The 446114-nt window shown below is 61.9% G+C and carries 463 protein-coding genes, 3 tRNA genes and 10 pseudogenes (2 of these 476 only partly in view); 240 read left to right on the plus strand and 236 right to left on the minus strand.

Going from position 1 to position 446114, the window contains the following annotated elements:
• Positions 1-1227 carry the 3' end of a DNA-directed RNA polymerase subunit beta' gene (gene rpoC, locus ACVWWD_RS20310; protein ID WP_457103293.1) on the plus strand. Its footprint begins 2970 nt before the window's first position, so the window shows 1227 of its 4197 coding nt (coding positions 2971-4197); the start codon falls outside the window, past its left edge; the stop codon is at positions 1225-1227.
• Positions 1228-1309: 82 nt separating this feature from the next.
• The gene (locus tag ACVWWD_RS20315; protein ID WP_352553800.1) at positions 1310-1975 is read left to right on the plus strand and encodes an O-methyltransferase; all 666 of its coding nucleotides are present in this window, start codon (positions 1310-1312) and stop codon (positions 1973-1975) included.
• A 19-nt stretch (positions 1976-1994) separates the two neighbouring features.
• On the opposite strand, the gene ACVWWD_RS20320 is transcribed toward ACVWWD_RS20315, so the two are convergent.
• Together ACVWWD_RS20320 and ACVWWD_RS20325 are read right to left on the minus strand one after the other, a co-directional pair.
• Complete coding sequence (locus tag ACVWWD_RS20320; protein ID WP_352553808.1) at positions 1995-2918, minus strand: Gfo/Idh/MocA family protein; 924 nt, start codon at positions 2916-2918, stop codon at positions 1995-1997.
• A gap of 155 nt (positions 2919-3073) precedes the next feature.
• Positions 3074-3355 (minus strand): transcriptional regulator, encoded by a 282-nt coding sequence (locus ACVWWD_RS20325; protein WP_352553802.1) that lies wholly within the window; start codon positions 3353-3355, stop codon positions 3074-3076.
• Between the two features lie 472 nt (positions 3356-3827).
• Here ACVWWD_RS20325 and rpsL point away from each other — a divergent pair, with 472 nt between their 5' ends.
• The 41 genes from rpsL (at position 3828) to ACVWWD_RS20530 (ending at position 36343) form a co-directional block, all read left to right on the plus strand.
• Positions 3828-4199, plus strand: a complete 372-nt coding sequence (rpsL, locus tag ACVWWD_RS20330) for a 30S ribosomal protein S12 (protein ID WP_006333356.1) — start codon at positions 3828-3830, stop codon at positions 4197-4199.
• Between the two features lie 74 nt (positions 4200-4273).
• Complete coding sequence (gene rpsG, locus ACVWWD_RS20335) at positions 4274-4744, plus strand: 30S ribosomal protein S7 (RefSeq protein WP_008875664.1); 471 nt, start codon at positions 4274-4276, stop codon at positions 4742-4744.
• 29 nt (positions 4745-4773) lie between these two features.
• Positions 4774-6864 carry an elongation factor G gene (gene fusA, locus ACVWWD_RS20340; RefSeq protein ID WP_023775351.1) on the plus strand — a complete coding sequence of 697 codons (2091 nt, stop codon included), beginning with the start codon at positions 4774-4776 and terminating at the stop codon, positions 6862-6864.
• A 66-nt stretch (positions 6865-6930) separates the two neighbouring features.
• The gene (tuf, locus tag ACVWWD_RS20345) at positions 6931-8106 is read left to right on the plus strand and encodes an elongation factor Tu (RefSeq protein ID WP_015317986.1); all 1176 of its coding nucleotides are present in this window, start codon (positions 6931-6933) and stop codon (positions 8104-8106) included.
• A gap of 69 nt (positions 8107-8175) precedes the next feature.
• Positions 8176-8484, plus strand: a complete 309-nt coding sequence (gene rpsJ / locus ACVWWD_RS20350; RefSeq protein WP_010909272.1) for a 30S ribosomal protein S10 — start codon at positions 8176-8178, stop codon at positions 8482-8484.
• A 61-nt stretch (positions 8485-8545) separates the two neighbouring features.
• Positions 8546-9268 carry a 50S ribosomal protein L3 gene (gene rplC, locus ACVWWD_RS20355; RefSeq protein ID WP_023773629.1) on the plus strand — a complete coding sequence of 241 codons (723 nt, stop codon included), beginning with the start codon at positions 8546-8548 and terminating at the stop codon, positions 9266-9268.
• Entirely contained in the window at positions 9268-9888 is a 621-nt protein-coding gene (gene rplD / locus ACVWWD_RS20360; RefSeq protein WP_015317984.1) for a 50S ribosomal protein L4, read from the plus strand. The genes rplC and rplD overlap by 1 nt, the downstream gene beginning before the upstream one ends.
• On the plus strand, positions 9885-10178 hold the full coding sequence (locus tag ACVWWD_RS20365) for a 50S ribosomal protein L23 (RefSeq protein ID WP_010909275.1): 294 nt from the start codon (positions 9885-9887) through the stop codon (positions 10176-10178). Before rplD ends, ACVWWD_RS20365 begins: the two co-directional genes overlap by 4 nt.
• A gap of 23 nt (positions 10179-10201) precedes the next feature.
• On the plus strand, positions 10202-11035 hold the full coding sequence (gene rplB, locus ACVWWD_RS20370) for a 50S ribosomal protein L2 (protein ID WP_015317983.1): 834 nt from the start codon (positions 10202-10204) through the stop codon (positions 11033-11035).
• Between the two features lie 16 nt (positions 11036-11051).
• Positions 11052-11330, plus strand: coding sequence for a 30S ribosomal protein S19 (gene rpsS, locus ACVWWD_RS20375; RefSeq protein WP_015317982.1), 279 nt, complete (start codon positions 11052-11054; stop codon positions 11328-11330).
• Between the two features lie 2 nt (positions 11331-11332).
• The gene (gene rplV / locus ACVWWD_RS20380; RefSeq protein ID WP_010909277.1) at positions 11333-11722 is read left to right on the plus strand and encodes a 50S ribosomal protein L22; all 390 of its coding nucleotides are present in this window, start codon (positions 11333-11335) and stop codon (positions 11720-11722) included.
• Entirely contained in the window at positions 11722-12447 is a 726-nt protein-coding gene (gene rpsC / locus ACVWWD_RS20385; protein WP_013895697.1) for a 30S ribosomal protein S3, read from the plus strand. The genes rplV and rpsC overlap by 1 nt, the downstream gene beginning before the upstream one ends.
• 27 nt (positions 12448-12474) lie before the next feature.
• Complete coding sequence (gene rplP / locus ACVWWD_RS20390; RefSeq protein WP_006205460.1) at positions 12475-12888, plus strand: 50S ribosomal protein L16; 414 nt, start codon at positions 12475-12477, stop codon at positions 12886-12888.
• Positions 12889-12901: 13 nt separating this feature from the next.
• Positions 12902-13102 carry a 50S ribosomal protein L29 gene (gene rpmC, locus ACVWWD_RS20395; protein WP_006205459.1) on the plus strand — a complete coding sequence of 67 codons (201 nt, stop codon included), beginning with the start codon at positions 12902-12904 and terminating at the stop codon, positions 13100-13102.
• Positions 13103-13113: 11 nt separating this feature from the next.
• Positions 13114-13353, plus strand: a complete 240-nt coding sequence (rpsQ, locus tag ACVWWD_RS20400) for a 30S ribosomal protein S17 (RefSeq protein WP_010909280.1) — start codon at positions 13114-13116, stop codon at positions 13351-13353.
• A gap of 72 nt (positions 13354-13425) precedes the next feature.
• Complete coding sequence (gene rplN / locus ACVWWD_RS20405) at positions 13426-13794, plus strand: 50S ribosomal protein L14 (RefSeq protein ID WP_006205457.1); 369 nt, start codon at positions 13426-13428, stop codon at positions 13792-13794.
• 12 nt (positions 13795-13806) lie between these two features.
• Entirely contained in the window at positions 13807-14121 is a 315-nt protein-coding gene (gene rplX, locus ACVWWD_RS20410) for a 50S ribosomal protein L24 (protein WP_006205456.1), read from the plus strand.
• On the plus strand, positions 14114-14692 hold the full coding sequence (gene rplE / locus ACVWWD_RS20415) for a 50S ribosomal protein L5 (protein WP_023773630.1): 579 nt from the start codon (positions 14114-14116) through the stop codon (positions 14690-14692). The genes rplX and rplE overlap by 8 nt, the downstream gene beginning before the upstream one ends.
• 27 nt (positions 14693-14719) lie before the next feature.
• Positions 14720-15025, plus strand: coding sequence for a 30S ribosomal protein S14 (gene rpsN, locus ACVWWD_RS20420; protein ID WP_013895695.1), 306 nt, complete (start codon positions 14720-14722; stop codon positions 15023-15025).
• A gap of 12 nt (positions 15026-15037) precedes the next feature.
• Positions 15038-15436 carry a 30S ribosomal protein S8 gene (gene rpsH, locus ACVWWD_RS20425; RefSeq protein WP_006205453.1) on the plus strand — a complete coding sequence of 133 codons (399 nt, stop codon included), beginning with the start codon at positions 15038-15040 and terminating at the stop codon, positions 15434-15436.
• An 88-nt stretch (positions 15437-15524) separates the two neighbouring features.
• Entirely contained in the window at positions 15525-16058 is a 534-nt protein-coding gene (gene rplF, locus ACVWWD_RS20430) for a 50S ribosomal protein L6 (protein WP_013895694.1), read from the plus strand.
• Between the two features lie 137 nt (positions 16059-16195).
• Positions 16196-16555, plus strand: a complete 360-nt coding sequence (rplR, locus tag ACVWWD_RS20435) for a 50S ribosomal protein L18 (protein ID WP_015317978.1) — start codon at positions 16196-16198, stop codon at positions 16553-16555.
• Positions 16556-16687: 132 nt separating this feature from the next.
• Positions 16688-17251 carry a 30S ribosomal protein S5 gene (gene rpsE / locus ACVWWD_RS20440; RefSeq protein ID WP_006333394.1) on the plus strand — a complete coding sequence of 188 codons (564 nt, stop codon included), beginning with the start codon at positions 16688-16690 and terminating at the stop codon, positions 17249-17251.
• 24 nt (positions 17252-17275) lie between these two features.
• Positions 17276-17473 (plus strand): 50S ribosomal protein L30, encoded by a 198-nt coding sequence (rpmD, locus tag ACVWWD_RS20445; protein ID WP_006205449.1) that lies wholly within the window; start codon positions 17276-17278, stop codon positions 17471-17473.
• A 22-nt stretch (positions 17474-17495) separates the two neighbouring features.
• Positions 17496-17969: a 50S ribosomal protein L15 gene (gene rplO / locus ACVWWD_RS20450; RefSeq protein ID WP_015317977.1), complete on the plus strand. Its 474-nt coding sequence runs from the start codon at positions 17496-17498 to the stop codon at positions 17967-17969.
• A 193-nt stretch (positions 17970-18162) separates the two neighbouring features.
• Positions 18163-19503 (plus strand): preprotein translocase subunit SecY, encoded by a 1341-nt coding sequence (gene secY / locus ACVWWD_RS20455; protein ID WP_015317976.1) that lies wholly within the window; start codon positions 18163-18165, stop codon positions 19501-19503.
• Positions 19500-20096, plus strand: a complete 597-nt coding sequence (locus tag ACVWWD_RS20460; protein WP_023773631.1) for an adenylate kinase — start codon at positions 19500-19502, stop codon at positions 20094-20096. Before secY ends, ACVWWD_RS20460 begins: the two co-directional genes overlap by 4 nt.
• Before the next feature lie 200 nt (positions 20097-20296).
• A complete protein-coding gene (gene rpsM / locus ACVWWD_RS20465; RefSeq protein WP_006205445.1) occupies positions 20297-20665 on the plus strand; it encodes a 30S ribosomal protein S13 in 369 nt (122 codons plus the stop codon).
• Positions 20666-20802: 137 nt separating this feature from the next.
• Positions 20803-21192 carry a 30S ribosomal protein S11 gene (gene rpsK / locus ACVWWD_RS20470; RefSeq protein WP_006205444.1) on the plus strand — a complete coding sequence of 130 codons (390 nt, stop codon included), beginning with the start codon at positions 20803-20805 and terminating at the stop codon, positions 21190-21192.
• A 103-nt stretch (positions 21193-21295) separates the two neighbouring features.
• Complete coding sequence (locus ACVWWD_RS20475; protein WP_006205443.1) at positions 21296-22306, plus strand: DNA-directed RNA polymerase subunit alpha; 1011 nt, start codon at positions 21296-21298, stop codon at positions 22304-22306.
• Between the two features lie 104 nt (positions 22307-22410).
• The gene (rplQ, locus tag ACVWWD_RS20480; RefSeq protein WP_023773632.1) at positions 22411-22839 is read left to right on the plus strand and encodes a 50S ribosomal protein L17; all 429 of its coding nucleotides are present in this window, start codon (positions 22411-22413) and stop codon (positions 22837-22839) included.
• A gap of 178 nt (positions 22840-23017) precedes the next feature.
• Positions 23018-24511, plus strand: a complete 1494-nt coding sequence (locus ACVWWD_RS20485) for a DegQ family serine endoprotease (protein ID WP_457103294.1) — start codon at positions 23018-23020, stop codon at positions 24509-24511.
• Between the two features lie 168 nt (positions 24512-24679).
• Positions 24680-25987, plus strand: a complete 1308-nt coding sequence (locus ACVWWD_RS20490; RefSeq protein ID WP_352550619.1) for a replication-associated recombination protein A — start codon at positions 24680-24682, stop codon at positions 25985-25987.
• A gap of 334 nt (positions 25988-26321) precedes the next feature.
• Complete coding sequence (locus ACVWWD_RS20495; RefSeq protein WP_023773634.1) at positions 26322-27152, plus strand: aspartyl/asparaginyl beta-hydroxylase domain-containing protein; 831 nt, start codon at positions 26322-26324, stop codon at positions 27150-27152.
• Positions 27153-27274: 122 nt separating this feature from the next.
• Positions 27275-29089 carry a hypothetical protein gene (locus ACVWWD_RS20500; protein WP_457103295.1) on the plus strand — a complete coding sequence of 605 codons (1815 nt, stop codon included), beginning with the start codon at positions 27275-27277 and terminating at the stop codon, positions 29087-29089.
• A gap of 189 nt (positions 29090-29278) precedes the next feature.
• The gene (locus tag ACVWWD_RS20505; RefSeq protein WP_352550624.1) at positions 29279-31006 is read left to right on the plus strand and encodes a hypothetical protein; all 1728 of its coding nucleotides are present in this window, start codon (positions 29279-29281) and stop codon (positions 31004-31006) included.
• A gap of 126 nt (positions 31007-31132) precedes the next feature.
• Positions 31133-31507, plus strand: a complete 375-nt coding sequence (crcB, locus tag ACVWWD_RS20510) for a fluoride efflux transporter CrcB (RefSeq protein ID WP_023773637.1) — start codon at positions 31133-31135, stop codon at positions 31505-31507.
• Positions 31508-31570: 63 nt separating this feature from the next.
• Positions 31571-32551: an RluA family pseudouridine synthase gene (locus tag ACVWWD_RS20515; protein ID WP_015317967.1), complete on the plus strand. Its 981-nt coding sequence runs from the start codon at positions 31571-31573 to the stop codon at positions 32549-32551.
• A 47-nt stretch (positions 32552-32598) separates the two neighbouring features.
• Positions 32599-33471 (plus strand): DMT family transporter, encoded by an 873-nt coding sequence (locus tag ACVWWD_RS20520; RefSeq protein ID WP_051410234.1) that lies wholly within the window; start codon positions 32599-32601, stop codon positions 33469-33471.
• 12 nt (positions 33472-33483) lie between these two features.
• Positions 33484-34275 (plus strand): ATP12 family chaperone protein, encoded by a 792-nt coding sequence (locus tag ACVWWD_RS20525; RefSeq protein ID WP_352550626.1) that lies wholly within the window; start codon positions 33484-33486, stop codon positions 34273-34275.
• A gap of 178 nt (positions 34276-34453) precedes the next feature.
• A complete protein-coding gene (locus ACVWWD_RS20530) occupies positions 34454-36343 on the plus strand; it encodes an MFS transporter (protein ID WP_023783952.1) in 1890 nt (629 codons plus the stop codon).
• A gap of 74 nt (positions 36344-36417) precedes the next feature.
• Here ACVWWD_RS20530 and ACVWWD_RS20535 read toward each other — a convergent pair whose 3' ends face one another.
• Positions 36418-36612: a DUF2735 domain-containing protein gene (locus ACVWWD_RS20535; RefSeq protein ID WP_023773639.1), complete on the minus strand. Its 195-nt coding sequence runs from the start codon at positions 36610-36612 to the stop codon at positions 36418-36420.
• A 313-nt stretch (positions 36613-36925) separates the two neighbouring features.
• On the opposite strand from ACVWWD_RS20535, the gene ACVWWD_RS20540 reads away from it, so the two are divergent.
• On the plus strand, positions 36926-37966 hold the full coding sequence (locus ACVWWD_RS20540) for a glutamine synthetase beta-grasp domain-containing protein (protein ID WP_023773640.1): 1041 nt from the start codon (positions 36926-36928) through the stop codon (positions 37964-37966).
• Positions 37967-38629: 663 nt separating this feature from the next.
• Here the strand turns inward: ACVWWD_RS20540 and glnA are convergent.
• Positions 38630-40039, minus strand: a complete 1410-nt coding sequence (gene glnA / locus ACVWWD_RS20545; protein WP_023773642.1) for a type I glutamate--ammonia ligase — start codon at positions 40037-40039, stop codon at positions 38630-38632.
• 66 nt (positions 40040-40105) lie between these two features.
• Complete coding sequence (locus ACVWWD_RS20550; protein WP_006205430.1) at positions 40106-40444, minus strand: P-II family nitrogen regulator; 339 nt, start codon at positions 40442-40444, stop codon at positions 40106-40108.
• A 357-nt stretch (positions 40445-40801) separates the two neighbouring features.
• On the opposite strand from ACVWWD_RS20550, the gene ACVWWD_RS20555 reads away from it, so the two are divergent.
• Positions 40802-42331, plus strand: a complete 1530-nt coding sequence (locus ACVWWD_RS20555) for a bifunctional ADP-dependent NAD(P)H-hydrate dehydratase/NAD(P)H-hydrate epimerase (RefSeq protein ID WP_023773643.1) — start codon at positions 40802-40804, stop codon at positions 42329-42331.
• Between the two features lie 34 nt (positions 42332-42365).
• Here the strand turns inward: ACVWWD_RS20555 and ACVWWD_RS20560 are convergent, their stop codons facing one another.
• Complete coding sequence (locus tag ACVWWD_RS20560) at positions 42366-43898, minus strand: acyl-CoA carboxylase subunit beta (protein ID WP_023773644.1); 1533 nt, start codon at positions 43896-43898, stop codon at positions 42366-42368.
• A 404-nt stretch (positions 43899-44302) separates the two neighbouring features.
• On the opposite strand from ACVWWD_RS20560, the gene ACVWWD_RS20565 reads away from it, so the two are divergent.
• A complete protein-coding gene (locus ACVWWD_RS20565) occupies positions 44303-45724 on the plus strand; it encodes a DEAD/DEAH box helicase (protein ID WP_352550630.1) in 1422 nt (473 codons plus the stop codon).
• A gap of 104 nt (positions 45725-45828) precedes the next feature.
• On the opposite strand, the gene ACVWWD_RS20570 is transcribed toward ACVWWD_RS20565, so the two are convergent.
• Complete coding sequence (locus ACVWWD_RS20570) at positions 45829-46803, minus strand: alpha/beta hydrolase (protein ID WP_352550632.1); 975 nt, start codon at positions 46801-46803, stop codon at positions 45829-45831.
• A 92-nt stretch (positions 46804-46895) separates the two neighbouring features.
• Positions 46896-47717, minus strand: coding sequence for an SDR family oxidoreductase (locus ACVWWD_RS20575; RefSeq protein ID WP_352550634.1), 822 nt, complete (start codon positions 47715-47717; stop codon positions 46896-46898).
• Between the two features lie 224 nt (positions 47718-47941).
• Between ACVWWD_RS20575 and ACVWWD_RS20580 the strand changes: the two genes are divergently transcribed.
• From ACVWWD_RS20580 to ACVWWD_RS20600, 5 genes are all read left to right on the plus strand, one after another.
• The gene (locus ACVWWD_RS20580; RefSeq protein ID WP_457103296.1) at positions 47942-48979 is read left to right on the plus strand and encodes a cysteine synthase A; all 1038 of its coding nucleotides are present in this window, start codon (positions 47942-47944) and stop codon (positions 48977-48979) included.
• Positions 48979-49722 carry an alanyl-tRNA editing protein gene (locus ACVWWD_RS20585; RefSeq protein WP_352550638.1) on the plus strand — a complete coding sequence of 248 codons (744 nt, stop codon included), beginning with the start codon at positions 48979-48981 and terminating at the stop codon, positions 49720-49722. The genes ACVWWD_RS20580 and ACVWWD_RS20585 overlap by 1 nt, the downstream gene beginning before the upstream one ends.
• A gap of 29 nt (positions 49723-49751) precedes the next feature.
• The gene (gene sseA / locus ACVWWD_RS20590; protein ID WP_352550639.1) at positions 49752-50633 is read left to right on the plus strand and encodes a 3-mercaptopyruvate sulfurtransferase; all 882 of its coding nucleotides are present in this window, start codon (positions 49752-49754) and stop codon (positions 50631-50633) included.
• 4 nt (positions 50634-50637) lie between these two features.
• Entirely contained in the window at positions 50638-51201 is a 564-nt protein-coding gene (locus ACVWWD_RS20595) for a GNAT family N-acetyltransferase (protein WP_023773652.1), read from the plus strand.
• A gap of 178 nt (positions 51202-51379) precedes the next feature.
• Complete coding sequence (locus ACVWWD_RS20600; protein ID WP_352550642.1) at positions 51380-51847, plus strand: DUF1203 domain-containing protein; 468 nt, start codon at positions 51380-51382, stop codon at positions 51845-51847.
• 212 nt (positions 51848-52059) lie between these two features.
• Here the strand turns inward: ACVWWD_RS20600 and ald are convergent, their stop codons facing one another.
• Entirely contained in the window at positions 52060-53175 is a 1116-nt protein-coding gene (gene ald / locus ACVWWD_RS20605) for an alanine dehydrogenase (RefSeq protein ID WP_023773655.1), read from the minus strand.
• A 156-nt stretch (positions 53176-53331) separates the two neighbouring features.
• Between ald and ACVWWD_RS20610 the strand changes: the two genes are divergently transcribed.
• The gene (locus ACVWWD_RS20610) at positions 53332-53805 is read left to right on the plus strand and encodes an Lrp/AsnC family transcriptional regulator (protein WP_015317948.1); all 474 of its coding nucleotides are present in this window, start codon (positions 53332-53334) and stop codon (positions 53803-53805) included.
• 4 nt (positions 53806-53809) lie between these two features.
• On the opposite strand, the gene ACVWWD_RS20615 is transcribed toward ACVWWD_RS20610, so the two are convergent.
• Positions 53810-54469: a 5-formyltetrahydrofolate cyclo-ligase gene (locus ACVWWD_RS20615; protein WP_352550645.1), complete on the minus strand. Its 660-nt coding sequence runs from the start codon at positions 54467-54469 to the stop codon at positions 53810-53812.
• A 163-nt stretch (positions 54470-54632) separates the two neighbouring features.
• Between ACVWWD_RS20615 and ACVWWD_RS20620 the strand changes: the two genes are divergently transcribed.
• Positions 54633-55898 carry an NAD(P)/FAD-dependent oxidoreductase gene (locus ACVWWD_RS20620; protein ID WP_352550647.1) on the plus strand — a complete coding sequence of 422 codons (1266 nt, stop codon included), beginning with the start codon at positions 54633-54635 and terminating at the stop codon, positions 55896-55898.
• A 150-nt stretch (positions 55899-56048) separates the two neighbouring features.
• On the plus strand, positions 56049-58028 hold the full coding sequence (locus tag ACVWWD_RS20625) for a bifunctional 2',3'-cyclic-nucleotide 2'-phosphodiesterase/3'-nucleotidase (protein ID WP_023783961.1): 1980 nt from the start codon (positions 56049-56051) through the stop codon (positions 58026-58028).
• 133 nt (positions 58029-58161) lie between these two features.
• Here the strand turns inward: ACVWWD_RS20625 and ACVWWD_RS20630 are convergent, their stop codons facing one another.
• Positions 58162-59418: an SAM-dependent methyltransferase gene (locus ACVWWD_RS20630; protein WP_023773659.1), complete on the minus strand. Its 1257-nt coding sequence runs from the start codon at positions 59416-59418 to the stop codon at positions 58162-58164.
• Positions 59419-59637: 219 nt separating this feature from the next.
• On the opposite strand from ACVWWD_RS20630, the gene ACVWWD_RS20635 reads away from it, so the two are divergent.
• From ACVWWD_RS20635 to ACVWWD_RS20715, 17 genes are all read left to right on the plus strand, one after another.
• The gene (locus ACVWWD_RS20635) at positions 59638-59889 is read left to right on the plus strand and encodes a hypothetical protein (RefSeq protein WP_032924904.1); all 252 of its coding nucleotides are present in this window, start codon (positions 59638-59640) and stop codon (positions 59887-59889) included.
• 168 nt (positions 59890-60057) lie between these two features.
• Positions 60058-60348, plus strand: a complete 291-nt coding sequence (locus ACVWWD_RS20640; RefSeq protein WP_023773661.1) for a Dabb family protein — start codon at positions 60058-60060, stop codon at positions 60346-60348.
• A gap of 147 nt (positions 60349-60495) precedes the next feature.
• Entirely contained in the window at positions 60496-61377 is an 882-nt protein-coding gene (locus tag ACVWWD_RS20645) for a VOC family protein (RefSeq protein ID WP_023773662.1), read from the plus strand.
• The gene (kdsA, locus tag ACVWWD_RS20650; protein ID WP_031241255.1) at positions 61374-62216 is read left to right on the plus strand and encodes a 3-deoxy-8-phosphooctulonate synthase; all 843 of its coding nucleotides are present in this window, start codon (positions 61374-61376) and stop codon (positions 62214-62216) included. Before ACVWWD_RS20645 ends, kdsA begins: the two co-directional genes overlap by 4 nt.
• Positions 62217-62293: 77 nt before the next feature.
• Entirely contained in the window at positions 62294-62497 is a 204-nt protein-coding gene (locus tag ACVWWD_RS20655; protein ID WP_015317939.1) for a dodecin family protein, read from the plus strand.
• An 85-nt stretch (positions 62498-62582) separates the two neighbouring features.
• Positions 62583-62948: a PRC-barrel domain-containing protein gene (locus ACVWWD_RS20660; RefSeq protein WP_015317938.1), complete on the plus strand. Its 366-nt coding sequence runs from the start codon at positions 62583-62585 to the stop codon at positions 62946-62948.
• A 382-nt stretch (positions 62949-63330) separates the two neighbouring features.
• Entirely contained in the window at positions 63331-64605 is a 1275-nt protein-coding gene (gene eno, locus ACVWWD_RS20665) for a phosphopyruvate hydratase (protein ID WP_457103297.1), read from the plus strand.
• 150 nt (positions 64606-64755) lie between these two features.
• A complete protein-coding gene (locus tag ACVWWD_RS20670) occupies positions 64756-65079 on the plus strand; it encodes an FtsB family cell division protein (protein WP_023783964.1) in 324 nt (107 codons plus the stop codon).
• A gap of 191 nt (positions 65080-65270) precedes the next feature.
• Entirely contained in the window at positions 65271-66308 is a 1038-nt protein-coding gene (gene pdhA, locus ACVWWD_RS20675; protein WP_352550652.1) for a pyruvate dehydrogenase (acetyl-transferring) E1 component subunit alpha, read from the plus strand.
• Positions 66309-66322: 14 nt separating this feature from the next.
• Complete coding sequence (locus ACVWWD_RS20680; protein ID WP_352550654.1) at positions 66323-67753, plus strand: pyruvate dehydrogenase complex E1 component subunit beta; 1431 nt, start codon at positions 66323-66325, stop codon at positions 67751-67753.
• 18 nt (positions 67754-67771) lie between these two features.
• Entirely contained in the window at positions 67772-69133 is a 1362-nt protein-coding gene (locus tag ACVWWD_RS20685; RefSeq protein WP_352595447.1) for a pyruvate dehydrogenase complex dihydrolipoamide acetyltransferase, read from the plus strand.
• 14 nt (positions 69134-69147) lie between these two features.
• The gene (locus ACVWWD_RS20690) at positions 69148-69561 is read left to right on the plus strand and encodes a hypothetical protein (RefSeq protein ID WP_352553876.1); all 414 of its coding nucleotides are present in this window, start codon (positions 69148-69150) and stop codon (positions 69559-69561) included.
• A gap of 4 nt (positions 69562-69565) precedes the next feature.
• Positions 69566-70201, plus strand: coding sequence for an SGNH/GDSL hydrolase family protein (locus ACVWWD_RS20695; RefSeq protein WP_023773670.1), 636 nt, complete (start codon positions 69566-69568; stop codon positions 70199-70201).
• A gap of 16 nt (positions 70202-70217) precedes the next feature.
• On the plus strand, positions 70218-71666 hold the full coding sequence (gene lpdA / locus ACVWWD_RS20700) for a dihydrolipoyl dehydrogenase (protein ID WP_023796048.1): 1449 nt from the start codon (positions 70218-70220) through the stop codon (positions 71664-71666).
• Positions 71667-71765: 99 nt separating this feature from the next.
• Complete coding sequence (locus ACVWWD_RS20705) at positions 71766-72023, plus strand: GlsB/YeaQ/YmgE family stress response membrane protein (protein ID WP_023773672.1); 258 nt, start codon at positions 71766-71768, stop codon at positions 72021-72023.
• A gap of 137 nt (positions 72024-72160) precedes the next feature.
• Positions 72161-73126 carry a lipoyl synthase gene (gene lipA, locus ACVWWD_RS20710; protein WP_023773673.1) on the plus strand — a complete coding sequence of 322 codons (966 nt, stop codon included), beginning with the start codon at positions 72161-72163 and terminating at the stop codon, positions 73124-73126.
• Between the two features lie 10 nt (positions 73127-73136).
• Entirely contained in the window at positions 73137-73595 is a 459-nt protein-coding gene (locus tag ACVWWD_RS20715; protein ID WP_457103298.1) for a type II toxin-antitoxin system RatA family toxin, read from the plus strand.
• On the opposite strand, the gene ACVWWD_RS20720 is transcribed toward ACVWWD_RS20715, so the two are convergent.
• Positions 73592-74080, minus strand: a complete 489-nt coding sequence (locus ACVWWD_RS20720) for a CinA family protein (RefSeq protein ID WP_352553149.1) — start codon at positions 74078-74080, stop codon at positions 73592-73594. The two genes, ACVWWD_RS20715 and ACVWWD_RS20720, sit on opposite strands and share 4 nt — an antisense overlap.
• Positions 74077-75306 carry a bifunctional 2-C-methyl-D-erythritol 4-phosphate cytidylyltransferase/2-C-methyl-D-erythritol 2,4-cyclodiphosphate synthase gene (locus ACVWWD_RS20725; RefSeq protein WP_023783970.1) on the minus strand — a complete coding sequence of 410 codons (1230 nt, stop codon included), beginning with the start codon at positions 75304-75306 and terminating at the stop codon, positions 74077-74079. The genes ACVWWD_RS20720 and ACVWWD_RS20725 overlap by 4 nt, the downstream gene beginning before the upstream one ends.
• Positions 75307-75446: 140 nt before the next feature.
• Here ACVWWD_RS20725 and dusB point away from each other — a divergent pair, with 140 nt between their 5' ends.
• From dusB to hflX, 8 genes are all read left to right on the plus strand, one after another.
• The gene (dusB, locus tag ACVWWD_RS20730; RefSeq protein ID WP_352553152.1) at positions 75447-76475 is read left to right on the plus strand and encodes a tRNA dihydrouridine synthase DusB; all 1029 of its coding nucleotides are present in this window, start codon (positions 75447-75449) and stop codon (positions 76473-76475) included.
• Complete coding sequence (locus ACVWWD_RS20735) at positions 76472-77614, plus strand: two-component system sensor histidine kinase NtrB (RefSeq protein WP_457103299.1); 1143 nt, start codon at positions 76472-76474, stop codon at positions 77612-77614. The genes dusB and ACVWWD_RS20735 overlap by 4 nt, the downstream gene beginning before the upstream one ends.
• Positions 77611-79068 (plus strand): nitrogen regulation protein NR(I), encoded by a 1458-nt coding sequence (gene ntrC / locus ACVWWD_RS20740; protein WP_352553156.1) that lies wholly within the window; start codon positions 77611-77613, stop codon positions 79066-79068. The genes ACVWWD_RS20735 and ntrC overlap by 4 nt, the downstream gene beginning before the upstream one ends.
• Positions 79069-79152: 84 nt before the next feature.
• Positions 79153-81483 (plus strand): ATP-binding protein, encoded by a 2331-nt coding sequence (locus tag ACVWWD_RS20745; protein WP_435053080.1) that lies wholly within the window; start codon positions 79153-79155, stop codon positions 81481-81483.
• Positions 81473-82834, plus strand: coding sequence for a nitrogen assimilation response regulator NtrX (gene ntrX, locus ACVWWD_RS20750; protein WP_015317919.1), 1362 nt, complete (start codon positions 81473-81475; stop codon positions 82832-82834). Before ACVWWD_RS20745 ends, ntrX begins: the two co-directional genes overlap by 11 nt.
• A gap of 86 nt (positions 82835-82920) precedes the next feature.
• A complete protein-coding gene (locus tag ACVWWD_RS20755) occupies positions 82921-83784 on the plus strand; it encodes a D-amino-acid transaminase (RefSeq protein ID WP_023783975.1) in 864 nt (287 codons plus the stop codon).
• Positions 83785-83928: 144 nt separating this feature from the next.
• Positions 83929-84174, plus strand: a complete 246-nt coding sequence (gene hfq, locus ACVWWD_RS20760) for an RNA chaperone Hfq (protein WP_006202172.1) — start codon at positions 83929-83931, stop codon at positions 84172-84174.
• Positions 84175-85566 carry a GTPase HflX gene (gene hflX / locus ACVWWD_RS20765; protein ID WP_023773682.1) on the plus strand — a complete coding sequence of 464 codons (1392 nt, stop codon included), beginning with the start codon at positions 84175-84177 and terminating at the stop codon, positions 85564-85566.
• 63 nt (positions 85567-85629) lie between these two features.
• On the opposite strand, the gene mazG is transcribed toward hflX, so the two are convergent.
• Both mazG and ACVWWD_RS20775 read right to left on the minus strand, forming a co-directional pair.
• A complete protein-coding gene (gene mazG, locus ACVWWD_RS20770; RefSeq protein WP_023796050.1) occupies positions 85630-86454 on the minus strand; it encodes a nucleoside triphosphate pyrophosphohydrolase in 825 nt (274 codons plus the stop codon).
• Positions 86455-86543: 89 nt separating this feature from the next.
• On the minus strand, positions 86544-87728 hold the full coding sequence (locus tag ACVWWD_RS20775) for an amino acid aminotransferase (RefSeq protein ID WP_352553169.1): 1185 nt from the start codon (positions 87726-87728) through the stop codon (positions 86544-86546).
• Between the two features lie 130 nt (positions 87729-87858).
• On the opposite strand from ACVWWD_RS20775, the gene ACVWWD_RS20780 reads away from it, so the two are divergent.
• The 5 genes from ACVWWD_RS20780 to ACVWWD_RS20800 all read left to right on the plus strand — a co-directional run bounded on the left by ACVWWD_RS20780 (position 87859) and on the right by ACVWWD_RS20800 (position 91672).
• Positions 87859-88470, plus strand: a complete 612-nt coding sequence (locus ACVWWD_RS20780) for a histidine phosphatase family protein (RefSeq protein ID WP_352553162.1) — start codon at positions 87859-87861, stop codon at positions 88468-88470.
• 89 nt (positions 88471-88559) lie between these two features.
• A complete protein-coding gene (locus tag ACVWWD_RS20785; RefSeq protein WP_023783979.1) occupies positions 88560-89090 on the plus strand; it encodes a sigma-70 family RNA polymerase sigma factor in 531 nt (176 codons plus the stop codon).
• The gene (locus ACVWWD_RS20790) at positions 89087-89860 is read left to right on the plus strand and encodes an anti-sigma factor family protein (protein WP_352567185.1); all 774 of its coding nucleotides are present in this window, start codon (positions 89087-89089) and stop codon (positions 89858-89860) included. The genes ACVWWD_RS20785 and ACVWWD_RS20790 overlap by 4 nt, the downstream gene beginning before the upstream one ends.
• Positions 89861-89883: 23 nt before the next feature.
• On the plus strand, positions 89884-90600 hold the full coding sequence (locus ACVWWD_RS20795; protein ID WP_352553167.1) for a Bax inhibitor-1/YccA family protein: 717 nt from the start codon (positions 89884-89886) through the stop codon (positions 90598-90600).
• 187 nt (positions 90601-90787) lie between these two features.
• The gene (locus tag ACVWWD_RS20800) at positions 90788-91672 is read left to right on the plus strand and encodes an aldose 1-epimerase family protein (RefSeq protein WP_023795148.1); all 885 of its coding nucleotides are present in this window, start codon (positions 90788-90790) and stop codon (positions 91670-91672) included.
• A gap of 218 nt (positions 91673-91890) precedes the next feature.
• On the opposite strand, the gene ACVWWD_RS20805 is transcribed toward ACVWWD_RS20800, so the two are convergent.
• The 7 genes from ACVWWD_RS20805 to ACVWWD_RS20835 form a co-directional block, all read right to left on the minus strand.
• Positions 91891-92712 (minus strand): MBL fold metallo-hydrolase, encoded by an 822-nt coding sequence (locus tag ACVWWD_RS20805; protein WP_023773690.1) that lies wholly within the window; start codon positions 92710-92712, stop codon positions 91891-91893.
• Complete coding sequence (locus ACVWWD_RS20810; RefSeq protein WP_023773691.1) at positions 92709-93503, minus strand: TatD family hydrolase; 795 nt, start codon at positions 93501-93503, stop codon at positions 92709-92711. The genes ACVWWD_RS20805 and ACVWWD_RS20810 overlap by 4 nt, the downstream gene beginning before the upstream one ends.
• Positions 93503-95056 (minus strand): methionine--tRNA ligase, encoded by a 1554-nt coding sequence (gene metG, locus ACVWWD_RS20815; protein WP_457103300.1) that lies wholly within the window; start codon positions 95054-95056, stop codon positions 93503-93505. The genes ACVWWD_RS20810 and metG overlap by 1 nt, the downstream gene beginning before the upstream one ends.
• Before the next feature lie 139 nt (positions 95057-95195).
• Positions 95196-96251: a DNA polymerase III subunit delta' gene (locus ACVWWD_RS20820; RefSeq protein ID WP_457103301.1), complete on the minus strand. Its 1056-nt coding sequence runs from the start codon at positions 96249-96251 to the stop codon at positions 95196-95198.
• Positions 96248-96922 (minus strand): dTMP kinase, encoded by a 675-nt coding sequence (gene tmk, locus ACVWWD_RS20825; RefSeq protein WP_352553591.1) that lies wholly within the window; start codon positions 96920-96922, stop codon positions 96248-96250. The genes ACVWWD_RS20820 and tmk overlap by 4 nt, the downstream gene beginning before the upstream one ends.
• Before the next feature lie 80 nt (positions 96923-97002).
• The gene (locus ACVWWD_RS20830; protein WP_352553593.1) at positions 97003-98166 is read right to left on the minus strand and encodes a D-alanyl-D-alanine carboxypeptidase family protein; all 1164 of its coding nucleotides are present in this window, start codon (positions 98164-98166) and stop codon (positions 97003-97005) included.
• 94 nt (positions 98167-98260) lie between these two features.
• Complete coding sequence (locus ACVWWD_RS20835) at positions 98261-99481, minus strand: septal ring lytic transglycosylase RlpA family protein (protein ID WP_352553595.1); 1221 nt, start codon at positions 99479-99481, stop codon at positions 98261-98263.
• 264 nt (positions 99482-99745) lie between these two features.
• Between ACVWWD_RS20835 and ACVWWD_RS20840 the strand changes: the two genes are divergently transcribed.
• A tRNA-Ser gene (locus ACVWWD_RS20840) sits at positions 99746-99835 on the plus strand.
• A gap of 2364 nt (positions 99836-102199) precedes the next feature.
• Here ACVWWD_RS20840 and ACVWWD_RS20845 read toward each other — a convergent pair.
• Complete coding sequence (locus tag ACVWWD_RS20845; RefSeq protein WP_023784107.1) at positions 102200-102433, minus strand: hypothetical protein; 234 nt, start codon at positions 102431-102433, stop codon at positions 102200-102202.
• A 330-nt stretch (positions 102434-102763) separates the two neighbouring features.
• On the opposite strand from ACVWWD_RS20845, the gene ACVWWD_RS20850 reads away from it, so the two are divergent.
• From ACVWWD_RS20850 to rimO, 5 genes and pseudogenes are all read left to right on the plus strand, one after another.
• A complete protein-coding gene (locus ACVWWD_RS20850) occupies positions 102764-103570 on the plus strand; it encodes an alpha/beta fold hydrolase (protein ID WP_352547180.1) in 807 nt (268 codons plus the stop codon).
• Positions 103571-103665: 95 nt separating this feature from the next.
• Positions 103666-104363, plus strand: a pseudogene (locus tag ACVWWD_RS20855) (DUF2161 domain-containing phosphodiesterase).
• A 55-nt stretch (positions 104364-104418) separates the two neighbouring features.
• Positions 104419-104826: a DUF930 domain-containing protein gene (locus tag ACVWWD_RS20860; protein WP_032922542.1), complete on the plus strand. Its 408-nt coding sequence runs from the start codon at positions 104419-104421 to the stop codon at positions 104824-104826.
• A 184-nt stretch (positions 104827-105010) separates the two neighbouring features.
• Entirely contained in the window at positions 105011-105697 is a 687-nt protein-coding gene (locus ACVWWD_RS20865; protein ID WP_023773709.1) for a TerC family protein, read from the plus strand.
• A 158-nt stretch (positions 105698-105855) separates the two neighbouring features.
• The gene (rimO, locus tag ACVWWD_RS20870; RefSeq protein ID WP_352547177.1) at positions 105856-107169 is read left to right on the plus strand and encodes a 30S ribosomal protein S12 methylthiotransferase RimO; all 1314 of its coding nucleotides are present in this window, start codon (positions 105856-105858) and stop codon (positions 107167-107169) included.
• 78 nt (positions 107170-107247) lie between these two features.
• On the opposite strand, the gene ACVWWD_RS20875 is transcribed toward rimO, so the two are convergent.
• The 8 genes from ACVWWD_RS20875 to ACVWWD_RS20910 form a co-directional block, all read right to left on the minus strand.
• Entirely contained in the window at positions 107248-108315 is a 1068-nt protein-coding gene (locus tag ACVWWD_RS20875; RefSeq protein WP_023795154.1) for a BMP family ABC transporter substrate-binding protein, read from the minus strand.
• A 51-nt stretch (positions 108316-108366) separates the two neighbouring features.
• Positions 108367-109287: an ABC transporter permease gene (locus tag ACVWWD_RS20880; protein ID WP_352547176.1), complete on the minus strand. Its 921-nt coding sequence runs from the start codon at positions 109285-109287 to the stop codon at positions 108367-108369.
• The gene (locus tag ACVWWD_RS20885) at positions 109287-110417 is read right to left on the minus strand and encodes an ABC transporter permease (RefSeq protein WP_031241290.1); all 1131 of its coding nucleotides are present in this window, start codon (positions 110415-110417) and stop codon (positions 109287-109289) included. The genes ACVWWD_RS20880 and ACVWWD_RS20885 overlap by 1 nt, the downstream gene beginning before the upstream one ends.
• On the minus strand, positions 110414-111991 hold the full coding sequence (locus ACVWWD_RS20890; protein ID WP_352547174.1) for an ABC transporter ATP-binding protein: 1578 nt from the start codon (positions 111989-111991) through the stop codon (positions 110414-110416). Before ACVWWD_RS20890 ends, ACVWWD_RS20885 begins: the two co-directional genes overlap by 4 nt.
• A gap of 217 nt (positions 111992-112208) precedes the next feature.
• Positions 112209-113186 carry a quinone oxidoreductase family protein gene (locus ACVWWD_RS20895; RefSeq protein ID WP_352547172.1) on the minus strand — a complete coding sequence of 326 codons (978 nt, stop codon included), beginning with the start codon at positions 113184-113186 and terminating at the stop codon, positions 112209-112211.
• 27 nt (positions 113187-113213) lie between these two features.
• Positions 113214-113981, minus strand: a complete 768-nt coding sequence (gene pcsA, locus ACVWWD_RS20900) for a phosphatidylcholine synthase (RefSeq protein WP_224587278.1) — start codon at positions 113979-113981, stop codon at positions 113214-113216.
• A gap of 47 nt (positions 113982-114028) precedes the next feature.
• Complete coding sequence (locus ACVWWD_RS20905; protein ID WP_023795157.1) at positions 114029-114643, minus strand: DUF1326 domain-containing protein; 615 nt, start codon at positions 114641-114643, stop codon at positions 114029-114031.
• Positions 114644-114658: 15 nt separating this feature from the next.
• Entirely contained in the window at positions 114659-115588 is a 930-nt protein-coding gene (locus ACVWWD_RS20910) for a DUF2182 domain-containing protein (protein ID WP_023795158.1), read from the minus strand.
• 72 nt (positions 115589-115660) lie between these two features.
• Here ACVWWD_RS20910 and ACVWWD_RS20915 point away from each other — a divergent pair, with 72 nt between their 5' ends.
• Positions 115661-116875, plus strand: a complete 1215-nt coding sequence (locus ACVWWD_RS20915) for a UbiH/UbiF family hydroxylase (protein WP_352547170.1) — start codon at positions 115661-115663, stop codon at positions 116873-116875.
• A 147-nt stretch (positions 116876-117022) separates the two neighbouring features.
• Positions 117023-117346, plus strand: coding sequence for a heat shock protein HspQ (hspQ, locus tag ACVWWD_RS20920; RefSeq protein ID WP_352547203.1), 324 nt, complete (start codon positions 117023-117025; stop codon positions 117344-117346).
• An 84-nt stretch (positions 117347-117430) separates the two neighbouring features.
• Here hspQ and ACVWWD_RS20925 read toward each other — a convergent pair whose 3' ends face one another.
• A complete protein-coding gene (locus tag ACVWWD_RS20925; protein ID WP_023784100.1) occupies positions 117431-118060 on the minus strand; it encodes an invasion associated locus B family protein in 630 nt (209 codons plus the stop codon).
• A gap of 233 nt (positions 118061-118293) precedes the next feature.
• Between ACVWWD_RS20925 and ACVWWD_RS20930 the strand changes: the two genes are divergently transcribed.
• From ACVWWD_RS20930 to mgtE, 4 genes are all read left to right on the plus strand, one after another.
• Positions 118294-120114: an extracellular solute-binding protein gene (locus ACVWWD_RS20930; RefSeq protein ID WP_457103302.1), complete on the plus strand. Its 1821-nt coding sequence runs from the start codon at positions 118294-118296 to the stop codon at positions 120112-120114.
• A 15-nt stretch (positions 120115-120129) separates the two neighbouring features.
• A complete protein-coding gene (locus tag ACVWWD_RS20935) occupies positions 120130-120810 on the plus strand; it encodes a DsbA family oxidoreductase (protein ID WP_457103303.1) in 681 nt (226 codons plus the stop codon).
• A gap of 541 nt (positions 120811-121351) precedes the next feature.
• Entirely contained in the window at positions 121352-123244 is a 1893-nt protein-coding gene (locus ACVWWD_RS20940) for an ABC transporter ATP-binding protein/permease (RefSeq protein WP_352547167.1), read from the plus strand.
• A 270-nt stretch (positions 123245-123514) separates the two neighbouring features.
• Positions 123515-124879 carry a magnesium transporter gene (mgtE, locus tag ACVWWD_RS20945; protein WP_352547165.1) on the plus strand — a complete coding sequence of 455 codons (1365 nt, stop codon included), beginning with the start codon at positions 123515-123517 and terminating at the stop codon, positions 124877-124879.
• 56 nt (positions 124880-124935) lie between these two features.
• Here mgtE and gor read toward each other — a convergent pair whose 3' ends face one another.
• The 3 genes from gor to rpiA form a co-directional block, all read right to left on the minus strand.
• On the minus strand, positions 124936-126327 hold the full coding sequence (gene gor / locus ACVWWD_RS20950) for a glutathione-disulfide reductase (RefSeq protein WP_352547164.1): 1392 nt from the start codon (positions 126325-126327) through the stop codon (positions 124936-124938).
• 116 nt (positions 126328-126443) lie between these two features.
• Positions 126444-127058 (minus strand): DUF2059 domain-containing protein, encoded by a 615-nt coding sequence (locus tag ACVWWD_RS20955; protein ID WP_023773725.1) that lies wholly within the window; start codon positions 127056-127058, stop codon positions 126444-126446.
• A complete protein-coding gene (rpiA, locus tag ACVWWD_RS20960; protein WP_352574028.1) occupies positions 127045-127776 on the minus strand; it encodes a ribose-5-phosphate isomerase RpiA in 732 nt (243 codons plus the stop codon). Before rpiA ends, ACVWWD_RS20955 begins: the two co-directional genes overlap by 14 nt.
• A 253-nt stretch (positions 127777-128029) precedes the next feature.
• Here rpiA and ACVWWD_RS20965 point away from each other — a divergent pair, with 253 nt between their 5' ends.
• From ACVWWD_RS20965 to ACVWWD_RS20990, 6 genes are all read left to right on the plus strand, one after another.
• The gene (locus ACVWWD_RS20965; protein WP_352547161.1) at positions 128030-128713 is read left to right on the plus strand and encodes a phosphoglycolate phosphatase; all 684 of its coding nucleotides are present in this window, start codon (positions 128030-128032) and stop codon (positions 128711-128713) included.
• Between the two features lie 138 nt (positions 128714-128851).
• Positions 128852-128926, plus strand: a tRNA-Val gene (locus tag ACVWWD_RS20970).
• Between the two features lie 117 nt (positions 128927-129043).
• The gene (locus ACVWWD_RS20975) at positions 129044-129421 is read left to right on the plus strand and encodes a hypothetical protein (RefSeq protein WP_457103304.1); all 378 of its coding nucleotides are present in this window, start codon (positions 129044-129046) and stop codon (positions 129419-129421) included.
• A gap of 1 nt (position 129422) precedes the next feature.
• Complete coding sequence (locus ACVWWD_RS20980; RefSeq protein ID WP_457103305.1) at positions 129423-129704, plus strand: hypothetical protein; 282 nt, start codon at positions 129423-129425, stop codon at positions 129702-129704.
• Between the two features lie 204 nt (positions 129705-129908).
• Positions 129909-130112: a hypothetical protein gene (locus tag ACVWWD_RS20985; RefSeq protein ID WP_457103306.1), complete on the plus strand. Its 204-nt coding sequence runs from the start codon at positions 129909-129911 to the stop codon at positions 130110-130112.
• A gap of 218 nt (positions 130113-130330) precedes the next feature.
• Complete coding sequence (locus ACVWWD_RS20990; RefSeq protein WP_457103307.1) at positions 130331-130534, plus strand: hypothetical protein; 204 nt, start codon at positions 130331-130333, stop codon at positions 130532-130534.
• A 160-nt stretch (positions 130535-130694) separates the two neighbouring features.
• Here the strand turns inward: ACVWWD_RS20990 and ACVWWD_RS20995 are convergent, their stop codons facing one another.
• From ACVWWD_RS20995 to ACVWWD_RS21145, 31 genes are all read right to left on the minus strand, one after another.
• Positions 130695-131900 (minus strand): helix-turn-helix domain-containing protein, encoded by a 1206-nt coding sequence (locus ACVWWD_RS20995; RefSeq protein WP_457103308.1) that lies wholly within the window; start codon positions 131898-131900, stop codon positions 130695-130697.
• A 47-nt stretch (positions 131901-131947) separates the two neighbouring features.
• Positions 131948-132385: a hypothetical protein gene (locus tag ACVWWD_RS21000; protein WP_457103309.1), complete on the minus strand. Its 438-nt coding sequence runs from the start codon at positions 132383-132385 to the stop codon at positions 131948-131950.
• A 190-nt stretch (positions 132386-132575) separates the two neighbouring features.
• Positions 132576-133130 (minus strand): hypothetical protein, encoded by a 555-nt coding sequence (locus ACVWWD_RS21005; protein ID WP_457103310.1) that lies wholly within the window; start codon positions 133128-133130, stop codon positions 132576-132578.
• Positions 133131-133649, minus strand: coding sequence for a hypothetical protein (locus ACVWWD_RS21010; RefSeq protein ID WP_457103311.1), 519 nt, complete (start codon positions 133647-133649; stop codon positions 133131-133133).
• Positions 133646-134149: a hypothetical protein gene (locus ACVWWD_RS21015; RefSeq protein WP_457103312.1), complete on the minus strand. Its 504-nt coding sequence runs from the start codon at positions 134147-134149 to the stop codon at positions 133646-133648. Before ACVWWD_RS21015 ends, ACVWWD_RS21010 begins: the two co-directional genes overlap by 4 nt.
• A 250-nt stretch (positions 134150-134399) precedes the next feature.
• Positions 134400-134645, minus strand: coding sequence for a hypothetical protein (locus tag ACVWWD_RS21020; RefSeq protein WP_457103313.1), 246 nt, complete (start codon positions 134643-134645; stop codon positions 134400-134402).
• Complete coding sequence (locus tag ACVWWD_RS21025) at positions 134642-135022, minus strand: hypothetical protein (protein ID WP_457103314.1); 381 nt, start codon at positions 135020-135022, stop codon at positions 134642-134644. The genes ACVWWD_RS21020 and ACVWWD_RS21025 overlap by 4 nt, the downstream gene beginning before the upstream one ends.
• Positions 135022-135225, minus strand: a complete 204-nt coding sequence (locus tag ACVWWD_RS21030; protein ID WP_457103315.1) for a hypothetical protein — start codon at positions 135223-135225, stop codon at positions 135022-135024. The genes ACVWWD_RS21025 and ACVWWD_RS21030 overlap by 1 nt, the downstream gene beginning before the upstream one ends.
• Entirely contained in the window at positions 135225-135911 is a 687-nt protein-coding gene (locus ACVWWD_RS21035) for a glycoside hydrolase family 108 protein (protein WP_457103316.1), read from the minus strand. The genes ACVWWD_RS21030 and ACVWWD_RS21035 overlap by 1 nt, the downstream gene beginning before the upstream one ends.
• 24 nt (positions 135912-135935) lie before the next feature.
• Complete coding sequence (locus ACVWWD_RS21040) at positions 135936-138395, minus strand: hypothetical protein (protein ID WP_457103317.1); 2460 nt, start codon at positions 138393-138395, stop codon at positions 135936-135938.
• Entirely contained in the window at positions 138396-138647 is a 252-nt protein-coding gene (locus tag ACVWWD_RS21045) for a hypothetical protein (protein WP_457103318.1), read from the minus strand.
• 214 nt (positions 138648-138861) lie between these two features.
• A complete protein-coding gene (locus ACVWWD_RS21050; RefSeq protein WP_457103319.1) occupies positions 138862-139983 on the minus strand; it encodes a hypothetical protein in 1122 nt (373 codons plus the stop codon).
• A complete protein-coding gene (locus ACVWWD_RS21055) occupies positions 139980-140714 on the minus strand; it encodes a cell wall hydrolase (protein ID WP_457103320.1) in 735 nt (244 codons plus the stop codon). Before ACVWWD_RS21055 ends, ACVWWD_RS21050 begins: the two co-directional genes overlap by 4 nt.
• Before the next feature lie 283 nt (positions 140715-140997).
• Entirely contained in the window at positions 140998-143010 is a 2013-nt protein-coding gene (locus ACVWWD_RS21060; RefSeq protein ID WP_457103321.1) for a hypothetical protein, read from the minus strand.
• Entirely contained in the window at positions 143001-144311 is a 1311-nt protein-coding gene (locus ACVWWD_RS21065; protein ID WP_457103322.1) for a hypothetical protein, read from the minus strand. The genes ACVWWD_RS21060 and ACVWWD_RS21065 overlap by 10 nt, the downstream gene beginning before the upstream one ends.
• Before the next feature lie 326 nt (positions 144312-144637).
• Positions 144638-145489 carry a tail fiber domain-containing protein gene (locus ACVWWD_RS21070; RefSeq protein ID WP_457103323.1) on the minus strand — a complete coding sequence of 284 codons (852 nt, stop codon included), beginning with the start codon at positions 145487-145489 and terminating at the stop codon, positions 144638-144640.
• A complete protein-coding gene (locus tag ACVWWD_RS21075) occupies positions 145489-145851 on the minus strand; it encodes a hypothetical protein (RefSeq protein WP_457103324.1) in 363 nt (120 codons plus the stop codon). Before ACVWWD_RS21075 ends, ACVWWD_RS21070 begins: the two co-directional genes overlap by 1 nt.
• 77 nt (positions 145852-145928) lie before the next feature.
• Entirely contained in the window at positions 145929-147350 is a 1422-nt protein-coding gene (locus ACVWWD_RS21080; RefSeq protein ID WP_457103325.1) for a hypothetical protein, read from the minus strand.
• Positions 147351-147382: 32 nt separating this feature from the next.
• Entirely contained in the window at positions 147383-148027 is a 645-nt protein-coding gene (locus tag ACVWWD_RS21085) for a phage adaptor protein (protein ID WP_457103326.1), read from the minus strand.
• A complete protein-coding gene (locus ACVWWD_RS21090; RefSeq protein ID WP_457103327.1) occupies positions 148027-148608 on the minus strand; it encodes a hypothetical protein in 582 nt (193 codons plus the stop codon). Before ACVWWD_RS21090 ends, ACVWWD_RS21085 begins: the two co-directional genes overlap by 1 nt.
• Positions 148598-148777: a hypothetical protein gene (locus ACVWWD_RS21095; protein ID WP_457103328.1), complete on the minus strand. Its 180-nt coding sequence runs from the start codon at positions 148775-148777 to the stop codon at positions 148598-148600. Before ACVWWD_RS21095 ends, ACVWWD_RS21090 begins: the two co-directional genes overlap by 11 nt.
• Positions 148774-148926, minus strand: coding sequence for a hypothetical protein (locus ACVWWD_RS21100; protein WP_457103329.1), 153 nt, complete (start codon positions 148924-148926; stop codon positions 148774-148776). Before ACVWWD_RS21100 ends, ACVWWD_RS21095 begins: the two co-directional genes overlap by 4 nt.
• Positions 148923-149357, minus strand: a complete 435-nt coding sequence (locus ACVWWD_RS21105; RefSeq protein WP_457103330.1) for a hypothetical protein — start codon at positions 149355-149357, stop codon at positions 148923-148925. Before ACVWWD_RS21105 ends, ACVWWD_RS21100 begins: the two co-directional genes overlap by 4 nt.
• 52 nt (positions 149358-149409) lie before the next feature.
• On the minus strand, positions 149410-149805 hold the full coding sequence (locus ACVWWD_RS21110) for a hypothetical protein (RefSeq protein WP_457103331.1): 396 nt from the start codon (positions 149803-149805) through the stop codon (positions 149410-149412).
• A 14-nt stretch (positions 149806-149819) separates the two neighbouring features.
• Positions 149820-150914, minus strand: coding sequence for a N4-gp56 family major capsid protein (locus ACVWWD_RS21115; RefSeq protein WP_457103332.1), 1095 nt, complete (start codon positions 150912-150914; stop codon positions 149820-149822).
• 157 nt (positions 150915-151071) lie between these two features.
• A complete protein-coding gene (locus ACVWWD_RS21120; protein ID WP_457103333.1) occupies positions 151072-152016 on the minus strand; it encodes a hypothetical protein in 945 nt (314 codons plus the stop codon).
• An 83-nt stretch (positions 152017-152099) separates the two neighbouring features.
• Positions 152100-154142, minus strand: coding sequence for a portal protein (locus ACVWWD_RS21125; RefSeq protein ID WP_457103334.1), 2043 nt, complete (start codon positions 154140-154142; stop codon positions 152100-152102).
• The gene (locus ACVWWD_RS21130; RefSeq protein ID WP_457103335.1) at positions 154127-155440 is read right to left on the minus strand and encodes a PBSX family phage terminase large subunit; all 1314 of its coding nucleotides are present in this window, start codon (positions 155438-155440) and stop codon (positions 154127-154129) included. The genes ACVWWD_RS21125 and ACVWWD_RS21130 overlap by 16 nt, the downstream gene beginning before the upstream one ends.
• A complete protein-coding gene (locus tag ACVWWD_RS21135; protein WP_457103336.1) occupies positions 155421-155702 on the minus strand; it encodes a hypothetical protein in 282 nt (93 codons plus the stop codon). Before ACVWWD_RS21135 ends, ACVWWD_RS21130 begins: the two co-directional genes overlap by 20 nt.
• A gap of 3 nt (positions 155703-155705) precedes the next feature.
• Entirely contained in the window at positions 155706-155975 is a 270-nt protein-coding gene (locus ACVWWD_RS21140; RefSeq protein WP_457103337.1) for a hypothetical protein, read from the minus strand.
• Positions 155976-155987: 12 nt separating this feature from the next.
• Positions 155988-156266 carry a hypothetical protein gene (locus ACVWWD_RS21145; protein WP_457103338.1) on the minus strand — a complete coding sequence of 93 codons (279 nt, stop codon included), beginning with the start codon at positions 156264-156266 and terminating at the stop codon, positions 155988-155990.
• 134 nt (positions 156267-156400) lie between these two features.
• On the opposite strand from ACVWWD_RS21145, the gene ACVWWD_RS21150 reads away from it, so the two are divergent.
• Positions 156401-156655, plus strand: a complete 255-nt coding sequence (locus ACVWWD_RS21150) for a hypothetical protein (RefSeq protein WP_457103339.1) — start codon at positions 156401-156403, stop codon at positions 156653-156655.
• Between the two features lie 81 nt (positions 156656-156736).
• On the opposite strand, the gene ACVWWD_RS21155 is transcribed toward ACVWWD_RS21150, so the two are convergent.
• The 13 genes from ACVWWD_RS21155 to ACVWWD_RS21215 all read right to left on the minus strand — a co-directional run bounded on the left by ACVWWD_RS21155 (position 156737) and on the right by ACVWWD_RS21215 (position 162136).
• Positions 156737-157252: a transcription termination/antitermination NusG family protein gene (locus ACVWWD_RS21155; protein ID WP_457103340.1), complete on the minus strand. Its 516-nt coding sequence runs from the start codon at positions 157250-157252 to the stop codon at positions 156737-156739.
• A 134-nt stretch (positions 157253-157386) separates the two neighbouring features.
• Complete coding sequence (locus ACVWWD_RS21160) at positions 157387-157635, minus strand: hypothetical protein (RefSeq protein WP_457103341.1); 249 nt, start codon at positions 157633-157635, stop codon at positions 157387-157389.
• A 60-nt stretch (positions 157636-157695) separates the two neighbouring features.
• Positions 157696-158190 (minus strand): helix-turn-helix domain-containing protein, encoded by a 495-nt coding sequence (locus tag ACVWWD_RS21165; RefSeq protein WP_457103342.1) that lies wholly within the window; start codon positions 158188-158190, stop codon positions 157696-157698.
• A 2-nt stretch (positions 158191-158192) separates the two neighbouring features.
• Complete coding sequence (locus ACVWWD_RS21170) at positions 158193-158522, minus strand: hypothetical protein (protein WP_457103343.1); 330 nt, start codon at positions 158520-158522, stop codon at positions 158193-158195.
• 74 nt (positions 158523-158596) lie between these two features.
• Positions 158597-158962, minus strand: coding sequence for a RusA family crossover junction endodeoxyribonuclease (locus ACVWWD_RS21175; RefSeq protein ID WP_457103344.1), 366 nt, complete (start codon positions 158960-158962; stop codon positions 158597-158599).
• Positions 158959-159591, minus strand: coding sequence for a hypothetical protein (locus ACVWWD_RS21180; RefSeq protein WP_457103345.1), 633 nt, complete (start codon positions 159589-159591; stop codon positions 158959-158961). Before ACVWWD_RS21180 ends, ACVWWD_RS21175 begins: the two co-directional genes overlap by 4 nt.
• Positions 159591-159785, minus strand: coding sequence for a hypothetical protein (locus tag ACVWWD_RS21185; RefSeq protein WP_457103346.1), 195 nt, complete (start codon positions 159783-159785; stop codon positions 159591-159593). The genes ACVWWD_RS21180 and ACVWWD_RS21185 overlap by 1 nt, the downstream gene beginning before the upstream one ends.
• The gene (locus ACVWWD_RS21190; RefSeq protein ID WP_457103347.1) at positions 159785-159988 is read right to left on the minus strand and encodes a hypothetical protein; all 204 of its coding nucleotides are present in this window, start codon (positions 159986-159988) and stop codon (positions 159785-159787) included. Before ACVWWD_RS21190 ends, ACVWWD_RS21185 begins: the two co-directional genes overlap by 1 nt.
• Before the next feature lie 96 nt (positions 159989-160084).
• Positions 160085-160387 carry a hypothetical protein gene (locus ACVWWD_RS21195; RefSeq protein ID WP_457103348.1) on the minus strand — a complete coding sequence of 101 codons (303 nt, stop codon included), beginning with the start codon at positions 160385-160387 and terminating at the stop codon, positions 160085-160087.
• 3 nt (positions 160388-160390) lie between these two features.
• Complete coding sequence (locus ACVWWD_RS21200) at positions 160391-160771, minus strand: hypothetical protein (protein WP_457103349.1); 381 nt, start codon at positions 160769-160771, stop codon at positions 160391-160393.
• Between the two features lie 495 nt (positions 160772-161266).
• Positions 161267-161491, minus strand: a complete 225-nt coding sequence (locus ACVWWD_RS21205; RefSeq protein WP_457103350.1) for a hypothetical protein — start codon at positions 161489-161491, stop codon at positions 161267-161269.
• Positions 161488-161853 (minus strand): hypothetical protein, encoded by a 366-nt coding sequence (locus ACVWWD_RS21210; protein WP_457103351.1) that lies wholly within the window; start codon positions 161851-161853, stop codon positions 161488-161490. The genes ACVWWD_RS21205 and ACVWWD_RS21210 overlap by 4 nt, the downstream gene beginning before the upstream one ends.
• A gap of 31 nt (positions 161854-161884) precedes the next feature.
• Positions 161885-162136 (minus strand): carph-isopro domain-containing protein, encoded by a 252-nt coding sequence (locus ACVWWD_RS21215; RefSeq protein WP_457103352.1) that lies wholly within the window; start codon positions 162134-162136, stop codon positions 161885-161887.
• Positions 162137-162210: 74 nt separating this feature from the next.
• Here ACVWWD_RS21215 and ACVWWD_RS21220 point away from each other — a divergent pair, with 74 nt between their 5' ends.
• The 24 genes from ACVWWD_RS21220 to ACVWWD_RS21335 all read left to right on the plus strand — a co-directional run bounded on the left by ACVWWD_RS21220 (position 162211) and on the right by ACVWWD_RS21335 (position 174341).
• Positions 162211-162945 carry a S24 family peptidase gene (locus ACVWWD_RS21220; RefSeq protein ID WP_457103353.1) on the plus strand — a complete coding sequence of 245 codons (735 nt, stop codon included), beginning with the start codon at positions 162211-162213 and terminating at the stop codon, positions 162943-162945.
• 465 nt (positions 162946-163410) lie between these two features.
• The gene (locus ACVWWD_RS21225) at positions 163411-163587 is read left to right on the plus strand and encodes a hypothetical protein (RefSeq protein WP_457103354.1); all 177 of its coding nucleotides are present in this window, start codon (positions 163411-163413) and stop codon (positions 163585-163587) included.
• A 1-nt stretch (position 163588) separates the two neighbouring features.
• Entirely contained in the window at positions 163589-163783 is a 195-nt protein-coding gene (locus ACVWWD_RS21230; protein ID WP_457103355.1) for a hypothetical protein, read from the plus strand.
• Positions 163784-163889: 106 nt separating this feature from the next.
• Complete coding sequence (locus ACVWWD_RS21235) at positions 163890-164105, plus strand: hypothetical protein (RefSeq protein WP_457103356.1); 216 nt, start codon at positions 163890-163892, stop codon at positions 164103-164105.
• Between the two features lie 30 nt (positions 164106-164135).
• Entirely contained in the window at positions 164136-164504 is a 369-nt protein-coding gene (locus ACVWWD_RS21240) for a hypothetical protein (protein ID WP_457103357.1), read from the plus strand.
• Positions 164504-164716: a hypothetical protein gene (locus ACVWWD_RS21245; RefSeq protein ID WP_457103358.1), complete on the plus strand. Its 213-nt coding sequence runs from the start codon at positions 164504-164506 to the stop codon at positions 164714-164716. Before ACVWWD_RS21240 ends, ACVWWD_RS21245 begins: the two co-directional genes overlap by 1 nt.
• 112 nt (positions 164717-164828) lie before the next feature.
• Positions 164829-165083: a hypothetical protein gene (locus ACVWWD_RS21250; RefSeq protein ID WP_457103359.1), complete on the plus strand. Its 255-nt coding sequence runs from the start codon at positions 164829-164831 to the stop codon at positions 165081-165083.
• Between the two features lie 588 nt (positions 165084-165671).
• Positions 165672-166181, plus strand: coding sequence for a siphovirus Gp157 family protein (locus tag ACVWWD_RS21255; RefSeq protein ID WP_457103360.1), 510 nt, complete (start codon positions 165672-165674; stop codon positions 166179-166181).
• 50 nt (positions 166182-166231) lie between these two features.
• Positions 166232-166654 (plus strand): hypothetical protein, encoded by a 423-nt coding sequence (locus ACVWWD_RS21260; protein WP_457103361.1) that lies wholly within the window; start codon positions 166232-166234, stop codon positions 166652-166654.
• 53 nt (positions 166655-166707) lie between these two features.
• Positions 166708-167112, plus strand: a complete 405-nt coding sequence (locus ACVWWD_RS21265; RefSeq protein WP_457103362.1) for a recombination protein NinB — start codon at positions 166708-166710, stop codon at positions 167110-167112.
• Positions 167109-167282 (plus strand): hypothetical protein, encoded by a 174-nt coding sequence (locus ACVWWD_RS21270; RefSeq protein WP_457103363.1) that lies wholly within the window; start codon positions 167109-167111, stop codon positions 167280-167282. Before ACVWWD_RS21265 ends, ACVWWD_RS21270 begins: the two co-directional genes overlap by 4 nt.
• Positions 167282-167644 carry an HNH endonuclease gene (locus tag ACVWWD_RS21275; protein WP_457103364.1) on the plus strand — a complete coding sequence of 121 codons (363 nt, stop codon included), beginning with the start codon at positions 167282-167284 and terminating at the stop codon, positions 167642-167644. The genes ACVWWD_RS21270 and ACVWWD_RS21275 overlap by 1 nt, the downstream gene beginning before the upstream one ends.
• A 14-nt stretch (positions 167645-167658) precedes the next feature.
• On the plus strand, positions 167659-168237 hold the full coding sequence (locus ACVWWD_RS21280) for a hypothetical protein (protein ID WP_457103365.1): 579 nt from the start codon (positions 167659-167661) through the stop codon (positions 168235-168237).
• On the plus strand, positions 168234-168725 hold the full coding sequence (locus tag ACVWWD_RS21285) for a hypothetical protein (RefSeq protein ID WP_457103366.1): 492 nt from the start codon (positions 168234-168236) through the stop codon (positions 168723-168725). The genes ACVWWD_RS21280 and ACVWWD_RS21285 overlap by 4 nt, the downstream gene beginning before the upstream one ends.
• The gene (locus ACVWWD_RS21290) at positions 168722-169495 is read left to right on the plus strand and encodes a hypothetical protein (RefSeq protein ID WP_457103367.1); all 774 of its coding nucleotides are present in this window, start codon (positions 168722-168724) and stop codon (positions 169493-169495) included. The genes ACVWWD_RS21285 and ACVWWD_RS21290 overlap by 4 nt, the downstream gene beginning before the upstream one ends.
• 43 nt (positions 169496-169538) lie before the next feature.
• A complete protein-coding gene (locus tag ACVWWD_RS21295; RefSeq protein ID WP_457103368.1) occupies positions 169539-169814 on the plus strand; it encodes a hypothetical protein in 276 nt (91 codons plus the stop codon).
• Positions 169811-170296, plus strand: a complete 486-nt coding sequence (locus tag ACVWWD_RS21300) for a hypothetical protein (protein WP_457103369.1) — start codon at positions 169811-169813, stop codon at positions 170294-170296. Before ACVWWD_RS21295 ends, ACVWWD_RS21300 begins: the two co-directional genes overlap by 4 nt.
• A complete protein-coding gene (locus ACVWWD_RS21305) occupies positions 170293-170757 on the plus strand; it encodes a hypothetical protein (protein WP_457103370.1) in 465 nt (154 codons plus the stop codon). The genes ACVWWD_RS21300 and ACVWWD_RS21305 overlap by 4 nt, the downstream gene beginning before the upstream one ends.
• A gap of 193 nt (positions 170758-170950) precedes the next feature.
• Positions 170951-171205 (plus strand): helix-turn-helix domain-containing protein, encoded by a 255-nt coding sequence (locus ACVWWD_RS21310; protein ID WP_457103371.1) that lies wholly within the window; start codon positions 170951-170953, stop codon positions 171203-171205.
• A complete protein-coding gene (locus tag ACVWWD_RS21315) occupies positions 171100-172107 on the plus strand; it encodes a tyrosine-type recombinase/integrase (RefSeq protein ID WP_457103372.1) in 1008 nt (335 codons plus the stop codon). The genes ACVWWD_RS21310 and ACVWWD_RS21315 overlap by 106 nt, the downstream gene beginning before the upstream one ends.
• Positions 172104-172346: a hypothetical protein gene (locus ACVWWD_RS21320; RefSeq protein WP_457103373.1), complete on the plus strand. Its 243-nt coding sequence runs from the start codon at positions 172104-172106 to the stop codon at positions 172344-172346. Before ACVWWD_RS21315 ends, ACVWWD_RS21320 begins: the two co-directional genes overlap by 4 nt.
• A 269-nt stretch (positions 172347-172615) precedes the next feature.
• Positions 172616-172873 carry a PepSY domain-containing protein gene (locus ACVWWD_RS21325; RefSeq protein ID WP_023773728.1) on the plus strand — a complete coding sequence of 86 codons (258 nt, stop codon included), beginning with the start codon at positions 172616-172618 and terminating at the stop codon, positions 172871-172873.
• 142 nt (positions 172874-173015) lie between these two features.
• Positions 173016-173759 (plus strand): lysozyme inhibitor LprI family protein, encoded by a 744-nt coding sequence (locus ACVWWD_RS21330; RefSeq protein ID WP_352547160.1) that lies wholly within the window; start codon positions 173016-173018, stop codon positions 173757-173759.
• 105 nt (positions 173760-173864) lie between these two features.
• The gene (locus ACVWWD_RS21335) at positions 173865-174341 is read left to right on the plus strand and encodes a hypothetical protein (RefSeq protein ID WP_023773730.1); all 477 of its coding nucleotides are present in this window, start codon (positions 173865-173867) and stop codon (positions 174339-174341) included.
• 3 nt (positions 174342-174344) lie between these two features.
• Here the strand turns inward: ACVWWD_RS21335 and ACVWWD_RS21340 are convergent, their stop codons facing one another.
• Both ACVWWD_RS21340 and ACVWWD_RS21345 read right to left on the minus strand, forming a co-directional pair.
• Positions 174345-176228 (minus strand): L,D-transpeptidase family protein, encoded by a 1884-nt coding sequence (locus tag ACVWWD_RS21340; protein WP_352547159.1) that lies wholly within the window; start codon positions 176226-176228, stop codon positions 174345-174347.
• A 210-nt stretch (positions 176229-176438) separates the two neighbouring features.
• Positions 176439-176727, minus strand: a pseudogene (locus ACVWWD_RS21345) (SDR family oxidoreductase); the annotation flags it as partial.
• 548 nt (positions 176728-177275) lie between these two features.
• Here ACVWWD_RS21345 and ACVWWD_RS21350 point away from each other — a divergent pair.
• Complete coding sequence (locus ACVWWD_RS21350) at positions 177276-177671, plus strand: rhodanese-like domain-containing protein (RefSeq protein WP_023773735.1); 396 nt, start codon at positions 177276-177278, stop codon at positions 177669-177671.
• A 12-nt stretch (positions 177672-177683) separates the two neighbouring features.
• Here ACVWWD_RS21350 and ACVWWD_RS21355 read toward each other — a convergent pair whose 3' ends face one another.
• On the minus strand, positions 177684-178595 hold the full coding sequence (locus ACVWWD_RS21355) for an alpha/beta hydrolase (RefSeq protein WP_352547158.1): 912 nt from the start codon (positions 178593-178595) through the stop codon (positions 177684-177686).
• A 47-nt stretch (positions 178596-178642) separates the two neighbouring features.
• On the opposite strand from ACVWWD_RS21355, the gene ACVWWD_RS21360 reads away from it, so the two are divergent.
• Complete coding sequence (locus ACVWWD_RS21360) at positions 178643-179095, plus strand: MarR family winged helix-turn-helix transcriptional regulator (RefSeq protein ID WP_023773737.1); 453 nt, start codon at positions 178643-178645, stop codon at positions 179093-179095.
• A gap of 16 nt (positions 179096-179111) precedes the next feature.
• Here ACVWWD_RS21360 and ACVWWD_RS21365 read toward each other — a convergent pair whose 3' ends face one another.
• Together ACVWWD_RS21365 and ACVWWD_RS21370 are read right to left on the minus strand one after the other, a co-directional pair.
• Positions 179112-179723: a pyridoxamine 5'-phosphate oxidase family protein gene (locus tag ACVWWD_RS21365; protein ID WP_352547157.1), complete on the minus strand. Its 612-nt coding sequence runs from the start codon at positions 179721-179723 to the stop codon at positions 179112-179114.
• A gap of 62 nt (positions 179724-179785) precedes the next feature.
• A complete protein-coding gene (locus tag ACVWWD_RS21370) occupies positions 179786-180139 on the minus strand; it encodes a DUF971 domain-containing protein (protein WP_352547156.1) in 354 nt (117 codons plus the stop codon).
• 193 nt (positions 180140-180332) lie between these two features.
• Between ACVWWD_RS21370 and moaA the strand changes: the two genes are divergently transcribed.
• The 12 genes and pseudogenes from moaA (at position 180333) to ACVWWD_RS21430 (ending at position 189556) form a co-directional block, all read left to right on the plus strand.
• Positions 180333-181328, plus strand: a complete 996-nt coding sequence (moaA, locus tag ACVWWD_RS21375) for a GTP 3',8-cyclase MoaA (protein WP_023773740.1) — start codon at positions 180333-180335, stop codon at positions 181326-181328.
• A gap of 55 nt (positions 181329-181383) precedes the next feature.
• Positions 181384-181857 carry a hypothetical protein gene (locus tag ACVWWD_RS21380; RefSeq protein ID WP_352547153.1) on the plus strand — a complete coding sequence of 158 codons (474 nt, stop codon included), beginning with the start codon at positions 181384-181386 and terminating at the stop codon, positions 181855-181857.
• Between the two features lie 136 nt (positions 181858-181993).
• The gene (locus tag ACVWWD_RS21385) at positions 181994-182353 is read left to right on the plus strand and encodes a hypothetical protein (RefSeq protein WP_023773741.1); all 360 of its coding nucleotides are present in this window, start codon (positions 181994-181996) and stop codon (positions 182351-182353) included.
• Positions 182354-182528: 175 nt separating this feature from the next.
• Positions 182529-183449, plus strand: a complete 921-nt coding sequence (locus tag ACVWWD_RS21390; protein ID WP_023795170.1) for a DMT family transporter — start codon at positions 182529-182531, stop codon at positions 183447-183449.
• 56 nt (positions 183450-183505) lie between these two features.
• Positions 183506-184132, plus strand: coding sequence for a molybdenum cofactor guanylyltransferase MobA (mobA, locus tag ACVWWD_RS21395; protein WP_352547150.1), 627 nt, complete (start codon positions 183506-183508; stop codon positions 184130-184132).
• Positions 184129-184638 carry a molybdopterin-guanine dinucleotide biosynthesis protein B gene (mobB, locus tag ACVWWD_RS21400; protein ID WP_352547149.1) on the plus strand — a complete coding sequence of 170 codons (510 nt, stop codon included), beginning with the start codon at positions 184129-184131 and terminating at the stop codon, positions 184636-184638. The genes mobA and mobB overlap by 4 nt, the downstream gene beginning before the upstream one ends.
• Positions 184639-184797: 159 nt before the next feature.
• Positions 184798-185583, plus strand: coding sequence for an ABC transporter substrate-binding protein (locus ACVWWD_RS21405; protein ID WP_023773744.1), 786 nt, complete (start codon positions 184798-184800; stop codon positions 185581-185583).
• Between the two features lie 74 nt (positions 185584-185657).
• Positions 185658-186374, plus strand: coding sequence for an ABC transporter permease (locus ACVWWD_RS21410; RefSeq protein WP_015317854.1), 717 nt, complete (start codon positions 185658-185660; stop codon positions 186372-186374).
• Positions 186371-187195, plus strand: coding sequence for an ABC transporter permease (locus tag ACVWWD_RS21415; protein WP_352547148.1), 825 nt, complete (start codon positions 186371-186373; stop codon positions 187193-187195). Before ACVWWD_RS21410 ends, ACVWWD_RS21415 begins: the two co-directional genes overlap by 4 nt.
• Before the next feature lie 113 nt (positions 187196-187308).
• Positions 187309-188178: an NAD(P)-dependent oxidoreductase gene (locus tag ACVWWD_RS21420; protein WP_023773747.1), complete on the plus strand. Its 870-nt coding sequence runs from the start codon at positions 187309-187311 to the stop codon at positions 188176-188178.
• 5 nt (positions 188179-188183) lie between these two features.
• Positions 188184-188889: pseudogene (locus tag ACVWWD_RS21425) on the plus strand (DNA alkylation repair protein).
• Between the two features lie 103 nt (positions 188890-188992).
• Positions 188993-189556 carry a DUF3299 domain-containing protein gene (locus ACVWWD_RS21430; protein WP_352547146.1) on the plus strand — a complete coding sequence of 188 codons (564 nt, stop codon included), beginning with the start codon at positions 188993-188995 and terminating at the stop codon, positions 189554-189556.
• Positions 189557-189565: 9 nt separating this feature from the next.
• On the opposite strand, the gene ACVWWD_RS21435 is transcribed toward ACVWWD_RS21430, so the two are convergent.
• The 4 genes from ACVWWD_RS21435 to ACVWWD_RS21450 form a co-directional block, all read right to left on the minus strand.
• Positions 189566-190057, minus strand: coding sequence for an Lrp/AsnC family transcriptional regulator (locus ACVWWD_RS21435; protein WP_006205209.1), 492 nt, complete (start codon positions 190055-190057; stop codon positions 189566-189568).
• Between the two features lie 108 nt (positions 190058-190165).
• The gene (locus ACVWWD_RS21440; protein ID WP_032924315.1) at positions 190166-190840 is read right to left on the minus strand and encodes a uracil-DNA glycosylase family protein; all 675 of its coding nucleotides are present in this window, start codon (positions 190838-190840) and stop codon (positions 190166-190168) included.
• Positions 190780-191391, minus strand: coding sequence for a glutathione S-transferase (locus ACVWWD_RS21445; protein ID WP_023795172.1), 612 nt, complete (start codon positions 191389-191391; stop codon positions 190780-190782). The genes ACVWWD_RS21440 and ACVWWD_RS21445 overlap by 61 nt, the downstream gene beginning before the upstream one ends.
• Positions 191392-191424: 33 nt before the next feature.
• Entirely contained in the window at positions 191425-192048 is a 624-nt protein-coding gene (locus tag ACVWWD_RS21450) for a thermonuclease family protein (RefSeq protein ID WP_352547142.1), read from the minus strand.
• A gap of 76 nt (positions 192049-192124) precedes the next feature.
• Here ACVWWD_RS21450 and ACVWWD_RS21455 point away from each other — a divergent pair, with 76 nt between their 5' ends.
• Positions 192125-193645, plus strand: a complete 1521-nt coding sequence (locus ACVWWD_RS21455) for a sensor histidine kinase (RefSeq protein WP_023795173.1) — start codon at positions 192125-192127, stop codon at positions 193643-193645.
• Positions 193646-193673: 28 nt separating this feature from the next.
• Here ACVWWD_RS21455 and ACVWWD_RS21460 read toward each other — a convergent pair whose 3' ends face one another.
• Positions 193674-194672: a nicotinate-nucleotide--dimethylbenzimidazole phosphoribosyltransferase gene (locus ACVWWD_RS21460; RefSeq protein WP_352547140.1), complete on the minus strand. Its 999-nt coding sequence runs from the start codon at positions 194670-194672 to the stop codon at positions 193674-193676.
• Positions 194673-194870: 198 nt separating this feature from the next.
• Between ACVWWD_RS21460 and ACVWWD_RS21465 the strand changes: the two genes are divergently transcribed.
• Positions 194871-195101, plus strand: coding sequence for a DUF1289 domain-containing protein (locus ACVWWD_RS21465; RefSeq protein ID WP_457103640.1), 231 nt, complete (start codon positions 194871-194873; stop codon positions 195099-195101).
• A 10-nt stretch (positions 195102-195111) separates the two neighbouring features.
• Complete coding sequence (locus tag ACVWWD_RS21470; RefSeq protein ID WP_352547137.1) at positions 195112-195816, plus strand: TIGR02281 family clan AA aspartic protease; 705 nt, start codon at positions 195112-195114, stop codon at positions 195814-195816.
• A 2-nt stretch (positions 195817-195818) separates the two neighbouring features.
• Here the strand turns inward: ACVWWD_RS21470 and dusA are convergent, their stop codons facing one another.
• Positions 195819-196817 (minus strand): tRNA dihydrouridine(20/20a) synthase DusA, encoded by a 999-nt coding sequence (dusA, locus tag ACVWWD_RS21475; protein ID WP_457103374.1) that lies wholly within the window; start codon positions 196815-196817, stop codon positions 195819-195821.
• Here dusA and ACVWWD_RS21480 point away from each other — a divergent pair.
• The 7 genes from ACVWWD_RS21480 (at position 196797) to ACVWWD_RS21510 (ending at position 204814) form a co-directional block, all read left to right on the plus strand.
• Complete coding sequence (locus ACVWWD_RS21480) at positions 196797-197246, plus strand: hypothetical protein (RefSeq protein ID WP_457103658.1); 450 nt, start codon at positions 196797-196799, stop codon at positions 197244-197246. The two genes, dusA and ACVWWD_RS21480, sit on opposite strands and share 21 nt — an antisense overlap.
• Before the next feature lie 286 nt (positions 197247-197532).
• The gene (locus ACVWWD_RS21485; protein WP_023784072.1) at positions 197533-198528 is read left to right on the plus strand and encodes a glycosyltransferase family 2 protein; all 996 of its coding nucleotides are present in this window, start codon (positions 197533-197535) and stop codon (positions 198526-198528) included.
• Positions 198525-200315, plus strand: a complete 1791-nt coding sequence (locus ACVWWD_RS21490) for an ABC transporter ATP-binding protein (protein WP_457103375.1) — start codon at positions 198525-198527, stop codon at positions 200313-200315. Before ACVWWD_RS21485 ends, ACVWWD_RS21490 begins: the two co-directional genes overlap by 4 nt.
• Before the next feature lie 4 nt (positions 200316-200319).
• Entirely contained in the window at positions 200320-201543 is a 1224-nt protein-coding gene (locus tag ACVWWD_RS21495) for a glycosyltransferase family 2 protein (RefSeq protein WP_457103376.1), read from the plus strand.
• Positions 201540-202919, plus strand: coding sequence for a glycosyltransferase family 2 protein (locus ACVWWD_RS21500; RefSeq protein ID WP_352546998.1), 1380 nt, complete (start codon positions 201540-201542; stop codon positions 202917-202919). Before ACVWWD_RS21495 ends, ACVWWD_RS21500 begins: the two co-directional genes overlap by 4 nt.
• Positions 202837-203577 carry a class I SAM-dependent methyltransferase gene (locus ACVWWD_RS21505; protein ID WP_031248193.1) on the plus strand — a complete coding sequence of 247 codons (741 nt, stop codon included), beginning with the start codon at positions 202837-202839 and terminating at the stop codon, positions 203575-203577. The genes ACVWWD_RS21500 and ACVWWD_RS21505 overlap by 83 nt, the downstream gene beginning before the upstream one ends.
• A gap of 16 nt (positions 203578-203593) precedes the next feature.
• Positions 203594-204814 (plus strand): glycosyltransferase family 4 protein, encoded by a 1221-nt coding sequence (locus ACVWWD_RS21510; RefSeq protein ID WP_352547000.1) that lies wholly within the window; start codon positions 203594-203596, stop codon positions 204812-204814.
• A 10-nt stretch (positions 204815-204824) separates the two neighbouring features.
• On the opposite strand, the gene galE is transcribed toward ACVWWD_RS21510, so the two are convergent.
• Positions 204825-205808 (minus strand): UDP-glucose 4-epimerase GalE, encoded by a 984-nt coding sequence (gene galE, locus ACVWWD_RS21515; protein ID WP_457103377.1) that lies wholly within the window; start codon positions 205806-205808, stop codon positions 204825-204827.
• Positions 205805-206779, minus strand: coding sequence for a UDP-glucuronic acid decarboxylase family protein (locus tag ACVWWD_RS21520; RefSeq protein ID WP_352547048.1), 975 nt, complete (start codon positions 206777-206779; stop codon positions 205805-205807). Before ACVWWD_RS21520 ends, galE begins: the two co-directional genes overlap by 4 nt.
• Before the next feature lie 349 nt (positions 206780-207128).
• Between ACVWWD_RS21520 and ACVWWD_RS21525 the strand changes: the two genes are divergently transcribed.
• From ACVWWD_RS21525 to ACVWWD_RS21575, 11 genes are all read left to right on the plus strand, one after another.
• Complete coding sequence (locus ACVWWD_RS21525) at positions 207129-207248, plus strand: efflux RND transporter permease subunit (RefSeq protein ID WP_280940063.1); 120 nt, start codon at positions 207129-207131, stop codon at positions 207246-207248.
• Positions 207249-207629: 381 nt separating this feature from the next.
• Positions 207630-208364: a heme-binding protein gene (locus tag ACVWWD_RS21530; protein WP_245275591.1), complete on the plus strand. Its 735-nt coding sequence runs from the start codon at positions 207630-207632 to the stop codon at positions 208362-208364.
• Positions 208361-210238, plus strand: coding sequence for a methanol/ethanol family PQQ-dependent dehydrogenase (locus tag ACVWWD_RS21535; RefSeq protein WP_352547004.1), 1878 nt, complete (start codon positions 208361-208363; stop codon positions 210236-210238). The genes ACVWWD_RS21530 and ACVWWD_RS21535 overlap by 4 nt, the downstream gene beginning before the upstream one ends.
• Entirely contained in the window at positions 210219-211088 is an 870-nt protein-coding gene (locus ACVWWD_RS21540) for a substrate-binding domain-containing protein (protein WP_352547005.1), read from the plus strand. Before ACVWWD_RS21535 ends, ACVWWD_RS21540 begins: the two co-directional genes overlap by 20 nt.
• The gene (locus tag ACVWWD_RS21545) at positions 211085-211618 is read left to right on the plus strand and encodes a c-type cytochrome (RefSeq protein ID WP_023773772.1); all 534 of its coding nucleotides are present in this window, start codon (positions 211085-211087) and stop codon (positions 211616-211618) included. Before ACVWWD_RS21540 ends, ACVWWD_RS21545 begins: the two co-directional genes overlap by 4 nt.
• A complete protein-coding gene (coxB, locus tag ACVWWD_RS21550) occupies positions 211615-212628 on the plus strand; it encodes a cytochrome c oxidase subunit II (protein ID WP_435053981.1) in 1014 nt (337 codons plus the stop codon). Before ACVWWD_RS21545 ends, coxB begins: the two co-directional genes overlap by 4 nt.
• Complete coding sequence (ctaD, locus tag ACVWWD_RS21555) at positions 212625-214601, plus strand: cytochrome c oxidase subunit I (RefSeq protein WP_023773774.1); 1977 nt, start codon at positions 212625-212627, stop codon at positions 214599-214601. The genes coxB and ctaD overlap by 4 nt, the downstream gene beginning before the upstream one ends.
• The gene (locus ACVWWD_RS21560; RefSeq protein WP_023773775.1) at positions 214598-215203 is read left to right on the plus strand and encodes a cytochrome c oxidase subunit 3; all 606 of its coding nucleotides are present in this window, start codon (positions 214598-214600) and stop codon (positions 215201-215203) included. The genes ctaD and ACVWWD_RS21560 overlap by 4 nt, the downstream gene beginning before the upstream one ends.
• Complete coding sequence (locus tag ACVWWD_RS21565; protein ID WP_023773776.1) at positions 215203-215544, plus strand: hypothetical protein; 342 nt, start codon at positions 215203-215205, stop codon at positions 215542-215544. Before ACVWWD_RS21560 ends, ACVWWD_RS21565 begins: the two co-directional genes overlap by 1 nt.
• Positions 215541-216419 carry a cytochrome c oxidase assembly protein gene (locus ACVWWD_RS21570; protein ID WP_352547007.1) on the plus strand — a complete coding sequence of 293 codons (879 nt, stop codon included), beginning with the start codon at positions 215541-215543 and terminating at the stop codon, positions 216417-216419. The genes ACVWWD_RS21565 and ACVWWD_RS21570 overlap by 4 nt, the downstream gene beginning before the upstream one ends.
• Positions 216400-216816: a c-type cytochrome gene (locus ACVWWD_RS21575; RefSeq protein WP_352547008.1), complete on the plus strand. Its 417-nt coding sequence runs from the start codon at positions 216400-216402 to the stop codon at positions 216814-216816. Before ACVWWD_RS21570 ends, ACVWWD_RS21575 begins: the two co-directional genes overlap by 20 nt.
• Here the strand turns inward: ACVWWD_RS21575 and ACVWWD_RS21580 are convergent, their stop codons facing one another.
• The 7 genes from ACVWWD_RS21580 to ACVWWD_RS21610 form a co-directional block, all read right to left on the minus strand.
• Positions 216817-217623: an ABC transporter permease gene (locus ACVWWD_RS21580; protein ID WP_352547010.1), complete on the minus strand. Its 807-nt coding sequence runs from the start codon at positions 217621-217623 to the stop codon at positions 216817-216819.
• Positions 217620-218345: an ABC transporter ATP-binding protein gene (locus ACVWWD_RS21585; RefSeq protein WP_352547011.1), complete on the minus strand. Its 726-nt coding sequence runs from the start codon at positions 218343-218345 to the stop codon at positions 217620-217622. The genes ACVWWD_RS21580 and ACVWWD_RS21585 overlap by 4 nt, the downstream gene beginning before the upstream one ends.
• The gene (locus ACVWWD_RS21590) at positions 218342-219304 is read right to left on the minus strand and encodes a PQQ-dependent catabolism-associated beta-propeller protein (RefSeq protein ID WP_352547012.1); all 963 of its coding nucleotides are present in this window, start codon (positions 219302-219304) and stop codon (positions 218342-218344) included. The genes ACVWWD_RS21585 and ACVWWD_RS21590 overlap by 4 nt, the downstream gene beginning before the upstream one ends.
• Complete coding sequence (locus ACVWWD_RS21595; RefSeq protein ID WP_352547013.1) at positions 219292-220467, minus strand: ABC transporter substrate-binding protein; 1176 nt, start codon at positions 220465-220467, stop codon at positions 219292-219294. The genes ACVWWD_RS21590 and ACVWWD_RS21595 overlap by 13 nt, the downstream gene beginning before the upstream one ends.
• The gene (locus tag ACVWWD_RS21600) at positions 220464-220946 is read right to left on the minus strand and encodes a Clp protease/crotonase-like domain-containing protein (protein WP_352547015.1); all 483 of its coding nucleotides are present in this window, start codon (positions 220944-220946) and stop codon (positions 220464-220466) included. Before ACVWWD_RS21600 ends, ACVWWD_RS21595 begins: the two co-directional genes overlap by 4 nt.
• Positions 220947-221222: 276 nt before the next feature.
• On the minus strand, positions 221223-221525 hold the full coding sequence (locus ACVWWD_RS21605) for a DUF982 domain-containing protein (protein ID WP_015317826.1): 303 nt from the start codon (positions 221523-221525) through the stop codon (positions 221223-221225).
• Between the two features lie 151 nt (positions 221526-221676).
• Positions 221677-222030 carry an ABC transporter ATP-binding protein gene (locus ACVWWD_RS21610; protein WP_435053982.1) on the minus strand — a complete coding sequence of 118 codons (354 nt, stop codon included), beginning with the start codon at positions 222028-222030 and terminating at the stop codon, positions 221677-221679.
• Positions 222031-222114: 84 nt separating this feature from the next.
• Between ACVWWD_RS21610 and ACVWWD_RS21615 the strand changes: the two genes are divergently transcribed.
• A complete protein-coding gene (locus tag ACVWWD_RS21615) occupies positions 222115-222297 on the plus strand; it encodes a hypothetical protein (RefSeq protein WP_352547017.1) in 183 nt (60 codons plus the stop codon).
• Positions 222298-222398: 101 nt separating this feature from the next.
• Positions 222399-223856 carry an NCS1 family nucleobase:cation symporter-1 gene (locus ACVWWD_RS21620; RefSeq protein ID WP_352547019.1) on the plus strand — a complete coding sequence of 486 codons (1458 nt, stop codon included), beginning with the start codon at positions 222399-222401 and terminating at the stop codon, positions 223854-223856.
• 36 nt (positions 223857-223892) lie between these two features.
• On the opposite strand, the gene ACVWWD_RS21625 is transcribed toward ACVWWD_RS21620, so the two are convergent.
• The 5 genes from ACVWWD_RS21625 to tpiA all read right to left on the minus strand — a co-directional run bounded on the left by ACVWWD_RS21625 (position 223893) and on the right by tpiA (position 229130).
• Positions 223893-224432, minus strand: coding sequence for a DUF1697 domain-containing protein (locus ACVWWD_RS21625; protein ID WP_352547020.1), 540 nt, complete (start codon positions 224430-224432; stop codon positions 223893-223895).
• Between the two features lie 8 nt (positions 224433-224440).
• On the minus strand, positions 224441-226078 hold the full coding sequence (locus tag ACVWWD_RS21630; RefSeq protein ID WP_318012995.1) for a CTP synthase: 1638 nt from the start codon (positions 226076-226078) through the stop codon (positions 224441-224443).
• 297 nt (positions 226079-226375) lie between these two features.
• Entirely contained in the window at positions 226376-227506 is a 1131-nt protein-coding gene (locus ACVWWD_RS21635; protein ID WP_457103378.1) for a L,D-transpeptidase, read from the minus strand.
• 209 nt (positions 227507-227715) lie between these two features.
• A complete protein-coding gene (secG, locus tag ACVWWD_RS21640; RefSeq protein WP_023773789.1) occupies positions 227716-228192 on the minus strand; it encodes a preprotein translocase subunit SecG in 477 nt (158 codons plus the stop codon).
• 167 nt (positions 228193-228359) lie between these two features.
• Positions 228360-229130: a triose-phosphate isomerase gene (gene tpiA, locus ACVWWD_RS21645; RefSeq protein WP_352547024.1), complete on the minus strand. Its 771-nt coding sequence runs from the start codon at positions 229128-229130 to the stop codon at positions 228360-228362.
• A 143-nt stretch (positions 229131-229273) separates the two neighbouring features.
• Between tpiA and ACVWWD_RS21650 the strand changes: the two genes are divergently transcribed.
• From ACVWWD_RS21650 to ACVWWD_RS21670, 5 genes are all read left to right on the plus strand, one after another.
• Positions 229274-231166, plus strand: coding sequence for a SurA N-terminal domain-containing protein (locus tag ACVWWD_RS21650; protein ID WP_023773791.1), 1893 nt, complete (start codon positions 229274-229276; stop codon positions 231164-231166).
• Positions 231163-232173 (plus strand): anthranilate phosphoribosyltransferase, encoded by a 1011-nt coding sequence (trpD, locus tag ACVWWD_RS21655; RefSeq protein WP_352547027.1) that lies wholly within the window; start codon positions 231163-231165, stop codon positions 232171-232173. The genes ACVWWD_RS21650 and trpD overlap by 4 nt, the downstream gene beginning before the upstream one ends.
• A gap of 3 nt (positions 232174-232176) precedes the next feature.
• Positions 232177-233025 (plus strand): indole-3-glycerol phosphate synthase TrpC, encoded by an 849-nt coding sequence (gene trpC / locus ACVWWD_RS21660; protein ID WP_352547028.1) that lies wholly within the window; start codon positions 232177-232179, stop codon positions 233023-233025.
• A gap of 66 nt (positions 233026-233091) precedes the next feature.
• A complete protein-coding gene (moaC, locus tag ACVWWD_RS21665) occupies positions 233092-233574 on the plus strand; it encodes a cyclic pyranopterin monophosphate synthase MoaC (protein WP_023773794.1) in 483 nt (160 codons plus the stop codon).
• Positions 233574-234779, plus strand: coding sequence for a molybdopterin molybdotransferase MoeA (locus ACVWWD_RS21670; RefSeq protein WP_352547030.1), 1206 nt, complete (start codon positions 233574-233576; stop codon positions 234777-234779). Before moaC ends, ACVWWD_RS21670 begins: the two co-directional genes overlap by 1 nt.
• Positions 234780-234811: 32 nt before the next feature.
• On the opposite strand, the gene ACVWWD_RS21675 is transcribed toward ACVWWD_RS21670, so the two are convergent.
• Positions 234812-235642, minus strand: a complete 831-nt coding sequence (locus tag ACVWWD_RS21675; RefSeq protein ID WP_352547031.1) for an alpha/beta hydrolase — start codon at positions 235640-235642, stop codon at positions 234812-234814.
• Between the two features lie 312 nt (positions 235643-235954).
• Here ACVWWD_RS21675 and ACVWWD_RS21680 point away from each other — a divergent pair, with 312 nt between their 5' ends.
• Both ACVWWD_RS21680 and kynA read left to right on the plus strand, forming a co-directional pair.
• The gene (locus ACVWWD_RS21680; RefSeq protein WP_352547032.1) at positions 235955-237580 is read left to right on the plus strand and encodes an AMP-binding protein; all 1626 of its coding nucleotides are present in this window, start codon (positions 235955-235957) and stop codon (positions 237578-237580) included.
• Positions 237577-238413: a tryptophan 2,3-dioxygenase gene (gene kynA / locus ACVWWD_RS21685; protein WP_352547034.1), complete on the plus strand. Its 837-nt coding sequence runs from the start codon at positions 237577-237579 to the stop codon at positions 238411-238413. The genes ACVWWD_RS21680 and kynA overlap by 4 nt, the downstream gene beginning before the upstream one ends.
• Before the next feature lie 69 nt (positions 238414-238482).
• On the opposite strand, the gene kynU is transcribed toward kynA, so the two are convergent.
• The 4 genes from kynU to ACVWWD_RS21705 form a co-directional block, all read right to left on the minus strand.
• Complete coding sequence (kynU, locus tag ACVWWD_RS21690) at positions 238483-239730, minus strand: kynureninase (RefSeq protein WP_023773799.1); 1248 nt, start codon at positions 239728-239730, stop codon at positions 238483-238485.
• A 62-nt stretch (positions 239731-239792) separates the two neighbouring features.
• A complete protein-coding gene (locus ACVWWD_RS21695; RefSeq protein WP_140726989.1) occupies positions 239793-240716 on the minus strand; it encodes an ABC transporter permease in 924 nt (307 codons plus the stop codon).
• 5 nt (positions 240717-240721) lie between these two features.
• Positions 240722-241501 carry an ABC transporter ATP-binding protein gene (locus ACVWWD_RS21700; RefSeq protein ID WP_023773801.1) on the minus strand — a complete coding sequence of 260 codons (780 nt, stop codon included), beginning with the start codon at positions 241499-241501 and terminating at the stop codon, positions 240722-240724.
• 58 nt (positions 241502-241559) lie between these two features.
• Positions 241560-242546 carry an ABC transporter substrate-binding protein gene (locus ACVWWD_RS21705; protein ID WP_352547051.1) on the minus strand — a complete coding sequence of 329 codons (987 nt, stop codon included), beginning with the start codon at positions 242544-242546 and terminating at the stop codon, positions 241560-241562.
• Between the two features lie 149 nt (positions 242547-242695).
• Here ACVWWD_RS21705 and ACVWWD_RS21710 point away from each other — a divergent pair, with 149 nt between their 5' ends.
• Positions 242696-243466 carry a GntR family transcriptional regulator gene (locus tag ACVWWD_RS21710; protein ID WP_023784043.1) on the plus strand — a complete coding sequence of 257 codons (771 nt, stop codon included), beginning with the start codon at positions 242696-242698 and terminating at the stop codon, positions 243464-243466.
• 400 nt (positions 243467-243866) lie between these two features.
• Positions 243867-244610, plus strand: coding sequence for a transcriptional repressor LexA (gene lexA, locus ACVWWD_RS21715; RefSeq protein WP_015317797.1), 744 nt, complete (start codon positions 243867-243869; stop codon positions 244608-244610).
• On the opposite strand, the pseudogene ACVWWD_RS21720 reads toward lexA, so the two are convergent.
• A pseudogene (locus tag ACVWWD_RS21720) lies at positions 244604-247056 on the minus strand (ComEC/Rec2 family competence protein). The gene lexA and the pseudogene ACVWWD_RS21720 sit on opposite strands and share 7 nt — an antisense overlap.
• Positions 247057-247159: 103 nt before the next feature.
• Here ACVWWD_RS21720 and gltX (ACVWWD_RS21725) point away from each other — a divergent pair.
• Both gltX (ACVWWD_RS21725) and gltA read left to right on the plus strand, forming a co-directional pair.
• The gene (gltX, locus tag ACVWWD_RS21725) at positions 247160-248584 is read left to right on the plus strand and encodes a glutamate--tRNA ligase (RefSeq protein ID WP_352547036.1); all 1425 of its coding nucleotides are present in this window, start codon (positions 247160-247162) and stop codon (positions 248582-248584) included.
• Positions 248585-248767: 183 nt separating this feature from the next.
• The gene (gene gltA / locus ACVWWD_RS21730) at positions 248768-250093 is read left to right on the plus strand and encodes a citrate synthase (protein WP_352547037.1); all 1326 of its coding nucleotides are present in this window, start codon (positions 248768-248770) and stop codon (positions 250091-250093) included.
• A 92-nt stretch (positions 250094-250185) separates the two neighbouring features.
• Here the strand turns inward: gltA and lpxB are convergent, their stop codons facing one another.
• The 13 genes from lpxB to ACVWWD_RS21795 all read right to left on the minus strand — a co-directional run bounded on the left by lpxB (position 250186) and on the right by ACVWWD_RS21795 (position 263319).
• Positions 250186-251364, minus strand: a complete 1179-nt coding sequence (gene lpxB, locus ACVWWD_RS21735) for a lipid-A-disaccharide synthase (protein ID WP_352547039.1) — start codon at positions 251362-251364, stop codon at positions 250186-250188.
• A gap of 1 nt (position 251365) precedes the next feature.
• Positions 251366-252271: an LpxI family protein gene (locus ACVWWD_RS21740; protein WP_352547040.1), complete on the minus strand. Its 906-nt coding sequence runs from the start codon at positions 252269-252271 to the stop codon at positions 251366-251368.
• A complete protein-coding gene (gene lpxA, locus ACVWWD_RS21745) occupies positions 252243-253076 on the minus strand; it encodes an acyl-ACP--UDP-N-acetylglucosamine O-acyltransferase (RefSeq protein WP_023784039.1) in 834 nt (277 codons plus the stop codon). Before lpxA ends, ACVWWD_RS21740 begins: the two co-directional genes overlap by 29 nt.
• Positions 253077-253089: 13 nt before the next feature.
• Positions 253090-253557, minus strand: coding sequence for a 3-hydroxyacyl-ACP dehydratase FabZ (gene fabZ, locus ACVWWD_RS21750; RefSeq protein WP_015317790.1), 468 nt, complete (start codon positions 253555-253557; stop codon positions 253090-253092).
• Entirely contained in the window at positions 253550-254605 is a 1056-nt protein-coding gene (gene lpxD, locus ACVWWD_RS21755) for a UDP-3-O-(3-hydroxymyristoyl)glucosamine N-acyltransferase (protein ID WP_023773810.1), read from the minus strand. Before lpxD ends, fabZ begins: the two co-directional genes overlap by 8 nt.
• 74 nt (positions 254606-254679) lie before the next feature.
• Positions 254680-257079, minus strand: coding sequence for an outer membrane protein assembly factor BamA (gene bamA / locus ACVWWD_RS21760; RefSeq protein ID WP_023773811.1), 2400 nt, complete (start codon positions 257077-257079; stop codon positions 254680-254682).
• A 217-nt stretch (positions 257080-257296) separates the two neighbouring features.
• On the minus strand, positions 257297-258439 hold the full coding sequence (rseP, locus tag ACVWWD_RS21765) for an RIP metalloprotease RseP (RefSeq protein WP_023784034.1): 1143 nt from the start codon (positions 258437-258439) through the stop codon (positions 257297-257299).
• Between the two features lie 94 nt (positions 258440-258533).
• Positions 258534-259349 carry a phosphatidate cytidylyltransferase gene (locus ACVWWD_RS21770; protein ID WP_457103379.1) on the minus strand — a complete coding sequence of 272 codons (816 nt, stop codon included), beginning with the start codon at positions 259347-259349 and terminating at the stop codon, positions 258534-258536.
• Positions 259346-260080 (minus strand): isoprenyl transferase, encoded by a 735-nt coding sequence (locus ACVWWD_RS21775; protein ID WP_023773815.1) that lies wholly within the window; start codon positions 260078-260080, stop codon positions 259346-259348. The genes ACVWWD_RS21770 and ACVWWD_RS21775 overlap by 4 nt, the downstream gene beginning before the upstream one ends.
• A gap of 32 nt (positions 260081-260112) precedes the next feature.
• Entirely contained in the window at positions 260113-260667 is a 555-nt protein-coding gene (gene frr / locus ACVWWD_RS21780; protein WP_015317784.1) for a ribosome recycling factor, read from the minus strand.
• Positions 260668-260774: 107 nt separating this feature from the next.
• Positions 260775-261497 carry a UMP kinase gene (gene pyrH / locus ACVWWD_RS21785; RefSeq protein WP_023784032.1) on the minus strand — a complete coding sequence of 241 codons (723 nt, stop codon included), beginning with the start codon at positions 261495-261497 and terminating at the stop codon, positions 260775-260777.
• Positions 261498-261647: 150 nt separating this feature from the next.
• Positions 261648-262757 carry an aldo/keto reductase gene (locus ACVWWD_RS21790; RefSeq protein WP_023784031.1) on the minus strand — a complete coding sequence of 370 codons (1110 nt, stop codon included), beginning with the start codon at positions 262755-262757 and terminating at the stop codon, positions 261648-261650.
• 34 nt (positions 262758-262791) lie between these two features.
• Positions 262792-263319: a nuclear transport factor 2 family protein gene (locus ACVWWD_RS21795; RefSeq protein WP_352549421.1), complete on the minus strand. Its 528-nt coding sequence runs from the start codon at positions 263317-263319 to the stop codon at positions 262792-262794.
• 116 nt (positions 263320-263435) lie between these two features.
• Here ACVWWD_RS21795 and ACVWWD_RS21800 point away from each other — a divergent pair, with 116 nt between their 5' ends.
• The gene (locus ACVWWD_RS21800; protein ID WP_023773819.1) at positions 263436-264380 is read left to right on the plus strand and encodes a LysR family transcriptional regulator; all 945 of its coding nucleotides are present in this window, start codon (positions 263436-263438) and stop codon (positions 264378-264380) included.
• Between the two features lie 4 nt (positions 264381-264384).
• On the opposite strand, the gene tsf is transcribed toward ACVWWD_RS21800, so the two are convergent.
• From tsf to ACVWWD_RS21825, 5 genes are all read right to left on the minus strand, one after another.
• Positions 264385-265305 carry a translation elongation factor Ts gene (gene tsf, locus ACVWWD_RS21805; RefSeq protein WP_023784029.1) on the minus strand — a complete coding sequence of 307 codons (921 nt, stop codon included), beginning with the start codon at positions 265303-265305 and terminating at the stop codon, positions 264385-264387.
• Between the two features lie 108 nt (positions 265306-265413).
• Positions 265414-266196 (minus strand): 30S ribosomal protein S2, encoded by a 783-nt coding sequence (gene rpsB / locus ACVWWD_RS21810; protein ID WP_015317778.1) that lies wholly within the window; start codon positions 266194-266196, stop codon positions 265414-265416.
• Positions 266197-266373: 177 nt separating this feature from the next.
• On the minus strand, positions 266374-266985 hold the full coding sequence (locus tag ACVWWD_RS21815) for a LysE family translocator (RefSeq protein ID WP_457103380.1): 612 nt from the start codon (positions 266983-266985) through the stop codon (positions 266374-266376).
• Entirely contained in the window at positions 266982-267260 is a 279-nt protein-coding gene (locus ACVWWD_RS21820) for a DUF4031 domain-containing protein (protein WP_023773822.1), read from the minus strand. The genes ACVWWD_RS21815 and ACVWWD_RS21820 overlap by 4 nt, the downstream gene beginning before the upstream one ends.
• 50 nt (positions 267261-267310) lie before the next feature.
• Positions 267311-268141 (minus strand): cell envelope integrity EipB family protein, encoded by an 831-nt coding sequence (locus tag ACVWWD_RS21825; RefSeq protein ID WP_023773823.1) that lies wholly within the window; start codon positions 268139-268141, stop codon positions 267311-267313.
• A 138-nt stretch (positions 268142-268279) separates the two neighbouring features.
• On the opposite strand from ACVWWD_RS21825, the gene ACVWWD_RS21830 reads away from it, so the two are divergent.
• The 4 genes from ACVWWD_RS21830 to ACVWWD_RS21845 all read left to right on the plus strand — a co-directional run bounded on the left by ACVWWD_RS21830 (position 268280) and on the right by ACVWWD_RS21845 (position 271273).
• On the plus strand, positions 268280-268744 hold the full coding sequence (locus ACVWWD_RS21830; protein ID WP_352549419.1) for a RidA family protein: 465 nt from the start codon (positions 268280-268282) through the stop codon (positions 268742-268744).
• 14 nt (positions 268745-268758) lie between these two features.
• Entirely contained in the window at positions 268759-269487 is a 729-nt protein-coding gene (locus ACVWWD_RS21835) for a glycerophosphodiester phosphodiesterase (RefSeq protein WP_457103381.1), read from the plus strand.
• 55 nt (positions 269488-269542) lie between these two features.
• A complete protein-coding gene (locus tag ACVWWD_RS21840) occupies positions 269543-270763 on the plus strand; it encodes a GNAT family N-acetyltransferase (protein WP_352549416.1) in 1221 nt (406 codons plus the stop codon).
• Positions 270764-270841: 78 nt separating this feature from the next.
• Positions 270842-271273: an HIT family protein gene (locus ACVWWD_RS21845; protein ID WP_352549415.1), complete on the plus strand. Its 432-nt coding sequence runs from the start codon at positions 270842-270844 to the stop codon at positions 271271-271273.
• Between the two features lie 32 nt (positions 271274-271305).
• On the opposite strand, the pseudogene ACVWWD_RS21850 reads toward ACVWWD_RS21845, so the two are convergent.
• The 4 genes and pseudogenes from ACVWWD_RS21850 to ACVWWD_RS21865 form a co-directional block, all read right to left on the minus strand.
• Positions 271306-271937, minus strand: a pseudogene (locus ACVWWD_RS21850) (chloramphenicol phosphotransferase CPT family protein).
• A 56-nt stretch (positions 271938-271993) separates the two neighbouring features.
• On the minus strand, positions 271994-274462 hold the full coding sequence (gene clpA / locus ACVWWD_RS21855) for an ATP-dependent Clp protease ATP-binding subunit ClpA (RefSeq protein ID WP_023773829.1): 2469 nt from the start codon (positions 274460-274462) through the stop codon (positions 271994-271996).
• A 6-nt stretch (positions 274463-274468) separates the two neighbouring features.
• Entirely contained in the window at positions 274469-274798 is a 330-nt protein-coding gene (gene clpS / locus ACVWWD_RS21860) for an ATP-dependent Clp protease adapter ClpS (RefSeq protein WP_010909565.1), read from the minus strand.
• Positions 274799-275052: 254 nt separating this feature from the next.
• The gene (locus ACVWWD_RS21865) at positions 275053-275382 is read right to left on the minus strand and encodes a phasin family protein (RefSeq protein ID WP_015317766.1); all 330 of its coding nucleotides are present in this window, start codon (positions 275380-275382) and stop codon (positions 275053-275055) included.
• A 283-nt stretch (positions 275383-275665) separates the two neighbouring features.
• Here ACVWWD_RS21865 and ACVWWD_RS21870 point away from each other — a divergent pair, with 283 nt between their 5' ends.
• Positions 275666-277087: an SPOR domain-containing protein gene (locus ACVWWD_RS21870; RefSeq protein ID WP_457103382.1), complete on the plus strand. Its 1422-nt coding sequence runs from the start codon at positions 275666-275668 to the stop codon at positions 277085-277087.
• Positions 277088-277133: 46 nt separating this feature from the next.
• On the opposite strand, the gene ACVWWD_RS21875 is transcribed toward ACVWWD_RS21870, so the two are convergent.
• From ACVWWD_RS21875 to ACVWWD_RS21885, 3 genes are all read right to left on the minus strand, one after another.
• Entirely contained in the window at positions 277134-277835 is a 702-nt protein-coding gene (locus ACVWWD_RS21875; protein ID WP_352549411.1) for a DnaJ domain-containing protein, read from the minus strand.
• A gap of 236 nt (positions 277836-278071) precedes the next feature.
• Positions 278072-278509, minus strand: a complete 438-nt coding sequence (locus ACVWWD_RS21880; RefSeq protein WP_023773832.1) for a DUF1489 family protein — start codon at positions 278507-278509, stop codon at positions 278072-278074.
• A 75-nt stretch (positions 278510-278584) separates the two neighbouring features.
• Positions 278585-279988 carry an L-serine ammonia-lyase gene (locus ACVWWD_RS21885; protein WP_023784026.1) on the minus strand — a complete coding sequence of 468 codons (1404 nt, stop codon included), beginning with the start codon at positions 279986-279988 and terminating at the stop codon, positions 278585-278587.
• Between the two features lie 175 nt (positions 279989-280163).
• Between ACVWWD_RS21885 and ACVWWD_RS21890 the strand changes: the two genes are divergently transcribed.
• Positions 280164-280880: a DUF599 domain-containing protein gene (locus tag ACVWWD_RS21890; RefSeq protein WP_015317761.1), complete on the plus strand. Its 717-nt coding sequence runs from the start codon at positions 280164-280166 to the stop codon at positions 280878-280880.
• Here the strand turns inward: ACVWWD_RS21890 and ACVWWD_RS21895 are convergent.
• The 6 genes from ACVWWD_RS21895 to ACVWWD_RS21920 all read right to left on the minus strand — a co-directional run bounded on the left by ACVWWD_RS21895 (position 280853) and on the right by ACVWWD_RS21920 (position 285281).
• The gene (locus ACVWWD_RS21895) at positions 280853-281650 is read right to left on the minus strand and encodes a YdcF family protein (RefSeq protein WP_352549409.1); all 798 of its coding nucleotides are present in this window, start codon (positions 281648-281650) and stop codon (positions 280853-280855) included. The genes ACVWWD_RS21890 and ACVWWD_RS21895 overlap by 28 nt on opposite strands.
• A 79-nt stretch (positions 281651-281729) precedes the next feature.
• Positions 281730-283295, minus strand: a complete 1566-nt coding sequence (locus tag ACVWWD_RS21900; protein WP_352549407.1) for an amidase — start codon at positions 283293-283295, stop codon at positions 281730-281732.
• Positions 283295-283750 (minus strand): GNAT family N-acetyltransferase, encoded by a 456-nt coding sequence (locus ACVWWD_RS21905; RefSeq protein WP_352549406.1) that lies wholly within the window; start codon positions 283748-283750, stop codon positions 283295-283297. The genes ACVWWD_RS21900 and ACVWWD_RS21905 overlap by 1 nt, the downstream gene beginning before the upstream one ends.
• Positions 283751-283757: 7 nt before the next feature.
• On the minus strand, positions 283758-284045 hold the full coding sequence (gene gatC / locus ACVWWD_RS21910) for an Asp-tRNA(Asn)/Glu-tRNA(Gln) amidotransferase subunit GatC (protein WP_015317757.1): 288 nt from the start codon (positions 284043-284045) through the stop codon (positions 283758-283760).
• An 87-nt stretch (positions 284046-284132) separates the two neighbouring features.
• Complete coding sequence (locus tag ACVWWD_RS21915) at positions 284133-284519, minus strand: hypothetical protein (RefSeq protein WP_032924318.1); 387 nt, start codon at positions 284517-284519, stop codon at positions 284133-284135.
• 54 nt (positions 284520-284573) lie between these two features.
• On the minus strand, positions 284574-285281 hold the full coding sequence (locus ACVWWD_RS21920; RefSeq protein WP_023773838.1) for a metal-dependent hydrolase: 708 nt from the start codon (positions 285279-285281) through the stop codon (positions 284574-284576).
• A gap of 124 nt (positions 285282-285405) precedes the next feature.
• Between ACVWWD_RS21920 and ruvX the strand changes: the two genes are divergently transcribed.
• Positions 285406-285912: a Holliday junction resolvase RuvX gene (gene ruvX, locus ACVWWD_RS21925; RefSeq protein WP_023773839.1), complete on the plus strand. Its 507-nt coding sequence runs from the start codon at positions 285406-285408 to the stop codon at positions 285910-285912.
• Here the strand turns inward: ruvX and ACVWWD_RS21930 are convergent.
• From ACVWWD_RS21930 to ACVWWD_RS21940, 3 genes are all read right to left on the minus strand, one after another.
• Positions 285830-286171, minus strand: a complete 342-nt coding sequence (locus ACVWWD_RS21930) for a DUF6105 family protein (RefSeq protein WP_352549401.1) — start codon at positions 286169-286171, stop codon at positions 285830-285832. The genes ruvX and ACVWWD_RS21930 overlap by 83 nt on opposite strands.
• Positions 286171-286719 carry a hypothetical protein gene (locus tag ACVWWD_RS21935; RefSeq protein ID WP_023773840.1) on the minus strand — a complete coding sequence of 183 codons (549 nt, stop codon included), beginning with the start codon at positions 286717-286719 and terminating at the stop codon, positions 286171-286173. Before ACVWWD_RS21935 ends, ACVWWD_RS21930 begins: the two co-directional genes overlap by 1 nt.
• A gap of 138 nt (positions 286720-286857) precedes the next feature.
• Positions 286858-288486: a DNA alkylation response protein gene (locus tag ACVWWD_RS21940; protein WP_352549399.1), complete on the minus strand. Its 1629-nt coding sequence runs from the start codon at positions 288484-288486 to the stop codon at positions 286858-286860.
• A 218-nt stretch (positions 288487-288704) separates the two neighbouring features.
• On the opposite strand from ACVWWD_RS21940, the gene ACVWWD_RS21945 reads away from it, so the two are divergent.
• The 4 genes and pseudogenes from ACVWWD_RS21945 to dprA all read left to right on the plus strand — a co-directional run bounded on the left by ACVWWD_RS21945 (position 288705) and on the right by dprA (position 292722).
• Positions 288705-289670 (plus strand): aspartate carbamoyltransferase catalytic subunit, encoded by a 966-nt coding sequence (locus tag ACVWWD_RS21945; RefSeq protein ID WP_023773842.1) that lies wholly within the window; start codon positions 288705-288707, stop codon positions 289668-289670.
• A complete protein-coding gene (locus ACVWWD_RS21950; protein ID WP_352549398.1) occupies positions 289667-290953 on the plus strand; it encodes a dihydroorotase in 1287 nt (428 codons plus the stop codon). The genes ACVWWD_RS21945 and ACVWWD_RS21950 overlap by 4 nt, the downstream gene beginning before the upstream one ends.
• Positions 290954-291006: 53 nt before the next feature.
• Positions 291007-291594, plus strand: a complete 588-nt coding sequence (plsY, locus tag ACVWWD_RS21955) for a glycerol-3-phosphate 1-O-acyltransferase PlsY (RefSeq protein ID WP_023784018.1) — start codon at positions 291007-291009, stop codon at positions 291592-291594.
• A pseudogene (gene dprA / locus ACVWWD_RS21960) lies at positions 291591-292722 on the plus strand (DNA-processing protein DprA). The gene plsY and the pseudogene dprA overlap by 4 nt, the downstream one beginning before the upstream one ends.
• Positions 292723-292728: 6 nt before the next feature.
• On the opposite strand, the gene ACVWWD_RS21965 reads toward dprA, so the two are convergent.
• From ACVWWD_RS21965 to ACVWWD_RS21985, 5 genes are all read right to left on the minus strand, one after another.
• A complete protein-coding gene (locus tag ACVWWD_RS21965; RefSeq protein ID WP_352549397.1) occupies positions 292729-292941 on the minus strand; it encodes a hypothetical protein in 213 nt (70 codons plus the stop codon).
• A complete protein-coding gene (otsB, locus tag ACVWWD_RS21970; RefSeq protein ID WP_023784016.1) occupies positions 292941-293741 on the minus strand; it encodes a trehalose-phosphatase in 801 nt (266 codons plus the stop codon). Before otsB ends, ACVWWD_RS21965 begins: the two co-directional genes overlap by 1 nt.
• The gene (locus tag ACVWWD_RS21975; protein ID WP_352549396.1) at positions 293741-295516 is read right to left on the minus strand and encodes an alpha,alpha-trehalose-phosphate synthase (UDP-forming); all 1776 of its coding nucleotides are present in this window, start codon (positions 295514-295516) and stop codon (positions 293741-293743) included. The genes otsB and ACVWWD_RS21975 overlap by 1 nt, the downstream gene beginning before the upstream one ends.
• 106 nt (positions 295517-295622) lie before the next feature.
• Positions 295623-297785, minus strand: coding sequence for an amylo-alpha-1,6-glucosidase (locus ACVWWD_RS21980; RefSeq protein ID WP_023773849.1), 2163 nt, complete (start codon positions 297783-297785; stop codon positions 295623-295625).
• Positions 297786-297830: 45 nt separating this feature from the next.
• Positions 297831-298892 carry a glycosyltransferase family 4 protein gene (locus ACVWWD_RS21985; RefSeq protein ID WP_352549394.1) on the minus strand — a complete coding sequence of 354 codons (1062 nt, stop codon included), beginning with the start codon at positions 298890-298892 and terminating at the stop codon, positions 297831-297833.
• A gap of 177 nt (positions 298893-299069) precedes the next feature.
• On the opposite strand from ACVWWD_RS21985, the gene ACVWWD_RS21990 reads away from it, so the two are divergent.
• Positions 299070-299555, plus strand: a complete 486-nt coding sequence (locus tag ACVWWD_RS21990; RefSeq protein ID WP_023773851.1) for a hypothetical protein — start codon at positions 299070-299072, stop codon at positions 299553-299555.
• 195 nt (positions 299556-299750) lie between these two features.
• Here ACVWWD_RS21990 and ACVWWD_RS21995 read toward each other — a convergent pair whose 3' ends face one another.
• The 3 genes from ACVWWD_RS21995 to ACVWWD_RS22005 all read right to left on the minus strand — a co-directional run bounded on the left by ACVWWD_RS21995 (position 299751) and on the right by ACVWWD_RS22005 (position 300658).
• Positions 299751-299924 carry a hypothetical protein gene (locus ACVWWD_RS21995; RefSeq protein ID WP_156942032.1) on the minus strand — a complete coding sequence of 58 codons (174 nt, stop codon included), beginning with the start codon at positions 299922-299924 and terminating at the stop codon, positions 299751-299753.
• 75 nt (positions 299925-299999) lie between these two features.
• Entirely contained in the window at positions 300000-300176 is a 177-nt protein-coding gene (locus ACVWWD_RS22000) for a hypothetical protein (protein ID WP_352549392.1), read from the minus strand.
• On the minus strand, positions 300173-300658 hold the full coding sequence (locus ACVWWD_RS22005) for a hypothetical protein (RefSeq protein WP_352549390.1): 486 nt from the start codon (positions 300656-300658) through the stop codon (positions 300173-300175). Before ACVWWD_RS22005 ends, ACVWWD_RS22000 begins: the two co-directional genes overlap by 4 nt.
• 251 nt (positions 300659-300909) lie before the next feature.
• On the opposite strand from ACVWWD_RS22005, the gene ACVWWD_RS22010 reads away from it, so the two are divergent.
• The gene (locus tag ACVWWD_RS22010; RefSeq protein WP_084567537.1) at positions 300910-301977 is read left to right on the plus strand and encodes an acyltransferase family protein; all 1068 of its coding nucleotides are present in this window, start codon (positions 300910-300912) and stop codon (positions 301975-301977) included.
• 221 nt (positions 301978-302198) lie between these two features.
• Here ACVWWD_RS22010 and ACVWWD_RS22015 read toward each other — a convergent pair.
• Positions 302199-302274, minus strand: a tRNA-Lys gene (locus ACVWWD_RS22015).
• Between the two features lie 252 nt (positions 302275-302526).
• On the opposite strand from ACVWWD_RS22015, the gene ACVWWD_RS22020 reads away from it, so the two are divergent.
• Positions 302527-302997, plus strand: coding sequence for a BA14K family protein (locus tag ACVWWD_RS22020; RefSeq protein ID WP_023773852.1), 471 nt, complete (start codon positions 302527-302529; stop codon positions 302995-302997).
• Positions 302998-303102: 105 nt separating this feature from the next.
• Here ACVWWD_RS22020 and ACVWWD_RS22025 read toward each other — a convergent pair whose 3' ends face one another.
• The 16 genes from ACVWWD_RS22025 to ACVWWD_RS22100 all read right to left on the minus strand — a co-directional run bounded on the left by ACVWWD_RS22025 (position 303103) and on the right by ACVWWD_RS22100 (position 319882).
• Positions 303103-303579, minus strand: coding sequence for a DUF6882 domain-containing protein (locus tag ACVWWD_RS22025; RefSeq protein ID WP_352685967.1), 477 nt, complete (start codon positions 303577-303579; stop codon positions 303103-303105).
• 31 nt (positions 303580-303610) lie between these two features.
• Positions 303611-305104 carry a glycerol kinase GlpK gene (gene glpK / locus ACVWWD_RS22030; RefSeq protein ID WP_352549385.1) on the minus strand — a complete coding sequence of 498 codons (1494 nt, stop codon included), beginning with the start codon at positions 305102-305104 and terminating at the stop codon, positions 303611-303613.
• Positions 305105-305200: 96 nt separating this feature from the next.
• Entirely contained in the window at positions 305201-306925 is a 1725-nt protein-coding gene (locus ACVWWD_RS22035) for an ABC transporter substrate-binding protein (RefSeq protein WP_023795213.1), read from the minus strand.
• Between the two features lie 79 nt (positions 306926-307004).
• Positions 307005-307292: a DUF2160 domain-containing protein gene (locus ACVWWD_RS22040; protein ID WP_023773856.1), complete on the minus strand. Its 288-nt coding sequence runs from the start codon at positions 307290-307292 to the stop codon at positions 307005-307007.
• Between the two features lies 1 nt (position 307293).
• Positions 307294-308112 (minus strand): ABC transporter permease subunit, encoded by an 819-nt coding sequence (locus tag ACVWWD_RS22045; RefSeq protein WP_435054003.1) that lies wholly within the window; start codon positions 308110-308112, stop codon positions 307294-307296.
• A 100-nt stretch (positions 308113-308212) separates the two neighbouring features.
• Complete coding sequence (locus ACVWWD_RS22050; RefSeq protein ID WP_015317735.1) at positions 308213-309079, minus strand: carbohydrate ABC transporter permease; 867 nt, start codon at positions 309077-309079, stop codon at positions 308213-308215.
• Positions 309080-310147, minus strand: coding sequence for an ABC transporter ATP-binding protein (locus ACVWWD_RS22055; RefSeq protein ID WP_023795215.1), 1068 nt, complete (start codon positions 310145-310147; stop codon positions 309080-309082). It abuts the gene before it with no gap.
• A 9-nt stretch (positions 310148-310156) separates the two neighbouring features.
• The gene (locus tag ACVWWD_RS22060; protein WP_352549379.1) at positions 310157-311236 is read right to left on the minus strand and encodes an ABC transporter ATP-binding protein; all 1080 of its coding nucleotides are present in this window, start codon (positions 311234-311236) and stop codon (positions 310157-310159) included.
• Positions 311237-311278: 42 nt separating this feature from the next.
• Entirely contained in the window at positions 311279-312805 is a 1527-nt protein-coding gene (gene glpD, locus ACVWWD_RS22065; protein WP_352685968.1) for a glycerol-3-phosphate dehydrogenase, read from the minus strand.
• Between the two features lie 126 nt (positions 312806-312931).
• Positions 312932-313699 carry a DeoR/GlpR family DNA-binding transcription regulator gene (locus ACVWWD_RS22070; protein ID WP_023773861.1) on the minus strand — a complete coding sequence of 256 codons (768 nt, stop codon included), beginning with the start codon at positions 313697-313699 and terminating at the stop codon, positions 312932-312934.
• 128 nt (positions 313700-313827) lie between these two features.
• Positions 313828-315240 carry a pyridoxal phosphate-dependent decarboxylase family protein gene (locus ACVWWD_RS22075; protein WP_352549375.1) on the minus strand — a complete coding sequence of 471 codons (1413 nt, stop codon included), beginning with the start codon at positions 315238-315240 and terminating at the stop codon, positions 313828-313830.
• 116 nt (positions 315241-315356) lie between these two features.
• Entirely contained in the window at positions 315357-316088 is a 732-nt protein-coding gene (locus ACVWWD_RS22080) for a peptidase (protein ID WP_023773863.1), read from the minus strand.
• Positions 316089-316119: 31 nt separating this feature from the next.
• Positions 316120-316911 carry a transglutaminase family protein gene (locus ACVWWD_RS22085; protein WP_023773864.1) on the minus strand — a complete coding sequence of 264 codons (792 nt, stop codon included), beginning with the start codon at positions 316909-316911 and terminating at the stop codon, positions 316120-316122.
• 64 nt (positions 316912-316975) lie between these two features.
• Complete coding sequence (locus ACVWWD_RS22090; RefSeq protein ID WP_352549372.1) at positions 316976-317917, minus strand: alpha-E domain-containing protein; 942 nt, start codon at positions 317915-317917, stop codon at positions 316976-316978.
• 144 nt (positions 317918-318061) lie between these two features.
• Positions 318062-319474: a circularly permuted type 2 ATP-grasp protein gene (locus ACVWWD_RS22095; protein ID WP_023773866.1), complete on the minus strand. Its 1413-nt coding sequence runs from the start codon at positions 319472-319474 to the stop codon at positions 318062-318064.
• Positions 319475-319645: 171 nt separating this feature from the next.
• On the minus strand, positions 319646-319882 hold the full coding sequence (locus ACVWWD_RS22100) for an Lrp/AsnC family transcriptional regulator (protein ID WP_010909609.1): 237 nt from the start codon (positions 319880-319882) through the stop codon (positions 319646-319648).
• Positions 319883-320203: 321 nt separating this feature from the next.
• Between ACVWWD_RS22100 and ACVWWD_RS22105 the strand changes: the two genes are divergently transcribed.
• A complete protein-coding gene (locus ACVWWD_RS22105; protein WP_023773867.1) occupies positions 320204-320623 on the plus strand; it encodes a DUF4864 domain-containing protein in 420 nt (139 codons plus the stop codon).
• Positions 320624-320630: 7 nt separating this feature from the next.
• On the opposite strand, the gene tgt is transcribed toward ACVWWD_RS22105, so the two are convergent.
• From tgt to coaD, 7 genes are read right to left on the minus strand one after another with little or no spacing between them, the layout of a single operon-like run.
• On the minus strand, positions 320631-321761 hold the full coding sequence (tgt, locus tag ACVWWD_RS22110) for a tRNA guanosine(34) transglycosylase Tgt (RefSeq protein ID WP_023795219.1): 1131 nt from the start codon (positions 321759-321761) through the stop codon (positions 320631-320633).
• Positions 321754-322023, minus strand: coding sequence for a hypothetical protein (locus ACVWWD_RS22115; RefSeq protein ID WP_023773869.1), 270 nt, complete (start codon positions 322021-322023; stop codon positions 321754-321756). Before ACVWWD_RS22115 ends, tgt begins: the two co-directional genes overlap by 8 nt.
• Complete coding sequence (queA, locus tag ACVWWD_RS22120) at positions 322013-323098, minus strand: tRNA preQ1(34) S-adenosylmethionine ribosyltransferase-isomerase QueA (protein ID WP_352549368.1); 1086 nt, start codon at positions 323096-323098, stop codon at positions 322013-322015. Before queA ends, ACVWWD_RS22115 begins: the two co-directional genes overlap by 11 nt.
• A 6-nt stretch (positions 323099-323104) precedes the next feature.
• Positions 323105-323554 carry a DMT family transporter gene (locus tag ACVWWD_RS22125; RefSeq protein ID WP_023773870.1) on the minus strand — a complete coding sequence of 150 codons (450 nt, stop codon included), beginning with the start codon at positions 323552-323554 and terminating at the stop codon, positions 323105-323107.
• 12 nt (positions 323555-323566) lie between these two features.
• On the minus strand, positions 323567-324079 hold the full coding sequence (locus tag ACVWWD_RS22130; RefSeq protein ID WP_015317720.1) for a peptidylprolyl isomerase: 513 nt from the start codon (positions 324077-324079) through the stop codon (positions 323567-323569).
• 27 nt (positions 324080-324106) lie between these two features.
• On the minus strand, positions 324107-324694 hold the full coding sequence (locus tag ACVWWD_RS22135; RefSeq protein ID WP_352549365.1) for a peptidylprolyl isomerase: 588 nt from the start codon (positions 324692-324694) through the stop codon (positions 324107-324109).
• Between the two features lie 15 nt (positions 324695-324709).
• A complete protein-coding gene (coaD, locus tag ACVWWD_RS22140; protein ID WP_023795221.1) occupies positions 324710-325210 on the minus strand; it encodes a pantetheine-phosphate adenylyltransferase in 501 nt (166 codons plus the stop codon).
• A gap of 194 nt (positions 325211-325404) precedes the next feature.
• Here coaD and ACVWWD_RS22145 point away from each other — a divergent pair, with 194 nt between their 5' ends.
• Entirely contained in the window at positions 325405-325557 is a 153-nt protein-coding gene (locus tag ACVWWD_RS22145) for a hypothetical protein (protein ID WP_023783997.1), read from the plus strand.
• Between the two features lie 66 nt (positions 325558-325623).
• Here ACVWWD_RS22145 and gyrA read toward each other — a convergent pair whose 3' ends face one another.
• Together gyrA and ACVWWD_RS22155 are read right to left on the minus strand one after the other, a co-directional pair.
• The gene (gene gyrA / locus ACVWWD_RS22150; protein WP_023783996.1) at positions 325624-328422 is read right to left on the minus strand and encodes a DNA gyrase subunit A; all 2799 of its coding nucleotides are present in this window, start codon (positions 328420-328422) and stop codon (positions 325624-325626) included.
• Positions 328423-328657: 235 nt separating this feature from the next.
• Positions 328658-329489, minus strand: a pseudogene (locus ACVWWD_RS22155) (helix-turn-helix transcriptional regulator).
• 85 nt (positions 329490-329574) lie between these two features.
• Between ACVWWD_RS22155 and ACVWWD_RS22160 the strand changes: the two are divergent.
• The 3 genes from ACVWWD_RS22160 (at position 329575) to ACVWWD_RS22170 (ending at position 331245) form a co-directional block, all read left to right on the plus strand.
• A complete protein-coding gene (locus tag ACVWWD_RS22160) occupies positions 329575-330108 on the plus strand; it encodes a hypothetical protein (protein ID WP_352549359.1) in 534 nt (177 codons plus the stop codon).
• A 32-nt stretch (positions 330109-330140) separates the two neighbouring features.
• Positions 330141-330533 (plus strand): VOC family protein, encoded by a 393-nt coding sequence (locus ACVWWD_RS22165; protein ID WP_352549357.1) that lies wholly within the window; start codon positions 330141-330143, stop codon positions 330531-330533.
• 82 nt (positions 330534-330615) lie between these two features.
• Positions 330616-331245: a MarC family protein gene (locus ACVWWD_RS22170; RefSeq protein WP_023795226.1), complete on the plus strand. Its 630-nt coding sequence runs from the start codon at positions 330616-330618 to the stop codon at positions 331243-331245.
• A gap of 17 nt (positions 331246-331262) precedes the next feature.
• On the opposite strand, the gene ACVWWD_RS22175 is transcribed toward ACVWWD_RS22170, so the two are convergent.
• Together ACVWWD_RS22175 and ACVWWD_RS22180 are read right to left on the minus strand one after the other, a co-directional pair.
• Positions 331263-331688, minus strand: a complete 426-nt coding sequence (locus tag ACVWWD_RS22175; RefSeq protein WP_023783993.1) for an OsmC family protein — start codon at positions 331686-331688, stop codon at positions 331263-331265.
• 128 nt (positions 331689-331816) lie between these two features.
• The gene (locus ACVWWD_RS22180; RefSeq protein ID WP_023773877.1) at positions 331817-332341 is read right to left on the minus strand and encodes a single-stranded DNA-binding protein; all 525 of its coding nucleotides are present in this window, start codon (positions 332339-332341) and stop codon (positions 331817-331819) included.
• A gap of 225 nt (positions 332342-332566) precedes the next feature.
• Between ACVWWD_RS22180 and ACVWWD_RS22185 the strand changes: the two genes are divergently transcribed.
• From ACVWWD_RS22185 to ACVWWD_RS22210, 6 genes are all read left to right on the plus strand, one after another.
• Positions 332567-332881, plus strand: coding sequence for an ArsR/SmtB family transcription factor (locus ACVWWD_RS22185; RefSeq protein WP_023773878.1), 315 nt, complete (start codon positions 332567-332569; stop codon positions 332879-332881).
• Complete coding sequence (locus tag ACVWWD_RS22190; RefSeq protein WP_352549353.1) at positions 332878-333339, plus strand: SRPBCC family protein; 462 nt, start codon at positions 332878-332880, stop codon at positions 333337-333339. The genes ACVWWD_RS22185 and ACVWWD_RS22190 overlap by 4 nt, the downstream gene beginning before the upstream one ends.
• 24 nt (positions 333340-333363) lie before the next feature.
• Positions 333364-333969, plus strand: a complete 606-nt coding sequence (locus ACVWWD_RS22195) for an ATP-dependent Clp protease proteolytic subunit (protein ID WP_023773880.1) — start codon at positions 333364-333366, stop codon at positions 333967-333969.
• 65 nt (positions 333970-334034) lie between these two features.
• Positions 334035-334334, plus strand: coding sequence for a hypothetical protein (locus ACVWWD_RS22200; RefSeq protein WP_352551642.1), 300 nt, complete (start codon positions 334035-334037; stop codon positions 334332-334334).
• 698 nt (positions 334335-335032) lie between these two features.
• The gene (gene uvrA / locus ACVWWD_RS22205) at positions 335033-337954 is read left to right on the plus strand and encodes an excinuclease ABC subunit UvrA (RefSeq protein ID WP_352551640.1); all 2922 of its coding nucleotides are present in this window, start codon (positions 335033-335035) and stop codon (positions 337952-337954) included.
• Complete coding sequence (locus ACVWWD_RS22210) at positions 337954-338460, plus strand: GNAT family N-acetyltransferase (RefSeq protein ID WP_457103383.1); 507 nt, start codon at positions 337954-337956, stop codon at positions 338458-338460. The genes uvrA and ACVWWD_RS22210 overlap by 1 nt, the downstream gene beginning before the upstream one ends.
• Here ACVWWD_RS22210 and ACVWWD_RS22215 read toward each other — a convergent pair.
• Positions 338397-338948, minus strand: a complete 552-nt coding sequence (locus tag ACVWWD_RS22215) for a hypothetical protein (protein WP_352551638.1) — start codon at positions 338946-338948, stop codon at positions 338397-338399. The genes ACVWWD_RS22210 and ACVWWD_RS22215 overlap by 64 nt on opposite strands.
• Positions 338949-339052: 104 nt before the next feature.
• Between ACVWWD_RS22215 and ACVWWD_RS22220 the strand changes: the two genes are divergently transcribed.
• The 3 genes from ACVWWD_RS22220 to ACVWWD_RS22230 all read left to right on the plus strand — a co-directional run bounded on the left by ACVWWD_RS22220 (position 339053) and on the right by ACVWWD_RS22230 (position 342156).
• Entirely contained in the window at positions 339053-340021 is a 969-nt protein-coding gene (locus tag ACVWWD_RS22220; RefSeq protein WP_352551636.1) for a hypothetical protein, read from the plus strand.
• Positions 340018-340824, plus strand: coding sequence for a DUF72 domain-containing protein (locus ACVWWD_RS22225; RefSeq protein ID WP_352551634.1), 807 nt, complete (start codon positions 340018-340020; stop codon positions 340822-340824). Before ACVWWD_RS22220 ends, ACVWWD_RS22225 begins: the two co-directional genes overlap by 4 nt.
• Positions 340825-341007: 183 nt before the next feature.
• Positions 341008-342156 (plus strand): GGDEF domain-containing protein, encoded by a 1149-nt coding sequence (locus tag ACVWWD_RS22230; RefSeq protein ID WP_352551632.1) that lies wholly within the window; start codon positions 341008-341010, stop codon positions 342154-342156.
• A 37-nt stretch (positions 342157-342193) separates the two neighbouring features.
• Here the strand turns inward: ACVWWD_RS22230 and ACVWWD_RS22235 are convergent, their stop codons facing one another.
• The 6 genes and pseudogenes from ACVWWD_RS22235 to urtA all read right to left on the minus strand — a co-directional run.
• The gene (locus tag ACVWWD_RS22235) at positions 342194-342370 is read right to left on the minus strand and encodes a hypothetical protein (protein WP_013531844.1); all 177 of its coding nucleotides are present in this window, start codon (positions 342368-342370) and stop codon (positions 342194-342196) included.
• A gap of 262 nt (positions 342371-342632) precedes the next feature.
• A complete protein-coding gene (urtE, locus tag ACVWWD_RS22240) occupies positions 342633-343328 on the minus strand; it encodes an urea ABC transporter ATP-binding subunit UrtE (protein ID WP_023773887.1) in 696 nt (231 codons plus the stop codon).
• Between the two features lie 69 nt (positions 343329-343397).
• Positions 343398-344144 (minus strand): urea ABC transporter ATP-binding protein UrtD, encoded by a 747-nt coding sequence (gene urtD, locus ACVWWD_RS22245; RefSeq protein WP_023783987.1) that lies wholly within the window; start codon positions 344142-344144, stop codon positions 343398-343400.
• A 6-nt stretch (positions 344145-344150) separates the two neighbouring features.
• Positions 344151-345386 carry an urea ABC transporter permease subunit UrtC gene (gene urtC, locus ACVWWD_RS22250; protein ID WP_352551629.1) on the minus strand — a complete coding sequence of 412 codons (1236 nt, stop codon included), beginning with the start codon at positions 345384-345386 and terminating at the stop codon, positions 344151-344153.
• A complete protein-coding gene (gene urtB / locus ACVWWD_RS22255) occupies positions 345383-346999 on the minus strand; it encodes an urea ABC transporter permease subunit UrtB (protein ID WP_023795234.1) in 1617 nt (538 codons plus the stop codon). The genes urtC and urtB overlap by 4 nt, the downstream gene beginning before the upstream one ends.
• 103 nt (positions 347000-347102) lie before the next feature.
• Positions 347103-348335 (minus strand): annotated as a pseudogene (urtA, locus tag ACVWWD_RS22260) (urea ABC transporter substrate-binding protein); the annotation flags it as partial.
• Positions 348336-348726: 391 nt separating this feature from the next.
• Here urtA and ACVWWD_RS22265 point away from each other — a divergent pair.
• Positions 348727-349134, plus strand: coding sequence for a hypothetical protein (locus tag ACVWWD_RS22265; RefSeq protein WP_023783984.1), 408 nt, complete (start codon positions 348727-348729; stop codon positions 349132-349134).
• Between the two features lie 64 nt (positions 349135-349198).
• Here ACVWWD_RS22265 and ACVWWD_RS22270 read toward each other — a convergent pair.
• The 3 genes and pseudogenes from ACVWWD_RS22270 to cckA form a co-directional block, all read right to left on the minus strand.
• Positions 349199-349575, minus strand: a pseudogene (locus ACVWWD_RS22270) (GMC oxidoreductase); the annotation flags it as partial.
• 29 nt (positions 349576-349604) lie between these two features.
• Positions 349605-350318, minus strand: a complete 714-nt coding sequence (locus ACVWWD_RS22275) for a purine-nucleoside phosphorylase (RefSeq protein ID WP_352551627.1) — start codon at positions 350316-350318, stop codon at positions 349605-349607.
• Between the two features lie 85 nt (positions 350319-350403).
• Positions 350404-352980 (minus strand): cell cycle histidine kinase CckA, encoded by a 2577-nt coding sequence (gene cckA / locus ACVWWD_RS22280; protein WP_023783981.1) that lies wholly within the window; start codon positions 352978-352980, stop codon positions 350404-350406.
• Between the two features lie 325 nt (positions 352981-353305).
• Between cckA and ACVWWD_RS22285 the strand changes: the two genes are divergently transcribed.
• Positions 353306-354058, plus strand: coding sequence for a hypothetical protein (locus ACVWWD_RS22285; RefSeq protein WP_352551625.1), 753 nt, complete (start codon positions 353306-353308; stop codon positions 354056-354058).
• 133 nt (positions 354059-354191) lie between these two features.
• Here ACVWWD_RS22285 and dksA read toward each other — a convergent pair whose 3' ends face one another.
• Complete coding sequence (gene dksA / locus ACVWWD_RS22290; RefSeq protein WP_015317688.1) at positions 354192-354608, minus strand: RNA polymerase-binding protein DksA; 417 nt, start codon at positions 354606-354608, stop codon at positions 354192-354194.
• A 274-nt stretch (positions 354609-354882) separates the two neighbouring features.
• On the opposite strand from dksA, the gene ACVWWD_RS22295 reads away from it, so the two are divergent.
• The 4 genes from ACVWWD_RS22295 to ACVWWD_RS22310 all read left to right on the plus strand — a co-directional run bounded on the left by ACVWWD_RS22295 (position 354883) and on the right by ACVWWD_RS22310 (position 358698).
• Positions 354883-355386, plus strand: coding sequence for a SixA phosphatase family protein (locus ACVWWD_RS22295; RefSeq protein ID WP_023773895.1), 504 nt, complete (start codon positions 354883-354885; stop codon positions 355384-355386).
• 76 nt (positions 355387-355462) lie between these two features.
• A complete protein-coding gene (locus tag ACVWWD_RS22300) occupies positions 355463-356941 on the plus strand; it encodes a YcjX family GTP-binding protein (protein ID WP_352551621.1) in 1479 nt (492 codons plus the stop codon).
• On the plus strand, positions 356938-358023 hold the full coding sequence (locus ACVWWD_RS22305; protein ID WP_352551619.1) for a YcjF family protein: 1086 nt from the start codon (positions 356938-356940) through the stop codon (positions 358021-358023). The genes ACVWWD_RS22300 and ACVWWD_RS22305 overlap by 4 nt, the downstream gene beginning before the upstream one ends.
• Before the next feature lie 123 nt (positions 358024-358146).
• On the plus strand, positions 358147-358698 hold the full coding sequence (locus tag ACVWWD_RS22310; protein WP_015317684.1) for a hypothetical protein: 552 nt from the start codon (positions 358147-358149) through the stop codon (positions 358696-358698).
• 136 nt (positions 358699-358834) lie between these two features.
• Here the strand turns inward: ACVWWD_RS22310 and ACVWWD_RS22315 are convergent, their stop codons facing one another.
• From ACVWWD_RS22315 to ACVWWD_RS22325, 3 genes are all read right to left on the minus strand, one after another.
• Positions 358835-359101 carry a hypothetical protein gene (locus ACVWWD_RS22315; RefSeq protein ID WP_023773897.1) on the minus strand — a complete coding sequence of 89 codons (267 nt, stop codon included), beginning with the start codon at positions 359099-359101 and terminating at the stop codon, positions 358835-358837.
• A gap of 183 nt (positions 359102-359284) precedes the next feature.
• On the minus strand, positions 359285-360493 hold the full coding sequence (locus ACVWWD_RS22320) for an MFS transporter (RefSeq protein WP_457103384.1): 1209 nt from the start codon (positions 360491-360493) through the stop codon (positions 359285-359287).
• 59 nt (positions 360494-360552) lie between these two features.
• Complete coding sequence (locus tag ACVWWD_RS22325) at positions 360553-361542, minus strand: AraC family transcriptional regulator (RefSeq protein ID WP_352551646.1); 990 nt, start codon at positions 361540-361542, stop codon at positions 360553-360555.
• A gap of 160 nt (positions 361543-361702) precedes the next feature.
• Between ACVWWD_RS22325 and ACVWWD_RS22330 the strand changes: the two genes are divergently transcribed.
• Both ACVWWD_RS22330 and ACVWWD_RS22335 read left to right on the plus strand, forming a co-directional pair.
• A complete protein-coding gene (locus tag ACVWWD_RS22330) occupies positions 361703-363538 on the plus strand; it encodes a monovalent cation:proton antiporter-2 (CPA2) family protein (RefSeq protein WP_352551614.1) in 1836 nt (611 codons plus the stop codon).
• Positions 363539-363549: 11 nt separating this feature from the next.
• Positions 363550-364095, plus strand: a complete 546-nt coding sequence (locus ACVWWD_RS22335) for a DUF924 family protein (protein ID WP_352551612.1) — start codon at positions 363550-363552, stop codon at positions 364093-364095.
• Between the two features lie 8 nt (positions 364096-364103).
• On the opposite strand, the gene folK is transcribed toward ACVWWD_RS22335, so the two are convergent.
• Genes folK through folP form a run of 3 tightly spaced genes read right to left on the minus strand, consistent with a single transcriptional unit; the run spans position 364104 to position 365811 of the window.
• Positions 364104-364616 (minus strand): 2-amino-4-hydroxy-6-hydroxymethyldihydropteridine diphosphokinase, encoded by a 513-nt coding sequence (gene folK / locus ACVWWD_RS22340; protein WP_352551610.1) that lies wholly within the window; start codon positions 364614-364616, stop codon positions 364104-364106.
• Positions 364600-364959 carry a dihydroneopterin aldolase gene (gene folB / locus ACVWWD_RS22345; protein ID WP_023773903.1) on the minus strand — a complete coding sequence of 120 codons (360 nt, stop codon included), beginning with the start codon at positions 364957-364959 and terminating at the stop codon, positions 364600-364602. The genes folK and folB overlap by 17 nt, the downstream gene beginning before the upstream one ends.
• Positions 364960-364962: 3 nt before the next feature.
• Positions 364963-365811: a dihydropteroate synthase gene (folP, locus tag ACVWWD_RS22350; RefSeq protein WP_023773904.1), complete on the minus strand. Its 849-nt coding sequence runs from the start codon at positions 365809-365811 to the stop codon at positions 364963-364965.
• Positions 365812-365925: 114 nt separating this feature from the next.
• Here folP and ACVWWD_RS22355 point away from each other — a divergent pair, with 114 nt between their 5' ends.
• Together ACVWWD_RS22355 and ACVWWD_RS22360 are read left to right on the plus strand one after the other, a co-directional pair.
• Complete coding sequence (locus ACVWWD_RS22355; protein ID WP_352551607.1) at positions 365926-366546, plus strand: DUF922 domain-containing Zn-dependent protease; 621 nt, start codon at positions 365926-365928, stop codon at positions 366544-366546.
• Between the two features lie 229 nt (positions 366547-366775).
• The gene (locus tag ACVWWD_RS22360; protein ID WP_352551606.1) at positions 366776-368257 is read left to right on the plus strand and encodes an MDR family MFS transporter; all 1482 of its coding nucleotides are present in this window, start codon (positions 366776-366778) and stop codon (positions 368255-368257) included.
• Here the strand turns inward: ACVWWD_RS22360 and ACVWWD_RS22365 are convergent, their stop codons facing one another.
• The 3 genes from ACVWWD_RS22365 to ACVWWD_RS22375 form a co-directional block, all read right to left on the minus strand.
• Complete coding sequence (locus ACVWWD_RS22365; protein WP_023773907.1) at positions 368258-369289, minus strand: NAD(P)/FAD-dependent oxidoreductase; 1032 nt, start codon at positions 369287-369289, stop codon at positions 368258-368260.
• 89 nt (positions 369290-369378) lie between these two features.
• A complete protein-coding gene (locus tag ACVWWD_RS22370; RefSeq protein ID WP_352551603.1) occupies positions 369379-369699 on the minus strand; it encodes a 2Fe-2S iron-sulfur cluster-binding protein in 321 nt (106 codons plus the stop codon).
• Positions 369700-369840: 141 nt separating this feature from the next.
• Positions 369841-370209: an Hpt domain-containing protein gene (locus ACVWWD_RS22375; protein WP_352551644.1), complete on the minus strand. Its 369-nt coding sequence runs from the start codon at positions 370207-370209 to the stop codon at positions 369841-369843.
• A 274-nt stretch (positions 370210-370483) separates the two neighbouring features.
• On the opposite strand from ACVWWD_RS22375, the gene ACVWWD_RS22380 reads away from it, so the two are divergent.
• On the plus strand, positions 370484-376750 hold the full coding sequence (locus ACVWWD_RS22380; protein WP_457103385.1) for a kinesin: 6267 nt from the start codon (positions 370484-370486) through the stop codon (positions 376748-376750).
• A gap of 125 nt (positions 376751-376875) precedes the next feature.
• Positions 376876-377494 (plus strand): annotated as a pseudogene (locus ACVWWD_RS22385) (exonuclease).
• Positions 377495-377531: 37 nt separating this feature from the next.
• On the opposite strand, the gene ACVWWD_RS22390 reads toward ACVWWD_RS22385, so the two are convergent.
• From ACVWWD_RS22390 to ACVWWD_RS22405, 4 genes are all read right to left on the minus strand, one after another.
• Entirely contained in the window at positions 377532-378110 is a 579-nt protein-coding gene (locus tag ACVWWD_RS22390) for an ABC-type transport auxiliary lipoprotein family protein (RefSeq protein ID WP_023770099.1), read from the minus strand.
• Between the two features lie 109 nt (positions 378111-378219).
• The gene (locus ACVWWD_RS22395) at positions 378220-379593 is read right to left on the minus strand and encodes an MlaD family protein (protein ID WP_023770098.1); all 1374 of its coding nucleotides are present in this window, start codon (positions 379591-379593) and stop codon (positions 378220-378222) included.
• Positions 379594-379607: 14 nt separating this feature from the next.
• A complete protein-coding gene (locus ACVWWD_RS22400) occupies positions 379608-380417 on the minus strand; it encodes an ABC transporter ATP-binding protein (RefSeq protein ID WP_023783273.1) in 810 nt (269 codons plus the stop codon).
• A 4-nt stretch (positions 380418-380421) separates the two neighbouring features.
• Positions 380422-381609: an ABC transporter permease gene (locus tag ACVWWD_RS22405; RefSeq protein WP_023770096.1), complete on the minus strand. Its 1188-nt coding sequence runs from the start codon at positions 381607-381609 to the stop codon at positions 380422-380424.
• Positions 381610-381686: 77 nt separating this feature from the next.
• Here ACVWWD_RS22405 and dgcA point away from each other — a divergent pair, with 77 nt between their 5' ends.
• Positions 381687-382670 carry an N-acetyl-D-Glu racemase DgcA gene (dgcA, locus tag ACVWWD_RS22410; RefSeq protein WP_023770095.1) on the plus strand — a complete coding sequence of 328 codons (984 nt, stop codon included), beginning with the start codon at positions 381687-381689 and terminating at the stop codon, positions 382668-382670.
• Here the strand turns inward: dgcA and ACVWWD_RS22415 are convergent.
• Both ACVWWD_RS22415 and ACVWWD_RS22420 read right to left on the minus strand, forming a co-directional pair.
• Entirely contained in the window at positions 382641-383855 is a 1215-nt protein-coding gene (locus ACVWWD_RS22415; protein ID WP_023783272.1) for an MFS transporter, read from the minus strand. The genes dgcA and ACVWWD_RS22415 overlap by 30 nt on opposite strands.
• A 130-nt stretch (positions 383856-383985) precedes the next feature.
• A complete protein-coding gene (locus tag ACVWWD_RS22420) occupies positions 383986-384768 on the minus strand; it encodes a UDP-2,3-diacylglucosamine diphosphatase (protein ID WP_032922358.1) in 783 nt (260 codons plus the stop codon).
• Positions 384769-384921: 153 nt separating this feature from the next.
• On the opposite strand from ACVWWD_RS22420, the gene ACVWWD_RS22425 reads away from it, so the two are divergent.
• The 5 genes from ACVWWD_RS22425 to ACVWWD_RS22445 all read left to right on the plus strand — a co-directional run bounded on the left by ACVWWD_RS22425 (position 384922) and on the right by ACVWWD_RS22445 (position 390412).
• Positions 384922-385701, plus strand: coding sequence for an SDR family oxidoreductase (locus ACVWWD_RS22425; RefSeq protein ID WP_023770092.1), 780 nt, complete (start codon positions 384922-384924; stop codon positions 385699-385701).
• Positions 385702-385876: 175 nt separating this feature from the next.
• A complete protein-coding gene (locus ACVWWD_RS22430; RefSeq protein ID WP_352565267.1) occupies positions 385877-388201 on the plus strand; it encodes an NADP-dependent malic enzyme in 2325 nt (774 codons plus the stop codon).
• A gap of 189 nt (positions 388202-388390) precedes the next feature.
• The gene (locus ACVWWD_RS22435) at positions 388391-388522 is read left to right on the plus strand and encodes a hypothetical protein (RefSeq protein WP_352549865.1); all 132 of its coding nucleotides are present in this window, start codon (positions 388391-388393) and stop codon (positions 388520-388522) included.
• Positions 388523-388594: 72 nt separating this feature from the next.
• Positions 388595-389068 carry an outer membrane protein gene (locus ACVWWD_RS22440; protein WP_457103641.1) on the plus strand — a complete coding sequence of 158 codons (474 nt, stop codon included), beginning with the start codon at positions 388595-388597 and terminating at the stop codon, positions 389066-389068.
• 141 nt (positions 389069-389209) lie between these two features.
• Positions 389210-390412: a DUF2865 domain-containing protein gene (locus ACVWWD_RS22445; protein ID WP_457103386.1), complete on the plus strand. Its 1203-nt coding sequence runs from the start codon at positions 389210-389212 to the stop codon at positions 390410-390412.
• Here the strand turns inward: ACVWWD_RS22445 and gltX (ACVWWD_RS22450) are convergent.
• Together gltX (ACVWWD_RS22450) and ACVWWD_RS22455 are read right to left on the minus strand one after the other, a co-directional pair.
• Positions 390330-391703 carry a glutamate--tRNA ligase gene (gene gltX / locus ACVWWD_RS22450; protein ID WP_352549861.1) on the minus strand — a complete coding sequence of 458 codons (1374 nt, stop codon included), beginning with the start codon at positions 391701-391703 and terminating at the stop codon, positions 390330-390332. The two genes, ACVWWD_RS22445 and gltX (ACVWWD_RS22450), sit on opposite strands and share 83 nt — an antisense overlap.
• A 169-nt stretch (positions 391704-391872) precedes the next feature.
• Positions 391873-392166 carry a hypothetical protein gene (locus tag ACVWWD_RS22455; RefSeq protein ID WP_352549859.1) on the minus strand — a complete coding sequence of 98 codons (294 nt, stop codon included), beginning with the start codon at positions 392164-392166 and terminating at the stop codon, positions 391873-391875.
• Positions 392167-392495: 329 nt separating this feature from the next.
• On the opposite strand from ACVWWD_RS22455, the gene ACVWWD_RS22460 reads away from it, so the two are divergent.
• Complete coding sequence (locus tag ACVWWD_RS22460) at positions 392496-393125, plus strand: hypothetical protein (RefSeq protein ID WP_352549857.1); 630 nt, start codon at positions 392496-392498, stop codon at positions 393123-393125.
• 123 nt (positions 393126-393248) lie between these two features.
• Here the strand turns inward: ACVWWD_RS22460 and ACVWWD_RS22465 are convergent, their stop codons facing one another.
• The gene (locus ACVWWD_RS22465) at positions 393249-395054 is read right to left on the minus strand and encodes an ABC transporter ATP-binding protein (protein WP_352549855.1); all 1806 of its coding nucleotides are present in this window, start codon (positions 395052-395054) and stop codon (positions 393249-393251) included.
• A gap of 465 nt (positions 395055-395519) precedes the next feature.
• Between ACVWWD_RS22465 and ACVWWD_RS22470 the strand changes: the two genes are divergently transcribed.
• Positions 395520-396050, plus strand: coding sequence for a dihydrofolate reductase family protein (locus ACVWWD_RS22470; RefSeq protein ID WP_023770086.1), 531 nt, complete (start codon positions 395520-395522; stop codon positions 396048-396050).
• Between the two features lie 29 nt (positions 396051-396079).
• Here the strand turns inward: ACVWWD_RS22470 and ACVWWD_RS22475 are convergent, their stop codons facing one another.
• Both ACVWWD_RS22475 and ACVWWD_RS22480 read right to left on the minus strand, forming a co-directional pair.
• Positions 396080-397756, minus strand: a complete 1677-nt coding sequence (locus tag ACVWWD_RS22475; RefSeq protein ID WP_352549853.1) for an NAD+ synthase — start codon at positions 397754-397756, stop codon at positions 396080-396082.
• A 62-nt stretch (positions 397757-397818) separates the two neighbouring features.
• Positions 397819-398535, minus strand: coding sequence for a DNA-3-methyladenine glycosylase I (locus ACVWWD_RS22480; RefSeq protein ID WP_352549851.1), 717 nt, complete (start codon positions 398533-398535; stop codon positions 397819-397821).
• A gap of 88 nt (positions 398536-398623) precedes the next feature.
• Between ACVWWD_RS22480 and ACVWWD_RS22485 the strand changes: the two genes are divergently transcribed.
• Positions 398624-399184, plus strand: a complete 561-nt coding sequence (locus tag ACVWWD_RS22485; protein ID WP_023791379.1) for a DUF1003 domain-containing protein — start codon at positions 398624-398626, stop codon at positions 399182-399184.
• Positions 399181-399768, plus strand: coding sequence for a DedA family protein (locus ACVWWD_RS22490; protein WP_352549849.1), 588 nt, complete (start codon positions 399181-399183; stop codon positions 399766-399768). Before ACVWWD_RS22485 ends, ACVWWD_RS22490 begins: the two co-directional genes overlap by 4 nt.
• 3 nt (positions 399769-399771) lie before the next feature.
• On the opposite strand, the gene ACVWWD_RS22495 is transcribed toward ACVWWD_RS22490, so the two are convergent.
• The 3 genes from ACVWWD_RS22495 to ACVWWD_RS22505 form a co-directional block, all read right to left on the minus strand.
• Positions 399772-400359 carry a hemerythrin domain-containing protein gene (locus ACVWWD_RS22495; RefSeq protein ID WP_352549847.1) on the minus strand — a complete coding sequence of 196 codons (588 nt, stop codon included), beginning with the start codon at positions 400357-400359 and terminating at the stop codon, positions 399772-399774.
• 40 nt (positions 400360-400399) lie between these two features.
• On the minus strand, positions 400400-400759 hold the full coding sequence (locus ACVWWD_RS22500; RefSeq protein ID WP_015317648.1) for a diacylglycerol kinase: 360 nt from the start codon (positions 400757-400759) through the stop codon (positions 400400-400402).
• A 78-nt stretch (positions 400760-400837) separates the two neighbouring features.
• A complete protein-coding gene (locus tag ACVWWD_RS22505; RefSeq protein ID WP_352549845.1) occupies positions 400838-401254 on the minus strand; it encodes a GFA family protein in 417 nt (138 codons plus the stop codon).
• Between the two features lie 412 nt (positions 401255-401666).
• On the opposite strand from ACVWWD_RS22505, the gene ACVWWD_RS22510 reads away from it, so the two are divergent.
• Positions 401667-402737 (plus strand): GGDEF domain-containing protein, encoded by a 1071-nt coding sequence (locus tag ACVWWD_RS22510; protein WP_352549843.1) that lies wholly within the window; start codon positions 401667-401669, stop codon positions 402735-402737.
• 114 nt (positions 402738-402851) lie between these two features.
• On the opposite strand, the gene ACVWWD_RS22515 is transcribed toward ACVWWD_RS22510, so the two are convergent.
• The 3 genes from ACVWWD_RS22515 to ACVWWD_RS22525 form a co-directional block, all read right to left on the minus strand.
• A complete protein-coding gene (locus ACVWWD_RS22515; RefSeq protein ID WP_015317645.1) occupies positions 402852-404225 on the minus strand; it encodes a class II 3-deoxy-7-phosphoheptulonate synthase in 1374 nt (457 codons plus the stop codon).
• 157 nt (positions 404226-404382) lie between these two features.
• Positions 404383-407880, minus strand: a complete 3498-nt coding sequence (gene mfd, locus ACVWWD_RS22520) for a transcription-repair coupling factor (protein ID WP_457103387.1) — start codon at positions 407878-407880, stop codon at positions 404383-404385.
• 73 nt (positions 407881-407953) lie between these two features.
• Positions 407954-408241: a succinate dehydrogenase assembly factor 2 gene (locus ACVWWD_RS22525; RefSeq protein ID WP_023783257.1), complete on the minus strand. Its 288-nt coding sequence runs from the start codon at positions 408239-408241 to the stop codon at positions 407954-407956.
• A gap of 92 nt (positions 408242-408333) precedes the next feature.
• Here ACVWWD_RS22525 and recG point away from each other — a divergent pair, with 92 nt between their 5' ends.
• Complete coding sequence (gene recG / locus ACVWWD_RS22530; RefSeq protein WP_457103388.1) at positions 408334-410442, plus strand: ATP-dependent DNA helicase RecG; 2109 nt, start codon at positions 408334-408336, stop codon at positions 410440-410442.
• Here recG and ACVWWD_RS22535 read toward each other — a convergent pair.
• The 4 genes from ACVWWD_RS22535 to ACVWWD_RS22550 form a co-directional block, all read right to left on the minus strand.
• Positions 410394-411146, minus strand: a complete 753-nt coding sequence (locus ACVWWD_RS22535) for a DUF502 domain-containing protein (RefSeq protein WP_352549836.1) — start codon at positions 411144-411146, stop codon at positions 410394-410396. The genes recG and ACVWWD_RS22535 overlap by 49 nt on opposite strands.
• Before the next feature lie 92 nt (positions 411147-411238).
• Positions 411239-413062, minus strand: coding sequence for a glutamine--fructose-6-phosphate transaminase (isomerizing) (gene glmS, locus ACVWWD_RS22540; RefSeq protein WP_352549834.1), 1824 nt, complete (start codon positions 413060-413062; stop codon positions 411239-411241).
• Between the two features lie 201 nt (positions 413063-413263).
• A complete protein-coding gene (glmU, locus tag ACVWWD_RS22545) occupies positions 413264-414640 on the minus strand; it encodes a bifunctional UDP-N-acetylglucosamine diphosphorylase/glucosamine-1-phosphate N-acetyltransferase GlmU (protein ID WP_352549832.1) in 1377 nt (458 codons plus the stop codon).
• 159 nt (positions 414641-414799) lie between these two features.
• Positions 414800-415546 carry a cytochrome c biogenesis CcdA family protein gene (locus ACVWWD_RS22550; protein WP_023770071.1) on the minus strand — a complete coding sequence of 249 codons (747 nt, stop codon included), beginning with the start codon at positions 415544-415546 and terminating at the stop codon, positions 414800-414802.
• A gap of 168 nt (positions 415547-415714) precedes the next feature.
• Here ACVWWD_RS22550 and ACVWWD_RS22555 point away from each other — a divergent pair, with 168 nt between their 5' ends.
• From ACVWWD_RS22555 to rpmG, 8 genes are all read left to right on the plus strand, one after another.
• Entirely contained in the window at positions 415715-416092 is a 378-nt protein-coding gene (locus ACVWWD_RS22555; protein ID WP_352549830.1) for a COG4315 family predicted lipoprotein, read from the plus strand.
• A 345-nt stretch (positions 416093-416437) separates the two neighbouring features.
• Positions 416438-419056 carry a type I DNA topoisomerase gene (gene topA / locus ACVWWD_RS22560; protein WP_023770068.1) on the plus strand — a complete coding sequence of 873 codons (2619 nt, stop codon included), beginning with the start codon at positions 416438-416440 and terminating at the stop codon, positions 419054-419056.
• Positions 419057-419062: 6 nt separating this feature from the next.
• Positions 419063-421369: a ribonuclease R gene (gene rnr / locus ACVWWD_RS22565; protein WP_457103389.1), complete on the plus strand. Its 2307-nt coding sequence runs from the start codon at positions 419063-419065 to the stop codon at positions 421367-421369.
• Positions 421369-421803: a DUF983 domain-containing protein gene (locus ACVWWD_RS22570; RefSeq protein ID WP_023783250.1), complete on the plus strand. Its 435-nt coding sequence runs from the start codon at positions 421369-421371 to the stop codon at positions 421801-421803. Before rnr ends, ACVWWD_RS22570 begins: the two co-directional genes overlap by 1 nt.
• A 73-nt stretch (positions 421804-421876) precedes the next feature.
• Complete coding sequence (locus ACVWWD_RS22575) at positions 421877-422617, plus strand: NUDIX hydrolase (protein WP_352549869.1); 741 nt, start codon at positions 421877-421879, stop codon at positions 422615-422617.
• Positions 422618-422695: 78 nt separating this feature from the next.
• On the plus strand, positions 422696-423874 hold the full coding sequence (locus tag ACVWWD_RS22580) for an MFS transporter (RefSeq protein ID WP_457103390.1): 1179 nt from the start codon (positions 422696-422698) through the stop codon (positions 423872-423874).
• A 114-nt stretch (positions 423875-423988) separates the two neighbouring features.
• Positions 423989-424447, plus strand: a complete 459-nt coding sequence (locus ACVWWD_RS22585) for a hypothetical protein (RefSeq protein ID WP_023770063.1) — start codon at positions 423989-423991, stop codon at positions 424445-424447.
• Between the two features lie 154 nt (positions 424448-424601).
• Positions 424602-424769, plus strand: coding sequence for a 50S ribosomal protein L33 (gene rpmG / locus ACVWWD_RS22590; RefSeq protein ID WP_006201775.1), 168 nt, complete (start codon positions 424602-424604; stop codon positions 424767-424769).
• Positions 424770-424860: 91 nt separating this feature from the next.
• Here the strand turns inward: rpmG and ACVWWD_RS22595 are convergent, their stop codons facing one another.
• From ACVWWD_RS22595 to ACVWWD_RS22635, 9 genes are all read right to left on the minus strand, one after another.
• On the minus strand, positions 424861-425928 hold the full coding sequence (locus ACVWWD_RS22595; RefSeq protein ID WP_352549824.1) for an ABC transporter ATP-binding protein: 1068 nt from the start codon (positions 425926-425928) through the stop codon (positions 424861-424863).
• 4 nt (positions 425929-425932) lie between these two features.
• Positions 425933-426781, minus strand: coding sequence for a carbohydrate ABC transporter permease (locus ACVWWD_RS22600; protein ID WP_023783247.1), 849 nt, complete (start codon positions 426779-426781; stop codon positions 425933-425935).
• Positions 426781-427704, minus strand: a complete 924-nt coding sequence (locus ACVWWD_RS22605; RefSeq protein WP_023783246.1) for a carbohydrate ABC transporter permease — start codon at positions 427702-427704, stop codon at positions 426781-426783. Before ACVWWD_RS22605 ends, ACVWWD_RS22600 begins: the two co-directional genes overlap by 1 nt.
• A gap of 185 nt (positions 427705-427889) precedes the next feature.
• Positions 427890-429167: an ABC transporter substrate-binding protein gene (locus tag ACVWWD_RS22610; RefSeq protein ID WP_352549822.1), complete on the minus strand. Its 1278-nt coding sequence runs from the start codon at positions 429165-429167 to the stop codon at positions 427890-427892.
• 25 nt (positions 429168-429192) lie between these two features.
• Positions 429193-430380, minus strand: a complete 1188-nt coding sequence (locus ACVWWD_RS22615; protein WP_352549820.1) for a PLP-dependent transferase — start codon at positions 430378-430380, stop codon at positions 429193-429195.
• Positions 430377-431111 carry a FadR/GntR family transcriptional regulator gene (locus ACVWWD_RS22620; protein ID WP_023783243.1) on the minus strand — a complete coding sequence of 245 codons (735 nt, stop codon included), beginning with the start codon at positions 431109-431111 and terminating at the stop codon, positions 430377-430379. Before ACVWWD_RS22620 ends, ACVWWD_RS22615 begins: the two co-directional genes overlap by 4 nt.
• Positions 431112-431196: 85 nt before the next feature.
• Positions 431197-432732 (minus strand): FAD-dependent monooxygenase, encoded by a 1536-nt coding sequence (locus tag ACVWWD_RS22625; protein WP_457103391.1) that lies wholly within the window; start codon positions 432730-432732, stop codon positions 431197-431199.
• Positions 432733-433273: 541 nt separating this feature from the next.
• Complete coding sequence (locus tag ACVWWD_RS22630; RefSeq protein WP_023783240.1) at positions 433274-434647, minus strand: PleD family two-component system response regulator; 1374 nt, start codon at positions 434645-434647, stop codon at positions 433274-433276.
• 33 nt (positions 434648-434680) lie between these two features.
• Positions 434681-435052 carry a response regulator gene (locus tag ACVWWD_RS22635; protein ID WP_006334976.1) on the minus strand — a complete coding sequence of 124 codons (372 nt, stop codon included), beginning with the start codon at positions 435050-435052 and terminating at the stop codon, positions 434681-434683.
• Positions 435053-435298: 246 nt separating this feature from the next.
• Here ACVWWD_RS22635 and ACVWWD_RS22640 point away from each other — a divergent pair, with 246 nt between their 5' ends.
• Both ACVWWD_RS22640 and ACVWWD_RS22645 read left to right on the plus strand, forming a co-directional pair.
• The gene (locus tag ACVWWD_RS22640; protein ID WP_023770054.1) at positions 435299-435598 is read left to right on the plus strand and encodes a DUF3572 domain-containing protein; all 300 of its coding nucleotides are present in this window, start codon (positions 435299-435301) and stop codon (positions 435596-435598) included.
• Positions 435595-436248 (plus strand): hypothetical protein, encoded by a 654-nt coding sequence (locus ACVWWD_RS22645; protein ID WP_015317619.1) that lies wholly within the window; start codon positions 435595-435597, stop codon positions 436246-436248. Before ACVWWD_RS22640 ends, ACVWWD_RS22645 begins: the two co-directional genes overlap by 4 nt.
• Before the next feature lie 73 nt (positions 436249-436321).
• Here the strand turns inward: ACVWWD_RS22645 and ACVWWD_RS22650 are convergent, their stop codons facing one another.
• Positions 436322-437896: a hypothetical protein gene (locus tag ACVWWD_RS22650; RefSeq protein WP_352549868.1), complete on the minus strand. Its 1575-nt coding sequence runs from the start codon at positions 437894-437896 to the stop codon at positions 436322-436324.
• Between the two features lie 93 nt (positions 437897-437989).
• Entirely contained in the window at positions 437990-438577 is a 588-nt protein-coding gene (locus tag ACVWWD_RS22655; RefSeq protein ID WP_457103392.1) for an N-acetyltransferase family protein, read from the minus strand.
• Between the two features lie 65 nt (positions 438578-438642).
• On the opposite strand from ACVWWD_RS22655, the gene ACVWWD_RS22660 reads away from it, so the two are divergent.
• Positions 438643-439971, plus strand: a complete 1329-nt coding sequence (locus ACVWWD_RS22660) for a DNA polymerase IV (RefSeq protein WP_457103393.1) — start codon at positions 438643-438645, stop codon at positions 439969-439971.
• Between the two features lie 6 nt (positions 439972-439977).
• Here the strand turns inward: ACVWWD_RS22660 and ACVWWD_RS22665 are convergent, their stop codons facing one another.
• Positions 439978-440484: a hypothetical protein gene (locus ACVWWD_RS22665; RefSeq protein WP_023770049.1), complete on the minus strand. Its 507-nt coding sequence runs from the start codon at positions 440482-440484 to the stop codon at positions 439978-439980.
• Between the two features lie 191 nt (positions 440485-440675).
• Between ACVWWD_RS22665 and ACVWWD_RS22670 the strand changes: the two genes are divergently transcribed.
• Positions 440676-441557: a DMT family transporter gene (locus ACVWWD_RS22670; RefSeq protein WP_023783237.1), complete on the plus strand. Its 882-nt coding sequence runs from the start codon at positions 440676-440678 to the stop codon at positions 441555-441557.
• Between the two features lie 9 nt (positions 441558-441566).
• Here ACVWWD_RS22670 and ACVWWD_RS22675 read toward each other — a convergent pair whose 3' ends face one another.
• The 3 genes from ACVWWD_RS22675 to ACVWWD_RS22685 form a co-directional block, all read right to left on the minus strand.
• Positions 441567-442370 (minus strand): ion channel, encoded by an 804-nt coding sequence (locus tag ACVWWD_RS22675; protein WP_352549810.1) that lies wholly within the window; start codon positions 442368-442370, stop codon positions 441567-441569.
• 55 nt (positions 442371-442425) lie between these two features.
• Positions 442426-445953 (minus strand): DNA polymerase III subunit alpha, encoded by a 3528-nt coding sequence (dnaE, locus tag ACVWWD_RS22680; RefSeq protein WP_457103394.1) that lies wholly within the window; start codon positions 445951-445953, stop codon positions 442426-442428.
• Between the two features lie 107 nt (positions 445954-446060).
• Positions 446061-446114, minus strand: the 3' portion of a protein-coding gene (locus ACVWWD_RS22685; RefSeq protein ID WP_352549796.1) for an acetyl/propionyl/methylcrotonyl-CoA carboxylase subunit alpha. It continues 1959 nt past the right edge of the window; only the last 54 of its 2013 coding nucleotides appear in the window; the start codon falls outside the window, past its right edge; the stop codon is at positions 446061-446063.

Raw genomic sequence — 446114 nt, forward strand, 5'->3', positions numbered from 1 at the left:
CGTGTCACCTATGGTTCGCGCATCTTCGTGGACGATGGCGACAAGGTGAAGCGCGGTCAGCGTATCGCCGAGTGGGATCCCTATACCCGTCCTGTCCTCACTGAAATCGAGGGCAAGGTGTCGTATGAGGATCTGGTCGACGGCATTTCCGTTCAGGAAACGGCCGACGAGTCGACCGGCATCACCAAGCGTGAGGTCATCGACTGGCGTTCGACGCCGCGCGGCAACGACCTCAAGCCGGCGATTGCCATCCTGGACACCAAGGGCAAGGTCGGCAAGCTGTCGAAGGGTGGCGACGCCCGCTTCCTGCTTTCGGTCGAGGCCATTCTCTCGGTCGAGCCGGGTGCTCAGGTTCGCCCCGGCGACGTGCTGGCGCGTATCCCGATGGAAAGCGCCAAGACCAAGGACATCACCGGCGGTCTGCCCCGTGTTGCCGAACTGTTCGAGGCACGTCGTCCGAAGGATCACGCCATCATCGCCGAGATCGATGGCACGATCCGCTTCGGCCGCGACTACAAGAACAAGCGCCGCATCATCATCGAGCCGCACGACTCGACGCTCGAGCCGGTCGAGTACCTGATCCCGAAGGGCAAGCCGTTCCATCTCCAGGACGGCGACGTCATCGAGAAGGGCGACTACATCCTCGACGGCAACCCGGCGCCGCACGACATCCTGGCGATCAAGGGCGTGGAGGCACTTGCTTCCTACCTCGTCAACGAGATCCAGGAAGTCTACCGCCTGCAGGGCGTGTCGATCAACGACAAGCACATCGAGGTGATCGTTCGCCAGATGCTGCAGAAGGTCGAGATCACGGTGCAGGGCGACTCGACCTATATCCCGGGCGACCACGTCGACGTGATCGAACTGGAAGAGGTCAACGAGCGCCTGGTCGAGGACGGCAAGAAGCCGGCCGAAGGCCAGCCGGTGCTCTTGGGCATCACCAAGGCATCGCTGCAGACGCCGTCCTTCATCTCGGCCGCCTCCTTCCAGGAGACGACCAGGGTGCTGACGGAAGCCGCGGTTGCCGGCAAGACCGACATGCTGCAGGGCTTGAAGGAAAACGTCATCGTCGGCCGGCTCATCCCGGCCGGCACCGGCGGCACGATGAGCCAGATCCGGCGCATCGCCACCTCGCGCGACGAACTGATCATCGACGAGCGCCGCAAGGCCTCCGGTGTGGAAGTCGCCGAGCCGATGCTGGCGGACATGACAACCGCCGCGCAGTAAGCGCGGCGGCAGAAATCTCAGGCAACAGAAGCCGTCGGGGCAACCCGGCGGCTTTTTCATTTTTGCGGTCGGAGGATAGCGGATGAACACGAAGACCTGGACGGCAGTCGATAACTACATCGTATCTTCTCTCTTCGAGGCGGATCCCGTTCTCGAGGCGGTTCTGGCGGCCAACCGCGACCAGGGCCTGCCGGCAATCGATGTCTCGGCGGCGCAAGGAAAGCTGCTCTCGCTGCTGGTGCGCATCAGCAGCGCGAAAAAGGTGCTCGAGATCGGCACGCTGGGTGGCTATTCGACCATCTGGATGGCGCGGGGATTGCCTGCCGACGGCAAGGTCGTGACACTCGAACTCGATCCGCACCATGCCAAGGTCGCGCGTTCGAATTTCGAACACGCAGGGGTTGCGGGCCTTGTGGAACTGCGTGTCGGTTCGGCGCTCCAGTCGCTCGCACAACTGGACGGAGAGAATGCCGGCCCATTCGATCTCATCTTCATCGACGCGGACAAGCCGAACAACCCGAACTATCTGGCCTGGGCCCTGCGGCTGTCGCGGTCAGGAACGGTCATCGTCTGTGACAACGTCATCCGCGACGGCGCCGTGCTGGATGAGGATGGTCGCGATGCCAATGTCGAGGGCGCCCGCGCTGCGTTCTCCTTCATCGGTGGCGACAAACGGCTGGACGGCACCGCCATCCAGACCGTCGGCTCCAAGGGCTATGACGGGTTTGCCATTGCCATTGTCGACTGAGGCAAGGCGCGGCCGATCGTCAGTCGAAAAACGCCTCGACCACGTTGCGCTTGCCGAGCATGAAGGCGTCGGCAACGTGCTGGAGCGGCGCAAGGTCCACATCCGACCTCCCGGCGTGCACGATTTCGGCAAAGCGCCGGTAGAGCATCGGATATTCCGCTTCCGGCTCCTCGTGTACAACCCGCCCGTCGACTGCGAGTTTCGAGCCGCCACCCGAGAGCACCATCTGTCCGGCATCCGTATCGGCCAGGATGTCCCAGCTCTGCGGTCCGGTCTGCAACCAGTCGAGCTCCATCGTCACATCCGATCCGTTCGCGGCCCGGAACGCGACCTGGGCCGCGATCGGTGCGTCGCGGTTCGCCGGAAAGTCGAGCACGGCCGAAGTGATGTACATGGCCGGCAGGATGTAGGTTGCAATCGACAGCGCGTTGATGCCGGGATCGAATACGCCGAAGCCGCCAGGCTGCCAGATCCAGTCCTGGTTCGGGTGCCAGCGGCGAACATCTTCCTTCCAAACGATCGCCGCCGATTTGATTTTGGTCGAAGCGAGGAACGTTCGCGCCGCTTCGACCGCCGGCGCGTAGCGCGAATGCCAGCTAGCGAACAGTGAGACGCCTTGTTTCGCCGCCAGCGCCTTCAGGTCCTCGACCTCGCTGACCGTGGCACCGGGCGGCTTTTCCAGGAAAACGTGCTTCCCAGCCTCGAGTGCCTTGCGCGCGGCGTCATAGCGGAACTGCGGCGGCATGCACAGCGACACTGCATCGAGTTCGGGAACCGCGCCAAGCATCGTCTCGATGTCGGGGAAATTCACAATGCCGTCGACCTTGCCGTGCCGGCTGGCCGCCGCGATCAGCTGGTAATCCCGATCCTTGGCCAAGGCGGGAAGGTGTTGGTCGCGGACGATCTTGCCGACCCCGACAATGCCGATTCTTATGGGCGAGATGGATGAGGACATGAGGCTCCGCCGGGTTTGGACGACTGCGCGTCTCTTAGCAGATCGGCCATGACGGGCAAGCGTCGGCCGTGCCGGCTATCCGAACGAATCGCGTCATACCAAGCAGGGCAAGGAAGGACACCGCGCCCATGACACGCCCATGATCAGTTCGGCGCGTCGAAGGTGACGATCGACACTTCGCCTTCGAGCGCGCCCTGGTAGGCCGACAGATGCGGCTCGTCGTCGGGCACCCCGTCCATATCGCCGATCTGGTCCAGTTCGGCCTCGGCGTAACCTTCCGCCGCCAGCGATTCGAGTGCGCGTCGCACCGCCGAATCGTCGTCAGGAGCGACCAGCATCACATGCACGCCTTCCACCTTGCCGCCTTTGCGCTTCCACACCCGGCCGGTGATGATGGTGACCGGGCGTTCTTCATTATCGTTCACGGCTGATTCCTCCTGGCAAGCGCGGCGAGGGGATGTTGAGTGCTCAGGCCGCCTTTTCGCATAGAGCAAGGGCGCGCAAAAGCGAAAAGCCGGTCACTTTCTTCCTCCGCATTGCAAAATGGCGAAAGAAAATTACATGCGGTTTTCGCATGGCTGCCAAGTCCCGGCTTCGGTGCGATATTTGCCACTGCGGGCTTGACGGTTCGCGGGCTTACGAGTAGAAGCCGCCCAGTCAGAACCGATGTGAGGCTCTCCCTTCCGAAGCGACACGCTTTGGAGTTTGCCTCAAACAGGGTTCATTTTACGAGCGAAAAGACATTTCCGGCGTGCACGAAGCGGTTTCCGCTTCCTCTGCGATTTGTTCGGGCAAGACCGCGAGGCGCGGTTTGTGGCCCGAATTTGCGTATGGAAATGACGCTTTGAGCGAGCCTTGACCGGCACGAGACACGGAATTGAGAGACAAGAGGGTTTAATGCCTACCGTCAACCAGCTGATCCGCAAGCCGCGCATTGCGCCGGTGAAGCGCAACAAGGTCCCGGCCATGCAGCAGAACCCGCAGAAGCGGGGCGTCTGCACGCGCGTCTATACAACGACGCCGAAGAAGCCGAACTCGGCGCTGCGCAAGGTGGCCAAGATCCGCCTGACCAATGGTTTTGAAGTGATCGGCTACATCCCCGGCGAAGGTCACAACCTTCAGGAGCACTCCGTGGTCATGATCCGCGGCGGCCGCGTCAAGGATCTTCCGGGCGTGCGCTACCACATCATTCGCGGCGTGCTCGACACGCAGGGCGTGAAGAACCGCAAGCAGCGCCGTTCGAAGTACGGCGCCAAGCGTCCGAAGTAAGGCGTCCGAAGTAAGATTTTTCGGCCTTGGTGCTGCTTGAATGCGCCGGGCTACGAGATTGAGAGACAAAAGCCATGTCGCGTCGTCACAGTGCAGAAAAGCGTGAGATCAACCCGGATCCCAAGTTCGGCGATCTGATCGTCACCAAGTTCATGAATGCCGTCATGTATGACGGCAAGAAGTCGGTCGCCGAGACCATCGTCTACGGCGCGCTGGACCAGGTCCAGTCGAAGACCAAGCAGGAGCCGGTCACCGTCTTCCACCAGGCGCTCGACAATGTCGCGCCGCATGTGGAAGTGCGTTCGCGTCGCGTCGGCGGCGCCACCTACCAGGTTCCGGTCGACGTGCGCCCCGAGCGCCGCCAGGCGCTGGCAATCCGTTGGCTGATCGCCGCGGCCCGCAACCGCAACGAGACCACCATGGTCGACCGCCTCTCCGGCGAGCTGATGGACGCGGCCAACAACCGCGGCACCGCCGTGAAGAAGCGTGAAGACACCCACAAGATGGCAGAAGCCAACCGCGCTTTCGCGCACTACCGCTGGTAAAGCGCGAACGAGACTGAGAGGCAGCTACGATGGCCCGCGAATACAAAATCGAAGACTACCGCAATTTCGGTATCATGGCGCATATCGACGCCGGCAAGACGACGACCACCGAGCGCGTCCTCTATTACACGGGCAAGTCGCACAAGATCGGCGAAGTGCACGACGGTGCTGCCACCATGGATTGGATGGAGCAGGAGCAGGAGCGCGGCATCACCATCACGTCCGCCGCCACCACGACCTTCTGGAAGGCTCGTGACGGCAAGATGCACCGCTTCAACATCATCGACACCCCCGGACACGTCGACTTCACCATCGAAGTCGAGCGTTCGCTGCGCGTGCTCGACGGCGCCATTGCGCTGCTCGATGCCAATGCCGGTGTCGAGCCGCAGACGGAAACCGTCTGGCGCCAGGCGGACAAGTACCGCGTTCCGCGCATGATCTTCTGCAACAAGATGGACAAGATCGGCGCCGACTTCTACCGCTCGGTGGAAATGATCGGTTCGCGCCTCGGCGCGCATGCCGTCGTCATGCAGCTGCCGATCGGCGCCGAGACCGAATTCAAGGGCGTCGTCGACCTGGTCGAGATGAACGCACTGGTCTGGCGCGACGAGACGCTGGGCGCTGCCTGGGACGTCGTCGAGATCCCGGCCGACCTTCAGGCTCGTGCCGAAGAATATCGCGAGAAGATGATCGAAGCCGCCGTCGAAATGGACGAGACGGCGCTTGAGAATTACCTCGAAGGCAAGATGCCGTCGAATGACGAGATCCGCGCGCTGATCCGTAAGGGCACCATCGCGGTGAAGTTCTACCCGATGTTCTGCGGCTCGGCCTTCAAGAACAAGGGCGTGCAGCCGCTGCTCGACGCCGTCGTCGAATACCTGCCGTCGCCGGCCGATGTTCCGGCCATCAAGGGTGTCGATGCCAAGACCGATGCCGAGATCGAGCGTCACGCCGACGACAGCGAGCCGCTTTCGATGCTCGCCTTCAAGATCATGAACGACCCGTTCGTCGGTTCGTTGACCTTTGCCCGCATCTACTCGGGCAAGCTCACCAAGGGCATCTCGGTCGACAACACCGTGAAGGGCAAGAAGGAGCGCATCGGCCGCATGCTTCAGATGCATGCGAACTCGCGCGCCGACGTCGAAGAGGCTTTTGCCGGCGACATCGTCGCCCTGGCCGGCCTCAAGGACACCACCACCGGCGATACGCTGAGCGATCCGCTGCACCCGGTCATCCTCGAGCGCATGGAATTCCCCGATCCGGTCATTCAGATCGCCATCGAGCCGAAGACCAAGAACGACCAGGAAAAGATGGGCCTCGCCCTTCATCGCCTGGCCGCCGAGGATCCCTCCTTCCGCGTCAAGACCGACGAGGAATCTGGCCAGACCATCATTTCCGGCATGGGCGAGCTGCATCTCGACATCATCGTCGACCGCATGCGCCGCGAGTTCAAGGTCGAAGCCAACGTCGGTGCGCCGCAGGTGGCTTACCGTGAAACGATCACCCGCAAGCACGAGCAGGACTACACGCACAAGAAGCAGACCGGCGGTACCGGTCAGTTCGCCCGCGTCAAGATCCTGTTCGAGCCGAACCCGGAAAGCCCCGAGTTCGAGTTCGACACCAAGATCGTCGGCGGTGCGGTGCCGAAGGAATACATCCCGGGTGTCGAAAAGGGCATCAACAGCGTCATGTCGTCGGGTCCGTTCGCCGGCTTCCCAATGATCGGTGTCAAGGCGACGCTCATCGACGGCGCATACCACGACGTCGACTCCTCGGTGCTCGCCTTCGAAATCGCCGGCCGTGCCTGCTTCCGTGAGGCCGCGCCCAAGCTCGGCGTGCAACTGCTCGAGCCGATCATGAAGGTCGAGGTCGTCACGCCGGAAGATTACGTCGGCAGCGTCATCGGTGACCTGAACGGCCGCCGCGGCCAGATCCAGGGCCAGGAAGCACGTGGCGTCGCGGTGGTTATCAACGCGATGGTGCCGCTCGCCAACATGTTCAAGTATGTCGACAACCTGCGCTCGATGAGCCAGGGCCGCGCGGCCTACACGATGCAGTTCGATCACTACGAGCCTGTGCCGACCGCGGTCGCCCAGGAAGTCCAGAAGAAATACGCGTAACCCCGACGGGTTGCAGCAGTAACTTAAATCAAGGCCCGCACGGGCGAGCAGGATTGGAGACATCACATGGCAAAAGGTAAATTCGAGCGCACCAAGCCTCATGTGAACATCGGCACGATTGGTCATGTCGACCATGGCAAGACGTCGCTGACGGCGGCGATCACCAAGTATTTTGGCGAATACAAGCGCTATGACCAGATTGATGCGGCGCCTGAAGAGAAGGCGCGCGGCATCACGATCTCGACGGCTCACGTCGAATACGAGACCGCCAACCGCCACTATGCCCACGTCGATTGCCCCGGCCACGCCGACTATGTGAAGAACATGATCACCGGTGCCGCGCAGATGGACGGCGCGATCCTGGTCGTGTCGGCCGCCGACGGCCCGATGCCGCAGACCCGCGAGCATATCCTGCTGGCCCGTCAGGTCGGCGTGCCGTCGATCGTGGTGTTCCTGAACAAGGTCGACCAGGTCGACGACGCCGAGCTGCTCGAACTGGTCGAGCTCGAGGTTCGCGAATTGCTGTCGAAGAACGAATTCCCCGGCGACGACATTCCGATCGTCAAGGGTTCGGCGCTTGCCGCTCTGGAAGATTCGGACAAGAAGATCGGCGAGGACGCGATCCGCGAACTGATGGCTGCGGTCGACGCTTACATCCCGACGCCGGTTCGTCCGCTGGACAAGCCGTTCCTGATGCCGATCGAGGACGTGTTCTCGATTTCGGGCCGCGGCACGGTCGTCACCGGCCGCGTCGAGCGCGGCGTGGTCAAGGTCGGCGAGGAACTGGAGATCATCGGCATCCGTCCGACGACCAAGACGACCTGCACGGGCGTGGAAATGTTCCGCAAACTGCTCGACCAGGGTCAGGCTGGCGACAACATCGGCGCGCTGCTGCGCGGCGTTGATCGTGAAGGTGTCGAGCGCGGCCAGGTTTTGGCCAAGCCGGGCACGGTGAAGCCGCACAAGAAGTTCGTGGCCGAAGCCTACATCCTGACCAAGGACGAAGGCGGCCGTCACACGCCATTCTTCACCAACTACCGTCCGCAGTTCTACTTCCGCACGACCGACGTGACCGGCATCGTGTCGCTGCCGGAAGGCACCGAGATGGTGATGCCCGGCGACAACATCACGGTCGATGTCGAGCTGATCGTGCCGATCGCCATGGAAGAGAAGCTGCGCTTCGCCATCCGTGAAGGCGGCCGCACCGTCGGTGCCGGCATCGTCGTCACCATCAAAGAGTAATTTGGACTTAAACCGATCTGTCGCGGGCGCCGGAGTTGCCCGCGCCGCGCCAGAACAAGGAAGTGACGCATGAACGGACAGAATATCCGCATCCGCCTGAAGGCGTTTGATCACCGCGTGCTCGACGCCTCGACGAAGGAAATCGTGTCGACGGCCAAGCGCACCGGGGCAAACGTCCGCGGCCCCATTCCGCTGCCGACGCGGATCGAAAAGTTCACGGTCAACCGGTCGCCCCACGTCGACAAGAAGAGCCGCGAACAGTTCGAGATGCGCACGCACAAGCGTCTGCTCGACATCGTCGATCCGACCCCGCAGACGGTCGATGCTTTGATGAAGCTCGATCTGGCCGCCGGCGTCGACGTCGAGATCAAGCTCTAAGGGAATGAGAGCGCGGTAAGGGGCGGTGCCCCTGGCCCGGAACTCTAAAGGAATTGAACCGATGCGTTCAGGTGTGATTGCAAAGAAGGTGGGAATGACCCGCATCTATAATGATGCCGGGGAACATGTTCCCGTCACCGTTCTCCAGATGGAGAACTGCCAGGTCGTGGCACAGCGCACGCAGGAGAAGAATGGCTACACCGCCGTTCAGCTCGGCGTTGGCCTCGCCAAGGTGAAGAACACGTCGAAGGCGATGCGCGGCCATTTCGCGACCGCCTCCGTCGAGCCGAAGGCGAAGGTCGCTGAGTTCCGCGTCTCCGCCGACAACATGATCGACGTCGGCGCCGAGATCACCGTCGACCATTTTGTCGCCGGCCAGAAGGTCGATGTGACGGGCACGACGATCGGCAAGGGTTTCCAGGGCGTCATCAAGCGCCACCACATGGGTGGTGGCCGCGCGACCCACGGTAACTCGGTCTCGCACCGTACACACGGTTCGACCGGTCAGCGCCAGGACCCGGGCAAGGTGTTCAAGGGCAAGCATATGGCTGGTCACATGGGCGACGTCAGGGTCACCACGCAGAATGTCGAGGTCGTTTCGACGGATGCCGACCGCGGCCTGATCCTGATCCGCGGCGCGGTTCCCGGATCGAAGGGCGCCTGGATCCTGGTCCGCGACGCGGCCAAGGTGGCTCTGCCGGCCAATGCGCCGAAGCCCGCCGCGATCCGCGCCGTTGAGGCAGCTGCTAAGAACGAGGCTCCGGCCACAGAGGGAGCGGAATAATGGATCTCAAGATCACAACGCTCGGCGGCAAAGACGCCGGCAAGGTGGAACTTTCCGACGGAATTTTCGGCCTTGATCCGCGCGAGGACATTCTGCAGCGCGTCGTGCGCTGGCAGCTTGCCAAGAAGCAGCAGGGCACGCACAAGGCCAAGGGCCGCGCCGAAATCGCGCGCACCGGTGCCAAGATGTACAAGCAGAAGGGTACGGGCCGCGCCCGTCACCACTCGGCACGCGCTCCGCAGTTCCGCGGCGGCGGCAAGGCCCACGGCCCGGTCGTTCGCAGCCATGAGCATGAACTCCCCAAGAAGGTTCGTGCGCTTGGCCTCAAGCATGCGCTTTCGGCCAAGGCCAAGAGCGCGTCGATCATCATCATCGACGAGCTGAAGCTGACCGAGGCCAAGACCAAGGCGCTGATAGCGAATTTCGCGACACTGGGCCTGACCAACGCCCTGGTGATTGGTGGCGCCGAGCTTGACAAGAACTTCAAGCTGGCAGCCACCAACATCCCCAACATCGACGTGCTGCCCATCCAGGGCATCAACGTCTACGACATTCTGCGCCGCGGCACGCTGGTCCTTTCGAAGGCCGCCGTCGAGGCTCTCGAGGAGCGCTTTAAATGACCGACCTTCGTCACTACGACGTGATCGTCTCGCCGGCGATCACTGAAAAGTCGACCATGGCCTCCGAGCAGAACCAGGTCGTCTTCAACGTCGCCAAGAAGGCGTCGAAGCCCGAAATCAAGGCCGCCGTCGAAGCGCTGTTCGGCGTCAAGGTGATGGCCGTGAACACGCTTGTCCGCAAGGGCAAGATCAAGCGCTTCCGCGGCACGATCGGCCGCCAGAGCGACGTCAAGAAGGCGATCGTGACGCTGGCCGACGGCCAGTCGATCGACGTCGCGACGGGTCTCTGAGCAAGGCCGCGAGGACAACAACAATGGCACTGAAAAAATTCAACCCGGTAACGCCGAGCACCCGCCAGCTGGTCATCGTCGACCGCTCGGGCCTCTATAAGGGCAAGCCCGTCAAGGGCCTGACCGAGGGTCTGACCAAGTCGGGCGGCCGCAACAACCACGGCCGTATCACCGCCCGCTTCATCGGTGGTGGCCACAAGCGTTCGTACCGCATCATCGACTTCAAGCGTCGCAAGTTCGACGTTGTCGGCACGGTCGAGCGCATTGAATACGATCCGAACCGCACCGCCTTCATCGCACTGATCAAGTATGATGATGGTGAGCTGTCCTACATCATCGCTCCGCAGCGTCTGGCTCCTGGCGACAAGATCGTGGCTGGCGAAGCGGTCGACGTGAAGCCGGGCAATGCGATGCCGCTGGCCTCGATGCCGGTCGGCACCATCGTCCACAACATCGAGCTGAAGCCGGGCAAGGGCGCCCAGGTCGCCCGGTCGGCAGGTGGTTACGGCCAGTTGGTCGGCCGTGACCAGGGTATGGCGATCCTGCGCCTCAACTCGGGCGAGCAGCGTGTCGTTCACGGCTCCTGCATGGCCACCGTCGGTGCCGTGTCCAATCCGGACCACGGCAACATCAACGACGGCAAGGCCGGCCGCACGGTTTGGCGTGGCAAGCGCCCGCACAATCGCGGCGTGACCATGAACCCGGTGGACCACCCGCATGGTGGTGGTGAAGGCCGCACCTCCGGTGGCCGTCATCCGGTCAGCCCGTGGGGCAAGCCGACCAAGGGCAAGAAGACGCGGTCCAACAAGGCGACCGACAAGTTCATCCTGCGCTCGCGCCATCAGCGCAAGAGCTAAGAAGAGGTAACGCCAAGTGACTCGTTCTATTTGGAAAGGCCCCTTCATCGACGGCTACCTTCTCAAGAAGGTGGACAAGGTTCGTGAAGGCGGTCGCAATGAGGTGATCAAGATGTGGAGCCGTCGCTCCACCATCCTGCCGCAGTTCGTCGGCCTCACCTTCGGTGTCTACAACGGCCAGAAGCATGTTCCCGTTTCGGTGAACGAGGACATGGTCGGTCACAAGTTCGGTGAATTCGCTCCGACCCGGACCTATTACGGTCACGGCGCGGATAAGAAGGCGAAGAGGAAATAATCATGGGCAAGGCCAAAGCTCCGCGCAGGCTTGCTGACAACGAAGCGCGCGCCGTGTTGCGCACGATCCGTATCAGCCCGCAGAAGCTGAACCTGGTTGCCGCGCTGATCCGCGGCAAGAAGGTCGCGACAGCGCTTTCCGATCTCGAATTCTCGGCCAAGCGGATTTCCGGCACGGTCAAGAAGACGCTGGAATCGGCAATCGCCAACGCGGAAAACAACCACGACCTTGATGTCGATGCGCTGGTAGTGGCGGAAGCCTATGTCGGCAAGTCGATCGTCATGAAGCGGTTCCACGCTCGTGGCCGTGGTCGCGCCAGCCGTATCGAGAAGCCGTTCTCGCACCTCACGATCGTCGTTCGTGAAGTCGAAGAAAAAGGGGAGGCCGCATAATGGGCCAGAAAGTCAATCCGATCGGTCTTCGCCTCGGCATCAACCGCACCTGGGATTCGCGCTGGTTCGCGAACACCGGCGAGTACGGCAAGCTGCTGCATGAGGACATCAAGATCCGCAAGTATCTTGAGAAGGAACTCAAGCAGGCCGCGATCTCGAAGGTCGTGATCGAGCGTCCGCACAAGAAGTGCCGCGTCACCATCCATGCCGCGCGTCCGGGTCTGATCATAGGCAAGAAGGGCGCCGACATCGAGAAGCTTCGCAAGAAGCTGATGGAGATGACGAAGTCCGAGACGCACCTCAACATCGTTGAAGTGCGCAAGCCGGAGATCGACGCGACCCTGGTCGCCCAGTCGATCGCCCAGCAGCTCGAGCGCCGTATCGCGTTCCGCCGCGCCATGAAGCGTGCCGTTCAGTCGGCCATGCGCCTCGGTGCCGAAGGCATCCGCATCAACTGCGCCGGCCGTCTTGGCGGCGCCGAGATCGCGCGCATGGAATGGTACCGTGAAGGTCGCGTGCCGCTGCACACGCTGCGCGCCGATGTCGACTACGGCACGGCCGAGGCGAACACGGCGTATGGCATCTGCGGCGTCAAGGTCTGGGTATTCAAGGGCGAGATCCTCGAGCACGATCCGATGGCTTCGGAACGTCGCGCGACCGAGGGTGATGCCGCGCATGGCGGTGGTGGTGATCGCGAACGCGGTCGTCGTCGCGAAAACGCCTGAGACATTTAGGAATTTGGAGTTAGAACGATGCTGCAGCCAAAGCGCACAAAGTTCCGCAAGCAGTTCAAGGGCCGTATCCATGGTACCGCAAAGGGCGGCACCAACCTGGATTTCGGTGGTTTCGGGCTGAAGGCGCTTGAGCCGAACCGCGTCACCGCGCGTGAGATCGAGGCGGCCCGCCGCGCGATCACTCGCGAAATGAAGCGTGCCGGCCGCGTCTGGATCCGCATTTTCCCGGACGTGCCGGTCACGTCGAAGCCGACCGAAGTCCGCATGGGCAAGGGCAAGGGCGCGGTCGATTACTGGGCGGCGCGCGTCAAGCCGGGCCGCATCATGTTCGAGATCGACGGCGTCAATGAAGAAACCGCCCGTGAGGCGCTGCGTCTCGGCGCGGCCAAGCTCTCGGTCAGGACGCGCTTCGTACAGCGCATCGCAGAATAAGGACGGGCTGATCATGAAAGCCGAAGACATCCGGACCAAGACCCAGGACCAACTGACCGACGACTTGGCCAGCCTGAAGAAGGAGCAGTTCAACCTGCGCTTCCAGAAGGCCACCGGCCAGCTCGAGAAGACCGCGCGCGTGAGGCAGGTCCGCAAGGACATTGCGCGTATCAAGACCATCGCTGCGGAAAAGTCCGCGGCCAAGAAGGCTTAAGGACGAAAACCATGCCAAAGCGCATTCTGCAGGGCACCGTCGTCAGCGACAAGAACGAGAAGACGGTTGTCGTCAAGGTCGAACGGCGCTTCACGCATCCCGTGATGAAGAAGACCGTGCGCATGACCAAGAAGTACAAGGCGCACGACGAGAACAACGCCCACAAGGTTGGCGATCAGGTGTTCATCCAGGAATCGAAGCCGATTTCCAAGGACAAGCGCTGGATCGTCGTATCCTCGGATCAGGCGTAAACAAACGAATTTTGGACAGACCGGGGAGGGGCTTCGAGCCCATCCCGTTAGAAAAGAAGAAGGCGGCCAGTCATGATTCAGATGCAAACAAACCTCGACGTGGCGGATAATTCCGGCGCGCGTCGTGTCATGTGCATCAAGGTGCTGGGCGGCTCGAAGCGGAAATACGCTTCCGTGGGCGACATCATCGTGGTGTCGATCAAGGAAGCCATTCCGCGGGGCCGCGTTAAGAAGGGCGATGTGATGAAGGCGGTCGTGGTTCGCACGGCCAAGGACATCCGCCGCCCGGACGGCAGCGTGATCCGTTTCGACAAGAACGCGGCCGTTCTCGTCGACAACAAAAAAGAGCCGATCGGCACGCGTATCTTCGGACCGGTTCCGCGCGAACTTCGCGCCAAAAACCACATGAAGATCATCTCGCTCGCGCCTGAAGTGCTGTAAGGAGCCGGACCAATGCAAAAGATTAGAAAAGGCGACAAGGTCGTCGTGCTGGCCGGCAAGGACAAGGGCCGTTCGGGCGAAGTCCTCTCGGTTCAGCCGAAGGATGACACCGCGCTGGTGCGCGGCGTCAACATGATCCGTCGTCACCAGAAGCAGTCCCAGTCCCAAGAGGGCGGGATCATCACCAAGGAAGCGCCGATCCAGCTGTCGAACATCGCGCTGGCCGACCCGAAGGATGGCAAGCCGACCCGCGTCGGTTTCATCTTCCAGAAGGACGGCAAGAAGGTGCGCGTCGCCAAGCGCTCGGGAGAAGTCATCAATGGCTAAGGCTCAAACCAAGCAGGCGACTGCCAACAACACGCCGCGCCTCAAGCAGGTCTACAACGAGACCATCCGCAAGGCGCTGCAGGAGCAGTTCGGCTACGACAACGAGATGCAGGTTCCGCGCCTCGACAAGATCGTGCTGAACATGGGTGTGGGCGAAGCGACCGCCGATTCGAAGAAACCTTCGGTCGCGGCCGAGGACCTGGCGATGATTGCCGGCCAGAAGGCCGTCGTCACCCGCGCCCGCAATTCGATCGCGGGCTTCAAGGTTCGCGAGAAGATGCCAATCGGTGCCAAGGTCACGCTGCGCAAGGAACGCATGTACGAGTTCCTCGACCGCCTCGTGAACATCGCGCTGCCGCGCGTCCGCGACTTCCGCGGACTGAACCCCAAGAGCTTCGATGGCCGTGGCAACTACGCCATGGGCATCAAGGAGCACATCGTGTTCCCGGAGATCAATTACGACAAGGTTGATCAGATCTGGGGCATGGACGTCATCGTTTGTACGACTGCGAAGACGGACGACGAAGCCAGGGCTTTGCTCAAGGCCTTCAACTTCCCCTTCCGCCAGTAACGGCAGCGAGAAAAGGAAAAATCTGAAATGGCAAAGACCAGCTCAGTCGAGAAGAACAACAGGCGCCGCAAGCTTGCAGACCAGTACGGTCCCAAGCGCGCTGCGCTCAAAGCGATCATCATGGATCAATCCAAGCCGATGGAAGAGCGCTTCCGCGCTCAGCTCAAGCTTGCCGCCATGCCGCGCAACTCGGCCAAAATTCGCATCCGCAACCGCTGCGAAGTCACCGGCCGCCCGCGCGCCTACTATCGCAAGCTCAAAGTATCGCGCATCGCGCTTCGGGATCTCGGCAATAACGGCCAGATCCCGGGCCTGGTCAAGTCGAGCTGGTAAGGAGGACATAATATGTCATTGAGCGATCCTCTCGGCGATATGCTGACCCGCATCCGCAACGCCTATGGCCGCAAGAAGTCGAGTGTCTCGACGCCGGCCTCGCGTCTGCGCACCCGCGTCCTCGACGTGCTAAAGGCTGAAGGGTATATCCGCGACTACAGCCAGACCGACTTCGATAACGGCAAGTCCGAGATCGAAATCGAGCTGAAGTATTTCGACGGTGCCCCGGTGGTGCGCGAAATCGCCCGCGTATCGAAGCCCGGCCGCCGCGTTTACGTCTCGGCCAAGTCGATCCCGCACGTGGCCAACGGCCTCGGCATTGCCATCCTTTCGACACCGAAGGGCGTGATGGCCGACCATGAAGCACGCGAACAGAACGTCGGCGGCGAGATCCTCTGCCAGATCTTCTGATCCGGCAGCTTACCGCACGTGGAATTCGGTCTTCGGATCGTTCCCGAAGACAGAGACCTGAAACAAGAGAAGTGACGAGGACAACCTGATGTCTCGTATTGGAAAGAAACCCGTTTCGCTGCCGCAGGGCGTGACCGCGACCGTCAATGGCCAGACCGTGACGGCGAAGGGCCCCAAGGGCGAGCTGAAGTTCGTGGTGAACGACGAAGTCCTGGTCAAGATGGAAGGCAGCGAAATCGCTGTCCAGCCGCGCGACCAGACCAAGACCGCCCGCTCCAAGTGGGGCATGTCGCGCACGCAGATCGTCAACATCCTGCAGGGCGTGAAGGACGGTTTCGAGAAGAAGCTCGAGATCACCGGCGTCGGCTATCGCGCCGCCTTGCAGGGCAAGAACCTGCAACTAGCCCTTGGCTTCAGCCATGATGTCGTCTACGAGACGCCGGCCGGCATCACGATCACCGTGCCGAAGCCGACTGAAATCACCGTGGCCGGCATCGACAAGCAGCAGGTCGGCCAGGTCGCGGCGGAGATCCGCGAATACCGCGGTCCCGAGCCCTACAAGGGCAAGGGCGTCCGCTACGCTGGCGAGAAGATCGTCCGCAAGGAAGGCAAGAAGAAGTAATCGGCTTGGCCCTGAAAAGTTGCAGACTTTTCGGACAGGGACCAAGCCACGGAAGTTAACGCCGCGGGGAGCGGTCGCGGGAGGCGCTTCGCCTACCGCATATGGCGGCCCCCGTTTTTTGAAGGCAAGGAACTATCATGGCTATCAAGGAATCCATCCAGCGCCGAGCGCAGCGCGTGCGCCGTCAGATCAAGAAAGTCGCCGGCGAGCGTCCGCGTCTGTCGGTTCATCGCACGTCGAAGAACATCTACGTCCAGGTCATCGACGACGCCAAGGGCCACACCATCGCCGCCGCGTCGACGCTCGAGAAGGACCTCAAGGGTTCGCTCAAGACCGGCGCTGACACTGCTGCCGCCGCTGCGATCGGCAAGCTGATTGCCGAGCGCGCCACCAAGGCCGGCGTCAAGGAAGTCGTCTTCGATCGCGGCGCCTACATCTATCACGGCCGCGTCAAGGCACTGGCTGAAGCGGCCCGCGAAGGCGGTCTCAGCTTCTAAGCATGACCTCCGAAAGTTACAGACTTTTCGGATAAGATCATGCAAAGGAAGAAATAACTTTCACCGTCGGCGACCCAAAGCGGCGCCGGCAATCAGCAACCCGTGCTTCCGGAAAAGAACAAGGAACAGGATATGGCACAGGAACGTAGGGATGGCGGCCGCGGCCGCGATCGTGAAGAACGCGATGACGGGATGGTGGACAAGCTTGTCCACATCAACCGCGTCGCCAAGGTCGTCAAGGGCGGCCGTCGCTTTGGTTTTGCCGCACTCGTCGTCGTCGGCGACCAGAAGGGCCGCGTTGGCTTTGGTCACGGCAAGGCGCGCGAAGTGCCGGAAGCTATCCGCAAGGCAACTGAATCCGCAAAGCGCGACATGATCTTCGTGCCGTTGCGCTCGGGCCGGACGCTGCACCACGACGTCGAGGGACGTTGGGGCGCTGGCCGCGTTCTGCTGCGCGCTGCCAAGCAGGGTACCGGCATCATCGCCGGCGGCCCGATGCGCGCCGTCTTCGAGACGCTGGGCATGCACGATGTGGTTGCCAAGTCGATGGGTTCGTCGAACCCGTACAACATGGTTCGCGCCACCTTCGACGCGCTGAAGAGCCAGATGCATCCCAAGGATGTGGCTGCCGCGCGTGGCATCAAGTATTCGACCCTTCAGGCCCGCCGCGGCACCGCCGTTGCGGCTGAAGAATAGTCGATCTGACCAGGGATTTTGACCATGGCCAAGAAAGCAACCAAGACCATCACCGTTGAGCAGATCGGTTCGCCGATCCGCCGCCCGAAAGAACAGCGCGCAACGCTGGTCGGCCTCGGCCTCAACAAGATGCACAAGCAGCGCACACTGGAAGATACGCCTTCCGTGCGCGGCATGATCGCTGCCGTCCAGCATCTCGTCCGCGTCGTGGACGAGGGCTGAGCAAGAGCGCAGGAGAACCCAGATGAAACTCAATGATCTCCGTGACAAGGACGGCGCGACGCACTCCAAGAAGCGTCTCGGCCGCGGCATCGGCTCCGGCTCCGGCAAGACCGCCGGTCGCGGCGTCAAGGGCCAGAAGGCGCGCTCCGGCGTCGCCGTCAACGGCTTCGAGGGTGGCCAGATGCCTCTCTACAGGCGCCTGCCGAAGCGTGGCTTCAACAACATCTTCGCCAAGAGCTTCACCGTTGTCTCGCTGGCCCGTATCCAGGAAGCCGTCGATGCCAAGAAGCTTGACGTCAAGGCGACCGTGACGGCCGAGGCGCTTGTCGCCGCCGGTGTCATCCGTCGCGTCAAGGATGGCGTGCGCGTGCTGTCCGATGGCGAACTCAAGGCCAAACTCGCCTTCGACGTCGCCGGCGCCTCCAAGGCCGCGATCGAGAAGATCGAAAAGGCCGGCGGTTCGGTCAAGCTGCCGGAAAAGGCAGCCGCCGAGTAACGGCAATTTGAAGAGCGGGCGGCAAGAGTGGTATCCGTTTTTGCTTCCGATCGCGCTTTGACCTGCTCAATTTAGCGGCCGCGTCGACGCGGCCGCTTGCATGTTTACAGCCCGGAGCTTATCTCGTGAGCTTCGGTGAAACGCACCGCCTGACCTCACGGGCCATCAAGCGTTACCAAGCGGAGAATCAGGCATGGCTTCGGCTGCTGAACAACTAGCCTCGAATCTGAATTTCTCGGCCTTCGCCAAGGCGGAGGACCTTAAGAAACGCATCTGGTTCACCATCGGCGCGTTGCTCGTATATCGCCTCGGCACCTACATCCCGCTTCCCGGCATCAATCCCGACGCTTTCGCCCAGGCCTTCTCCTCGCAGAGCAAGGGCGTGCTCGGCATGTTCAACATGTTCGCCGGCGGTGCCGTGCAGCGCATGGCGATCTTTGCACTCGGCATCATGCCCTACATCTCCGCTTCCATCATCATGCAGCTGATGACCTCGGTCATTCCCTCGCTGGAAGCGCTGAAGAAGGAAGGCGAGCAGGGCCGCAAGGTCATCAACCAGTACACGCGCTACGGCACCGTGCTCCTGGCGCTGGTGCAGGCCTATGGCATTTCGGTGGGACTGGAGAACGGCAACGGCATCGTCAGCGATCCCGGCATGTTCTTCCGCATCTCCACCGTCGTCACGCTGGTCGGCGGCACCATGTTCCTGATGTGGCTGGGCGAGCAGATCACCGCGCGCGGCATCGGCAACGGCATTTCGCTGATTATCTTCTCCGGCATCGTCGCCGGCTTGCCGCATGCCATTTCCGGCACACTGGAGCTCGGCCGTACCGGCGCCCTGTCGACCGGTCTGATCCTGGCGATCATCGTGCTGGCCATCGTCGTCATCGCGCTTATCGTGTTCTTCGAGCGCGCCCAGCGCCGCCTGCTGATCCAGTATCCGAAGCGCCAGGTCGGCAATCGCATGTTCCAGGGCGACACCTCGCATCTGCCGCTTAAGCTCAACACCTCGGGCGTTATCCCGCCGATCTTCGCGTCGTCGCTGCTTCTGCTGCCGGCCACCGTCGCCGGCTTCTCGCAGACGACCAACATGCCGGCCTGGGCCAGCACCATCCTGGCCTCGCTTGGCCACGGCCAGCCGCTCTACATGGCATTCTATGCGGCCATGATCGTGTTCTTCGCCTTCTTCTACACAGCGATCGTGTTCAACCCGAAGGACACCGCCGACCAGCTCAAGAAGCATTCGGGCTTCATCCCGGGCTACCGTCCGGGCGAGCGCACCGCCGATTACATCGACTACGTTCTCACCCGCATCACTGTCGTCGGCGCCATCTATCTGGTGCTGGTGTGCCTGTTGCCGGAGTTCCTGATCTCGGCGACTGGCGTACCATTCTACCTCGGTGGCACATCGCTTCTGATCGTGGTCAGTGTCACGCTCGATACGGTTGCGCAGATTCAGGGTCACCTGATCGCGCACCAGTATGAAGGCCTGATCAAGAAGTCGAAGCTGCGCGGGGGGAAGAAAGCCAGATGAGGTTGATTTTGCTTGGGCCGCCAGGAGCGGGCAAGGGGACACAAGCACAAAGACTGGTAGGAAAACACGGCATACCGCAGCTCTCGACGGGTGATATGCTGCGTGCCGCCGTTCAGGCCGGTACCGAGGTCGGCAAGCGTGCCAAGGCGGTGATGGATGCCGGCGAGCTGGTGTCCGACGCCATCGTCAACGCCATCGTCGCCGAGCGTATCGATCAGGCTGACTGCGCCAAGGGTTTTATCCTCGACGGCTATCCGCGCACGCTGGTGCAGGCCGATGCGGTTGAATCGATGCTTTCAGAGCGTGGCATTGGTCTCGACACCGTCATTGAACTGGTTGTCGACGACAAGGCCCTGGTTGGTCGAATCGTCAAGCGCGCCGATGATGCAAAGGCCGCCGGCCAGCCGGTTCGCAAGGACGACAATCCCGCCGTGTTCGAGGAGCGCCTGCGGGAGTACTACAAGAAGACCGCTCCGCTGACCGGCTACTATTACGCCAAAGGCAAGCTCAAGACTGTCGACGGTATGGCCAGTATCGACGCGGTAACCGCCGAGATTGAAGCCGTGCTCGCCGCGGCCGAGAAGGCGCGGTAAGGGAATCTAAAGATTAAGCTTGACGGACATGGCTTGCTGCGGTATGGCGGCCCGTCTTCCTATCAGATGCGCGCTTTGCCTGTCCGCAAGGGCAGGGCAGTCGCTTTGAACTGGAAACTCCCGCAAGGGCCGGCCTCCACCGGACGCGGGGCAATCTGAATAATGCCGGCTTGTCCGGCCCACATGGAGAAGAGAAGAACATGGCTCGTATAGCCGGCGTCAACATTCCGACCAACAAGCGCGTCGTCATCGCGCTTCAGTACATTCACGGCATTGGCAAGAAGTTCGCCCAGGAGATCGTCGACAAGGTCGGCATCCCGGCCGAGCGTCGCGTCAACCAGCTGACCGATGCGGAAGTGCTGCAGATCCGCGAGACCATCGACCGCGACTATCAGGTCGAAGGCGACCTGCGTCGCGAAGTGTCGATGAACATCAAGCGGCTCATGGACCTTGGCTGCTACCGCGGCCTGCGTCACCGCCGCTCGCTGCCGGTTCGCGGCCAGCGCACGCACACCAACGCACGTACCCGCAAGGGCCCGGCCAAGTCGATCGCCGGCAAGAAGAAGTAAGAGACTGAGTAGCTGGTGGCGGGTAGTGAATTGCGGCGTTGACGCCTGCACTGTCACTACTCACTAATTCACTACTCACTTTTCCAGGTGGAGCCGCTGGCATTACGGCGGTGTAGAGATCAACTGAAAGGACTATCATGGCCAAGGAAGCCGCTCGTGTTCGCCGTCGCGAACGCAAGAACATTTCGTCGGGCGTTGCCCACGTCAATTCGACCTTCAACAACACGATGATCACCATCACCGACGCGCAGGGCAATTCGATTGCCTGGTCGTCGGCCGGTGCCCAGGGCTTCAAGGGCTCGCGCAAGTCGACCCCGTTCGCCGCCCAGATGGCTGCCGAGGACGTTGCCAAGAAGGCCCAGGAACACGGCATGCGCATGCTCGAAGTCGAGGTCTGCGGACCGGGCTCCGGTCGTGAGTCGGCGTTGCGCGCCCTGCAGGCGGCCGGCTTCACCATCACCTCGATCCGTGATGTGACGCCGATCCCGCACAATGGCTGCCGTCCGCGCAAGAAGCGCCGCGTCTAAGCAATTTATCGAACGCCGCGTGAGCGCCCAAGGGCGTTCCTCCACGGTATTCCAGGTCGCCCGCCACGATTGGATGGTGGCGGGTCAACGGAAGGAAAGCATCATGATCCAGAAAAATTGGCAGGAACTGATCAAGCCGAACAAGATCGAGTTCTCGTCGAAGAAGAAGACGCTGACCACGCTGGTCGCTGAGCCGCTCGAGCGTGGCTTTGGCCTGACGCTTGGCAACGCGCTGCGCCGCGTGCTTCTGTCTTCGCTTCGCGGGGCGGCCGTCACCGCCGTGCAGATCGACGGTGTTCTGCACGAATTCTCGTCCATCGCCGGCGTGCGCGAGGACGTGACCGACATCGTCCTGAACATCAAGGAAATCGCCATCCGCATGGAGGGCGATGGCCCCAAGCGCATGGTCGTTCGCAAGCAGGGCCCGGGTGCGGTTCTTGCCGGCGACATCCAGACGGTTGGCGACGTGGAGATCCTCAACCCCGACCACGTCATCTGCACGCTGGACGAAGGCGCTGAAATCCGCATGGAATTCACCGTCGACACCGGCAAGGGCTACGTGCCTGCCGAGCGCAACCGCGCCGAGGACGCGCCGATTGGCCTGATCCCGGTCGACAGCCTCTATTCGCCGGTGAAGAAGGTCTCCTACAAGGTCGAGAACACCCGCGAGGGCCAGGTTCTCGACTATGACAAGCTGACCATGACCATCGAGACCGACGGTTCGATCTCGGGCGAGGACGCGGTGGCTTTCGCCGCCCGCATCCTGCAGGACCAGCTTGGCCTGTTCGTCAACTTCGACGAGCCGCAGAAGGAAGTCGCCGCCGAAGCCGTCACCGAGCTCGCCTTCAACCCGGCGCTGCTCAAGAAGGTCGACGAACTCGAGCTTTCGGTGCGTTCGGCCAACTGCCTGAAGAACGACAACATCGTCTATATCGGCGATCTCATCCAGAAGACCGAAGCCGAGATGCTGCGCACCCCGAACTTCGGCCGCAAGTCGCTGAACGAGATCAAGGAAGTGCTGGCAGCGATGGGTCTGCACCTCGGCATGGAAGTGCCTGACTGGCCGCCGGAAAACATCGAAGACCTCGCCAAGCGTTACGAAGACCAATATTGAGCATGAATTCCAAGGATGGGCGGCGTGAGCCGCTCGATCCGACGGTCATGCGGAAAACCCTCGGAGGCCGTGGCCTCTTGAACAACTGAAGAAGGAAAAGAGCCATGCGCCACGGTTTTAAAGGCCGCCGCTTCGCCCGCAGCATTAGCCACCGCAAGTCGATGTTCGCCAACCTGGCGGTGTCGCTGCTCGAGCACGAGCAGATCGTCACCACCTTGCCGAAGGCGAAAGACCTGCGTCCGATCGTTGAGAAGCTGGTGACCCTCGGCAAGCGCGGCGACCTGCACGCGCGCCGCCAGGTGATCGCGCAGATCGGCAATGAAGGCGTCGTCAAGCGCCTGTTCGACACCATCGCCCCGCGCTATGCCACCCGCAACGGCGGCTATCTGCGCATCATGAAGGCCGGCTTCCGTCACGGCGACAATGCCGCGATGGCGGTCATCGAGTTCGTCGATCGCGACACCTCGGCCAAGGGCGCCGGCGATCGCGCCCGCATCGAAGCCGAAGGCACGGACGAAGTCGCAGCCGCATAAGGCTTCGCCTTTTCGGAGTGAATTAGAGGGGCCTGCGGGCCCCTTTTTCATAACGGCGTGCGCCAAGGCGTGCCCAAAACGATTGACTGCCGCGAAAATAATCGGATTTCAGCGGCTTAGCCTTTCATTTTGCACATTCGTCGGGACAATGCGCCCGAACTCGCTTGGAGGATTCGTAATGCGCGCCAAAAGACTGTCCTTTGTTCTGCTCTGCGCCTTCATGGTGTTCGCAGCCACACCGGCAGTTCGGCATGCGCTGGCCGAAGACGCTGCCAAGCCCGCCGATCCAGGCCTCTCCGACGTGTTGACGGACTTGCTGCATGGCGTCGAAGGCGAGAATGCCACTTCAGGTCCGGACAAGCGCGTGCCTTTCGGCCGGGAGGAGGTCCAGCTTTCATTCGCGCCGCTGGTCAAGCAGACGGCACCCGCGGTGGTCAACGTCTATGCCTCGCAGACCGCCAAGGTGACATCGCCTTTCGAAGGCGATCCATTCTTCGAGGAATTCTTCGGCCGTGCCCAGCCGCGTGCGCAGTCTTCGCTCGGCTCGGGCGTGCTCGTCGATCCGAGCGGTGTCATCGTGACCAATTTCCACGTCATCAAGGATGCCGATGAGGTCAAGGTGGCGACCGCCGACGGCCGCGAATTCACCAGCAAGGTGATGCTGAAGGACGAGACGCTCGATCTCGCCGTGCTCAAGATCGAGTCCGACAAGCCGTTCCCGGTCATCGCCATCGGGGATTCCGACGCGCTCGAGGTCGGTGACCTGGTGCTGGCCATCGGCAACCCGTTCGGTGTTGGCCAGACCACAACCAGCGGCATCGTTTCCGCGCTTGCCCGCAGCCATATCGGCGTTTCGGATTCGGGTTATTTCATCCAGACAGACGCCGCCATCAACCCCGGCAATTCTGGCGGCGCGCTGATCAACATGGGCGGCCAGCTGATCGGCATCAACACCGCCATCTACAGCCGCAGCGGCGGCTCGATCGGCATCGGGTTCGCCATCCCCGCCAACATGGTGCGGGCTTTCGCCGATGCCGCCAAGGCCGGTCTCGATTTCTTCGAACGGCCCTATATCGGCGCCGAATTCGAAGCGGTGACGCCGCAGATCGCCGAATCGCTGGGCATGGAAAAGCCGACCGGCGCGCTGGTCTCCTCCGTCGACGTGACGGGTCCCGCCGGCAAGGCAGGATTGAAGCCGGGCGATGTCGTGCTGCAGATCAATGGCAAGCCGGTCGAGAGCATCGAGGCGCTCGACTACCGCATGGCGACGCTGTCGATCGGCACCAAGGCGAATTTCGCGATCCTGACCAAGGGTCAGCAAGCGGCGATGGACATTGCGCTGGAGCGCGCGCCGGCGGGGGCGAAAGCCTCGGAAGTGACGCTGCATGGCCGCAGCCCGTTCTCGGGCGCGAAGGTTTCGGAACTGTCGCCGCGGCTTGCCCAGAAGCTTGGCTTGCGCACCGATCTCAAGGGCGTGACGGTGATCGATATCAATCGCGATTCGCCGGCCGCCGATTTCGGCTTTCAGCCAGGCGACATCGTGCGCGAGGTCAACGGCACCACCATCGACACCGCCGCGGTGCTGGTGCAGGTCGCCCAGCAGGATACGCGCTGGTGGCGCTTTACCGTCGAGCGCGGCGGGCAGATACTGCGCCAGGTTTTGCGTTACTGAGTTCGACCCTGAAGGGATCGCGCTCCAAACTTGGAGCAGGTCGGTGTTTCACCAAAACGCCGACCTGCTCTATATCCTTGTTTTGACGCAATCCCGGACGGAAGTTTTGACGCAGTCCCGGACGGAAAATCGCTTCACACTTTTCCTGGAATTGCTCTGAGGAAGTGCATGGCCGATCTGTTCAGCGTTGACGAACCGGAAAAGGTGCCGCCCGGACGGCCGCTGGCCGACAGGTTGCGTCCGAAAAATCTCGGCGAGGTCGTTGGCCAGGAACATCTGACGGGGCCCGATGGCGCGCTGACCCGGCTGATCGGCTCCGGCTCGCTGGGATCGATGATCTTCTGGGGGCCGCCAGGCACCGGCAAGACCACGGTGGCGAGGCTGCTTGCCGGCGAGACCAGCCTTGCCTTCGAGCAGATATCGGCGGTCTTTTCCGGTGTCGCCGACCTGAAGAAAGTGTTCGAGGCGGCCAAGCTGCGCCGTGCCAACGGCCGCCAGACCTTGCTTTTCGTCGACGAGATACATCGCTTCAACCGCGCCCAGCAGGATTCATTCCTCCCCGTCATGGAGAATGGGACGGTCGTGCTGGTGGGCGCCACCACAGAAAACCCGTCCTTCGAACTCAACGCGGCCTTGTTGTCGCGCGCGCGGGTCATGGTCTTTCATTCGCTGGGTGAGGACAGCATCGCCAAGCTGATGACGCGGGCGGAGGAGGCGGAGGGCAGGGCGCTGCCGCTTGATGATGAAGCGCGCACGATGCTCATTCGTATGAGCGATGGCGACGGACGCGCATCGCTGACACTGGCAGAAGAGGTCTGGCGCGCGGCCAAACCTGGCGAGATATTCGATCCCGAAGGGCTGCAGCGCATCGTCCAGCGCCGTGCGCCGATTTACGACAAGGGCCAGGATGGCCATTACAACCTGATCTCGGCGCTGCACAAGTCGGTGCGCGGCTCGGATCCCGATGCCGCCCTCTACTATCTCGCGCGCATGTTCGATGCCGGGGAGGATCCGCTCTATCTAGGCCGCCGGCTGGTTCGCATGGCGATGGAGGACATCGGGCTGGCCGATCCGCAGGCCCTGGTCGTCGCCAACGCGGCCAAGGATGCCTACGACTATCTCGGCTCTCCGGAGGGGGAACTCGCCTTTGCCGAGGCCACCGTCTATCTCGCCACCGCGCCCAAATCCAATGCCGTTTACACTGCCTTCAAGGCTGCGACGCGGGCCGCTAAGGAACATGGCTCGCTGCTGCCGCCGAAGCATATTCTTAACGCGCCGACCAAGCTGATGAAGGAAGAGGATTACGGCGCCGGCTACCGCTACGACCATGATGAGCCAGATGCCTTTTCAGGCCAGGATTATTTTCCGGAAAAGATGGGCCGCCAGACCTTCTACGATCCGCCCGAGCGTGGTTTCGAGCGCGACATCAGGAAGCGGCTCGACTACTGGGCAAAGCTGCGCAAAGAGCGGGAATAGCCGGGCTTGCGGAGCCCGGTGGCCCTATCGGCGCAAAACGCGGCCTCGCCCTGGGGCATTTCCACTTCGGTTCTCCTGCATGGGCTGCTCGCCGCTAGCGTCATGTTGATACCATGCCGAAGCGCCCGAGCCGGCCAGAGGAGGAGCGCGTGTCGGTCGCCATCCTGACGTCACTGCCATTTGAGGTTTCGACAAGGCCGCACCCAGCCCGGCCAGATACCATGGCCGTTGTGCGGTGATCCAAAAAACCTTATCAAGGCGCACGGCCGGGCGGTGGCCGTTGCCATTATTGGGCACCTCATTCGCAACAGGATCGCGCTTCGCGCGTGGAAAAATGACAAAAACCCTTCGCAAATCCCTTCGCAAATTCGCCATTGCCATCCCTCTTCTCGCCCTTGGCTTCTATTTCATCCCGATCCTAACGACGATCTTCATCGTCTGTGGTCTGATCGACGTGTTGCGCAACGATAGGAAGGATTTGGCGCTGTTCAGCGGCTACTTCCTGGGCAACGGGCTCTTCACCTGGCTGCTGTCGCCCTTCAACCTGCTGGTCGATCTCCTGTGCTACAGAAATCCGGGCGTGTGGAAACTGGAGCAGTTTCCCGCCGACTATCAGCGTGAGGTCAATGAGGTCCTTGATGTATTCAAGGCGCGCAAGGATGAGATCATCGCCGACATCGACGCCAATTTCGGCGCCGGCCGGCGCGGCATGTATGTCTACCAGTGGTACGGCAAGCACAGGATCGACAACGTCGAGGAATTCAACAAGGACTTCAAATATATCAAGACGATTGCCGTTTCCGTCTTCAGCAAGCGCGAATCGACCTCTTGGCATTTCGGGCCGCTGCGGCTCAGCCTGCGTATCCTCTACAATCTGATCCCGGTGAAAGCGGAGATTTTCGTCGAATGCGGCAACGTCAAGAACTACTGGTACGACAATCCGCAGTTCATTTTCGACGACACGCTGCTGCATCGCTCGGTCAACGAGTATGATGGCCGCCGCTACTGCGTGTTCATGGATATTATCAGGCCGTCCCCGGTGCCCCGCCTGATCGCTGGCATGCTTGCGGTCGTCTCGGTGAGCGTCGAGCGCATCAACTCGATGTTCTACAAGAACTGGAAGATGATTGGCTCGACCAAACCGAAGAAGATTGGAACGACCTGAGCCGAAATTCGTCAACGCTACCGGCGACACCGGCAGCGTTCTGACGCCTGCAGGTGTGAGTTCGGCCATTCATTGCAGGGCGCTGATGTCCGGCGGACCTCCTGGAAAGGCGCGCTCCACGCTTGCGGCGTCCGCTTGTTCAAGTATACATCCGTTTCGAGCTCAATATTCATCCTGTGATTCTCATGGGGTGCGCATTTGCCGGAATGGCTCTTGGCTGTGCCAGCGCTTTCCCGTTTGATCGCAACGGTTCTTATCTCTTCCTCTCTTGGCGGCCTCAGGTGACAAGCGACAAGGTCTTCGGATTCTGGACGGCAACCTACATAGCCACCGCATTGCTGGGTGTTGCTGTCTGCGTCGTCTACATAAACCTCGAAGAATCCGTCTACTATTGGGACTTCGCCGCCTATTTCAACACGTTCAACCGGGAGGGCGCTCTCCTGGTCAAGAGCCCTCTGGAATGGCTGAGCCATGTTGGCATCTCCATCGAAAGGGACGACTACAGTGCGGCAATTCTGGTGCCTCTGATGCCGTTTTACCTGTTGTTTGGCGGCTCACGACTTTCCTATATGGCCTCAATAGTCGCAGTCTATTTTGTCCCGACGATTCTTGTCATAGCGCGAATGAGCTACGTTGAAGCGGTCTCCGCGACGTCTCCGTCCCGAGGCTGGTTTGCCGTCTGGATCGCGGTCTTTCTCTACACGCCGTTCTGGGCGGCAACGCTTCGTGGGCTGCCGGACATTGCCGGTTGTTTCGCGCTTGCCGCGGGGACCTGGATTCTTTGGAAGTCGAAGTTCCTGACCCGTGAACCTGTGATCAGCGCAATGAGCGCCGGCGCGTGCCTGTGGTTGGCGTTCATGCTGCGCCGTTGGTACGCCTATAGCGTGATGGGGGTCGCTATTTCCGCGGCTTTCTTTTGTCTGTTGCTGGTTGCCAAGGATCGGGATTTCCCTGCGCTGCGGAAAGCCATGTTGGGGGGCATGTGCGCGCTCGCCGTCATCCTGGGAAGCGCGTGGAATTTTCAGCTTCCGCTGATCGCCAGGATTCTGGGAACCAGCTATGGCGATCTTTACAGCGGGTACAGGACGGATCTCGTCACCCAACTTGGCGAAATGGCCTCCAGGCTCAGTTGCCTGAATTGGCTCTTGGTGCTGGTGGGCCTTTGCTTATCCGTTGCGCGAGGCAACAGGTTTGTCTTGTTCTGCGCTGTCGCCTCGGTACTCACGTTTTTCCTTTTCACCCGAACGCAGGATCCGGAACGGCACCATTCGATGCCGATGTTTCTTTGGCTCTTTCCCGCCTATGCCCAAGCGATCGTTGCAATCGTTTCGGTGCCGGCGCTGAGAGCGCGATGGTCAACCGCCGTCATTGCCGTTGTCGCTGGACTCGCTTTTTTGGGCACCTTTTTTCCGATAGGTCGTCAGCTGCTGTCACCGGTCAGCGTCGTTTTTGCCAAGGAAGCCACACTCCCCCTGCATCTCGACAATCTTCCCGAATACAGACGGCTTATTGCCGATCTTACAAGCAAAATGGGACCAGAGGATCGGTTTTCCGTCTTTGCGTCGGGCTCGGTCCTGAGCGACTCGCTGCTTTTTGGCATGGACCGAAACCTTCTCCCTTACGTCGGGTGGTCTTGCCAGGTGGATAGTCGCGACCAGTTCGTACCGGAAGCATTGAAATCAAGGTATGCGGTCGTCACCGACCGACCGGTTACTCATTTGCAATGGGGCGCGCAACTGTGCGTCACGATGCCGAACCAATATATATTCGAAGGAAAAGGCATCGGTGCTGCCTATAAGCGCATTGCGGCATATCAGCTGTCCGGCGGTGTTGCCGGCTACCTCTACGAGCGGATGCGCCCGGTCAGCAAAGTGGAAATCGACGCCCTCTACAGCGAGTTCAAGAAGAAATATCCGCATTGGACCGCGCCTGAGTAGTCACCTTGTATCGGTTGCATTTCAATGCTGCTCAGGCGACCCCAACCGAGCGCAGGCCACGGCCTTCTCCATATGCGCGTGGCGTGCCTTGCCAATCGCTGTGATCGCTCACAACCGAAATGCGCTGAAGTATGTAGCTTGTCGTTGTTGCGCGAATCTGATGCTTCGTAATCTGCAAGCGGTTTTTTGTTGTACATTAGCGGCGGCAAATATCATGGCTCGATTGGTCGGTTTCGCAATTTCGCTTCGGTGACCCAAGTGGAAAATCTCAGGAGCGGTTGGCTTTGGGGCGGGCTTTATATATGCACAGCATTGCTGTGCGTTGCTTTTGTAGCAATATACATAGGTCTGGAAGATCCAGTCTATTATTGGGATTATGACGCCTATTTCAAGGTGTTTAACCAGCAGGGTGATTTCCTGGTTGAGAATCCCGTCCAGTGGCTGCGCCAATTGCGGGCATCTATCCAGAAGGACAGTTACAGTGTGGCGATTTTGGCGGCGCTGATGCCATTCTACACGGTCTTCGGCGGCTCGAGATTTTCATACATCGCTGCGGTTGTTGCGGTTTACCTGGTTCCGACTGCTCTCTTCATAGGTAGAATAAGCTATCTCGAGGCGGTCCCCGCGAAGCGTTCGCCACGAAGCTGGTTTGCCGTTTGGGTTGCGGCCGTTCTCTACACACCATTTTGGGCGGCGACACTTCGCGGGATGCCGGACATTGCCGGTTCCTTGGCGCTAGTCGCGGCAACCTATTTCATTTGGAAATCAAAATTCCTCACGCAGGAGCCGGTGGCCAGCGGAGTACGGGTCGGTGGATATCTGTGGTTGGCGTTCATGCTGCGCCGCTGGTATGCGTATTCCGCCGTGGCGGTCGCAATTTCCGCGGCATTCTTTTTTTTACCGCGGATCGCAATGAACCGGGACTTTCCGGCCCTCTGGAAAGCCGTGTTGGGAGGCTTGTGTGCGGTTCTCGTTGTTGCCGGAGCGGCATGGATTTTCCAGCTGCCCCTGATCCTCGAGATTTTGGGGACCAACTACGGCGAGCTCTACGCCGGATACAAGACGAATTTCCTCTCCCAACTCGAGCAAATTGGATCCAGGCTCAGCTATGCAAACTGGCTATTGATCCTGGTGGGCCTTTATTTCTCTGTTGTACGCGGCAACCGCTTCTCTTTGTTCTGTGCCGTTGCCTCGGCGCTCACCTTTTTTCTGTTTACCCGGACGCAGGATCCGGATCGCCATCATTCGATGCCTATATTTCTTTGGCTTTTTCCTGCCTATGCTCAGGCAATCGTCGCGATCGTTTCGGGGTCAACGCTGAGGGCGCGATGGACGGCAGCTAGTATAGCCGTTGCCGCTGGACTGGCGTTCTTGGGCACCTTCTTGCCGGGCGGTCGACAACTGCTGTCGCCGATCAGCTACGTGTACGCCAGGGAAGCCACGCTTCCTCTTCACCTCGACAATCTGCCTGAATATAAGCGGCTCGCTGATGACCTTCTCGCCAAGATGGAACCCGATGATCGTTTTGCGGTGTTTGCTTCAGGTTCGGTCATGAACGATTGGCTGTTGCTTGGAATGAACCCTGGTTTGTCCTCACACCTGGAGCCGACTTGTCAAGTGGACAGCCGTGATGAATTCGGGCCGAAAGCATTGAAATCTAAATTTATAGTCGTTACCGACCCGCCCGTTACCCACCTGCAGCAGGGCGCGCAGATCTGCGTCACGATGCCAAACCAATATATCCTCGAAGGCAGGGGCATTGGCGCCGCATACAGGCGCCTGGCCTCTTATCAACTCTCCGAGGGGGTCAACGGCTATCTGTATGAGCAGATGCGTCCGGTCAGCAAAGTCGAGGTCGACGCTCTTTATAGTGAATTTCAAAAGAAATACCCAAGCTGGCAACCGCCCCAATGGTGACGTCGGATCGATTGCGTTTCCGGTAGCTGGCCGATGTGAAGTTGCGCGAGTTGCAAGCGCGTTCCGGAGCGCCGTCGCAAACTTGAGGGATTGACGCCGCCACGCGTGCGAAGGCAGTAACGTTCTATGTTCAATCTGCTTCTCGTAGCCGTCGGCGGCGGCATCGGCGCCGGCATCCGCCATCTGACCAGCATGGGCGCGCTGCGCCTCGTCGGTCCCAACTATCCCTGGGGCACGATGGCGATCAACATCGTCGGCTCGTTTGCGATGGGGCTGTTCATCGCCATCCTTGCGCGTCGCGGCGGGTCCAATGAGGTCAGGCTGTTCGTTGCTACCGGCATTCTTGGAGGCTTCACCACCTTCTCCGCCTTTTCGCTCGACTTCGCGGCCCTGTGGGAACGCGGCTCGACACTGCCGGCGTTCGGATATGCGCTTGCCAGCGTCGTTGGCGCGATCATTGCCCTGTTTCTGGGACTTTGGCTCGCAAGAACCGTTTCATAATGTTATTGCCGCGCCAAGCGCAGGCCAAGAGCCCTGCTCGGGAAACGGATAAGCGAAGAAGACATGGCAGGCGTTGAACAGATCACGGTGGAGGCCGGCGAGGCGGGCATGCGGCTCGATCGCTGGTTCAAGACCCATTTCCCGGGCCTTGGCTTCGGCCATCTACAGAAGCTGCTGCGCTCCGGCCAGATCCGCGTCGATGGCGGCCGGGTCAAGGCCGACACCCGCGTCGAGCCAGGGCAGATGGTTCGCGTTCCGCCGCTCGAGGTAGACAAGAAGGGCGAGAGCGCGCTCACCGGCCACTCGATCCGCAACCAGGGCGACGCCGATGTGCTCGCCAAGATGCTGATCCACGAGGATCCCAAGGTCTTCGTCTTCAACAAGCCGGCGGGCCTCGCCGTTCAGGGCGGCTCCGGCGTTACCCGCAATGTCGATGACATGCTGGAAGCATGGCGCAGCCAGAAAGGCGAGAAGCCGCGGCTGGTGCACCGGCTCGACCGCGACACGTCGGGTGTGCTGGTGGTGGCCCGCACGAGGCTGGCCGCGATGAAGCTTTCAGAGGCGTTCCGGGCGCGGGAAACCAAGAAGACCTACTGGGCGCTGGTCAAGGGCGTGCCGCCCAAGCGCGAGGACAAGATCTCGACCTGGCTGATCAAGGAGGCTACGCCGGACGGCGACCGCGTGCGCATCGCCGCGCATGGCGAGAAAGGCGCCGACCACGCCGTGTCCTATTATCGCATCATCGAGCAGGCGGCGCAGACCATGACCTGGCTGGAGATGGAACCTTATACCGGCCGCACACACCAGCTTCGCGTCCATGCCGCCCATATTGGCTGCCCGATCATCGGCGACCCGAAATACTTCGAGGCCGACACCAACTGGGATTTTCCTGGCGGCATTCAAAACCGGCTGCATCTGCACGCGCGCCGCATCATTATCCCGCACCCGGACAAGGGCGTCATCGACGTCACCGCGCCGATGCCGCCGCACATGCGCCAGAGCTGGAACCTGATCGGCTTCGATGACGCCAGCGCGGAGGACTAACCGTGAGCGGCGCCACCGATGCGCTCGATCGGCGCGACGCGGTCGACATGGCCGCCGCCTCGATCATGGTCGGCCTGACATTCTCCTGGGGACTGAACTACGTCGCCGCCAAGGTCTCTTATGCCGGTTACGACCCCGTCTTCCTCTCGATCGCGCGTTCGGTCATCGGTGGTTTCTGCGTCTTTCTCTGGTGTCGCTGGCGCGGCATTGCGCTGTTCACCAGGGATGGGACATTGCCGGCGGGTATCGCGGTCGGCTTGCTTTTCGGCGTCGAGTTCCTTTGTCTCTACGTTGGCCTGGAGCATACGACCGTGGCGCGCAATACTTTGCTGGTCAACTCAATGCCGTTCTGGATGCTGATCGGCGGCCACTTCCTGCTTGGCGAACAGATCACCATGCGCAAGTTCCTCGGACTGCTGTTGGCCTTCGCCGGTCTTGCCGCGGTCTTTTCCGATAAGCTCGGGGGTAGCGGAGACATGCTGTTCGGTGATCTCCTGAGCCTCGGTTCGGGGTTGTTCTGGGCCCTGACCAATATCCTTATCAAACGATCGAAACTGGTCGAGGCGAGTGCGGAAAAACTGCTGCTCTATCAACTCGCCGGCGCTGCGATCGTTGGCGTGATGGTCCTGCCTCTTGCCGGCCCGCCGGTGCGCGATCCCTCCCTGTTGCCGACATTGGCGCTGCTTTTCCAGGCGATCTATATCGTCGCCTTCACCTATGTGTTGTGGTTCTGGCTGCTGCGCCGCTATCCGGCCTCGGGCTTGTCCAGCTTCACCTTCCTGTCGCCGGTCTTCGGTGTCTTAAGCGGTGCGATCATCTTGAACGAGCCGCTGACCATTCGTATTTTTCTTGCACTTGGCTTGATTGCGGCCGGCCTGGTCATCGTCAACCGGCCGGCACGCAAGCTGATACCGGTGTAAGAAAGGCACTTCATGCGTGATATCCTCAACGACCTCGAAGCGGGCAAGTATCTTTCCGATCCGGATCCGGTGCGTCGCGCCCAGATTCAGATGAAGACGCCGCTGCCCAAGCGCTTCTATAAGAAGGTCTCGGTCGCGCCGGTGGAAGGTGGCTTTGCCATCCATCTCGACGGCAAGCCGGTGCGCACGCCGGGCAAAGCACTGCTGGCGCTGCCAACCGAGGCGGCCGCGACGCTGGTTGCCGGCGAGTTCGCGGAACAGGGCGAGACGATCAATCCGATGACGATGCCGGTTATGCGGCTGGTCAACACCGCCATCGATGGCGTGGCCAGCGATCCGCAGGCGGTTCTGGAAGACATTCTGCGGTTTGCCTCGTCGGATCTGCTCTGTTATCGCGCCGATGCCCCGCAAGGGCTGGTCGAGCGGCAGAACGAGCAGTGGGATCCCGTCATCGACTGGGCCCGCGCGGCACTTGGGGCCCGCTTCAACCTTGCCGAGGGCATCATCCATGTCGAGCAACCGCGCGAAACCATTGCGGTGCTGGGCAGCCATCTGGCGCAACGCGCCGAACCGCTGCGCCTTGCCGCCATTCATGTCATGACGTCGTTGACCGGCTCGGCATTGCTGGCCTTGGCGGTCGATTTCGGCGAGCTAGACGGCGAGCAGGCCTGGGCCGCCGGCCATGTCGACGAGGACTGGCAGACCGCACAGTGGGGACAGGACGCCGAAGCCGTCGCGCGCCGCGCCGCTCGCAAACGGGACATGATGGCCGCCGTCGGCTTGCTCGAAGCACTGCGGGCCTGAGCGCTTCGCTCCGCCTTCGCACTGCACCTAATACGAAAGTCATAATCCCATCGTCGCGGTGCCCTTTCCCCGCCCTTTCTGCCATTTTCCCTGTGTTGGCTGCGTCTTTGAGTCCGCGTTCGGAGGAGAACGCGGACGTCGGCGCACAGCATCGAGGTCTCACGGGAGGATAAACCCTATGGCAATGGCATCGACCGCCGGCGGAACGAGCCGCGGCATGACGCGGGAGGAGAAGAAAGTCATCTTCGCTTCCTCGCTGGGCACTGTTTTCGAATGGTACGATTTCTATCTCTACGGCTCACTGGCGGCTTTCATCGGCTCAACCTTTTTCAGTCCGACCATTCCCGAGGCAACGCGTAACATCTTCGCACTGCTGGCCTTTGCCGCAGGCTTTCTGGTTCGCCCGTTCGGCGCGCTGCTGTTCGGTCGCATCGGCGACCTCGTCGGCCGCAAATACACATTCCTGGTCACAATGACGATCATGGGCCTGTCGACCTTCCTGGTCGGTCTGCTCCCCGGCTATGCAACCTTGGGCATCGCGGCTCCGGTGATCCTTATCGTCCTGCGCATGCTGCAGGGTTTGGCGCTGGGCGGCGAATATGGTGGCGCGGCGACCTATGTCGCCGAACATGCACCCGATGACCGCCGTGGCTTCTACACCTCATGGATCCAGACAACAGCGACGCTCGGCCTGTTCCTGTCGCTGATCGTCATCCTGATCGTGCAGGGATCGCTGAGCAAGGAGACCTACGCCGCCTGGGGCTGGCGCATTCCGTTCATCGTCTCTTTCCTGCTACTCGCCGTTTCGATCTGGATCCGGTTGTCACTCTCGGAGTCTCCGACCTTCCAGAAGATGAAGGACGAAGGCAAGGGCTCAAAGGCGCCGCTCTCGGAAGCCTTTGGTCAGTGGAAGAACGCCAAGATCGCGCTCCTGGCGCTGCTCGGCCTCACCGCCGGTCAGGCCGTGGTTTGGTACAATGGCCAGTTCTACGCGCTGTTCTTCCTGCAGAACGTGCTGAAGGTCGACGCGCAGTCGGTCAACATCATGATCGCCATCGCGCTGGCTATCGGCTCGATCTTCTTCGTCGTCTTCGGCTGGCTCTCCGACAAGATCGGCCGCAAGCCGATCATCATGGCTGGTCTTGCGCTGGCTATCGTCTGTACCTTCCCGCTGTTCAAGGCGTTGACCTGGGCCGCCAATCCGGCGCTCGCCAAGGCTCAGCAGAGCACTCGGGCAACGGTGACGGCAGCTCCCGGCGACTGCAAGTTCCAGTTCAATCCGGTGGGCACGGCGAAGTTCACGACGTCCTGCGACATCGCGACTTCGTTCCTGACCAAGAACTCGGTTCCCTATGAAGTGGTGTCGACGGCTGCGGCCGGGACGCCCGCGTCAGTCAAAATCGGTACAGAGACAGTGGCGTCTTACGATGCGGTCGCCGCCGGCGATCAGGCCAAGGCTAAGGAAGCCGCCTTCGTCAAGGCAGTCAACATGTCCTTGCAGGACGGCGGCTATCCGCTGAAGCGAGCGGCGATCAAGGTCGCGGACCAGAAACTCGATGCCTTCATCGCAGCCAATCCTGAACTTAAGCTCGACGCAGCCGCCATCCGCGGCGGCGAGAAGGCAGCGGTTCCGACCGATCAGGCGGTTAAGGACAAGGTCTTGACCGCCGATGAGGCAGCGGGCGCACCCGAGGTCACCGTCTACAACATACCGGGCGGCGGTGCCTTTGCGATGTTCGCCGATCCGGCGGCGGTTAACTGGCCGATGACGATCGGCATCCTGTTCATCCTGGTCCTGTTCGTGACCATGGTCTATGGACCGATCGCGGCGATCCTTGTCGAGATGTTCCCGACTCGCATTCGCTACACGGGCATGTCATTGCCCTACCACATCGGCAATGGCTGGTTCGGCGGCCTGCTGCCGGCGACGGTGTTTGCGCTCAGCGCCTACAAGGGCGATATCTACTATGGCCTTTGGTATCCGGTGGTCATCGCGGCGATGACGCTGATCATCGGCATGATCTTCGTCAAGGACACGCTCGGAACCGACCTGCGCGCCAAGGAATAGTCGGTAGGCCAGAACGAAAAGCCCGGCGCGAGCGATCGCGCCGGGCTTTTTCTTCAAGATCGACGTGGAAGGGTTCAGCTCTTCCGCCGCGGATCTTCTTCCTCAACGGCGGCCTCGTGGTACCAGCCATCGAAATCGGCGTGCTCGCCGCGAAGCGCGGCAAGCTCTGCCGCGAATTTGGCCTTGGCGCTTAAATTTAAGGCAGACCTGCGCGCTGCCAGCGGGAACATCAGGATTTTCGCCGACGGTCGCGATTGCGTGACTTGCATTGCCGGTCTCCCTGCTTTTTCAGAGGCTCATTGATTCAGCTCTCATCAAAATAGGTCCTGCGAGTCATTTAGGCAATATGCCTATGAAAAGATCATGATTTGCCTATGATTTAAGCAGTATTGCCGCCTGGATCATCCGCATGCATTGCTGAGGCGGCTCATTAAAATAACTGCCTGGGCATGATCATTTTGCCGCACCGTGCGACAGCCGAGTGGCACACGAATTGCTTTTTATCCATCGGCAGGCCGGCCTGTTTCGGCCATGCATCGACATCCGCCTGCTTGCGGTGTCCAAGCAACGAGAGGCTCTAGAATGACCAAATACAAGCTCGAGTATATCTGGCTCGATGGATACACCCCCGTCCCGAATCTTCGCGGCAAGACGCAGATCAAGGAATTCGCTGAGTTCCCGACGCTCGAGCAACTGCCGCTGTGGGGTTTCGACGGGTCCTCGACGCAGCAGGCCGAGGGCCATAGCTCCGATTGCGTGCTGAAGCCGGTCGCGGTCTATCCCGATCCGGCCCGCACCAACGGCGTGCTCGTCATGTGCGAAGTCATGATGCCCGACGGCGTTACGCCGCATGCATCTAACAAGCGCGCCACCATCCTCGACGACGAAGGCGCCTGGTTCGGCTTCGAGCAGGAGTATTTCTTCTACAAGGACGGCCGTCCGCTCGGCTTCCCCGAGAGCGGCTATCCCGCACCGCAGGGGCCGTACTATACCGGCGTCGGCTATTCGAATGTCGGCTCCGTTGCGCGCCAGATCGTCGAGGAACATCTTGATCTCTGCCTCGCGGCCGGCATCAACCATGAAGGCATCAACGCCGAAGTGGCGAAGGGGCAGTGGGAGTTCCAGATTTTCGGCAAGGGTTCCAAAAAGGCCGCCGACCAGATGTGGATGGCCCGCTATCTGATGCAGCGCTTGACCGAAAAGTACGGCATCGACATCGAATACCACTGCAAGCCCCTCGGCGACACCGACTGGAACGGCTCGGGCATGCATGCCAATTTCTCGACCGCCTATATGCGTGAAGTCGGCGGCAAGGCCTATTTCGAAGCGCTGATGGCGGCTTTCGACAAGAACCTGATGGACCACATCGCCGTCTACGGCCCGGACAACGACAAACGTTTGACCGGCAAGCACGAGACCGCGCCGTGGAACAGGTTCAGCTATGGCATCGCCGATCGCGGCGCCTCGATCCGCGTCCCGCATTCGTTCGTCAAGAACGATTACAAGGGCTATCTGGAAGACCGTCGTCCGAACTCGCAGGGCGACCCCTACCAGATCGCCTCGCAGATCCTGAAGACGATCGCTTCGGTCTCGGCGAGCGCAGAGATTTCTGCCGCCGCATGATCCGTTTTACGGCGCGCATCAATGCGCGGCAGATGGATGTTCTTGCAATACAGGCCTGGGCGGAAGCGCCCGGGCCTTTCTTTTTACCGACCCGACATGACGCCACGCGCGGTCAGCGTCGTCACCGACTGCCCCGGAGCGGCGAATTCCCCCAAAAAAAGTCAGGTTGAAAAATAACGAGCGGTTCCACCGAAACGAGGGGCTTTGGTTGACGCTCCTTGCCGCCACTCGTCTCGTGCATTTCCAAGTTTTCATTGAAAAAGCCCGGAAAAGAGCCTGTTTCAGCTCGGTCCGTACGCCAGCGATCCTTTATATAAGCCACTGTTCATACATTGAAATCGGCGATTTATGCCTCCGTGTGGCGGCGTTGACAGGCCACGCCGCGGTATGCGTATTCGTGGCCTAGGGGTTACGCCAAGCGATGCTGTTCGAACGGGGCGGGGGTTTCGTGAACGACGGCATTGGCGGGGGCGCCGGACGAGCGGGCATTGCAGCCTGAGGCAGTGTGCCGCTCGCTCCTGGCGATTGATTGCGTCCCCCAAAAAAGGAAGTTGGCCATCGTTGCGTGGCTGGCCGCACGCAATCCATCGATGAGCCTTTTCGGCAAAAGCCCTTGAAGGGGGAAAACCTTCAAGGGCCTTGAAACATTGTTCGAGCGGATTCCTAGACCGAATAGTACATGTCGTACTCGACCGGATGCGGGGTCATCTCGAAGCGCATCACTTCGGCCATCTTGAGCTCGATATAGCTGTCGATCTGGTCGTCGTCGAAGACGCCGCCGGCCTTCAGGAAGCCGCGGTCCTTGTCGAGGCTCTGGAGCGCTTCGCGCAGCGAACCGCAGACGGTCGGGATCTTCTTCAGTTCCTTCGGCGGCAGGTCGTAGAGATCCTTGTCCATCGGCTGTCCCGGGTGGATCTTGTTCTTGATCCCATCGAGGCCGGCCATCAGCAGCGCCGAGAACGCCAGGTAGGGGTTCGCGCCCGGATCGGGGAAGCGGACCTCGACGCGCTTGGCCTTCGGCGACGAGCCGAATGGGATGCGGCAGGAGGCCGAGCGGTTGCGCGCCGAATAGGCGAGCAGCACCGGCGCTTCATAGCCCGGCACCAGTCGCTTGTAGGAGTTGGTCAGCGGGTTGGTGAAGGCGTTGATCGCCTTGGCGTGCTTGATGACACCGCCGATGAAGAACAGGCAGTTTTCCGACAGTCCGGCATATTCATTGCCGGCGAAGGTCGGCTTGCCACCCTTCCAGATCGACATATGGACGTGCATGCCCGAGCCGTTGTCGCCGAATATCGGCTTCGGCATAAAGGTGGCCGTCTTGCCATAGGCATTGGCGACCTGGTGCACGACGTACTTGTAGATCAGCATCTTGTCGGCGTTGCGGACAAGCGCGTCGAACTTGATGCCGAGCTCGTGCTGGGCGGCGGCGACCTCGTGGTGGTGCTTTTCGACGCGCACGCCCATTTCGGCGAGTACGGTCAGCATTTCGGAGCGCATGTCCTGCGCCGAATCGATCGGCGGCACCGGGAAATAGCCGCCCTTGACTCGCGGACGGTGGCCGAGATTGCCGGTCTCGTAATCGGTGTCGTCGTTCGACGGCAGTTCCGTCGAATCGAGCTTGAAGCCTGTGTTATAGGGATCGGCCTTGTATTTCACGTCGTCGAACACGAAGAACTCGGCTTCCGGGCCGACATAGATGGTGTCGCCGATGCCTTCCGACTTCATGTAGGCCTCGGCTTTCTTGGCGGTGCCGCGCGGGTCGCGGTTGTAGGATTCGCCGGAAACCGGATCGAGAATGTCGCACAGGATGACCATGGTCGACTGCGCGAAGAACGGGTCCATGTGGACGGTGTCCGGGTCGGGCATCAGCACCATGTCGGATTCGTTGATGGCCTTCCAGCCTGCGATCGAGGAGCCGTCGAACATTACACCGTCGGCGAACATGTCTTCCTCGACCTCGACGACATCCATGGTGACGTGCTGCAGCTTGCCCTTCGGGTCGGTGAAGCGCAGGTCGACGAATTTAACGTCGTTGTCCTTGATCTGCTTCATGATGTCTTTGGCTGTCGTCATGTCATGTATCCCTGTGTGCTGACGTTTTTTGATGGATGACGTTTCTTAGAGGACGGCCGGCTCGGATCAAACCGCGTCCATTCCGGTTTCGCCGGTGCGGATGCGCACCACTTCCTCGATGTTGGAGACGAAGATTTTGCCGTCGCCGATGCGGCCGGTCTGGGCCGCCTTGCGGATAGCCTCAATCGCGCCTTCCACGGCATCGTCGCCGAGCACGACCTCGATTTTCACCTTGGGCAGGAAGTCGACGACATATTCAGCGCCGCGGTAGAGTTCGGTATGACCCTTCTGGCGGCCGAAGCCTTTGGCCTCGGTAACGGTAATGCCTTGCAGTCCGGCCTCCTGAAGCGCTTCCTTCACTTCGTCCAGCTTGAATGGCTTGATGATCGCTTCGATCTTTTTCATGTAAAAAGTGGCCTCCACTGCCAAAAAAACGGGTTGTGAGCCCCCGCTTGCGCCTCAATCAAGCACGAACTGTGCCAGTCGCAGGGAACAGAAGCGGTGTCATACGATTTCAAAGTCATGTCACCCCCGGATGCAAATTCGCGTCATTCGCTGCATCGGAAGCGGCATGGATGGCTGCAGCCTACCCGGCACGACTGTGCATGTCTGCCCAATATTCGGGCAAATTGCTCATCCTGCGGGCAGATCCGTGCTTGCAATCCTCGCGCCGGTCGACGTGGTCATGACAGCGCCAACTCCTCCCCGTTTGCGTCGAGCCGAAAACTGGACAATGCTTGATCGAATGCGGATCGGCAATCCATGAGCCACGAACTTCTTACGTCCGCCGAGATGGGCGAGGCGGATCGGCTGACAATTGCAGCAGGTCCAATCGACGGCATTGGATTGATGCGCCGTGCCGGGCAGGCCGTCGCGACCGAAGTGCTCAGCCGCTATCCCTCCGCGGCGCATGTCCATGTGTTATGCGGCCCGGGCAACAATGGCGGCGACGGTTATGTCGTCGCTCGCATTCTGGCTGGCAGCGGTGTCGCCACCACGGTCTGGACGTCTGGCCCGCCGAGGCCGGATAGCGACGCGGCACTCGCCGCCGCGGAATGCCCCATCAAACCCCGGCCGCTATCGGACTTTGATGCCGGTCCCTGCTCGATCGTGGTCGATGCGCTTTATGGGGCAGGGCTGTCCAAGCCGCTGTCCGGCGAAGCCGCCAGGGCGGTCGATCTGGCCGCCAAGCTGCATTTGCCGGTTGTCGCGGTCGACCTGCCTTCCGGCATTTCAGGTGACAGCGGCAAGGTGCTCGGCACGTCCTTTTCGGCGGACCTCACCGTGACCTTCGCGCGCAAGAAGCCAGGCCATCTGCTCCTGCCCGGCCGGGAGCGATGCGGCGAGGTCGTGCTTGCCGGTATCGGAATCGGCGATGACGTGATTGCAAGGCTCCAGCCCCAGACCTTCGAGAACGGACCGGCACTCTGGTCGCGCGGTTTGCCGGTGCCGGCCGTCGACGCTCATAAATACAAGCGCGGCCATGTCGGCGTCTTTTCCGGCGGGCCGAGCGCCACCGGCGCGGCGCGGCTCTCAGCGCTAGCCGCTGCCCGAAGCGGGGCAGGGGCGGTGACGGTTCTGTCGCCGGGCAACGCCATGCAGGTCAATGCCGCGCACCTAACCTCGATCATGCTGCGCAAGGCCGACGATGCTGCCGACATTGAAGCATTCGTCGGGGAGCGCCGGCTATCGGCTTTTGTTCTCGGACCCGGCTTTGGCATCGGCGAAAAAACCCGGGCGTTCGCACTTGTGCTACTCGCGTCGGGCAAGCCGGCGGCCGCGTCCACCGGAATTGGCGGCCTGGTCTTCGACGCCGACGCGATCACCTCGTTTCGTGAGGCGCCGGATATCTTGTTCGAAGCCGCCCGCGGGCCGGGCGCGCCCGCGCTGGTGATGACACCGCACGAAGGCGAGTTCGCCAGGCTGTTTGCTGACATCGCCGATGACAATGTCTCGTCCAAGCTGGACAAGGCACGCGCGGCGGCCGCGCGCGCCAATGCCGTCATCGTCTACAAGGGCGCCGACACGGTGATCGCCGCTCCCGATGGCAGGGCGGCGATCAATTCCAACGGCGCGGCCTGGCTTGCCACCGCAGGATCGGGCGATGTGTTGTCCGGCATCACGGCCGGCCTGCTTGCCCAAGGCATGCTGGCTTTCGAAGCAGCCTGCGCGGCGGTCTGGATCCATGCCGAGGCCGGCAGTCGGTTCGGACCGGGGTTGATCGCCGAGGATTTGCCGCTGGCGATAGTGCCGGTGCTGCGCGACCTGGTGGCTGCCGGAGGCGGGCGCTGATCAACCACATTTGAGCGATGACCGCGACACCCGTTCACAGCGGGATATTGTCGTGCTTCTTCCAGGGGTTCTGCATATCCTTGTTGCGCAGCATGCGTAGCGCGCGCGCTACGCGGCGGCGGGTCGAATGCGGCATGATCACCTCGTCGACATAGCCGCGCTCGGCGGCCACGAAAGGCGACAGGAAGCGGTCCTCGTAAGCCTTTGTATGGGCCGCGATCTTTTCGGCATCGCCGATGTCTTTGCGGTAGATGATCTCGACCGCGCCTCTCGCCCCCATGACGGCGATCTGCGCCGTCGGCCAGGCATAGTTCATGTCGCCGCGCAGATGTTTTGACGCCATCACATCATAGGCGCCGCCATAGGCTTTGCGGGTGATGACGGTGATCTTCGGCACGGTCGCCTCGGCATAGGCGAAAAGCAGCTTGGCGCCGTGCTTGATCAGCCCGCCATATTCCTGCGCCGTGCCCGGCAAAAAGCCTGGAACATCGACGAAGGTGACGATGGGAATAGAAAAACAGTCGCAGAAGCGCACGAAGCGCGCCGCCTTGCGGCTGGCGTCGGAATCGAGCACGCCGGCCAGCACCATCGGCTGGTTGGCGACAAAGCCGACGGTTCGGCCTTCGACTCGGCCGAAACCGGTGACGATGTTCTTGGCGAAACTCTGCTGGATCTCGAAGAAGTCGCCCTCGTCGGCGACCTTCAGGATCAATTCCTTGATGTCGTAGGGCTTGTTGGCGTTGTCGGGGATCAGCCGGTCGAGCGACATGTCATGGTCGGTGACCGACTGGTAGCATTCGATCTCGGGGATCTCCGACGTGTTGGAAGCTGGTAACAGGTCGATCAGCCGCCGCATCTGCAAGAGCGCCTCGACGTCATTGTCATAGGCGCCGTCGGCGATCGAGGACTTCGTCGTGTGCACCGACGCGCCGCCGAGGCTCTCGGCGGTCACCGTCTCGTTGGTCACGGTCTTCACCACGTCCGGCCCGGTGACGAACATGTAGGAGGTGTCGCGCACCATGAAGATGAAGTCGGTCATGGCGGGCGAATAGACGTCACCGCCGGCGCACGGCCCCATGATCACAGAAATCTGCGGTATAACGCCGGACGCAAGCACGTTGCGCTGAAAAATCTCGGCATAGCCGCCGAGGGCTGCGACGCCCTCCTGGATACGCGCCCCGCCGGCGTCGTAGAGGCCGATGATTGGCGCACGGTTGCGCAGCGCCATCTCCTGCACCTTGATGACCTTCTCGGCATGGGCTTCCGACAGCGAACCGCCGAACACGGTGAAATCCTTGGCGAAGAGGTAAACCGGGCGGCCATTGATCGTGCCCCAGCCGGTGACGACGCCGTCGCCGGCGATCTTTGTCTTCTCCATGCCGAAATCGGTCGAGCGGTGCTCGACATACATGTCGAATTCTTCGAACGAGCCTTCGTCGAGAAACACCTCGATGCGTTCGCGCGCGGTGAGCTTGCCCTTCTTGTGCTGCGCATCGATACGGGCTTGGCCGCCACCCATCCGGGCGATGTCGCGCCGCCGCTCGAGTTCCTTCAGCACGTCCTTCATCGTTCGGTCCCCAAAATCGGAAGCTGCGTTTGTGGTAATGATGCCAGTCAGCGAGTGCAAGCGTCGGCTTTTGGTTGGTTTTTGCTGCACCGCAGCATCGCGCCTCTTGCATTTCGGGGCGAACTCAGCCATATGCAGCCCATAGGCGCTTGGGCCGGGAGATTCCGGCCTTCTCGACAAATGAGACTGGTTGCGTCTGTTTTCCCTCTTTCCGGTATATCGGCCCCTCTTCCGGTACATCACAAAGTGGCGAAAAAGCCCCGTGGCATGATGCCTGCGGGCACGACAGCGCAGCCGAGTGGACGCCCGCGTCCGCCCGCCTTGTCGTTTCATATCAAATTTTCGACGGCAGGTTGCGCCCTGCCGCACGTTTGCGGCCAGAGGCCGCGTGAAAGAAGATTATTTTGACCAACGAAAACACATTGCCCGGCAACGACACCGCGGAACTCTCCGGGTTCGCGGCGCTGGGAATTACTGGTGCGCTGCTCAAGGCCACCCACAATGCCGGCTTCGCCGAACCGAAGCCGATCCAGATGCAGGCGATCCCGCCGCAGCTGGAAGGCCGTGACATTTTCGGCATCGCCCAGACCGGCTCCGGCAAGACCGCTGCCTTCGCGCTGCCGATCCTGTCGAAGATCATCGCACTCGGCACCAAGCGGCGCGCCAAGACGACCCGCGCGCTGATCCTGGCGCCGACCCGCGAACTCGCGGTGCAGATCGAGGACACCATCAAGATCCTCGCCAAGGGCGCGCATGTCTCGACGGCACTCGTGCTGGGCGGTGTCTCGCGCTTCAGCCAGGTGAAGAAGGTTGCTCCCGGCGTCGATATCCTCATCGCCACCCCGGGCCGGTTGACCGACCTGGTGCGCGAGGGCGACCTCATCCTCTCCGACACCAAATGGCTGGTGCTGGATGAGGGCGACCGCATGCTCGACATGGGCTTCATCAACGACGTCAAGCGCATCGCCAAGGCGACCGCGCCCGACCGCCAGACGGCGCTGTTCTCGGCCACCATGCCGGACGAGATCGCCGAACTCGCCAAGGGCCTCCTGAAGAACCCGGTCCGCATCGAGGTCTCGCCGCAAAGCACCGCGGCCGCCGAGATCGTGCAGGGCGTCGTCTTCGCCCGCACCAAGCAGAAGCGCCAGGTGCTGTCGACGATGCTCGCCGACGAAGCGATGAAGTCCGTCATCATCTTTTCGCGCACCAAGCATGGCGCGGACCGGGTGACCAAGGACCTCGAGCGCGACGGCTTCAAGGCCGCCGTCATTCACGGCAACAAATCGCAGAATGCCCGTCAGAAGGCACTGAACGATTTCCGTGATGGATCGGTGCGCATTCTGGTCGCGACCGACATCGCCGCGCGCGGCATCGACGTGCCCGGCATCAGCCATGTCGTGAATTTCGACCTGCCGGACGAAGCCGAAAGCTATGTCCACCGCATCGGCCGCACCGGCCGCAACGGTATGGATGGCATCGCGCTCACGCTTTGCGATCCTTCGGAGAATAGCAAGCTGCGCCAGGTCGAGCGCATCATCCGCACCAAGCTGCCAATCGTTGCCGACCATCTCGGCAGCCCCGATCCGGCACGCAATCCGGCGGAAAAGAACGAGCGCTTCGAACCCGCCAACGATCGCGACCGCAATGGCCGTCGCGATGGCAGGCGGCCGGGCGGCGAGAAGAAGCCGAATAACGGTTTCAGCAAGAAGCGTTTCGGCGACAAGCCGGCCTTTGCCGGTGAGCGCAAGCCGGAAGGTGCAAAACCCTTCAAGGGCAACAACAAGCGCCGCTTCGGCGGCAAGCGTCCGGCGGCACGGGCTGCCTAACGAAACCTCGCGGCAACCGGCCAGTTCTTGGCGGTTGCCTAGTGCCGACTACAAATAAAATGGCGGCTGAGCATTGCTTCAGCCGTCGTTTTTGTCTTCGACCCTTACTTCGCCACTGCTTGGATCCAGACGGCAATCCGTTGCGCCAGGAATGCGGTGGTGGATGGCGACAGCGCGTCGCCGGCAATGACATGGTTGTCTGGATCGCCAGTGCTTTCGATGGGCACCAGCTCATGCGCGGCACCCCAGCGCGCGGCGATCTCACGCGTGCGGTCGGGTCGCACGACCTTGTCTATATCCGAGAAGATGAACAGGGCGGGAATGGTCGCCTTCTCCACCGGCGCGCCATAGGCAAGGTCGGTCAGCGCCTGCATGGGCATCGTCGCGGCGATCGGATATCTGGTGGTCCAGAATTTCTCATGCAGCGCGTTGCGCGGCGCGAACCTACGTTCCTTGCCGGCGACGAGTTCGGCGATCTGCTTGCCCCAGGGCATGGTCAGGATCTCGGCGCCGGATGCTTTCACGCCGAAATTGGGCGAGATGAATGCAATGGCCGCCACACCCTCGGATGCCCCGGGCTGCGTCGCCGCCCAGGCCGCCAGCGAGCCGCCGGTCGATGTCGAGATGACGATCACCTTGTCGCCGATTGCCCGGCCGATGGCGAGCGCCTCCTCATAGTCGTTGATCCAGGCATTGACGCTGCCTTGCGTCATCGCCGCGCCGTCCTGTCCATGGCCGGTGAGGCGGGTGTAGAACAGGTTGGCGTCGAGCTGGTCGGCCACGTCGTCGGGCAAGGGCCGGATCTCGCCCTTCGATGCGGAAAAGCCGTGGATGTAGACGATCGATAGCGGCGTCTTTGCATGCACCATCGGGTTGGCCCAGACGATCTCCTTCTCCAGCCCATCACGGATACCGGGTATGGCTGCCTCCACTTTTGCCACATAGGCTTGCGGGTCGTCGCCAATGGCGGAAGGATCGAAGCGGATCGTGGTATCGACGGGTACGCGTGGACCCAATAGGAAGGTCAGTGCAAGGATGGCGATCAGGCCCAGCACAGCAAGCACGATCCGTCGCCCCATCGCAAACTCCACGCAACAACATTCAGACTATGGTGGTGGCCATGAACAGGCAACGGCGGTTCAGGCGGCCCAGCCACCAATCCTGTGGGCATCTATTCGTTGGGCGGTTTGCGCTCATAATGCAGTGGGCGTGCTTTCCAGCTGGTCGTCAGGCTGATTACCCATCGGCATAGCGGCCTTGGCAGCATGCCGAGAAATTTCAGCGGCCAGCTCGTTCTGTACGGGAAGGTCACTTCGAAGCCGCCGGATTTGATGCCCCGCATCATGCGGCGCGTCGCGCGGCCGACCGGCATCAGGCCAGGCATCGGCAGCATGTTCTTTTCGGTCAATGGCGTGTCGACAAAGCCGGGGTTAATCACCTGGACGCGGATGTTCATCTTGTCGAAATCATATTTCAGCGACTCGGCCAGAATGTTGATCGCCGCCTTCGTGCCGCCATAGGCCGCCGTGGTCGGCCAGCCGAAATAGGCGGTCACCGAGCCGACCAGAACGACATGGCCACGTGCCCGCACCCGCATATGCTCGACGACAGGCACCAGCCCATGGATGATGCCGAAATAGTTGACTTCGAAGGAGCGGCGAAAGTCCTTGACGACGAGGGACTCTCCGGGTGTCGAGATGTAATTACCGGCATTGAAGATGGCAAGCACGATCGGTCCGAGGTCGTTCTCGATCGCGGCGACCGTTCTTGCCATGCGCGGCTCGTCGGTGACGTCGCAGGGAAAGGACACGACCTTGCCCGGCATCTGCGCGGTCTCGACGATGAGCGTGTCGATCGGATCGTCGTCCAGCGCTGTCACCGCCACCGCATAGCCTTGTGACGCCAGATCCCTAGCCAGCGAGCGGCCGATGCCGCTGCTGCCGCCAGTGACCCAGGCTACGCCGTGTTTCGGATCGGCCCGATAGAGTGTCATGCTGCGCCCTGCCGAGTTGTTGATGTCTTGCTCTATCGGTGGAGGAATCGAATGAAAAGAGTGCTTCTCGACGCCGGGTGCAAATGAACTGTCGGGTGTCCAGCCGGTCCCCGCGACATCCATACACCGCAGCGCCGGAAATGCGACTGGACCAGACAAATTCTTGCCTTGAAACCTAAGCGTTGGGTTTCTAGGGTTCGGCGCACGCATACAAGGAATCCCGAATGCCCCGTTCAGTGATCGACGCGATCGGCAACACGCCCCTGATCCGCCTCAACAAGGCTTCCGAAGAAACCGGCTGCGAGATCCTGGGCAAGGCCGAGTTCATGAATCCGGGGCAGTCGGTTAAGGATCGCGCCGGCCTGTTCATCATCCGTGATGCCGAACAACGCGGCCTGTTGCAGCCGGGCGGTGTCATCGTCGAGGGAACCGCCGGCAATACCGGCATCGGGCTGACGCTCGTCGCCAAGGCGCTGGGCTATCGCACCGTCATCGTCATTCCGGATACGCAGAGCCAGGAAAAGAAGGACACGATCAGGTTGCTCGGCGCCGAGCTGATCGAAGTGCCGGCCGTGCCTTACAGGAATCCCAACAACAACTACGTGAGACTGTCGGGACGGCTGGCGGAGCAGATGGCCAGGAGCGAACCGAACGGCGCGATCTGGGCCAACCAGTTCGACAATGTCGCCAACCGCGATGGCCATATCCGCACCACGGCCGAGGAAATCTGGGCCCAGACCGGGGGCAAGGTCGACGGTTTTGTCTCGGCGGTGGGGTCGGGCGGAACGCTGGCCGGTGTCGGGCTCGGATTGAAGGCCAAGAGCAAGAACGTCAAGATCGCGCTCGCCGACCCTCTCGGCGCAGCGCTCTACAGTTTCTACACCAGCGGCGAGCTGAAGTCCGAAGGCAGTTCGATCACCGAAGGTATTGGGCAGGGGCGCATCACCGCAAATCTCGAAGGCTTCACGCCTGACTTCTCCTACCAGATCAGGGATGAGGACGCGCTGCCGATCGTCTTCGACCTGATCCAGGAGGAAGGCCTGTGCGTCGGCGGCTCGACCGGCATCAACATTGCCGGCGCGATGCGCCTCGCTGCGGAATTGGGTCCGGGCCACACCATCGTGACGATCCTTTGCGACTACGGGACGCGCTACCAGTCGAAGCTGTTCAACCCCGAATTCCTGCGCGAAAAGCAACTGCCTGTACCAGGCTGGATGGAATTGCAGAGCAAGATTTCGGTGCCCTTCGAGAAGGTCGCGTGATGGCGCACAAGACCGAAGCGCTGTTTCGCGACGACGCCTATCTCACGACGGCTGACGCCACGGTCGTCGCCATCAATGAGCGCGGCGGCATCATCCTCGACCGGACGATCTTCTACGCCACCTCGGGCGGCCAGCCGGGCGATAGCGGCACGTTGGAGCGTGCCGACGGTAGCGGCATCGACATCGCCGCAACCATATCAGGCGAGAACAAGGATGAGATCATCCACGTGCCGGTGCTCGCGCAGGCGCCACTGGCCGTTGGCGAGCGGGTGAAGCTGGCAATCTCGTGGGAGCGTCGGCATCTGCTGATGCGCATGCACTCGGCTTGCCATCTGCTCACCGTCATCTGTCCGTTCCCGATCACCGGGGCGGCGGTTTCCGAGGACGACAGCCGTGTCGATTTTGACATTCCAGACGCCAGCTTCACCAAGGAAGAGGTAACCGCCGGCATGATGGATCTGGTGCGGGCTGATCATCCCATCTTCACCAGGCTTATCAGCGAAGAGGAATTGGCCGCGAACCCTGGTTTGGTGAAGTCCAAGAACGTCCGGCCGCCTGTTGGCACCGGCAAGATCCGTCTGGTCTGCATCGGTGACAACGCCTCGGTGGACAGCCAGCCCTGCGGCGGCACCCATGTGAGGAGCACCGGCGAAATCGGCGAGATCCACATCGGCAAGATCGAAAAGAAGGGCCGGGAGAACAGGCGCTTCCGCATCCGCTTCGGTCCTATGCCGGCGAACTGAACAGCGTCAAAAGGCGGCAGGAGAAAAGAATGGCCGAGGATAGTCCTTTTACCGTCGATGCGGACTGGCTGCAGGGGCGCTTGGGCCAGCCGGGCCTGACGATCGTAGACGCCTCCTGGTATCTGCCTGCACAAAAGCGCGACGCGCGCGCCGAGTATGATGCGGCTCATATTCCTGGCGCCCGTTTCCTGGACCAGGACGCGGTTTCGGATCCTGACGCTGCCTTGCCCCACACGCTCGCATCGCCGCAGCATTTCGCCCAATATGTCGGCTCAATGGGCGTGTCGGCTGATGACACCATCGTCGTCTATGATGGCCCGGGCTTTTTCTCCGCACCGCGGGCATGGTGGATGTTCCGGATCATGGGTGTCTTCCAGACCTATATTCTGGACGGCGGCTTCGACGGCTGGAAGGCGACCGGCCGGCCGGTAACGGCCGAGCCGACGAAGATCGCGCCAAGCGTCTTTCATGCCGATTTCGACGCCGGCCGCGTCGTCGGTCTGGCCGATATGCGCCGGCTTGTCGATACAAAGGCAGGCCAGATCGCCGATGCCCGCGGGCCGGGCCGCTTCACCGGCAGCGAACCCGAGCCTCGTGCGGGGATCCGCTCCGGTCACATGCCGGGCGCGCGCAATGTACCGTACTCCGCGCTCTCGGAAAACGGCAGGCTGCTGCCGAGGGACCGTTTGCGCAAAGTGATCGAGGACGCCGGTATCGACCTGTCCGGACCCGTGGTCACATCCTGCGGCTCCGGCGTCACCGCCGCGGTGGTCACGCTGGCGCTGGAGACGCTTGGCCATACCGATAACAGGCTTTATGACGGCTCATGGACCGAGTGGGGCGGATTGTCCGATACACCAGTCGTGACCGGCCCAGCAAAGACCGGCCCAGCAACGACCGGCAAGGAATGAATTGATGGAAAACGGCGTGCTGCAGGACATTGAGGTCACTGTGACTTTTCTCGAAATGCATGCCCCGCCGCCCGTCTCGCCACCGGTACCCTACAACCGCCAGGTAGCGCTGCTGAAGACCAGGGACATTCCCTTGCATTTTTATCGCTACCTCATGGACCGGGTGGGACGCAAATGGCAGTGGGTGAACGTTCTGAGGCTGAATGACGATGAGTTGTCGGCCGGAATCCACCGCGAGGATCGCGATATCAGGGTGCTCTATCTCGACGGTGCGCCAGCCGGCTTCTTCGATCTCAAGCCGCATCTGCCCGAGGAAGTCGAACTCGCCTATTTCGGCATGATGGAACATGCCACCGGTCAAGGCATCGGTCGCTGGTTCCTTGGTTCGGCGATTGCCGCCGCATGGTCATATGGGCCGAAAAGGGTGACGGTGCAGACCTGCACGCTCGACCACCCGGCCGCGCTACCGCTCTACCAGAAGCTCGGTTTCCAGCCGGTCGCGCAGAAGAAGGAAGTCGTGCATCCCCTACCTTTCGCCGAGCGCTCGGCCAGCGTCATGCGGCCGTAACTCAGCCGGAATCTGCCGCTGCTTCGGCAATTCATCAAAGGATTGTCGAACTGATTAGCCGATTTCGGTGGCCTTCCTTGAGCTCGAAAGGGTCGATCTGACGACGCTTGGCGGGAATCGGGTGGGAAGCACGGCGGCGAGCGCATAGTTTCCGGTCACCAGTACCGGAGATCTTGCGATGACCATCCAATTCACAGCTCTGCCGACCGAAAATGTCAGGGCCCTGCAGCGCGGCGGCCCCGATGCCTATGGCCGGACGCCCGAGCGGAAAGTCTCTGACGGCGACGGGATGCCCTGCCGTCATTGCCTCAGGAATATCGCCGCCGGCGATGTCTATCTCATCCTCGCCTACCGGCCATTTCCAGACCCTCAGCCCTATGCAGAAACCGGGCCGATCTTCCTGCATGCCCAGGAATGCGAGCGTGCCGCCGGGACAGGGGAGCCGCCGGAGATCCTCGACAGCCCAGAGTATATCGTGCGCGGCTATGGCGGCGATGATCGCATCGTCTACGGCAGCGGTGGCGTCATCCCGACCGCAGCAATTGCCGCACGAGCCGAGACTTTGTTGGAGCGTGAGGACATTGCCTATGTGCATGTCCGCTCGGCCCGCAACAATTGCTATCAGTGCCGCGTCGAGCGCGCATGAGATCTAGGATTGGCGGCAGAAAGTCTCTGTCGTACTGCTGTCGCATATACGCGCTAGAAAGCCAGTGTCGATCGATTGGCCGACCGCGGATGAACCGGCGGCAATCTCGATATCGAGGAAGCGGGGCTTTGGCTCCGCTTTTTTGTTGCCTGTGCCGATTGCTTTAGAACAAACCCGCCGGTTCGAGCCGGCGGGGAAGACTGAAGGAAGCCTTAAGCCGCCAGCACTGCTTTCGGCTCGACCAGTTCGTAGCCGAGCGCTTCGGCGACCGCGCGGTTGGTAATCTTACCCTTGTGGACATTGAGGCCGTTGCGCAGGTGATGGTCATCGACCAGAGCCTTCAGGCCCTTGTCCGCGAGTTGCAGACCATAGTGCAGCGTCGCGTTGTTGAGCGCGTGGGCCGAGGTCACCGGCACCGCACCTGGCATGTTGGCAACGCAGTAGTGGATCACGCCGTCGACCTCGTAGGTGGGCTCGGCATGGGTGGTCGCGTGCGAGGTCTCGAAGCAGCCGCCCTGGTCGATCGCGACATCGACCAGTACCGAGCCTTTCTTCATGCCGGACAGCATTTCGCGGCTGACGAGCTTCGGTGCGGCGGCGCCCGGGATGAGCACGGCGCCGACGACGATGTCGGCGGAGAAGCATTCTTCCTCGAGCGCCTCGACGGTCGAGTAGCGGGTGTGGATCCGGCCGGCGAAGAGGTCGTCAAGCTGGCGCAGGCGCGGGATCGAGCGGTCGATAATGGTGACATCCGCGCCAAGGCCGGCGGCCATGCGGGCCGCGTGCAGACCAACGACGCCGCCGCCAAGCACGGTGACCTTGCCGGGCAGCACGCCGGGCACTCCGCCGAGCAGCACGCCGCGGCCGCCATTGGCCTTCTGCAGCGCCGTGGCGCCGGCTTGGATCGACAAGCGGCCTGCGACTTCCGACATCGGCGCCAGCAGCGGCAGGCCGCCACGATCATCGGTCACGGTTTCGTAGGCGATCGCGGTGACGCCCGAGGCGAGCAGGCCCTTGGTCTGCTCCGGATCAGGAGCCAAATGGAGATAGGTGTACAGGATCTGGCCTTCGCGCAGCTGCGCCCATTCATTGGGCTGCGGTTCCTTGACCTTGACGATCATGTCCGACTTGGCGAACACGTCGGCGGCCGTCTTGGCGATGACGGCGCCAGCGGCGCGATAGGCGTTGTCATCGGCACCGATGCCGGCGCCCGCGCCGGTCTCGACCAGCACTTCGTGGCCATGGGCGACATATTCGCGGACCGAGCCTGGCGTTAGGCCGACACGGTATTCATGGTTCTTGATTTCCTTGGGGCAGCCGATGCGCATTTTCTTCTCCTGATCCGGGCCCTTTTGGGCTCACTCCCTGTAGTGCTGGAGTGAACCATCAATCGGCGTGCAGGTGTTTGCGAATGCGCTTGCGTGAACAGGCTGGTTTCGGTACTCGTTGCAAAATCTTACGCTTTTTCGCAGGAATCACGAAAAATGCCGCTCGACAGGATTGATATCGCCATTCTGGAGACTTTGCAGAAGGACGGGCGGATGCCGAACGCGGCGCTTGCCGAGAAGGTCGGCCTATCGCAGTCGGCCTGCTCTCGCCGGCTCGACAACTTGGAGAAGTCCGGAACCATCCGCGGCTATCACGCCCGGCTGTCCAACGCGGCCCTTGGCCACCAGATGACGGCGATCGTCCACATATCGCTCTCCGGCCAGTTCGAGAAGACGCTGTCGGATTTCGAGGCAGCGATCAAACGCTGCCCCAACGTGCTGTCTTGCCACCTGATGTCGGGCGAGTACGACTATATCCTGCGGATCGCGGCCAAGGATCTCGTCGACTACGAGCGCATCCACAAGGAATGGCTGTCGGCGATGCCGCATGTGACGAAGATCAATTCGTCCTTCGCCCTGCGCGAAATCGTCGACCGCACGGCAATGGGTCTGAAGCCGGAGATGGCGTAGAGCCCTATACCGTGGCCGCCTCCGTCACGATCCGATCCATCGGGATGTCGTGCGGCTGCGGATAGATGGTGGCGATACGCTGCATTTCGTAGCCGACACCGATGACCAGTGGCTTGAACGGCATGGCGGCCAGCGTACGGTCGAAGAAGCCGCCGCCATAGCCCAGGCGATAGCTTGCCGGATCAATGCCGACAATGGGCGAGATGACGATGTCCGGCAGCACCGGATCGCCCTCTGCCGGAATCGGGATGTTCCAGACGCCCTTTTCCAACCGGTCGCCCGGTTTGTAGGCGCGGAAGATCAGCGGTTGCCCTTTCTCGACCACGATGGGCAGTGCGGTGCGGCCGCCACGCTCATTGACGGACGCCATCCAGGGCCGCAGATCCGGCTCGCCGCGAAATGGCCAGTAAAGGCTGACCATGCGGCCCGCGATCTCCCCGACAAGTGCATCCAGCCCGCCGGCGATGCGTTGCGACATTGCCGTTCGGGCATCGGCGGAAACTTCAAGTCGGGCGGAGATCAGCCTTTCGCGCTCGGCTTTGCGCCAACGCCGCACGTCGGTCCAGTCGCTGAGTGGTGCCTGGAACGCAGGGTCGAGCTCGTGCATGAAGCAGGGCGGCGAAGAGTATTGCGCCGGGCCCTGGTTGTCATGATCGTTAGCCATGCCTCACCTCATCTCACGTTCGATGACGCTATACCTCGCGATACGATAGAACATGTGCATTCACGACATGGAACGACGAGTCTCAAGCACTGTCCTGCCATTGTTGCATTGCACAAGATACCTACATCTAGGGCAGGCAATCTTGCCATCAGGGGTGAATCAAATGAGCGATGCCAGACATCATGTCGTCGTCGCTGGCGCCGGGTTCGGCGGTCTCGAATTCACCCGCGCACTGGCCGGCGCACCGGTGCGCATCACCATGATCGACAAGCGCAACCATCATCTGTTCCAGCCGCTGCTCTATCAGGTGGCAACCACGGCGCTGGCAACCTCGGAGGTTGCCTGGCCGATCCGCCATCTCTTGCGCAAGCGCAGGGATGTGACCACGCTGCTCGCCAATGTCACGGGTGTCGACCGGGCCGGCAAACGCGTTCTGCTCGACGACGGCAGCGCCGTCGCCTACGACACGCTGGTGCTCGCCACCGGGGCGCGCCATGCCTATTTCGGCCATGACGAGTGGGAGCCTTTCGCGCCGGGCTTGAAGACTTTGGAGGACGCCACCACCATTCGGCGCCGCATTCTTCTGGCCTTCGAGCAGGCGGAGCGGGAACCCGACGCTGCCAGGCGCGAGGCACTGCTGACCATTGCCATCGTCGGCGGCGGGCCGACCGGGGTCGAACTCGCCGGAACCATTGCCGAACTGGCACAAGACACGCTGCGCGGCGAATTCCGCAACATCGATACGCGCCAGACGCGCGTGGTGCTGATCGAGGCCGGCGACCGCATTCTGGCCAATTTCGCGCCAAAGCTCTCCGACTACGCCGGGAAGGCGCTGGAACGGCTTGGCGTTTCGGTCGAGCTCGGCCGGGCCGTTACGCGCTGCGATGCCGACGGCGTGGTTTTTGGCGACACGGTTCTACCGGCCCGCACGATCCTGTGGGCAGCCGGCGTTGCCGCTTCGCCAGCCGCCGAGTGGCTGGGAGCGAAAGCGGATCGGGCGGGCAGAGTGCTGGTCGAGCCTGATCTCAGCGTGCCCGGCAGCCCGGAGATTTTTGTCATCGGCGACGCCGCCCACGTGCTGCGGCCCGACGGGCGGCCGGTGCCCGGCGTGGCCCCTTCCGCCAAGCAGGAGGGACGGCATGTTGCCGCGACCGTCAAGGCCAGGCTTGCCGGCGACACCAGCCCGCGGCCTTTCCACTACAAGCACGCCGGCGATCTGGCGACGATCGGCAAGCGCGCCGCCGCGATCGATTTCGGCTGGATCAAGCTGACCGGCTGGCTCGCATGGTGGCTGTGGGGCATTGCCCATATCTATTTCCTGATCGGCTTTCGCAACCGGCTGGCGGTTTCGCTGAGCTGGCTTTGGATCTACGTCACAGGCCAGCGCAGCGCCCGGTTGATCACCCAGGGCGACGACGACAAGACCTGACTTTCTTCACCGCGCCTTTCATCCGGCCGTCATCTGTTGCTGATGGATTGGCGTGCCGATGCGCGCGACTTCTTGAGTGGACTTGAGCTGATTTCAGCGCGAAGTTCGCTTCGGGGCAGGGCTCGTCAGGTCGTCGAAGAAGGAGAAAACATGTCGCAACTGCTCCATCCCGTCTCTCGCCGTGGTCTCCTGGCGGGGGCCGCCGCCACAGGGGCGCTGATCGTGCTTCACCCCTTCTCCGCCCGGGCGCAGGCCAACCAGGCGCATCTAAGGATCATGGAAACCACCGATATCCATGTGAACGTGCTGCCTTATGACTACTACGCCGACAAAGCCAATGACACGATGGGCCTGTCGCGCACGGCCTCCCTCATCGACGCGGTGCGCAAGGAAGCCGCCAATTCGATGCTGATCGACAATGGCGATCTTTTGCAGGGCAACCCGATGGGCGACTACATCGCCTATGAGAAGGGCCTGAAGGAGGGCGATCTCCATCCGATCATGAAAGGCATGAACCTGCTCGGCTACGAGTGTTCGACGCTAGGCAATCACGAATTCAACTATGGCCTGTCCTTTCTGGACAAGGTGCTGGCCGGCGCCAATTTCCCGTTCGTCTGCGCTAATCTGATCCGGGGTACCGAGCTTGCCGCCAACCCGCGCGACGACAAGCTCTACCTCAAGCCCTACATAATCCTGGACAAGAAGATCAAGGACGGGTCAGGCGCGGAACAGCCGATCAGGGTCGGCATCATCGGTTTCGTGCCGCCGCAGATCATGGTCTGGGACCTCAAGAACCTCGAAGGCAACGTCAAGACGCGCGACATCGTCGAAGCGGCGAGGGCGTGGGTGCCGCGGATGAAGGAGGAGGGCGCCGACATCGTCATCGCGCTCTCGCATTCCGGCATCGACGTCAAGCAGGGTGACATGATGGAGAATGCCTCGTTCTTTGTCGCAGGCGTCGAAGGCATCGACGCGGTCTTCACCGGACACCAGCATCTGGTCTTCCCCGGCAAGAAAGATTTCCAGGCGCTCGAGGGCGTTGACGCACAGAAGGGGACGCTGCAGGGCAAGCCCGCCGTCATGGGCGGTTTCTGGGGCTCGCATATGGGCCTGATCGACCTGATGCTGGAGCGCGACGGGTCGAAGTGGAAAGTGGTCTCGGCGACATCGGAGGCGCGGCCCATCTTCGAGCGTGTCGACAGCAAGAACAAGCCGACCGTCCCGGACGACAAGCGCATCATCGCCGCTCTCGAGCAAGACCACCAAGCGACCCTCGCCTATGTACGCCGCCCTGTCGGCAAGACGTCCGCGCCGCTCTATTCCTATTTCGCGCTGGTCGCGGACGACCCGTCGGTACAGGTCGTCAGCCAGGCGCAAACCTGGTACCTGAAGGACATATTGAAAAGCACACAGTGGAAGGACGTGCCGTTGTTATCGGCGGCGGCCCCGTTCAAAGCCGGTGGACGCAACGGCGCCGACTACTATACCGACGTGCCGGCGGGCGACATCGCGATCAAGAACGTCGCCGACCTCTACCTCTATCCCAACACGGTGCGCGCCGTGGAAATTACGGGGGCTCAGGTCAAGGAATGGCTGGAAATGTCGGCCGGCATTTTCAACCGAATCGAGGCCGGGAAGGCCGACCAGGTTCTGATCAACACTGATTTTCCATCCTACAATTTCGACGTGATCGACGGCGTCACCTACAGGATAGACCTGTCGCAGCCGCCGAAATACGATTCCAAGGGCGGCATCGCCAATGCCGGTTCCAATCGCATTGTTGAGCTTATGTTCGACGGAAAACCCATTGATCCGGCAGCGAAATTCGTTGTCGCGACCAACAATTACCGGGCCGGCGGCGGTGGCAATTTCCCTGACATCAATGCCTCGAAGATCATCTACGAGGCGCCGGACACCAACCGCGATGTCATCGTTCGATACATCGTCAGCCAGGGCACCATCAACCCGTCGGCCGACGATAACTGGTCGTTCGCGCCGTTGCCGGGAACCAGCGTCGTCTTCGACACCGGCGTCAAGGCAAAGGACTTCATCGCCGATGTGAAGTCGCTTAAGATCGAACCTGCCGGCGAGGGCGAAGCTGGCTTTGCCAGATATCGCATCCTTCTCTGATCAGGCCGTCAAAAACTGGTGCGGTCAGCCTTGGCCGCATGTCAGATCCTTGGAGGGGCCGGCGGCACGAATCGCCCCTTGACTACCGGCATGACAAGATCCAGCGCATCGGTGGAAATGCCGCCCGCACAGGCTACGCCTTGTAGACCACCTGGCGCACATCGATGTAGCTGGCTCGGAAGCCGGCTTCGCAATAGTGCAGGTAGAACTCCCAGAGCTTCTTGAAGCGATCGTCGAAACCGAGCGGTACGATTTTCTCCCACGACCCTCGGAAACGCTGGCGCCATTCGGCAAGCGTACGGGCATAGTCCTCGGGGAAAACGCGTTCGCGCAGATGGGCAAGGCCGTGCGCGGCGCCAAGTGATTTCAAGATGGACGGCGTCGGCAGCATGCCGCCCGGGAAGACGTAGCGCTGGATGAAATCCGGCCTGGCGCGATAGGTGTCGTAGGCGGCTTCGTTGATGGTGATGATCTGCAGTCCAGCCATGCCGTCGGGCTTCAGGCAGTCCTTCATCTTGGAGAAGAACACCGGCCAGTATTTCTCGCCGACCGCCTCGAACATCTCGATCGAGGCGATGCGATCGTAGGTGCCCGTTTCGTCGCGGTAATCCTGCAACTTGATGTCGACCTTCTCGGCAAGGCCGGCCTTGGCGATGCGCGCCTTGGCGAAGTCGTGCTGCTCGCGGCTGATGGTCAATCCGGTGACTCGGCAACCGATTTCGCGTGCGGCGAATTCGGCAAAGCCGCCCCAACCGCAGCCTATCTCCAGCACATGATCCTTCGCGCCTACGCCCGTATCCCTGGCCAGCGCCCGGTATTTGGCGGCCTGGGCGCTCTCGAGATCGTTGACGCCATTGGCGTAAAGCGCCGAGGAATAGGTCATGCTCGGGTCGAGCCATTCCTTGTAGAAGGCGTTGCCGAGATCGTAGTGCGCCGAGATATTACGCTTCGATCCCGTGCGTGTGTTCTCGTTGAACCAGTGACGGATGCGCTGGACTGTGTTGATGAGCCAGCTGGCGCCGCCCGCAACCCTCTCACCGAAGGCGGAGTTGACCACGAACAATTCCAGGAAGCTGGTGACGTCAGGGCTTTCCCAATCGCCGTCCATATAGGATTCGGCAACACCAATTGTGCCGCCGGAAAAGGCGCGGCCCGGCAGGCGCCAGTTCTTGAGCACCAGTTCGGCATCGGGCCCCGGCGCCTTGCCGCCGACGAGAACGGCGCGGCCGTCCGGCATCCAGACTTTCAGCGAACCGCGCGGCAGGTTCATCGCCGCCGACAGCACCATGCGCGCTTTGGCCGGCAGGCCCTTGACGCTCTCGGCGAAATTGAACTCGTCGAGCCTGACCACGTCGCCCGGCGCTATGCCATCCTGTTCCCCGTGTGCCATTCCATGCCCCTGGATCTCCGTGGTGCCGGCGCAATTGCCGAGCCGCGGTTCTCTTGGTTCATTCGCCGGGTTCGAACGCCGTTGCCTAGTCCCGGGTTGCCTGCGGATCCGGCGACAGGCGGGCTCGAACGAAGCGCGCGACCATTAGCCCGAGCTTCAGCGCTTTCCGATGAATGCCTGCGCCAATCTTCCACTCGATGAGGCGGAACTTCAAGAGGCATGCCAAGAGCTGGACTGCGCCACGCGGGTGGCTGGCATACGCCGCCTTGCGTCAGGCTGCTGCCCGAAATCGAAAACGTCTATGGCAGCCGCAGCGCTAGTGCGATAGCTTTGGCCATGCGTTATGTGATTGTCATTGCCGCCATCGCGTTCTTTCTGATCTGGGACGGTCTCTACAATCAGGGCCGGTATCTTGACGTCACGGTCAGGGAACTCTCCCATGTCGTGCGCTACGTCACCGGAAAAGCCTGATATCCTTCTTGAGATAGCAGCCTGGCGCCTCATTTGGGGTGCTCACCGCGGTGAGACGAGGGCCAGCCCGATCGAGGCGCGTCGCAAGGACGCGTGGCGCCATGACCGGTTGACGCAAAGAGACCGCCGTCACAAAAGACCTCGACATTTCAGATCGAGGAGGCGGGATTGATCCGGCATATCGTTTTCTTCAGCGCGCGGCGCAAGGAAGATGTGGAAGCAGTTCGCACCGGACTGCTGGCGCTTGGTGACATTCCTCATTCCAGCCTCTTCGAGGTCACGTTGAACACCAAGGTCGACCCGCTGTCGGATGAAGTCGATGTCGTCGTCTACGCGGAATTCGCCGATGACGCGGCGCTGGCAGCCTACAAGGCGCACCCGCTCTATGCGCAGACCACCAGCAAGGTCAAACCATTGCGCGAGCTGCGCTATTCCGCTGATGTCGTGGCCCGAAGCTGATCCGTGCGGGGGATAGCCTCACGTCAAGTCCAGTTGCGGCGGAAGCGAATGTCCAAGACTCTTCCAGTTGGTTGTTGCGGGGCCGCCGCCGGCGGCATTGCGATCAAGTCTTGAACCGATCTTCCGAATGATGCACATCGCGCTTCCATGACCTCGTCAGACATTCATCCGCTCGATCATCTGGTTCTGCCGACGCAGAGCCTTGATGCGGCGCGTGCCCGGCTTAACGCCCTTGGCTTCGTCGTCGCTCCGACCGGAATCCATCCGTTTGGCACGGAAAACTGCTGCGTTTTCCTCGCCGACGGCTCCTATCTGGAGCCGCTTGCGATTGGCCGTAAACAGGCTGCGACAGAGGCGGCTGCCGAGGGCAATGTCTTCGTTGCGCGAGATCGCCTCTATCGGGAAAGTCGTGGCAACGAGGGATTTTCCGCGGTGGTCCTCGGCACGGACAATGCGGATGGCGACCATCAACGCTATGTCGAAGCGGGTCTGTCGGCGGGAGACAAGCTGAGCTTCTCCCGAGCCTTCACCGATTCGGCGGGCAAAAGCCATACGGCGTCGTTCAAGCTCGCCTTTGCCGCGGCTCCTGGCCAAACGGACGCATTTCTTTTTGCCTGTCAGCGCATCAACGCGCCGAGAGTAGACCGAGGAGCCTTGCAGGCTCACCCCAATGGGGTCGACGGAATTGTCGAGGTGATTGCAATCAGCAGCGCTTCCGCCGAGCAGCATCGGCTGATTTCAGTGGCGGTCAATGATCAGGCCGCCGATGCGCACGACGGCGTTTTTCATCTGCCGAACGCGGGCTTGACCGTGCTGGACGCCGCTGCTTTCACGGCGCGCTTCGGAATAACGGCCGGTACGCCATCAGAATTGCACTTCGCCGCCGTGGTTTTTTCGATCCCCGACATTGGCGCCACCGCACGCCTGCTTGCGGCCAATGCCATCCAGCACGATATGTCGGGCAATGACATCATCGTGCGGCCGGCATCCGGGCAGGGCGCGGCTTTCATCTTTCGGGAGATCCCATGAGCAACCCCCTGGCGCCCAATTCGTCGGTAACCGTCGGCAACGTCGTCTTCGACAATACCGGACCGCTGGCGCTGATCGCCGGCCCTTGCCAGTTCGAATCGCGCCAGCACGCCTTCGATATGGCCGGCACGCTGAAGGAGCTGACCGGCAGGCTCGGCATCGGCCTCGTCTACAAGACGAGTTACGACAAGGCCAATCGCACCTCGCTGTCAGCAACGCGGGGTGCCGGCATGGACGCCGCGCTTCCCGTCTTCGACGAGTTGCGCAAGGAATTCTCGCTTCCCGTGCTGACCGATGTCCACACCGAGGAACAGTGCGCGATCGTGGCGCCGCATGTCGACGTGCTGCAGATTCCGGCCTTCCTGTCGCGCCAGACCGATATGCTCGTCGCCGCCGCGAGGACGGGCAAGGTCATCAATGTGAAGAAGGGGCAGTTCCTCGCACCCTGGGACATGAAAAACGTGGTCGCCAAGATCACCGGCTCCGGCAATGCCAATGTGCTGACCACCGAGCGCGGCGCTTCTTTCGGGTACAACACGCTGGTGTCGGATATGCGCGCTCTGCCCGTCATGGCCGAGATCGGCGCCCCGGTGATCTTCGACGCCACCCATTCGGTGCAGCAGCCGGGCGGGCAGGGCGGATCGTCTGGCGGGGAGCGCCGCTTTGTCGAGACGCTGGCCCGCGCGGCCGTTGCCGTGGGCGTTGCCGGCGTGTTCATCGAGACCCACCAGGACCCGGACAATTCGACTTCCTCCGATGGTCCCAACATGCTGCCGCTGAAGGATATGCCGGCACTGCTGGAAAGGCTCATGGCCTTCGACAGGATAGCAAAGGGCTGAAAAGCCAATGTCTTGTAGCGAATAAGCCCCGGTTGTAGGCTTGTCCGGCAAATGAGCGCTTTGGCAGGAGGAAGCCAATGTCCGTCGCCCGTGTCACCGAAATCACCTCGTCGTCCAGGAAAAGCTTTCAAGACGCCATCGAGAAGGGGATTGCGCGCGCCGCGAAGACCCTGAAGAACGTCGAAGGCGCCTGGATCCAGGACCAGAAGATCGTCGTCGAGGATGGCAAGATCGCAGCCTATCGCGTCAATATGAAGGTGACTTTCATCCTCGCGGAGTGATTGGGCAGCCCGCCAAAAAAGTCGGGAACTTTCGCCCGCGCCCCTCATTGTCAAAGTGCGGATTAACGACAACGAGGAGCAAACAATGACGACGCAAACAGGCCACACCGAAGCCATTGCCGCTTCACGAGTCATCGGCACGACCGTCTACAACACCCAAGGCGACAGCATCGGCAGCATCGAGGACGTGATGCTCGACAAGACGTCGAACGGCATCATGTTCGCGGTGATCGGATTTGGCGGCTTTCTCGGCATTGGCGAGAAGTACCACGCCATCCCCTGGGCAAGCCTCGACTATGATGAGGCAAGAGGCGGATATGTCATACCATTCTCCAAGGAACAGCTGAAGGCAGCGCCTGCCCATTCGATCAACGAACTGGCCGGCGCGGATGGCGAGAGCGCGCGCGACGAGTCATACGAATATTACAAGGTCGCGCCCTACTGGCATTGACGCCATAATTGGAAAAAGGGGGCCGTTCTACGGCCCCCTTTTGATTCAAACGTAACGCTACTCGCTAGCGTGCAAAGCCGGCAAAGAGGCAGTAGCCTTTGGCGGCGACTGCTGGTTGTCGCATGACGTCAGAAACGCCGCGGCGATCAGAAACAGACTGACAATACCGCTCAACTCAGACATGGCGAACCCCTCCTGTTTCGCCCCGCGCGATAACAATCTTAACCTGGAATGCGCGTCGGGTGGCATGACTTATGATGACAGGAAATTGCGCTTCGTGAATCGGGCGGGCGGCACTATTCGATCAGGCCCCGATTGCCTTTTGCGTCGCTTTGGCTAAGACGGGCGCGACGTTTTCTCCAGATCAATCGAGGACATCGCAATGACCGCCATCATCGACATTGTCGGGCGTGAAATCCTGGACAGCCGTGGAAACCCGACCGTCGAGGTCGATGTTGTTCTCGAAGACGGTTCGATGGGCCGCGCCGCTGTGCCGTCGGGTGCCTCCACCGGAGCACACGAAGCCGTCGAGCTTCGTGACGGCGGCGCCCGCTACCTTGGCAAGGGCGTGCTCAGGGCCGTCGAGGCGGTCAATGGCGAATTGTTCGAGGCGATCGGCGGCATGGAAGCCGAAAACCAGATCCATATCGATCAGACCATGATCGAACTTGATGGCACGCCCAACAAGAGCCGGCTCGGCGCCAACGCCATTTTGGGCGTTTCGCTGGCGGTCGCGAAGGCCGCTGCCGAGGCCGCCGGGCTGCCGCTCTACCGCTATGTCGGCGGCACCAAGGCGCATGTCCTGCCCGTGCCGATGATGAACATCATCAATGGCGGCGCGCATGCCGACAACCCGATCGACTTCCAGGAATTCATGATCCTTCCGGTCGGCGCGCCGACGCTGCGCGAAGGCGTGCGCTGGGGCTCGGAAATCTTCCACACGCTGCGCAAGAAGCTGAAGGATGCCGGCCACAACACCAATGTCGGCGACGAGGGCGGCTTCGCGCCGAATCTGAAGAGCGCGCCGGTGGCGCTCGACTTCATCATGGAATCGATCGAGAAGGCCGGATTCAAACCGGGTGAAGAGATCGCGCTCGGCCTCGATTGCGCCGCGACCGAGTTCTTCAAGGACGGCAACTATGTCTATGAGGGCGAGAAGAAAACGCGCGATCCCAAGGCGCAGGCCAAGTATCTCGCCAAGCTCGCCGCCGACTATCCGATCATCTCGATCGAGGATGGCCTTGCCGAGGACGATTGGGAAGGCTGGAAGTACCTGACCGACCTGATCGGCAAGAAGACGCAGCTTGTCGGCGACGATCTCTTCGTCACCAACACGGCGCGCCTGCGCGACGGCATCCGCTTGGGCGTCGCCAATTCGATCCTGGTCAAGGTCAACCAGATCGGCTCGCTGACCGAGACGCTCGACGCCGTCGAGACCGCGCACAAGGCTGCCTACACCGCCGTCATGTCGCACCGTTCGGGCGAGACCGAGGATTCGACCATCGCCGATCTTGCCGTCGCCACCAATTGCGGACAGATCAAGACCGGATCGCTGTCGCGCTCGGACCGTATGGCCAAATACAACCAGCTGATCCGGATCGAGGAAGAACTCGGCAAGCAGGCGCATTATGCCGGCAAGTCCGTGATCAAGGACTGATCCCGCCGCACATTGTTGATACGGAGAGGGCGGGACATCCCGCCCTTTTTCATTTCAGGCCGGCACGGCGGTCTCCCGTAACCGTCCGTTAAGCACAATCAGGCGAAAAAGACTTCGAGCCGTTCGAGTTCGCGGCACGGGGAATCGGTCATGTGGACGCGTCAGCACAAGCAGAGAAACACCGGCCGGCTGATCGTTCCCTCGCTGTGCGTGCTGTTCCTGGCTTATTTCGGCTTCCATGCCTATCACGGTGAATTCGGCATCAATTCGAAATACAAGCTTGAGGCCGAGACGGTCGCGTTGCAGGGACAGCTCGATGCGATCAAGGCACGCAGGACGGACCTTGAGCGGCGCGTCAAGCTCATGCATGACGGCACGCTGGAGAAGGACATGCTCGATGAGCAGGCGCGCAAGGCACTCAATCTGTCGCAGGCCGACGAGATCACCATCATGCTGCCCGCTCTGGCGAAGTAACCAGTTTCAGGTTAATCAACAATATTTTCAATGATTTTAATTGCTTAGGTGCATGCCAGCTATGCAATTTCGACATGGCGGAACGCCTTTCTACGTGTTAGCCTCCCATAAATCGAAGGGGAGGGCGATCTCCCCGGAGCAGTTTGATCTTGCTCCAGTGTCCGCAAAGAGACGCCAACAGGGAGTGATGCATGGCCACCGCAGCCAGAAAAGCGCCTGCCAAATCGAAATTCGACGGCAAATCCGGTCTATCAGCACCCAAGCCCGTTGACTTCACCAAGGACGAAGAGCTTGCCGCCTACCGGCACATGCTGCTCATCCGTCGCTTCGAGGAGAAGGCCGGCCAGCTCTACGGCATGGGCTTCATTGGCGGTTTCTGTCACCTCTATATCGGCCAGGAAGCGGTCGTCACCGGCATGAAGATGGCGCTGATCGACGGCGATCAGATGATCACGGCCTATCGCGATCACGGCCACATGCTGGCGATGGAGCTGTCGCCGCGTGGCGTGATGGCCGAGCTGACCGGACGCCGCGGCGGCTTGTCCAGGGGCAAGGGCGGCTCCATGCACATGTTCTCCAAGGAGAAGCATTTCTATGGCGGTCACGGCATTGTCGGTGCACAGGTGTCGCTTGGAACAGGTCTGGCTTTTGCCAACCGCTACCGCGACAACAACAATGTCTCGCTGACCTATTTCGGCGACGGCGCCGCCAACCAGGGCCAGGTCTACGAAAGCTTCAACATGGCCTCGCTGTGGAAGCTGCCGGTGATCTACATCATCGAGAACAACCGCTACGCCATGGGCACCTCGGTGTCGCGCTCTTCGGCGGAAACCAATTTTTCGCATCGTGGCGCGTCGTTCAAGATTCCGGGTATCCAGGTCGACGGCATGGATGTGCGTGCGGTCAAGGCGGCTGGCGATCTGGCTACCGAGTGGTGCCGTGCCGGCAACGGGCCGATCATTCTGGAAATGCAGACGTATCGCTATCGCGGCCACTCGATGTCCGACCCGGCGAAATACCGCTCCAAGGAAGAAGTCCAGAAGATGCGCTCCGATCATGATCCGATCGAGCAGGTCAAGGCGCGGCTCATCGAGAAGAAGTGGGCGACCGAGGACGAACTCAAGGCCGTCGACAAGGAGGTTCGCGACATCGTCGCCGACGCCGCCGAATTTGCCCAGCACGACGCGGAGCCGGATCCGTCCGAGCTCTGGACCGATATCGTATTGTAAGGGAGGGCCAGGACATGCCGATCGAAATTCTGATGCCCGCCCTCTCGCCGACCATGGAAGAGGGCAATCTTTCCAAGTGGTTGAAGAACGAGGGCGACAAGGTCGTCGCCGGCGACGTCATCGCCGAGATCGAAACCGACAAGGCGACGATGGAAGTCGAAGCCGTCGACGAAGGTACGCTGGGCAAGATCCTGATCGCCGCCGGCACCGAAGGCGTCAAGGTCAACACCCCCATCGCCGTTCTGCTGCAGGATGGCGAAAGTTCTGGCGACATCGACAAGGGCTCCAAGGCGGCTCCCGCCTCCACGCAGGACGCGGTGTCAACTGGTGGCCAGCGCGCCGACGCGGCCGAGGAAGGCTCGCAACGGGCGCCGCAGGATGCTGGAGAGGCGCCGAAAGCCTCCGTCCCCGCCGCCCCGGCGGCCAAACTTGCTGCCGATCCGGACATTCCTGCCAGCACTGAAATGGTCTCGACCACGGTACGCGAGGCGCTGCGCGATGCCATGGCCGAGGAAATGCGTCGCGACGGCGATGTCTTCGTGATGGGTGAGGAAGTCGCCGAATACCAGGGCGCCTACAAGATCACGCAAGGCTTGCTGCAGGAATTTGGGCCGCGTCGCGTTGTCGATACGCCGATTACCGAGCATGGTTTTACCGGGGTTGGTGTCGGTGCGGCGATGGCTGGGCTGAAGCCGATCGTCGAGTTCATGACCTTCAACTTCGCCATGCAGGCGATCGACCAGATCATCAATTCCGCCGCCAAGACGCTCTATATGTCGGGCGGCCAAATGGGCGCGCCAATCGTGTTCCGCGGGCCAAATGGCGCGGCGGCCCGTGTCGCGGCACAGCACTCGCAGTGCTATGCCGCCTGGTACAGCCACATTCCAGGCCTGAAGGTCGTGATGCCCTATACGGCCGCCGACGCCAAGGGCCTGCTCAAGGCAGCGATCCGCGACCCGAACCCGGTCATCTTCCTCGAGAATGAAATCCTCTACGGCCAGTCCTTCGACGTTCCGAAGCTGGACGACTTCGTGCTGCCGATCGGCAAGGCGCGCATCCACAAGGCAGGCAAGGATGTTACCATCGTATCCTTCGGCATCGGCATGACCTATGCGGTGAAGGCTGAAGCCGAGCTGCGCGGCATGGGCATCGACGCCGAGATCATCGACCTCAGGACTATCCGTCCGCTCGATCTCGACACAGTCATCGCCTCGGTTAAGAAAACCAACCGGCTGGTCGTGGTCGAAGAAGGCTACCCGCAGAATTCGGTTGGCGACCACATCGCCAACCAGGTCTCGCAGCGCGCCTTCGATTTCCTCGACGCACCGGTCATCACCATTGCCGGCAAGGACGTGCCGATGCCTTATGCGGCCAACCTCGAAAAACTGGCCTTGCCCAATGTCGGCGAAGTCATCGAGGCCGTCAAAGCCGTCGCATATCGCTGAACCGGGTGGGAGGACAATATGCCAATCAACATCACCATGCCGGCGCTCTCGCCCACGATGGAAGAGGGCAATCTGTCCAAGTGGCTGGTCAAGGAAGGCGACAAGGTTTCGCCCGGCGACGTGATCGCCGAGATCGAAACCGACAAGGCGACGATGGAGGTCGAGGCCGTCGATGAGGGCACGGTTGCCAAGCTCGTCGTGCCGGCGGGCACCGAGGGCGTCAAGGTCAACGCGCTGATCGCGGTGCTTGCGGCGGAAGGTGAAGATGCCGGCGCGGCGGCGAAAAGCGGCGGCGCCACACCGGCGAAAACCGAAGCTCCGAAAACCGATGCGCCTAAAGCCGAAGCGCCGAAGGCTGAAGCGCCAAAGGCCGAGGCCGCGGTCCCCAAGGCACAGGCGGCTCCGGCCGCCAATGGCAACGCGGCTGGCGAACGCACCTTTGCATCGCCGCTTGCCCGCCGTATCGCCAAGGATGCGGGTGTCGACGTCTCCGCGGTCACAGGCACCGGCCCGCACGGCCGCGTGGTCAAGGCTGACGTCGATGCCGCGATTGCCGGTGGTGGCGCCAAGGCGGCACCGGCTGCCAAGGCTCCGGCTGGCGCGCCTGCCTCCGCCCCGCCGGTGAAGGCGATGTCGGACGAGCAGGTGCTGAAACTGTTCGAGCAAGGCTCCTACGAACTCGTCCCTCACGACAACATGCGCAAGACCATCGCGCGGCGCCTGGTCGAAGCAAAAACCACCATCCCGCATTTCTATCTGACGCTCGACTGCGAACTCGACGCGCTGCTGGCTTTACGCACTCAGCTCAATGCCGCTGCGCCGGTGAAAAAGACCGAAAAGGGTGAGGCGCCCGCCTACAAGCTGTCGGTCAATGACATGGTCATCAAGGCGATGGCGATGGCGCTGAAGGCGGTGCCGGATGCCAATGCCTCATGGACCGAGAGCGCCATGGTCAAACACAAGCATGCCGATGTCGGGGTGGCCGTGTCGATCCCCGGCGGCCTGATCACGCCGATCATCCGGCATGCGGACGACAAGACGCTGTCGGTCATCTCCAACGAGATGAAGGACCTGGCCAGCCGCGCCCGCAGCCGCAAGCTGAAGCCGGAAGAGTATCAAGGCGGCACGACCGCCGTCTCCAATCTCGGCATGTTCGGCATCAAGGACTTTGCCGCCGTCATCAACCCGCCGCATGCGACGATCCTGGCGGTCGGCGCGGGCGAGCAGCGGGCGGTGGTCAGGAATGGCGAGATCAAGATCGCCACAGTGATGTCGGTGACACTGTCGACCGACCATCGTGCGGTTGATGGCGCGCTGGGGGCCGAATTGCTGGTCGCCTTCAAGAAGCTGATCGAGAATCCGATGGGCATGCTGGTCTAGGAAAGGAAAAGGCTGTGCGGATATTCTTCACCAGCCTTTTCGCCTTTTTGATTTCCGGCTTGGCCGGCGGCCTTATCGCGCAATGGTTGGCTGTCGCCACCGTCGCCGAGGAAGAATACATCATCGTCTTCATGTTCTCGGTGCTGGTGACTTTTGTCGTCACCTTCATCTTCTTCGTCGCGCAATTGACGAACGATCCGGTCGAGGCTGTTGCCAAGGCGGGCAAGTGGACGCTGATTGCCTTTGTGGCGCTTCTCATCCTGCTGGTCGCGCTGATCCTCTATAGCGACAGCAGCGCCGCGGTGGTCAGGAAAGACATGCCGATGGTTGCCGGTCTCGGCCTGCCGGGCCTGGTGACGATCGTCATCCATTGGTTGTTCGTACGCTGGCGCGTGAAGCGCGGCGTGGCCGACACAAAGGCAGGTTGAACGGATGAAGACGGTGCTTTGTTACGGCGACTCGCTGACCTGGGGCTACAACGCCGAAGGTGGGCGTCATGCGCTCGGGGATCGCTGGCCAAGCGTGCTGCAAGCAGGGCTCGGCGAAGGCGTTCAAGTCGTCGCCGAGGGGCTCAATGGCCGCACCACCGCTTTCGACGATCATCTCGCCGGAGCCGACCGCAACGGCGCGCGGCTGCTGCCGACGGTGTTGACGACGCATGCGCCCATCGACCTGATCGTCATCATGCTCGGCGCCAATGACATGAAGCCATGGATCCATGGCAATCCGGTTGCCGCCAAGCAAGGCATCCAGCGGCTGATCGATATCGTGCGTGGCCACGACTATCCGTTCGACTGGCCGGCACCGCAGATCCTGATCGTTTCGCCGCCTCTTGTCAGCCGCACCGAAAATGCCGACTTCAGGGAGATGTTCGCCGGCGGCGATGAGGCCTCGAAGCAGCTTGCGCCGCAATACGCCGCGCTCGCCGACGAGGTCGGCTGCGGCTTCTTCGACGCTGGCACGGCGGCGCAAACAACACCTCTCGATGGCGTCCACCTCGATGCCGAGAATACGCGAAACATTGGCGAGGCGCTGACGCCGGTCGTGCGCGTCATGCTGGAACTCTGATTGAAGGAGAAAACCCGTGGCTGAGAACTATGACGTCATCATCATCGGCTCCGGCCCGGGCGGCTATGTCACCGCAGTGCGTTCCGCCCAGCTCGGCTTTAAGACGGCGATCGTCGAGCGCGAGCATCTGGGCGGCATCTGTCTGAACTGGGGCTGTATTCCGACCAAGGCGCTGCTGCGGTCGGCCGAGATCATGCATTATTCCGATCATCTGAAGGATTACGGCCTGAAGCTCGATGGCGGCAAGATCAGTGCCGATACCGCCGCCGTCGTCGATCGGTCGCGAAAAGTGTCGCTCAGGCTCAATGGCGGCGTCGCCTTCCTGATGAAGAAGAACAAGGTCGACGTCATCTGGGGCGAGGCCAAACTATCCAAACCCGGTGAGATCGTGGTTTCCAAGACGGCCAAGAAGCCGATGGAGCCGCAGCCGCCGGTGCCGAAAGGCGTCAAGGGCGAGGGCACCTACACCGCCAAGCACATCATCCTGGCGACCGGCGCCCGGCCACGCGCTCTGCCCGGCATCGAGCCGGACGGCAAGCTGATCTGGACTTATTTCGAAGCCATGGTGCCGAAGGAGATGCCGAAGTCGCTGCTGGTGATGGGCTCAGGCGCCATCGGCATCGAATTCGCCTCCTTCTATCGCACAATGGGCGCCGACGTCACGGTGGTCGAGCTGCTGCCGGCGGTGATGCCGGTCGAGGACCCCGAAGTCTCGAAATTCGCGCAAAAGCAGTTCGAGAAGCAAGGCATGAAGATCATCCTCGAGGCCAAGGTGACCAAGGTCGAGAAGGGGGCGAACTCGGTTACCGCGCATGTCGAGATGAAGGACGGCAAGGTCGAGAAGATCACCGCCGACCGCATGATCTCGGCCGTCGGCGTTCAGGGCAATATCGAGAACCTCGGCCTTGAAGCACTCGGTGTTAAGACCGAGCGCGGTTGCGTGGTCATCGACGGTTACGGCAAGACCAATGTGCCTGGCATCTACGCCATCGGCGATGTCGCCGGACCGCCCATGCTTGCTCACAAGGCCGAGCACGAGGGCGTCGTGTGCGTCGAGAAGATCGCGAACTTCCCCGGTGTTCACGCCACGGACAAGCTCAAGATCCCTGGTTGCACCTACTGCAATCCGCAGGTCGCCTCGGTTGGACTGACGGAAGCAAAAGCCAAGGCCGAGGGCAAGGATATCCGCGTCGGCCGCTTCCAGTTCGCGGCCAACGGCAAGGCCATCGCGCTTGGGGAAGACCAAGGCTTCATCAAGACCATCTTCGACAAGAAGACCGGTCAATTGCTCGGCGCGCACATGGTCGGCGCCGAAGTCACGGAACTGATCCAGGGTTTTGTCGTGGCGATGAACCTCGAAACGACCGAGGAAGAGCTGATGCACACCATCTTCCCGCATCCGACGCTATCCGAGATGATGAAGGAAAGCGTGCTCGACGCCTATGGCCGCGCCTTGAACGCATGATAGATTCCCCGCGGGAGACTCAGCTGTCAAAGCCGTGGGATCTGGACGGCGAAGCAGTTCGTTTCCGAATGCATTTTTACTGGCGCAAGGAGAAGGCATATGCACTTGAACGGCGTGGGCTGGATCGCAGCAATCATCATCGGCGGCCTGGCAGGCTGGTTGGCCGAAATGGTCATGAAGAGCAACACCGGCATATTAATGAACATTATCATGGGCATCGTCGGCGCGGTGGTGCTGAACGCAGTCCTGCAGGCGCTCAACATCGGCGTGTTCGGTGTCGGCTGGACCGCCTATCTGATCACCGGCTTCATCGGTGCCTGCCTGCTGATCTGGGTCGGTCGCCTGGTGCGCCGTTAGTCGATATCGTTTTCGGCTATGCGAAAACGGTTGTAGCGGCATGCGCCGCTGCAGCCTTTTTCTTTGTCCTGAAAAGTCTTAGATGACGTTAAAGTGACGATCGCCGAAGGGCGGTCGCAAGAAAGGCCAGGGTTCAGATGGTCACTGTCCTCGACACGATCGCCAACGCGCCGCGGCCGCGGCATCCCGAGAAGGCCCACAAGCCCGACCAGGAGGTATTGCGCAAGCCGGACTGGATCCGCGTCAAGGCGCCGGTGTCGAAGGGATATGCCGAGACACGTGAGATCGTGAAATCGCACAAGCTGGTGACCGTATGCGAAGAGGCCGGTTGTCCGAACATCGGTGAATGCTGGGAAAAAAAGCACGCCACCTTCATGATCATGGGCGAGATCTGTACGCGCGCCTGCGCCTTCTGCAATGTCGCCACCGGCATCCCAACCGCGCTCGACTCCGACGAGCCCACGCGTGTCGCGCATGCCGTCAAGCAAATGGGCCTCAGCCACGTCGTCATCACCTCCGTTGACCGCGACGATCTCGACGATGGCGGTGCGCAGCACTTCGCCGATGTCATCCGAGCGATCCGGGCGGCAACGCCTCTGACGACCATCGAAATCCTGACGCCCGATTTCCTGCGCAAGGAAGGCGCGCTGGAGATCGTCGTGGCGGCCAGGCCCGACGTCTTCAACCACAATCTCGAAACCGTGCCGTCGAATTATCTGAAGGTTCGGCCAGGCGCCCGCTATTTCCACTCGATCCGGCTGCTGCAGCGGGTCAAGGAACTCGATCCGTCCATTTTCACCAAGTCCGGCATCATGGTCGGCCTTGGCGAGGAGCGGAACGAAATCCTGCAATTGATGGACGATCTGCGTTCGGCCAATGTCGACTTCATGACCATCGGCCAATATCTGCAGCCGTCGAAGAAGCACCACCCGGTGATCCGCTTCGTCACGCCGGAGGAATTCAAGTCCTTCGAGACGATCGGCAAGACCAAGGGTTTCCTGCTGGTGGCATCGAGCCCGCTGACACGCTCTTCGCATCATGCCGGCGACGATTTCGCCCGGCTGCGCGCCGCGCGCGAAGCGCAGCTCCAGAAATTGGTCTAACGCCGGTTTCATGCCGAAATTCGAAGCCACCCGCCGCGTCGCCCACACGCCTGAGCAGATGTTCGCGCTGGTCGCCGACATCGAAACTTACCCGCAATTCCTGCCGCTTTGCGAAGCGTTGACGGTCCGCTCGCGCAAGGAGCGTGACGGGCGCACCATCCTCGTGGCCGACATGAGCATCGGGTATAAGGCCATCCGGGAGACTTTCACGACGCAGGTGCTGCTCAAGCCCGACGAACATGCCATCGACGTGAAGTATATCGACGGTCCGTTCAAATATCTGAGCAATGTCTGGCGGTTCGAGCCGGATGGCGCCGGCTGTGCCGTGCGCTTCTTCATCGACTATGAATTCAAGAGCCGCATCCTGGGTGCGCTGATGGGCACGATGTTCGATCGTGCCTTCCGCATGTTCGCCGAGGCCTTTGAAAAGCGCGCCGACATCAGCTACGGTAAGAAACCGGCGGCCTAACTCTCGCCAAGCGCCTGCAAGCCGAGCTCAAGTGCATGATGGACGGTTTCCCGGCGGATGAAGTCACGGCCGTCGTCGGCGAACAGCTTTCGTTCAGCCGTTACGGGTCGGCCGTTCACCGCAACACCAAACCAGACCAGCCCGACAGGCTTTTCCCTGGAACCGCCACCCGGACCGGCAATGCCGGTGACGGCCAGCGCCAACCCGGCACGCGAACGGGCGAGCGCTCCGGCGGCCATCTCGATGGCTGTCTCGCGGGAAACCGCACCATGCACGTCGAGCGTGGCGGCGCGAACGCCCAGCATGTCCATCTTGGCTTCATTGGAATAGGTGATGAAGCCGCGATCGACCACGGCGGAAGAACCGGCAATGTCGGTCAGCGCGGCGGCGATCATCCCGCCGGTACAGCTTTCCGCGGTCGCCAGCATGATGCCGCGCTCCCGGCACGCCTCAAACAGGGCGACCGCCAGTTCGCTGTTGGTCATTCCGGAACCTCGCCTGGAAACACCACACTGGCGGTGGCGATAGCCGCGATACCTTCCTCGCGACCGACAAAGCCGAGCTTCTCGTTGGTTGTCGCCTTGACCGAGATGCGCTCGGCGGAAATGCCCAGCATCTGCGAAAGGACTGATGTCATCGCCTCGCGGTGCGGGCCGACGCGGGGCGCCTCGCAGATCAGCGTGATATCGGCATTGGCGATGCGTCCGCCGCGCTCGCGCACTAGTCTTGCGGCATGTTCGACGAATATCCGCGATGCAGCGCCTTTCCACTGCGGATCGGACGGAGGGAAGTGCGTGCCGATGTCGCCGGCACCGCAGGTAGCCAGCAGCGCGTCGGTCAGGGCGTGCAGGCCGACATCCGCGTCGGAATGGCCCGACAGTTTCCTGTCATGCGGGATGGCGACGCCACAAAGCGTAACATGGTCGCCGGGCTCGAAGGCGTGGACATCGTAGCCATTGCCGGTGCGGATATCGGGAAAGTGTGTCCGCTCGCTGGAAAGTCGCTGGTGCGCCATGGCGATGTCCCGTGCCCATGTGAGTTTGACATTGTCGGGCGATCCGGGAACGAGCTTCACCGGCATTTGCATCCATTCGGCGATCGACGCGTCGTCGGTAAAGTCGGATTTGCCGCTGTTGTAGGCTTGCTCATGCATCGTCATGATCGCGAGGAAGGGAAAACCTTGCGGCGTTTGGGCCGCGTGCAGCCCGCTCCTTGGCACCGTTTCGCCGACCATACCGGTCTCCGATTCGCGTTTCAGCGTGTCGGCGACGGGCAGGGCGGGAAGCGCGCCTTCACGTTCGCCGATGGCCGCGATGGTGCGGTCGATCAGATCCATGTCGACAAAGGGGCGCGCGGCGTCGTGGATGAGAACCTTGTCCGGCGCGTAGCTTCTCAGCGCCTGCAGCCCGAGCCGAACCGAATCCTGCCTGGTCGCGCCTCCGGCAATTGCCGTTACCCGATCCGCATCGGTTCCGACCGCTTGCTGAAAAAGCTCGCGGTCCTCGGCATGGATAGCCACGACGATCCGGCCGATGAGCGGGTGCGCCAGAAAAATGTCTATGACACGAGCGATGACGGCGCGTCCGCCAATTCGTTGATATTGCTTCGGACCATCGGTTTGTCCGGCGCGCGCGCCGCGACCGGCCGCGACGATAACCACCGCGACTTTGCCACCCGGATCCGGAGCCTGATTTTCGGTTGCGCCAGTCATGCAGTCCGGTCCTAGTCGCGGCCAAGGCCGAAGGCCAGCATTTTCCCAATTGCGCCTCAATGTGGCGTCATTCCGCGTTGCACATTTCTTTCGATCTGGCTAGAGAATGTGCAACGAATGGACGTGCTTGGTTTTTGTGCATGGTTAACTTGATCGGATTGGCCCAGCCTCTCGACGTCGGCGGCGTCAGAATACGCAACCGCGTCTTCCTCGCGCCGATGTCGGGGATCACGGACGAGGCGTTCAGGCAGCGCGCCCATGGGCATGGCGCAGGCCTGGTTGTGTCCGAAATGGTGGCCAGCGGCGAACTCGCCAAGGGCAGGGCGGGTTGTGACCTGCGGATACGCCATTCCGGACTGCCGGTCCATATGGTTCAGCTTGCCGGGCGCGAGGCCATGCATATGGCCGAAGGCGCGCGGATCGCCGCGGGCGAGGGCGCCGACATCATCGACATCAACATGGGCTGCCCGGCCAAGAAGGTTACCGGTGGCTATGCCGGTTCGGCATTGATGCTGGACCTCGACCACGCGCTCTCGCTGATCGAGGCCGTGGTAGGAGCGGTCAAGGTGCCGGTGACCGTCAAGATGCGGCTGGGTTGGGACGAAGGCGCACTCAACGCTCCTGTCCTGGCGCGCCGGGCCGAGCAGGCGGGCGTCAGGATGGTCACGGTCCATGGCCGCACACGCTGCCAGTTCTACCTGGGCAAGGCGGACTGGCGCGCCATCGCTCGCGTCAAGGAGGCTGTTTCCATTCCGGTCGTCGCCAATGGCGATGTCTGCTCCCCAGGCGAGGCAGCCGCCGTTCTCGAACAGTCCGGCGCCGACGCGTTGATGGTCGGTCGCGCCCATTATGGCGCGCCGTGGGTCGCCGGCGGCATCGCTGCGGCTGCCGCCGGGACATTTTCGCCCGGCATTCCCGAGACCCCGCAAGCGATTGCCGACTATGTCGTCGCCCACTACGAGGACATGCTGGCGCTTTACGGCATCGAGAGCGGCCTGCGCCAGGCGCGCAAGCATCTGGGCTGGTATCTCGATCGACATGCCGGAGGTGTCGCTGGGGAGAGTAGGAAAGCGATATTGACCGCGTCCGAACCTGCCTGCGTCATTGCCTTGCTGCGTGACGTGTTTTCGCGCGATCCGCAAACCTTGAACCTGCGGAGCGCCGCATGACCGCAAACCCTGGCCAAGGCATTGAAATGGCGGGTGCTGCCCAGATCGTACTAAACACGATCCGCCGCCCGGTGATCATGATCAGCGAGGAAGGCTTCATCACCTTCGCCAATGCCGATGCCGAGGACTTCTTTCGCTCCAGCGCGACCATGCTGGCGCGCAACACCCTGTCCAAGCTCATACCCTTCGGCAGCCCCCTGCTGACACTGGTCGACCAGGTGCGTGAGCGCCGCGCGCCCGTCAACGAATATCGGGTCGACGTTTCGTCGCCGCGCCTCGGCATCGAAAAGGTCGTCGATCTCTATGTCGCGCCGGTGCCGGAGTTTCCGGGCTCCGTCGTGGTCATGTTCCAGGAGCGGTCGATGGCCGACAAGATCGACCGGCAGATGACGCATCGCGGCGCCGCGCGCTCGGTGACCGGTCTGGCGGCGATGCTGGCGCATGAGATCAAGAACCCGCTCTCCGGTATCAGGGGGGCGGCTCAGCTGCTAGAGCTGTCCGCTTCCGATGAGGATCGCGCGCTGACGCGGCTGATCACCGACGAGACGGACCGTATCGTGTCGCTGGTTGACCGCATGGAGGTGTTTTCCGACGAGCGGCCGATCGACCGCTATCCCGTCAACATCCATGTGGTGCTCGACCACGTGAAAGCGATCGCAAAGAACGGTTTCGCAAGGAAAATCAAGATATTGAAGGACTATGATCCGTCATTGCCTCCGGTATTTGCCAATCGCGACCAGCTGATCCAGGTGTTCCTCAACCTGATCAAGAACGCCGCCGAGGCGATCGGCAACGACCCCCAGGGCGAGATCGTGCTGTCCACCGCCTTCCGGCCCGGTATCCGCGTTTCGGTTCCGGGCACGCAGGATCGCGTATCGCTGCCGCTGGAGTTCTGCGTGCGCGACAATGGTTCCGGCGTCTCGGAGGATATCCTGCCGATCCTGTTCGATCCCTTCATTACCACCAAGCCGAACGGCTCGGGGCTCGGGCTGGCGCTGGTCGCCAAGATCGTCGGTGAACATGGCGGCATCATCGAATGCGATTCGACGCCGCGCGCGACAACATTCCGGGTCCTGATGCCGGCCTGGAAGGAAACGGCGCTTGGCGCTGATCAAGACGGTGAAGGAGACCGCAAATGACCGTTCGCGGCAATATTCTGGTCGCCGACGACGATGCTGCGATCCGCACCGTTCTCAATCAGGCCCTGTCGCGTGTCGGTCACGAGGTGCGCGTCACCTCCAACGCGTCGACCCTGTGGCGCTGGGTCGCGGCCGGCGAGGGTGACCTCGTCATCACCGACGTCGTGATGCCGGACGAGAACGCTTTCGACATGCTGCCGCGCATCAAGAAAGCGCGGCCGGAACTGCCCGTCATCGTCATGAGCGCCCAGAATACCTTCATGACGGCGATCCGCGCCTCCGAAACTGGCGCCTATGAATATCTGCCGAAGCCTTTCGACCTGACCGAACTCCTTAACATCGTCAACCGCGCTTTGTCCGAGCCCCGGCGGCCGAAGATCGATGCCAGGCAAGAAGAGCCGCCCGAAACGATGCCGCTGGTCGGCCGTTCGGCGGCCATGCAGGACATCTACCGCATGCTGGCGCGGATGATGCAGACCGACCTGACGGTGATGATTTCGGGCGAATCCGGCACCGGCAAGGAACTGGTGGCACGAGCGCTGCATGAATATGGGCGCCGTCGTGGCGGTCCGTTCGTTGCCATCAACATGGCGGCTATCCCGCGCGATCTCATCGAATCGGAATTGTTCGGCCACGAGAAGGGGGCTTTCACCGGCGCGCAGAGCCGCTCGACCGGCCGCTTCGAGCAGGCGGAGGGCGGCACGCTGTTCCTCGACGAGATCGGCGACATGCCGATGGAGGCGCAGACGCGTTTGCTGCGCGTCCTGCAGCAGGGCGAGTACACGACTGTCGGCGGCCGCACGCCGATCAAGACCGATGTGCGCATTGTCGCCGCCACCAACAAGGACCTGCGTACGCTGATCAACCAGGGCCTCTTCCGCGAGGATCTTTTCTACCGTCTCAATGTCGTGCCGCTCAGGTTGCCGGCGCTACGCGAACGCTCGGAGGACGTGCCCGATCTGGTGCGCCATTTCTTCAAGCTCGGCGAAATGGAGGGGCTGCAGACCAAGCGCATCTCTTCCGGCGGCATCGAACTGATGAAGCGCTATCCCTGGCCAGGCAATGTGCGCGAGTTGGAAAACTTGGTCCGCAGGCTCGCCGCGCTTTATTCGCAGGACGAGATTTCCGCCGAGATCATCGAGACGGAGCTCAAGACAGGCGAACCCGTGGTACCAGGCGGCGGCAATCTCATTCCCGACGATCTTTCCATTGGGCAGGCGGTGGAGCACTTCCTGCAGCGCTATTTTGCCTCCTTTGCAGGCGAATTGCCGCCTGCCGGTCTGTACGAGCGCATCCTGTCCGAAGTCGAATATCCGTTGGTGCTGGCTTCAATGACGGCAACCCGCGGCAACCAGATCAAGGCCGCGGAGCTTTTGGGACTCAACCGCAACACCCTGCGCAAGAAGATTCGCGAATTGGGCGTCAACGTTTACAAGTCCTCCCGCCAGACCTGAGCCCGCGCTGCATATAGGATCTTTTCAGGGGACCGACTGGGGAAAGAGTCCTGTAGTTGTCACACTTGTTGCATAATCGCCACAATGCGTTGCATAGATCGGACGCAATCACTGGCTCTAGACGGCGACATGGCTCCGCAAACACCTGTACTCAACAAACCGCTCTTCAGCGAACCTGGCGCGCGCGACGGGCGCCGGCTGCTGGCACTGCCTGGCGTGGTGGCGGTCGTCGGTGCCTTGGTCATGGCGGCTATTTCGTTCGCCATCCTGGTCGGTGCGACACCGATTGCGCCTGACGCCAAAACGACCTGGGCCCTGATCGCTCTCAACGCCGCCTTCGTGCTCTTCCTCATCGCGCTGGTTGGACGCGAGGTACATCGCATCGTCATGGCGCGCCGGCATGGCAAAGCGGCTTCCCGGCTGCATGTGCGCATCGTTGCCATGTTCGCCCTCGTTGCCGCCATTCCCGCCATCATGGTGGCGATCATCGCCTCGATCACGCTCGATATCGGCCTTGATCGCTGGTTCGAGATCCGCACCAAGACCATCGTCAATTCGTCACTGTCGATCGCCGACGCCTATGTGCAGGAGAACGCGCGCAACCTGCAGGGTACGACGCTGTCGATGGCCTACGATCTCGATGCCTCCCGCACGCTCTACGGCCTCGATCGCACCGGGTTTCTCGACCTCATGAACAAGGAAGCCGTGGGTCGCTCGCTGGCGCATGCCGCGCTGATCAAGCCCGATGGCTCCTTCGTCATGAGCGCCAAGACTGATGCCGATTTCGCCATGCCGGAACCGCCGGAAGGAGCGGTGGCCACCGCCACCGACGGCAAGCCGGTGCTGATCGAGCCGCGCACGCGCAACATCATGGGCGCCATCGTCAAGCTGCGCGAGATCGATGGCCTCTATCTCTACACCATCCGTCTGGTCGACCCCGAGGTGATCAAGGCGCGGCAGATCGTCAGGTCCAACACCGACGAGTATCGCAATCTCGAGGACAACAGGCGTACCTCGCAAGTGGCGTTTGCGCTGCCCTATCTGTCGCTGACCCTGATCATCATCCTGTCGGCAATCTGGACCGGCATAGCTGTTGCCGACCGGCTCGTGCGGCCGATCCGTCAGCTGATCGGCGCTGCCGACGAAGTCGCGACCGGCAATCTCGACGTCGCGGTGCCGGTGCGGCCATCCGATGGCGATGTCGCCTCGCTCGGCGACACGTTCAACAAGATGCTGCTGGAGCTCAAATCGCAACGCAACGAGATCCTGTCGGCGAAGGACCTGATCGATGAGAGGCGCCGTTTTTCCGAAGCCGTGCTTGCCGGCGTCACCGCCGGCGTCATCGGCGTCGACCCTTACGGCATCATCACCATCGTCAATCGTTCTGCCGAATCGATGCTGGCCGTTTCCGCCAGCGCGGCACTTGGGCAGAATCTGTCCGCGATCCTGCCGCATGTCGGCCGCGTCTTCGAGATCGGCCGTAAATCCGGCAAGCCGGTCCACCGCGAACAGGTGACGTTCTATCGCGCCGGCGCCGAGCGGACCTTCAATGTGCAGGTCACCATCGAGGCCGGCGCCGATGGCTCGGAGGAAAAATCCTATGTCGTGACCGTCGACGACATCACCGATCTGGTTCAGGCCCAGCGCTCATCCGCTTGGGCCGACGTGGCGCGGCGCATCGCCCACGAGATCAAGAATCCGCTGACGCCGATCCAGCTTTCCGCCGAACGCATAAAGCGCCGCTACGGCAAGGTCATCACCGAAGACCGCGAGGTTTTCGACCAGTGCACCGACACCATCATCCGCCAGGTGGAGGATATCGGCCGCATGGTCGACGAGTTCTCGGCTTTCGCGCGCATGCCAAAGCCCGAGATGAAGGCCATCGACCTGCGCGAATCACTGCGCGAGGCTTCCTTCCTGGTCGAAGTCAGCCGCGCCGACATCACCTTCGAGCGGATATTCGGGAACGAGCCGCTCAAGGGTACATTTGACAGCCGCCTGATGGCCCAGGCTTTCGGCAATGTGATCAAGAATGCCGCCGAGGCGATCGACGGACTGGAACATAAGGACGGTTCGCACGGCATAATCCGGATTCAAGCCGGCCGTCAGAATGGCGCGATTCGCATCGACGTCATCGACAATGGCAAAGGCCTGCCGCGGGAGAATCGCCAACGGTTGCTGGAGCCCTATATGACCACGCGTGAAAAAGGCACCGGGCTTGGCCTCGCTATCGTCAAGAAGATCGTGGAGGACCATGGCGGCAGGCTGGAACTCCATGACGCGCCTGCGGATTTCCACGGCGGGCGCGGCGCGATGATCAGCATCATCCTGCCGCCTGCGACCAGCGCGCTGCCGCGCGCCGAAAGCAAGGCGGACCACGAAAGAGAAACTGAAAAGGTCGACAATGGCGTCTGATATTCTCATCGTCGATGACGAGGAAGACATCCGCGAACTCGTCGCGGGCATCCTGAGTGACGAGGGTCACGAAACCCGTACGGCATTCGATGCCGACAGCGCACTGGCGGCTATCGCCGACCGAGCACCGAGGCTGATCTTCCTGGATATCTGGCTGCAGGGCTCGCGTCTGGACGGCTTGGCGTTGCTCGACGAGATCAAGACCATGCACCCGAACCTGCCCGTGGTGATGATTTCAGGCCACGGCAACATCGAAACGGCGGTTTCCGCCATCCGTCGCGGAGCCTATGATTTCATCGAAAAGCCGTTCAAGGCCGACAGGCTGATCCTCATTGCCGAACGCGCACTCGAGACCTCGAAACTGCGCCGCGAAGTTTCCGACCTCAAGCTGCGCAGCGGCGAGACTTTCGATTTGATCGGCATGTCCTCGGCGATGAGCCAGTTGCGCCAGACCATCGAGCGCGTCGCCCCGACCAACAGCCGGGTGATGATCGTTGGCCCTTCCGGATCGGGCAAGGAGCTGGCCGCCCGCGCCATCCATACTCTGTCGACGCGTAAGGGCGGGCCGTTCGTGACGCTGAGCGCCGCCAATATCACGCCTGAACGCATGGAGATCGAACTGTTCGGCACCGAATCGAACGGGGTCGAACGTAAGGTGGGGGCGCTGGAGGAGGCCCATCGCGGCATTCTCTACATCGACGAAGTGGCCGACATGCCGCGCGAGACGCAGAACAAGATTTTGCGCGTGCTGGTCGAACAGCAATTCGAGCGGGTGGGCGGTACTAAGCGGGTCAAGGTCGACGTCCGCATCATTTCCTCGACCTCGCAGAACCTCGAGGCGATGATCGCCGACGGGCGTTTCCGCGAGGATCTCTACCACCGGCTCGCCGTGGTTCCGGTCATGGTGCCGGGACTGGCCGAGCGGCGCGAGGACATCCCCTATCTCGTCGATAACTTCATGAAGCAGATCGCCCGCCAGGCTGGCATCAAGCCACGCCGTATCGGCGACGACGCCCTGGCCGTGCTGCAGGCGCACAACTGGCCGGGCAACGTGCGTCAGTTGCGCAACAACGTCGAGCGACTGATGATCCTGGCGCGCGGCGAGGACGTGGACGCGCCGATCACCGCGGATCTGCTCCCGTCCGAAATCGGCGATGTCATGCCGCGCACGCCCAACCAGTCGGACCAACACATAATGGCGCTGCCGCTGCGCGAGGCACGCGAACAGTTCGAAAAGGACTATCTGATCGCCCAGATCAACCGGTTCGGCGGCAACATTTCGAAGACGGCCGAGTTCATCGGCATGGAGCGTTCCGCCTTGCACCGCAAGCTGAAGTCGCTGGGCGTCTGACCGGATCCTCGGTGGCCCACGCGATTGTCCGTTACCTGCACCGCGGAATCGCTTAAACACGCCAAACCAAATCTCCCGAGGTGACCATGCCGCGCATTGCCTATGTGAACGGGCGCTACATCACTCATGCCGATGCCGCCGTGCATATCGAGGATCGCGGCTATCAGTTCGCCGACGGCGTCTACGAGGTCTGTGAGGTGGCGCGCGGCTTCATCGTCGACATGCCGCGCCACCTTGCCCGGCTGAACCGCTCGCTGACCGAACTGTCGATCGCCTGGCCGGTGACACGCAATGTGTTGCCGCTGATCCTGCGCGAAGTGGTCAACCGCAATCATGTCGTCAACGGCCTTGTCTATGTTCAGGTGACGCGCGGTGTCGCCAGCCGGGAATTTGTCTTCCCATCGGCGGACACCAAGCCCGCGCTGGTGGTGACAGCCAGGAAGGCCGATCCTGCCGCGGGAGCCAAGCGAGCCGAGGCCGGTATCGCCGTCATCACCGTGCCGGAGAACCGGTGGGACCGTGTCGACATCAAGACCGTTGGGCTGCTGCCCAATGTATTGGCCAAGCAGAAGGCCAAGGAAGCGGGCGCGCAGGAGGCGTGGTTCGTGGATGCCGACGGCAACGTCAAGGAAGGCGGGTCGTCGAATGCCTGGATCGTTACCAGGGATGGCGTTCTGGTCACCCGGCCGGCCGAACATGGCATTCTGCGCGGCATCACGCGCACCACCATGTTCGAAGTCGCGGCAAGGCTCGGCCTGAAGATCGAGGAACGGGAATTTTCCGTCGCCGAGGCCAAAGCGGCCCGCGAAGCATTCATCAGTTCCGCGACGACTATTGCCATGCCGATCGTGGCCATTGACGGCGATCCCATAGCCAATGGCCACCCCGGCTCAATAACACTTTCGTTGCGGCATGCCTTTTTTGACATTGCGGAAAAAAGTCCAGCCTGATAACCGCACAGGTGGAATGAACATCAATATATCTCGTTCTGCTTGTCGTTACTGACGACAAGAGGGTGTTTGCGCGCTTGACATGTGCCCGCTAATTTGGCGCATTGGCTGCAAACCGAAGGGGATCGGCGAAAGACAAAAACAATGGCGGAACGATCGCAAAACCTTCAGGACCTGTTCCTGAATTCAGTTCGCAAGAGCAAGAACCCGCTCACCATCTTTCTCATCAACGGCGTGAAGCTGACCGGCGTGGTCACTTCTTTCGATAATTTCTGCGTCCTGCTGCGCCGCGACGGTCACTCCCAACTCGTCTACAAGCACGCCATTTCCACGATCATGCCGAGCCAACCGGTTCAGATGTTCGATGGCGAGGAAAGCCAGGGCGCCTGATTGGCACGTGAGAAGGACGCGGACGGCACGGTTCGCGGAAAACCAGCGCATCATCCCGGGACGGAAGCCAAGGGTCCGACCCGGGCCGTTGTCATTGTGCCTGTGCTTACCCGCCAACCCCGTAACGACGATGACACGAACCGTCCGCGGCTGACGCGCTCGGCCGAGGCGCGCCACGACGAAGCAGTCGGCCTTGCCCGCGCCATCGACCTTGATCTGATCCACACGGCGGTCGTGACCGTCAACGATCCGCGCCCGGCGACGTTGCTGGGCAGCGGCAAGGTCGAGGAGTTCGCCGGGATCGTCAAGGAAGGGCACGCGGAAGTGGTCATCGTCGACCATCCGCTGACGCCGGTGCAGCAGCGCAACCTCGAGAAGCAATTCAACGCCAAGGTGCTGGATCGCACCGGGCTGATCCTGGAGATCTTCGGCGAACGGGCGCGCACCAAGGAAGGCACGCTGCAGGTCGAGCTTGCCCATCTCAACTACCAGAAGGGCCGCCTGGTGCGCAGCTGGACCCACCTGGAACGTCAGCGTGGCGGTGCCGGCTTCCTCGGCGGCCCCGGTGAAACGCAGATCGAATCCGATCGTCGGCAGTTGCAGGAAAAGATCATAAAGCTGAAGCACGAGCTGGAAACCGTGCGCCGCACCCGCGACCTGCACCGCGCCAAGCGCAAGAAGGTGCCGTTTCCAGTGGTGGCGATCGTCGGCTACACCAACGCCGGCAAGTCGACGCTGTTCAACAAGCTGACCGGAGCAGGGGTGCTGGCGCAGGACATGCTGTTCGCCACGCTGGATCCGACACTGCGCCGCGTGCGGCTGCCGCATGGCACGCCGATCATTCTTTCCGATACGGTCGGCTTCATTTCGGACCTGCCGACGCATCTGATCGCGGCGTTCCGGGCGACCTTGGAAGAGGTGGTCGAGGCCGATCTCGTCATCCATCTGCGCGACATTTCCGATCCCGACACGGCCGCGCAAGCCGAGGATGTCGAGCGCATCCTCGCCGATCTCGGCGTCGACGCCAGCGACACCAGGCGCGTGATCGAAGTCTGGAACAAGATCGACCTGCTGGACGAAGGCAATAGGCAGCGGCTGCTCGCTGACAGCGCCGACGGTTCCAAAGAGCCGCCGATTGCCGTATCGGCGGTATCAGGCGAAGGCATTGATGCGCTGAAAGCGGTTGTCGAAACGCGGATGGCCGGCGAACTGCAAGACCTGACGGTGACGATCGAGCCCGCACAATTCGGCTTGGTCGACTGGCTGTATCGCAACGGCGATGTCGTTTCGCGAACCGACAATGACGATGGCAGCGCCACTATTTCGCTGAAGGCGACGCAAAGCGCCCGCGAAGAGATTGAAAGCCGATTGCGTCGCAAAAACAACAGCTAACTTGCAGAAATTCGAGGAAAAGTTATCGCGGTTTTCCGTTCCGGAATTGCCGGAGCTATAGGCTTACCTTGCAGTTTTTGCTTCCTGCCAGAGCGCTTCCATCTCCTCCAGGCTGGCTTCCTCCAGCGAGCCGCCTGATTTTTCCAGGGCCTGTTCGACATAGTGGAAGCGTGAGCGGAATTTCTCGTTGGTGCCGCTGAGCGCCGCCTCCGAATCGAGCTTCAGGTGACGGCCGAGATTGACGACGGCAAACAACATGTCGCCGAACTCGTCCTTGATCGAGGCCGTTTCGCCCTTGGCGAGAGCCTCGCGCAACTCCCCGATCTCTTCCTCGATCTTGTCCAGGATGGGAGCTGCCTCGCTCCAGTCGAAGCCGACCCGGGCGGCTTTTTCCTGAAGCTTCAGCGCTCGCGTCAAGGCGGGCAGGGCGACCGGAACACTGTCCAGGAACCCCTTGCCGTTGTCCTCCGGGTCGAGGCCGCGCGCGAGGCGGGCTTGTCGCTTCTCGACCTTCTCCTGCGCCTTGATCTTCTCCCACATGCCCTTGGCCATGCCGGCGCTGCGGGCCTTCTCGTCGCCAAAAACGTGCGGATGGCGGCGGATCATCTTGGTGGTGATGGCCTGGACAACGTCAGGGAAGGCGAATTCGCCGGCTTCCTGCGCTATCTGGGCATGGTAGACGACCTGCAGCAGGAGGTCACCGAGTTCGTCGCGCAAATCGTCGAGATCGCCGCGCGCGATGGCATCCGCCACCTCGTAGGCCTCCTCGATCGTATAGGGCGCAATTGTGGAGAAGTCCTGCTCGATGTCCCACGGGCACCCGGTCTTCGGCGCCCGCAACGCCGCCATGATCTCGATCAGGCGTGAAATGTCTTTCGATGGCGTCATGGAGCGGATGCTATCGCGCGAACCGCCACTCGGCCAACGCTGTCAGCCGGCGAGGGGACCTTGTCCACAGGCGCACCGTACCCGCCCCGTCAGTCCAGCACGGAAACAATTGCCTTGGCGAGGTCATCCATGCCGTCCTCGGGCAGGCCGGCGACGTTGATGCGGCTGTCGCCGACCATGTAGACGGCGTGCTCGGCGCGCAGCCTTTCGACCTGCGCTTCCGTGAGGCCGAGCCGCGAGAACATGCCGCGATGGCTGGCAACGAAGTCGAAGCGGTCGGAATTGGATTGCCGGCGCAGCGCCTCGGCGAATGCGACCCTAAGCCTCAGCATACGAAGACGCATCTCTTCCAGTTCTGCTTCCCAGTTGGCACGCAGCGCGACGTCTTCCAGGACGATGCGCACCGCCGCGGCGCCATGGTCGGGCGGCATCGAATACATGGCGCGCGCCGCCGACAGCATCTGGCTCATCGCGACGTCGGCCTGCGCGCCGTTCCTGGCCAGGACCATCGCCGCGCCGACCCGGTCGCGGTACACCGCGAAATTTTTCGAGCAGCTCGACGCGACAACCATTTCCGGAACTTTCGCGGCCAGAAGCCGCAAGCCGAGGGCATCGGCCTCCAGGCCGTCGCCAAAGCCTTGATAGGCGATGTCGACAAATGGCAGCAGGCCGCGCTCGACGGCGAGATCGGTGACGGCCTCCCACTGGGCCGCGTCCAGATTGGCGCCGGTCGGATTGTGGCAGCAGCCATGCAGCAGCACCACGTCGCCGCTGTTGGCCGACCGCAGCGCCGCCAGCATGTCGTCGAAACGAACCGCTCCCGAGGCAGCATCGAAATAGGGATATTCGCGAATCTGCAGGCCGGCGGCACGCATCACCGGCATATGGTTCGGCCAGGTCGGGTCGGAGACCCAGACCGTGGCATCCGAACGCATCCGCTTGAGCAGTTCTGCCACCAGCCGCAGCGCGCCGGAGCCACCGGGCACCTGTGCCGTCCGGATGCGCGACAGGTCCGCGCCCGGACCGAAGGCGAGCTTGGCCATCACAGTGTTGAACCCGGTATCCCCGGCAAGACCGAGATAGGTCTTGCTATCCTGGCCCTGCAGCAGCCGCTTCTCGGCCTCCCGCACGGCGCGCATGACCGGCGTCTTGCCGTCGCGATCCTTGTAGACGCCGACGCCGAGGTCGACCTTGCCAGGACGTGGATCGGCGCGATAGAGCCCGATCAGCGCAAGAATCTTGTCGGCGGGAGCTGGCTGCAGGTCTTCGAACATCATTTTGGTTCCGTTGGCGCGGCGGAGTGATACGCAAATTGGCCAGGTTTCACCAGCGGTTTTGATCGCGCCGACGCGAAAGGCGGCACCTGTTGGTGCGGCTTTTCAACCACTTCAGAGAAGGCATGCCATGCTCGTCCGTCTGACCATGATCTGCGCCGGTGCCACGGCGGCGACCCGGAAAGGGCGGTTTCCCTTGGATGAACCGCTGGAGCCAGGATCGCTGACATTGGCAAGGGCGGTGCGAGGGACGCTGCGTCGCGCCGACCGTGTGTGGACAGCGCCGGCGCTTCGCGCCTGTCAGACCGCCGAGGCGCTGTCGCTGGACGCGTCCGTCGATCCGATGCTGGCCGACCAGAACTATGGACTATGGGCGGGCAAGAGCGTTGAAGAGGTGCAGGCGCGACAGCCTGAAGAAATCGCCGCATGGCTCACGGATCCGAATGCGGCCCCGCATGGTGGCGAGCCGCTGGCCGAGGTTGTCCGACGGATCGCCGGATTGATGGATCGAGTGATCGCCGAACGTGGCCATACCATCGCCGTGACGCATGCCAGCGTCATCCGCGCCGCGATCCTGCATGTTCTCGGTGCGCCGCTTGCCGCCAGCTCGAAGATCGACGTCGAGCCACTGAGCATCACCGATTTTCGCAGCGACGGCCGCCGATGGGTGTTGCGCGCCTGCGGTGTCTTCGCTTCCAAACCGGCAAAACCACTTGGACCTAAGGGTGCTCACGGCACCTAGGCGGGACGAGATACCTGCAACCGATATCTCCCGCGAAGAAAAATCGGCACGGCCAGGATTAAAATCCCCACATGCTCCGTAAACAGGGCATGAAACGGTCGATGCCGCGCTTTGACATCATAGGACAGCTCGGGTCCCTGCGGCGCTACGCCCGTTCGCTGACGCGCGACGGCGTCGACGCCGAGGATCTCGTGCACGACGCGCTGGTGCGCGCCTATGACCGGCGCGGCACGTTCCGCTCCGGCGGAAATCTGCGCGCCTGGCTGCTGTCGATCGTCCACAACACCTTCATCGACCGCGTGCGCTCGCGCCGCTCGGAAGCGGCACGCCTCGAACAGGCCCGATATCTGGCCGACGGCAGCACCCCGGCGCCGCAGGAACACTCCGTGCGCTTGGCGCAGGTTCGCCAAGCCTTTTTCAGCCTGCCGGAAGAGCAGCGCTCGGCGCTGCACCTGGTCGCCATCGAAGGGCTCTCCTATCAGCAGGCCGCCAACGCCAGCGGCGTGCCGCTGGGCACGCTGATGTCGCGTATCGGCAGGGCGCGCGAGGCCTTGCGGCAGATGGAAGAGGGGCCCGCCCGGGGCAAAAATCATCTCAGGATCGTGGGAGGTGACTCATGACCGCTCTTGTTGACCCGGTTACGGACGCCGATCTCGACGCCTATGTCGACGACCAGCTCGACGTTAGCCGCCGCATCGCGGTCGAAGCCTTCCTGTCGGCGCGTCCGGACACGGCCGCGCGTGTGATGTCGGATCTGCGCACCCGCGACGAACTGCGCGTGGCGCTGGCCGGCTCCGAAGGCATGGCGCGGCCGGCGACGGCCGACGCGGCGCGGCGGCTGGAGAGGGGGCTTGGCCGGGGCCGCATCTTCGGTGTGCTGCAACGCGCGGCAGCGGTCGCGGCTTTCGTCGCCGCCGGCTGGCTGGCCAACGGCATCGTCGGGCCGATGTCGGTGACCGAGGTCGTCGCCTCGCCGCAGCCGCCCGCCTATGTCGATGAGGCGGTACAGGCACACAGGACAACGCTGCTGCGCGAAAACATGCCCTCGCAGACCGAGGCGCCCAATTACAATGCCGGCGAGATCCGCGCCGCCACCGCCATCGTCATGCCGGCGCTGCCGAAGGGCTGGAAGGTCCGCGACGTGCAAATCTATCCGTCGCGCTTCGGCCCGAGTGTCGAGATTGCGGTTGAAACGAAGGAGATGGGCCTGGTTTCGCTGTTCGCGATTCGGCCGGGCACTTTCGATGTGGTCAAGCCGACCGTCGCGCCCTCCGGCGACATCTCCTCGGCCTATTTCCAGATCGGCGACGTCGCTTACGCGGTTGTCGCGAAGAGCGAGGTTCATGACCTCGACCGCGCCGCCGAAACGCTCGCCAGAACGCTTTACTGACCAATCCACAAAGGAGACCTCGAATGAATACGCCCAATCTTGGATACCGCGTGGGCACAGGCGCCCGGACTGGAGCCGTCTACGACGAGGGCCTGCGCCAGCACATGCTACGCGTCTACAATTATATGGGCCTTGGCCTGGTGGTTACCGGCCTTGTCGCCTTCCTCGTGTCGTCGACGCCGGCGCTTTATGTGCCGATCTTTTCCAGCCCGCTGAAATGGGTGGTGATGCTGGCGCCGCTCGCCTTCGTGCTCCTATTTTCGTTCAAGATGCAGACCATGTCGGCGGCAAGCGCGCAGGCGATGTTTTGGGCCTTCTGTGCCGTCATGGGCCTGTCGCTGGCTTCGGTGTTCCTCGTCTTCACCGGCACCAGCATCGCGCGCACTTTCTTCATCGCCGCCACCATGTTCGGCGCCACCAGCCTCTACGGCTACACGACAAGGCGCGACCTGACGCAGTTCTCGTCCTTCCTGATCATGGGCTTGATCGGCGTGGTGATTGCCAGCATCGTCAACATCTTCCTCGGCTCGACCGCACTGCAGTTCGCCATTTCGGTGATCGGCATCGCCGTGTTCATCGGCCTGACGGCCTGGGACACGCAGACGATCAAGGAGCAATACGCGAAGAATTTCGATGCGGAGTCGCGCCAGAAGCTCGCCGTCTTCGGTGCCTTCTCACTCTATCTGAACTTCATCAACATCTTCCAGCTGCTCCTGAATTTCACCGGCGAGCGCGAATAGTCCGGACCGTGGCAGGCAGCAGCTTTGAGTCTTGGCTGGCCGGAGGGAAACCTCCGGCCAGCCTCTTTCAAAGGTCCACCATCAAGGTTCACCGCGATCGCGTGAATGCAAATGCGGTGCGCCACCTTGAGTTCACGCCCGGCCATTTGCTAGCCTGCCGTCCACGCCGGACGAACCGCGAGGACATATGGAACAGGACAGTCTGACGCTTCATGGCGATGGCATATCGGCAACCATCGTGGCCCACGGCGCAGAGTTGGTTACCCTGCGGGATGCACGAGAATTTGAGTTCCTGTGGCAGGCTGGACCGGCCTGGCGGCGCCATTCACCAGTGCTGTTTCCGATCGTCGGCCGGCTGAAGGGCGATCAACTGCACCATCGCGGCCAGGCCTATCCGATGACGCAGCACGGCTTCGCCCGCGACAAGCCTTTTATGTGGGCGCAGAGGGGACCTCGATCCTGCACGCTGGTGCTCACCGACGACGCGGAAACCCGAACGCACTACCCGTTCGCATTTCGACTGGCCGTGACCTATACGCTCGGCGAGGGGCAACTCGACATAGAATTCGAGATTACCAACTCGGGCGACGAACCGATGCCGGCGTCGATCGGGGCGCATCCGGCGTTCAACTGGCCGCTTCTGCCCGATATGGCGAAGGACGCCTATCGCCTGACGTTTGCCCAAGCAGAGCCCGCGCCGATCCGCCGGCTGAAGGATGGCCTGCTCATCGCAACGCGGCAGCCAACGCCGCTCAAAGGCAATGTGCTCGAGCTGTCCGAACGCCTGTTTGCCGACGACGCCGTGATCCTGGACCGGCCGGCCAGCAACAGCGTTCGCTATGGTGCCGATGACGGTCCGGCGATCGAGGTCTCATGGCAGGGATTTCAGGAACTGGGCATCTGGTCCAAACCCGGCGGCGCACCGTTCCTGTGCATCGAGCCCTGGCATGGCATTGCCAGTCCGCTGGATTTCGATGGAGAGTTCACCGACAAGCCCGGCCTGATGCTGATCGCGCCGGGCGCGAAGCGTTCGCTGAGTTACCGGATCAGCCTGGAGCAGGGGCCTCGGTAAGTTTTCCTGCAAGCCATGAAGCGGGCGCAAAGCCGGACCGGGCCGTATTCGCCGGGCTATCACGGCGGGATCGTTCATTGAAATCCGTCCGACTAAATAGCTGCCAAATAAAAGTCGCATAAGATAGATTATGGAACTTACTCATTGGGTGCCACGGGCACTTCACGCATGCTCGAGCGTTCAGACGACGATTTGAAACGCCAACTGAGCAGCAGCCCCTACGGGTTTGACTCGTATGGGATTTCGATCACCATGCCATCATAGGCTGGTTCGACACTGTCGGGCGTCTCGGCCATCACGGCGGTGTAATCGAGCGGCACGTGCATGTGCGTCAGCACGGCGCTCCCAGGCGAAAGCGCCTCGATCCAGTCCAGCGCCTCGCCAAGCGAAAGATGGCTTGGGTGCGTGTTGTATTGCAAAGCGTCGATGACCAGCATGTCGAGGCCTCGCAGCCGTTCTACGGTGGTCTTGGGAAAGTCGCTGACATCGGGACAGTAGGCGAGCCCACCGATGCGGAAACCCAGCGAAATGATGTCGCCATGGATCTGAGGTAGCGGCTCGAAGGTGAGGGCACCCCCCTCTCCTTTGATCACGACCGGCCTGGTATGATCGATGATGTGGGCGTCGACGATCGGCGGATAGGAACTGCCTGCCGGCGTCTGGAAGCAATAGCCGAACGCCTCGCGCAGCCGCAGCATGGTCGGCTCGTCGGCATGGATTGCGATGCGATGCCGTTGTTCCTGCACATAGCCGCGCAGGTCATCGATGCCGTGGATGTGGTCAGCATGCGGATGCGTGTAGATGACCCCGTCGATGCGCCTGACTGAAGCCATCAGCATCTGCTCGCGGAAATCCGGGCCGGTGTCGATGACGACGGTGGTGCGGCCGCCATTGGCGGCAATGCGCTCGACAAGTGCCGCCGTGCGCATGCGCCGGTTCCTGGGATTGGTGGGGTCGCAATTACCCCAGTCGCCGGTGATGCGCGGCGTGCCTGGCGACGACCCGCAGCCGAGAATTGTCAGGCGCAGCCGGTCGCTCATGTCTCGAGCGCCTGCTGGCGAGACATTTTTCCAAACAGCTGAAAGAAATTGTCGGTTGTCACCGCCGCGATCTCAGCCTCGCTGACGCCGATTGTCTCGGCCAGCACCTTGGCGGTTTGCGCGACGTAGGCCGGCTCGTTGCGCTTGCCGCGGAACGGTACCGGCGCCAGATATGGCGCGTCAGTCTCGACCAGCAGCCGGTCACGCGGCAAATCGGCGGCGATGGCGCGCAATTCGATCGAGTTCTTAAAGGTCAGGATGCCCGAGAACGACACATAGCCGCCTAACGACACGCCAACCTCGGCGAGTCGCCGTCCCGACGAAAAGCAATGCAGGATGAACGGGAAGGCGCCCTTCCCTGTCTCGTCCTCGAGAATGGCGGTCATATCGTTGTCGGCATCGCGCGAATGGATGACGAGAGGCAGCCCGGTCTCGCGGGCGGCGGCGATATGAGCGCGAAAACCCTGCGCCTGCGCATCGCGTGGTGCCTTGTCGTAGAAATAATCGAGGCCTGCTTCGCCGATCGCCACCACCTTTGGGTGAGTGGACAGGCGGACAAGGTCGGCGGTGGTGACGTCGAGCTCCTCGGCGGCATTGTGCGGGTGGGTGCCGACCGAGCAATAGACTTCGTCGAAAGTCTCCGCGATCTCAAGAACTTGCTGGAACCGCTTCACGCGCGTGGAGATCGTCACCATCCGGCTGATACCAGCCGCCTTGGCGCGGGCGACAATGGCCGCCCGCTCTTCGGCAAAGTCTGGAAAATCCAGATGACAATGGCTGTCGACGAGCATCAGGCGTTCGCGTCCGTCTGCTCGACATAGCGCGGAAACACGCCCTCAGGCGGAGGCAGCGCCGTCCCGGACACAAGCGCATGGTCGGCATGGACATGCACGAAATCGCGATTGTCCGCCGGCACCGCCAGCAGGTCGAGCAGCTTGCCGGCCGAGCCCGGAATGAAGGGCTGGCATAGAACCGCCACGCGCCTGACCACTTCGGCCGTCGCCCACAACACCGTTTCCATGCGCTCGGGATTGGTTTTCTTGAGCGCCCAGGGTTCCTGTCCGGCGAAATACCGGTCGGCTTCCGCAACCACGCCGAAGATTGCCGCCAGTGCCAGATGGATGCCCTGTTCGGCCATTGCCTTGCGCGCGGTGGCGAGAGCATCGACCGCTTGATCCAGGATCACCTTGTCGGCCTCCGCCAGGTCGCCGCGCTTCGGCACGACGCCGCCGCAATTCTTCGCGATCATCGACAGCGAGCGCTGCGCCAGATTGCCGAGACCGTTGGCCAGATCCGCATTGGTGCGGTTGACGATCGCCTCATGGCTGTAGCTGCCGTCCTGCCCGAACGGCACTTCGCGCAGGAAGAAGTAGCGCACCTGGTCGAGCCCGTAATGCTCGACCATGGCGAACGGGTCGATGACGTTGCCGACCGACTTCGACATCTTCTCGCCGCGGTTGAACAGGAAGCCGTGGCCGAAGACGCGCTTCGGCAGCGGGATGCCGGCCGACATCAGGAAGGCCGGCCAATAAACGGCGTGGAAGCGCACGATGTCCTTGCCGATGATGTGCGCATCGGCTGGCCAGAACTTCCATTTCTCATCTTTTTCATCGGGATAGCCGACACCGGTGATGTAGTTGGTCAGCGCGTCGACCCAAACATACATGACATGCTTTTCATCGCCCGGCACCGGCACGCCCCAGTCGAAAGTGGTGCGCGAGATCGACAGGTCCTTCAGTCCCGACTTGACGAAGCTCATCACCTCGTTGCGGCGCTCGGCGGGGCCGATGAAGTCGGGCTGGCCTTCATAAAGCGCGACGAGCTTGTCCTGATAGGCCGACAGGCGGAAGAAATAGCTCTCTTCCTCGACCCATTCGACCGGCGTTCCCTGCGGCCCGTAGCGGACATTGTCAGGACGGACCTCGGTCTCCTCCTCGCCGTAATAGGCTTCGTCGCGCACCGAGTACCACCCGGCATAGCCGCCCTTATAGACGTCGCCATTGGCGGCCATCGCCTTCCAGATCGCCTGCGAAGCAGCGTAATGGCGCTCCTCCGTGGTGCGGATGAAATCGTCGTTGGAGGCGTTGAGCGCGGTCGCCATGTGCTTGAACTCGGCTGAATTGCGGTCTGCCAGTTCACGCGCCGAAATGCCTTCGCGCTTGGCTGTCTGCAGCATCTTGATGCCGTGCTCGTCGGTGCCGGTAAGGAAGAAGACCTGCTTGCCGTCGAGCCGCTGGAAGCGGGCAAGAGCGTCGGTGGCGATCAGCTCGTAGGCATGGCCGATATGCGGCTTGCCGTTCGGATAGGAAATCGCGGTTGTGATGTAGAATGTGTCGCGTGACATGGATGAACCGTCATGAATGTCTGAATGGAGGCCGTGGCGGTGGATATCGCATCGGAATGGCGATTGCCATCCCGAGACCATGCATGCCGCCCAAAAGTGGCCCCGGTTTCAGGGGCAACGGCATGCACCAGAAAGGCCGTCACATTCGCATTGCAGAATTCAGGCGGTCGATCATGGTCAGGGCGTGCTGCTTTTTGTCGAGATTGTAGGTGTCCGTCTCAGATATCGCGTCCAGCGCCTCATGCCAACTATCCGACAGCGTTTTGGCCCGCTTGAGATCGCCAGCCCGCGCCGCCTGGCTTGCCGCATCCGACAGAAGGTCCAGCGCCCGGCGGTTGAAGATGTCGAACTGTACCGCCTGGTCCTTGCCCGCGACCGCTTCGGCCAGGCGATAGGCGCCGCCAATATCGCTGTTTCCGGTCGCCACCAGGCCATCCAGCGTCCGCGCGATCTCCAGCCCGCCATACTGCGTCAATAGGATCGCGTTGCGGGCGCTTCCCCCTGCCCGCTCGACCAATGCGGCCCTCGCGGCCGGATCGACCGGCGGCGGCGGCTCCGCTGTCTCCAGCACCGACATCAGTTCGTTGGCGTCAAGCGGTGTCAGCCGCACCACCTGGCAGCGCGAGCGGATCGTCGGCAGCAGACTGCCCGGTGCATGGACGATGAGAATGAACAGAGTCCGTGCCGGTGGCTCCTCAAGATTCTTCAGCAAGGCATTGGCCGCATTGGCATTCATGTCGTCGGCCGGATCGACGATCACCACCCGGTAGCTGCCGTCGTGCGAAGTCAGCGACAGGAAGCGGCTGACCTTGCGGATTTCGTCAACGGTGACGACGGTCTTGAAACTCTTTGTCTTGTCGTTCAGCGGGCGGGTCAGATGCAGTACGCCGGGATGCGCGCCGGTTGCGATCTGGCGAAACAGCGGCGAGGCCGGATCGGGAACCGCCAGGTTGCCAGGCGCCTGGTCGAAGGCCGGATGCTTCAAAAGGTGGTGGGCGAGATGGAAGGCGAGCGTCGCCTTGCCGATCCCGACCGGACCGGCGAAGATAAGCGCATGCGGCAGCTTTCCCGCACGATAGGCGGCGGCAAGCATGGTGATCGCCTGTCCGTGTCCGACCAGACGCGGTGTTTCGGAGGGCTCCGGCACACCGTCCAGCGTATCATGCTGTTCCGGCGCGATGCGTTCGAAGATCATACGGGTGCGACCTGCCTGTTGCGCTCGGACGCCCTTGCCTCCAGTGCCGCGAACACGGTTGCCGTGACGACATCTTCCACCGTGTCCGGATCGGCGGACGCATCGACGACGATGCAGCGTTCCGGCTCTGCCGCGGCGATCGCCAGGAACGCTTCGCGGCGAGCCTGGTGGATGGCCAGCGTCTCCTTTTCGAAGCGGTCGGCGGCGGCATCGCTGCCACGCCGCAATGTCGCGCGCTTCAAACCCTCGGCCGGGTCGATATCGAAGATCAGCGTCATGTCGGGCATCATGCCGTTGATCGAGACCTGTTCCAGCATGGCCATGAATGCCGGATCGATCCCACCCGTAACGCCCTGATAGACACGCGAGGAATCCAGGAAGCGGTCACAAAGCACAATGGAGCCGCGTTCGACCGCCGGACGGATGACCTGCTCGACGTGGTCGGAACGCGCGGCTGCGAAGAGCAGCGCTTCCATCTTGGGCCCGAACGGTTCGGCGGCACCTGAAAGCAGCACATGCCGGACCGCTTCGGCGCCCGGTGAGCCGCCCGGCTCACGTGTCCGTACGACATCATACTTCTTGGCGCGCATCTTGGTAGCCAACCGCTCGATCTGTGTCGACTTGCCTGCGCCTTCGCCGCCTTCGAAGGTGATGAAAAATCCGCGCGCCAACCGAGGGCCTTTGTTCGTGTTCGAGTGGATTGTTGCGCTCTAGATAGTCCGCGTTCGGGAAAACGTCCATGCCGTCGGTGCTATCGAAGCCAGCCGATCGACAGTTCCTTGACGGCATCGAGGGCGCGTTGCGGCAAACTGCCGACGCTGATCGACTCGGCGGCGAACAACGGTGTTTCCTGGCTCAGCGTGTCGCCGATCCAGACGCGCAGTGCGCCCACCGGCTGCCCCTCCTCCACCGGTGCCGCGACCGGGCCGGTGTAGATGATCCTGGCCGTCAGCTTGTCGCGGTTGGTGATCGGCAGGAAGATGTCGATCGGACCTTTTGCCTTAAGCGTCACGCCGGATTTCATGCCGCCAAAAACCTGGGCCTCTCCGACCACCTCGTCCTTGGCGAAGATTTCGGTCTTCTCGAACGAGCGAACGCCCCAATCGAGCAGTTTGCGTGCCTCTTCTGCGCGCTCCTTGTCATTTGCCAGCCCGCTCATCGCCGCGATCACCCGCGTGCCGTTGTGGCTGACCGAAGCGACGATGCCGAAACCGGATGTCTCGCTCGCGCCGACAGCAAGGCCGTCGGCGCCGATGTCCATCGCCAGCAACGGGTTGCGGTTCCTCTGCGAGATCTTGTTCCAGGTGAAATCCTTCAAGCCGTAATACCGGTAGAAATCGGGGTATTCGCGCCATAAATGAAGGGCGAGCTGCGCCAATTCCCGCACGTTTGTCTGCTGGCCGTCTGCCGGCAGGCCGGTCGAGTTGACGAAAGTCGAGGTCTTGAGGCCGATCTGGCGCGCGCGTTCGGTCATCTCTCCGGCAAAGTTGTCCTCGGATCCGGCCATGCCTTCGGCGATGACGATACAGCCGTCATTGGCGGCTTGCACGGTCACCCCCTGGATCAGGTCCTCGAGCCGGATCGCCGATTTGAGCTTGGCGAACATCGTCGAGGTCCCCGACGGTGCGCCACCTTTGCGCCAGGCATTTTCGCTGACCACGAACGTATCGTCGAGTTTGAGGCGGCCGGATTTGAGGGCGTTGAAAACCACTTCCATAGTCATCAGCTTGGCCATCGAAGCCGGCGGAATGGGTTTGTCGGCATCTTTCGAAAACAGCACCGTTCCGGTATCGGCATCGATCATGAAGGCCTGCGCGGCCTTGGTCTCGAAGAGCTGCGCTTGGGCCGGCGAAAGCGTAAGCAGGAGGCTGAGGAGAAAAAAAACGGCGAAAGGGTGTAGCAAGCGAAACTGCATGAAAATCGACCCGTTGGCCGGCCCCTCCGGCGTGCCGAAACTATCGAGCTTTTTCGGTGAGGGATCAACTGCCGGGCGCAAAACCGCCGCTGGATCAGTCGCGCACGACCAGCGCGTCGGGCGCGCCATGAGACCACGCCGCCTTCAGCAACTCGTCCAGGCCGCCATGGCCGTCCGGATAGAGGTTGACCGCATACCAGTCATTGCCGTCGAGATCGGAGCGCTGGATTTCTATTCTGCCGAAGGGCTTTAGCGCCGAGGCCACATGTGTGGCTTCGGTGACGTCGTCGAAAGTGCCGGCGGCGACATAGTCGGCGCTGGACGGCGCCGCTTGGCGGCCGGTCTTTTTCCACGACCGCAGGATGTCCGCGGGCGACATGCCGCTGTTGTCCAGAGCGGCAAAGACATCCGCGCGACGGACGCGTTCATCCGCATAGGACAGCGACGCCATGGCGAACGGCGACTGCGGCGGCAGGCTGATCTGCGGCCGTTCCGGCACGATCGGTCCAAAATCGGGCAGCGCCAGATCGCCGAAGGCCGGCTGCGCGGCAATCCGTCCCTGTACCGGAGCCGCGGCATCGGTCAGCTGACCTGGAAACGGCACGGCGGCCGCGCCGGCTGGAAGGCTCGGCGAAGACCCGTTCATGGCCACCATGACGCCGGTCGGCAGGCCATCCGATGGATCAGGTATGCGGTTGCCTGGATGGTAAGAGGCCATCAGGTACTGGTCGTCATTGCCGTCGAGCGGCGCGCGGCCGACATATTCGACCTTCACCTTCGCGGTGCCGACCTTGTCGTAGTCGAGCATCTGCGCGGCTCGCTCCGAGACGTCGATGATGCGGCCCTCATGGTAAGGGCCGCGGTCATTGACGCGCACGATGACCGAACTGCCGGTTTCGAGGTTGGTGACGCGGGCATAACTGGGCAGCGGCATGGTCGGATGCGCCGCCGTCAGATGCGCCATGTCGTAGACTTCGCCATTGGCGGTCAGCCGGCCATGGAAGGCGTCGCCATACCATGAGGCCAGACCCACCTTCGCGTACTTCTTGTCTTCCTTGGGATAATACCACTTGCCGCGCACCTGATAGGGCTTGCCAAGCTGGTCGCGACCGCCGCCGCGGCGCATGAAGGCAACGCGCGGACTGGCCTTCACTCCGTATTCGGTCTCCGCGAAATATTCCTTGGAGCGGGTCTTCTTGTAGACCATCCCCTTCGGCTCGGGCTGCGACGCGCAAGCGGCGAGCAATGCAGCCGACGCCGCGAGCAACGCACCCGTGGCAACGCGACGAAGACGCGGATGCGTCACAGCCTGCATTCTTGATCGCCCCCTAAGTCTCGATGAAGACGTCGCATCCACCATCCGAGGAGCCAAAGCACTCACTCGACAATGTCAACGACGCTTCGAACCCCAATCCTTTTTGCGCAGGAATTGTTTATCACGGTATTAACCGATTGTGGCCGGAACCGGGCAAGATTGTGACGCTGTTTGCCCTGCCCCTAGGTTCAGGGGGCGACCTGCTCACCCAAGCCGGTTGACAGGCCTTTGTCGGGCACACTAGAGCAGTGGCCAGCAGTCGCTGGAGGGATGGCCGAGCGGTTTAAGGCACCGGTCTTGAAAACCGGCGTGGGCGCAAGTTCACCGTGGGTTCGAATCCCACTCCCTCCGCCAGAACGTCTATGAATCAGATAGGGACCCACCGCTATCCCGCTGCGGTGGTACCAAAAGACGTTCACCAATCATCTGCCGGGGCCATGGTCGAGTTCGAGACGGGCATCTGGGCCGATTTGAGGGATGCCGATAAGGGGTGACCGCAAGTGCCGTAAAGCGCCTCGCGGTCACCATCCACGTTGACTTTGAGCGTGGTGGGCACAGGGAACCGGTAGCTATCCACCGCGTTCTCTCGGCATGCTCAAGAAAATCGCCTTTGCCGCCGTGCTTGTTCAAGTTGCAGCCTTGTCAGCCCTGCTAACGCAAACATTCCTCCTTGCATCCACGCCCACCCAAGCGGCCAGTGTGCGAGGCGAGCCCGTGGTGGCCGTTACGGCATCGGAATGCGCCAAGGCGACATGGCCTGATATTCCCGTTCAGTGCCTTGAGAGGGTTGAGGCGAGAGCGCAATAAAACGGGAGAAATCCAAGCCGGCGGGCCGCTGCCGAAACACGGAATCGTTCCATTGCGTCCAAGGCGGTCATTGCTAAACGTCGCAAGTTATAGGTTACTGCTGACGCCCGGCCGGCGAAACTGTCACGATTAACGAATCGTTGACCGCGCTGTCCTATTCTGAGACAGCGCGGTCAAATCCCAACCGGACTGCGCAGGCGGCTCCGGCAACCCAGCCCCCGCCGCACTGTCGGAGCCGCCACCATACGATGAATAAATACCAGCAATGGTTGAATCAACCGTTACTGCAGTTGTTGCAACTAGAACGAACGACATCCACCGTTCCGCACCATTCCACCTTTTGCGCCTGGTTCAAAAAACCGTAGGACCTCATAAGGGCCAAAAAAGCCCGCTGGGCGGAGCCAGCCCGCTCAGCGTGACAAACAGAAGACTGATAGCGAATCCGTTTCGATTTATGCTCTGAGCATGGAATGCGCCTTCGATGGCATCGCCAGCGCCAGACAGCCCGGCAAACGGCAATGGCGCTATAGCAGCGAGTTCTGCTAAATCTCTCTCGCAAGCGTGAGCCGTGCTACAGCCGGCTAACCACTCTACAGAAGAGCCGAGCAGTCTATCTGATCGCGCATCGAGGCTAGATCGTCGCGAACGAGCCATTCCGAGTAAGCCCTCAATCGCCTGAGGCCAGCAGTCTTGGCGTCTCGCTCGGTTCGCTCCGTTTCCAGCGTTGCGGACGCTGCGATCCACGCGATGCATTTAGGCTTTGGATGGTGTCGAAATGATCCGACAATTTGATCCTTCACCGGCCATTCCCCTCGTGCGACCTGTCAAGCTTTTCACATGTGGCAGGGTACGTCGTCCGTCATTGTGATGATGTGGCACGGCCAACTGCGATGCTATGGCAATCGCTTGGTCCGTCTGAACTATCGCCGTGCCGACCGCATTTTTTCCCGGCTGTTTCCGATGGCGGCAGCTCCAGGCCGCGTGGCATGCAAAAAAGCCTTCAGCCGGGGCAGGAGGCAATTCAAAAGGGGGGAACCGACAGCAGGGTAAGCCGACCAGTCCCGCACCTTCATGACAGGCACATTTTCCAACCCACCCAGCAAAAGGCCCGCCAGGTGGGAACCGGCGGGCAAGTTCTGGAGTGCTGGGATCAACCAGCATAGGTCAACGATGGGCGGCGAAGTTGGTTGCGGGGACGACCCCAACCGTAGACGGCTATTTCGACTCCACGCCCGGCTCAGGCTGAATGTCGATCGTGTCGCCATCTCCATGCACGGCGTCACGGTCCCAGTCATTGGTCTTGTCAGGTGTTTCGGCAACCGCTTTTCGGGTGTCCCTTCCTCGGTCCTTGCGGGGTTCTGGACCTGGCACTTCGCGTGATGACTTCGGCTCCACATGCGCCTCCTGTTCTCGAACCAAAACAAAGTCGGGCGGCTCGGGTTCCAACAAAGCAAAGCCCGCCCCCTCCGGGAGGAGCGCGGCGGGCCATTCGGCTAGGAGTTGAGGGACATCTCCACGCTACCAAAACAACAGATCGGCAGCGGATTGGTTCCCTGACGACGGGACCGTGAGATAGCGTGTTAGCCCAACAGCCGCCGCGACCGCTCCGCCCCGGCTGCAAACGATGTGGCGTTTGCTATTTGGCTTTTAGCCGGAGACATATCAGCCAGATTTTTTCGCTCGGTTTTTGAAGCCGCTTTTCGTTGCGCGCGTTCGTCTGGTGGCCCCGACACTTGATGCAGCCCGGCCGTCTCCGCCGTTTGAATGATGCCGTTTCTGGAAGCTGGCGTATTAACGGTCAAGCTGGCGGGTAATCATCCCAACCCAACACCGCTGGTCAGGCCCGGCGGCGTCCCACCCCTCCTCGCCGGGCCGCCCGCATGTTGCACAAAGCGAAGGTCGCCACCTTGCTCAGTCGGACTGCTGTGTGCGCTCCGCGATGGCAAACGCCTGCAGGTTCCTGGCCTTGCCGATGTCCCGGTCGGCGTTTGCGATGATCGAAAAGAAGGCTGCTCTCGCAATATCCTTCTTGGAGGCCTTGGGGTGCGCTTTCCGGGCAGCTTTGACAAGCTGCTTGGGAGACATGTCGGGCGTGACGATCCTCATGAGGGTATCGCCGATCGCACTCATTTCGCTTGCATCCATGATGGGCGTCCCTGTGCTGACCGCAATGCCACGATAGCAAGGACAACTCGCGACCGACAATATGGTTCTGAAAATGAAAAACCCCGCCGGGGTTTGTCCTGGGAGGACCCGCGTTGAGCTGCGTTCGACAAGCGCGCGCAGACCAAGTAGCGCCAGATCGCGACTAGGATGTGACCCCCGGCGAGTGCGTTTGTCACATGGCAAGCCATGAGCACGGCAATGCAAACGCCCCTGTCGTGTCGCTTGATGGCAGCAGAAATTCCCTCGCGGGTTGGTATTGGCGGGTGCCGACGGTAAATCTAGGCGTGCGCGTTTGGAGGCTGTTAGGCAATGGATTATCGCGACGACGACCTGGCGAAATTCGAAGCGAATGGCGCCGCTCCTTTGCCGGCTGCGGCGGATGAAGGCCAGGTCGAGCACGAGGGTGCAAGGATCTGGTACGCGACGTTTGGGACGGGTTATCCCGTGATCCTGTTGCATGGTGGCCTTGGCCATAGCGGCAATTGGGGATTTCAAGTCCCTGCTTTGGTCAACCACGGTTATCAGGTCGTCACCATCGACAGTCGCGGCCATGGGCGCAGCACCCGCGACGAACGGCCATACAAATACGAACTGATGGCTTCGGATGTCCTGGCGGTAATGGAACGCCTGCAATTGAACAAGGCTATCGCGGTGGGCTGGAGCGATGGCGCCTGCGTTGCCCTGATCCTTGGCATGAAGGCCGCCGATCGGATCGCGGGCGTGTTCTTCTTCGGCTGCAATATGGATCCCAGCGGCACGAAGGATTTTGAGGCCACTCCGCTCATCGAGCGGTGTTTCGGCCGGCACAAAAAAGACTATGCCGAGCTGTCGGCCACGCCAGGTGAATTCGACGCGTTTGTCGAAGCTGTGGGCCTGATGATGAAGAGCGAACCCAACTATGGCGCCGCCCAGTTGCGAGAGGTTCGCGCGCCCGTTGCGGTTGTCCAAAGCGAGCACGACGAATTCATCAAGGACGAGCACGCGATCTACCTGGCCCGCAGCATACCGGCATCGGAATTGATCGTGCTGCCTGGCGTCAGTCACTTCGCGCCCTTGCAGCGTCCCGACCAGTTCAATCGTGCGCTGTTGGCCTTCCTGGCAAAAATTCATTGTTGAGCCCTGCCGCATCGCTTCCGAAATCGGCTCTGGGCAGGCACGCGCCACCATTCGCCTGCGAGGCTTTTCATCTCGAATCGGCTAGACCTTGCGCTATGAACGAGACCTCACTCTACGCGCCGGTGAAGCGTTTCCTCGAAAACCTCGACTTCGTCGTGAAAGGGGAAATCGGTGGTTGCGACATCGTCGCTTTGCGCGAGGGAGAGCCGCCGATCGTCGTCATCTGCGAGCTGAAGCTGCAGTTCAATCTCGAACTGGTTCTGCAAGGCGTCGACCGTGCGGCTGCTTGCGATGAAGTTTGGCTGGCGGCGCGCATGTCGGCGCGGGGCAAGGGACGCGAAAGCGATGCCAGGTTTCGCAATCTCTGTCGCCGGCTTGGCTTCGGCCTGCTCGGCGTGACCGCCAATGATAGGGTCGAAGTGCTTGTCACTCCGGTCGCCCCGGCGCCGCGCAAAAATGCGCGACGGCGTTCTCGCCTTGTCGACGAGCACCAGCGCCGCCGCGGCGATCCTGTCGCTGGCGGCGGATCGCGCACTCCGATCATGACCGCCTACCGGCAGAGCGCCCTCACCTGCGCCGCGGCGTTGGCGGACGGACCCAAGCGCCCGCGCGATCTGAAGGCGTTGACGCCGCTCGCGCCGAAAATTCTGCAGCACAATGTCTATGGCTGGTTCGCGCGCGTCGATCGCGGCGTCTACGACCTCACCGACGCCGGCCGCGCCTCGTTGATGCGTTGGCCGCAGGTCGAGCAGATGAAGGCCGACACGAGATTTTGATTGCGCCGGACCTCTGAATACCGGGTTTGCCGAGCATGAACCGCCGCTATTGGTTGATTCTTCAGACAAAACATGTTGCTTGTCCCGCCCATGAAGACACTCTGCATGATGGCCATTGCGTCCCTGACGCTGGCTTTTCCGGCCAGTGCGATGGACAACGCCTTGCGCGCCGGGCTGATGAAACTTGACCCGCAAACTCGCCTCGAACAGCGTTGCGATGCCGAAATCCTGGACCGGATCACCCACGATGATCGCAAGTTCAAGGCCGACCGCGTCGTCGCTTACGCCTTCGCGACGCCGGAGATGAGCGCCGACGCAATTCGGAGCTCCGGTGCGGCGTTCCGCAGCAAGGGGCAGTGGTACCGGCTGAAGTTCAAATGCCAGACGGGGCCGGATCATATGGAAGTTCTCCAGCTCCGCTATCGGATCGGGGACGAGATTCCGGAAGCCGACTGGCCGAAATACAATCTCTACGATTAGGTTCTCGCGAGCTTGCGACCGTCTCTGGTTTGCGCGCCGGCGCTGTTGAGAACCTCCTGTAAGTCCACCGCCACGAAAATGGTTTCCAGCGTTGCCCGTTGCCGCGACTTGACGCCAGCGGACCATGCCTTTAGGCCCGTTCGGACGATCGACGACGAACACTCGACGAAGGGCTTCCATGTCGATGGAAATATTTACCGCCGCGGGCTTTTCGGCTCTCCTTCAGGTCATCGCCATCGACCTTGCGCTCGCGGGCGACAATGCCATCGTTATCGGCCTTGCCGCGGCCGGCCTGCCGGCCAGCCAGCGTCAGCGAGCCATTCTTGTCGGCATCGCGGCGGCTACCGTTCTTCGCATTTTCTTCGCCCTGATCACGCAATGGCTGCTGACCATTGGTCCCATGCTGCTTATCGGCGGCGGCCTGCTTTTGCTGTGGGTTTGCTGGAAGATGTGGCGCGAATTGCGTGTCAGCCACGACGATGAGCGCGACGCCACCGAAGCGCTGTCGAACGGCGACTTCGACAAGGATGGCGTCATTGGCGGCAAGGGACCGAGCAAAACCTTCTCGCAGGCCGCCTGGCAGATCGTCATTGCCGACGTCTCGATGTCGCTCGACAATGTTCTGGCCGTCGCGGGAGCGGCTATGAACCATCCGACGGTGCTGATTGTCGGACTGGCGCTGTCGATCGCGTTGATGGGTTTTGCCGCGTCGTTCGTCGCGCGCTTGCTGCACAAATACCGCTGGATTGCCTATATCGGCCTGGTCATCATCCTCTATGTCGCGGTCAAGATGCTGCTGGACGGGGCCGTGCAGCAATTCCCCGATCATTTCGCCTTCCTGTCACCCTGGTTCGGGTCAAGCGGGCACTGACACACATGCCGGGCCGCGGGGCTCCGTTTGCCTGATTGAGCAAGCCGTGCTATTGCGCCGCCCGAATTGAGCTCCTGCCAGGAGCCATGCAAACCGTCATATGTTGAGACTGCGGGCCGGATCGGTGTTTCCGGTTCGCGTCCATTGGAAAATTGCCCATGTCCGCCCCGCGCGTCAGCTTCGTCAGTCTCGGATGTCCCAAAGCCCTTGTCGATTCCGAGCGCATCATCACGCGTCTGCGGGCCGAGGGCTACGAGATCGCCCGCAAGCACGACGGCGCCGATCTCGTTGTCGTCAACACCTGTGGCTTTCTCGACTCCGCCCGCGACGAGTCGCTCAACGCCATCGGCTCGGCATTGTCGGAAAACGGCAGGGTCATCGTCACCGGCTGTCTCGGCGCAGAGCCGGACGTGATCCGCGAGAGGCACCCCAACGTGCTGGCGATCACCGGCCCGCAGGCCTATGAGAGCGTGATGGCCGCCGTGCATGAGGCAGCCCCTCCCTCACACGATCCCTACATCGACCTGCTGCCGCCGCAAGGCGTCAAGTTGACGCCACGCCATTACGCCTATTTGAAGATTTCGGAAGGCTGCAACAACCGTTGCACCTTCTGTATCATTCCGGCACTCCGCGGCGATCTCGTCTCGCGGCCGGCCGCCGATGTGCTGCGCGAAGCCGAGAAACTGGCCAATGCCGGCGTCAAGGAACTGCTCGTCATCTCGCAGGATACCAGCGCCTACGGCATCGACATCAAGTACCAGACGTCCATGTTCGGCGACCGCGAAGTGCGGGCGAAATTCCTCGACCTCTCGGAGGAATTGGGCAAGCTCGGCATCTGGGTGCGCATGCATTATGTCTATCCCTATCCGCATGTCGCCGACGTCATCCCGCTGATGGCCGAAGGAAAAATCCTTCCTTACCTGGACATCCCCTTCCAGCATGCCTCGCCACAGGTGCTGAAGAACATGCGCCGGCCCGCCCATGGCGAAAAGACGCTCGAGCGCATTCGCGGCTGGCGCGACGTGTGCCCGGATCTCGCCATCCGCTCGACTTTCATCGTGGGCTTCCCCGGCGAAACGGATGACGACTTCGAGATGCTCCTCGATTGGCTGGATGAAGCGAAAATCGATCGCGCCGGTTGCTTCAAATACGAGCCGGTCAGAGGCGCCCGCTCCAACGAGCTCGGGCTCGAGCAGGTGCCGCAGGAGATCAAGGAAGCGCGCTGGCATCGCTTCATGCAGCGCCAGCAGAAGATCTCGGCAGCGCAGCTGGCCAGGAAGGTCGGCAAGCGTCTGCCGGTGCTGATCGACGAAGCGCACGGCACATCGGCAAAGGGTCGCACCAAATATGATGCGCCCGAGATCGATGGCTCGGTCCATATCCAGTCGCGCCGCCCGATGCGCGCCGGCGACATCGTCACCGTCAAGATCGAGCGTGCGGACGCTTACGACCTCTACGGCTCGGCTGTCTGAGCCTTCAGTCGAGTTGTCCATCCAAATGAAAAAGGGCGCCTCGCGGCGCCCTCTCCCAATCGAGACGTGGCGTGCTGTCTATTGCGGCAGCTTGTCGTCGACGCCCTTGACGTAGAAATTCATGCCGAGCAGCGTCCCGTCGTCGGCGACTTCGCCGTCCTTCAGCCATGCCGAGCCGTCCTGCTTGGCGATCGGCCCGGTGAAGGGGTTCCAGCCTCCGGCGATCTTCTTTTCGGTCGCTTCGGCCATCGCCTTCACGTCGTCTGGCATGTTGGTGTACGGCGCGAGCTTAACCGCGCCGTCCTTGATGCCGAGCCAGACATTGTCCGGCTTCCAGCTGCCGTCGATGGCTGCCTGCACACGGCTGATATAGTAGGGCCCCCATTCGTCGGTCAGCGAGGTCAGCTGCGCGTTGGGCGCGAACTTGATCATATCGGACGACTGGCCGAAGCCGTGCAGCTTGCGCTCCTCGGCCACCTGCAGGGCAGCGGTCGAGTCGGTGTGCTGGACGATGATGTCGGCGCCCTGGTCGAACAGCGCCTTGGCGGCGTCGGCTTCCTTGCCCGGATCGAACCACGAATTGACCCAGACGATCTTGGCCTTGAAGTTCGGATTGATCGACTGCGCGCCGAGCATGAAGGAGTTGATCCCCATCACCACTTCCGGGATCGGGAAGGAGACGATGTAGCCGGCGACGCCGGACTTCGATTCCTTGGCGGCGATCTGGCCGAGCACATAGCGGCCTTCATAGAAGCGGGCATTGTAGATGCCGAGATTGTCCCCGGTCTTATAGCCGGTGGCGTGCTCGAACATCACCTTGGGAAACTTCTTGGCGACCTTCACTTCGGCGTCCATGAAGCCGAACGAGGTGCCGAAGATGATCTTGCAGCCTTCGCGCGCCAGGCGCTCGAAAGCGCGGTCGGCATCGGGGCCTTCGGAGACGTTTTCCAGGTAAGCAGTCTCGACCTTGTCGCCAAGCGCCTTCTCGACCTGGAGGCGGCCCTGGTCGTGCTGGTAGGAATAGCCGAAATCGCCGATCGGGCCGGTGTAGACCCAGCAGGCCTTCAACTTGTCGGCGGCCTCCGCGGACGCGGCTAGCGACAAAGCCGCTGTCGTCGTCATCAGGGCAATAAGCAGTTTTTTCATTGTGTTACCTCTCTGAGTTAAGCCTTGGAGCTTCCCGTCTTGTTCTTGTTGTCAACGATCCGGAACGAATGGCTGCCCCAGGGATGCCGGCGTGTTCATCATCGTCAGACGCTTGTTGCGCGAGATTAGAACGAGAACCACGACGGTTGCCAGATAGGGCAGAGAAGAAAGCATCTGCGAGGGCACTGGAATGCCAAAAGCCTGTGCATGAAGCTGGCCGATCCACACCGCGCCAAAGATGTAGGCACCGGCCAGCACCCGCCATGGCCGCCATGACGCGAACACCACTAGTGCGAGCGCGATCCAGCCGCGGCCCGCGGACATGTTCTCGACCCACTGTGGCGTATACACCAGCGACAGATGCCCGCCGGCCAGACCGGCGCAGGCACCGCCGAAGATGACCGAGAGATAGCGGTAGCGGATGACCTTGATGCCGAGCGCATGGGCTGAGGCATGGCTGTCACCAATCGAGCGCAGCGTGAGGCCAGTACGCGTCTTGAACAGGAAACACATCACCGCGGCCGTCAGCGCGATCGAAATGTAGAAGATCGGATCCTGGCCAAAAAAGAACCTGCCCACGATCGGAATGGAACTGAGGCCGGGAATATCGAGATTGGGCAGCCTGACGCCGGGCTGGCCAACGAAGCCTGTTCCCATCATGCCGGAAAGGCCGAGACCAAGCAGCGTCAGTGACAGGCCGGTTGCCACCTGGTTGGTGGCCAGCGACAGCGTCATCACGGCAAAAAGCAAGGAGAACAGCGCGCCCACGACGATCGCCGCCAAAAGGCCGATCCAGGGCGATCCCGTCAGATAGCCAGCCCCGAAGCCGCCGACGGCGCCCATGACCATCATGCCTTCGACACCGAGGTTGAGCACGCCGGAACGTTCGACCACCAATTCGCCAATCGCCGCTATCAATAGCGGCGTCGCCGCCGTGGCGATGGTCAGGAGGATGTTGACGGTAATGTCCATCAGCGGGCTTCCTTCAACTTTGGCGCGGTCTCGAGCTTCGCGGACGTTTCCTGTTTCGTCAGCGCCAGACCGATCAAGCGAATGCGGTAGTGAATGAGCGTGTCGCAGCCAAGCACGAAGAACAGCAGCATGCCCTGGAACACCCTCGCCACCTTGTCGGAAATGCCGAGCGCGCTTTGCACGGCCTCGCCACCGAGATAGGTCAGGGCCAGCACCAGGCCCGCGGCGACGATGCCGAGCGGATTGAGGCGGCCGAGGAATGCCACGATGATAGCCGTGAAGCCGTACCCGGGCGAAATTACGGGCTGAAGTTGCCCGATGGCGCCGGAGACTTCAGAGATGCCGGCAAGGCCGGCCAGCGCTCCCGATAGCAGGAAGGCAAAGAACACCATGCGGTTGAGTCCGAAGCCGGCGAAGCGCCCTGCTCTCGGGCTGGAGCCCAGCACGCGGACCTCGAAGCCCTTGAGCATGCGGCCCATCAGGATCCAGATCAGCACCGCGGCCACCAGGGCGAACACAAACCCCCAATTGGCGCGTCCGGCATCAGGCATCAGTTCCGGCAGCACGGCCGAGTCGCCGAACTGGATCGTCTGCGGAAAGCCGTGGCCCTGCGGATCGCGCCAGGGACCCCGCACCAGCCAGTCGAGGAACAGCTGCGCGACATAGACCAGCATGAGGCTGGTCAGGATCTCGTTGGTATTGAACCGGGTCTTCAGCAAGGCCGGGATCGCCGCGTAGGCCGCACCGCCGACCATGCCGAGCAGAAGCATCAGCGGCAGCACCAACGGGCCTTCGAATTGCGGGAACAGCACGGGAATGATGGAGCCGAAGATCGCGCCGAAGATGAACTGGCCCTCGGCGCCGATGTTCCAGATGTTGGCCTTGTAGCAGACCGACAGGCCGACAGCGATCAGGATCAGCGGCGCCGCCTTGATCGCCAGCTCATGCAACTGCCAGACCTGGCTGACCGGCTCGATGAAATAGATCTGGAATGCATTCAGCGGATTGACGCCGAGCAGCGCGAACAGAACCGCGCCGGCAATGATGGTCAGCGCGAAGGCGATGAACGGCGACAGTGCCGAAAACAGCGCCGAGCGCTGCGGGCGTTTGACGAGTTCGAGGCGCATCATGCCGTCTCCAGCGTATGTTCGGCGTGGCCTGGCTCGGCGCCGCCCATCAGCAAGCCGACCTTCTCGAAAGTCGCTTCTGCGATCGGCATCGGCCTGGACAATTCTCCATTGTGCATGACGGCGATCGCGTCCGATATTTCGAACAGCTCGTCGAGATCCTGGCTGATCACCAGCACCGCCGATCCGGCGCGCGACAGTTCGATCAGAGCCTGACGGATGTGGGCGGCGGCACCGGCGTCGACACCCCATGTCGGCTGGTTCACCACCATCACGCTTGGGCGGCGGTCGAGTTCGCGGCCGACGATGAATTTCTGCAGATTGCCGCCCGAAAGTGCTGCCGCTTCAGGATCCGGCGCGCTCTTGCGCACATCCATCGCCTCGATGATGCGTTGCGAGGCGGCATAGACGGCGCCGCTCTTGACCATGCCGCCGGTGCCGACAAAAGCCTTGCCGTCCGTGGCATGGCGCGACAGCAGTAGGTTTTCCGAGAGCTTCATGCGCGGCGCCGCGCCATGGCCGAGACGCTCCTCCGGCACGAACGCAGCCCCCAACAGGCGCCTTCCGGTAATGGTGAGGCCGCCTGCGTTCTTGCCGCGGATGCGCACCGAAGCGGGATCCTGCTGCAAAACCTCGCCGGAGACGGATTCGAAGAACTCGCCCTGGCCATTGCCGGCGACACCGGCAATGCCGATCACCTCTCCAGCGCGGACATTGAGGCTGATGTTCTTGAGCGGAATGGAAAACGGCGTTGCCGGCTTGCGGTTGAGGTTGAGGATTTCGAGCAGCGGCTGCGCGGTTTCGATCCCTTCGACCGGCGCTCGCACCACGGCCTGTACTTCGTTGCCGACCATCATGCGGGCGAGCGATGAGGCTGTCTCCTCGCGCGGGTTGCAGTGACCAACCACCTTGCCGTGCCGCAGCACCGTGGCGCGGTCGCAGATGCGTTTGACCTCTTCAAGCCGGTGCGAGATGTAGAGGATCGATTTGCCTTCCGCGCGCAAGCGTTCCAGCGTCTCGAACAGCTTGTCCGCTTCCTGCGGTGTCAGCACCGATGTCGGCTCGTCCAGGATGATGAGCTGTGGCGTCTGCAGCAAGCAGCGGATAATCTCGATGCGCTGGCGCTCGCCGACGGACAGATCGCCGACCAGCGATTCCGGATCGAGCGGCAGGCCATAGCTGTAGGAAAGCGCCCTCGCCTTGGCCGCGATGCTGCCGATCGGCGAGCCGTCATCCAACGACAGCGCGATGTTCTCGGCGGCCGTCAGGGCTTCGAACAGCGAAAAATGCTGGAAAACCATGCCGATGCCGAGCTTTTTGGCAACGCCTGGGCTGGTGATCCGCACTGCCTGGCCGTTCCAGAAAATGTCGCCGGAATTGGGTTCCAGCGAGCCGAACAGCATCTTGACCAGTGTCGATTTGCCGGCGCCGTTCTCACCGAGCAAAGCGTGGATTTCACCTTTGGCGATGTTGAGATCGACATGATCGCACGCTGTCAGCGTGCCGAATATCTTGGTCAGGCCACGAACCTCGAGCAGGTTCGCCCCATCATGATTTGCACTCACAGTGCCTCCCATCCGGATTACCGGACATGTTCTGTGTTCCCGCAAGCATCGTATGCGCGGCCGCCTCTCGTGCGAAAGCAGCACCCAACTTGAAAGAGCTTCAAGAATTTCAGCGGAAACTCAAGGACAAAGATCAGCCTTCCTTCGCACAAACATATGGCGAGCCGGCTTTTCGGGCAAACCATGCCTGCGGCTGCGGCAGCGCGCTGGAAACCCAGGCAGATTGTCGTCAGGGAACCAGGATAGTCGTACCTGTCGTTCTGCGGCCTTCAAGGTCCGCATGTGCCTTGCCGGCGTCTTTCAGCGCGTAGCGCTGATTGATCTTGATCTCGACGGCGCCGCTGAGCACGACCTCGAACAGTGCGGCGGCGGAGGCATCGAGGTCCTCGCGCCTGGCATTGTAGACGAACAGCGTCGGCCTGGTTGCGAACAGCGAGCCCTTCTGCGCCAGCAGCGACATCGAGAACGGCGGGATGGGTCCCGAGGACTGGCCGAAGCTGACGAACATGCCGAGCGGCCTCAGGCACTCGAGCGATGCCGGAAATGTGTCGTTACCCACCGAATCGTAGACGACGTCGCACTTCTTGCCGCCGGTGATGGCTGCTACGCCGGCGACGAAATCCTGCTCCTTGTAGTTGATGACATGGTCGAAGCCGTGCGCCTTGGCGAGTTCGATCTTGTCGGTGGAACTGGCGGTGCCGATGACAGTCGCGCCGAGATGCTTCGCCCATTGGCCGAGGATCAGGCCGACCCCGCCGGCCGCGGCGTGAAACAGGATGGTGTCGCCCGCCTTCACCTTGAAGGTGCGGCGCAGGAGGTATTCCGCGGTCATGCCTTTCAGCATCATGGCGGCGGCCTGCTCGTCGCTGATGCCGTCCGGTATCTTGACGACCTTGCTGGCATCAATGACGCGTTCTTGCGCGTAAGCGCCCGTCGTCACGGCATAGGCAATCCGGTCGCCCGGCTTTAGCCAGTCGATGCCCCCGCCGACTTCCAGCACCACGCCGGCGGCTTCACTGCCCGGAACGAGCGGAAATCCGCCGGGCGGCGGATAAAGACCCGAGCGATGATAGACATCGATGAAATTGAGGCCGATCGCGGTATGCCTGATCAGGATCTGCCCCGAACCCGGTTGGCCAGGATCGGTGTCCTCATAGATCAGGACTTCCGGACCGCCATTGGCGTGGATGCGGGCGGCTTTGGACATGGAGAGGATTCCTTGAAGAGCGGCGGGTCAGGCCTTTTTGGCGCCGAGGTTCGGAAAGAACTGCATGAGGCCACCAATGGTTGCGAGGTAGAGCCCGGTAACGGTGATGCCGATCTTGGTGAAAGTGCCGACTTGCTCGCCCAGCACGCCGATCTGGTCGTAGAAAGCGGCGAGTGCGGCCTGCGCAAGCGCGAGCGCGCCGAAAGCACACCACAACAGCGTCATGCCGAGATTGATCGGCCGCAGCCTCTTCACCCGCACCGGATGGATGAAGTTTATCGGGACAAAAGTCAGAATGCCGGCCACCACCACCACCGCGAACGAGACCCATTGTCCCGGTTCGATGACAAACAGCGTGAACACCACCATGTTCCAGACCACCGGGAAGCCCTTGAAGAAATTCTCCTTCGTCTTCATGCCGGTGTCGGCATAGTAGATCGCGCTGGAGACGACGATGATCGCCGCCGAAAGGAACGACAGGCCTTCGCCCATGAAGCCCCGTTGGTAGAGCGCGAAGGCCGGGATCAGCACGTAGGTCACGTAGTCGATGATGTTGTCGAGGAGTTCGCCGGACCAGGTCGGCAGGATTTCCTTGACCTCCAGCTTTCGGGCGATCGGCCCGTCGATGCCATCGACGAACAGCGCCAGGCCTAGCCACCAGAACATAGCCGTCCAGCGCTCCTCGCTCGCCGCCACCAGCGACAGGAACGCCAGGAACGAACCCGAGGCGGTCAGCAGATGCACCGAAAACGCACGCGCTTGCGGCCAGGTGACCTTCTTCTTCGGCCGCGGAATCCGGTCGGTGATCTTCCCGGCGATCTTGCGGGCTTTTGTGTTCTTGCTCACGGGCCCCGCCAATCAAGCTTGCATATCTCGGCCGAGCGGCCGGCGAAGTTCCAGTTGCGGCCAAAGGCGCGCATCTTGCTCTTGTCGGACCTCGCCACGATGATCTCCGGTGCGATCCAGTATTCCGAATTCGTGATCACCGTATCCTTGTCGCGGTCCTTGCCCGCGATTGGCGTGACCGCCCCGTCGATGATCTTCGGAATCTGGAAGATGCGGGTCTTGTCCCGTGTCTCGTAGGTGATCGGCACCTGTTCGACGCCCAGGAATTTGCCGACGAGGATCGAGAGCAGCGACGTGGTCCCGCCGGCCTTGCCGGTGAAGATCCTGGTCAATGCCTTGACCGCGTAGACCGAGGCTCTGATGTCGATGAACAGGCCCGCGGTCCAATTGCCGCGGCTCATGTAACCGGGGATTTCCATGATCAGCCCAAGGTTGAGGCCGGACAGGTCGACTTCGCCGAAGTGACCCGCATCGATACGGAAACCCGCCCATGTCTGGCAATAGCCTTCTGTTGGCGGGTGACTGCCGAGCGACAAGACGCAAGGGCAAAAAACCGTGCAATTGCAGGAGAGTACGAGCTCTCCTTTCATTGCCCAGCCCGGGTCAGTCATCGAATTCCCCCCCAATCACAGTGAGACTACTAGCAGCACGGCTGCCCAGACAAGCAGTATCGCACCGGCCAGCCGGGTTGGAAGACTGCCCGTCGTTTGTTTTTCGATCAGGGTGAACACGCCGATCAGCGCCATCCAGAAGACGTTCATGACGCCGACTGCGAACATCACCAGCATCAGTGCCCAGCAGCATCCCAGGCACCAGACGCCTTGCACGAAGCCCAGCCGAAAGATGCGGAAGATCTCGGCACTCCAGTTTGAAAACAAGGTCGAGAACGGGTTCCGGCATTTCGTCAGGCAGGCCTCCTTGAGGCCGCTGAACTGGTAGAGGCCGGCAACCAGCAAGGCCAGTCCACCCGCAACGCCAAGCACCGGATCGAATACCCCTCCGGACGCGGCGCCGGCGTGGACGGCAAGTGTCAGTGCCGCAAACAGCAGCGAGGCGGCGAGCCAGGCGCAGAGGTAGCCGGCAACCAGCACCAGCGGATGGACGACCGGCGCCCGCTTGATCCGCGCCGTATCGGCGATCTCGCAATAGGTGCGGATCATCGGCGCCGCCGACGGCAGCATCGCGGCGATCGCCATCAAGAACCACATGAGGATGAGTGCCAAAGCGCGCGGGCCGATGCTCGCGTCCAGCGGTGCTGGCGAAAGGCATAGAACGAAAAAACGTTCCAGGAAATCGGGCAGCGGCAGCTGTGGCAGGTTGCGCAGGAGACCGTCGCCCGGCGCGCTGATCCGCGCCTCGGCGCCGCGTATCGCCATCGCGGCAAGCAGCAGCCAGGCCACCCCGATGCTTGCACAGACGACGACATTGACCGTCAAACGCGGGTTGCGCGCGACATTTGCCGTGGCGCGGCCGGCGCGGTCGAGATGGCTGAAATCGTCCTGTTGGCCGGTCATGACACCCGAATGGGCCGAATCGCCGCGTTGATCAAGCCGCATCATCTGCCCTATATGCCTCTTTCGACTGGCGGGTCTGGTGGCCGCCTCTCAACTGCAGACCGGAAGCCGATCTTGGAGCATCAGGAAACAGCGCGGATACTGATTGCGGGCACGGGGCCGGCCGGGTTGATCGCCGCGCTTGCCTTCGCCGATGCCGGCTTTCGGGTGACGATTGTCGGGCCGGACATCTCGGCTCCCGACGGTCGCACCACGGCGCTCATGGCGCCTGCCCTGAAGATGCTCGAACGGCTGGGCGTGCTCGAGGACATCAGGCCCAAGGGCGCGCCCCTGAAGGTGATGCGCATTGTCGATGCGACCGGCCGGCTGATCCGCAGCCCCGTCGTCGCCTTCCGCGCCAGCGAGATCGACGAGGAACAGTTCGGCCTGAACCTGCCCAACGGCGCCCTTGGCCCGGCGCTTGCCGGCAAGGTGGCCGCGCATTCCGGGATCGAATGGCGCAGATCCATGGTGAAGGCATGGCACCTCGGCGCCGTCAAAGCGCATGCCGCGCTGGCTGATGGCAGCGAGATCGATGCGTCCCTTGCGGTCGCCGCCGACGGCCGCCTGTCGCCCGCCCGCGAGGCCGCGGGCATCTCGACGGCGGCGCGCGCCTACCCCCAGGCGGCGCTCGTCCTCAATTTCGGCCACAACCGCGAACATGGCTTCAACTCGACGGAATTCCATACAGAGACCGGCCCGTTCACGCAGGTTCCACTGCCGGGCAATCGCTCCAGCCTTGTCTGGGTGGTCAAGCCCGACACCGCCAAGGAGCTTGCCGCTTTGGACGATGCAACGCTCTCGCTCCGGGTCGAGCGACAGATGCAGTCGATGCTGGGCCGGGTAACCGTGGAGCCGGGCAGCCAGATCTATCCTTTGTCGACGGTTACCCCCCTGCGTTTCGCCGCACGACGGGTGGCGCTTGTCGGCGAGGCGGCGCACGTGTTCCCGCCGATTGGCGCGCAAGGCCTCAACCTAGGGATCAGGGATATTGACGATCTGGTTGGAATCGCGCGTGAAAATCGTGAGGATCCGGGGGCTGTTGCGGCCCTTGCTGCATACGATTTCAAGCGCCGGCCCGATGTTCTGGCGCGCAGCAGCGCTGTCAATCTCCTCAACATGTCGCTGCTTTCGGACATGTTGCCGGCGCAGATGGCGCGTGGCGTTGGCCTGGGTGTACTTGGCGGCTTTACACCGCTGCGTGCCTTCTTCATGCGTGAAGGGCTTCGCCCGGGCAGCGGCTTTGCGGCACTTGCGGGTGGCCTTCGGAAGCCGGCTCGGCAGCGCTAGCGATTTTGGGGACTTTGCAGCGGTATCGCGACGTTCACCAGAACCTTTGTTGCGCGTACCGCGTATCTTGAAGGCGCTCAGACGCTCGGGATTGAATTGATGCGGAGTCTGCGCCAAATAAAGCCAAGGAATTCAGTGGTGAGTACGATGAAAACGGCCAAATTCGCGATCGGACAGGTGGTTCGCCACCGGCTGTTCCCGTTCCGAGGCGTTATTTTCGACGTCGATCCGCAATTCGCCAACACCGACGAATGGTACGAGGCCATCCCCGCCGACGTACGGCCGCGCAAGGACCAGCCGTTCTACCACCTGCTCGCCGAGAATTCTGAAACCGAATACATCGCCTATGTGTCCGAGCAGAATTTGCTCGAGGATCAGTCGGGAGAACCCGTCCGCCATCCGCAAATCAAGGAAATGTTCGACAAGAAGCCGGATGGGTGCTACGCGCCGAAACGGCAGTCCAGGCACTGACTTCCGGCATGCTGAGTATGGCCAGAAATGAAAAAAGCGGGGCATGACCCCGCTTTTTTGACTCGATATGTTGCCGACGCCGGATCAGTTGGCGGTCTTCGCCTTCTCCTGCTCGTCCTTGAGCTTCTTGGCGAAATCCTGGTTGTTCTTGGCGACGAAGTCCTGAAGCTTTTTCTGCCGGTCCTCGATGTCGGACTGCTGCAGCGGCGGTCCGTCATAGGCGCCGCTGAAGCCCTGCAGCGCGATCTTGATCGGGTTGGCCTGGTTCTGGAAATTGATCGAGGTCAGCGTGATCCCCTGACCCTTCTTGAACGAAGCGACGAGCTGATCGGTCAGCGGCACTTCCGCCACGCAGCGATCCGGGAAGCAGATGACATAGTCGAGCTTCTGCGCCTTGCCGGTGTCGATTTGCAGGCCAATGCCGGGAGGCACGAGGCGGCCGGTCGGGACCGTCACCTGGAACACTTTGCGGTTCACCTTGCCCTTGAGCTCGATCAGGCTGACGCCGGTGACGAGTTGGCCATTGCCAGCGGTGACGATGTTCTGGACATTGCAGATGTCGACGTCTTCCTGCTTGGTGCAGGCCTTGAACCAGCCCTGCGGAATCTGCGGCTGCTGCTGCGCGGAAGCAGAGGGAAGTCCTGTGCCGAGAAAGCCAACCACGCCTGCGGCCATGACCGACAGGCGGTACGCGTTGCTGTTCAGGCTCGTCATGTCGTGCACTTCCTCTCAATGATCCCGGGGACCGGCTTCTTCGTGCCGTGTGGTCCAGCTACCTGTTGCCGAAATGAGGCAACAGAATGACTTCGGACGGCGTGTTACACTGCAAGCGGCGTCGAATCCAGCCCGCCCACCGGTAATTCTTGACGACGCCATTGGCAGCCACGCAGGTGCCCCATGCTAGGGTGCGCACCGAATCATCAAGCCGACCTGTTAAGGAGACGGTCATGGGCCGCGTTCTTGTTTGGCTGGTCACCGCATTGTCGTTTTTCAGCCTGTCGTCGCCACCGGCGCTGTCGGAGCCGAAACACGCGATTGCGATGCAGGGCGAACCGGCGCTGCCGCCGGACTACACCCATTTCAGCTACGTCAATCCCGACGCGCCGAAGGGTGGCAGCATTACCTATTGCGTCGTCGGCAGCTTCGACAATCTCAACCCTTTCATCCTGAAAAGCCTGCGCACGACCGCGCGCGGCATGATGGACACAATTTACGGCAATCTGGTCTTCGAACCGCTGATGCAGCGCAGTGCCGACGAGGCCTTTACCCTCTACGGGCTTCTGGCCGACACCGCCGACCTGGATCCCGAGCGCAAGAGCGTCGAATTCCATCTCAACCCGAATGCCAAATGGTCGGATGGTCAGCCAGTGACGCCGGAAGACGTGCTGTTCACCTACGATGCCTATACGCAGAAAGGCCGTCCACCCTACAGCGACCGCATGGCCAGGATCGCCAAGCTCGAAAAGACGGGCGACCATAGCGTGCGCTTCACCTTCAATGACAAGGCCGATCGTGAGTTTCCCCTGATCATCGCGCTGACGCCGATCATCCCCAAGCACGCTTTCGACATCGACACTTTCGACAGGACGACGCTGAAGCCGCTAATCGGCAGCGGTCCCTACGGGATCGCGCAGGTGACGCCCGGCCAGCGCATCGTCTTCAAGCGCAACCCCGATTATTGGGGCAAGGACGTTCCCGCCAAGCGCGGTTTCGACAATTACGACCAGATCACCATCGAGTATTTTCTCAACGCCAACGCCAAGCTCGAAGCCTTCAAGAAGGGTCTTTGCGCCATCGACGACGACAGCGATCCGGTGAAACGCGAGCGCGATCTCGACTTTCCGGCGTTTCATAGGGGAGACGTTGTCTCTGAAACCTTCGATACAGGCATTCCACCCGTCGTGACAGGTTTTCTGTTCAACACGAGGCTGCCGAAGTTTTCCAACCCCCTGGTTCGGCGCGCGCTCGGCATGCTTTATGATTTCGAATGGGCCAACAAGAACCTGTTCGGCGGCAAGTACACCCGCACGATGAGCTACTGGCAGAACTCGGAGCTCTCCGCGCTCGGCCATCCGGCTGATGACAGGGAAAAGGCACTGCTGGCACCCTATCCCGGCCGCGTGCCGGCCGACGTCATGGACGGCACCTGGAAACCGCCGGTGACGGACGGTTCGGGGCAGGACCGCAAGGTGCTGAAGACCGCTTTCGATCTTCTGAAAAGCATCGGCTACTATGTGCAGGACGGCACGATGATCGATTCCGACGGCAAACCTTTCGGCTTCGAGATTCTGACCGCCTCGCAGGATGAAGAACGTCTGGCCGGCATCTATCAGCGCACGCTTGAGAAGATCGGCATCAATGTCAGCATCCGCGGCCTGGACGGCGACCAGATCCAGTCGCGCAAGCAGCGTTTCGATTTCGAGGTCCTGATCGGCTCCAGCGGCTTCAACAATTCGCTGTCTCCTGGGATCGAGCAGATCGGGCGCTGGTCGTCCGCCGCGGCCAGGACCGAGGGATCGTTCAACCTCGCCGGCGTCGCCGATCCGGCGATCGATGCGGCCATCGACGCAATGCTGCGAGCCCGTTCGAAAGAGGATTACGTCGCCGCGGTTCGCGTTCTCGACCGGCTGCTGATCTCCGGCAATTACATGGTGCCGATGCAGTACAATACGCAGCAGTGGCTTGCTTACTGGAATTATCTGGAACATCCGCGCAAGACGCCCATATTCGGTTATCAGCTGCCAACATGGTGGCGCAAACCGAACTGAAACCCGGAGATCGAGATGAGCGAAGCGAACGCCATAACCGTCGATGTGGTGTCGGATGTCGTCTGCCCGTGGTGCTTCATCGGTCAGAAGCGGCTGGACAAGGCGATCGCCGCGGCCGGCGATGTCGAAGTGCATGTACGCTGGCGGCCGTTCCAGCTCGATCCCACCATTCCGCCGCAAGGCAAGGACCGCCACGACTATATGCTAGCCAAGTTCGGCAGCGACGAGCGCATTCGCGAAATTCACGCCCGCATCGAACCGCTTGGCGACGCTGAAGGTATTTCCTTTGCTTTCGACGCCATTAAGGTGGCGCCGAACACGCTCGACGCGCATCGGCTGATCCGCTGGGCCGGTGCCGCCGGCGAGGACGTTCAGAACCGAGTGGTGCGCCGCCTGTTCCAGCTGAATTTCGAGGAGGGCGTCAATATCGGCGATCACACCGTCTTGGTCGAAGCTGCCCGCGAGGCCGGAATGGACGCCGCTGTTGTTGAAACGCTCTTGCCGAGTGACGCTGATGTCGAGGCGGTTCGCACGGAAATCGCCACCGCGTCGCGCATGGGCATCACAGGCGTGCCGTGCTTCCTGCTCGAGGACAAATATGCCGTGATGGGCGCGCAGGATGCCGACACGTTGGCCGATGCGATCCGTCAGGTCGCGGCGGCCAAGGCGCGTGGCGAGCTGGAGAAGGTTGTCTGAGGGCCAGCGGACGCCACTTCTCCTCCATTTTGGCGTAGCTGATGAAAGAGCCGCTTGCCATTGGGCCGGTGCGGATCACCCATTTGATCGACGAATGGGCAAGAGAACGATCCTGCACTCCCGCTGTTCCAATGCGATACTGGCGACTTCGCGGCAGCACGGAATCGGCGTTGATCCCCGGCCCTCATGATTTTTTGAATCACGAAACCGTGTGCCAGGTTTCCCCAGGGGAAGATCGACAGCAGCCCCGTTCGCCGCGTCCAAGCTGCTGAAACCTTTCAAGATTTTCTGATCGTTGGCCCTCCGTTTTGCTGGCGATTGATCTTCAATCTGTTGCCTCAGTGCAACGGCCGCGAGAGCAATCCCATAGGCCTGGTTTAAAAATTAATGGAAAATGATCAATTGGTGTTACCATCCGTAACAAAACAAAAAAGGTTTGGGCGGGATCGTGATTCGGATCGGCAGGCGATCGCAAGAGTCAGTACCGGATGGACTACGCAGCGACGCCGCAGGGCGGTCGCATTTGACGCCGGTATCCTCGATGCGCAGTTTCTGGGGGCTCGTGCGAGCCTACTGGATCTCGGACCGCTGGAAGGAAGCCTGGGCGCTGACGCTGGTGATAGCCCTGCTCACAGCGCTGTCCAGCAAGGCTAGCGTGTGGTTCGCCATGGCGTCGGGCGAATTGGTCAATTCGATCGCCTTCCTGCACGATGCGGCCAACACCAGCCCCTTGGAGACAATCCTGACCAACGCCGGCATACTGGTGCTGCTGGTCATGCTCAAGGATGTCGGCTTCACCGGTGTGCGCAATCTCGTCTCGGCAACTTTGCATCGCAAATGGCGTGGCTGGCTGAACGACCAATTCAACCAGGCCTTGCTCGACGGCAACCATACCCATTTTCACGCTCAACATGGTTCCGCGGACGGCGGCATCGTTGCGCCCGACAATGTCGACCAGCGCATCCAGGAATCGATCAAGGACATGACCGGCGGTGCGATCGGCCTCGCCATGGGCGTGCTGGGGTTGGCGACTTCGCTCTACTTTATAGGCCAGAACCTGTTGCAGTCGTCAGTGGAGGTCAAAGGCCTGGAGTTCCTTGGGAGCTATGGCAGCGCTGTTCTCGCCCTTCTCGCGGTTGCCACATACGTCCCCCTCAACACCTGGATCGCCGTCAAGCTCGGCAGCCTGCTGGAACGGCTCAATATTCGCATGCAGAAGGCCGAGGGAAGTTATCGTAGCGAACTGACGACGTTCCTGCGCCGCAGCTTCCATGTCGCCGCCTCGCATGGCGAGGGCGTGCAGAAGAGGATGCACGACCGGCTCTATGTCGACATCGATCGCACCTGGGGGCGGCTGAATGTCGTCAACACCAGCTATATGTCGTTCGAGCTGATCTACAACTTCGTCGGCGCCCGTATCGTCGCCTATGCTCCAGGCCTTGTGCCGTTCATCCACAGCCGCTTGGACTATAAAGGCTACATCACCGGCTCTGAAATGGTCGCCCAGCTCATCAGCCAGTGTTCCTGGTTCATCCATGTCATGCCCGCCATCGCCACGCTGCGCGCCAACAGCCAGCGCGTGACGGAGCTCGCCAACGCGATCGAGAATGTCCAGTACCCGCAGGAATTCTACAGCCAGAGCGGCCGTTCCGACTTCCACTACGCCAGCCAGAATCCGGTCTTCGGCCTGACCATCCAGAAGCTGGAGCTGGCGCATCAGGGTGAGGATGCGACACCGTTCCTAAGTTCCGCCAACCTGCGCTTCCGGCGCGGCGAATGGACCTTCCTGAAAGGCGAATCCGGGTGCGGCAAGACCTCGCTGATCAAGGCGATCAACGGCCTCTGGCCCTATGGCCGCGGCACCATCGTCTTCCCGGAGGGAGTCAAGAGCTTCTATGCCGCCCAGGAGGTCAAGCTGCCGCAGGTGTCGCTGAAACAGCTGGTCTGCCTGCCAGGCTCCGAAGGTGACCAGGGCGATACCCAGGTCGCGTCGGCACTGCACAAGGCTGGCCTTGGCGATTTCATCGAACACATGGCCAATGAAAGCCGCGAGGGCAAGAGCTGGGATCAAGTCCTGTCGGGCGGCCAGAAGCAGAAGCTGGTGGTGGCTCGTATCATCCTGCAGCAACCGGGCCTGCTGTTCCTTGACGAGGCCACCGGGGCTCTCGACCCTGACGGCAAGATTGCCTTCCACCAGGCCATCAAGGACAACTGCCCCGATGTGACGGTGATCAGTGTCATGCACGAAGCCGTGGCACCGAGATCTGCTGCCGGGACCGAGTTCTACCACTCGATGGTCCTGATCGCCGACGGCGTCGCAACCAAGAGGCCGCTTGCCCCGAGCCTGCCGCTGGAACTCACCACGATCCTGGCCCAGCCAAGGCCGGTCGAGGACAAATGGACGCGTTTCTCGCGCCGGCTGAAGCAGAAATAACGGCGATGTCACCGTGGCTTGCCACGGTGACCGATCCACGGTGATCACAGTCTCGCGAATAGAGCCGTTCGGCACTGTTTTCCTTCCTCACGGCGATTGACTCGGCAAGGCGCGCTCTTATGTTGCGCCGGCTTGCAGCAGTCAAAAGCGAACCCGCAAGCAGAAAGGTCACCGCGCCATGCCTGGCGACAGTCACAGTCGAACGCAACCGCCGTCCGCCTAGACGTGACCTGAATGGTTCATGTCCTGCCGGACGGCAAGGAGTGAGCCATGAACGATTTTTTCCCCGTAGCGGACGACGAGGCCGTCGCCATCGCCCGCATCCTTGCCAACGATCACGTCGCCGACCTTGTCGACGTGCTCAACCATGAATCGCGCGAAACCGCGACGGAGCTGCTTTGCGCCGTAGCCTTCGAACGGCTGGTCGAGATTTTCGACCAGCCTGAGCTCGAAGGCGCGGCCGAACTGGCGGGGGCCCTGCCCCGTCCCAAGGCGAGCAAGCTGCTCACAGCCATGTCCGTCGACCGCGCGGCCGACATCCTGCGCGAGCTCGACGAGCCGGCACGCTCCGAGCTGCTCGGTGCGCTGGCGCCGCCGCTGCGCGCCACCCTGCTTTCCATTCTGGGCTATCCCGAAGGCAGCGCCGCCTCGATCATGACGACGGAGTTCGTTAGCGTGCCCTCCGACTGGACCGTCGGACGCACGCTCGACTACATCCGCAAGGTCGAACGGACGCGCGAGACCGTCTATGCAATCTACATCGTCGATCCGCGGACAAATCTCCTGGTGCGGTCGACGGGCTTGCGTCGGCTCATCACCGGTGAACCGGACGACCCGATCCTGTCGGTAGCGCCGGATCGCGTGCCGGTGACGGTCACTCCGCTGACGGATCGTGAACACCTGGCGCAGACGATCTCCAAATACGATCTGCTCGCCGTCCCGGTCGTCGACAACGGCAAGATCCTCGGCATCGTCACCATCGACGACATCATCGACGCGATGATCGAGGAGACGACCGAAGACGTGCATCGCTTTGGCGGCATGGAGGCTTTGGACGAGCCGTATATGAAGATGAGCTTTCTCGCCATGATCAAGAAGCGCGGTGGTTGGCTCTGTGCGCTGTTCATCAGCGAGATGCTGACGGCCAATGCCATGCAAAGCTATGAGGGCGAGTTGGAGAAAGCGATCGTGCTGACGCTGTTCATCCCGCTGATCATGAGCTCCGGCGGCAATTCCGGCTCGCAGGCGACCTCGCTGGTCATCCGCGCGTTGGCGCTGCGCGAAATCGGCCTTCGTGACTGGTGGCGGGTGGCGTTGCGCGAACTGCCTACCGGTCTCGTGCTCGGCGCCATGCTGGGCGTGGTCGGCGTCTGCCGCATCGCGCTCTGGCAGTATATGGGCTTCTATGACTATGGCCCGCACTGGCTGCTGATTGCCGCAACGGTTGGTGCCGCACTGATCGGCATCGTCACCTTCGGTTCGCTGTCGGGATCGATGCTGCCTTTCGCCCTGAAACGGATCGGTTTCGACCCAGCCAGTGCATCCGCGCCGTTCGTCGCCACGCTGGTCGATGTCACCGGACTGGTGATCTATTTCTCGGTGGCGCTCGTCATCCTGCGCGGCACTTTGCTGTAGCGGTTCGACCGCCGCCGCCGGCCATGGCTGGCGGCGGCAGAGCCGCGTCAGGCACGTCAGACGCGCTCGCCGTCCTTCACCCGATAGGTCGGCTTGTACATGGTGACGAGCTCTTCGGAGGCGGTCGGGTGCACGGCCATCGTGCGGTCGAAGTCGTCCTTGGTCAGTCCGGCCTTCAGAGGGATGCCGAGCAGCTGTGCCATTTCGCCGGCATCCGGCCCCAATATGTGGGCGCCGAGAACCCTGCGCGAAGCGCCATCGACGACCAGCTTTATCAGCATCTTTTCGTCACGGCCCGACAACGTGTGCCGCATCGGCCGGAAGCTGGCGCGGTAGATTTCGATATCGGCGAAGCGCTTGACGGCTTCGTCTTCCGACAGGCCGACCGTGCCGATTTCCGGTTGCGAGAAGACAGCCGTTGCGATCGTGTCGTGGTCGGGCGCCGTCGGATTGTCCTTGAAGGCCGTCTCGACGAAGCACATGGCTTCGTGAATCGCCACCGGGGTCAGCTGCACGCGGTTGGTGACATCGCCGATCGCCCAGATATTGTCGATGTTGGTGCGGGAATACGGGTCGACCTTGATCGCACCGGTCGCGGCGGTCATCTCGATGCCTATGCCTTCGAGGCCCATATTCTCGGTGTTGGGGATGCGGCCGATGGCCAGCATCACCTGATCTACCGTCAGTACCTGCCCCCCGATGAGCTGCGCGTCGAGCCGCCCGTCCGGCCGCTTGCTGACCGATTCGGAGACGGAATGGCAAAGGATCTTTATCCCCTTCTTCTCCATCGTCTCATGCAGCGTGCGCCGCAGGTCCATGTCGAAGCGGCCGAGGATTTCCTTGCCGCGATAGACCAGCGTGGTGTCTACGCCGAGGCCATGGAAGATGTTGGCGAACTCGACCGCGATATAGCCGCCGCCCTCGATCATGATCGCCTTTGGCAGTTCCTTGAGGTCGAAAGCCTCATTGGAAAAGATGCAGTGTTCGTGGCCGGGCAGCGCCGGATGCGCCGCCGGACGGCCGCCGGTGGCGATCAGGATCTGATCGGCGGTGACGGTGCGATCCTCACGCAGGAGGTGGATCACGTGCGGGTCGACGATCATCGCCCGCGTGTGAAACGTCTCGCCACCCGAACCCTCGACATTCTTCTTGTAGATCGCTTCCAGGCGGCTGATCTCGCGGTCCTTGTTGGCTACCAGCGTCTGCCAGTCGAAACTGGCTTTCGGCACTGTCCAGCCATAGCCGACGGCATCGGCGAAATGCTCGGGAAATTGCGAGGCATAGACATAGAGCTTCTTCGGCACGCAGCCCCTGATGACGCAGGTCCCACCGAAACGGTATTCTTCGGCAATGCCGACGCGTTTGCCGAGCGCTGCGGCGACCCGCGCTGCCCTCACCCCTCCAGAGCCGCCGCCGATGACGAAGAGGTCGTAGTCATAACCGGCCATGAAGCGGCTCCTTGAACGCCAAAATGCGACTGACAGGTAGGCCGCAAACCGTCAAAAGAAAAGCCCGGACAAGCCGGGCTTCACAGATGGCCGCAAGGCCGTCGAAAAGATCTCGATCAGTTCTGCGTGCCGTCCGCGGGCGCAGAACCGTCGGCGGGGGCTGCGCTATCCGCCGGAGCAGCACCGTCCGCGGGAGCGGTCGCATCGGCGGGTGCGGCCGGCGCCTTGGCTTTTGCCGCCGCAGCCAGAGTCTCGCCGACTTGCTGGGCGAGATCGCGCGCTACGCCGTTCTGCCAGATGTCGGCGGCCTTGACGAGGTCACGCGTCACGGTCGGGCCGCTGTCGAGCAGCTTCTTGCCGGACTCGGAGCTGTAGAACGCCGCGATGTCGGAGAGCTCCTTTTCGGAAAACACCTTCGCATAGGCAAGAGCCGCTTCCTTCTCGAGATCCGCACGGCGCGAGGCCATCGCCAGTGCCTTCTCGTTGATCGTCTTGCCGATCAGTTCCTGCATGTCAGGGTTCTTCTGGATAAGCTGCGATTCGAGCGCCGCGGCGGCCTGCGGCAGGATGTTGTCGAACGGGTCGGTCGCATGGATCGCGGCGACCGCGGCGCGTGCGGCCTTCAGATGCGATTCCGTGACGTCCTGCGCGAAGACAGGCGAGGAGAACGCGAAGACGGCCGAAGCCGCCACAAGGACGGAAAGACGGCGAACCCGGTTATGCAACATCATGATCGGTAGAACTCCCTGGTTTTCGGGCGGCATGGACAGTTTGGATACCGTCGCCGCCGGCGATGATGGCCGCTGACGCCAGCCCGATGAAAAGACCATGCTCAACCACGCCAGGAATGGCGTGGAGAGCATTCGAAAGCGCTCTTGTATCCGGAATGCGGCCAAAAGATGCATCCAGGATAAAATGGCCGCCGTCTGTAACAAAAGGCTGGCTCCCCGTCATCCTCAATGTCACCGCACCGGAAAGGCCGAGATTTCCAGCCGCCATGGTCACGGCGATCTCGGTCGCGCGCAGGCCGAACCGGTTGACTTCGATCGGAAGCGGAAACCGGCCGAGTGTCTCGACCATCTTCGAACGGTCGGCGATGACGATCATGCGCTGCGAGGCCGCGGCCACGATCTTCTCGCGCAGCAGCGCGCCGCCGCCGCCCTTGATCAATGTCAGTTCCGGGTCGACCTCGTCGGCACCGTCGACGGTGAGATCGAGCTCGGGCGTTTCCTCCAGCGTCGACAGCGGCACGCCGAGTTCGCGGCACAGCGCGGCAGTGCGTTCAGAGGTCGGCACGCCTGTTATGGTCATGCCGGTGGCGACCTTGTCGGCAAGCAGCCGCACGAACTCCTCGGCAGTGGTGCCGGTGCCGATGCCGAGCCGCATGCCGTCGCTGACGTGGGCAAGGGCCGCCCGCGCGGCCTCGACCTTCAATAGCCTCGCATCCATGCTGCTTTGCTGCCCCGAAACCGAATGCATGTCGCCCAAAATGACCTCGGCTTTGGGAAAACGACATGCATGAAAGATAAAGACCAGAAGCGCGCCGCATGAGTCCGTTCGACGCGACGCGCTTCAGCGTTTTCGGCTCCTAGCATTTTTGCAAGCCGGGTCAAAGCCCTTGGGGCCGTCTCGCCGGTCTGCTTGCCTTAACGCGTCGCAGCCGCTATCGCCTGCCCATGCACAAACCTGCGCAGGATGGATCATGACTCGCCCGATCATCGTGTTCGACCTCGATGGAACGCTGATTGACACGGCGCCGGACCTGCTCGACAGCCTCAACCACAGCCTAGCGGCCAGCGAACTGTCGGCAGTCGACGAAGCGGGCTTTAAACGCTTCGTCGGCCATGGCGGTCGGGTGATGATCGAACGGGCGCATGCCGCGCAGCAACGATCCCTCAAGGTCGAGGAGCACGACCGGCTGCTGAAACTGTTCCTCGATCACTACACCGACAACATTCCGGGCAAATCCCGCCCCTACCCCGGCGTGATCGAGGCGATCGCCCGTTTTGAGAAGGCCGGCTATCTGCTGGCCATCTGCACGAACAAATACCAGGCCAATTCGCTGGCGCTGATCGAAGCACTCGGCTTGACCAGGCATTTCGCGGCAATTGCCGGGCAGGACACGTTCGCGTTCCGCAAGCCCGATCCGCGCCACCTGATCGAGACCATCAAACTCGCCGGCGGAGATCCGCACCGCGCCCTGATGGTCGGCGATTCGCAAACCGATATCGACACCGCCAAGGCCGCCGGCATTCCTGTCGTCGCCGTCGATTTCGGCTACACCGACCGTCATGTGCGCGAGTTCGAGCCCTCGGCGGTGATATCGCATTTCGATGCGTTGACACTCGATCTGGCGCAAAGGTTGATCGGCGCCGCCGCACTCTGAGCGCCGACGATGAAAACTCTACGGAACGGGCCTTGGCGAGACCGCAAATCCGATCTGTGTGACAACACCAGACGCTGCCTTGACTTAATGGGTCGGCCTCCCTTATATCGCGGCTCGCTTGGCCTTCGGGCAACGAGCGGGCGATTAGCTCAGCGGGAGAGCACACCCTTCACACGGGTGGGGTCAGGTGTTCGATCCACCTATCGCCCACCAAGCGTTTTCAAGCGCTTGACCGAAACCCATCCAAAAATGGAAGTGGTTCATTTGAACCAGCACTGGGCGATTGTCCCGGTTTGTTCGCCTGACGTTCTCAACCAATAGGAGAAGGCAATGAACGATAAAGCCATGGCATGGATCGTCGGCGACGACACCGGCAGTTCATCGAAATTGATTTGGGCTGTGATGATGGGGCAGAAGTCAGACCGTTGGGGGTCGCACCCGTCCGATGGCGGCGACTTAGGCCGATGCTTGCGGCTTCTGGCGTTAGCCCCAGAGTGGAAAGAGCGCATGGCAGAGTTGGCGGCAATCTCGCCATATTGGGCCGCCCTTGTCGAGCATTGGCCGCGCCTAGAGGCGACGATGGCAGATGAGACGGGCGCCGGCTTCGATCGCAATAAGCATACGCCGCGCACCTATAAATTGATGAAGGAAATCCTGGACCCGATAGAGAAAAAGGATGCTGGCGTCCCTTCTACCTACGGAGCTTGAAATGAATGAGATGATCGAACGTGTTGCGCGGGCTATCTGCAAAGAAAGCGGCCAGCCGTGGGAAGCATCCACGGTTGACTACCGGGAGATTTGCATTGGATTCGCTCGCGCTGCTATTGAGGCCATGCGGGAGCCGACTGAGCAGATGACTAAGGCCGCTTGTGTGGAAGCGGACAAGCACGGATACTATCACACTCGCGGCTACTTCGACGTTGAGGAGGCGGAGTATTCGTGGCGAGCCATGATCGACGCCGCCCTGTCGCCAGCCTCCGAAGGAGCTTGAAATGAATGAGCGATACGCGCCACAAGGAGCAATCTGGGTGTGCGGAGCATGCGGCAAAACTGCTGCGGACCGCTACGGCATCCAAGGCCAGCATAGCCCCGGCTGGGATGAAAGTTGCATGCTGAATGCCGTCCTCTGCCATGAGACAAAGGGTTTCAGCGACAAAGGCGAGTATGGTTGGAAACCGATGATAGCCGGAGAGAAATGATGGACTGGAACCCGATTGAAACCGCACCCCGAGACGGCCAGAAAGTCCGCTTGAAGGGCGATGACGGCAAGACCTTTCGTGGCGAGTTCAAGGATCCGCACTGGTGGATGATCGCACCGGGCGCTCGTATCGCGGATGGCCACCTGTTCCACGATAACGGTGAGATCATGCGCGCGCTCGAATGGCAGCCGCTTCCGTAACCCACCCCCTGTTCGCATTGGCACCGGGAGAGAATGACCGGGCGCGGGGCTGAGACGCAGGCTTTGGAAGGGGAAAGATCGAGGCGGGCGCAGACTCGAACTGCGCTCGATAACCGTCTTTGTTGTGGGAGTTGAACCCACGCCGACCCGCTAAGGCATCACCATGCCGCCTCATGATTTCTATAGCAGAATCCATCGCGAAATGATAGGATTTTCGGATGGAAAAAGATCTTGACCTTGCAAGACTGCTGGCAGAATCGCGCAAGCGCGTGGCTGCAATGAGCTCTGAAGAGCTATCCGCTATGCATCAGGCGCAGCGCGAAAGCTGGGCGCGATCGATCACCGAATGGCCAAAACCGAAATTCGACTGGATTGACGGCGTGAAGGTCTATGCCTCTTATGAAGATTACTGCAACGACTAGCGCTCAACTTCCCAACGAATCGTGCTCGGAGCCTGGATTAAGAACTCGATCAACTCGATGAGGCTCACCTCGCCTATTTCCACGCCATCGAAGACAAAAGTTCTGACTGGCGTCCTGCCATCTTCAGCGAGAGTGACACGGATTGCCATCTTGGGGCTGCTCATGCAGCCACCGTGAACCGATCGACCTCGCCCCGATCCTTGTGCAGCGTAATCGAGACCATATTGCGCGGGCTCTGGTAGCCTTCTCCGGCGTGCCAGGCATCCTTGGCGGCAAGCGTGTTGAAACTCTCCGCACGAAGGCCACGGAGCGTATTCACCGACAGGGATTTCTCATTGTGGACATGCCCGGTATAGCCGTATCGAAACCGGGTCTTGCCCCACGCTTCAGGCCAGTTGGCAGCCACGAAGCCGGCCATGTCGCCCATCTTGAGCATGTCGCCGTGGGTCGCTGCGATCATGCAGGAACCGTGCTGGCGCATATAGAAGCGGCTGGGGCTGGTATCGACTGTCACCCGCTCATTGGCCCGGAAGTGAGCAGAGACAGCCACAGCGAGCATCAGGCTGGATTCGGTATCGTGATTTCCGGGGGTCTTCCGGTACTCGACAAAATCATGCTTTTGAAGCGCAAGTTCGATGCACTGGATCACCAGTTCGAAGCCGAGCTGCACGACCTTTGCATAGCGGGAATCGACATCGAGGGGGTTGTTCGAACGTGCCGTCTGGTTGCGGCTATTATCGGAGTGGAAATAATCCCCAAGATCCAGCACCACTGCGCTCCGGGAATTGGCAGACCGGGCGACAAGACTGTCCATGCTGGAGCGCAACAGATCGGCCGCAATCTTCAGGTCATAGTCGGCGCCGGTCTCCTTGGCCCATGAGAACATACCAAGATGCAGATCGGCGATCGGATAGACCGTGAGGAGATCGTCATTGGTGAAGTCTGGCGGCGGGATCAAAGGTGCCGGGGCGTAGCCCTCAAACGCCGCCTTGATCGCATCGGACAGAACCGGGCTATTGTCCTGCTTTGTTTTCACCCATTGCTGGATAATGCGTTCGTCAGGCCCGATAAGGGCAGAGACGCCTTTGACGATATGACCGTCAGGGATTTCAAAGGGTGCGCCTGGCTCGGGAACCTGCTTGACCCAAGCTTCACCCTCCTTGCTGGAGATCGACCGGATGACAAAGCCCGGTTTGGTTGGTGCGGGGCCGAGATATCCGTATTTCGTTGCAGCCTTCAGGCGACGGTAGAATGAGCTTTCTTCAACACCTAACGCCTTTGCCGCTTCCCGCTTTGAACCGTGATGACGCCGGAGCGCTTCCACGGCTTCGATTAGCAAATCTTCGCTGAAGCTTGGATTTGGCATGTTACCCCGCTGTATGCTGGTTATTCGGGTATTGTGTCGTGCGGCTATTAGGGGATTGAGATTGCCGGGATTTCTGGCGTCTTGGGTGGCGCCGTGTCGCTCTGAGGATGCTCGCCTTGATAGGTGACGCCACCTTCGTCGCCGACCGTGGCCTTCACGCCGCCCTCGCCGGCAGTATCCTTGGCGTTCTGAAGCTGATCAGCCTGGGAGTTGCTGTAGGGCAAACGGTAATATACCGGGGGCTTGCCGCCCTCTTTCAGAAGCACCCATATCCCGACATTCGGGACGATATCAGCACCGACTACCGTATATGAGCCAGCAGGCGGATGAGTGAAGCGCGGGGAGCCTGTCGGGAGGTAGACGGCAAGCGCGGCAACGGCCACGGCAATTGGCAAGGAAAGGCCGATAACTCGCCGTTTGGCGAACCAGGCGAATGTGCAGAGCAGGACCGCAAGGCCCAGCCAAGTCGATGCCAGTAGGGTCATTCGGCTGGTCCCATCCACCAAAGGCCGACCGCGCTGAAAATCAGGCAGGCAGCAAAGAATACGAGGAAGGCGAGCGCGGCCCAGATCATTTGTCGTTCCGCTCTAGGATTTTGCGGATTGTGTGAACCTCATCGGCGATGCAGCAGAGGATGAAGATCGCCACGAAAAGCAGCAGAAGCATAGTGTTCTCCTATTGCGCCGAGCGAAGTGGCTGATAAACTTGGGATTGCGTGCCGGGAACGATCATCCCCTTGCCGTCCAGCGTGAAGCGGACGACAGTTCTCTCTTGGCGAGGCTTCAGGTCTAAGTTTGTGGAGACCAGCAGCGAGCCGTTCAGCGAAACCTCGATGTGGATGGTGGCGGTTTCGGGAAGGCTGTAGCCATGAATGTTGACCACATATTCCCCTGCCGGTGTAGCGCGGGCAAAGGCGCTCTCACAGTTGATCGGAGAGACATCGTTGACGATGCCCATGTCATCACGGAGAAGCGCCCACACGGTCCCCGATTTGCGGCTGTAGCCGACCGACTTATCGCCGGGAGCGCCCAGCCAGAGATCCACGTCAGTTGGACCAGGCGCCCAGCACATCAGCACCGCGATATTGCCGGGAGGTGGGAGCGTGTCGGGGTTCTTTTTCGCTGGCGGGTTCATGCTCAGGAATACGACAACCAAAAGCCCGATCAGCAAATTCCCGAACGAAAGCAGTTGGTCGATATAGCCGAAAGGCCAGTCGCGGTGATGACCCATCTACATGGCTTCCAGTTCAAGAAGCTCCATTTCCGTGTAGAGCATCATGGCGTTCAGCGATGTCCAGATGTACAATGCGGCGCCAATGATCGTTGACCCGAAGGACGTGCCTGCGCCCGCCATGACGTGCGCGATAAGGCTCTGCCCGCCATCCGCAGACCCAATCGATGCGGGGTCGATGCCATGGAACATATACCTGATGCCGATGCCGTTTCCGATGATGCTCAACATGAAGACGACGCCCGTAAAGATAACGAGGTGCTTCGACTTGATCATCAATGCCCGGATGCTCTTGAGCCTGCCGTTGGCCGTGTAGTCGGCTCTGTAGCGGATTGCCTCGACCTTGAAAGCAATGCGAAACGTTGAGGCTAGACCAAGCAGGAACAGGCCGGCCATAGCTTCAGCCATATGGCCGATGTCGCCATCGATAAGACTGGTGATATAGCCTAGCCAGTAGCACCAGACGAGTAGGCAAGCCCCGGCAAAATTGGTCACAAAGAGGCGGTAAGGGAGGGTCATTGATCAGCCACCGTGGTCGGACAACGCGGCAGGAGCAAATTGGCGGGGATAAGTAAGAGCGTATTTTGTTCATCGCCCTCGGTCGCAGAGGGGACGCGGACGCCTTGCAGATACCGGCGCAACGGAGCGGGCAATTCCTCAAGCCATGAGGTCCACAGCTTGCGGGTTTCCCTGATGGCCTGCTTTGTGCGCACGGCTTTGCCGTCCTTTAGATCGAATGGCTTGTGGAAGGCAAAGATGGCGCCCTCATCGGCACAGGCCCTTATCCCGGTGAACTCGGTAAAAAGCACAATGGTGCAAGCGCTCGCACACATGCCGTGGAAGTGGATCTCCGTACCGGCATCAGAGAGCGCTCGGTATTTCCTATAATATTCCCCAACGCTTCCGCCTGGATCGTCTGTGATGTGAACGACCTGCATGGAGCCGGCATGCGGATCGACTGCGGCAGAGACTGGGACGCTATAGAGCAACGCGGCGAGCAGTGCGACTAGGCGGATCATGGCAAAAATCCCATCGCGTCAGGATGAAGTGCGATCGTTTGGCAGACAACTCCAACGACGATGAGAGCAGACGCAATACCCATAACGCTAAGAAGAACAATAGCAGGCAAGTTCTCTTTCATCTCAGTCCACCTTTGTTTGAAAAGATGCCAAGCGCGCGTTGATTTGCTTGTAAAAGTGTCGTACCGTTCTTGCACAAATGCAAACGAAACCGTAGTTTTCCCCACGGAATATTAGCGGTTTGTGCTATTTACGGTTGCTTGAACCAGGCAAGGATCTTGGAGATGCTGTCGGAAAGCATCACAAAGCCAACGAGTACGCCGAACAGGCTTATGGCCAGCCATTTAGTGACCTTGCCGAAGCCTATGATCATGCGGATGATCGGGAGGCCCGCACTGATGGTGGCAATATCTTCGCGGGTAAGCTCAGAGAGGAAGTCTCGGGTTTCCTTGGGAAGGTCGGCGAGACGTTCGGCAGGCTGCAAATCTTCGCTCATTTCTTCAGCCTCGCAAGGATGTCCGACCCCGCGCGGCCGATGAAAAGGGACGTGACGATCCAGCCCATCCACTGGTCAAGCGGAGGCGGCAATGCGGCAACGGACCACGATTGAGGATACGCGCAGCCTCGGCACCAAAGGACCGAATAGATGCACACCGCTGCAAACCAGATTCCCGCCGGCACGACAAAGAACAGGGGGAAGAACCACTGCCTGGAATTGGCGATCGAAACCTGAGCCTGAACGTATTGGTTCACGGCGTCAGTCTTGATCTTTTCCCGGTCTGTGATGGCATCGCCATGCTTGTCGATCGAGGTCAGGATTCGGTCGAGAGGACCGGCTGTCAGCCAGTTGAGGACAAGACCGAGGAAGGCCATCACTTCGCCCACCCGAAGCGATGGGCGAGCCAGTACCAGGCTTCAGATGCCCCAGCCATTGCAAGGCCAAGCCCCGTTTCCAAAGCCATCTGGATGTCGGGGTCCGCAGAGAATGCCGAAGCATCATCCGAGCCGATCAGACCGCGCGTGACGAGGACGCCAGCGGCGTAGCGGAGGGCAATGCGGATGAGAACTGCGGTCATCAGAATATCCCTTGGATTGCGGTGACGATGTGATGCCAGAAGCCGGCGAGTGCCATGGCAACTAGCGCAACCACCGTGACGGCTGGCGCAACCTTGCTGGGCTTGGTGGGCAATGGCTGCGGTTCACGCATGGGAGCGGTCGGCGCTGGCTTCTGCGGCGCTGTGGCCGCTGGTTGCCCTGCCATAAGCAGCGCGGCAAGCCGGACGCTTCTCACGCGGTCGGACCATCCCTTGCCAAAGGTGTCCCAAGTCGGCAGGCGCTTGAGAAACGCAAGCCGCAGATCGCACAGGCTGTTGATGATTGCGGATGTGGGGCGAGCCTTGAGCGCCTGGAGCGTGGCACTGCCGATCTGGCCGTCCTGCGGGGCGCCAACGGTCATTTGTAGGTATTTCGCTGCCCGTCCGGGGCCACTGTTCACCGCGAAATCGAACACGGCATAATCAACACCGTCCGGGAGAGCGGAGGCGTTCACGGCGTCCCAATAGAAGCGCTTGTAGCAGGTCGCTAGTTGCTCGTCGGTGATATGGCGCAGATCGTCCTTGGTGCCGTTGGCCTGCACATAGCGGCGGAAGTTAGCCAGCGTGACGCCATTCATGGTGGCGCCACCAGGATCTTTCGGGTTGTCGCTCCATCCGCCTTCGGACTTGAGGACAAGCGCAAGCGCCCGCGCGAAGTTGCGGTCCATGGAATTTCCTTTCGGGGGGAATTGTTAGGCAGCAACGCCCTTGATGACGTTGTAGTTGATCACCGGGGCATCCGTGGCCGTGCCGCCCGTCGTGAAGAACGTGACGTTGAAACTGCCCGCCGCCACCGCTGTCACGATGAAATTGTAAAGGTTGGTGCCGGACTTCTGGCTAAGAATGATGGTATCGGTAGCGGCCACCGTGGAATTAGTCACCGTGAACGTGGCGGCTGTTGCCGAGCCAGCCGCCGAGAACATCGTGACCCCGCCGCTCGCCTTGTTGAGCGTGACGCCTGTCGTGCGGCTCGTAAGCTGCGTGACAGCGCCGCCCGCGCCTGTCGCATAGCCGACGCCACCCGTCCCCGTCGATAGGACCGCTCCGGAGAAGGTCAGAACGCCTGTGGTGTGGGTCACGGTGTAATTGCCGTTTGCCCAATTGATCACGCCGCCAGTGGCAAGGAACAGGTCTGACCAAGAGACCGTAGCCGAGCCTAGAGCCGCCGCATCATTGGTGAGCGGGGTAATCGACTGCGCGAAGGTCGTAGGCGCTGCCACCGCGAAGGTTGTGCCGATCGTGAAGGCTGTAACGTCAGCGCCGGCCACCTTGCGAACTAAGTTGATTTGCGCCGCGAATGTCCCCAAGACAGGGTCAAGCAACGTCCCGCTGAAATACGCACCGAGGGTCTTAACGCCCAAGCTGGTGTTCCAGTAGAAGCCGTAGACCGGGCCCCCATCACTCACTGCCGGCGAGGCGCTGTTGCGGTATCCTTCAATGAAGGGCCCATTCCCCGCGCCCGCCTCGGTGCTTTCGTAGGTGACGACGCTGCCGAACGCCGCTGCCGTCGTGAACTTCACAAGTTGATTGAACACACCTGGCGTGTTGCCCGCGCCGAATGTCCCCGTCCCGGCGTCGGTGATAACCGCCGTCACGTCGAACTTGTTGTTCCAGTCGATCAGCGTGCTGCTGACGCCCGCGCCGATTTGGATGTGGCCGGTGTTGCCGATGGCGATGTCATTGTCAGAGATACTGCTACCAGTGCCCGACGTGTTGAGCCGGATCGAATAGTTGGCCGCCGTCTGTCCGAGGCCGACCATGACGGATGTCAATGGCTGGATGGTGTTTCGAGAGATGCGCGTATTCGGGCACGCCTGAGCGAAAAGCAGGGCGTTTGTGGTCCCGGTATAGCTGCCGAGATAGGACGGGGTTTCCATCCAGTTCGAATCGACAATCGCGCCGGTCACGTTCAGGAGGTATACGCACTCGGAGCGGGCTGTGATGTTGTTGTTGCGGATGACAAGCTGGCGCGCGCCGGTCTTGAGCCCATTGACGAAAACGCCAATGCCTGTGCCGTTGATGGTGTTTTCGAGAAGCGTGATGCTGTCGCCGCCATCGAGGATCGAAAGGCCATTGGCGAACCAGCAACGCCGGAATGTGCAGGAGAAAATGCCGACCGTTGACCCGGTGCTGTCGAAGTTTGCGCCGCCGGCCGTGCCGGATGCATAAACGCCGTCCAGAGGCCAGTTCGAAAGGTATTCCGAGCCGGTCGAGGCGTAGTTGATGCCATAGAACGCCCCTGCATCCGTCGAGATGGCGGAGAAATTGAACAGCCCATACCAGGTGTTGTTGTTGGCGATGACGGTTGACGGCACGATGCTGATTGCATGGCCGGTGTCGCATGTGATGCCAGACGTGAACGCGCTGACGCCATGCAGGCGCAGATTGTTCGAAACCAGGATCGCCGCGTTCGTCGGATAGAGTTCTGGCAGATACAATTCGCCGACGAAAAGCTGTGCGACGTTGACCGCGCATTGCAGCGCCGTGACGTTCGCCGCCTTCGTCGCGCTGGCCGAGGCACCGTAGAACTTGGCGCTGTGGCGGTCAAAGGACCGCACCCACGCGCCGGACGCCGCCGCAATCGCCGTGGCCTTGATATAGATGCCTTCCGAGGTGTCGGCCGCGACTTGCGTAGAATAGTCGGCCGCGAGGAACCGCCATTGCGAACCGTCGAACTGCGCAACCGTGTCCTTAGTGGTGTCGAGGGCCTTCAACGCGGCGCGCGTGGCGACATAGGGTCCAACTGAAAGCGTGGTGCGAACGTCTTCCGCAGCCGTCTTGGTCAGCAGCGAGCGGCCGAACGTGGTTGTCGTCAGCGCAGCAATCGCCGTCAGATCGCTATCGAGAGGCTGGTAGGCAGCGGCAATGCCGGCCGAATTCAGATAAGCGGATGGGTTGACCGCAGACCATGCCGCCAGATTGGCGGAATAAGCCTGCACGTCAGTCCCGATCACGAGGCCAAGATTGGTGCGCGCGCCAGCCGCAGTTGAGGCACCTGTGCCCCCATCGAGAACGGCAACATCGGTCCCGCCAGGGATGTAGAAGCTCGCCGTTGTACCCTTGCGGCTGTTTCCGCCCTGAACGAGATAGACAACTTCCGTACCGGTAAGCGGGGTCGTCGCGGCAGTTAGAGCGGAGTTGGTTTTGCTCATTTAATAAGTCCCTTCGAGCAGCAGAATGCCGCTCTCGTCGCCTTCGAGGAGGAGAAAGCTCAGGCCGAGGCCGTATTCATCGCCTTCGAGGAGCAGGCCGGCGCCGACGATGTCGCCAATGACGCCAGCGATCACGTCGATGATCTGCTGGAGCGGTGTGTGAACGAGCCGGCCAGACTGGTACAAAACTAGCCGAGTGTCGGCAGCGTTGGTGATCTCGTCAATTGCTGGTATGTTGACGAGATCGACCATTTGATTGCCTCGATGGGGATTGAGACGATGAGCCAAAAGTACGCCATGGAACCGTTGCCGATCACCATGCCGCCTTGGTGGGCTTTCTGGCGGCGCCCCGAGGAGTCGTGGCAAGTGCGAACGGAGTATGGCGCTCTTGGGCCTATGCCTTACGACGCGGCCCTTGATGCCCTGGATATGGTTGTCAGTGGGCTATACGGTCTGCGAGAAGCCGCTAGGCCCATGCCCTCGCGACCAAACCCCAATTGGCTAGGGTAATTGCAAAATTGGCGCCGGTGTCGGGCCGCATGATGAACAAACCATCCGATCCCACGCGAACGAGTAGGTTGGTCGAAGTGGGAACGATGGAAAGGCCGAAATTGCTGACGCCATCGTAGGACGGATTAGGGTGCACTTCATCCCCCGTCACGTATCCACCCTGTGCGGTAATGCACTGGAGAACGACCATGTACAACTTCGGCTTTGCGCCGAGGCCGTGCGCCACAGACACTAATCCGCCGAGGGACATTGCCTGCTGTGAGCTTTCGTACGACTGGGTAAAGGGCAGTGTTGTCCAGACTGGCGCAGTTGCTCCGGCATTCATCAGCAGAGCTTGGGATGCCGTACCCTTCGCGCGGCGCCCCCATGTCCCCGCTCCCGTGGCGTAGATGATGTCGCCAGCAACCGCCGTGCCGATGGCCGCAAGAGCTGTCAGGGCAGACGAGAGGGGCTGATAGACCGTGGACAGTGCCGCCACAGCCGCCGTGACAAAAGCCGTGGAAGACACCTGCGTTGTGTTGGTGCCTGGCGCCGCTGTTGGGGTGGTCGGCGTTCCCGTCAATGCGGGACTGGTGAGCGATTTGTTGGTGAGTGTTTCCGAGCCGGTCAAAGTCGCGAAGACGGTCAAATCGGCCGGTGTCGGGTTGACCAGCAACCACCCGCCTGCCGCGCCATTGAGCGCCTCGGAATAGTTGACCAGATAGACGCCGTCAGCCTGGATCTCCGCTCCGGTAAGTGCAGAGTCTCCCGCAGAGGTCATCTTGCGAATGGATTTCGCGCCAATACCGTTAACGTTGAGCGTAGCCGCAGTGGTATTGTCGGATGCCGCGCGGAAAGCCAGAAACCTCCCGTTGACGTTCGTAGTGAAGGCTGAATTGGTCGTGACGGTCAGGGCATTGGCCGTGCCGGCCGCGACCAACGCGCCTCCCATGTCCTTTACCAGTTCGGCAAGGCGTCCCATGATTGCGCGGGCGCTGTTGTTTACGGTGCTGGGAAACTGTCCTTCCGCCCAATTGATGCCTGAATCGGAATTGGAATTGCTGGCCGGGGTCGTGCTCCAGTCGAAAATCGAGCTCATGCCATTCTCCGTCCAAGCAGCATCTGTGCAAGCTGGTTTGTGTTGCTGGTTGCCTTGAGCAGGCCGCCTGCCTGTTCTGCGGATGGACCGCCGGGGAAAGGACCGGGGCGAAGCCTCGGCGCCTCGGTAGCCTTGCTGAAAAGCTCACCGGCCTTTGACAGACGATTGCCGATCGGGCTCTTGTCGTCAGCGAAAGCATATTTCGCGACGTTTGGATCAATGCTGTTGTCATGGGCCATCATCGGCGGCGACATGCTGCCGAATGGGGCTGGTGGGGCGTAGGCTTCCTGCCCCTTGGGGCCGTCTGGACCCGGCGCCGCGCCCGCGAAGGGGCTGCCGCTGGTGTTGTCGGTGAAGTAATGGTGCCCGATCTGGAGGGAATTGTTCGGGTTCAGATTGCGCGCCCAAGAAGCTGAGGATGCCCCCGGATTGGCGTAGTAGAGCGCGCCATGCGTCGGATCGTTCGCAAGGCTGCCGCCAGCGAGTTGCTGCGCGACGGCCAGCGCTTCCGGGCTGGGGTGTGGCGACTGGCCCTGGAACTGGTTCTTGGCGAGCGCCTGGGAGATCGGGTCGCTGCCATAGCCTGAGAAGTTCTGTTTTGCCCGGTTCTGGATGACGCTGGCGACAGCTTGGAGGCCCTGCGGCCCCTCGCCACCCGCCTCGCCCTGGAGGATCGACGCCAGCGTCTGGAGGTCGCTCCCGAGGTATCGCGGTGTGCCGACATAGGACATGGGCAAGCCTCAAAGAAAAAGGCCGCCTACTTGGCAGCCTGTGCGTTAGTCGCTATTTTGTGCGGATGCAGATTGAACACGACCGGGATGAGCCGCCGCGCGATAGAACCGGGAACTGGATTTATTGGGCTGGCGCGGGACTGGTTGCGTCCCTGTGGACGGTCTCTCTAACCACAGGGACTTTAGACTGGCCTTCCGTGAGGCTGGGGGCCTTAACGGGCGGCGTTTTTGTTATCATCATGACGGCGATCACCAAGGACAAAGTGCCGCCTTGGATGAGGCGCTAATTACCTGCAAGAGCCGGAACCGCTCCAGCCGAAGTGAGGCGAGTAAGAACCGAGCTATAAACAGCCCGGCGGCTTGCGTCCCTTAGATTGCTGTTGGCTCCTGCGCGCAGCAAAGCCTGAGCCGCTACCGGGTCCGTCTCCATCAGCGATCGAGAAAGCCGGGTGAGCACGGTTGGGGGCAGTCCTCGCGACTCGTTAAGCGCTTTGGACACCGCCGAGATGACGGCAGCAACAGGGCGGCCCTGCATGAGGTTGGTCATGATCGATGGATCAAACTTGTTCAAGTCCGCCGCATCGGCAAGGTTGTCAGCCGTCTTTGACCCACCTAAAGCGGCGTTAGATGTCTCAAACATCCTTTGTTCGCGCGCAATGCGCGTTCCCAGTTGATCGGCGCGGCCCGGTGCTGCGAATGCCGGGAATTCCTGCCCCGTCTTTTCCGTGATCAGAGGGCGCGCCTTGTTCGTGGTTGGCGACAGCGACGACGACTCCACTTTGGCAATCATCGGGTCCGCGTAACCAGCGCGGAAAGCATTCTGTTCATCCGGGGATAGGCTTCCGAACGTCTGGATGTTGTCCGCCGCGCGTGTGCGGCCCGACGCAGCACCGCTGCCTGTATCCACCGCGTCTATTACCCGGCTTTGAGTGCGGAAAGTATCGTTCGCTTGGCGATACCCCGGCGATGCCCCCTCTAGCGCGCTATCCAGTTGATTGTTGATTTGAGACAACAGCCTGACCTGATTTCCGCGACCCGAACGCTGCGCGACTGCGATCTGATCTGCAATGTCTTGCTTCGCGCGAAGGACTGAATTGAAATCAGTAACCTGGGACTGGCCGTCAGTGAGAAGCGACCTCGCGCGCCTGATTGCTCCCTCCATGCTGTCATCGGCAATACCGGAACCGGGATTAGCCAATCTCGTAACGCCCGGAGTCAGAATGTCGTTCGCGGCATTGATGGCGCCCGATACGTCAACAGGACCGGCGCCATTTCTTGCCGCTGCATAGTTTGCATCAGCAGCCGCTGATCGGGCACTCGTTAAACTGGCCGCTCGCTGGGCAGCCGTGTCCGGCGCCGCGAAACCTTCGGAGAGGGCGTTGGCTAGACGATCGCCCTGCCCCATTTGGCGCTGCTGAAGCGTCTCGATGAGGGCCTGCCTGCCTTCGTGTGGGTTCCTTGCGGCCGTCGAAAGCATGCGCTGACCGGCATTCCCCATCGCATCTGCAATGGCGAACATGCCTTGTCCATCCGCCTGCGCCGCTCTCAGGGCCTGGGTTATCTCGGCGTTGGTTCTGCCCGATCTCCTCATCCCCTCTACGAGCGCTTTGCTGGCGTATTCTTCTGGTTGCAGGCGAGCCATTAGAGGGGCTACTAGCGGCTTGGCGGCGGCGGACACGCCTGCAACCACATAAGGCATTGCCCCGCCCGCGACGGCACCAGCCCCAACTCCGGCGGCCGCGCCCTTGAGCCGATCGTTTATATCTCCGTCAGCAGATCCAGCACCATAGGCCCCGCCATACATCGCTCCATCCAGCGCACTGCCAATGGCAACTCTGCCAAGCCCGGCGCCGCCACGGGCCAAGGTTGTTCCTACGCCTGCACCGCCAGTAGCAAGAGCTTGCGCCACGCCGCCACCGATTTGACCGCCAAGATAGGAGCCTGGGTTTTGTTCCTGCGCGTTGCCCGCATTCGCGCGCATCTCCTGCAAGACTTGCTCGCGCGGGTCGCCCGAAATAGCACTGCCGAGATAGGAAGCCAATTCATCGCCGAACCCGAATGTAGCCGAGTCCGACGCGCCCATCATCGCGGAGCCGCCCATGCCGTATTTTGCTGGAGAATAGGCCGGGACGTTACTGACTGACGCTGAATTTGGGCCGCCCGAAGCCATAACAGCTTTGGCGCGGTCCAGGCCCGCCTTGCCCCGTGCGTTGGCTTCTGCAGCTGATTGTTCGTCAGCCCTGCGGGCAGCCTCCGCTTCGGCTTCGGCGCGCAGCTGCTCTAGCGTCATTGCCATAGTTTGCGCGCCTCCGGTGACATATATTTCCAGTTTTTGCCGGTGTAAGAGGGGGGCGGGGCGTCACTAGACGGCGTGGACGTAGCGGATGACTGCGGCGCCGATGGCTGAACTGCACTCGGCGCAACTCCGCCGCCGGCTTGGTGCTGAGCGCGGGCCACCCCGGTCTTGATCACGTCCTCAAGGTCAGTAATGGCCTGCAAGTAATCCTGGTCGCTCAGGCGCTGGTTGCCCAGCCGCGAGATGGCATTCGTCGCCTTCGCGCCTTCGATATCCGTAATGGCGCCACCTCCCTTGAGGGACTGGAACGCTTGCAGGAATGTTTGCCCTTTGGTCTGGTCCACCAGTGATTGGAAATCGACCTGATCAGAGGTTCGCGACGGGAGCATTCCCTGAAAGAAGCCGGTCGAACCTTCGCGACCGGGGTGGTTCTTCATCTTGTCCAAAGTGTCGAGGATCTGGTTTGCGTTCTGCTCGACGCGCGGCAGATCGAAGGCAGCAGCACCTTGTGCCGTACCCTGCGCGGTTTGCGACGCTGCTCCGGCGAGGTCTTTCGGAATCCGTCCCACCGGCTGGCGGGTAATGGGGTCAAGCAATATCCATTCCGTACCAGCATCGAGTTTGATCGGTGTCTTGGATAGCGTTACCCCAGGAGGCATTTGCGATTTGACGACTTTTCCATCCTTGCCGAGCTGTAGAAGCGCCGGGTTGCCTTGGTCATCAACTCCAAACTGCGGCTGAAGACCAAGTTCAGCATTGCCACCCCTTGCCTGTGGGAGATTACCCGTCAGGATGAAATCACGGCCATCCGGCGAATTCGGGTCAAGGCCGTACTGTTGAGCCGCCTGAGCCCGCTGGTCGAAAGCGGTTGCCCCGCCGCCGCCTTGGGCGCGCTTCAGCAGGTATTGCTGCAAGGCCGGCTTGCTCGACGCGAACATGGTCGCTGTGCCCTCGTCCATGCCCTGCTTTCTCAGCCACGAAATGGTCTGGTTCTTGCCGGCATCCTGCGGATTGAGCAGATTGGACAGAAATCCACCGATACCACCGCCCGAAGGGGGCGGTGCTGCCACAGGCGGGGCCGCTGGAGCGCTTTGGGGCATCGGCTGGCCTTGCGGAGCCTGCGGGGGCACCGCCTGCTGTGTCGCCTGCTGGCCCTGCGGTGCGGTGAGACCCTGCAAGAGAGCAGCCGGGTTCGCGTGGTCGCCAACCTGCGCTGGCGCACCAGCCATGGCAAGCTGGTTCGGGGCCTGTTGAGACCCACCGGGGTTCAGCAGCGAGGCGAGGATTTCCTGAAGGGTCATGCTGAAGCCCTAACGGTTTGAGCCGCCGCCGTGGACAAATACCGGCGGCCTTGCGGTTGTCGGCTGAGCGAGTGGCTGTGCTGGGGTTCTGGCCAGCATTCTTGCGCGTGTAGCGGCCATAGCCTGTTCCGGGCTCGGCATCAGCGAAGGTCCGTACTGCGGCGCCGCGACCTGCGGGATCTGTGCTGGCGAGGTCGGCGCAACTGCCGGCTGATTGTTGGCGAATAGTTGCGCAAGTCCAGTGCCAAGCCCCTGCATGGGTTGCTGGCCGGGGACCTGCGTCGTTCCCTGACCGCCCTTATCCATCATACCGATCATATCGCCACCTATTTGCCCATGAGTGCGCCGACACCGCCAAGCAGACTGCCAATATCCGTTGGTTGCCGCGCGGTTGCGACCTGAGTGCCATAATTACCGGCCGATCCCGCAGCCGCAGATTGCAACAGGCCCAAGCGTGTCCAGTCCTGGTTGTCCTGCGCGTACCAATTCGCGACTTGATCAGACAACTGCTTCTGCGCTTGGGTATCGAGGATATTGCCGGCCTGTAACGTTGCCCCGGCCCCGGTAAGTTTGTTCTGAAACTGCTGCTGATCCTGCTGGCCCATCGCCTGGGTTGCCTGCAAGCCGCGATCGAGGCCGGCATTGCGGGAACTGTCCATCATGCCGTTCGCGGTTAGCATGTTTGCGCTGTCGGCGTTGAACTGGTCCCTGAGAGCGCCGGAACGAATGCCGCCGAGCTGGTTTGTCAGGACATCAGTGTTTGCGCCCGAGCCATACCGCCCGGCCCCGGAAAACTGGCTCTGGACCTGTGCCGCCGTCTTGTCGAGTTGCGGTTGCAGTGCAGCGTCGAAATACGGGTTGCCGTTCTTCAGATACGACCCGTTGGCCATGTCGCCAAGGTTCTGCTCCGAGTATGACGGTGCGACCGATGCCGCTCCAATCCCTTGCAATAGCGGCCTTGTGCCGGCGGTGTTTGAATTCGCGCCGGCCTGAGCCAGTTGATTGACGCCGCCCATCGTGGTGCCGGAGAGGCCGGCGACCGTATTGCCGGTATAGGTGTTGCCACCAGAGCCGGAATTGTAGAGGTTGCTCGCCTCGGATGCCGACTGCTTGAACAGCGGCGTTGCCCATTCCGGGGGCTTGTTTTCTGTCGTCTGTTTGCTCTCTTTCGAACCCATCAGACTGCCCCCCCAATGGGTTTGCGGAATAGAACCATGTGCTCTTTGTAGCCGTGCGCCAGGAGAGGCCTGGTCCAGCCCTTACGGGCCAAAGTGCGAGCCTCGGTGCAACCGTTCTCGACGCCCCATTTTTCCAACTCGATGCCGAGCGGTACAGTAGTCGCGCCCTCGTCCCCGGCCAGCGACACGACAAGCAGGTTTTTCAGCCCCGTTGCGTCATTGATCTGGATTTCGGTCAGGACGAACGAAACGAACTTCTCACCCTCAAGGATCAGCCAAAGCTGTTTCTTGCCGGCAATGATTTCCTGTGCGAGGTGGAGAACCGTTATGTCTCTCGGAAACCGATCGACCAGCTTGCGCATGGCCTTGGTGATATCTGCTCCATAGGGCAGCAGTTTTTCAGCCGGCCATGATGTCGTGTTGTGGACGCTTAGAGCCATTATCTCTGCCCAGCTGGAGCGGATTTGATGTCTACGCCTTGAGCATGGGTCCAGACGGTGGCCGCCGGTATCCTGACCTTGAAGCGATGATAGCGGGCGCGGCTGTTCTTCCTCGCAATGCCCGTATTGGTGGATTGCGCGGCTTCAGTGCTCCAGACGAAGTTGTCACCGCGCCGAAAGCGCTTGCCAATCGACATAAGTGCGGCAGCAGTATCGATCACCGGGAGGATCGCATTGACGCGCGTGACCATCCCGGTCGTGTCGCCCATCTCCTGGGTCGTTATGCGCGCTTCCTTGGCCTGGCCATTGAAGAAGCCGAGCCTATAAGTGCTATCGAAAGCAGCAAGAACCGGCGCCCCGCCCTGCCAGACCTTCGAATCCAGCGAATAGGGCAGTGCGTCGAGCGTTCCAATCGCGTCGAGCCCTTCAAGCGTGTACCCGGCTGTAGCGGAGGGGAAAATGCCGACGTTGACATGTTCGGCGATCGTCCACTTAAGCAATTGCCAGTCATAGACCAGGATGTTGGTGTAGGTGCCGCTGCCGGTCAGGTCCATCGTCAGGTAAAAGCGGGAGTAGAAAGGATCGATCGCCCCAACCATAGCGGCAATGTCCGATGATGCCACCTGCCCGAAAATGGTTCTGCTGACACGCTCGAAACCGATATCGGCTATCGAACCATCCGCCCCCATCTGGAAAATAGAGCCTTCGTCAACAAAGAAGGTGACATCGCCCCGCGATGCTATCGAATAGGGCGATTTCGCCCCTCGCTTTTCGTGGATTTTCACAAACGAGAAGATGATGGACGAGCCGGGGACGAAGGTGCCGAGATAGATCGCCCTCTGGAGGATGATAAGCGGGTTTGTCGCCCTCGATGAGCCTTGAACCGCCCCACCTTCTGGGAAATCCTGATAGTCGGAATTGTTCGTGCCTGGCGTCCAGCCATGGATGTCGTTCAGCGCCGACCAGTGGACACGATTTGCATTCGTGGAAAGCTGCTCCAGAAACAGGAAGTCGCCGCATGCCCTGACAAACGATGCCCTCGGCGGCGAGCCGGCTAGATCGATGAAGTTGGTGGACACGCCGAGCTGGAATTCCTGCGGGTTGTCGTTGATATTGACCGCAACCACATAGTCGCCATATTGCTCGAAGCACCACCTGGCGTCCGTGTTTGCACTATAGGTGGCGGCAACCTTGGTGACATCGGTCCATGTCAGCGTCGTGTTGTCGAGCACCCAGAGCTTGGTAGCCGTCCCTGCGAAGGTCGTGACCTGTCCAGCAGAGCTTATGGCCCTGAAATAACCAAAGGGCGCCGAAGCCAATGCGCTCGTGAAGGCCACGAAATCCGGGAATGGGAGATACGATGCCGTCGAGCAAAGCACATTCATGACATCATCGGTGTAAGCGGCGTTCAGATTGGCCACATCGGGGCGGTATTCCGCGAAGGGAACCAGCATTAGAACGAAGTGGGCTGGATCTTGCCCCTCCCTGCCCTGGACGCCGTTTCAGCCGCCAAAGCCTCGTCCTGGTCGCGCCAGTCGTTGAGCGCTTCAGCGGCCGGGCCGGGGTCTTTTAGCGTATCCTTGCACAGGATATATTTCGCCCGCGCCTTGATGAGGTCGAAGGCTTCCGTCAGCCATGCATTGGTGTCGGCGGAACTCACCAGCGGTGCCAGACGATAGAGGCCCAACTGAAGCCTGATCGTGTAGACCTGCGCGCCAGGGACGGGGTAGAGGCGGATTTGCTGGTTGAAATACGTCCACCAGAAGGGTTGGCCAGTCGCTGCATTGTTGTCGGCCAGCAGTTCCAGTTCCTTCGGGGTCGAGCGTTCGAGCTTGAGGCGCTGGCCGTTGCTGTCTTCGGAATAGACCGCTTCAATGCGGATCAGCGTCGGGATGTTGGCATTTGCGGCTGATGTATACCATTGCTGCCCGTTGACGGTCACAAAGGTCACGTCTCGCGTTTCGTTGAAATAGTAGGTCGTGCGCTCGCAATAGCGCTGCGCCGCCTGTACGGCCTTCAGGATGCCTGCGCCGTATTCGTTGGTGGTGTCATCGATATCGTCAGCAATGGCGCTGGTGAGGTCGGCAAGTGTTGTCATTACTTCGCCTTCCCGCGCGGCTGGTTGACGGTTGCCTTGATGCGATCGAGGATTGCAAGCTGTTCGGGCGAGAAGGCTTTTTCAGCGTTCGGCCACTGCGAAAAGACATAGGCGCGCATGTAAGCCGGGATGCGGTCCGTACTGGCCCACTCGTTCATAGGCCGGCGCTCGCCCTCGTTCTGGCGAGAGTAGCTGTAGTCCTGCCTCAGCCGATCTTGGCCCTGCGGCGTATCGAATGTCTTGGCGAATGCCTGATAATCGCCGCTAAAGGCCGGGTCAGTCTTCACCAACTGGTGCGAGACGACATCAGCGGCCAAATCGCGCGGCGTGGTGTTCTGGTCGAAAACCTGCACTCCAAACTGGTCGAGAGGCAGTTGCGATGGGCGGGGATAGTCGGGCGCCCCCGGTTCTCCTGCCGGCCAAGATTCCAGCATGTTGCCATCACTGTTGGCCGTTGGCGAATTCACAAAGCCCATGTTGAGATTATCGAAAATTCTCGGATATTGCTGGCGAGCCAGCCCCATCAGGTCAGTCGGGCGGCCTTGTGGCGACATAGAGCCGAACACATGCTTAGGCGCCATCGCCCGGCGCCTTATCCTGAGCCCATGCAATGGCCTCGTCTGCGGTTTGGAAGCGCTCATAAGCCCATCCCTTGTCGGTCCAGACACGAACCAGGGTCTTGCCGTTCTTGGAACCGAGATCGGTCGTGCCGATAAAGCCTAGATCAATGAGCTTCTGAACAATGGTCATTTTGCTTCCTTGCAGGCACGAAGATGGAAGCCGACGCCCTTGCCGATGTGCTTGCCGCACTTCGGGCAGACGCCTTTGAGGGCGGGCGCAGCTTTCACCACGTCCGCCTTCTTTGGATCTTCAAACGAGATTTCAGACCAGTCGGTCATGCGATCTTGAAAATCGTGTAGGTTGAGGCAGCGGTGCGACGAACACCGAAGCGGGCAGATGTGCCGGTTGCAACAGCAACGAACGCATTGCCGCCATCGGTCCAACCGGTCGCCGTGGCGATGGTGAAACCGTTTGCGCCAGTAGCGATGACCGAGAACTCGAAGTAGTCGTTCACCTGAAGAGCGGGATAGAGCGCAATGAAGGCTGCTTCGAGCAGGGCGCCGGTATCGAGCGTAGCGGTGACAGCCGCAGCGGTCGTGGAGGTGACAATGCCGCTCAGGATCATTGCCGCCGTCAAGGTGCCGGTGGCGTTTAGCGTGCTGCCCGCCGCCTGCGTGAAGATCGGCGTGGTGCGTGTGTCCCTGAACGCGCCGAGCGACTCGAAAGTCGCCGCCATGTTCTGGGCGGAAGTGTCGGTACCTGAAGCCATGTGATTTTCTCCTTATGGGAAAGGAGGGGAGCCGAAGCCCCCCTCACATGCCTCAGTTGTCGTTATCGACGGTGTATTCGATCTCGAAATCGACAGTGCCGGCCGTGGGCGTACCCGCGACAACACCAACGATGACGGTATCGGCTGACATATTCAGCGTACCGGTTGCGATCAGCGCGACCGCGTTGCGGCCAGCCGTGGTCAGCGGAGCGCCCGCTGCGGCGAAGAAAGCCGCAGGCGAGGCCGCCGTGCCAAAGCTGACGGTCGGAGTACCACCCGACATCACCGTGCTGGCCATGGTGTTGATGCGAAGGATGTTCGCACCAGCGGGCAGCGTGACGATGTTGTAGGTGGCGTTGCCGCCAGCGCCCAGAACGCGCTTGCGTGCGTAATGGACAAGCTGGTTCTGGGAGCGGCGGGCCGTAGTAGCAGCGGTGTTGGTAGCCATGGTTCTGGCCCTCCTTAGCTATGCGCTGCGGCGTAGGTGGCCACGACCACGGTGCCGAAATCGACGGAATTGAAGATCGTCTTTTTCATGCCCAGGATGGTCTTGGCCGCCAAGCCGAGTTCGCGGTCATAGTCGAAGGTCTTTTCCACGGTGGTGTACCGGGTCGGACCCTTGTTCATGCCGAAGCCGACGACACAGGCTTGCGCGCCCAGCAGAACAGCACGGCGAACCGTGGTGATCTCAGCCGAGGTCGAGCCGTTGACACCGGTCACAACATGCTCCGCTTCGCGCAGGATCACGTTGTTGTAGACGCCGAGCGCGCCCGAGAAGATCGGGTTGTCGTTCGAGCGCCGGCCGGCGGCCTTCTGGATGTCCAGCCACTGGCCCGTCGAGGTGTTGATCCGGAGATCAGTCACCTGGTAGGGATGCAGGTACATCACATAGTGGTTGGTGCCGTCGATCTTGATCGGACGAATGCGCGGGTTGGCGACCTTGGCCGCTTCAACCGCCTTGTCGATCAGGGTCAGATCGAAGACGTTGGTGGAGATCAGGGCCTGGTCGGATGCCTGGGCGCCAGCGCGGATGATGCGCGTGGAGCTCGGAGCGACCGGGGTGTTGTGGCCCCAATGGACGGCTTTCAGGGTGACGGAGTTGCCCTCGAACTGAAGGGTCGGCGCCGTGAAGCCACCTGCCTGGATGAAGAACATCATCGAGAGGCGATCGCCATACCAGTCGGCAAGACCGGAAACGGCCTCGTCGCGCAGGGAGAACGGAACGCGCTGCACGTCGATTGTGCCTTCGTTCTTGACGCGGACAGCGTGATCAAGCTCGTTGATCAGGATCGAGTCCGAGTAGGTCGAGAGGGCTTCTTCATTGCCCTCAAGCGTCTGGCCTTCGGTAACACCGTCGCCGATAAGCTGGCGGCGCAGGCCAAAGGTGACTTTGTCGCCCTTGCCCTTCTGGGTTTCGGATTTCAGCTGGATGATGCTGTCAGTGGAAGTCCCGATCAGTGGCGCAATGGCAGTAGCCTTTGACACCTCAACCGCGAGCTTCTTCGACCACAGCTTCACCGCCAAGGCGTCGTTGACGCCATAAGAGGTCACGCTCATGGAGAAAGTTCCTTATGTGGGGGGATTTGCGGGTTTGGTGCTCGCGATATCGCTGCGAGGCTGGGCGAAAGCGGGCTGTCGCGCCGCTGATCGTGCCGGGCTATCGTGCCGGCCGCCGAAAGACGTTGTAATAGCCTCGTCTGTGGGCTGATGGATATCAGGCCATCATCTTCTTGAACTTCGCGGCGTTCTCAGGCTTGGCCATCCAAACCGCGAATTCCTGCTCCGGCATGTTGGCAAGTGCCTCTGCCGTCATTTCGTCGCCGCCGGCATTCCCAGGAGCAGCGCCAACCGTGCGATTGGCTGATTGTGCCTTGTCGAGCTGGTCGATCCTGGCATTGAGACCTTCGGGGCCGGCATTTAGCCCACCTTCCGGCTCCGGAGCCTTGGCAGCGTAGCCGTAGCCCTTGGCCAGTTCGTAAACCAGTTGGGCCGGAGACTTCCGCTGCTGTGCGGCGGCAATGATGATGCCCTTCAGTTCGGTCTCGATCTGGGCGTTGCGGGCTTGCGGCGTGGTGAACCTGGAATCAACATTGGAGAGCGCGGTCAGCTGCTTGTCGCGATAGTCGGACAGCCACTTGGCGGCGTTGCCGAAATCAGGGTTTTCCTTGGTGTAGGTGGCGGCGTCCTGCTGCCAATAATTCCAGACCTGGGCTTCGCGTTGCTGTTCCTGGGTTTGCTGTTCCTGCCGCTGCTTGGTCTCGTTGGCGGCTGTCTGCTGTTCAAGAAGCTTGTCCTGCGTCCATTTCAGGGCGGCAAAGACATCGACATTGGGATCTGGCGGCGTTTCGTCCTTCGGTGGCTGCTGTTGGGCCGCCTCGAACCAGCGCATGCGCTCGTCCATGGCGGCACGGAACTCGCGAAGCTCCGAAAGCTCAGCCTTGGTCTTCTTGTGTTCCTCGCGCTCTGCATGGAAGGTCTCATGCGGGACCATCTTCTGCTTGACGCCTTCGACGGCGGCTTGCGCTTCCTTGTCCGGCGCCTTTTCAGTAATCGGGGCAGGTTCGGGGATGTCCCGTTCGCCGCCGCTTTCGAGGATGGCGGACTCTTCAGCAGTCAAAGCATCCGGCTCAAGGCCGGCGTCAAGTTCGGTCGGGTCCATTGTTCACCTGTTTTGGCTGTATCGTAGCCAGCGAAGCCCGACTGTCGCGCGGGCGGGCGAAAGCCTCTGAACGAGGCTAATAGTCAGGCGTTTGAGCGCCTGGTATTTGCGTTCTGTGCGGCGATCTCGTTCGCGCGCTGCTTGATGGCCAATTGCTGCATGGCGATGGCGTTCTTCTCATGCGCCAGTTCCAGATCCATCTGGTTCTTCTGCTGCTGCATCATCAAATCAGCCACCTTGGACTGAGTGTCGATCTGTGCGCCCTGCTGCTTGGCCTGCACATCCACCTGCTTGCCGGCGATAGCGATCTGGCCTTTTTGCTGCTCAAGCTGCATCTTCTGCTCTTCAGGCGTCGGCGGCTTTGGCTGCTGAGCGGCTTGCTGTGCCTTCTGCTTCAGCTTCTCCACCAACGATGCGGGGAGCGGGCTGATGGCCAGCAATTCAACGGCAACGTCAGGCGTGATCATGTCCTTGATCATTGGCATCAACTGCATGAGAATCTGCCAGGTACGATCCTTCTCGTTCGGGCTCGACGGGCTGTCATCAACGATGATGTCATACTCGGCACTCGCCACCGCTTCCTTGGTCAGCGGCACGTATTGCTTCATGTCGTCGCCAACGATGCGAACCAGGCGCCCATCGGCCAGATGGTTCTGGATCAGGAACAGCATTACGCGGCCCTGACGCTTGCGATACCGGCGCAGCGAGTTGAACAGCGGCGCCAAAAGGCTCAGGGACGACTGCCTGCGCTGATATTCCAGCACGCCGGCCTGATCGACCTCACGCGTCCCAATGAACTCAGGCGATAGCCCTGTGACCTGTGAAATCGATTCCTGTGATGTCTCGTAAAGGGCAAAGAAGCCCTGCGGAAACTGCGCGGCGGGTTTTGGCAGCACAAGCGGGCTGTTCCCCGACAGCGCGCCCTTCTTCATCCATGTAATGGCGTCGGTCTTGGCCCAGCTTTCCTCAGCCTGGCGCTCGCTTTCAAAAGCGCCCTTTTCCGCCATGATGCCGCCTTTTGACTGGCTGTTCATCAGGAACATGACTTGGCTTAGGAACTTGTTGGCCCAGCGCTGGGGGTCTTTGGCGGCCCTCACAATGCCGTAAAACTGGTTCTTGCCCTCATCATGAAAGCCCGTGATGCATTCCCAGCCGAAATAGCCCGGAGGCACCATGGGCTTGTCAGGGGAGCCAAGAATCTCTGCACCAATGAAGGCACGGCGAAGCACCTTGCGTTGCTGGCGGACGACCTTGAAGCCAGGAATATTCTTCTGGATCAGCTTGACCTGAGCGTCAGCGTATTCCCGCATTTTCGACGGGTCGTTTAGATCCATGCCGCGATAGTAGGTCTCGCGCTCGAACCAACGAGCTTCGACCACACAGCATTTCTTGCCTTCGTAGCTGGATTCGTCGTCGGAGCCTTCGGCCTCGCCGTACATGTTCTCTTCGGTCTGGTCCTTGACCTCGCCATCCTGGCTGATGCCCTTGGCCCACGCGGCGTGGAGCTTGGACTTGTCCTTCTCGCCGGTCAGTTCAACGGCTGCATCATAGGAAATCTCCCTGACGCGATACATGCGGTTGGCATCGGCAAGGTTTTCCTTGACCGAGCCGCAATCCCAGACCATTTCCATAGGGTCCATGCGTTCGATTTTCGGGGCGCCATCCGGCTGCTCCTCGAAATCAAGGCGCGTGTCGGTCCAGCCCATGCCGGCAATCGTGCAATCCTTGAAGCCTGTCGATTCCTCGTCTTCAGCGCCGCATTCGTCACGAAACCACTCGGCGCCAGCCGTCAGGACTTCATTCGCAAGAGCGTCACCCTGTTCACGCGGGATATAGCGAACCTCGCGGCGATTGTTGATCTCCGAGCCAATGACAGCATTGACCAAGGGAGCAACGCGGTTGAAGGTGACGACAGGCCGCATTTGATTGCGCAACTGAATCTTGTCGTTCTCATCCCACTGGTCGCCATTGTAGAAGCGATAGTCCTCGCGGGCTTCCTTGCGCCATGAAGAGGCATGGACGATGTCCTGCTTGAACCAGCCCTTCAGCTTGAGCAGAAGCGCGTCTGTGTCCCCGCCCTCCGCTTTCGCTTCGGTGCTGTAATCGTCGTTCATGCAGCCATCCATCCAGTCTTGCGGGGCGACGAGTCGTAGGCATCCCGGCGCTCTTTGATGGCCGGGGCTTCGTAAGCCACGCACATCAATCCAAATGCATCGGCACCATGGGACGACCAGTCATGCTCAGGCCCAAGGCCCACATCGCGGTCGTCGTCTGATTTCTTCTCGTGATACCAACCCAAAGCCTCACGGCCGGGCTCGGTTGTTTCGGCATTGAACCAGATGGCCGGGAAAATGCGCCTGACCGCCTCGATACGCATCTTGGCAGCACCGGCTCCCTGGTTGGGGATAACATCCACGTCGAACCCGGCGTCTTCCAATGCTGACTGCCAGCTGGCATCAGCTACGGGATTGACTGGGGCGCCATCGTGCGGGAGAACACATGTGGCCTTCTCGTACTTGCGCTCTCTGAGCCAACTGACGTGCGCTGCAAGCGGTTGGCCTTGCGCCTCGTAATAGTCAAGTATGCGGATTTCCTTGCCGATGAACTGGGCGATCCAGATCGCAGTGGCGTCGGACTTCATCCCGCGCCCGCCAAGATCCCAGAAAGCCTTGATCGACATCAACGGATCGGCAGCAACGCGCCCTATCCTGCCTTCATGCTTGGCCAGGTTGAGCGAAGCGGCGAAATAGGCGCCCTCGATCGCTGTGACGAACCCACCTTCCCAGATATGGTCGTAACTGTCGGGGCGCTCGGTCTGGTCCTTTGTACGAGCTCGCTCTAGAATGGCTGGGAACCACGGGTTATCCCGCCAGTTCATCTCCACCATCTTGGTGCGAATGTCGTTCGTCAGGCGAAAGCGCTTGTGAGTTGCGCTGTTCTTGCGCCTTGGGTTCCATGTGACCCAGAGCTCGCTGTCTTCCTCGCGTAGCGTCGGAATGAGCGTTTGCCAGGCTTCTTCGGTTACAGGCTCAGCCTCATCCACCCAGCACAAGAGAATGCGCGCCTTCGACTTGATGCTGGCGATGTTCCGGTCCAGGCCTGCGAACTTGTATGAAACGCGCCCGTCCTTGGTGCGAATGTATTTCTCGCCTATCTCGAACTGGTCAGCCAGCCATTGTTCGGACTGGATTGCCGCCTTGATCTCCTCAAGCGAGGAATCGTCCAGCGAGTTCATGAACTGGCGAGCGCATAGGATAATGCCTTCCCTGCCAGCCTTACTCCACATATAGGCCCGGATCGCCGTCATCTTGGCGAATGTGCGTGTCTTGGCTGAACCGCGCCCACCATATGAACCGCGAACGTCAGCCTCGCCTTCAAAGATCGGGATTAGCTTCGGAGGAAGCTCAATCTGCGCTGTTGACACGCGGTGCCACCAGTTCGATGCGCGTAATTAGTTTGAGCGGATTGTCCGGGTCGCCCGCAATCTGCGTGGGCAGCACCTTGCCAAGGAGCGCCATGAACGGGCCTGGATTCTCTTTGGCCTGCACAGTGAGGTAGCCAACCAGCCCGCCCTTGTCAGCAGCCTCTGCGGCTTGCAGGATGGCATCCTTGAGCAGAGCGGTGGTTTTGTTCGGCGTTCCCTTCGCCCGACCCGTCTTTGCCCTGTCCAAACCTACTTTAGGCATAGATCAGCCCTCGATACCCGTTTCCATCGAGTATTCGACGCTGTTCGTGAATGCCGTGCAATTCAGGCGAATGGCAGCCATGGAAAAGTTGTCGATCGTGGAAACGTTGTCTGCCGTAATGGCAGTGGTGCGCTTGATCCAGGCGCCGGAGGGCATCTGCTCTTCGATATCGACGGAGGCGGTACCAGAGAAGTCCATCTTCACCTTGATCTTGCGGCCAACGATAGCGGCTGTGGCGCCAGTGCCTGAGATCGTGCCAGCGACAGTTGTCATCGGCGTTTGTCCTTACGCAGCCATCGGGGGAAGCAGTGCGGTCAACACATCGATGGGGCCTTGAGCCTTGGCTTCCATGTCTGCTTCAGCCGACTGGGCGGCGGCGAGATCGGCCTTCGCCTGATCCAGCGCGGCTTTGTCCGCTGCATGGGCTTCCTTTTCGGCAGCGAGATCAGCCTGGAGCTGCGCGACCTGTTCAGCAGCACCGGTATCGACTTCGGCGGCGACGCTCTGGACGAGGGAGGCGATTGTATCGAGCTTGGCCGAGAGGCCGGAGAAATCAACGGGCATGGGTTTTGTCCTTTTGGAAAGCCATCGGAGGAATTTGCAGTTCATTGAAGCGGGACCACGCCATCCAGATCTATGCCGGCAATCTCGTATGCGGCTTTGATCGATGGATCGTTTGAGAGACGCGCATATGCCTGGTGAACGCCAGCTATGACATCGAGCATGTGGTCTATGCCGTGCTTTGCCGCGAAGTCCGCGCATTGCTCGACAAGGACAACGCCTTCTGCCATGTCTGTGATCTGGCGGGGTTCAGCCATTGGTGGCTTTCTGTAGGGCTTTGCCGGCGGCGATCCATGGATCAGCGCTTACCCGAAGGCGATGCCATTCTTGGCGACGCACGAGGCCGGCAAACTGTGAATTTTGGCAATATGAGGCTATGGCGCGGGGTGTGAGGTTCCCGCTGATTGCACCGGGACGTGTCCCCGCCGCGCGCAAATCACCTTGGGAGAAATTAACCACTGTCCGGTTAATAGTCAAGCGGCATCCGCAACCAATTGAACGGCATCCATAGGCACGGAGACCTCGGCCTCCAAACTGGCAAGGAATACCCTGAGTTGCCCCTTGCGGCCGGGGCCAATGGTGGTGGCATAGCGGCCCTCCCCGTGCCCCTTCATGATCTCGACAAGGCTTCCGGCAGGGAACACCTTGGCAGCGCGCTTGCGGGTTAGCTGGCGCGCCTTGGCGGCTCTCTCTTCCACCAGTCTTTCGAATTGCTGGTCCGCCTCGGCTTCCATCGTGCGCAGCAGCAGGATATCATCGATCCTTATGGGCATGGGCTTACCCATCGACCGCACGACGCTGGCAACACCGGGCGTTTCGTCAAGGTCTGCCCAACGTTCCACGTCCTGCACGAACACATAGCCGAGAAGCAGGGCGAAGCGGCGGGGCTTCCACAGGTCTGTCTTTTTCCGATCGCGTACAAGGCGCCTTTCAACCGGCATGTAGTGGATGAAACCGGCATTGGATAGCGAACGCTCGATGGCTGACACGTCAGGGTCCAGGCTGGGGACGATCCTATAGCCCTTGCCTCTGGGACGCCCGTCCGCACCCAGCGGTGTCGGTTCCACAACGTACTCGCGTTGCGGCATCTGGGCACCTGGGGCAGTTCTGATGGCGTACCACGTCATGCACCATCCTCCGCCAAAATCACTTCGATCATGGTTTTGAACGCTCGGCTGGCTTCGGAGGATTTCAGGCCAGAAACTTCAGAGCCAGCCATCCACATTTCTGGCGACGGTTCCAGAAGTGCCTGTAACGCGGCTCTTGCCAATGGCGCATAGCCGAACATCAAACCGCCCGGTCCCTCGCGATACCAATCATCGTCGTTGGCTTCGCAGATTGCATGGGCGACCTCTTCGAATTTGCTGGCCATGTTCTGTTGTCCCTGCGTTGGCCCTTGAACTATAGCCGATTTTCGTTCATAATCAAAGCGTTAAGCAGCAATTCCACCGGCTTTCTTGGCCATCACCTGAAGCGCGTGAAGGATCGAGGTGTGATCTCGCTTGAAGACTCTGCCCAACTGTGTAAGCGACAGATGCGGATGCTCATTCCTGACCGCGACGATGGCATCGAACCTTGCTTCCACGGCCTGCCGATCACGACGCCCGCTAAGTATCGCGGCAACTGGAATGCCATGAACGGCGGCGACGTTGGTGATGATCCCGAACGCCGGTATTTTCCTTTCCGGCACTGGAAACTCTTCAGGCGGGCAATAGGGCACCGCGTTTTCCGCAGCCTGCCGTTCCATCTCGGACCTGTGACGCTCTTCCATTCTTGCCACCCATGCTCTTGCCTGTTCGCGGCGAATGCGTTCGGACTCGATCCGCTTATCTGCCCTCATCTGTGCGACCGTTCGGACAATCACCGTGGATTCCGTAAACTTTGGCCGCGCATTGCGCATGGTGCGCTCACTGCATGCAAAAAACATACTCAACTCTCCTGCTGTTTCAGCTCCCAGTCCCGGAGGAACTTCGGCTTGTAGGTGGATACGGGCTTGATGGGGACGACATTGGTGGCGCGATCGGCAAGCTTCGCCTGGTACTGGCGTTCCTTGTCGGCGCCATCTTCATAGGCGCCGCGATTTAGCCATGTCATTGCGTGGCATTTGATCAGCTTGCCGTCATAGCCGGTCTCCTGCTGACCTCCAGAGCGGATGAACCATGCGGCGCCATCCACGATGTCCTGTGGGTCTGCACCGCGCTCCTCGACATGCCGGAAGAACTCGTCGCGAGCTGACCCGCGTCCGTCGTTCTTGTGCATGTGCGGCATCCAGATTGCCCAGAACGCTCGGAACTCGTCTGTCTCGTCTGCTTTGGTTGTTGGTCGTGCGCGTCTCATGCGGCCAAAGCCTCCTCTGCTTGCTGGATGATAACGACGCATTCGTCAGCCATCCCGGCGTCCCAATTCATCATCAGCAATTCGCATCCGCTGTCGTCGGCAACCACGCCATGAGCAACGAGCAGATCCGAGACGCACTTTTCGTAATTACCCAGGTCACGCGATCGCTTCAGATCAGGTCGGCGAAGGCAGATGCGAAGCGAGTAGTTCTTGAAGCCAACTCGGTGGCTGTCCTTGATCCGAACCCCCGCCAGCGTCTCCCATGCCTTGTAGGCTGGCATCTTGTGGCGCCCGCGCTTATTGCCTCCGTTGCCGTAGGCGCTATTGACAGACGGAGGGAACGGCAAGGAAATGCGGATCATGCTGCCGCCGCCCTCGCCTGCTGCGCCGATTGTGCGATGCCTATAAGCAGGTCGCGGAATGGCTCGGGCGTGGCGTTGCGAATGCGCGTCTTGTCCTTGCCGCCAACCATCGCCATCATGCCGATGCGCCGAGCCTTGGCGTAGCCATGCCGTTCGAGCGCCACGGGGTGAATGCGCTGTTCGCCCGGTCCCCAGATCAGCGATGGCAGATCGACGCCGTGGGCGTAAAGCCAGGTACCCTTGCGGGACATGTGGCCGTAGTGCCCTTGCTCGACGTAGCAGGTCCAGCCGCCTTCGAAGTCCGCCGCGACCCATCCGCCGCTACGAGGCGGAGCGTTCAGGCGGAACGCTTTCCATGCGTGGGAACCTTCAGGATGCTCCAACACGCCGCCCCAGAGACGGACAGCGGATAGAGCTGCGGCAAAGCACCCGCCATCATCGCCTAGCTTGTACTGATGGGGCTTGTTCGGCGCGCCGTGCCAGTAACGGCCCCAGCGTTGGCATGGCGGATGTCCAACCACGGGCCACGGTCCAGCATAGGCTCGCGCGTCGCGCGGCTCATCCCATGGATCGACGCCGGCCAGGTTGAAGTAGCTGCCACCGGTCTCGACATAGAGCGCCGCGATCATCAGCCCCACACCTGATAAACCGCATACCCAATCCCGCCGACAGCAGCCCATGCTATTATGGAAAGGCTGATAATGATCAGGCCGGGATAGCGGGTTTCAGTGTCAGGCTCGTAGGGTTCGTAGAAGCCGCTTTCGGAGAGGATGAAAATTCCTTGATCCGTGGCAATGTGAACTGGCTTGGAGTGAGCGTTCATCAAAGCTTCTCCGCTTGCTCAACGGTAAGCGATGGCTCCCGATGCCTGTTCAGAGTGACCACGGCGTCGACAAGCGTCCGCCAATCCGGCCCGCGCTCTACGATATCCTCCAGTTCGCGGAGTTCTTCGATGTCATGGTGGACATCTACCGGCCCCGCGTCGGCTCTGTAGGTCAGGACTACGTTGCAGCGTGGTTCGCGCATCCAAGCGTTCCTTCTTTTTTGGGTAAACTGACGCGGTGAATTTCGACTTTGGGCGGCCAGACAGAAAGCTTTTGGCCGTGTACCTTTTGCCGAAGCTCATGGGTCACTCCCATCAGCGAGGTGAGGTGCCATCTCTGCTTCGACCGGCCCCTTCTCTGGAGCAGGGCGCAGCACGATCATGGTGCTCTTGTCGCCGCCGGTATTGCCGCCGTAGGCGCCGGACTGCCAGTAAGGCGTGTACCGCGCATAACCGCCCTGGCAGTCGTAGAACGATCCCTTTGCCAGCGTCATGGCGCGGCTGCCATCATGCAGCTTTCCAAGAATTGCCGTCTCGGTGTCGCTCTCCGGTGTGAGAACGATCTGCTCCAAGCCGTCTTCGATGTAGAGGGCGATTTTCATTGGTCATCCCCTCCGGTCAGTTCCGGTGCGATCGCCTCGGCCCATTCCGCTCGTCGCTGACCGATACGCATCCATCTGCGGGCCATGGAAATCCTGATCGACTGCGGCAAGAGCGGTCTCAAGAGACGCAAGACGGCTACGAAGGGCTTTGTATTCATTACGGGCTTCCTCGATCTTGGCCTGCCGCAAGGCGTCCTTTTCCTCTCCATCGACGCGAGAGGCTTTGCCCTCCCACAACTGGCGGATGCGGCGAAGTTTCAGTTTCTTCTGAACGCGTCCCTTCATGAAGTCATAAGCCGCAATCTGCGCTGCTTTGACGCTCCCATACCGTCGAGGATCAAAGACCTCCGGCAAGTTATCCTGCATGAAAACCGTGTCACTCATTGACTTACTCTTGTCATCCTTTGACAGCACTTTGTCCGTTCCTTCTGCCATGTTGCTCGTCATGAGCACACGCAACGAAAGGAATTGGCGCGAAGAAGAGACTCTTGAAGCGGCCGCTCGTAGGCTCTTGGCGGAGTGGGATGAGCGGATAGCTAGGAAGAAGGCTGCGGAGCGCCTTGAAGCCTCCGCGCAAATTGAAGATCCCCGACAGTATGTCCCTGCTGGTCGGGAGAAGGCGGCGGAGCCAATCGGAGGCGCTAACGTAAGGTGTCCAGCGCTCGACGGGTTGGCTCCGCCAGTTGCCACCGCAGGGGAGGATGTTCGCGGCGGATGGGGGTGCGGGCAGGTTGTAGACAATCGAAAATGCCGGCCCTTGGAGGGAGTCCAGGGAAGCTCTATCGCCTGCCCGCTCACCGATGCGGATACGATAGCCAGCGGGTTTTCCGTGCCGGATCTGAACGGCAAGGCGCATCGGAGGGGTTGAGAATGATTGGGTCACAGTTGCTGCGCCGCCTCCAATGTGAGGTCTTTGCGCTCGGCTGGCCTGTTGAGCGTGACCGTGCAGCGGATGATGGTGTCCCAATGGGGACCGCGCTCGATCAGTTCATGCAGATCCTCGATTTCCTCGAACAGGTGTTCGACATCCACGAAGTTGCCGGCCTCCATGCGATAGAGGATTACGGCCTTCCAGCGCGGCTGATGGTTGTCGTTCGCGCTCATGGCTCACCTGCTGGATTGGGGGTGCCGCACGGTGTGGGGGGTGGAACACCGTGCGGCTTCGCTGCCTGGGAGGGTGTTTCGGGCAACGAATGAGGAATATCTTGGGAAAGAACGTCGCGAGCGTCGTTCAAAACGCTTTCGAGAAGCAGGTCGTCATGCTCTGTCGGGTGTTCGAAATCGACGCACAGAAGCATCCTGACGACTTCTATGGCGGGTTGGCAGCGCTCACGCTCGGCAAGGATGGCGCGGGCTATGAGTTGCGTCGCCTCTCGCACTCGGCTCATCGCGGAGCCGTCTACTTGGCGATGCAAAGCGATCACATGATTTGCGGCGCGTTGAATGTCTTCCGGAATCGCGCTCATGATGCACCCACTTGTGAGGACCGATGGCTGATCATGCTGCCGATTCCTCGGCCTCGACCGCGTGGTCGTTGAGGAAGTCGGCTAGGGAAAGCTTGATGCCTTCCGCCTGCGCAGCCTCGATACAAAGCGGCCAATGGTCCTGCGGGATGCGCCCGCGAACCCGCCAACCCTGCACGGTGCTGACCGATAGCCCGTCAGGCTTTTTCACGGTCTTGATCTTGCTCGCGGTCTTAGCCAGGCCACCGAGTTTTCCGATCACATAGTCAGCTGGGGAGAGGAGCATTCGGGCGTTCCGTGCATCAGTCATGTTTTCTATATACGCATTTTGCGTACACGCTGTCAACGTGGAAAACGTAGATGACTAATGGTCTTGTGCGTCCGATGGACAGCAGCCCGGAATCAATAGCGAGTCGCATGCGCAAACTGCGTGAGCGCACCGACTTGTCGATTGACGATATGGCGAAGGCCATGGGCTACGCCGGGGCATCCAGCATCCAACGCTATCTCGACCCCGGCAAACTGAAACCTGGTTACCTCAAGAGGGATTTTGTGGCTAAGGTTGAGAAAGTGTTACTAGGAAAGGGGAACCCACCAATCACAAGGCCTGAGATATGGGAGCTCGCTGGGCCGGAATTCAATTTCGGCAAGTTAGAGCCCGCTAATGCTGTGGTTATCTCACAGAATGTTACTTCCGTACATAAGATCCCTGTGTATGGTAGCGCAGTGGGCGGAGTGGATGGCGAATTCGCCATGAATGGAGGCATTTTGTACGAGGTGGCCGCGCCACCGGTACTGACCAACGTATCCGGTGCATATGCAGTGCAGATCTCTGGCGAATCAATGGAACCGCGTTACTTCGATGGCGAAGTGGTTTTCGTAAATCCGCATAGGCGGGTCGTAAAAGGCGACTTCGTTATTGCACAGATCAAAGTCGAAGAGGATGGCCCTCCCCTGGCGTTCGTGAAGCGGTTCGTTCGTCACAACGCCGTCGAGCTGGTCTTGCAGCAATACAATCCGGCTAAGGAAATCCGTTTTCCTCACGATCAGGTGGAGTCAGTTCACTTCATCACGATGGGTGGTTCTAACTCTTAAGGTTCTGACCGTTGGAGAGCCCTGAACTCCGGACATAGGACGACTAAGCCCCGCGAAAAAAGCGAGGTTAGCCCCTATGCCGGAAGTGATCTTGACCGCCGGAGCCGCCCGTCACCCCATCCTCCTTGGTCGTACAACAGCGCCAAGGATCAACCGCTACTTCTCGGCTCTCTGGTAAGAACCGGCGACGCCCCTTCGGTCTTAGGACTGGGGTTGCACTTTGTCGCGCCCAATGGTAATGCATAAGCCGCTGCTTATACGGCGGTGGTCGCCATTGTCTTCAACCATGGACCTGTCGGCCCCGACCACACTTCAGAAGCCCCGGCTCATCGCTGGGGTTTTTCTGTTTTAGCCGATGCATACGTAAAAAGTCAATACGCCATACTTTTTTTGCGTATCTGCTATTGCGTTCATACGCGAAATGCGTATTATGGTTTCCAGAGACAAGCACTGGAGACGACGCAGATGTTCATCGACGCAAACACCACCCGCACCGAACTCGAAGATGCGATCTGCTGCACGAACGGCCTCTACGAACAGTTTGACGAGCAGAAGTTTCTGGGTGGCGGCTACACGACCGACGAGCTTCGCGACATGATTTGCGACTGGATCTCGGCTGGCGACGAATGCAAGGCGGCCTGAGATGCCCAAGGTCACCGACAAGGTTTTGGACGTCCGCTTCGGCGCAATCTATCGCTTCGCTGCCAAGACCGGGATGTCCCAACTGGCGGTTGAGGCTCTTCTTGCCCAGCGCGCCGCGATGTCCACCAAGGACGCCATCCAACTCGCCGATCACTGGTTCACCACCGAGCCGCTACGCAACCATATCGGCGACTGAGGTCAGCGCAGGAAAGCATTCGGGGTGGAGGGCCTGCGCCCCTGTGAAGCCCCAGCCAATTTCAGCCCATCCCCCTTCATTCAAACACCGCATCTGGAGAAACGACATGAACGCCGAACCGAGAGACTGCGAAGCATGTGGTGGCTCTGGAGAAGTCGTCTTCGGCATCTGGGTTTACGAGCATGGATGCGGCTTTGGCCATGAAAGCTCCGATGCCCGCCCCTGCGAAGAATGCCACGGGACGGGCCTGCTGAAGCCGCCAGCAATCACGACCAATCGTACCACGCAGGATCGTATCCCTGACGATGACCTGCCGTTCTAACCCAATTCCCCAACACCGAGGCCGAAACCCATGAACGCGCACAGCCAGATCACCGACAACTGGTCCATGGAATATCAGTTCGAGCAGATCGAGATCGAGGAAGACGGCATCCACTTTGGCTCCTTCGACGGCACCGCCGAACTCGGCATCAACGATCCGCGCGATGGTGACTTCTACGTCAAGCACCTGGCCATCAACGGCCAAAAGCGGGAGCGCCAGACGCTTAAAGGCTACAGCCTCTCGATCATGAAGCGCACCGACGCTGTGCTGCTCATCCGGCGCCCTGCAGGCGATGATCGGACATTCCGCGCCCATTTGTTCCGGGCAATCGAAAAGGCGCTGTACGCCAGCCGTGATGCTCAGGAGCGGTTCGCCAGTGAACTGGAGGACGCGGCGTGATGGATCACATGAGCGCCATGTACGCCGCCGCGCTGGCGCTGGTTGAGCGGAAGATCGTGACCAGCCATGTGTTCCCGCCGATCCCGATCCGCTCGCACGACTGGTGCGCCTACTTCGATGATCTCGGCGCGGATTGCTCGCCCTATGGCTGGGGACGCACAGAGGCCGAGGCCAAGTCCGACTTGCTCGACAATTACGGGGATGGCGAGTGATGAACACCGTGCTCGACGCCGCCACCAACTACCTAGCAGACCACCACCGTATCACGGCTGCCGTACTGGTCACGCTGATCTATGGGGCGTGCTGGCTCGATCGGTGCCTCCCATGAACCAGGTCGTCCACGTCCAATTCCTCGAAACGGCTCTGGCTTACTTCAATCTCAGTCAGACACAGCGCCGTCTCGCCCATGAAGTCCGCCGCGAAGCCTTCGATTGGGAAGCGCGCGGGCACTACCAGAATTTCGCAAGCTGCATGCTTGAAGGCCGCCGGCTTTGGCGAGACTCCATTTGGCATTTGCAACGGGCAAGAATGAATTCTGAACGCGCCAAGGTTCGTGTTGATCAAGTAGGTGCGTCATGACGGGCGGGTGCTCGATCGAAGGCTGCGGCAGGCCGATTAGCGTTAAATTACGCGGCTGGTGCGAGGCGCATTATTCACGCTGGCGCCGGTATGGAGACCCTTTGGCAGGAGTAACTCCAAACGGTGAACCGCAGCGTTTTTATAATGAAGTAGTCCTTACCTTTACGGGAAGCGATTGCCTGACATGGCCATACGGAAGGGACAGCCACGGATACGGCAGGATGAAGCGCAATGGCCGGCCCACCCTTGTATCAAGAATTGTTTGCGAAGAGGTCCACGGAGCGCCTCCATCGCCCAGCCACGAAGCAGCTCACTCGTGCGGCAACGGCCATCTCGGGTGTGTCGCGAGCGGCCATTTATCTTGGAAGACCACGAAGGAAAACGCGGCGGATCGCATAGTCCACGGCACGCACCGAAGCGGTGAACGGCATGGCAGGGCCAAGCTGACGGAATCTGACGTTCACAAGATACGAGCGCTTAAAAATGTGGCGGTGACACAACTTGAGACCGCCAAGCGCTTTGGCGTTTCAAGGGCGACGGTCTGGTCAATCCAAAATGGCCAAAATTGGGGATGGTTGGAGGCGAGTCATGACCGATAAATATTTGTACTTGGACGCAAATTTTGTGCGCGCCGAAATTGCCAAGCTGATCGCGTCCAATCCTGAATTGGAAGAAGACGAAAGCTTGAGATCAGACATGATCGACGGCGAGACCAACGCCACCAGGATCATCGAGCGGGCGCTGGCAGAGCAGCAGGGCGCCGAAATGATGGTTGGCGCGGTCAAGGCTCGCGAGATCGATCTGGCAGCCCGCAGAGGCCGCTACGAGCGCAAGAGCGAGGCCATGCGGTCGCTTATCAAGTCGATCATGCGCGCGGCGAAGCTGGACAAGATCACGCTTACGGAAGCGTCCCTGAGCCTCACCAAGGCCCGCCAGACGGTAGGCATCGAGGACTTGGACCAACTGCCGCAAGGCTATTTCAAGACCACCCGGCAGGCCGACAAGGCCGCCATCAAATCAGCCCTTGAACAGGGCGAACAGATCCCCGGCGCATTCCTTGTGACGGGCGATATGGGTCTCACGATCCGCACCAAGTAGCAACCGGCCGCAGCAAAGGCACAGGCCAAAACTCACAGGAACCCACTCTAATGAACATCAATGAAGCATTCCCCAGCAAATACCTGAAGGCATCTGACATTCCCGAGGAAGGCCAGAGCGTCGTGATTTCGGCTATCGAGGAAGAGGAAGTCGGCAAGGACAAAGAAGTCCGTCCGGTCCTCTACTTCGAAGGCGAGGACAAGGGCATCATCCTCAACAAGACCAATGCCACCAATATCTCGAAGCTCTACGGCTACGAGACTGACGATTGGGTCGGCAAGAAGGTGCAGCTTGGCACAGCTTGGGTCGATTTCCAGGGCCAGTCTGTTGAGGCTATCCGCGTCTACCCGCCAAAGCGCCAGTCGCCTAACGCACCCCTGAGCAACAAGGCTGCACCGCGCAAGGACAAGGAGCTTTCTGAGTTCGGCGCCCGCGAGTTCGCCCCGCTCGATGATGATTCTATCCCGTTCTGATCGCAACCAGCTAAGCCCCGGTCGCAAATGGCCGGGGCGGGAAGGCGGATAAAATGACCAGAGCAACCGTAATCATCAACACCGACGCCGACCGCGAGAAGATCGCCAGATGGGCGCGCGGTGTTCCGTTCCTGACCCGCGTTGAGTTCAAAGAGATCAAGCGCACCCTGCCGCAGAATGATCGCATGTGGGCGATGCTCACCGACGTTTCCCGGCAAGTCCTTTGGCACGGCATCCGCATGTCTGCGGACGATTGGAAGCTGGTTTTCATGGACGCGCTCAAGCGTGAGTTGCGCATGGTTCCAAACCTTGAAGGCGACGGTTTCGTGAGCCTCGGGCGTTCGTCGGCAGACCTCTCGATTGAGGAAATGACCGGCATGATCGAACTGATTTTCCAGTTCGGTGCAAATCGCGGCGTCGTGTTCAAGGAACCCGAAAAGAAGGATCTTGCAGCATGAGTACCCGTGTCTATTGGCGGCGCGCGCATCCCGTCCGTTTGCCCGACAAGATCAACACACCACCGCACTTGGAGCTACTGGCAGCCTATAGACGAGATCAGGCAATGGCAGAGATAGAAAGGGAACTGGCTGCTGCGCTTGAATGGGATTTTCGGCAGGAGCCGCGCTGATGGCTCGCAAGGAATTCCCCCGCAAGGTCAAAGCCGCCGCCATTGCCCGCGCTGCCGGTCACTGTGAGCGCTGCAAGGCCGTTCTCAAGGCTGGCGGTGCCGAGGTCGATCATATCCTTGAAGACGCTCTAGGCGGCGAGCCTGTGCTGGCGAATGCACAAGTCTTGTGCCGGCCTTGTCATTCGGAAAAGACAGCCGAGCGCATTGTGAAGATCCGCAAGGCTGACCGCGCCCGCGACAAATTCAGCGGTGCAATCCGTCCAAAGCAATCGATCAAATCCGCGCCGTTTCCCAAGCCAGATCGCCCCGCCCCCAAGCCCATGCCAGCCCGCCGTTCGCTTTACGCAGTTCGGCTACCTTGAAGGGAATAGAGAAGATGCCTACAGGATACACCGCAGCCGTAGTGGACGGCTCAATCACAACCCTTCGCCAGTTTGCACTACAATGTGCGCGCGGCATGGGCGCCTGCATCAATATGCGTGATGATGCTTGGGATGCACCAATCCCCGAGCGGTTCGAGCCGTTGACAAAATTCTATGACGAGGGCTTGGCCAAGGCGCGAGAAGTGCTGGCGACGGTGCCGAACTACACCCCCGAGATGTGCGAAAACATGGCGGCAGCCGAATGGCTGGAGGCTTCCGACGCGCACCACAAATACGAAAGCGAACGCATCGAACGCAACCACCGCTGCCTCGACATGCGGGCCGCTGTCATGGACTGGCAGACTGAGGCTGAAGGCATCAAGGAATTCATGCTCCAGCAGCTTGGCGTGACGTTGGACGACTATCCGTCTGAGCCGCCGAAGAAGATGGCCGGCGCCGAATGGCGCGCCGACAAACTGGCGAAAGCCGAGCGTGACCTTGCCTACCACGAAAAACATCGGGCCGAAGAGATTGAACGAACCGAGGCCCGCAACCGCTGGCTTGCCGCACTCCGCGCGAGTCTCCCCCAATGAGCCAGAACCCGAAGCACCCGGCGCGCTTGTGGATGTCATTCGCCGACTGTGGTGAATTCCAGCCCCTTCACATTCGGCAATGGCAAAGTACACCGTTTGATGGCGGGTTTGAATATGTTCTCTCCGCCAGTCAGGAAGCAGCGGCACCGAGCGAGGAGCCGGTAGCGCCCGCTCCGAAAATCTACGGTGAGGAAGGCGAGTTTGTCATCTGCTGGCCGGGCAGGATCACGATATCAATTTCGGAAGGCGATGCTGGCTACGCGTTCGAGCGAGATGGCAAGTTCATCCCGGGCAAGTACGACATCTACGGAGACCCGATCAACGCAGCGCAGGAAATATCAGACGCTGTCGCAGCACTCGCTTCCCCCGCTGTCGCACCGGTAGCGTGCAAGCGCTGCAAAGGCACCGGCACCGTTGCTGACTACGTTGGCGACGACATGCGGTGCGTCGAAGTCGAGTGCGATCTATGCGCGAGGAAACAGCCATGAAAATCGAAGTGTGCAACGGCAGCGTTGGCATCGCTCTCTACGTCGATGACGTGCGGGTTGCCGGACCTCGCCACAACGGCTTGATGACGACGCTGCTATCTGCAACGGTCGAAGCCCCCGCTGTCGCACCGGTAGCGGTGAGCGTGAAGCCCTATGCGGAAACTGCCATTCGCAAGGCCGTCTACGACGTTCTGCGCACTAACGAATGGCCGATATACCAAATGGCCGACGACCGGGGCCTTGATCGTAGCGAGTATGCCGACTTCGCGATTGAAGTCTTGCGCATCCTCTCTTCCATCATCCCGGCCACCAAGGGTGGGGAAGTGGTGACGGAAATACTCGATGCGCGTCAGAAGCGAGCAGAAACACTGCATGACATGCTGCTCGAAGTTCGGGAGGCGCTCCGCGCAAAACTCAACCCAGACACGCCGGCTGAAGAACGAGCAGTCTATGAAAAACTCAACGCGGCTCTCTACGTGCTTCGCGGCGATCCATTCGACATTCATATGCGAGCCGCCCTTTCCGCCCAAGATACGGACGGGGTTTGCCCAATCTGTCGATCTGATTGCGCCAGCGCAAACCCTCCTGTGTACGATTGTCCGATGCGGCCCAACCCAGCCCCAAGCGTCGAAGAGATAGCCGAAGGCCTATGGCAGACCACGCTTGATGCGATTTGCGACGGGGTGCGGACTGGTTCCGCTCCCGACGCCCAAGATACTGACAGGGTGGCGAGGCCTGAAACTCCTTCGGAAAACCCCACAAATCGTTGAAGCGAAACAGACGTTATGCTACTGTTTTTCAAAGGAAAAAGCAATGAAAAACGAACTTTGGTGGGTAAGCGTAGGCGGCACAACTTGCGAGCCGGCGCGCGTGGTCAAAGATGGTAAGGAGCAGACGGTTTTCACCATCGGCTGTCCAGATGGAACATTGATGGCGCCCGATTGCGGCATTGAGCTAGTCGAGATCATCGCGAAGGCAGATGTCCCGTTGACGCCGGAAGGCTCAAAACGGGCTGAGCAAAACTGGCGCCGCAAGATGGCGAGAGACCACAAGGCTGGCCTGCACCACGGCTACAGGAGGTTTGATTGACCCCCACCCAACCCACAGCCACCACTACGGAAGTCAGCGAAGCGGCGAAGGCGCTGGTCGAGAAGCTTCACCTGATCCACGCCGACCCTGCGTTCCAAAGCGTGTGGACGCTTTCCCACCTCCACTGCGGACCATACACCGGGCAACAATACGCCGATGAACTTGCCGCCCTTGAAGCAGCCCTCTCCACCGCACCATCAGGGGATGGAGTACCAGGCATGGTGCAGACGCGCGAGGTGTTGTTCTTTGCCAGCTATTGCGGGAATGACAACACGGCGTGCTCGGAGGCGCGACCTTGCCCCGCATGCTTGGGGATGAGCAATGTCTACCGCATCCCGGCTGATGCCAAAATTGAATACGTCCGCGAGTTATCACCGGACTGGCTGGGCAATAAGCATCTCGACAAGCTGACCGCGAGGCAGATCGGAAAGGCACCAAAGGCGCTTGACGCTGCTCTATCTCAGAGGGGGGCGGAGAAATGAGCCGGCACCCCATCATCGAAAGCATTAGAGCCGATATTGACGGTCTCGACTTCGCGGACGACGAAAAGCGCCAAGATGCCGAGGACAGCATTATATGCACCGTCCAGACGCTTATTGATCGCTTCGCCTCCAAGGATACAGCCCTTGCTGAGATAAGGGCGGAACGCGAAGCCTTCGAAAAGGACTGCGAGTATTGGTCCAGCGAGACTGCCAGGGTATGCGGCGAGGCGTCAACGCTTGCCGCCGAACTGGAGCGTGAGCGCGAACTGAAGGACCACGCTCGCAAATGCTGTGATGCCGCCGAATCCGAACTGGCGCGGGTAAAGAAAGCGCTGGAGCCTTTCGCCGCGCTCAACGTACCCGCCGCCACCAAATGGACGTGCGGCACGTTCATGATCGAACACGACGATATCCGCGCCGCCTCCCGAGCACTCTCTCAGGATGGGGAGGAACGGTCGTGAAGCGAGTTATCGAACTCCGGCTGTCCTATTACCAGAACCTGGAAACAGGGCTTGTTCGCTCGTTTCTGTCGCCACCAAAGCGCGGAAAGTGGGAGTTGACGAGCCGCCGTGCCACGCCGCATCCAAAGCTGCCTGTCGTCTCCACCTCTACACGTGAGGGGGATACCAAGTGACTGCCCAAGGAGCAATGAGAATGCCGAACGTGTTTTCACCGCGCACCCTTGCCGATTCCTGGGGTTGCTCCGAGCGGCAAATTCGGAACCTAATCAATGCCGGCCAGTTGCGCGCCTTTCGAGTGGGGAAGCTACTGCGCATAGAGCCAAAAGCTGTGGAGGACTACCTATGCCGAAATACCGTCTCGGACGACTTAGAGGCGAATATGTCGCCGTCTTCTACGACGCAGCCGGCAAACGTCACCGCAATACGCTTGGCACAGATAACAAGATAGCCGCTGCGGCTGCAATTGACAAGCTCAATGAGCAAGAAGAACGCAGGCCGGGTCAGACCGTTCAATCGCTTTGGGACGCATACCGCGAAGAGAAAAAAGGTCGCCGCATTGCCGAAAGTATGATAACTACTTGGAAAGCTTTGAAGGGAACATTCGGTGAGCGAGAAGCTGAAGGAATCGGTCAAGAGACTTGCTCAGGATATATTTCCGCCCGACGCGCGCTTGGACGTAGGGACGGGACGATCTGGACCGAACTCAATCACCTTCGCATTGTCCTATCATGGGCCGGAAAGCGAAATCGACTTGATCGAGTCCCGTTTGTCCAAATGCCTCCAAAGCCTAGCCCAAGAGACAGGTGGCTCACTCGGGAAGAAGTGGGACGGCTTAAAAACGGTGCCACCGCAGAACACGTCAGACTCTTCATCATCCTAGCCATTGCGACCGGTGGGCGCAAAGAAGCTCTTCTTACGTTGAAATGGGATCAAGTGGATTTCGTGCGCGGCATCATCCATCTGGACGACCAGAAGGCACCCCACAAGCGCAAGGGCCGCGCGTCGGTGCCGATGAACCGGACAATCCTCGCCGCGCTCAGAGAGCAGCGCAAGGCCGCCCTGAGCGACTATGTGATTGAATGGAACGGGCAGCCGGTGAAGTCGGTCAAGCGCTCGCTGGCGAAGACGGCAGAGAAGGCAGGACTGGCAGACGTGACAGCGCATGTGTTCCGCCACAGCGCGGCCATTTGGATGGTCTCAGACGGCATCCCTATGGCAATGGTCGCGCAATACCTGGGTCACTCGGATGACCGGATCACCCAGCGTGTCTATGCCCGTTTCGCACCATCACACATGCAGACGGCTGCGGACGCTCTCAATTTGGATCTGGATGAGGTGAAGGTATCATGAACAAAGTGCCGACAGATGACATCTTGAGAACTGCCCTTGCAGTCGTCATGGACAATCGCGGCAATCCGATGGTCATTGATGTTGCCGACGCTATCAACGCCGAGCGGGAGCGGTGCGCCAATATCGCTCTGGCAATCAACAGCGGACGTGGCAACGAAATGCTGATTGCATGCGCGATCATGTCTGGCGAGGGTGTTCCCTCTGGTACGACCGAACCAGCCCCCGTGCCGAAAGCGTGAACAGATGCGCAACCATTCCGCAAATGACGCAGAAGAAACCCACGATTTCCGCTCTTTCCGGGGAGGGATTACATTTCACACGGGTGGGGTCGCAGGTTCAATCCCTGCATCGCCCACCATATTTGCTGAACATCACATCGGCAGCTACAGCCCGTCTTTTCCCTTTGGCGCGGGGCCTTTCTGCACAGGCGCTCAACGCCGGGACACCCACGTGCGGAACAAACCTGCATGACAGCGAGTTTCCTTGCGTCGAAACTTGAGGGAAAACCATGTCCAGATTTCTGCTTGCGGCCTCCGTCGCCGTTCTTTTCGCCGCCGGACCCGCCTTTGCCGCGGATGAAACTGCACTGCCGCCACCCAATGCCAAGAAGCTGTCGGAGATCATCGCCAAGGTCGAGCAGCGTGACGGGTTTCGCTACGTGAAAGAGGTCGACTGGGACAAGGACGGCTACACCGTCACCTACTATACCTCGGACAAGGCGAAGGTCGAAATCGTCTTCGATCCTGTGACGGCCGAACCAAAATAAGGTTCGTAGGACATCCCCGTCGCGAATGCGCTGCGTCCGCGTATTCTCAAAGACGAAACCAGCGTCAAAATTGTCCATCCTGGAGTATGTTAGGCTCCGGCGCCGGGTCGCGCCTTGGGCAATCCTGTTGGCTTGGGGGGCCATGATGCGATGTTTCGTTAGACCCTATCTTCTGTCTGTATTGGCCATCGTCCCAGCCGGCGGCTTCCTTGCCGTTTCTCCGGCATCGGCGGACGGGCCGTCCTTCGACTGCGGCAAGGCAAACCTGCCGGCGGAAAAGGCGATCTGCGCCGACACGCAATTGTCGGCGATCGATCTGCTGGTTTCGAAGGCCTACAAGGAATTCGAGCCGGCGTTCGGCGGCGACAAGCGCAAGATTGCCCGCGGGCTGATCGCTGATCGCAATGCTTGCAAGAGCGATACCGCCTGTATCGCCAGCGCGCTCAACAACGCCTTGCAGACCTATGGAAATGTGCCGTCTTGGATGCAGGACTACACCATCGCGCTGATCGGCAAGAAGGCGCTGGACGCCGCCGCGCGGAACCCCGGCAATAAGGACCAGCCCCTGCCCTCGGTGATCGGCCAATGCGCGTCGACGCATATCGAGACGCTGACCACGCGGCTTGGCGACGATCCGCTGGAAACGGCTACTCCCGAAGCGGGCAGCGCGGCCACATTCACCAATGGCGGCGGGGCCGTATCCTATGATCGCGAGGCTGGCCTTGCCGCCTCGAAGGTGGGTGAACCCGTCGTCATGTGCTTGATCTCCATTCCCAGGGACTGCCCCAAGGACGACGACCGTGGCCGGGTTTATTATTCCGTCGACCTCGTCGCGAAAGGCTCCTGGGCTCTCGCGGATTCGCAGCATATGTGCGGCGGCGCCTGAGCTGCGGGATTTCACCAGCCGGCCCAGGAGTGTTCCGTCTCCCCTTGCGTCAATTCGCCATTGATGGCTGATTGTGGAAGGACCGGGCTTCAGGGTGGGGTGGGCATGTCGACTGCGAAGCACTTGATGAAGCGCGTCCTCATGATGCTGGCCGGCTATCTCGTCGCCATACTGGTTGGTCTGATCGCCGTCGTGGCGATCTATGCCGCGTTGAGTTCCCTGCCCAACGCGCCAGCCTATTTCGACCTCTTGGGGGTCTCGCCGATCGCCGCCTTTGTGGTACCGCCGCTCGGCATGTTCATCTATTTCCTGACCATCGTGGTAACCGCGCCTCAGACGCTGATTTTTGCGCTGATCGCTGAATTCTTCTCTCTTCGCAGCGCTATGCTGCACATGGTCTTCGGCGCCGCGGCTGCGGCCGGAGGTTTCTTCCTGATCTGGCCGAGCGCGGCGGAGGAAGTGGATCTGGAGCGCTGGGCCGACATCGGCATCATAGCCGCCGCCGGTCTGGTTGCCGGGCTGATCTATTGGCTGATCGCCGGGCGCGACGCCGGTTTCAGGCGCTCGCTGTCGGAGCGATAACGACTAGCTCGAGGGTGAGCGCACCGCCTCGGTTGCGTCCAGGGCCTGCTTCAGCCGGGAATCGCGATCGTAGACGTCGCTGAAATACTCTACCTTGCCGGACATGTCGGGCCAGGCGGTGAAATAAGCGACATAGACTGGGATATCGCGTGTCACATCCTCGGTCGAGTGTCCATGCTTCAGCTTCTCCGCGATATAATCGACCGAGGTGCCGAGCACTGCAGCCGCCATGCCGCGCGGATCCTGCAGGCGCACGCAGCCATGGCTGAGCGCGCGCATATCCTGCTTGAAGAACGATTTCTGGGGCGTGTCGTGCATATAGATCGCATGCTTGTTGGGGAACAGGATCTTCAGTTCGCCCAGCGCATTGGCCTCGCTCGGCTGCTGGCGCACATTATAGGGAATGTTGGCGCCATAAGCGCCCCAGTTCACCGCCGACGAAGGGATGCGCTTGCCGCGAGAATCCGTCACCTCGTAGCCGGCCCGGTCAAGATAGCCGGGATCGCCGCGCAACCTCGGCAGCATTTCGTTGACGATGATCGACTGCGGCACGCCCCAGTAGGGGTGGAAATCGACCTGCTTGATCTGGTCGTAGAAGAAGGCGGTCTGGTTGGTGACGCGGCCGACGACCGCGCGCGTCTTCAATTTTTCCTGGCCTTCGTCGATATAGCTCGCGGTGAAAGCAGGCTGGTTGATGAAAACACGCGGGCTGCCGAGATCGGAAGGCAGCCAGCGCAATTCTTCCAGCGCCACCTCCACCTTCAGCAGCCTGTCGGCCTTCGACGTCCCGGCTAGTGTGGCGACCGTGCGTGGACCGATGACGCCGTCGCCCTTCATGCCTTCCTTCTGCTGCACCGCCTTGATCAGCGGCACCAGCTCGGGAACGTAGACTTCGCTGGTTGCCAGCCGCGACAGGACCTCGCCATATGTGCCGCCCATTTCGTCATCGAGATTACGCGCGATCAGCGACAGCAGCTTCGGCAATTCGGGGCTGGTTTCGCCTGGCTTCAACACCAGCTTGGGATCGACGACGATTTCGTTCTCGGCGCTCGCCTGCAGCGCTTCCAGTTCGACGCGCAGCGCCTGATATTCCGCATTCTGCGGATGGCGCGATTCCAGATAGGTGCGAACCTCCTGGGTATGCGCCAGAGTCTTCAGCGCGCCGATCATGTCGAGCGGCTTGGCCGGGAAATCGTAGTAGCCGGTCATGCGGTTCGGCTCGACACGGCCATTCTGGGCGTCATGCGCATAGCGCAGGGCACGTGCCGACAGCGCCATCTCGAAACGCACGAGCTCCTTCAGCTTGGCTGCGTCATCCGCCGAGGACGAACTGGCGGCTGGCACATCGACCGTGTAGTCGGCAGGCGTGAGGCCGTAGCTTGCAGCCTCGCCAAGCACCCGCACCGCATCCTGCGCGCGGTTGTTCGGGGTGGTCCCGGTCACCCAGATGAAATCCGGGTTGGCGGAGTAATAGGCGATCAGCGCCTTGGCAATGTCGGGCTCGGCATAGAGTTCATAGTCGGCGAGCCCGGCAATGGCTTCATGGAAGGCAGCACCCGTGGCCGAAGGCACGAAAGCGGCGTCTTGCGGCGTAGCCGGCTGCGGCGCCGTCGCCAGCGTCGAGAAGTCGACACGCACCAGCTTGTCGGCTTTGTAAGTATAGTAGGACGGACTGCTGATCCTCACGCCGCCGCCGGCCGGAGCGTTCGGCTGGGGTTTGTGCTTTGGCGGAGGAGGCGGAAACTCGCCTTTCGGCTCATGCCTGATGCCACCGCCGAATAGCATGTCGAAAAATCCCTGGGCCCCTGCCTGAGGCATGCCGAAAGCCAGCGTCGCCGTAATCGCCACCAGCGGCATCACGGTTGCTTTTTTACCGAGGAATTTCATCGATCACCCGCTCCGGTCGTAACCGGTTCCCGTTCCGCACGCTAGACCGTCCCGCTCACCGCATGGCGGATGTAAGGCGCGACTATACCGATTCATACCGATTTCGTTAAGCTTTCATAAATTTCGGCTGGGCTGTTGCCGAACGGTTTCACAACATCGTGACGGCTGGCGCGACCGAACTGTCGCGCCGGCTGCGGGAATCCCGGCGCCTCACGCGTTTGCGCCTCTGTCGATGGTCAGCGCGGCTCCGGTGACGAACCGGCCCTCCGGCCCCGGCGAGCCACGCAAACATGCCGGCGATATTGTCCGCTTCGCCGAATCGCGGGGTGGCCATCTTCTGGCGCTGATGCTCGGCATGCGGGCCGTCGGCCGGGTTCATGTCGGTGTCGGTCGAACCGGGATGGACGACATTGGCGGTGATGCCGCGTGACCCGAGGTCGCGGGCCAATGCCTTGGTCAGGCCGACCGGCGCCGCCTTGCTGGCCGAGTAGGCTCCCAGGCTGGAGCCTCTATGCCGCCTATGGCGGCAAGGAGGCCCTGTTCCTCGAGGCGACCGCCCTCTATTCCCGCGTGGAGGGCGCCGACATCTGGCTCGCGCTGGAAAAGGCGCCAACGGCGCGGCTTGCGATCGAGCGGTTCTTGCGCCGGACCGCGAAGGCCTATTCGCAAAGCGATCGTCCGCAGGGCTGCCTGATTACGCTGGGGTGCGCTGCACGAAGACTCGAGCCGGGGCGCGATCTGCGCGGATTTGCGGCGCCCGCGCGCCGAGAATCTTACCGCGCTGAAGAAGCGTCTGGAGCGCGCAGTGGCCGAGGGTGAATTGCCTGCCGACTTCGATTGCCGTGCAGCCGCGATCTTTTTCGCAACGGTCCAGCATGGCATGTCGATTCAGGCGCGTGACGGCACTTCCCGCGCCGCCCTGATGGCGACGGTAGCCGGGCAATGGCCGCTTGGAAGACCATGGCCGGCATCGTCGGAGCGTGACAAACACCATCCGTTGTGCTCGAAATCCGACTTGCCAGCAAACCCGCGGCCGGAGGGGACCACGTGAAAAAAGGATATCGCGAACTGCTGGATGAGGCCAACGCCGAGATCGAAGTGGTTTCGCCCGAGGAAGCGGCAGGGCTGCTTGAGGACGAAGACACCATTTTCGTCGATCTGCGCGATCCTCGTGAAATCGAACGCGACGGCGGAATTCCCGGCGCCAAGCACGTCACGCGTGGCATGCTGGAGTTCTGGATCGATCCCGAAAGCCCCTACCACAAGCCCTTCTTCGCTTCCGGAAAAAGCTTCGTCTTCTTCTGCGCCGGCGGCTGGCGTTCAGCGCTGGCCACCAAGACGGCGCAGGACATGGGTCTTTCCCCGGTCAAGCACATCCTCGGCGGCTACACGGCCTGGAAGGCAGCTGGACTGCCTGTAGCACCCGGAGACAAGAAGAAATAGCCTGATGACCGCTCAGTTGAGCAGCGACGGGTTCTGCTGCGTGGTCATGAAGCCGACGGCGCGTTCAACCACGCCCTTGTCGGTCAGAATGCGGCGGTGGCCGAGCCCCTCGGCCCAGTGCAGCCGCACATGGTCGCCGGCGCCGGCATAGCGTCGTGCATGTTCAGCCGGCACCTCCCGGTCGTCGGGCGCGTGGATGACCAACGTCGGCACGGGCGCCTGGGCGAGCTGCCGGTCACCGGTGAACTCGTGCAGCGGCCGGCCGGAGAGATATTCGACGCGGTCAGCCATGGCGACCTGCGAGCGGGGACCGACATTGAGCATCCGGCTGAAGTCGGCGAAGATTGCCGGCAGCGAGCTTGGTGCCGCGATTAGCACAAGACGTGCGGCCGACAGCGGTGGGATGTCCTTGACGGAGCCGGCGATCGCATTGGCTGCAACGGCGCCTCCGAAGGAATGGCCGACGGCAGCCACGAACGGCCCAAACCATTCGCCGGCCATTCTTGCGGCCTCGACGGCATTGACCATGTTCAGGTGCCTGCCCTGCGAATGGCCATGACCGGGAAGATCGAGCGAGACGACCTTGTAGCCGGCAGCGCGAAAACCTTCGATCAGCACGCGCATATATTCGGTACGCGAGCGCCAGCCATGGATGACGAGGACGGTGCCGGCGGACTCGCGGCCCGGCTCGGGGCGGAATTCATGAACCATGACGCAGCCGGTCGCGGTCTTCAGCCGGTGATGGCGCGCCTCGGCCATGAACTCCGCGGCGCGGTCGATGGCGCGGCGCTCGCCGTCGGTCAGTGTCCTGGTGCTTGGCGTACGGCAGAACAATTCGAAAGCCGCGCGCCCGGTGATGCGCGGCGCGACATGTTCGGCCGCACCAAACACACCTCGGATGACCTTCAGCCCGAATGATGCCATAGTCAGAATCCATCCATACGTTCAAGCATGAACATAATAGTTCAAAGATGAACAATAAACAAGAGCTACCCTGGGACAACCCGCGTTTTCGCAACTGGGTCGCGGTGGCGCGCGCCTGCCATGTGCTGGAGCGCACGCTCGCGGTGAAACTTGCGCCGCTCGACCTGAAGCCGGCGCAGCTCGACGTGCTGATGAACCTCTACCGTCACCCAGGCATGTCGCAGCACGACCTCGCCCGCAAGCTGCTCGTGGGCCGCTCCAACATCACCATGCTGTTGCCGCAGTTGGAGACGCGTGGCCTGCTGCGGCGCGAAGGCGATGAGAAGGACAAGCGCATCTTGCGGCTTACGCTGACCGAAACCGGCGAGGCGCTGCTGATGCGGGCGCTGAAAGTGCATATGGCGCTGATCGAGAAGGCGATGAGCCAGTCGACGCCGGAACAATGCGACATGATCGGCGAGCAGATGCGCAAGATCTATGACGTGCTGAACGAGGCGTGATCGCCCTTTCAGGCGATCACCACATCGACTTCTTCGCCCGCTCCGGCCACTCCCTGTCGTAGGTTTCGCCGTCGATATTCTTGCGGCTGGTGATTTCCAAAATCCTTCCGGGTGTCGGCAGCGACTTCGGGTCGACATGCTTGGCGGGGTTCCACAGTTCCGACCGCACGATGGCGCGAGCGCACTGGAAATAGACCGAATCGACATCGATCACGGTGACCGAACGCGCCGGCTTGCCGTCGACCATGAACGACGCGCACAGCGCTGGGTCCGTGGTGATATGGGCTCGTCCGTTGATGCGCAGCGTCGTGCCGGAGCCCGGCACCAGGAACAGCAGGGCGACGCGCGGATCCCTGATGATGTTCTTCAGCGAATCGGCACGGTTGTTGCCGCGCCGGTCCGGCATCATCAGCGTTTTCGCATCGACGATGCGCACGAAGCCCGCGAGATCGCCGCGCGGCGAACAATCCAGCCCCTCCGGACCGCTGGTGGCTAGCGCGACAAAGGGCGAGGCTTCGATAAAGGCGGCGTATTCTGGGATGACATGGTCGAGTTCCTTGACCACCGAGGCCTCGCCCGGCAATCCGTAACTGGCTTCGAGTTGTTCGACTGTGGTGATGACCGACATTTTTCGTCTCCCGTTCCGCCGCCCTACTCCCGATCGGTGACGTTTTGACGACGCAATGGCGGCTAACGATCGCGGCTCAAGCCCTTCTCGGCGAGTTCCGCGAGATAGCCATTCCAGCGCGCATGCTTCTCGTGGCCGAGCGTGTGCAGGTAATTCCAGGTGAAGATGCCGGTGTCATGGAAGTCGTCAAAGGTGATGCGCACCGCGTAATTGCCGACCGGCTCGATCTTCAGGATGGCCACATCGCGTTTGCCGGGAACCGTCACCCGCTGTTCGGGCGAATGGCCCTGCACCTCCGCGGAAGGGGACGCCACGCGCAGCAGTTCCGCCGGCAGCTCGAACGGCTGATGGCCGGGAAAGGTCACGGTGAGCAGCTTGCGGTTCTTGGAGACCCTCAGTTCTTTCGGCGCCGTCATGGTCGATCCTGCATGAATTTGCCCTTCCCTACGCTGCTTCGCGCCGTGCGAAAAGGTATGGGATCGTGCCGACACGCAATGTCGGTCGCGGAATGTTACCAAAGATCGAGGCCGGCTATCTTGAATGGCGGGCTGGATCGTATCACATAGCTGTATATAACGGCGCCGTTAACGGCCACGGAAACGCTCGAACATGAACATGATCGATCCCTTCGGTCGCACGATCAGCTATCTCAGAGTGTCGGTCACCGATCGCTGCGATTTCCGCTGCACCTATTGCATGGCCGAGGATATGGCCTTCCTGCCCAAGAAGGACCTGCTGTCGCTAGAAGAACTCGACCGGCTCTGCACCGTGTTCATCGAAAAGGGTGTCAAACGGTTGCGCCTCACCGGCGGTGAGCCGCTGGTGCGCAAGAACATCATGCATCTGGTGCGCCAGCTTTCGCGGCACCTCGACAGCGGCGCACTGGAAGAACTGACGCTGACCACCAACGGTTCGCAGCTTTCGCGCTTCGCCGCCGAGCTCGCCGATTGCGGCGTCAAGCGCATCAATGTTTCGCTCGACACGCTCGATGCCGACAAGTTCCACGCCATCACCCGCTGGGGTCATCTTGGCAAGGTCATGACGGGCATTGATGCCGCCCAGGCGGCTGGACTGAAAGTCAAGCTCAACGCGGTGGCGCTGAAGGATTTCAACGACGCCGAACTGCCCGAAATGATGCGCTGGGCGCATGGCCGCGGCATGGACCTGACCGTCATCGAAACCATGCCGATGGGCGAGATCGACGCCGATCGCACCGACCAGTACTTGCCGCTGTCGCTGCTGCGTGCATCGCTCGAGCGCCAGTTCACGCTGACCGACATCCCCTTCAAGACCGGTGGCCCGGCCCGCTATGTCCAAGTCGCCGAGACCGGTGGAAAACTCGGCTTCATCACGCCGATGACGCATAATTTTTGCGAAAGCTGCAACCGGGTCAGGCTGACTTGCACGGGCACGCTCTATATGTGCCTTGGCCAGGAAGACGCAGCCGACCTGCGCACCCCGTTGCGCGCGTCCGAAGGCAATGAACTGGTTGCCGACGCTATAGACGAAGCCATCGGCCGCAAGCCAAAGGGCCATGACTTCATCATCGACCGCCGCACCAGCCGTCCGTCGGTGTCTCGGCACATGAGTGTCACGGGCGGCTGACCTTGTCGCCTGTCGGTGCGAGAATGCCTTGCAATGATCGGCTCCGGGGTAAGGCATGCGACGGCTCTACTCAATCGTCATATCTCTTGCCGCGGTCTCGGCGAATACCGCGTTTGCCGCGCAATTCACCTACGTGAACGAGCGCTTCGGCACCGTTTGCACCTTCCGCGACGATATCTTCACCGATCGCCAGCCCGAGCCTGAGAACGGCGACGGCCAGGTATGGCTGAGCGCGGACGGGGCCAGCCTGACATGCTCCGGCATCCCAGACATCGACCATGAGACGCCGAAAGGCTTTGTCGTCGGCGAAAAGACGAGCAATGAGCCTGGCTACAAGGTCACCTACGGCAAGGCCGGCAAGGATTGGGCCGTGCTGTCGGGCGTGAAGAACGGAAAGATTTTTTACGAGCGGCGGCTGTTTGGCGGGGATGGCGTCATCCGCACGGTCTGGATCGACTATCCGCCGGCGCTGAAATCGAAATATGACCCGCTGGTCGGCGCCATCGCTGGCAGCCTTAAGGGGCCATGAACCGTTCGGGCCAAGAGTATTTTAGCCACACCGCAAACAAATATCTGTCGCCAAATGTCGGTCTGATTTACTGGTCATGGTTTCCCGCCTACCCTCCGCTCCGTAGCGATTCATCGCGTTCTCGGGGGATTACATCATGCGCAAACTCCTTCTCGCTTTTGCCTTGCTCGGCTTGGCTACCCTGCCGGCGGCTGCCCAGTCGATCGGCGGCACTTACACCGTCGCCGGCACCAATTTCGATGGTTCGTCCTATGGCGGCGAAGCCACCATCGCGCTGACCAGCGGCACCACCTGCACGATCCATTGGGAGACGGGCGGTTCTTCTTCCGATGGCATCTGCATGCGCAATGACAACGCGTTCTCAGCTGGCTACGCAATGGGCAAGGATATCGGCCTCGTCGTCTACAAGGTCGAGGATGACGGGTCGCTGCATGGTTTGTGGACCATCGCCGGCAAGGAGGGGAACGGCACCGAGGTGCTGACACCCAAGAAGTAGACAATCCCTCATCTGCACCATGTCGGGAGGCGATGCCGCCTTCCGACAGAATTCGTATCTCGCCCAGAAGATTCACGCCGGCGAAGATAGATATCCGGTCCTGGCCCAGCCCTTTGCCGTTGCTGTTTCGTGGTGGGCTGTTACAGGCTTGCTTGCCAAAGCAACGGTAGATGTCTTGCCCCTTTCCCCAAATCTTCGCGGCGCGTTGTTCATGGTGGTGGCGATGGTTGGCTTTACGCTCAACGACGCCATCACCAAATACTCTTCGGAGTCGATGAACATGGCGCAGGTCATGTTGATCAGAGGGGCGTTCGCCTCGCTGTTCGTCGGACTGCTGGCTTGGCAACGTGGCGCACTTTTTCAGCCGCGCCTGATGCTGCAGCCGCTGGTGGCGGTCCGTGTCCTGGGCGAGGCGGGCGCTACCGTGTCCTTCCTGGTCGCGCTCGCCCATTTGCCGATCGGCAGCGTTTCAGCCGTTCTCCAAGCGCTGCCGCTGGCGGTGACGATGGGCGCGGCGCTGTTTTTCGGTGAAGCGGTCGGCTGGCGGCGCTGGCTGGCGATCGCTATCGGGTTTGCCGGGGTCATCATCATCGTGCGGCCGGGTTTCGAGGGCTTCAGCATTTACTCGCTGGTGGCGCTGGCATCCGTCGCCTGCTGCACGGTGCGGGACCTTGCCACCAAGCGCATCCCCCAGGCCATCCCGACGATGCTGGTCTCGACCGCCACCGCGCTGGCCATGACCGTCGTCGGTGCGTTTCTGTTGACGCCGATGGGTGGCTGGACACCGATGACCGGCAAAAGCACGGCGCTGCTGGCGCTGGCCGCGGTGCTGGTGCTCATCGGCTACCAATTCATCATCATGGCGATGCGATCGGGTGAGATCTCCTTCATCGCTCCGTTCCGCTACACGGCGCTCCTCTGGTCGATACTGCTTGGCTTGACTATTTTCGGTGACATACCGGACGTGCCGATGATTGCCGGCGCGGCAATAGTTGTTGGCTCGGGGCTCTATACGCTTTATCGCGAGCGGATGGTCGGCCGGCGGAAGATCGTCGCCGAAAGCACCGGCCCGGCCATGGCGCCGGAAGGACTCTAGCACCCCCCCTTTTAGCCGCTTGCGATTTCCCGTGGCTGGCGTACAGGCTGGATGGCATGAAGCGGGATATCGCTGGGATCATCCTGGCAGGTGGCCAGTCGAGGCGGATGGGCGGTGGCGACAAGGCGTTGTTGCCGCTGGGCGGCGGCTGCGTGCTTGACAAGGTGCTGTCGCGATTTGGCCCGCAGCTCGAGATCCTGGCGCTCAGCGCCAATGGCGATCCGGCGCGGTTCGCCCGGTTCGGGCTGCCGGTGCTTGCCGATGCCATCGAAGGCTTTGCCGGGCCGCTTGCCGGAATCCTGACCGGCCTGGAATGGGCCACCGCCGGACTGCCTTGCAAGGCGATCGTCACCGCGGCCGGCGACACGCCTTTCCTGCCGCTGGATCTCGTCGACCGTCTGGCGGCGGCGGCGGATGAACATCCCGGTTCTATCGCCGTCGCCTCTTCGGCGGGCCGGCGGCATCCGACCTTCGCGCTGTGGCCAACCGGATGCCGCGATGCCTTGCGGCATTTCCTGGTCGATCAGGACAACAGGCGCGTGTCGGCCTTTATCGAACAACACGGCCATGTCGACGTGGAATTCCCTGTCCGGCAATCCGTCGGAATCGATCCTTTCTTCAACATCAATGTCCCGGACGATCTTGCCCAGGCCGAACAGCTGTTGCAGAGCATGTCGCCATGAACAGACGCATCTTCGGCATCACCGGCTGGAAAAACTCTGGCAAGACCACACTGACGGAAAGGCTGGTCGCGGAGCTTGTGCAGCGCGGCTGGAAGGTCTCGACGGTCAAACATGCTCATCATCATTTCGACATCGACAAGCCCGGCGCGGACAGCTTCCGCCACCGGCAGGCGGGTGCTACCGAGGTTGCGATCGTATCGGGCAATCGCTGGGCGCTGATGCACGAATTGCGTGGCGAGCGAGAGCCGCCGCTGGACGCCATCCTGTCGCGGCTCGCCCCCTGCGACATCGTGCTGGTCGAAGGCTACAAGCGCGAATCCCACCGCAAGATCGAAACGAGGCGGCTGGAAGCGAAGGACCGGACGCCGCTTGCGGTGGGTGATCCCAATATTGTCGCCGTCGCCGCGGATTTCGCTATCACCGACCAGAGCCTGCCGGTGTTCGACCTCGACGACGCAAAATCCATAGCCGACTTCATCGAGCGCACGACCGGCCTCGTTGCTTGAGAAGTAACGTGACGGTAGAAGCCCATTACCGGTTTCGGCGGTTTTGCGGTTGCTTTTTTCTTGGAAAGAGTGGGAGTATCGGCTCAGCGGGCGGTCAAAAAGCACCGCCCCACAGAGCCGTTTCGGAACGACGGCCGGGACCATAAAGAGAGGACTATCATGCGTATTGCACTGCGTATCGCGCTCGCCGCATCGGCTGCGCTGCTGACGCTCGGCGTAGCCCAGGCCCAGGAGAAGACCCTGCGGATTGGCACCGAAGGCGCCTACCCCCCCTTCAACAACCTCACCGCGGACGGCCAGCTTGTCGGCTTCGACATCGACATCGCCAAGGCGCTTTGCGATGAGATGAAGGTCAAGTGCACCTTCGTCGCCCAGGATTGGGACGGCATCATTCCCGCACTTCAGGCCGGCAAGTTCGACGCCATCGTCGCCTCGATGTCGATCACGCCGGAGAGGCAGGAGAAGGTCGACTTCTCGCACAAATACTACAACACCCCGTCGGCAATCGCCGTGCCGAAGGATTCGCCGCTCAAGGGCGTGACCAAGGAAGACCTCGCCGGAAAGAATATCGGCGTCGCCACCACGACAACCCATTTCAACTATGCCTCGAAGACCTACACGGACAGCACCATCAAGGGCTATCCGAGCAGCCCCGAGGAACAGGCTGACCTCGCCAATGGCCGTCTCGACGCCATCGAGGACGATATCGTAGTGCTGCAGCAGTTTCTGGATTCGCCTGAAGGCGCCTGCTGCAAGATTCTCGGCCAGCCCTCGCCGCAACCTGTCGAAATTTTCGGACCTGGCGCCGGCATCGCCGTTCGAAAGGGCGATACCGACCTGGTCAACAAGTTGAATTCCGCCATCGACGCCATCCGCGCAAACGGAAAATATAAGGAAATCAACGACAAGTACTTTAAGTTCGACGTCTACGGCGCCGAGTCCTGATCATCATTGCCAAGGCGGCGGGGTTTCCCTGCCGCCTTGTTCATCTCGGGAGCGCCGTGGGGTAAGGCCAGTCAATGCCAGTCCAAAGCATATGGACGCTGCTCAGTTGGGGACCGGAGGGCTGGAGTGACGATATTGCCTATGGTGCGTTGGTCACCATCGCGCTCGCGCTTGCAACGCTGCCGATCGGCCTGACGATCGGCTTTTTCGTGGCCTGGGCCAAGCAGTCCGAAGAACCGTCGCTGCGGCTGGCCGCCAACATCTACACCACCATGTTTCGCGGCCTGCCGGAATTGGTGACGCTGTTCCTGTTTTTCTTCGGCATGCCCATCCTGCTGCAATACGTCATCCGCCTCTTCAAACCGGAGGCAACGATCGATGTCGACAGCTTCATCGCAGGCATGATCGTGCTGTCGCTGATCTTTTCTTCCTACGCCAGCGAGGTATTCCTCTCCGCCTTTCGCGCCATTCCGAAGGGCCAGTATGAAGGCGGCTACGCAATCGGCCTGTCGAAATGGCTTACCATGCGCAAGGTGATCCTGCCGCAGCTGCTGCGCATCGCCTTTCCCGGCCTTGAGAATTGCTGGCTGAGCCTGCTCAAGGACACCGCCCTCGTCTCGGTCGTCAACCTCGCTGAAACCCTGCGCAATGCCGGCGTGGCGGCACGTGTCACCAAGCATTCCTTCCTGTTTTACAGCGTCGCCGCACTGGTTTTCCTCGTCCTGGCGATCCTGTCCTCGATCGCGACCGGGTTCATCTTGCGCTCGCTAGGGCGGAGGGAGGCACGATGAGCGTCACGGAAGCGATCTCGGTCGACCGCCCGCCGCCGCGGGCACGCGGCTGGCCGCGCACCCGCATCGTCGGTTACGCACTCGTCGGCCTCTGGATCCTCTTCGGCCTCGGTATCTTCGCCTATCTCGTCTACGCCTGGAATGGCGAGTTCTTCGCCAGATATGCACCCGCCTATCTGCAGGGACTGTGGACCACGCTGTCGCTCGTCGCGATCTCGATGGTGGCCGGCGCGATCTTTTCGCTGCCCGTCACCTATGGCCGCATGTCGAAGAACCGGTTCTTGTCCGGCCTTGCCTATTGCTATGTCTATTTCTTCCGCGGCACACCGCTGCTCGTCCAAGTCTACCTCGTTTACTATGGCTTGGGCTCTTTCCGGCTGCAGCTCGAGTCCATCGGGCTGTGGTGGTTCTTCCGCGAGGCCTTTAACTGCGGCGTGTTTGCCTTTGCGCTCAACACCGCGGCCTACCAGGCCGAAATCCTCCGCGGCGCCATCGAGAGTGTTCCCAGGGGCCAATGGGAAGGTGCTGCCTCGCTCGGCCTGCACAAGCTGCAGACGCTGCGCAAGGTCATCCTGCCGCAGGCGTTCATCGTGGGCTTGCGGCCCTACGGCAATGAACTGGTTCTGATGATCAAGGCCTCGGCCATCGTCGCCATCATCACGGTCTATGACCTGATGGGCAATGCGAAGCTTGCCTACGCCAAATCCTTCGATTTCCAGGCCTATGTCTGGGTCGCCATCGTCTATCTGGTGATGGTCGAAATCCTGCGCCATGGCGTAGAATGGATCGAGCGCAGGATTACGATCCACCTCAATCGCTGAGCCGTTCCCGATCGGCCTGTGCCAGTCGATGCCGCAGCGCGCGCCTTGACGAATTCGTCGCATGGCCTAGAGCTTCCGCAGCTGAAATCTCTTTTCCGTCGGAAGGACAAGGCATGGCATCGGTGGCATTTCTCGGTCTTGGCGTCATGGGCTATCCCATGGCCGGACACCTGAAGAACAAGGGTGGCCACGAAGTGACCGTCTACAACCGCACCCAGGCCAAAGCTGAGCAGTGGGTCGCCCAACATGGCGGCGGCTTTGCCGCGACGCCGGCCCAGGTCGCCGAGGGCAAGGATTTCGTTTTTTCCTGTGTCGGCAACGATGACGACCTGCGTTCCGTGACCACAGGCCCCGCGGGAGCCTTCAAGTCGATGAAGAAAGGTTCGGTCTTCATCGATAACACCACGGCTTCGGCTGAAGTCGCGCGCGAACTGGCCGAAGCCGCGCAATCGGGCGGCTTCTCATTTCTCGACGCGCCCGTCTCCGGTGGCCAGGCCGGCGCCGAGAACGGTGTGCTGACCGTCATGGTCGGCGGCGATGAGGCCGCCTTCGACAGGGCCAGGCCAGTTATCGACGCTTTTGCTCGCATGGTTGGACTGATGGGATCGGCGGGCGCCGGGCAGCTCACCAAGATGATCAACCAGATCTGTATCGCCGGGCTGGTGCAGGGGCTTTCGGAAGGCATCCATTTCGGCAAGAAGGCAGGTCTCGACATTGAGAAGGTCATCGAGGTGATTTCCAAGGGCGCGGCCGGTTCCTGGCAGATGGAAAACCGGCACAAGACCATGAACGCCGGCAAATATGACTTCGGTTTCGCCGTCGACTGGATGCGCAAGGATCTCGGCATCTGCCTTGAAGAGGCCGATCGCAACGGGGCCAGGCTGCCGGTGACCGCGCTGGTCGACCAGTTCTACAAGGACGTACAGGCGATGGGCGGCAAGCGCTGGGACACGTCTTCGCTGCTGGCGCGGCTGGAGAGGTAGGCGCAGTGTCCGCGCCCGTTCCAGGCTGGACCGCGCAGGACATCGTCGCCCATCTGCACTCGATCGGAACCGAGGAAATCCGCGCCGGCATGGGGCGGTTCGGTATCAACACCGCGACCGCGCTCGGTGTCGCCAATGCGGATTTGCGGCCTTTGGCGCGCAAGCTGAAACGCAACCACGAGCGATCCCTGGCGCTGTGGGACAGCGGCGTTCGCGAAGCACGGCTGATGGCGGCCTTCACCGGCGAGCCGAAAAAGATCACCATTGAAGAGTGCCGCCGCTGGGCCGGCGATTTCGATTCCTGGGAGATCGTCGACACCGTATCGGATCTGTTCGTGGATACGCTGTTCTGGCGCCAGCTGGTCGAGGAGTTTGCCGCCGACGAGCGCGAATTCGTTCGCCGCACGGCCTTCGCCATGCTGGCATGGGCGTCAGTGCATTTGAAAAAGGAACCGGACGCGACGTTTCTGTCCTACCTGCCGCTAGTCGAGGCTCATTCCCGCGACGAGCGCAATTTCGTCAGGAAAGCGGTCAACTGGGCGTTGCGGCAAATCGGCAAACGGTCGGTGGGTTTGCATGGCCCTGCCCTTGCCCTGGCGCAGGAACTTGCCAACTCCGCGAACAGAACGGGCGCGCTGGATCGGCAAGGATGCGGTAAAAGAACTTTCGCATGCCAAAACCCACGAACGCCTCGCCGCCAGAAAGACCTGACAGGGCGAGGATTGCCGCGGCCGGTTCTCGCTGACAGGTGATGCGGCTCGAGCATTGACGCCACCGACAGCGGCGTCTTTACTCGCCCGCAAAGGATGCGACCATGAACCATTTTAAAGCGATCCTGGCGCTTGCGGCCGCGCTCGCACTCTCCACCGCGGGCGCTTCGGCCGAGACCACGCACATCTTCTGGAAGGATCTGCGCCCGGCGACGCAGGCCATCGCCGAAGACGCCGGCTTGCCGATGATCGCGGCGAAACTGCCGGATCATGGCGAGACACTCTCAGTCGCCCTGTACGACAAGATCATACAGTTGGCCGGCTATGCATTGCCGGTCGATCGCGACGGAGATCTCGTCTATCAGTTCCTGCTGGTGCCATGGACGGGTGCGTGCAGCCACATGCCGACGCCTCCGCCCAACCAGATCGTGCTGGTCACACCAGCCCATCCCTACAAGATGTCCGGGGCCTACCAGTCGGTTGCCGTCACCGGCGCCCTGAAGCCGGACATGGAGAAGAGCCAACTGTTCATTCTCGACGGCGTCAGCCTCATCCAGTCCGGCTACACCGTGCGCAAGGCAGATGTCGTGGGCGTCGACACGGTTCCGGACTCCGTTGTGTTGCCGGTGAACTCGCCCTGGCGCTTCCTCAACAAGAAGAAGAATTGAACGGCGGGCTCAGGCCGCGTTCGCGCCCGACTCCTTGTCCAGCACCATATAGTCGAGCGGGATTTCGGTCGTGTACTTGATCTGCTCCATGGCGAAGGACGACGACACGTCCCGGATCTCGATCTTCGCGATCAGCCGTTTGTAAAAGGCGTCATAGGCGGCGATGTCGGGCACCACGACGCGCAAGAGGTAATCGACGTCGCCACTCATCCGATAAAATTCGACCACCTCGGGAAATTCCTGGATGACCTCGGAAAACCGGCGCAGCCATTCATGGCTGTGCGAATTGGTGCGGATCGACACGAAGACGGTGACCCGCACATTGACCTTCTCGTGGTCGAGAATGGCGACGCGCCGCTTGATGACGCCCTCCTCCTCCAGCTTCTGGATGCGCCGCCAGCACGGCGTGGTCGACAGGCCAACTTTCTTGGCGACGTCGGCGACCGCGAGCGTCGCGTCCTCCTGCAGCAGGCGGAGAATTTTTCGGTCGAGGCGATCCATCGGAGGCTCCTGGTGGAATAATTTCGCTATATTCCCTTTTATTTGGGCCGTTCACAAGAAAGAAATTCTGTCCTCGGCGTTGAAAGCGAGTGATTTCTTGCTCAATGCCTAACCCAGGCGATAGCGAATTTCCGGGCGCAGGAAAGGCAGCAATTCCATTTCAAACCACGGATTCTGTTTCAACCAGCCCGTGTTGCGCCAGGATGGATGTGGCAGCGGCAGCACTTTGGGGCCGACGGAATTCTCCCAGATGGCGCGCCAGTCCATCACCGTTTCCGTCAGCGAGGCGCGCCGCGCCGCGCCCATATGCCAGGACTGCGCGTAGATGCCGATCGTCAGCACCAGGTCGATCCTCGGCATCAGCGCCATCAAGGGCGCGCGCCAGGCCGGGGCGCATTCGCGCCTCGGCGGCAGGTCGCCGCCCTTGGCGTCCTGTCCGGGAAAGCAGAAGCCCATCGGCACGATGGCGAATTTCTCGATGTCGTAGAATTCGTCGCTGGTCACATCAAGCCAAGTCCGCAAACGGTCGCCCGAAGCATCGGTGAAGGGCATGCCCGACAGATGCACCTTGGTTCCCGGTGCTTGGCTGGCGATCAGGATGCGGGCGCTGGAAGAGGGTCGCAGCACCGGACGCGGCTCATGCGGCAGCGGCTTGCCGATGGGGTTGTCCGCGCAGATGCGGCAAGCGCGGACCGTCGTGGCGAAGCTGTCCAGTTCCACGCTCAAGCGGCGGCACTCGGCCGGCTGGAGATCGCCTGATGCCACCGCGACACATTGGTGCATTCCTCCGGCACCTTGATGCGTGCCGGCTTCATGAAGTCGATCGCGATCAAACCTGTGATGTCGGCAATGGAATAGCTGTCGCCGGCGACGAATTCACGGCTACCGAGTTCAGCATCCAGCAACGTGAGAAACTCCACGGCTTTCGGCTTGTTGGCCTCGCCCCATTCGGGGATCTGCGGGATTTCCCATTCCTTCATGGCGGGATGGATATGGCGGAAAGACTGCGTGACGCTGGCGAGCAGGTTGAACTCCATCCGCCTCTGCCACATCTCGACCTGCGCCTTGCCAAGCGCGCCGTTCCCGAACAATGCCGGCTTGGGATGGAGTTCCTCGAAATAGCGGCAGATCGCGACGGATTCGGTGAGGATGGTGCCGTCATCGAGTTCCAGCACCGGCAGGCGCCGCAGCGGGTTGCGCGAGCTTACCGGCGGCTGCTTGTGCTCCAGCGCGCCCATGTCGACGGGCACCAATGGAACCGCGATCCCCTTCTCGGCGAGAAAAACCCGAACCCGCCGAGGGTTGGGTGCCCGGCCGCCGTCGAACAGCTTCATTTCGATCCTCCTTTTCCTTCCGCCAGACACGCTTCACCAGAAGCGAAAGATCTCGCGCGCCGCGTCGCCGATCGACGCCAGTGTGCCATTTTTTCGCTCGACGGCCCCGCCGTGGTGACTGTCGCGCCAGTCCTGCGGCTGGTCGAACGTGCCCGCCCAGATGCCAACCCTGGCCGCGCGGGCCGTCGCTTCCTCGCCTTCGAAAGCGCCATATGCAACGGCCCAGCCGGCCTCGACCTGGGCCCGGTTTAGGTCGGTGCCGCCGGCCTTGCAGTCGCCGAGCAACCGGCCATAGCGGTCGCGCTGCCAGCCGCTGCAGGTGACCGGCCTGCCGGCAATCAACCGCACCAGTGACCGGCGCGCCAGCGTGCCACAGGCATAATCGGCCCCGTTATTGCGACAAGTCTGGGTGTATTCCGGGGCATCGATGCCACGCATGCGGATGCGCTCGGCGCCAAGCGTGATCGAATCGCCGTCATTGATGATGGCTATACCTTGCGTCTTGCGTGTCTCCACTCGATCGAGACGCGCCGCAAGCAGGATCAGCAGCCCCAGAATGATGACGGTCAGCCCGTAGTCCAGCAGCTTGCGCCACGGGCTTCTCGGGTGCGCTGCCGCGTACCTCGGGCGCGACCTTGGGGACCAGGAACGGCTCATATGGCAAACGGTTGGTTAATCATTCGAACGTAGCTTAACACCTTGAAATCGCTGCGCGCATAAATTGAAGCTTTTGATGCCCTTGCAACGCTCGAACACAGCGGACAAGTTCATTGTGGACCGCAGGAAACGGCATCGCAACAGCGATGTCGCGCGCGCGGTTCGCAAGACGCGCGACCGTCTTTCGCAGCAGGCCGGCAATCTCGATTTCGACCGCGAGCTGCTGAAGCTCCATGCCCAGGCGATGACCAGCGGTGCCGTCGTCATCCCGATGCTCGTCCTGGCGATCGCCGCGGCCGGCCGTCTGGCCGGTGTGGGCAATGAGATCGGGCTCTGGGCGTTGTTTACACTGATCTCTTATACGATCGTCGTTTTCATGGCGCGGCGCATCGAGCGCACGGAAGCTTCCGAACTTAACGCCTTGCAAACGCGAAGGGAATTCCTGGTCGGCCACTTCCTTTGTGGTCTGGGCTGGGCCTGGTTCGTCTGGCTGGGCTGCGGGGCCTGCGAGGTCGACCAGTTCCAGGCGGTCAAGGCGGTGGTGCTGCTGTTTGCCATGGCAGGGACCGCCCTCATGGCCTCCTCCCTGAGCGGAGCACTGCTGGCGACCTTCGCGGTTCCAGTGGCACTCTACGCCTATGCCGCGACCAAGTCGTGGATGCCGGTCGGGGCCATCATGGCCGCCTTGCTTGTCCTGTCGCTGCCTTTCTTCGCCTATATTGCCAGTCACCTCAATCGCTTCTCTCTGCTGCTGTTGTCGTTCCGCTCCGAAAAGGACGCGCTGATCGCCGAAGTGGAGACGGCGAAGTCGATGTCGGACGAGGCGCGGCGGCGGGCCGAGGACGCCAACCTGGCAAAGTCGCGTTTCCTCGCTTCGATGAGCCATGAATTGCGCACGCCGCTCAACGCCATTCTCGGCTTTTCCGAGGTGATGGCGAACGAGGTCCTCGGGCCGATGAGCAATCCCACCTATCGCGACTACGCCCACGACGTGCATGATTCAGGCCAGCATCTGCTCGATCTTATCAACGAGATCCTCGACCTATCGCGCATCGAGGCCGGCCGATATCAGCTCAACGAGGAGCCTGTCATGTTGCTCAACATCGTCGAGGATTGCTGCCACATGATGGAGTTGAAGGCGCGCAACAAGGACATCCGCGTCCTCCAGGATTTCGAACAGACATTGCCGCGCCTGTTCGCCGACGAGCGCGCCGTGCGCCAGATCACTCTCAACCTTCTGTCCAATGCCATCAAGTTCACCGCCACCGGCGGCGAAATCCGCGTCCGGGTCGGCTGGACGGCGGGCGGCGGACAATACATTTCGATCAAGGACAATGGTCCGGGCATTCCCGAGGACGAGATCCCGGTCGTGCTTTCAGCCTTCGGCCAGGGTTCGATCGCCATCAAGAGCGCCGAGCAAGGCACCGGGCTTGGCCTGCCGATCGTGCAAGGGCTGCTCGCCATGCATGGCGGCGAGTTCGAGCTTCATTCCAAGCTGCGCGAAGGCACCGAGGCGATCGCCATCTTCCCGCTGAGCCGGGTGATGGAAGAACTGCCGGCGCTGCCGACCGCGGCGGTGGCCGCGCGACGGCGGTAAGGGCCTCGTAAACGCCGGTGCCGTGTGGTCAACCGCGAACCGCGGCCGCCATGCCCGAACTGGTCAGTGCCGCCGCCTTGACCAGCCCAGCCGCCAGAGCGGCTCCTGCCCCTTCGCCGTGGCCGATCCCCAGATCGAGCAGCGGACGCAGCCCAAGGCGCTCGGCGGCCCTTGCATGCGCGGGCTCCGGCGACAGGCTGGCGAGAAGACAGTGATCAAGCGCTGCGGGGTTCGCTGCATGCAGCACCGCCGCGGCTGCCGTTGCCGCGAAGCCATCGAGCAGTACCGGTATCCGCTGCATCCGCGCGGCAAGGATTGCGCCGGCTATCGCGGCGAACTCGCGGCCGCCGACCCGGCGCAGCGCTTCAAGCGGGTCTTCGAGATCGCGGCCGTGAAAGGCCAGCGCCGCATCGACCACCTCTGCCTTGCGAGCCCGCATCGCCGCCTCGGCGCCGGATCCCGGGCCAACCCAGTCGACACCCCTGCCCCCAAAAACCGCGGCGAGCAGGGCGGCGGCGACGGTGGAGTTGCCGACGCCGAGATCGCCGAGACAAAGCAGATCGGTGCCGCCGGCAATCGCCTCCATGCCGAAGGCCATGGTGGCGGCGCAACCGCGCTCATCGAGCGCTGCGTCCTCGGTGATGTCGCCGGTCGGGATGTGCAGGGCAAGATCGAACACCTTCAGACCGAGGTCGTTGGCAATGCAGATCTGGTTGATCGCCGCACCGCCGGCCGCGCAAAGCTCGACCGCGTTGGCGGTCGCCGCCACGGGCCTCGGCGAAATGCCATGCCTGGCAACGCCATGGTTGCCGGCAAAGACAGCCATCAGGGGCCTAGTCGCGGCAGGCGGAGCGCGACCGCTCCAGGCCGCGAGCCATGCGGCGATGTCCTCGACGCGGCCAAGCGAATTTTCAGGCTTGCCGGCCTTGGCAAACAGTGCGCGCACGCGCGCTTCAGCTTTGAGGTCGGCTAATGGCAGATTGCCGAGCAGGTCGCGGAAATCGTCGAAAGGCAGTGCACTGGTCATGTCGCGAACAATGGTTCCTGGAGCAGAGGAGCGGAATAGCTGCCTTGCGTGCTCGGCACAACCTCCTCGATCGTCCTTCCTGGTTTGCCGCAAAGGCGGCCACGGAAGGCGCAATCGGGAGGGCTTGCATTGGCTGCGCCGTTGCACCATGTGGAGATGGAAGAGCGGATTCCGGACCGGGTCTCTCGAGAGAAAGTCATGACGGCCATCGAATCTCCCTGCATCCTGGTCTGTTCGATCGATATGCAAACCGGCTTCTGCTTCGGTTGCGGCCGCACGCGCGAGGAGATCGGCGCCTGGATAGGGATGACGCCCGAGACGCGCCGCAGCGTGATGGCCGAACTGCCGGCCCGGCTTGAAACCGTCGAGCGCCGGCCGCGCCGGGAAACGCGCCGCACCCGCATGGTACGCGAACGCGACGCACACTAGCGAGGGACGAGTGAGCAGCCGGCTGTTCTGGATTTTGATGACGGTGATCGGTGTCGGGGCAGCCCTGCTCATGCTCAACGATTCCGCCGGCAGCACGTTCGGCGTCGAGAACCACGATTTTGGCCGGCTGATCTGGCTTGGGGCTTTCGGCGCCCTTATCGGCGCCGGCTTGCTGCGGTCGGCTCCGCTGGGAGCAATGGCCCGCAACCTCGGCGCCTGGGCGGCTATCGTGCTCGCGCTGATCGCCGGCTATCAATATCGCTACGAGCTGCAGGACGTCGCCAGCCGGGTGACCGCCGGTCTCGTTCCCGGCAGCCCGCTGGCGCTCGGTGTCGAAGACGGCCACGCCACCGTGACCTTGGACAAGGCCGACAATGGTCATTTCGAAGCGCGCATCCTGGTCAACGGCAACCCGGTTCGCGCCGTTGTCGACACCGGCGCCACCAGCACGGTGCTGAGTTCGGAGGACGCCCAGGCCTCAGGCTTCAATCCCGCGGCGCTCAACTACACGATACCGGTTTCGACCGCCAATGGCATGGCGCGCGCCGCGGCGGTCAAAACCGACGAACTGGCGATCGGCGGCATCGTGCGCAAGCATATGCCGGTGATGATCGCCGCCCCCGGCATGCTGAGCCAAAGCCTGCTGGGCATGAATTTCATCGGTTCGCTGTCGGGTTTCGACGTGCGCGGCGACCGGATGATCCTCAGGGACTGAGCTCAGGCCGCCTCGGCGGCCGCTCCACCGAGTTCGACAGCCGCGAAAGCCATCTTCAGCATATCCGCCCCGGCCCCGGGTCGAGTTGCGTCGGTGGACAGGATCTGACGGTAGCGGCGCGCGCCGGGCAGCCCGTGAAACAGCCCGACCATATGGCGGGTAACATGGCCGAGCCGGCCCCCCCGTTCGATATGGCGCGCCGCATAATCCGCCATCGCATCGATCAGTGCCGCGAAATCGAACGCTTCCGACCGCGCACCGTAGAAGGCGGCGTCAACGCCGGCCAGAATGCCTGGTGTGTAGTACGCGGCGCGGCCGAGCATGGCTCCGTCGGCATGGTCGAGATGCAGCCGCGCCTCGTCAAGAGACTGAATACCGCCATTGATGCCAATGAATTTGTTTTGTTTACCAGCCTTCAGCCGGTAGACCCTGTTATAGTCGAGCGGCGGGATGTCGCGATTTTCCTTGGGGCTCAGCCCTTCCAGCCACGCCTTGCGTGCGTGCACCCACAAAGCATCGGCGCCGGCATCGAAAACCCCATTCGCCAGTGCATCGAGCGCCGGCTCCGGATCCTGTTCGTCTACGCCGATGCGGCACTTGACCGTGACTGGCACCGTCACCGCCGCCTTCATCGCCGCGACGCAGGTTGCGACGAGGTCGGGTACTTTCATCAAGCAGGCGCCGAACGTGCCCGACTGGACGCGGTCGGACGGGCAGCCGACATTGAGATTGATCTCGTCATAACCGAAGGCTTCGCCAACGCGCGCCGCTTCGGCAAGTTTTGCCGCATCGGAGCCGCCAAGTTGCAGGGCGACGGGATGTTCCACCTCATCGAAGCCAAGCAGCCGCTCTCGCGCGCCGTGGATGACCGCGTCGGCCACAACCATTTCGGTATAAAGCAGTGCATGTGTCGTCAGCTGGCGATGAAAGAACCGGCAATGCCGGTCCGTCCAGTCCATCATGGGTGCAATAGCCAGTCTATGACCCTGATTTTTCAGCATTTTTTCTTTAACATCAAATCGTTAGACCTGCCGAGTGCACACGAATTTACGCCAGAATACGACCCTTTTCGCCACGTTTCGTCTCTCAGTGCACACGGAGCGCACGAAAATATGGCCACCTACACAAAACTCTCGTCCGGTTCCTGGCGTGTCCAAGTCCGTCGCAAAGGTGGCTACGTCAGCGAGACCTTCCTGCGCCGAGACGACGCACGGCGTTGGGCAACCGACGCCGAGCGCCAAGCGGATCGCGGTGAGACGCCGACAAAATCCCGAATAGCGCGCCTGAAAACCTTCGGCGAACTCATCGACCTTCATATCGACGACATGTGCGATGTAGGCAAGTCCCCTGCTCCAAGGCCGCGGGATCGTATCCCGCGTGGCGTAGCTGGCGGGTTTGGTCGCCGTGCTGTCCGGCTTGGGCCGGGGTGATCAGCGCGCCAAGACGCTGTCTTGCGGTTCAAGCGCTGTTTCGAGCCGTAAGAAAAACTGATCGTGCAAAGCGCAATCAGAGATAATTAAATTAGCAATATTGCGCATTGCGGTGTAATTTTGTGTTGCAGTGCAGCATGTCGCCATAACTCACACCGTCCAGGTTCCTGCACCACGCGCAGTCGGCAGAGCCATCGAAGTCAGGGGTGCGCGTCGCTGAGAAGCTCGCCGGGCGCCCGGTTACAGTGCCTGCATAGCCAACTGTTCGCGGAGACAACAGAGGCCCATGATCCAAGACAATACCACGGTGGGCGTCGTGGTGCCGATGTTCAATGCTGAACGAACGATTCGCGCGACCCTGAACAGCATCTGCGGGCAACACTACCAGGCGCTGGACATTGTCGTCGTCGACGACGGCTCGACAGACCTTTCTGCTTCGATTGTGGCCTCCTACACTGAACAGGATCGCCGTATCCGCTTGATAAGGCAGTCGAACGGCGGCGTTGCGAAAGCGCGCAATCGTGGAGTTGCTTCTACCGATGCGGAGTTCCTGGCTTTTGTCGACGCCGACGATCTTTGGGCCCCCTCCAAAATCGCGCTTCAGATGTGCACCTTACAGCAAGGCGGCTCTTCGGCAGGCCTGGCATATTGCTGGTTCGCCGATATAGACGGCGACGGCCGGGTATTCTCATTGCATAACCGGCCCGATGCCGAGGGTCGCGTGCTCCAACGCATGTGCAGGACGAATTTTGTTGGCAACGGAAGTTCAATGCTGGTCCGTCGCGCCGCGTTCGAGCGAGCGGGAGGCTTCGACCCTTCCTTGAGAGCTAGGAACGCACAAGGCTGCGAGGACCTGCTGATGTGCCTCAGAATAGCCGAAAGTTACGAGTTTCGCGTCGTCCCTCAGTACCTCGTGGGTTACCGGATGACGAACGCCAACATGTCGAGCGATGTCATGCAGATGCTTCGTTCTTGTGAAATTGTCCTTGCCGAGTTTCGCCAGAAGTACCCGCAGTTCGGGGACGATCTCGACGATCATCTGATCGACATGCTGCATTGGCTCGCCGTAAGAGCCTTGATCTGTGGGCGGCTTTCGGCAGCGTATGGCCTGATGAAGAAACTCTTCCTTATGGAGCCAGGGACGGCGATTTCTCGCCTGCCAAGAATGATGGACATTTATTGCCGAGCCCGGCTGGTCCCTCGGTGGGTCAAAATCCGGATGAAAAGGATGCGAAACAAGAACGCCGAGTTCCAACCCCACTACGCAGAGAGCATCTGGTGAGACTGGTCGTGCGATTGCGGCGGCTCTTTCGCCTGGCGGCGGCGCCAGCCTGGGCTGGGCCGACCGTGGTGGGGCTTGGACTGCTCGCAGCGGTTCTGGAAGGTACGGGTCTCGTTCTGTTCATTCCCCTGCTGCAGAGCCTCGGAGCCTCGCCGCCTCAGCCCGGTAGATGGCAACCGATGTTTGATAGAATCCTGTCGCCCATTCCGCATCATTACCTAACCGCCTTCCTGGTCGGAGCGCTTTGCGTCAGCATCGTCCTCAAGAATGCAGTCCATCTCGCCAACACCTGGGTAACCAGATACATCGACGGCCTCGTCGCGCACCGGTTGCGATCCAGGGTTTTCGATCAGACGATAAGTTCGTGCATCGACTACCGTGTCGAGAACCGTCGAACGGACATCATCACGACGATTGCCAACAATACGTGGAAGGTCAGCCAGGGCCTGAGCCTGGCCTACCGATTGCTGGTCTGCCTTTGTACCTTCGGCGTCTTCGTTCTCTTGATGCTATTGATCTCGGTCCGATTGACCTTTTTTTCGATGATTTTCCTGCTTTTCGCAGCAATGGCCATTCGTCTGGCCACGCGACGCGCTGACGAGACCGGCAAGGCTGTCGTCGAGGAAAACAAGCAGTTCGGCCTCAGGATGTGGGAAAGTATCAATTCATTGCAATTGATCCGTGCCTTCGCACAGGAATCCTACGAGCATGACCGGTTCGTTCAGACATCGGACAGGGTAAGGCGTCGTCTGTTGAGGCTCGACATGCTTTGGGCGACCCCCGGGCCTGTCTCGGAGATCTCGATCACGATCCTGATCGGTGCACTGGTTCTCATTGCCGAATCCGCAAGCATAGGAATCGCGGCTCTCGCCGCTTTCCTGTCGCTGCTTTATCGTCTCCAAGGTCCCACACGGGAATTGCTGCAGTCGAAGATTGCGCTGGACGGGCTTGCGGGCGCGATTGACGATGTGGACGAGTACCTGCGCACAACGCAAACGCCGTTTCTCAGCCAAGGCTATCTGCCGGCGCCCGCGCTCAAGACCGCCGTCGAATTTCGCGATGTCTGCTTTCGGTATGCGCCCGATCAGCCTTTGGCGCTACAGGATGTCTCTTTCAGTATCCCCGCCGGCAAGACTACGGCAATCGTTGGCGAGTCGGGTGCCGGCAAGTCAACCGTCATGGCCCTGCTCTTTCGCTTCATGGATCCGACGTCGGGGGAAGTCCTTGCCGACGGTATGCCGCTTCCATGTTTCGAGTTGCGCAGTTGGCGCAAGCGGCTGTCGCTGATGTCCCAGGAGGTGTACCTCTTCAACGATACCATCGCTGCCAACATCGCTTACGGCGATTTCGATGCTGGTCAGAATGAACTGCGCCAAGCGGCCCGCATTGCGAAGGCGGACGATTTCATCCGCTCGCTTCCGGAGGGCTACGAGACGCAGATCGGCGACCAGGGAATGCGCGTGTCGGGGGGCCAGAGGCAGCGGATCGCCCTGGCCCGGACCATACTTCGCAATCCCGACATTCTCCTTTTGGACGAAGCCACGAATGCGCTCGACGGCGGGACGGAACAGGCGTTCCAGATCGCCCTCGAGCAATATTCGCACAATCGCACCGTGGTTGTCATTGCGCATCGCCTGTCCACCGTCCAGGCCGCTGACCAGATCATCGTGATGTCGAAAGGACGCGTGATCGAGATTGGTCCGCCGGATCAACTCCTGAAGCGAGCGGGCCATTTTTCAAAACTTCACGAGTTTCAAAACGGTCGTGTTGCCATGGGTGCGAATTAAGGCGATGGGCTACAAGATTGTCGACATCGAACTGTCAATTCCGCTGGCCCCGGTTGAGCTTGCGCCAGAGCACGACGGCGTTGGTCTCATTGCCCGCTGGCAGGGCCGGCTTGTCGGCTTTGAGATGATCGCGCTCGCCTCCGCCGCGATCCTGTCGGCGGAGCAACTGAAATCCATTGCCGATGAACGTTTCGCCGATCGGATCTTGGTTGCGAAGATGGATAAGGAATTGCTGCGGCGAAGACCGGTTGGGCAATTGCCCCTGCCGAGCCTCTCCATCGCGATTTGTACGAAAGACCGCGCCGAACGTCTTTCGAGGTTGCTGGGTTCGCTCGACAGCATCCGACTTGGAACCGCTTTTCCGAGCGTCGAAGTCGTCGTGGTGGACAATGCGTCTGTGGATTCGTCCACGCGCGAAGCAGTCGGGCGCTTCAAGGACGTTCTCTATGTATTCGAACCGAGGCCCGGGCTAGATTTTGCACGAAACGCCGCTCTTCACTCGGCCAGCGGTGGCCTGGTTGCCTATCTTGACGATGACGTGGTCGTCGACCGCAACTGGCTTGACGGGCTTGCCAAAGCCTGCCGGGACAATCCCGGTGCCGGCGGCTTTACGGGTTTGGTGCTGCCGCTTCGCCTGGACACCGAGGCGCAGATCTTTTTCGAACGAAGGGGCGGATTTGGCCGCGGCTTCAGGCGTAATGAATTCCACAACACCCGATTCGACAATGCGCTGCACCCGGTAGGGTCTGGTATTCTCGGCGCCGGCTGCAACATGGCTTTCGACCGCACGCTGCTCGTATCGCTGGGCGGTTTCGACGAAGCGCTCGATACCGGAGCACCGCTGCCTGGCGGTGGCGATCTCGACATTTTCTATCGTGTCCTGCGATCAGGCCGGCCCATGATCTATGAACCGGAGTATGCCGTTTACCACGAGCATCGCGAGACTATCGAGCAATTGAGACGGCAATATTGGACATGGGGACTTGGTATGATGGCCTTTCTTGTCAAAAGCCGTCGGACCGACGGAGAGCTCAAGGCACGGCACCGTGGCATGGTTTGCTGGTGGTTTTTCGATCGGCTGAAAGCGCTGGCACGGGCCGCGCGCAAGCTTCAAGGTCGTGACTTGCGTTTCGGCATTGCAGAGTTGTGGGGTGGAATCTACGGCCTGGCAGGCGAATATGACCGCTCACGTATCCGCGTCCAGAGAATCCGGGAGCAGAACCGGTGAATGGCGACGCCTTCCGTGTCAGGCAAATCGATCTCGGCTCCGTCTGTGCGGACGCCGATGCCGGAGATATCCCTTCACTATCGATCTTCTGGTGGAAGGACTTGCCGCTGGGAATGCGAGCGTCCTTGCCTGACGAATTGCCCTACAGCGAGGCACGTCTGCGGCAGTTCGCGGCGGAATTTTCGGCAGCACAATTGGCCGCCCGCAGCACCCCGCTGGGCGCCCCCTTGCGGGCGACCTATGAAGGATCGCCAAAGTCCGCGCTCTGTTTGACGGCGGCGCTCGGGGCCGAGGACCTTGTCGGCCGCCTTGATGAACTTGCAACTGCGTCGTCAGCGTCGGCCCAGCACATCTCAGTCGTAATTTGCACGCGTGACCGCGGCCCCGCCCTGGCGGAGTGCCTTCAAAGCGTTGCAAGGCAACGCAGCGCCCCGGGCGAAGTCATCGTCGTTGATAACTCCCGCGACGGCAGCGCTCGGCCGGTATGTATCGGCTTTCCTGAGGTCCGTTACGTTCATGAGCCGCGGCCTGGATTGAGTGTTGCCCGATCCGCCGGCATCCGGGAAAGCCGTCAAGACATCATCGCGTTCACGGATGACGACGTCGAGGTTCATCCTGGCTGGACTGCCGAAATCGCACGCGCCTTTGAAGAATGGGACGTCGAGGCCCTGACCGGCCTGGTGCTGCCAGCCCGGCTCGATACGATCGCCCAACGCCGCTTCCAGTTCGACATGGGCGGTTTTGGGACCACCTTCGTGCCGCTTCTCTTCGACCGCCGCTTTTTCGACGAGACTCGGCCAAGCGGAGCGCATGTCTGGAAAATCGGAGCCGGAGCCAACATGGCCTTCCGGCGATCAGCCTTCGATCGGGTAGGCTCGTTCGACGAGCGCCTCGGCGCCGGTGCTGCCGGATGTTCCGAAGATTCGGAGCTATGGTACCGGCTGCTAGCCACAGGAGGGACTTGCCTGTATGAACCTCGCGCCGTTGTCTTCCATCATCATCGCCGCGACTGGCCGGGCTTCAGACAGCAAATAAGAGCCTACATGAAGGGCCACGTCGCAGCTCTTGTCACGCAATATGACAATTTTGGCGATCGCGGAAACATCGATCGCATCTGGAAGCAACTGCCCGCATATTTTTTGAGAACATTCGTCAAGGCGCTTTTCGAAGGCCCCCCCGGCAGGACCAGGATCCTCGCGGCAGAGGTCGAAGGCTGGCTGGCTGGTCTTCAATTCCTCGTCCGTTTCGGCTGGCGAAAACGGCGAACATCAAATTGGTTGAGGAAGAAAATCGATGATCCGCAAGGCGCCGCTCGGACAATTCCTGTCTCGAAATCCCTTTCCAAACGCTCTGACCGACGGCCTTTTCTACCGTGAGAAGATGCGCGCGATTCATCGCGTCGCGCCCGCGGCGATCGACGGGCCCGGCCGGATACTCGAAATTGGAGGCGGGCGCAGCGGGATGGCAAGTATCCTCTATCCGAACGCTGAAGTCGTTAACCTCGATCTCGATCCCGAGTTGGGCAACCACCAGCCAGATTGGGCGAGGTCGACCTTCGTCTGCGGCGATGCCTGTGACCTCCCCTTCGCGAATGACAGTTTCGACGTGGCGACGCTCTTCGACGTGCTTGAACACATTGAGGATGACCGTAGTGCCGCACAAGAGGCCTTGAGGGTCGTGCGCCCAGGCGGGTATGTTCTTGTCTCGACGCCACATGCGGAGTGGCATTACCCGTATTTCCGCATCATGAAGCCCTATTGCCCGCATGAAAGCGAACTGATGCAGGAATGGGGTCACGTTCGTCGCGGCTACTGGGATCCCGAACTCGCAGCGCTCTTCGACCGTGTGCCGGAACGCCGCGCCACATTTATTAACCCGGTGACGGCACTGTTTCACGACATCGCATTTTCTCGTTTCGGACGTCGTCGCCGCAAGATACTTTACGCTCTAGCGGCGCCGATAACGGCTGTCGGATACGTGCTGCACCAACGCTCGACACGCGGCACGGAGACGGCTTTTTCCTGGCGCAAATGAATTTTTGAGGCACTTGATGGGCCGCCGCTCTTCCCTCGTCATCGCCCTCTTTCCATGGGGCGACGTCGTGGAGGAATTCCTCGATCCGATAGGATTGCGGCTTAAGGATTTCGTCGAACAGATGACCGGCGGCTGGCTGTTCGGTTACGCCTCCGCTCTGCAACTGGCCGGGCATAGGCCGGTCATCGTGTGCGCTTCCGAAAATGCTTCGCGGATAGAATGCCACTACCATGCCGGCACGGGCGCGCCGATCTGGATTGTTCCCGGCGCGCGCGCGCGTCAAGGTCACTCCGCAGCGGCTCACAGTCTGCGGCGCTGGTCCGCGACGCCGCTCCCGGCATTCCGGAAGGTGCTCGCCCGATCCCAATGTGATGCAATTCTCGTTCAGGAATACGAATACACGCGGTTTGATGCGCTTGCCTGGCTGGCAGTCCGTATGCGGATTCCGCTCTATGCAACGTTCCAGGGCGGCGACCTGACGCTCTCCTGGATAGAGGCGATCGCCAGGCAGACTTCTCTCCGTGCCTGCAGCGGCCTGATCGTCGCATCGGCAGCGGAGCGTGAACGCCTCGCCAAAGCTTACCCGCACATAGCGCTCAACATCGCCAATATCCCCAACCCCATCGATTGCGGAGAGTGGATAGCGATCGAGCGTCGGCAGGCGCGGCAAGATCTCGGTTTGGCGAGCGGGAATTTCGTCGTCGTCAACCATGGACGCATCGACGTTCGCCGGAAAGGGCTCGATGTGCTCCTGAACGCATGGTCCCTTTTTTCGCGCGATGCTTCGTCCGAACTGGTTATCATCGGCTCGGGGCAGGACCGAGACATTTTTGCCAGGCTGTTGAGCGAGGCCGCTCTACCGAATGCGAGATGGCTTTGCGACTATACCACGGACCGGGCTTTGATACGGCGTTGGCTTTCGGCGGCGGATGCCTATGTCACAGCGTCCCGCACCGAAGGTATGCCCGTCGCACCGTTGGAGGCGATGGCCTGCGGCCTTCCGATCGTTGCCACCGACGCACAGGGCCTACCCGACATCTTGGCGAATGGCGAGGCATCCGGCGGCCTCATTGTTCCAAGGGACGAGCCGGCGGCCATTGCACGGGCGCTGAAGAAACTTAAGGACGATCCGGTCATGCGAGAGCGCCTCGGACAGGCGGCGCGAAAGCGGATAGAGGAAAATTTTTCGCTCGGCGCGGTTGCTGGCGCTCTTGATCGCTTGCTGACCGCGCGGTAGCCCACCAGCGCTATATTTCTTCCAATCGGCTGCGATGCCAAGCCAGTGCTGTCTCGACGATCCTGTCGATGCCCGATTGTTCGGGCACCCAACCGAGTTCCCGCTCGGCCTTGCCGGCCTCGGCAACAAGCGCTGGCGGGTCGCCTGGCCTGCGCGGCCCGTAAGCCACCGGAAGCCGTATTCCCGAAGTCCGGCTGACGGCGTCGACCAGTTCGGCCACCGTTGTGCCGGCTCCGGTTCCGAGGTTGTAGACGTGGACGCCCTTGTCCCGGAGAAGCTTCTCCCCTGCCAGGACGTGGGCGCGCGCGAGATCGACAACGTGGACGTAGTCCCGCATGGCGGTTCCGTCGCGGGTATCGAAATCGGCCCCGTTGATGACGAAGGTGCGGCCTGGCTTCACTGCCGCCGCTATGGCAAGCGGGATGACATGTGTTTCCGGTTCATGCCTTTCGCCGATTTCGCCGTCGGGGTCGCATCCGGCCGCATTGAAATACCGAAGTACGACCGCGTTGAGGCCGCGAGCAAGCGAGATATCCTCGACCATTCTTTCTATGATGAATTTGGACCAGCCATAGGGATTGATGGGCGACTGTCGATGCGTTTCGTCTATCGGAGACCGCGTCGGAATCCCGTAAGTTGCGCAGGTGCTCGAAAAAATCAGCTTGTCCAGGCCGGCCTTCAGCATTTCGTCGAGCAGGACCAGGGTGCCGAAACTATTGTTTCGGTAGTAAAGTTCCGGCCGCTCGACTGACTCGCCAACGTAAGCGTAGGCAGCGAAATGCGCCACGGCGTCCGGCCGATACTGGTCCAGGGCGGCCGCCACAGCGGCGGCGTCGGAAATATCGCCTTCGATCAACGGTCCCCATTTCACCGCGTCGCGCCAGCCGCGCGAAAGGTTGTCAAAGGCAACAACCGACCATCCGGATTCGGCGAATGCTTTGCAGCAGTGCGACCCGATATAGCCGGCCCCGCCAGTTACCAGGACCGTCTTCATTCGGCTGCGGCGGGCCGAATGTGCCCAGATGAAAGCACGTCCTCGAAATACGCAATGGTCTTGGCAAGGCCTGCACGCAATGCAATTTTTGGCTTCCATTTGAGTTCGCGGGAAGCATATCGGATATCGGGCTGCCGCTGCTTTGGATCGTCCACGGGTAGAGGCGAGAACCTGATCTTCGATCCGCTTCCGGTAAGTTCGATCACCAGATTCGCGAGCTCGAGCATCGTGAATTCCGCCGGGTTGCCGAGATTGACAGGACCGGTGATATCGTCGGACGTCTGCATAAGACGTACCAGACCGTCGATGAGGTCCTCGGCGTAGCAGAATGAACGCGTCTGCTGGCCAGTGCCGTAGACCGTTATCGGTTTGTTTTGCAGCGCCTGCACGATGAAATTGGAAACGACACGACCGTCGTCGGGACGCATCCTAGGACCGTAGGTATTGAAAATACGGGCTACCTTGATCCTCAGCTTGTGCTGTCGCCAATAGTCGAAAAACAGGGTCTCGGCACATCGCTTGCCTTCGTCATAGCAGGAACGAGGGCCAATCGGGTTCACTCTGCCCCAATAGTCTTCCAACTGCGGATGAACTTCGGGGTCGCCATAGACTTCGGAGGTGGACGCCTGCAGAATCTGTGCGCGAACCCGCTTGGCCAGTCCGAGCATATTGATCGCGCCATGGACGCTGGTCTTGGTCGTCTGGACGGGGTCGGACTGATAGTGGACGGGGCTCGCCGGACAGGCGAGATTGTATATTTCGTCCACCTCTACGTAGAGTGGAAATGTCACGTCATGACGAATAATCTCGAACGATCGGTCATCGAGGAGATGAGAGACGTTTCTGCGGCTTCCTGTGAAGAAGTTATCTGCACAAATTACCTGATGGCCCTCAGCAAGGAGCCGCTCGCATAAAAATGATCCCAGGAAACCTGCGCCGCCGGTCACCAAGATTTGTTTTGCCTGCTGCATTTTCAGGACCTCCGGCTTAATCTTAGACAGGACTAATAAAATAACCTGACGCAGGGCCATAGGCCACCGGCCCGCTTTCAATTTACGTTACGGGCAAGACATTGTTCTCGATGGACCACGGTTTGCGATCAGCGTCAGGATCCTGTCGACGCTGCCATCGGCAGGCGTCGCCGCCTTCTTGGCCTTAGTGAAGCTGTTTTAATTGATCGCGCTCATCGGCGTGATCCTGCTCGTCGGCATCGTCAGGAAGAACGCGATTGATGATCGACTTCGCGCTCGATGGCCGCGAACGCGCAATCCGTAAGCGGAAGATGCCACCTACCGCCTGCATCCTGCGGTTCAGGGGATCATGATGACGACGATGGCGGCCCTGCTCGGCGCCTTGCCGCTGGCGCTCGGCAGCGGCGCGGGTTCCGGGCTTCGCCGGCCACTCGGTATCGCCATCGTCGGCGGCTTGCTGCTGGCCTAACTCCTGACGCCCTGCACCCACCCGTCGTCCATGTCTGTCTCAGTCGGTTCAGCCACCTCAGATGGTTCTGGCATCCCAAAGGCCGACCCCCTAAATCGTCGTGGGCTCGGTCCAGGCTCCGACGTAAGCACATGAGTTGTCCGGTTTTATCGCCAGCCAAAGGGGGCTGGGGATGACACGGACAGTCTGGGCTGGGCACCAGCCTTCAAATCCAACGGCACGAATTTTTCCGAAGCAGGAACATAGAAGCATTATGCGAGTTAGGCGCGGACGCCTGCTCGCGTTCCACGATCTGCCAGGGTTCTCTTGATGTTCGACCGAATGCCCAAGACAATGTATCGCTGTCAGCTTTTCTTATCTGTCTTTGGTCTGCTGTTGCTGATGGGCGACCTGCTCCACGATGACAAGGCCATGGCTCAGCAGCCTTGTCCAGCCGATCACGATAGGCTGCTTACAGTCCTCAAAGCCAACGTGAAGGCAAGCGGCGGACCAGCCAATGGCGGCTTTGAAACCAACGAATGGGGCGCGATCGTTGCCCGCGACGGCACTGTCTGCGCGATTGCGTTCAGCGGCCCCGCGGTCGATTCGCAATGGCCGGGGAGTCGGCTCATCGCAGCGGAGAAAGCCAACACCGCCAACGGTCTCAGCCTGGCTCAAATGGCCCTGTCGACGGCCAATCTCTACGCCGGCGTGCAACCGGGTGGGCCGCTGTTCGGACTACAGGCGACCAACCCCGTCAACCAAGCCGCGGCATATGCGGGCGATCCCAAAACCTTCGGCAGCGCCAACGATCCGTTGGTCGGCAAGCCTATCGGCGGCGTCGTCGTGTTTGGCGGGGGCCTGGCCCTTTACGACGGCAAAACGATCGTCGGCGCGCTTGGCGTCAGTGGCGATTCCTCTTGCGCCGACCACAATGTCGCCTGGCGCGTTCGCGCGGCTCTCGACCTCGATAAGGTCCCGGCAGGCGTCAATCCCAACCGTAAGGATGCCATCATCTATGATCTCGATCCCGGCGGAAAAAGCGCCTCCGGCTGGGGTCACCCGCTGTGCTCGGGCACCGAGGCCGACATCGCGGCGGAACTCGGTTCAGGCGTCGGAGGCGCGACACCGAAATGAAGCAAGCAGCGCGGCGTGCAACACCCTGCGTTGACGCGGTACGCACGAACCGCCCGGCGGCAGCGGGAAAACGTCTCCAGAGCTTCCTTGCGGTGCTGCTGCTGGCTTGCACTCCCCTGCTGACGGGCGCTTCCGAAGCTCCGCCACTGTCGGCGATCTCGCCGCCTGCTTCCGCCGCGCCGCGCGACGATGGGCAATGGACGATGCCGGCCAAGAACTACGCGTCGACCCGCTACAGCGAGCTCACCGAAATCAACGAAGGCAACGTCAAGAACCTGCAGGTGGCCTTCACCTTCTCCACCGGCGTCAACAAAGGTCAGGAAGCGGCGCCGCTGGTCATCGCCGGCACAATGTACATCGTGGCCCCCTTCCCCAACGTCGTCTACGCGCTCGACCTCACCAAGCCGGGCGCGCCGATGAAATGGAAGTTCGAACCCAATCCCGAACCCGCGGCGCAAGGGGTTGCTTGTTGCGACGTCGTGAATCGCGGCGCGGCTTTCGCGGACGGGCGCATCTTCTTCAACACACTGGACGGTCACACCATCGCGCTCGATGCGAACACCGGTCAGCCGATCTGGAACTCCCATATAGGCAACATCAACATCGGCGAGACCATCACCATGGCGCCGTTGGTGGTGAAAGGCAAAGTGCTGGTCGGCAATTCAGGCGGCGAGATGGGCGTCCGCGGCTGGGTCAAGGCGCTCGACGCCGGCGACGGTCATGTCGTCTGGACGGCCTACGGCACCGGACCGGACAAGGACGTGCTGATCGGCCCGGATTTCAAGCCGCATTACGACATGGACAAGGGCAAGGACCTTGGCGTCACGACATGGCCGCCGGAAGCCTGGAAAATCGGCGGCGGCAACATGTGGGGCTGGATTTCCTACGACCCGGATCTCAACCTGATCTTCCACGGCACCGGCAACCCTGGACCGTGGAACCCGGATCTGCGGCCCGGCGACAACAAATGGACGTCAGGGATTTTCGCCCGCGACCCCGATACCGGAGCGGCGAAATGGTTCTACCAGTGGAGCCCGCATGATCTTCATGACTATGACGGGATCAACGAGCAGGTCCTGCTCGACATGAACTGGCAGGGCAAGCCGCGCAAGGTGCTGATCCGGCCCGAGCGCAACGGCTATCTCTACATTCTCGACCGGACCACCGGCGAAGTGCTGTCCGCGAAGCCCTACGGCCCCGTCAATTCCAGCAAGGGTGTCGACCTCAACAGCGGCCGTCTGATCGAAAACCCGGACAAGAAGACCGGTACCGGCAAGGTCGTCCGCGACATCTGCCCGACCGCGTCGGGGCTCAAGGACTGGCAGCCTTCCGCCTTCTCGCCGAAGACAGGGCTGCTCTACATACCGCATAACAATCTGTGCATGGACGAAGAAGGCGTCGAGGTGAACTACATCGCCGGCACGCCCTATGTCGGCATGAACGTGCGCATGATCCCCGGGCCTGGTGGGAACCGGGGCGCCTTCACCGCCTGGGACATCGCCGCGGAGAAGCCCGCCTGGACCCTCAAGGAGAACTTCCCGGTGTGGAGCGGCGCGGTCGTGACCGCCGGCGATGTCGTCTTCTACGGAACCATGGAGGGTTGGTTCAAGGCGGTCAGCGCCAAGACCGGCGAGCTGCTTTGGCAGTTCAAGACGTCGTCCGGCATCATCGGCCAGCCCATCACATATCGCGGTCCCGACGGACACCAATATGTGGCGATCCTGTCGGGTGTAGGCGGCTGGGCCGGCGCCATCGTGTCCGGCGATCTCGATCCGCGCGACGCCACCGCCGCCCTCGGTTTCGTCAACGCGATGAAGGATCTCAAGGACGCGACAACGGCGGGAGGCACGCTCTATGTGTTCCGGCTGCCCTGAGCCACTCAAGCGGGCCTCGCGCCAGGCGCGAAAGGCGCTCCAGCGAATGGCAACCGCCATGGCCGCCCTTGCCTTGCTCCTCTTGCCGGCGGCAGCCAATGCCCGGGAATTGAGGGTCTGCGCCGACCCGAACAACATGCCCTTCTCCAACGCCGCCGGTCAGGGCTTCGAGAACAGGATCGCCGAGATCGTGGCAGCCGATCTCGGCGCCAAGCTGACCTATACGTGGTGGGCACAGCGCCGGGGCTTCGTGCGCAACACGTTGAAGGCCGGCCTTTGCGATCTCGTGCCCGGCACGTCGGCCAATCTCGAAATGCTGCGCACCACCACACCCTACTATCGGTCGTCCTATGTTTTTGTCACCCGCCAGGACAGTCCGGATGTGGCGTCCTTCAACGATCCGCGGCTACGCGGCATGCGGATCGGCGTGCAACTAATCGGCGACGACGGTGTCAATTCGCCTCCTGTCCAGGCGCTCGGCCGCCGCGGCATCGTCGGGCATCTCGTCGGCTATCCCGTCTATGGCGACTATTCCGCACCCAACCCTCCGGCGCGCATCGTCGAAGCGGTGGCGACCGGCGACATCGATCTTGCCGTCGTCTGGGGCCCGCTCGCCGGCTACTTCGCGGCCAAGCAGAAAGTGCCCCTCCGCGTCACGCCCGTCACGCCTCGCATTGACGGACCGCAATTGCCCATGATCTACGACATCTCGATGGGCGTTCGGCGCGAGGACGATGCGCTGCGTGGCGATGTGAACAGCGCGCTGGCCAGGCACAAGGCCGAGATCGACGCATTGCTGTCGGAATACGGCGTGCCGCGCCTCGATGGCCCGGGGGGCCCAGTGCGATGAAGCATGGTGCCGCCATGCTCTTGTTTACGGTTCTAGCGCTTACGGCATGCCAGCGCGAGGAGCGGGACACGCGCCCGCAATCCTCGCTCGGATCGGGCGAGCAGCCGACGCCTGTGACGACATTGGAACCCGGTGGACAGCGGCCCTCCGCCAGCGACAATAAGGCAGCCAGCTTCGAGGCCAATGCCTTCCACCTCAGCGAGGGCAAGCGCCTGTTCAGCTGGTTCAACTGTTCGGGCTGTCATGCCAATGGCGGCGGCGGCATGGGGCCGGCCTTGATGGACCAGAAATGGCTTTACGGCAGTTCGATCGAGAGCATCCACGCTACCATCCGCGATGGGCGGCCAAAAGGCATGCCGAGCTTCCGCGACAAGATTCCCGATGACCAGATTTGGGAGCTTGCCGCCTTCGTTCGCTCGCTGAGCGGCAACGCACCCTCGTCCGCCGCGCCGCAACGCAATGACGACATGATGCCACATCCGTCGGAAAACCGCATGCCGGATGCAGCCACACTGGGGAAATCACCGTGAAGCGCCTTGCGTCGACAGGGTTCGGCACGGCCTGCGTCATGTTTTTGCAGGGATGCTCGGGATGGCAATCAGCGCTCGACCCGAAAGGGCCCGCTGCCAGTGAGCTGGCATGGCTCATCTGGTTTTTCACCGCGCTTTGCGCGGTGATCTGGGTCCTGGTGATGATTGCTCTTGCCACGCCGTTGATGATGCGGTCGCGGGACGGCGCCGAGCCGCTCGTGCTCGACGCCGGCGCCGATCATCGAAAGTTGCGCGTTGTCGTGATCGCCGTCGGGCTGACCGCAGTGATCGTGGTCGGGCTGACCTTGCTGAGTTTCTTCGCCAACAGGACGCTTGCGGCGATCGGCTCCGACGCCGCGCTCACCATTCGCGTTACGGGCCACCAATGGTGGTGGGAAGTGCGCTACGAAGACGCCACGCCGAGCCGCATCCTGACCACGGCGAACGAGATCCACATCCCCGCCGGGGAGCCCGTGCGGCTTCTACTGACATCGACGGACGTGATCCATTCCTTCTGGGTCCCGAGCCTTTCCGGCAAGCTTGACCTCATCCCCGGTCATATCAATGTGCTCGACATCAAGGCCGACAAGCCTGGCGTATATCGCGGCCAGTGCGCAGAGTTCTGCGGTGCGCAGCATGCGAACATGGGCACCTTCATCATCGCCGAGCCGAAGGAAAAGTTCGACGCTTGGTGGAACGACCAGTTGCAACCATCTGGCCCTCCCGCGAGCGACGAGGCCAAGGCTGGCGAGGACCTGTTTCTAAAGCGCCCCTGCGTGATGTGCCACAGGATCGGGGGCACTCCAGCGGGAGGAACCATCGCGCCGGATCTGACGCATATTGCCAGCCGGCGAACGCTCGCCGCCGGCACGTTGACGATGAGCCGAGGCAATATCGCCGCCTGGATAGCGGACCCCCAAGGCGTGAAGCCCGGTTCCCACATGCCTGTGGTGGAGCTCAACGGCGACGAACTCAACGCCATCGTCGCCTATGTCGAGGGTCTGAAATGAGCAGCGCGGATCTGACCAGCGAACGCGACCTGCCGCCGAAACGCGAGACCGCCACCAAGGGCGACCTGGCTCCCGAGCATGACGGACCGCGCGATACCGGCATGGACGATGCCAGCCTGCACCACTGGCTCACGCGGGCATGGCGCACGCCGCCCGGCATCATCGGAGCCCTGTCGAGCGTCGACCACAAGGTCATCGCAAGGCGCTATCTGATCACGGCCTTCATCTTCCTGTGCCTTGGCGGGCTGAACGCGGTCGCCATGCGAATCCAACTCTCGGGGCCGCAGCGTGGACTGATCGGGCCGGACCTCTACAACCAGCTGTTCACGATGCATGGCGTCACCATGATGTTCCTGTTCGCTGTTCCTATCGTGCAGGCAACGGGAATCTATCTGGTGCCGCTGATGGTCGGCACGCGCAACATCGCCTTCCCGCGGCTCAATGCATTCGGCTACTGGATCTACGTCTCGGGCGGGGTCTTTGCCTGGACCTCATTCCTCCTCAACATGGCGCCGGACGTCGGCTGGTTCGCCTATGTGCCCCTATCCGGACCGGAATTTTCCCCGGGCAAGCGCGCCGACGTCTGGGCGCAAATGATCACCTATACCGAAGTGTCGTCGCTCGCCGTCGCCGTCGCCACCATCGTCACCGTGTTCAAGCAACGCGCGCCCGGCATGTCGCTGGACAAGATACCGGTTTATGTGTGGGCCCTGCTGGTCACTTCCTTTGTCGTCGTCTTCGCGATGCCGGCAGTCATGATCACCTCGACCTTCCTCATTCTCGACCGGCTTGTCGGAACCCACATTTTCAACCCCGCGGAGGGCGGCGACGCCCTGCTGTTTCAGCATCTGTTCTGGTTCTTTGGTCATCCCGAGGTCTACATCATCTTCCTGCCGGCGACAGGGATGGTCTCCTCCATCATTCCCGCTTTTGCCCGGCGACCGACATTCGGCCATTTAGGGCTGGTCCTGTCGCTGATCGCGGTGGGTTTCCTGTCGTTCGGCCTTTGGGTTCACCATATGTTTGCGACGGGATTGCCGAAGCTCGGGGCGAGCTTCTTCACGGCGTCCAGCATGCTGATCGCCATCCCCAATGGCGTGCAGATCTTCTGCTGGCTGGCGACCTTGTGGGATGGCAGACCGGTGATCCGCACGCCGCTGCTGTTCGTCTTCGGCTTTTTCTTCATCTTCGTTATCGGCGGGCTAACCGGCGTCATGCTCGCCTCGGTGCCGCTCGACCTTCAGGTGCACGACACTTATTTCGTCGTCGCCCACTTCCATTATGTGCTAATCGGCGGATCGGTATTCCCGCTGCTGGGCGCGGCCTATTTCTGGTTCCCCAAGATCACCGGGCGCATGATGAGTGAACGTCTCGGACGCTGGCATTTCGGGCTGGCCTTCATCGGCTTCAACGCGGCCTTCTTCCCGATGCATCTCGTCGGCCTTTGGGGCATGCCGCGCAGGGTCTACACCTATCCGGCGGAGCTTGGCTGGGGCAACATCAACCTGTTCATCAGTGCCGGCGCGGTGCTGTTCTTCCTGAGCTTCGTGCTGTTCACTTTCAACCTGATACATGGCGCATTGAAAGGGGCTCCGGCCGGGGATAACCCCTGGGATGCCGGCACCCTGGAATGGGCCACGTCGTCCCCGCCTCCAAGTTACAATTTCACGCGCATTCCGATCGTGACGAATGTCGAGCCGCTGTGGGCCGAACGAGCGGCGCTCCCTGTCGCAACCGGACTCCGCGTCGATGTCCGCGAGTTGCTCATCTCGACTGTGGCGGAGGCCTACCCTGACATTCGCGAGAAATCTGCGACGCCGTCGATCTGGCCGCTGCTGGCGGCGATCGCCGTGGGCGGCACGTTCCTCTACTCGATCTTCACGCCGTGGGCGATCGTCTGGGGCGCCGTGCCGATCGCACTCACGCTGGTCGGCTGGTTCTGGCCCAAGGGCGATCCGGAGGACGAGGAATGAACCAGCGGCCCGTCACCGACCTTTCCGCTCTCCCTACGTTCGGCCATGGTCCGCGCAGCCCGACCTGGTGGGGCACGCTCGGCTTCATGGCGTTGGAAGGGACGGGCTTCGCGCTGGCGGCCGGCGCCTATCTCTACCTGGCGATGTCATGGCCCAACTGGCGTCTGAGCGCCCCGGAACCTAACCATTGGCCGGGAACCATCCTCACCCTGTTGCTGATCGCCAGCCTGGTCCCAAACCACATCCTCAATCGCTACGCCAAGCATTGCGCAATGGTACCGGTGCGAATCGGCATGGTGGTGATGTCGCTGTTCGGTCTCGCCCCGCTCGTGGTGCGCTGGTTCGAGTTCCCGGCGTTGAACATCTATTGGGACACAAACGCATACGGCTCGATGCTTTGGGTGCTGCTTGGACTGCACACCACGCATCTGATCACCGACGTGGGCGACACGATCGTGCTGACGGTGCTGATGTTCACCCGCCATGGCTATAGCGGCCGGCGCTTCGGCGATGTGGGCGACAACGTATTCTATTGGGATTTCGTGGTGCTCACCTGGATCCCGATCTACCTGCTCATCTACTGGGTACCGAGGCTAGGCTGATGCGCGCGCTGCGGTTGGGAACGTCCTGGGGTGGTCTTCTGTCGGGGCCTTTGGCTTGGGCAATCTCGACGCAACTGAACTACGCGCTTGTTCCGTGGCAGTGCAATCGCCAGATTCCGGTCGTGCTTCCGATCGCATTGCTGCTGGCCTTGCTTTCGCTTCTCGGCGGCGTGCTTTCTTGGCGGGCACGGCGGCAGGGGGGCGCGGCTTTCAAGCCGGAGCGCACGCGCGGGACCGAGCAATTCGTCGCCGATCTCGGCATTCTTGCGGCTTTGCTTTTTGCCCTCGTAATCGTCATGCAGGGCAGCGCCGCGCTCATTCTCGACGAGTGCCTGCGATGAGCTTCGAGGCCTTTTTCTCAACCTCGATCTGCTATGGCGCCGGCGCGCCCGAAGCGGGATGGACGCTTGCGTTTCCCATCACGCTCCCTTTGGCCGCAATCGCGCTCATCTATGCGCTCGGAGCGAGCCGGCTGTGGCGCCGCAGCAGCCGGGGCCGCTCCGAGCGGACGCGGCAGGTTCTGTTGTTTGCCGCCGGCTGGGGCGTTCTGACCGGAGCACTGGTTAGCCCGATCCATGCGCTTGGCGAACGGGTGTTTGCCGCCCACATGATCGAGCATGAACTGCTGATGGCGGTAGCGGCGCCACTCCTTGTCGCCGCCTGCCCCGGCGCGGCCCTGATATGGGCATTGCCAGCCGCACTCCGCCGAGGGACGGGAAGGCTCACGCACGGCAGGATTGTCCAGGCGATCTGGACGGTTGCCAGCCGTCCCCTCAACGCAACCATCATCCACGGTATCGCGATCTGGATCTGGCACGTTCCCGTCCTGTTCGAGGCAGCGCTTCAGCAGGGCGTGCTGCACTACGCCCAGCATGCGAGCTTCCTCGGCACAGCCCTGCTGTTCTGGTGGGTGATTCTGCCGCGTTCCGGCCGCCAGCAGGCCTGTGGCAGCGCGGTCATGCATCTCTTCTTCACGTCACTGCACACCGGTCTGCTCGGCGTGCTCCTGCTGTTGTCGCCCAGACTCTGGTACCCGCAAAATGCCGGAGGCGCGGCGCTCTGGGGCCTAACCCCCATCGAGGACCAGCAGCTCGCCGGACTGGTGATGTGGGTTCCGGCTGGCCTGATCTATGGCGGAGCCGCCTTGCTGCTTGCCGGCCTTTGGATAAGCAAGAGCGGAACCAGAAAGGCAACCCATGCGCTCCGGCCTGGCTAGGATGGTGAGCGGCGCGCTCGCCGCGATCCTGCTGCTGACCGCGGCAGTCGCCGCGGCGACCTTGTGGTCCGACCGCCGTGATCGTGTTCGCAACGAATCGGACATGGCGACCGGCGGCTTGGGCGCGCGCGCCATTCCGATCATGATCGCGAACGGGTGCTCCGGATGTCATACGATCCCCGGCGTGCCGGGGGCACAGGGACAGGTTGGTCCACGCCTCGACTCCAGCCTTGCCGACCGGGTCTTTATCGGTGGCGTGCTGGCGAACAATCCGGAGAACCTGATCCGTTGGATACGAGCGGCCAGGGAGATCAATCCGCACACGGCCATGCCATCGACTGGGATCACGGAGCAGCAGGCGCGTGATATCGCCGCCTACCTCTACGCCTTGAAATGATCAGCCCTCGCCGCCGCGCCGGGACCACAGGCCGCGGCCGGGGTCGTAGCCGACCACTGCCGCCAGGAAAAACACGACGAGGCAGGCGAGAACGACAAGGGCGGAAACGGGATCGAAGCGCAGATAGAGCGTGAAGCGTATCAGTTCGACCGCCGAACTGAACGGGTTCCATGCGGCGATCGTAGCCAGCACCGGCCCCGCCTCGGCGAGCCGCCATATCGGATAAAGCGCCGTCGAGGCGAAGAACGTCGGGAAGATGACGAAGTTCATCACGCCGGCGAAGTTCTCCATCTGCGTCGAAACGGACGATACCAGCAACCCGAACGCGCCCAGCATCAGGCCTGACAGGACCAGCGCCGGAAACACGGCGAGGTAGCCTAGAAGCGGCGGGCGCACGTCCCAATAACGCGCGATCAGCAAGAACAGATAGACCAGTGGCAGACCGACGACGACGCTCGCCAGCAGCCGCGCGGCAAGCAGATACCAGCGTGGTAGCGGCGCTGTCAGCAACAGGCGCATGCTGCCCATCTCGCGGTCGTAGACCATTGCCAGCGAGCTTGCCATGGCATGGAAGAGCAGCATCATGGCCGCCAGCCCAGGGACGACATAGACCTCGTAGAGCACGTAGGTCTGATAGGGCGGCGTGATTGACAGGCCAAGCACCGAGCGGAAGCCGGCGGCGAAGATGGCGAGCCAGACCAAAGGCCGTATGATCGCCGAGAGCAGCCGGCCGCGCTGGCGAAGCGTTCGCAACATCTCCCTGCGCAGGATTCCCATGAGCGCCCGCACCGCGTGAGGTGTCTTCATCCCGCCTCCGTCAGCAGATCGAATGCATCGGCGAGGCTGCCGACCGCAAGATCCGCGGCGACGCGGCCGGCGCCGCCGGCCCAGCGCAGCCTGCCCTTGTGCAGCACCACCAGGTCGTCGCCGGCCGATACCTCTTCCAGGAAATGCGTCGCCCAGAGAACAGCAATACCTCGTTCCCGGCACAGCGCGCGTACGTGCTGCTCGATCGCCCGGCGCCCAGGCACGTCGAGCCCGGTCGTCGGCTCATCGAGCAGCAGGATACGCGGCTGGTGCATCAGCGCGCGAGCGATTTCGACGCGCCGCCGCTGACCGCCCGATAGCGAACGGACCGGCTCGTCGCACCGGTCGAGAACCTCCAGCCGGTCGAGTTCCTCGCGCAATCTCGTTTCGCTGATGCCGGTCTCCAGCCCATGCAGTGAGGCGTGATAGCGCAGATTTTCGGCAGCGGTGAGGTCGAGGTCGAGCGTCTGCTGCTGGAAGACAACGCCCATCTGGGCAAGTGCGGCGGCCGGATCGGTTCGCATGGATTGGCCGAACACATCGATCTGGCCGGATCGGGCATGGTAGAGGCCGGTGACCAGCGAGAACAACGTCGTCTTGCCGGCGCCGTTGCGTCCGAGCAGCACGCACATCCCGCCTTCAGCGACCGAGAACGACACGGCATCGAGGACCCGCCGCTCTCCGAAGCTGTGCCCGAGGCCTTCGAGTGACAGCGCCTTCATGGACCGATCACCACTCCCCAGGGGCCGCGTCCCACCGGCACCGACTTCACCACCTCCTCATTTTCCAGATCGATGAACGAGATGTCGCCGGAATTGCCATTGGCGCTGACCAGGCGCTTCTGGTCATCGGACAGCGCCACGTGCCACGGCCGCTGGCCGACGAGATAGAGGCGGCGCACCGCCAGCGTCTTGGTATCCACTTCGGCCACCCGGTTGGCCGGACCGAGCGCCACATAGGCAGTGGCGCCGTCGCGTGCCATTTCGATGCCGACCGCCTGGACGCCCTCGCGGCGGATACCAGGGACCTCGAACTCGATCTTGCCGGTCTCTGCACGAGACGTGGTGTCGAAGACGGTCACGGTTCCGCGTATTTCGGAAGACACCCAAAGCTGCTTTCCATCCGGGGAGAACGCCACGGCGCGCGGACGGGTGTCGACCAGGAGGTTGTCGACGAGTTCGAGCGTGCCGGCATCCATGAGATGCACCATGCTGGTGGTCTCCGAGGTGCAGGCAACGTAGCGGCCGTCGGCACTGACCGCCATGCCCTCGGGTTCGACGCCGACGTCGACAGTACCGATAACCTTGGCGGAGGCGATATCGACCACCGAAACCAGATTGTCGTTCTCATTGGCGACGAACAGCCGTTTGCCGTCGGGATGCACGACAAAAAACTCCGGATCCGCTCCCGAGGGGAGCTGGCCGATCACCTGCCGTTTGGCAAGATCGACAACGTCGATCCGGTTGTCGTCGCCAACAGCAACGAAGAGCAGCTTCTTGTCTACCGAAGGCGCCATTCCGCGCGGGCGCCTTCCCACATTGATGGTCGTGGACAGGCTCATGCTGGCGCCATCCACCACCGCCACAGTGTTGTCCTGCTCGTTCGACACGTAGATTGTCTCCGCGGCGGCAGGTCCGGCCACGATGGACATCGACAGCAGGATCGCGATCAGAACCTGCATGCGCTTTCCTCCAGGTCGATGCCCAGCGTGTCGAGCGGCGTGCGCTGGTGCAGGAAACCCGGTTGCGGCGAACTGGAGACGAGCAGTCGCGGTCCCGATATCAGGATAGGCTGCCGCATCTGGCCGTCCCATGGCCGGAAGCTCAGCCCCTGTCCCTTGAAGCCGGCGAGAAGGAAGTCGCCGCTTCGCAAATACGCGGTGATCGCCGCGGGATCGAGGCTTCGCAGGCGTGTTGCCGCTTCACCGACGCTGCGCACGGCAAGCCAGGCGGCGTAGTCGTAAGCCGTCATCCAGCGCTTGGCTTGCTTGCGAAACCGATCTTGAAGTTGGGTTGCGCCCCATTCCTCGTTGACCGCGCTCCACCCGATCGCCACGAGCCCCTGCGTCCCGGCGACCGGCCGCGGCAATGCGGTTCGGCCTTCGAGATAGGCGCCAAACTCGTCCGCCTCGTCGGCGACGACCAGCACGTCGTAATCACCGACCTGGGTGGCGGCCGGTATCTCGGTCTGCAGCGTGACATGTCCGGTGTCGGCCCGGCCATTGGCCGGCCGGAACGTCCACGGCTTGTCGACGACGATCTCGGCGCCGAAGCGTGCCGCCGAACGGCGCAACGCTGCCGCCATCGCCTGGTCCGCAGGATGCGGGCCGACGAGCAGGAACCAGCGCTGCCACCGTTTCCAAACAAGATATTGCGCCAGGCCGTCGGCGAGCATGGCGCGGCTTGGAACCGTATGCAGGAGGTTCTTGCGGCAGTCCTGCTGGCGGAGCGCATCGTCGGGCGCGCGGCTGTTGAAGAACAGCATCTTGTCCGCTACGGGCGCTGCAACCGCCTGGCTCAGCGTGGCCGCGTCGAGATCGGCCACGACGAAAGTGACGCCCGTGGCGGCCAGGCTGGCGATTGCGTCCTTCGGCGCTTCGCCTGGCTTCAGGACGCGTTCTTCGAGCTTGAAATTCTGCCCCAGGAAGCGCCCCGTCCCGTCGTCGTCGGCGATGCCCAGCCGCGCGCCCTGCAGGCCGTCATCGCTGACGGGCTGATCGAGCGGTCCCAAAGGCAGGGGTGGCATGCGCGTCTGGCCGATATAGCCGATCACCATCGTCCGCGGTGCCGCGGACCCGGGCGCGGCGACCAACAGAAGCAGCAGGATCGAGAGCGCAAGTTTCATCCCGCTCCGCCTGCCTGCGCTCCGGCTGCGAAACACCGTGAAGCCGATCCGTCATCCCGCGCAATCCGGACGTCACGCATGATATCTGCTGGCGAGCCCTCCAGAACGACGATGCGGTCGGCCAGCGACGAGGCCTGAGCCAAGGTGTGCGTGACAATCAGCGCGGCGGACCGCGGGGCGTCAAGGCTTCGTTCGTGCACCAGCAGAGTTGTATCCGGCGTCAGGTATCGCGCTTCTTTGGGAAACGCGGCAAAAATCGTGATGCCTGCGGAATAGACATTCGTTTTCCCCACGGCGGGACGTCCGGCATGGCGCTGCAACAACTGGAGTTCAACCGCAATGCGGCGCGCGGCGTCGGCGTCTCTGCCCTGCGTGTTCAGTTCTACCCGCAGAGGACTGTTCTGCTGGAGTCGTTCAAGCACGAACGTTACCGTGTTGGCGGCATGCAAGCCGTTGATGGAGAGGTTGGGCGAGTTCATTGACGATCCGAGGATCGGCCACGTCAGATCTTCGCCTCTTCGCCCGCGGGTCGTCAACCGGCGATGGTAGAGCCGGCAATGCCGGTCTGTCCAATCCAGGTGCAATGGCGAGTTTTGCTTCTAGCATGCTTGATATTGACGCCGGTTCGCGATTCGCTCGATTGTGGGTTCAGGGAGAATTGAGAAGCGATACCTCGACATGTCCCGAAAGGGCAGACACAACCTCCATCGCGTCCGTCACGGGCGCGATCCACCAGAAGCAAAGGGGCGTGGCGGCTATCGCCGCAGCGCGTGTATGCTCGCCATGCTGTCGCTGCCCATCGGCAGCGCCATGTCATCGTCGAGAAGCCGCGTGATCCGGGCGAATCCGGTGAACGCTTTTCTGGCTTCCTCCGCCGACATCTGTCCCGACAGGGCAGCCGAGCAGCAATTCAGCGCGCACTGATACACTGGGCCACGTCGTCCCGTCGGCCATTTACGCAAGAAAACCATCGCCTCGGCAACACTATCCACTTCTTCTACAGGATGCCCCTGCCCGCGCGATATCCGCACGGGCGCAAAGAAATGCAGGTAGTCCATTGTTTCCTCCCGGTCGATCGAGATGTGCTCGATCGAACCCTGTGAAACGCCCCGCCTGGCCATTTGTTCCATACGGAAAACAGAAATGTTTAAAGAAATTTAGCGGCCGGATTGGTGCTCCCTCAACTCCGGCCGTTCCGATCGGCAGCGCTCAACCGCGATTGGGCATCGGGGGGCGCTTACGCGTCCCACTGGGCGTCGTCTGCACGACGGGAACGGCCGAGATCAGGGCCTGGCTGTAAGGGTGGGCGGGGGCTGAAAACACCTCTTCCGCCGGGCCCTCCTCGACGATCGAGCCGATATACATGACCGCGATGCGGGTTTCTCCTGGAGATCGGCAAGCAGGTTGACGATCTGCGCGCAACGGTTCGGCCACCAGGTTGCCGACGTTCTTGGCAATGCCGAGCACGCCGAGGACGTGCACCGGGCTGCCTTGCCGGGCCAGCGCGATCAGCAGGCCGACCACTGCGGCCGCACCGCCCATGTCGGCCTTCATATCGAACATCTGCTCGCCGCGTTTTGTGCAGAGACCGCCGGAATCAACACAACGCCGAAATCCAACACGACGCTGGATGATTGTACGCTGATCATGCGTGAGACGATCAATGGCGCTGGAATAGCGCTCGTCGACACGATGACGGCCCAGAATCTGCTGCAGCAGGGCAAACTGGAAGCCGTGGATCGAGAATTCGAATCAACAGGCAGCCCTGTTTCAAAAGCGGCTCACCATCAGGGCCTGTCGATAATCGCCGTTCGCATTGAATATCTTTAAGGCCAAAGCCGGCAAATCGATTGCTTGCCGGTTCCCCTGCGTCAGGCGTAACCTCTGCGGTCAACGCGTGAGGGCGCGTGCTGCAAGAAGGGGACATTGCAATGACGATACAAGGCGCATCGCCTGACCTGTATAATGAAGACCTCGCTCCTGCCAAGGTTCGGAACTGGGGACCGTTCTCGATCTTCAACGTCTGGACGTCGGACGTCCATAGCCTATGGGGCTACTACCTCGCCGCCAGCCTGTTTCTGTTTTGTGGCGGCTTCGTCAATTTCATCGTCGCCATCGGCATCGGTTCGCTGATCATCTACGCACTGATGAACATGGTTGGTTACGCCGGTGTGAAGACCGGTGTGCCCTACCCCGTGCTCGCCCGCGCCTCCTTCGGCATCTGGGGCGCCAACATTCCGGCACTGGTGCGCGCCATCGTCGCCTGCTTCTGGTACGGCGCGCAGACAGCGGCCGCCTCAGGCGCCATCGTCGCATTGCTGATCCGCTCGCAATGGTTCGCCGATTTCAACGCCAACACCCATTTCCTTGGCCATTCCGGCCTGGAGGTGATTTGCTTCGTAGTCATATGGGCACTGCAACTGCTGATCATCCAACGCGGCATGGAAACGGTTCGCCGCTTCCAGGACTGGGCTGGCCCGGCGGTCTGGGTGATGATGCTGATCCTGGCGGTCTATCTCTGCGTCAAATCAGGAACCTTCGCCTTCACCAGCGATATTCCAATGGATGTACTGCTGGAAAAGACCAAGGATGCGGGGGTTCCTGGTGATCCAGGGTCTTGGACCGCACTGTTTGCCGTGGCGGCGATCTGGGTGACGTACTTCTCGGCGCTCTATCTCAACTTCTGCGATTTCGCCCGTTATGCCCCCGACCAGGCATCGCTGCGCAAGGGCAATATTTGGGGCCTGCCTATCAACCTGATCCTGTTCTCGCTGGTCGCCGGCGTCACCACCATCGCCGCATACGACGTCTACCATGAGGTGCTGCTGCACCCCGACCAGATCTCGGCCAAGTTCGACAGCTGGTTCCTGGCCGCCCTTGCCGCCCTGACCTTCGCGGTGGCGACGCTCGGCATCAATGTCGTGGCCAACTTCGTCTCGCCGGCCTTCGATTTTTCCAATGTCTTTCCCCGCCAGATCGACTTCAAGAAAGGCGGCTACATCGCGGCCGTCATCGCGCTGGTGCTCTATCCCTTCGCACCGTGGGAAGGCAGTGCCGCATCCTTCGTCAACGTCATCGGCGCAACGATGGGGCCGATCTTCGGCGTGATGATGGTCGATTACTATCTGATCCGCAAAGGTGAAGTCGACGTCGAGGCGCTATATCGCGAGGACGGCGAGTTCCGCTTCCAGGGTGGCTGGCACGTCAATGCCTTCATCGCCGCCGGCATCGGCGCCATCTTCTCGTCGATCCTGCCCAACTTCACCAACTGGCTGCCGTCCTGGTGGGGCGTCTATGGCTGGTTCTTCGGCGTGGCGATTGCCGGCGTCATCTACTACGTGCTGCGCACTGCGGCCGTGAGCGCCAGCGCCAAGATGGCGAAAGCTTGATGAAACCATAGCGGGGCGGCCCCGAGCCGCCCCGCTCTACCGCGCGATCATTTCGGCCAGCTTGCGCAAGGTGTTCCAGTTGCGCGAGGTGCCGACGCCCATGCGCTTGTGGTTGGCAGCGGCAAGTAGGCGCGAGCTGGGCCTCTCCCTTGAAAAGACGACCCAGATGTCGCCGCCGACCAGAAGCACCTTCTCGTCCGCGGCGGCACAGGCTTGAAGCCCGGATATTGCGTCTTCGGCTACAGGTTTGCGCATTACGCGCACCGCCACCTGGTCGCCGGCTTCCACCGACTCGGTCGGGAATGGATTGCTGCTTGCGAGTTTGCGCCAGTCATCGGCGGCACGGACGATGATGTCGACGTGGCGGCCAAAGGCCTGTTCGAACGCGGATTCCAGCAGCTTCTCGAGGCCGGCGACCGAGATCCTTTCGCTCTCGAAGACCAGGTTGCCGGTCGCCACCAGGGTGCGGACATTCTTCAGGCCGAGGCTTTCCGCCATGGCCTTGAGGTCGGACATGACGACCCGCCGCCCCTCTCCCAGGATGATGCTGTAGAGAAGCGCGACATAGGTCCGCATGGAAGCCGTCAGACCAGGCGGCTCTGCTCCACCGCCGCCTCGATGAAGCTGGCAAACAGCGGATGCGGATCGAGCGGCCGGCTCTTCAGTTCGGGGTGATATTGCACGCCGATGAACCAGGGATGGTCGGGGTATTCGACCGTCTCCGGCAGCACACCGTCGGGCGACATGCCTGCAAACACCAGCCCGCAATCCTCCAGGCGCTGCTTGTAGTCGATATTGACCTCGTAGCGGTGCCGGTGACGTTCGGAAATTTGGGTGTCGCCATAGATGTCGGCGATCTTCGAACCCTTGGCGAGCTCGGCCTGATAGGCGCCGAGCCGCATGGTGCCGCCGAGATCGCCAGTCGCCCTGCGCTTTTCCAGCATGTTGCCTTTCAGCCATTCGGTCATCAAACCGACGACAGGTTCCTTGGTCGGGCCGAATTCAGTCGACGAGGCATGTTCGACACCGGCCAGCGATCGCGCCGCCTCGATGCACGCCATCTGCATGCCGAAGCAGATGCCGAAATACGGCACCTTGCGCTCGCGTGCGAATTTGGCCGCCAGGATCTTGCCTTCCGAGCCGCGTTCGCCGAAGCCGCCGGGCACCAATATGCCGTGCACCTTCTCCAACCATGGCGTCGGGTCTTCCTTTTCGAAGATCTCCGATTCGATCCAGTCGAGCTTGACCTTGACGTGGTTGGCCAGCCCGCCATGCGAAAGCGCCTCGATCAGCGATTTGTAGGCATCCTTGAGGCCGGTATACTTCCCGACGATGGCGATGGTGACCTCGCCTTCCGGATTGTGGATACGGTTGGAGACTGCCTGCCATGGCTCCATGCGCGGCTTGGGCGCCGGCTCGATGCCGAACGCGGCGAGCACTTCCGAATCCAGACCTTCCTTGTGGTAGGCCATCGGCACGTCGTAGATATGCGGCACGTCGAGCGCCTGGATGACGGCGCTTTCCCCGACATTGCAGAACAGCGACAGCTTGCGGCGCTCTTCCTTGGGGATGGCGCGGTCGGCGCGCACCAGAAGAATGTCGGGCGCGATGCCTATGCCGCGCAGTTCCTTGACCGAATGCTGGGTCGGCTTGGTCTTCAGTTCGCCCGCCGTCGGGATATAGGGCATCAGCGTCAGGTGGACATAGACGGCGTTGTTGCGCGGCAGATCGTTGCCGAGCTGGCGGATCGCCTCGAGGAACGGCATCGCCTCGATGTCGCCGACCGTGCCGCCGATCTCGCACAGCACGAAATCATAGTCGTCATTGCCGTCGAGGACGAAGTTCTTGATCTCGTCGGTGACGTGCGGGATCACCTGCACCGTGGCGCCGAGATAATCGCCGCGCCGCTCGCGCTCGATGATGTTCTTGTAGATACGGCCGGTCGTGATGTTGTCCTGCTGATTGGCGGACCGGCCGGTGAAGCGCTCGTAATGGCCAAGATCGAGGTCCGTCTCGGCACCGTCATCGGTGACGAACACCTCGCCGTGCTGGTACGGCGACATCGTGCCGGGATCGACGTTCAAGTAGGGGTCGAGTTTTTTGATGCGTGCGCGATAACCTCGCGCCTGCAGGAGAGCCCCAAGGGCCGCTGCGGCAATGCCTTTTCCAAGTGAGGAAACCACGCCGCCTGTGATGAATACATATCGCGCCATGGGAGTCATCGCTTAACGCGGCCGGATTGATTCCGCCAGAGAAAAAACCGCCGCGAAGGCTTTTTCCCAAAAAGGCGCTCGGACCATGATCCCGAAAAGCGGGATCCGGTTTTCGGACAGGCATCACCGCCAAAGGGTTTTGACCGGGGACCTTAGAGCAATTCCAGGAAAAAGTGCGTAGCGGTTTTCCGTCCGGAATTTGCAGTAAAAACAAAGCAGTTACAGAGATTCCATCAAACATTGAATTGCGCTAAGCAAAACAAAAGGGCCGGCTGAGCCGGCCCTTTCGGCATGATGACGGAAACGTCAGATGATGACGACTTTGGTGCCGACCCGGACGCGGCTGTATAGATCCATGACGTGCTCGTTCATCATGCGGAAGCAGCCATTGGACGCGCTGGTGCCGATCGACTGCGGCGCGATGGTGCCGTGGATACGCAGATGCGTGTCCTTCCTGCCGTCATAGAGATAGATAGCGCGGGCGCCGAGCGGGTTCTGGCCGCCGCCGGCCATGCCGTCCTTGTACTGGCCGTAGTGCTTGGGCTCGCGCTTCTGCATGTCGAGCGTCGGGATCCAGCGCGGCCACTCCTGCTTGTCACCGACCGCGACCGTGCCCTTGAACTGCAGGCCTTCGCGGCCGACCGCGATGGCGTAACGGCGTGCGGTGGTCGACGATTCGACGAGGTAGAGTCGGCGAGCGCTGGTGTCGATGACGATTGTGCCGGCGTCATAGCCGGTGAATTCCACGTCCTGAGGCACGAATTCCGGCTTCACCTTGAACGGCTTCTTGGCGTTCTTCTGGGCAAGTGCCGAGTCGAGCGCGCGTGTCTCGGGCAGATAGCTGATCGATGAGCCAGACGAGGTTCCACCGAACAGACCCGCGAACAGGCCGCCGCTTGACTGCTTCTGGCCGCCGACGACCTCGCTGCGCAGTTCGCCATTGTTGCCCGTCAAAGCGACATTCATCGCCTCGGCTGGGATGGCCTCGGCCGCCGGGATCGGGGTGACAGGTTCGATCGGTTCGATGATCTTGACGGTCTTCTTGGCCGGCTTGGCGTCGGCCAAGTCCGTTGCCGCCGCTTTCTGGCCCTTGCTGACTAGGAACGCCTGCCGATCTGCGTCAGCCCTGGCCTTGGCCGCCTCGCGCATCGCCATTTTCCTGGCATCGAGCGCCTTGGCCTTGGCATCCTCCTTGTCGGCGACGATCTTGGCCTCGATCTTCTTGATCTGGGCGAGATCCTCCGGCGTGGGGCTTTTCTTCTTCTTGAGAAGCTTCAACTGCGTCGCATCGCTTTTGGCTGCGACGGGGATGGCGTCGGTCTTTTCAAGCGACACCGACTGTTGTGCGGCCATGTTTGCCGGCATGGCGGCGGTGGCCGGGGAACTCATGCCGATTGCGGCGCAAAGTCCCAGGAAAATGAAGCTGCGAAGCTGCATGGCGAAGATCCGATCGTTCAATGCTTGTTGCCCACGGCGTCGCCCGACGTCCCCCAAGGACGCCGAAAATGCCGCGTGCAATCTATAGTCGAATAAGCGCGTATGCCTCAAGCGCGAGACCGCGCCGCGGTCCGTCGAATCTTCGTGATTGCGCAGCATTTGCCGCGACTGTGTTCAAACGAACACAGATCGCGGTTTCGAACGTAAGGTTATTGGTTCGGAACCTGAGGCGACGCCGGCGCGGTGTTGGTGGTTCCATTGGCCGCTGGCGGCGTGGTGCCGCCGGCGGGCGCGGTGGCCGGGGCAGTTGCCAGCGGTTTTGTCGCGGCGTCGTTGCCGGACGGCGGCGTCGGCGTGGTGTTGCCGGCGGGTGCCGGCGTGGCCGTACCCGGCAATTGGTTGAGCACGCCCTTGCCGGCGCCATCCGAGGTCGCGGGAACCCGATCGAGAATGTCGATCGGCTTTTCGCCGTAGCGGGCAATGATCGACAAGGTCAGCGACGTCACAAAGAACGCTGCCGCCAGGATCGCCGTCGCCCGGGTCAACGCGTTTGCCGCGCCGCGCGCGGTCATGAAGCCCGATCCGCCACCAATGCCGAGACCGCCGCCTTCGGAGCGCTGCAGCAGCACCACGCCGACAAGGGCGAGCACGACCATGAGATGGATGACGATCAGTACGGTTTGCATAATTTATCCTGGCAAGGCCCTGCCCGGCCGCGGACACGGCCGGTGAATTGGAGGCGGCTCAATACAATGCTTTCACGGCATTTCCAAGCCCGTGGCCGGAATATGGGAAGCAACGCCCCCTTTGCAACGAATTTGGAAGGGATGAGACCCCGCCATCCTGGTGAATCTCAGCCGGCAATGCTGCGATAGGCTTCGGCGATACCCAGGAAATCAGCCGCTTTCAGGCTGGCGCCGCCGACCAGCGCTCCGTCTACATTCCTGACGCCCAGCAGTTCAACGGCGTTGGAGGGCTTGACCGAGCCACCGTAGAGGATGCGCATCCTGGCGGCGGCGGTCCCAAGTTTTTCCGCCAGCTTTTCGCGGATATGCGCATGCGCCTCGGCCACATCGGCCGTGGTTGGCGTAAGGCCGGTGCCGATCGCCCACACCGGCTCATAGGCAATGACGGTGTTGGATGGCGTGGCGCTTGGCGGCACTGAGCCGGCGACCTGGCGCGACAGCACCTCCAGCGTGGCTCCAGCCTCACGCTCCTGCCGCGTCTCGCCGATGCACACGATGGCCACGAGCCCGGCCCGCCAGGCGGCGGTGGCCTTGGCCTGGACGGTCGCATCGTCCTCGCCGCTTTGCTCGCGACATTCGGAATGGCCGACAATGACGTGGCTGGCGCCTGCGTCCTTCAGCATCTCCGCGGAAATAGAGCCGGTATAAGCACCGCTTTCCTTGGGATGACAGTCCTCGCCACCGGCATGGACCGGCGTGCGCGACAAAATCTCCGCGGCATGGGAAAGCAGCGTCGCGGGAACGCAAACCAGCGCTTCGGTCTCGGCGTCGAGCCCGCTCATGAAACCGTTGCCGATCATCCTGAGCTCGTTCAGCGAGGCGCTGGTACCGTTCATTTTCCAGTTGCCGGCGACAATCGGGCGAATTCCTGGCGTCATGGTGTGCTTCTCCGGGCGATATCAAGCTCTGGCCCTCACTACCAAAATCAGGCCACAAAGCAATCGACAGTGGGCCGGAAGGGCGCTATTGCGCTTGTTTCAGACTCGGCGCATGCGAAAATGCGCATAAATCGGAAGTAACCATGCTTGGTGTATTGAGAAGCGCGGCGGGTACCTGGGTCGCGAAGACATTGCTTTCGCTGCTGGTGGTCAGTTTCGCCGCCTGGGGCATCTCCGGACGGCTGATGGGCGGCTTTGCGGGCCACGATTCGGTGATAACGGCCGGCGGCACCAAGGTATCGATCAACGAATACCGCCTCGCTTATGACCGCCAGCTCGCCGTCATGTCGCAGCAGTTTGGTCAACGCCTCACTCATGAACAGGCAAAGGCGCTCGGCATCGACAACCAGGTGCTGGCGCAACTCGTTTCCGGTGCCGTCCTCGACGAGCAGGCACGCAAGCTCGGCCTCGGCCTCTCCAAGGACCGGCTGGCCGAACTCACCCGCGAAGATCCGGCTTTCAAGGGCCCTGGCGGTCAGTTCGACCGAAGGACATTCGACTACATGCTGCACCAAGTCGGCATGCGGCCCGAGGATTATCTGAAGAACCGTGCCCAGGTGGCGGTGCGCCAGCAGATTGTCGAGGCGGTCTCGGACGGCCTCAAGGCGCCGGACACGTTTTTCAAGGCGGTAGCGCTCTATCGAGGTGAAGACCGCACGGTCGACTATTTGACTTTGCCTAGGGCGCTGGTCGAGCCGATCGCGGCGCCGAGCGACAGCGTGCTTCAGGCCTATTTCGAGGCCAACAAGAAAAGCTATGCCGCACCTGAATACCGTAAATTCTCCTATGTCCGCCTGGAACCGGCGGACATCATGGATACGACCGCGGTCACCGACCAGCAGGTCAGTGACGACTACAACAAGAACAAGGCACGCTACACCACGCCCGAAACGCGCACCATCGAGCAGCTTGTGTTCAAGACGCCGGATGCCGCCAAGGCGGCCCTCGATTCGCTCAAGGCCGGCGCTACCTTCGACAAGCTGGTGACCGCCGAGGGCAAGACCCCGGTCGACACGCTGCTTGGCACGCTCGCCAAGGACAAGATCGCCGACAAGGCGGTTGCCGATGCCGCCTTCGCGCTCAACGCCAACGAAGTCAGCCAGGTCGTGCAGGGCGCCTTCGGTCCAGTGCTGCTGCGCGTGACCGAGATCAAGCCCGAGGTGGTAAAGCCGCTCGCCGAAGTGTCCGACCAGATTCGCAAGGACCTGGCGCTGGGTGAGGCAAGCCGCATCCTTCTGGATGTGCACGACAACTATGAAGACACCCGCGCATCGGGTAGTTCGCTGGCCGACGCGGCCGCCAAATTGAAGCTTAAAGACATCACCATCGACGCCATCGACCGCAACGGCCTGAGGCCCGATGGCTCCATAGTCAAGGACCTGCCGGAATCGCCGGCGTTGATCAAGGCCGTCTTCGATGCGGAGCCGAACACCGAAAACGAGGCGCTGACCACGGCGGACAACGGCTTCGTCTTCTATGAAGTCGGTTCGATCACACCGGCCCGCGACCGCACTCTTGATGAGGTGCGCCAGAAGGTTGTCGCCGACTGGACGGCGGCTGAGACCGCCAAGCGGCTCGCCGCCAAGGCGGACGAACTCGAGAAGCGCCTCAAGGCCGGTGCCACGCTCGACGTTATCGCCGGCGAACTCAAGCTGGAGAAGCAGACCAAGCGCGGCTTGAAGCGCGAAGCCGACGACGCCGATTTCGGCAAGGAGGGCGCCGCCGTCATGTTCGGCGTCGGCGAAGGCGGCACCGGATTGATCCCCTCGCCCACCGGCGACGGCCAGATCCTGTTCAAGGTCGCCGAAGTGTTCGAACCGGCCGGCGCCGACGCCAACTCGGTGCCGGACGACGCGCAGAAATCATTCACCTCCGGCATGTCCGACGACCTGCTCGACCAGTTGGTGGCGCAGTTGCAGACGCAGTACGACGTCCGCATCGACCGGGCCGCCGTTGCCCAAGCCTCGACAAGATGAGCGCGCTGAAAACCCATATTGCCAAAGTCGCGACCGGCACCGCCCTGTCCTTCGAGGAAGCCTGCGAGGCCTTCGACATCATCATGTCGGGCGATGCGACCCCAGGCCAGATCGGCGGCTTCCTGATGGCGTTGCGCGTACGCGGCGAGACGGTGAGCGAAATTTCGGGCGCTGTCGCCACAATGCGCGCCAAGATGCTGCGCGTCGATGCTCCTGACGGCGCCATCGACATCGTCGGCACCGGTGGCGACAATTCGCACTCGGTCAACATCTCGACGGCTTCCGCCTTTGTCATTGCCGGCAGCGGCGTGCCGGTCGCCAAGCACGGCAATCGCGGCCTGTCCTCGCTGACCGGCGCGGCCGACGTGCTGATTGCCCTTGGCGTCAGGATCGACATCGCGCCGGAGCTAATCGGCAAGTGCATCCATGAAGCCGGCGTCGGCTTCATGTTCGCGCCAGCGCACCATCCGGCTATGAAGCATGTCGGTCCGGTTCGTGGCGAGCTTGGTACGCGCACCATCTTCAACCTGCTCGGCCCGCTTTCGAACCCGGCTAGCGTCAGGCGGCAGATGGTCGGCGTGTTCATGCCGGAATGGATCATGCCGGTGGCCGAAACGCTGAAGGCGCTCGGCACCGAGCATGCCTGGGTCGCTCACGGCGATGGTTATGACGAGATCACCACCACAGGCGAGACACAGGTAGCCGAACTGATCGGCGGCGAAATCCGCGGCTTCACGCTGACCCCGGAAGAGGTTGGACTGAAGCGTCATACCAAGGATGAGTTGCGTGGCGGTGATGCGGCCTACAATGCCAAGGCCTTGCGCGATATGCTGGGCGGCACCGCCGGCGCTTATCGCGACATGGTGTTGATGAATGCCGGCGCCGGACTGGTGATTGCGGGCAAGGCTACGACGCTCCGTGATGGCATCGCCATCGCCGCACAGGCCATCGACAGCGGCCGGGCGCTGCAGGTGCTCGACCGGCTGGTCGAGATTTCGAACGGGTGAACGGTGTCTGACATTCTGCGCAAGATCGAAGCCTACAAGCGCGACGAGATCGCCGCCGCCAAGGCACGCGTGCCGCTGGCAGAGATCAAGGCGCGCGCGAAGGACGCCGACGCGCCGCGCGGGTTCCTCGCCGCGCTCGAAGCGAAGCGCGGATCGGGCGGTTTCGCACTGATCGCCGAGATCAAGAAAGCAAGCCCGTCCAAAGGGTTGATCCGTGCCGATTTCGATCCGCCCAGCCTGGCCAGGGCCTATGAAAAAGGCGGCGCGGCCTGTCTTTCCGTGCTGACCGATGCGCCCTCCTTTCAGGGCGCACCGGAGTTTCTGACCGAGGCGCGAGCAGCCGTGACGCTGCCCGCCCTGCGCAAGGATTTCCTGTTCGACCCTTACCAGGTCTACGAGGCGCGGGCCTGGGGCGCGGACGCCATTTTGATCATCATGGCCAGCGTCGATGATGCCATGGCCAGCCAACTCGAATCGACCGCTTTCGAGCTCGGCATGGATGCCCTGATCGAGGTCCACGATGAAGCCGAGACGGAGCGAGCGCTGAAACTGTCATCGCAATTGATCGGCATCAACAACCGCAATCTGCGGACATTCGAGACCAGCCTCGATACGTCGGAGCGGTTGCGGGCGATGGTGCCGGGCGGTCATTTGCTGGTCAGCGAAAGCGGCATCTTCTCGCATGACGATTGTCTTAGACTGCAAAGGATGGACATCGGCGCCTTCCTGGTGGGCGAGAGCTTGATGCGCCAACGGAACGTGACCGCTGCAACGCGCTCGCTGCTCACGGGCAAGGCGTCCGATGCATCGGGCCGAAAATCGGAATCGATTTTCGGAGAGCACGATGCATAGAGTCAAAGTGATAGAGCGCACTCTGTGCGTCCGAATGGACGCACGTCGCTCTATCGCGATTTGACGATGACAGGCGCTCTCACCCATCTTGGCGCACAGGGCGAGGCCAATATGGTCGATGTCGGCGGCAAGGACGAGACGACGCGCACCGCGATCGCCGAGGGTTTCGTCTCGATGCAGCCTGAGACGCTGAAGACCATCCTCGCCGGCAATGCCAAAAAAGGCGATGTGCTCGGCACGGCGCGCATAGCCGGCATCATGGCGGCGAAGAAGACGCATGAACTGATCCCGCTCTGCCACCCCCTGCTGCTGACCAAGGTTTCCGTGGACATCGAGCCTGACCATGCTTTGCCTGGCCTGAAGGTCACCGCCCTTGCACGCGTCACCGGCAAGACCGGCGTCGAAATGGAAGCATTGACGGCAGCTTCGGTGGCCTGCCTGACCATTTACGACATGGCGAAGGCGGTGGACCGCGCCATGATCATCTCCGGCATACGGCTGGTCGAAAAGACCGGTGGCAAGTCCGGCGACTACAAGGCAGGTCTTTGATGGCACTGGTTCCGGTCGCCGACGCGCTCGAGCGCCTGCTCGACGACACTATGCCGCTGGCAGGCGAAAGCGTCCCGCTCATCGAGGCGATCGATCGTGTGCTGACTGAACCGGTCATGGCGCTGCGCACCCAGCCGCCCTTCAACGCTTCGGCCATGGACGGCTATGCAGTGCGAGCCGCTGATGTCGCGTCGGTCCCGTCGAAACTCTCGGTGGTCGGCATGGCGCCCGCCGGACGTGGCTTTGACGGCGCGGTCGGCCAGGCACAGGCAGTGCGTATCTTCACCGGCGCACCGTTGCCTGACGGCGCCGACACCATCGTTATCCAGGAAAACGTCCGGGATCTCGGCGGCGGCAACATCGAAGTGATCGAGCCCACCGCCACGTGGCGTAACATTCGCCGCGTCGGCCTCGATTTTTCCAAGGGCGACGTGCTGCTGGAGAAGGGGCGCGTGCTCGACCCGGCGGCACTGTCGCTGACGGCATCGGCCAATCATCCCCGAGTAAGCGTGGTGAAACGGCCGCTGGTCGCCATCATCGCCACCGGTGACGAGCTGTTGCCGCCCGGCAGCGAACTCGGGCCTGACCAGATTATTTCGTCCAACTCCTACGGCGTCGCCGCTGCGGCACAATCGGTCGGTGCCTGTGCGCTCGATCTCGGGATCGCTGCCGACCGCAAGGACGATATCGCCGGCCTGGTCAGGAAAGCAGTCGCGGCGGGCGCCGATGTCATCGTCACGCTGGGCGGCGCCTCGGTCGGCGACCACGACCTGATTCATGACGTGCTGACCGGCGAAGGCATGACGCTCGGCTTCTGGAAGATCGCAATGCGTCCCGGCAAGCCGCTGATGTTCGGGCGCCTCGGCGCTATCAGATGCATCGGCCTGCCCGGCAACCCGGTAGCAAGCCTGGTCTGCTCGCAACTGTTCCTGAAGCCGCTTCTGGCACGGCTGGGCGGTCGCGACCATCGTCAGGACATCCGCCCGGCACGGCTGGGCGCCGCACTGGCGGCCAATGATCTGCGCCAGGATTACGTGCGGGCGGTGGTCAGGGAAGATGACGGCGAACTGGTGGCGACGCCGTTCGGCATCCAGGATTCCTCGATGCTGAGAATGCTGGCCGACGCCAACGGACTGGTCGTGCGCGCGCCTTTTGCCCCTGCGTCCGCCGCGGGCGACGCTTGCAGGGTTCTGATGTTACGCTGAAGAATTGCATCATAACCAGCCGATAACTGGACCTATTCCGAGATCAATGTTTGCGTCAACGCATGCGCCGGATCGGCAAGGCCATCGACAACGTCGTAATGATGCCGGTCGGGCTCGACCACGGTACTGGTGGTGGCGCCAAGTCCGGTCCAGATGTTGGCCAGCAACGCATTCTGGCGCAGGAACTCGGAACGCTCTCCACCGCCGGCCCAGCAGGTGATGCGGACACCATCGATTGGCCGCAGCAGTGCCGGGCTTTCCGTCAACGCCTCATGCTCATCGATTTTCAGCACGGCGTTCATGCCGGTGCGCATCAGCGGGCGCAAATCGTGCAAGCCGGATATCGAAACGACGTGGCGTATGCGCCGCACGACATCGGTGGCGAGCGGTGTGGTTGTGGTCACCATGCGGCTGGCGAGATGTCCACCGGCCGAATGTCCGGTCAACATCAGCGGTCCCCCGACCATTGTCGCCGCTTTGCCGATCGCCGCCCCGATTTCGCTGACAATGCCGGCAATGCGGATGTCCGGGCAGAGCGTGTAGGAAGGCGCAGCCACGGCAAAGCCGTTGCCGACCGCGCCCTTGGCGAGATGCGACCAGCCGCTTTTATCGGACTCCAGCCAGTAGCCGCCATGGATGAACACGACGAGCCCCCTGGGCGTGGCCTCCGGCAGGAAAATGTCGAACCGGTTGCGCGGCCGATCGCCATAAGCGATGTCGAACCGTGCCCGGCCCTCCCCCGACAGTGCGTCACGGAACGCTTGCGCCGGTCCTGACCAGGCGGCCGGCCAACGGTCGCTGCCGGCAATATTCGGGCCGTTGGCGTAGGCATTGTCCCAATCGGCAATGCGATGGTCGAGCATCCGCACCCTCCCCGAAACAGCGTCGTCTCCGCGCTAGCAATGGCCGCCACCATGTCGTGCGTCAAGGCTTTGGGGAGAAACATTTTAGGCTTGAAACAAATTTCGACTGGTGCGATCCTGCCTGCAGAAGAACCGACAGAATGGGAGGTCCGCCGTGCTTTCCGAACCTGCCGATGGTCACCTTTCCGGTGACATGTCGACAAGAGTGTAGCCGGCCGCACGAAGCCTTCCGCGAGAGACAGGAATTCAGATCCACCGCCTCCCGCCACGTGCCTTGCACGCTGGCCGGCGGCAGACAGGGACAGCGGCGACATGCTTGGGCCTTCAGCGCATACCGACACGTTCACGCGCGATAATCTGCCGCCGCCCGAGCAATGGCCTTACTTCCTGCTCGACGGCTTCGACTATCCAGAACACCTCAATGCCGGTGTCGAATTGACCGACAGGCTGGTCGAGAAGGGCCTCGGTGACCACACCGCGCTGATCGGCAACGGCCGCCGCCGCACCTACAAGGAACTGTCCGACTGGACGAACCGGCTCGCCCATGCGCTGGTCGAGAACTACGGCGTCAGGCCGGGCAACCGGGTGCTGATCCGCTCCGCCAACAACCCGGCAATGGTCGCCTGCTGGCTGGCCGCCACCAAGGTCGGTGCTGTCGTGGTCAACACCATGCCGATGTTGCGCGCCGGAGAACTCACCAAGATCGTCGACAAGGCCGAGATCACGACCGCGCTCTGCGACACAAGGCTGATGGACGAGATGACCGCCTGCGCCAAGGACAGCGCATTCCTGAAGCAGGTGATCGGCTTCGACGGCACGGCCAACCATGACGCCGAGCTCGACCGCGCCGCCCTTGACAAGCCGGTTACCTTCACCGCCGTCAGCACCGGCCGCGACGATGTAGCCCTGCTCGGCTTCACTTCGGGGACGACCGGCGTGCCGAAGGCGACGATGCATTTCCACCGCGACCTGCTGATCATCGCCGATGCCTACGCCCGTGAAGTCCTGCAGGTGACGCCCGACGACATCTTCGTCGGCTCGCCGCCGCTCGCCTTCACCTTCGGCCTTGGCGGGCTTGCCATTTTCCCCCTGCGCTTCGGCGCGGCGGCAACACTGCTGGAACAGGCGACGCCGCCCAACATGGTCCATATCATCGAGACCTACAAAGCGACCATTTCGTTCACCGCGCCGACCGCCTACCGGGCCATGCTGAAGGCCATGGACGAAGGCGCCGATCTGTCATCGTTGCGCGTTGCCGTCTCGGCCGGCGAGACCTTGCCGGCTCCGGTCTTCGAAGAGTGGACGCGAAAGACCGGCAAGCCTATCCTTGACGGCATCGGTGCCACCGAAATGCTGCACATCTTTATCTCCAACCGCTTTGACGACAGGAAGCCCGCTTCGACCGGCAAGCCGGTGGGCGGTTACGAGGCGCGCATCGTCGACGAGGAGATGCGCGAGGTGCCGCGTGGCGAGACCGGACGGCTGGCGGTGCGCGGGCCGACCGGCTGCCGCTACATGGCCGATGACAGGCAGAAGGACTATGTGCGCGACGGCTGGAACCTCACCGGCGATACCTTCACGCAGGATGAGGACGGCTTCTTCCACTTCGCCGCACGTTCCGACGACATGATCGTCAGCGCCGGCTACAACATCGCCGGACCCGAGGTCGAGGCGGCGCTGCTGTCGCATCCCGATGTCGCCGAATGCGCGGTCATCGGTGCCGAGGACGGCGAGCGAGGCCAGATCGTCGAGGCGCATGTCGTGCTGGTGCAAGGTGTCCCGCCAGACGCAATGACCGTCAAGCGCCTGCAGGACCACGTCAAGGCAGCCATCGCGCCCTACAAATATCCCCGATCGGTCAAATTCATCGCCGCTCTGCCGAAGACCCAGACCGGCAAGATCCAGCGCTTCCGGCTGCGCACGGAGAAGATCAAGTGAGCGAGCCTTACGATCCGGCCTCTGAAGGCGCAGAGATGTCGTTCAAGGAGCGCATGTCCTACAGCGACTATCTGCACCTGGAGAAAGTGCTGGAGGCCCAGACGCCGATGTCCTCGGCGCATGACGAAATGCTGTTCATCATCCAGCACCAGACATCGGAATTGTGGATGAAACTCGCTTTGCACGAGATTGGCGCGGCGATCCGCTCGATCCGTGCCGACCGCCTCGAACCGAGCTTTAAGATGCTGTCGCGTGTCGCCCGCATTTTCGAGCAGTTGAACAATGCCTGGGACGTGCTGCGCACGATGACGCCCAGCGAATACACCGAGTTTCGCGACTCGCTCGGCCAGTCCTCGGGTTTCCAGTCCTGGCAGTATCGCGCCATCGAGTTCATGGCCGGTAACCGCAACCTCGCCATGCTCGGGCCGCACAAGCACCGGCCGGACCTCAGCCAGAAGCTGGAGGCGATCCTGGCGGAGCCGTCGCTCTACGATGAAGCGCTGCTGCTTCTGGCGCGCAATGGCTTCGACATCGGGCCGGACGCAAAGCGCACGGATTGGCGCGAGACGCGGACCGAGAACGAAGAAGTCCTGGTCGCCTGGCAGACGGTGTACCGCGATCCGCAGCGCTACTGGATGTTTTATGAACTGGCAGAGAAGCTGGTCGACTTCGAGGACTATTTCCGCCGCTGGCGGTTCAACCACGTCACGACCGTCGAGCGCATCATCGGCCTGAAGCGCGGTACCGGCGGCACGTCGGGAGCCTCCTATCTCAAGAAGATGCTCGAGGTCGTCCTGTTTCCGGAACTGTGGACGGTTCGCACCCAGCTTTGAACTCTCGTTTGGCTCAATTCCCGTGGGAAAAACCGCGTCACGGTTTTCCCACGGGAATTGCGCCGCTTTTCAGGTCACCGCCGTCTTGACCGCGAAGCGCGCATCCTGCCAGGCGCCGGTGCGCAGGATATCTTCCAGCACCTCGACCGCCCGCCAAACATCGGCGTAGCCGACATAGAGCGGGGTGAAGCCGAAGCGGATGGTCGACGGCGCACGGAAATCGCCGATCACGCCGCGCTCGACCAGGGCCCGCATCACCTGGTAGCCGTTGGGGTGGAGGAACGAAACCTGGCTGCCACGCTGCTTGCCGTCGCGCGGGCTTTCCAGCTCCAGGCCGTAGGCGCCGCATCTGGCCTCGACGAGCTGAATGAACAGGTCGGTGAGAGCGATACTCTTCTTGCGCACCGCCGCCATGTCGACGTCGTCCCACATATCCAGCGCCCCCTTCAGCGCCCGCATCGACAACACCGGCTGCGTGCCGCACAGGAACCGGCGGATACCGCTGCCGGCCGCATAACCCTGCTCGAAAGCGAAGGGCCGCGCATGGCCCCACCAACCGCTGAGCGGCTGCTGGACCTTATCGTGATGACGCTCGGCGGCGTAGATGAAGGCAGGCGCGCCCGGGCCGCCATTGAGATATTTGTAGCTGCAGCCGATGGCGAAATCGGCATTGGCGCTGTCGAGCTCGACAGGCAGCGCGCCGGCGGTGTGGCAGAGATCCCAGACGATCAGCGCTCCGACCTGATGGGCCTTGCATGTCAGTGCCGCCATGTCGCGCAATTTGCCGGATTTGTAGTTGACGTGGTTGACCAGGATGACCGCGACGCGCTCGTCGATGAGATCCTCAATGGTCGGCGCATCAACGCCCTCAAGCCGCAACACCGTGCCGGGGCGCGTCGAGGCCACGCCTTCGGCCATGTAGAGATCGGTTGGAAAGCTGTCGCCCTCGGCGACGATGACCGAGCGGTCCGGCCGCATGCCGAGTGCGGCATGCAGCACCTTGTAGATGTTGATCGAGGTCGTATCGCAGACCACCGTCTGGCCGGCCGCCGCGCCGATCAGCCGCCCCAGTTGGTCGCCGAGCGCGACTGGCATGTCGAACCAGCCGGCGGTGTTCCAGGCACGGATCAGATCCTGCGCCCACTCCTGGGTCGCGGCTTTCCGCAGCTCGTCGAAGACGGCGGGTGCCGCGGCGCCGAGTGAATTGCCGTCGAGATAGATGACGCCTTCCGGCAAGATGAACCGGTCGCGCATGGCACGCAGCGGGTCCGCCGCGTCCATGGCTCCGACGGCTGCGAGATCGAGCGTTGCACGCATCATTTGTACATTTCCTGGTTATTCACGCCCTGGTTATTTCCGCCTTGGTGATTCACGCCGGGCTACTCACGAATAGCTTCGCGAACCGGTGCGGACCCCCGGCTGCGCTTGAGGCTGGGCAAGGCAAGCATGGCCAGCACGAACAGGCCCGTCGCAAGCTTCAGGTCAGGCGGCGGCATGCCGGCCGCAAGGCAGAACGACACCAGCTGGTAGTAGATGATCGCGCCGGCGAAGGGCGCCAGCAGTTGCCGCCAGACCGTTTGCTTGCCGACGACGGCTTCGCCGATCATCAGCGCGGCAAGGCCGTTGATGAGAATTCCCAGGCCCATATTGACGTCGGCGAACCCTTGCGACTGCACCATCAGCGCACCGCTTGACGCCGAAAAAGCGCTGGCCAGCCCGACACCGCCTATGGTCGCGGCCCAGACATTGATGCCTTGCGCCTCGGCCATGTCAGGATTGGCGCCCACGGCGCGGACGGCAGTCCCCTTCTCGGTCCTGAAGAACATGTAGAGCAGCATGAAGGCGACAAGCGCGAGGAGACCCGCGACGACGATCTTGCTGGCGGGGAAACCCGGCCGCGCGAACGGCACCCAGTCGAACACCGAGGGCGAACCGAAGACCGACAGGTTGGACTTGCCCATGATGCGAAGGTTGATGCTGTAGAGCATCGTCATCATCAGGATGCCCGCAAGCAGCGTGTGGATGCGGAAGCGCAGATGGATGAAGGCGGTGCAGCAGCCCGCCGCGAAGCCGGCGACAAGGGCGGCGGCGATGCCCATCAGCGGCGATGCGCCGGCGGCAAGGAGAACGCCGCAGACGCAGCCGCCCAGCGGAAAAGCGCCTTCGCTGGTGAGATCGGGAAAATTCAGCATGCGAAACGGGATCATGATCCCGAGCACGACAAAGGCCAGGATCAGGCTTTGCGCCAGGGTGACCGGCATGATCGCGACGAAGCTGGTGAGAACGTCCCCAACAAAACCCATGATGATCAACTCGCCAGCAACATGCGATCGGTCTTGACGGAGAAATGGCCGATCAGATCGACAACCGTGACCCTCGCCTTCTCCTGCCCTGTGACTTCCAGAAGCACCCGGCCGGCATCGAGCATGATCACCCGGCTGCCATGGTCGACGGCGTGTTGCATGTTGTGGGTCACCATCAGGGTGGTCAGCTTCAGCGCATTGACGGCGCGCACCGTCGCGCGCATGACGATCTCGGCCGTGCGCGGATCGAGCGCTGCCGTATGCTCGTCGAGCAGCAGCAGATCCGGCGATCCTCCGACAGCCATGATCAGCGACAGCGACTGCCGCTGCCCGCCCGAGAGCAGGTCGACACGGGTATCGAGACGGTTTTCAAGGCCGAGGCCCAATATCGACAGGCGCTCCTTGTAGGACGCCAGCCGTGTGGCGTTCAGCCCCTGCCGCAGCGTGCGTTTTTGACTGCGCAGGTCGGCCAGCAGCATGTTCTCCGCCACGGTCATGCTGGCGGCGGTGCCGCGCATCGGATCCTGGAAGACGCGCGCCAATCTTTCGGCACGCTTGTGCACCGGCATCCCTGTCACATCCGCGCCATTGATCAGGATCTTGCCGGAATCCAGCACAAGAGCACCAGAAATGGCGTTGAGCATGCTGCTCTTGCCGGCCCCGTTTGAGCCGATGACGACCCCGAACTCTCCCGTGGCCAAGGACAGGCTGAGACCGTCCAGCGCGACCTTCTCGTCGGCCTGGCCCTTGTAGAACACTTTGCGCGCGGATCGTATCTCGAGCATCGTTCCTCCGTGACCTCGGGATGATGGCGCCGACGCCATCATCCCAGCAGTTCCGATGTTAGTCGACGATGCAGCCGCAATCGGCCATTGAAGCCGGTATCTCGACGCCGAACGCGGCCATCGCCTTGCGCGAGATCGTTGCCATGTGGTCCTTGTAGGCCGGGCGCGACGGCGCGATCGTCTTGGGATCCTTGCCCTTGAGGATCTCGGCGGCGATGTTGCCGGCGTTGATGCCGACCTGGGTGTAATTGACCGCGAAGCTCGCCGGCACGGTGCCGTTGCGGACCGCGCTGTCATCGGAGTTGACGACCGGGATACCGGCCTGGCGGGCGGCCGCTGAGACAGCGGCGATCGCCGGCTGAATCAGGTTCGAGGCCGGGCCGTAGATCACGTCGGCCTTGCCGGCGAACGAAGCGATACGCTGCTGGATGTCATTTACGTTGTCGATGCCGAGCTCGACCACCTCGAAACCGGCGGCCGGTGCCGCCGCCTTGATCTTTTCGACCAAGGCAACGTCATTGGCCTCACCGGGATTATAAGGCACGCCGAAGCGCTTGGCGTTCGGCAGCAGCTTCTTGGTGAAGGCCATCACCGCGGCGACGTCCTGCAGATCGCTGGCGCCGGTCATGCCTTCGTCTCCGGCGTCCCATGATGGCACCAGCTTGGCCGCCACCGGATCGGTGACCGCGGCAAAAACGATCGGAATGCCGGAACCCGCGAGCGCTTTCTTGGCGATCTGCGAGACCGGCGTGGTGATGGTGTAGATCAGCTTGGGCTGCTCGGCCTGCAGCTTGGCGATCATCTGCGGCACCAGCGACGCATCGAAATTGGTGTGGCTCTCCGTGTAGACGACGTCCTTGCCCTCGACGAAGCCGTTATCCGTCAGCGCCTTCTTGAAGCCGGCTATGGCGGCGTTCAATTGCGGGTGCTCGCCGAAATTGGCAATGCCGATACGGATCTGATCGGCCGCGGCACTGCCGGCGCTGACCATCAATGCGCCTGCCAGGGCCAAACCCGACAACCAAGCGGATTTCGACTTCAACATCATTTCCTCCCAGATTTGATCAGGGCCGCTTGGAAACGCGGCTGCTCCGCGATCATGGTCAGTCCGCCGGTCTGTGTCAAACATTATATATAATTGTTGTAGTGACCCAGTATCATATATACTTTTAGCCAGACGACGGATTGATCACGATGCGGGATGAGACGAGTTCCACAAAAACGGAAGCCGCCTATCAGCTGTTGCGGCGCGACATCCTGACCACGCGCCTCATGCCCGGCGCCCCGCTCAAACTGAGTGCGCTGCGCGGCACATATGGCGTCGGTTGGACACCGTTGCGCGAAGCCCTGTCGCGGCTCGAGGCCGAACGCTTGGTCACCGCCATCAGCAATCGTGGTTTTGCCGTGGCTCCGGTGTCGCGGGCCGAGCTGGAGGATCTGGCACGCGCCAGAATGGTGGTCGAGATACCCCTGTTCCTCGAATCGATGGAAAAAGGCGGCAGGGAGTGGGAGGATGCCGTAGTCACTGCCCACTACCGGCTCTCGCGTTGCAAGACGGCGGTCGACGATCCCTCCGACACGGCCGTCGACAGATGGGATGAGAACCACGAGGCTTTCCATGCGGCGCTGCTGAGCGCCGCCACATGCGACTGGCTGTTGCGGTTCCGCTCGACAATCTCGGATCAGTTGCGCCGGCATCATCGCTTTCTTGGTCTGGCGCCGACATTGCGGGCCGCGGCCGGCCTCAAGGACGGCTATGAACAGGCAATGGAGGCGTTGCGCGAAGCGATCGCGATCGAACACCATACCGCGATCATGGAAGCGGCACTCGATCGTGACGTCGAACGGGCCAAGGCGCTGATGACGGCGCATATCGGCTACACACTGCACGTCTATGTTCATAGCGAAGACAGCGGCGCGACCAGATACGCCGCCCGCGCCGGCAGCTTGAAGGGGTCGGGATAACTTCAGCGCTTCCGCGACGTCTATTCGCACGCGCTGGCCGGAGTGCGCCGAACGCCCGGGTCCATGGCCGCCCGGAGCTACCAATGGTTGGCATTTTGGTTTCGTTTCGTTCCGCGACTCCCTGAAATATACGGTACCCCTGGAAGAAGCCTTCCAGATGGCTGATGCCAGCTCCATCGGCGGATAGGCCACAGGCCATTAACCAAACGATTTCAATGTGCCTGCCGATCGCGGAAAGGACCGGTTGCTGACGCCGTCGGGGGCAAAAAACTTCAGACCCCCTTAACAAATTCATTAAACTTTAAACGGTTGCAGAACACAACTGGAACAGATAGTGTTTGTTCTGGGTTTGTTTTTTCGATTCTGGTTCAACCTTTCGTTCAATGTCTTGGGGGCCGCCATGCTGACGCGCAAGCAACATGAACTGTTGATGTTCATCCACGAACGGCTCAAGGAAAGCGGGATACCGCCTTCCTTCGACGAGATGAAGGAAGCACTCGATCTTGCCTCCAAGTCGGGGATCCATCGCCTGATCACGGCGCTGGAGGAGCGCGGCTTCATTCGCCGGCTACCCAATCGGGCGCGCGCGCTGGAAGTGCTGCGGCTGCCGGACTCGATCGCGCCGGGCCTCAATGCGGCAAAGAAGTTCTCGCCAAGTGTCATCCAAGGCAGCCTTGGCCAAGGCAGTCTCGGACGCCAGATCAGGCCGGCCGCTGCGCCTTCGCGCCTGCCCGCGGCCGGCAACGACGACGATGCGGTTTCAGCCGTATCCATCCCGGTCATGGGCCGTATCGCCGCCGGTGTGCCGATCGATGCAATCCAGCATCAGACGCATTCGATCTCGGTGCCGCCGGACATGATCATGGGCGGCGAGCACTATGCGCTGGAGGTCAAGGGCGACTCGATGATCGAGGCTGGTATCTTCGATGGGGACACGGTCATTATCCGCAATGCCGACACGGCAAGCCCGGGCGAAATTATCGTGGCACTGGTCGACGAGGAGGAAGCGACGCTGAAGCGGTTCCGCCGCAAAGGCGCTTCGATCGCGCTCGAGGCCGCCAATCCAGCCTACGAAACACGCATTTTCGGGCCGGACAGGGTCAAGGTACAAGGCAAGCTGGTCGGGTTGATCAGGCGCTACTGAGCCGGCTTTCCATCGGGCTTGTCGGGTTTTTTGTACGGCGGCAGCCCCCTCGCCTCGCGTGAGAATTTTCGCTGTTCGTGCCAGGGTCGGTATGGTCCGTCGACGGCGAATTCGATCCCGGCCCGGGTCGTGGCCGACTGGGGATTGAAGAAGACGGCAGCGCTTCCCTTGCGGGCGAGCTGCCGTTTGGTGACGACGAGAACCAGTGGATTTTGGCAGGCGTCATAGGCGGTCGCGTCGTTCACGATGATCAGGTCAGCGAAAGCACAGGCTTTCCAGGTGGTCTTGCGGTCCTCGACATAAGCAATGATCGCGCCGGAAGGGTGCCTACAAGGCACAGGCCTTCGCGGCAGTAGAAGGGCGATCCCGGCGGCAGGTCGGCGGGACTGGCAACGTCGAATTGCCCGTCTGTCTTGTCGAACATTTCCGGTTTGACGATTGTTTCGGAGATCAGAGCGCGCTTCCAGTTGTCGGTTGCGAATTCGTTCGGACGTTCCCGGTTGACGGCCAGTTCGCCATTGCCGATCGGCAGCGCGACCAGCCGCGCATCTTCCGAGATCAGCACATCGGGCGCGCGCGTGTGCGACACAGTCAACAGGCCGGCGAGCGCGAATGGCAGCGCCGCGAGCCGCAGCCAGGTCGTCGCCATCGTCGCGATAACCAGCGCGACGGTGACCAGCAGCACGGATTGCTGCGAAATCAGCCCGACTCCGTCGACCGGAGAGCGCTCCGATATCCACGCCGACACGGCGATCATCGCCGTCAGGCCCTTGCCCATGAGGTAGAGAGCCGGCCAATCCAGTCCGAATGGCATCAGCAGCGCGCTAGCGACGGCCAGGAACATCACGACCGACACGATCGGCATCACGGCCAGATTGGCGAACAGGCTGAGGGGCGATACCCGCTGGAAATGCCAGATGGCAAACAGTGCCGTGGCGCTGCCGGCGACAATGGACGTCATGGCCAATCCACCTGTCGCCAGCAGGAATTTTCGCGTCAGGAGCCCGGGCAGGGATCGCTTTGGCGGCGGTGGCCTGGTCTTTCCCGCACGGTGATCGGCCCAGCCGGCATAAGCGCCAACCAGGGCCGCGGTCGCGGCGAACGACATCTGAAAGCTTGGGCCGACGACCTCGTGCGGCGAGACCAGGATGACGGCGATCGCCGAGATCGCCAGATTGCGCATGGTCAGCGCAGCGCGATCGAAGAAGACGGCAATCAGCATCACCGCCAACATGATGAAGCTGCGTTCGGCCGCAACGACGACACCGGAAATCATGAGATAGGCGGCGATCGAGAACAGTGCGGCGGCGGCGGCGTATTTCTTCACCGGCCGGCGCGCGGAAAAGTCTGGTAACAGTGCGAAGGCACCACGCAGCAGACCCATGATGGTGCCGGCCACAAGCGCCATATGCAGTCCCGAAATAGAGATGATGTGATAGATGCCGGTACGCCGCATCGCTTCATTGATTTCATCGGGTATGCCGGCGCGCACGCCGACGATCAGCGCCGCCGCGATCTCGCCTTCAGCGCCGCCGACGCTGCCCCTGATGTGGTCGGCGATGGCTTCGCGGGCATTTTCAATGCCTGAGAAAAGGCGAGCCGATAGCGGCATCTCACCGTCAGCGGCGGAAACAACCGTCGGATTGCCGAGAAAGAAGCCGCTGCCGCCGATGCCGGCGAAATAACTGTCGAAAGAGAAGTCGTAGCTGTCCGGCCGGACCGGGCCGGTCGGCGGCAACAGTTTGGCGTAGCCTGTGATGAGCGAGCCGGCGGTCATTCCCGGCGGTATCTTGCGTGCGGAAAGCCGGACCCTTTCCGGCGCATAGCGCAGTTTCGGCCGGGCGGTCGAAATCACGTCCATGGTCAGCCGGATGCGGCCGCTCTCCATCTCTTCGAGCGAGACCACGCGGCCGGTCAATTGCGTGGAGATTTCCGAACCCAGCATACGGGTTCCGGCTCGCCATGTTTCGACCTTCGCCGCGAGTAAGCCCAGCGCGCACAACAGCACTGCCATGAAACACAGATGGGTTTTCGACCACGAACGCGAGACGAAGGCACAGACCGCCATCAGCACCACGACCGCGACGGGCTTTGCAAAGTCGGGCTCGGACGCCAGCGAGAAATAGGCGATCGCCCCAACGGTCAGACAGACCGGCACCAGCAGAAACGCGATGCCCCGGTCGAGTTCGAGCTCCGCCGCCTTGGCCACGCCATGGCGCAGGCGAGGCAAGGATATCGGGCCGATTTGCCGGCGCACGCGCACGATCCTGCCCCCGGCAGGAGACGGCGCCGGCGCCGGCCCACCCGCCCGCAGCGGCCCGGTTTCGGGCGCAGCCACGAGCGGCGATGGCAGTGGGATCGTCGGAGGCGCCGCAAAAAGGGATCGCTCGCTGACGCCGACAGCGGCATCCTCGCTTCGATCCGAGCTCCGGCCTCTTCCAGTCATCGGGTCTGCCCCTTGCACCCTCGACGCCCTATGCTACATGAACGCGCAACGCGCGAAAGTCCGCACGTTCCGCACCCAGCTTCAGACGTTTTCCGAGAGTTCCATGCCCGACAAGGTCATCACCCGTTTTGCCCCCTCGCCGACCGGCTATCTGCACATCGGCGGCGCGCGCACGGCGCTCTTCAACTGGCTCTATGCAAAGCATACCGGCGGCACGATGCTGCTGCGCATCGAGGACACCGATCGCGAGCGTTCGACCGATGCGGCCACATTGGCCATTCTCGATGGCCTGACCTGGCTCGGCCTTTCGTGGGACGGTGACGCGGTCTCTCAATTCGAGCGTGCGCCGCGCCATCGCGAGGTAGCCGAGGAACTGGTGCGCCTGGGCAAGGCCTATTACAGCTACGAGACTTCAGCCGAGCTCGAGGCAATGCGCGAGGCTGCACGCGCCAAGGGCCTGCCGCCACGGTATAACGGCCATTGGCGTGACCGCGACCCGTCGGAGGCGCCGTCCGGCGTCAAGGGCGCCATCCGCATCAAGGCACCGACCGAGGGCGAGACGGTGGTGAAGGACCGGGTCCAGGGAGACGTGCGCTTCCCCAACAAGGATCTCGACGACTTCATCATCCTGCGTTCGGACGGCAACCCGACCTACATGCATGCCGTCGTCGTCGACGATCACGACATGGGCGTCACTCACATCATCCGTGGCGACGATCACCTGACCAACGCCGCCCGCCAGACCGTGATCTACAACGCCATGGGCTGGGACGTGCCGTCGATGTCACATATCCCGCTGATCCATGGCGCCGACGGCGCCAAGCTGTCGAAGCGCCACGGCGCGCTCGGCGTCGAAGCCTATCGCGCCATGGGCTATCTGCCGGAGGCGCTGCTCAATTACCTTGCGCGGCTCGGCTGGAGCCATGGCGACGACGAGATCATGTCGATCGAGGACATGGTCTCGTGGTTCGACATTGGCGACGTCAACAAGGGCGCGGCGCGCTTCGATTTCGCCAAGCTGGAAGCGATCAACGGGGCGCATATGCGCCGTATGGCCGACACCGAGCTGCTCGATATCTTCATCGCCACCTTGCCCTATTTGGAGGGAGGCCCGGCGATGGCGGCGCGCCTCGACGAGAAGAACAAGGCGCAGCTGCTGGCAGCACTTCCGGGCCTGAAGGAGCGCGCCAAGACGCTGGTCGAGCTTGTCGACGGCGCGGGCTTCCTGTTTGCCGCTCGGCCGCTGCCGATCGACGACAAGGCGGCACTCCTGCTCAATGACGATGCGCGCAAGATGCTGCGTGGCGCTCACGAAGCTTTGAAGTCGCTGTCACACGACTGGACGGCGGCCACGGCCGAGGCCGTGATCCGCGACTTTGCGTCGGCTGGCGGCCACAAGCTTGGCGCCGTGGCCCAGCCGTTGCGGGCTGCCTTGACCGGCAAGAGCACGTCACCGGGCGTATTCGACGTGCTTGCCGTTCTGGGGCGTGAGGAAAGCCTGGCGCGCATAGCGGATCAAATCGATTAGGAGCAAACTGGCCCAAGAAGATTGGCATTGAAAGGCGGGTTTCGCAGTGCAACATTAGGCCTTGGCCCAATCTGGCACGCACCTCCTAGAATGCGGTGGCGAATACGCGCATTGCGGTGATTTCAACGTGTCGCTCCGCGGAATTTGCCTTTGCCGGCATGAGGAAACAAGAAGGAGTTTGCAATGACCGAAGCTGCGAAAAAACTGGATGTGGGCGGCCAAGAGGAGGCCACGGCAACGCTGGAATTCGCCGGCAAGACTCACGAATTCAAGGTGCGAAGCGGCTCGGTCGGGCCTGACGTCATCGACATCGCCTCGCTCTACAGCACCACTGGCGCCTTTACCTATGACCCCGGCTTCACCTCGACGGCAAGCTGCGAGTCGGAGATCACCTTCATCGATGGCGACGCCGGCATCCTGCTGCATCGGGGCTATCCGATCGACCAGTTGGCCGAACATGGCGACTTCCTCGAAGTCTGCTACCTCCTGCTCTACGGCGAATTGCCGACCAAGGCGCAGAAGGACGATTTCGACTACCGCGTGACGCGCCACACGATGGTGCACGAGCAGATGTCGCGCTTTTTCACCGGCTTCCGCCGCGACGCGCACCCGATGGCGGTGATGTGCGGCGTGGTCGGCGCGCTGTCGGCCTTCTATCACGACTCGACCGACATCTCCGACCCGTACCAGCGCATGGTTGCCTCCATGCGCCTGATCGCCAAAATGCCGACGATCGCGGCCATGGCCTACAAATACCACATCGGCCAGCCCTTTATTTACCCGAAGAACGATCTCGGTTTCGCGGCAAACTTCCTGCATATGTGCTTTGCCGTGCCGTGCGAGGAGTACAAGATCAACCCGGTGCTGGCGCGCGCCATGGAGCGCATCTTCATCCTGCATGCCGATCATGAGCAGAACGCTTCGACCTCGACCGTTCGCCTCGCCGGCTCCTCGGGCGCCAACCCGTTCGCCTGCATCGCCGCCGGCATTGCTTGCCTGTGGGGGCCGGCCCATGGCGGCGCCAACGAAGCGGCGCTCAACATGCTGGGCGAGATCGGCCATGTCGATCACATCCCGGAATTCATCGCCCGCGCCAAGGACAAGAACGATCCATTCCGCCTGATGGGCTTTGGCCACCGCGTCTACAAGAACTACGATCCGCGGGCCAAGATCATGCAGAAGACGGCGCATGAGGTTCTGGGCGAACTCGGCATCAAGGACGATCCGCTGCTCGACATCGCGATGGAACTGGAAAAGATCGCGTTGACCGATCCCTATTTCATCGAGAAGAAACTCTATCCGAACGTCGACTTCTATTCCGGCATCACCCTGAAGGCGCTGGGCTTCCCCACCACCATGTTCACCGTGCTGTTCGCGGTCGCCCGCACGGTCGGCTGGATCGCCCAGTGGAAGGAAATGATCGAGGATCCACGCCAGAAGATCGGTCGTCCGCGCCAGCTCTATACCGGCGCGCCGGAGCGCGACTACGTGCCGATCGCCAAGCGCTGAGACAAGTGACAAGCGCTGAGACAAGTGAGTAGTGGGTAGTGGTTCGTGAGGAGTGAGGTTGGAGAGTTTTCTAACTCACTACTCGTTACTCACTACTGCCTACGCACTCGCTTGATACACCCCATCACCACCTGCGCCGCGATCTCACCGGACGGTTTGTCCGTTGCCATGCGCCGTGAAATCTCGGCGAAACCGTCTTTCTGCCAGGCGCGCATGCCACTGTCGGCCAACAACGCTTCCAGCTGGCGTGCCAGATTGTTCGGTCTGACGTATTCGTCGTAGAACTCCGGGATCAACGCGCGATCCGAGATAAGGTTGGGCAGAAGCGCCGACCAGACGGAAACGAGATACCGCGCCACGGCGCGTGCAACAGGGTCGAGCCGGTAGCAAGAGATCATCGGCACGCCGGACAGCGCCAGTTCCAGGGAGACGGTGCCGGACGCGATCAACGCCGCGTCGGCCTTGCCGAAGGCCTGCCATTTGCGCTCGGGCTCAAGGATAATCTCGGGTTTTTCATCCCAGCGCGTGACCGCGGATCGTACGGTGTCCGCGACATGCGGCACCGTCGGCAACATCAGCCGAAGCCGATGCCCGCGTGCCCGCAGCATCGACACGGTCTCACCGAACGGCTCGAGCAGCCGCCGCACCTCGCCGCGCCGCGAGCCGGGCAGGACAAGCAGCGTCTTCACGCGGTCTGGTGAAAGATCACGCGGCTGGGCCTGCGCCCTGGCGGCCGACAGCACGCCTGGATCATGCGTCAGGCGATGGCCCACATAGGTGCCGGGCGGGCCACCCAGCCGATCGAGCTCCTTCACTTCGAACGGAAGGATGCACAGGATGTGATCGACATACGGTTTCATCGCCACCGCCCTGCCCGGCCGCCATGCCCAGACGCTCGGGCAGACATAGTGGACGATCGGGATCGCCGGGTTGGCGGCGCGCACCTTTTTGGCGACGCGCAGCGAAAAATCGGGGCTGTCGATGGTGACGAGGCAGTCCGGCTTGGCATCCGCAACCAACCCCGCCAGCTGACCGATCCGCCGCATCAGGCGCGGCAGGTCACGCAGGACGGCGCTGAACCCCATCAGCGCGACCTCTCCGGCGTCGAACGGGGAAACCAGCCCAAGCGCCTGCAGGTGGCGGCCACCGAGGCCGACGAGCCGTACCTCGCGCCCTGTTATTTGGCGCAGCGACTGGACTATGTCGGCGCCAAGCAGGTCACCTGACTCCTCACCCGCGACGATCGCGATCTTCAGCGCCCCGTCAGCCATATCAGGACTCCGTTGCGGCCAGGCCGACAATGAACAGCCCAAGGTCATTGGCGCGCGAGAGGGTTGCGGGACCTTCGAGGATCAGGGAGCGTCCCGCCTCGACGGCAATGCCGGCAAGCCCGGCCGCATGCGCTGCTTCTACCGTCTGGGGCCCCATGGAAGGAAGATCCGCGCGCAGCTCCTGGCCAGGCTTGGCGCATTTGACCAGCACGCCGCGCGTCTTGCCGGCGATACGACCGTGGCCACGCAGCAGCCTGGCGCGGTCCAGCAATCCGGCCGTGCCCTCGATGCCTTCAAGCGCGATGGTCCGGCCGCCGACCGCGATCGCCGCCTGGCCGATATCCAGCGCCCCGATGGCTTTTGCCGCGGCAAAACCTGCCTCGATGTCGCGCCAGTCAGACTTCCGAGGCGTTGCCCTGGTCAACACCCCTTCGGCGGCGATAAGGTTCGGCACGATCTCGTGGGCACCCATGACCTTTATCCCCCGGGCCTCGAGTCCGCGTGCCACCACCTTGAGCAGTCCATCGTCGCCGCGCGCCAACGCCATGACGACGACGGGTATCACAGCGAGCAGGCTGAGGCTTGGACGCATATGTGTCAGCCTTGGCCTGCGCTTTATCTCGCCGGCAAGCACCAGATGCGTAATCCGGTTACGCTTGAGCAGCGGAATGAGCGATCCTATCGCCTCCAAGGCAAGGGTCTCATGCTCGTAACGGCACAATTCCGCCAGGCGGTCGGCCTCACCTTCCATGAGCACGATGAAGGGCGGATGACCCTGTTCGGCCAAACCGGCAGCGACTTCGACCGGAAGGCTGCCGCCGCCGGCGATGATGCCGACCCTGGCACCAGGCGGAAGTTCAAGACCAGCCGCGGCTGCCTCAGCCTTCGTCATCGGCATCGTCGCCATCGCCGCCCTTGAGCGATGGCACCGCATAGTGTCGCTTGCCGCGACTGGTGATGAAGTCGATGATCTTCATCGCTGTCGGCGACGAGGCGAACTCCACCTTGGCGAACTCGATGTTCTCGCCGACGGTGCGGGAGCGGTCGAAGATCGTCTTGTAGGCCCTGCGTAGCAGATGGATTTCGGAACGCGGCAGACCGGCGCGCTTGAGGCCGATGATGTTCAAGCCGCGCAGGCTGGCGCGGTTACCGACCGCGATGGCATAGGGAATGACATCACCGACAAAAGCCGAGCACCCGCCAAGAAAGGCGTTGTCGCCCACCCGCACGAATTGATGGACGGCGCTGAGGCCGCCAATATAGACATTGTTGCCGATCTCGCAGTGGCCGCCCAATGTCGCCCCATTGGCGAAGGTGGCGTTGTTGCCGACAGCGCAGTCATGGGCGATATGGGCGTAGGCGAGGAAATTGCCATTGTCGCCGACCGTGGTTTCGCCACGGCTGGTGTCGGTGCCGACATGCATGGTCACGCCTTCGCGGATGGTGCAGTTGGCGCCGATGACCAGCGTCGTGCGGCCGCCCTTGTGCTTGGTGTTTTGCGGCGGTGCGCCCAGTGTCGCCATCGGATAGACCTTGGTCGACGCTCCGATAGTGGTCGCGCCCATCACCGAGACATGGCTGACCAGTTCGACCCCGTCCCCGATCACGGCATCGGCGCTGATATGGCAGAACGGCCCAATGCGCACACCCTGGCCGATCTGGGCGCCTTCTTCCACGACGGAGGAAGGATGGATTGACGTCTTGATTTTCATAGGCACTCGATCGTCAGTCGCCGGTGACCATCATGGCTGAAATCTCGGCCTCGGCCGCCTTGGTACCTTCGACCAGGGCTTCACAGGCGAATTTGAGCAGGTTGCCGCGCTTCTTGATTTTCTTGACATGGATCTTCAACTGGTCGCCGGGGACGACCGGTTTGCGGAATTTGGCGTTGTCGATGGTCAGAAAATAGACCAGAGACGGCTTCGATGCCCCGAGGCTGCGGATGCAGATGGCTCCGGCCGTCTGGGCCATGGCCTCGACGATCAGCACGCCCGGCATCACCGGCTGCTCCGGGAAATGCCCCTGAAAATGCGGCTCGTTTATGGTTACGTTCTTGATGCCGATGGCGGAGTCGTCGCCGTCGATGTCCACGATGCGGTCGATCATCAGAAAGGGATAACGGTGCGGCAGGAGCTTCATCAGCCCCAATATGTCGACCGCTTCCAGCGTTGTCGCCGCCACCATGTCAGCCATTGTCCTTGCCCTGCTTGCGTGCCCTGGCCATCGTGCGCAACATGGCTATCTCTCGCATGGCTTCCGCCATAGGCTGCGCCGGATAGCCACCCCAGATCTCGCCGGCGGGAACATTGCTCATGAATCCACTTCTGGCTGCAAGCTTGGCACCTGTACCAATCGTCAGATGATCCGCAAGCCCGACGCCTCCGCCCATGGTGACATTGTCACCCACCACCACGGAACCGGAAATACCCGAAAGCCCGGCCACTATGCAATTGCGACCGATGCGGACGTTATGGGCGATCTGCACGAGATTGTCGATCTTGGTACCTTGCCCGATGATCGTATCGGACATGGCGCCACGATCGACGGTGGAATTGGAGCCGATCTCGACATCGTCCTGGATCACGACGCGTCCGATCTGTGGAACACGCTCCGGCCCCTTGGCGCCTCCGACAAAGCCAAAGCCGTCCTGGCCGATCCTGGCGCCACCATGGATGATGACCCGATTGCCGATCAGAGCGTACTGGATACTGGCGCCCGGGCCGACATAACCGTCACGGCCAATCTGGCAGGACTGTCCAATGACGGCGTTGGGCGCAATGACTGTGCCGCCGCCGATCGAGACACCTGGCCCGATGACCGCGCCGGCTTCGATGATAGCGCCAGCTTCGACATGCGCCGTCGGATCGACATGGGCATGCGGCGAAACGCCGGTCTCACCGGTCATTGGCCCCGGCGTGGCGGCTGTCGGGAACAGCAGGCGCCCAACCAGCGCGAAAGCCTGCTGCGGACGTGGATGAGTCAAGACAGCAACGGTGGAAGGCGCTTTGTTCGCGAATTCGGCCGGGCATAGGACCGCCGCCGCCCGCAGCGACGGCATCAGCGCGGAATTACGCCTGCCGTCGACGAAGACAAGCGCATTTGCGCCGCCTTCATTAGCCGGCGCCAGCGCTTCGATCAAAACGTCGGATTGGCCGGAATCGACTAGCACCGAGCCGGTCAGATTCGCGACTTCGGCCGCCGTATACCGGCGTGATGGCGCGAAGAACACCGGGTCGGTCATTCCAGAAGCTATATCCAGCTAGGTCGGAACATTTCCCCCGGGTCCAAAAACCCGGGAGCATCGTTGGCCGCCGATCAGAAGCGGGTCGATATGCCGAAGTTGAATTCCTGCACGTCGTCGCTCGCTTCCTTCCTGACCGGGATTGCATAGTCGATACGGATCGGACCAAACGGTGAAGCCCACATAAGGCCGAGACCAACCGAGGCGCGCAACTTCATGCCGGTGCTCGCGATGGTTATGTCTGGGGCGGGATCTGCCCCAAGATGTTGATTGATCTTGCTACCGTATAGTGTTGCAGCGTCGGCGAACACCGCACCGCGCAGGCCGAAGCTCTCGGGAATGACCGGCAACGGGAACTGCGCTTCGGCCGAGGCGTTGAAATAGGTCACACCTCCCAGATGGTCACCCGTAGTTGGGTCAACCGGACCAATGCCATTATACGCAAAGCCGCGGATCATGCGGTCGGTGCTCTGGAATTGATCGAAGATTCGCAGATTGCCGTCGCCGCCATAAGCCTCCACATGCCCTGCGCCGGCCGAGATCAGCCCGACAAGGTCAAGCTGCTCCGACAGCGTCTGGTAGATGCTGCCACGCCCGGTAATCTTCACGAACTTTGCATCACCACCAAGACCAGCCATCTCGACCGTCGTATTGGCATAGATGCCTTCATGTGGGTTCTTCATATCGTCAATGGTGTTGTAGACCAGCCCCAGGCTGATGGACGACTTGATCCATGGACTTTGCGCGATACCATCCAAGATAGCCGGTGAAATCGTGCAATTAGGTCCATCCGGATCTCCAACGCTGGTAGCACCGCAATCGTCGTCGACCTTATACTTCTCTTGCGAGATGTTGTACGCCAACTGGGTGGTGATGCTGTTGGTGATCGGCAGTCCGAAGCGGATCGTCGCGCCGGTCGTGTCGCTGTCGTAATTGTTTTTGTATTGCCGCGTCGACTTGAAAATGTCGAAGCCGGCGGCGATGCGCCGCCCGAGGAAATAGGGCTCGGTGAAGGACAGGCTGTAGTCGCGCGAGTTCTTGCCGCCGCCGGCCGACACTTTAATGAACTGGCCGCGGCCGAGGAAGTTGCGCTCTGTGATCGATCCTTCAACAGACGGTCCAGCCGAATCGCCACCAGTCGAATAGCCGGCGCCAACCGAGAATTCACCCGTCGACTTCTCGACCACGTCGACCACAAGCACGACTTGGTCAGGGGCCGAGCCGGGCACAGTCGAAATCTCGACTTTGTCAAAATAATTCAAGTTTTCCAGGCGCTTCTTCGCGCGCTGGATGAGCACTTGGTTGAACGCATCGCCTTCGCTGACATCGAATTCGCGGCGAATGACGTAGTCTCGCGTTCGGTCGTTGCCGCGGATCTCGATGCGCTCGACATAGGCCTTGGTGCCCTGGTCGACGGTGTAGACCACCGAAATCGTGTGGTTTTCGAAATTGCGGTCGCCGCGCGGTGTCACCTGGGCGAAAGCATAGCCCGAACCAGCCACCTTCTCCGTCAGCGCGATGATGGAGTCTTCGACGTTCTTGGCGTTGTAGACATCGCCCTTGCGGGTTTCGACCACCGATTCCAGCGACTTGGAGTCGACTTCCGGGATCGTGCTTTCGACGCTGATGTCGCCGAAATTATAGCGCTCGCCTTCCTGGACGGTGATGGTGACCGTGTATTTGTTGGTCGCATTGTCGAGCTCGCCGACGGCGGACACGACCTGGAAGTCGGCATAACCGTGATTGTAATAGAAGCGGCGCAGCAGCTCCTGGTCGGCGCGCAGCTTGTCTTCGTCGTAGACGTCGTCGCGCAGGATGAACGAGACCCAGGACGAGCGCTTGGTGTTGATCACATCAGACAGGCGGCGGCTGGAATAGGCGCTGTTGCCGACGAAATTGATTGCCGCGATCTGTGTGCGATCGCCTTCGGTAACGTGGAAGACCACGTTCACGCGGTTGTCGCCGAGCTCCATGATCTGTGTGGTCACGCCGGCATCGTCACGGCCGATGCGCCTGTAGGCGGCCTTGACCGCCTCGACATCCGAATCGAGTGTAGCCTGAGAGAACGTGCCGCGCGGCTTCAGCTGAACCGCTGCCTGAAGCGCGTTGTCCTTGAGCTTCTTGTTGCCCTGGAACAGCACCTGATTGACAACCTTGTATTCCGAAACCTTGACCACCAGGGTCGAGCCGACCTGGTTGATCTGGACATCCGAGAACAGGCCGGTGCCGAACAGCGCCTTGACCGCGCTATCGACATCGGAGCTGGAGAAGGCCTTGCCGGGCTTGATGGTGATGTAGTTGCGGATGGTATCGGCGTCGACACGCTGGTTGCCGCTCACCTCCACCCTGCTTACGACAGCGGCTTCGGCCGCCGATGTGGCAACGAACTGCACTGCGAGCGCGCCTGGTACGACCAGAGCGGCGGACAGTGCCGCCGCTGACGCGGCGTTTAGAAACTTGGATGCTGCCTTCATCGGGCTTAATAACCTTTTCTCGTAGTCCCCACGGCGAGAAAACCGGACGTGCGGTCATTTCCCCTACCGTATTAACCGGATTTTCCCTACACGCAAGGCTTCTGGTTAATTTGTATTTACTTAACCCTGTTGCGTGGCTTTCGCGTCACTCATATCCCCGTGCATGGTAAACGGCGTCTCAATATCCGCCATGCTCAGGCCAAATTCCTTCATGATTTCAGCATCCAAAGAGATCGTTCCAGAACACGAACCCCATGAAGCACAGCACCAGAAGCAGACCGGCCCGATAGGCCATTTCCATCATCCGTTCCGACACCGGCCGGCGGATGACGGCCTCCACCCCGTAGAACAACAGATGGCCGCCGTCGAGAGGGGGAATCGGCAAAAGGTTTAGAATGCCTATCCCCACGGACAGCAGCGCGACGAGCTGCACCAGCCATTCGAAACCGAGTTTGGCCGCCTTGCCGGCCATGTCGGCGATCTTGACTGGGCCACCCAACTGGCACTTGTCCTCGCGCCCGACGGCGAAGCGCTGCAGGAACTGTCCGGTGCGCTCGATGACGTGGCCCGTTTCCTCAACGGCCGCAGCGACGGCTCCGACCGGGGTGTAGGTTATGAGGCGGGGCTGGCCGAGTTCCTTGTTGTTGACGACGCCGATCACGGCGACCTTGACCTTGTTGCCGAGCGCGTCCTCCTGCTCCATCAGCCGCGGCGACGCGGTCACCGTGACCTCCTTGCCGCCGCGCAGCATGACGAAGGTGATGGTGTCGCCGGCGCGGCCCGAGACCAGCCGCTGCACGTCCCCGAAGGTTTCGACCTTGCTGCCGTCAACGCTGACGAATCGATCGCCAGGCAAGATGCCGGCCTTGGCCGCGGGACTGTCTGTTGTAACCTCCGCGACCATGGGCTCCGCGACGTAACGCCCATAGGCGGCAAACAGCACGGAAAAGACGACGATCGTCAGCAGGAAGTTGAACAGCGGCCCGGCCACCACCGTTGCCGCGCGCTTCCAGATCGCCTGGGTGTGGAAGGCAACCTTGCGTTCCTCGTCGGTCAGCGTTTCGAGTTCTTCCGATGTCGGCTGGCTGGAGGTGGCGTTCATGTCGCCGACAAACTTCACATAGCCGCCGAGCGGTATGGCGCAAAGCTTCCAGCGCGTACCATGCCTGTCGTTGAAGCCGATGAGCTCCGGACCGAAGCCGATGGAGAAGGCCCTGACCCCGATGCCGCACCAGCGGCCGACAAGATAGTGGCCCATCTCGTGAACGAACACCACGACGGTCAGAACGAAGAGAAACGGCACGAGCGTGCCGAGAAAGAGGCCTTCCGTGCTGAAAATCGCGTGAAGAATCTCGTTCAATTCAGGCCCTCAAGTTCTTCCGCGTCGCTGGGTGACTGTGACATCAATACAGGCGAATCCAAGGCGCCCGCGCCAGATCGTGGAATGACACCGTTCAAATGGGAAACAGCCCTTGTGCCGGATGCTCGGCGCCCGCCGCGATCCAGCCGATGACGTATAGGGCAAGAGCGGCCGCGACAAGCCCGTCGACACGGTCCATGATGCCGCCATGGCCAGGGATGAGCACGCCAGAATCCTTGCGGCCGTGTCGCCGCTTGACCCAGGATTCGAAGAGGTCGCCGGCTTGGGCGACAATCGACAGCACCAGCGCCACAACACCCAGCAACGCCAGGTTGCCGGCGCCGGCGAAGGCGGCAAGCAGAAGCCCCGCGACGACACCACCGACCGCCCCGCCGAGGGCGCCGCTGCGGGTCTTGCCGGGCGAGATCGAAGGCGCCAGTTTAGGCCCGCCGACGGCGCGCCCGACGAAATAGGCAAGAATGTCGGTTGCCCAGACGACCGCGAACAGGAACAGGATGGCGACGAGGCCCGAATGGTCGCCGTCCCGCAGCAGGGCAAGCGACAGACCGGACATGCAGGCATAGGCAAGGCCGCCGGCGTCCCACTGGCCGATTTTGCGAACTCCAGCGGTGATCGCGGCTGTCGCAACCAGAATCACGACGAGCGGCAGCAGCCACCGTGCGGGAAGGCCGGCAATCAAGGCGCCGACGAAGATGACCATCAGCGCTTCCGGCAGAAAACCAAGCCCGTCGGCCTCGGCGGGCCGCGACATACGTGTCCACTCGTAAAAGATCATTGCCGCCATAACGGCGCACAGCAGCCGGAACGGCAGGCCGCCGAGCCAGGTCAGGCCGAGGGCGACAATGGCCAGCACGACGGCCGAAATGACGCGCAGCTGAAGGTTGCTCATCCCGCCGCCGGTCGCGAAGCGACGTCCTGCGGGCCCAGTCCGCCGAAGCGGCGCTCGCGGCGGGCATATTCGCGCAATGCCTCGGCGAGATGCTCGCGATTGAAATCCGGCCAGTAGCACGGCAGGAAGACGAGCTCGCTGTAGGCGGCCTGCCACAACAGGAAGTTGGACAGGCGCAGTTCGCCTGATGTGCGGATGACCAGCTCCGGATCGGGAATGCCTTGCGTGTCGAGAGAGCCGGCAAAGCTTTCAGCCGATATCGCCTCGCTGTCCATTTCGCCGCGCGCCACGGCCGCGGCAAGCTTGCGCGCCGTGCGGACGATCTCGTCGCGCCCGCCGTAATTGAAGGCGATCACCAGCGTCAGCGAGGTGTTGTGGATCGTCAGCGATTCGGCCTCGTCGAGCAGCCCCCTGATGTCCGCCTGCAGCCCTGTGCGGTCGCCGATGATCCTGATCCGTACGCCGCTCTGGTGCAGCTCGGCAAGATCGCGACGGATGAACAGCTTCAACAGACCCATAAGGTCGCTGACCTCGGACTTCGGCCGCGACCAGTTCTCCGATGAGAAAGCGTAGACGGTCAGGAACGATATACCGAGACCCGGGGCGGCGCGCACCGCCTTGCGCAGGGCCTCGACGCCGGCGCGATGACCGGCGAGCCTCGGCATACCGCGCGCCTTGGCCCAGCGTCCATTTCCATCCATGATGATCGCGACATGCGCGGGCGTTGTCATGATCTCGCTTTCGGGTCAGCCAAGGGCCAACCCTAAACCTGCATGATTTCAGCTTCCTTGTCGGAAAGCAGATGATCAATGGTGCTGATGGTTTCGTCGGTAAGTTTCTGGACCTGGTCGGAACGCTTGCGCTGATCGTCCTCGCTGATGTCGCCGTCCTTCTCCGCCTTTTTCAGGAAATCCATGCCGTCACGGCGCACATGGCGCGCGGCGACACGGGCGTTCTCTGCGTAGCCATGCGAGATCTTGACCAGTTCCTTGCGGCGCTGTTCGTTGAGCTCCGGCAGCGGAATCCTCAGATTGGTGCCATCGACGATCGGGTTGAAGCCCAGATTGGATTCCCGGATCGCGCGGTCGACCGCGCCGACCATCGATTTGTCCCAGACCGAGACCGAGATCATACGCGGCTCCGGCACCGAAACATTGGCCACCTGGTTGATCGGCATGGTGGTGCCATAGGCCTGCACCTGGATCGCATCGAGCAGATTGCTGGAGGCGCGACCGGTCCGCAGCGAAGCCAGGTCATGCTTGAACGCGGCGATGGCCCCGTCCATGCGCCGCTTCAGATCGTCATACTCACCACTCATCTTAGTCTCCTCGACCCGTCTGCCGCGGGTTCACTGCTTCGGGGCAAGGCCCCGTGTTCGAGCCTGATTTTCGAAAGCCGGTTTGCCCTTCCAGGGATCGGCCCCGATCATTCGTCCGCGACGACCGTGCAGCGGCCGCCGCCCCTCAGAATATCGCCGAAACCACCCTTTTCGTGGATCGAATAGACGATTATCGGAATGTTGTTTTCGCGCGCAAGTGCAATCGCAGCGGTATCCATGATGGAAAGGCCGCGATTTATGACTTCGGCGTGGCTGATGCGCTCGAAACGCGCCGCATTCGGGTCCTTTTTCGGGTCGGCCGAATAGACGCCGTCGACCTGGGTACCCTTGAACAGCGCATCGGCGCCGATTTCGGCCGCGCGAAGTGCCGCCGCCGAATCAGTGGTGAAGAACGGATTGCCAGTGCCGCCGGCGAAGATCACCACCTTGCCCTGGTTCATGTAGGCGGTTGCCTGGCGCTGCGAAAAACTCTCGCAAAGCTCGGGCATGGCAATTGCGGACAGCACGACGGCATCGACACCGATCTTGTTCAGCGACGTGCGCAACGCCAGCGAATTGATGACCGTGGCAAGCATGCCCATGTGATCGCCGGTAACGCGGTCGCCTCCCTTGGAGGCGACGGCCACGCCGCGAAAGATATTGCCGCCGCCGATAACGACACCCACCTCGATGCCCAGCGCACGGGCTTCGGCAATGTCGCCGGCGATGCGGTCGACGACCGAGACGTCGATGCCGAAATGCTGTTCGCCCATCAACGCTTCGCCCGAAGCTTTCAGCAGAACACGTCGGTAGCGGGGCTTGACCGTCATCTGGTTCCTCGAAATTCCGGCGTGGCAAGCTCTGAAGGCGAAAACGCCCCCTGCTTCGCCCGGCGGTGCTGTCATGACGGGTTGACCGGATACACGAAGGGCGCGGCGATGTCACGCCGCGCCCTTGTGCAAAATTCCAGGCTTTCTGGATCAGTTGCTGCTGATGGCAACCGCCTCGCCTTCGACCACGACCTGCAATGCGTAGCCTGACGGCTTGTCGCCGGTCACGACACCGCCCGCGACACGGACCTGGATCTCGGGACCGAAATAAGAATGCGGGAACGGCGCCGGCGTGCCGCTCACCTTGTCCAGGCGCTGGCGAAGCGCGGGCGGTATGGAGAAATCGAGCGCCGCAAGATTATCCTGCAACTGCGAAAGCCGCGTTGCTCCGAGAATGACGGTGGCTACTCCTGGCTGAGTCGCCACCCAGTTCAGCGCGACCTGAGCCATGCCGCGGCCAAGTTCGGCGGCGACTTTTTCCAGCTCCGCCACGACAGCCCAGTTGTGCTCGCTGAATTTCTGGAAACCTGGATGGGTGGTGTTGCGGAAGCCGTCGAGCCGGCCGGCATTGCCTGCCTGCACCGGGCGGTATTTGCCACTTAGCAGTCCGCTTGCCAGCGGGCTCCAGACCATGATGCCGGCGCCATGGCGTGTCCCGAACGGCACGAATTCATGCTCGATGGCACGCTCCGCCAGGGAGTATTCAAGCTGCAACGCCGAGATCGGCTCATAGCCGCGCAGTTCCGCGATCGCCTGCGCCCGCCCGGCATACCAGGCCGGCACATCGGACAGGCCGATGTGACGTATCTTGCCTACCCGAACCAGATCGTCGAGCGTACGCAGCACTTCTTCGGCCGGCGTCAACCGGTCCCAGATATGCATGAGATAGAGATCGATATAGTCGGTGCCCAGCCGCTTCAGCGATGCGTCGACGGCACGCATGATGTTCTTGCGGCCATTGCCGCCGGCGTTCGGATTGCCGGCGTTCGAGTTCATGGTAAATTTGGTGGCGATCACCGCCTTGTCGCGCAAGCCCCGCTCGGCCACGAATTCACCGAGCCAAGTCTCGGCCGTGCCGCCGGTGTAAAGGTCGGCGGTGTCGAAGAAATTGCCCCCGGCCTCGACATAGGCGTCGAACATCGCGCGCGCCGTATCCCGGTCCGCGCCCCAGCCCCATTCCGTCCCGAAAGTCATCGTGCCCAGTGCCAGCCGGCTGACGCGCAGGCCGCTGTTGCCGAGTGTGTAGTAGCTCATCGTCATTGTCTTTTCCGATCTTGGTCCGTTGATGCGGGCGTCATTGGCCAGGCATCGCCTTGACCCAGGGATTGCCGCGCTCATGCGTCATGCGGAAGGTGAAGCCATCGACCTTCCAGCCAGCCGCGGAGCGCGTGAGGTGATGCTCATACGTGCCCCAGACCTCCCAGAGCGGGTCGCCATTGCCCTCCATCCGGTTCCAGGCATAGCCGTTCGACACAACGGTCGCCGTGTCCGCTTCAAGGACGACCAGGTGATTGGTGCGCAGATGCAGGCTGGTCTTGCTGCCTTTGAGATTGCCGGCCCACGCGCCGATCAGATCGTCGGAGGCGATGTTGGCCGCGGGCTGCCCGGACAGGCTGCTGAAGTCGGCGGTTACCCGTTCCGCGAAATAGCTGCGCGCACGTTTCCAGTCCTGCGCGTCGACGGCGCGGTCGATGGCATCGACGATGCGGATGACGGCGTGGTCATCGGCAAGCGCCTGCCAGCCCACCGGTTCGGCCCCGCCAGCGTCGAGCGGCGCCAAGGCAAGGCCAGCGGCGAAGGTAACGTGTTTCAAGGCATTCAAGTCTCTTCTCCTCGATGCCATCAGCCAATCGCCGATGTGTTGGAGACAATGTGGACCTCTGCCTGGGCGTCGATAAGATTGCATTGTCCGCAAAGACCATGCGATATGGTTCATGAATGGATCGGGATCTGCTCAGCCATCTGCCCGTCATCATCGCGGTCGCCCGGCGCGGCGGTTTTGCCCTTGCCGCGGCCGAACTGGGCATGAGCCCTTCGGCGGTCAGCCATGCAGTGCGCCTCGTCGAGGAGCGGATCGGCCAGCCGCTGTTTGCGCGCACGACGCGCAGCGTTTCGCTTACCGAGGCCGGCAAGGCGCTGGTGGAAACGGCGGCCCCTGCCCTCCAGGATATCGCCGAGCGGATGGATCGTATCCGCAGCGTCAAGGGAAAGCCGTCCGGGCTGCTCAGGATCAACGCCTCCAACATCGCAATCCCGTTGGCGGTGACGCCGGTCGTGGCGGCAATGGCCGAGCGCTATCCCGACATCACGGTCGAGATTTTTGCCGATCAAGGGTTGGTCGACATCGTCGGCGAAGGTTTCGACGCGGGCATCCGGCTCGGCGAGATGATCGCTCAGGACATGGTGGCCATCCGACTGACGCAGCCCTTCAAAGCCGTTATCGTCGCCTCGCCCGCCTATATCGGGCGACATGGCCGTCCGCGCAGCGTGGCCGATCTCGCGAACCACAATTGTATCGGATACCGTCTCGTTCGCTCCGGTGCCCTTTACCGCTGGGATTTGACCTGGGATGGCAAGGACGTGGTCATGGAAACCAGCGGTACGGCCGTCGTGACGGACTCGCTTGCGGCAATCGATCTGGCTCTCGCCGGAGTGGGCCTTGCCTATATGTTCGAGCCGCTGGCGCGCGCGGATCTCGCTGCCGGCCGCCTGGTGCAGGTTCTGCCGCAATCGGCGATCGAGGAACCCGGCCTTTTCCTCTACTTTCCGCGTCGCGCGGCGATGGCGCCGAAACTCAGGGCCTTTATCGACACCGCGAACGAAATCGGCCGGGCATCCTCGCGGATGTCCGGCCGAAAAAACACAGGGGAAATGGGTCGGTAAGAAGTTACTTCTTGACCGCAGCGGCGACTTCCGCGGCGAAATCCGTCTCTTCCTTCTCGATGCCCTCGCCAAGGGCGAAGCGCAGATAGGCTGTGATCTTGGCCGGCGCGCCGATTTCCTTCTCGGCATCCTTAAGCGCCTGCTCGACGGTGATGTCGGGATTGAGCACGAAGGCCTGCTTCAGGAGTACGACTTCCTCGTAGAACTTGCGCAGGCGACCTTCGACCATCTTTTCGATGATGGCTTCCGGCTTGCCGGACTGGCGCGCCTGGTCGGAGAAGATAGCCTTCTCGCGCTCGACCGCGGCCGGATCGATCTGCTCGGCGGTCAGCGCCATCGGGTTGGTGGCGGCGACATGCATGGCGACTTGGCGGCCAAAGGCATTGGCGGCATGCTCGTTGCCCGTGGTCTCGATCGCGACCAGCACACCGAGCTTGCCGAGCCCATCGGCAACAGCGTTGTGCACATAGGTCGCAACCGCGCCATGCGGAACGGTGAGCTTGGCCGAGCGGCGGAAGCCCATGTTCTCGCCGATGGTGCCGACCGCGTCCTTGATGGTGTCGGTAACCGACTTGTCGGAGCCCGGATATTTGGCGGCGGCGACCGTTTCGGTCGTGCCATAGGCAAGCGCCACCTTGGCGACGTTGGCGACGATTTCCTGGAAGGCGGCATTGCGGGCGACGAAGTCGGTCTCGGAATTCACCTCGACGACGGCAGCTTCACGCACACCGTTGTCGACGCCGATCAGACCTTCGGCAGCAGTGCGGCCGGCCTTCTTGTCGGCCTTGGAGATACCCTTCTTGCGCAGCCAGTCGACGGCCTCTTCCAAGTTGCCGTTCGTTTCGTTCAACGCCGCCTTGCAGTCCATCATGCCCGCGCCGGTCAAGTCGCGGAGTTCTTTGACCTGTGCAGCCGAAATGCTCATTGTCGCCTCTTTGTTTAAATGCACCGACGCACCATCGGTATTCGATGGTGCGTCTGTTTAGCGTGCCAAAATATGAGAAAGATGAAGGCCGCAACCGGCCCTCGATTATCAAGCCTCGGGGGCTTCCGACGCCGGAGCCGGATCGAGCGCCGGTTCGACCGGAGCTTCGACCGAAGCGCCGATATCCATGCCGAGCGCGCCCTGCTGACGGGCGATGCCGTCGATGGCGGCCTTGGCGATCAGATCGCAATAAAGCTGGATGGCGCGGGCCGCGTCGTCATTGCCGGGGATCGGGAAATCGATCTTGTCCGGATCGCAGTTCGAATCGATAATGGCGACGACCGGGATGCCCAGGCGCTTGGCCTCAAGGATGGCAATCGCCTCCTTGTTGGTGTCGATCACGAACATCAGGTCGGGTGTCGAGCCCATGTCCTTGATACCGCCGAGCGCCTTGTCGAGCTTCTCGCGCTCGCGATCGAGGTTCAGGCGTTCCTTCTTGGTCAACCCTTGAGCTTCGCCGGCCAGCATCTCGTCGAGCTTGCGCAGGCGCTGGATCGAGTTCGAGATCGTCTTCCAGTTGGTCAGCATGCCGCCGAGCCAACGCGAGTTGACGTAATATTGGGCCGAACGCTGTGCCGCATCGGCAACGATGTCCGACGCCTGGCGCTTGGTGCCGACGAACAGCACGCGGCCGCCCTTGGCAACGGTGTCGGAAACCTGCTTCAGCGCCTGGTGCAGCAAAGGCACCGTCTGCGAGAGGTCGATGATGTGGATGTTGTTGCGGGCGCCGTAGATGTAGGACGCCATCTTCGGGTTCCAGCGGTGAGTCTGGTGGCCGAAGTGAATGCCAGCTTCCAAAAGCTGGCGCATGCTGAAATCAGGCAGTGCCATTCTAAGTTCCTTTCCGGTTAGCCTCCACGGACACAGGCATTTTTGGACCGAGGTCCTCGAACGCCACCGGAGGTCTCAGCCGGATTTCTCCCGGGCAGACACCAAAGTCCGTGTGTGGAATGAGCGCGCATATAGAGGGGAAGTCCGACAAACGCAAGCGGGGCGGCGCTTTAACGCCTAGCGTGCGGCAATCAGCGCTCCGGTGCCGATCATGGCGCTGCCGGCGAACCTGTTCATCAGCCGCATGCGCCTGGGTGTCCTGAACCAGCCCGAAGCCCGGCCCGCGAGCGCGGCATAGACCCCCATTGTCACGATATTGACGCTGATGACGGTCGCCACAACCAGCAGGCCATCGAAAAAGGTCATCGTGTCGAGGTCGAGAATCAGCGGCATGATCGAGGCATGGAACAGGATCGCCTTCGGGTTTCCGAGCGCTATGGACGCGCCGAGCAGGAAGGATCGTGACAATTTCGCCTGCCCCGTCCGCGGCTCATTCGATTGCGCGGCCGAGGCCCGCCACATCCTGACGCCGGGAAAGATCAGATAGGCGGCGCCGGCATATTTCAACAGGAGGAAGATCCATTCGAAGGTCTGAGCCAGGGCCACTAGCCCCAGCAGCGCCAGAGTGACGAGCACGGCATCGCCGGCGGCGACCCCAAGGCCGGCCATGAAGGCCCTCGGGAACCCACGCGACACGCCGTTGGTGATGACCGCGAACATTGCCGGCCCTGGCGTGGCGGCGGCGAGCGTCACGGCGGCGCAATATGCCAGGAATGCCGTTAGTGTCATCGCTTCGCCTTTCCGTTGGGCACCCGCACGCGCCGGAAGATGGCGACGATCTGCTCGCGGCTGCACTCGATGGCGCCGAGCCGCACCGCACGGTCGCGCTCGAAGCCGGTTATGTCATAGTGCGGAGCGGATGTCTTGGGCGGGCCCTGGTAGGACGAGCGCTTGATGCCGAGTTCGGCCGCAAAGCGATGCAACTCGTCGGTGTCGTCGGCCAGGAGATGGCACCAGAGATGGCCGGCCCATTTCCAGATCGCCGCATCGACATAGACCGCCATCAAGTGATTGCCATCAGGCCTGCCACGGCTAGCTCAATTGCCCGCCTCTGCTATTTCGATACTGGGCAAGGCTTTGTCTGGTCGAACAGCGACAGGTTGACCAGCTTGCCGGTCATCGAGAAGTCGCCATAATCCATGACGAGATCACGAGTGATGCCGTTCTCGTGCAGCTTGAAGCTGATCCGGTATTCCGGCACTTCCTCGCCGTTCTGGGCGCTGTCGTCGAAATAGGCGATGTCGACCGGCCAATATTTGTCGGTGGCAAGCTTCGCCAATGCCGGCGCTTCCGGATCCGCCTTGTCGGCCTCGCTCTTCTTGCCGACGACAACCGTGGTCGTCATCACCTTGTTGGCGTCCTCGGACCCGTCGAACAGGTTCGTCTGATAGAAGTTTTCGCCTTTTTCGGCCTTTCCGATCAGTTCGACCAGGTGCTGGGTCGGAAACTGGGTGGAAGCGAGTTCGAGGCTGTTCTTCTCCGGCTTATCGATGTCGACTTTGAGGCCCTTCGCGTCTTTCGTGGCCATACCCTTGACTTCCTTGTCGAGGTTCTGGTCGACAAAGGATTTGGTCACGAACGAAAAGGTCTTGCCTTCGGCATCCTCGAAAGTCGTCGTCTGCTGGTCGGTCAGCTTCGTGTTGTCATTGGTGGCGATTTGGGTGACGAAACGGAATTTCACCGTATAGCCTTCGCAGGCCGAGCCGTTGAACTCATAGACCATGCGGCCGGTGATGCCGGTGATGCCGGACCGATCATCCGCCTTCTTGAGCGTGAGATCATAGACGGCGCGATGCGCCTGCAGCGCCGGTGCGGCGACAGCGGAGAATGTTGGCAAAAGCGCCGACAACAGAACGGCGTGGAATGCAAGGCGCGTCGCGCGCATGAGGTACTCCGATCGTCGCGGCTGATGGCAGGCCGCAGGGAAGGATGGTCCAGCTTAAAAAAAGTCGTGGCGGAAGCGAGGCAAAAATAGCAATTTCGGCCCGGCCAGCGCGGCGCCTTCCAGCAATAGGGAAAAGCAATGAGTGAAACAATCGAAAAGCGGCTAAGTGATCTCGGCGTGACGCTTCCTGTTGCCGCCGCGCCCGCCGCCAACTACGTGCCCTATTGCAGGACCGGCAACCTGCTGTTCACTGCTGGTCAGTTGCCGCTCAAGGACGGCAAGCTGCAGGCAAGCGGCCTGCTCGGCCGCGACGTCGACACGGCAAGCGGCAAGGACGCGGCGAAATACTGCGCCATCAACATCCTGGCGCAAGCCAAGGCAGCACTTGGCGACATCGAGAAGATCCGTCGTCTGGTGAAGATCACCGTCTTCGTGGCCTCTGCCCCCGACTTCGTCGAGCAGCATCTGGTCGCCAACGGCGCCTCCGATTTCCTGGTTGCCGCGCTCGGCGAAAGCGGCAAGCACGTGCGCTCCGCCGTCGGCACCGCCTCCCTGCCGCTTAATGCCGCGGTGGAAATCGAAGCGATCTTCGAAGTCGAATGAGTGTAGGTGCTGACATGACCGACCTCTCCTGGCTGACGGCCCGGCCGGTTGCCCATCGCGGCTTTCACGACATGAACAAGACGCGCTGGGAAAACACGCTTTCCGCCTTCGCCGCCGCGGCCGAACGCGGCTACGCGATCGAATGCGACGTGCATCTGTCGTCGGATGGCGTTCCCATTGTCATCCATGATGACGATTTGCAACGGCTGACCGGGCAGGACGGTTTCGTCTGGCAACGCAGCGCGGCCGAACTTGCCGCGCTCAAGGTTGGCGGCACGGCGGACCACGTGCCGACGTTGCAGGAAGCGCTCGACCTCGTCGATGGTCGCGTGCCCATGGTCGTCGAACTGAAAGGAACTCCCAGTCGCGACGAAGGCCTGGTGGCGCGCGTCGGCAAGATGCTCAAGCACTACAAGGGCAAGGCGGCGATCATGTCGTTCGATCACTGGCTGATCCGCGATTTCCCCAAACACGCGCCCGGCATTCCGGCTGGGTTGACCGCCTATGGCAAGGACGCCAAGCTGATCGAAGCACATTTCTCCATGCTGGCGCACGAACTCGCCTTTACCTCCTATGCCGCCGGCGATCTGCCGAACCCGTTTGTCAGCTTCGTGCGCGAAAGGCTGAAAATGCCTGTCATCACCTGGACGGTGCATGATCAGCCCGCGATCGACCTGACCTTTAGATATGCCGACCAGATGACATTCGAAGGGTTCGAACCCGACCTGGTCGAAGTCGCCTGAGCAGGGTGCCCGAAACGTGACTTGTAGCGGCCCGAATGGAGCTTAAATAAGCCTCATGGATCAGGGTGACGACGGCGACGGACAAATGGCGAATACGGACTATTCGATCCGCATCGCCGCCGGCATCGGAGCCTTTACCTGCGACGAATGGAACGGCTTTGCGGGAACCACGCGTGCCGATACGGGGGCGGAGTACAACCCGCTCGTTTCATACGCTTTTTTGAGCGCTCTGGAGGATTCCGGCTGTGCCGTGCGTCGCACCGGCTGGCAAGGTCATCACTTGCGGCTGGAGACCGCGCAAGGCAGGCTCCTCGGCGCCGTTCCCTGTTATCTCAAGTCGCACAGTCAGGGCGAATACGTGTTCGATCACGGCTGGTCGGATGCCTTCGAGCGCGCCGGCGGCCGTTACTATCCAAAACTGCAAAGTGCCGTGCCGTTCACGCCCGTCACCGGCCCTCGCCTGCTGGTCGGCAAAGGCGAGGATCAGGACGCGGTGAAGGCTGGGCTTGCCGCCGGTCTCAAAATGGTGACCGACAAGCTCGGCGTGTCCTCTGCGCATGTCACCTTCGCGCAGGAGAGCGACGTCGCGACGTTGGAAGCCGCGGGCTTCCTGCATCGCACCGACCAGCAATTCCATTTTTTCAACGAAGGCTTTTCGACCTACGACGACTTCCTCGCCACGCTTGCCTCACGCAAACGCAAGGCGATGAAGAAGGAACGACGCGAGGCGCTGGCCGATGGCATCTCGATCGACTGGCTGACGGGAAAGGACCTGACCGAAAAGGCCTGGGACGACTTCTTCGCTTTCTATATGGACACCGGCAACCGCAAATGGGGCCGCCCCTACCTGAACCGCCAGTTTTTCTCGCTGATCGGCGAACGCATGGCGGACGACATCCTGCTGGTGATGGCCAGGCGCAACGGGCGCTACATTGCCGGCGCCATCAACTTCATCGGCTCCGACGCCCTCTACGGCCGCAACTGGGGCTGCATCGAGGATCACCCTTACCTGCATTTCGAGGTTTGCTATCATCAGGCCATCGACTTCGCCATCGAACGCAAGCTGAAGGTGGTCGAGGCAGGCGCGCAGGGCGAGCACAAGCTGGCGCGCGGCTACCGGCCGGTGACGATGCATTCCGCCCACTATATTTCCCATCCTGGCCTGCGCAACGCGGTCGCCGACTATCTCAGGCGCGAGCGGCGCGAAGTGGAGCGGATGGGCGAATATCTGGAAGAACATACCCCGTTCCGCAAGGATATTGGCGACCTCGGTTGATCGCGGCGCAGCTTCGCCTTGCTGCTCGCAGGCGGCTTCGCTACACCGGACGGCAAGGCACATTTCGGAGCGTTCGCCATGACTGAGGCCGCCTACGATACCGGCAACATCTTCGCAAAGATCCTGCGCGGAGAGATCCCCTCGCATCGCGTTTACGAGGACGAAGCCGTCGTGGCTTTCATGGATGTGATGCCGCAAGGGCCCGGCCATACGCTGGTGGTGCCGAAAGCGCCGTCGCGCAACCTGCTCGACGCCGCCCCATCGACATTCGGTCCGCTTTTTTCAACCGTCCAGAAAGTGGCACGCGCCGTCAGGAAAGCTCTCAACGCCGACGGCGTCACCGTCATGCAGTTCAACGAGCCGGCATCCGGGCAGACCGTCTATCACCTGCATGTCCATGTCATCCCGCGTTTCAACGGCATCCCGCTGAAGCCGCACACGGGCACAATGGAAAAACCTGAAGTGCTGGCGCAGCACGCCGAAAAAATACGCGCCGCGCTGGGAAGCTGATCCCCCGCGGTCTTCCCAGCACTCAAGACATTTCATTTGGCCGCTTGCGTGAGCCGTTCGATCGCACTCGGCCGCGGGCGTTGCATCAGTCCGACCCGGATTACTTCCGCGCACTGCGTGGGGCTCAGCAGCGACGTGTCGACCTCCAGATCGTATATGCCTGGCCGATGGACCTCGTCTTGCCACAGGCGCACGGGCAAAGGAGCGGGTTCCCCTGGGGTGCCGGTGACATAACCCTTCCCCGCCGCGCTGGCCGCACGCCTTTGGAGAATGACTTCGATGGGACAGCGAACCCCGACAAACAGCACCGGCAGTCCAGCAAGACGACGCGTGCAATCCACGAGGCAGCCGAGCGGCTTCGAATAGGCGTCGTGATGGCCGACATCCGCAACCACATTCAGCCCCATCCGGCTATGCGCCGCGATCGACTCACAGAGGGCGGCGTAGAAGCGTGGCACGAAAACTTCGAGATCGGGCCGCTCGCCGCCAGGGCGCAGCCCTATTCCGGGACGATAGCGCGGCGGTGTGATCTGCTCATAGCTGTCGACGCCCAGATTCATCCAGGGCCATCAAAGCTTTCCCCGATGGCCCTCGCGATATTCGACTTTCCTGAACGCGGCGCGCCATTGAGAATGATGATTTGACCGGTCACGCGCCACCTCATCGCCCAAATGAAAAAAGCCCCGTTCCCAGGGCTCTCTTCCAGTTTTTTATCAGGCCTCAGCCTTTTCTGGGCAGTTGAGGCACAAGGCTACGCTTGCCGCCGTCCTTGCCCTTGGGCTCCGGCTTCTGCGCCACGGCCTTCTTTGCCGCGGGCTTCTTGGCCACCGCCTTGGGCGGCTTCGGCGCGTCTTCCGGCTCTTCCTTCTTCGGCTTCACCGGCGCCTCGTCGGCGAGCGATTCGAGCTTCAGGCCGGTCTCGCCGGTTTCCTTCTTCTCGACGGTGACGCGCACCGTGCCGCCCTTCTTCAGCTTGCCGAACAGCACCTCGTCGGCCAGCGGCTTCTTGATGTGCTCCTGGATGACGCGGCCAAGCGGACGCGCGCCCATGCGTTCGTCATAACCCTTGTCGGCAAGCCAGGCGATGGCGTCCGGCGACAGGTCGAAGGTAACGCCACGCTCGGAGAGCTGGGCTTCCAGCTGCATGACGAACTTCTGCACCACCTGATGGATCACCGGCACCGGCAGCGATCCGAACGGGATGATCGCATCGAGACGGTTGCGGAATTCCGGCGTGAACAGCCGGTTGATCGCCTCGACATCGTCGCCTTCGCGCTTGGTCGAACCGAAACCGATCGCCGCGCGCTGCGCATCGGATGCGCCCGCATTGGTCGTCATGATCAGGATGACATTGCGGAAGTCGATCTGCTTGCCATTGTGGTCGGTCAGCTTGCCGTGGTCCATCACCTGCAACAGGATGTTGAACAGGTCCGGATGCGCCTTCTCGACCTCGTCCAGCAGCAGCACGCAGTGCGGATGCTGGTCGACGCCGTCGGTCAAAAGGCCGCCCTGGTCGAAACCGACATACCCGGGAGGCGCGCCGATCAGCCGCGAGACGGTGTGGCGTTCCATATATTCCGACATGTCGAAGCGGATCAGTTCGACCCCGAGCGAGGCGGCCAACTGCTTGGCGACCTCCGTCTTCCCGACGCCGGTCGGGCCCGAGAACAGGTACGAGCCGATCGGCTTTTCCGGTTCGCGCAGGCCGGCCCGTGCAAGCTTGATCGCCGAAGTCAGCGCCGTAATGGCGGTGTCCTGCCCGTAGACGACGCGCTTGAGCTCAATATCCAGGCCCTGCAGCACCTTCTCGTCATCGGCCGAAACCGTCTTCGGCGGAATACGCGCCATGGTGGCGATCGTCGCTTCGATCTCCTTGATGCCGATCGTCTTCTTGCGCTTGGCTTCCGGCACCAACATCTGCGAGGCGCCGGTCTCGTCGATCACGTCGATCGCCTTGTCCGGCAGCTTGCGGTCGTTGATGTAGCGCGCCGACAGTTCCACAGAGGCCTTGATCGCCTCGTTGGTGAACTTCACCTTGTGGAATTCCTCATAATAGGGCTTCAGGCCCTTCATGATCTCGATAGCATCCTCGATGGTCGGCTCGTTGACGTCGATCTTCTGGAAGCGCCGCACCAAGGCACGGTCCTTCTCGAAGAACTGGCGGAACTCCTTGTAGGTGGTCGAACCGATGCAGCGGATCGCACCGGAAGACAGCGCCGGCTTCAACAGGTTCGACGCATCCATGGCGCCGCCCGAAGTGGCGCCGGCGCCGATCACCGTATGGATCTCGTCGATGAACAGCACGGCACCCGGATAATCCTCGAGTTCCTTGACGACCTGCTTCAGCCGTTCCTCGAAATCGCCACGATAGCGCGTACCGGCCAACAGCGTGCCCATGTCGAGCGCGAAGATGGTGGCATTGTGCAGCACTTCCGGCACGTCGCCCTCTACGATGCGCTTGGCCAGCCCTTCGGCAATCGCCGTCTTGCCGACGCCGGGGTCACCGACATAGAGCGGGTTGTTCTTGGAACGGCGGCACAGCACCTGGATGGTGCGGTTGATCTCGCCTTCACGGCCGATCAGCGGATCGATCTTGCCGGCCTTGGCCTTGTTGTTGAGGTTGACGCAATAAGCGGTCAGCGCGTCCTGCTGCTGCTTCTTCTTGCCGCCCTCCTCCTGTGGCTCGGCGCCGTTGGGGCCGCCCTGCTCGTCATCGGCGCCGCGCGGGCTGCGGCTCTCCGACGCGCCCGGACGCTTGGCGATGCCGTGCGAGATGTAGTTGACCGCGTCGTAGCGGGTCATTTGCTGTTCTTGCAGGAAATAAGCGGCATGGCTTTCGCGCTCGGCGAAGATCGCCACGAGCACGTTGGCCCCCGACACTTCCTCGCGACCCGATGACTGCACATGGATCACCGCGCGCTGGATGACGCGCTGGAAGCCGGCGGTCGGCTTGGAATCCTCGTCGTAGCCGGTAACCAGATTGTCCAGCTCTGTATCGATATAGGTGAGAACGGTGTGCTTCAGCTCGTCGAGATCGACGTTGCAGGCGCGCATGACGGCGGCCGCCTCGGTGTCGTCGATGAGCGCGAGCAGCAAATGTTCAAGGGTTGCATATTCATGGTGCCGCTCATTGGCGAGCGTCAGCGCCTGGTGAAGCGCCTTTTCCAGGCCTTGGGAGAAAGCCGGCATGTTACCTCACTTCTTCTCCATCACGCATTGCAGCGGATGCTGATTCTGTCGGGCGAAATCCATGACCTGAGACACTTTGGTCTCGGCCACCTCGAATGTATAGACCCCGCACTCGCCCACTCCATGATTGTGAACATGAAGCATGATGCGTGTGGCGGCTTCGCGGTCCTTCTGGAAAAAACGCTCCAGCACATGAACCACGAACTCCATCGGAGTGTAGTCGTCGTTGAGGATGAGGACCCGGTAAAGGCTGGGCTTCTTGGTTTTGGTTTTGGTGCGCGTAATGACGGCCGTCCCGCGGCCGGCCTCATTGCCGTCGCCGCCGCCGTTTTGCATCCGCGCCACTTGTCTCGTGGCAGTCAAACCGATCGTCACGTAATCCTGCCTCTTTCGAATCCCCATGCGAGTTCAACATGTAGGTGTTCGATGGACGATTTTAAGCCCTTCTGGTTAGCTGACAATATGGCTAGGTGACCAACCTGGCGGTTTTTCGCAATCGAGAAGCGCTGGCATGAAAAAACCCGGCCGCGTTTCCACGGCCGGGTTTGTCCTGCGCCCAAAGAGCCGGATCTTTAATTCTCGGGCGAAAATTACTTTGCCTTGGCAACGATCGATTCGAACGGCTTGTAGGCCTCCTTGGCGAGTTCGGCATAGAGGTCGCCGATCTTGGTAGCCTCGGCGACGAACGCCTCGTAGGACTGCTTGGCATAGTCGGATTGAATCTCGATCGCCTTGTCCAGCGACTTGGCCGAGAACAGCTTCTCGCACGCGACGCTGCCGGCTTCGAAGCTCTTCTTGGTGTATTCGCCGGCCTCGGTGGCGATCGCCTGCGCGCCCTTTGACAAGGAGGCGAAGCTCTTCAATCCGGTGTCGGCGAACTCCTTGCCGTATTTGCTGAAGTCCTCATAGGTCTGGGTCATTCGTACTCTCCCTGGACGGTTGACGCGCCCTGCCCCGAGCGCCGTTGTGCAATGCATAATATATATTGTGCAGCGCACAAAAGTCAAGAAGTCGGGGGCTCGCGACCCTCCAGGCAGCGGCAATGGCTAAAATTCGAATAAAGGAAGGCTCAAACTCCCAGAAAACGGTGAACGCGGCGGTTACCATAAACGGATTGGTAACGCTGCCCCGCTAGCTTGGCCGGAAGTGAGGCAGGATCCCTTTGCCGCCTCCAGCGCAACGAGAAATTCAAAGGAACTACCAGTGCGTCAGGCGTTGTCGGGCATCGTTTGCAAATCCGCGTTCCCTCTTAAGACGATTATGATCCTCGCCATGGCGATGACATTCGTCGTCGCGGACGTCGCCTCGTCGCTCGCGGCGAAATCCGCGGCCATCGTCGTCGATGCCAAAACCGGCAAGGTGCTTTACTCGGCTAATGCCGATGGCCGGCGCTACCCCGCTTCGCTGACCAAGATGATGACGCTCTATCTGACCTTCGAAGCGATGGCGAAGGGCAAGATCAGCAGAAACTCGCCAGTCGTGTTTTCGGCCCATGCGTCAGCCGAGGCGCCGACCAAGCTTGGCGTGAAGCCGGGTGGATCGGTGGCGGTCGAGACCGCGATCCTGTCGATAGTGACGAAGTCGGCCAACGACTCGGCGACCGCGCTCGGCGAGATGCTCGGCGGCAACGAAACCAACTTCGCCCGCATGATGACGGCCAAGGCGCGGCAGCTCGGCATGAACGGCACGGTCTTCCGCAACGCCAACGGCCTGCCGGATCCGGGACAGTTCACCACGGCGCGCGACATGGCCACGCTCGGCATTGCGCTCAGGGAACATTTTCCCCAGTACTACGGCTATTTCGCGCAGCGATCCTTTCTCTACGGTCGCCAGCGCATCAATGGCCATAACCGTCTGCTCGGACGCATCAAGGGCGTCGACGGCATCAAGACCGGCTATACCCGCGCCTCCGGCTTCAATCTCGTCTCGTCCGTCAATGACGGCAACCGCCGCCTGGTCGCCGTTGTCATGGGCGGCACGTCGGGCGGCAGCCGCGACAACCAGATGGCAGGCCTGATCAACACCTATTTGCCGAGGGCCTCGACCCGCGGTGGCGGCGACCTCGTCGCCAAGGCGGACAGCAATGCGATCAGCGCACTTGCAAAGGTTCTCCTCCCCAAGCATGACGCGCCGACCCCGGACGAAAAGCCGGCGGCCGTGGCGGAAGCCGATACGGCCGTCGCCGACGACGCGACCGTTGCCCAGGGCGACAGTGAGGACGAGGATACAGCCGAGGCGGAGGCACCCAAGCTGGTTGTCCCGGCAAAGAAGGTAAAGACGGTCATCGTCTCCGCTCCCAAGGTCGCCACCGCCCAGATCGTGGCCGCCTATGCCGAGCCCACCCCGGTTGTTGATCCGGTCAACACCGCGTCGGTTCCGCCAGGCTGGGCCATCCAGGTTGCCTCCTCGCCGAAGCAGTCCGAAGCCCAGGCTTTCCTCGACAAGACCATCAAGCAGGCTCCCAAGGTGCTGGCCGACGCTTCCGGCTTCACCGTCGCTTTCGACAAGGACGGCGCCACCTACTACCGCGCTCGCTTCGGCGGCTTTGGGTCCAAGGATGCCGCCTGGAAGGCCTGCACCGCTTTGAAGAAGAAGAAAATCGAGTGCTACGCCGTCCAGCAATAGGACTGTGTGGAAGATATCTCCCGGAAAATTTTTGCGTCGAAGGAGACTAGTTGTGATTGGAGAGCAAGACGTCCTTGGCTTCGTTAATCCGCGCCGCCAGGAAAGACGTGCCGCCGACATCGGGGTGCAGGCGCTGCATCAGGCGGCGGTGCGCCTTGCGGACATCCGCCGCGGCGGCCCCCGCTTCAAGACCAAGGACCTTGTAGGCCTCCTCCTTAGTCATGGCGCCCGGACTTGGCGCAATACCCAGCCCTTCGCCACCGTTCGTCTCAGCGTATTTGCGCCAGACGGGAAATCTGCCGTCAAGATACGTCTCTAGCAACTGCGAACTCTCCGGATCGCCGGAGAGTTCGCGGTAGAGATGCTGCAATTGCGCAAGGGTCATCGAGCCAAGCATCTTGCCATCGTGGCGGCCGGCCAGAACCAACCCTTCTAGGCCGCCAGTATTGTGATCGAGTTCCATCTCAAGTGCCGCCGTCCGCACGGTTGAGCGTTTTGCAGCAACCGGCCTGGCCCTTGGCCGGCCGGTATGCATGGCGCCGTACCAGGCGATTGCCACGAACAGGATGATGCCGCCGATGCCTTGGCGCCCGACCAGGAGCACGGTGCCGCCGACCAGCGCCAGCAGGATCGGTCCCAATTTTCTCATTCCGCTTGCGAGTTGCGCCGGATCCGCGCGGAGAAAGGCGGTCGCTACCCCCAGCAGCACCAGCAACAACGCGACCACAATGATAATTGCGCCTAACATTTTGCACCGCCCCGCAGGGATCCTGTCCGCTCGGACAGCCGCGTGATGTCCTTCAACACTTTTCCTGCGCCAGAATCATGGCCTTTAACCGGGCCGGCAGCGGCCTGTGTCGACAGTTCCTCATCGCGCATGGATTTCAAGATGTGGCGTTGTCGCGTCGCTTGCAAGTCCAGCGCGGAGCAAGATTGAGGGCCAGAAAACGCGGGCGCGGCAGCAGGCAATCCTTCGCTCAAGCCCTAGAGCAGGCCGAGGTCGGCCAGCTCGCGCCTGAGTTTCGGCGGCATCTCGACCAATCCCGCCTTGCCCTTGCCGAGGTCGGCCGGGGCGTCCGCCGGCTTCAGGTAACGCCAGCCCTGGAAGGCGCGGCGCGGCTGCCAGTCAGTGCGCACCACCTCGGGATCGAGCATCAAATGGCAGCGGCCGATGCCGTCGTCATCGGTGAACGGCCGGATTTCCGTGATCAACTGGCGGCACTGCACGCTGCCCTTGATCACCCAGTAGAGCGAACCGCCGTCGGTCACCTCGTCGCCACGTGTCGGCATCATGCGGGTGGTGTGCCAGTGTTCGGCTGGTTCGCCGGCACGGCGGCGCTCGTCAAGACGGAAGGCGATCCACTCTTCGAGATCCTCGACACTGTCGCAACCGACGCAAAGCTTTAGGAGATTGAGACCCATCGCCCAAGGTTAGCCCGGAGCGCCGACACGTCAACGGCCTGACTGACTTCTCCACAGTGCCAGCTTGGGCCAGCCTCAACATTCAACGACATTGACGGCCAGGCCGCCAAGGCTGGTTTCCTTGTACTTCTCGTTCATGTCGAGGCCGGTTTGGCGCATCGTCTCGATCGCCGCATCGAGCGGCACGAAATGCACGCCGTCGCCTTTGATGGCCAGTGACGCGGCCGTCACTGCCTTGACGGCACCCAATGCGTTGCGCTCGATGCAAGGCACCTGCACGAGCCCGCCCACCGGATCGCAGGTCATGCCCAGATGATGTTCCAGCGCGATTTCGGCAGCATTCTCGACCTGCTCGGGCGTGCCGCCCATGACCGCGCACAGGCCGGCCGCAGCCATCGCCGAGGCGGAACCGACCTCGCCTTGGCAGCCGACCTCGGCGCCCGATATCGACGCATTGGACTTGATGATGCCGCCGACCGCCGCTGCCGTCAGCAGGAAGTCGCGAATGCTCGGCTGGTCGGCCTCGGGATGGAAATGCAGCCAGTAGCGCAGCACCGCCGGCAGCGTGCCGGCGGCACCATTGGTCGGCGCGGTGACGACACGCCCGCCGGCCGCATTCTCCTCGTTGACCGCCATCGCGTAGATCGACAGCCAGTCATTGGCGAGTAGCGGGTTCGGCCGGTTCTGTTGCCACTGCTCCTGCAGCTTGTCATGGAGCTGCCTGGCGCGGCGGCGCACCTTCAGGCCGCCCGGCATGATGCCGTCCTGCGACAGGCCGCGGTCGATGCAGCCCTTCATGGCGTCCCATATCGCGTCGAGGCCGGTGTCGAGCTCCTCGCGCGACATCTGCGTCTCCTCGTTGACGCGCTTCATTTCGGCAATGGAAAGGCCGCTCTTGGCCGCCATCTTCAGCATCTCGACCGCGTTCTTGAAGGGATACGGCACTTTCTTGCCCTCGGTTGTGACCGAGCCCTTCGACTTCATCCGTTGCAGCTCTTCTTCCGAAACCACGAAGCCGCCGCCGATCGAATAGTAGATGCGCTTGAGCAGCAACCGGCCGCCGGCGTCGTAAGCGTGGAACGCCATGCCGTTGGCATGACCGGTGAGCGGCGTCTTGCGGTCCAGCACCAGATCGGTGGCCGGATCGAAATGGTAGGGAGGGTGACCGGGCGGTGAAACCAGCTTGTCGGCGGTGATGCGGCTGACAATGTCGTCGGCTCGGTCGGGGTCCACCGTTTGTGGCGTCTGGCCGGCAAGGCCTAGAATGACGGCACGGTCGCTGCCATGGCCGATGCCGGTATAGGCGAGCGAGCCATGCAGGCTGGCGCCGATGCGGTAGACGTTGACGCCGGCGGGACGCGGCCAGTCGTCGCCCGCGACCTCGTCGAGGAAGCGGCGCGCAGCCGTCATCGGCCCCATCGTGTGCGAGCTCGAGGGGCCGATGCCGATCTTGAACAGGTCGAAAACCGAAAGGAACACGCTGTCTCCTGGGTCACGTCGAGGATTACATATAGGAATTCCAGCGATGTTTCCGCTCTTTTGACAGTCGCGGCGCAGCACCTGCCGACCTTGTTTGCTCCGGCAGCGACATCGAGTGCAACACGCCGTGCAAGGTCATCGAAGCAACCGGGCCGAATATGGTAGATTCGGCGCCATGGGCGATTCCTATCTTTCGACGGCCGATCTCGCGGCGCTGGGCTTTTTCCTCCTCGCATGGGTGCTGCACACGCTCGCCTCGGACGGCCACCTGGTCAGCCGCGTGTCGCTGACCACCGCCATGAATGCGCAACGCGAGGCCTGGATGCGCACCATGGCCGAGCGCGAGATCCGCATCGTCGACACCGCCATCATGAGCGGCCTGCAGCAGGGAACCGCCTTTTTCGCCTCCAGTTCGCTGATCGCGCTCGGCGGCTGCTTCGCCCTGCTTGGCGCGTCGGACCGGGTGCTTGAGGTGCTGAGCACCCTGCCCTTGGGCGGCGCGCCGTCGCGCTCGGCCTTTCAGATCAAGGTGCTGGGACTGGTGCTGATCCTGGCCTTTTCCTTCTTCAAATTCGGCTGGGCCTACAGGCTGTTCAACTACTGTTCGATCCTGATCGGCGCCGTGCCGATCCCGCATGGCGAAGCCTCGCGCAATCCCCTCACGCAAACGGCCGTGTGGCGCGCGACGCAAATGAATATGCTGGCCGGCAAGCATTTCAACTCGGGCCTGCGCGGTGTGTTCTTCTCGATCGGCTATCTCGGCTGGTTCGTCGATCCCCTGGTGTTCGTGCTGTCGACGCTTCTGCTGCTGGCCGTCCTGGTACGGCGCCAGTTCTTCTCCGCGGCGCGGCGCGCTGTGATCGGTCAGCCGCCGGGCGTCGGAAACGGCTGATCGATGCGCCCGGAAAGCCAATAGGCGAAAAGCCCGAGCCATTCGCGAACCGCGATGGTCGTGTTCTGCAGCGAATCGGCCGCATTGTCGCGAAACAAGCCGACGCCTTCCCGACCCGAGGTGCGATAGTCGACCGGCCATTGGACAGTTGGAAAACCTGCCTTGTCGAACAGGGCCTTGGCGCGCGGCATGTGAAAGGCTGATGTCACCAAAAGCCATGTCTCGCCCGGTTTGGGCTTGACCAGTTCGCGGCTGAAGACCGCGTTCTCGTATGTGTTGCGGGATTTATCTTCGAGGAGCAGCCGGTCGGCCGGGACACCCAGCGCCTCGAGCAGGCGCGGCGCGGTGTCGGCATCACCTTCGCCGTCGAAGAACAGTGAGCCGTTTCCACCGGAGACCACCACTTTTGCCTGCGGGAAACGCCGGGCGAGGATCGCTGTCTCGACCATGCGATCGCCGCTGCTGTTCAATTCATAGCCCCGGCGCGCGAGGTTGATAGCGCCCTCGAAGCCGCCGCCGAGCACGACGATGCCGTCTACCTTCTTCGGCGGCGGCGGCCTGGGAAAGCGTTCCTCCAGCGGATTGAGCATCATCGCTCCAAGTGACGTCCAGGCCGACAGCGCAAGGATCAGAAACGCCAGCACGCCGCCGCTGACGGCAAGTCGCCGGCGGCCGACCATCCCGGCGAGCAGCCCTGCCGAAAGCAGGAAGATCGCCAGGTTGAGCGGCTGGATGACGAACCAGAATATCTTGGAAAGATAATAGAACATCGCTCACTCATTAAAGTCCGCAAGGCTGTCCAAAAATCGATCGTGATTTTAAGGATCATGCGTCAGGCGAGCGATATCCTTACCACCACTTCTCCGGCTGGAACGTGCCGGCCGCCTGCTCGATGACGGCGGCGGTCTGGAAAAGTGTCTCTTCCTCGAACGGCCTGCCGATCAGCTGCAGGCCGAGCGGCAGCCCCTTGGGGTCGAGGCCGGCGGGCACGGCGATACCGGGCAGGCCGGCCATGTTCACGGTGACCGTGAAAATGTCGTTGAGATACATCTTGACCGGATCGGCGGCCATGTCCTCGTCGGCAATGCCGAAGGCGGCCGACGGGGTCGCCGGGGTCAGGATGACATCGACCCCGGCGGCGAAGACATTTTCGAAGTCGCGCTTGATCAGATTGCGCACCTTCTGAGCCTGCAGGTAGTAGGCGTCATAGTAGCCGGCCGACAGCACATAGGTGCCGATCATGATGCGGCGCTTGACCTCGCGGCCGAAGCCGGCGGCGCGGGTTCTCTCATACATCTCGACGATGTCCTTGCCCGGCACGCGCAAGCCGTAGCGGACGCCGTCATAGCGGGCGAGGTTGGAAGAAGCTTCCGCGGGCGCCACGATGTAATAGGCCGGCAGCGCGTATTTGGTGTGCGGCAGGGAGATGTCGACGATTTCGGCGCCGGCATCCTTGAGCCAGGAAATGCCCTTCTGCCACAACGCCTCGATCTCTTCCGGCATGCCGTCGACACGGTATTCCTTGGGAATGCCGACTTTCATGCCCTTGATCGGCTTGCCGATCGCCGCCTCGTAGTCCGGCACCGGCCGGTCGACGGACGTGGTGTCCTTGGGATCGACCGAGGCCATGGATTTCAGAAGAATGGCGGCGTCGCGCACGTCGCGGGCGATCGGTCCGGCCTGATCGAGCGATGAGGCGAAGGCGACGATGCCCGAGCGCGAGCAGCGGCCATATGTCGGCTTGATGCCGACGGTACCGGTAAACGCGGCTGGCTGGCGGATCGAACCGCCGGTGTCGGTGGCGGTTGCGCCCGCACACAGAAAGGCCGACACCGCGGTCGCCGAACCACCGGAAGAACCACCTGGCACCAGCTGCGCATTGTCGAGGCTACGCTGGGTTTTCGTGCCACCTGCCGAGACGAAGCCGCCATCACCCTGATGCGTCGTCGGCATCACCACCGTATCGAGGCGCGAACGCCGCCACGGGTTGATGACCGGGCCGTAGTAGGAGGTCTCGTTGGACGAGCCCATGGCGAATTCGTCCATGTTGAGCTTGCCCAGCATGACCGCGCCGTCGGCCCACAGATTGGACGTGACCGTTGATTCATAGCGCGGCTTGAAGCCGTCGAGCACGTGGCTGCAGGCCTGGGTATGGACGCCATCGGTACCGAACAGGTCCTTGATTCCCAGCGGAATGCCTTCCAGCGCACCGCCCACGCCCTTGAGCAGCCGGGCGTCCGACGCCTTGGCCATGTCGCGCGCCTTGTCGCCGGTCACCGCCACATAGGCATTCAGCGCCGGATTGGCGCGATCGATCGCCAAGAGATAGGCTTCGGTCATCTCGGTCGCGGTGATTTCCTTGGCGCGCAGCTTGGCGCGGGCCTGCGAAATCGTCAGTCGGGTCAGGTCGCTCATCAAAGGCTCTTTTCGTAAAACACCGACCACTCCGAATCGGGATAATCCAGCACCGGGCCGCAGCGCGAGAACCCGGCACGTTCATAGACGGTCCAGGCGGCGGGATGGCGATCGCCGGTCTCCAGCACCAGCCGCTTCAACCCTTCATCGCGCGCCAGCGCCTCGACCCGTTCGACGATTCCAGCGCCGATCTTGCGGCCACGATGCGAAGGCCTCGTGTACATGCGCTTGACCTCGCCAATGGCATTGTCATGCCGCTTGAGTGCACCACAACCAATGGCGACGCCGTTGTCGCGAGCGATGAAAACGGTCGTGTCCTTGCCCGCCATCTGCTCGACCGTCAGGTGGTAGCAGTGCTCCGGCGGCGTCAATTCGAGCAAGGTCGCGTTGAGTTCCGCGACCAGGCCGCGCACGTCGTCCTGCAGCGGAGTTTCGATGGCAATCTTGATAGCCATCGGCGCCCTACTCCACGACCTTCGGCACGAGGAAGAAATTCTCGTCGGTCGCCGGTGCGTTGGCGACGATGTCGGCCGCCTTGTTGCCGTCGGTCACGACATCGCCGCGCTTCTTCATTTCCATCGGCGTCACCGACGTCATTGGCTCGACGCCGGAAACATCGACTTCGTTCAACTGCTCGACGAAGCCCAGTATGGCATTCAACTCGCCGGTCATACGCTCGGCATCTTCCTCGCTCACGGCGATGCGGGCGAGATGCGCGACCCGCTTCACTGTCTTGACATCAACGGACATGTATTTGCCTCGGGGAAAACCAGTCCGGGCTATAGCGGCGCGGCGCGCGACGCGCAACATGTGCCGCCGGACAATCGGGCAACAGCCTCATGGCAGGGCGATGCCCTCGCACAGATAGTAGCTGCCGCTGTTGCCGCTCGCCTCGCTTTCATCGTCAATCGGCCGGACCGACACGAGATCGACCTGCGTCGGGTTCATCTGCGTCACAGACAGGACGTCAGGAAAGACATAGCCCGGCTCCTGGCATATCGCCGTCACCGCCCAGCTCGGCGAGCGTGTCGCCTTGCTGACCTGAACGAATTCGCAATTGTATTCGACGCCTTGCAGGCCGTTCTTCGAAAGTACGATGTTGCCGGCATCGATCAGCGTCTGCAGCGTATCCTTTTTGGCCTGGGTACAGAGTTCCTCCGACTGGAGATAGACACCTTCGATGAAATCATCCGCGGCAAGCGCGGGCGACGCCGCGACAAACATCGACACGCAAATAGATCGCCCTAATGCCATGGATTTGTTCCGCTTTGGCTCTTTCTAGATGGTAATGGTTTCACCAATCTTCGGCAATGCAAGCTTGACCCCAGATCCTTCCAGCCCGGCTTCGAACTTCTCGGGCGTCGGGTCAATCATTGGAAACGTGCCGAAATGACAAGGGACCACCGTTTCAAACTTGAAGAAGCGGCGGCAGGCAAGGGCCGCCACCGCACCGCCCATGGTGAAGCGGTCGCCGATCGGAACGATGCCAATCTTTGGCTCGTGCAATTCATTGATCAGCGCCATGTCGGAAAAGATGTCGGTATCGCCCATGTGGTAGAGCGTCTCGTCTTCCGGGAAATGCAGAACCAGCCCACCCGGGTTGCCGAGATAGACGTTCTTGCCGCCCTCTTCGCCAAAGGAGGACGAATGCAGCGCCTGAACGAAAGTGGAAGTGAAACCGCCGCAATCGACCGTGCCGCCAATGTTGCCGGGATTGATCTTCTTGTCGCTGACGCCCCTGCCGACAAGGTACATGCAGATCTCGAAATTGGCGACCAGTTGCGCGCCGCTCTTGCCGAGCACTTCCAGCGCACCGCTGATGTGGTCACTGTGCCCGTGCGTCAAAAGAACATGCGTGATCCCTTCGGCCGGCCCTTCCCACCCACCCGTCCAGGAGGGGTTGCCGATCAGATAGGGATCTATGAGGATTTTCGCGTCACCGGTTTCGATGCGGAAGGCCGAGTGGCCATACCAGGTCAGTTTCATGAATGCATTCCTCGATTTTTCCCGAGCCAAAGGATAGAACGCCGATAGCCTTGAGATCAAAGGGTATAGTGTCCGCCGGGTATCCGAAAGGACGCGTGCCGTCGAAAAACACGAGGGGAAACCGTTGGCCGTCATCACGATTGAGCAGTTGCCGGCACGGCTCGCCAACGGCAGGACCTTGGCGGGGCTCGATCTCGGCGACAAGACGATCGGCGTGGCGGTTTCCGATCGGGGGTTCTCCTTCGCTCATCCGCGTCCGGTCATCATCCGGCGGAAATTCTCGCTCGACGCCGCCGTCCTTTTGGCATTGCTGAAGAAGGAGAATGTCGGTGCGGTGGCGATCGGATTGCCGATCAACATGGATGGGTCGGAAGGTCCGCGCGCACAGAAATCGCGCGCCTTCGTGCGTAACATGGCGCAGCTAAGCGACCTGCCCTTCGTGTTTTGGGATGAGCGGCTGTCGACCGTCGCGGCCGAACGGACGCTGATCGAGATGGATTTCTCGCGCGCCAAACGCGCCGGCAAGATCGATTCGGCGGCGGCCGCCTTTATTCTGCAGGGAGTTTTGGACCGGCTTCAGTCGCTCGATGCAGCCGATCGAACGGAACCGGACCCGTCCAGCGACGCCTGACCCAGCCCAATATCTCGCGACGTCTGCGAAACACCCATATCGCCACGAGCAGCAAGCCATCGAACACGCAGGCTTTTGCCACCATGCCCGGGATGGTTGCGGGGTCGATGCCGAGCATCTGACCGTAGAGCTGGAACACGAAATCGTGCAACTGCCGGCTGAGCATCACATAGCCGAAATTCATGTCGTTGAGCGACAGGTAGAACCAGCCCCAAAACAGCGCCATCGGAGCGGCCCACAACGCGAAGATGTAGCGCATCAGCGGCCCCCTTTCCCGTTCGGGCCGGTCCGTCCCGATATCATGGAGAGCAGGGAATTATGCGCTGCGGCCTTCGCCATGCTGTGCGCCGTTGCCTGGAAATCCTTCTCATCCAGCGCAGCTACCGAACGCCGTTCGGCGAGCATCGCGACATAGGAGACCAGAAGTGCGGCCAGTTGCACGGCGACCACCATGAAGAGGCCGTTGATGCCTTGGGCGGCACCGCCGATCAGGATCATCGACATCACCCCAGAAGCGGAAATAAAGGCAATGCGAACGACGCTATCGGCGCCGGGGCTGGACGCGTCGTTGATCAGTGTATCGACAAAGGCCCAGAAGAACAGCACCGCCACGACCAGCAACGCGATCGCCAGCGGAGCGACCACGACGATGTTCTCCAGATTGACAAACTGGGCGCTCTCGACGGTCACGCCGAGCACGCCGAGAGCCGCCGTCACACCTCGATTTCCATCGACACAGATCAGCGCGAGCAGAGCAAAAACGATCGCCCAGTGCACGGACAGAAAGGAGGTCAGTACGTGTCGCATCGTGGCTCCTGCTTCGACAGGAATGACAGTGGGCTTTGCGGTTCGCCGCCGCAACGGAAACCATTTGTTAAGGTTAACGGCGACGACGGGGTCACTGGGGATTCCGGCAACGCCCCTCGAACATGAATGGCGTCTCCGTCAATTCACCGGCGGATAGAGCGTATCGATGATCATGCGCGCGTCGTGGCGCGAATCGAGCATGCCGTAGGTATTGCGCCACTGGCCCGCGAGCCGCGTCTCGACGAAAGCATCGGCGATCCGCCCTGCCCCGAGCCGACGCAACTCGGCGGCCGCCGCGGAGAGCGCAAGCTGTTCCGTCAGCAGCCGGGCCGAGCCCTCGTCGGTCGAAGCGACCTGCATGGCCGCCTTCAGGACGCCGATCGTGCCGCGCCCGCCGGCGCCGAGGTCGCGGTCGATACCGGTCAATACCTCTTCGAAAAGCCCCGGCGCGCGGCCAAGCACGCGCAGCACGTCGAGCGCCATGACATTGCCCGATCCTTCCCAGATCGCGTTGACAGGCGCTTCGCGGTAATAACGGGCGAGCGGAGCTTCCTCGACATAGCCATTGCCGCCAATGCACTCCATCGCCTCGTAAAGCAGCGGCGGCGCGATCTTGCAGACCCAGTATTTGACGACCGGCGTCATGGCGCGGGCGAACGCCGCCTCGCCGCGATCGCTCGCCGCCTCGTCGAAGGAACGCGCCAGCCGGAACGACAGGGCGGTCGCGGCGGCAACATCGAGCGCCATGTCGGCCAGCACGCGCTGCATCAACGGCTGCTCGATCAAGGTCGAACCGAACACCTGGCGATGGCGGGCATGATGGATCGCTTCGGCCAGCCCCGCCCGCATGATCGCCGAAGACGCCACCGCGCAGTCGAGCCGGGTCAGCGTCACCATGTCCATGATCGTTTTGACGCCGGCGCCGGGTTCGCCGATCATCTCCCCGATCGCGTTGACGAATTCAACCTCGGAAGACGCGTTCGAGCGATTGCCGAGCTTGTCCTTCAGCCGCTGGAAGCGAAAGCCATTGCCAGACCCGTCGCCGAGCACGCGCGGCACCAGGAAGCAAGACAGTCCTTCCGGAGCCTGTGCCAGCACCAGGAAGGCATCCGACATCGGCGCCGACATGAACCATTTATGTCCCGTCAGGCGGTAGAAGCCGTTGCCGACGCGTTCCGCCCGGGTCACATTGGCACGCACATCGGTGCCGCCCTGTTTCTCGGTCATGCCCATACCGAGCGTCAGTCCGGTCTTCTCGACCGGCGGCTTCTGGCTCTGGTCGTATTTGCGCGTCGTCACGCGCGGTGCCCATTCGCGAAACAGTTTTGGGCTTGCCATCAATGCCGCCAGCGAGGCGCTGGTCATGGTGATGGGGCAGAGATGCCCGGTTTCGAGTTCCGACGTCAGGTAAAAACGGGCGGCCCGCACCTGATGGCGGCGGCCGATCTCGGCGTCGCCATTTTCCCAGACAGAGGAATGCAGCCCGTTGGCCACCGAGCGGCGCATCAAGGCGTGATAGGCGGGATGGAATTCGACCAGGTCGATGCGCCGTCCCTGGCGATCATGCGTCCTGAGCTTCGGCGTCTCGACATTGGCGAGGCGCGCCAGCTCCTGCGCTTCTTGCGTCAGCACGAAACGGCCGAGCCCGTCGAGATCCTTGCGCACCGGATCGGAAAAGCGCTCGGCAAGCTGGATCAGCAACGGATCGCCTCGCCAGGCGTTGCCGCCCGTCAGCGGCGGCGGCTGGTTCGTTACGTCGTCGGTCACGCCCAATCCTTCTAGCCAATCCTTCTGGAAAAGCCCTATTGTCGGAAAGCCTCGAATCCGGGGCCGTCGGCTTAGGTATAGCCAAGCGTTGCTGCGCGCGCGATGAAAATACCGGCCGATTCAATCGGCTATCTACACGAAAAAATCGAGGAGAACGGCGTCAATCCGAAGCGGGTGCTTGCGGGCGCGATATCCGCACCCTATAGCAGCCCCTTGAGATGACCGACGCTTCGTCCCTGCCACTCTACCCTCACCGCCATCTTCTGGGCATCAGCGACCTTTCGCCCGCCGACATCGAGCTTTTGCTCGACAGGGCGGATCGGGCGGTCGCGATCTCGCGCCAGTCCGAGAAAAAGACCTCGACGCTGCGCGGCCGCACCCAGATCAATCTCTTCTACGAAGCCTCGACCCGCACGCAATCCTCGTTCGAACTGGCCGGAAAGCGGCTTGGCGCCGATGTCATGAACATGTCGGTGGCGAGTTCCTCGGTAAAGAAGGGCGAGACGCTCATCGACACCGCGATGACACTCAACGCCATGCGGCCCGACATATTGATCATCCGCCATCAGTCGGCGGGCGCGGCGGCGCTCCTGGCGCAGAAGGTCGGCTGCTCGGTGGTCAATGCCGGCGACGGCGCCCATGAACACCCGACACAGGCGCTGCTCGACGCGCTCACCATCCGCCGCGCCAAGGGTGCGCTGTCGAAGCTGATCGTGGCCATCTGCGGCGACATCCTGCATTCGCGTGTGGCGCGCTCCAACATCATGCTGCTCAACGCACTCGGCGCACAAATACGGGTGGTGGCGCCCTCGACGCTGTTGCCCTCGGGCATCGACAGGATGGGCGTGATCGTCTGCCGCTCGATGGCGGAGGGCCTGAAGGACGCGGATGTGGTGATGATGTTGCGCTTGCAGCGCGAGCGCATGGAAGGAGCCTTCGTGCCGTCGGTGCGCGAATATTTCCGTTATTTTGGTCTGGACGCCGAGAAACTGAAGGCCGCCAAGGATGACGCGCTTGTCATGCATCCTGGCCCGATGAACCGCGGCGTCGAGATCGCGTCCGAAATCGCCGACGGCCCGCAAAGCGTCATCCAGGAGCAGGTGGAAATGGGCGTCGCCGTGCGCATGGCGGTTATGGAAGCGCTGCTCGATCCCCGCCGTAATCAAGAAGGCCGCGGCGCATGAGCATCGCGGTCTTTGAACGCGCCCGCATCGTCGACCCGTCACGTGGCCTTGATGAAGTCGGCTCCGTCATAGTCGAAGGCAGGAAAATCGTTGCCGCGGGCAAGGCGGCGCTGAACCAGGGCGTCCCCGACGGCGCTACGGCGATCGACTGCGCTGGCAAGGCGATCATCCCCGGCCTGATCGATGGTCGGGTCTTCATCGGCGAGCCCGGCGGCGAGCATCGCGAAACGATCGCTTCGGCAAGTGTCGCCGCGGCGGCCGGCGGCGTCACGTCCATCGTGATGATGCCAGACACCGATCCGGTGATCGACAATGTGGCGCTGGTCGAATTCGTGCTGCGCACCGCCAAGGACACGGCCGTCGTCAATATTTTTCCCGCCGCCGCCATCACCAAGGGCCTCCACGGGCGCGAAATGACGGAGTTCGGCCTGCTGCGCGAGGCGGGTGCGGTCGCCTTCACCGATGGCAGGCATACCATATCGAGCGCGCTGGTGATGCGTCGCGCGCTAACCTATGCGCGCGATTTCGGCGCCACCATCGTCCATGAAACGCAGGATGCCGATCTTGGGTCGTCGGGCGTTATGAACGAAGGCCTGTATGCCAGTTGGCTCGGCCTCTCCGGCATTCCGCGAGAGGCCGAATCCATCCCGCTCGAGCGTGACCTCGCGCTAGCGCGCCTGACGCAAGGTTCGTACCACGCCGCGAAGATCTCGACGGCAATGGCGGCAAGCGCCGTGGCGCGTGCGAAGGCCGACGGCGCTGCAGTGACATCGGGCGTGTCGATCCACAATCTGTCGCTAAATGAAAACGACGTCGGCGAGTACCGCACCTTCTTCCGCCTGACGCCGCCGCTGCGGGCGGAGGAAGACCGGCTGGCGATGATCGACGCGGTCAAGGACGGAACGGTCGATGTCATCGTCTCCTCGCACGATCCGCAGGATGTCGATACCAAGCGCCTGCCCTTCGCCGACGCCGCGGCCGGTGCCATTGGCCTCGAGACCCTGCTGGGCGCGGCCCTGCGCCTCTACCACAATGGCGACGTGCCCCTGCTCAGGCTGATCGACACCTTGTCCACCGCGCCGGCGAGGCTGTTTGGATTGGCCGGCGGCACGCTGAAGCCAGGCGCCGTCGCCGATCTTGCACTTGTCGACCTCGATGAACCCTGGATAGTCAGTGAAAGCGGTATCCGCTCGCGCTCGAAAAACACCTGCTTCGAAGGCGCGCGGCTGCAAGGCAAGGTCTTGCAAACGCTGGTGGCGGGCCGCACAGTATTTTCTGCCTGAGCCGGCGGTAGCCATGCGACATCAGGCATGGTTGGGGGAACGCGGGGGGAACAATGACTTACAGCCCAATCCTAGCGCTGGTATTCGGCTATCTGCTGGGCTCGATACCATTCGGCCTGCTACTTACCCGCGCGGCCGGCCTTGGCGATGTGCGCAAGATCGGTTCAGGCAATATCGGCGCCACCAATGTGCTGCGCACCGGCAACAAGGGGCTTGCCGCCGCGACTTTGCTGCTCGATGCGCTGAAAGGCACGGCCGCCGTGCTGATAGCGGGCCATTTCGCGCCTGAAGCCGCGATCTGGGCAGGTCTCGGCGCCTTTCTGGGTCACCTGTTCCCGGCATGGCTCGGCTTCAAGGGTGGCAAGGGCGTCGCCACTTATCTCGGCGTGCTGGTCGGCCTTGCCTGGCAAGTCGCATTGATCTTCGCTGTCGTATGGTTGGTGATGGCTTTCCTCTTCCGCTACTCATCGCTGGCGGCGCTGGCAACTGCCGTGGTGGTGCCGATCGCGCTTTGTTTCCTGAGCACGCCGCGGATAGCCATTCTGTTCGTGGTGATGAGCATCATTGTCTTCATCAAGCACCGAGAAAACATTTCGCGGCTGATTGCCGGCACCGAAGGCAAGATCGGAGCCAAGGGATGAGCGAACCGGCCGCCGGGCCGCGTCTCACCGATCGCCAGCGGCTGAGCTGGCTGCGGCTAATCCGCACCCAGAATGTCGGCCCGGCCTCCTTTCGCGACCTGATCAACCGTTTCGGTTCGGCCGAAGTCGCGTTGGAAATGCTGCCGGAACTGATGATTTCCGGCGGCGCCAACCGGATCGTGCGCATCCCTTCCCTTGCCGAGGCCGAGGCCGAGATGGAGGCCGCGCGGCGAGTTGGAGCACGCTTTGTCGGTATCGGCGAGGCAGACTATCCGCCCCTGTTGCGCAGCATGGACAATCCGCCGCCGCTGCTGGCGGTCAGGGGCAATGCCGCGGTCTTCCGGTTGCCGGGTGTTGCGATTGTCGGCGCGCGCAACGCATCGCTTGCCGGAATCAAGATGGCGCGCATGCTGGCAGCCGATCTCGGACGAGACGGCTACGGCATCGTCTCCGGCCTCGCACGTGGCATCGACACGGCGGCGCATCAGGGCAGTCTCTTGACCGGTACGGTCGGCGTGCTCGCAGGTGGGCTCGACCTGCCCTACCCGCCCGAAAATGCCGGTCTGTGCGATGACATTGCGGAGCGTGGCGCCGTCATCTCGGAAATGCCGTTCGGCTGGCAGCCGCGTGCCCAGGACTTCCCGCGCCGCAACCGCCTTGTGGCGGGCGCGGCTCTTGGGCTGGTGGTGGTCGAGGCAGCGCAGCGCTCAGGCTCGCTGATCAGCGCCAGGCTTGCCGGCGAGATGGGCCGGCTGGTCTTTGCGGTACCCGGCTCGCCGCTCGATCCGCGCGCGGCCGGTACCAACGGTCTGCTCAAGGACGGCGCCACGCTGGTCACCGAAGCTTCGGATTTCCAGGGCGATCCTTCCGCTGACCGGCATGCGAGCGCCTGATCTGCCGCCGTTTGAGGACCCACCCGACTTTTCGGCCACACCGCCACCAGGCGAGAGCGACCGAACCCAGGTGATCGAGGCGCTGGGGCCGACACCGGTGCCGGTCGACGAGATCATCCGCCACACCGGCCTGCACCCTGCCCAGGTCTTCATGGTGCTGCTTGAACTCGACCTCGCCGGCCGCCTCGAGCGTCACGCGGGTGGAAATGTGTCGCTTGTTTTGGGGGAAGGCTAACCGCCCTCAATGGCGGCTGGTCTTTTTATCTCCGGTCTCGTCGTGATCCTGCATGTTGGCGCCTAAGAAATCCTTTTGAACAAACTGGCGCCAGACCTCGTCCGCGTCCTGCGGGCGCGACGGATCGAAACTCTGCTGGCTCTCGTGCGTATTCGGGAGCGACCGCCGGCGTAGCCAAGCAGGCATGATCTCCAAGATGAGACTGGTGAATTGGGTCATCACGGACTCCTTCGGTGCGAGGGGTCGACCAGACCGGTCGATCCATCTAAATTCCGCTTGCACACCGCACCTAGCCAAGCCAAGGCCTCACCGACGTCGGCAAGCACATGGCGCGCCGCTGTCGGTCCGTGCGGTTTGATGCGGATCGACATGCCGTCAATCTCATTGACGGCCTCGAAACCATTTTCGTCGGATGTGTCGTCGCCAAGAAACACCGGCCGCCGCCCCTCGAAGGCCGGCAGATCCAGAAAGCGCCTGATGGCCGCTCCCTTTGCTGCGTCCAGCGGCATCAATTCAACGCCGGCATTGCCGGCCAGCACCCGATATCCCGTAGGCAACCTGCCCAACGCCTGTTCGACCAATTGCGTCGCGCGCTGCAACAGTTGCGGTGCCGCGCGCGTGTGGACTGCCAGGATCGGTCCCTTGCGCTCGATATAGACGTCCGAACTGCCCAGCTCCGCTTCGATTTCCTCGGCGAGTGCCGCAATGTCGGCCGGCTCTCCCGCCGCCTCGACCGGGCCATCACGGGTGAGCCTGTGCTCAAGCCCATACAGCCCGGCGGCGCGCAATCTGAGCGGCTGGAAAAGATGATCGACCGCGGCGATCGATCGTCCCGTGATGAACGCCAGAGCTCCATCCAATTGCAATTCGAGCCTCGCCAGCAGCGTACGCAATTCATCGCCGACAACCACCGCATCGGGATGCGCGGCATGTTCGAGAAGCGTGCCGTCAATGTCCAGGAACAAGGCCCACGGCCCTGTCGGGAGCTCAGGCACGGGGAGTTTTGGCAAAAGCGACATCACAGCGCCGCCACCCGTCTGCGATCGAGTAGCGAGATCACGTTGCCGGACGACGTCGGGGCTGCGCCGACGGCGCGATCGACCGCAACGCGTTTGCGCAGGCGCGCGGCATCGAGAAGCATGCTGCCTGCCCACCGGTAGACATTGTTGTCGCGAACGACCTCACGCATCCTTTGCATGCGCTGCCGCTGCTCGTCCGGCGACATCGTCAAAGCCTGCAGCAGGGCGTCGCCCATCATTGTGGCGTCGTACGGATTGACGATCAGCGCTTCCAGCAGTTCCTTGGAGGCGCCGGCGAACATGCTGAGCAGCAGGACCCCTTGTTCGTCATCGCGCGCCGCGACGAATTCCTTGGCCACCAGGTTCATGCCGTCATGCAGGCTCGTGACCATGCAAACGTCGGCGGCTCGGTAGATTTCGTAGACCTGTTCCTGCGAATGATGTTCCGTGACCATCAGGACGGGAGTGTAGCCGTCGCGGCCATAGCGCCGGTTGAGATCCTCGGCTTGACGCAGACACTCGTCGTGCAACTGTTGGTATGCGGGTAAGGTGCCGCGGCTGGGGGCCGCGATCTGCAGGAAGGCGACCTTGCCAATCCATTCCGGATGGAGCCTCAGCAGTTCGTCGAGTGCGGTAAAGCGATCGAGGATACCCTTGGTGTAGTCGAGACGTTCGACCCCGACACACAGCCTGACATCGTCCGCCAGCCCGAATTTTTCACGAACATGCCGCCGGCATTCCGCCACGTCGGGCAGTTGGGCCTGTCGCGCCGGCTCCCATTCGATTGAAATCGGATACGCGTGAACCAGGCTGATCTGGCCGCCGTAGGAGATGGCGGAATCCTCGCGCTCGATCCTGCTCTCCAGGAAGCGGTCGACGCTATCGATGAAGTTGTTGCAATGGAACTGGGTGTGGAAGCCGACGATCGAACTGCCCAGCAATCCTTCGAGGATCTTCTCGCGCCATGGGCAGATGCTGAACACCTCCGAATTCGGCCATGGGATGTGCCAGAAGGTAATGATGATCGCTTCCGGCAGTCGCTCCCGGATCATCCGCGGCAACAGCGCGAAATGGTAGTCCTGGACCAGCACGATGGGCCGCTCATTGCGTGCCTCCGCGACGACGGTGTCGGCGAATTTGCGGTTGACCGCCTCGTAGGCCTCCCAGTCGGAGGCACGGAATATCGGTCGGGTGAAGGCTATGTGGCACAGCGGCCAAAGCCCCTCATTGGCAAAGCCGAGATAATAGCCTTGCTGTTCTTCCTCGCTCAGCCAGACACGGCGCAACGTATAGGAAGGGTTTTCCGGCGGCACTGCAATGCGGTCGTTTTCATCGACAACCAGCGTATCAGCCGAACCGCCGCCATACGCGATCCATGTGCCCGCACAGGCGCGCGTGATCGGCTCCAGGGCGGAGACCAGCCCGCTGGCGGGTACGACCAGCTGGATGTCGTCCCCGTCGCGGTTATGGATGTAGGGTTCGCGATTTGACACCACGATCACCTGCGCATCAGGAAGTTCCTTCGCCAGAATGTGACGCAACGTTTCCGGCGACCATTGGACGAGCGCGGCGGCTGCGGATTGCCCGTTCTTTTCGAACTCCGGCAATGGACTGCGAACGGATCCAGCTTCCATACGGGCGAGCTTGGCGTTTCTGGCCTGGCGCGCCCGTGACAGCACCACCGCGAGCGTGAGGCTTGAGATACCGACAATTACGAGAACGAAGAGCCACAGTGCGGCCGAGGGGACGACCAGGTACGAACTGTTGTCGGGCATTTCGAACTGATTACCTTTCAATGCGATACGGAAGGTCCACCGACAGGAACTCCAGCATCCTTGGCGTGGTGATCCAACGTTCAGCACACATGATGGTTCCGATTTTTCAACTCTTGACCACCAGTGGCACCAACCCTTCATGCGCATCCGCGAGGAAGGCGCCGACACGATCCCCCACGCGCTGAAACGTCAGGTCCACGGCCACATGTCCAACCGAGAGATGGCGAATGACAAGATTGTCGATGCCGATCGGCAAGTGCGGCCGGGTCACGTGAATTTCGTTCGTCCAACCGTCGATCTGTAGGCCGAGGCAGGCCTGCATGAGCATGAAGGCGGAGCCCGCGGACCAGGCCTGCGGCAGGCAAGCCACCGGATAGGCAATCGGCGCCTCACCGGCCGAGCGCGTGAACCCGCAGAACAGTTCGGGTAGCCGCATGTTGAAATGAACCGCGGATTCGAAGGTCCCGCTCATCAACCGCACCACGCTGTCGCGGATGCCGTATCGTGCTAGCCCAGCAGCGCAGATCGCGGTGTCGTGCGGCCAGATCGAGCCGTTATGATAGGACATCGGATTGAAAAAGATCGCATCGTCCGCCAGCGTTCTCAGCCCCCAGCCTGAATGGAACGAAGCCGACAGCAGCTGGTCGGCGACCATGCGGGCGCGATCCGGATTGGGAAGGCCGACATAGAGCAGGTGACCCGCATTTGACGTGCGCACCTTGCAGGGTTGGCCATCGCCATCGATCGCCAGCGCATAGTAGCCAAGCTCTTCGATCCAGAAATGGCGTTCGACTTGTTGGCGAATGGCATCGGCGCGCAGCTCCCAATTCTCCGCCCGCTCCTCTTCGCCGCGCAGCCGCGCCAGCTTTGCCAATCCCCGGAATGCCGCAAAGACGTAACCCTGCACCTCGACAAGCGCGATCGGCCCTTTCGGAATGCGGCCGTCGGCATGGAATACGGAATCGAAGCTGTCCTTCCATCCCTGGTTGGCAAGGCCGGATTCCGCGGCGCGCTGATAGGTAAGAAACCCTGTCGAACGGCTCGCTGTCTCGATCCACTCGGCGGCGGCGCACAGCGATGGCCAAAGCCCATCGATGAAAGCCGTGTCTCCCGTGCGGTCCGCATAGGCGCAGGCGAGATGGATGTAGAGCGGCGTCGTATCGACGCCGCCATAGTAGCGGCCGAACGGCAACTCGCTCAGCGCCGCCATCTCGCCCTTGCGGGTCTCGTGCATGATCTTGCCGGGCTCGGAATCGCTGAAGGAAGAGGTCTCGGTCGCCTGGTGCTGGGCGAGAAAGGCAAGCACGCCGCGAGCCAGGCCAGGATTGAGCCAAAGCATCTGCAGAGCTGAAATCACGCCGTCGCGGCCGAAGGCGGTGGAGAACCACGGGATCCCGGCATAGGGGTAAGGCCCGGTAGCCAGTTCCGTGGTGAGCAACGCCACATCGGCACGCGCCCGTTCCATCCAATCATTAAAGACGCGGCCTGAACTGTGCAGCGTTGCCCCATGCCGGCGCTTGGCGCGCATGCCGAAACGGGCGCGCGCCGCGGCGGACCGGAACCGATCAGTTTGCGGGCGGGCCGCTGTCTTGCTTCCCACCTCTACGTACAGCGTCTGGCGGCTGCGCTTGGTGACAGCAATGAAGAAATCCGCCCGCTCGGAGGTCAGGTGATCCGGCGGCTGTGAAAACGAAATGGCCGATGTCCGCACGACCTTGTCCAGCCCTTCGTAGCGGTGCACGACCGAACTCTGATCCATCTCGGCCGTGTGCGCGGTGCCACGCTTGGAGCGGGTCGAGCCCCGGACTTCGAACATGTCGCGAAAATCGACACCAAAGCGCAGTGATACCAAGACCGTCGAATGCTCCCGGCTATAATTCGAGAGCGTGATGCGTTCATATAGCCTCTCCTGCCACAGAAGCCTGACCCGCTCGATATGGATCGCGCCCTGCGGGATCTGGCGGCCCGCGGCGCTCTCGATCGGCAGATTGGTCAGGTTGCTGGTGAACAGGACGTTGTCCTGGCTGAGCGATGCGCCAAGCAGCGACAGCGATCGTCCGCCAACCGTCAGGCGAAATTCGGAGAGCACGCGCGTGTCGTCGCGGAAGAAGCCGTCGCCCGCGCCGCGTATGTCGCCGTAGGCGTCGGCGACGGCAAAGCAATCGCCATGCTTGAGCGCGTAAAGCCGATGCGGCTCCCTGGGCGCGGTTTCGTCCAGGGAAGCCAGTGCTATCGCAGGATCGAGTTTGCGCTCGTCGAGTTGGGTAATGGTCAAGAAGATTGTCCCGTGCTGGTTTCCGAACGGGTTGAAGATCTACGAGGCCCTGCTCTCTTCGTGGCCTCTGGTCAGCCGCGAATAAGCCTCGACGTAATCCCTGGCCATTCTGTTGGCCGAAAACCGCCTTTCGAAGGCCGTTCTTATTCGTCGCCTGTCGAGTTGCAGGAGAGCCGGCATCGAGGCGACGGCATCTTCGATGGTTTCGACGACAAAGCCGGTGACCCCATGATCGATGATCTCGGGCATGGCGCCGCAACTCCAAGCCATGACCGGGGTTCCGCACGCCATGGCCTCGATCACCGCAAGCCCGAAGGGTTCTGGCCAGTCGATGGGAAGCAGCAAGGCGGCCGCATTGCCCAGAAACCGGGCCTTCTGGTCCTCGCCAATCTCGCCGACATACTCGACCCTGTCGCCATCGATCAGCGGCTGCACGACTTCCTCGAAATAAGCGCGGTCGCCATCGCCGACCTTGGCGGCGAGCTTCAGTTTCAGGCCGGTTCGGCGGGCAATCTCGATTGCCCGGTCCGGCCGCTTGTCGCGTGACATTCTGCCGAGAAAAGCAAGGTAGGTACCGTCCGAACCGGCCTCGAAATCGGCCTCATAGAGGTCAAGCGGCAGCCCGTGATGGATCGTCGCCAGCCAGTTCGCGGATGCGAACCGCGCCCGCTGGCTGCGGGATATGGAAATCATCGGGAACCGCGGGAACCGGTCATAGGCCTGCGCGAGGTCCGCGTAATCCAGCCTGCCATGCGGCGTCGTCACCGTGCGCTGCGGCATATCACGGAAAAACGGGAAATGCAGGAAATGGCTCAGATGGAAATGCACGACGTCGAAGTCGTCGGCCCGTTTGCGCACTTCGTCGAGCATCGACAAATGCGCAGCAATCTCCGACTTCAGCGGACGCGGATCGAGACGAAGCGCCCTTTCGCGGCATGGCACCAGTTTGGCGGAGCTCTTCGTGTCGCCGCTGGCAAACAACGTCACCTCGTGGCCGAGATCGACGAGAGCTTCGGTAAGATATGAGATGATACGCTCGGTACCCCCGTAAAGTCGTGGCGGCACCGATTCGTAGAGTGGTGCGACATGGGCAATCTTCATGTCCGGCGTCCCTCAATGAGCTGGTCATAGAGGCAAAATGCATCAGGGCCCGTATCGTTCCTATATCAGCGCAAGATGCGTCGAATGATCGATCCGTCCCCTGTTTGAGTAGATCCGCCGCCCTATTTCCTTTTGGTGCTGTCGACCTTGCGCTTGCGGCAGTCGAAGGAGGCCCAGATGCAGGAACCCAGGAATATCGCAGCCCGGCGTCTGAGCATGATCATCGAGCAATATGTCGAGGCCAGAAAACGGCATTTTGGCTTTGTGTCGACGGACCAGGCTGCCCGAGTGATCCGCAGGACCCTGAGGCCCGATCCTTCTGAGCCAGCGTTTTCCGATCACGACCTCGACGACATGGTCGCCGCCCTCGCCGTGAAAAACGGCTTGGCCGTTATCTTCGACCGTGGCGTGCGGGGACCGGCCAACGGCGCCGAGGCCGACCTGAACAGAAAGGAACCGATTATGCGAGCACCGAAGGAGACCCCGGATGTTGCCGGCGCGGTGGACGCTATCCTGAGCGATCGCACTGCCCAGCTTTCGATGAGCGCGGTGATCTCGTTGCTGCGCGAACGGACCGGAACCAAGCGATCCGACGCGGATCTGGAAGGTTTGGTTGCCAAGAAAGCCGCCGTTTTGGACGTGCACCTGTCACGGGGCGTCTGAGCAGTCGTTGCACGCCGCACAGGCGATGCTGCGCCACCGAGACGGCGAAGCTGCGGTCATTGGCGACGATATAAGAATTCGTCGCCGGTTTCGGTTCCATGCGCACCAGCACGTCGCAAGGGTCAGTCAGCGTCTCGCTGCACGAGGCACCCGCCAAGAAGGGCCCACAAAGCAGGGTCATCAGCGGCAAGCACTTCATTGTCGATCGCCTTTCCCGTCTTTCAAAATCGTGATGCGCTTGCCGGCCAGCTCGGCCGTCAGTGCGGCGCGGCCGTCATCCCGGCCGTAGAGGTAGCCGGCGGCCACAAGGAGCGCCGCCAGCAGCATTGCGATGACAATCCGGCCTGGCGTGGCGTAGCGGCGAGCCACCAAAGCCCCTTGGCGGCCTTGCCTGCCAACGCCAGCGCTATGTCGAGCGCGACGCTCACCCGCCGATTTCCGACTTCAGGTCGCGCACCGCCTGGGCGAACTGCGCGCGTCTGGTGGTGCCCAGTAGGCGGCAAAGGCGACGATGACGCCGACGATCGTTGGCTGCACGCGCCAGTCGAAATTGCCGAAGGCGGCGACCGGTGCACCGATCGCCGTCAGGAGCCAGGTCCAGAACGTCTTCGACTTGGTCACCGGCGTGTGCAACTCGCCGGGATCTGCGACGACAGGCTTTTCGACCACAACCGGCGCGGCACAGGGGCGGGTTTCGCCACCGAAGGCGCGGGAGGCGGTTCTTGCGCGCTGGCGGGCTTGCCTGCCGGCGGCAAGGCCCAATCGGGCAGGTTCGGAAGACTGTCCTGGCCGATCGCGTGCCAGGCATCCAGAGCGATCGCCGCCCACTGGTTGCGGCTGGCATAGTTCTTTTTGCCGGCCCAGGCTAGCTCGAACGCCCTGACCTTGGCCGCCAGACCCTTTGCGGCCAGCAGCTTGGCGATAGCGCCGCGATAGCTGCCTTTCAGTTCCGGGAACAGGAAGCCGTAGTTCGCCTGGTCGCCGGCAGCATCGAGCGCAGCGCGATTGCAATAGGCTTCGAACTTGCGCCGGCGCGGGCCGGTCCACATCGCCCAGCCAAAACCGCCGCGCGAGGAAGGCACGGTCGGCTTGATTTCCTGCATGGACGAGAAGCCGGCGCACTAATGGCCGAGATTGCCGAGACGGCCGCGGCGTCCACCTGCAGTTCGAAATCGCGCATCAGCAGCGCCATGATCCACGGCGCCTTCGAGCGAAACAGATCCTGTGCCTTGCCCTTTGCCATACCTGAAACCTCCTATGGTTGTGGCAGGATGAAGCGCACGCGGAACCGTCAATTGGGCACAACGGAATTCTGAAGTTGAGTTTTTGTGCTTCACGGCCTATCGGCTGACCAATGCTTGATAGATCGACCCTTAAACCTCTCACGTCGCTACGGTTCTTTGCAGCCGCCTCGGTGGTTGTTTTTCACCTCGGCCCGCACATTGGCATTCACACTTCCGCATGGTTGGCAAACGGAGTTTCCTTTTTCTTCGTGTTGTCGGGCTTCATCCTGACCTATGTTCATTCGCGCGACGGTGCAGCAAAAGCCGCGTTCTACTGGGCGCGCTTCGCCCGAATTTGGCCCACTCACTTCCTGTCATTCCTGATTTTTATCGCCGTGACGCCGGTCGGCTGGGTGTGGGCAACCGGCGGTGGCTTCGGTATCGCCTTGATCAATCTCGCCCTGCTGCAAAGCTGGGTGCCTAGCCAGGCCTATGCCCTGTCCTTCAACAGCGTGTCGTGGACGCTTTCAGTCGAGTTGCTGTTTTATGCCGTCTTCCCGTTCATCGTGGCGGCGAAACGGTTTGGATTGCTCTATGGCCTTGTTGCAGCTGCAACGCTTGCTGCACTGGCCTTCGCCGCGGTCATTTACCAGGGCGAACCGGCTGGGCCGTGGGAGTGGTCGCCGTCACTATTTGCCATCCAGAACCCGCTGATGCGGCTACTGGAATTCATGAGCGGGATACTGGCCGCCAGACTGTATCTGGCCGGCACCTATCGCCCGTTCGCCGGCGCGGAATGGGTGGCGGTTGCCGGCGCCGGATTGTCGGTGCTGCTGATGTCTACAGTCGGAAGAATGGCGCCGGCTCCCATCGCAATCTGGCTGACGCTGGCGGGATCGCAATTCGCGTTCGCCGCAATGGTATATGTCTTTGCCTTCGGAACAGGCATCTTGAGCCGGATACTATCGTACCGCGCCCCGGTCTTGCTCGGCGAGATCAGTTTCGCCACCTATATGCTGCACGGCATCATCATCGAAAAGACCGTGGAATACGGCTGGGCGCTGGGGATCGCCACCATCTACGTGGCATCCTATGTGGTCTGGCGCTTTTTCGAGACACCGGTGCGGCTCGCGCTCACCGGGCGCCACTATTCGCCCACTAGCAAAGCCTCCGCTGGGCCGCAGACGTTCGGGCCGTAGGCGCGGCCGATCGCCTGCTTGATCAGCGAGATTTCCTCGGATTTTACCTCGCAGGACGCCGGCTCGTTGTTGATGCGCAGAGCAGCTTGAACATGTTGGCGTTCTCATTGCAGCGAACACCGCGTGCGACTTTTGAAGTCGCACGGGTCGCAAAAAGTCGTACGGTTCCGGCTCTGTTCTTTTCACCAAAACCGCAAGTGATTAACCTTCGCGTAAAACTTTGGTGAGCGCGATGGGATTCGAACCCATGACCTACTGATTAAAAGTCAGTTGCTCTACCGGCTGAGCTACGCGCTCCCGGGGGCTCGAAAAGGCCGCCCTCGAAATTGCGCGGAACATAGGGAGAGTGCCGCGACCGGTCAACCGGAAAAGATGGGTCTCAAATCCGCTCTCTGCCCTAAATCGCTGCCCCTTGCTTGTTCCCCGGTTCTGGCGAGCAGCCCGGCGGTTTTGGTTCAGTCCGGCCATGGAGGCCAGCAGGGGGAACAAATCCGACGCACTATCGTTTTTCGCCAAAGGGACGTTCGCAAACCCTCGAGGAGAATACCAATGAATAGAATTACGACAGGCCTGCTTGCCGCCACCCTTTCGGCCACATTCGTCGCGGCGGAGGTGGTGCCGGTCAACGCCCAGCCCAACTATGTGCCACTCTCCCAGGCGGCAACGCCGGATGTTCAGACGGTGCAGTACCGGGAGTGGAGGAGAAACCGCTCTTTCGATCGCAATTTCTCGCGCAATCGAAGCTTCAGCCGCAACGGTGACATGTATTGGAATGGCCATCGCGGCTATCGTGAATATCGCCGCGGCTATCGCCGTCATGGCGACTACTGGTTCCCGCTGGCCGCCTTCGCGACTGGCGCGCTGATCACCGGCGCGATTGTCAACAACGAGAACAACCGCGTCTATGAAGGCAATTCGCACGTTCAGTGGTGCTATGATCATTATCGGAGCTACCGCGCTTCCGACAACACCTTCCAGCCGAACAATGGTCCTCGTCGGGAGTGCCGTTCGCCTTACTGATCTGGTTGGCGGAATTCGCCGATCCTTTGAAGCCCGCGCCGCAAAGCGCGGGCTTTTTGCGATGCATTTTTTTGAACTCGTACACAGCGAACCGAAGGCCCTGCATCAGCTAGCCCACTTTATACTTTTCAAGATCAGATAGAGCCCTCCACCTGCACCCCGCGGGGAACGATAGGCGCCGAGGGCCTCGCAAACTCGAACCATCGTCCCGGCCAGTTCCCAACCGAGCGCTTCAAGATCATCGCCGGCATCCGTTACATAAGGGTGAGCAAGTTCGTCGATGCCGTTGTCCTCTCCGAAGGATCGAACGCGTTTTGCATCCTCAAGCAGTTCACCAGGCATATTCGAATTGGCCCAGGCCCAGAGCCAGTAGCCGGCCTTGGCGCTCGTCGAGCCCGCGACCTGAACCTCCGTGACCACCTTGACGATCCCTTGCTCCGAGAAGAGCAGCTTTCCGGCCGTCAGATCGTAATCATAGCGTGGCCAGTGGCCGAGGCGGAAATCTTTCTCCAACTGGGCATTCTTGGCGACGAGCTGTTTGAAAGCATCGTCACGCCATGCGGGATACCAGTCCGGCTGCATGTCCCCTCCTCCTCACCGAGTCGCGCTCGTGTTATGGCATGCTCAGCGTCCTGCGCACAGCATCGCGCCACCCAGCAAGCTTGGCGGTGCGCACGGAGGCGTCCATCTGCGGCTTGAACCGTCGCTCAAGCGCCCAGCTTTTCGCGAACTCCCCGATCTTCGGCCATACGCCCGCCTTCGAACCAGCGAGCCACGCCGCCCCCAGCGCGGTCGTCTCCAGAATTGTCGGCCGGTCGACCGGCGCGTCGAGAATGTCGGCCAGGCGCTGCATGGTCCAGTCCGATGCCACCATGCCGCCATCAACCCTGAGCACCGTCTTTGCCTTGGCGCCCTTCCAATCCTTGTGCATGGCGTCGAGCAGGTCGCGGGTCTGGTAGGCAACGGATTCCAAAGCCGCACGGGCAAACTCGGCCGGGCCGGAATTGCGCGTCAGACCGAAAATCGCCCCTCTCGCGTCCGCGTCCCAGTGCGGCGCACCAAGCCCGACAAAGGCCGGCACCAGATAGACGTTTTGCGTCGGATCGGCCTCCGCCGCCAGCTTGCCGCTCTGCTCGGCCTTGCCAATCACCTTGATGCCGTCGCGCAGCCATTGCACGGCAGCCCCAGCGATGAAGATCGAGCCTTCCAGCGCATAGGTGGTCTTGCCATTCAGCCGATAGGCAATGGTGGCCAAGAGCCGGTTCTTCGACCGCACTAGGTCGCTGCCGGTGTTGAGCAGCGCAAAACAGCCGGTGCCATAGGTCGATTTCATCATGCCCGGTTCGAAACAGGCCTGGCCAATCGTTGCTGCATGCTGGTCTCCGGCAACGCCGAGGATTCTGATTTCGGCCCCAAACAGGTTTTTCTCAGTGGTTCCATAATCATCGGCGCAATCCTTGACTTCGGGCAGTATCGCGGCGGGGATACGCAGGATGGCCAGCAGCTCCTCGTCCCAGGCATTCTCCGCGATGTTGTAGACCAGCGTGCGCGAAGCGTTGGTGGCATCGGTGGCGTGGACCTTGCCACCGGTCAGCCGCCAGATCAAAAAGCTGTCGATGGTGCCGGCGAGCAGCTCGCCCCTCTCGGCACGCTTCCTCGCGCCCTTCACCTTGTCCAGCATCCAGGCGATCTTGGTGCCGGAGAAATAGGGATCGAGCAGCAAGCCGGTCTTGCGGGTGAATTTCTTCTCGAGCCCCTGCTTCCTGAGCTTCTGGCATAGCGGTGCGGTGCGGCGGTCCTGCCAGACAATGGCGTTGTGGATCGGTTTGCCGGTCAATTTGTCCCAGATGACGACCGTCTCGCGCTGGTTGGTGATGCCGATCGCAGCCACATCCGAAGCGTCGCGGCGGGCATTCTTCAGCGCGGCATTCACAGTCTCAACGACGCTCGACCAGATCTCCTCCGGATCGTGTTCAACCCAGCCTGAGGCCGGATAGTGCTGGGTGAATTCCTTCTGCCCACTGCCCGCGACCTTCATCGAGCCGTCGAACAGGATCGCCCGGCTCGATGTCGTACCCTGGTCGATCGCAAGGATATATCCGGTCATTCTCCCTCCGGGTAAGCAGCTTATACGAACAGGGGAGACGGCAAGATGCCGCCTCCCCGATCATTATGACGCCGGCGCGAACGCCAGCACCAGAATTTACTTCTGCCAGCTCTTCACCAGTTCGTCGTAGTTGATGGTGATCGGCTTGTCCTTCTCCTTCTCGAGCTTCAGCTGAGGCGCCAGATTGCCGCTCTTAACCGCATCGGCGTTCCAGTAGGCAAGGTCATGCTCCTCGGCCATCTTCGGTCCGATGTCGCCCTGGACACCGGATTTCTCGATACGTGCCATCACTTTTTCCTGATCGGCGCAGAGCGAATCCATGGCTTCCTGCGGTGTCTTGGCACCAGACGATGCGTCACCGATGTTCTGCCACCAGAGCTGCGCCAGCTTCGGATAGTCCGGCACGTTGGTACCGGTCGGCGTCCACTGCACACGGGCAGGCGAGCGATAGAACTCGATCAGACCGCCGAGCTTCGGCGCACGTTCGGTGAAGCTCTTGTCATGGATGGTGGAGTCGCGAATGAAGGTCAGGCCAACCTGACTCTTCTTCACATCGACGGTCTTCGAGGTGACGAACTGGGCATAAAGCCAGGCGGCCTTGGCGCGGTCGGTCGGCGTCGACTTCATCAGAGTCCAGGAGCCGACGTCCTGATAGCCGAGCTTCATGCCGTCCTTCCAGTAGGAGCCGTGCGGAGACGGCGCCATGCGCCACTTCGGCGTACCGTCGTCGTTCATGACCGGCAGGCCGGGCTTGACCATGTCGGCGGTGAACGCTGTGTACCAGAAGATCTGCTGGGCGACATTGCCTTGCGACGGCACGGGGCCGGACTCGGAGAAGGTCATGCCCTGGGCTTCCGGCGGCGCATAGGCCTTCAGCCAATCGAGATACTTCTGGATGGCATAAACCGATGCTGGTCCATTGGTGTCGCCGCCGCGCGCGGTGCACGAGCCGACAGGCCGTGAATTCGCATCGACCTTGATACCCCATTCGTCGACCGGCACGCCGTTCGGCAGGCCCTTGTCGCCATTGCCGGCCATCGACAGCCAGGCGTCGGTGAACCGCCAGCCGAGCGACGGATCCTTCTTGCCGTAGTCCATGTGGCCATAGACTTTCTTGCCGTTGACGTCGCGGCCAGTGAAGAATTCGGCGATGTCCTCATAGGCCGACCAGTTGACCGGCACGCCGAGATCGTAGCCGTACTTGGCCTTGAAATCGGCCTTGTTCTTCTCATCGTTGAACCAGTCGTAGCGGAACCAGTAGAGGTTCGCGAACTGCTGGTCGGGCAGTTGGTAGAGCTTCTTGTCTGGCGCGGTGGTGAACTTCGTGCCGACGAAATCGTCGACGTCGAGCATCGGATCGGTAACGTCCTTGCCTTCGCCCGCCATCCAGTCGGTCAGGTTGCGCACCTGCTGGTAACGCCAGTGGGTGCCGATCAGATCGGAATCGTTGACCCAGCCGTCATAGATGTTCTGGCCGGTTTGCATCTGGGTCTGGATCTTCTCGACGACGTCGCCTTCCTGAATGACGTCATGCGTGACCTTGATGCCGGTGATGGCGGTAAAGGCCGGCGCCAGCACCTGAGACTCGTACTGGTGGGTGGTCAAGGTTTCAGACACGACTTTGATTTCCATGCCGGCGAAGGGCTTGGCCGCGTCGATGAACCACTGCATTTGCTTTTCCTGGTCGGCGCGGGAAAGCGTCGAGAGCGGGCCTATCTCCTTGTCGAGAAAGGCTTTTGCTTCATCCATCCCGGCATAGGCATTACCGGCCCCGAGCAATAGGACAAGGGCCGTCGTCGATGTTAAAAATTGCCGTCGCATGTGTTCCTCCACAGTTAAAATGTTTCAAGTACGATCTGGAGCGGCCACCGGCACGCGACCGCTCCAACAGTTTCCCCCTCTATACGTAGCGGAACACGCCGATGGCGTAGACCACGGAGAGAGCGAGAGCCCACCACAGGTTGGGTCCGACTAGACCCAGCCAAGCGAGATGGATAAAGGCGCTGCCGAGCAGCGACAGGAAAAGACGATCGCCGCGCGTCGTCTCGAAGCGTAGGATGCCGACGCGCGGATTGCCGCCCGGCGAGGCGTATTCCCAGACGCCCATGCCAAGCAAAAGCAGCGCTATGACGGTGAAGAACGCGGCCGTCGGCCAGGTCCATGCCATCCAGGAGAAGTCGAGGTTCATGTTACACCCTCCCCAGGGCAAAGCCCTTGGCGATATAATTTCGCACGAACCAGATGACGAGCGCGCCGGGGATCAGCGTCAGCACGCCGGCGGCGGCGAGCAGGCCCCAATCCATGCCCGAGGCCGATACCGTACGCGTCATGGTGGCGGCGATCGGCTTGGCGTCGGTGGTGGTCAGCGTGCGTGCGATCAGCAATTCGACCCACGAGAACATGAAGCAGAAGAAGCAGGCCACACCGATGCCGCTCGCGATCAGCGGCATGAAGATCTTTACGAAGAAGCGCGGGAAGGAATAGCCGTCGATATAGGCGGTCTCGTCGATCTCCTTCGGCACGCCCGACATGAAGCCCTCGAGAATCCACACCGCCAGCGGAACGTTGAACAGGCAATGCGCCAGCGCCACGGCGATATGCGTGTCGATCAGCCCGAAGGCCGAGTAGAGTTGGAAGAACGGCAGTGCGAACACCGCCGGCGGCGCCATGCGGTTGGTCAGCAGCCAGAAGAACAGATGCTTGTCGCCAAGGAAGCGGTAGCGCGAAAAGGCATAGGCCGCGGGCAGCGCCACCGATACCGAAATCACCATGTTCATGACAACATAGGTGATCGAGTTGACGTAACCGGAGTACCAGGCCTTCTCGGTGAAGATGGTGACGTAGTTGGCGATTGTCGGCGTGTGCGGGTAGAGCGTCATCGAGTTGACGATCTCGGCATTGGTCTTGAAGCTCATATTGATGAGCCAGTAGATCGGCAGCAAAAGTACGATGATGTAGAGCGTCGGCACGATCCACCACCAGCGTGATTCCTCGCCGCGCCGGCGCATGCGCCTGTCGAGATCGCTCTGCGACAGCGTACCGGCCAGACTTTCCGAGGCGGTCCGGTTCATCACATTGCGCTCGGTTCGTTCATTGGCGCCAGCCATTTCAGCGCTCCGCGTCGTAATTGGTCATCACGGTGTAGAACACCCATGACAACAACAGGATGATGAGGAAGTAGACCAGCGACATGGCGGCCGCCGGGCCAAGGTCGAACTGGCCGAGCGCCGTCTTGACGAGGTCGATCGACAGGAAGGTCGTCGAGTTGCCCGGCCCGCCGCCGGTGACGACGAACGGTTCGGTGTAGATCATGAAACTGTCCATGAAGCGCAGCAGCACGGCGATCAAAAGCACGCGCTGCATTTTCGGCAGCTGGATATAGCGGAATACCGCCCAGCGCGAGGCCCCGTCGATCTTTGCCGCCTGGTAGAAGGCATCGGGGATCGAGACCAGGCCGGCGTAGCAGAGCAGCACGACAAGGCTGGTCCAGTGCCAGACATCCATGACGATGATCGTCACCCAGGCATCGAACGGATCCTGCACGTAATTGTAGTCGATCCCGAGCGCGTTGAGGTAATATCCCAACAGCCCTATGTCGTTGCGACCGAACACCTGCCAGATGGTGCCGACGACGTTCCACGGGATCAGCAGCGGCAGCGACATCAGCACCAGGCAGACCGGCACGCCCCAGCCCTTCTTCGGCATGTTGAGCGCGATGAAGATGCCGAGCGGCACCTCGATTGCCAGGATGATGAAGGAAAAGATCAGGTTGCGGACCATCGCTTCCCAGAAGCGGCTGGATGAAAGCAGTTCCTCGAACCATTCGGTGCCGGCCCAGGTGAAGACATTGTTGCCGAACGTGTCCTGCACCGAATAGTTCACGACCGTCATCAGCGGGATGACGGCGGTGAAGGCTACCAGCACCAGCACCGGCAGCACGAGGAACCAGGCCTTGTTGTTCCAGGTCTTGTCCATCTATGCCCCCATCTCGACACGCCAGGAATCGGCATAGATGTTGATGCCGGCCGGATCGAACCGCACCTTCGGTTCGGCCGGCACCGTCTCGTCCTCGCCGATCACCGCCGCGATCTCCCGGCCCTCGAGCTTGGCACGCACCACCTTGTGGCGGCCGACATCCTCGACCTTGGTGATTGAAACAGCCATGCCGTCGCGGCCGAGTCGAACATATTCCGGACGAATGCCAAGCTCGACGGCGCCGGGGGGCGCCTTCGGCGCGCCCGGCAGTTCGATACGCTGCGAGCCGAGGGTCGCCGTCTTGCCGTCGATCGCCACAGGCATGACGTTCATGCCCGGCGAGCCGATGAAATAACCGACAAAAGTATGGCGCGGCCGCTCGAACAGCTCTGCCGGCGTGCCGATCTGCACGATGCCGCCATCATACATGACCACGACCTGGTCGGCGAAGGTCAGCGCCTCGGTCTGGTCGTGCGTGACATAGACCATCGTGTAGCCGAAGCGGCGATGCAGCTGTTTCAATTGCGAGCGCAGCACCCATTTCATGTGCGGGTCGATGACGGTCAGCGGTTCGTCGAACAGGATGGCGTTCACGTCCGAGCGCACCAGCCCACGGCCGAGCGAGATCTTCTGCTTCTGGTCGGCGGTCAGGCCCCTGGCCTTCTTCTTCGCCCAGGAAGCGAGGTCGATCATCTCCAGCGTCTCGCGAACCTTGCGGTCGACATCTGCCTCCGGCACGCCGCGATTGCGCAGCGGGAACGCCAGATTGTCGTAGACGGTCATGGTGTCGTAGATCACCGGGAACTGGAACACCTGCGCGATATTGCGTTCCTGCGTCGACAGATTGGTCACGTCCCTGCCGTTGAACAGCAACTGGCCGTGCGAGGGATGCAGCAGGCCCGAAATGATGTTGAGCAGCGTGGTCTTGCCGCAGCCGGACGGTCCGAGCAGCGCATAGGCACCACCATCCTCGAAAGTGTGATGCACTTCGCGCAGCGCGAAATCGGCATCCTTGCGCGGGTTCGGCAGATAGGAATGCCTGACATGGTTGACGTCGATACGCGCCATATCGTCCTCCTACGCCGCCAGCTTCGCCGCGGTCACGGCGCGGCCGTGCTCGTCGAAGACCATGATGTGACGCGGATCGATGAACACTTCGACCACCGCGTCTGTCTCGAAATCCCTGATGCCGTGGGTCAACATCACCCAGCGCACATCGGCAAAGTCGAGATGGATGAAGCTTTCGGATCCGGTGATTTCCGTGATGGTGACCTTCGCCCGCACCGGCACCGCGGAGGCATCGGGCCGGTCGAGCGAAAGATGGTGCGGCTGGAAGCCGACCGTATAGTTCGCATCGGCGATGCCGACGAGGTCAGCGGGCACCGGCAGCTTGACGCCGCCCTCAAGCAGAAAATCCGCCCCCTTCTTGGCCAGCACGATGGTGTTGAGCGGCGGATCGGCGAAGGTCCTCGCCGTCACCAGGTCGACCGGTTTGCGGAATACGTCGATGGTCGGCCCGAACTGGGTGATGCGGCCTTCCGACAGTGTTGCCGTATTGCCGCCGAGCAGCAGGGCCTCATGCGGCTCGGTGGTGGCATAGACGAAGATGGTGCCGGCGGCCGCAAATATCCTCGGCAGTTCGGCTCGCAACTCCTCGCGTAATTTGTAGTCGAGATTTGCAAGCGGTTCGTCGAGCAGCACAAGGCTGGCATTCTTGACGATGGCGCGCGCCAGCGCGGTGCGCTGCTGCTGCCCGCCCGACAGACTGAGCGGCGTGCGGTCGAGATAAGGGGTCAGTTTGAGGAGTGCCGCCGCTTCGCGCACCTGGCTGTCGATCTTGCCCTGCTCGACGCCGGCCACCTTGAGGGGTGAGGCGATGTTGTCATAGACCGTCATCGCCGGATAATTGATGAACTGCTGGTAGACCATGGCGATCTTGCGCTTCTGCACAGGCGTGCCGGTGACATTCCGGCCGTCGAACCAGACCGAGCCGGAGGTCGGCACATCGAGGCCGGCCATCAGCCGCATCAGGCTGGTCTTGCCCGAAAGCGTGGGCCCAAGCAAAACGTTGAGCGAGCCGTGCTGAAGCGTCAGCGATACGTCCCGGATGTGCTCGACCGCACCGACCGTCTTGGTGACGTTCCTCAGTTCCAGCATGACGCCTCCTCCCAGGCTTTCCGCATCAGCTCAAAACCCTCTTCATTCGGCGGCCGCGACGTGCTGCCGGCTTATGCCGCGCATGAATTCATCGAGTGCCGCGACCTGCTCGCGGTTAAGATGCAGGCCGCGCTTGGTCCGCCGCCACAGCACGTCTTCCGCCGTGACAGCCCATTCGTTTTCAACGAGATAGCGCACCTCGGCCTCGTGGAGATCGCCACCGAAATTGCGGCCGAGATCGGCAATCGACTTGGCCAAGCCAAGCAGCATCTGCGCGCGCGTGCCGTAGAGTCTCGTCAGCCGGCGCGCCAAGCGCTGGTCGAGGAAAGGATAGGCGCTTTTCAGCTTCGCCACCTGCGCATCGAAACCCGTGGCAGGAAAATCGCCGCCCGGCAGCGGCGCATCTGATGTCCACGGCTTGCCGCGCTTGCCGAGAAAACCTTCGATCTTCTCCAGCATCGATTCCGACAGCCGGCGGTAGGTGGTGATCTTGCCGCCAAACGCGTTGACCAGCGGCGCGGCGCCCTCGCCTCCATCCGCCTTCAGCACATAGTCACGTGTCGCTTCCTGCGCCTTGGAGGCGCCGTCGTCGTAGAGCGGACGCACGGCCGAATAGGTCCAGACGATGTCGGAACGCTTGACGGGAACCGCGAAATATTCGCTGGCCGCGGCACAGAGATAGTCGATCTCGGTGTCGCTGATCTTCACATCATGCGGATCGCCGGGATAGTCCTGGTCGGTGGTGCCGATCAGCGTGAACTCGTCCTCGTAGGGGATGGCGAAGATGATGCGGCCATCCTTGTTCTGGAAGAAATAGGCGCGCGGGTCGTCGAACTTCTTGGCGATGACGATGTGGCTGCCCTGCACGAGGCGGACATTGTGCACGTCGTTGAGGCCGACAACGCCGGACAGCACGTGGTCGACCCAAGGACCCGCCGCATTGACCAGCAACCGTGCTTTGACCTCTTCGGTCTCACCGGTCTGTAGGTCCTCGATCTTTATCGCCCAGATTCCGCCCTCGCGGCGCGCTCCAACCACTTTGGTGCGAGTGCGGATCGTTGCGCCCCGGTCAGCGGCGTCACGTGCATTCAGCGCCACCAGCCGCGCATCGTTGACCCAGCCATCCGAATATTCGAAAGCCTTTTTGAACAGCGGCTTCAAAGGCTTACCTGCCGGATCGCTTGCCATGTCGAGCGTCCTGGTCGCTGGCAGCAACTTGCGCCCGCCGATGTGGTCGTAGAGGAAAAGGCCGAGCCGGATCAGCCAGGCCGGGCGCAGACCCTTGGCATAGGGCAGCACGAAGCGCATCGGCCAGATTATGTGCGGAGCGTTCTTCCACAGAACCTCACGCTCCATCAGCGCCTCGCGCACCAGGCGGAATTCATAAAATTCGAGATAGCGCAACCCGCCATGTATCAGCTTGGTCGAACCGGATGAGGTTCCGCTGGCGAGATCGTTCATTTCGGCGAGAAAGACCGAGAACCCGCGTCCCACGGCATCACGGGCGATGCCGCAGCCGTTGATGCCGCCACCTATGACGAAAATGTCCTGGACTGAAGATGTGTCCACCTAACTCCTCCACGATTTCGCATTGCACCATTTTTGCTCTTATGCGAAACCGTGGAGGGATTATTTCGAACTCATAACGAATGTCAAACGAAATATCGCGCGCCTTTGAGAAGACCGTGAATTGCGTCAGCCAAGCGACGTCTCGATGAGCTGAACCTCGGCCTCCTGGCAGATCTTGCGCACGGACGGGATGTCGCAGCGATCAGTGATGAAGGTGTTGACCTGCGACAGATGGCCGATACGCACAGGCGCCGTGCGTTCGAACTTGGTCTGGTCGGAAACCAGAATGACGTGCCTGGCATTGGCGATGATCGCTTGCGCCACCTTCACCTCGCGGAAATCAAAATCGAGCAGCGCCCCATCATGATCGATAGCCGAGGCGCCGATGACAGCGTAGTCGACCTTGAACTGCCTAATGAAATCGACCGCCGCCTCGCCGACAACACCCCCGTCGGAGCCGCGCACCACTCCGCCCGCAATCACCACCTCGATCGAGGGATAGACGCGCATCCTATTGGCAACATTGATGTTATTGGTGATGACCATCAGGCCGTCATGATCGAGTAGCGCCTTGCTGACTGCCTCTGTCGTGGTGCCGATGTTGATGAACAGCGAGGCGTTGTCGGGAATCAACCTGGCCGCCGCGCGGCCTATCGCTTCCTTCTCGTCGGCCGCGATCTTGCGCCTGGCTTCATACTCCATGTTCTCGATACCAGACGGGAACAAGGCCCCCCCATGGACGCGCGAAAGCAGCCGCTGGTCGCACAAATCGTTGAGGTCCTTGCGTATGGTCTGCGGCGTCACGTTGAAATGCGTAGCCAGGTCATCAACCAGCACGCGGCCGTTGTCCTTGGCCATCTGGATGATCTCGGCATGGCGCGGCGACAGATACATAAGGCAAGCTCCCGTTTTCGTTTTTCTTGCTTATAATAGAAAACGAAACCGATGAAAAGGTGCAAGCCGGCTAACGAAATCTGATGATTGTACGGGTGAACCCTCCGCGCGACCTTCATGCCGTCTTTTCAGGCCGTGGCACGCGCAATTTCGGTAATGGCGGTGAAAGCGGCATCGACGTCTCCCGCCGTCGCGTCGAACTGGCCGACCTGGAAGCGGATCGCCACCTTCCCATCGACCTTCGTTTGCGTCAGGTAGATGCGGCCATCATCGTTGATCGCGTTGACGAGCCGCAGATTGTGCTCGTCGGCATCGGCGGCCGAGGCAGCCTTGTGCCGGAACGAAAACAGCGACAGCATCGGCTCGGTGACGATCTCGAAATCCACCTCCCTTGCCAGCCGTGCGGCAAGGCCCTCGCTCCAGGCGACATGGTTGCGAATCATGGTTCGCAGGTTTTCCAGTCCATGCGCGCGCAACAGAAACCAAAGCTTCAGCGCCCGGAAGCGCCGACCAAGCGGCACCGACCATTCGGAATAGTTGATGATGCCGTCGCGGCCGTGTGTCTTGAGGAATTCGGGCTTGATGGCCAGCGTGCGAACGAGGTCCTCGGGCCGGCGAATGAACTGCATCGAGCAGTCGAATTGCGCGCCCAGCCATTTGTGGGGGTTGAAGACGATGGAATCCGCCAGCTCGGCGCCAGCCCAAAAATGCCGGTACTCCGGACAGATCATCGCCGACCCGGCCCAGGCGGCATCGACATGCAGGTAGAGCCCATGCCGACCGGCGACCGCCGCAACGGCTGCAATATCGTCCGTGCCCCCGGTGCTGGTGCCGCCCACGCTGGCGATGATGCCGGCGGGCAACATGCCGGCCGCGCGGTCGGCGACGATTGCCGCGTCGAGTGCGGTCGCATCCATGGCGCGAAAACGGCCGGCGACCGGAATGCGCACGAGATTGTCCTCGCCTATGCCTGACACCCAGATCGCCCGATCGATCGAAGTGTGCACCTGGTCGGAGGAATAGATGCGCAACCGCCCCTGCCCGGCCAATCCTTTTTTGTTGCCTTGCCAGTCCAGCGCCCGCTCGCGCATGGTCAATACCGCGTTGAGTGTCGCCGACGAGGCCGAATCCTGGATAACGCCGGAGAATCCTTCCGGCAGGCCGAGCGCCTGGCGCATCCAGTCGACGGTCCGCATTTCAAGCTCGGTCGCCGCCGGCGAGGTCTGCCAGAGCATGCATTGCGCTGCCATCGCCGACACCAGATATTCAGCCACCACCGAGACCGGCGCCGCGTTGGCCGGGAAATAGGCGAAGAAGCGCGGGTGCTGCCAATGCGTCATTCCCGGCACGATCTTCTCTTGGAAATCGGCGAAAATCCTGTCCATCGACTCCGCGTCTTCGGGCGGCGACGCCTCGATGCTCCTGTAAATGTCGCCCGGCTCGATCAGCGGCCGCACCGGCCGCTCACGCAAATTGTTGCGGTAGTCGGCGCCCCAATCGGCGGCGCGTTGCGACCATTGCCGGAAATCGTCATTGTTCATCTTGTCCTCCCGACATGATCATTCGCTGCCGGTGGTAGCCCCCCGGCTCCTCAAGATCGGATATTAATCACCACGTGAAACATTTGAAGTCGCCGACGGGCGGCGAGATTTGCGGACTAGCCAGGAAAATCCGGCAGGCTGGCGAAGGCCGTCTTCAGCGCATTCGACCATCCATCGGAGATCGTGCGGTAATACTGGTCGTCCTGGCCGATCCGCTTTTTAAGGCCGACCTGAAAGGCGTCCTGCTCCAGGAAAAGCAGATCGAGCGGCAGGCCGACCGACAGGTTCGACTTCAGCGTCGAATCGAACGACACCAGAAGCAGTTTCACCGTCTCGGCCAGGCTCATCGTCTTTTCGTAGGCGCGAATGATGATCGGCTTGCCGTACTTGGTCTCTCCGATCTGGAAGAACGGCGTGTCCTCGGTCGACTCGATGAAATTGCCTTCGGGGTAGATCATGAACAGGCGTGGCGGGCTGCCCTTGATCTGCCCGCCGAGGATGAAGGAGGCATTGAAATAGGAATCTGCCTTCTCGCCGGCGGGCGACGATTGCGCGATCACTTCCTTCACCGTGTCGCCGAGCAGCCGCACCGTCTGATACATGGATGGCGTCTCGAGCAGCTTCTCATGGCGGTCGGTCACCGCCTTGGTGCGTTCGTCGAGCAGACTGACCACGGCCTGTGTGGTCGCCAGGTTGCCGGCCGACATCAGCACGATGACGCGCTCGCCCGGCTGTTCCCAGACATGCATCTTCTTGAAGGTCGAGATCGAATCCATGCCGGCATTGGTACGCGTGTCCGACATGAACACGAGTCCGCGATCGATCTTGAGGCCGACACAATAGGTCATGGAATCTCTTAAGGCGGTAATCCCTGGGGGATTACTGCTCTACCGTGACGGTGACCGCAAGCAGTTCTTCCGCCTGTCCCAGTCGAATTCCCGACACCGGCGAAGCGTCACGGTAGTCGCGACCGGTGGCCACCTTCACATAACGTTCGTCGGGAGAAATACCGTTGGCGGGATCGAAGGCAACCCAGCCGAGGCCCGCGACATGCGCTTCGGCCCACGCGTGGCTTGCCGCCTGCTCCACCGCATCCATCATCAGATAGCCGCTGACATAGCGGGCCGGAAATCCCATGGCGCGCGCGGCGGCGGCAAAGATGTGGCTATGGTCCTGGCAGACTCCGGTTTTCAGTACCAAAGCTTCCTCGGCCGAGGTCGTCGCATTGGTTGTTCCCGGCGTGTAGGCGACGCGCTCGCCAATGGCGGCCATCAGCCGGTGCAGCCTGTCAAGGTCGGTGCCCTTGCCGACTGCCTCGGTAAGATCACGGATGCCGCCGCCTATGGTGGTCAAAGCGGTCTCCTGCGCGAACAACCAGAGTGGCGCGAAGCCTTGATGAGGCCCGCAAACACCCGATGTATCGCGCGTCACCACCTCGCCCGACGCTTCGACAGTGATGAAGTCGTGGTCACCCTCGACGCTCAACAGCCTGTTGTCGTTGCCGTAATGGTCGGTAAATCGCACTTCCTCGCGCGCACCCTCGACCTTCAGCGCCCAGGACAGCACGGTCTGAGTCGGCCCGCTCACCGGAAGCAGCCGCAGCCTCTGGAGCAAATACTGCACCGGTGCATCGTAGCGGTATTCGGTCCGGTGCGTGATTTTCAGCCGCATGGCCATCTTCCGTTCGCGTGCACGATCTCTAGCGAAAAACGATATCCACTTCCCGGCATCATGCTCAATTAAACCTGTAATCCTGCGCGATCTCGTCGCCGAGCTTGGTGTTGTCGCGAATGAACCCTGCCAGGAACTCGTGCAGTCCGGCGTCGAATATGTCCTTGATCGATCCTGCTTGCAGCATTGCCTGCGTCTTTTCCGCCGTCGCATGGCAGGCATGGCGCTCGCCATAGTCGTCACCCAGGAACTTCAGATGCTCTGCAAGGAAGCGATAGCAGAAGGTCAGCGATCGCGGCATGCGGACGTTGAGGATCAGGTAGTCGGCGATGTTGGTCGGCTTGTAGTCGGCATCATAAACCCAGCGATACGAGCGATGCGCCGACACCGAGCGCAGGATCGATTCCCACTGGTAGTTGTCGAGCGTCGAGCCGACCCAGGAGATCGACGGCAACAGCACGTAGTATTTCACGTCGAGGATGCGCGCGGTGTTGTCGGCGCGCTCGACATAGGTGCCGAGCTGCGAGAAATCGAAGATCTCGTTGCGCAGCATGGTGCCGTAAAACGAGCCGCGGATCAGCGCGGTCTCGCGCTTGATCGCGTCGAGCACATTGGGCAGGTCGCGCTCGTCGATCGGCCGCGCCAGCATCCGTTTCAGCGCCATCCAGGCTTCGTTGATGCTCTCCCACGTCTCGCGCGTCAACGCGGTGCGCACCATGCGCGCATTGTTGCGGGCAGTCTCGATCGACGACATCGTGCTCGATGGGTTCGACGTGTCGCGCAAGAGGAAATCAGAGACGTTGGCCGCGGTATAGTCCGGGTATTTCTGCTTGAAGGTGATGTCGGAGCCGGCGCTGAGCAGCACCGAATTCCACTCCTCCGACGCGCTCTGGGTGCGGGTGAGCGCCATGCGCAACCCGGCGTCGACCAGCCGCGCCATGTTTTCCGCCCGCTCGATATAGCGGTTCATCCAGTAGAGCCCGTTCGCGGTGCGGCCGAGAAGCATGTGAGGCCCTTCGGGCTAGTGAATAAGGAATAGTGAATAGGAAGTAGAAAGCGATTGAATCCCAATGGAATGTGGCATTTCTTTCCCTCTGCTTCACTACTGACTACTGACTACTGACTACTGACTACCGACTACTGACTCAGCTCAATCATCCAGTACCCAGGTATCTTTCGTCCCGCCGCCCTGGGATGAGTTCACTACCAGTGAGCCTTCCTTCAGCGCGACGCGCGTCAGCCCGCCGGGCACGATCTGGATGCGATCCGAGACGAGTACGTAGGGCCTGAGATCGACGTGGCGCGGCGCCAGCCCCTTTTCAGTCAGGATCGGACAGGTCGAGAGCGCGAGCGTCGGCTGGGCGATGTAATTAGACGGTTTGGCCTGCAGCTTCTTGGCGAAATCCTGACATTCCATCTTGGTCGCCGCCGGGCCGACCAGCATGCCGTAGCCGCCGGAACCATGCACTTCCTTGATGACCAGTTCGTGGATGTGCTCGAGCACATATTTCAGGCTGTCCGGCTCCGAACAGCGCCAGGTCGGGATATTGCCGAGGATCGCCTTGCGGCCGGTGTAGAACTCGACGATCTCCGGCATATACGAATAGATCGCCTTGTCGTCGGCTATACCCGTGCCAGGCGCATTGGCGATGGTGATATTGCCGGCTCGGTAGACGTCCATGATGCCGGGTATGCCAAGCGCTGAATCCGGCCTGAAGGTCAGCGGATCGAGGAAAGAATCGTCGACGCGGCGGTAAAGCACGTCGATCTGCTTGTAGCCTTCAGTGGTGCGCATCGCGACATGGCCGTCGACGACGCGCAGGTCCTGGCCCTCCACAAGCTGCACACCCATCTGGTCGGCAAGGAAAGCGTGTTCGAAATAGGCGGAATTGAAACTGCCCGGCGTCAGCACCGCGATGGTCGGGGCACCCTTGGTGTTCTGCGGCCGCACGGCCGCCAGCGACTGGCGCAGCAGCTGCGGGTAGTTCTCCACTGGCCGCACCTTGATCTTCTGGAACAGCTCGGGGAACAGCTGCATCATCGTTTCACGGTTCTCCAGCATGTAGGAGACACCGGACGGCGTGCGCGCATTGTCTTCCAGAACGTAGAACTCGTCCTCGCTGATGCGAACGATGTCGACGCCGATAATGTGGGTATAGACGCCGGCCGGCGGCCGCACGCCGATCATCTCCGGGAGGAAGGCCTCGTTCCTGGCGATGAGATCCCTTGGAACGCGGCCGGCGCGCAGGATTTCCTGGCGATGGTAGATGTCGTCGAGGAAGGCGTTCAGCGCCTGTACGCGCTGCTCGATGCCTTGCGTCAGGCGCCGCCACTCATTGCCGGAAATGATGCGAGGGACGATGTCGAAAGGGATCAGCCGTTCGGAGGCTTCCTGTTCGCCATAGACGGCGAAGGTAATGCCCGTCTTGCGAAAAACGCGTTCGGCGTCCTGCATCTTCTCGGTAAGCCGGGCTGGATCCTGCTCCTTCAGCCAGTGATCGTAAGCCGAATACGGTCTTCTCAATCCGGAGACTTCCGGAAGCATTTCATCGAACGCTGCCAATCGCATACTCCCCTGTGAGGCCATTTCACTGGCGTCGTGGGAGAAAATCAAGCGCAATCGGTGATTTGGGGGAAGCGGACGACCAGTATGTTGCGGCTGCCTAAAATTAAGGCAGCCCAAATACAAGCTTGATCAGCCTTTGCCTCGTGCCCGGGCAACTGCCTCGCACTGTTAGAAAGCGCGGAAGGTGACGACGGTGAACGTGTCCTTGATGCCGGGGAGAATCTGCACCTTCTCGTTGACGAAATGGCCGACGTCTTCTTCGTCGTCGACATAGAATTTGGCGAGCAGATCGTAATTGCCGGCGGTGGAGTAGATTTCCGAGGCGATCTCGGCGTCGGCAAGCGCGCTGGCAACCTCATAGGATTTGCCCAGCTCGCATTTGATCTGCACGAAAAACGCCTTCATGGCTTCGTCCCGCTAAACTTCCAAGTCAAGCGGCCCTTCTGGCAGACTGGAGGCGGCCTTTCAAGCACTGGAATGCGCACTTAGCCGGCGCGGGCCCTGGCCACCGCCTCGCGCGGCTCCGCAACCGGCATGCCGCGCTTGGACAGCCTGCCGCCGATCAGTAGTGCCGGCGTGCCCTGCAATATCGTTCGTGCATGGCTTCTGCACCGGGGCGGGACGAATATTGGCGGCCGCTGAAACCGTGAAGCGCCCGCGCGCGTATGTTAGGGTGTCTCCTGGAAACTTTTCTGGAGGCGGTTCGAGGGACGGTGGAGACAAGCCATGCGCCGCGGCTTTTTCGCATTCGCGTTCGTTTCGCTCATTTTGGCTTCCCAGGCGCTTGCCGGAGATGCCGAGATCAAGGCTGGTCAGTCCGTCATCGACGGTCAGTTGAAGGCCCTCATCGCCGATGACGGCGCCAAGGCCTACAGCTTTGCCGCCCCGAACGTGAAGCAGATATTCCCGACTGTCGATGCCTTCATGAATATGGTGACCAACGGCTACCCGCCTGTGCGCAAACCCCAGTCCTACGCTTTCGGCAAGGTCGAGCAGACTGGTCCCGGTTCTATCGTCCAGCAGGTACTGATCGTCGGCCCGGACGGCAAGGATTATGAGGCGGTGTACACGCTGCAGCAGCAGCCTGACGGCACATTCCGGATCACCGGTTGCAGCCTGCGGGCGTCGAACTCGCTCAGCACCTGAACGGGTTTTACAGCGCCGGGATATCGCCCCCCGCCCAGCCTTCGCTGATCTCGGCCCCGCGCGTCTCGAAGGTGCCGGTTTCGATCGCGGCGCGGATGTGCTGCATCAGCTTCTGGTAGTAGGACAGGTTGTTCCAGGTCAGCAGCATCGCGCCGAGCGCCTCCTGCGAGCGCACCAGATGGTGCAGATAGGCACGCGAATAATCCCTGGCTGCCGGGCAGTCGCTCTCTTCATCGAGAGGGCGCGGATCGTCGGCATGGCGGGCGTTGCGCAGGTTGACCTTGCCGCGCCTCGTATAGGCCAGGCCGTGCCGGCCGGCCCGCGTCGGCATCACGCAATCGAACATGTCGATGCCGCGCGCAACCGATTTGAGGATATCGTCCGGGGTTCCCACGCCCATCAGATAGCGCGGCTTGTTATCTGGCAGTTCGGGACAGGTGATGTCGAGCATGTCGAGCATCACCGCCTGCGGCTCGCCGACGGCCAAGCCGCCGACAGCATAGCCCTTGAGCTCCATCGCGCTCAGCGCCTGTGCCGAGCGCACCCTGAGCGCCGCGTTGTCACCACCCTGCACGATGCCGAACATCGCTTTGCCCGGCTGGTCGCCGAACGCCGTCTTGCAGCGCTCCGCCCAGCGCAGCGACAGTTCCATGGCGCGCTCGATCTCCTTGATCTCGGCCGGCAGCGCGGTGCATTCGTCGAGCTGCATCTGGATGTCGGAATCGAGCAGACCTTGAATTTCGATCGAGCGCTCCGGCGACATCTCGTAAGCCGCACCATCAATGTGCGAACGGAAGGTGACGCCCTTTTCCGTCAGCTTCCTCAGCTTCGACAGGGACATCACTTGAAAACCGCCGCTGTCGGTCAGGATCGGATGCGGCCAGCGGGCGAATTCGTGCAGACCGCCGAGCCGCGCCACGCGCTCGGCCCCGGGCCGCAGCATCAGGTGATAGGTGTTGCCAAGGATAATGTCGGCGCCAACGCCGCGCACCTGGTCCATGTACATGGCCTTGACCGTGCCACCGGTGCCGACCGGCATGAAGGCCGGCGTGCGGATTTCGCCGCGCGGCATGTCGATCAGACCGCGCCGCGCCTTGCCATCGGTCGCCAACACCTTGAAGGTGAAATTCTCAGCCATTGAATTCCTTGTCGAATACCGGCGCATCCGGCGCCTGCTCGTCGAGCGCCATCCGGTATTGGATGCAGCCGCGCATGAATTTTGGCCAGGGCGGCACTGCGATTGACGGCTCGGTCTTTTCCGGCAGCAGGTCCCACAGATCGGGGTGATGCCAGCAGAGATCATGACCTGTGGAATCCCGGTGCGCGCGAATGCCGGCGCGCAGCTTTTTCACTTCCGCGATCAGCCTGTCGCGGTCGAAGGTTTGCAGATCATCGTCCATCGTTCTCCTCCCTGAACAAGAGACTGGCGTCTCCATAGGAATAGAACCTGTAACCGCTCTCGATGGCATGCGCATAGGCGGCACGCATCGTGTCGAGGCCGCTGAAAGCCGAGACCAGCATGAACAGCGTCGAGCGCGGCAGATGGAAGTTGGTCATCAGCATGTCGGCCGTGCGAAAGCGGTAGCCGGGCGTGATGAAGATGTCGGTCGGTCCGGACCATGGCGCCAAGGTGCCGTCTTCACGCGACGCACTCTCGAGCAGGCGCAGCGAGGTCGTGCCGACGGCAACAATGCGCCCGCCCCTCGCCTTTACGGCGTTGAGCGCATCGGCGGTCGCCTGGCTGACCGAGCCGATCTCGGCATGCATCTTGTGGTCCGCGGTATCGTCCGCCTTGACCGGGAGGAACGTACCGGCGCCCACATGCAAAGTGACGAAGCGGCGTTCGACGCCTTTGGCGTCCAGCGCCGCGAAAAGCGCCGGCGTGAAGTGCAGGCCCGCGGTGGGCGCCGCTACCGCACCTTCTTCCCGGGCATAGATGGTCTGGTAGTCGGCACGGTCGCGCTCGTCGTCATCGCGCTTCGAGGCGATGTAGGGCGGCAGCGGAATGTGGCCGACCGCGTGCAGCGCCTCGTCGAGGAAAGGACCGGATAGATCAAAGCCGAGCAGCGCTTCGCCGCCCTCGCCTTTTTCAATCACGGTGGCGTCGAGCTGGCCGAGGAAACAGGAATTGCCGTCATGGCCGAAATGGATGCGGTCGCCGGCGGCAATGCGCTTGCCCGGCCGCATGAAGGCCAGCCAGCGGTCCGGCGCCATGCGCATGTGCAGCGTGGCCTCGACCTGTGACTGTGCTTCGCCGCGCCGCCTGATGCCTTTCAACTGCGCCGGAATGACCTTGGTGTCGTTGAAGACCAGCACGTCGCCGCCGCGGAGCAAGGATGGCAGGCAGCCGACCGTCGTGTCCTCCAGCCCCTTGCCTGGCTTGACCACCAGCATTTTGGCGCTGTCGCGCGGATCTGCCGGGCGAAGCGCGATGCGCTCCTCCGGCAGGTCGAAGTCAAAGAGGTCGACGCGCATCGGGACTCAAAACAGCCGAACGAGCAGCGCTCCGGCCAGCAGAAGCACCGCGCCGGCGACGCGGCCGAGCGAGATTTCACGCACGGCGACGCCAAGGAAGCCGACGCGGTCGATGAGCATACCTGCGAGCAACTGGCCGGCCACCAGGAACGCCATCAGGGCGGCGGCACCAATGCGCGGCGTCAGGATCGTCGACAGCGTGACGTAGAAGCCGCCGAGCATGCCGCCGGCGACAAACAGCCAGGGCGCCGGCGCCTTCCAGTCGAGCGAGATGCCTTGCAGCTTCACCACGGTGACAGAGATGATGCCAAGCACGACCGCGCCCGACAGGAACGAAAACGCGGCTGCAGCTACGGGGAGACCCAGGCCGCGCGCAAGCTGCGAATTGATCGGCGCCTGGATGGCAATGAAGGCGCCGGACAGGATGCCGAGAAGCGACCAGACGACGCCCATCATTGTCGTTTGTCCTTACTTGACGTCGGCCGCGACCTTTAGCGACACGATCTTGTCGGGATCCTGCACCGGCTCGCCGCGCTTGATCTTGTCGACATTGTCCATGCCCTCGATGACCTGGCCCCAGACCGTGTACTGGCGGTTGAGGAACGCGGCGTCGTCGAAGCAGATGAAGAACTGCGAATTGGCCGAGTTCGGGTTCTGCGAACGAGCCATAGAGCAGGTGCCGCGGCCGTGGTTCGCGTTGGAGAACTCGGCCTTCAGGTCAGGCTTTTCCGAGCCGCCCATGCCGGCGCGAGACGGCGCGAAGCTGGGCTTGCTGGAATTGCCGAATTTCACGTCGCCGGTCTGCGCCATGAAGCCTTCGATGACACGGTGGAAGACGACGCCGTCATAGGCGCCTTCACGCGCCAGTTCCTTGATGCGGGCGACATGGCCGGGAGCCAAATCGGGAAACAGTTCGATGACGACCTTGCCCTTGGTCGTTTCCATGATGAGCGCGTTCTCGCGGTCCTTGATCTCAGCCATGTCAGATATCCTTTTGTAAAAATGAAATTATTTGTCGGCGGCGATGCGCACTTTGATCATCCGGTCGGGATCGGTGACCGTGCCATTGTCCGCCTCGTCGCCCTTCTTGATCTTGTCCACCAGGTCCATGCCGCTGACGACATTGCCGACGATCGTATACTGGCCATCGAGCGGCGGCGCCGGTCCGAACATGATGAAGAACTGCGAATTGGCGGAGTTCGGATCCTGCGAACGGGCCATGCCGACCACGCCGCGCTTGTAATGCTCGGCCTGCGAGAACTCGGCAGGCAGGTCGGGCAGGTCGGAGCCGCCGGTGCCGACGGCCTGGGCATTGAAGCCCTTGTTCATGTTGCCAAACTTGACGTCGCCGGTCTGCGCCATGAAACCATCGATGACACGGTGGAATGCGACATTGTCGTAGGCATGGTCACGCACCAGCTTCTTGATCTGCGCGACATGCTTGGGCGCCAGATCGGGGCGCAGCGCGATCGTCACGTCGCCATCTTTCAGCGTGATGATCATCGTGTTTTCCGGATCTGCTGAATAGGCTGACACCGATGCGGTCACGAGACCGGCGAGCACAACAAAGAATGAGGCGAGCCTTTTGAGCTGCATGAGGGTTCTCCGAGCTTATTTCGCGAATTTTGCGGTGAGCGCGCCGGCCACGGCCGCCGGCACGAAGGGGCGGATGTCGCCACCCATCGAGGCTATCTGGCGCACAAGTGTGGCGGTAATGGTGCGCACCGACGGGCTGGCGGGCAGGAAAACCGTCTGCAGCTCAGGCGCCATGGTTTCGTTCATGCCAGCCATTTGCATTTCGTAGTCGAGGTCGGTGCCGTCGCGCAGACCGCGGATCATGATCGAGGCGCCTTCTCTCCTGGCCGCATCGATCACCAGGCCATCGAAGGCAACCACCTTGATGCGGGCGCCGTCGCGGCCGAATTCGGCTTTCGCGGCGGCTTCGATCAACTGCACCCGATCTTCGAACGAAAACAGCGGCTTCTTGCCCGGATGAATGCCGATCGCGGCATAAACAATGTCGGCAACCGTCAGCGACGCTTTCAGCACATCGAGATGGCCGTTGGTCAGCGGGTCGAAGGAGCCGGCATAAAGGGCGATGCGTTCGGTCATGGCGGAGCTTCTAGCGAGCCTCTATCACAAAGGCAAATCCGATTGGCAGGCGGCCCATGAACCTTTTTCGGCACATGAACGACAGATGAACACGCTGATCACGAAGCCTTCACGCAGCGTTCACTAGGCTGCACCCTTAATAAGATGAAACCAAAGTCCCATATCTCCGTTGTAAGGCGCAGGAGAACACGCACATGCTGATCTACATGCTCGCCACCGCAATGACCGTCGCCATGCTGATCGCCACGCTATTCGGGCTGCATCAGGAAGCACAGCGCATCCGCGTCAAGGCCACCACCAAACGCTTCGAAGGCTTTGGCCTGCGCAAGCCGTATCGCCACTATTAAGACAGTCCGCACTTGCTGCCGCGCCGGCCGACAGGCCGGCGTTGCTATGTCAAATCTGCTCCAGGACTATTCGGCGTTATCCGGACCGCTGTCAGTCGAATCCGACCCCGCGCCACCCTCGACGGCCTCTTCCACTTCTTCGTCCGATTGCGGCTCCGAAATCCGCTCGACCGAAACCACCTTTTCACCTTCAGCCGTATTGAAGATCGTCACGCCCTTGGTGGCGCGGCTGGCGAAACGGATGCCGTTGACAGGAACCCGGATGACGGTACCGCCGTCCGACACCAGCATGATCTGATCGTCATTGCCGACCGGGAAGGTCGCCACTAGCTGGCCGATTTCGGCCGCCTTCGACACGTCGGTGGCGCGGATGCCCTTGCCGCCGCGGCCGGTCAGGCGGAAATCGTAGGACGACGAGCGCTTGCCGTATCCAAATTCGGTCACCGTCAGCACGTACTGCTCATGCGCCTTGAGAAATTCGTAGCGGTCGTCTGGAAGCTCGGTCTCCTCGCCGATCTCCTCATTGGTGAGCGCGATCTCTTCTTCCTCTCCGACCGTCTCGGCGGCAAACCGCCGCTCCAACGCCGCCCGCTTGAGGTAAGCAGCGCGTTCCGCCGGTGAAGCATTGACATGCTCGATCACCGACATGGAGATGATGCGGTCGGTTTCAGCCATGGTTATGCCGCGAACGCCGACCGAATTGCGGCTCTGGAAGACGCGCACGTCGCCGACGGAGAAGCGAATGCACTGACCCGAATTCGCCGTCAGAAGCACGTCGTCATTGTCGGTGCAGGTCTCGACGCCGAGAATTTCGTCGCCCTCCTCCTCCAGCTTCATGGCGATCTTGCCGTTGCGATTGACCTGGACGAAGTCGGACAATTTGTTGCGGCGCACGGTGCCGCGCGTCGTGGCGAACATCACGTCGAGATCGCCCCAGCTGGTCTCGTCCTCGGGCAGCGGCATGATGGTGGTGATGCGCTCGCCCTGCTCCAGCGGCAGCATATTGATGAGCGCCTTGCCGCGTGACTGCGGGTTGCCGATCGGCAGCCGCCACACCTTTTCCTTGTAGACAATGCCGCGCGAGGAGAAGAACAGCACCGGCGTGTGTGTGTTGGCCACGAACAGCCGGGTGACGAAATCCTCTTCCTTGGTCGACATGCCGGAGCGGCCCTTGCCGCCGCGGCGCTGCGCTCGATAGAGCGACAGCGGCACGCGCTTGATGTAGCCGGAATGGCTCACCGTCACGACCATGTCCTCGCGCTGGATCAGATCCTCGTCTTCCATGTCCGCGCCGCCGTCGGTGAGCTCGGTGCGGCGTGGCGTGCCGAACTCGTCGCGCACGGCGGCGAGTTCGTCCTTGACGATCTGCTGAATACGCGCGCGCGACGACAGGATGTCGAGGTAGTCCTTGATCTCGTCGCCGATCGTATTCAACTCATCGGCGATTTCGTCGCGGCCAAGCGCGGTCAGGCGCTGCAGGCGCAGTTCGAGGATGGCGCGAGCCTGTTCCTCGGACAGATTGTAGGTGCCGTCCTCGTTGATACGGTGGCGCGGATCGTCGATGAGGAGGATCAGCGATTCAACGTCGCCCGAGGGCCAGCGCCGCTCCATCAATTGCTCGCGCGCCGTCTGCGGGTCCGGCGCGGTGCGGATCAGCTTGATGACCTCGTCGATGTTAGCGACGGCGATGGCAAGGCCAACCAGCACATGGGCACGGTCCCGCGCCTTGCGCAGCAGGAACTTCGTCCGCCGGCTGATCACCTCCTCGCGGAAGGTGACGAACGCCTTCAGCATGTCGGTCAGGTTCAGCAGCTCCGGTTTGCCGCCGTTCAGAGCCACCATGTTGGCGCCGAAGGAGCTCTGCAGCGGCGTGAACCGGTAGAGCTGGTTGAGGACGACGTCGGCAACGGCGTCACGCTTGAGTTCGATGACGACGCGATAACCCTGACGGTCGCTTTCGTCGCGTATATCGGAAATGCCCTCGACGCGCTTGTCGCGCACCAGTTCGGCCATCTTCTCGATCATCGAGGCCTTGTTCACCTGGTAGGGAACCTCGGTGATGATGATCGACTCGCGGTCATTGCCGCGCTGCTCTATGTTGACCTTGCCGCGCATGACGATGGAGCCGCGGCCGGTGGAATAGGCGCTGTAGATGCCGGAGCGGCCAAGCACGATACCGCCGGTCGGGAAATCGGGGCCCGGAATGATTTCCATCAGCGCCGGCAGGTCGATCGCCGGATTGTCAATGACGGCGATGGCGGCGTTGCAGACTTCACCGAGATTGTGCGGCGGAATGTTGGTGGCCATGCCGACGGCAATGCCGCCCGAACCGTTGACCAGCAGATTGGGAAAGCGCGCCGGCAGAACCTTCGGCTCGGTGTCCGAAGCATCATAGGTGTCCTGGAAATCGACGGTATCCTTGTCGATATCCTCCAACAGCTCGTGCGCGACCTTGGTCAGGCGCGATTCGGTGTAGCGCATCGCCGCAGGCGGATCGCCGTCGATCGAACCGAAATTGCCCTGCCCATCGATCAACGGCACGCGCAGCGACCAGTCCTGCGCCATGCGCACCAAGGCGTCATAGATCGAGGCGTCGCCATGCGGATGGTATTTACCCATCACGTCGGCGACGGGGCGCGCCGATTTCACATATTTGCGATTCCAGTGATAGCCGCTCTCATGGGCGGCGTAGAGGATGCGACGGTGCACCGGCTTCAGGCCGTCGCGCACATCGGGCAGCGCACGGCTGACGATCACGCTCATGGCGTAATCGAGATAGGAGCGCTGCATCTCCTCGATAATGGATATCGGCTCGATGCCGCTGGGGCCGCCGTCTGTGCCGCGCGGTGTCTTCTGGTCGGTCAAATCGGATCACAATCTAATCAGGAATCACTCGCTGCTTATATAGGAAGCGAGGCCGAAACTCCAATGTCCGGGGCACTTTTCCAGTGTCAATTTTAGCGGTAATTTCAAATGGATACCACTGATTGCGACGATATGGCCACAACCCTTTCGCCGCCAGCACGGCAAAAGCCGCTAATGGACCGTTTTCCCCAGACGAACGCCGCGAGCGCGATCAATTGGAGCTCGTGGCAACTTTTCAGCGGCTGCCAACGCGCCCGGACCGATACCGGCCCGGCGTTTCACCCATGACGCGTCGAAACCGGCGATTGAAGGTCGACAGATCGTTGAAGCCGGCCTCGAAAGCAATTGTCGAGATGGCATCGTTGGACGTGCGCAATCGCACCCGCCGCGCGATGCAACCGGGTCCTGAGCAGGTACTGATAGGGCGTCATGCCGGCGACCTGCCGGAAGGTGCGCAGGAAATGATAGGGACTGGTCGCGGTCTCATCCGCCAACGCTGGAAGCGAGACCGGTCCGTCGGAATCCAGTTCGATCCGCCTCACCGCCTCGGCAACCCTTTTCTGATCGCGGCGGCTTGGATCGCGACGGGCGTGCCTTGCGCCTGAGATTGTCGCCACGGCGGCACCTGCCATGCGCAGGGCGAGTTCCTCGAAGGCGCCTGCGTCGGCGATGTCGCGCGCGGCTTCCGCCTCGGCCAGCAGCGGTGCGATGGCGGGTAACGGCGGCAGGCGTGGCGTCTCGAAGGTCAGCTTCCCAGCGCCCGGTACGTCGGCGACGATCCGGTCCATATAGGCCGGCCCGAAATGGAAGGAGAGGCAACGGTCGCCGCTGCCATGCTCGTGCCCGCATTCGTAGCATGTGCCGGAATTGCCAAGCAGGAGGCTGCCTGGCGCGAGCATTGCGGTGCCTTGCTGTGCGCGATAGCGGAACGTGCCACCGGTGACCGCCGCGACGCAAAAATCCCGATGCACTTCCTCGAACGGCCGATCGCCGGCGCTGGCCGTGCAGATCACATCCGCCACATGCCAGCCAGGTCCGGATGCAAGGGTATTCGCGGTCGCCGTCATGGCTGAAATATAGCAATTTTTCCCAAGCCCATAACCCCGCCGGCACCTATTGCTTGCGGTCTCCTGACAAGAAGAGGCCGCAGCCATGCTCGACCAATCCACATTTGCCGAAGCCTTGCACAGTCCCGGACCGATCGAAGGGCTTGCCGAAAAACTGAACCTTTACGGCCGCTTCGCGGGTGCCTGGACGTTTGACGCCGCGCGCCATCTCGAGGACGGGACGGTGCTGACCGGACGCGGCGAGGTGCATTTCGGCTGGGCGCTGGAAGGCCGCGCCATCCAGGACGTCTGGATCCTGCCCGCGCGTGACGCCGGCCCCTCGCCATCGCTCGGCAAATGGACCTTTTACGGCACGACGCTGCGAGTCTATGACCCCGGAGTCGATGCCTGGCACATCTTCTGGAGCGACCCGCGTAACCAGTATTTCAGCCGCCAGCTCGGCCGCGCCGAAGGCGACACGATCGTGCAGGTCGGCGCCGACGGCACCGGTTCGTCGGTACGCTGGAGCTTTTCGCGCATCACCGAGAATTCCTTCCGATGGCTCGGCGAGCGCTCGCATGACGGCGCGGACTGGCGCATGGAGGTCGAGTTCCTGGCGCATCGTCAATCTAAAAGATGACATCACAACCCTTTGTATTAATGGAGAAAACCATGTTCGATCATATCTCGATCGGCGTTCGCGACGTCACCGCCTCCAAACGTTTCTACGATGCCGCGCTGGGGCCCCTCGGCTTCACTTGCGTCAGCCAATCGCCGGGCTCGCTCGGCTATGGTGTCAAGGCTGTCGCGCCCCAGGCTGTCGCGCAATGGGTCAACAAGGCGGCGCGCCCGGTGCCGGCGGACGAGAGATCCGGCCTGCATTTCTGCTTCGCCGCGCCGACACGGGATAGCGTCGTTGCCTTTCATGCCGGGGCGCTGCGCGAAGGCGGCAGCGACAATGGCGCACCGGGCCTGCGCGCCGATTATGGCGAGAACTATGACGCGGCCTTCGTCGTCGATCCGGACGGTTATCGCCTGGAGGCCTATTGCGGCGCTGCCGCCTAACCTGCGGTTCTGACTGTTCCCACCGACCGGGGTTTGCTCTACCAGTGTGGGTACGGGCTTGGCCCGGCGGGAGGGGTCAGCAATGCCGAGTTTCGACAGCCTGTTCAATGCCTTCGTCACCATTCTCGTGACCATCGATCCGCCTGGGCTGGCGCCTCTGTTCCTGGCCGTGACGCGCGGCATGAACCGCGAGGAGCGCAGCCAGGTTTCCGTGCGCGCCTCGGTCATCGGTTTTCTGGTGATGGCGCTGTTTGCGGTGGCCGGGGCGTCGATCCTGTCGGTGTTCGGCATCACCCTTCCCGCGTTCCGGGTCGCCGGCGGGTTCCTGCTGTTCTTCATCGCCTTCGAAATGGTGTTCGAGCGCCGGCAGGACCGCAAGGAAAAGATCGGCGACGTCGCCATCACCAAGGACATGATTCACAACATCGCCGCCTTCCCCCTGGCGATCCCGCTGATCGCCGGTCCCGGCGCGATTTCAGCGACGGTGCTGCTCTCCGGCTCGTTTCAGGGTTTTGCGGCGCAGGCGGCCCTGGTCGGCATCATTCTTGTCTGTCTCGTCATAACCTATCTGGTCTTCGTGCTGTCGGAACGCATCGACCGCATCCTCGGCCAGACCGGCCGCTCGATCCTGACCCGCCTGCTCGGGGTTATCCTGGCGGCACTGGCCGTGCAGTTCGTGGCAGATGGCATCAAGGCGCTGATGGCCGGTTGAGCGGTATACCTACGGCCCTATTTCGCCGTCGTATCGACGATCTCGAAATCATGCGTAATCGTGGCTGTCTTGGCCATCATGGCGGAAGCCGAGCAGTATTTGTCGATCGACAGGTCGATCGCGCGTTTCACCTTGTCGGGCGACAACGCACGGCCCTTGATGATGAAATGCATATGGATCCGGGTGAACACTTTCGGGTCGGTCTCGGCGCGGTCGGCGTCGAGTTCGATCACGCAGTCCTCGACCGCCTCGCGGCCCTTTTCGAGGATATGGACGACATCATAAGCCGAGCAGCCGCCGGTGCCGATCAGCACCAGCTCCATCGGGCTCGGTCCCGGCGTCTTGCCTTCCGGGCTTGACGCCGTGCCCAGCACGACCTTGTGACCGCTGCCGGACTCGCCGACGAAGGTGCGCTCCTCGACCCATTTTACCCGTGCCTTCATCGCCAGTCCTCTTTACGTCTCCGATCGCGCCAAGGTCAGTTCAAAACCACCATGCAAAACCCCGAAAGTCCATGCGGACCCTCGGGGCATATCAAGCAAAGGTATTCGCTATTTGGTACGGCTTTCGATCAGAATGGAATTTCGTCGTCCAATTCGCGCGACGAACCACCGCCACCGCCGCCTCTGGGAGCGTTGCCGCCACCGCGGTTGAACCCTTCGTTCGGGCTCGACTGGCCGAAATCGGAACCACGGCTGCTGCCGCCACCGCTGTAGCCGCCAACCTGACCGCCCTCACCCTGGCCACGCGCATCGAGCATCTGCAACTCGCCGCGGAATTTCTGCAGCACGACTTCGGTCGTATATTTGTCGGCACCGGTCTGGTCCTGCCATTTGCGCGTCTGCAGCTGGCCCTCGACATAAACCTTCATACCCTTCTTCAGATACTGCTCGGCCACCTTGGCGATGCCCTCATTGAAGATGACGACGTTATGCCACTCGGTCTTTTCCTTGCGCTCGCCGGAATTCTTGTCGCGCCAGCTTTCCGACGTCGCGATGCGAATGTTGACGACCGGCTCGCCCGAGTTCAGGCGGCGGATTTCAGGGTCAGCGCCGAGATTGCCGACCAGAATGACCTTGTTGACGCTACCCGCCATGATATTTCTCCGCGCTATCCGAAACAAATTTTTGTCGCAGCACCTTACAGGCTACGGACGTCAGCCGCTTGCCAAGGCTGGCTTTTCCCACAACGTTTTTGTTCCCTTTTCGTTCCTATATGCACCGCCCCCGATTGTCAAGGAATGGCAGCAATGCCCGAGCGCTGTATATGGGTCTCAAAACACCGCTTGCCAAATCGATAAGTATCGACTTATGCTTTTGTCATGATCGAAGCAGAGATTTTCCGCGCCTTGGCCGACCCGACACGCCGTGCTGTCTTCGAGCGTCTCGCCACAAGTGAGATGAGCGTGTCGGAATTGCGCAACGGCTTGACGGTGTCGCAGCCGGCGGTGTCGCAGCATCTGGCGGTGCTGCGGGGCGCCGGCCTCGTCGTCGAGCGTCGGGCCGGCCGCAACGCCTACTATCGTGCGGATCCGCGGGGGCTTGCCCCGCTGCTCTCATGGATCGAACGCTACCGTACCTTCTGGCCGGAGCGCATCGAAAGGCTGAAGACGGTTTTGAAGGACATGGATCAATGAAGAGCCAAAGCGAAGTCTCTCCCGATGCGATCGAGTTCGAATACGATCTTGCCGAGCCGCCGGAAAAGGTTTGGCGGGCGCTTACCGTGCCGGAACTGCTCGCCGCCTGGATGATGCCCAACGACATCAGGCCGCAGACCGGCAGCCGCTTTGCCTTCGCCGGTCAAGACGCGGCGATCCAATGCGAGATTCTCGATGCCGAGCCCGAGCGCCTGCTGCGCTATTCCTGGCACGAGAAGTCGGACGATGCCGCGCACCGACTCGACAGCACCGTCACCTTCACACTCGCCCGTACCGTTTCCGGCGGCACGCATCTGCGCATCGTCCATGACGGCTTTGCTCGCAAGGCGATGCCGGCCGTGGCCATGGCGGGGGCCGGCTGCCGGCTTTCGCTGCGCGGGGCCGGAACGCCTATAGCCGCGAACACACCACGCCTTCTGCTGCTGCACGCGGCCTGAACACGGAAAATTGGAGACAGAAAAATGAGCGGTGTTGCCAGTCTTGTGCCGATGGTGATCGAGCAATCGAGCCGCGGCGAACGCGCATTCGACATTTTTTCGCGGCTGCTGCGCGAGCGCATCGTCTTCGTCAACGGCGAGATCAACGACGACGTCTCGGCGCTGGTCTGCGCGCAGCTTTTGTCGCTGGAATCGGACAATCCCGAGAAGGAGATCTCGCTCTACATCAACTCGCCGGGCGGCATGGTGACCAGCGGCTTCGCCATCTACGACACGATGCAGTATATCAGTTGCCCGGTGTCGACCGTGTGCATGGGCTTTGCGGCATCGATGGGATCGTTCCTGCTGATGGCGGGCACGGCCGGGCGCCGCATCGCACTGCCCAACGCCACTATCCTGCTGCATCAGCCGCTGGGCGGCTTCCAGGGCCAGGCTTCCGACATCCAGCGGCACGCCGAACGCATCGGCCAGACCAAACGCCACATGACCGAACTCTACGCCCAGCACTGCGGCCGCAGCTATGAAGACGTCGAGCGCACGCTCGACCGCGACCATTTCATGACCGCTCGCGAGGCCAAGGCCTGGGGCATTGTCGACCATGTGTTCGACACCCGCAAAAAGGCTGCGTAGCTGCTCGTCGAAGATTTGACGATCCCGCTCTGGTTCCGGTGGCGGCAGGCCCCTATAACAAGGGGATGACCGACACTCATCGATCAAGAACATCGCACCGTGTCACCGCCGCCTTGGTGCTTGCCATCGTTGGCCTCGTGTCCAGATCGGCACTTGCCGACGACGCCTCGTCGTCGGTCCGGAAAGGCGCCTTGCCCGGCGTAACCGGCGACTATCGCATCGCCAAGCCGGCCCCGGCGCCCCAACCCGACGACGCGTTCCCCGGCAGCGGCAACGGGCAGTTCAAGATCGGCAATACCGATGTCAGGATTTCCGGCAGCATCACCGTCGATGTCGGAACTGGCGGAATCAAGCCACCCAGATAGGCAAAGATCGGGCCTTCCAACTGGAGCCGCCCAAAAGAACAGCCCCGCCGTGCCTTGGGCAAACGGACGGGGCTTTTCTGGATCTCAAATCCATTTTTTGCCGGGAGTGTACTGCCGGCGTTTGATTTCGGATGCTTCGCGGCATTCAGCCGACGATCCGACTAGCAGTCTCTGATTTTCAGGGATACGGCAGGTCACGGTTTGTCGGGCGGCGAAAACGCCTGCCCTTGGCACTTATGCCTGCCGCGGCTCCAGTAACAACTGAAGCCCTGGGGGACTATCCGGTGGCGTCATGCTCCGCTCCTCTTGTCCGTTGCGACATTGTCGTCGTGAAGCGCAAATCGCAAATGCCTGCGGCGTCTCGCAGGCCGCCTTGGGGCGGCGAGGCCATCGATAGACGGCCGGCTTCGCTGACTTCCGAAGACTGCTCCCGTGCGTTGGCCGCGTCAACCATCAATAGCCGGTTACGGAAAAATGTGATCGCCGGGAGCCTACGTTCGGGTCAGTTTCCGCACAGCTTTGTCAGGAGCGTGTTCGGCCTTTGTTCTTTCCGCTTGCCCCCTCGCGCGAAAGGCGGTTAAACGACTTCTGTCGAGAATTGTGGCGTCTCTCGACGTGGCGGCAAAAACAACTACATAGGGAACGGTCGGGGAAACCCGCCGATCCCACAAATTCCAGATCCGAGGCGGCGACCTGACATGGCCGACCATAAATATCTTTCCATTCGCGGGGCGCGCGAACACAATCTGAAGAATGTCGATCTCGACCTGCCGCGTGACAGCTTGATCGTCATGACCGGCCTGTCGGGCTCCGGCAAATCGTCGCTCGCCTTCGACACCATCTATGCCGAAGGCCAGCGCCGCTATGTCGAGAGCCTCTCGGCCTATGCCCGGCAATTCCTCGAAATGATGCAGAAGCCGGACGTCGACCAGATCGACGGCCTGTCGCCGGCCATCTCGATCGAGCAGAAGACCACGTCGAAGAACCCGCGTTCCACGGTCGGCACCGTCACCGAGATCTACGACTATATGCGCCTTCTGTTTGCCCGCGTCGGCGTGCCCTATTCGCCGGCCACCGGCCTCCCGATCGAGAGCCAGACAGTCAGCCAGATGGTCGACCGGGTGCTGGCCGTCGAGGAAGGCACGCGCCTGTTCCTGCTGGCGCCCATCGTGCGCGGCCGCAAGGGCGAGTACCGCAAGGAACTGCTGGAGTTGCAGAAGAAGGGCTTCCAGCGCGTCAAGGTCGACGGCGTCTTCTATGAAATCGCCGATGTGCCGGCGTTGGACAAGAAATACAAGCACGACATCGATGTCGTCGTCGACCGCATCGTCGTGCGGGGCGACCTTGCCACAAGGCTTGCTGACTCCATCGAGACGGCATTGAAGCTGGCCGAGGGGCTGGCGGTGGCTGAGTTTGCCGACAAGCCGCTCGATGCCAGCCAGACTGGCGAGGATTCGGTCAACAAGTCGAAGAACGAGACGCATGAGCGCATCCTGTTCTCGGAAAAGTTCGCCTGCCCGGTCTCCGGCTTTACCATTCCGGAAATCGAGCCCAGGCTGTTCTCCTTCAACAACCCGTTTGGCGCCTGCCCGACCTGCGACGGTCTCGGCAGCCAGCGCGCCATCGACCCAAACCTTGTGGTGCCCGACGAGAACGTGTCGTTGCGCGACGGCGCCGTCAGCCCATGGGCGAAATCGACCTCGCCCTATTACTCGCAGACGCTCGAGGCATTGGGCAAGGCTTACGACTTCAAACTCGGCGACAAGTTCAAGGATCTTTCAACGTCGGCCCAGGAAGCGATCCTGCGCGGCACCGGCGAGCGCGAGATCACCTTCCAGTATGATGACGGCCTGCGTTCCTACAAGACGACCAAGACCTTCGAAGGCGTCATCCCCAATCTCGAGCGCCGCTGGAAGGAGACCGAATCCGCCTGGATGCGCGAAGAAATCGAGCGTTTCATGTCGGCAACGCCCTGCCCGGTCTGCAAGGGCTACCGGCTGAAGCCGGAGGCGCTGGCGGTGAAGATCGGCGGCAAACACATTGGCGAAGTGACGGAACAGTCGATCCGCAACGCCGACAAATGGTTCACCGACCTGCCGGCGCAGCTCAACGACAAGCAGAACGAGATCGCTGTCCGCGTCTTGAAGGAAATCCGCGAGCGTCTGCGTTTCCTCAACGATGTCGGGCTCGACTATCTCACCTTGTCGCGGAATTCCGGCACGCTGTCAGGTGGCGAAAGCCAGCGCATCCGGCTGGCCTCCCAGATCGGCTCGGGCCTGACCGGCGTGCTCTATGTGCTGGACGAGCCGTCGATCGGCCTGCACCAACGCGACAACACGCGCCTGCTCGATACGCTCAAGCACCTGCGCGACATCGGCAACACCGTGATCGTCGTCGAGCATGACGAGGACGCCATCCTGCATGCCGACTATGTCGTCGATATGGGTCCGGCCGCCGGCATCCATGGCGGCGAGATCATCGCCCAGGGCACGCCGCAGCAGGTGATGGCCAACCCCAATTCGATCACCGGCAAATATCTGTCGGGGGCGCTCGAAGTGGCAACGCCCGGCATGCGCCGCGAGGCGAAGAAAAACCGGCGGCTGAAGATCGTCGGCGCGCGCGGCAACAATCTGAAGAACGTCACCGCCGAAATCCCGCTCGGCACCTTCACCGCCGTCACCGGCGTATCGGGCGGCGGCAAGTCGACCTTCCTGATCGAGACGCTGTTCAAGGCGGCCTCGCGCCGCATCATGGGTTCGCGCGAGCATCCGGGCGAGCATGACCGCATCGAGGGATTGGAGTTTCTCGACAAGGTCATCGACATCGACCAGTCGCCCATTGGGCGGACGCCGCGTTCGAACCCCGCCACCTATACCGGCGCCTTCACGCCGATCCGCGATTGGTTCGCCGGGCTACCGGAAGCGAAGGCGCGCGGCTATCAGCCGGGCCGCTTCTCCTTCAACGTCAAGGGCGGCCGCTGCGAGGCCTGCCAGGGCGACGGCGTCATCAAGATCGAGATGCACTTTTTGCCCGACGTCTACGTCACCTGCGACGTCTGCCATGGCAAGCGCTACAACAGGGAGACGCTCGACGTCCTGTTCAAGGGCAAGTCGATCGCCGACGTGCTCGACATGACCGTCGAGGAAGGCGTCGATTTCTTCGCCGCCGTGCCTGGCGTGCGCGACAAGCTGGAGACGCTGAAGCAGGTTGGGCTGGGCTACATCCACATCGGCCAGCAGGCGACGACGCTGTCCGGCGGTGAAGCGCAGCGCATCAAGCTCGCCAAGGAACTGTCGCGCAAGGCGACCGGCAAGACGCTCTACATCCTCGACGAACCGACCACCGGCCTGCATTTCCACGACGTCGCCAAGCTGTTGGAAGTGCTGCACGAACTGGTTGACCAAGGCAATACGGTGGTGGTCATCGAGCACAATCTCGAAGTGATAAAAACCGCCGACTGGGTGCTCGACCTCGGCCCCGAGGGCGGTGACGGCGGCGGCGAACTTGTCGCCTCGGGCACGCCGGAAGCGATCGTGCGCGAAAAGCGCAGCTACACCGGCCAGTTCCTCAAGGAGCTGCTGGAGCGTCGCCCCGGAGGCAAGCGCGAAGCGGCGGAGTGATGGGTAAGGATGATCCCATCACGATCCAGAGCAGCTTTGGCGTGAGGCTTGCCGGCCCCGAAGACCTCGCCGCGATCGTCGCGCTGACGCAAGCCGCCTACGCTCCCTACTCCGCTATACTCGACGCACCGCCGATCCCGGTTACCGAGGATTATGCGCCGCGTATCGCCCAAGGCGAGGTCTGGCTGCTGGAGAGTGACGGCGAACTCGCCGGAGTGATCGCGCTGGAGCGGCATGAAGATCACGCGATGATTTTCTCCGTCGCGGTGTCGCCTGCCTTCCTGGGCAAGGGGTTCGGTATTGCATTGCTGAAACACGCCGACGAGCAGGCGCGGCAGTGGGGCCTGCCGGAGATACGGCTCTACACCAACGCGAAAATGGAACGCAACATCGCGCTCTATCTTGCTTATGGTTATCGCGAAACCGGTCGCCGGCCCAATCCCTACCGGCCAGGATGGGTGCTCGTCGACATGGCGAAGGCGTTCGACACAACCTCTGCGTCGTGATCGCTGTTGACTATCGGGGGAACGGCAATGAGCAATGATGGGGATATCCGGCCTGGCATGGACGGCCGGATTTTCGGTCCTTGGATCGTGGCCCCGGGAGAAACATCGTGACCACACGGGTTCTCATGATCGCGCTCGACGGAGCGGATGGAGCCTTGGTCGACCGGGCCAGCCAGGACGGTATGCTGCCCAGTCTCACCGCGTTGCGGGCACGTGGCAGGGTCAAATATCTGACCGCACATGCGGGCGCGACGGATGATGCGCTGTGGGCCTCGTTTCAATACGCGTCCGGCATGGGTGAACACGGTCGCTATCACTATGAGCAACGGCTGCGCAGCGGCAAATTCGGCTTGGCCTGCACCGATGAGATCGACCGCGAGACGTTCTGGGAAACGGCGCCGGATCTCAGGATAGCCGTCTTCGACATTCCGAAATGCCGCCTCCCGCGACAGTTCAATGGCATCCATCTCGCCGACTGGCTTGTCCATGGACGTTATTTCCGCGACCCCAAAGCTATCCGGCAGCGCTTGCCAATGACGTCGTCACGCGTTTCGGCGCAGCGCCGCCGAGCAGATGTGACCATGAAGGCCGATTGGACGACACCGAGGCCATGGCGGTCGTGGTCAATCTACGCCTTGCGGTCGCCCGGAAAGGTGCCGCCGCCCTGCACTATCTTTGCAGCGAAGCTTGGGATCTGTTCATTGTCGGGTTCAAGGAGGCTCACTGCGCCAGCCATGCACTTTGGGATCTCGTCGACGCAGCCGATCCGAAGTTCGACCCGGCCCGCAACAGTCGGCTCGGCGCCCCAATCGACATGATTCTTGGCGACATTGATCGAGCAATCGGCGATCTCGTCTCCTCAGCCGGCCCGGACACCGAGATCGTGGTCTTCTCGACGACTGAAATGCAGCCGAACGCTACGCTGGCTCACCCGATGCCAGCAATTGTCGACCGTATGAACCGCATTCTCGGTGAAACGCATTGGACTCGGTTTATGCGCAATGTCGTGAAAGCCAGGGACCAGCACTGGTGGCCGCTTTGCGAAATGCTGCCTTACAACGAGAACTGCACGGCTCTTCGCATCAATCCATCCGTGGTTTTCAAGGACGCTGGCATTGAGATCGAGCGATTGAGACTGCTCGACCAAATTGAGTTCCTCCTGATGGAATTGAGGGACGATCAGACCAGCCAGCCGGTGATCACGCTGATCGACAGGGCGGCTCTACAGCATGCCGGCACGCGCGCGACCGAACTGCCTGATCTCTTAGTGCATTATGGCGCTGGCTTGTGCCCGCGCGCGGTGCGCTCATCCAGACTCGGACGTATTGAAGCCAAGCCACCGGGATTGAGGCCCGGCAATCACGCCCCGGGCGGCTTCCTCATTGTCGCCGGGGACAAGCTCGATGCCTCGAAGGTCATCGGCATGCAGAACCTGGGGCCGATGGCAATGAGTGTCCTCAACGGTTCTGGTGGTTTAGCAACGGACAAGAGCGGGTTTGCCGGTTTTCTTGACCCTCGTGGGACGACCGCGCACATCAAGCGACAGGGAGAAATACAATGAGCAAATCGGGAACAATCCGCGCCGGCGTGGGCGGCTGGACCTTCGAACCCTGGGACACGTCCTTCTATCCCGAGAAACTGTCGAAGGCCAAGCAACTGCACTACGCCACCCGGCAGGTGCCGAGCATCGAGGTCAACGGCACTTATTATTCGAGTTTCAAGGAGCCGACCTTCGTCAAATGGGCCAACGAGGCGCCTGACAATTTCGTCTATTCGCTGAAAGGCAACCGGTTCGTCACCAACCGGCGCGTGCTGGGCGAGGCCGCTGAATCGATGATGCGTTTCCTGGGTTCCGGCGTTGCCGCGCTCGGCGACAAGCTGGGACCGATCCTATGGCAGTTCGCGCCGACCAAGAAGTTCGATCCGGACGATTTCGAGGCGTTTCTGAAGCTGCTGCCGGAAAAGCAGGACGGTGTCGCGCTGCGCCACGCGCTGGAGGTGCGCAACGACAGTTTCATCGTGCCGGAGTTCCCAGCGCTCGCCCGCAAGTACAAGGCGGCGGTCGTCTATGCCGACCATGCCAAATATCCTGACATCGCCGACATCACTGGCGATTTCATCTATGCGCGGCTGCAGACCGGCAGCGACGACAATCCTGATTGCTATACGCCAAAGGGCCTCGACGAATGGGCGGCGCGGGCCAAGGTCTGGGCGGTAGGCAAGCAGCCCGCCGATCTGCGGCGCGCCGCCCCCGCCACCGACGCCCCGGTCCAGCCGCGCGACGTGTTCGTCTACTTCATCAGCGAGGGCAAGGTGCGGGCGCCGTTCGGGGCGATGGCATTGATGAAGCGGGTAGCCGACTGAAAAGGCGTCGGTCGGTTTCCAGCTACACACAATAAGCACATAGCCTGTGCGTATTGAGCGTAGCAAAGCGCCTGTTCCTGGGCATCTTCGCCACGATCGTAACCTTATCGACACTTCCTTGCCGCATGAATGCGCCGACGCCAAGCCGCAGAGCTGGGACCGCCGCCGGCAGGGAAAGAGGGCATGTCGCTCGACTACACTTCGCTTCTGCTGGCCGTCGGTTTCTCTGCCGTTTGCCTCAGCCTGACATTGTTCGGGATGTGGCTGACCGCCCGCTCGGAAAAATTCCTGCTGACATGGGCGCTCAGCCTGGTGTTCGTGGTCGGCGATATTTTTATTTATGACGCCTATATCGAGATGCCGGGACGCCTGCTCGGCATCGCGACCTCGGCGTTTCTGCTGATCGGCTTTTCGGCCATGCTGGGTGCGGCCTATCAGTTCCGAACCGGCGGCTCGCCACTGCCGCGGGCCGTGTGGGGGTGCTATTCGCTCGCGATAGCGTTGCCCCCCATGGCCCTGGGTTATGATGGCCTCGGCTTCATGGCGGAGAACATGTTTGCCGCCGTGCTCCTGTTCGTCACGGCGTTCGAATACTGGAAGGGCCGTGATGAAGCACCCGCCCTGACGATCGGCATCACTGCGCTCTATTCGGCCACGGCCACCTCCTTCGGGCTCTGCGCCATGGTTCTCGCCTGGGAAGGAAAACTGGTGCTCGGACATGCACCAAGCAATTGGGCCGAGGAACTCAGCCTCATCGTGGTTATCGCCAGCATGACAGGCATTGGCGCGCTCTCGCTTGCCCTCAATCAGGGGCGTCTGGCGAGGCACCACCATCGCGACGCCCAGACGGATTCCCTGACTGGCCTGCTCAACCGGCGAGCGCTGTTCGACATGCATGGCCATGTCCCGGTCGGCGCCTTTACAGCGGTGGTCGTCTTCGACCTCGACAACTTCAAAACCATCAACGACGAATTCGGCCATGCGGCGGGCGATGAAGTGCTGAGGGTGTTCGCCAACGAGTTGACAGCCAACCTTCGGCCGGCCGACGTCGCAGCGCGCATGGGCGGCGAGGAATTCGCGCTGGTGCTGAAGCGCACGCTGCCGGAGACCGTCGAGCAAGCAGCCGAGCGCATCCGGGCGGCTTTCGCGACGCGACTGATAGAAACCGAAGCCGGTTCCCTCACCTGTACGGTCAGCGCCGGATTTGCGTTTGGCAGCAAAGAGGGGATCAGCCTGGACAAGGTGCTCAGCGCCGCCGACAAGGCGCTCTATGACGCCAAGCGCGGAGGCCGCAACCGCGTCACCGCCTCTCCATTCCGACGCGCGAGCTAAACGCGCGTGTCATGCCAAGCCCGCCAGGCGACATGCATTAGGCCGCCATGACGATTTCATTGAAGGTATCGAGGTCGACATAGAAGACCTTGGTGATCTCCTCGATCAGGTCGTCGTAGTCACAGCCCTGTGACCTCAGAATGTTGATGGCGGCGATGATGTCGACGCGTTCGGTAAGCCGCCGCTTCTGGTAGTCTTCGACGTAACGTTCCATGGCTGTCCCTTAGCCTGTGTGTCCAAACGCGTTTGGACGACAATCAGATCGGGAAGCTAGGAAGCCTTGCTTGCGTGGAACTTGCAGGGCCTTTGCCGCGCCGCGATCCGTGATAACCAGACTGATACGGAAACGGCCGACTCACAAAGCCACGGAAAGACTAGCATGCGATGTTGCATGTGCCAGAGGCGCAGATGATGGATGTAAGAAATATTGGACTTGCCAATAAACTTCAAATCTTCAATGAAGTCTGGTGCCGATTCTAGACCGTGAGGAATTTGCGGACATCAGCCCGGTCTAAATCTTCCGCCGGGCCGGTGTGGACGATCAGGCCGCGATCCATGATGTTGACCTCGTCGGCGAGTTCGCGGCAGAAATCGAGATACTGTTCGACCAGAAGCACCGCAATGCCGGCCTGGTCGCGCAGGTAGCGTATGGCGCGGCCGATATCCTTGATGACGGAGGGCTGGATGCCTTCGGTCGGCTCGTCGAGCACCAGCAGCTTCGGTCGCATCACGAGTGCCCTGCCGATGGCGAGCTGCTGTTGCTGGCCCCCGGAGAGATCGCCGCCACGGCGGCCAAGCATCTGCTTGAGCACTGGAAACAGCTCGAAGACGTGCGCCGGCACGTTACGGTCGGCGCGCTTCAAGGGCGCGAAGCCGGATTCGAGATTTTCCCGCACGCTGAGCAGCGGAAAGATCTCCCTGCCCTGCGGCACGAATGCGATGCCCGACCGGGCGCGGTCATACGCCGCGCTCCGGTCGAGCGCCTTCCCCTCGAAGGCAACGCTTCCGCTCGTCAGCCTGTGGTGGCCGACGATCGATCTCATCAAACTGGTCTTGCCGACGCCGTTGCGGCCGAGCACGCAGGTGATTTTGCCCGCACCCGCCTTCAGCGACACCCCGCGCAACGCCTGAGCGGCGCCGTAGTGGAGCGTGGCATTGGAAACCTCGAGCATGTCAGCCCCTTCTCCAGAACCGAAGAAACGACATGTCGAAGCGATGGAATTGAACCCGCCAATGCATGCTCATCTCCCCAGATAGACTTCGACGACGCGCTCGTCGGCCGAAACGAAATCGAGCGTCCCTTCCGAGAGCACCGAGCCCTCATGCAGGCAGGTAACCTTGACGCCGAGTTCGCGGACGAAATGCATGTCGTGCTCGACGACAATGACCGAGTGGTCGCGGGCGATATCCCTGAGCAGCCGCGCGGTTTCCTCGGTCTCGGCATCGGTCATGCCGGCAACCGGCTCGTCGACCAGAAGCAGCTTCGGGTCCTGCGCCAGCAGCATGCCGATCTCGAGCCATTGTTTCTGGCCATGGCTTAGATTGGCGGCGAATTCGCGGCGCTTGTCGCCCAACCGGATGATGCCAAGGATATTATCGATCTGCCGCGCCTCGGCGGGCGATTGGCGATGGAACAGCGCCGGGAAGATCGAACGCGGCCCCTTCAGCGCCAGCATCAGGTTTTCTTCGATCGTGTGGCTTTCGAAAACGGTCGGCTTCTGGAATTTGCGGCCGATGCCCATCATGGCGATCTCGGCTTCGTCATGCCTGGTCAGGTCCACCTGGCCGTCGAAGAACACTTCGCCTTCGTCCGGCCTCGTCTTGCCGGTGACGATGTCCATCATTGTCGTCTTGCCGGCGCCGTTGGGGCCGATGATGGCGCGCATCTCGCCCTTGTCGAGCACCAGGGACAGATTGTTGATGGCGCGAAAGCCGTCGAAGGACACCGAGACGCCGTCGAGATAGAGGATAGTGTTGGATTTGCTCATGGGCGCTTACTCCGCCGCCTGCGGTTCGGGGCCGGACAAGGACCATTCGCCTGGATTTCGCGCTGGCGAGCGGGCAGGTTTGGATGCCGCGGACGCCATGCCAACCTCGGTGCCGGCTTCTTCAGTCAGGGACGCCACGCGCAGCGCCCTGACATTGCCGCGCCAGCTGTCCCACATGCCTATGATGCCCTTGGGCAGGAGCAAGGTGACGGCGACGAACAGGCCGCCGAGCGCGAACAGCCAGAATTCCGGCAGCACGCCGGTGAACCAGGATTTGCCAGCATTGACCAGCAACGCGCCGATGATCGGCCCGACAATAGTGCCGCGGCCGCCGACCGCCGCCCAGATCACCACCTCGATCGAATTGGACGGCTCGAATTCGCCTGGATTGATGATGCCGACCTGCGGCACATAGAGCGCGCCGGCAATGCCTGCCATGACGGCCGAAACGGTGAAAGCGAACAGCTTTACGTTCTCGGCCCGCCAGCCGAGGAAGCGCGTGCGGCTCTCGGCGTCGCGCACGGCCATCAGCAGCTTGCCGTATTTGGAGCCGACGATCGCCCAGGTGATGAAAACGGCGAGTGCCAGCATCACCGCGCTGGCCGCGAACAGTGCCGAACGGGTCGTATCGGCCTGGACGTTGAAGCCCAGGATATCCTTGAAATCGGTCAGGCCGTTATTGCCTCCGAAACCCATGTCGTTGCGGAAGAAGGCAAGCAGCAGCGCATAGGTCATCGCCTGGGTAATGATGGAGAGGTAGACACCTGTGACCCGGCTGCGGAAGGCGAACCAGCCGAAGATGAAGGCAAGCAGGCCGGGCACCGCCAGCACCATGATGGCGGCGAACCAGAAATGGTCGAAACCGGTCCAGAACCAGGGCAATTCCTTGTAGTTCAGGAACACCATGAAATCGGGCAGGATCGGGTTGCCGTAGACGCCGCGCGAGCCGATCTGGCGCATCAGATACATTCCCATCGCATAGCCGCCGAGCGCGAAGAAGGCGCCGTGGCCGAGCGAGAGGATGCCGCAATAGCCCCAGACCAGATCGAGCGAGAGCGCCAGCAGCCCATAGCAGAGATATTTGCCGGTCAGCGCCACGATATAGGACGGAATGTAGAAGGCGCTTGTCGGCGAGACGGCTAGGTTAAGCACCGGCACGATTATAGCCACTGCCAGCAGGATGAAGATGGTGATGGCGATGCGGCGGTCCGCGCCAGCGGCAAAGAATCGTCCCGATATCATGCTTCCACCGCCCTGCCCTTGAGCGCGAACAGGCCGCGCGGGCGCTTCTGGATGAACAGAATGATCAGCACCAGCACGACGATCTTGCCGAGCACCGCGCCGGCATATGGCTCGAGAACCTTGTTGACGATGCCGAGCGAAAAGGCGCCGACCAGTGTACCCCAGAGATTGCCGACACCGCCGAAGACGACCACCATGAAGCTGTCGATGATGTAGCCGCGACCAAGATTGGGCGAGACGTTGTCGATCTGGCTGAGCGCGACGCCGGCGATGCCGGCAATGCCGGATCCCAGCGCGAAGGTCAGCGCGTCGACCCAAGGCGTCCTGATGCCCATCGAGGCGGCCATGCGGCGGTTGGCGGTGACGGCGCGCATCTGCAGCCCCCAGGGCGTGCGCTTCATCACATAGAGCAACATGCCGAACACCGTGAGCGCGAACACCAGAATCCACAGACGGTTCCAGGTGATGGCCAGTTGCCCGACGTCGAAGGAGCCGGACATCCAGGACGGATTGCCGACCTCCTGGTTGGTCGGTCCGAAGATCGAGCGCACCGCCTGCTGCAGGATGAGCGAGACGCCCCAGGTCGCCAGCAGCGTCTCCAGCGGCCGGCCGTACAGGAACCGGATCACGCCGCGCTCGATGATGAGACCGACGAACGCCGCGACCAGGAAGGCGAGCGGCAGCGCGATCACCAGCGACCAGTCGAACAGGCCGGGAAAGGACGTCCGGATCACCTGCTGGACGACAAAGGTCGTATAGGCGCCAAGCATCACCATCTCGCCATGCGCCATGTTGATGACGCCCATGACGCCGAATGTGATGGCAAGCCCGATCGCGGCCAGCAGCAGCACCGAACCCAGCGAAATCCCGTACCAGATGTTCTGTCCGGCATCCCACAAGGCCAGCGTCGAATTGATGTTGGCGATCGTTGCCGTCGCCGCGTCCTTGACCGCGCCGGAGGCACTGGCCTCGACCGAAGTGAGTAGCGAAACCGCGTCGCGGTCGCCACGCGCGCCGATCAGGGCGACCGCGGCGAGTTTGTCGGTCTCGGGCCTGTCGGAAACAAGCACCGAGGCCGCGCGGGCCTGTTCGAGCAGAGCCTTGACGCTGGCCACGGTCTCGCTGGCGATTGCCGTGTCGAGTGGCTCGATGTTGGCTGCATCGGGCGTCTTGAACATGGTGCCGGCGGCGGCCAGCCGCACGGCCGGATCCTTGGCGCCAAGCGTCAACGTGCCGAGCGCATCGCGGATAACGCGGCGCAGCGTGTTGTTGACCTTGATCTTGGCGACGTCGTCCTTGGCAGCCTCGCCCGATGCTTCGCTGCTGAGCGGATCGAAAAGCTGGACGCTTTCGCCGGCTTCCTTGCCAACGAAGACCAGGGAATCGGCTTCGCGGATATAGAGATTGCCGTCGGCGAGTGCCGAAAGCGGGTGTTCGACCAAGGAATCGCCGGTGGCGGCGAGGTCATGCACGACGGCTCCGATCTCGGAAAAGCCCTTGGCGGTAGCGAACTTGGCGATGATGGCGCGCAGATCGGCTTCGCCTGCGTCCGACGACGACAGTGTCGCCAGCAGGAACAACAGCGTCAGGCCAATCGTGCGGATCAAGGTCATCGGCTTGTGTTAATCCCTGAAGGTTTGAAATGGCGCGTCCGGACAGTGGAGGAAACCGTCCGGACGCGTGCGGTCTTGGGCGTGAAGGCCCAGCCCGGGAGGATCAGTTTGTGCCCTTGCCGCCGCACTTGCCGGTGGCAACGTTGAAGTTGCCGCACGACAGCGGCTTGCGCCAATCGGAGATCAAATCCTTGGAGTCCGGCAGGTAGTCGGACCATTCGTCGCCCATCACAAGGCCCGGCGTGCGCGAAACCGTTTCGAACTGGCCGTCAGCCTGGATTTCGCCGATCAGCACCGGCTTGGTGATGTGATGGTTCGGCATCATCGTCGAGTAGCCGCCGGTCAGGTTCGGCACGGAAACGCCGATCATGGCATCGATGACCTTGTCTGGATCGGTGGTGCCGGCCTTCTCGACCGCCTTCACCCACATGTTGAAGCCGATGTAATGGGCTTCCATCGGGTCGTTGGTGGTGCGCTTGTTATTTTTGATGAACTTGTGCCAGTTGGCGATGAACTTTTTGTTCTCAGGCGTGTTGACGCTCTCGAAATAGTTCCAGGCGGCGAGATGGCCGACCAGAGGCTTGGTGTCGAGACCGGCAAGCTCTTCCTCGCCAACCGAGAAGGCCATGACCGGGATATCCTCGGCCTTGATGCCCTGGTTGCCGAGTTCCTTGTAGAACGGCACGTTGGCATCGCCATTGACGGTCGATACGACGGCGGTCTTCTTTCCGGCCGAGCCGAATTTCTTGATCGCCGAGACTTCGGTCTGCCAGTCGGAGAAGCCGAACGGCGTATAGTTGACCATGATGTCTTCGGCCGCGACGCCCTTGGCCTTCAGATAGGCTTCGAGGATCTTGTTGGTGGTTCGTGGATAGACGTAGTCGGTGCCTTCGAGCACCCAGCGCTTCACCGAACCGCCATCCTCGCTCATCAGGTAATCGACGGCCGGAATGGCCTGCTGGTTCGGCGCGGCACCCGTGTAGAAGACGTTGCGCTCGCTTTCCTCGCCCTCATACTGGACCGGATAGAACAGGATATTGTCGAGTTCGGAGAACACCGGCAGCACCGACTTGCGCGACACCGAGGTCCAGCAGCCGAACACCGCGGCGACCTTGTCCTTCGAGATCAGCTCACGCGCCTTTTCGGCGAACAGCGGCCAGTTGGAAGCCGGATCGACGACGACGGCTTCAAGCTTCTTGCCGAGCAGGCCACCCTTTGCGTTCTGCTCGTCGATGAGCATCAGCATGGCGTCCTTCAGCGTCGTCTCCGAAATCGCCATCGTGCCCGACAGCGAATGAAGAATGCCGACCTTGATCGTATCATCGGCGGCCCTGGCCGGAGCAGACATCATCAGGCCGGCGGCAACTACGCTCGCCGAGAACATTTTTGCTATTGTCGAGAAATTACCCCTCATACGGAAGACTCCCAAGCTGGTTGATTGCACCACGACTATGCAATGCAACCCCCGTGCCAACCGCTTTAGGCATGCCGAAATACACAGAATAGCCCAACGTTATCAGCGCCTTGCTATATTGGATTGAATCAAACAAAGAGAGCCGGTTTAAAATTGATTGAGGGAAATTTACGCAATGCATAAAGCATATGCCTAAGTTTTGCCCATTTTCCCCACATGCCTATATTTTGACCTTAAAGGCGGATCGCCGACGGCAAATGTTGCGGCGCGGCGCAAAAATAGGGCAAGCTTGGTCCTTCAAGCGGACGGCATCATGACATCAACCATTTCACGCATATTCATCGGCATAGTGACTCTGGCGGCGGCAACCGGAGCCGCCCGAGCCGACTTCAGCGAGGGCAGGATGCCCGACGGCATCTACCACTGCGAGGCCTACCTGCTCGGCATGTTCCTCAACCTCGGCGACATCACCATAAAGGGAAATGTCTACAGCGGCCCGGTCACGTTCGGGACCGCGCAGCAGGGCTACAACTACCAGATGGATGCAAACGGCGTGATCTCCTGGTTGGGACCGGTTGGCGGTTACACCACCGGCGGCAACTCGCTCTCGCTCACCCAGGCAACGCTGGACGGCCAGAGTCCGCCCTCCTTCGACATCATCATGAAACAGCCCGACGGCGCCTTCACCGCCACGACCTGCACCAGGGGAAGCAATCAGTAGATCTTCCTGGCAACGACACCACCTCGGTCCGCAATCCTGCCCGCCTTCTCATGTCATCTGGATGTTACCGAAGGACGGCCAGCCGGTCGGCGATATAGTCGGCCTGGCGGATCGCCAGCGAGACGCCCTCGGCGGCCTTCTCGCTCATCCGGTTGGTGCCGAGATTGTGCGTCGAGGGATAGGGTGGCGTCGGGAAGGTGCGTGTGGCGCCGACCGCATCGTAAAGCGCCGTGGCCTGCTTGTAGGCATGATTGCGCATTGCCGTATCGTTGGCATGGTCGTCGAAATGCACATCGGCGATCGGCATGCCGTGCTCGTCCTTCTCGTCGCCATGCAGCGTGATGCGGTTCTCCTCGCGGGGCATGTCCTCACCGACGATCCACAGGCCGGCCAAGTGGTCTAGTGGTCGAGCGCGGTGGTGAAGGAACGCCCCCAGCCGCCATGGAGGAGGTGTTGAAGCGAGAGGCCGCCTAGCGCCCTTTCGTGGCGACTTCGAGCGCGAGCCGACTCATGTCGGTGAAAAGCGCCTGGCGTTCGGAATAGTCGGTCTGTTCGCCGGTAAGCAGATTGTCGACGACGGTCAGCAGCGACAATGCCCTCGCGCCGAAATGGGCCGATATGCGATAGAGGGCGCTGGTTTCCATATCTACTGCCAGCGCCCCGAGCGCCCTTGCGTCGGCATAGCGGGCACGCGCTTCAGGATGGTAGAATATGTCGGTGCAGGCTGTCAGGCCGGCGTGGTGGTCGATGCCAAGTGCGGCTGCCTTGGTCAATGCGCAAGCCAGCAGCGCCGGATCCGGGCCAGCATCGGCTTCGTAAAGGCCAAAGACCTGACCGCTCTCGGTATTTTCAGGCCGTGCCGATTGCGAGATCACAAGGCTGCGCAGCTTTGCCTCGGCGCTCAGGCTGCCGCAGGTACCGGTGCGGATCAGTGTTCGGACGCCGTAAAAGTCAAGCAGTTCATGGGCGTAGATCAGGAACGATGAAACACCGATGCCCGTCGCCTGAATGCTGACAGGCTTGCCGCGAAACAAGCCGGTAAAGCCGAGAGCGCCGCGTCGGCGATTGACGCAGGCCGGCGCGTCCAAGAATGTCCGCGCCATCCACGCCGCGCGCTCCGGGTCGCCCGGCAACAAAACCGTGTCGGCGTAATCGCCTTTGCCTGCCTCGATGTGTGGCGTCAACAGCCGCTCCCCAAGCCCGCCTGCTGTATTTTCAAGAATCATGGCGTTGTTACGGCGTTGTGCAAGGGCGCCGCATTGGAAGCACCTAGGATTCAAGGACATCCTTGACGATCGTGGCCAGTTGCTTGAGCGAAAACGGCTTTGGCAGGAAGCCGAACTGCGCCTCCGCCGGCAGGTTCCTGGCAAAAGCGTCCTCGGCATAGCCGGAGACGAAGACGAACTTGATGTCCGGCTGGCGTTTGCGCAACTCACCGAGCAGGGTCGGTCCGTCCATTTCCGGCATCACCACGTCGGAAACGACGATGTCGACCTTGCCGCCCAGCGCTTCGAACACTTCCAGCGCCTCGACGCCCGAGGATGCCTCGTGAACGGTATAGCCGCGCGAGGTCAGTGCCCGCATGCCGCCCATGCGCACGGCGTCCTCATCCTCGACCAGCAGGACCGTCGCCGACCCGGACAGATCCTTGGTGCTATCGGCCAGTTTGACTGCCGCTGCCGCCGGCGCTTCACCGGCTTCGGCTGCGGTTTTCGCTTCCATGATGTGCCGCGGCAGGAAGATGCGGAAGGTCGACCCCTTGCCGACTTCGGAATCGCAGAAAATGAAGCCGCCGGTCTGCTTGATGATGCCGTAGACCATGGACAGACCAAGGCCCGTGCCCTTGCCGACCTCCTTGGTGGTGAAGAACGGCTCGAAGATCTTCTTCAGCACGTCGGGCGCGATGCCTGAACCAGTATCCTCGACTTCGACCACCACATAGTCGGCGGCCGCGAGTTCGCGATAGGGAAAGGTCTTGCATTCCTCGGCGGTCACGTTGCGGGTGCGCACGGTGAGATCGCCGCCGGCCGGCATCGCGTCGCGCGCGTTGACCGCCAGGTTGACCACCACTTGCTCGAACTGCCCGATATCGACCTTGACCGGCCACAAGTCGCGGCCGTGGTCGACCTTGAGCTTGATGTCGTTGCCGACCAGCCGGGCAAGCAGCATCCTGAGATCGGCGAGCACGTCGGTGAGGTTCAGCACTTCCGGCCGCAGCGTCTGCTTGCGCGAGAAGGCCAGCAACTGCCTGACCAGGGAGGCGGCGCGATTGGCGTTCTGCTTGATGTTCATGATGTCGGGGAAGGACGGATCCGACGGCCGGTGATTGGTCAAAAGCAGGTCGGACGCCATGATGATGGCGGTCAGCACATTGTTGAAGTCGTGCGCGATGCCACCGGCGAGCTGGCCGACGGCCTGCATCTTCTGGCTTTGCGCCATCTGCCCTTCGAGCGCCTTCTGCTCGGTTGTCTCGACGGCGTAGACGATGGCCGCTTCCTCGGCCCCTTCGCCGCCGGTGCCATCGGCCACGGCGTTGACGTAGAAACGGATATGCCGCTCATCATTGCCGGGCAGCACGGTCTCGATTGGATCGATGTCGGCCTGCCGCTGCCGGGCTTTCTCGAACGCCGCCGCAAAGGCCGGCCGGTCGCGCTCATGGATCACCGTGTCGAGCCGCACGCGGCGATCCACGGCATCGCGATCGACCACCGAGGAAAACAGCGACAGGAACGGCGCGTTGGTGCGCAGGATGCGCCCGCTGGCATCGACACCGGCAATCGCCATCGGTGTCGAGTTGAAAAAGCGGGTGAAGCGCACTTCCGAGGCGCGCAAGTCGGCCGAGGCATCCTCGCCCTGTGTGCGGTTGAGCACGATGGTGCGGGTTGGCCCGCCGACGCCCTCACGGCTGGCCGAAACGCGATGCATGAAGCGCACCGGCAGCGCCTCGCCGGTCATCGTCGTCAAATCGAGATCGATGACCGCATTGCGCGTCGTGCCGGGGTCCGCCTTGACGGAGCGCACCAGCGCCATGCCGTCACCGGCAACAATATCCGGCAAGGCGACGGCACCGGGGGTGAAGCTGGCGAGATCGATGCCCAGCCATCCGGCGAGCGTGGCGTTGATGTAGGTGACGCGGCCGTCCTGGTCGGCCGAAAAGAAGCCGGCCGGCGCGTGGTCGAGGTGGTCGATTGCCTTCTGCAGATCGAGGAAGAAACGCTCCTGCTCGGCCCGCTCTTGCGAAATGTCGGCGAGCTGCCAGGCCAGCATAGGCAGCCGCTGGCCCGGAACGCTGAACGCACGGGCGCGTGCCCGGTACCAGCGCGCGCCCGGTTCGGCCCCGGGCCGGATCGATTGCGCGAGCCGGAACTCGCCGTCGCCCGGCTGCCCGTCACGCAAGCCGGACGCCAGACGGTAAATGGTCACCGAGGCTTCGGGGACATCGGAGAGCAATCCTTCGACCGTCTTCAGGTCAGCGGCCGACGAGGCGCCGGTCATATCGGCATAGGCGCGGTTGGCGTAGACGACACGACCCTTGGTATCCGTGACCAGCAGGCCCTGCGACATCGAATCGACGAAGGCCTTGGACAGTTCGTCGCCCGTCGAGCGCGGTGTGATCTGCACGAAGCCGATCGCGGTCGCGAACAGGAAGCCGACACCGATCATCGCCAGTACGCCGAGCATGCCGAGCAGGAACGGATCGCCGAGGCGCTCGCGGAAAAAGCCGAAGACGATTGCGGCGCCCGTCAGGACGACGATGAAGATGATAAGCCGGGTGACCGCGCCCGGTCGCGTATTCTGGTCGACGATCGGTGCCGGATAGAAATCGCCGCGCGCTTCCTTGGCCATATGCCCCCTGCTCATGAAATCCGATGTTCCGACACCCGCCCCCAATGCATGTCGCCCAAAATGACTTCGGTTTTGGGAAAGCGACATGCATGAAAAACACGGACCTGAAACGCGTCGCATGAATCCGTTTCAGCGCGACGCGCTTTAGCCGGTTGAATCACATTCTCCTGGTCTGGAAAAGGCCCGGGCGGCAAATGTCGGATAAAAATGCTGTCGGCTGGCCTTCCCTGTGTTTCAAGCTGTTCACGATGCGTGAAGGCAACTTGCGGTAGCCAGTCGCAACGGTCTAGTGTCGCGTCACTTCCAAACCGATCGGGGGAAACCAATGCAGTGGCTGGATAGCGTGGCGGGTCCCGGTTATGCGGCGGCACTCCTGTGGACCTTCGCGGCGCTGATCCTGCTGGTCATCGTTCTCATCATCGTCAGGCTTGTGCGCAACCTGACCTTCGGCACGTTTGTCGCCGGTGGTCGCAACCGCAAGACACGGCTCGCCGTCATGGACGCAACCGCCGTCGACAGCCATCGCCGGCTGGTGCTGGTGCGACGCGACGACATCGAACATCTGCTTCTGATCGGCGGCCCGACCGACGTCGTTGTCGAACGCGACATCCGCCTCGCCGCGCCGCGCCGTCCGGCGTTGACCGGAGACGGGGGCCTGCAGCCTGTCCCGGCGGCCGCGGCCCCGGCTGCGAAGCCGCGGTCGCCGCAGCCCCCTCCCGTGCCTCCGAGACAAGCACCCGCTCCGCAGCCGGTGGCCATGGCACAGCCAGCCCGCCAGCGTCCGGCGGCGCCACCACCGGCTCCGGCGCCCGCACCGAAACCAGCGGCGCAAGCCTATCCATCGACCAATGTCACGCCGCTGCCTGCCTATGGCTCCGCTAACGCCAATGCCGCCAGGCACACGCCACCAGCGCCGACGCAGGACAGCATCGATGACACGCTGATGAAGGAACTCGAGGTTTCGCTCGACCAGCCCCGCTCCGGCGGCCCGGTAGGCAAACCGGCAGCCAAGGCGCCGCCCTCGCTCGACGATGAAATGACCAGGCTGTTGGGCGAACTTTCAAGCCAAAAGAAATGAACTGCGCCTGAGTCGCCTGCCAGTGACGTGGCTGGCCGGCATTCAAGCGTGTTCGAAACTATTGACGATGGCACGCATCGAACAAAAATGGCCGGACAGCCGGCCATCTGGAAATCAATGCAAAGGCGGTCTATCAATCGTCGCGATAGACCTTTTCACGGCGCTCGTGCCGTTCTTGCGCTTCGATCGACAAGGTGGCGATCGGGCGCGCGTCGAGACGCTTCAAGGCGATCGGCTCACCGGTTTCTTCGCAATAGCCGTAGGTGCCTTCATCGATGCGCTGGAGCGCCGAATCGATCTTCGAGATGAGTTTCCGCTGACGGTCGCGGGCCCTGAGCTCGATGGCGCGGTCGGTTTCCGAAGAGGCGCGGTCGGCGAGGTCGGGATGGTTGGCGTTTTCCTGCTGCAGGATTTCGAGGGTTTCGCGCGCCTCGCGCAAGATGTCATTTTTCCAGGTGACGAGCTTCTGCCGGAAGTAGGATTTCTGCCGTTCGTTCATGAACGGCTCGTCTTCGGAGGGTACGTAATCGGCGGTAACGATGTCGTTCATTCGACTCACCCAACAGCCCCAAATTTGGCGCCTATATATTCGCCACCAGACGCCTGCACAAGCGCAATCAGCCACCGACTCACGCAATTGTTAAAGTGCGTCTCCGGGCTTCTCCGGAGCGGCATAAATCTGTTTTGATGGCGAAAGTACGACGATCCTCGCCTATCTCCCTGCAAGTGATTCGCCGCGCCGAAGCACGCACACCATTGTGCGTGCGGCTTTTCTCGTAGCTAATCGCGGCAGGACTTCAGCTTTCGGGCACGTTGGAGGTTGGGTGAGCAGGCTTTATCTGTTGCGACACGCCAAGGCCGGTTGGGCCTTGCCGGGCATGCGTGATTTCGATCGTCCATTGGACGCATCCGGCCACGCCGATGCCGAAAAAATGGGGACCGCGATGCGTTCCCGCTCCTATGTGCCGGACCTGACGCTGTGCTCCAACGCCAAACGCGCCAGGGAAACCCTCGAGGGTCTGGCCGGCCAGACCGACACAGGCAAGGTGCTGTTTTTCGACGCGCTCTACAGCGAGGACGCGGCCTGCTATCTCCGCCTCGTCCGGGATCATGGCGGCCCCGGTTCATTGCTGGTCATAGGCCACAACCCGATGACGGAGGATCTCGCCATGGCGATTTCGGGCGATGGCGGCGAGGCGGAGCGGGCAATGCTCAATCATGGCTTTCCAACTTCGGGTCTTGCGGTCGTCCGTTTCCCCGGCGATCTGGCGAAAGCGACCCAGGGAGCGGGCTATCTCGAAGCGTTCCTGACACCGGCCGATCCCTGATGCCGATTCCCAGCGCCATTTCAAAGCCGGGTTCCAGCGCCTATATCGGGCGGACGCAAGCCCGAGAGATCATGTTTTGGCATCATCGCTGACCACCTTCACCGACGAGGCAAGAATTGCCCTCGACACATTGTCGGGACGTGCCACCGGACTTTTTTCTCCATCGCTGCGTCTGGGTGTCACGGGTCTCTCCCGCGCCGGCAAGACCGTCTTCATCTCGGCCTTCGTCCACAATCTGATCCACGGCGGACGTCTGCCGCTGTTCGAGGCGCAGAAATCGGGGCGTATCGCGCGCGCCTTCCTCGAACAGCAGCCCGACGACGCCGTGCCGCGTTTTCAATACGAGGACCACATCGCCGCTTTGGTCAACGATCGCGTCTGGCCGGACTCGACCCGCGCCATTTCGGAACTGCGGCTGACGATCGAATATGAATCGGCCTCCGGCTGGAACCGCATGTTCTCGTCGGGCAAGCTGTCGGTCGACATCGTCGATTACCCCGGCGAATGGCTGCTTGACCTGCCGCTGCTCGGCAAATCCTTCGCCGATTTTTCGCGCGAAGCCCTCGAAATGGCCACGCTGCCGGTCCGCGAGGACCTTTCGCGGGCCTGGCGAGCGATCTCGGCGGAAATCGACCCGAATGCCGACGCCGACGAAATAACGGCACGCCGGCTGGCTGAAAGCTTCGCCGCCTATCTCAAGGCATGCAAGCTCGACGAACGGGCGCTTTCGACCTTGCCGCCCGGTCGTTTCCTGATGCCCGGCGATCTCGAAGGCTCGCCCGCGCTGACTTTCGCGCCGCTGGCCGGCCTGGGCGACAGGCGTGCGCGCAACGGCTCGTTGCACGCCATGATGGAACGGCGCTACGAGGCCTACAAGACGCATGTCGTCAAACCGTTCTTCCGCGAGCACATCACGCGCCTGGACCGCCAGATCGTGCTCATCGACGCCATGCAGGCGCTGAACGCCGGGCCTGGTGCCATGGCCGACCTGGAGCGCGCCGTCACCGAGATCCTCGGCTGTTTTCGCCCCGGCCGGGGCAGCTTCATAACCGACCTGTTCTCCCGGCGTATCGACCGCATCCTGGTCGCAGCGACCAAGGCAGATCATCTGCACCACGAAAGCCATGACCGGCTGCAGGCGATCGTACGGCGCCTTGCCGACCGCGCCGTGGCGCGGGCGAATTTCACCGGCGCCGATGTCGACGTCGTCGCCATGGCGGCGGTGCGCGCCACCCGCGAAGGCACCGTCAAACAGGGCCGAGAGACATTGCCTGTTATCATCGGCACGCCGATCGCCGGCGAGAAGATCGATGGTGAAACATTCGACGGAAAGACGGAAACAGCTATATTTCCTGGTGATTTGCCAGAGAACATTGATGCTGTTTTCGACCTTTCGGGGCCGGATCACAGGCAGGACTCCACGGACCCGGCAATCCGCTTCGTCCGGTTCCGTCCGCCGAAACTCGAACGCACGGCCGAAGGTATCACGCTATCGCTGCCGCATATCAGGCTCGACCGCGCCTTGCAGTTCCTGATCGGAGACCATCTGGCATGACCGCGCCCCGCAAACCGGCGGCATTCCGCATCGAGGCTGAAGCCGCGCCGAGACAAGACGCGCCACAAGCACGCCAGACCGAACCGTCGCGCAGACCGCGCTCCATGAAAGCCGATGTGGCGCTGCTCATCCCGGCGGAGGTCGACGTCTTCGACGAACCGGAAGTTATTGCCGCCGAGCCGCCGCCATCGGTCGCCCCCAGAAGGCGCTCGGTTCTCGGCAGCATCTTCTTCGGCGCCTTCGGCGTGCTGGTTTCGCTGGCTGTCGGCCTGTGGACCGACCAGTTGATACGCGATCTCTTTGCCCGCGCCGAATGGCTGGGCTGGCTGGCCGCCGGGATGGGGGCGATTGCGTTGCTGGCGCTTCTGGTAATCCTGATTCGCGAATTCCTGGCCATCGCCCGCCTCGCCGAGGTCGAAAAGCTGCAGAAGCGCGCACTCGATGCCATCGCGCGCGACGATCCTAAGGCGGCACGCGCGGTGGTCGACGAGCTGTCGGCCTTTGTCGCGGCCAAACCCGAGACCGCTGCCGGCCGGCGCGCGCTGGCCGAATTGCGCGGCGAGATCATCGACGGCGCCAATCTGGTGCGCCTGGCGGAGGCTGAAATCCTCGGCCCCCTCGATGTCAGGGCTAAGGTGATGATTCTCGAGGCCGCCAAGCGGGTCTCGCTGGTGACGGCGGTGAGCCCGCGCGCGCTGGTCGATGTCACTTATGTCGTGTTCGAGGCCGGGCGCCTCATCCGCCGGTTGTCGGAACTCTATGGCGGACGGCCCGGAACGCTGGGTTTTTTCCGCTTGGCGCGCAGCGTACTGGCGCATCTGGCGGTCACCGGTTCGATCGCCATCGGCGACAGTTTCGTCCAGCAGATCGTCGGCCACGGCCTGGCGGCCCGCCTCTCGGCAAAGCTGGGCGAAGGCGTCGTGAACGGCATGATGACGGCGCGCATCGGTCTCGCCGCGATGGAGACGGTGCGCCCCCTGCCCTTCAGCGCAGCCAGGCGCCCGGGACTGGGCGATTTCCTCGCCGCGTTGACTTCGTTCGCAACCAAGAAAGACGCCGAGACAGCCGGCTCTGGCAAATAGCGTCCACCTCTTCGGAACGATGATCGGACTGCTGTTTCGAGGGCCCGCGGTGACGAAGCATTAACCAATCTTCTTCATGGTCGAACCGGTTTCAAACAGCCTCGTTGTTGCCGGGTGTCGTCGATGAAAAGCGTAATACTGTCCAGCGTCCTGCCCCTGGCGGCGGTGATCACAGCTGTCGTCGGCATCGCCTCGGCGGCCTCTGCCACGGAACCGGACAAGCAGTTTTTCCAGTCGGCCGAAGGCAAATGGGTTGGCCCGGGCGAGATCGTCGCCGGCAAGTACAAGGGCACGAAATTCAACTGCAGCTTCACCGGTTCCACGCCGGACGGCAAGATGGGCATGACACTGGACGGCGGCTGCCGGGTCGGCATGTTCACCCAGCCCATGTCGGCCAAGATCGAGCGCAAGGGCCGCGACTACAAGGGTTCCTTCATGGGCGGCGCTGCCGGCGCCGGCCTCGATATTATCGGCGGCAACGTCGTCGACGCCCACAAGGTGGTCTTCACCATCAACCGCAACCAATTGCGCGGTGTCATGCAGGCCCGCATTCCCGACGACAATTCCATGACGGTAACGGTTGCCGTGCGCGTTCAGGACCAGTTGGTGCCCGTCATCGGCATGAGCCTGAAGCGCGTCGATGCCGTCGAAGTCGGCTCCATCGCGCCGAACTGAGCGCACCCTCGCCTCTGTTTCTTTGCGCAATTCCGGTCGGAAAAACACTTTTCCTAGGATTGTTCGAATACATCCCACAAAACATAGAGGCGGCAGCCCATCGCCACCGCCTCCTTGGAAACGGACGAACCAGGCGTCAGCCCTTGATCGCCTTGGTCAGCTCGTCATACGCCTTGCAGGCATCGGCCAGGGTCGTGGAACCCTGATACTTGGTCGTCACTGCCTGGACCTTGGCGGTCAGGTCAGCCGCCTTGGACGGATCCTTGGTGATCGCCTCCTGCAACGCGGCGGCCATTTCCTGCGCCTTCTTGGTCGCGATCTCGGTCGTGCATTCCGGCGCCTTCGAACAGGCCGAGCCGGCAAGCACCGCCAGCCCGACGGCAACGAGCAAAAACTTCTTCATGTCAGTCATCTCCTCAAAAGGGTGCGACTTGATCGCCGCTCACCCCCAATGGCCGAAGCCGAGCGTGCTTAGCCTTCGATTGCGGCAACAAGCAACGCGCGCATGGCGTAAACTTGTGTAAAGAGCCTGCTGCAACATTGCGGCGGTTCGATTTCAGCCCTTCCATATCAGCTGGCGCAAAGTTCAGCCGCGAGGCTGCAGCAGAGCGAGCACAGCTGTCGATGCAGCAAGGACGGCCGTAACGGTCAACGGCGCCGTGGCACCATAGGTGTCCACGACGTAGCCACCGACAACCGCGCCGATCGTGATGGCAACCTGGAAAGAGACGACCATCAGGCTGCCCGCTGCTTCCAGCGCGTCAGGTGCCGCACGTGAGAGATTGGTTGGCAGCACCACCGGCCCCATGCCGAAGGCGAAGCCCCAAAGCGTGACAAACCCGAAGGCAACGCCAATGTGCACGCCCCAAAGCACCAAGGCCAGCGCCGCGACCGCCATTAACGCGGCGGTGACCACGAGAGCCATGTGAATATTGGCATCGGCCATGCGACCGCCGGCAATGTTGCCGATCACGGCGGCGATGCCAAATCCAAGCAGAGCCAGGGCAATTGGACCGGTTGCAAGCAGCGTGACGTGTTCGAGGAAGGGCCGCACATAGACAGAACCAGCAAAATGCCCCGTCATCAGCAAGACAATAGCCAACATGCCGATTTGAATGCCGCGCCGCCGTGTAAGCCGAAACACGTCCGCAAGACTGTTGCTCGCTGTCGCCGGCAAGGTCGGCAGGCTGAGCAACTGCGCCAACATGGCCAATACGGCCAGCCCCGCTGTCATGGCCATGGCGCTGCGCCATCCCAGCCAGTCGCTGATCAACGCCCCCATCGACGGCGCGGCAATGGTGGCGAGCGAGACGCCGAGGGTGACGATAGCCATGCCCCGGCCTGTCGCATTGGCGCCAACCAGCCTCGCCACGACGGCGACCGAAAGTGCCCAGAAGGCGCTGAGAGCGATCCCCAGCCCGGCCCGGCCTAACAACAACAGCCAGAAATTGGGTGCCAGCGCCGCAAGAATATTGGAAGCGACCGCCAAGGCCATGAGACCGACCAGCACCGTCTTGCGGTTCAGTCGGCCGATGAGAACATTGCTCAACATGGCCGTCACGGCGCCGACGGAAGCTGTGGCGGTGACGACCTGTCCGGCCGTTCCCTCACTGATGCCGAGATCGCGCGCCATTGGCGTCAGCAGGCCTGCCGGCAGGAATTCGGCCGACACCAGGGCAAAGCTGGTGGCCGCCAGTGAAATGACCGCGAACCAGGTGGCTGCGCTCCACGCGGCTGGCGTGTCGGCGTCAGGGCCAATGGCGGAGTCTTCAAGCTGTAATGTTGTGTCTGTCACGGAAAGATCTCCAAAGTTTGGAGATCTTCATAGACGAGTTATGTCGGATGATATGTATCCTAAAATCCGAAATTCATGTCTATTCGTCCGGAATTTGTGCGACGCACAATTCCCGGCGAGACATTGGTGATGCGCTTGAACGCGCGAGCGAAGGATGCCTCGGAATCATAACCCAAACGGGTAGCGACCTCGGCAACCGACAAGCCGCCCTGCCCCAACAACTCGCGGGCAAGCTGCATGCGCAGACGGGCGAGATAGCGTGCCGCACCCTCGCCTAACACCGCGCTGAAACGCGCGGCGAAAATCGATCGCGATTGGCCTGCCACGCTTGCAAGGCTTCCCAGCGTCCAGTTGTGGCCGGGGTCTCGATGCATGGCTGCAAGAGCGCGGCCGATATGGGGATCGCGGATGGCTGTCAGCCAACCTGTGGTCGAGGCTCCGTTGCAATTGACCCAACAGCGGATGAGCCGGGCTGTCAGCAAATCCGCCATACGCGACAAGATGGTGGCGCTGCCCATCTGCGGTTGTGCGGCCTCCATCGTCATAGCCGCCAGCAAAGGACCAACGACCGGGTCATTGCCGGCCACGTCGCACCCCTTGATGACAGGCGGCATCAGCGTGATCAATGGATTGAGCGCACAGGAGTCCAAGGCCATGGATCCGCAGAAAAGGGTGCTTGTCGCGCCTGTCCCTTCCCGCACCACTTCGCAGACATTGCCCCCTAACTTGATCACCTGGCAGCCCTCAAGCGAGTCGCCCACCACGTCCGGCGCACTCGCCAGCCGATGGGCGATGCCCTGCGGCAGCAGCACCAGATCGCCATCGCGCAACTCTTGCCAGCCTTGCGCTTCGGTATGAATCCAGCACGGACCCTGGCCGACAAAGTGAAAACGTAGCAGCGATTGTCGCGTAAATTCTATGCTCCATGGATGTCGGAGCTCGCAGCGACCATAATTGACGCCACTCAGGCGAAAGTCTTGCAGGACTTCGCTGAGCGCGTCCATCGGGATATGGGGCGGCGAAGCCGGCTGGGACGAACGATCAAGCATGCAGCTGATATAGATGCCGAACGTCCCGCAGACAAGCGGAGACCATTGTTCCACCGGGGGGAGTCGCACCGACAGCACCCTACCCTTCCTGGCAGGCTACCCGCCCTTGCCTCCCGCTCCCACTGCATGCAAGGAGTGCTATACGAAAAAGGGACAGAGCATGGCGGCAGAGGCAGCGGGCAGCGATCTCATTCAGGTGGTGGCATTGCTGGCGTCGGGCGTGGTGGCCGTCCCGATCTTCAAGCGCATGGGTCTGGGTTCGATTCTCGGTTACCTGGCCGCCGGCGTGGTGATCGGTCCGTTCGGCCTCGGCGTCTTTTCCGAATCCGGAGCCATCCTCCATGTCGCCGAACTCGGCGTGGTCATGTTCCTGTTCATCATCGGCCTGGAAATGCAGCCGTCGCGGCTCTGGGGCCTGCGCCGCGAGATCTTTGGGCTTGGCGCGCTTCAAGTCGGCGTCTGCGCGGTGCTCTTGACTGGTGTCGGCATGGCCGGAGGGTTTCCGATTGCGCAATCCTTCGTCGCCGGCGCCGGCTTCGTGCTGACCTCGACGGCCATCGTCATGCAGCTTCTGGAAGAACGCGGCGAAATCGCCGCGCCCAAGGGCCAGCGCATCGTCTCCATCCTGCTTCTGGAGGACCTGGCCATCGTGCCGCTGCTCGCCTTGATTGCTTTCCTGGCGCCGGGCGGTGCCGGCACCAGCCTTTCGGAGCGGCTGACCGAGGTCGGCATCGGCATCGCCGCGATCATCGGCCTGGTGGTGGCGGGACGCTATCTGCTCAACCCCTTCTTCCGCATCCTGGCGGATGCCCGTGCGCGCGAAGTGATGACGGCCGCGGCTCTGCTGGTGGTGCTCGGATCGGCGCTTGTCATGCAGCTCAGCGGCCTGTCGATGGCGATGGGCGCGTTCCTGGCCGGCGTGCTGCTCTCGGAATCGACGTTCCGCCATCAGCTCGAAGCCGACATCGAGCCGTTCCGCGGCATCCTGCTCGGCCTGTTCTTCCTTGCGGTCGGCATGTCGCTCGATCTGCACGTGGTGGCCGCGAACTGGAAGCTGATCGCCGTGTACGTCGTGGCTTACATGGTGATGAAGGCTTTCGGCATCTACATCGTCGCCCGCATCCTGAAATCAGGCCACCGGGAGGCACTGGAGCGCGCGGTCTTCATGGCGCAAGGCGGTGAATTCGCCTTTGTGCTCTATTCCGCGGCCGCCGCCGTCGGCATCATCGACGGCCAGGCAAACGCAACGTTGACCGCGATAGTCATCATCTCCATGGTGCTGACGCCGCTGGCGATCATCGCCCTGCGCTATTTTACGCCACGGGACGAGCAGTCGCTGGACGGCGTCGAAGTCGCCGACGGCCTGACCGGCAGCGTGCTGGTCATCGGCTTTGGCCGCTTTGGCCAGATCGCTAGCCAACCCCTGCTCTTGCGCGGCATCGACGTCTCGATCATCGACAACGATGTCGAGATGATCCAGGCGGCCGCCGATTTCGGCTTCAAGGTCTATTATGGCGACGGCACGCGGCTGGACATCCTGCACGCGGCCGGGGCCGGCCGGGCGCGGGCCGTGCTCATTTGTGTCGACAAGCCCGACGCCGCCATCCGCATCGCAGAACTCGTCAAGGCTGAGTTCCCCTTGCTTACGGTGCTGGCCCGTGCGTTCGACCGCGGCACGGCGCTGCAGCTCATCCGCACCGGCGTCGATTATCAGCTGCGCGAAACCTTCGAATCGGCGCTCGTCTTCGGTGGCTCGACCCTGGAGGCGCTGGGCGTCGATCCCGAGGACGTCGCCGAAACGATCGAGGACGTCAGGCGCCGCGACACGGCCCGGTTCGAGACCCAGCTCGCCGAAGGCATCCGCTCGGGACAGCGTTTCCTGAAAGGCAATATCGGTACGCCGATCCCGACCCCGCTCTCCACGCCCCGCCGTCCCGGCAAGGCGCTCAACGAGGAAACGGCCGGCGTCCTGCATAAATCCGAATCGGCGGATTGAGGGAATTAGGCATGGAATTGGACAGCAGAGCCCTGTCGGTCACCAAGTTCTGGCGCGACGCCGGCGAGGATTCATGGTTCGAGAAGAACGACGCTTTCGATGCCGATTTCCGCGACCGCTTCCTCCACCTCCACTACGCAGCCGCGCGGCGCGAATGCGATGTCTGGTCAAGCCATGCCGAGGGCTCGCTGGCCCTGATGATCCTGCTCGACCAGTTCCCGCGCAATTGCTTTCGCGGCACCGGCCACATGTTTGCGACAGACCCTTTGGCAAAGCATTTTGCGCAAAAGGCGGTGGCCGCCGGCCACGATCTGGCGCTGGACCCGGAAGTCCGCGTGTTCCTCTATTTGCCGTTCGAACATTCGGAAAATCTTGCCGACCAGGAGCGGTCGGTTGAACTTCATACCGCCAGGGCCGCGTTCAATCTGAAATACGCGCTGGAACATCGTGATATCATCCAGCGCTTCGGCCGCTTTCCGCACCGCAACCGGATGCTTGGCCGCGAGACCACGGCTGAGGAAAAAGCATTCCTGGATGACGGTGGTTTTTCCGGCTGATCCGCGATTTAGCGCCGCCACCAGTCCCGGCCCGACGGCAGCCGCTCAATGCCGGCCGCATCGACCGCGCTCAGGCGATCCACCACCCGTTTGCCGCCGACGGCAAGATCCGGCGCGATTTCGGCCAACGGCGCCAGCACGAAGGCGCGCTTCAGCATGCGCGGGTGCGGCACCTCCAGGCCCGTTTCATGGATGACGCGGACGCCGAACACCAGGATGTCTATGTCGATCAGGCGCGGCCCCCACCTCTCCTCGCGCACGCGTTTGAGCTTTCGCTCGGCATCGAGGCAGAGGTCGAGCAATGCCCGCGGCGACAGCCGCGTCGACAATTCGGCGGCCGCGTTAAGGAAGTCCGGCTGGTCGAGCTTGCCCCAGGGCGGCGTCCGGTAGAGCGAGGAGACGGCGGCCACGTCGGTATCGGGATCGGCGTCGAGCAGGCGCAACGCGGCCCCCATCGACGCCGCCGGATCGCCCAGATTGCCGCCGAGGCTCAGATATACGGTGTTACTCGGGCCAGACAACGGTCACCTCGACGTAATCGAGCACGCCAGGCACCGGCGCATTGGGCTTGCGAACGGTGACCTCGGCTTTCCGGATCTGGGGAAAGCGCCCGGTGAGGGCCTTCGCGACTTCCAGCGCCAGCGCTTCGATCAGGAAGCGCCTGTGTCCGGTGATGATCTCCTCGATGACCGTGAAGGCAACGCCGTAATTCACCGTTTCCCCGATGGCGTCATCGACGAGCGCGCGTCCGGGCTCGACGGTGAGCGAGGCATCGACATAGAAGCGCTGCCCCAGCGCTTCTTCCTCGTCCAGCACGCCGTGCCGGGCAAAGAAGGCGCAGTTCTTCATGCGGATGACATACATGGCTCAGCGTTCCGATCCGGTTTCCCGCGCCAGCATAGCATCCGCCACGGCCAGCGCGTCCACGTTGATTGCGACATCATGGACGCGAAACAGATGCGCGCCCTTGAGCCGGAGAATGACGCTGGTCGCCGCCGTGCCGGCCGCCCGGTCGGCGGCGTCGCGGCCGGTGACGGTGCCGATGAAACGCTTTCGCGACGTACCGGCCATCAGCGGGAGGCCGAGCGCGCCAAGCTCGGCAAACCGTGCCATCAGATCGAGGTTTTCCTCCGCCGTCTCCTTGGCGAAGCCGAAGCCGGGGTCGAGCACGACATGGTCGTCGGCGACACCTTGCCCGCGCCCGATCTCAAGCGATTTTCCCAGGAACGCCAGCTGGTCCGCAATCACATCGGGCAGCTTGTCGCGATCCCGTCCCGTATGCATGATGACGAGCCCGGCCCCGGTTTCGGCCGCCACCCGCGCAATGTCGGGCTCGCGCTGCAGGCCCCAGACATCGTTGACGATATGCGCACCGGCCTTGACGGCGAGCCGCGCGGTGTCGGCACGATAGGTGTCGACCGAAATCAGCACGTCGCCGACCTGCGTCAACGCCTCGATCACGGGCAGGATACGGGCCTGCTCCTCGCTGGCCGATATCGCGGCGGCGCCCGGGCGGGTCGATTCTCCGCCGACATCGATGACGGCAGCTCCTTCCCCGATCATGCGGCGCGCCTGGACGAGCGCGGGTTCAGGAGCATCAAACAAGCCGCCATCGGAGAAGCTGTCGGGTGTGACATTGAGGATGCCGACGACCACGGCCTTGCCGCCAAGCTCGAGATGGCGCCCATGCGCCAGTTGCCATCGCCCCGCCGTCATTGCGCTTCAACCATGGGCTCATCAACCAAGGGCTCATCAACGATGTGTGATCCGCATTGGATCAAATCCGTTGCGCCGGCGAAGGCCGTAAAGCAAGGTGATTGAAGAGGCAACATGATGATACGCTCCCTGGTCTGCGCACTGCTGCTTACCGTCGCCGTTCCGGCGGATGCGGCCAATCTGGTGAAGACATACAGCTATTTCGCCATTGGCGGCAGAACCCTGGAGGATATCGAGCAGCAACTTGCCAAACACGGGCCCCAGGTCAAAAGCACGGGGTCGCGCCACCCTGGTGCCACCCAGATGGCTTTCACGACACGCACCAGCTACGCCAGCCAACCGGGCTCCTGCCGGATCGCCGACGCGGTCGTCACTGTCAAGGTCAAGGTGATCCTTCCCGAATGGCGCCGCCCGGGCAAAGCCGACGCCGATGTGCGGCTATTCTGGGATACGTTGTCCGCCGACATCAAGCGCCATGAAGACCGCCACGTCGAGATCGCCCAGAACCACGGCCGCGCGCTGGAAGACGCCCTGAAGGCAGCTTATCCGCAGAAGGATTGCGATGCCGCGAAGGTCAATGCCGCCGCGATCACGGCGGCCGAGCTTGCCAGGCACGATCGGGACCAGGTGCGGTTCGACCGTGTCGAAGGCGCCAATTTCGAAAGCCGCATCCTGCGGCTGCTGCGTTACCGGATGGAGCGCATCGAGAGCGGCCAGTTACGGCCGCCGGCCTGAATCTCCTCGCCGCCTCCGTTCGCCTGGACGGAAGCCAACCGGGCGGAAGCGTAGTGCCCGCCTGGATTTTTTTTCGAGCAAGGTCGAAATCGGCCTATACGGAACGACATATCCAGGGTTGCCAAGGGCACAATCTGGAAGCACGGGCATCACGATCGATCGCGCCGCGGATGCACCAGACAAGCCCAATGGTGATGCGGCAGCGCAAAGCGCATGGACGAGAAGATTTATGGACCAGGCTGTCGACAAGCAGGCCGTGGCGGCCGCCAGCGCGCCGCTGAGCGAAAGCGAAAAGAACGCCATTATCGGCGGCGTCCTCCTGTCGATGCTGCTGGCAGCCCTCGACCAGACCATCGTCGCGCCCGCCATGCCGACCATCGGGCGCTTGCTCGGCCATGCCGAATACCTGCCATGGATCGTCACCGGCTACCTCTTGACCGCAACCGCCGTGGCACCGCTTTACGGCAAGATTTCCGACGTCCATGGGCGTCGCCCGACCGTCTACGCGGCAATCCTCATCTTCCTTGCTGGATCGCTGGTCAGCGCACTGGCCCCAAACATGTTCATCCTCATCCTGGGTCGCGCGATCCAGGGGGCCGGTGGCGGCGGTCTTTTCGCGCTGACGCAGACCGTGGTCGGAGACCTCGTCCCGCCGCGCGAGCGGGCGCGCTACGCGGCGTGGTTTTCCGGCACCTGGGCCGTCGCCAGCGTCGCCGGGCCGCTGCTGGGCGGCACCTTCGCCGAGCATCTGCACTGGTCTCTCATCTTCTGGATCAATATCCCGCTGGGCTTTCTAGCCATGGCGATCATCAACAAGCCGCTCAAGAAGCTGCCCATCGCGGCCAAGAACCACAGCATCGATGGTCTTGGCGCATTGCTGCTGATCGTGGCAACGGCGCTGTTGCTGCTGGCGCTGAACTGGGGCGGCAGTGCCTACCCCTGGTTATCGCCTGAAGTCATCGGCGTCCTGGCGTGCTCGGCGCTGTTCTGGAGCGCCTTTGCCTTGCGGCTAATGCGGGCGGCCGAACCGCTCATCTCGCTCGAAGTGCTGGGCAACCCGATCGTCCTGGCCGGCACCCTGTCGATGTTCCTGCTCCAGGCCTCCAGCGTCGGCCTTGCCGTCTATCTGCCGGTCTATCTGCAGTCGATACTTGGCCTGACGGCGAGCGAGTCGGGCATTGCAATGCTTGGCCTTCTGCTTGGAACCGTGGGCGGCGCCGCTTCCAGCGGCCGCCTGATACCACGCTTCACCCACTACAAGCGCATCGCCATGGTCGGCGTCGTCTTCGCCATCCTATGCATGGGCCTGCTGGCCTTTGTCGCCGGCCATGCATCGCTGCTTGTCGTCGAAGTCCTGACCATCTGCATCGGGCTGGGAACCGGCACGACATTTCCGGTAACCACCGTGTCCGTGCAGAACGCCGTCGACCGCATGCATCTTGGCGTGGCAACGGGGGTGCTTACCTTTCTGCGTTCGCTGGGCAGTGCATTGGGGGTCGCGATGCTGGGCGCGGTGGCTCTTGGCTTTGGGTTGCCGCTGGCCGGCGAAGGCGTTCGGGTGGCTGGACATGTCGTATCGGCCGAACCCTTCGTGATGATCTTTCTCGTCGCGGCCGGCACTCTGGGGCTGGGCCTCGTCACGCTGACGTTGATGCCCGAGAAAGAACTTCGAGGCCACGTCGACGATCCGGCGTCGATCCTGACGGAATAACTAGCCGGAGACGCCGAGCTTCTTTTGCAGGCTCGTGGACGAGGTCGTGTACTGGAACACGATGCGCTCGCCGGGGCTGACGATGCGCTTGGCGGCCTGCGCCATCAGCGCCACCTCGTGAAAGCCCGACAGGATCAGCTTCAGCTTGCCCGGATACCAGTTGATGTCGCCCACCGCGAAAATGCCGGGCACCGAGGTCTGGAACTTCTCGGTATCGACCGGGATCAGGTTCTCGTGGAGATTGAGCCCCCATTCCGCGATCGGACCGAGCTTCATCGTCAGTCCGAAGAACGGCAGCATGCGGGTGCAAGGCACCTCGATGTCGCCATCCGGGCCGCCCTTGATGGTGGCCGATGACAGCTGGCCGTCGGCCCCGGTGAGCCCGGTCACCTGACCGACCCTGAATTCCAGCTGCTTCATCTCCTGCATGGCGTACATCTTGTTGACGCTGTCGGGCGCCGCGCGAAACTCAGCCCGCCGGTGAACCAGTGTCACGCTCTTTGCCACCGGCTGCAGGTTCAGCGTCCAGTCCAGCGCCGAGTCGCCGCCACCGACGATGACAAGGTCATGGCCGCGGAAATCCTCCATCCGGCGCACGGAATAGAAGACGCTCTTGCCCTCATAGGGTTCGATGCCGGGGATCGGCGGACGCTTGGGCTGGAATGAGCCGCCCCCGGCGGCGATGACCACTACCTTGGCCTCGAACACCTCGTTCTCGTCCGTGGTGACGCGAAAGCCGCCGTCTTCCAGCTTCTCAAGGCTGGAGACCATGCGGTTATAGGTGAATTCAGGCTTGAACGGCGCGACCTGTTCGAGCAGCTTGTCGACGAGCCCTTGCGCCGAGATCGAGGGCCAGCCGGGAATGTCGTAGATCGGCTTTTCCGGATAGAGTTCCGCGCATTGGCCACCGGGCTTGTCGAGGATGTCGATCAGGTGGCATTTCAGGTCCAGCAGGCCGAGCTCGAACACGGCGAACAGGCCGACCGGCCCCGCCCCGACAATGAGAACGTCTGTGCTGATGATGCCGGTCATGATGCGCCTCGCTTCGAAAGTCCGGGCGAGACTGCATGACCAGCGGCCCGCTGCCAAGCGTCAGCGGCAAAAATCGCCCATGCTGGCTTTCAGCCCTGACGCTCGGGCACCCGCACGATCAGGCCGTCGAGCGCATCGCGTACCTTGATCTGGCAGGACAGGCGCGAGTTCGGCTGGACGTCGTAGGCGAAGTCCAGCATGTCTTCCTCCATCGCCTCGGGCTCGCCGACTTCGGCCGTCCATGCCTCATCGACATAGATATGGCAGGTCGCGCAGGCGCAGGCGCCGCCGCACTCCGCCTCGATGCCCGGGACAGCGTTGCGGATGGCGTTCTCCATGACCGTCGAGCCGTTTTCGGCGTCCACGTCGAAATGTGTGCCGTCATGGGCGATGAAGGTCAGTTTGGTCATTTGTCACCTGAAGGGAGTTTCGCCCCGGACGAAGGGAGTTCGCCCGCGGGAAAGCGAGTTTCGCCCGAGATAATCACTCCGGCAAACAAGTCAACTGCCGTGCGAAAGCGGCGCTCCGTGACGTTTTTGTCGCAACCTGGATCAGCGATTGATGGCGGCGATGAAGTCGCGCACTTCTTCGATCAGCCGGCCGAGCCGCTTGAGCGTCTGGGCGTCCTCCGGGCGATGCTCGATATCGGTGACGCAATCGGCGATGGCGAAGGCACCCACGCCGCGGGCCGACCCTTTCAAACCATGAGCCAGCAGGAGCCGGTCCTTGATGTCGGCATCGACTATTTTGTCGCGTACCGACAGTGCCTGCTGTACAAACAGCGCCAGCACCTCTTGCTCGAGGGCGCGGTCGCCCATCGTTTGCCGGGCAAGGTGTGCCAAATCGACCGGTCGGGACTGCCTCGTTCCCGATACGTCGCCCCCCGGCATCGAGAAGGCAATGCCGCTTTCGCCACGCATGAACTCGAACTCCATTTTCTTCGGTCGCCTGAAAACCTAGGCGAATCCAGTGGACAACGGGTTAATGAATGGCCGGGAAAAATGTTGCGAAAGCGGCGCCCAAATCACGCTTCCGTTAACCTTATATTTAAAGTTTTACGTATCCCGCGGAATGCATGTTTTCTTTACCCCCCTGTGTCATTACGATACGAGGGTCCATTTTCAGCCTCCTGCGCGGGGGTAAGACAAACAGAATCATAAGCCCCCGCGGCAGCTAGTACAGGGTAGCGAAGGCATGGCGAAGAAACCAACGACCACCAGAACTCTCGACAGCGACGTAGCCAGGGAACTCGAAAAAGCGCTCGATCTCGACCTGAGCGGCGATACCGATAGCGGCGACCTCGATATCGCGGCTTCGATGGAAGATCTGGAAGCGCAGATATCACAGGCCGCCGACGAACTGGCGCGCGAGGGACGCAATCAGCAGCCGGCGCCAGTCGTCAATCAGCCCCAGGCCGCGAAGCCCGCTCCAACGCCCAAGCCGGCCGAACTTCGCCCGGTCGAGACGCGCAATGGTGGCCAGCCCGCCGGCTTCGCGCCAGCCAACGACGATCGTCAGAAAGATTACAAGACCCTTCTGCACAGCCTGAACAGGCGCGCCTCCAACACCATTTACTGGGTCATCGCCTTTGTCTCGCTCGCCTGGATCGCGGGCGCCGGCGGACTGGCGAACCTGCTTTTTGGACCGAGCATCTGGCGGATCCGCACGCTGGACCAGTTCTTTGCCCGCCCCGAACTGATCGGCCTTGCCGTCGCGGCTATCGTGCCTGTCATCCTGTTCTGGGCCTTCGCAACGATGATTCGCCGCGCTCAGGACATGCGCATCGCCGCGCAATCGATGACGGAAGTGGCCTTCCGCCTGACCGAGCCGCAAAACATGGCCCAGGATCGCGTCATGATGATCGGCCAGGCCGTCCGCCGCGAGGTGGCTGCGATGGGCGAAGGCATCGAACGCACCCTTGCCCGTGCCGTCGAACTGGAAACGCTGGTCCACAGCGAGGTCAACCAGATCGAGCGTTCCTATTCGGAAAACGAAACCCGCATAAGGTCGCTGGTCGACGGATTGGGCAGCGAACGCGAAGCGGTGGTCACCCATGCCGAACGCGTCCGCGCCTCGATCTCCGGTGCGCACGAGACCCTGCGCGATGAAATCGGCGCGGCAAGCGACATCATCCGTGACAGCATCCTCAATGCGTCGACCAAACTGTCGATGACGATCACCAATTCCGGCGACACGCTGATCGACCGCATCAACGAAAGCTCGATGTCGATCTTCGATTCGGTGGAAGGCCGGCTCGACAACATTACCGACCGGCTTTCGACCTCCGGCGAGGCTTTCGCCAGCCTGCTCGACACCCGTATCGCCAAGCTGACGGACACCACGGACGGCTTGACCCGTTCGTTGACGGACCTGCTCGACGATCGCACCACCGGCATGGTGTCGCTGCTCGGCGGCGCCGCGCGCACCCTCAATTCCGAGTTCGAGGCCAGCCTCAACGGCATCGAGCGCACCTTGGCCGAACGCGGCCAAGCGCTGATCAGCGAATTTCAGACCCGCGCGGAAGCGCTGGACACCGGCACCCAGAAGCTCAATGCCGCGCTGGAAGCCCGCGCCCGCCAGATCAACGAAACGCTGGTCGAGCGCGCGCGTGAAATCGCCCACACCTTCGCCGAGAGCAAGGACACGCTGTCGGCCATGATCGATCAGGGCAAGACCCAGATCGGCGCCGACATGGCCGACATCGTCACCTCGACCTCTTCCATGCTCGAAGCGCGCGCCAGCGATTTCGCCGGCCGCATGGAGGCAGCCCGCCACGTCGTGTCGCGCTCCTTTGACGCCGACATCCAGCGGCTTGCCGACGCGCGCGTCGGTATCGAGGAAGCCGTCGAAAACCATAGCCGCAAGCTCTCCGAGAGCCGTGAGCGCATGGCGGCAGCCATGCAGGCGGACCTGGAGAAATTCGACGAAGGCCGCGCCGGCATCGATGCGGCGGTGACCAATCAGGTACAGAGGCTGGCCGAAGGCCGCGGCCTGATAGCCCGTGCGCTTGAAGAAGACCTGCGCAAGGTCAACGAATCGCGTGCCGCCATCGATGCGTCGCTCGGCAGCCACCTCGAAAGGCTGGAGGAAGGCCGCAACCGGCTCTCACTGGCTCTCAACGAAGACTCCGGAAAATTGGTGCAAGCTCGTACCATCATTGATGAAATGGTGGCCGGGCATGTTGGAAAACTGGCCGAAGGCCGCAACATTTTGTCGCGCGCCTTGGAGGCCGATCTCGGCAAATTGTCCGACAGCCGCGCCGACATAGACGGCCTTGTCGCCGGCCAGGTCGAGAAAATCGCCGAGGGCCGCGCGGTGCTCGCCAAGGCGCTCGAAAACGACATTGCCGGTATCAAGAACCTCATCGAGGCGCATTCGGCGAAACTGGCCGAAGACCGCACGCAGCTCGGCCGTTCGCTCGAAAGCGACCTGTCGGGGATACGTGGCCTGATCGACAGCCATTCCGGGCGCCTGGCGGAAGACCGCGGCCTGCTGTCGCAGACGCTCGAAGCCGACCTCGCCAAGCTGGCCGAGAGCCGCTCCAGCATCGACGGTCTGGTCGCCGGCCAGGTCGAGAAGCTCGCCGAGGGCCGCGACATCCTCAAGCGTGCGCTGGAATCCGACCTCAATACGATCAAGAACGTCATATCGAGCCAGTCGGACAGACTGGCCGAGGATCGCGGGCAGCTCTCACGTGTTCTGGAAGCCGATCTGCAGAATGTGAACAGCGTCATCGCCGACCACATGAACAGGCTGGTTCAGGATCGCTCGACCTTGTCGAAGGCGCTGGAGGACGATCTCGCCAAGCTGGCCGAAAGCCGCTCCGGCATCGACGGCCTGGTCGCCGGCCAGGTCGAGAAGCTCGCCGAGGGCCGCGACATCCTGCGCCGCGCATTGGAAGCCGACCTCGGCACCGTCAGAAACACCGTTGCCGATCAGTCCCAGAAACTGGTCGACGACCGCGCCCAGTTCGCCCGCGCGCTGGAGGCCGATCTCGAAACCGTCAACAGCCTTGTCAACAGCCACTCGGACCGACTTGCCCAAGAGCGTTCGACACTGTCGAAGGCGCTTGAGGCCGACCTCGAGACTGTCGGCAGCCACGTCAACAATCACGCGGAACGGCTTGTGCAGGAGCGTTCGACCTTGTCGAAAGCTCTCGAAGACGATCTTGCCAAGCTGGCCGAGAGCCGCTCCAGCATCGACGGTCTTGTCGCCGGCCAGGTTGAGAAGCTTGCCGAAGGCCGCGATGTCCTCAAGCGCGCGCTGGAGGCAGATCTTGCCAAGCTGGCCGAAAGCCGCTCCAGCATCGACGGTCTGGTCGCCGGCCAGGTCGAGAAGCTCGCCGAAGGCCGCGACATTCTCAAGCGCGCTCTCGAAGCTGACCTGCAGAAGCTGACCGAAAGCCGCGGCGATATCGACGATATCATCGCCGGACATGTCGGCAAGTTGTCCGAAGGCCGCGACATGCTCAGCCGCGCGCTGGAAGATGACCTCGGCAAGCTCGCCGAGAGCCGCAAGGACGTCGATCGTTCGCTGTCCGGCCACATCGACCAGATCGCGGCCAGGAGCACGGACATTTCCGCCGCGATCGCCGCCGATGTCGACAAGATCGAGCAGGCGTTCAGCCGCCAGACTGGCATCATCGAGGAACGCGCCGGCACCATGGAGCGCGCGCTCTCGACTGGGGTCGACAACGTCCGTAACGTGCTCGAGAAGAGCGCTGTCTTCGTCGCCGGCGCATTGCGCGAAAAGGTGCTGGAAGTCACCAGCACGCTGCACGAACAGGCCGGTGCGGCCTTCAGCGACGCCGATCGCAAGATCGCCGAGCGCGCCGAGCAGACGTCCGCCGCCCTGCTGGCCCGGGCCGAAGACATCGCCCGCACCTTCGAGGAGGCCGATCGTCGCCTCCACGCCCGTGCGGAGGATACTTCGAACGCCCTGCTCGCCCGCGCCGATGACACCTCCAGCTCGCTGCTGGCCCGTGCCCACGAAACCGCCGATCAGCTCGCTGCCCGCGCCGGCGAGATTGCCGGCACCTTCGACATGGCCGACCAGAAGCTCGCCGCCCGTGCCCAGGAAACCGCCGATCAGCTGGCTGCCCGCGCAAGCGAGATTGCCGGGACGTTCGACGCGGCCGACCAGAAGCTGGTCGCCCGTGCGGTGGAAACGGCGCAGTCGCTGGCCGCCCGCGCCGGCGACATCCTGCGGAACTTCGAAAGCGCCGACCAGCGGCTCGGCATGCGCATCGGCGAATCCGCCGAGGCGCTCGCCGCCCGCGCGTCGGACCTCGGTCGTATTTTCGATGCCGCCGACCAGCATTTGGTCTCGCGCATCGCCGAGGGTTCGGGCGCGCTGTCCAGCCGGGCATCCGAAATCGCCCGCATCTTCGACGACGCCGACCAGCGCCTGGTTTCGCGTATCGCCGACAGCACCTCGACGATCGGCGAGCATGCGCAGACCATTGTCGGCGCCTTTGCAAGCACCGAGCAGCGGGTCGCCGATCGCGCCCGCCAGACCGGCCAGGAGCTGGCCGTGCACGCCCGCGAAATCGAGCAGGCGCTTGCCGGCGCCGACGAGCGTCTTGCATCGAGCGCGGCGGCAGCGGCCGCCCGTGTCGAAGAACAGATCGCTGGGGTCGAAAACCGGCTCGCCTACACCGCCGAAACCATGGGCCAGAAGCTCAACGAGCAGGTGTCGAGTGCCGAGGCACAGCTCGTATCGCGTGCCAATGTGATCGCGGAAACCTTCACCGCGGTCGGACAACATATCGGCCAGAGCACCAACGACGCGGCCAAGACGATTGGCGCCAACACCCGCGAGCTCAACACCATGCTCGCGGCGCGGTCGGCCGAGATGTCGAAGATCCTCGACGAAACCGCGCGGCCTTTGGTCGAGCGCTTCGCCCAGGGCGGCTCGGAATTGCAAAAGAGCATGGAAGAGGTCACGGAGCGCGCGACCGAGAAGCTGCGCAGCGAAAATGCAGCCCTGGTCAACGCACTGGCCAGCCGCACCGCCGAGACCTTGTCGGCGGTCGAAGGCGCCCGCTCGTCGCTGTCCGACAGCGTCGCCGATCTGATCGGCCGTATGACCAAGTCCAGCTCGCAGCTTGGTCAGCTGATCGAACAGGCCGCGGTCAACCTCGGCGAGGTCGACGAACGTCTGACCGGCAGCACGCAAAGCTTCGCGGCGACAACCGAAAAGGCGGCGCAGACCTTTGCCAGCTCGGCGCGTCTGGTCGATTCGAACACGACGAGACTGACGGAACTGTCGTCGTCGACCTTGCGCGAAGTCGCCTCGATCGCAACCAAGTTCGATGAACACAGCCGCTTGCTGGCTAGCGCCTCGGACCTGTTGAGCTCGGCCCAGAGCAACCTCGAACACACGCTGGAAAGGCAGTCCTCACTTGAGGACCTCGCCGTCGGCCTGGTCAAGAAGTCGGAAGATCTCGAAAGGGTCATGCGCTCGTTCGAAAATCTCGTCGGCCAGACCCTGCAGAACGCCGAGGGCAAGACGATGGAGTCCGCCGACAAGATCCGCAACGCCATCACCGACGTCGTCGATTCGGCAACCAAGCGCTTCGCCGATGCGACCGAGGAGATGCGGCGCACCGCGGGCTCGATCAAGAGTGAACTCGACCTCACCCGCGCCGAACTCAAGAAGGGCGTCATCGAGATGCCCGAAGAGGCAAAGGAGTCGACATCGGCCATCCGCCGCGCCGTTTCCGAGCAGATCAACGCCTTGAAGGAGCTTTCGGACATCGTGGCGAAGTCCGGTCGTGGCGGCGACTCTTCAGAACCGCGCCCCTTGCGTCCTGCGCCGCAGGCGCCGGCGGCGCGCGCCGCCGAGCCGCCTCGCCGCGCTCCGGCACCGCAGGCGGACCTGCGCCCGCCACAGGCGCCGCTGGGCGGCTCGGGACTGCGCGGCACCCTCGATCTGGAGCGCCCGGCTGAGGCAGCACCGCGCCAGCGTGCAACCGACGCCACAGCTCGCGCGCCGCAAGGCGGCTGGGTGCGCGATCTCTTGACCGCCGCGTCGAACGATGCCGAGCTCAGGCCGGCGGCTCCCCAGGCGCCAGCGGAAGCCCCGCGCGCGGCCCCTGCCCAGCGTTCACCGCAGCATGTCGTGGAATCGCTGAACTCGCTGTCCGTCGATATCGCGCGGGCCATCGACCACGATGCCTCGATCGAGCTGTGGAACCGCTACCGGCGCGGCGAGCGTGACGTGTTCACGCGCAGGCTCTACACGCTCAAGGGCCAGCAGACGTTCGACGAAATCCGCCGCAAGTACCAGGCGGAGGCCGAATTCCGCACCGCCGTCGACCGCTATTGCGACGATTTCGAGAAGCTGCTCAAGGATGTCTCGCGCAACGACCGCGACAACATCATGGCCCAGACCTATCTCACGTCGGACACCGGCAAGGTCTACACCATGCTGGCCCATGCCAGCGGCCGCCTGCATTAGGCGGTCGACAAGCCAAATCGAACAAGGCGGGGGCTTGTCTCCCGCCTTTTTCTTGAAGGAACTGACTTTGCCACCCGGAGACGCATCCGGGTTTGATCTCGCTTTCCGGAACCGGATCCTGAGTTGTGAAGACGGCAATCATATTCGACTGCGAGTTTCTCTGCCTTGAGGGGTCACAACGCCGATTCTGGTGCGCGGCCCACGATCCCGATCCGATCATCGCGCGGATCGGCGCGGCAAGGCTCGGCCTCGAAGGTGACTTCCCCGTGCTGGGCACGCACAAAGCCTATATCAGACCGGTCGACCGGTTTGGCGAGCGGTACACGCTCGATCCGTTCTTCATTGGACTGACCGGCATCACCGAAGAAATCACCGAGGCCGAGGGCGTTGCGCTGAAGGAGGGAGGCCCTGGCCGGCGTCGATCAGTTTTCCGCCGGAGCGCGGCTGTGGTCCTGGGGCAAGGACGAACTGAACATGATCGCCATCAGTTGCTATGTCGCCGGCATCAGGCCGCCTATCCCGGCCACCCGGTTCGACAATGCCGTCAAGCTGCTGATCGCGGCCGGCATGCCGATCGAGGACCTGGCAAGGACACCGAGCAACAAACTTGCGGATTATTACGGCGTCGAACATCCGCCAGTGCAGGGACATGACGCGCTCGACGATGCGCTGTCCGTGACCTACACCCTGCAGCACCTGATGAAGACTGGAAAGCTGCGGCCGGAGACCTTCGGCCGTCCATAAACCGGAAGCGTTGGTGGTAGCCCTGCGCGCCTGGCGCTCAGATCACCGAATCGGTCCAGCGAACGATCTGCTGGGCCGCATCGCCGAAGGCCGCGTCGAGCGCGCTGACATAGGCCGGGTTGCCGCTGCCCGAAACGGGTGCCGATGCAGTGAAGCTCTTGGAAGCCTTCACTTCGCCGTTGCGGTCGTTGAGCAAGCGCACGAACAAGTCGACCTCGGCATGTTCACCGCCGTTGACGCGCACTTCGAAGGAGCGAACCTCGACGATCACCTGATAGTCGATCGCCAGCCCCTCGCCCGGCTTGCCGACGCCGGCAAAGCTGCCCGAGCGCTGGAACGTCTCGGCCAGCCGCGCCTGCACGATCAGCGGCAGCCGGTCGGCCCACTGCGCGCCCTTCAGATATTGGATCGAGCCGTCGGAGGGTTTGATGACGATGTTCTGGCTGTCCAGCGCCTTCAGTGCCGAAGGCTGGGCGATCAGGATTTGCTTTCGGCTATGGCCATGCGCGTCGACCGACGGTGCCGACAATTCGAACGTGTCGAGCGGTGCCGGCTTGCCGCCGAGCGCCGCGCAGCCGGCAACCGCCAGGACAAGCAGCGCCGCAGCCGATTTCAACCCGCTCGTTCCAAGCCTACTCAATCTCACGCGTGAGCCCCGTTATCCCCTGATCGCACGATCAACCCGCATTCACGAGCACTGTTCTTGCGGCGGGCCGATGCCGAAGTCAACGCCGCGCCCTGCCATCGAACTGCCGAACCTCGCCGTCGCCACCCGAAAGGATGCGCTGCGGATTGCGGCTGAGATCCGTCACCGCCTCCTCGATGCGGTTGATCGAGCGGCGGCTATCCTGCACCAGCGCCTCGACATTCTGTAGCCCCTGGCCCGAGAAGCGCGCCAGATTGTCGGTGATGACCCCAAGCCGGGCATTCAGCGTATCGGCAACCTGCTTGAACGATTTCAGCGTATCCCTGGCGTCGGCCATCACGCCGTCGGCCTGGCCCGAGCCGAGCAGCTTGTCGACCTTGGCGAGAATGCCGTCGACCCGCACCGAGGCGTCGTTGAGCCGTTGCGCCAGCTGCCTGGCGTCCTTGATCGTCTGGTCGATGTCGTCAGCCCGATTGGCGATCTTGCCGGTCACCTCCGCGATATCGGCAGCCGCCTTGTTGGCGCTGTCGCTGGCCTTCTGGATGTTGGCGAGCGCTTGGCGCACCTGCGCCGGATCGATGCCGTCGAGCACGCCATCGACCTTGGCCAGCGTGCCTTGAGTCTGCTTGGCGAAATCGTTGACCGATCCCACTGCCGTATCGACGTTCCTGATTACACCGTCCAGCTGCTGCGACGTTTGCTTGAGATTGCCCGTCACGGCATCGACATTGGCAACGATGCTCTTGATCTTGTCCTTGTCGACGGCATTGAGCAGGCCTTCCGCTGCTTTCAACGTGCCGTCGAGCTTGCCTGAAACGCCCTTCAGCTCATCGGACAACGCGCTGACGGCGGACAGGAATTTGTCAATGCCATCGGAATTCCTGGCCAATGCGTCGGAAAACGTCTGCACGTTCTGCACGGTCTGCGTCAGCGGCCCGCGCACATCCTTGGTAAAGCCTTCGAGTTCCGTCAGCACCTTGTCGGCGCGGGTGAAGATGTTTTGCGCCGTCTGCAGCAGATTGGTCACGGCAGAAGGATTGGCGACGATCTCGGCGACCTTGCCGTCCTTCTCGGCCTGATCGAGCAGCTTGACTTCCTTGGGGTCGGCGCCCTTGAGCTCGATATTGGCCTGCCCGGTGAGGCCGGCGAGGCCGATATCGGCCTGCGTCGACTTGGTGATGGGCGTCATCCGGTCGATCTCGGTGTCGGCGATGGCGACAGTCGGATTGTCGACGTCGATATAGACGCGCTTGACGTCGCCGACCTTGACGCCGTTGAACAGCACGAAGCTGCCGCGGCCGAGACCAGAGGCCGAGCCCGGAATGCGCACCCGCAGCAGCGTCGTCTCGCCCCTATCGCCGATCGCGGCCGTCCAATAGACGAAGCCGAACGCCGCCAGGATCGCAACCAGCGTGAAAATGCCGACAATGACGTAGTTGGCTCTAGTTTCCATTGCTTCACTTATGGCTATGCACGTGCGGCAAGATCAAGTTGCCGTGCTCGTTTTCCGCGGAAATAGGATTTTACCCACGGCTCCTCGCTCTTCAGCATGTCGTCGATCGTGCCTTCGACCAGCACCTTTTTCTTGCCGAGCACCGCCACGTGGTCGCAGGCGGTAAACAGCGTGTCGAGGTCGTGAGTCACCATGTAGACGGTCAGATCCATGGTGTCGCGCAGCTTGACGACAAGTTCGTCGAACTCGGCCGCGCTGATCGGATCGAGGCCTGACGTCGGCTCGTCGAGAAAAACGATGTCGGGGTCGAGCGCCAGGGCGCGGGCAAGTGCCGCACGCTTGATCATACCGCCGGAGAGCTCGGAGGGAAACTTCTGCGCCGCATCCGGCGGCAGTCCGACCAGCTCGATTTTCAGCAGCGCCAACTCGTCCATCAGCTTTCTTGGCAGATCGAGATATTCGCGCATCGGCACCTGCACGTTCTCCATCACGGTCAGCGCCGAAAACAGCGCCCCATGCTGGAACAGAACGCCAAGACGCATGTCGATGCGCAGCCGCTCGAGATCGCTTGCCTTGTCGACGTCGACGCCAAACAGTTTGATTGTTCCCGACTGCTTGGGCATCAGTCCGAGAATCGTTCGCAACAGCACGGACTTGCCGGCGCCCGAGGCACCGACGAACCCCAGTATCTCGCCGCGCTTGATGTCGAGCGACAGTTTGTCGAGGATCAGCTTGTCGTCGATGGCAACGGTGACATCGTGCACCGAAAGCACGATTTCGCTCTCGTCCGGCGCCTCAGTCGTGATTCCGTTTCCCTTTGCCATGTTACTAGAACTGGATCGCTGCGTAGAACATGGCGAAAAGTCCGTCGAGAATGATGACGACGAAGATCGACTTCACCACAGAAGCGGTCACGTGCTGCCCGAGCGATTCGGCACTGCCGCCGACCTTCATGCCCTCGACTGACGCGATCGTGCCGATGATCATGGCCATGAACGGCGCCTTGATCAGCCCGGCGAAAATCGTGCTGAGATCGATTGCGACACGCAACCGGTCGATGAAGGCAGCGGGGGGGATATCGGAGTAGAGCCATGCGGCGATGATGCCGCCGCCGAGCGCGGCGAAATTGGCGATGATCGTCAGGCAGGGCAAGGCGATCACCAAGGCAACCAGACGTGGAAAAACCAGGACGCCGATCGGATTGAGGCCGATGACCTTCAGCGCGTCGACCTCCTCGCGCATCTTCATCGAGCCGATTTCGGCGGTGATCGCGCTGCCGGAGCGGCCGGCGATCATGATTGCCGTCATCAGCACGCCGAGTTCGCGCAGGATCAGCACGCCGACCAGGTCGACGACGAAGATGTCGGCGCCGAAATAGCTGAGCTGATACGCACCCTGCTGGGCCACGATGGCGCCGACGATCGCCGACATCAGCACGACCACGGGGATAGCGCCGACGCCCATGCGATCGATCTGGTTGAAGATCGCCGCCGGGTTCACGGCATGGCCACGGCCGAGCTTCATCTGCGCGCCGCGGATGGTGGCGCCCAATATGTTCATCGAGGCGAGGAAATCGTCGCGCATCTCGTAGACGCGGCGGCCCACCGCCTCCAGTGCCCGAATGACAATGTTGGGCGGTCGCGCCGGTCCGACTTCGGGTTCGCGCCGGACGGCTTCGCTCACCGCTTCGAGCAGGATGGAAGCGACGTCACTTTGGCCTTGCAGCCTTACCTCGACATTCTTCTTCTCGAAGACGCTGACCAGCCGGTCGATCAGCCAGGCGCCAGCGGTGTCGATCTTCTCGATTTTCGAAAGGTCGAGCGCCAACATCTTGAAACCGCTTCGTTTCTCGATCTTGCGCATCTCGGCGTCGATGAGCGCCACCGTCCGCGTCGTCCAGATGCCGGAGAACGCACAGCCGAGGACCCCATCCTCCTCGCCGACCGCGACGCGCGGGTCGTGGTCAGCCCCCGAGGCGGTCGTGCCGCTTGCGTCGCGTTTGCCGATGGTCAACATGGCGTCCTGTTTAGCCTGATGGGTCCGACCTTGTCGATTTGCCGACAACCCTTCTCGCATAGCCGGAGCAGAAAAATATGGCGCGTGTCATTTCGGTCGAGGCCGAGCGTTTTCCAATCGCCGGGACCTTCACCATTTCGCGCGGCTCCAAGACAGAGGCCGAGGTCATCACCTGCACGATCAGGCAAAACGGCCATGTCGGTCGCGGCGAATGCGTACCCTACAAGCGGTATGGCGAGACCATGGACGGTGTGAGCGGCGCGATCGCGGCGATGCGCGACCGGATCGCCGGCGGGATGGACCGCGCAGCCCTGCTCGACGCAATGCCTGCCGGAGCGGCGCGTAACGCCATAGACTGTGCCCTGTGGGACCTTGAAGCCAAGATCAACGGCAATCCGGTGGCGAACACGATCTGGCCGGCCCCGTTGCGTCAGCTCGAAACCGCCTACACGCTGTCGCTCGGCGAACCGGAGACGATGGCGGCGCAGGCCCGCGCCAATGCCGGCAGGCCGCTGCTGAAGGTCAAGATCGGCGGCGACAATGATGTCGCCCGCATCCAGGCGGTGAGGCAGGCGGCTCCAGGGAGCCGATTGATCCTCGATGCGAATGAAGGCTGGACCGACGAAAACATAGTCGCGAATCTCGCTTTTGCCGCGAAGCAAGACATCGCCCTGATCGAGCAGCCGCTGCCGGCGGGCCGTGACGGCATCCTGCGCCATATAGCCCATCCGGTGCCGATCTGCGCTGACGAGAGCGTCCATGAAGCAGGGAACCTCGAGGCGCTTGTCGGCCTCTACGACGCAGTCAACATCAAGCTCGACAAGTCCGGCGGGCTGACGGCGGCGCTCACCTTGCGCGACCGCGCCCGTGAGCTGGGTTTTGGCATCATGGTCGGCTGCATGGTCGGCACGTCGCTGGCAATGGCGCCGGCGGTGCTGCTCGCGCAAGGAGCGGATTTCGTCGACCTCGACGGCCCGCTGCTGCTTGCCCGGGATCGTGTGCCGGGTCTCGTTTACCAGGGATCGCTCGTCTCACCCCCGGACCGGGCTCTGTGGGGCTGAGCGCGCGGCAAGCCCGATCAGCATAAGGCCCACAATCGCGATCGGGATCATCGCCAGGAAACCATCCACGCCGAGACGGTCATAGAGCGGGCCCGAAACAAGTGTAACGGCGGCCATGAAGAAGCCGTTGAAGAAATAGGCGATGCCTTGCGCGGCACCCGTGCGCTCTTCGGGGACGGTCTCGCCGATCATTTTCTGCAGGCCGATCAGCACCATTGCGACAGACACCGAATGCAGCGACTGCACGGCAAAGAAGCCGGCGATGCCGAGGCCGAGCGGCCATATCAGTGGAAAGATGATCCAGCGAGCAACGGAGCCGATGCCGGCAATCACCATCACCTTGACAACGGACACGGAGGCGAAAATGCGGTTGAAAAACAGAAACATGCAGACTTCCGACACCACGCCCCACGCCCACAGGAGGCCGACAACGGAATCGCTGATGCCGATCGATTTCCAATAGATGGAAACGAAACCGTAGAGGAAGGCGTGGCTGGCTGTAATGATGCCGACGCCAAGGGTGAAGGAGAGGAAATAAGCGTTGAACAGGCTTGGCGCCGCGTGCTGGATTTCCACTGCCGACAGCGGCGAGGCTTTTCGCGGCCGTCCCATGCGCGGTGCCAGCAGGCCTGCGATCAGTGCCGCGCCAAGGGCAAGGACTATGATCACCGGGACGGCTCCAGGGCCGCTGGCCGCCAGGATGAAGCCGCCCGCGACATTGGCCAGGAGATAACAGATCGACCCCCATTTGCGCATGCTCGCATAATTGGCCCCGAAGCGGCGCACGCCCGAAAGCGCCAGCGAATCGGCGATCGGCGAATGTGGCGTCCAGACAATGGTCAGCACCAGCGACACCGCCAGCACCGTCGCGTATGTCGGGGTCAGGAAGTATCCCGCGGACAGCAGCAGCGATGCGGCGACGAGCACGACATAGACATCGGCACGGTCCCTGGCTCGATCGGCAAGTGTCGTCAGCAGCGGCGTCGTTATTACGCGCAGGAACATCGGCGCCGCCAGGATGACGGCGATCTGCTCGGCATGAAACCCCTTGGCCTGCAACCAAAGCGGGAAATAGGGCAAATGGGTGCCAAGCGATATGAACAACGTGCCGAAGATCAGGCTCATGCGCAGTTCAAAACGGCTCGGCTTCACGAGTTGTTCGGGCGAAAGCGGTGGCAGCGGCATGAATCGATCCAATGACGCTGCGCTCAACGACCGGAGAGCAGCGCAAGCCGATCCTTAACATGAGGAAAAACCGGAGGAAACCGGCTGGACCATTCGATTAACACCAGAAATCGCGGGGCCGGCTTCGGCTTCAGGCCGCCTGCACCACCCTGTCCTCGATCAGCATCGGGATGAAGGGCTCGTCAAGCGCTTCAGGCAACACATGCGCCCAGGTCAGGATTTCCATGCGGCCGTCGAAATGCTCGACCACGGCGGTGCAGCTCTCTACCCAGTCACCGGTGTTGATATATTGCACATCGCCGTAGCTTTCGATGGCGGCATGGTGGATGTGCCCGCAGATGACGCCGTCGACATGCGAGCGTCGCGCTTCCTCGCTGAGCACTGTCTGGAACGAGCCGATGAAGTTCACCGCCTTCTTGACCTTGACCTTGGCCCAGGACGAAAACGACCAGTAAGGCAGGCCGAGCAGCTGGCGCAACCGCGTGATCACCCGGTTGACCTGCATGGCGGCGTCGTAGGCATGGTCGCCGAGATAGGCGAGCCAGCGCTGGTTGTGGACGACGGTATCGAACTGGTCGCCATGGATGACCAGCAGCCGCCGGCCATCGGCGGTTTCGTGGATGGCGCGGTCGGCAACGACGATGCCGCCGAAATGCACGCCCTGGAACTGGCGGGCGAATTCGTCGTGATTGCCGGCGATATACGTGATCGAGGCGCCCTTGCGCGCCTTGCGCAGCAGTTTCTGCACGACGTCATTATGGCTTTGCGGCCAGTGCCAGCTGCGCCGCAGGCGCCAGCCGTCGACGATATCGCCCACCAGATAGATGATGTCGGCATCGTGGTAGCGCAGGAAGTCGATCAGGAAATCGGCCTTCGCCGCCTTCGATCCCAGATGGACATCGGAAATGAACATGCTGCGGAAAGTGCGGGGCTCTTGGACTGACATCGCGGATTCACCCTTGCTTTCGAGCAGCCTATGCTCCGATTCATGCAACAACCGTATGACGGTTGCGATTGGTCCAGCGCTGGCGCTAGCCTGCCGCGCAAATCAAAGGAGAAAATCGTCATGGATCTCGGTATCCGCGGGAAGAAGGCCATCGTCTGCGCTTCGAGCAAGGGGCTTGGCCGTGGCTGCGCCATGGCGCTGGCCGAGGCGGGCTGCGACATCGTCGTCAATGGCCGCAATCCGGAGCTGGTCGCGAAAACCGCCGCGGACCTGCGCCAGCGCCATGGCGTGACGGTGACGGAAGTCGTCGGCGACGTTTCGAAGCCGGAGATACAGAAAGCGCTGCTCGCCGCCTGTCCGGAACCCGACATCCTCGTCAACAACAATGGCGGACCGCCATTGCGCGATTTCCGCGAACTCGATCGCGGAAAAATCCTTGAAGGCGTGACCCAGAACATGGTGACGCCGATCGAACTGGTGCAGGCGGTCATTGACGGCATGGCTGCGCGCGGCTTCGGGCGCATCGTCAACATCACCTCGCTATCGGTCTATGTCCCCATACCCGGCCTTGACCTGTCATCGGGCGCGCGCGCCGGACTGACCTCGTTTCTCGCCGGTGTGGCGCGCACGGTGATCGAGCGCAACGTGACCATCAACAGTCTCTTGCCCGGCAAGCTCGACACCGACCGACTGCGCGGCCCGCATGAGGCTGGCACGCCAGAGGATCCCAAGGCGGCCGCGGCGCGCAAGACCCGCATCAGTGCCGACGTGCCGGCCAAACGGCTCGGCACGCCGGAGGAATTCGGCCAGATCTGCGCCTTTCTCTGCTCGGTCCATGCCGGCTATCTGACCGGGCAGAACATACCCGTCGATGGCGGTCTCTACGTCAGTGCTTTCTGACCAGGATGTCGGCAAAGCGGTGCGAAACACCCGGCATGTAACCGCCGTAAGTGCCTGACATTTAATGACTTTTGACGCGCTGGCGCTTAAAGCTGCCGGCGCGTCAATTAGCGTCGCGAAAAACCTTGGCCTCATGCTAAAAGGACTCCCGAAGCAGGTTTCGAGGAGCGGCCGCATGGAAGGCGAGAACAAGAAAACGGCACGTTCGGACCTCGACGAAGCCGCGCTTTATTTCCACAAGCACCCGACGCCGGGAAAGCTCGAGATCCAGGCGACCAAGCCGCTTGGCAACCAGCGCGACCTGGCGCTCGCTTATTCGCCCGGCGTCGCCGCCCCTTGCCTCGAAATCCGCGACAATCCGGCGACCGCCGCCGACTACACGGCGCGCGCCAACCTGGTCGGTGTCGTATCGAACGGCTCGGCCGTGCTCGGCCTCGGCAATATCGGGCCGCTCGCCTCCAAGCCGGTGATGGAGGGCAAGGCGGTCCTGTTCAAGAAGTTCGCCGGCATCGACGTCTTCGACATCGAGATCGACGCGCCGGAAATCGAGCGCATGGTCGAGACCATCGCCGCTCTGGAGCCGACCTTCGGCGGCATCAACCTCGAGGACATCAAGGCGCCGGAGTGTTTCGAGGTCGAGGAACGCCTGAAGGCTCGCATGAGCATACCGGTTTTCCATGACGACCAGCACGGCACAGCCATCATCGTTGCCGCCGCGGTGCTCAACGGGCTGGAGTTCGCCGGCAAGACCATCTCGGACATCAAGGTCGTCACCTCCGGCGCGGGTGCTGCCGCGCTTGCCTGTCTCAATCTTCTCGTTTCCCTCGGCGTGCGCGTCGAGAACATCTGGGTCACCGACCGGTTCGGCGTCGCCTACAAGGGCCGTGTCGACGAGATGGATCGTTGGAAAGACCCTTATGTGAAGGACACCGACGCGCGCACGCTGGCCGACGTCATGGCGGGCGCCGATGTTTTCCTCGGTCTCTCCGCCGCCGGCGTGCTGAAGCCGGACCTGCTGCAACACATGGCACCGAAGCCGCTGATCCTGGCGCTGGCCAATCCAAATCCGGAGATCATGCCGGAAGTGGCGCGCGCGGCCCGTCCGGACGCCATGATCTGCACCGGACGGTCCGATTTTCCCAATCAGGTCAACAACGTGCTTTGCTTCCCCTACATCTTCAGGGGTGCGCTCGACTGCGGCGCCAGCGCCATCAACGAGGAGATGAAGATGGCGGCGGTGCGGGCCATTGCCGCCCTTGCCCGCGAAGAGCCTTCCGATGTCGCCGCGCGCGCCTATTCCAGCGAGACGCCGGTCTTTGGCCCCGAATTCCTGATCCCCTCGCCCTTCGATCCGCGCCTCATCCTGCGCATTGCGCCGGCGGTGGCCAAGGCAGCCTGCGACACCGGTGTGGCGACACGGCCGATCACCGACTTCGCCGCCTATATCGACAAGCTCAACCGCTTCGTCTTCCGCTCCGGCCTGGTGATGAAGCCGGTGTTCTCCTCCGCCAAGGCCTCCAGCGCCAAGCGCGTCATCTACGCCGACGGCGAGGACGAGCGCGTGCTGCGTGCCGCCCAGGTTGTGCTTGAGGAGGGCATCGCCGAACCGATCCTGATCGGCCGGCCGCACGTCGTCGAGGTCAGGCTGAAGCGTTATGGCCTGCGCATCAAGCCCGGGGTCGATTTCGGCCTGATCAACCCGGAGGACGATCCGCGCTACCGCCACTATGTCGACCTCCTGATCGAACTCGCCGGCCGCCGCGGCGTGACGACGGAGGCCGCGCGCACCATGGTGCGCACCGACAACACGGTGATCGCGGCACTTGCGCTGAAGCGCGGCGATGCCGACGCCATGGTCTGCGGCCTAGAAGGCCGTTTCGAGCGGCATCTGCGCAATGTGACGCTGATCATAGGGCCGCGCACCGGCATCAAGGACCGGGACCTGTCGACGCTATCCATGCTGATCTCGCAACGCGGCATCATCTTTCTCACCGACACCCACGTCTCCGTCGACCCGACGGCCGACGAGATCGCCGAGATGACCGTGCTGGCGGCGGAAGAAATCCAGCGTTTCGGCATCGAGCCGAAGGCGGCACTCTTGTCGCATTCGGATTTCGGCTCGCGCGATTCGCCGAGCGCGCTGAAGATGCGTCAGGCAGCGGCCATTCTGGCGCGCATCGCGCCGGAGCTGCAGTGCGACGGCGAAATGCACGCCGATTCCGCTTTGTCGGAGCATCTGCGCCAGCGCGTCTATCCGCATTCGCGCCTGAAGGGCGAAGCCAATCTCCTGGTGTTCCCGAACCTCGACTCGGCCAACATCACGCTGACGGCGCTGCGGGCCATGATGGATGCCTTGCATGTCGGCCCCATCCTTCTCGGCACCGACAAGCCGGCGCACATATTGACACCCTCGGTGACCTCGCGCGGCGTCGTAAATATGACCGCGCTGGCGGTGGTCGAAGCCGCGCATAAGGCACAGGCGATCGCCAATCTGGACTGAACCGGCGGTCGCGATCGGATTGATCCGGCCCCGATTGAGGCATGGTGGCGACGCGACACACCACATTCGCGGATCGAGTGTTGCGAGCCGACAACTCTTAACCGAGAATCCGGCATCGGACGAATGCGGATTTCTCGGACCGGGTCAATTTGATATGGTCACGCCGTCTGATTGGGCGGTGAAAATGTCATGAGAGCCCTGTTGCTCGCATCGGCAATGCTGATTGTGGTTGGCGGACAGGCGTTTGCCGCCGACGCCATCTGGCTGGGGCCGGCCGCGCATGACTGGCCCGGCGTCTATGTCGGCGAGCATCTTGGCTAGGGGTTCGGCAAAACCGACGCGACCTACAACCTGCCCAACACGCTAGCGGTACCGGGCACGCAGGACTACGACATCGACGGCTTTCTGGGCGGTGTCCAGATCGGCTACAATTACCAGGTCAATTCCACGGTTCTGGGGATCGAGTCCGATATTTCGGGCGCCGATGTCAAGGGGCATTCCGACGAGGTCAATGTCGGCGGAGGCGATGTCTACGATACCAAGGTGGATTGGTTCAGGTCGATCCTCGCCAGGGCTGGCTATGCGTTCGGCAGCACTCTTGTCTACGGGACCGGCGGCCTCGCTATCGGGGGTGTCGAGAACCGGTATCTCGATGGCCCCGCCGACAGCTATTCCGAAAAGAACCCCAAAATTTGTTGGACGATTGGCGCGGGGCTGGAGCAGGCAATCACCGATCACTGGTCGGCAAATGCCGAATATCGATATGTCGACCTGCGGGATCAGACGATCAACTACGCGCCGAACTCCAGCACGACTTTCGACAACACGTTCAGTACCGTCAGGATCGGGATGAACTACAAGTTCTGATGGCCCACCCGGCCATTGCCAGACTGATGGGTACATCGAATGCGCGTGGCTTTTCGGCCGGCAACCAAGCAACTTCCGAAATGGACGATTAACCGCGAACGGGGTAGCCTTGGCGACCACAGGCAAGCGGGATCGAGGCGGATGGCGAGCGGAGGTTTGAAGCAGGCGCATGCTGCCGTGCTGCTTGGCCTCCTGCTGTCCGGCGTGGTGGTCAGCGAGCCCCAGGCCGCTTCGCGGGTCTGCCGTCAACTGGAGGCCGAGCTCGCCGCGACCTCACGCGGCGGTGGCGGTGGCCCGGCAATGGTCCGGAAATACGATGCCGCGATCGAAAGGCAGCGCCAACAGATCTCGAAAGCTCGCGGTCAGGCGAGCAGCGCCGGCTGCGGGTTCTCGTTGTTTTCGCGCAACATCAACCAGTGTGCCGGGCTGAACGCCACCATTGAGCGCATGACCGCCAATCTCGACAGTCTGCAGGCCAAGCGCGCCCAACTAGCCGGCAGCGGCCCACACCGCGACCGGGGCCGTATCCTGGCGGCGCTCGATGCCAATGACTGCCGTGACGATGCGGTGTCCCCCCGCCGCGCGCCTCCGCTGGAGGCGAATCGTGAAGATGGAGGCAATGCGAATCTCTTCGACCAGCTTTTCGGCGGCGACAACCGCCAGGTCGATACATTGGACCAGCCGGACGCTCCCGGCGAGGAACGCAATGTCGGCCGCGTCCTGAACCTGCCCGGCGCTCCAGACGCTCCGGGCAGTGGCGGCGAGTTCCACACCAGTTGCGTGCGCACCTGCGACGGCTATTTCTTCCCGATGTCGAACGCCGCCTCGCCCGGCGATTTCGAGCGCGACCAGAAGAATTGCGAATCGGCCTGTCCCGGCACCGAGATGCAGGTCTTCTATTCGCGCGCCATGGACGATGATTCGGCATCGATGCTGTCATCGGTCACCGGCAGGCCCTACGGCGAATTGCCGACCGCCTATCTCTACAAGCAACCCAACATGTCGCGCCCGCCCGCTTGCGGCTGCAACGCCGCTCAGAATTTCCAGATCATTGGCGGCAACTCGCCAAGCCCACAACAGTCACAGCCCGAACCGGAAACGGCGCCGCTCGTTCCGGTACCGGCCTTAAAGCCCGATCCGGGTGCCGACCCCGAGACCCTGGCCAATAGGGACGGCGGGCTCGACCGTGAGGCCATCAAGCGCCTCTCGGCCAAGCCTGTGACATCGCCCGTTTCGGCCGTGCCTCCGGACCAGCGCAAGGTCAGGGTCGTCGGGCCAACGTTCCTTCCCGACCCATCAGGGGCAATAGATCTGCAAGCTCCGGCCCCGAAGGCAGTCCAGTAAGGGCAAGCCTGAGCGGCATGAACAGCGCCTTGCCCTTGCGGCCGGTCGCTTCCCTGATCTTGCCGGTCCAATCCTTCCAGATCGTCCCGTTCCACGGCTCCTCAGGCAGGAGATCGAGCGCCTGGTGAAGAAAATCGCGGTCGTCGTCGGAAAAGTCGGGCTTCTCCCGCGGCCCTTCGCGCAGGACGCGCCACCATGCACCCGCATCCGCAAGCCGGTCGAGATTGCCGCGCACCGCCAGCCAGAATGGTTCGGCCTGCTCACCGGCAATACCTAGCACCATCAGCCGGTCCCGCGCCTCGTCGAACGGCATATTATGCAGCAGCACCCGGTTGAGCACGAACAGTTCGGCCGGATCGAACTTGGACGACGATTTCGAGGTCGCGGCCGGGTCGAAATGGCTGGCGAGTTCGGTCAGGTCATGCGCGGCCGCGACATTCTCGGATGTGCCGACCAGTACGGCCAGCGAAGCGACGGCCATCGGCTCGATGCCGTCATCGCGCAGGCTCTCGATGGAAAGTGCGCCGGTGCGCTTCGACAGCCCCTCGCCCGAGACGGTGGTCAGGAGATTGTGGTGGCCGAAGACGGGCGGCTCGGCACCCAGCGCCTTGAACAGGGCGATTTGCACGCCGGTGTTCGTGACATGATCGTCGCCGCGGATGACATGGCTGACACCCATCTCGATGTCGTCGACGACGGAGGGCAGCGTGTAGAGATAAGTGCCGTCCTCACGCACCAGCACCGGATCGGACAGCGAGGCCAGATCCACCGTCTCCTCGCCACGCACCAAATCGTCCCAGCGGATCTCGGTGCGCTCCGGCTGCAGCGGATCGCCAGAGAAATTGGGCAGCAGGAAACGCCAGTGGGGCCGGCGCCCATCGGCCTGATATTCGGCCACCTGCTCTGTCGTCAGCGCCAATGCCTCGCGGCCATAGACCGGCGGCAGGCCTCGCGTGCGGCGCACCTTGCGCCTGAGATCGAGTTCTTCCGGCGTTTCGTAGCAGGCATAAAGAACACCCGCCGCCTTCAGCCGCTCCACCGCCGCGTCATAGATTTCGAAGCGCCGCGACTGATACTCGGTGGCATCTGGGAAAATGCCCAGCCAGTGCAAGTCGTAAAGGATGGCGTCGGCGAATTCCTGCTTCGAGCGGGCGGTGTCGGTGTCGTCGAAGCGCTGGATGAAGCGGCCCTTGTTGTTGAGGGCAAACAGCCAGTTGAACAGAGCGGTGCGCGCATTGCCGATGTGGATGCGGCCGGTCGGTGACGGGGCGAAACGAACGGTAACTGTCATAAGCGGGGCGTACCGGATGCCTTTGTGATTGACAAGATGCGCCCCCGCGCCGTGTCGAAGACATAGAACATGGCGGCTGGAATGAAAAGACCGGGCCGGCAGGCGGCGCAAGGCCCCCCATGAGAGGGCAAGCAGCCGACGGAGCCGACGAACGGGTGGTTGACGACGATCAGCGGCCGAAGTCGTCTGAACTCAGGCGGGTCCAGCGGTCGCCCATTAAGCCGCCGATAGCGATGTCGCCGGAGCGGACCGCTTGCGCAACCTCGGCGATTCGCGAGCGGACCATCGTCCCGCCGGCATAGCGGAAGAAGACATTCCTGTAGCCGAAGAGGTGAGGCATGAACTTGCCCTGGGTCTGCCCGGTGATGCCTGCGCAGCCCATATCCCGCGCTGCCGCGACGAGGCCGTCCAGCGTCGCGCCCCAGTGGTGTCCGGAAGTCTGGATTTGCAGCAGGACCGCCATGTCTCCGACTCGGCCGTAAAAGGCATAGCAACCGAGCATTTTGCCTGTCTCATCGTAAGTCCCGCCGAAATGAAGTGGTCCGTCGGCCTGCTTCTCGGCCGCCAGCGCGAGCAGCCGCGGCAGTTCGCCGTCCTTCCAACTCGGCCGAAGAGCGTAATCGGAGAGAAGGGTCGCAGCCGCTCGGCGAACTGCGCGGCATTGATCGGCTCGGCATGGACCCGATGCGACGATGAAGGCTGGAAAGGCGACCCGAACCTTCGCTTCGCGACAGCGTCGAGTGCTCTCGCGCACGGGTCGAGTGCCAAGCGAGGCAGGCCGGGCCATTTACGGTGCAGCGCGGCGGCGGCCATCGCGGCTGGCCGGAAGATGCAGGTCCATCCCAGGCAATGGACCGGCAGGAGCTGGTATTTCATCGGTCGCGCGAAGGCCAGGGACACCCGGTTGGCCGAATCCGTCAGTTGCAGATCGAATTCGCCTTGGTGCAAGGCGCGCAGCAATTGCGGTCCTGCCGAGCCATCATCGGCGCCGGTGTCGGCCATGAACGGACCGATGATCGCCGCATTCAATCCAGCGCCGTTAAACTCGTAACGGGCTTTCAGGACGCCGAGGAACCCGCCCAGATCGCCCTGCCGGGTGATCTGGACAAGAGCGCTGCTCGCACCGGGTTGGCCGGCGGGGTCAAGATAGATCTTTCTCATGTATTCGGCCGTCTCCTCGATAGCGCGATCGAGGAGGTGACGCCGGCCGCGGCGAAACTTCGTCAGGAAGAGTGCCGCGACGCGCTCGAGATCTTCGGCGGCGAGTGGCCGAACCGAGCCGTGCTGGGAATCCAGCACCGACGGGGCGGTCACCTTTTGCGCGCCGGCATTTGCGGAAACGAGATGCATCGTAAACACCGAAAAGGTTGCTTTTACAGAATACAGCAACCAAAAGTAGAAACAACGAATCTCGGCCGGTAACGTAAACAGACGTCACGCACTCGGGGACTTTGGCTTCGCCCTGCGATTGCGAGCGCCACATGGCTCGCCGGCTTATGGCACCGATAGAGGTGGCCCCCGACAGGAGCAGGAGGCCACCTTGGGTCACATCACGAGGCCCTTGGTAAGTTCCAGCGCCTGGCGCTCGAACAGGCGGCGGTAGATGCCACCCTTCAGCCGGATCAACTCGTCATGCGACCCTTCCTCGACGATCTTGCCGCGATCGAAGACCAGCAGCCTGTCGAGCGCCCGCACCGTCGAAAGCCGATGCGCGATGACCAGTGTCGTGCGGCCGACCATCAGCCGTTCCATCGCCTGCTGGATGAGCACCTCCGATTCCGAATCGAGGCTCGACGTCGCCTCGTCCAGGATCAGGATGCGCGCATCGGCCAGGAAAGCGCGGGCGATCGCCACGCGCTGGCGCTCGCCGCCCGACAGTTTCACGCCACGTTCGCCGACCAGCGTGCCATAGCCCTTTGGCAGGCTGGTGATGAAGTCGTGCGCACTCGCCAGCCTAGCGGCATGCTCGATCTCCCCCTGCGTCGCGCTTGGCCTGGCATACGCGATGTTTTCGGCCAGCGACCGGTGGAACAGGATTGGTTCCTGCTGAACGATGGCGATCTGGCCGCGCAGCGACGCCTGGGCGACCTGCGAGATATCCTGGCCATCGATCACGATCTTTCCCGCATTCACGTCATAGAGCCGCTGGATGAGCTTGACGAACGTTGTCTTGCCCGAACCCGAGTGACCAACGAGCCCGACACGTTCGCCCGGCGCGATATCCACCGAAAAGTCGCGGTAGAGCGGCGACCGGTGACTGCCGTAGTGAAAGGTGACGTTGTCGAAGGCGATGTGGCCCTGCGTGATCGCAATCGGTTCGGCGCCGGGCGTGTCTTCGATGCCGAGCGGTTCGGATTGGAAATCGACCAGTTCCTCCATGTCGTTGATCGAACGCTGCAAATTGCGGATATGCGTGCCGATATCGCGCAAATAGCCTTGCAGCACGAAGAACGAGGTCAGCACGAAAGCGACATCGCCGGCGCTCGCCTGCCCCCACGACCACAGCATCAGCGCCAGCCCGATCACGGCGGCCCGCATGACCAGCAGCAGCGCCCCTTGCGTGGTGCCGTTGATGGTGCCGCGCACCCAGGTGCGCCGCGTGCGGTCGCGCCATTTGGCGACCACCGTGGCGAGGCGGCGCTCTTCGCGCGCCTCGGCGCCAAAGCCCTTGACCACGGCATTGCAGCTGACTGCGTCGGCCAGCGAGCCGCCGAGGCGCGTGTCCCAGGTGTTCGCAAGCCTTGCCGCGGGCGCGACATAGCCAAGCGACAACATGGCCGTCACCGTGATGAACAGCAGGGAGCCGGCCGCCACGACCGCGCCCATCAGCGGCCAGAACCAGCCGAGGAGCAGCGTCGAGCCGGCGAGCATGACCACCGACGGCAGCAGCGCGATCAGGATCGTGTCGTTGAGCAGGTCGAGCGCCCACATGCCGCGCGTCACCTTGCGCACCGTCGAGCCGGCAAACGAGTTGGCATGCCAGTCGGTCGAAAAGCGCTGAACGCGATGGAAGGCGTCGGCCGCGATGTCGGCCATCATCTTGAGTGTCAGCTCAACGATGCCCATGAAGGCAAGATTGCGCAACACGACGCCGGTCAGCGCCAGCGCCATCAAAAAGGCAAATGCCGTCATCGCGGCGTTCCAGGCAATGGCATCCGCTCCGGCGCTGCTCGCGACAGCATCGACCAGCCGACCGGAATAGAGCGGCGTCAGCACGTCGGCCAGCGTCGACAGCAGGAAGCCGCCCATGATGAGCGAGAGCCGCCAAGGCTGACGCCGCCAAAGGGTAAGTGTGAAGCCAAGAACGCTGCGAAAGGCGCTCGCGCGCAAATCGATCTTGAAACGAGCCATGATGTCATTCGGGCGCAAAACGAGCCCGATCCCAGTAAGGTCGAAAATTGAAAAGCCGCGATAGGGCAGGTGATGCCCGGGATGCGGAGTGGCATATTGGTGTCGAGCCCCTCGGGAGGGCGGCGACCGGCATCGGCATAAGCTTGAACTCGATCCGGCTTCGGCACGAGAGACAGACCCTCGCGGAACACCGGATGAGACCTAAGCTTCGCGGCCTCGCATTACCATTTGAAATACTGCCATTCGGACCTCCCGCAAATGAATCGCGGAACGGTCCTTATAGTGACAGCCCGACGCATCGCCAAGACCAGCCCGTCCCCAAAGCGTATCTGGTTCAGTCACTGAGGTTATTTTGCAACAACGGCTGGTGGACGCTTGCTCGCCGGCGCACGGTTTGCCCCGATCTCGCTTCTGCGTAACGGTGACCCCGACTATCCTGAAGACCGCGGTAGGAGATCTAGCAGCATGGCGAAGCTCATTTTCAGAATGAACCAATCCCTCGATGGTTACGTCGACCACCTGGCAATGCCCTCACGCCCCACTATCTTTCGTCACTGGATAGACCAAGTGCGCGACCTTGCCGGCAGTGTATACGGTCGCGGCATGTACGAGGTCATGCGTTATTGGGACGAAGACCGTCCCGAGTGGAGCGCGGAAGGGCACGAATTCGCGGCGGCGTGGAGGAGCCAACCGAAATGGGTCGTGTCGCGCTCGCTGAAGTCAGTCGGCCCCAACGCCACACTTGTCCGGGATGACATCGAGGCGGTGATACGTGGGCTGAAGGCTGGTCTCGCTGGGGAGATTTCGCTGTCTGGACCCAACCTCGCACGAAGCGCAACCGACCTCGGTCTGATCGACGAATATCAACTCTACTTGCACCCGGTCGTGCTTGGACACGGCAAACCATTCTTCGCCGGCCCTCGGCCACCACTGCGCTTTGTGGCCAGCGATCGGATTGACGATGACGTGATCAGGTTGACCTACGTTCCTGCCTGATCCGCCGATGCACATCCGGCATCGATCCACTAGCCGCGATCCCGGAATCGGTTGGTGATGGGATAGCGGCGGTCGCGGCCGAAATTCTTCCTGGTGATCTTCACGCCCGGTGCCGCCTGCCGGCGCTTGTACTCGGCGATGTAGAGCAGATGTTCGATGCGCGCCACCGTCGCCCGGTCATGGCCGCGCGAGACGATGTCGTCGACGCCCATCTCGTTCTCGACCAGGCATTCGAGGATGTCGTCCAGCACCGGATAAGGCGGCAGCGAATCCTGGTCGGTCTGGTTCTCGCGCAATTCGGCCGATGGCGCCTTGTCGATGATGCTCTTGGGGATCACCTCGCCTGAAGGCCCGAGCGCACCCGGCGGCACATGGCTGTTGCGCCAGCGCGAGAGCGCGTAGACCTGCATCTTGTAAAGGTCCTTGATCGGATTGAAGCCGCCATTCATGTCGCCGTAGAGGGTGGCGTAGCCGACCGACATCTCGCTCTTGTTGCCCGTGGTGACGACCATCGAGCCGAATTTGTTTGAGATCGCCATCAGGATGGTGCCGCGCGCGCGGCTCTGCAAATTCTCCTCGGTGATGCCTTCCTTGGTGCCTTCGAACAATTGCGTCAGCGCATGCAAAAAGCCTTCGACGGGCTCGAAGATCGGGACGATGTCATAGCGGCAGCCGAGGGCGCGGGCGCAGTCCTCGGCGTCCTTGAGGGAATCCTTCGAAGTGTAGCGATAAGGCATCATGACGGCACGCAGCCGTTCCTCGCCCAGCGCATCGACGGCCAATGCGGCACAGATCGCGGAATCGATGCCGCCGGAAAGGCCAAGCACCACATTCTTGAAGCCGTTCTTGTTGACGTAATCGCGCAGGCCAAGCATGCAGGCGCGGTAGTCGGCCTCCTCCTTGTCCGGGATTTTCGACATCGGTCCTTCCGAACAGACCCAGTCGTCATCGGTACGTTTCCAGGTGGTGACGTCGACCGCGTCCTCGAACTGACTCATCTGGAAGGCGAGCGTCTTGTCCGCCCCGATAGCGAAGGAGGCGCCGTCGAAGATCAGCTCGTCCTGGCCGCCGAGCTGGTTGGCATAGATGATCGGCAGGCCACATTCGATGACTTGCTTGATCACGACCTGGTGGCGAACGTCGATCTTGGCGCGATAATAGGGCGAGCCGTTCGGCACCAGCAGGATTTCCGCCCCGCTTTCGGCCAGCGTCTCGCAGACCGCGACGTCGCCCCAGATGTCCTCGCAGATCGGTATGCCGATGCGCACGCCGCGGAAGTTGACCGGTCCCTGGATCTCGGGCCCGGCCTGGAAGACGCGCTTCTCGTCGAATTCACCGTAGTTGGGCAGATCGAGCTTGTAGCGTTCGGCGATGATCTTGCCGCCATCGGCGAAGACGATGGAATTATGCGTGCCGCTCTTGCGCTTCAGCGGCGTACCGATGATGACGCCCGGACCGCCATCGGCGGTATCCGCGGCAAAATCCTGCGCTGCCCGCTCGCATGCCTTGAGGAAGGCCGGCTTGAGCACCAGATCCTCCGGCGGATAGCCGGCGAGGAAAAGCTCGGTGAAGAGCACAAGGTCGGCGCCTTGGCGGGCGGCATCCGCCCTCGCCTCGCGCGCCTTGGCGAGGTTGCCGGCGACATCGCCGACAGTCGGGTTGAGCTGGGCGATGGCGATACGCAGTATGTCAAGCTTCTTGGTCATGCTGCTGACTTAGCGCGGCGGAATTCACCTCGCAATGGCGTTCGTTTGGACCAATTCAGCCGTCAACCGTCGCCCATATACTCGCGCAGCGATTGCGGAGAGTGGTTTTCGCCGATCGACATCGCCAGGATGCGCGAGAGATGCCGGCGCGGCAGGCCTGTCTCGCCGGCCCAGCGGTTGATCTGGACCTGGATCTTGTCGAGGTCCTTCTTCGATGTCGGGTTGTCCGCGATGTCGAGACCCGAATCGCGAAGGGCTGCCGCCATGTCGGCGGAAATGACAAAAGCATCCCAGCCCAGCCAGCGCAAAAAATACTGGCCGGTGTTGCCGCCGAGCCGGCTGCCATGCTTGCCGAGATAGGTCATCAGCCCGACCTGGTCATCGGCGGGCCATTCGGCGAGAAAATTGCCGAAGCCGCCATGTTCCCGGGACACGCGCTCGACGAAGGCGGCGTTGTCGCGAACGGACCTGATCTTCTGCGGATTGCGCACGATGCGCTGGTCGGAAGCCAGGTCGTGCCAGAAATCCTCGGGCTGGAACAAAAGCCGCTTCGGCTCGAAGCGCAGGAACGCTTCCTCGAAACCGGGCCATTTCTGCTCGATGACGCGCCAGACGAAACCGGCGGCAAAGACGCGTTCGGCCATGGTCGAGAGGATACGGTCGTCGGTGACGTCGGCCACCGCCGCGTTGTCGGGTATCGGACCCAACAGCGAGATCAGTTCCGCCTCACCACCCTTGCGATTTGCCGCACGAGCGCGAATTTTCTTGAAGTCGGCCATCGGTCCCCCTCGGTTCGCCTCAATCTAGCACTTCCCGCCCGGGCCGGCAGCCTCTACCTCTAGCGCGGCAAAGCGCTTGGAGACGGCCATGAACAAGACGATCGACGATCTGGCGAACCGTTGGCTGAAGCGAAAGCCGGATGGGCTGAGCCAGTTGGAAAGCCGGGTGCTGCAAAGCACCATCGAACGTACCACCATCACCAGGGACACCAACAAGGCCGTCGCTTTCCACCAGACCTTTGGCGACCGTCTTGCCGATACGATCGCCCGCGTCGGCGGCTCCTGGTCGTTCATCCTGACCTTCATCGCCTTCCTGATCGTATGGACATCAGGCAATGTCTGGCTGTTGTCGCGCGATGCATTCGACCCCTATCCCTTCATCTTCCTCAACCTCGTCCTGTCGATGGTCGCCGCCTTGCAGGCGCCGGTGATCATGATGGCGCAGAACCGCCAGACCGAACGCGACCGCATCGATGCCGCCCACGACTATGAGGTCAATCTGAAGGCCGAAATCGAGATCATGGCGCTGCATGAGAAGCTGGACGAGCTGCGCCACAGCCAGATCATCGGCATGCGTGACGAAATCGGGCGGCTGGCGGAAGTGGTCAAGCGGATCGACGAAAGGCTGTCACAGCAGTCGGCGTCATGAGCGAGGCGATCCACCATTTCATCGAGCAATACGGGTTGCTGGCGGTTTTTCTCGGCTGCGTGGCCGAAGGCGAAAGTGCCGCGATCCTGGGAGGCTTCTTCGCCCACCAGCATGTTTTCGTGCTGTGGCACGCCTTTGTCGCGGCAGCGCTGGGCGCCTTCGCTGGCGACACCTTTTTCTTCATCCTCGGCAGGAGTTTCGCTGATAATCGCCATGTCGTCAGGCTTCGCCGGCGGCCCGGCTTTCGCCGCGCCTACCGCCTGCTCAACACCCATCCCAACATCTTCGTGCTGTCGAACCGCTATGTCTACGGCATGCGCCTGGTCGGCGGCATCGCGGCCGGCCTTTCAACCATAGCGGCGCCGCGCTTCGTCATCCTCAACGCCATTTCCTCGGTCATCTGGGCGGTCCTGTTCAGCACGATCGGCTATGTCTTCGGATTGGGAGCCGAACAGTTGATTGGCCAGGCGCTGATGAAGCACGAGCGGCTGTTCGTCGGGCTCGGCATCGGCCTTGCCGTGGCCGTGCTTGCTTGGTTTGTCGCCCGCAACATCGCCAAGCGGGAGCGCGACAAGGAGTTTTGACCGTCAGTCGATGCCGAGCGCCTGGTCACCCCGATCGAGGATGAGCGGGATGATCAGGTCCTCCTCATCGGCCAGATGCCGGGTCAGCATCGCGATCAGCCGGTTGTTTTCGTCGGCATAGGTATTGGCGGCGAAGCGCTGCTTATCCTCACTCTCCTGAAGTGTACGGATGAAGGCGTTCGCCGCCTCGGCGTTGCGCTCCAATCCTTCATGGATGGTGTGGTGGTCGGCATCGAGAATCTCGAAACCGCGCTTCAGACGGGGCTCCGCCTTGGTGAAGGCCGGGAAATACTGGTAATCCTCGACATTGTGGTGGCCGTCGAGATGCCCGAGAAAATGGTTGAGGCGCGGCGCGAACCAGCGCGCGAAATCGGGAGCCGTCAGTCTGCCTTCGCGATAGTTGCCAATGCCGCCGGTGAGCATGCCGCCGAGTTCGCGAAACATGTCATGCCGCTGCAGCCACATATTGGCCATGCCGTGAATGTTGGCGTGAGCCTGCCAGTTCTCTCGCGGATACTTTTCGGCCAGCCAGCGCAGGTCTTCCGGCAGGCCCAGGCGTTCGAGAAGCGAGGAATTCGTGACCTCTGCCATGACGGTCTCCTTTGGTGACTGTCATATAGGGATCAAAGTCTCAGATCGGCACCCCCGTAATCCGCTCGATGAGAGCGATGCCCCAGACGCCGCCGGCAATCACGACTGAAATCAGCACCGCCAGCGAGCCGCAATCCTTGGCGAGCTGGATGTCGATATGGAATTCACGAGAAATTGCATCGCACGCCGCCTCGATGCCGGTGTTCAGCACTTCGACCATGATCAAGAGGAGCACCGCGCCGATCAGTAGCGCATAACCGCGCCACGACACTGAAACGAACCAGCCAGCGGGCAAAGCCAGCACCAGCAGCATCAGTTCCTGCTGGAAAGCCTTCTCGCTAACCGCAAGCTTGCGAAATGCCCGCACCGAATTGATAAATGCATCGATCAGCCGCTGCATGCCCAGGCCCCTCTCGGAATCACCGGCCCGGGATAAAGCAATGCCCCGATCAATGGAATAAGGCGGATCGTCCAAATTTCATTCGGCGACCGGTATGGCCGGTGTCGACTTTTCAAACTGCGGCAGCCCATCGTCGATCGAATAATAGTCGCCCTTGTCGCCGACGAAGATATGACATTCGCCCTTGAGCGCTGTCGGCTTGTCGAATGATCCGGCCATGACCGAGATATAGTCTTGATTCATTGCCTTCCAGAACAGCAGCGACCCGCATGTCTTGCAAAAGCCGCGCCTGGCGAAGCCCGATGCTTCATACCAGGTGATGCTTTCCGTGCCTTCGATCGCGATGTCGACGTCGGCAACATTGGTCGCGGCATAGAAATGCCCGCTCTGTTTGCGGCATTGCGAACAATGACAGTAGACAACGTCACGCAGTGCCCCACTTGTCCGGAAGCGAACCGCGCCGCACAGGCATGATCCCTGGTGACTGTCGCTCATTTCGGCACTCCTCGAAGACATCTTGCCTAGCATCCTTGTCAAGATTCCAGCTTTGCGGTGGATACGCGCAAGCAAATGCGACATCGATTGGTGTGACGAATTCGAAATTTAGTTTCGTTGCCAGCAGCACGCCGCAGGGTTCCGAATTCAAAAACACCAAACAGAGGTGTTTTCCCACGATGGCGGCGCAAAAATTCACGCGCTCACAGCTCCAGCTAGGGAAGAACCTGGGAAATCGGGTGAATTAAGGAAACTTTAGCGCTGTCGCAACTATGATCTCTCAAAGCGAAGGGCGCGGGTGGGGACGCACCTCTTCGCAAGATGTTCTGGAGCATCGGGTGCGCTCCCCAGGTCGGCGATCAATGGACCCGCGAATTTCACGTCGGGACCCAAGGGGAAGAGTGAATCAGACATGCAGCCGGCAGCAGCCCCGACCGAACGAAGCACCAACATTGCAAGCACCGTTGTTGCGACCATGCATCAGCTTGGCGTGCTCGGCCTGCCGCGCAACTATGAGATTTTCTATGAGGCCTTGAGCGGCACCAACCGCGAGCTCGGTCTTGCCGTTTTGTCGCTGAGCAGTCGGCCGACTCAGGATGAGCTGGATCAGATCGGGCGCACCTTCTTCGCCCACAACCATGGTCCCGGCATCGTCGAACACGCCAGGGACGTCATCGCCCGGGAACTCGAGGAAGTCGCCTCGCTCCTGCGCAGCGAGCGCAGCCATATCGAAAAATACGGCCGGATTCTCGGTGAGACATCCAGTGGCCTGAGCAACCGCAGCCTTCTCTCCCAGGATCTTCTGCAAAAGATCGCCAACGCAATGACGATCGCAACCAATTCGACGATCGATCACGGTCGGCAGGTCGCCGCGACGCTTAGCGACAAGACGGCCGAGCTTGAGAGCGTCAAGTCGAAGCTCGAGGAATATAAGCGGCTGGCCGATACGGATCCGTTGACCCAGATCTGGAATCGTCGCGCTTTCGACAAGGAAATCGCCAGGATCTACAACAGCAACAAGGGTATTCTGTTCAATGCCCTTGTCCTCGTCGACATCGACCGGTTCAAGGACATCAATGACCGCTATGGCCATCCTGTCGGCGACAAGATCATCCAGATCATCGCCGACATTTTCCAGACCAGCATTCGCGGCGACATGTTCGTCGCCCGAACCGGCGGCGAGGAGTTCGCGCTGATCATCGAGGGCGCCAGCGAGGACGCAACCTACGAGATCGTGGAACGCATTCGCGCCCTGGTCGAGCAGACGCCGTTCACCAGCAGCCAGACCGGCATGAATTACGGCACCGTGACGGTATCGATGGGCATCTGCATGGCATCAGAGGCCGAAGGCCCCGAAGACCTCTACACCAAGGCGGATCGGGCGCTCTACCGCTCCAAGGTCAGCGGGCGCAACCGCGTCACCAGGCATTCAGGCATGGCAGGGCGCGCCGGCAAAAGCTGGCTGCTCTACAAGAAAGACTGAGGCTTTCGCTTTTCCCGATTGCGCCGACACGGTCGGAAGCACAACCGAAAGTTGAAATAAAAAAGGCGCCGGTTTCCCAGGCGCCTTTTCCTTATCGGTTCCAATTGGCTGAGATCAGCCGTTCGCGACCTGCTTGTGCTGCACCGGATGGCTCTTCTTCAACAGGTCCGAGACCAGGAAGGCCAGTTCGATCGCCTGGTCGGCATTGAGGCGCGGATCGCAATGGGTGTGGTAGCGGTCCTGCAACTCCTCGGCGGTGATGGCACGGGCGCCACCGGTGCATTCGGTGACGTTCTTGCCGGTCATCTCGACATGGATGCCGCCGGGATGCGTGCCTTCGGCGCGATGCACCTCGAAGAAGGTCTGAACTTCTTTCAGAATGCGGTCGAAGGGCCGTGTCTTGTAGCCGGCGGCCTCGATCGTGTTGCCATGCATCGGATCCGAGGACCAGACGACGCTGCGGCCTTCCTTCTGCACAGCACGCACCAGCTTCGGCAGATGGTCGGCAACCTTGTCCGAACCGAAGCGGGCGATCAGCGTCAGCCGCCCCGGCTCGTTCTCGGGGTTCAGCAGGTCGATCAGTTCCAGGAGGCCGTCCGGCGTCAGCGACGGACCGCATTTCAGGCCAAGCGGGTTCTTGATGCCGCGGCAATATTCGACATGGGCGTGGTCGGGTTGACGCGTGCGATCGCCGATCCAGATCATGTGACCCGACGTGGCGTACCAGTCGCCCGAGGTCGAATCGACACGGGTCAGCGCCTCCTCGTAGCCGAGCAGCAGGGCCTCGTGGCTGGTGTAGAAGTCGGTTTCGCGCAGCGCGAAATTGGTTTCGGACGTAATGCCGACCGCGCGCATGAAATCCATCGTCTCGGTGATGCGATTGGCAAGCGACTCGTATTTCTCGCCCTGCGGGCTGTCGGAGACGAAGCCGAGCATCCAGCGATGCACATTCTCCAGGCTGGCATAACCGCCCTGTGCGAAGGCACGCAGAAGGTTGAGGGTGGCCGCCGACTGGCGGTAGGCCATTTCCTGGCGGGCGGGATCGGGAATGCGCGACTTCTGGTCGAACTCGATGCCGTTGATGATGTCGCCGCGATAGCTCGGCAGCGTCACTTCGCCCTTGGTCTCGTTGTCGGACGAGCGCGGCTTGGCGAACTGGCCGGCAACGCGGCCGACCTTCACCACCGGCTGCGCACCGGCGAAGGTCAGCACCACGGACATCTGCAGGAAGACCCGGAAGAAGTCGCGGATGTTGTCGGCGCCATGCTCGGCAAAACTCTCCGCGCAATCACCACCCTGGAGCAGGAAGGCTTCGCCGGCGGCAACCGCCGCCAACTGCTTCTTCAGCTTGCGCGCCTCGCCGGCAAAGACCAACGGCGGGAAGGTGGCGAGTTGGGCTTCCGTGTTCTTCAGCGCGGCAAGGTCCGGATAGGCGGGAACTTGCTTGATCGGCTTTGCTCTCCACGAATTCGGCGACCATTTCGTCATCGCTGCACCCAACGCTCTTTCCGGCGGACACCCTCGCCCGCCATTTCTCGCCCCAACTGGGGTGGCGGCTCCATACACGAAGCCGATTTCCTATTCTAGACCGGAATTGCGGTGCTGGCGAATGGCTGACGCGCCCAGGACGGCCCGAAAGGCGAGATCAGGCCGTCTTCTCCACCAGTCGCGCCAGTTGCGTCATGACCACAGCCGAGCCCGCCAGACGCTTCTCCGCCGTCGGCCAGTCGCGGATGAAGACCACGCTGTGGTCGGCCCTGATCTTGGCCAGCGCGCCCTGTTCGCCGATGTATTTGACAAGCCCGACCGGGTTCGAGAACTCGCGCTTGCGGAAATGGATGACGATACCCTTCGGCCCGGCATCGAGCTTCTCGACATTGGCCTTGCGGCACAGCGCCTTGATGAAGACGATCTTGAGAAGATGTTTCACTTCCTCCGGCAACGGGCCGAAACGGTCGATCAGTTCGGCGCCGAAAGCGTCGATCTCCTCGGTGTTTTCGAGATCGCCGAGGCGGCGGTAAAGCGCCAGCCTGAGCTGCAGGTCCGGCACGTAGCCTTCCGGGATCATCACCGCCGTGCCGACGGCGATCTGCGGCGACCAGCCGCCATCCTGCACCTCGCCGGAATCCTTCACCTCGGCGACCGCTTCCTCCAGCATCTGCTGGTAGAGCTCGAAACCGACCTCCTTGATGTGCCCGGACTGTTCCTCCCCCAGCAGATTGCCGGCGCCCCTGATATCCAGGTCATGGCTGGCGAGCTGGAAGCCGGCGCCGAGCGTGTCGAGCGACTGCAGTACCTTCAGACGGCGCTCGGCAGTGTCGGTGAGCTTGCGGTTGGCCGGCAGTGTGAACAGCGCATAGGCGCGCACCTTCGAGCGTCCGACGCGGCCGCGCAATTGGTAGAGCTGCGACAGGCCGAACATGTCGGCGCGATGGATGATCAGCGTGTTTGCGGTTGGGATATCGAGCCCGGATTCGACGATGGTGGTCGACAAAAGCACATCGTACTGGCCGTCATAGAAGGCATTCATGATGTCGTCGAGTTCGCCCGGTGGCATCTGGCCATGCGCCACCGCTACCTTCAGCTCAGGAACTGCTTCCTTCAGGAAATCATGAATTTCCGCCAGATCGCTGATACGCGGAACGACATAGAAGGAATGGCCGCCCCGGTAGCGCTCGCGCAACAACGTCTCGCGAATGACCAATGGGTCGAAGGGCGAGATGAAGGTGCGCACCGCCATGCGGTCGACCGGTGGCGTGGCAATCAGCGACAGCTCGCGCACGCCCGTCAGCGCCAGTTGCAGCGTGCGCGGGATCGGCGTCGCCGACAACGTCAAAACATGGACGTCGGTCTTCAGGTCCTTCAGCCGTTCCTTATGCTTGACGCCAAAATGCTGCTCCTCGTCGATGATCAGCAGGCCGAGATTCTTGAACGAAATTGCGGAGCCCAGCAGCGCATGGGTGCCGATAACGATATCGACCTGCCCTTCGGCAATGCCCTTCTTGGTCTCGGCTAACTCCTTTGAGCCCACCAGCCGCGACGCTTGTGCGACACGTATCGGCAGTCCGGAAAAGCGCTGCGAGAATGTCTTGAAATGCTGACGCGACAACAATGTCGTCGGCACCACCACCGCGACCTGAAACCCTTCCATCGCCGCGATAAAGGCGGCGCGCAGCGCCACTTCGGTCTTGCCGAAGCCGACATCGCCGCAGATCAGCCGGTCCATCGGCCTACCCGCGCCGAGATCGTCACGTACCGAGTCGATGGCCGTCTGCTGGTCGTCGGTTTCCTCGTAAGGGAACCGGGCGGCGAACTCGTCATAGAGGCCTTCGGCCGGCACCAGGGCCGGTGCCGCCCTCATCTGCCGCTCGGCGGCGATGCGGATCAGTTGTCCGGCCATGTCGAGCAGGCGCCGCTTCAGCTTCGCCTTGCGCGACTGCCAGGCGCCGCCACCGAGCTTATCGAGCGTCGCTTCGGCCGTGTCGGAGCCGTAGCGCGACAACAGCTCGATGTTCTCCACCGGTAGGAATAGCCGGTCGTCGCCGGCATAGTGGATTTCCAGGCAGTCATGCGGCGCGCCGACCGCTTCGATGGTGCGCAGGCCGATGAAACGGCCAATGCCATGGTCGGCATGGACGACAATATCGCCGGCCGACAAGGCCGAGGCTTCGGCAATGAAGTCGGACGCGCGCTTCTTGCGCTTCGAACGCCGGATCAGCCGGTCACCCAGAATGTCCTGTTCGGCGACGACAACCAGCTTTTCAGTCTCGAAGCCGGATTCCAGTGGCAAAACCGCCAATGCGGCCTGTCCGGGCTCGAGCTGTTCGGCCTCTGCCAGCGTCTTGACCTGCTTGAGATTGCCGAGACGGTGCTCAGCCAGGATCTGGCCAAGCCGGTCGAGCGAGCCTTCGGTCCAGCCGGCTATAACGACGCGGCGGCGCGCCGCGCGCTCGTCGGCTATGTGCCGGACGACGACATCGAAGACATTGACGTTCGGATCGGCTCGCTCCTCGACGAAGCTGCGGCCATGGCGCGAGCCGGCGTGGAAGACCTTCTTGCTTCCCAGGTCCGGCGCGTCGAACACGGTAAAGTCGATGTCTTCGCGCTCGCCAAGCGAAGCCTTCAGATTCTCCGGCGAGAGATAGAGCAGATCCGGCGCCACCGGCTTGTAGGGAACCGCATCCTTGAGCGCCGCGTCAGCCTGCTTTTTTCGCGCCTCGTAGTGATCGAGGATCAGCGTATGGCGCTCGGCCAGTGCCTCATGTGCCAGATGGTCGAAAACCACGGGTGCGTCGGGCAGGTAGTCGAACACCGTCTCCAGCCGCTCGTAGAAGAACGGCAGCCAATGCTCCATGCCCGCGAAGCGCCGGCCTTCGCTGACCGCCGCATAGAGTCCGTCGTCACGCTGGGGTGCGCCGAAAGCCTCGATATAAGAGCGGCGGAAGCGGCTGATGGTTTCGGGCGTCAGCGCCACCTCGCTCATCGCCTGAAGCGCCATCGACTTGCGCTGGCCGGTGGTGCGCTGCGTGGCGGCATCGAAGACGCGGATCGATTCCAGCGTGTCGCCGAAGAAATCAAGCCTCAGCGCCTCGCTCCAGCCGGGCGCAAAGAGGTCGAGAATGCCGCCGCGCACCGCGAATTCGCCGATGCCGCGCACGGTCGGCACCCGCTCGAATCCCGACGTCTCCAGCCGCGCGATCAACGCATTCATGTCGATCTGGTTGCCGGGCCGGGCGTGGAAGGTTTGGGCCTCGACAAGCTCCGCGGGCGGAATGCGCTGCAGCAGCGCATTGGCGGTGGTGAGAATGACGGCACGGTGCGGCTTCTTCGCCAGTGCGATCATGGCGGTCAGCGCATCGAGGCGCTTGGCGGCGGCATCCGAACCGGGCGAAACACGGTCGTATGGCAGGCAGTCCCAGGCAGGCAGTTCCAGCACAGGCAGGCCCGGCGCGACGAACGACAGCGCCTCGATGATGGAAGGCAGGCGCTGGCCGTCGCGGGCCACGAACAGCACCGGCTTGTCGGGTGCGATCTCGAGCGCCGTCTGCACCAGCGCGAAAGCCTCGTAGCCGTCCGCGACACCGTCGACGATGAACTGGCCGGCGCGGCCCTTCGGCAAGCCAATGGTGGGAATGAGAGCCATTAAATCACGGTCTTGTTTGTCGCAATTCCCATGGGAAAACCGCTTCGCACTTTTCCTGGAATTGCTTGTGTGTTCAGAAAGTCATTGTCCGGCGGGACGCCAGGATCTTTTGCAGGACGGCACAGTCGATCTCCGCCGGGACCGGGCGTTCGCCAGTGACCAGCGGCAGGAATTCCGTGTCGACAATATCGAGGAGCCTCTCATATTGGTCGATTTCCTCGGCGGTCAAGGTGCCGATCTCGGCATCGGCGAAGGTGCCGAGGATGAGGTCCATCTCGCGCATGCCGCGATGCCACGAACGGAACAACAGCTTGCGGCGATGCGCGTCCAGCCCCTCGCTTGATCGTTTCGTTCCGGTCATTGTGCCGCATCCTCGCTTCAAGCGGCGCATATAGCGTGGATAGTGGGCGCTGTCAGCCTTGCGCTGCGGCCGTCGCGACATAAGCTGACATCATGCGTCCTTCCATCCTCGATCCCCTGTTTGTCCCGATCACCTCGCTTGCCGGCGTCGGGCCGAAGGTTGGCGCGCTGATCGAGAAGGTCGTTGCTGCCGATCTCGGCGACCGCGCCGCACGCGCCGGCGACCTCCTGTTCGTGCTGCCGCACACCGTCATCGACCGCCGAAACCGGCCGGGCATCGCACTCGCGGCCGAAGGCGCCATCGTGACGCTTGAGTTGCGCATAGACCGCCACCAGCCGCCACCGCGCGGCAACAGGTCGGTGCCGTACCGGGTGTACGCCCATGACGACACCGGCGAAATCGGCCTGACCTTCTTCCATGCCCATGCCGCCTATCTCGAAAAGGCAATGCCTGTGGGCGAGCATGTCGTGGTGTCAGGCCGGATGGAATGGTTCAACGGCCGCCCGACCATGGTCCACCCCGACCATATCGCGCTCGCCAGCGAAGCCGAGAACCTGCCGCTGGTGGAGCCGGTCTATCCGCTGACCGCGGGACTGTCCGGCAAGGTGCTGCGCCGTGCGATCGGCCAGGCGCTCAGCCGCCTGCCGGAGCTGCCGGAATGGCAGGATGATGCCTTCATGCGCCGCGAGAGCTTCGCGTCCTTCGGCGACGCGCTGACCCGCGTCCATTATCCCGCCGACCCGATCGATGTCGCGGTCGAAGGGGCTGCATGGCGCCGCCTCGCCTATGATGAATTGCTCGCCGGCCAGGTCTCGCTGGCCCTGGTGCGGGCAAAGGTGCGGCGCCTGTCAGGCCGCCCTCTCGTCGGCGATGGCCGCATCGTCGAGAAGCTGCGCACAGCCCTTCCCTATTCGCTTACGCCCTCGCAGGAATTCGCGCTCGCCGAAATCAACGCTGATCTCGCCGATCCGGAGCGCATGCTGCGGCTGCTGCAAGGTGATGTCGGCTCGGGCAAGACGGTGGTGGCGCTGCTTGCCATGGCACGCGCCGTCGAGGCCGGCGGCCAGGCGGCGCTGATGGCGCCGACCGAAATCCTCGCGCGCCAGCATCTGGCGACGATCACCCCGCTTGCCGCCAAGGTCGGCTTGAGCATTGCCATCCTGACCGGCCGTGAAAAGGGCCGCGAGCGAGCCGAAACGCTGGCGGGTCTTGCCAGCGGCGAGATCGACATCGTCGTCGGCACCCATGCGCTGTTTCAGGAAACCGTCAGCTTCCAAGACCTGGTCCTGGCCGTCATCGATGAGCAGCATCGCTTCGGCGTTCATCAGCGGCTTGCCATCACCGCCAAGGGCGACGCGCCCGACATGCTGGTCATGACCGCGACCCCCATCCCGCGCACGCTGGTGCTGACCGCCTTCGGCGACATGGACGTGTCGAAGCTGACTGAAAAACCGGCCGGCCGCCAGCCGATCCGCACCGTTAGGCTGCCGCTGGAGCGGCTCGACGAGCTGGTCGGCCGCATGCTCGATGCCGTCGCGGATGGCCAGAAGATCTACTGGATTTGCCCGCTGGTCGAGGAATCCGAAGAAATAAAACTGATGTCGGCCGAGGATCGTTTTGCCTCGCTGAAGCCACTGTTCGGCGATCGCATCGGCCTTGTCCATGGCCGTATGAAGGGTGTCGAGAAGGACGAGGCGATGCGCGCCTTCAAGCAGGGTGAGACGCGCATCCTGATCGCCACCACGGTCATCGAGGTCGGCGTCGACGTTCCTGACGCCACGATCATGGTCATCGAGCATGCCGAACGCTTCGGCCTCGCCCAGTTGCACCAGCTGCGCGGCCGGGTCGGACGCGGCGACAAGCCCTCGTCCTGCGTACTGCTGTACAAGGATCCGCTTGGCGAGACCGCAAAACGCCGGCTGTCGGTGATGCGCGAGACCGAGGACGGTTTCCTGATCGCCGAGGAGGACCTGAAACTGCGTGGCGAAGGCGAATTGCTGGGCACCCGCCAGTCCGGCACGCCGGGTTTCCAGGTGGCGCGCATCGAGGTGCACGCCGACCTGCTGGAGGCCGCCAGAGACGACGCCAGGCTGATCCTGTCGCGCGACCCCGAACTGCAATCGGACCGCGGCGAGGCGCTGCGGCTCCTGCTCTACTTGTTTGGCCGCGACGAGGCCGTGCGGCTCCTGCGGGCCGGATGAGGTCCCAGCGGCGGATTGGCCAGGGTTCCGTTGATCGGGTCGCCGTTCAGCGTCACCAGTTTCGTCTTCACCTCGGGGGCCACCAGCCCGGCCGACACGATCAGTTTGGCGCCGTCCTCGATGGTCATGTCGAGCGGCACGATGTCCGACTTCAAAACATACATCAGGAAACCGGTCGTCGGGTTCGGCGTGCAGGGCATGAACACGGCGATCAGCGGGTCGCCTTCCCGGTCGAGCTTCTGGTTGATCTCGGTTTCCTTTTCGCTGGCGACGAACACCAGCGACCACACGCCCTTGCGTGGATATTCGACCAGCCCGACCTGGCGGAACATGTCGCCCTTGTTCGACAGCACGGTCTCGAAAATCTGCTTCAGCGAGCCGTATATGCCGCGCACCAGCGGCATGCGGCCAAGCAAGCGCTCGCCAAAGCCGACTATGGCGCGGCCGACAATGTTGGCTGTCAGGAAACCGATCAGCGTGATCAGGATGAGCGCGACGATGAGCCCGAACCCCGGAACCGGAAACGGCAGATAGGTGTCGGGGCTGTACCGCGCCGGAATATACGGTTTCACCCAGGAATCGACCCAGCCGATGAACGACCAGGCGATATAGGCGGTGATCGCCAGCGGGGCGCAGACGATGAAGCCCGTGAGGAAATAGTTCCTCAGCCGCGTCATGCCGGAAGTCTTGGGAGCGTCTGACATGGTTCACCGGAGGCGCTATTGCGACGCGACATTAGTGAACCGGAAGGCGCTTTGGAACTGCGAAGTTTTTAAAGGCGCCTGTTTACAAGCGCCTATTCCACGGTCACCGACTTCGCCAGATTGCGCGGCTGGTCGACGTCGGTGCCCATGAACACGGCGGCGAAGTAGGCGAGCATCTGGATCGGCAGCGCATAGATGATTGGCGAGATGATTTCCGGCACATCCGGAAGCACGATCGTCTCCATCGTCTTCAGGCTCACCTGCGCCGCGCCCTTGGCGTCGGTGATCAGGATGATCTTGCCGCCACGCGCCGCCACTTCCTGCATGTTGGACACGGTCTTTTCGAAGATGCGGTCGTGCGGCGCTATCACGATCACCGGCATGTTCTCGTCGATCAGCGCGATCGGCCCATGCTTCAACTCCCCTGCGGCATAGCCTTCGGCGTGGATGTAGGAAATTTCCTTGAGCTTCAGCGCGCCTTCCATGGCGAGCGGGAAATTGGTGTCCCGTCCGAGATAGAGCACGTCCTTGTAACGCGACAGTTCCCGGGCGACCCGTTCGATCTGCTCTTCGAGCTTGAGCACCTGGTTGGCATAGCGCGGCGCCTCCGAAAGCGCTCGCACCAGCGTTTTCTCTTGCTCCTTCGAGATCGCTCCGCGCGCCACGCCGGCGCGCACGGCAAGCGACGCGAGCACGGACAACTGGCAGGTGAAAGCCTTGGTCGAAGCGACGCCAATCTCTGGCCCGGCCAGCGTCGGCAGCACGACGTCGGATTCGCGAGCCATGGTCGATTCCCGCACATTGACGACGGCGCCGATCTTCATCCCGGCCTTGCGGCAATAGCGCAAGGAGGCCAGTGTATCGGCGGTCTCGCCCGACTGCGAGATGAAGAAGGCGGCGTCGTTGGCCGACAACGGCATCTCGCGGTAACGGAATTCCGACGCGACATCGATATCGACCGGGAGCCGCGCATAGCGCTCGAACCAGTATTTGCCGATCAAGCCGGCGAGATAGGCGGTGCCGCAGGCGGAGATCGCCAGCCGGCCGATCTTGGCGAAGTCGAATGGCAGATCTAGCGGCTTGGAGACACCGGAGACGAAATCCACATAATGAGCCAGCGTGTGCGAGATCACCTCGGGCTGCTCATGGATCTCCTTCTCCATGAAATGGCGGCGGTTGCCCTTGTCGACCATGAAGCTGGTCGACAGCGACTGCTGGCGCTTGCGGTCGACCTTTTTGCCATCGATGTCGAAGATGGCGACGCCGTCGCGGCGCACCACCGCCCAGTCGCCGTCCTCGAGATAGGTGATCGAATTGGTGAACGGAGCGAGCGCGATGGCGTCGGATCCCAAAAACATCTCTCCATCGCCATGGCCAACGGCCAAAGGCGGGCCATTGCGCGCACCGACGATCAGGTCCTCGTCACCCTTGAACATGATGGCCAGCGCAAAGGCGCCTTCCAGCCGCTTCAGCGCCTTGTGCGCGGCCTCGACCGACTTCAACCCTTTGGCAAGCTCGCGCGCTACCAGGTGAGCAACAACCTCGGTATCGGTCTGCGACGAGAAGGAATAGCCGTCGCGGATCAGCTCCTCGCGCAATTCGGCGAAATTCTCGATGATGCCGTTGTGGACGATGGCGACGCCGTCCGAAAAATGCGGGTGGGCATTGGTCTCGTTGGGCACGCCGTGGGTTGCCCAGCGCGTATGGCCGATACCGATCATGCCGTCGAGCGGCTCATCCTTTAGCCGGCGTTCGAGGTTGACCAGCTTGCCCTCGGCACGGCGGCGGCCGAGCTCGCCCTTCTCGATGGTGGCGACGCCGGCGGAGTCATAGCCGCGATATTCGAGCCGCTTCAGTGCGTCGACGATGAGCGGCGCAACCTGCGAGTGGCCGACGATTCCAACGATACCGCACATGCAGACAGTCCCCGATTGCCAACGGAAAACCAGCGATATTTAGGCGTGGCCGGCCTGCCGCGAAAGTCACATTGCATTTCGCCCGCTGTAACGGACGCTTCAGCAGGCATGCACCATGACAGCCCGCTCTTGCAATCCAGTTACTGCAATCATTCGGTTTTTCGATGGCTTCGGCGAGAAAGCAGACCGTCGACCCAATCGCTAATGGTCGGCGCCAGCCGCTTTCTTCTTCGCGGCCGCCGCGGAAGCAAAGCGTTCGCGCAATTCCTTGCCTTTGCCGGGGATCGTCTTCTGGCGGGCGCGGCCGAAGGCCAGCGCATCGTCGGGTACGCTTTCGGTGATGACGCTGCCCGAGGCGATGTAGCCGCCCTTGCCGATCGACACCGGCGCCACGAGCGAGGAATTGGAGCCGATGAAGGCACCCTCGCCGATGTCCGTGAAGAACTTTGAGTAGCCGTCGTAGTTGCAGGTGATGGCGCCCGCCCCGATATTGGCGCCCGAGCCGACACGCGCGTCGCCGATATAGGTCAAATGGTTGACCTTGGCGCCGTCCTCGATAACGGCTTGCTTGACCTCGCAGAAATTGCCGACCTTGGCCTTGTTTCTGAGATCGGCGCCTGGCCGCAGCCGTGCGAACGGCCCGACATCGCAATTGGACCCGATGGTGGCGCCCTCGATGTGGCTGAAGGCGTGGATTTTAGCGCCGCCGGCGATCCTCACGCCCGGACCAAACCAGACGTTGGGTTCGACGATGGTGTCTGCGCCGATGTCGGTGTCGTACGAGAAGAACACGGTTTCCGGGGCGATCAGCGTCACGCCCGACAGCATCGCGTCATGGCGCCGGCGCTGTTGCCAGATGGCTTCGGCTTGCGCCAGTTCGGCGCGATTGTTGATGCCGAGCGCGCTTTCGAAGCTGGCTTCGGTGGCAACGACATCGAGACTTTGTGCACTGGCGATTTCGACGATATCGGTCAGATAATACTCGCCCTTGGCATTCTTGTTGCCGACCGCGTCGAGCAGTGTCAGCGCGTGCGCGCCGGCCACCGCCATCATGCCGGCATTGCAGAAGCCGATTTTCTTCTCCTCTTCGGAGCAGTCCTTTTCCTCGCGGATAGCCGTGAGCTTGCCATCCTTTTCGATCAACCGGCCATAGCCGGTCGGATTGGGTGGGCGGAATCCGATCACCACGACGGCAGCACCTTCCGCCAATCTCAGCCGCGCCATCGTGAGCGCTTCCGCATCGATCAGCGGCGTGTCGCCGAACATCACCAGGATGTCGTCATAACCCCTTGATATAGCTTCACGTGCGGCAAGAACAGCATGCGCCGTACCCAAGCGCTCTTCCTGCACGAAGGTTTCGGCCTTGGGTGAAAATTTCGCTACCGCCTTGCGCATCTCTTCCGCTCCATGTCCGATGACGATCGCATCGCTGCTGGCGCCGGCGGCGTCGGCCGCCTTCACCACGTGAGCGACCATCGGCAGGCCAGCGATCTGGTGCAGCACCTTCGGCAGCGCGCTCTTCATGCGCGTGCCTTCGCCGGCGGCGAGGATGACGGACAGGCAGGATCTCTGGCTCATGGACGGGCAACCGTATGAAAGGGTTGGGAATCAAGACACGATAGCAGTGGCGCCATGCTGCACCAATGCGGTTAAATTCCGGTGAGATGATAAAGCAGCTGACTCTTAATCAGCGGGTCCTCAGTTGAAATCCCGTACCTCACCGCAAGTCGACAAGCGTCAGCCCAGCCGCCCCAGCACCGGGAAATTTTCCAACAACCAGTAGGACACCGTCTGCACGCCACCGGTGAGGAAAAAGACGCCAGCGACCACCAGCAGTGCGCCGATGGCCTTTTCGACGCGGCCGAGATGGACGCGAAATTTGCCGAGGAAGCGCATGAAGGCGCCGGAGAACAGCGCCGCGATCAGGAACGGGATGCCAAGTCCGAGCGAATAGGCGGCGAGCAGCAGCGCGCCCTCGCCCACCGTTTCGCGGCCGCCGGCCAGGGTCAGGATCGGCCCCAGCACCGGGCCGATACAGGGGGTCCAGCCGAAGGCAAAGGCGAGCCCCATGACATAGGCGGCGATAGCATTTGCCGGCTTGCCCTGCGACTGGAAACGCGCCTCGCGCGACAACAGCGGAATACGCAGGATGCCGAGGAAATTCAGGCCCATCAGGATGATCAGCACGCCGGCGCCCATCGCCAGCGGCTCCTGCCAGACGCGCAGCAGCCGACCGATGGTCGACGCGCCGGCGCCTAGCGCCACGAACACGGTGGAAAAACCGAGCACGAAGGCGATCGAGGAATAGAGCAGCGCGCCGCGCGCGCCCTCGCGTGCCGTCGCACCTGCATTGCCGCGGAAATCGTCGACGGAGACGCCGGCCATGTAGCAGAGATAAGGGGGCACCAGCGGCAGCACGCATGGCGAGAGGAACGAGATGGCCCCCGCCCCAACCGCGCTGACATAGCCGATATCCAATGCCATTCCAAAACTCCAACCTATGGCGACGATATAGCGGCACGCCGGTTTGTCCGCCAATCACCATCGTGTGGTAAGTCATCGCGGGCGGGGAAGAAAGCATCCGCGCAGGGCGTTGACACGACGAGGCCGCGATTTCCCGCGCGCCTTCGAATATCAGCCACGGAGATTTTCATGAAAACGATAACCGCAGCGCTGGCCGCGCTCCTGCTCAGCAGCGCCGTATCCTTTGCCGCCGAAGCGTGGAAGGAAGCCGAGGTCAATGGCGCCAAGATCTACACCGACGCCAAAGGCATGACGCTTTACACCTATGACAAGGACGAAAAGGGCAAGACCAGCTGCTACGACAAGTGCGCCGCCAACTGGCCGCCGCTGAAGGCCAAGGCCGGCGCCAAGGCGGACGATGAATGGAGCGTCGTCGACCGTACCGACGGCACCAAGATGTGGGCCTATGACGGCAAGCCGGTCTACACCTTCATCAAGGACAAGAAGGCCGGCGACGTGACGGGGGATGGCGTCGCCGGCGTCTGGCACGTCGTCAAGGCGGACTGAGTTTCCCATCGGGAGTTCCGCCAAACGGGACTTCTCAACGGCCGCCGGGCATCCCTCCGAGTCCGGCGGCCGGGCCGTCGCCGGACTCGACCTGGCCCATTCCAGCCCGATTGGACCAGCAACAAATTGAACTTCTCCCAATCTTCCGAGGCTTGCGCCCACTCATTCTAAAATATGTGATGTTCTCCATACACTCTTAGAGTGTATTGCTGTCGGCGGCCCCGCATTTTGGGCGCCTGCCCTTGACCGGATGCAAAAGCGCGGCCATGTGAGCGACGAACAGAACCGAGATTTCGTCGCGCGCAGCGGAATTCTTCTGCCGCATCACAGCTGATATGAGACCTCATGGACGTCGTCGTCGTCGAATCGCCGGCCAAGGCAAAAACAATCAACAAATATCTGGGCAGGAACTACAAGGTTCTGGCCTCGTTCGGCCATGTCCGCGATTTGCCGGCCAAGGATGGCTCGGTGCGCCCGGATGAGGATTTTGCCATGTCCTGGGCGGTCGACACCGCCTCCGGCAAGCGGCTCGCCGACATCGCCAAGGCGGTCAAGGACGCCGACGGCCTGATCCTTGCCACCGACCCGGATCGCGAAGGTGAAGCCATCTCCTGGCACGTTCTGGAAGTGCTCAAGCAGAAGCGCGCGCTGAAGGACAAGCCGGTCAGCCGCGTCGTCTTCAACGCCATCACCAAATCATCGGTGCTGGAGGCGATGGCCAATCCGCGCCAGATCGATGCGCCGCTGGTCGACGCTTATCTGGCCCGCCGCGCGCTCGACTATCTCGTCGGCTTCACCCTGTCGCCTGTCCTGTGGCGCAAATTGCCGGGAGCCCGCTCCGCCGGCCGCGTCCAGTCGGTGGCGCTGCGCCTGGTCTGCGACCGCGAATCCGAGATCGAGCGCTTCATCCGCGAGGAATATTGGCAGATATCAGCTCTCCTCGGCACGCCGCGCAACGAGACCTTCGAAGCCCGCCTCACCGCCTTCGAGCGCAAGAAGCTGCAAAAGCTCGACATTGCCAACAAGGCACAGGCCGACGATATCAAGGCGATGCTCGAAGGCGCCACCTTCAAGGCGCTGTCCGTCGAAGCCAAGCCGACCAGGCGCAACCCCGGTCCGCCCTTCACCACCTCGACATTGCAGCAGGCCGCCTCATCGGGCCTCGGCTTCTCGGCCACGCGCACCATGCAGGTGGCCCAGCGGCTCTATGAGGGCATGGAGATCGGCGGCGAGACCACCGGCCTGATCACCTATATGCGAACCGACGGCGTGCAGATGGCCCCCGAGGCGATCGATGCTGCTCGCGATGCCATTGCGAAGGAATTCGGCCCGAAGTACCTGCCGGAGAAACCACGCCAGTACACCGCCAAGGCCAAGAACGCCCAGGAAGCGCACGAGGCCATCCGGCCGACGGATTTCATGCGCACCCCCGCATCGGTCAGGCAATATCTCGATTCCGACCAGATGCGGCTTTATGAACTGATCTGGAAGCGCGCCATCGCCAGCCAGATGCAGTCGGCCGAGATCGAGCGCACCACTGTCGAGATCGAGGCGCTGAATGGCGCCCGCACCGCGGAACTTCGCGCTGTCGGCTCGGTCGTTCGCTTCGACGGCTTCATCGCCGCCTACACCGATCAGAAGGACGACGACACCGAAGACGAGGAAAACCGCCGTCTGCCGGAGATCCGCTCCGGCGAGCAGCTTGCCCGCCGCGCGATCAATGCCACCCAGCACACGACCGAGCCGCCGCCGCGCTACTCCGAGGCGTCGCTGATCAAGAAGCTGGAAGAACTCGGCATCGGCCGCCCCTCGACCTACACCGCGATCCTGAAGACGCTCGAGGACCGCGACTACGTCACCATCGACAAGCGCCGGCTGGTGCCGCAGGCCAAGGGCCGCCTGCTGTCGGCCTTCCTGGAAAGCTTCTTCGCGCGCTATGTCGAGTATGACTTCACCGCGTCGCTGGAGGAGAAACTCGACGAGATCTCCGACGGCAAGCTCGCCTGGAAGGACGTGCTGCGCGATTTCTGGAAGGATTTCTCGGGCGCCGTCGCCGACATCAAGGAGCTGCGCGTCACCGATGTGCTCGATGCGCTGAACGAGGAACTGGCACCGCTGGTTTTTCCCGCCCGCGAGGACGGTTCCAACCCGCGCATCTGCCCCAAATGCGGCACCGGTAATCTGTCGCTGAAGCTCGGCAAGTTCGGCGCTTTCGTCGGCTGCTCGAACTATCCCGAATGCTCCTTCACCCGCCAGCTCGGCGACGCCGCCAATCCCAATGGCGAGAATGGCGGCGGCGAGGACGGTACCAAGTTGCTCGGCAAGGATCCTTATACGGCCGAGGAAATCACGCTGCGCTCGGGGCGCTTCGGCCCCTACATCCAGCGCGGCGACGGCAAGGAGGCAAAGCGTTCGAGCCTGCCCAAGGGCTGGACGCCTGATTCCATCGACCATGAGAAGGCGCTGGCCTTGCTGGGGCTGCCGCGCGACGTGGGCAAACATCCCGAATCCGGCAAGATGATCTCGGCGGGCCTCGGCCGTTACGGGCCGTTCGTGCTGCACGATGGCACCTACGCCAATCTCGACAGCATCGAGGATGTGTTTTCCATTGGCCTCAACCGTGCCGTCACGGTGATTGCCGAGAAGCAGTCCAAGGGCAAGGGTGGCCGCAACGGTGGCACGCCTGCGGCTCTGAAGGAGCTTGGCGACCATCCGGATGGCGGCAAGATCGTCGTGCGCGACGGCAAATACGGCCCCTACGTCAATTTCGGCAAGGTCAACGCCACGCTGCCCAAGGGCAAGGATCCGCAATCGGTGACGATCGAGGATGCGCTGGCGCTGATTGCCGAGAAGGAAGCCAAGGGCGGCGGTGGCAAGAAGCCGTTCCGCAAGGCGGCGGCAATCAAAGCCCCCACCGCCAAGAAAACAGCGGCCAAAAAGCCGGCCGCGAAGAAAAAAGGGTAGAACGGCGTGGCGCGCAGGATCACCGGAAGAAGTCACGGCGATCCCCGCACCGCCGACACCCGGGCCAAGGTCAAGGACGACTATCGGCCCTCGCGCGACGAAATCCTGCGCTATATCGCCGCAAACCCAGATCGCGCCGGAAAGCGCGACATCGCCAAGGCGTTCGCGTTGCGCGGCGACGACCGCGTCTGGCTGAAGGATCTCCTGCGCGACCTGCAGGACGAAGGCGTTTTGACCAAGGAGCGCAAGCGGTTGGCCAGGGTCGGCGCCCTACCCCATGTCGCCGTGCTCGACATCTTTGGCCGCGACGGCGATGGCATCTTGCTGGCGCACCCGGCCGAGGCAGTCGGTCCGGGCGAGCCTCCCGTGGTCTCGATCCGCGTTTCGCGCAGCGGCAACGGTCCCGCGCCAGGCATCGGCGACCGCGTGCTGGCCAAAACCTTCCCGACCGACGATCCGTCAGGGCCTGCCTATACCGGCCGAGTGATGAAGATCTTCGAGAAGCGCACGGACGCTGTCCTCGGCGTCTTTCGCGTGCTTCAGGACGGCAGCTTCCGCATCGAGCCGGTGGAACGGCGCCAGCCCGAGCTGATCGTCGACAAGGAATTCCAGAACGGCGCCAAAAACGGCGACCTGGTCGAAGTCGAGCCAGCGCGAGCCTCCCGCTTTGGGTTGCCCCGCGCCAAGGTGCTGAATGTGCTGGGTTCGCTGACCAGCGAAAAGGCGGTTTCGATGATCGCCATCCACGCGCACGACATTCCCCACATTTTCCCAGCCGACGTCATTGCCGAATCCGAGGCGGCGAAGCCCGCGACGCTTGACCATCGCGAGGACTGGCGCGACCTGCCGCTGGTTACCATCGATCCGGCCGACGCCAAGGACCATGACGACGCGGTCTTCGCCACCCCTGACCTCGACGAAAAGAACCCCGGCGGCGTCATCGCGACGGTCGCCATCGCGGATGTCGCGGCCTACGTCCGCCATGGCACGGCGCTCGACCGCGAAGCGCTGAAGCGCGGCAATTCGGTTTATTTCCCCGATCGCGTCGTGCCGATGCTGCCCGAACGCATCTCCAACGATCTCTGTTCGCTGCGCGAGGGTCAGGATCGTCCGGCACTCGCGGTGCGCATGACTTTCTCCGCGGAGGGCAGAAAGATCAGGCATTCCTTCCACCGCGTCATGATGAAGTCGGCGGCCAAGCTGGCCTATAGCCAGGCCCAGGCCGCGATCGACGGTGTACCGGACGACAAGACCGGCCCGATCCTCGACACTGTGCTGAGGCCGCTGTGGGAGGCCTATGCGATCCTCAAGTGCGGCCGCGACGGCCGACAGCCGCTGGAGCTCGACCTGCCGGAGCGCAAGATCCTGCTCAAGCCGGATGGCACGGTCGACCGCGTCGTCGTGCCGGAGCGGCTCGACGCCCACAAGCTGATCGAAGAGTTCATGATCCAGGCCAATGTCGCCGCGGCCGAAACGCTGGAGGGCAAGAAGCAGGCGCTGGTCTATCGCGTCCATGACGCGCCGTCGTTGGCCAAGCAGGAATCGCTGCGCGAATTCCTGCAGACGCTTAGCCTGTCATTGGCACGCGGCGCCCAGATGCGGCCCAGCCAGCTCAACGGCATTCTTGAGCGTGTGCGCGGCGCCGACAACGAGGCGCTGGTCAACGAAGTGGTGCTGCGCTCGCAGAGCCAGGCCGAATATTCACCCAAGAACATCGGCCATTTCGGCCTCAACCTCAGCCGTTACGCCCATTTCACCTCGCCGATCCGCCGCTACGCCGACCTGATCGTGCATCGCGGACTTATTGCCGCGCTCGGCCTCGGCCCAGGCGGACTGACGCAGGATGAGGAGGCCCGCCTCGAAGACGTTGCGGTGCTGATCTCCGGCACCGAGCGGCGCGCAATGGCTGCCGAGCGCGACACGGTTGACCGGCTGATTTCGGCCTACCTCGCTGAGCGCATCGACGACCGCTTCGATGCCCGCATCTCCGGCGTCACCAAATCAGGACTTTTTGTCCAATTGCCGCAATATGGCGCCGATGGTTTCATCCCGGTTTCAACTTTGGGCGGCGATTACTATATATACGATGAAACGGCCCGCTCCCTGTTCGGAGAACGCTCGGGCAAAGGCTACCAGCTCGCGGACCGCGTCGAGGTCCGGCTCGTCGAGGTGGCGCCAATGGCCGGCGCGATGCGCTTCGAGATGTTGACCGACCCAAAGCCCCTGCCAGGCTCCAGCAGGTCGTTTCACAAGGCTAAGGGCCGGGCCCGTGCGTCGCAATCGCGACCGGGGTCGCGCGGCAGGAGACGATGATGGAACAACAGGTTTTTGGCGGCGAACATCAGTCTGGCCGGATTGCCCGCCCACTGTGGACGGCGATGAAGCGGGGCATCTTGGGCCGCTGCCCGAAATGCGGCGAAGGCAAGCTGTTCCGCGGCTTCACCAAGACTGTCGAAACCTGCAGCGTCTGCGGCGAGGAGATCCATCACCATCGCGCCGACGATCTGCCAGCCTACCTGGTCATCGTCATCGTCGGCCATATCGTTCTCGGTGCCTTCATGGGCGTGGAAGCGACCTCGACGCTCTCCACCTGGCAGCACATTGCCATATGGGTGCCTTTGACCATCCTGCTCTCCATCGCGCTGCTGCAACCGGTCAAGGGTGCCGTCATCGGACTGCAATGGGCGTTCTATATGCACGGATTCGGTGGCGAAAAGGATGGGACGGAGTCCCACCACGGCGCCTGAGGCGCCGCTGGCGCAACACGCCAATCGCTAAGGCTACTTTCGCATGCAAGAAGTTTCCGCTAGGTCCCTGCGCATGGAAGCATTGACCAAGGCGGATGCCGACAAGCTCGACAAGGGTCTTGCCACGCATGGCGGCGGGCGCCTGCGTCCGCGTGACGCCGCGACGCTCATCCTGCTCGACCGCAATGGCGACGACGTCCAGGTGTTGATGGGACGCCGCCACGCCGCACACGCTTTCATGCCAGGCAAGTTCGTGTTCCCCGGCGGCCGAACAGACCCTGCCGACAGCCGCATACCGACAGCAACGGCACTCGACCAGCACGAAGAAGCCAAGCTGACGGCCGGCCCCGGCCGCACCAGCCGCGCCCGTGCCCGCGCCATTGCTTTGTCGGCGGTCCGCGAGACCTACGAGGAAGCCGGCCTGCTGATCGGCCGCAAAGGCGCCTTTGCCACGACCAGGCGCGATTGGCAGGGTTTCGTCGAACATGGCGTGGCACCGTCGCTGGAAGCGCTGCGCTTCGTCGCGCGCGCCATCACGCCACCGAACCGGGTGCGCCGCTTCGACACCCGCTTCTTCAGCGCCTGGCGTGGCGATGTCGCCGTCGAACTGGCCGATGGCGGCCCGACCAACGAATTGGAGGAACTGGTCTGGCTGCCGCTCGCCAAGGCCAAGCAGGCCGACATACCCGACATCACCCGAATGATCCTAGACGAACTGGAAAAGCGGCTCGCCGACGATCCGCTGCTGCGGCCGGGCGGACCTGTTCCTTTCTACCGGCTTGTCCGCAACAGCTTCACCCGCGAACTTCTCTAGAGCAATTCCAGGAAAAGTGTGCCGCGGTTTTCCCACGGGAATTGCGCAAGATCAAAGAGACAGAGTATTCAGCATCCCATGACGGTCGATACCCAACCACAGGGCGACGAACGCGTACACTGGCTGCCGATGGTGGCGGCGATTTCGTCGATCAGCGTCGTCGGCATCGCCATCGGCCTCGGCATGCCCTTGCTCAGCGTCATCCTGGAAACACGCGGTCATTCGGCCTCGATGATCGGCCTAAACACGGCTGTCGCCGGCCTGGCCTCGATCGCCGGGGCGCCGCTGGCCACGCCGCTCGCCATGCGCTTCGGCGTCGCCTGGGCCATGATCGCCATGATTGCCACCGGGGCGCTCGCCTTCGTCGGTTTCCATTTCGCGCCCGATTTCTGGATGTGGTTTCCGCTGCGCGTCGTTCTGCACATCGCGCTGACAGTGCTGTTCATCCTGTCGGAATTCTGGATCAGCACGTCGGCGCCGCCACACCGGCGCGGCCTTGTGCTTGGCATCTATGCCACCGTCCTGTCGCTCGGCTTTGCCGCCGGGCCGTGGCTGTTTGCTCATCTCGGCAGCTCCGGCTTCAGGCCGTTCGGCGTCATCATTGCCCTGGTGACGCTGGCTGCCATACCGGTGCTCGCCGCGCGCAACGAAAGCCCGACCATCGTGGCCGACAGCGAAACCAGCCACTTCCTGCGCTATATCTGGCTGGTGCCAACCGCGACTTTCGCCGTACTCGTGTTCGGCGCCGTCGAGACTGGCGGCTTCGCGCTGTTCCCGATCTACGGCAACCGCATCGGTTATTCCGAGGCCGACGCGGCGCTGCTGCTGACCATGATCGGTCTCGGCAACGTGCTGTTGCAGATCCCGATCGGCATGATCAGCGACCGCGTCTCGGACCGGCGCTATCTGCTGCTCGCCTGCGCCACGGTCGGTCTCGCCGGCACGATGTTCATGCCGTTTTTTGCCGCTAACTGGCACTTGATGGCTGCCCTGCTTTTCGTCTGGGGCGGTGTCGTCGCGGCCATGTACACGATCGGCCTCGCCCATCTCGGTTCGCAGCTCTCCGGCCACGAGCTGGCTTCGGCCAATGCCGCTTTCGTGCTGTGCTACGGCGTCGGCATGGTGCTTGGTCCGCAGGCGATCGGCATCGGAATGGACAGTTTCGGGCCTTCCGGCTTTGGCTGGTCGCTCGGCCTGTTCTTCGCCGCCTACATCGCCTTGGTCTGCTTCAGGCTCGTCCGCAAGCTCCTGCTGTAGCACCCCACCGTCGAGTGCCCTTATCCGCCGCGCCGCGGCAGATACTGACAGAACCGTGTCAGGAGCGTGCGGTTAAAAGAGTGTCCCCTGATACCCGAAGTTGAGGACACTGCCATGATCGACAGCGGCTTTGAGACCACATCACTGCGAATGACGCTTCTGCTGCTTGTAACCTTCCAGGCACCGGCCTCGGACGTGGACCGCATCATGGATGCGGTGGTTGCGATCGCCCCGCTGGTTATGGGTAAATATGATCGAAACGCCTACCAGTCGGCGCATGGCATCGAGCGCTACCGGCCACTTGCCGGCGCGGCCGCCGGCGCCGAGGCCGAATTGCGGCGGCGCCCCGGCACGGTCGAGGTTTCGTTCGAACTGCCCGACGACCAGGCGCTGGCGGCTCGCGTCGTCGAGGCGATTTTCCAGGCGCATTCCTATCAAGAGCCGGTGATCCGCATCCAGCCGATCCTTGCCAGCCGCTCCAAGGGGCTGGACGACCGTGCCAATCCGAATCGCTGGTGGAACACGACCGGAGACTGGAAGAAGGTTGCGGTATCCGAAGCGGAAACCGCCTGATCTATGCATTCTGGGCTGCTTGGGCGAGCCACATAAGGTTGGCCGGGCTTGACTTTCCAGGCACGTTCTTTATGTGTCGCGCCAAGTTTCCCGCGTCCGGGTGTTTTCCCGTGCTCCAGCGGCCAAAACCCCACGAACATAACGGACTGAGATCATGGCCAAAGCCGCAAACATCAAGATCAAGCTTCTGTCGACCGCCGACACCGGTTTCTTCTACGTCACCAGCAAGAACAGCCGTACCAAGACCGACAAGCTGTCGTTCCGCAAGTACGACCCGGTCGCCAAGAAGCACGTAGAATTCAAGGAAACCAAGATCAAGTAATCTGGTTTCCCTTTGGAATGCCGAAACGCCGCCCATCGGGCGGCGTTTTCGTTTGGCCGGGCGGCTGATGTCCGTCAGCCCGGCTGAGCGCTTAGCCGATGCGGTCGCCGCTCTTCTCGTCGAACAAATGCAGCGATGCCGGATCGGCCGACAGGCGCACCATGTCGCCGGGCTTCACGGCCGCGCGGCCGATCGCAAAGACGCAAAGCTGCTGGCCGGCCAGTTTGACGTAGAACTGCGTCGACAGGCCGAGCGGCTCCACCACTCCCACTTCGCCTTGCAGGGCGCCGTCATCAGCCAGCCGGATATGCTCGGGCCGCAGCCCGACGGTGATGACGTCACCGTCCCTGAGCGGCAGGCCGTGCGGCAGCCGAAGCTTCTGGCCATCGGACAACACGGCGTCCACCTTGGCGCCCTTCTCCACCGTCGCCGGCAGGAAATTCATCCCAGGCGAGCCAATGAAGCCGGCGACGAACATATTGGCCGGCCGGTCATAGAGATCGAGCGGCGCGCCCACCTGCTGGATCAGCCCGTCATGCATGACAACGATGCGGTCGGCCATGGTCATCGCCTCGATCTGGTCGTGGGTGACGTAGACCGAAGTGGTCTTCAGTTGCTGGTGAAGCGCCTTGATCTCGGCGCGCATATGAACGCGCAGCTTGGCATCGAGGTTCGACAGCGGCTCGTCGAAGAGAAAGACCTTGGGATCGCGCACGATGGCACGGCCCATGGCGACACGCTGGCGCTGGCCGCCAGACAATTGCCTGGGCAGGCGTTGCAGGAACGTATCGAGCCCCAGCCGCTTGGCGGCACCATCGACGCGCGCATCGATCGCCGGCTTCTCGGCCTTTCGCAGCATCAGGCTGAAGCCCATGTTCTTCGAGACGTCCATATGCGGATAGAGCGCATAGGACTGGAACACCATGGCGATGTCGCGGTCCTTGGGCGCAACATCGTTGACCAACCGCTCGCCGATGCGGATCTCGCCGCCCGAGGCTTCCTCGAGCCCGGCGATCATGCGCAAAAGCGTGGACTTGCCGCAGCCGGACGGTCCGACCAGGACGACGAACTCGCCATCGGCGATTTCGAGATCGACCGCGTGCAGAACGCGCACGGAGCCATAATCCTTGCGGACCTTTTCGAGCGTGACAGAGGCCATCGGTCTATCCTTTGACGGCGCCGGCGGTCAGGCCGGTGACGAGATAGCGTTGCAGGAAAGCGAAGAAGATGCAGACCGGGATCAGCGCCAGGATCGACGCCGCCATCATCTGTCCCCAGTCGACGGCGAACTTGCCTATGAAGGTGAGCAGGCCGACGGCGAAGGTCTTCTGGTCGTCGCTGGAGATCAGCATCAGCGCGAACAGCAGCTCGCTCCATGCGGCGGTGAAGACGAAGCCCAGCGTCGCGCCCATGCCGGGCAACGTCAGCGGCACGATCACTTTGCGCATTGCCTGCGCGCGCGTGCAGCCGTCGATCATCGCCGCCTCCTCCAGGTCCTTGGGGATGCCGTCGAAGAACGACTGCATCAGAAAGGTGGCGAAGGCGGTGTTGAAGGCGGTGTAGATGATGATCAGCCCGGTCAGGCTGTTGATCAGGCCGATCTGCCCCATCACGCGGTAGATAGGCGGAATGACCATCACCAGCGGAAAGGTCTGGGTCAGAAGCAACATGAGAGCCAGTGCAGCCTTGCCGCGAAAGGTGAAACGCGACATGGCGTAGCCGGCGAGCGTGGCGATGACCGTGACCAGTGCCGCCGTCGACACCGAGACGATGACGCTGTTGAGGAAATAGCGCGGGAAATCGGTGGCTTCGAGCACGGTCACGAAATTCTGGATCGTCATGTGCGACGGCCAGAAGGTGATGCCTTCGGAATAGAGCAGCCGCTCCGGCGTGACCGAGATCTTCAGCGTCCAGTAGATCGGGAACAGAGCGAAGACGACGTAGGCGGCGATCGCGGCGTAAAGGCCGATGCCGCCGAAGAAGCGCTGTGAAGCTGAGCGTCCGGCGATCATCAGACGTGCCTCACAAGCGAGCGGCGAATGGCGATCAGCACGATCGCGTAGGCGATGAGCAGGACGAGCAGCAGCACCGCCACGGCCGAGGCATAGCCCTTGTCCAGCGACTTGAAGGCGCTGACATAGATGTAGACGGGCACCGTGTTGGTCGAGCCAGCCGGTCCGCCCTCGGTCATGACAAAGATGAGGTCGGCAAAAGTGGCGATCCAGATCGTGCGCAACATCACCGTTATGGCGATGGTTGGGGCCAGGAAGGGCAGCGTCACCTTGGTGAAACGTTGCAACGGCGAAGCGCCGTCGATCGCCGCCGCCTCATGCAGTTCCGAGGGAATAGACTTCAGCGCCGCCAGCAGCGTTATGGCGAAGAACGGAATGCCGAACCAGACATTGGCTACGATCGGCCCCCACATGGCGGTGGAGGGATCGGACAGGACGTTGGTCGGTTCGGCTTTCAGCCCCAAGGCGAACAGCCAGTGCGGCAGCGGACCGACGATCGGATTGAACAGCCAGGCCCAGGTAAGGCCCGACAGGAAGGACGGAACCGCCCAGGGCAGGAAGACCAGCGCCTGCACCGCCTTGCGGCCTGGAAAAGGTTTGTCGAGCAGCAGCGCCAGGCCAAGGCCGAGGAAGAACTGAAAGAACAGGCTGGCCACCGTCCACCACAACGTGTTGATCAGCGCCTGGCCCAGCACCTGGTCCGACAGCATCGCCTCATACTGCCCGAGCCCGACATACTCGGACTTGAAGGCCGAAAATTTGCGGAAGGAGTAGCTGATGCCGATGACCAACGGCACGAGCAGCACCACGACCAGCAGGATGATCGCCGGGCTGAGGTAGAGCCAAGGCTCGATCGTCGCGTAGGAGAGCCGCTTTTTTCGTGGCGGCGCCGCGGATCGAATTTCGGATACGGCATAGGTCATACGATGCTCACGGTGAAGGATGGATGCCGGCATTGAAGCTGCCCCCTTCCCCCCGTTCACGGGGAGAAGATGCCGGTAGGCAGATGAGGGGCAGCGCGAACTTGCGAATGCTGGCGCCGCCCCTCATCCGTCACCTCGTGGCACCTTCTCCCCGTGAGTGAACGGGGAGAAGGAAGAGCAGGTGCCTACTTCTTGTTCTTCGCCAGCCAGTCCTGCTGTTCCTTGGTCAGGAAGGCAGCCCATTGTTCGGCGACCTCCTTGGCCGTCTTCTGGCCGAGCAGCACTTCCTGGAAGTTCTTGATCGCGACCTGGTCGACGAAATTGCCGAGGTTTTCCAGATGCGTCGGCGGCGTCACCATTTCATATTTGGAGCCGTCGCTGAGTTCCGTGAACCAGCCCTTGAACTGCTCGGTCTTGAAATGGGGATCCTGGTCCGCACCCTTGTGGATCGGCACGACGCCAACTTCCTTGGCCCATTCCAGATTGTCCTTCGGCGACAGAAGCGTCGCCATCAGCTTCCAGGCGTCGTCCTTGTGCTGCGAGTTGGCGAACATCGCCCAGCCGGCATAGCCGAGCGTCGGATAGGACTTTCCGCTTGGTCCGACCGGCAGCGGCGCCACGGCGAAGTCGTCGGCGCTCATCTTGTCGGCGATGCCGAGAAGCGCGTCCGGATCCTGATTGAGCATGGCGCAAGTGCCGGAGTAGAAGCCGGTGACGGTTTCGTTGAAGCCCCAGCTCACTGCATCCTTCGGCGCCAGACCATTCTTGTACATGTCGGCCAGCATCTGCAGGCCCTTGACCGAGCCCTCTTCATTGATGGTCGAGGTACCGTCCTCGTTGAAATAGCCGCCCTTGCCCTGAGCGATGTTCATGAACATGTGCATGCCGTTGAAGGCGCCCGGCCCGCCGCGCAGGCAGTAGCCGTATTTTCCGGGAATGGCCGAGATCTTCTTGGAATCGGCGACAAACTCGTCGAGTGTCGCCGGCGGGCCGTCGAGACCAGCCTCCTTGAACAGCTTCTTGTTCCAGAACAGCGCGTTCACATAGTAGCCATACGGGATCATAAACTGGGTGTTGTTGACCGTCGAGCCGAACTGTTTGGCGCGGTCGCCGAGCGTCTTGGCGTCGTCCCATTTGGCCATATAGGGGCCGAGATCCTCGAGCTGGGCATTGTTGGCGTAGAGCCCCATCCAGCGTTCCGGCATCTCGACCACATCGGGCGTATCGCCGGCCTGCACCATGGTCAGGAATTTCTCGAAAGCCTGGCCCCAGGGCAGCGAGACCAATTCGACCTTGACGCCTGGATTGGCCGCCTCGAACTCGGCGATCTGTTTCTTGAGGAATTCGGTGCGCGGCGGGCTGGTGATAACCTCGACCATTTTCAGGGTTGAATCGGCGAGCGCGCCACCGGCGGAAATCGCCAGCCCCGCGACGGTGGCAAGCATGACGGTCAGTTTTTTCATGTTCAAGACTCCCATTTTGAACCCGCTATTTTCTGGCTTTTTCGAAGGCCTGGGCGACATCCGCCCAGAGATCCTCGACACTTTCCAATCCGACATTGAAGCGGATGGTTCGGGGGCTGACGCCGAAGCGCGCCATCGAATTCAGTCCCGGCGTCTGCTCCAGCGACGCCTTGGCCGGTACGACCAGGCTCTCATGCCCACCCCAGCTGACGCCGATGCGGAAATATTTCAGCGCGTCGACGAACACGGGAATGTCGATGTCCTCGGTAACCTCGAACGAGAACAATCCGCCATAGCCGGCAAGCGTCGCCTTGCCCGGATGGTTCGAATAGGCTGGATGGTTGACCCGCTCGACATTGCCATGCGCCTTCAGCCGCTCGGCGATGGCAAGCCCGCTCTTCATATGGTGGGGCAGACGCAGCGGCAGCGTGCGCAGGCCGCGCAGCAAAAGCCAGGCCTCGAACGGCGACAGCTTGCCGCCGAGATAGGAATAGGTCTGCTCGTTGATATGCTTGATGTGCGCTGCCGAGCCGGCCACCACGCCGGCAACGGTGTCGCTGTGGCCGCCGAGATATTTCGAGGCCGAGTGCAGCACGAGGTCGACGCCATGCGAGATCGGCTTCTGGAACACCGGGGTCGCCCAGGAATTGTCGATGGTGGTGACGATGCCCTGCTCTTTTGCCAGCCGGGTCAGATGCGGCAGGTCCTGGAGCTCGAACACCATCGAGGTCGGGCTTTCCAGATAGAGCAGCTTGGCGCCGGGCAATGCCGCGGCAACCGCATCCGGGTCGGAGCCGTCGACATAATCGACCTTGATGTTGAGCCGCGGCAGAAGCCGCTCGAACAGCCGGTAGGCATCGCCATAGCAGTTGCGTACCGCAACGATGCGCTCGCCCGCGCCGACGAAGGCAAGCACGGTGGCGCTGATCGCCGCCATACCGCTGGAGAAGCCGCGTGCGGCCTCGGCGCCCTCGAGCGCGGCGACTCGGGCCTCGAACTCCATGACCGTCGGATTGTCGCCGCGTGAATAGATCGGCTGCTTTCGTTTGCCGGCAAAAGTATCGGCCATTTCCGCATAATTGGCGAAGGTGAACAACGAGGTCTGGTAGATCGGAGGCACGACGGCACCGCCGGGAAACGGTTCGTCATGCGCCAAAAGCGTCGCCGCCTCGGCGAGATAATCGTGGTCGAAGCCGTCTGGATGCCCGTTCATTTCAGGTCCGAAAGTTTGAGTTTGGCCGCACCGCGCTTCAGATCGTCCTCGACGGTGGCGATGAGCTTGAGCGCCTCGTCGCGGGCTCCCTGCGGATCACGCGCGGCGATACGTTCGTAGATGGTGCGGTGATAGGGAAAGCTGGCATGGCCGAAATCGCGCACACCGAGCGGATGCTCCCAGAAGCGATGGAACAGTTCGTGCATGGCGGCGATGATCTGTTCGAACAGCGGATTGCCGGAGACCCGGTAGATCGCCTGGTGGAATTCCCAGTCCTCTTCCGATGACATGCCGTCGAGGGTGCGAAACGCCTGCTCCATTATATCGAGCTTGCCTTCGATCTCGGCAATGTCGGCCGGGCTTGCCCGCTCGGCGCACAGTGCCGCTGCTTCCGCCTCCAGCGCGCGGCGGATTTCCAGCGTCTGCATCAGGCTGGTGAAGTCATTGCCGCCCGCCAGCGTCAACGGCAAATGCAGCATGTCGGGCGAGACGGCCGCCTTGAGAAACGTGCCGCTGCCTTGCCGGCGTTCGACCAGACCCAGTCCTTCCCACCGCGTCAGCGCCTCGCGCACCGTGTTGCGGCTCACCTTGAGCCGCTCGGCCAGGATGCGCTCGGTCGGCAGTCGCTCGCCAGGCCGCAAGGCCTCGGCGCGGACGAAGCTCACCAATGCCTTCAGCACGGCGTCGTCACGGGCCGTCGTCTGAATGGGTGGCAGACTGTTCTGGTCCACATTTCCTCCAAGTGGTCCAATGGTCCAACCAATTTCTGCACAGACGGAGCCTCCTGTCAATCGCTTGTCAGGAGGCACACGGCATTCAGCCCATGGAAGGTGACGCGCTGCGTTCGGAAGGGCGCCCGGCTCCGGAAGTCGGTCCGAACCATCTGGTCAGCGCATCGGCCAATCCCTGTTCATTCTCAACGCCAACCCAAGCCACGTATGCATCGGGCCGAATCAAGATCGCGTCGGGTGCGCCGACCGTTCCGAGTAGGGGAAGCTCCCAGGCACCGGCATACAAAGCGTCGATCTCCCGGACCCGGCCGGCCCAAGGCACAATATCCAACCTGCCTGGCTCACCGAAATTGAGGAGCAGCGGCCGCGCGTCGTGGAGCAACGTGAACAGTCGCAACGGCCCGTTGGCGGTGCAGAGATCGAGGTCGGGTATTCGTCGCCCAAGCAGCCCGTGCCCTTCCCCGAGATCGTAGTGGACACCCAGCCCAGACATCTCCGCGGCGATCCGTTTGCGTGGCCCATCCATGGCGAGCAGTTCGGCGAATGTGTCGCTTAAGGCCTTGGTGCGAGCATCCATCCGACGAAGCGCGACCTGCGCCATCGCGTTGCGCAGCACGCGGGCGGCGACCGGATGGCGTTCGGCCTGGTAGCTGTCGAGCAGGCTTTCCGGCGATATTCGCTTTACCACCTGGGCCAGCTTCCATCCCAGGTTCACCGCGTCCTGCACGCCGATATTGAGACCCTGTCCGCCCATTGGGGGATGGATATGCGCGGCGTCACCGGCTAGCAGCACACGTCTGTCGCGGTAAGCGGCAGCCTGCCGCGTCACGTCGGTGAACCTGGAAATCCAGGTCGGACTGTGGACCCCGTAGTCAGTGCCGTAGACGCCGGCAAGCGCCTCGCTGAGATCGCGCAGTGTCGGTTCACCACCAATGTTCAGGTGTCGCTCGGTCAGCACGACACCCACCCGGCCACCTTCCTCAATCTTGCCGATCGCATGGATGCCATGGGCGTCACTGCGAAAGCCCAATGCTGGTTCCTCCGCCATCTCGACCTCGGCGATCATCCAGCTCATCGTCGGATCCCATCCTTCGAACGCGATCCCCGCGGCCTTGCGGATCATGCTGCGTCCTCCGTCGCAGCCGACGAGATACTGCGTCCGCAACCGCTGGCCGCCGGACAGATCGATGTCGACGCCACCATCATCCTGTGCGAAGCCCGTGACGTCCTGCCCGCGATAAATCGGCACTCCGAACTCGCTGATCCAGTCGGCCAATATCCGCTCGATGTGGTTTTGCCGCAGCGCCAGCAGATAGTTGTGCCGCGTGGGAAAGTCGCTGATGTCCAACCGGGTCATGTGGAAGCCCACCGACGGCGATGTCTGTCCCTGCGAGAGGAAGCGGTCGGCAATTCCGCGCTGGTCGAGCACCTCGATGGTGCGGGCGTGCAGGCCACCTGCGCGCAAACCGATGAGTTCCTGGTTCGGCCGCCGCTCGACAATGGCCACATCGACGCCCGCCAATGCGAGTTCGCCAGCCAGCATCAACCCGGTCGGACCGCCTCCGGCGATCACCACCGCATGATCCCCACGCACTCGGCCTCCTGGCAACAATTCCGGCATTTCGCCACTCCCGTTTCCGTTAACTCAGGTCGTGGTTCTACGGGAACAGGCGGGTCTTGCCGCAAGCCCCTTGCGCGCCATATGTATGAAATGGAGGGGATGGCTCTCCTTCCCCCTATGCATATGGCTGTGAAAAGTCGCGGGCGTTGCCAAGCGATAGCGGGCGAAGGTGCAACCCTTTCAATCCAGAAAGCGGGACCCTGCCGCAAAAAAGCCCCGGCACTTCCGGGGCTTGATGCCGATTCCTGATGTCATATCGGATGAAGGGGGCCGGTCGGCGTTTGGCAGCGGTACGAGGAGGCCACTATGTGCCAGCGCCGGCCGGCCGACCCCACGGACCCAGGAGATGCGGCGGACCTGAGCATCATGGGGTATTCGAGGATCGAGCCGGCTGTCTACCTCGTGCCGGCTTCTTCTTGGACTTCACATTTGCGCAAGAGCTTATGAAAATCAACAGTTTCTTAACCAAGGCTCGTGAATCGCTTGGATTAAGGTAAATGGGTAACCCTGTTGGGGTTGACCGGATAATCGGGCCGGACTGTCAGGCTGCCTTGGCAACGACGCGGTTGCGGCCGCCGCTCTTGGCTTCGTAGAGCGCGAGATCGGCGCGCTTCATCAGCGCCGCAACCGTATCCACGCCCTTCAGCACCGATGACACGCCAACGCTGACGGTGACCTCGATCGTCTTGCCCTCGGCTCCGATGGCGAACGGCATCTGGGCGATTTCGGCACGAATGCGTTCGGCCACCCTCTCGGCCACTGCGCCGTCGGTATCGGGCATCACCACCACGAACTCCTCGCCGCCGAACCGGCAGGCAAGGTCGATACCCCGGACGTTTTTGCGCAGCCGCCGCGCGAATTCGCGCAGCACCTCGTCGCCGCCGTCATGCCCATGCGCATCATTGATGGACTTGAAGCGGTCGAGATCGGTGATCATCACCGACAGGGGCCGTCGCCGCGCCACGGCGCGGTCGAACAGCGTCTGCAAATGGCTGTCTAGATAGCGGCGATTGTGCAGCCCGGTCAGGCCGTCGGTCACGGCCATTTCGATGGTCTGGGTGACGCTGGCGCGCAATTGGTCATTGTAGCGCTTGCGGCGCACCTGGGTGCGCAGTCGCGCCGTCAGTTCCTGCTGGTCGATCGGCCGCATCAGATAATCGTTGATGCCCAGTTCGAGCCCTCGGATGATGCGCTCCTCCTCGCCCTCCTCCGCCAGCAGGATGATCGGCACGAAACGGGTGCGGTCGAGGGAGCGCAGTTGCGAGCAGAGCCTGAGCGGGTCGAAATCAGCGAAGGCCGTCGAGATCATCACGCATTCATAGGGCGTCTCCGCGGCCTGGAAGAATCCGGCATGCGGATCGCCGGTGACGTCGAGGTCGGCTCGGTCGCGCAGCATCTTCTGGAGGCGCTCGACCGACGATTTGCGCTCGTCGATCAAAAGTACCTTCGGCGTCGTGTCCTCGGACGCGAAATTGCGGCTCAAAAGTTCTTCGATGCCGATGTTGCGCGTGGTCGAGGCGCGCAGCCGAAGCTCGTCGGTCAGTGACTTCAGTCGCACCAAGCTCTTGACGCGCGTCATCAGCTGCAAGTCGTTGACCGGCTTGGTCAGGAAATCGTCGGCGCCGGCCTCCAGCCCGCGCACGCGGTCGGTGACTTGGTCGAGCGCGGTGATCATCACCACCGGAATGTGCGACGTCGCCGGATCGCTCTTCAATCGCCGGCAGACCTCGAACCCGTCCATGTCGGGCATCATTACGTCGAGCAGCACGACATCGACCTTGCCGTTCTCGCAGGTCTCGATCGCATCGGACCCATTGGTGGCGGTCAGAACCTCGAAATACTCGGCCAGCAGCCGGACTTCCAGCAGCCTCACATTGGCAGGGATGTCGTCGACGACGAGGATCCGTGCAGTCATTTCACAACGCTCCGGCTCGGCTGGAAGGGTACATCAGGCATCGCCCAGATAAGATTTGATGGTTTCGATGAAACGCGGCACCGAGATCGGCTTCGAAATATACGCCTCGCAGCCGCCTTGGCGGATGCGTTCCTCATCGCCCTTCATCGCAAAGGCAGTCACCGCAATCACCGGGATGACGTGAAGATCGTCGTCCTCTTTCAGCCATTTGGTCACCTCCAGTCCCGACACTTCGGGTAGTTGGATGTCCATCAGGATGAGGTCCGGCCGGTGCTGGCGCGCCAGATCGAGCGCCTCCAGACCGTTTCGGGTGCGCACCGTCTCGTAACCGCTTGCTTCGATGAGGTCCCGAAAGAGCTTCATATTGAGCTCATTGTCCTCGACGATCATGACCTTCTTAGGCATCGACATCCCGTCCCGGCCGTCCTCCGCCGGAGGTGGCCGTCATGCGCTCTTTCCTTGAACGCACCAAACCCTGCTTCACTATACGGCAATATCATTGACGAAACGGAAACCCGAAGCCTGCAAAGCAGCATGAATTCCGCCTCGCCTCCCTGCGCGTCCAAAGGGCGCGCCCTACGCTAATGGCTTGCCGCAAGCAATTCTTGCCATTACTGCGGGAGAGACTCATTCCACACACCGAAGGTAGTGATGGCAAACGCAGCGTCAATGCGCGAGGAGGCGGAAACCATTGCCGTGAAGGCACTGGGCTTCGTTGCCGCCGATCCGGAGCTTTTACCGCGCTTTCTGGCGATCACGGGAATAGAGGCGCATTCGATCCGCCGGGCGGCCGGCGAGCCGGGCTTCCTGGCCGGCGTCCTGCAGTTCATTCTCGCCCACGAGCCGACCTTGATGCGCTTCGCCGAGGAAACCGGCACGCCACCAGCGGCTGTCGGCAAGGCGTTGCGCGCCTTGCCGCTTGGCGATGACAATCACGAGTATTCCACATGAGCGATGATCCCGAAACCGCGCGCCAGATCGAGGAACTGGCGGCTGACGACCGACCACTGCTGGTGCTCGACGTCGATGACGTGGTGCTCGAATTCATCCGGCCTTTCCCGCATTTTCTCAAGGCGCGCGGCTATGGCCTGACGCTGGCTTCCTTCCGGCTGACCGGCAACATTGCCGAGACAGCGAGCGGCCGCCTGATCGAACAACCCGAAGTCACCGCACTCCTGGGCGATTTCTTCGACGCGCAAGCCGATTGGCAAAGCATCACCGATGGCGCCGCGGAAGCCCTGACAGGGCTCGGAGACCGCGCGGAAATTATATTGCTGACAGCCATGCCGCACCGGCATCGTGCCGTGCGACGCGCCCATCTCGATGCACTGGGGCTAGCCTATCCGCTGCTGACCACCGAGATGGCCAAGGGACCGGCGGTAGCCAAACTGCGCGGCAAGAGCGGCAGGCCGGTGGTCTTCGTCGACGATCAGCCGGCCAATCTGGCGTCGGTGCGTGACTCGGTCGCCGACGCAAATCTTTTCCATCTGATGGCCGACAATTCCCTGCGCACATTCCTGCCATCGGTCCCGGACGATGTCATCGTCGTCCAGGATTGGCACGAAGCCGCGCCTAAGATCGCTGGCGCGCTGGGGTTCTAATCCAGGCGTTTTGGTGCGATCCCGGACAGAAAAACGGTTCGCACTGTTCCGGAATTGCTCGAGGGCAGAACACTCAAGGATTGAGCTTCGCCCCCGCCCCGCCGTCAGCGCCGCCGCCATTATCGCTGCCGCCATTATCGCTACCGCCATTGTCGCCGCCGCTCTCATCGTCCGAGCCGTCACCGCCGTCGACGCCATCGTCCACCGCAGGGTCGGCGGGCTTCAGCATGACACCGTTGACAGTGACCGAGCCGTCGGCCTTGGTGTTGATAGCCCATTCCAGCTTGCCGTCCGGCAGCGTCTTGGCAAAACCCTTCGCCATGAGAGCGACAGGCACATACTGCCCGACCTCAGGCTCCGCCTTCGCCGCTTCCTGCAGATGCTCCATGATCTTGTCGAAGCCGGCGACATCGACAGTGAGATTTGCGTCGGGTTTCTGGCCGAAGCTTGTCATCTCACCTTCCAGTGCGATCTCCATGTCCTTGTTCTTCACGATACTGTGGCCGATGACGACCTTCGGCGTCTTGGCGAGGAAGTCGGCTTTGAGCTGGTCGCCGAACTCGGCCGGCAGCGGCGGATCCTGGTTGAGATCAAAGGCTTCGATGGCCTTCTTCGCCATGCTGTCGAGATCGATGTTGGCGCCACCGAAATTCAGGTCGATATCGGTGGGCAGCAATGCCACGCTCCAACTCGGCAAAAGCTGCTGCGGCACGGTCAACCCCGAAGCCTTGATGCCATAGCTGACCTTACCGTTCTGGGCGACGCCGTCGGAACCGAACGCTATGCCGAACTGGGTTGCTCCGAACGTGCCGATCGGGCTGTCGACCCCGAAGTCCTTGAAGCCATAGGTTCCGTCGACACGCTCCCACACCGGAAGCGCTGCAAGCAGAAGCGACTTGAGCCGCGCCTGGTTTGCCTTCAGCGTCTTCTCGTCCTCGTTGGCCACGGCAAACGCCAGAAGATCGAGCAGAGGCTTGGTCTGCACGCCCTTGCCGCTGGCCTCCACGGAAAATTCCGGCGACTTCACGGTGACGGGAAAATTCAGCCCGCTCTCGGGATCGTTGAATTTTATCGCTTCGACGAAGTTCGAAATCTTTTGCGACGTCGTGAAATCGACGCCGCCATTGGTCGCCTTGGTCGCGGAAAGCGTCACGGAGCCGGCGCCGGCGGTCACATCCATCTTTTGCTTGGCATCCTGCGACGACATCGTCATCCCGGCCATCGAACTCGTGGCGTTGGTGAAGGCCGCGAGCTTGGGGTCGTAGACGCCGTTGCCCTTGCCGTCCTTGATCGAGAACTGCGTGCTCTGCTTTCCCTGAGGGCCGTTGAATTCAAAGGAGGCGCTCTGCGAAAAATCCATCGAGACATCCCAAGACCCGTCGCTGCGCGGCTTGACCAGCAGGGCGTAGGGCGCAAAGTCGAATTTCACCAGCTTCTGGTCGGGAAAGCTGCTGGCCAGCGCCTTGAAATCAAATTCGATCTTGTAGGCGTCCCCTTCTGTCGAAACCTTCAGGATCCCCTTGTCGAGCGCCTGTTTGCCGACATAGCGCGACAGATCATCGGACAATTGCTTGGCGCCCTGACTGTCGACGGACTGGCCGAAAGCAGGCGCGCTCAGCAGGAGCGCGGTAAAGGCAATAGGCAGCATACGGTTCACGGGAATTCTCCGTTCGCTCGAAAGGCAAAAATGGTTTCGTATCTCTGGTAGGGAAATACCATCGCGACTGCAAGCCGATGACAGTCAGGCAATCGGCTTCAACACCAGCCGCATCAGCGGCCGACCGGCCTTGCGCTCCACAAGCCTTTCGAACCCGGCTGTCTCGAACACCCCCGATGACCCGACAAACAGGCCGATCGAACGCGAATCGCGGGACAGGTCGATCGGGCAGGCCTCGACGAGCCGCGCCCCGTTCCTGCGGGCGAACTCGATGCCACTTTCGACGAGGCGGTGCGTGATGCCCCTGCCGCGCGCCTTGGCGCGGATGAAAAAGCACGAGATCGCCCAAACGGCCGGATCGGACGCCTCGGTGGGATCGATCGGCGCCGAGCCCCTACCCTTGTTGTTCCATTCGGGCACGTCGGCGCGTGGCCCGATCTGCATCCAGCCGACCGCCTTGCCGTCCTCGAAAGCCAGCAGGCCGGGCGGCGGGCCGGCTTCGATGCGCGCCTTGATGTGATCCTTGTTGCGTTCACGGCTGCTCTCGCGCCGCGCGGCCGGCGCCAGCCGGAAATGCGTACACCAGCAGCCGTAGCAGGCGCCCTGCTTGCCGAAAAGGTCCTCGAATTCAGGCCAGAGCTCCGGCGCCAGCGGCACTACGGTCGTGCTCATGCGTTCTCCCCAGGCCAGGCTTGTCGCTGGCCTTGCGCTGTCGTACCATTGGTTCTGTTCTCTTTATGTTCGCAGCGATGGCGGCCCCTGTCAACAATCCCGACCACGGTTTTTGTCGTGACTGCCTGACCTTTCAGCGCAGTGAAACGGGCCGTTGCGAACGCTGCGGCAGCCCTCGTCTTGCCCGCCATCCCGAGCTTTACCGGCTGCACCTTGCCCATATCGATTGCGACGCCTTCTACGCGGCCATCGAAAAGCGCGACAACCCTGCGCTCAAGGACAAGCCGCTGATCATCGGCGGCGGCAAGCGCGGGGTCGTCTCCACCGCCTGCTACATCGCTCGCATCCGCGGCGTGCGCTCCGCCATGCCGATGTTCAAGGCGCTCGAGGCCTGCCCGGAGGCCGTCGTGATCACGCCCAACATGGAAAAGTACGTGGCCGTCGGCCGCGAGGTATGCGCCATGATGCAGGCGTTGACACCGCTGGTCGAGCCGCTGTCGATCGATGAGGCCTTCCTCGATCTTGCCGGCACCGAGCGCCTGCACGGACTGCCACCGGCCGTGGTGCTGGCGCGCTTTTCGCTGGCGGTGGAGAAGGAGATCGGCATCACCGTTTCATCAGGCCTGTCCTATTGCAAATTCCTCGCCAAGATAGCGTCCGATTTCCGCAAACCGCGCGGCTTTTCCGTTATCGGCGAGGCGGAGGCGGTCGGCTTTCTGGCCACGCAGCCGGTGACCATGATCTGGGGCGTCGGCAAGGCGTTCAACGCCACGCTGGAACAGGATGGCATCCGCACCATCGGCCAGCTCCAGAAGATGGAGCGTGGCGACCTGATGCGCCGCTATGGGGTGATGGGCGAACGACTCTACCGGCTTTCGCGCGGTGAGGATGTCCGCCGCGTCGACCCCGACCAGGACGCCAAGAGCGTATCGGCCGAAACCACTTTCGACACCGATATCGCCTCACTGGACGAGCTTGTCTCGGTGCTGAGGGGCCTTTCGGAAAAAGTCTCGGCGAGGCTGAAGAAATCAGGTATCGCCGGGCGCACCGTGGTGCTGAAGCTGAAGACCCAGGATTTCAGGCTGCGCACGCGCAACCGTCAGCTCGGCGACCCGACCCGGCTCGCCGACCGCATCTTTTCGACCGGCGTGGAACTTCTTCGCAAGGAGACCGACGGAACGAAATTCCGATTGCTCGGCATCGGCGTCAGCGACCTCTCCGACGACGACAAGGCCGATCCGCCGGATTTGGTCGATCTGCAGTCGCGCAAGCGCGCCATGGCCGAAGGTGCCATCGATGCGCTACGCGACAAGTTCGGCCGCAAGGCGGTGCAAACCGGCTACACCTTCGGCAAGGGCCGCGACGCCCATCCGCCGGAGCCGCTGGAAGATTGAACCCGATCAGCTGCGTCGAAGATCGATGCGGCTGGTCACCACGCTCTTACCGGTCTTGGGATCGCGGTCGACCACGGTCAAGACAATACCGTCCGCACCGTTTTTCTGCACGGTAAGCTGCGCGGCGCGGTCGCCATTGACCTCCTTGGCCCAGCGGATGGCAAGGTTTATCGCATTGCCGGAACGGTTTCCGTTCAACTGCGCCGGTCCGGTGCGCGATCCCACATAGACACCGCTGTATTTGGCGCCGCTGGTCTTCAGGCGAGCACTGATGGCGCGTGTCACCAGGATCAGGCCGCGGCAATTGCCGTCGAGGGACAGCGAAGACGATGTCGCATTCGATTTGAACGTACAGGAAACGCTGACCGTTGGCGCCTGCGTCGTCACCTGAACGGTTCCCTTGCCGGCGAAATTGCCCTTGAATGATTGGAGAAATTTGCTCTCGTCCGCATGCGCGGCAGTGGCCGCGACGGCCAGGCACCCGGCAAGCACAAACCGCGTGAGTAATGTCATCGAAGGTCTCCTTGTGACGGGTGGAACGGCGATCGGTGATGCTCAGGCGGACATCGCGACTCAACGCGGCTTGCCATGTCAGGTTCCGCCCGCGACAGGGCCGTTTTGCAACGTCGCGTCGATATCCCTGGCCCAGTCAAATGCGGCGGCTAGTGGTTGCGGCAAAAACCCCGGCTTGCGAGATAACTGACATGGCACCTACCCCCTCGATCCCCAAGGCCGCTTTCTGGATGGCGCTGTCGATCGCCTCGTTCCTGGCGATGTCGGTCGCCGGGCGCGCCACGACCGCCGAGCTCAACGTCTTCCAGGTGCTGGAACTGCGTTCGGTCATCGGGCTCTTCATTCTGCTGCCGCTGGTGATGATGAGCGGCGGCTTCGCGGCGATGCGCACGCAGCGTCCCACCGCTCATATCGCCAGAAACGTCATCCACTATACCGGGCAGGCGGCATGGCTCTACGCATTGACCTTGATTCCGTTGGCCGTGCTGATTTCGATCGAATTCACCACACCGATCTGGACGGCGATCCTGGCGGCGACTTTTCTTGGTGAAAGGCTGTCCCGGCCAAAGCTTGCCGCGATCGTGCTGGGCCTGATCGGGGTGGTGATCATCGTTCGCCCCGGTGTGGGCTCGATCGATCCTGGCCATCTCATCGTACTCGGCGCCGCGGTTTGCTTCGGGATCTCGGTGGTCCTGGTCAAGTCGCTGACGCGGACGGACAGCGTCGTGCGCATCATCTTCTGGATGCTGATCATCCAGTCCGTGGTCGGCCTCGTTCCAGCCCTTTACGAGTGGCGCAACCCGCCGCTGGAACTGTGGCCATGGATCGTGCTGATTGCCTTCACCGGCATGTCGTCGCATTTCTGCATGGCCCGTGCGCTTGGCTATGCCGACGCCACCGTCATTTCGCCGATGGATTTCCTGCGTGTACCGTTGTCGGCGCTCATCGGCTGGCTGCTTTACAGCGAGCAGATCGACGCCTTCACCGCTGGCGGTGCATTGCTGATCCTGACGGGCAATCTGCTCAACTTGCAGCGCAAGGCAGTCAAGCCGGCAGAGGTCGCGGCGTCGTAGCGTTGCCGGTCAGTTCCCTTCGTCTGGAATGTTGAGCACGTGTCCGCACGCCTTGCAGTGTACTGCGTCCGGCTCATGACGCTGCAACCCGCATTGCGGGCAGGGAAAGAACACCTTGGCCGGCCGAAAGATCGCCTGCGCCAGCCTCACGAACAGCGATATGCCGATGATCATGGTGACGATCGCCGTCAGCTTGCCGGCTATGCCCGGCAGCACGATGTCGCCGAAGCCTGTGGTCGTCACGGTCGCGACGGTGAAGTAAAGCGCGTCGATGTAGTTTTCCAGTCCGGCTCCGTCGCGAAAAAAGAACGTGTAGACGAAGCCCGTGATGACAAAGAGAAAGGTCAAAAGGCTGATGACCGCTTGGCTTGCCTCGCGCCAGGGCCGCAGGCCGCGCATCTCGAAATGCCGCCAGATCGAACCGCTGCGCGACAGCGACCATAGCCGCAGGATGCGCAGAAAGCCGAGGCTCGCGAGAGCCGTCGGCATCAGCAGCGTCAGAAGGATGAAGGCATCCACCCAGAGGGTCGGCTGCTTCATCAGGCGCGGCATGTCGTTGGAGGCGAGCAGCCTGGCAATCAGATCGAAGGCGACGAGAGCCGCCACGGCATAGTCCAGCCACAAAAACGAGGCCGACTGCTGGATGACCGGGGTGGCGATGAAAAAGCCGATGATGGCGAGGTCGATGATGACAGCCACCAGTTGAAACCGGAACGCGGCCGGCGAGCGTCCGTGATAGAGCCTGCGCAGCCTGTCGCGTAATCGCGCCGTCGCGGAAAGGTCCTGCGATGGGCGCCTCTCCTTGGCCTTCATGCTGGCATGAGCAGCCGGTGCTGGCCCGCGGATAGCCGCCTGTCAAGCGCGCGGATCACACCAGTTCCACTTCAATCACGCCCGGCACGGCGCGCATCGCCGAGGCGATCTGTGGCGAGACGCGATAGCCGCCTTGCAGAGCGATCTCGACCTCGCCCTGCGCCTCTTCCTTGATCACGATGATGCTCACCTGGCTTTCACCGCGCTGCGTGAGCTGGGATTGGATTATCGAGGCAGGTCCATCGTTCCTGACGAAAATGCGCAGCGCCTTCTGGATGCGGCTTGCCTCGTCTTCCAGCGATTGCACCGAGTTGATGCGCAGGTTGACGCCCTCGGGCCTGTCCTCCGCCGCGACGGTGATGACAACCGAGCGGCCGGCGTCGAGGAGGTCACGGTACTGCGCCAGCCCTTCCGAAAACAGCACCGCCTCGTACTGGCCGGAGGTGTCGGAAAAGGCCACCACGCCCATCTTGTTGCCGGTGCGCGTCTTGCGCTCCTGCTTGCTGGTAACAGTGCCGGCAAGCCGGCCGGCGGAAGCGCCGCGCTTGACGGCGGCGGAGAACTCCGCCCAGTTCTGCACCCGCATCTTCTGCAGCGCCGCCTTGTACTCGTCGAGCGGATGCGCCGAGAGATAGAAGCCGACGACCTGGAATTCACGGTGCAGCCGATCGGCGGCGAGCCACGGATCGGTCGCCGGCAGATTGAGCGCCTGGGACTGTGCGCCGAGCGAGGCGCCGAAGATGTCGGCCTGACCCGAAACGGCGTTCTGCTGGGCGAGCGACGCCAGCCCCATCATCCGTTCGACGCCAGCCAACATCTGGGCGCGGTCGTGGCCGAAGCAGTCGAGCGCGCCGGCCATTATCAGGCTTTCGAAAACCCGTTTGCCGACGATCTTCGGGTCGACCCTTTCACAGAAATCGGCCAGGCTCTTGAACGGCTTTTCGCCGCGAACGGCGACGATGTGCTCCACCGCGGCATCGCCGACGCCTTTCAGCGCGGCCATCGAATAATAGATCCGGTTCTCGCCGACCTCGAAGGCACGGAAACTCGTCATCACCGACGGCGCCAGGACTTCGATGCCGAGCCGCAGCGCATCCTGGCGGAAGTCGGCGAGCTTGTCGGTGTTGCCCATGTCTAGCGTCATCGACGCCGCCAGGAACTCGACCGGATAATGCGCCTTCAGATAGGCGGTCTGGTAGGAGACGACGGCGTAAGCGGCCGCGTGAGACTTGTTGAAACCGTAGTCGGCGAACTTTGCCAGCAGGTCGAAAATGAAGTCGGCTTGCGGCTTTGCGACGCCGCGCTCGACCGCGCCGGAGACAAAGCGTTCGCGCTGCTTGTCCATCTCGGCGCGGATTTTCTTGCCCATGGCGCGGCGCAGAAGGTCGGCTTCGCCAAGCGAATAGCCTGACAGCTCCTGCGCGATCTGCATCACCTGTTCCTGGTAGACGATGACGCCTTGCGTCTCCTTCACCAGATGATCGATCTTGGGATGGATCGAGGCCATCTCCTCCTCGCCATGCTTTCTGGCGTTGTAGGTCGGGATGTTCTCCATCGGTCCCGGCCGGTAGAGGGCAACCAGCGCGATGATGTCCTCGATGCAGTCGGGCCGCATGCCGATCAGCGCCTTGCGCATGCCGGCACTTTCCACCTGGAACACGCCAACCACCTCGCCGCGCGACAGCATTGCGTAGGTCTCGGGATCGTCGAGCGGGATGGTCGCCAGATCGATATCGATGCCGCGCCGGCGGATCAACTTGACGGCCGTCTCCAGCACCGTCAGCGTCTTCAGGCCGAGGAAGTCGAACTTCACCAACCCCGCCTGCTCGACATATTTCATGTTGAACTGGGTGACAGGCATGTCCGAACGCGGATCGCGGTACATCGGCACCAGTTCCGACAAAGGTCTGTCGCCGATGACGATGCCGGCGGCGTGCGTCGAGGCGTGGCGGTAGAGGCCCTCCAGCTTCTGCGCCATGTCGAGCAGCGTCTGGACGATCGGCTCCTTCTCGGCCTCCTCGGCAAAGCGCGGCTCGTTGGCGATGGCATCGGCGAGCTTGACCGGATTGGCCGGATTCTGCGGCACCATTTTCGAGAGCTTGTCGACCTGGCCATAGGGCATCTGCAGCACACGGCCGACGTCGCGCAGCACGGCGCGCGCCTGCAGCGTACCGAAAGTGATGATCTGGCCGACCTGGTCGCGGCCGTATTTCTGCTGGACGTAGCGGATCACCTCTTCCCGGCGGTCCTGGCAGAAATCGATGTCGAAATCGGGCATCGACACGCGGTCCGGATTGAGGAAGCGTTCGAACAGCAGCGAGAAACGCAGCGGATCGATGTCGGTGATGGTGGTCGAATAGGCAACCAGCGAACCAGCGCCCGAACCACGCCCCGGCCCGACCGGAATGCCTTGCGCCTTGGCCCATTTGATGAAATCGGCAACGATCAGGAAGTAGCCGGGGAATTTCATCTTTTCGATGATGCCAAGCTCGAATTCGAGCCTCTCACGATACTGCTCGACCGTGTAGCCCGGCGTCGGTCCGTGCAGGGCGAGCCGCGCATCGAGCCCCTCGCGCGCCTGACGGGCCAGTTCTTCGGCCTCGGCCTTTTCGGCGGCGTCCTTGTCGGAGGCATCTCCGCCCGTGAAACGCGGCAGGATCGGACTGCGGGTTTTTGGATAGTAGGAGCAGCGCAGCGCGATCTCGACAGTGTTGTCGATGGCTTCAGGCAGGTCGGCGAACAATTTCGCCATATCGGCCTGACTGCGCAGGAAATTGTCCGGCGACAGCCGGCGGCGGGTGTCGACGGCGACAACCGACCCCTCGGCGATGGCGATCAACGCATCATGCGCCTCATACTCGTCGCGCGATGAGAAGAAGGCTTCATTGGTGGCAACCAGCGGCAATTCATGGGCATAGGCGAGATCGATCGAGGATCTCTCGATCATCCGGTCGTAGCCCGAAACCCGGTCCAGTTCGACATAGAGGCGGTCGCCAAACATCGCCTTGAGCGTCAGCAGGCGCACTTCGGCAAGATCGCGGCGATCTTCCTTCAGGGCCATGCCGATCGGGCCGCGCGGCCCGCCACTAAGACAAATCAGGCCGTCACACTGGCCGTCCATCATTTCGGTGGTCAGGTGCACCGCTTCGCCGGGCGGTGTTTCGAGATAAACGCGGCTGACCAGTCTGACGAGGTTGGAATAGCCGGTTTCCGTGGCCGCGATCAGCACGACCGGCCGCATATCGGGACCTTGCCGACGGCGGTCACGCTGGCCGTCGCTGTTTTCGCCGGAAAAGGCGAGTGCTATCTGGCAGCCGATGATCGGCTGGATGCCGTCCTTCACCGCCTTCTGGGCGAACTCCAAGGCGCCAAACAAATTGTTGGTGTCGGTCACCGCGATCGCTGGCGCTTCGTCCTTGATGGCATGGCCTACAATCTTGCCGAGTTGCAGAGCGCCTTCCAGCAGCGAATAGGCCGAGTGCACGCGAAGATGGACGAACGGCCGCGCCGGCGCCTCCGGCCGCGCGGCCGCGATCGCGGCCTCGCGCTTCAGGGGATCGCGTGGAAGTCTCTCATCCGCCATGGTTTCTCGCGCTGTCCGTAAGGCTTGAGTCGATGGAGATGTATTGTCCGGGACCGGACGATGCCAGTCCAGCACAAACGACTACCGACCCACAGGCTTCCAGCCGTTCAGGCGAATTCCATGATCACCGCGTCGACGGCCAGGCTGTCGCCCGGCTTGGC

It is taken from the genome of Mesorhizobium sp. URHB0026 (assembly GCF_054059755.1).

Excerpts from the sequence above, each read along its gene's own strand:
- ACVWWD_RS20315 (WP_352553800.1), top strand. The coding sequence starts at position 1,310 with ATGAACACGAAGACCTGGACGGCAGTCGATAACTACATCGTATCTTCT.
- rpsL (WP_006333356.1), top strand. The coding sequence starts at position 3,828 with ATGCCTACCGTCAACCAGCTGATCCGCAAGCCGCGCATTGCGCCGGTG.
- rpsG (WP_008875664.1), top strand. The coding sequence starts at position 4,274 with ATGTCGCGTCGTCACAGTGCAGAAAAGCGTGAGATCAACCCGGATCCC.
- fusA (WP_023775351.1), top strand. The coding sequence starts at position 4,774 with ATGGCCCGCGAATACAAAATCGAAGACTACCGCAATTTCGGTATCATG.
- tuf (WP_015317986.1), top strand. The coding sequence starts at position 6,931 with ATGGCAAAAGGTAAATTCGAGCGCACCAAGCCTCATGTGAACATCGGC.
- rpsJ (WP_010909272.1), top strand. The coding sequence starts at position 8,176 with ATGAACGGACAGAATATCCGCATCCGCCTGAAGGCGTTTGATCACCGC.
- rplC (WP_023773629.1), top strand. The coding sequence starts at position 8,546 with ATGCGTTCAGGTGTGATTGCAAAGAAGGTGGGAATGACCCGCATCTAT.
- rplD (WP_015317984.1), top strand. The coding sequence starts at position 9,268 with ATGGATCTCAAGATCACAACGCTCGGCGGCAAAGACGCCGGCAAGGTG.
- ACVWWD_RS20365 (WP_010909275.1), top strand. The coding sequence starts at position 9,885 with ATGACCGACCTTCGTCACTACGACGTGATCGTCTCGCCGGCGATCACT.
- rplB (WP_015317983.1), top strand. The coding sequence starts at position 10,202 with ATGGCACTGAAAAAATTCAACCCGGTAACGCCGAGCACCCGCCAGCTG.
- rplV (WP_010909277.1), top strand. The coding sequence starts at position 11,333 with ATGGGCAAGGCCAAAGCTCCGCGCAGGCTTGCTGACAACGAAGCGCGC.
- rpsC (WP_013895697.1), top strand. The coding sequence starts at position 11,722 with ATGGGCCAGAAAGTCAATCCGATCGGTCTTCGCCTCGGCATCAACCGC.
- rplP (WP_006205460.1), top strand. The coding sequence starts at position 12,475 with ATGCTGCAGCCAAAGCGCACAAAGTTCCGCAAGCAGTTCAAGGGCCGT.
- rpmC (WP_006205459.1), top strand. The coding sequence starts at position 12,902 with ATGAAAGCCGAAGACATCCGGACCAAGACCCAGGACCAACTGACCGAC.
- rpsQ (WP_010909280.1), top strand. The coding sequence starts at position 13,114 with ATGCCAAAGCGCATTCTGCAGGGCACCGTCGTCAGCGACAAGAACGAG.
- rplN (WP_006205457.1), top strand. The coding sequence starts at position 13,426 with ATGATTCAGATGCAAACAAACCTCGACGTGGCGGATAATTCCGGCGCG.
- rplX (WP_006205456.1), top strand. The coding sequence starts at position 13,807 with ATGCAAAAGATTAGAAAAGGCGACAAGGTCGTCGTGCTGGCCGGCAAG.
- rplE (WP_023773630.1), top strand. The coding sequence starts at position 14,114 with ATGGCTAAGGCTCAAACCAAGCAGGCGACTGCCAACAACACGCCGCGC.
- rpsN (WP_013895695.1), top strand. The coding sequence starts at position 14,720 with ATGGCAAAGACCAGCTCAGTCGAGAAGAACAACAGGCGCCGCAAGCTT.
- rpsH (WP_006205453.1), top strand. The coding sequence starts at position 15,038 with ATGTCATTGAGCGATCCTCTCGGCGATATGCTGACCCGCATCCGCAAC.
- rplF (WP_013895694.1), top strand. The coding sequence starts at position 15,525 with ATGTCTCGTATTGGAAAGAAACCCGTTTCGCTGCCGCAGGGCGTGACC.
- rplR (WP_015317978.1), top strand. The coding sequence starts at position 16,196 with ATGGCTATCAAGGAATCCATCCAGCGCCGAGCGCAGCGCGTGCGCCGT.
- rpsE (WP_006333394.1), top strand. The coding sequence starts at position 16,688 with ATGGCACAGGAACGTAGGGATGGCGGCCGCGGCCGCGATCGTGAAGAA.
- rpmD (WP_006205449.1), top strand. The coding sequence starts at position 17,276 with ATGGCCAAGAAAGCAACCAAGACCATCACCGTTGAGCAGATCGGTTCG.
- rplO (WP_015317977.1), top strand. The coding sequence starts at position 17,496 with ATGAAACTCAATGATCTCCGTGACAAGGACGGCGCGACGCACTCCAAG.
- secY (WP_015317976.1), top strand. The coding sequence starts at position 18,163 with ATGGCTTCGGCTGCTGAACAACTAGCCTCGAATCTGAATTTCTCGGCC.
- ACVWWD_RS20460 (WP_023773631.1), top strand. The coding sequence starts at position 19,500 with ATGAGGTTGATTTTGCTTGGGCCGCCAGGAGCGGGCAAGGGGACACAA.
- rpsM (WP_006205445.1), top strand. The coding sequence starts at position 20,297 with ATGGCTCGTATAGCCGGCGTCAACATTCCGACCAACAAGCGCGTCGTC.
- rpsK (WP_006205444.1), top strand. The coding sequence starts at position 20,803 with ATGGCCAAGGAAGCCGCTCGTGTTCGCCGTCGCGAACGCAAGAACATT.
- ACVWWD_RS20475 (WP_006205443.1), top strand. The coding sequence starts at position 21,296 with ATGATCCAGAAAAATTGGCAGGAACTGATCAAGCCGAACAAGATCGAG.
- rplQ (WP_023773632.1), top strand. The coding sequence starts at position 22,411 with ATGCGCCACGGTTTTAAAGGCCGCCGCTTCGCCCGCAGCATTAGCCAC.
- ACVWWD_RS20485 (WP_457103294.1), top strand. The coding sequence starts at position 23,018 with ATGCGCGCCAAAAGACTGTCCTTTGTTCTGCTCTGCGCCTTCATGGTG.
- ACVWWD_RS20490 (WP_352550619.1), top strand. The coding sequence starts at position 24,680 with ATGGCCGATCTGTTCAGCGTTGACGAACCGGAAAAGGTGCCGCCCGGA.
- ACVWWD_RS20495 (WP_023773634.1), top strand. The coding sequence starts at position 26,322 with ATGACAAAAACCCTTCGCAAATCCCTTCGCAAATTCGCCATTGCCATC.
- crcB (WP_023773637.1), top strand. The coding sequence starts at position 31,133 with ATGTTCAATCTGCTTCTCGTAGCCGTCGGCGGCGGCATCGGCGCCGGC.
- ACVWWD_RS20515 (WP_015317967.1), top strand. The coding sequence starts at position 31,571 with ATGGCAGGCGTTGAACAGATCACGGTGGAGGCCGGCGAGGCGGGCATG.
- ACVWWD_RS20520 (WP_051410234.1), top strand. The coding sequence starts at position 32,599 with ATGGCCGCCGCCTCGATCATGGTCGGCCTGACATTCTCCTGGGGACTG.
- ACVWWD_RS20525 (WP_352550626.1), top strand. The coding sequence starts at position 33,484 with ATGCGTGATATCCTCAACGACCTCGAAGCGGGCAAGTATCTTTCCGAT.
- ACVWWD_RS20530 (WP_023783952.1), top strand. The coding sequence starts at position 34,454 with ATGGCAATGGCATCGACCGCCGGCGGAACGAGCCGCGGCATGACGCGG.
- ACVWWD_RS20535 (WP_023773639.1), bottom strand. The coding sequence starts at position 36,612 with ATGCAAGTCACGCAATCGCGACCGTCGGCGAAAATCCTGATGTTCCCG.
- ACVWWD_RS20540 (WP_023773640.1), top strand. The coding sequence starts at position 36,926 with ATGACCAAATACAAGCTCGAGTATATCTGGCTCGATGGATACACCCCC.
- glnA (WP_023773642.1), bottom strand. The coding sequence starts at position 40,039 with ATGACGACAGCCAAAGACATCATGAAGCAGATCAAGGACAACGACGTT.
- ACVWWD_RS20550 (WP_006205430.1), bottom strand. The coding sequence starts at position 40,444 with ATGAAAAAGATCGAAGCGATCATCAAGCCATTCAAGCTGGACGAAGTG.
- ACVWWD_RS20555 (WP_023773643.1), top strand. The coding sequence starts at position 40,802 with ATGAGCCACGAACTTCTTACGTCCGCCGAGATGGGCGAGGCGGATCGG.
- ACVWWD_RS20560 (WP_023773644.1), bottom strand. The coding sequence starts at position 43,898 with ATGAAGGACGTGCTGAAGGAACTCGAGCGGCGGCGCGACATCGCCCGG.
- ACVWWD_RS20570 (WP_352550632.1), bottom strand. The coding sequence starts at position 46,803 with ATGGGGCGACGGATCGTGCTTGCTGTGCTGGGCCTGATCGCCATCCTT.
- ACVWWD_RS20575 (WP_352550634.1), bottom strand. The coding sequence starts at position 47,717 with ATGACACTCTATCGGGCCGATCCGAAACACGGCGTAGCCTGGGTCACT.
- ACVWWD_RS20580 (WP_457103296.1), top strand. The coding sequence starts at position 47,942 with ATGCCCCGTTCAGTGATCGACGCGATCGGCAACACGCCCCTGATCCGC.
- ACVWWD_RS20585 (WP_352550638.1), top strand. The coding sequence starts at position 48,979 with ATGGCGCACAAGACCGAAGCGCTGTTTCGCGACGACGCCTATCTCACG.
- sseA (WP_352550639.1), top strand. The coding sequence starts at position 49,752 with ATGGCCGAGGATAGTCCTTTTACCGTCGATGCGGACTGGCTGCAGGGG.
- ACVWWD_RS20595 (WP_023773652.1), top strand. The coding sequence starts at position 50,638 with ATGGAAAACGGCGTGCTGCAGGACATTGAGGTCACTGTGACTTTTCTC.
- ACVWWD_RS20600 (WP_352550642.1), top strand. The coding sequence starts at position 51,380 with ATGACCATCCAATTCACAGCTCTGCCGACCGAAAATGTCAGGGCCCTG.
- ald (WP_023773655.1), bottom strand. The coding sequence starts at position 53,175 with ATGCGCATCGGCTGCCCCAAGGAAATCAAGAACCATGAATACCGTGTC.
- ACVWWD_RS20610 (WP_015317948.1), top strand. The coding sequence starts at position 53,332 with ATGCCGCTCGACAGGATTGATATCGCCATTCTGGAGACTTTGCAGAAG.
- ACVWWD_RS20615 (WP_352550645.1), bottom strand. The coding sequence starts at position 54,469 with ATGGCTAACGATCATGACAACCAGGGCCCGGCGCAATACTCTTCGCCG.
- ACVWWD_RS20620 (WP_352550647.1), top strand. The coding sequence starts at position 54,633 with ATGAGCGATGCCAGACATCATGTCGTCGTCGCTGGCGCCGGGTTCGGC.
- ACVWWD_RS20625 (WP_023783961.1), top strand. The coding sequence starts at position 56,049 with ATGTCGCAACTGCTCCATCCCGTCTCTCGCCGTGGTCTCCTGGCGGGG.
- ACVWWD_RS20630 (WP_023773659.1), bottom strand. The coding sequence starts at position 59,418 with ATGGCACACGGGGAACAGGATGGCATAGCGCCGGGCGACGTGGTCAGG.
- ACVWWD_RS20635 (WP_032924904.1), top strand. The coding sequence starts at position 59,638 with ATGCCAAGAGCTGGACTGCGCCACGCGGGTGGCTGGCATACGCCGCCT.
- ACVWWD_RS20645 (WP_023773662.1), top strand. The coding sequence starts at position 60,496 with ATGACCTCGTCAGACATTCATCCGCTCGATCATCTGGTTCTGCCGACG.
- kdsA (WP_031241255.1), top strand. The coding sequence starts at position 61,374 with ATGAGCAACCCCCTGGCGCCCAATTCGTCGGTAACCGTCGGCAACGTC.
- ACVWWD_RS20655 (WP_015317939.1), top strand. The coding sequence starts at position 62,294 with ATGTCCGTCGCCCGTGTCACCGAAATCACCTCGTCGTCCAGGAAAAGC.
- ACVWWD_RS20660 (WP_015317938.1), top strand. The coding sequence starts at position 62,583 with ATGACGACGCAAACAGGCCACACCGAAGCCATTGCCGCTTCACGAGTC.
- eno (WP_457103297.1), top strand. The coding sequence starts at position 63,331 with ATGACCGCCATCATCGACATTGTCGGGCGTGAAATCCTGGACAGCCGT.
- ACVWWD_RS20670 (WP_023783964.1), top strand. The coding sequence starts at position 64,756 with ATGTGGACGCGTCAGCACAAGCAGAGAAACACCGGCCGGCTGATCGTT.
- pdhA (WP_352550652.1), top strand. The coding sequence starts at position 65,271 with ATGGCCACCGCAGCCAGAAAAGCGCCTGCCAAATCGAAATTCGACGGC.
- ACVWWD_RS20680 (WP_352550654.1), top strand. The coding sequence starts at position 66,323 with ATGCCGATCGAAATTCTGATGCCCGCCCTCTCGCCGACCATGGAAGAG.
- ACVWWD_RS20685 (WP_352595447.1), top strand. The coding sequence starts at position 67,772 with ATGCCAATCAACATCACCATGCCGGCGCTCTCGCCCACGATGGAAGAG.
- ACVWWD_RS20695 (WP_023773670.1), top strand. The coding sequence starts at position 69,566 with ATGAAGACGGTGCTTTGTTACGGCGACTCGCTGACCTGGGGCTACAAC.
- ACVWWD_RS20705 (WP_023773672.1), top strand. The coding sequence starts at position 71,766 with ATGCACTTGAACGGCGTGGGCTGGATCGCAGCAATCATCATCGGCGGC.
- lipA (WP_023773673.1), top strand. The coding sequence starts at position 72,161 with ATGGTCACTGTCCTCGACACGATCGCCAACGCGCCGCGGCCGCGGCAT.
- ACVWWD_RS20715 (WP_457103298.1), top strand. The coding sequence starts at position 73,137 with ATGCCGAAATTCGAAGCCACCCGCCGCGTCGCCCACACGCCTGAGCAG.
- ACVWWD_RS20720 (WP_352553149.1), bottom strand. The coding sequence starts at position 74,080 with ATGACCAACAGCGAACTGGCGGTCGCCCTGTTTGAGGCGTGCCGGGAG.
- ACVWWD_RS20725 (WP_023783970.1), bottom strand. The coding sequence starts at position 75,306 with ATGACTGGCGCAACCGAAAATCAGGCTCCGGATCCGGGTGGCAAAGTC.
- dusB (WP_352553152.1), top strand. The coding sequence starts at position 75,447 with ATGGTTAACTTGATCGGATTGGCCCAGCCTCTCGACGTCGGCGGCGTC.
- ACVWWD_RS20735 (WP_457103299.1), top strand. The coding sequence starts at position 76,472 with ATGACCGCAAACCCTGGCCAAGGCATTGAAATGGCGGGTGCTGCCCAG.
- ntrC (WP_352553156.1), top strand. The coding sequence starts at position 77,611 with ATGACCGTTCGCGGCAATATTCTGGTCGCCGACGACGATGCTGCGATC.
- ACVWWD_RS20745 (WP_435053080.1), top strand. The coding sequence starts at position 79,153 with ATGCGTTGCATAGATCGGACGCAATCACTGGCTCTAGACGGCGACATG.
- ntrX (WP_015317919.1), top strand. The coding sequence starts at position 81,473 with ATGGCGTCTGATATTCTCATCGTCGATGACGAGGAAGACATCCGCGAA.
- ACVWWD_RS20755 (WP_023783975.1), top strand. The coding sequence starts at position 82,921 with ATGCCGCGCATTGCCTATGTGAACGGGCGCTACATCACTCATGCCGAT.
- hfq (WP_006202172.1), top strand. The coding sequence starts at position 83,929 with ATGGCGGAACGATCGCAAAACCTTCAGGACCTGTTCCTGAATTCAGTT.
- mazG (WP_023796050.1), bottom strand. The coding sequence starts at position 86,454 with ATGACGCCATCGAAAGACATTTCACGCCTGATCGAGATCATGGCGGCG.
- ACVWWD_RS20775 (WP_352553169.1), bottom strand. The coding sequence starts at position 87,728 with ATGTTCGAAGACCTGCAGCCAGCTCCCGCCGACAAGATTCTTGCGCTG.
- ACVWWD_RS20780 (WP_352553162.1), top strand. The coding sequence starts at position 87,859 with ATGCTCGTCCGTCTGACCATGATCTGCGCCGGTGCCACGGCGGCGACC.
- ACVWWD_RS20785 (WP_023783979.1), top strand. The coding sequence starts at position 88,560 with ATGAAACGGTCGATGCCGCGCTTTGACATCATAGGACAGCTCGGGTCC.
- ACVWWD_RS20790 (WP_352567185.1), top strand. The coding sequence starts at position 89,087 with ATGACCGCTCTTGTTGACCCGGTTACGGACGCCGATCTCGACGCCTAT.
- ACVWWD_RS20795 (WP_352553167.1), top strand. The coding sequence starts at position 89,884 with ATGAATACGCCCAATCTTGGATACCGCGTGGGCACAGGCGCCCGGACT.
- ACVWWD_RS20800 (WP_023795148.1), top strand. The coding sequence starts at position 90,788 with ATGGAACAGGACAGTCTGACGCTTCATGGCGATGGCATATCGGCAACC.
- ACVWWD_RS20805 (WP_023773690.1), bottom strand. The coding sequence starts at position 92,712 with ATGAGCGACCGGCTGCGCCTGACAATTCTCGGCTGCGGGTCGTCGCCA.
- ACVWWD_RS20810 (WP_023773691.1), bottom strand. The coding sequence starts at position 93,503 with ATGCTCGTCGACAGCCATTGTCATCTGGATTTTCCAGACTTTGCCGAA.
- metG (WP_457103300.1), bottom strand. The coding sequence starts at position 95,056 with ATGTCACGCGACACATTCTACATCACAACCGCGATTTCCTATCCGAAC.
- ACVWWD_RS20820 (WP_457103301.1), bottom strand. The coding sequence starts at position 96,251 with ATGATCTTCGAACGCATCGCGCCGGAACAGCATGATACGCTGGACGGT.
- ACVWWD_RS20830 (WP_352553593.1), bottom strand. The coding sequence starts at position 98,166 with ATGCAGTTTCGCTTGCTACACCCTTTCGCCGTTTTTTTTCTCCTCAGC.
- ACVWWD_RS20835 (WP_352553595.1), bottom strand. The coding sequence starts at position 99,481 with ATGCAGGCTGTGACGCATCCGCGTCTTCGTCGCGTTGCCACGGGTGCG.
- ACVWWD_RS20845 (WP_023784107.1), bottom strand. The coding sequence starts at position 102,433 with ATGGATGCAAGCGAAATGAGTGCGATCGGCGATACCCTCATGAGGATC.
- ACVWWD_RS20850 (WP_352547180.1), top strand. The coding sequence starts at position 102,764 with ATGGATTATCGCGACGACGACCTGGCGAAATTCGAAGCGAATGGCGCC.
- ACVWWD_RS20860 (WP_032922542.1), top strand. The coding sequence starts at position 104,419 with ATGTTGCTTGTCCCGCCCATGAAGACACTCTGCATGATGGCCATTGCG.
- ACVWWD_RS20865 (WP_023773709.1), top strand. The coding sequence starts at position 105,011 with ATGGAAATATTTACCGCCGCGGGCTTTTCGGCTCTCCTTCAGGTCATC.
- rimO (WP_352547177.1), top strand. The coding sequence starts at position 105,856 with ATGTCCGCCCCGCGCGTCAGCTTCGTCAGTCTCGGATGTCCCAAAGCC.
- ACVWWD_RS20875 (WP_023795154.1), bottom strand. The coding sequence starts at position 108,315 with ATGAAAAAACTGCTTATTGCCCTGATGACGACGACAGCGGCTTTGTCG.
- ACVWWD_RS20880 (WP_352547176.1), bottom strand. The coding sequence starts at position 109,287 with ATGGACATTACCGTCAACATCCTCCTGACCATCGCCACGGCGGCGACG.
- ACVWWD_RS20885 (WP_031241290.1), bottom strand. The coding sequence starts at position 110,417 with ATGATGCGCCTCGAACTCGTCAAACGCCCGCAGCGCTCGGCGCTGTTT.
- ACVWWD_RS20890 (WP_352547174.1), bottom strand. The coding sequence starts at position 111,991 with ATGGGAGGCACTGTGAGTGCAAATCATGATGGGGCGAACCTGCTCGAG.
- ACVWWD_RS20895 (WP_352547172.1), bottom strand. The coding sequence starts at position 113,186 with ATGTCCAAAGCCGCCCGCATCCACGCCAATGGCGGTCCGGAAGTCCTG.
- ACVWWD_RS20905 (WP_023795157.1), bottom strand. The coding sequence starts at position 114,643 with ATGACTGACCCGGGCTGGGCAATGAAAGGAGAGCTCGTACTCTCCTGC.
- ACVWWD_RS20910 (WP_023795158.1), bottom strand. The coding sequence starts at position 115,588 with ATGCGGCTTGATCAACGCGGCGATTCGGCCCATTCGGGTGTCATGACC.
- hspQ (WP_352547203.1), top strand. The coding sequence starts at position 117,023 with ATGAAAACGGCCAAATTCGCGATCGGACAGGTGGTTCGCCACCGGCTG.
- ACVWWD_RS20925 (WP_023784100.1), bottom strand. The coding sequence starts at position 118,060 with ATGACGAGCCTGAACAGCAACGCGTACCGCCTGTCGGTCATGGCCGCA.
- ACVWWD_RS20930 (WP_457103302.1), top strand. The coding sequence starts at position 118,294 with ATGGGCCGCGTTCTTGTTTGGCTGGTCACCGCATTGTCGTTTTTCAGC.
- ACVWWD_RS20935 (WP_457103303.1), top strand. The coding sequence starts at position 120,130 with ATGAGCGAAGCGAACGCCATAACCGTCGATGTGGTGTCGGATGTCGTC.
- ACVWWD_RS20940 (WP_352547167.1), top strand. The coding sequence starts at position 121,352 with ATGCGCAGTTTCTGGGGGCTCGTGCGAGCCTACTGGATCTCGGACCGC.
- mgtE (WP_352547165.1), top strand. The coding sequence starts at position 123,515 with ATGAACGATTTTTTCCCCGTAGCGGACGACGAGGCCGTCGCCATCGCC.
- gor (WP_352547164.1), bottom strand. The coding sequence starts at position 126,327 with ATGGCCGGTTATGACTACGACCTCTTCGTCATCGGCGGCGGCTCTGGA.
- ACVWWD_RS20955 (WP_023773725.1), bottom strand. The coding sequence starts at position 127,058 with ATGATGTTGCATAACCGGGTTCGCCGTCTTTCCGTCCTTGTGGCGGCT.
- rpiA (WP_352574028.1), bottom strand. The coding sequence starts at position 127,776 with ATGGATGCGAGGCTATTGAAGGTCGAGGCCGCGCGGGCGGCCCTTGCC.
- ACVWWD_RS20965 (WP_352547161.1), top strand. The coding sequence starts at position 128,030 with ATGACTCGCCCGATCATCGTGTTCGACCTCGATGGAACGCTGATTGAC.
- ACVWWD_RS20975 (WP_457103304.1), top strand. The coding sequence starts at position 129,044 with ATGAACGATAAAGCCATGGCATGGATCGTCGGCGACGACACCGGCAGT.
- ACVWWD_RS20980 (WP_457103305.1), top strand. The coding sequence starts at position 129,423 with ATGAATGAGATGATCGAACGTGTTGCGCGGGCTATCTGCAAAGAAAGC.
- ACVWWD_RS20985 (WP_457103306.1), top strand. The coding sequence starts at position 129,909 with ATGATGGACTGGAACCCGATTGAAACCGCACCCCGAGACGGCCAGAAA.
- ACVWWD_RS20990 (WP_457103307.1), top strand. The coding sequence starts at position 130,331 with ATGGAAAAAGATCTTGACCTTGCAAGACTGCTGGCAGAATCGCGCAAG.
- ACVWWD_RS20995 (WP_457103308.1), bottom strand. The coding sequence starts at position 131,900 with ATGCCAAATCCAAGCTTCAGCGAAGATTTGCTAATCGAAGCCGTGGAA.
- ACVWWD_RS21000 (WP_457103309.1), bottom strand. The coding sequence starts at position 132,385 with ATGACCCTACTGGCATCGACTTGGCTGGGCCTTGCGGTCCTGCTCTGC.
- ACVWWD_RS21005 (WP_457103310.1), bottom strand. The coding sequence starts at position 133,130 with ATGGGTCATCACCGCGACTGGCCTTTCGGCTATATCGACCAACTGCTT.
- ACVWWD_RS21010 (WP_457103311.1), bottom strand. The coding sequence starts at position 133,649 with ATGACCCTCCCTTACCGCCTCTTTGTGACCAATTTTGCCGGGGCTTGC.
- ACVWWD_RS21015 (WP_457103312.1), bottom strand. The coding sequence starts at position 134,149 with ATGATCCGCCTAGTCGCACTGCTCGCCGCGTTGCTCTATAGCGTCCCA.
- ACVWWD_RS21020 (WP_457103313.1), bottom strand. The coding sequence starts at position 134,645 with ATGAGCGAAGATTTGCAGCCTGCCGAACGTCTCGCCGACCTTCCCAAG.
- ACVWWD_RS21025 (WP_457103314.1), bottom strand. The coding sequence starts at position 135,022 with ATGGCCTTCCTCGGTCTTGTCCTCAACTGGCTGACAGCCGGTCCTCTC.
- ACVWWD_RS21030 (WP_457103315.1), bottom strand. The coding sequence starts at position 135,225 with ATGACCGCAGTTCTCATCCGCATTGCCCTCCGCTACGCCGCTGGCGTC.
- ACVWWD_RS21035 (WP_457103316.1), bottom strand. The coding sequence starts at position 135,911 with ATGGACCGCAACTTCGCGCGGGCGCTTGCGCTTGTCCTCAAGTCCGAA.
- ACVWWD_RS21040 (WP_457103317.1), bottom strand. The coding sequence starts at position 138,395 with ATGAGCAAAACCAACTCCGCTCTAACTGCCGCGACGACCCCGCTTACC.
- ACVWWD_RS21045 (WP_457103318.1), bottom strand. The coding sequence starts at position 138,647 with ATGGTCGATCTCGTCAACATACCAGCAATTGACGAGATCACCAACGCT.
- ACVWWD_RS21050 (WP_457103319.1), bottom strand. The coding sequence starts at position 139,983 with ATGAGCTCGATTTTCGACTGGAGCACGACCCCGGCCAGCAATTCCAAT.
- ACVWWD_RS21055 (WP_457103320.1), bottom strand. The coding sequence starts at position 140,714 with ATGTCCTATGTCGGCACACCGCGATACCTCGGGAGCGACCTCCAGACG.
- ACVWWD_RS21060 (WP_457103321.1), bottom strand. The coding sequence starts at position 143,010 with ATGGCAATGACGCTAGAGCAGCTGCGCGCCGAAGCCGAAGCGGAGGCT.
- ACVWWD_RS21065 (WP_457103322.1), bottom strand. The coding sequence starts at position 144,311 with ATGACCCTTCAGGAAATCCTCGCCTCGCTGCTGAACCCCGGTGGGTCT.
- ACVWWD_RS21070 (WP_457103323.1), bottom strand. The coding sequence starts at position 145,489 with ATGGGTTCGAAAGAGAGCAAACAGACGACAGAAAACAAGCCCCCGGAA.
- ACVWWD_RS21075 (WP_457103324.1), bottom strand. The coding sequence starts at position 145,851 with ATGCGCAAGCTGGTCGATCGGTTTCCGAGAGACATAACGGTTCTCCAC.
- ACVWWD_RS21085 (WP_457103326.1), bottom strand. The coding sequence starts at position 148,027 with ATGACAACACTTGCCGACCTCACCAGCGCCATTGCTGACGATATCGAT.
- ACVWWD_RS21090 (WP_457103327.1), bottom strand. The coding sequence starts at position 148,608 with ATGGCGCCTAAGCATGTGTTCGGCTCTATGTCGCCACAAGGCCGCCCG.
- ACVWWD_RS21095 (WP_457103328.1), bottom strand. The coding sequence starts at position 148,777 with ATGACCATTGTTCAGAAGCTCATTGATCTAGGCTTTATCGGCACGACC.
- ACVWWD_RS21100 (WP_457103329.1), bottom strand. The coding sequence starts at position 148,926 with ATGACCGACTGGTCTGAAATCTCGTTTGAAGATCCAAAGAAGGCGGAC.
- ACVWWD_RS21105 (WP_457103330.1), bottom strand. The coding sequence starts at position 149,357 with ATGGCTTCAGGTACCGACACTTCCGCCCAGAACATGGCGGCGACTTTC.
- ACVWWD_RS21110 (WP_457103331.1), bottom strand. The coding sequence starts at position 149,805 with ATGGCTACCAACACCGCTGCTACTACGGCCCGCCGCTCCCAGAACCAG.
- ACVWWD_RS21115 (WP_457103332.1), bottom strand. The coding sequence starts at position 150,914 with ATGAGCGTGACCTCTTATGGCGTCAACGACGCCTTGGCGGTGAAGCTG.
- ACVWWD_RS21120 (WP_457103333.1), bottom strand. The coding sequence starts at position 152,016 with ATGGACCCGACCGAACTTGACGCCGGCCTTGAGCCGGATGCTTTGACT.
- ACVWWD_RS21125 (WP_457103334.1), bottom strand. The coding sequence starts at position 154,142 with ATGGATGGCTGCATGAACGACGATTACAGCACCGAAGCGAAAGCGGAG.
- ACVWWD_RS21135 (WP_457103336.1), bottom strand. The coding sequence starts at position 155,702 with ATGCCTAAAGTAGGTTTGGACAGGGCAAAGACGGGTCGGGCGAAGGGA.
- ACVWWD_RS21140 (WP_457103337.1), bottom strand. The coding sequence starts at position 155,975 with ATGACAACTGTCGCTGGCACGATCTCAGGCACTGGCGCCACAGCCGCT.
- ACVWWD_RS21145 (WP_457103338.1), bottom strand. The coding sequence starts at position 156,266 with ATGCCCGTTGATTTCTCCGGCCTCTCGGCCAAGCTCGATACAATCGCC.
- ACVWWD_RS21160 (WP_457103341.1), bottom strand. The coding sequence starts at position 157,635 with ATGGCCAGCAAATTCGAAGAGGTCGCCCATGCAATCTGCGAAGCCAAC.
- ACVWWD_RS21165 (WP_457103342.1), bottom strand. The coding sequence starts at position 158,190 with ATGTTTTTTGCATGCAGTGAGCGCACCATGCGCAATGCGCGGCCAAAG.
- ACVWWD_RS21170 (WP_457103343.1), bottom strand. The coding sequence starts at position 158,522 with ATGCACAAGAACGACGGACGCGGGTCAGCTCGCGACGAGTTCTTCCGG.
- ACVWWD_RS21175 (WP_457103344.1), bottom strand. The coding sequence starts at position 158,962 with ATGATCCGCATTTCCTTGCCGTTCCCTCCGTCTGTCAATAGCGCCTAC.
- ACVWWD_RS21180 (WP_457103345.1), bottom strand. The coding sequence starts at position 159,591 with ATGATCGCGGCGCTCTATGTCGAGACCGGTGGCAGCTACTTCAACCTG.
- ACVWWD_RS21185 (WP_457103346.1), bottom strand. The coding sequence starts at position 159,785 with ATGAACGCTCACTCCAAGCCAGTTCACATTGCCACGGATCAAGGAATT.
- ACVWWD_RS21190 (WP_457103347.1), bottom strand. The coding sequence starts at position 159,988 with ATGCGCGAACCACGCTGCAACGTAGTCCTGACCTACAGAGCCGACGCG.
- ACVWWD_RS21195 (WP_457103348.1), bottom strand. The coding sequence starts at position 160,387 with ATGAAAATCGCCCTCTACATCGAAGACGGCTTGGAGCAGATCGTTCTC.
- ACVWWD_RS21200 (WP_457103349.1), bottom strand. The coding sequence starts at position 160,771 with ATGAGTGACACGGTTTTCATGCAGGATAACTTGCCGGAGGTCTTTGAT.
- ACVWWD_RS21205 (WP_457103350.1), bottom strand. The coding sequence starts at position 161,491 with ATGAGCGCGAACGACAACCATCAGCCGCGCTGGAAGGCCGTAATCCTC.
- ACVWWD_RS21210 (WP_457103351.1), bottom strand. The coding sequence starts at position 161,853 with ATGAGCGCGATTCCGGAAGACATTCAACGCGCCGCAAATCATGTGATC.
- ACVWWD_RS21215 (WP_457103352.1), bottom strand. The coding sequence starts at position 162,136 with ATGCTCCTCTCCCCAGCTGACTATGTGATCGGAAAACTCGGTGGCCTG.
- ACVWWD_RS21220 (WP_457103353.1), top strand. The coding sequence starts at position 162,211 with ATGACTAATGGTCTTGTGCGTCCGATGGACAGCAGCCCGGAATCAATA.
- ACVWWD_RS21225 (WP_457103354.1), top strand. The coding sequence starts at position 163,411 with ATGTTCATCGACGCAAACACCACCCGCACCGAACTCGAAGATGCGATC.
- ACVWWD_RS21230 (WP_457103355.1), top strand. The coding sequence starts at position 163,589 with ATGCCCAAGGTCACCGACAAGGTTTTGGACGTCCGCTTCGGCGCAATC.
- ACVWWD_RS21235 (WP_457103356.1), top strand. The coding sequence starts at position 163,890 with ATGAACGCCGAACCGAGAGACTGCGAAGCATGTGGTGGCTCTGGAGAA.
- ACVWWD_RS21240 (WP_457103357.1), top strand. The coding sequence starts at position 164,136 with ATGAACGCGCACAGCCAGATCACCGACAACTGGTCCATGGAATATCAG.
- ACVWWD_RS21245 (WP_457103358.1), top strand. The coding sequence starts at position 164,504 with ATGGATCACATGAGCGCCATGTACGCCGCCGCGCTGGCGCTGGTTGAG.
- ACVWWD_RS21250 (WP_457103359.1), top strand. The coding sequence starts at position 164,829 with ATGAACCAGGTCGTCCACGTCCAATTCCTCGAAACGGCTCTGGCTTAC.
- ACVWWD_RS21255 (WP_457103360.1), top strand. The coding sequence starts at position 165,672 with ATGACCGATAAATATTTGTACTTGGACGCAAATTTTGTGCGCGCCGAA.
- ACVWWD_RS21260 (WP_457103361.1), top strand. The coding sequence starts at position 166,232 with ATGAACATCAATGAAGCATTCCCCAGCAAATACCTGAAGGCATCTGAC.
- ACVWWD_RS21265 (WP_457103362.1), top strand. The coding sequence starts at position 166,708 with ATGACCAGAGCAACCGTAATCATCAACACCGACGCCGACCGCGAGAAG.
- ACVWWD_RS21270 (WP_457103363.1), top strand. The coding sequence starts at position 167,109 with ATGAGTACCCGTGTCTATTGGCGGCGCGCGCATCCCGTCCGTTTGCCC.
- ACVWWD_RS21275 (WP_457103364.1), top strand. The coding sequence starts at position 167,282 with ATGGCTCGCAAGGAATTCCCCCGCAAGGTCAAAGCCGCCGCCATTGCC.
- ACVWWD_RS21280 (WP_457103365.1), top strand. The coding sequence starts at position 167,659 with ATGCCTACAGGATACACCGCAGCCGTAGTGGACGGCTCAATCACAACC.
- ACVWWD_RS21285 (WP_457103366.1), top strand. The coding sequence starts at position 168,234 with ATGAGCCAGAACCCGAAGCACCCGGCGCGCTTGTGGATGTCATTCGCC.
- ACVWWD_RS21290 (WP_457103367.1), top strand. The coding sequence starts at position 168,722 with ATGAAAATCGAAGTGTGCAACGGCAGCGTTGGCATCGCTCTCTACGTC.
- ACVWWD_RS21295 (WP_457103368.1), top strand. The coding sequence starts at position 169,539 with ATGAAAAACGAACTTTGGTGGGTAAGCGTAGGCGGCACAACTTGCGAG.
- ACVWWD_RS21305 (WP_457103370.1), top strand. The coding sequence starts at position 170,293 with ATGAGCCGGCACCCCATCATCGAAAGCATTAGAGCCGATATTGACGGT.
- ACVWWD_RS21310 (WP_457103371.1), top strand. The coding sequence starts at position 170,951 with ATGCCGAACGTGTTTTCACCGCGCACCCTTGCCGATTCCTGGGGTTGC.
- ACVWWD_RS21315 (WP_457103372.1), top strand. The coding sequence starts at position 171,100 with ATGCCGAAATACCGTCTCGGACGACTTAGAGGCGAATATGTCGCCGTC.
- ACVWWD_RS21320 (WP_457103373.1), top strand. The coding sequence starts at position 172,104 with ATGAACAAAGTGCCGACAGATGACATCTTGAGAACTGCCCTTGCAGTC.
- ACVWWD_RS21325 (WP_023773728.1), top strand. The coding sequence starts at position 172,616 with ATGTCCAGATTTCTGCTTGCGGCCTCCGTCGCCGTTCTTTTCGCCGCC.
- ACVWWD_RS21330 (WP_352547160.1), top strand. The coding sequence starts at position 173,016 with ATGATGCGATGTTTCGTTAGACCCTATCTTCTGTCTGTATTGGCCATC.
- ACVWWD_RS21335 (WP_023773730.1), top strand. The coding sequence starts at position 173,865 with ATGTCGACTGCGAAGCACTTGATGAAGCGCGTCCTCATGATGCTGGCC.
- ACVWWD_RS21340 (WP_352547159.1), bottom strand. The coding sequence starts at position 176,228 with ATGAAATTCCTCGGTAAAAAAGCAACCGTGATGCCGCTGGTGGCGATT.
- ACVWWD_RS21355 (WP_352547158.1), bottom strand. The coding sequence starts at position 178,595 with ATGGCATCATTCGGGCTGAAGGTCATCCGAGGTGTGTTTGGTGCGGCC.
- ACVWWD_RS21360 (WP_023773737.1), top strand. The coding sequence starts at position 178,643 with ATGAACAATAAACAAGAGCTACCCTGGGACAACCCGCGTTTTCGCAAC.
- ACVWWD_RS21365 (WP_352547157.1), bottom strand. The coding sequence starts at position 179,723 with ATGTCGGTCATCACCACAGTCGAACAACTCGAAGCCAGTTACGGATTG.
- ACVWWD_RS21370 (WP_352547156.1), bottom strand. The coding sequence starts at position 180,139 with ATGACGGCGCCGAAAGAACTGAGGGTCTCCAAGAACCGCAAGCTGCTC.
- moaA (WP_023773740.1), top strand. The coding sequence starts at position 180,333 with ATGAACATGATCGATCCCTTCGGTCGCACGATCAGCTATCTCAGAGTG.
- ACVWWD_RS21380 (WP_352547153.1), top strand. The coding sequence starts at position 181,384 with ATGCGACGGCTCTACTCAATCGTCATATCTCTTGCCGCGGTCTCGGCG.
- ACVWWD_RS21385 (WP_023773741.1), top strand. The coding sequence starts at position 181,994 with ATGCGCAAACTCCTTCTCGCTTTTGCCTTGCTCGGCTTGGCTACCCTG.
- mobA (WP_352547150.1), top strand. The coding sequence starts at position 183,506 with ATGAAGCGGGATATCGCTGGGATCATCCTGGCAGGTGGCCAGTCGAGG.
- mobB (WP_352547149.1), top strand. The coding sequence starts at position 184,129 with ATGAACAGACGCATCTTCGGCATCACCGGCTGGAAAAACTCTGGCAAG.
- ACVWWD_RS21405 (WP_023773744.1), top strand. The coding sequence starts at position 184,798 with ATGCGTATTGCACTGCGTATCGCGCTCGCCGCATCGGCTGCGCTGCTG.
- ACVWWD_RS21410 (WP_015317854.1), top strand. The coding sequence starts at position 185,658 with ATGCCAGTCCAAAGCATATGGACGCTGCTCAGTTGGGGACCGGAGGGC.
- ACVWWD_RS21415 (WP_352547148.1), top strand. The coding sequence starts at position 186,371 with ATGAGCGTCACGGAAGCGATCTCGGTCGACCGCCCGCCGCCGCGGGCA.
- ACVWWD_RS21420 (WP_023773747.1), top strand. The coding sequence starts at position 187,309 with ATGGCATCGGTGGCATTTCTCGGTCTTGGCGTCATGGGCTATCCCATG.
- ACVWWD_RS21430 (WP_352547146.1), top strand. The coding sequence starts at position 188,993 with ATGAACCATTTTAAAGCGATCCTGGCGCTTGCGGCCGCGCTCGCACTC.
- ACVWWD_RS21435 (WP_006205209.1), bottom strand. The coding sequence starts at position 190,057 with ATGGATCGCCTCGACCGAAAAATTCTCCGCCTGCTGCAGGAGGACGCG.
- ACVWWD_RS21440 (WP_032924315.1), bottom strand. The coding sequence starts at position 190,840 with ATGCACCAATGTGTCGCGGTGGCATCAGGCGATCTCCAGCCGGCCGAG.
- ACVWWD_RS21445 (WP_023795172.1), bottom strand. The coding sequence starts at position 191,391 with ATGAAGCTGTTCGACGGCGGCCGGGCACCCAACCCTCGGCGGGTTCGG.
- ACVWWD_RS21450 (WP_352547142.1), bottom strand. The coding sequence starts at position 192,048 with ATGAGCCGTTCCTGGTCCCCAAGGTCGCGCCCGAGGTACGCGGCAGCG.
- ACVWWD_RS21455 (WP_023795173.1), top strand. The coding sequence starts at position 192,125 with ATGCCCTTGCAACGCTCGAACACAGCGGACAAGTTCATTGTGGACCGC.
- ACVWWD_RS21460 (WP_352547140.1), bottom strand. The coding sequence starts at position 194,672 with ATGACCAGTGCACTGCCTTTCGACGATTTCCGCGACCTGCTCGGCAAT.
- ACVWWD_RS21465 (WP_457103640.1), top strand. The coding sequence starts at position 194,871 with ATGACGGCCATCGAATCTCCCTGCATCCTGGTCTGTTCGATCGATATG.
- ACVWWD_RS21480 (WP_457103658.1), top strand. The coding sequence starts at position 196,797 with ATGACCCTGATTTTTCAGCATTTTTTCTTTAACATCAAATCGTTAGAC.
- dusA (WP_457103374.1), bottom strand. The coding sequence starts at position 196,817 with ATGCTGAAAAATCAGGGTCATAGACTGGCTATTGCACCCATGATGGAC.
- ACVWWD_RS21485 (WP_023784072.1), top strand. The coding sequence starts at position 197,533 with ATGATCCAAGACAATACCACGGTGGGCGTCGTGGTGCCGATGTTCAAT.
- ACVWWD_RS21495 (WP_457103376.1), top strand. The coding sequence starts at position 200,320 with ATGGGCTACAAGATTGTCGACATCGAACTGTCAATTCCGCTGGCCCCG.
- ACVWWD_RS21505 (WP_031248193.1), top strand. The coding sequence starts at position 202,837 with ATGATCCGCAAGGCGCCGCTCGGACAATTCCTGTCTCGAAATCCCTTT.
- ACVWWD_RS21510 (WP_352547000.1), top strand. The coding sequence starts at position 203,594 with ATGGGCCGCCGCTCTTCCCTCGTCATCGCCCTCTTTCCATGGGGCGAC.
- galE (WP_457103377.1), bottom strand. The coding sequence starts at position 205,808 with ATGAAGACGGTCCTGGTAACTGGCGGGGCCGGCTATATCGGGTCGCAC.
- ACVWWD_RS21520 (WP_352547048.1), bottom strand. The coding sequence starts at position 206,779 with ATGCAGCAGGCAAAACAAATCTTGGTGACCGGCGGCGCAGGTTTCCTG.
- ACVWWD_RS21525 (WP_280940063.1), top strand. The coding sequence starts at position 207,129 with ATGATGACGACGATGGCGGCCCTGCTCGGCGCCTTGCCGCTGGCGCTC.
- ACVWWD_RS21530 (WP_245275591.1), top strand. The coding sequence starts at position 207,630 with ATGGGCGACCTGCTCCACGATGACAAGGCCATGGCTCAGCAGCCTTGT.
- ACVWWD_RS21535 (WP_352547004.1), top strand. The coding sequence starts at position 208,361 with ATGAAGCAAGCAGCGCGGCGTGCAACACCCTGCGTTGACGCGGTACGC.
- ACVWWD_RS21540 (WP_352547005.1), top strand. The coding sequence starts at position 210,219 with ATGTGTTCCGGCTGCCCTGAGCCACTCAAGCGGGCCTCGCGCCAGGCG.
- ACVWWD_RS21545 (WP_023773772.1), top strand. The coding sequence starts at position 211,085 with ATGAAGCATGGTGCCGCCATGCTCTTGTTTACGGTTCTAGCGCTTACG.
- ctaD (WP_023773774.1), top strand. The coding sequence starts at position 212,625 with ATGAGCAGCGCGGATCTGACCAGCGAACGCGACCTGCCGCCGAAACGC.
- ACVWWD_RS21560 (WP_023773775.1), top strand. The coding sequence starts at position 214,598 with ATGAACCAGCGGCCCGTCACCGACCTTTCCGCTCTCCCTACGTTCGGC.
- ACVWWD_RS21565 (WP_023773776.1), top strand. The coding sequence starts at position 215,203 with ATGCGCGCGCTGCGGTTGGGAACGTCCTGGGGTGGTCTTCTGTCGGGG.
- ACVWWD_RS21570 (WP_352547007.1), top strand. The coding sequence starts at position 215,541 with ATGAGCTTCGAGGCCTTTTTCTCAACCTCGATCTGCTATGGCGCCGGC.
- ACVWWD_RS21575 (WP_352547008.1), top strand. The coding sequence starts at position 216,400 with ATGCGCTCCGGCCTGGCTAGGATGGTGAGCGGCGCGCTCGCCGCGATC.
- ACVWWD_RS21580 (WP_352547010.1), bottom strand. The coding sequence starts at position 217,623 with ATGAAGACACCTCACGCGGTGCGGGCGCTCATGGGAATCCTGCGCAGG.
- ACVWWD_RS21585 (WP_352547011.1), bottom strand. The coding sequence starts at position 218,345 with ATGAAGGCGCTGTCACTCGAAGGCCTCGGGCACAGCTTCGGAGAGCGG.
- ACVWWD_RS21590 (WP_352547012.1), bottom strand. The coding sequence starts at position 219,304 with ATGCAGGTTCTGATCGCGATCCTGCTGTCGATGTCCATCGTGGCCGGA.
- ACVWWD_RS21595 (WP_352547013.1), bottom strand. The coding sequence starts at position 220,467 with ATGAAACTTGCGCTCTCGATCCTGCTGCTTCTGTTGGTCGCCGCGCCC.
- ACVWWD_RS21600 (WP_352547015.1), bottom strand. The coding sequence starts at position 220,946 with ATGAACTCGCCCAACCTCTCCATCAACGGCTTGCATGCCGCCAACACG.
- ACVWWD_RS21605 (WP_015317826.1), bottom strand. The coding sequence starts at position 221,525 with ATGGACTACCTGCATTTCTTTGCGCCCGTGCGGATATCGCGCGGGCAG.
- ACVWWD_RS21610 (WP_435053982.1), bottom strand. The coding sequence starts at position 222,030 with ATGTTCGATATGAAGGCCGACATGGGCGGTGCGGCCGCAGTGGTCGGC.
- ACVWWD_RS21615 (WP_352547017.1), top strand. The coding sequence starts at position 222,115 with ATGCGTGAGACGATCAATGGCGCTGGAATAGCGCTCGTCGACACGATG.
- ACVWWD_RS21620 (WP_352547019.1), top strand. The coding sequence starts at position 222,399 with ATGACGATACAAGGCGCATCGCCTGACCTGTATAATGAAGACCTCGCT.
- ACVWWD_RS21625 (WP_352547020.1), bottom strand. The coding sequence starts at position 224,432 with ATGCGGACCTATGTCGCGCTTCTCTACAGCATCATCCTGGGAGAGGGG.
- ACVWWD_RS21630 (WP_318012995.1), bottom strand. The coding sequence starts at position 226,078 with ATGACTCCCATGGCGCGATATGTATTCATCACAGGCGGCGTGGTTTCC.
- ACVWWD_RS21635 (WP_457103378.1), bottom strand. The coding sequence starts at position 227,506 with ATGCAGCTTCGCAGCTTCATTTTCCTGGGACTTTGCGCCGCAATCGGC.
- secG (WP_023773789.1), bottom strand. The coding sequence starts at position 228,192 with ATGCAAACCGTACTGATCGTCATCCATCTCATGGTCGTGCTCGCCCTT.
- tpiA (WP_352547024.1), bottom strand. The coding sequence starts at position 229,130 with ATGACGCCAGGAATTCGCCCGATTGTCGCCGGCAACTGGAAAATGAAC.
- ACVWWD_RS21650 (WP_023773791.1), top strand. The coding sequence starts at position 229,274 with ATGCTTGGTGTATTGAGAAGCGCGGCGGGTACCTGGGTCGCGAAGACA.
- trpD (WP_352547027.1), top strand. The coding sequence starts at position 231,163 with ATGAGCGCGCTGAAAACCCATATTGCCAAAGTCGCGACCGGCACCGCC.
- moaC (WP_023773794.1), top strand. The coding sequence starts at position 233,092 with ATGACAGGCGCTCTCACCCATCTTGGCGCACAGGGCGAGGCCAATATG.
- ACVWWD_RS21670 (WP_352547030.1), top strand. The coding sequence starts at position 233,574 with ATGGCACTGGTTCCGGTCGCCGACGCGCTCGAGCGCCTGCTCGACGAC.
- ACVWWD_RS21675 (WP_352547031.1), bottom strand. The coding sequence starts at position 235,642 with ATGCTCGACCATCGCATTGCCGATTGGGACAATGCCTACGCCAACGGC.
- ACVWWD_RS21680 (WP_352547032.1), top strand. The coding sequence starts at position 235,955 with ATGCTTGGGCCTTCAGCGCATACCGACACGTTCACGCGCGATAATCTG.
- kynU (WP_023773799.1), bottom strand. The coding sequence starts at position 239,730 with ATGCGTGCAACGCTCGATCTCGCAGCCGTCGGAGCCATGGACGCGGCG.
- ACVWWD_RS21695 (WP_140726989.1), bottom strand. The coding sequence starts at position 240,716 with ATGGGTTTTGTTGGGGACGTTCTCACCAGCTTCGTCGCGATCATGCCG.
- ACVWWD_RS21700 (WP_023773801.1), bottom strand. The coding sequence starts at position 241,501 with ATGCTCGAGATACGATCCGCGCGCAAAGTGTTCTACAAGGGCCAGGCC.
- ACVWWD_RS21705 (WP_352547051.1), bottom strand. The coding sequence starts at position 242,546 with ATGTTGAAGTCGAAATCCGCTTGGTTGTCGGGTTTGGCCCTGGCAGGC.
- ACVWWD_RS21710 (WP_023784043.1), top strand. The coding sequence starts at position 242,696 with ATGCGGGATGAGACGAGTTCCACAAAAACGGAAGCCGCCTATCAGCTG.
- lexA (WP_015317797.1), top strand. The coding sequence starts at position 243,867 with ATGCTGACGCGCAAGCAACATGAACTGTTGATGTTCATCCACGAACGG.
- gltX (WP_352547036.1), top strand. The coding sequence starts at position 247,160 with ATGCCCGACAAGGTCATCACCCGTTTTGCCCCCTCGCCGACCGGCTAT.
- gltA (WP_352547037.1), top strand. The coding sequence starts at position 248,768 with ATGACCGAAGCTGCGAAAAAACTGGATGTGGGCGGCCAAGAGGAGGCC.
- lpxB (WP_352547039.1), bottom strand. The coding sequence starts at position 251,364 with ATGGCTGACGGGGCGCTGAAGATCGCGATCGTCGCGGGTGAGGAGTCA.
- ACVWWD_RS21740 (WP_352547040.1), bottom strand. The coding sequence starts at position 252,271 with ATGGCGACGATGCCGATGACGAAGGCTGAGGCAGCCGCGGCTGGTCTT.
- lpxA (WP_023784039.1), bottom strand. The coding sequence starts at position 253,076 with ATGAAAATCAAGACGTCAATCCATCCTTCCTCCGTCGTGGAAGAAGGC.
- fabZ (WP_015317790.1), bottom strand. The coding sequence starts at position 253,557 with ATGGCTGACATGGTGGCGGCGACAACGCTGGAAGCGGTCGACATATTG.
- lpxD (WP_023773810.1), bottom strand. The coding sequence starts at position 254,605 with ATGACCGACCCGGTGTTCTTCGCGCCATCACGCCGGTATACGGCGGCC.
- bamA (WP_023773811.1), bottom strand. The coding sequence starts at position 257,079 with ATGAAGGCAGCATCCAAGTTTCTAAACGCCGCGTCAGCGGCGGCACTG.
- ACVWWD_RS21770 (WP_457103379.1), bottom strand. The coding sequence starts at position 259,349 with ATGAGCAACCTTCAGCTGCGCGTCATTTCGGCCGTCGTGCTGGCCATT.
- ACVWWD_RS21775 (WP_023773815.1), bottom strand. The coding sequence starts at position 260,080 with ATGACAACGCCCGCGCATGTCGCGATCATCATGGATGGAAATGGACGC.
- frr (WP_015317784.1), bottom strand. The coding sequence starts at position 260,667 with ATGAGTGGTGAGTATGACGATCTGAAGCGGCGCATGGACGGGGCCATC.
- pyrH (WP_023784032.1), bottom strand. The coding sequence starts at position 261,497 with ATGACGGTCAAGCCCCGCTACCGACGTGTTCTGCTGAAAGCTTCGGGC.
- ACVWWD_RS21790 (WP_023784031.1), bottom strand. The coding sequence starts at position 262,757 with ATGACGATGAGCTACTACACACTCGGCAACAGCGGCCTGCGCGTCAGC.
- ACVWWD_RS21800 (WP_023773819.1), top strand. The coding sequence starts at position 263,436 with ATGGATCGGGATCTGCTCAGCCATCTGCCCGTCATCATCGCGGTCGCC.
- tsf (WP_023784029.1), bottom strand. The coding sequence starts at position 265,305 with ATGAGCATTTCGGCTGCACAGGTCAAAGAACTCCGCGACTTGACCGGC.
- rpsB (WP_015317778.1), bottom strand. The coding sequence starts at position 266,196 with ATGGCACTGCCTGATTTCAGCATGCGCCAGCTTTTGGAAGCTGGCATT.
- ACVWWD_RS21815 (WP_457103380.1), bottom strand. The coding sequence starts at position 266,985 with ATGACACTAACGGCATTCCTGGCATATTGCGCCGCCGTGACGCTCGCC.
- ACVWWD_RS21820 (WP_023773822.1), bottom strand. The coding sequence starts at position 267,260 with ATGGCGGTCTATGTCGATGCGGCGATCTGGAAATGGGCCGGCCATCTC.
- ACVWWD_RS21825 (WP_023773823.1), bottom strand. The coding sequence starts at position 268,141 with ATGCGCGCGACGCGCCTTGCATTCCACGCCGTTCTGTTGTCGGCGCTT.
- ACVWWD_RS21830 (WP_352549419.1), top strand. The coding sequence starts at position 268,280 with ATGAGTGAAACAATCGAAAAGCGGCTAAGTGATCTCGGCGTGACGCTT.
- ACVWWD_RS21835 (WP_457103381.1), top strand. The coding sequence starts at position 268,759 with ATGACCGACCTCTCCTGGCTGACGGCCCGGCCGGTTGCCCATCGCGGC.
- ACVWWD_RS21840 (WP_352549416.1), top strand. The coding sequence starts at position 269,543 with ATGGATCAGGGTGACGACGGCGACGGACAAATGGCGAATACGGACTAT.
- ACVWWD_RS21845 (WP_352549415.1), top strand. The coding sequence starts at position 270,842 with ATGACTGAGGCCGCCTACGATACCGGCAACATCTTCGCAAAGATCCTG.
- clpA (WP_023773829.1), bottom strand. The coding sequence starts at position 274,462 with ATGCCGGCTTTCTCCCAAGGCCTGGAAAAGGCGCTTCACCAGGCGCTG.
- clpS (WP_010909565.1), bottom strand. The coding sequence starts at position 274,798 with ATGCAAAACGGCGGCGGCGACGGCAATGAGGCCGGCCGCGGGACGGCC.
- ACVWWD_RS21865 (WP_015317766.1), bottom strand. The coding sequence starts at position 275,382 with ATGACCCAGACCTATGAGGACTTCAGCAAATACGGCAAGGAGTTCGCC.
- ACVWWD_RS21875 (WP_352549411.1), bottom strand. The coding sequence starts at position 277,835 with ATGTTAGGCGCAATTATCATTGTGGTCGCGTTGTTGCTGGTGCTGCTG.
- ACVWWD_RS21880 (WP_023773832.1), bottom strand. The coding sequence starts at position 278,509 with ATGGGTCTCAATCTCCTAAAGCTTTGCGTCGGTTGCGACAGTGTCGAG.
- ACVWWD_RS21890 (WP_015317761.1), top strand. The coding sequence starts at position 280,164 with ATGGGCGATTCCTATCTTTCGACGGCCGATCTCGCGGCGCTGGGCTTT.
- ACVWWD_RS21895 (WP_352549409.1), bottom strand. The coding sequence starts at position 281,650 with ATGTTCTATTATCTTTCCAAGATATTCTGGTTCGTCATCCAGCCGCTC.
- ACVWWD_RS21900 (WP_352549407.1), bottom strand. The coding sequence starts at position 283,295 with ATGAGCGACCTGACCCGACTGACGATTTCGCAGGCCCGCGCCAAGCTG.
- ACVWWD_RS21905 (WP_352549406.1), bottom strand. The coding sequence starts at position 283,750 with ATGGCTATCAAGATTGCCATCGAAACTCCGCTGCAGGACGACGTGCGC.
- gatC (WP_015317757.1), bottom strand. The coding sequence starts at position 284,045 with ATGTCCGTTGATGTCAAGACAGTGAAGCGGGTCGCGCATCTCGCCCGC.
- ACVWWD_RS21915 (WP_032924318.1), bottom strand. The coding sequence starts at position 284,519 with ATGTTTGTCGCGGCGTCGCCCGCGCTTGCCGCGGATGATTTCATCGAA.
- ACVWWD_RS21920 (WP_023773838.1), bottom strand. The coding sequence starts at position 285,281 with ATGAAACTGACCTGGTATGGCCACTCGGCCTTCCGCATCGAAACCGGT.
- ACVWWD_RS21930 (WP_352549401.1), bottom strand. The coding sequence starts at position 286,171 with ATGCGCTACATCTTCGCGTTGTGGGCCGCTCCGATGGCGCTGTTTTGG.
- ACVWWD_RS21935 (WP_023773840.1), bottom strand. The coding sequence starts at position 286,719 with ATGCGACACGTACTGACCTCCTTTCTGTCCGTGCACTGGGCGATCGTT.
- ACVWWD_RS21945 (WP_023773842.1), top strand. The coding sequence starts at position 288,705 with ATGACCGACGCTTCGTCCCTGCCACTCTACCCTCACCGCCATCTTCTG.
- ACVWWD_RS21950 (WP_352549398.1), top strand. The coding sequence starts at position 289,667 with ATGAGCATCGCGGTCTTTGAACGCGCCCGCATCGTCGACCCGTCACGT.
- plsY (WP_023784018.1), top strand. The coding sequence starts at position 291,007 with ATGACTTACAGCCCAATCCTAGCGCTGGTATTCGGCTATCTGCTGGGC.
- ACVWWD_RS21965 (WP_352549397.1), bottom strand. The coding sequence starts at position 292,941 with ATGACCCAATTCACCAGTCTCATCTTGGAGATCATGCCTGCTTGGCTA.
- otsB (WP_023784016.1), bottom strand. The coding sequence starts at position 293,741 with ATGTCGCTTTTGCCAAAACTCCCCGTGCCTGAGCTCCCGACAGGGCCG.
- ACVWWD_RS21975 (WP_352549396.1), bottom strand. The coding sequence starts at position 295,516 with ATGCCCGACAACAGTTCGTACCTGGTCGTCCCCTCGGCCGCACTGTGG.
- ACVWWD_RS21985 (WP_352549394.1), bottom strand. The coding sequence starts at position 298,892 with ATGAAGATTGCCCATGTCGCACCACTCTACGAATCGGTGCCGCCACGA.
- ACVWWD_RS21990 (WP_023773851.1), top strand. The coding sequence starts at position 299,070 with ATGCAGGAACCCAGGAATATCGCAGCCCGGCGTCTGAGCATGATCATC.
- ACVWWD_RS22005 (WP_352549390.1), bottom strand. The coding sequence starts at position 300,658 with ATGCAGGAAATCAAGCCGACCGTGCCTTCCTCGCGCGGCGGTTTTGGC.
- ACVWWD_RS22010 (WP_084567537.1), top strand. The coding sequence starts at position 300,910 with ATGCTTGATAGATCGACCCTTAAACCTCTCACGTCGCTACGGTTCTTT.
- ACVWWD_RS22020 (WP_023773852.1), top strand. The coding sequence starts at position 302,527 with ATGAATAGAATTACGACAGGCCTGCTTGCCGCCACCCTTTCGGCCACA.
- ACVWWD_RS22025 (WP_352685967.1), bottom strand. The coding sequence starts at position 303,579 with ATGCAGCCGGACTGGTATCCCGCATGGCGTGACGATGCTTTCAAACAG.
- glpK (WP_352549385.1), bottom strand. The coding sequence starts at position 305,104 with ATGACCGGATATATCCTTGCGATCGACCAGGGTACGACATCGAGCCGG.
- ACVWWD_RS22035 (WP_023795213.1), bottom strand. The coding sequence starts at position 306,925 with ATGCGACGGCAATTTTTAACATCGACGACGGCCCTTGTCCTATTGCTC.
- ACVWWD_RS22040 (WP_023773856.1), bottom strand. The coding sequence starts at position 307,292 with ATGAACCTCGACTTCTCCTGGATGGCATGGACCTGGCCGACGGCCGCG.
- ACVWWD_RS22045 (WP_435054003.1), bottom strand. The coding sequence starts at position 308,112 with ATGCGCCGGCGCGGCGAGGAATCACGCTGGTGGTGGATCGTGCCGACG.
- ACVWWD_RS22050 (WP_015317735.1), bottom strand. The coding sequence starts at position 309,079 with ATGGACAAGACCTGGAACAACAAGGCCTGGTTCCTCGTGCTGCCGGTG.
- ACVWWD_RS22055 (WP_023795215.1), bottom strand. The coding sequence starts at position 310,147 with ATGGCGCGTATCGACGTCAACCATGTCAGGCATTCCTATCTGCCGAAC.
- ACVWWD_RS22060 (WP_352549379.1), bottom strand. The coding sequence starts at position 311,236 with ATGCTGGAACTGAGGAACGTCACCAAGACGGTCGGTGCGGTCGAGCAC.
- ACVWWD_RS22070 (WP_023773861.1), bottom strand. The coding sequence starts at position 313,699 with ATGTATCTGTCGCCGCGCCATGCCGAGATCATCCAGATGGCCAAGGAC.
- ACVWWD_RS22075 (WP_352549375.1), bottom strand. The coding sequence starts at position 315,240 with ATGAACAATGACGATTTCCGGCAATGGTCGCAACGCGCCGCCGATTGG.
- ACVWWD_RS22080 (WP_023773863.1), bottom strand. The coding sequence starts at position 316,088 with ATGACCTATTGTGTCGGCCTCAAGATCGATCGCGGACTCGTGTTCATG.
- ACVWWD_RS22085 (WP_023773864.1), bottom strand. The coding sequence starts at position 316,911 with ATGCGGCTGAAAATCACGCACCGGACCGAATACCGCTACGATGCACCG.
- ACVWWD_RS22090 (WP_352549372.1), bottom strand. The coding sequence starts at position 317,917 with ATGCTTCTCGGCCGCACCGCGAACGGGCTCTACTGGATGAACCGCTAT.
- ACVWWD_RS22100 (WP_010909609.1), bottom strand. The coding sequence starts at position 319,882 with ATGAAGGCGTTTTTCGTGCAGATCAAATGCGAGCTGGGCAAATCCTAT.
- ACVWWD_RS22105 (WP_023773867.1), top strand. The coding sequence starts at position 320,204 with ATGCGCCGCGGCTTTTTCGCATTCGCGTTCGTTTCGCTCATTTTGGCT.
- tgt (WP_023795219.1), bottom strand. The coding sequence starts at position 321,761 with ATGGCTGAGAATTTCACCTTCAAGGTGTTGGCGACCGATGGCAAGGCG.
- ACVWWD_RS22115 (WP_023773869.1), bottom strand. The coding sequence starts at position 322,023 with ATGGACGATGATCTGCAAACCTTCGACCGCGACAGGCTGATCGCGGAA.
- queA (WP_352549368.1), bottom strand. The coding sequence starts at position 323,098 with ATGCGCGTCGACCTCTTTGACTTCGACCTGCCGGAGGAGCGCATCGCG.
- ACVWWD_RS22125 (WP_023773870.1), bottom strand. The coding sequence starts at position 323,554 with ATGATGGGCGTCGTCTGGTCGCTTCTCGGCATCCTGTCCGGCGCCTTC.
- ACVWWD_RS22130 (WP_015317720.1), bottom strand. The coding sequence starts at position 324,079 with ATGGCTGAGATCAAGGACCGCGAGAACGCGCTCATCATGGAAACGACC.
- ACVWWD_RS22135 (WP_352549365.1), bottom strand. The coding sequence starts at position 324,694 with ATGCAGCTCAAAAGGCTCGCCTCATTCTTTGTTGTGCTCGCCGGTCTC.
- coaD (WP_023795221.1), bottom strand. The coding sequence starts at position 325,210 with ATGACCGAACGCATCGCCCTTTATGCCGGCTCCTTCGACCCGCTGACC.
- ACVWWD_RS22145 (WP_023783997.1), top strand. The coding sequence starts at position 325,405 with ATGCTGATCTACATGCTCGCCACCGCAATGACCGTCGCCATGCTGATC.
- ACVWWD_RS22160 (WP_352549359.1), top strand. The coding sequence starts at position 329,575 with ATGCTCGACCAATCCACATTTGCCGAAGCCTTGCACAGTCCCGGACCG.
- ACVWWD_RS22165 (WP_352549357.1), top strand. The coding sequence starts at position 330,141 with ATGTTCGATCATATCTCGATCGGCGTTCGCGACGTCACCGCCTCCAAA.
- ACVWWD_RS22170 (WP_023795226.1), top strand. The coding sequence starts at position 330,616 with ATGCCGAGTTTCGACAGCCTGTTCAATGCCTTCGTCACCATTCTCGTG.
- ACVWWD_RS22175 (WP_023783993.1), bottom strand. The coding sequence starts at position 331,688 with ATGAAGGCACGGGTAAAATGGGTCGAGGAGCGCACCTTCGTCGGCGAG.
- ACVWWD_RS22180 (WP_023773877.1), bottom strand. The coding sequence starts at position 332,341 with ATGGCGGGTAGCGTCAACAAGGTCATTCTGGTCGGCAATCTCGGCGCT.
- ACVWWD_RS22185 (WP_023773878.1), top strand. The coding sequence starts at position 332,567 with ATGATCGAAGCAGAGATTTTCCGCGCCTTGGCCGACCCGACACGCCGT.
- ACVWWD_RS22190 (WP_352549353.1), top strand. The coding sequence starts at position 332,878 with ATGAAGAGCCAAAGCGAAGTCTCTCCCGATGCGATCGAGTTCGAATAC.
- ACVWWD_RS22195 (WP_023773880.1), top strand. The coding sequence starts at position 333,364 with ATGAGCGGTGTTGCCAGTCTTGTGCCGATGGTGATCGAGCAATCGAGC.
- ACVWWD_RS22200 (WP_352551642.1), top strand. The coding sequence starts at position 334,035 with ATGACCGACACTCATCGATCAAGAACATCGCACCGTGTCACCGCCGCC.
- uvrA (WP_352551640.1), top strand. The coding sequence starts at position 335,033 with ATGGCCGACCATAAATATCTTTCCATTCGCGGGGCGCGCGAACACAAT.
- ACVWWD_RS22210 (WP_457103383.1), top strand. The coding sequence starts at position 337,954 with ATGGGTAAGGATGATCCCATCACGATCCAGAGCAGCTTTGGCGTGAGG.
- ACVWWD_RS22215 (WP_352551638.1), bottom strand. The coding sequence starts at position 338,948 with ATGGACAAGCCAGTCGGCGAGATGGATGCCATTGAACTGTCGCGGGAG.
- ACVWWD_RS22225 (WP_352551634.1), top strand. The coding sequence starts at position 340,018 with ATGAGCAAATCGGGAACAATCCGCGCCGGCGTGGGCGGCTGGACCTTC.
- ACVWWD_RS22230 (WP_352551632.1), top strand. The coding sequence starts at position 341,008 with ATGTCGCTCGACTACACTTCGCTTCTGCTGGCCGTCGGTTTCTCTGCC.
- ACVWWD_RS22235 (WP_013531844.1), bottom strand. The coding sequence starts at position 342,370 with ATGGAACGTTACGTCGAAGACTACCAGAAGCGGCGGCTTACCGAACGC.
- urtE (WP_023773887.1), bottom strand. The coding sequence starts at position 343,328 with ATGCTCGAGGTTTCCAATGCCACGCTCCACTACGGCGCCGCTCAGGCG.
- urtD (WP_023783987.1), bottom strand. The coding sequence starts at position 344,144 with ATGAGCAAATCCAACACTATCCTCTATCTCGACGGCGTCTCGGTGTCC.
- urtC (WP_352551629.1), bottom strand. The coding sequence starts at position 345,386 with ATGATATCGGGACGATTCTTTGCCGCTGGCGCGGACCGCCGCATCGCC.
- urtB (WP_023795234.1), bottom strand. The coding sequence starts at position 346,999 with ATGACCTTGATCCGCACGATTGGCCTGACGCTGTTGTTCCTGCTGGCG.
- ACVWWD_RS22265 (WP_023783984.1), top strand. The coding sequence starts at position 348,727 with ATGACATCAACCATTTCACGCATATTCATCGGCATAGTGACTCTGGCG.
- cckA (WP_023783981.1), bottom strand. The coding sequence starts at position 352,980 with ATGGCCAAGGAAGCGCGCGGCGATTTCTATCCGGCACCGATCGTCGAC.
- ACVWWD_RS22285 (WP_352551625.1), top strand. The coding sequence starts at position 353,306 with ATGCAGTGGCTGGATAGCGTGGCGGGTCCCGGTTATGCGGCGGCACTC.
- dksA (WP_015317688.1), bottom strand. The coding sequence starts at position 354,608 with ATGAACGACATCGTTACCGCCGATTACGTACCCTCCGAAGACGAGCCG.
- ACVWWD_RS22305 (WP_352551619.1), top strand. The coding sequence starts at position 356,938 with ATGACCGCGCCCCGCAAACCGGCGGCATTCCGCATCGAGGCTGAAGCC.
- ACVWWD_RS22310 (WP_015317684.1), top strand. The coding sequence starts at position 358,147 with ATGAAAAGCGTAATACTGTCCAGCGTCCTGCCCCTGGCGGCGGTGATC.
- ACVWWD_RS22315 (WP_023773897.1), bottom strand. The coding sequence starts at position 359,101 with ATGAAGAAGTTTTTGCTCGTTGCCGTCGGGCTGGCGGTGCTTGCCGGC.
- ACVWWD_RS22325 (WP_352551646.1), bottom strand. The coding sequence starts at position 361,542 with ATGCTTGATCGTTCGTCCCAGCCGGCTTCGCCGCCCCATATCCCGATG.
- ACVWWD_RS22330 (WP_352551614.1), top strand. The coding sequence starts at position 361,703 with ATGGCGGCAGAGGCAGCGGGCAGCGATCTCATTCAGGTGGTGGCATTG.
- ACVWWD_RS22335 (WP_352551612.1), top strand. The coding sequence starts at position 363,550 with ATGGAATTGGACAGCAGAGCCCTGTCGGTCACCAAGTTCTGGCGCGAC.
- folB (WP_023773903.1), bottom strand. The coding sequence starts at position 364,959 with ATGTATGTCATCCGCATGAAGAACTGCGCCTTCTTTGCCCGGCACGGC.
- folP (WP_023773904.1), bottom strand. The coding sequence starts at position 365,811 with ATGACGGCGGGGCGATGGCAACTGGCGCATGGGCGCCATCTCGAGCTT.
- ACVWWD_RS22355 (WP_352551607.1), top strand. The coding sequence starts at position 365,926 with ATGATGATACGCTCCCTGGTCTGCGCACTGCTGCTTACCGTCGCCGTT.
- ACVWWD_RS22360 (WP_352551606.1), top strand. The coding sequence starts at position 366,776 with ATGGACCAGGCTGTCGACAAGCAGGCCGTGGCGGCCGCCAGCGCGCCG.
- ACVWWD_RS22365 (WP_023773907.1), bottom strand. The coding sequence starts at position 369,289 with ATGACCGGCATCATCAGCACAGACGTTCTCATTGTCGGGGCGGGGCCG.
- ACVWWD_RS22370 (WP_352551603.1), bottom strand. The coding sequence starts at position 369,699 with ATGACCAAACTGACCTTCATCGCCCATGACGGCACACATTTCGACGTG.
- ACVWWD_RS22375 (WP_352551644.1), bottom strand. The coding sequence starts at position 370,209 with ATGCGTGGCGAAAGCGGCATTGCCTTCTCGATGCCGGGGGGCGACGTA.
- ACVWWD_RS22380 (WP_457103385.1), top strand. The coding sequence starts at position 370,484 with ATGGCGAAGAAACCAACGACCACCAGAACTCTCGACAGCGACGTAGCC.
- ACVWWD_RS22395 (WP_023770098.1), bottom strand. The coding sequence starts at position 379,593 with ATGGAAACTAGAGCCAACTACGTCATTGTCGGCATTTTCACGCTGGTT.
- ACVWWD_RS22400 (WP_023783273.1), bottom strand. The coding sequence starts at position 380,417 with ATGGCAAAGGGAAACGGAATCACGACTGAGGCGCCGGACGAGAGCGAA.
- ACVWWD_RS22405 (WP_023770096.1), bottom strand. The coding sequence starts at position 381,609 with ATGTTGACCATCGGCAAACGCGACGCAAGCGGCACGACCGCCTCGGGG.
- dgcA (WP_023770095.1), top strand. The coding sequence starts at position 381,687 with ATGGCGCGTGTCATTTCGGTCGAGGCCGAGCGTTTTCCAATCGCCGGG.
- ACVWWD_RS22415 (WP_023783272.1), bottom strand. The coding sequence starts at position 383,855 with ATGCCGCTGCCACCGCTTTCGCCCGAACAACTCGTGAAGCCGAGCCGT.
- ACVWWD_RS22420 (WP_032922358.1), bottom strand. The coding sequence starts at position 384,768 with ATGTTCATTTCCGATGTCCATCTGGGATCGAAGGCGGCGAAGGCCGAT.
- ACVWWD_RS22425 (WP_023770092.1), top strand. The coding sequence starts at position 384,922 with ATGGATCTCGGTATCCGCGGGAAGAAGGCCATCGTCTGCGCTTCGAGC.
- ACVWWD_RS22430 (WP_352565267.1), top strand. The coding sequence starts at position 385,877 with ATGGAAGGCGAGAACAAGAAAACGGCACGTTCGGACCTCGACGAAGCC.
- ACVWWD_RS22435 (WP_352549865.1), top strand. The coding sequence starts at position 388,391 with ATGAGAGCCCTGTTGCTCGCATCGGCAATGCTGATTGTGGTTGGCGGA.
- ACVWWD_RS22445 (WP_457103386.1), top strand. The coding sequence starts at position 389,210 with ATGGCGAGCGGAGGTTTGAAGCAGGCGCATGCTGCCGTGCTGCTTGGC.
- gltX (WP_352549861.1), bottom strand. The coding sequence starts at position 391,703 with ATGACAGTTACCGTTCGTTTCGCCCCGTCACCGACCGGCCGCATCCAC.
- ACVWWD_RS22455 (WP_352549859.1), bottom strand. The coding sequence starts at position 392,166 with ATGGCGGTCCTGCTGCAAATCCAGACTTCCGGACACCACTGGGGCGCG.
- ACVWWD_RS22465 (WP_352549855.1), bottom strand. The coding sequence starts at position 395,054 with ATGGCTCGTTTCAAGATCGATTTGCGCGCGAGCGCCTTTCGCAGCGTT.
- ACVWWD_RS22470 (WP_023770086.1), top strand. The coding sequence starts at position 395,520 with ATGGCGAAGCTCATTTTCAGAATGAACCAATCCCTCGATGGTTACGTC.
- ACVWWD_RS22475 (WP_352549853.1), bottom strand. The coding sequence starts at position 397,756 with ATGACCAAGAAGCTTGACATACTGCGTATCGCCATCGCCCAGCTCAAC.
- ACVWWD_RS22480 (WP_352549851.1), bottom strand. The coding sequence starts at position 398,535 with ATGGCCGACTTCAAGAAAATTCGCGCTCGTGCGGCAAATCGCAAGGGT.
- ACVWWD_RS22485 (WP_023791379.1), top strand. The coding sequence starts at position 398,624 with ATGAACAAGACGATCGACGATCTGGCGAACCGTTGGCTGAAGCGAAAG.
- ACVWWD_RS22490 (WP_352549849.1), top strand. The coding sequence starts at position 399,181 with ATGAGCGAGGCGATCCACCATTTCATCGAGCAATACGGGTTGCTGGCG.
- ACVWWD_RS22495 (WP_352549847.1), bottom strand. The coding sequence starts at position 400,359 with ATGGCAGAGGTCACGAATTCCTCGCTTCTCGAACGCCTGGGCCTGCCG.
- ACVWWD_RS22500 (WP_015317648.1), bottom strand. The coding sequence starts at position 400,759 with ATGCAGCGGCTGATCGATGCATTTATCAATTCGGTGCGGGCATTTCGC.
- ACVWWD_RS22505 (WP_352549845.1), bottom strand. The coding sequence starts at position 401,254 with ATGAGCGACAGTCACCAGGGATCATGCCTGTGCGGCGCGGTTCGCTTC.
- ACVWWD_RS22510 (WP_352549843.1), top strand. The coding sequence starts at position 401,667 with ATGCAGCCGGCAGCAGCCCCGACCGAACGAAGCACCAACATTGCAAGC.
- ACVWWD_RS22515 (WP_015317645.1), bottom strand. The coding sequence starts at position 404,225 with ATGACGAAATGGTCGCCGAATTCGTGGAGAGCAAAGCCGATCAAGCAA.
- mfd (WP_457103387.1), bottom strand. The coding sequence starts at position 407,880 with ATGGCTCTCATTCCCACCATTGGCTTGCCGAAGGGCCGCGCCGGCCAG.
- ACVWWD_RS22525 (WP_023783257.1), bottom strand. The coding sequence starts at position 408,241 with ATGACCGGAACGAAACGATCAAGCGAGGGGCTGGACGCGCATCGCCGC.
- recG (WP_457103388.1), top strand. The coding sequence starts at position 408,334 with ATGCGTCCTTCCATCCTCGATCCCCTGTTTGTCCCGATCACCTCGCTT.
- ACVWWD_RS22535 (WP_352549836.1), bottom strand. The coding sequence starts at position 411,146 with ATGTCAGACGCTCCCAAGACTTCCGGCATGACGCGGCTGAGGAACTAT.
- glmS (WP_352549834.1), bottom strand. The coding sequence starts at position 413,062 with ATGTGCGGTATCGTTGGAATCGTCGGCCACTCGCAGGTTGCGCCGCTC.
- glmU (WP_352549832.1), bottom strand. The coding sequence starts at position 414,640 with ATGAGCCAGAGATCCTGCCTGTCCGTCATCCTCGCCGCCGGCGAAGGC.
- ACVWWD_RS22550 (WP_023770071.1), bottom strand. The coding sequence starts at position 415,546 with ATGGCATTGGATATCGGCTATGTCAGCGCGGTTGGGGCGGGGGCCATC.
- ACVWWD_RS22555 (WP_352549830.1), top strand. The coding sequence starts at position 415,715 with ATGAAAACGATAACCGCAGCGCTGGCCGCGCTCCTGCTCAGCAGCGCC.
- topA (WP_023770068.1), top strand. The coding sequence starts at position 416,438 with ATGGACGTCGTCGTCGTCGAATCGCCGGCCAAGGCAAAAACAATCAAC.
- ACVWWD_RS22570 (WP_023783250.1), top strand. The coding sequence starts at position 421,369 with ATGGAACAACAGGTTTTTGGCGGCGAACATCAGTCTGGCCGGATTGCC.
- ACVWWD_RS22575 (WP_352549869.1), top strand. The coding sequence starts at position 421,877 with ATGGAAGCATTGACCAAGGCGGATGCCGACAAGCTCGACAAGGGTCTT.
- ACVWWD_RS22580 (WP_457103390.1), top strand. The coding sequence starts at position 422,696 with ATGACGGTCGATACCCAACCACAGGGCGACGAACGCGTACACTGGCTG.
- ACVWWD_RS22585 (WP_023770063.1), top strand. The coding sequence starts at position 423,989 with ATGATCGACAGCGGCTTTGAGACCACATCACTGCGAATGACGCTTCTG.
- rpmG (WP_006201775.1), top strand. The coding sequence starts at position 424,602 with ATGGCCAAAGCCGCAAACATCAAGATCAAGCTTCTGTCGACCGCCGAC.
- ACVWWD_RS22595 (WP_352549824.1), bottom strand. The coding sequence starts at position 425,928 with ATGGCCTCTGTCACGCTCGAAAAGGTCCGCAAGGATTATGGCTCCGTG.
- ACVWWD_RS22600 (WP_023783247.1), bottom strand. The coding sequence starts at position 426,781 with ATGATCGCCGGACGCTCAGCTTCACAGCGCTTCTTCGGCGGCATCGGC.
- ACVWWD_RS22605 (WP_023783246.1), bottom strand. The coding sequence starts at position 427,704 with ATGACCTATGCCGTATCCGAAATTCGATCCGCGGCGCCGCCACGAAAA.
- ACVWWD_RS22610 (WP_352549822.1), bottom strand. The coding sequence starts at position 429,167 with ATGAAAAAACTGACCGTCATGCTTGCCACCGTCGCGGGGCTGGCGATT.
- ACVWWD_RS22615 (WP_352549820.1), bottom strand. The coding sequence starts at position 430,380 with ATGAACGGGCATCCAGACGGCTTCGACCACGATTATCTCGCCGAGGCG.
- ACVWWD_RS22625 (WP_457103391.1), bottom strand. The coding sequence starts at position 432,732 with ATGCCGGAATTGTTGCCAGGAGGCCGAGTGCGTGGGGATCATGCGGTG.
- ACVWWD_RS22630 (WP_023783240.1), bottom strand. The coding sequence starts at position 434,647 with ATGACTGCACGGATCCTCGTCGTCGACGACATCCCTGCCAATGTGAGG.
- ACVWWD_RS22635 (WP_006334976.1), bottom strand. The coding sequence starts at position 435,052 with ATGCCTAAGAAGGTCATGATCGTCGAGGACAATGAGCTCAATATGAAG.
- ACVWWD_RS22640 (WP_023770054.1), top strand. The coding sequence starts at position 435,299 with ATGGCAAACGCAGCGTCAATGCGCGAGGAGGCGGAAACCATTGCCGTG.
- ACVWWD_RS22645 (WP_015317619.1), top strand. The coding sequence starts at position 435,595 with ATGAGCGATGATCCCGAAACCGCGCGCCAGATCGAGGAACTGGCGGCT.
- ACVWWD_RS22650 (WP_352549868.1), bottom strand. The coding sequence starts at position 437,896 with ATGCTGCCTATTGCCTTTACCGCGCTCCTGCTGAGCGCGCCTGCTTTC.
- ACVWWD_RS22655 (WP_457103392.1), bottom strand. The coding sequence starts at position 438,577 with ATGAGCACGACCGTAGTGCCGCTGGCGCCGGAGCTCTGGCCTGAATTC.
- ACVWWD_RS22660 (WP_457103393.1), top strand. The coding sequence starts at position 438,643 with ATGTTCGCAGCGATGGCGGCCCCTGTCAACAATCCCGACCACGGTTTT.
- ACVWWD_RS22665 (WP_023770049.1), bottom strand. The coding sequence starts at position 440,484 with ATGACATTACTCACGCGGTTTGTGCTTGCCGGGTGCCTGGCCGTCGCG.
- ACVWWD_RS22670 (WP_023783237.1), top strand. The coding sequence starts at position 440,676 with ATGGCACCTACCCCCTCGATCCCCAAGGCCGCTTTCTGGATGGCGCTG.
- ACVWWD_RS22675 (WP_352549810.1), bottom strand. The coding sequence starts at position 442,370 with ATGAAGGCCAAGGAGAGGCGCCCATCGCAGGACCTTTCCGCGACGGCG.
- dnaE (WP_457103394.1), bottom strand. The coding sequence starts at position 445,953 with ATGGCGGATGAGAGACTTCCACGCGATCCCCTGAAGCGCGAGGCCGCG.